At 42.5% G+C, this 461,373-nt stretch carries 484 protein-coding genes, 1 tRNA gene, 2 other RNA genes, 5 pseudogenes, 2 riboswitches and 4 other annotated features (2 of these 498 running past the window's edge); of the genes and pseudogenes, 401 read left to right on the top strand and 91 right to left on the bottom strand.

Annotated features, from left to right (window positions below; translation table 11 throughout):
• The 6 genes from B5X77_RS21145 to dtd form a co-directional block, all read left to right on the top strand.
• Positions 1-529: the 3' portion of a cation diffusion facilitator family transporter gene (locus tag B5X77_RS21145; RefSeq protein ID WP_079509875.1), read on the top strand. The gene continues 395 nt to the left of window position 1, outside the view; only the last 529 of its 924 coding nucleotides appear in the window; its start codon lies off the left edge, out of view; it ends in the stop codon at positions 527-529.
• A gap of 24 nt (positions 530-553) precedes the next feature.
• On the top strand, positions 554-871 hold the full coding sequence (locus B5X77_RS21140; protein WP_079509874.1) for a LapA family protein: 318 nt from the start codon (positions 554-556) through the stop codon (positions 869-871).
• A gap of 156 nt (positions 872-1,027) precedes the next feature.
• Positions 1,028-3,397 carry a single-stranded-DNA-specific exonuclease RecJ gene (recJ, locus tag B5X77_RS21135; RefSeq protein WP_079509873.1) on the top strand — a complete coding sequence of 790 codons (2,370 nt, stop codon included), beginning with the start codon at positions 1,028-1,030 and terminating at the stop codon, positions 3,395-3,397.
• Entirely contained in the window at positions 3,388-3,900 is a 513-nt protein-coding gene (locus B5X77_RS21130) for an adenine phosphoribosyltransferase (protein ID WP_079509872.1), read from the top strand. Before recJ ends, B5X77_RS21130 begins: the two co-directional genes overlap by 10 nt.
• A gap of 347 nt (positions 3,901-4,247) precedes the next feature.
• Complete coding sequence (locus tag B5X77_RS21125; RefSeq protein ID WP_079510340.1) at positions 4,248-6,440, top strand: RelA/SpoT family protein; 2,193 nt, start codon at positions 4,248-4,250, stop codon at positions 6,438-6,440.
• 60 nt (positions 6,441-6,500) lie between these two features.
• On the top strand, positions 6,501-6,941 hold the full coding sequence (dtd, locus tag B5X77_RS21120; protein ID WP_079509871.1) for a D-aminoacyl-tRNA deacylase: 441 nt from the start codon (positions 6,501-6,503) through the stop codon (positions 6,939-6,941).
• A gap of 1,044 nt (positions 6,942-7,985) precedes the next feature.
• On the opposite strand, the gene B5X77_RS21115 is transcribed toward dtd, so the two are convergent.
• Positions 7,986-9,758 carry an SH3 domain-containing protein gene (locus B5X77_RS21115; RefSeq protein WP_079509870.1) on the bottom strand — a complete coding sequence of 591 codons (1,773 nt, stop codon included), beginning with the start codon at positions 9,756-9,758 and terminating at the stop codon, positions 7,986-7,988.
• A gap of 186 nt (positions 9,759-9,944) precedes the next feature.
• On the opposite strand from B5X77_RS21115, the gene B5X77_RS23515 reads away from it, so the two are divergent.
• The 5 genes from B5X77_RS23515 (at position 9,945) to B5X77_RS21090 (ending at position 15,783) form a co-directional block, all read left to right on the top strand.
• Positions 9,945-10,121 (top strand): hypothetical protein, encoded by a 177-nt coding sequence (locus tag B5X77_RS23515; RefSeq protein ID WP_176167391.1) that lies wholly within the window; start codon positions 9,945-9,947, stop codon positions 10,119-10,121.
• A gap of 60 nt (positions 10,122-10,181) precedes the next feature.
• Positions 10,182-10,418: a binding site (T-box leader), on the top strand.
• Between the two features lie 202 nt (positions 10,419-10,620).
• Entirely contained in the window at positions 10,621-11,898 is a 1,278-nt protein-coding gene (gene hisS / locus B5X77_RS21105; RefSeq protein ID WP_257391868.1) for a histidine--tRNA ligase, read from the top strand.
• A 13-nt stretch (positions 11,899-11,911) separates the two neighbouring features.
• Entirely contained in the window at positions 11,912-13,687 is a 1,776-nt protein-coding gene (aspS, locus tag B5X77_RS21100; RefSeq protein WP_079509868.1) for an aspartate--tRNA ligase, read from the top strand.
• 62 nt (positions 13,688-13,749) lie between these two features.
• A non-coding RNA gene (gene ssrS / locus B5X77_RS21095) (6S RNA) lies at positions 13,750-13,937 on the top strand.
• 1,084 nt (positions 13,938-15,021) lie between these two features.
• On the top strand, positions 15,022-15,783 hold the full coding sequence (locus tag B5X77_RS21090; RefSeq protein ID WP_079509867.1) for a tRNA threonylcarbamoyladenosine dehydratase: 762 nt from the start codon (positions 15,022-15,024) through the stop codon (positions 15,781-15,783).
• Positions 15,784-15,819: 36 nt separating this feature from the next.
• Here the strand turns inward: B5X77_RS21090 and B5X77_RS21085 are convergent, their stop codons facing one another.
• The gene (locus tag B5X77_RS21085; protein ID WP_079509866.1) at positions 15,820-17,094 is read right to left on the bottom strand and encodes a replication-associated recombination protein A; all 1,275 of its coding nucleotides are present in this window, start codon (positions 17,092-17,094) and stop codon (positions 15,820-15,822) included.
• A gap of 215 nt (positions 17,095-17,309) precedes the next feature.
• Between B5X77_RS21085 and cymR the strand changes: the two genes are divergently transcribed.
• The 22 genes from cymR (at position 17,310) to B5X77_RS20975 (ending at position 39,884) form a co-directional block, all read left to right on the top strand.
• On the top strand, positions 17,310-17,732 hold the full coding sequence (cymR, locus tag B5X77_RS21080) for a cysteine metabolism transcriptional regulator CymR (RefSeq protein ID WP_079509865.1): 423 nt from the start codon (positions 17,310-17,312) through the stop codon (positions 17,730-17,732).
• A 30-nt stretch (positions 17,733-17,762) separates the two neighbouring features.
• On the top strand, positions 17,763-18,917 hold the full coding sequence (locus tag B5X77_RS21075; protein WP_079509864.1) for a cysteine desulfurase family protein: 1,155 nt from the start codon (positions 17,763-17,765) through the stop codon (positions 18,915-18,917).
• Between the two features lie 42 nt (positions 18,918-18,959).
• A complete protein-coding gene (mnmA, locus tag B5X77_RS21070; RefSeq protein WP_079509863.1) occupies positions 18,960-20,075 on the top strand; it encodes a tRNA 2-thiouridine(34) synthase MnmA in 1,116 nt (371 codons plus the stop codon).
• Positions 20,076-20,301: 226 nt separating this feature from the next.
• Positions 20,302-20,961 (top strand): tetratricopeptide repeat protein, encoded by a 660-nt coding sequence (locus tag B5X77_RS21065; protein WP_079509862.1) that lies wholly within the window; start codon positions 20,302-20,304, stop codon positions 20,959-20,961.
• A gap of 32 nt (positions 20,962-20,993) precedes the next feature.
• Positions 20,994-23,429: an SF1B family DNA helicase RecD2 gene (recD2, locus tag B5X77_RS21060; RefSeq protein ID WP_176167390.1), complete on the top strand. Its 2,436-nt coding sequence runs from the start codon at positions 20,994-20,996 to the stop codon at positions 23,427-23,429.
• Positions 23,430-23,550: 121 nt separating this feature from the next.
• A complete protein-coding gene (locus B5X77_RS21055; protein WP_079509861.1) occupies positions 23,551-24,027 on the top strand; it encodes a PRC-barrel domain-containing protein in 477 nt (158 codons plus the stop codon).
• Positions 24,028-24,036: 9 nt separating this feature from the next.
• On the top strand, positions 24,037-24,231 hold the full coding sequence (locus B5X77_RS21050) for a hypothetical protein (RefSeq protein WP_079509860.1): 195 nt from the start codon (positions 24,037-24,039) through the stop codon (positions 24,229-24,231).
• Positions 24,232-24,254: 23 nt separating this feature from the next.
• Positions 24,255-24,389: a YrzQ family protein gene (locus tag B5X77_RS21045; RefSeq protein WP_079509859.1), complete on the top strand. Its 135-nt coding sequence runs from the start codon at positions 24,255-24,257 to the stop codon at positions 24,387-24,389.
• Between the two features lie 293 nt (positions 24,390-24,682).
• Complete coding sequence (locus B5X77_RS21040) at positions 24,683-25,762, top strand: AI-2E family transporter (protein ID WP_079509858.1); 1,080 nt, start codon at positions 24,683-24,685, stop codon at positions 25,760-25,762.
• 64 nt (positions 25,763-25,826) lie between these two features.
• Positions 25,827-26,038, top strand: a binding site (T-box leader).
• Between the two features lie 81 nt (positions 26,039-26,119).
• Positions 26,120-28,753 (top strand): alanine--tRNA ligase, encoded by a 2,634-nt coding sequence (gene alaS / locus B5X77_RS21035; RefSeq protein ID WP_079509857.1) that lies wholly within the window; start codon positions 26,120-26,122, stop codon positions 28,751-28,753.
• A gap of 77 nt (positions 28,754-28,830) precedes the next feature.
• Positions 28,831-29,100: an IreB family regulatory phosphoprotein gene (locus B5X77_RS21030; protein ID WP_044394425.1), complete on the top strand. Its 270-nt coding sequence runs from the start codon at positions 28,831-28,833 to the stop codon at positions 29,098-29,100.
• 1 nt (position 29,101) lies between these two features.
• On the top strand, positions 29,102-29,518 hold the full coding sequence (gene ruvX / locus B5X77_RS21025) for a Holliday junction resolvase RuvX (RefSeq protein ID WP_176167389.1): 417 nt from the start codon (positions 29,102-29,104) through the stop codon (positions 29,516-29,518).
• A gap of 15 nt (positions 29,519-29,533) precedes the next feature.
• On the top strand, positions 29,534-29,821 hold the full coding sequence (locus B5X77_RS21020; RefSeq protein ID WP_079509856.1) for a DUF1292 domain-containing protein: 288 nt from the start codon (positions 29,534-29,536) through the stop codon (positions 29,819-29,821).
• A 421-nt stretch (positions 29,822-30,242) separates the two neighbouring features.
• Positions 30,243-31,394, top strand: coding sequence for an endolytic transglycosylase MltG (mltG, locus tag B5X77_RS21015; RefSeq protein ID WP_079509855.1), 1,152 nt, complete (start codon positions 30,243-30,245; stop codon positions 31,392-31,394).
• A gap of 300 nt (positions 31,395-31,694) precedes the next feature.
• Positions 31,695-32,333 (top strand): O-methyltransferase, encoded by a 639-nt coding sequence (locus tag B5X77_RS21010; RefSeq protein WP_079509854.1) that lies wholly within the window; start codon positions 31,695-31,697, stop codon positions 32,331-32,333.
• 5 nt (positions 32,334-32,338) lie between these two features.
• Positions 32,339-33,268: a peptidase U32 family protein gene (locus tag B5X77_RS21005; protein ID WP_079509853.1), complete on the top strand. Its 930-nt coding sequence runs from the start codon at positions 32,339-32,341 to the stop codon at positions 33,266-33,268.
• A gap of 25 nt (positions 33,269-33,293) precedes the next feature.
• Positions 33,294-34,562, top strand: a complete 1,269-nt coding sequence (locus B5X77_RS21000; RefSeq protein ID WP_079509852.1) for a peptidase U32 family protein — start codon at positions 33,294-33,296, stop codon at positions 34,560-34,562.
• A 3-nt stretch (positions 34,563-34,565) separates the two neighbouring features.
• A complete protein-coding gene (gene udk, locus B5X77_RS20995; RefSeq protein ID WP_079509851.1) occupies positions 34,566-35,201 on the top strand; it encodes a uridine kinase in 636 nt (211 codons plus the stop codon).
• Between the two features lie 207 nt (positions 35,202-35,408).
• A complete protein-coding gene (gene greA / locus B5X77_RS20990) occupies positions 35,409-35,885 on the top strand; it encodes a transcription elongation factor GreA (protein WP_079509850.1) in 477 nt (158 codons plus the stop codon).
• Positions 35,886-35,942: 57 nt separating this feature from the next.
• A complete protein-coding gene (locus B5X77_RS20985) occupies positions 35,943-37,724 on the top strand; it encodes a peptidoglycan D,D-transpeptidase FtsI family protein (RefSeq protein WP_079509849.1) in 1,782 nt (593 codons plus the stop codon).
• An 85-nt stretch (positions 37,725-37,809) separates the two neighbouring features.
• The gene (locus B5X77_RS20980; protein ID WP_079509848.1) at positions 37,810-38,493 is read left to right on the top strand and encodes a YrrS family protein; all 684 of its coding nucleotides are present in this window, start codon (positions 37,810-37,812) and stop codon (positions 38,491-38,493) included.
• A 233-nt stretch (positions 38,494-38,726) separates the two neighbouring features.
• Positions 38,727-39,884: an acyltransferase family protein gene (locus B5X77_RS20975; protein WP_257391867.1), complete on the top strand. Its 1,158-nt coding sequence runs from the start codon at positions 38,727-38,729 to the stop codon at positions 39,882-39,884.
• Positions 39,885-39,978: 94 nt separating this feature from the next.
• On the opposite strand, the gene B5X77_RS20970 is transcribed toward B5X77_RS20975, so the two are convergent.
• Entirely contained in the window at positions 39,979-40,185 is a 207-nt protein-coding gene (locus B5X77_RS20970) for a YrzA family protein (RefSeq protein ID WP_079509847.1), read from the bottom strand.
• A 362-nt stretch (positions 40,186-40,547) separates the two neighbouring features.
• On the opposite strand from B5X77_RS20970, the gene B5X77_RS20965 reads away from it, so the two are divergent.
• From B5X77_RS20965 to B5X77_RS20955, 3 genes are all read left to right on the top strand, one after another.
• Positions 40,548-41,252, top strand: a complete 705-nt coding sequence (locus B5X77_RS20965) for a 5'-methylthioadenosine/adenosylhomocysteine nucleosidase (RefSeq protein WP_079509846.1) — start codon at positions 40,548-40,550, stop codon at positions 41,250-41,252.
• A 315-nt stretch (positions 41,253-41,567) separates the two neighbouring features.
• Positions 41,568-41,822: a YrhC family protein gene (locus B5X77_RS20960; protein ID WP_373887825.1), complete on the top strand. Its 255-nt coding sequence runs from the start codon at positions 41,568-41,570 to the stop codon at positions 41,820-41,822.
• Positions 41,823-42,219: 397 nt separating this feature from the next.
• Entirely contained in the window at positions 42,220-42,357 is a 138-nt protein-coding gene (locus B5X77_RS20955; RefSeq protein WP_079510335.1) for a YrzI family small protein, read from the top strand.
• A gap of 399 nt (positions 42,358-42,756) precedes the next feature.
• Here B5X77_RS20955 and B5X77_RS20950 read toward each other — a convergent pair.
• Positions 42,757-43,152, bottom strand: a pseudogene (locus tag B5X77_RS20950) (sigma-70 family RNA polymerase sigma factor); the annotation flags it as partial.
• A 770-nt stretch (positions 43,153-43,922) separates the two neighbouring features.
• On the opposite strand from B5X77_RS20950, the gene B5X77_RS20945 reads away from it, so the two are divergent.
• The 5 genes from B5X77_RS20945 to B5X77_RS20925 all read left to right on the top strand — a co-directional run bounded on the left by B5X77_RS20945 (position 43,923) and on the right by B5X77_RS20925 (position 46,093).
• Positions 43,923-44,150, top strand: a complete 228-nt coding sequence (locus B5X77_RS20945; RefSeq protein ID WP_079509844.1) for a helix-turn-helix transcriptional regulator — start codon at positions 43,923-43,925, stop codon at positions 44,148-44,150.
• A 70-nt stretch (positions 44,151-44,220) separates the two neighbouring features.
• On the top strand, positions 44,221-44,817 hold the full coding sequence (locus B5X77_RS20940) for a hypothetical protein (RefSeq protein ID WP_079509843.1): 597 nt from the start codon (positions 44,221-44,223) through the stop codon (positions 44,815-44,817).
• An 85-nt stretch (positions 44,818-44,902) separates the two neighbouring features.
• The gene (locus B5X77_RS20935) at positions 44,903-45,109 is read left to right on the top strand and encodes a hypothetical protein (RefSeq protein ID WP_079509842.1); all 207 of its coding nucleotides are present in this window, start codon (positions 44,903-44,905) and stop codon (positions 45,107-45,109) included.
• 1 nt (position 45,110) lies between these two features.
• Positions 45,111-45,374, top strand: a complete 264-nt coding sequence (locus B5X77_RS20930; protein ID WP_079509841.1) for a hypothetical protein — start codon at positions 45,111-45,113, stop codon at positions 45,372-45,374.
• A 74-nt stretch (positions 45,375-45,448) separates the two neighbouring features.
• The gene (locus tag B5X77_RS20925) at positions 45,449-46,093 is read left to right on the top strand and encodes a hypothetical protein (protein ID WP_079509840.1); all 645 of its coding nucleotides are present in this window, start codon (positions 45,449-45,451) and stop codon (positions 46,091-46,093) included.
• A gap of 56 nt (positions 46,094-46,149) precedes the next feature.
• Here B5X77_RS20925 and B5X77_RS20920 read toward each other — a convergent pair whose 3' ends face one another.
• Positions 46,150-46,341 (bottom strand): hypothetical protein, encoded by a 192-nt coding sequence (locus tag B5X77_RS20920; protein WP_079509839.1) that lies wholly within the window; start codon positions 46,339-46,341, stop codon positions 46,150-46,152.
• Between the two features lie 876 nt (positions 46,342-47,217).
• On the opposite strand from B5X77_RS20920, the gene B5X77_RS20915 reads away from it, so the two are divergent.
• Positions 47,218-47,463: a hypothetical protein gene (locus B5X77_RS20915; protein ID WP_079509838.1), complete on the top strand. Its 246-nt coding sequence runs from the start codon at positions 47,218-47,220 to the stop codon at positions 47,461-47,463.
• 130 nt (positions 47,464-47,593) lie between these two features.
• Here the strand turns inward: B5X77_RS20915 and B5X77_RS20910 are convergent, their stop codons facing one another.
• On the bottom strand, positions 47,594-47,776 hold the full coding sequence (locus B5X77_RS20910; RefSeq protein ID WP_048009494.1) for a hypothetical protein: 183 nt from the start codon (positions 47,774-47,776) through the stop codon (positions 47,594-47,596).
• Between the two features lie 233 nt (positions 47,777-48,009).
• On the opposite strand from B5X77_RS20910, the gene B5X77_RS20905 reads away from it, so the two are divergent.
• Positions 48,010-48,255, top strand: coding sequence for a hypothetical protein (locus B5X77_RS20905; protein WP_079509837.1), 246 nt, complete (start codon positions 48,010-48,012; stop codon positions 48,253-48,255).
• A gap of 97 nt (positions 48,256-48,352) precedes the next feature.
• Here B5X77_RS20905 and B5X77_RS20900 read toward each other — a convergent pair whose 3' ends face one another.
• Both B5X77_RS20900 and B5X77_RS20895 read right to left on the bottom strand, forming a co-directional pair.
• Positions 48,353-49,879, bottom strand: coding sequence for a recombinase family protein (locus tag B5X77_RS20900; protein ID WP_079509836.1), 1,527 nt, complete (start codon positions 49,877-49,879; stop codon positions 48,353-48,355).
• 235 nt (positions 49,880-50,114) lie between these two features.
• Positions 50,115-50,489: pseudogene (locus B5X77_RS20895) on the bottom strand (sigma-70 family RNA polymerase sigma factor); the annotation flags it as partial.
• Positions 50,490-50,766: 277 nt separating this feature from the next.
• Here B5X77_RS20895 and B5X77_RS20890 point away from each other — a divergent pair.
• From B5X77_RS20890 to B5X77_RS20875, 4 genes are all read left to right on the top strand, one after another.
• Complete coding sequence (locus B5X77_RS20890; protein WP_079509835.1) at positions 50,767-51,168, top strand: DsrE/DsrF/DrsH-like family protein; 402 nt, start codon at positions 50,767-50,769, stop codon at positions 51,166-51,168.
• Between the two features lie 104 nt (positions 51,169-51,272).
• Positions 51,273-51,512 carry a sulfurtransferase TusA family protein gene (locus B5X77_RS20885; protein ID WP_079509834.1) on the top strand — a complete coding sequence of 80 codons (240 nt, stop codon included), beginning with the start codon at positions 51,273-51,275 and terminating at the stop codon, positions 51,510-51,512.
• A gap of 107 nt (positions 51,513-51,619) precedes the next feature.
• Positions 51,620-52,756, top strand: a complete 1,137-nt coding sequence (locus B5X77_RS20880) for an NAD(P)/FAD-dependent oxidoreductase (RefSeq protein WP_079509833.1) — start codon at positions 51,620-51,622, stop codon at positions 52,754-52,756.
• A gap of 14 nt (positions 52,757-52,770) precedes the next feature.
• Positions 52,771-53,331 (top strand): helical membrane plugin domain-containing protein, encoded by a 561-nt coding sequence (locus B5X77_RS20875; RefSeq protein WP_079509832.1) that lies wholly within the window; start codon positions 52,771-52,773, stop codon positions 53,329-53,331.
• A 32-nt stretch (positions 53,332-53,363) separates the two neighbouring features.
• Here the strand turns inward: B5X77_RS20875 and B5X77_RS20870 are convergent, their stop codons facing one another.
• Together B5X77_RS20870 and B5X77_RS20865 are read right to left on the bottom strand one after the other, a co-directional pair.
• Positions 53,364-53,720 carry a group I truncated hemoglobin gene (locus tag B5X77_RS20870; RefSeq protein ID WP_079509831.1) on the bottom strand — a complete coding sequence of 119 codons (357 nt, stop codon included), beginning with the start codon at positions 53,718-53,720 and terminating at the stop codon, positions 53,364-53,366.
• An 84-nt stretch (positions 53,721-53,804) separates the two neighbouring features.
• Positions 53,805-54,476 carry a response regulator transcription factor gene (locus B5X77_RS20865; RefSeq protein ID WP_079509830.1) on the bottom strand — a complete coding sequence of 224 codons (672 nt, stop codon included), beginning with the start codon at positions 54,474-54,476 and terminating at the stop codon, positions 53,805-53,807.
• Between the two features lie 456 nt (positions 54,477-54,932).
• Between B5X77_RS20865 and B5X77_RS20860 the strand changes: the two genes are divergently transcribed.
• Positions 54,933-56,711, top strand: coding sequence for a M3 family oligoendopeptidase (locus tag B5X77_RS20860; protein WP_079509829.1), 1,779 nt, complete (start codon positions 54,933-54,935; stop codon positions 56,709-56,711).
• 89 nt (positions 56,712-56,800) lie between these two features.
• On the opposite strand, the gene pssA is transcribed toward B5X77_RS20860, so the two are convergent.
• Entirely contained in the window at positions 56,801-57,340 is a 540-nt protein-coding gene (pssA, locus tag B5X77_RS20855) for a CDP-diacylglycerol--serine O-phosphatidyltransferase (RefSeq protein ID WP_079509828.1), read from the bottom strand.
• 254 nt (positions 57,341-57,594) lie between these two features.
• On the opposite strand from pssA, the gene B5X77_RS20850 reads away from it, so the two are divergent.
• On the top strand, positions 57,595-58,383 hold the full coding sequence (locus B5X77_RS20850; RefSeq protein ID WP_079509827.1) for a phosphatidylserine decarboxylase: 789 nt from the start codon (positions 57,595-57,597) through the stop codon (positions 58,381-58,383).
• An 85-nt stretch (positions 58,384-58,468) separates the two neighbouring features.
• On the opposite strand, the gene B5X77_RS20845 is transcribed toward B5X77_RS20850, so the two are convergent.
• A complete protein-coding gene (locus tag B5X77_RS20845; RefSeq protein ID WP_079510333.1) occupies positions 58,469-58,609 on the bottom strand; it encodes a sporulation histidine kinase inhibitor Sda in 141 nt (46 codons plus the stop codon).
• Between the two features lie 414 nt (positions 58,610-59,023).
• On the opposite strand from B5X77_RS20845, the gene B5X77_RS20840 reads away from it, so the two are divergent.
• Genes B5X77_RS20840 through B5X77_RS20805 form a run of 8 tightly spaced genes read left to right on the top strand, consistent with a single transcriptional unit; the run spans position 59,024 to position 64,066 of the window.
• Positions 59,024-59,539: a YqeG family HAD IIIA-type phosphatase gene (locus tag B5X77_RS20840; RefSeq protein WP_079509826.1), complete on the top strand. Its 516-nt coding sequence runs from the start codon at positions 59,024-59,026 to the stop codon at positions 59,537-59,539.
• Positions 59,540-59,542: 3 nt separating this feature from the next.
• Positions 59,543-60,646: a ribosome biogenesis GTPase YqeH gene (gene yqeH / locus B5X77_RS20835; protein WP_079509825.1), complete on the top strand. Its 1,104-nt coding sequence runs from the start codon at positions 59,543-59,545 to the stop codon at positions 60,644-60,646.
• A gap of 42 nt (positions 60,647-60,688) precedes the next feature.
• On the top strand, positions 60,689-61,519 hold the full coding sequence (aroE, locus tag B5X77_RS20830) for a shikimate dehydrogenase (RefSeq protein ID WP_079509824.1): 831 nt from the start codon (positions 60,689-60,691) through the stop codon (positions 61,517-61,519).
• A gap of 3 nt (positions 61,520-61,522) precedes the next feature.
• The gene (gene yhbY, locus B5X77_RS20825; RefSeq protein ID WP_079509823.1) at positions 61,523-61,816 is read left to right on the top strand and encodes a ribosome assembly RNA-binding protein YhbY; all 294 of its coding nucleotides are present in this window, start codon (positions 61,523-61,525) and stop codon (positions 61,814-61,816) included.
• Positions 61,817-61,836: 20 nt separating this feature from the next.
• Positions 61,837-62,406: a nicotinate-nucleotide adenylyltransferase gene (locus B5X77_RS20820; RefSeq protein WP_079509822.1), complete on the top strand. Its 570-nt coding sequence runs from the start codon at positions 61,837-61,839 to the stop codon at positions 62,404-62,406.
• Positions 62,396-62,962, top strand: coding sequence for a bis(5'-nucleosyl)-tetraphosphatase (symmetrical) YqeK (yqeK, locus tag B5X77_RS20815; RefSeq protein ID WP_079509821.1), 567 nt, complete (start codon positions 62,396-62,398; stop codon positions 62,960-62,962). Before B5X77_RS20820 ends, yqeK begins: the two co-directional genes overlap by 11 nt.
• Before the next feature lie 4 nt (positions 62,963-62,966).
• Entirely contained in the window at positions 62,967-63,320 is a 354-nt protein-coding gene (gene rsfS / locus B5X77_RS20810; RefSeq protein ID WP_079509820.1) for a ribosome silencing factor, read from the top strand.
• Positions 63,320-64,066, top strand: coding sequence for a class I SAM-dependent DNA methyltransferase (locus B5X77_RS20805; RefSeq protein ID WP_079509819.1), 747 nt, complete (start codon positions 63,320-63,322; stop codon positions 64,064-64,066). Before rsfS ends, B5X77_RS20805 begins: the two co-directional genes overlap by 1 nt.
• A gap of 106 nt (positions 64,067-64,172) precedes the next feature.
• Here B5X77_RS20805 and comER read toward each other — a convergent pair whose 3' ends face one another.
• Positions 64,173-64,994, bottom strand: coding sequence for a late competence protein ComER (comER, locus tag B5X77_RS20800; protein ID WP_079510332.1), 822 nt, complete (start codon positions 64,992-64,994; stop codon positions 64,173-64,175).
• Positions 64,995-65,083: 89 nt separating this feature from the next.
• Between comER and B5X77_RS20795 the strand changes: the two genes are divergently transcribed.
• From B5X77_RS20795 to B5X77_RS20785, 3 genes are all read left to right on the top strand, one after another.
• On the top strand, positions 65,084-65,686 hold the full coding sequence (locus B5X77_RS20795) for a helix-hairpin-helix domain-containing protein (protein ID WP_079509818.1): 603 nt from the start codon (positions 65,084-65,086) through the stop codon (positions 65,684-65,686).
• 99 nt (positions 65,687-65,785) lie between these two features.
• Positions 65,786-66,196, top strand: coding sequence for a deoxycytidylate deaminase (locus B5X77_RS20790; RefSeq protein WP_079509817.1), 411 nt, complete (start codon positions 65,786-65,788; stop codon positions 66,194-66,196).
• Positions 66,197-66,217: 21 nt separating this feature from the next.
• Positions 66,218-68,566 carry a DNA internalization-related competence protein ComEC/Rec2 gene (locus B5X77_RS20785; protein ID WP_079509816.1) on the top strand — a complete coding sequence of 783 codons (2,349 nt, stop codon included), beginning with the start codon at positions 66,218-66,220 and terminating at the stop codon, positions 68,564-68,566.
• Positions 68,567-68,671: 105 nt separating this feature from the next.
• Here the strand turns inward: B5X77_RS20785 and B5X77_RS20780 are convergent, their stop codons facing one another.
• A complete protein-coding gene (locus B5X77_RS20780) occupies positions 68,672-68,806 on the bottom strand; it encodes a YqzM family protein (RefSeq protein WP_023627242.1) in 135 nt (44 codons plus the stop codon).
• Between the two features lie 313 nt (positions 68,807-69,119).
• Between B5X77_RS20780 and holA the strand changes: the two genes are divergently transcribed.
• The gene (holA, locus tag B5X77_RS20775) at positions 69,120-70,142 is read left to right on the top strand and encodes a DNA polymerase III subunit delta (RefSeq protein WP_079509815.1); all 1,023 of its coding nucleotides are present in this window, start codon (positions 69,120-69,122) and stop codon (positions 70,140-70,142) included.
• Positions 70,143-70,211: 69 nt separating this feature from the next.
• Here holA and rpsT read toward each other — a convergent pair whose 3' ends face one another.
• Positions 70,212-70,472, bottom strand: coding sequence for a 30S ribosomal protein S20 (rpsT, locus tag B5X77_RS20770; protein ID WP_079509814.1), 261 nt, complete (start codon positions 70,470-70,472; stop codon positions 70,212-70,214).
• Between the two features lie 416 nt (positions 70,473-70,888).
• Here rpsT and gpr point away from each other — a divergent pair, with 416 nt between their 5' ends.
• From gpr to mtaB, 12 genes are all read left to right on the top strand, one after another.
• Positions 70,889-72,013: a GPR endopeptidase gene (gene gpr / locus B5X77_RS20765; RefSeq protein WP_079509813.1), complete on the top strand. Its 1,125-nt coding sequence runs from the start codon at positions 70,889-70,891 to the stop codon at positions 72,011-72,013.
• A 93-nt stretch (positions 72,014-72,106) separates the two neighbouring features.
• Entirely contained in the window at positions 72,107-73,309 is a 1,203-nt protein-coding gene (gene spoIIP, locus B5X77_RS20760; protein ID WP_079509812.1) for a stage II sporulation protein P, read from the top strand.
• Positions 73,310-73,328: 19 nt separating this feature from the next.
• Positions 73,329-73,661 carry a YqxA family protein gene (locus B5X77_RS20755; protein WP_079509811.1) on the top strand — a complete coding sequence of 111 codons (333 nt, stop codon included), beginning with the start codon at positions 73,329-73,331 and terminating at the stop codon, positions 73,659-73,661.
• A gap of 630 nt (positions 73,662-74,291) precedes the next feature.
• The gene (lepA, locus tag B5X77_RS20750; protein WP_079509810.1) at positions 74,292-76,127 is read left to right on the top strand and encodes a translation elongation factor 4; all 1,836 of its coding nucleotides are present in this window, start codon (positions 74,292-74,294) and stop codon (positions 76,125-76,127) included.
• 95 nt (positions 76,128-76,222) lie between these two features.
• Positions 76,223-77,365 carry a radical SAM family heme chaperone HemW gene (hemW, locus tag B5X77_RS20745; RefSeq protein ID WP_079509809.1) on the top strand — a complete coding sequence of 381 codons (1,143 nt, stop codon included), beginning with the start codon at positions 76,223-76,225 and terminating at the stop codon, positions 77,363-77,365.
• Positions 77,366-77,441: 76 nt separating this feature from the next.
• Entirely contained in the window at positions 77,442-78,473 is a 1,032-nt protein-coding gene (gene hrcA, locus B5X77_RS20740; RefSeq protein ID WP_079509808.1) for a heat-inducible transcriptional repressor HrcA, read from the top strand.
• A gap of 164 nt (positions 78,474-78,637) precedes the next feature.
• Entirely contained in the window at positions 78,638-79,228 is a 591-nt protein-coding gene (grpE, locus tag B5X77_RS20735; protein WP_079509807.1) for a nucleotide exchange factor GrpE, read from the top strand.
• Positions 79,229-79,357: 129 nt separating this feature from the next.
• The gene (dnaK, locus tag B5X77_RS20730) at positions 79,358-81,187 is read left to right on the top strand and encodes a molecular chaperone DnaK (protein ID WP_079509806.1); all 1,830 of its coding nucleotides are present in this window, start codon (positions 79,358-79,360) and stop codon (positions 81,185-81,187) included.
• 184 nt (positions 81,188-81,371) lie between these two features.
• Positions 81,372-82,499 (top strand): molecular chaperone DnaJ, encoded by a 1,128-nt coding sequence (dnaJ, locus tag B5X77_RS20725; protein WP_079509805.1) that lies wholly within the window; start codon positions 81,372-81,374, stop codon positions 82,497-82,499.
• 19 nt (positions 82,500-82,518) lie between these two features.
• Positions 82,519-83,457 (top strand): 50S ribosomal protein L11 methyltransferase, encoded by a 939-nt coding sequence (prmA, locus tag B5X77_RS20720; RefSeq protein WP_079509804.1) that lies wholly within the window; start codon positions 82,519-82,521, stop codon positions 83,455-83,457.
• 75 nt (positions 83,458-83,532) lie between these two features.
• Positions 83,533-84,282 carry a 16S rRNA (uracil(1498)-N(3))-methyltransferase gene (locus tag B5X77_RS20715; protein WP_079509803.1) on the top strand — a complete coding sequence of 250 codons (750 nt, stop codon included), beginning with the start codon at positions 83,533-83,535 and terminating at the stop codon, positions 84,280-84,282.
• A gap of 5 nt (positions 84,283-84,287) precedes the next feature.
• The gene (gene mtaB, locus B5X77_RS20710) at positions 84,288-85,643 is read left to right on the top strand and encodes a tRNA (N(6)-L-threonylcarbamoyladenosine(37)-C(2))-methylthiotransferase MtaB (RefSeq protein ID WP_079509802.1); all 1,356 of its coding nucleotides are present in this window, start codon (positions 84,288-84,290) and stop codon (positions 85,641-85,643) included.
• Between the two features lie 329 nt (positions 85,644-85,972).
• On the opposite strand, the gene B5X77_RS20705 is transcribed toward mtaB, so the two are convergent.
• Positions 85,973-86,902, bottom strand: coding sequence for a Na/Pi symporter (locus B5X77_RS20705; protein WP_079509801.1), 930 nt, complete (start codon positions 86,900-86,902; stop codon positions 85,973-85,975).
• 211 nt (positions 86,903-87,113) lie between these two features.
• On the opposite strand from B5X77_RS20705, the gene rpsU reads away from it, so the two are divergent.
• From rpsU to B5X77_RS20570, 26 genes are all read left to right on the top strand, one after another.
• Entirely contained in the window at positions 87,114-87,287 is a 174-nt protein-coding gene (gene rpsU, locus B5X77_RS20700; protein WP_015595024.1) for a 30S ribosomal protein S21, read from the top strand.
• Positions 87,288-87,304: 17 nt separating this feature from the next.
• Positions 87,305-87,751: a GatB/YqeY domain-containing protein gene (locus B5X77_RS20695; RefSeq protein WP_079509800.1), complete on the top strand. Its 447-nt coding sequence runs from the start codon at positions 87,305-87,307 to the stop codon at positions 87,749-87,751.
• Positions 87,752-88,624: 873 nt separating this feature from the next.
• Positions 88,625-89,938 carry an NfeD family protein gene (locus tag B5X77_RS20685; RefSeq protein WP_373887829.1) on the top strand — a complete coding sequence of 438 codons (1,314 nt, stop codon included), beginning with the start codon at positions 88,625-88,627 and terminating at the stop codon, positions 89,936-89,938.
• Between the two features lie 130 nt (positions 89,939-90,068).
• Positions 90,069-91,064 (top strand): flotillin-like protein FloA, encoded by a 996-nt coding sequence (floA, locus tag B5X77_RS20680; RefSeq protein ID WP_079509797.1) that lies wholly within the window; start codon positions 90,069-90,071, stop codon positions 91,062-91,064.
• Positions 91,065-91,098: 34 nt separating this feature from the next.
• A complete protein-coding gene (locus tag B5X77_RS20675; protein WP_079509796.1) occupies positions 91,099-91,656 on the top strand; it encodes a hypothetical protein in 558 nt (185 codons plus the stop codon).
• Between the two features lie 115 nt (positions 91,657-91,771).
• On the top strand, positions 91,772-92,056 hold the full coding sequence (gene yqfC, locus B5X77_RS20670) for a sporulation protein YqfC (RefSeq protein ID WP_079509795.1): 285 nt from the start codon (positions 91,772-91,774) through the stop codon (positions 92,054-92,056).
• A 17-nt stretch (positions 92,057-92,073) separates the two neighbouring features.
• Positions 92,074-93,261: a sporulation protein YqfD gene (yqfD, locus tag B5X77_RS20665; protein WP_079509794.1), complete on the top strand. Its 1,188-nt coding sequence runs from the start codon at positions 92,074-92,076 to the stop codon at positions 93,259-93,261.
• A gap of 2 nt (positions 93,262-93,263) precedes the next feature.
• Positions 93,264-94,223, top strand: coding sequence for a PhoH family protein (locus B5X77_RS20660; protein ID WP_079509793.1), 960 nt, complete (start codon positions 93,264-93,266; stop codon positions 94,221-94,223).
• Positions 94,224-94,668: 445 nt separating this feature from the next.
• Entirely contained in the window at positions 94,669-96,852 is a 2,184-nt protein-coding gene (locus B5X77_RS20655; protein WP_079509792.1) for an HD family phosphohydrolase, read from the top strand.
• Positions 96,849-97,319 carry an rRNA maturation RNase YbeY gene (gene ybeY, locus B5X77_RS20650; RefSeq protein ID WP_079509791.1) on the top strand — a complete coding sequence of 157 codons (471 nt, stop codon included), beginning with the start codon at positions 96,849-96,851 and terminating at the stop codon, positions 97,317-97,319. Before B5X77_RS20655 ends, ybeY begins: the two co-directional genes overlap by 4 nt.
• Positions 97,303-97,689, top strand: coding sequence for a diacylglycerol kinase family protein (locus tag B5X77_RS20645; protein ID WP_079509790.1), 387 nt, complete (start codon positions 97,303-97,305; stop codon positions 97,687-97,689). The genes ybeY and B5X77_RS20645 overlap by 17 nt, the downstream gene beginning before the upstream one ends.
• Before the next feature lie 432 nt (positions 97,690-98,121).
• Entirely contained in the window at positions 98,122-99,051 is a 930-nt protein-coding gene (gene era, locus B5X77_RS20640; protein WP_079509789.1) for a GTPase Era, read from the top strand.
• 171 nt (positions 99,052-99,222) lie between these two features.
• Positions 99,223-99,366, top strand: a complete 144-nt coding sequence (locus B5X77_RS20635; protein ID WP_079509788.1) for a YqzL family protein — start codon at positions 99,223-99,225, stop codon at positions 99,364-99,366.
• Positions 99,367-99,397: 31 nt separating this feature from the next.
• On the top strand, positions 99,398-100,150 hold the full coding sequence (gene recO, locus B5X77_RS20630) for a DNA repair protein RecO (protein WP_079509787.1): 753 nt from the start codon (positions 99,398-99,400) through the stop codon (positions 100,148-100,150).
• A 73-nt stretch (positions 100,151-100,223) separates the two neighbouring features.
• Positions 100,224-100,396, top strand: a binding site (T-box leader).
• A gap of 258 nt (positions 100,397-100,654) precedes the next feature.
• On the top strand, positions 100,655-101,545 hold the full coding sequence (gene glyQ, locus B5X77_RS20625) for a glycine--tRNA ligase subunit alpha (RefSeq protein ID WP_079509786.1): 891 nt from the start codon (positions 100,655-100,657) through the stop codon (positions 101,543-101,545).
• The gene (glyS, locus tag B5X77_RS20620; RefSeq protein ID WP_079509785.1) at positions 101,538-103,613 is read left to right on the top strand and encodes a glycine--tRNA ligase subunit beta; all 2,076 of its coding nucleotides are present in this window, start codon (positions 101,538-101,540) and stop codon (positions 103,611-103,613) included. The genes glyQ and glyS overlap by 8 nt, the downstream gene beginning before the upstream one ends.
• A 288-nt stretch (positions 103,614-103,901) precedes the next feature.
• Positions 103,902-104,534 (top strand): helix-turn-helix transcriptional regulator, encoded by a 633-nt coding sequence (locus B5X77_RS20615; protein WP_079510331.1) that lies wholly within the window; start codon positions 103,902-103,904, stop codon positions 104,532-104,534.
• A gap of 30 nt (positions 104,535-104,564) precedes the next feature.
• The gene (locus B5X77_RS20610) at positions 104,565-105,383 is read left to right on the top strand and encodes a pyruvate, water dikinase regulatory protein (protein WP_079509784.1); all 819 of its coding nucleotides are present in this window, start codon (positions 104,565-104,567) and stop codon (positions 105,381-105,383) included.
• A 286-nt stretch (positions 105,384-105,669) separates the two neighbouring features.
• A complete protein-coding gene (locus B5X77_RS20605; protein ID WP_079509783.1) occupies positions 105,670-106,119 on the top strand; it encodes a YaiI/YqxD family protein in 450 nt (149 codons plus the stop codon).
• Positions 106,120-106,134: 15 nt separating this feature from the next.
• Complete coding sequence (gene dnaG / locus B5X77_RS20600) at positions 106,135-107,940, top strand: DNA primase (protein ID WP_079509782.1); 1,806 nt, start codon at positions 106,135-106,137, stop codon at positions 107,938-107,940.
• A 43-nt stretch (positions 107,941-107,983) separates the two neighbouring features.
• Positions 107,984-109,114, top strand: a complete 1,131-nt coding sequence (gene rpoD / locus B5X77_RS20595) for an RNA polymerase sigma factor RpoD (RefSeq protein WP_079509781.1) — start codon at positions 107,984-107,986, stop codon at positions 109,112-109,114.
• Between the two features lie 282 nt (positions 109,115-109,396).
• Positions 109,397-109,924, top strand: a complete 528-nt coding sequence (locus tag B5X77_RS20590) for a hypothetical protein (RefSeq protein WP_079509780.1) — start codon at positions 109,397-109,399, stop codon at positions 109,922-109,924.
• A 98-nt stretch (positions 109,925-110,022) separates the two neighbouring features.
• On the top strand, positions 110,023-111,162 hold the full coding sequence (locus B5X77_RS20585; RefSeq protein ID WP_079509779.1) for an acyl-CoA dehydrogenase family protein: 1,140 nt from the start codon (positions 110,023-110,025) through the stop codon (positions 111,160-111,162).
• A 183-nt stretch (positions 111,163-111,345) separates the two neighbouring features.
• Positions 111,346-111,708: a cytochrome c550 gene (cccA, locus tag B5X77_RS20580; RefSeq protein WP_079509778.1), complete on the top strand. Its 363-nt coding sequence runs from the start codon at positions 111,346-111,348 to the stop codon at positions 111,706-111,708.
• A gap of 153 nt (positions 111,709-111,861) precedes the next feature.
• Positions 111,862-112,572 (top strand): tRNA (adenine(22)-N(1))-methyltransferase, encoded by a 711-nt coding sequence (locus B5X77_RS20575; RefSeq protein ID WP_079509777.1) that lies wholly within the window; start codon positions 111,862-111,864, stop codon positions 112,570-112,572.
• On the top strand, positions 112,569-113,684 hold the full coding sequence (locus B5X77_RS20570) for a Nif3-like dinuclear metal center hexameric protein (protein ID WP_079509776.1): 1,116 nt from the start codon (positions 112,569-112,571) through the stop codon (positions 113,682-113,684). The genes B5X77_RS20575 and B5X77_RS20570 overlap by 4 nt, the downstream gene beginning before the upstream one ends.
• Positions 113,685-113,930: 246 nt before the next feature.
• Here B5X77_RS20570 and B5X77_RS20565 read toward each other — a convergent pair whose 3' ends face one another.
• Both B5X77_RS20565 and B5X77_RS20560 read right to left on the bottom strand, forming a co-directional pair.
• Entirely contained in the window at positions 113,931-114,884 is a 954-nt protein-coding gene (locus tag B5X77_RS20565) for a 4-hydroxy-3-methylbut-2-enyl diphosphate reductase (RefSeq protein ID WP_079509775.1), read from the bottom strand.
• Between the two features lie 108 nt (positions 114,885-114,992).
• Positions 114,993-115,544 carry a YqfQ family protein gene (locus tag B5X77_RS20560; RefSeq protein WP_257391866.1) on the bottom strand — a complete coding sequence of 184 codons (552 nt, stop codon included), beginning with the start codon at positions 115,542-115,544 and terminating at the stop codon, positions 114,993-114,995.
• A gap of 325 nt (positions 115,545-115,869) precedes the next feature.
• On the opposite strand from B5X77_RS20560, the gene B5X77_RS20555 reads away from it, so the two are divergent.
• Entirely contained in the window at positions 115,870-117,186 is a 1,317-nt protein-coding gene (locus B5X77_RS20555; RefSeq protein ID WP_079509774.1) for a DEAD/DEAH box helicase, read from the top strand.
• 68 nt (positions 117,187-117,254) lie between these two features.
• The gene (locus B5X77_RS20550; RefSeq protein ID WP_079509773.1) at positions 117,255-118,145 is read left to right on the top strand and encodes a deoxyribonuclease IV; all 891 of its coding nucleotides are present in this window, start codon (positions 117,255-117,257) and stop codon (positions 118,143-118,145) included.
• 188 nt (positions 118,146-118,333) lie between these two features.
• Here the strand turns inward: B5X77_RS20550 and B5X77_RS20545 are convergent, their stop codons facing one another.
• The gene (locus B5X77_RS20545) at positions 118,334-118,588 is read right to left on the bottom strand and encodes a DUF2624 domain-containing protein (RefSeq protein WP_079509772.1); all 255 of its coding nucleotides are present in this window, start codon (positions 118,586-118,588) and stop codon (positions 118,334-118,336) included.
• 157 nt (positions 118,589-118,745) lie between these two features.
• Here B5X77_RS20545 and B5X77_RS20540 point away from each other — a divergent pair, with 157 nt between their 5' ends.
• The 3 genes from B5X77_RS20540 to B5X77_RS20530 are packed head-to-tail and all read left to right on the top strand — an operon-like array spanning position 118,746 to position 120,790.
• The gene (locus tag B5X77_RS20540; RefSeq protein WP_079510329.1) at positions 118,746-119,531 is read left to right on the top strand and encodes a metal ABC transporter ATP-binding protein; all 786 of its coding nucleotides are present in this window, start codon (positions 118,746-118,748) and stop codon (positions 119,529-119,531) included.
• Complete coding sequence (locus B5X77_RS20535) at positions 119,524-120,366, top strand: metal ABC transporter permease (RefSeq protein ID WP_079509771.1); 843 nt, start codon at positions 119,524-119,526, stop codon at positions 120,364-120,366. Before B5X77_RS20540 ends, B5X77_RS20535 begins: the two co-directional genes overlap by 8 nt.
• A gap of 10 nt (positions 120,367-120,376) precedes the next feature.
• Entirely contained in the window at positions 120,377-120,790 is a 414-nt protein-coding gene (locus B5X77_RS20530) for a Fur family transcriptional regulator (RefSeq protein WP_079509770.1), read from the top strand.
• A gap of 44 nt (positions 120,791-120,834) precedes the next feature.
• Here the strand turns inward: B5X77_RS20530 and B5X77_RS20525 are convergent, their stop codons facing one another.
• Complete coding sequence (locus B5X77_RS20525) at positions 120,835-121,404, bottom strand: 5' nucleotidase, NT5C type (RefSeq protein WP_079509769.1); 570 nt, start codon at positions 121,402-121,404, stop codon at positions 120,835-120,837.
• Positions 121,405-122,482: 1,078 nt separating this feature from the next.
• On the opposite strand from B5X77_RS20525, the gene B5X77_RS24060 reads away from it, so the two are divergent.
• Positions 122,483-123,034: a DUF308 domain-containing protein gene (locus tag B5X77_RS24060; RefSeq protein WP_176167387.1), complete on the top strand. Its 552-nt coding sequence runs from the start codon at positions 122,483-122,485 to the stop codon at positions 123,032-123,034.
• Positions 123,035-123,083: 49 nt separating this feature from the next.
• Here the strand turns inward: B5X77_RS24060 and ispG are convergent, their stop codons facing one another.
• The 3 genes from ispG to B5X77_RS20505 form a co-directional block, all read right to left on the bottom strand.
• Positions 123,084-124,172 carry a flavodoxin-dependent (E)-4-hydroxy-3-methylbut-2-enyl-diphosphate synthase gene (gene ispG / locus B5X77_RS20515; RefSeq protein ID WP_180319867.1) on the bottom strand — a complete coding sequence of 363 codons (1,089 nt, stop codon included), beginning with the start codon at positions 124,170-124,172 and terminating at the stop codon, positions 123,084-123,086.
• Positions 124,173-124,298: 126 nt separating this feature from the next.
• Positions 124,299-124,658: a LysM peptidoglycan-binding domain-containing protein gene (locus B5X77_RS20510; RefSeq protein WP_079509767.1), complete on the bottom strand. Its 360-nt coding sequence runs from the start codon at positions 124,656-124,658 to the stop codon at positions 124,299-124,301.
• Positions 124,659-124,805: 147 nt separating this feature from the next.
• Complete coding sequence (locus tag B5X77_RS20505) at positions 124,806-125,582, bottom strand: DUF1189 domain-containing protein (protein ID WP_079509766.1); 777 nt, start codon at positions 125,580-125,582, stop codon at positions 124,806-124,808.
• Between the two features lie 217 nt (positions 125,583-125,799).
• Between B5X77_RS20505 and B5X77_RS24055 the strand changes: the two are divergent.
• The 3 genes and pseudogenes from B5X77_RS24055 to B5X77_RS20495 form a co-directional block, all read left to right on the top strand.
• Positions 125,800-126,659 (top strand): annotated as a pseudogene (locus B5X77_RS24055) (Na/Pi cotransporter family protein); the annotation flags it as partial.
• Positions 126,642-127,430, top strand: a complete 789-nt coding sequence (locus B5X77_RS24050; protein WP_373887828.1) for a Na/Pi cotransporter family protein — start codon at positions 126,642-126,644, stop codon at positions 127,428-127,430. The pseudogene B5X77_RS24055 and the gene B5X77_RS24050, both read left to right, overlap by 18 nt.
• Positions 127,431-127,508: 78 nt before the next feature.
• Positions 127,509-127,988, top strand: a complete 480-nt coding sequence (locus tag B5X77_RS20495) for a DUF456 domain-containing protein (protein WP_079510327.1) — start codon at positions 127,509-127,511, stop codon at positions 127,986-127,988.
• 58 nt (positions 127,989-128,046) lie between these two features.
• Here B5X77_RS20495 and B5X77_RS20490 read toward each other — a convergent pair whose 3' ends face one another.
• Positions 128,047-128,739, bottom strand: coding sequence for a Crp/Fnr family transcriptional regulator (locus tag B5X77_RS20490; RefSeq protein ID WP_257391865.1), 693 nt, complete (start codon positions 128,737-128,739; stop codon positions 128,047-128,049).
• A 364-nt stretch (positions 128,740-129,103) separates the two neighbouring features.
• Between B5X77_RS20490 and B5X77_RS20485 the strand changes: the two genes are divergently transcribed.
• From B5X77_RS20485 to phoU, 8 genes are all read left to right on the top strand, one after another.
• Positions 129,104-129,712 carry a superoxide dismutase gene (locus tag B5X77_RS20485; RefSeq protein WP_079509765.1) on the top strand — a complete coding sequence of 203 codons (609 nt, stop codon included), beginning with the start codon at positions 129,104-129,106 and terminating at the stop codon, positions 129,710-129,712.
• 140 nt (positions 129,713-129,852) lie between these two features.
• A complete protein-coding gene (locus B5X77_RS20480; protein WP_079509764.1) occupies positions 129,853-131,073 on the top strand; it encodes an MFS transporter in 1,221 nt (406 codons plus the stop codon).
• 213 nt (positions 131,074-131,286) lie between these two features.
• Positions 131,287-133,419 (top strand): peptidoglycan D,D-transpeptidase FtsI family protein, encoded by a 2,133-nt coding sequence (locus tag B5X77_RS20475; RefSeq protein WP_257391905.1) that lies wholly within the window; start codon positions 131,287-131,289, stop codon positions 133,417-133,419.
• Between the two features lie 213 nt (positions 133,420-133,632).
• Positions 133,633-134,586 (top strand): PstS family phosphate ABC transporter substrate-binding protein, encoded by a 954-nt coding sequence (locus tag B5X77_RS20470; RefSeq protein WP_079509762.1) that lies wholly within the window; start codon positions 133,633-133,635, stop codon positions 134,584-134,586.
• A gap of 114 nt (positions 134,587-134,700) precedes the next feature.
• The gene (gene pstC, locus B5X77_RS20465; RefSeq protein WP_079509761.1) at positions 134,701-135,675 is read left to right on the top strand and encodes a phosphate ABC transporter permease subunit PstC; all 975 of its coding nucleotides are present in this window, start codon (positions 134,701-134,703) and stop codon (positions 135,673-135,675) included.
• A 1-nt stretch (position 135,676) separates the two neighbouring features.
• Positions 135,677-136,561, top strand: a complete 885-nt coding sequence (gene pstA, locus B5X77_RS20460; protein ID WP_079509760.1) for a phosphate ABC transporter permease PstA — start codon at positions 135,677-135,679, stop codon at positions 136,559-136,561.
• Positions 136,562-136,627: 66 nt separating this feature from the next.
• Positions 136,628-137,404: a phosphate ABC transporter ATP-binding protein PstB gene (gene pstB / locus B5X77_RS20455; protein ID WP_257391904.1), complete on the top strand. Its 777-nt coding sequence runs from the start codon at positions 136,628-136,630 to the stop codon at positions 137,402-137,404.
• A gap of 38 nt (positions 137,405-137,442) precedes the next feature.
• Positions 137,443-138,102 carry a phosphate signaling complex protein PhoU gene (phoU, locus tag B5X77_RS20450; RefSeq protein WP_079509758.1) on the top strand — a complete coding sequence of 220 codons (660 nt, stop codon included), beginning with the start codon at positions 137,443-137,445 and terminating at the stop codon, positions 138,100-138,102.
• Between the two features lie 178 nt (positions 138,103-138,280).
• Here phoU and B5X77_RS20445 read toward each other — a convergent pair whose 3' ends face one another.
• Positions 138,281-138,769, bottom strand: a complete 489-nt coding sequence (locus B5X77_RS20445; protein ID WP_079509757.1) for a hypothetical protein — start codon at positions 138,767-138,769, stop codon at positions 138,281-138,283.
• On the bottom strand, positions 138,766-139,140 hold the full coding sequence (locus tag B5X77_RS20440) for a hypothetical protein (RefSeq protein ID WP_079509756.1): 375 nt from the start codon (positions 139,138-139,140) through the stop codon (positions 138,766-138,768). Before B5X77_RS20440 ends, B5X77_RS20445 begins: the two co-directional genes overlap by 4 nt.
• Positions 139,141-139,469: 329 nt before the next feature.
• Here B5X77_RS20440 and B5X77_RS20435 point away from each other — a divergent pair, with 329 nt between their 5' ends.
• The 9 genes from B5X77_RS20435 to B5X77_RS20395 all read left to right on the top strand — a co-directional run bounded on the left by B5X77_RS20435 (position 139,470) and on the right by B5X77_RS20395 (position 146,534).
• Entirely contained in the window at positions 139,470-139,931 is a 462-nt protein-coding gene (locus tag B5X77_RS20435) for a DUF4912 domain-containing protein (protein WP_079509755.1), read from the top strand.
• Entirely contained in the window at positions 139,909-141,144 is a 1,236-nt protein-coding gene (locus B5X77_RS20430; RefSeq protein ID WP_176167385.1) for a glycosyltransferase family 4 protein, read from the top strand. The genes B5X77_RS20435 and B5X77_RS20430 overlap by 23 nt, the downstream gene beginning before the upstream one ends.
• Entirely contained in the window at positions 141,116-141,748 is a 633-nt protein-coding gene (locus B5X77_RS20425; RefSeq protein ID WP_079509753.1) for a hypothetical protein, read from the top strand. Before B5X77_RS20430 ends, B5X77_RS20425 begins: the two co-directional genes overlap by 29 nt.
• 56 nt (positions 141,749-141,804) lie before the next feature.
• The gene (gene rpmG / locus B5X77_RS20420) at positions 141,805-141,954 is read left to right on the top strand and encodes a 50S ribosomal protein L33 (RefSeq protein WP_079509752.1); all 150 of its coding nucleotides are present in this window, start codon (positions 141,805-141,807) and stop codon (positions 141,952-141,954) included.
• A gap of 118 nt (positions 141,955-142,072) precedes the next feature.
• Entirely contained in the window at positions 142,073-142,642 is a 570-nt protein-coding gene (locus B5X77_RS20415) for a 5-formyltetrahydrofolate cyclo-ligase (protein WP_176167384.1), read from the top strand.
• Entirely contained in the window at positions 142,632-143,420 is a 789-nt protein-coding gene (locus B5X77_RS20410) for a DUF92 domain-containing protein (protein ID WP_079509750.1), read from the top strand. Before B5X77_RS20415 ends, B5X77_RS20410 begins: the two co-directional genes overlap by 11 nt.
• 128 nt (positions 143,421-143,548) lie before the next feature.
• A complete protein-coding gene (locus B5X77_RS20405; protein ID WP_079509749.1) occupies positions 143,549-144,499 on the top strand; it encodes an L-lactate dehydrogenase in 951 nt (316 codons plus the stop codon).
• Positions 144,500-144,651: 152 nt separating this feature from the next.
• Positions 144,652-144,849 carry a hypothetical protein gene (locus B5X77_RS20400; protein ID WP_079509748.1) on the top strand — a complete coding sequence of 66 codons (198 nt, stop codon included), beginning with the start codon at positions 144,652-144,654 and terminating at the stop codon, positions 144,847-144,849.
• A gap of 137 nt (positions 144,850-144,986) precedes the next feature.
• The gene (locus B5X77_RS20395) at positions 144,987-146,534 is read left to right on the top strand and encodes a rhomboid family intramembrane serine protease (protein ID WP_079509747.1); all 1,548 of its coding nucleotides are present in this window, start codon (positions 144,987-144,989) and stop codon (positions 146,532-146,534) included.
• Here B5X77_RS20395 and B5X77_RS20390 read toward each other — a convergent pair.
• A complete protein-coding gene (locus tag B5X77_RS20390) occupies positions 146,506-147,387 on the bottom strand; it encodes a hypothetical protein (protein ID WP_079509746.1) in 882 nt (293 codons plus the stop codon). The two genes, B5X77_RS20395 and B5X77_RS20390, sit on opposite strands and share 29 nt — an antisense overlap.
• A gap of 169 nt (positions 147,388-147,556) precedes the next feature.
• Here B5X77_RS20390 and B5X77_RS20385 point away from each other — a divergent pair, with 169 nt between their 5' ends.
• The 7 genes from B5X77_RS20385 to B5X77_RS20355 all read left to right on the top strand — a co-directional run bounded on the left by B5X77_RS20385 (position 147,557) and on the right by B5X77_RS20355 (position 155,047).
• Positions 147,557-149,017: a spore germination protein gene (locus B5X77_RS20385; RefSeq protein ID WP_079509745.1), complete on the top strand. Its 1,461-nt coding sequence runs from the start codon at positions 147,557-147,559 to the stop codon at positions 149,015-149,017.
• Positions 149,018-149,183: 166 nt separating this feature from the next.
• Positions 149,184-149,666: an IS200/IS605 family transposase gene (gene tnpA / locus B5X77_RS20380; protein WP_079508195.1), complete on the top strand. Its 483-nt coding sequence runs from the start codon at positions 149,184-149,186 to the stop codon at positions 149,664-149,666.
• 255 nt (positions 149,667-149,921) lie between these two features.
• Positions 149,922-150,137, top strand: coding sequence for a YqgQ family protein (locus B5X77_RS20375; protein WP_079509744.1), 216 nt, complete (start codon positions 149,922-149,924; stop codon positions 150,135-150,137).
• Between the two features lie 6 nt (positions 150,138-150,143).
• On the top strand, positions 150,144-151,121 hold the full coding sequence (locus tag B5X77_RS20370; RefSeq protein ID WP_079509743.1) for an ROK family glucokinase: 978 nt from the start codon (positions 150,144-150,146) through the stop codon (positions 151,119-151,121).
• Positions 151,122-151,391: 270 nt separating this feature from the next.
• Positions 151,392-153,281: an LTA synthase family protein gene (locus B5X77_RS20365; RefSeq protein WP_079509742.1), complete on the top strand. Its 1,890-nt coding sequence runs from the start codon at positions 151,392-151,394 to the stop codon at positions 153,279-153,281.
• A gap of 266 nt (positions 153,282-153,547) precedes the next feature.
• The gene (locus B5X77_RS20360; RefSeq protein ID WP_079509741.1) at positions 153,548-154,708 is read left to right on the top strand and encodes a YqgU-like beta propeller domain-containing protein; all 1,161 of its coding nucleotides are present in this window, start codon (positions 153,548-153,550) and stop codon (positions 154,706-154,708) included.
• A gap of 24 nt (positions 154,709-154,732) precedes the next feature.
• Positions 154,733-155,047, top strand: coding sequence for an MTH1187 family thiamine-binding protein (locus tag B5X77_RS20355; RefSeq protein ID WP_079509740.1), 315 nt, complete (start codon positions 154,733-154,735; stop codon positions 155,045-155,047).
• A 56-nt stretch (positions 155,048-155,103) separates the two neighbouring features.
• Here the strand turns inward: B5X77_RS20355 and B5X77_RS20350 are convergent, their stop codons facing one another.
• Together B5X77_RS20350 and B5X77_RS20345 are read right to left on the bottom strand one after the other, a co-directional pair.
• Positions 155,104-155,277: a DUF2759 domain-containing protein gene (locus B5X77_RS20350; protein WP_079509739.1), complete on the bottom strand. Its 174-nt coding sequence runs from the start codon at positions 155,275-155,277 to the stop codon at positions 155,104-155,106.
• A gap of 113 nt (positions 155,278-155,390) precedes the next feature.
• On the bottom strand, positions 155,391-155,870 hold the full coding sequence (locus B5X77_RS20345; protein ID WP_079509738.1) for a hypothetical protein: 480 nt from the start codon (positions 155,868-155,870) through the stop codon (positions 155,391-155,393).
• A gap of 158 nt (positions 155,871-156,028) precedes the next feature.
• Here B5X77_RS20345 and B5X77_RS20340 point away from each other — a divergent pair, with 158 nt between their 5' ends.
• Together B5X77_RS20340 and B5X77_RS20335 are read left to right on the top strand one after the other, a co-directional pair.
• Complete coding sequence (locus B5X77_RS20340; RefSeq protein ID WP_079509737.1) at positions 156,029-156,664, top strand: MBL fold metallo-hydrolase; 636 nt, start codon at positions 156,029-156,031, stop codon at positions 156,662-156,664.
• 180 nt (positions 156,665-156,844) lie between these two features.
• The gene (locus B5X77_RS20335; RefSeq protein ID WP_079509736.1) at positions 156,845-157,936 is read left to right on the top strand and encodes a class I SAM-dependent methyltransferase; all 1,092 of its coding nucleotides are present in this window, start codon (positions 156,845-156,847) and stop codon (positions 157,934-157,936) included.
• 67 nt (positions 157,937-158,003) lie between these two features.
• Here B5X77_RS20335 and B5X77_RS20330 read toward each other — a convergent pair whose 3' ends face one another.
• Together B5X77_RS20330 and B5X77_RS20325 are read right to left on the bottom strand one after the other, a co-directional pair.
• On the bottom strand, positions 158,004-158,249 hold the full coding sequence (locus tag B5X77_RS20330; RefSeq protein WP_079509735.1) for a DUF2626 domain-containing protein: 246 nt from the start codon (positions 158,247-158,249) through the stop codon (positions 158,004-158,006).
• Positions 158,250-158,328: 79 nt separating this feature from the next.
• Positions 158,329-159,030 (bottom strand): helix-turn-helix transcriptional regulator, encoded by a 702-nt coding sequence (locus tag B5X77_RS20325; protein WP_079509734.1) that lies wholly within the window; start codon positions 159,028-159,030, stop codon positions 158,329-158,331.
• A gap of 193 nt (positions 159,031-159,223) precedes the next feature.
• On the opposite strand from B5X77_RS20325, the gene B5X77_RS20320 reads away from it, so the two are divergent.
• A complete protein-coding gene (locus B5X77_RS20320; protein ID WP_079509733.1) occupies positions 159,224-159,577 on the top strand; it encodes a Spx/MgsR family RNA polymerase-binding regulatory protein in 354 nt (117 codons plus the stop codon).
• Between the two features lie 189 nt (positions 159,578-159,766).
• Here B5X77_RS20320 and B5X77_RS20315 read toward each other — a convergent pair.
• Positions 159,767-159,838, bottom strand: a tRNA-Gln gene (locus B5X77_RS20315).
• 33 nt (positions 159,839-159,871) lie between these two features.
• Between B5X77_RS20315 and comGA the strand changes: the two genes are divergently transcribed.
• Genes comGA through B5X77_RS20270 form a run of 9 tightly spaced genes read left to right on the top strand, consistent with a single transcriptional unit; the run spans position 159,872 to position 164,721 of the window.
• The gene (gene comGA / locus B5X77_RS20310) at positions 159,872-161,050 is read left to right on the top strand and encodes a competence type IV pilus ATPase ComGA (RefSeq protein ID WP_079509732.1); all 1,179 of its coding nucleotides are present in this window, start codon (positions 159,872-159,874) and stop codon (positions 161,048-161,050) included.
• Positions 161,037-162,068, top strand: coding sequence for a competence type IV pilus assembly protein ComGB (gene comGB / locus B5X77_RS20305; protein WP_079509731.1), 1,032 nt, complete (start codon positions 161,037-161,039; stop codon positions 162,066-162,068). Before comGA ends, comGB begins: the two co-directional genes overlap by 14 nt.
• Before the next feature lie 38 nt (positions 162,069-162,106).
• Positions 162,107-162,412: a competence type IV pilus major pilin ComGC gene (comGC, locus tag B5X77_RS20300; RefSeq protein WP_139378404.1), complete on the top strand. Its 306-nt coding sequence runs from the start codon at positions 162,107-162,109 to the stop codon at positions 162,410-162,412.
• Positions 162,409-162,864 (top strand): competence type IV pilus minor pilin ComGD, encoded by a 456-nt coding sequence (gene comGD / locus B5X77_RS20295; protein WP_139378403.1) that lies wholly within the window; start codon positions 162,409-162,411, stop codon positions 162,862-162,864. Before comGC ends, comGD begins: the two co-directional genes overlap by 4 nt.
• Positions 162,845-163,180: a hypothetical protein gene (locus B5X77_RS20290; protein ID WP_079509728.1), complete on the top strand. Its 336-nt coding sequence runs from the start codon at positions 162,845-162,847 to the stop codon at positions 163,178-163,180. The genes comGD and B5X77_RS20290 overlap by 20 nt, the downstream gene beginning before the upstream one ends.
• Positions 163,134-163,607, top strand: coding sequence for a competence type IV pilus minor pilin ComGF (comGF, locus tag B5X77_RS20285; RefSeq protein ID WP_139378402.1), 474 nt, complete (start codon positions 163,134-163,136; stop codon positions 163,605-163,607). The genes B5X77_RS20290 and comGF overlap by 47 nt, the downstream gene beginning before the upstream one ends.
• A gap of 47 nt (positions 163,608-163,654) precedes the next feature.
• Positions 163,655-163,978, top strand: a complete 324-nt coding sequence (gene comGG, locus B5X77_RS20280; protein ID WP_257391903.1) for a competence type IV pilus minor pilin ComGG — start codon at positions 163,655-163,657, stop codon at positions 163,976-163,978.
• Between the two features lie 15 nt (positions 163,979-163,993).
• Positions 163,994-164,494: a shikimate kinase gene (locus B5X77_RS20275; protein ID WP_079509725.1), complete on the top strand. Its 501-nt coding sequence runs from the start codon at positions 163,994-163,996 to the stop codon at positions 164,492-164,494.
• Between the two features lie 41 nt (positions 164,495-164,535).
• Positions 164,536-164,721 (top strand): YqzE family protein, encoded by a 186-nt coding sequence (locus tag B5X77_RS20270; protein ID WP_079509724.1) that lies wholly within the window; start codon positions 164,536-164,538, stop codon positions 164,719-164,721.
• Between the two features lie 319 nt (positions 164,722-165,040).
• On the opposite strand, the gene B5X77_RS20265 is transcribed toward B5X77_RS20270, so the two are convergent.
• On the bottom strand, positions 165,041-165,835 hold the full coding sequence (locus B5X77_RS20265; RefSeq protein ID WP_079509723.1) for a YqhG family protein: 795 nt from the start codon (positions 165,833-165,835) through the stop codon (positions 165,041-165,043).
• The gene (locus B5X77_RS20260; protein WP_079509722.1) at positions 165,813-167,501 is read right to left on the bottom strand and encodes a DEAD/DEAH box helicase; all 1,689 of its coding nucleotides are present in this window, start codon (positions 167,499-167,501) and stop codon (positions 165,813-165,815) included. Before B5X77_RS20260 ends, B5X77_RS20265 begins: the two co-directional genes overlap by 23 nt.
• Positions 167,502-167,674: 173 nt before the next feature.
• Positions 167,675-167,763, top strand: a riboswitch (glycine riboswitch).
• A gap of 208 nt (positions 167,764-167,971) precedes the next feature.
• On the opposite strand from B5X77_RS20260, the gene gcvT reads away from it, so the two are divergent.
• From gcvT to gcvPB, 3 genes are read left to right on the top strand one after another with little or no spacing between them, the layout of a single operon-like run.
• Positions 167,972-169,078, top strand: a complete 1,107-nt coding sequence (gene gcvT / locus B5X77_RS20255; RefSeq protein WP_079509721.1) for a glycine cleavage system aminomethyltransferase GcvT — start codon at positions 167,972-167,974, stop codon at positions 169,076-169,078.
• Between the two features lie 22 nt (positions 169,079-169,100).
• On the top strand, positions 169,101-170,447 hold the full coding sequence (gcvPA, locus tag B5X77_RS20250) for an aminomethyl-transferring glycine dehydrogenase subunit GcvPA (protein ID WP_079509720.1): 1,347 nt from the start codon (positions 169,101-169,103) through the stop codon (positions 170,445-170,447).
• On the top strand, positions 170,440-171,903 hold the full coding sequence (gene gcvPB / locus B5X77_RS20245) for an aminomethyl-transferring glycine dehydrogenase subunit GcvPB (protein WP_079509719.1): 1,464 nt from the start codon (positions 170,440-170,442) through the stop codon (positions 171,901-171,903). The genes gcvPA and gcvPB overlap by 8 nt, the downstream gene beginning before the upstream one ends.
• A 396-nt stretch (positions 171,904-172,299) precedes the next feature.
• Here gcvPB and B5X77_RS20240 read toward each other — a convergent pair whose 3' ends face one another.
• Positions 172,300-172,620, bottom strand: a complete 321-nt coding sequence (locus B5X77_RS20240; RefSeq protein WP_176167424.1) for a rhodanese-like domain-containing protein — start codon at positions 172,618-172,620, stop codon at positions 172,300-172,302.
• A 232-nt stretch (positions 172,621-172,852) separates the two neighbouring features.
• On the opposite strand from B5X77_RS20240, the gene B5X77_RS20235 reads away from it, so the two are divergent.
• The 8 genes and pseudogenes from B5X77_RS20235 to B5X77_RS20205 all read left to right on the top strand — a co-directional run bounded on the left by B5X77_RS20235 (position 172,853) and on the right by B5X77_RS20205 (position 181,097).
• Positions 172,853-173,689, top strand: coding sequence for a lipoate--protein ligase family protein (locus B5X77_RS20235; protein ID WP_079509717.1), 837 nt, complete (start codon positions 172,853-172,855; stop codon positions 173,687-173,689).
• A 352-nt stretch (positions 173,690-174,041) separates the two neighbouring features.
• Positions 174,042-174,860 (top strand): annotated as a pseudogene (locus tag B5X77_RS20230) (ribonucleotide reductase N-terminal alpha domain-containing protein); the annotation flags it as partial.
• A 75-nt stretch (positions 174,861-174,935) separates the two neighbouring features.
• Positions 174,936-175,067 carry a sigma factor-like helix-turn-helix DNA-binding protein gene (locus B5X77_RS23090; protein WP_139378401.1) on the top strand — a complete coding sequence of 44 codons (132 nt, stop codon included), beginning with the start codon at positions 174,936-174,938 and terminating at the stop codon, positions 175,065-175,067.
• A gap of 375 nt (positions 175,068-175,442) precedes the next feature.
• Positions 175,443-175,718, top strand: a complete 276-nt coding sequence (locus B5X77_RS23085) for an HNH endonuclease (RefSeq protein ID WP_139378400.1) — start codon at positions 175,443-175,445, stop codon at positions 175,716-175,718.
• 267 nt (positions 175,719-175,985) lie between these two features.
• Positions 175,986-177,734 (top strand): annotated as a pseudogene (locus B5X77_RS20220) (vitamin B12-dependent ribonucleotide reductase); the annotation flags it as partial.
• A gap of 168 nt (positions 177,735-177,902) precedes the next feature.
• Entirely contained in the window at positions 177,903-178,913 is a 1,011-nt protein-coding gene (locus B5X77_RS20215) for a DUF1646 family protein (RefSeq protein ID WP_079509714.1), read from the top strand.
• 100 nt (positions 178,914-179,013) lie between these two features.
• Complete coding sequence (splB, locus tag B5X77_RS20210; RefSeq protein ID WP_079509713.1) at positions 179,014-180,039, top strand: spore photoproduct lyase; 1,026 nt, start codon at positions 179,014-179,016, stop codon at positions 180,037-180,039.
• 173 nt (positions 180,040-180,212) lie between these two features.
• A complete protein-coding gene (locus tag B5X77_RS20205) occupies positions 180,213-181,097 on the top strand; it encodes a patatin-like phospholipase family protein (RefSeq protein WP_079509712.1) in 885 nt (294 codons plus the stop codon).
• Between the two features lie 29 nt (positions 181,098-181,126).
• Here B5X77_RS20205 and B5X77_RS20200 read toward each other — a convergent pair whose 3' ends face one another.
• Positions 181,127-181,492: an SA1362 family protein gene (locus tag B5X77_RS20200; protein WP_257391864.1), complete on the bottom strand. Its 366-nt coding sequence runs from the start codon at positions 181,490-181,492 to the stop codon at positions 181,127-181,129.
• A 310-nt stretch (positions 181,493-181,802) separates the two neighbouring features.
• Between B5X77_RS20200 and B5X77_RS20195 the strand changes: the two genes are divergently transcribed.
• From B5X77_RS20195 to efp, 4 genes are all read left to right on the top strand, one after another.
• Positions 181,803-182,318, top strand: coding sequence for a YqhR family membrane protein (locus B5X77_RS20195; RefSeq protein WP_079509711.1), 516 nt, complete (start codon positions 181,803-181,805; stop codon positions 182,316-182,318).
• A gap of 79 nt (positions 182,319-182,397) precedes the next feature.
• A complete protein-coding gene (gene aroQ / locus B5X77_RS20190) occupies positions 182,398-182,844 on the top strand; it encodes a type II 3-dehydroquinate dehydratase (RefSeq protein WP_079509710.1) in 447 nt (148 codons plus the stop codon).
• A 4-nt stretch (positions 182,845-182,848) separates the two neighbouring features.
• Positions 182,849-183,910, top strand: a complete 1,062-nt coding sequence (locus tag B5X77_RS20185) for a M24 family metallopeptidase (RefSeq protein ID WP_079509709.1) — start codon at positions 182,849-182,851, stop codon at positions 183,908-183,910.
• A 22-nt stretch (positions 183,911-183,932) separates the two neighbouring features.
• Entirely contained in the window at positions 183,933-184,490 is a 558-nt protein-coding gene (efp, locus tag B5X77_RS20180) for an elongation factor P (RefSeq protein ID WP_079509708.1), read from the top strand.
• 107 nt (positions 184,491-184,597) lie between these two features.
• Here the strand turns inward: efp and B5X77_RS20175 are convergent, their stop codons facing one another.
• From B5X77_RS20175 to B5X77_RS23505, 3 genes are all read right to left on the bottom strand, one after another.
• Positions 184,598-184,960, bottom strand: coding sequence for a rhodanese-like domain-containing protein (locus B5X77_RS20175; RefSeq protein ID WP_079509707.1), 363 nt, complete (start codon positions 184,958-184,960; stop codon positions 184,598-184,600).
• Positions 184,961-185,149: 189 nt separating this feature from the next.
• Complete coding sequence (locus B5X77_RS20170; RefSeq protein WP_079509706.1) at positions 185,150-185,818, bottom strand: SIMPL domain-containing protein; 669 nt, start codon at positions 185,816-185,818, stop codon at positions 185,150-185,152.
• Positions 185,819-185,926: 108 nt separating this feature from the next.
• Positions 185,927-186,079: a hypothetical protein gene (locus B5X77_RS23505; RefSeq protein ID WP_176167382.1), complete on the bottom strand. Its 153-nt coding sequence runs from the start codon at positions 186,077-186,079 to the stop codon at positions 185,927-185,929.
• Between the two features lie 179 nt (positions 186,080-186,258).
• On the opposite strand from B5X77_RS23505, the gene spoIIIAA reads away from it, so the two are divergent.
• The 8 genes from spoIIIAA to B5X77_RS20130 are packed head-to-tail and all read left to right on the top strand — an operon-like array spanning position 186,259 to position 191,400.
• Positions 186,259-187,182, top strand: a complete 924-nt coding sequence (gene spoIIIAA / locus B5X77_RS20165) for a stage III sporulation protein AA (protein WP_079509705.1) — start codon at positions 186,259-186,261, stop codon at positions 187,180-187,182.
• Entirely contained in the window at positions 187,183-187,698 is a 516-nt protein-coding gene (gene spoIIIAB / locus B5X77_RS20160) for a stage III sporulation protein SpoIIIAB (RefSeq protein ID WP_079509704.1), read from the top strand. It abuts the gene before it with no gap.
• A gap of 19 nt (positions 187,699-187,717) precedes the next feature.
• Positions 187,718-187,924 carry a stage III sporulation protein AC gene (gene spoIIIAC, locus B5X77_RS20155; RefSeq protein WP_079509703.1) on the top strand — a complete coding sequence of 69 codons (207 nt, stop codon included), beginning with the start codon at positions 187,718-187,720 and terminating at the stop codon, positions 187,922-187,924.
• Between the two features lie 14 nt (positions 187,925-187,938).
• On the top strand, positions 187,939-188,328 hold the full coding sequence (spoIIIAD, locus tag B5X77_RS20150; RefSeq protein WP_176167422.1) for a stage III sporulation protein AD: 390 nt from the start codon (positions 187,939-187,941) through the stop codon (positions 188,326-188,328).
• A gap of 32 nt (positions 188,329-188,360) precedes the next feature.
• Positions 188,361-189,560, top strand: coding sequence for a stage III sporulation protein AE (gene spoIIIAE, locus B5X77_RS20145; RefSeq protein ID WP_079509701.1), 1,200 nt, complete (start codon positions 188,361-188,363; stop codon positions 189,558-189,560).
• Positions 189,561-189,572: 12 nt separating this feature from the next.
• Positions 189,573-190,202 carry a stage III sporulation protein AF gene (spoIIIAF, locus tag B5X77_RS20140; protein WP_079509700.1) on the top strand — a complete coding sequence of 210 codons (630 nt, stop codon included), beginning with the start codon at positions 189,573-189,575 and terminating at the stop codon, positions 190,200-190,202.
• Positions 190,192-190,851 (top strand): stage III sporulation protein AG, encoded by a 660-nt coding sequence (gene spoIIIAG / locus B5X77_RS20135; RefSeq protein WP_079509699.1) that lies wholly within the window; start codon positions 190,192-190,194, stop codon positions 190,849-190,851. Before spoIIIAF ends, spoIIIAG begins: the two co-directional genes overlap by 11 nt.
• A 3-nt stretch (positions 190,852-190,854) precedes the next feature.
• The gene (locus B5X77_RS20130; protein ID WP_079509698.1) at positions 190,855-191,400 is read left to right on the top strand and encodes a SpoIIIAH-like family protein; all 546 of its coding nucleotides are present in this window, start codon (positions 190,855-190,857) and stop codon (positions 191,398-191,400) included.
• Positions 191,401-191,437: 37 nt separating this feature from the next.
• Here the strand turns inward: B5X77_RS20130 and B5X77_RS20125 are convergent, their stop codons facing one another.
• Complete coding sequence (locus tag B5X77_RS20125) at positions 191,438-192,919, bottom strand: methyl-accepting chemotaxis protein (protein ID WP_079509697.1); 1,482 nt, start codon at positions 192,917-192,919, stop codon at positions 191,438-191,440.
• Positions 192,920-193,125: 206 nt separating this feature from the next.
• Between B5X77_RS20125 and accB the strand changes: the two genes are divergently transcribed.
• The 16 genes from accB to spo0A all read left to right on the top strand — a co-directional run bounded on the left by accB (position 193,126) and on the right by spo0A (position 208,945).
• Complete coding sequence (accB, locus tag B5X77_RS20120; protein ID WP_079509696.1) at positions 193,126-193,626, top strand: acetyl-CoA carboxylase biotin carboxyl carrier protein; 501 nt, start codon at positions 193,126-193,128, stop codon at positions 193,624-193,626.
• Between the two features lie 12 nt (positions 193,627-193,638).
• Positions 193,639-194,994 (top strand): acetyl-CoA carboxylase biotin carboxylase subunit, encoded by a 1,356-nt coding sequence (accC, locus tag B5X77_RS20115; protein ID WP_079509695.1) that lies wholly within the window; start codon positions 193,639-193,641, stop codon positions 194,992-194,994.
• A gap of 15 nt (positions 194,995-195,009) precedes the next feature.
• Positions 195,010-195,420 carry an Asp23/Gls24 family envelope stress response protein gene (locus B5X77_RS20110; protein ID WP_079509694.1) on the top strand — a complete coding sequence of 137 codons (411 nt, stop codon included), beginning with the start codon at positions 195,010-195,012 and terminating at the stop codon, positions 195,418-195,420.
• Between the two features lie 292 nt (positions 195,421-195,712).
• Complete coding sequence (locus tag B5X77_RS23080; protein WP_176167381.1) at positions 195,713-196,150, top strand: hypothetical protein; 438 nt, start codon at positions 195,713-195,715, stop codon at positions 196,148-196,150.
• Positions 196,129-196,611 carry a hypothetical protein gene (locus B5X77_RS20100; RefSeq protein ID WP_139378398.1) on the top strand — a complete coding sequence of 161 codons (483 nt, stop codon included), beginning with the start codon at positions 196,129-196,131 and terminating at the stop codon, positions 196,609-196,611. The genes B5X77_RS23080 and B5X77_RS20100 overlap by 22 nt, the downstream gene beginning before the upstream one ends.
• Before the next feature lie 202 nt (positions 196,612-196,813).
• The gene (nusB, locus tag B5X77_RS20095; RefSeq protein ID WP_079509691.1) at positions 196,814-197,206 is read left to right on the top strand and encodes a transcription antitermination factor NusB; all 393 of its coding nucleotides are present in this window, start codon (positions 196,814-196,816) and stop codon (positions 197,204-197,206) included.
• 51 nt (positions 197,207-197,257) lie between these two features.
• Positions 197,258-198,130 carry a bifunctional methylenetetrahydrofolate dehydrogenase/methenyltetrahydrofolate cyclohydrolase FolD gene (folD, locus tag B5X77_RS20090; RefSeq protein WP_079509690.1) on the top strand — a complete coding sequence of 291 codons (873 nt, stop codon included), beginning with the start codon at positions 197,258-197,260 and terminating at the stop codon, positions 198,128-198,130.
• 183 nt (positions 198,131-198,313) lie between these two features.
• Positions 198,314-199,669 (top strand): exodeoxyribonuclease VII large subunit, encoded by a 1,356-nt coding sequence (gene xseA, locus B5X77_RS20085; RefSeq protein ID WP_079509689.1) that lies wholly within the window; start codon positions 198,314-198,316, stop codon positions 199,667-199,669.
• Positions 199,662-199,895, top strand: coding sequence for an exodeoxyribonuclease VII small subunit (locus B5X77_RS20080; RefSeq protein ID WP_079509688.1), 234 nt, complete (start codon positions 199,662-199,664; stop codon positions 199,893-199,895). Before xseA ends, B5X77_RS20080 begins: the two co-directional genes overlap by 8 nt.
• Before the next feature lie 2 nt (positions 199,896-199,897).
• The gene (locus B5X77_RS20075) at positions 199,898-200,791 is read left to right on the top strand and encodes a polyprenyl synthetase family protein (protein ID WP_079509687.1); all 894 of its coding nucleotides are present in this window, start codon (positions 199,898-199,900) and stop codon (positions 200,789-200,791) included.
• Positions 200,792-201,146: 355 nt separating this feature from the next.
• Positions 201,147-203,039 carry a 1-deoxy-D-xylulose-5-phosphate synthase gene (dxs, locus tag B5X77_RS20070; RefSeq protein WP_079509686.1) on the top strand — a complete coding sequence of 631 codons (1,893 nt, stop codon included), beginning with the start codon at positions 201,147-201,149 and terminating at the stop codon, positions 203,037-203,039.
• Between the two features lie 3 nt (positions 203,040-203,042).
• Complete coding sequence (locus B5X77_RS20065; protein WP_079509685.1) at positions 203,043-203,891, top strand: TlyA family RNA methyltransferase; 849 nt, start codon at positions 203,043-203,045, stop codon at positions 203,889-203,891.
• Between the two features lie 394 nt (positions 203,892-204,285).
• Positions 204,286-204,735: a transcriptional regulator AhrC/ArgR gene (ahrC, locus tag B5X77_RS20060; protein ID WP_079509684.1), complete on the top strand. Its 450-nt coding sequence runs from the start codon at positions 204,286-204,288 to the stop codon at positions 204,733-204,735.
• Positions 204,736-204,751: 16 nt separating this feature from the next.
• Entirely contained in the window at positions 204,752-206,443 is a 1,692-nt protein-coding gene (gene recN / locus B5X77_RS20055) for a DNA repair protein RecN (RefSeq protein WP_079509683.1), read from the top strand.
• 124 nt (positions 206,444-206,567) lie between these two features.
• Positions 206,568-207,854 (top strand): SpoIVB peptidase, encoded by a 1,287-nt coding sequence (gene spoIVB / locus B5X77_RS20050; RefSeq protein ID WP_079509682.1) that lies wholly within the window; start codon positions 206,568-206,570, stop codon positions 207,852-207,854.
• A 296-nt stretch (positions 207,855-208,150) separates the two neighbouring features.
• A complete protein-coding gene (gene spo0A / locus B5X77_RS20045) occupies positions 208,151-208,945 on the top strand; it encodes a sporulation transcription factor Spo0A (RefSeq protein WP_079509681.1) in 795 nt (264 codons plus the stop codon).
• Positions 208,946-209,144: 199 nt separating this feature from the next.
• Here spo0A and B5X77_RS20040 read toward each other — a convergent pair whose 3' ends face one another.
• Complete coding sequence (locus B5X77_RS20040; RefSeq protein ID WP_079509680.1) at positions 209,145-209,279, bottom strand: YycC family protein; 135 nt, start codon at positions 209,277-209,279, stop codon at positions 209,145-209,147.
• Between the two features lie 42 nt (positions 209,280-209,321).
• Here B5X77_RS20040 and B5X77_RS20035 point away from each other — a divergent pair, with 42 nt between their 5' ends.
• Positions 209,322-210,056 carry a glycerophosphodiester phosphodiesterase gene (locus B5X77_RS20035; RefSeq protein ID WP_079509679.1) on the top strand — a complete coding sequence of 245 codons (735 nt, stop codon included), beginning with the start codon at positions 209,322-209,324 and terminating at the stop codon, positions 210,054-210,056.
• Positions 210,057-210,061: 5 nt separating this feature from the next.
• On the opposite strand, the gene B5X77_RS20030 is transcribed toward B5X77_RS20035, so the two are convergent.
• Complete coding sequence (locus B5X77_RS20030) at positions 210,062-210,325, bottom strand: DUF2627 domain-containing protein (protein ID WP_079509678.1); 264 nt, start codon at positions 210,323-210,325, stop codon at positions 210,062-210,064.
• Between the two features lie 212 nt (positions 210,326-210,537).
• On the opposite strand from B5X77_RS20030, the gene B5X77_RS20025 reads away from it, so the two are divergent.
• From B5X77_RS20025 to B5X77_RS19945, 17 genes are all read left to right on the top strand, one after another.
• Positions 210,538-212,598: a sigma 54-interacting transcriptional regulator gene (locus tag B5X77_RS20025; RefSeq protein ID WP_079509677.1), complete on the top strand. Its 2,061-nt coding sequence runs from the start codon at positions 210,538-210,540 to the stop codon at positions 212,596-212,598.
• Between the two features lie 135 nt (positions 212,599-212,733).
• Positions 212,734-213,639 carry a phosphate butyryltransferase gene (gene yqiS, locus B5X77_RS20020; RefSeq protein ID WP_079510324.1) on the top strand — a complete coding sequence of 302 codons (906 nt, stop codon included), beginning with the start codon at positions 212,734-212,736 and terminating at the stop codon, positions 213,637-213,639.
• Between the two features lie 28 nt (positions 213,640-213,667).
• Positions 213,668-214,762, top strand: coding sequence for a branched-chain amino acid dehydrogenase (gene bcd, locus B5X77_RS20015; RefSeq protein ID WP_079509676.1), 1,095 nt, complete (start codon positions 213,668-213,670; stop codon positions 214,760-214,762).
• 174 nt (positions 214,763-214,936) lie between these two features.
• On the top strand, positions 214,937-216,022 hold the full coding sequence (buk, locus tag B5X77_RS20010) for a butyrate kinase (protein WP_079509675.1): 1,086 nt from the start codon (positions 214,937-214,939) through the stop codon (positions 216,020-216,022).
• A 69-nt stretch (positions 216,023-216,091) separates the two neighbouring features.
• The gene (gene lpdA, locus B5X77_RS20005) at positions 216,092-217,513 is read left to right on the top strand and encodes a dihydrolipoyl dehydrogenase (protein WP_079509674.1); all 1,422 of its coding nucleotides are present in this window, start codon (positions 216,092-216,094) and stop codon (positions 217,511-217,513) included.
• A gap of 68 nt (positions 217,514-217,581) precedes the next feature.
• On the top strand, positions 217,582-218,577 hold the full coding sequence (locus tag B5X77_RS20000) for a thiamine pyrophosphate-dependent dehydrogenase E1 component subunit alpha (protein ID WP_079509673.1): 996 nt from the start codon (positions 217,582-217,584) through the stop codon (positions 218,575-218,577).
• 12 nt (positions 218,578-218,589) lie between these two features.
• A complete protein-coding gene (locus B5X77_RS19995; protein ID WP_079509672.1) occupies positions 218,590-219,573 on the top strand; it encodes an alpha-ketoacid dehydrogenase subunit beta in 984 nt (327 codons plus the stop codon).
• Positions 219,574-219,619: 46 nt separating this feature from the next.
• A complete protein-coding gene (locus B5X77_RS19990) occupies positions 219,620-220,936 on the top strand; it encodes a dihydrolipoamide acetyltransferase family protein (protein WP_079509671.1) in 1,317 nt (438 codons plus the stop codon).
• A gap of 189 nt (positions 220,937-221,125) precedes the next feature.
• The gene (locus tag B5X77_RS19985) at positions 221,126-223,081 is read left to right on the top strand and encodes a methylmalonyl-CoA mutase family protein (RefSeq protein ID WP_079510323.1); all 1,956 of its coding nucleotides are present in this window, start codon (positions 221,126-221,128) and stop codon (positions 223,079-223,081) included.
• The gene (gene scpA, locus B5X77_RS19980; RefSeq protein ID WP_079509670.1) at positions 223,068-225,248 is read left to right on the top strand and encodes a methylmalonyl-CoA mutase; all 2,181 of its coding nucleotides are present in this window, start codon (positions 223,068-223,070) and stop codon (positions 225,246-225,248) included. Before B5X77_RS19985 ends, scpA begins: the two co-directional genes overlap by 14 nt.
• Positions 225,248-226,378, top strand: coding sequence for a methylmalonyl Co-A mutase-associated GTPase MeaB (gene meaB / locus B5X77_RS19975; RefSeq protein ID WP_079509669.1), 1,131 nt, complete (start codon positions 225,248-225,250; stop codon positions 226,376-226,378). The genes scpA and meaB overlap by 1 nt, the downstream gene beginning before the upstream one ends.
• A 209-nt stretch (positions 226,379-226,587) precedes the next feature.
• A complete protein-coding gene (locus tag B5X77_RS19970; protein WP_079509668.1) occupies positions 226,588-227,025 on the top strand; it encodes a BrxA/BrxB family bacilliredoxin in 438 nt (145 codons plus the stop codon).
• Between the two features lie 214 nt (positions 227,026-227,239).
• A complete protein-coding gene (locus tag B5X77_RS19965) occupies positions 227,240-228,037 on the top strand; it encodes a transporter substrate-binding domain-containing protein (protein ID WP_079509667.1) in 798 nt (265 codons plus the stop codon).
• 84 nt (positions 228,038-228,121) lie between these two features.
• Positions 228,122-228,781 carry an amino acid ABC transporter permease gene (locus B5X77_RS19960; protein ID WP_079509666.1) on the top strand — a complete coding sequence of 220 codons (660 nt, stop codon included), beginning with the start codon at positions 228,122-228,124 and terminating at the stop codon, positions 228,779-228,781.
• A complete protein-coding gene (locus B5X77_RS19955) occupies positions 228,774-229,496 on the top strand; it encodes an amino acid ABC transporter ATP-binding protein (RefSeq protein ID WP_079509665.1) in 723 nt (240 codons plus the stop codon). Before B5X77_RS19960 ends, B5X77_RS19955 begins: the two co-directional genes overlap by 8 nt.
• A gap of 203 nt (positions 229,497-229,699) precedes the next feature.
• The gene (locus tag B5X77_RS19950; protein WP_079509664.1) at positions 229,700-230,689 is read left to right on the top strand and encodes an aromatic acid exporter family protein; all 990 of its coding nucleotides are present in this window, start codon (positions 229,700-229,702) and stop codon (positions 230,687-230,689) included.
• Between the two features lie 24 nt (positions 230,690-230,713).
• Positions 230,714-231,229 (top strand): L,D-transpeptidase, encoded by a 516-nt coding sequence (locus B5X77_RS19945; protein WP_079509663.1) that lies wholly within the window; start codon positions 230,714-230,716, stop codon positions 231,227-231,229.
• A gap of 44 nt (positions 231,230-231,273) precedes the next feature.
• On the opposite strand, the gene prli42 is transcribed toward B5X77_RS19945, so the two are convergent.
• Entirely contained in the window at positions 231,274-231,369 is a 96-nt protein-coding gene (prli42, locus tag B5X77_RS23500) for a stressosome-associated protein Prli42 (RefSeq protein WP_176167380.1), read from the bottom strand.
• A 252-nt stretch (positions 231,370-231,621) separates the two neighbouring features.
• On the opposite strand from prli42, the gene mce reads away from it, so the two are divergent.
• The 4 genes from mce to B5X77_RS19925 all read left to right on the top strand — a co-directional run bounded on the left by mce (position 231,622) and on the right by B5X77_RS19925 (position 235,730).
• Entirely contained in the window at positions 231,622-232,035 is a 414-nt protein-coding gene (gene mce / locus B5X77_RS19940; RefSeq protein ID WP_079509662.1) for a methylmalonyl-CoA epimerase, read from the top strand.
• 1 nt (position 232,036) lies between these two features.
• Positions 232,037-233,587 (top strand): acyl-CoA carboxylase subunit beta, encoded by a 1,551-nt coding sequence (locus B5X77_RS19935; RefSeq protein ID WP_079509661.1) that lies wholly within the window; start codon positions 232,037-232,039, stop codon positions 233,585-233,587.
• Positions 233,588-233,661: 74 nt separating this feature from the next.
• Entirely contained in the window at positions 233,662-234,783 is a 1,122-nt protein-coding gene (locus B5X77_RS19930) for a M20/M25/M40 family metallo-hydrolase (RefSeq protein ID WP_079509660.1), read from the top strand.
• Between the two features lie 464 nt (positions 234,784-235,247).
• Complete coding sequence (locus B5X77_RS19925; RefSeq protein WP_079509659.1) at positions 235,248-235,730, top strand: chemotaxis protein CheW; 483 nt, start codon at positions 235,248-235,250, stop codon at positions 235,728-235,730.
• Between the two features lie 48 nt (positions 235,731-235,778).
• Here the strand turns inward: B5X77_RS19925 and B5X77_RS19920 are convergent, their stop codons facing one another.
• Entirely contained in the window at positions 235,779-237,491 is a 1,713-nt protein-coding gene (locus tag B5X77_RS19920; RefSeq protein WP_079509658.1) for a methyl-accepting chemotaxis protein, read from the bottom strand.
• Between the two features lie 179 nt (positions 237,492-237,670).
• Between B5X77_RS19920 and B5X77_RS19915 the strand changes: the two genes are divergently transcribed.
• The 3 genes from B5X77_RS19915 (at position 237,671) to B5X77_RS19905 (ending at position 241,373) form a co-directional block, all read left to right on the top strand.
• A complete protein-coding gene (locus B5X77_RS19915; protein WP_079509657.1) occupies positions 237,671-238,954 on the top strand; it encodes a DNA polymerase IV in 1,284 nt (427 codons plus the stop codon).
• A 132-nt stretch (positions 238,955-239,086) separates the two neighbouring features.
• On the top strand, positions 239,087-240,496 hold the full coding sequence (gene gndA / locus B5X77_RS19910) for an NADP-dependent phosphogluconate dehydrogenase (protein WP_079509656.1): 1,410 nt from the start codon (positions 239,087-239,089) through the stop codon (positions 240,494-240,496).
• A gap of 133 nt (positions 240,497-240,629) precedes the next feature.
• Positions 240,630-241,373 carry an alpha/beta hydrolase gene (locus tag B5X77_RS19905; protein ID WP_079509655.1) on the top strand — a complete coding sequence of 248 codons (744 nt, stop codon included), beginning with the start codon at positions 240,630-240,632 and terminating at the stop codon, positions 241,371-241,373.
• A 39-nt stretch (positions 241,374-241,412) separates the two neighbouring features.
• On the opposite strand, the gene B5X77_RS19900 is transcribed toward B5X77_RS19905, so the two are convergent.
• Entirely contained in the window at positions 241,413-242,147 is a 735-nt protein-coding gene (locus B5X77_RS19900; protein ID WP_079509654.1) for a YwaF family protein, read from the bottom strand.
• A 132-nt stretch (positions 242,148-242,279) separates the two neighbouring features.
• Between B5X77_RS19900 and B5X77_RS19895 the strand changes: the two genes are divergently transcribed.
• Positions 242,280-242,486: a zinc ribbon domain-containing protein gene (locus B5X77_RS19895; RefSeq protein ID WP_079509653.1), complete on the top strand. Its 207-nt coding sequence runs from the start codon at positions 242,280-242,282 to the stop codon at positions 242,484-242,486.
• Between the two features lie 40 nt (positions 242,487-242,526).
• Here the strand turns inward: B5X77_RS19895 and zwf are convergent, their stop codons facing one another.
• Entirely contained in the window at positions 242,527-243,993 is a 1,467-nt protein-coding gene (zwf, locus tag B5X77_RS19890; protein WP_079510322.1) for a glucose-6-phosphate dehydrogenase, read from the bottom strand.
• Positions 243,994-244,361: 368 nt separating this feature from the next.
• On the opposite strand from zwf, the gene rnz reads away from it, so the two are divergent.
• The 3 genes from rnz (at position 244,362) to B5X77_RS19875 (ending at position 246,230) form a co-directional block, all read left to right on the top strand.
• Positions 244,362-245,291, top strand: coding sequence for a ribonuclease Z (gene rnz / locus B5X77_RS19885; protein WP_079509652.1), 930 nt, complete (start codon positions 244,362-244,364; stop codon positions 245,289-245,291).
• Positions 245,292-245,308: 17 nt separating this feature from the next.
• Positions 245,309-245,857, top strand: a complete 549-nt coding sequence (locus B5X77_RS19880) for a histidine phosphatase family protein (RefSeq protein ID WP_079509651.1) — start codon at positions 245,309-245,311, stop codon at positions 245,855-245,857.
• Between the two features lie 88 nt (positions 245,858-245,945).
• Complete coding sequence (locus tag B5X77_RS19875) at positions 245,946-246,230, top strand: hypothetical protein (protein ID WP_079509650.1); 285 nt, start codon at positions 245,946-245,948, stop codon at positions 246,228-246,230.
• A 425-nt stretch (positions 246,231-246,655) separates the two neighbouring features.
• Here B5X77_RS19875 and B5X77_RS19870 read toward each other — a convergent pair whose 3' ends face one another.
• From B5X77_RS19870 to proC, 4 genes are all read right to left on the bottom strand, one after another.
• Positions 246,656-246,994 (bottom strand): DUF3291 domain-containing protein, encoded by a 339-nt coding sequence (locus tag B5X77_RS19870; RefSeq protein WP_079509649.1) that lies wholly within the window; start codon positions 246,992-246,994, stop codon positions 246,656-246,658.
• A 528-nt stretch (positions 246,995-247,522) separates the two neighbouring features.
• The gene (namA, locus tag B5X77_RS19865; protein WP_079509648.1) at positions 247,523-248,545 is read right to left on the bottom strand and encodes an NADPH dehydrogenase NamA; all 1,023 of its coding nucleotides are present in this window, start codon (positions 248,543-248,545) and stop codon (positions 247,523-247,525) included.
• Between the two features lie 80 nt (positions 248,546-248,625).
• Positions 248,626-249,774, bottom strand: a complete 1,149-nt coding sequence (locus B5X77_RS19860; protein ID WP_257391863.1) for a glycosyltransferase family 2 protein — start codon at positions 249,772-249,774, stop codon at positions 248,626-248,628.
• 57 nt (positions 249,775-249,831) lie between these two features.
• On the bottom strand, positions 249,832-250,677 hold the full coding sequence (gene proC / locus B5X77_RS19855) for a pyrroline-5-carboxylate reductase (RefSeq protein WP_079510320.1): 846 nt from the start codon (positions 250,675-250,677) through the stop codon (positions 249,832-249,834).
• Between the two features lie 579 nt (positions 250,678-251,256).
• Between proC and B5X77_RS19850 the strand changes: the two genes are divergently transcribed.
• Positions 251,257-252,219 (top strand): MBL fold metallo-hydrolase, encoded by a 963-nt coding sequence (locus B5X77_RS19850; RefSeq protein WP_079509647.1) that lies wholly within the window; start codon positions 251,257-251,259, stop codon positions 252,217-252,219.
• 11 nt (positions 252,220-252,230) lie between these two features.
• Positions 252,231-253,022, top strand: a complete 792-nt coding sequence (locus tag B5X77_RS19845; RefSeq protein ID WP_079509646.1) for an SDR family NAD(P)-dependent oxidoreductase — start codon at positions 252,231-252,233, stop codon at positions 253,020-253,022.
• 156 nt (positions 253,023-253,178) lie between these two features.
• Here B5X77_RS19845 and B5X77_RS24045 read toward each other — a convergent pair whose 3' ends face one another.
• Positions 253,179-253,295 (bottom strand): YqzH family protein, encoded by a 117-nt coding sequence (locus B5X77_RS24045; RefSeq protein WP_139378396.1) that lies wholly within the window; start codon positions 253,293-253,295, stop codon positions 253,179-253,181.
• A gap of 220 nt (positions 253,296-253,515) precedes the next feature.
• On the opposite strand from B5X77_RS24045, the gene B5X77_RS19840 reads away from it, so the two are divergent.
• Entirely contained in the window at positions 253,516-254,775 is a 1,260-nt protein-coding gene (locus B5X77_RS19840; protein ID WP_079509645.1) for a Y-family DNA polymerase, read from the top strand.
• 21 nt (positions 254,776-254,796) lie between these two features.
• Positions 254,797-255,135, top strand: a complete 339-nt coding sequence (locus tag B5X77_RS19835) for a YolD-like family protein (RefSeq protein ID WP_079509644.1) — start codon at positions 254,797-254,799, stop codon at positions 255,133-255,135.
• Between the two features lie 64 nt (positions 255,136-255,199).
• On the opposite strand, the gene B5X77_RS19830 is transcribed toward B5X77_RS19835, so the two are convergent.
• A complete protein-coding gene (locus B5X77_RS19830; RefSeq protein ID WP_257391902.1) occupies positions 255,200-255,454 on the bottom strand; it encodes a CDGSH iron-sulfur domain-containing protein in 255 nt (84 codons plus the stop codon).
• 106 nt (positions 255,455-255,560) lie between these two features.
• On the opposite strand from B5X77_RS19830, the gene B5X77_RS19825 reads away from it, so the two are divergent.
• Both B5X77_RS19825 and B5X77_RS19820 read left to right on the top strand, forming a co-directional pair.
• Positions 255,561-255,890: an iron-sulfur cluster biosynthesis family protein gene (locus B5X77_RS19825; RefSeq protein ID WP_079509642.1), complete on the top strand. Its 330-nt coding sequence runs from the start codon at positions 255,561-255,563 to the stop codon at positions 255,888-255,890.
• Positions 255,891-255,975: 85 nt separating this feature from the next.
• Positions 255,976-256,521: a hypothetical protein gene (locus B5X77_RS19820; protein WP_079509641.1), complete on the top strand. Its 546-nt coding sequence runs from the start codon at positions 255,976-255,978 to the stop codon at positions 256,519-256,521.
• Between the two features lie 615 nt (positions 256,522-257,136).
• Here the strand turns inward: B5X77_RS19820 and B5X77_RS19815 are convergent.
• From B5X77_RS19815 to B5X77_RS19810, 3 genes are all read right to left on the bottom strand, one after another.
• Entirely contained in the window at positions 257,137-258,075 is a 939-nt protein-coding gene (locus tag B5X77_RS19815; RefSeq protein WP_079509640.1) for an alpha/beta hydrolase, read from the bottom strand.
• A gap of 150 nt (positions 258,076-258,225) precedes the next feature.
• A complete protein-coding gene (locus tag B5X77_RS23875) occupies positions 258,226-258,357 on the bottom strand; it encodes a hypothetical protein (protein WP_257391862.1) in 132 nt (43 codons plus the stop codon).
• A gap of 72 nt (positions 258,358-258,429) precedes the next feature.
• Entirely contained in the window at positions 258,430-259,332 is a 903-nt protein-coding gene (locus B5X77_RS19810; RefSeq protein ID WP_079509639.1) for a hydroxymethylglutaryl-CoA lyase, read from the bottom strand.
• A gap of 150 nt (positions 259,333-259,482) precedes the next feature.
• Between B5X77_RS19810 and B5X77_RS19805 the strand changes: the two genes are divergently transcribed.
• The 6 genes from B5X77_RS19805 to B5X77_RS19780 all read left to right on the top strand — a co-directional run bounded on the left by B5X77_RS19805 (position 259,483) and on the right by B5X77_RS19780 (position 263,873).
• On the top strand, positions 259,483-260,670 hold the full coding sequence (locus B5X77_RS19805; RefSeq protein ID WP_079509638.1) for an acetyl-CoA C-acetyltransferase: 1,188 nt from the start codon (positions 259,483-259,485) through the stop codon (positions 260,668-260,670).
• Between the two features lie 90 nt (positions 260,671-260,760).
• The gene (locus B5X77_RS19800) at positions 260,761-261,450 is read left to right on the top strand and encodes a CoA transferase subunit A (RefSeq protein ID WP_079509637.1); all 690 of its coding nucleotides are present in this window, start codon (positions 260,761-260,763) and stop codon (positions 261,448-261,450) included.
• A 29-nt stretch (positions 261,451-261,479) separates the two neighbouring features.
• Positions 261,480-262,148, top strand: coding sequence for a 3-oxoacid CoA-transferase subunit B (locus tag B5X77_RS19795; protein WP_079509636.1), 669 nt, complete (start codon positions 261,480-261,482; stop codon positions 262,146-262,148).
• A 153-nt stretch (positions 262,149-262,301) separates the two neighbouring features.
• Complete coding sequence (locus B5X77_RS19790; RefSeq protein ID WP_079510319.1) at positions 262,302-262,553, top strand: YqkE family protein; 252 nt, start codon at positions 262,302-262,304, stop codon at positions 262,551-262,553.
• Positions 262,550-263,074 carry a GrpB family protein gene (locus tag B5X77_RS19785; RefSeq protein WP_079509635.1) on the top strand — a complete coding sequence of 175 codons (525 nt, stop codon included), beginning with the start codon at positions 262,550-262,552 and terminating at the stop codon, positions 263,072-263,074. The genes B5X77_RS19790 and B5X77_RS19785 overlap by 4 nt, the downstream gene beginning before the upstream one ends.
• A 64-nt stretch (positions 263,075-263,138) precedes the next feature.
• Entirely contained in the window at positions 263,139-263,873 is a 735-nt protein-coding gene (locus tag B5X77_RS19780) for a ZIP family transporter (protein ID WP_079509634.1), read from the top strand.
• Between the two features lie 57 nt (positions 263,874-263,930).
• Here the strand turns inward: B5X77_RS19780 and B5X77_RS19775 are convergent, their stop codons facing one another.
• Both B5X77_RS19775 and mciZ read right to left on the bottom strand, forming a co-directional pair.
• Entirely contained in the window at positions 263,931-264,842 is a 912-nt protein-coding gene (locus B5X77_RS19775; RefSeq protein ID WP_079509633.1) for an aldo/keto reductase, read from the bottom strand.
• Positions 264,843-264,903: 61 nt separating this feature from the next.
• Positions 264,904-265,050, bottom strand: a complete 147-nt coding sequence (gene mciZ, locus B5X77_RS19770; RefSeq protein ID WP_079509632.1) for a Z-ring formation inhibitor MciZ — start codon at positions 265,048-265,050, stop codon at positions 264,904-264,906.
• Between the two features lie 76 nt (positions 265,051-265,126).
• On the opposite strand from mciZ, the gene B5X77_RS19765 reads away from it, so the two are divergent.
• From B5X77_RS19765 to B5X77_RS19670, 20 genes are all read left to right on the top strand, one after another.
• Positions 265,127-265,678, top strand: a complete 552-nt coding sequence (locus B5X77_RS19765; RefSeq protein ID WP_079509631.1) for an NUDIX hydrolase — start codon at positions 265,127-265,129, stop codon at positions 265,676-265,678.
• Complete coding sequence (locus B5X77_RS19760; protein ID WP_079509630.1) at positions 265,678-266,844, top strand: endonuclease Q family protein; 1,167 nt, start codon at positions 265,678-265,680, stop codon at positions 266,842-266,844. Before B5X77_RS19765 ends, B5X77_RS19760 begins: the two co-directional genes overlap by 1 nt.
• Before the next feature lie 116 nt (positions 266,845-266,960).
• Complete coding sequence (spoIIM, locus tag B5X77_RS19755; protein WP_079509629.1) at positions 266,961-267,602, top strand: stage II sporulation protein M; 642 nt, start codon at positions 266,961-266,963, stop codon at positions 267,600-267,602.
• A 115-nt stretch (positions 267,603-267,717) separates the two neighbouring features.
• Positions 267,718-268,176 carry a ferric iron uptake transcriptional regulator gene (fur, locus tag B5X77_RS19750; RefSeq protein WP_079509628.1) on the top strand — a complete coding sequence of 153 codons (459 nt, stop codon included), beginning with the start codon at positions 267,718-267,720 and terminating at the stop codon, positions 268,174-268,176.
• A gap of 173 nt (positions 268,177-268,349) precedes the next feature.
• Entirely contained in the window at positions 268,350-268,577 is a 228-nt protein-coding gene (locus B5X77_RS19745; protein WP_079509627.1) for a YqzK family protein, read from the top strand.
• A 5-nt stretch (positions 268,578-268,582) separates the two neighbouring features.
• Positions 268,583-269,476 (top strand): site-specific tyrosine recombinase XerD, encoded by an 894-nt coding sequence (gene xerD, locus B5X77_RS19740; RefSeq protein ID WP_079509626.1) that lies wholly within the window; start codon positions 268,583-268,585, stop codon positions 269,474-269,476.
• Positions 269,477-269,713: 237 nt separating this feature from the next.
• Positions 269,714-270,895, top strand: coding sequence for a phosphopentomutase (deoB, locus tag B5X77_RS19735; protein ID WP_079509625.1), 1,182 nt, complete (start codon positions 269,714-269,716; stop codon positions 270,893-270,895).
• A 12-nt stretch (positions 270,896-270,907) separates the two neighbouring features.
• Positions 270,908-271,732 carry a purine-nucleoside phosphorylase gene (locus B5X77_RS19730; protein WP_079509624.1) on the top strand — a complete coding sequence of 275 codons (825 nt, stop codon included), beginning with the start codon at positions 270,908-270,910 and terminating at the stop codon, positions 271,730-271,732.
• Between the two features lie 41 nt (positions 271,733-271,773).
• Positions 271,774-273,078: a pyrimidine-nucleoside phosphorylase gene (locus B5X77_RS19725; RefSeq protein ID WP_079509623.1), complete on the top strand. Its 1,305-nt coding sequence runs from the start codon at positions 271,774-271,776 to the stop codon at positions 273,076-273,078.
• Between the two features lie 140 nt (positions 273,079-273,218).
• On the top strand, positions 273,219-274,388 hold the full coding sequence (locus tag B5X77_RS19720) for a D-alanyl-D-alanine carboxypeptidase family protein (protein WP_079510318.1): 1,170 nt from the start codon (positions 273,219-273,221) through the stop codon (positions 274,386-274,388).
• Positions 274,389-274,533: 145 nt separating this feature from the next.
• Positions 274,534-274,884, top strand: a complete 351-nt coding sequence (spoIIAA, locus tag B5X77_RS19715) for an anti-sigma F factor antagonist (protein ID WP_079509622.1) — start codon at positions 274,534-274,536, stop codon at positions 274,882-274,884.
• A 3-nt stretch (positions 274,885-274,887) separates the two neighbouring features.
• Positions 274,888-275,328 carry an anti-sigma F factor gene (spoIIAB, locus tag B5X77_RS19710; RefSeq protein ID WP_079509621.1) on the top strand — a complete coding sequence of 147 codons (441 nt, stop codon included), beginning with the start codon at positions 274,888-274,890 and terminating at the stop codon, positions 275,326-275,328.
• 13 nt (positions 275,329-275,341) lie between these two features.
• The gene (sigF, locus tag B5X77_RS19705; RefSeq protein ID WP_079509620.1) at positions 275,342-276,100 is read left to right on the top strand and encodes an RNA polymerase sporulation sigma factor SigF; all 759 of its coding nucleotides are present in this window, start codon (positions 275,342-275,344) and stop codon (positions 276,098-276,100) included.
• 83 nt (positions 276,101-276,183) lie between these two features.
• A complete protein-coding gene (locus B5X77_RS19700) occupies positions 276,184-276,369 on the top strand; it encodes a hypothetical protein (RefSeq protein WP_139378394.1) in 186 nt (61 codons plus the stop codon).
• 60 nt (positions 276,370-276,429) lie between these two features.
• Complete coding sequence (locus B5X77_RS19695) at positions 276,430-277,047, top strand: stage V sporulation protein AA (RefSeq protein ID WP_079510317.1); 618 nt, start codon at positions 276,430-276,432, stop codon at positions 277,045-277,047.
• Entirely contained in the window at positions 277,037-277,459 is a 423-nt protein-coding gene (locus B5X77_RS19690) for a stage V sporulation protein AB (RefSeq protein WP_079509618.1), read from the top strand. Before B5X77_RS19695 ends, B5X77_RS19690 begins: the two co-directional genes overlap by 11 nt.
• A gap of 30 nt (positions 277,460-277,489) precedes the next feature.
• On the top strand, positions 277,490-278,068 hold the full coding sequence (locus B5X77_RS19685) for a stage V sporulation protein SpoVABEA (RefSeq protein WP_079509617.1): 579 nt from the start codon (positions 277,490-277,492) through the stop codon (positions 278,066-278,068).
• The gene (locus B5X77_RS19680; protein WP_079509616.1) at positions 278,052-279,530 is read left to right on the top strand and encodes a spore germination protein; all 1,479 of its coding nucleotides are present in this window, start codon (positions 278,052-278,054) and stop codon (positions 279,528-279,530) included. The genes B5X77_RS19685 and B5X77_RS19680 overlap by 17 nt, the downstream gene beginning before the upstream one ends.
• A 223-nt stretch (positions 279,531-279,753) precedes the next feature.
• Positions 279,754-281,073: a diaminopimelate decarboxylase gene (gene lysA / locus B5X77_RS19675; protein WP_079509615.1), complete on the top strand. Its 1,320-nt coding sequence runs from the start codon at positions 279,754-279,756 to the stop codon at positions 281,071-281,073.
• A gap of 421 nt (positions 281,074-281,494) precedes the next feature.
• Positions 281,495-281,872, top strand: coding sequence for a GNAT family N-acetyltransferase (locus B5X77_RS19670; RefSeq protein ID WP_079509614.1), 378 nt, complete (start codon positions 281,495-281,497; stop codon positions 281,870-281,872).
• A 49-nt stretch (positions 281,873-281,921) separates the two neighbouring features.
• On the opposite strand, the gene B5X77_RS19665 is transcribed toward B5X77_RS19670, so the two are convergent.
• A complete protein-coding gene (locus B5X77_RS19665; RefSeq protein ID WP_079509613.1) occupies positions 281,922-282,452 on the bottom strand; it encodes a DUF309 domain-containing protein in 531 nt (176 codons plus the stop codon).
• Positions 282,453-282,579: 127 nt separating this feature from the next.
• Positions 282,580-282,675: a YjcZ family sporulation protein gene (locus B5X77_RS19660; RefSeq protein WP_079509612.1), complete on the bottom strand. Its 96-nt coding sequence runs from the start codon at positions 282,673-282,675 to the stop codon at positions 282,580-282,582.
• Between the two features lie 188 nt (positions 282,676-282,863).
• Here B5X77_RS19660 and B5X77_RS19655 point away from each other — a divergent pair, with 188 nt between their 5' ends.
• From B5X77_RS19655 to B5X77_RS19575, 17 genes are all read left to right on the top strand, one after another.
• Positions 282,864-283,607: a segregation/condensation protein A gene (locus B5X77_RS19655; protein ID WP_079509611.1), complete on the top strand. Its 744-nt coding sequence runs from the start codon at positions 282,864-282,866 to the stop codon at positions 283,605-283,607.
• A 4-nt stretch (positions 283,608-283,611) separates the two neighbouring features.
• Positions 283,612-284,205, top strand: coding sequence for an SMC-Scp complex subunit ScpB (gene scpB, locus B5X77_RS19650; RefSeq protein WP_139378393.1), 594 nt, complete (start codon positions 283,612-283,614; stop codon positions 284,203-284,205).
• Between the two features lie 149 nt (positions 284,206-284,354).
• Positions 284,355-284,774 carry a hypothetical protein gene (locus tag B5X77_RS19645; protein WP_079509610.1) on the top strand — a complete coding sequence of 140 codons (420 nt, stop codon included), beginning with the start codon at positions 284,355-284,357 and terminating at the stop codon, positions 284,772-284,774.
• Positions 284,775-284,875: 101 nt separating this feature from the next.
• On the top strand, positions 284,876-285,364 hold the full coding sequence (locus B5X77_RS19640) for a YpuI family protein (RefSeq protein ID WP_079509609.1): 489 nt from the start codon (positions 284,876-284,878) through the stop codon (positions 285,362-285,364).
• A gap of 388 nt (positions 285,365-285,752) precedes the next feature.
• Positions 285,753-286,892 carry a D-alanyl-D-alanine carboxypeptidase family protein gene (locus B5X77_RS19635; protein ID WP_079510316.1) on the top strand — a complete coding sequence of 380 codons (1,140 nt, stop codon included), beginning with the start codon at positions 285,753-285,755 and terminating at the stop codon, positions 286,890-286,892.
• Positions 286,885-287,472 carry a nucleoside recognition domain-containing protein gene (locus tag B5X77_RS19630; RefSeq protein WP_079509608.1) on the top strand — a complete coding sequence of 196 codons (588 nt, stop codon included), beginning with the start codon at positions 286,885-286,887 and terminating at the stop codon, positions 287,470-287,472. Before B5X77_RS19635 ends, B5X77_RS19630 begins: the two co-directional genes overlap by 8 nt.
• A 6-nt stretch (positions 287,473-287,478) precedes the next feature.
• On the top strand, positions 287,479-288,012 hold the full coding sequence (locus B5X77_RS19625; RefSeq protein WP_079509607.1) for a spore maturation protein: 534 nt from the start codon (positions 287,479-287,481) through the stop codon (positions 288,010-288,012).
• A 229-nt stretch (positions 288,013-288,241) separates the two neighbouring features.
• Positions 288,242-288,967, top strand: a complete 726-nt coding sequence (rluB, locus tag B5X77_RS19620; protein WP_079509606.1) for a 23S rRNA pseudouridine(2605) synthase RluB — start codon at positions 288,242-288,244, stop codon at positions 288,965-288,967.
• 63 nt (positions 288,968-289,030) lie between these two features.
• Positions 289,031-289,555 (top strand): thiol-disulfide oxidoreductase ResA, encoded by a 525-nt coding sequence (gene resA / locus B5X77_RS19615; protein ID WP_079509605.1) that lies wholly within the window; start codon positions 289,031-289,033, stop codon positions 289,553-289,555.
• A 25-nt stretch (positions 289,556-289,580) separates the two neighbouring features.
• Complete coding sequence (gene resB / locus B5X77_RS19610) at positions 289,581-291,206, top strand: cytochrome c biogenesis protein ResB (protein ID WP_079509604.1); 1,626 nt, start codon at positions 289,581-289,583, stop codon at positions 291,204-291,206.
• Positions 291,207-291,218: 12 nt separating this feature from the next.
• Entirely contained in the window at positions 291,219-292,406 is a 1,188-nt protein-coding gene (ccsB, locus tag B5X77_RS19605) for a c-type cytochrome biogenesis protein CcsB (RefSeq protein WP_079509603.1), read from the top strand.
• A gap of 112 nt (positions 292,407-292,518) precedes the next feature.
• Positions 292,519-293,235, top strand: a complete 717-nt coding sequence (locus B5X77_RS19600) for a response regulator transcription factor (RefSeq protein WP_079509602.1) — start codon at positions 292,519-292,521, stop codon at positions 293,233-293,235.
• Positions 293,232-295,019 (top strand): ATP-binding protein, encoded by a 1,788-nt coding sequence (locus tag B5X77_RS19595; protein WP_079509601.1) that lies wholly within the window; start codon positions 293,232-293,234, stop codon positions 295,017-295,019. The genes B5X77_RS19600 and B5X77_RS19595 overlap by 4 nt, the downstream gene beginning before the upstream one ends.
• 1,245 nt (positions 295,020-296,264) lie before the next feature.
• Positions 296,265-296,816 carry an RNA polymerase sigma factor SigX gene (sigX, locus tag B5X77_RS19590; protein ID WP_079509600.1) on the top strand — a complete coding sequence of 184 codons (552 nt, stop codon included), beginning with the start codon at positions 296,265-296,267 and terminating at the stop codon, positions 296,814-296,816.
• Entirely contained in the window at positions 296,791-298,029 is a 1,239-nt protein-coding gene (locus B5X77_RS19585) for a hypothetical protein (RefSeq protein WP_079509599.1), read from the top strand. Before sigX ends, B5X77_RS19585 begins: the two co-directional genes overlap by 26 nt.
• A gap of 212 nt (positions 298,030-298,241) precedes the next feature.
• Positions 298,242-299,186, top strand: coding sequence for a peptidoglycan DD-metalloendopeptidase family protein (locus tag B5X77_RS19580; protein WP_079509598.1), 945 nt, complete (start codon positions 298,242-298,244; stop codon positions 299,184-299,186).
• Positions 299,187-299,253: 67 nt separating this feature from the next.
• Positions 299,254-300,066, top strand: a complete 813-nt coding sequence (locus tag B5X77_RS19575) for a histidinol-phosphatase (protein WP_079509597.1) — start codon at positions 299,254-299,256, stop codon at positions 300,064-300,066.
• Positions 300,067-300,133: 67 nt separating this feature from the next.
• Here the strand turns inward: B5X77_RS19575 and serA are convergent, their stop codons facing one another.
• Positions 300,134-301,708: a phosphoglycerate dehydrogenase gene (gene serA / locus B5X77_RS19570; RefSeq protein ID WP_079509596.1), complete on the bottom strand. Its 1,575-nt coding sequence runs from the start codon at positions 301,706-301,708 to the stop codon at positions 300,134-300,136.
• A 287-nt stretch (positions 301,709-301,995) separates the two neighbouring features.
• Positions 301,996-302,128, top strand: a riboswitch (FMN riboswitch).
• A gap of 162 nt (positions 302,129-302,290) precedes the next feature.
• Between serA and B5X77_RS19565 the strand changes: the two genes are divergently transcribed.
• Entirely contained in the window at positions 302,291-302,872 is a 582-nt protein-coding gene (locus B5X77_RS19565) for an ECF transporter S component (protein WP_079509595.1), read from the top strand.
• A gap of 97 nt (positions 302,873-302,969) precedes the next feature.
• Here B5X77_RS19565 and B5X77_RS19560 read toward each other — a convergent pair whose 3' ends face one another.
• Entirely contained in the window at positions 302,970-303,218 is a 249-nt protein-coding gene (locus tag B5X77_RS19560) for a ferredoxin (RefSeq protein ID WP_079509594.1), read from the bottom strand.
• Positions 303,219-303,665: 447 nt separating this feature from the next.
• On the opposite strand from B5X77_RS19560, the gene B5X77_RS19555 reads away from it, so the two are divergent.
• From B5X77_RS19555 to B5X77_RS19535, 5 genes are all read left to right on the top strand, one after another.
• Positions 303,666-304,727 (top strand): YpbB family protein, encoded by a 1,062-nt coding sequence (locus B5X77_RS19555; protein WP_079509593.1) that lies wholly within the window; start codon positions 303,666-303,668, stop codon positions 304,725-304,727.
• On the top strand, positions 304,718-306,220 hold the full coding sequence (locus B5X77_RS19550) for a RecQ family ATP-dependent DNA helicase (RefSeq protein ID WP_079509592.1): 1,503 nt from the start codon (positions 304,718-304,720) through the stop codon (positions 306,218-306,220). The genes B5X77_RS19555 and B5X77_RS19550 overlap by 10 nt, the downstream gene beginning before the upstream one ends.
• Positions 306,217-306,819 (top strand): CPBP family intramembrane glutamic endopeptidase, encoded by a 603-nt coding sequence (locus B5X77_RS19545; RefSeq protein ID WP_079509591.1) that lies wholly within the window; start codon positions 306,217-306,219, stop codon positions 306,817-306,819. The genes B5X77_RS19550 and B5X77_RS19545 overlap by 4 nt, the downstream gene beginning before the upstream one ends.
• Positions 306,812-307,516, top strand: coding sequence for a LysM peptidoglycan-binding domain-containing protein (locus tag B5X77_RS19540; RefSeq protein WP_079509590.1), 705 nt, complete (start codon positions 306,812-306,814; stop codon positions 307,514-307,516). Before B5X77_RS19545 ends, B5X77_RS19540 begins: the two co-directional genes overlap by 8 nt.
• Before the next feature lie 131 nt (positions 307,517-307,647).
• Positions 307,648-308,106, top strand: coding sequence for a YpbF family protein (locus B5X77_RS19535; RefSeq protein ID WP_079509589.1), 459 nt, complete (start codon positions 307,648-307,650; stop codon positions 308,104-308,106).
• Positions 308,107-308,136: 30 nt separating this feature from the next.
• Here the strand turns inward: B5X77_RS19535 and B5X77_RS19530 are convergent, their stop codons facing one another.
• The 3 genes from B5X77_RS19530 to B5X77_RS19520 are packed head-to-tail and all read right to left on the bottom strand — an operon-like array spanning position 308,137 to position 309,220.
• Entirely contained in the window at positions 308,137-308,706 is a 570-nt protein-coding gene (locus B5X77_RS19530; RefSeq protein ID WP_079509588.1) for a manganese catalase family protein, read from the bottom strand.
• Between the two features lie 26 nt (positions 308,707-308,732).
• Entirely contained in the window at positions 308,733-308,993 is a 261-nt protein-coding gene (locus tag B5X77_RS19525) for a spore coat protein CotJB (protein ID WP_079509587.1), read from the bottom strand.
• The gene (locus B5X77_RS19520) at positions 308,990-309,220 is read right to left on the bottom strand and encodes a spore coat associated protein CotJA (protein WP_079509586.1); all 231 of its coding nucleotides are present in this window, start codon (positions 309,218-309,220) and stop codon (positions 308,990-308,992) included. The genes B5X77_RS19525 and B5X77_RS19520 overlap by 4 nt, the downstream gene beginning before the upstream one ends.
• A 144-nt stretch (positions 309,221-309,364) precedes the next feature.
• Here B5X77_RS19520 and B5X77_RS19515 point away from each other — a divergent pair, with 144 nt between their 5' ends.
• From B5X77_RS19515 to B5X77_RS19485, 7 genes are all read left to right on the top strand, one after another.
• Entirely contained in the window at positions 309,365-309,997 is a 633-nt protein-coding gene (locus B5X77_RS19515; protein ID WP_079509585.1) for a CBS domain-containing protein, read from the top strand.
• A 59-nt stretch (positions 309,998-310,056) separates the two neighbouring features.
• On the top strand, positions 310,057-310,452 hold the full coding sequence (locus B5X77_RS19510; RefSeq protein ID WP_079509584.1) for a hypothetical protein: 396 nt from the start codon (positions 310,057-310,059) through the stop codon (positions 310,450-310,452).
• Positions 310,453-310,467: 15 nt separating this feature from the next.
• Positions 310,468-311,256: a metallophosphoesterase gene (locus B5X77_RS19505; RefSeq protein WP_176167378.1), complete on the top strand. Its 789-nt coding sequence runs from the start codon at positions 310,468-310,470 to the stop codon at positions 311,254-311,256.
• A 66-nt stretch (positions 311,257-311,322) separates the two neighbouring features.
• Positions 311,323-312,231 (top strand): MerR family transcriptional regulator, encoded by a 909-nt coding sequence (locus B5X77_RS19500; RefSeq protein ID WP_079509583.1) that lies wholly within the window; start codon positions 311,323-311,325, stop codon positions 312,229-312,231.
• A 68-nt stretch (positions 312,232-312,299) separates the two neighbouring features.
• Positions 312,300-312,881: a genetic competence negative regulator gene (locus B5X77_RS19495; protein ID WP_079509582.1), complete on the top strand. Its 582-nt coding sequence runs from the start codon at positions 312,300-312,302 to the stop codon at positions 312,879-312,881.
• Between the two features lie 227 nt (positions 312,882-313,108).
• The gene (locus tag B5X77_RS19490; RefSeq protein ID WP_079509581.1) at positions 313,109-314,386 is read left to right on the top strand and encodes a Glu/Leu/Phe/Val family dehydrogenase; all 1,278 of its coding nucleotides are present in this window, start codon (positions 313,109-313,111) and stop codon (positions 314,384-314,386) included.
• A 297-nt stretch (positions 314,387-314,683) separates the two neighbouring features.
• On the top strand, positions 314,684-315,658 hold the full coding sequence (locus B5X77_RS19485) for a YpdA family putative bacillithiol disulfide reductase (protein WP_079509580.1): 975 nt from the start codon (positions 314,684-314,686) through the stop codon (positions 315,656-315,658).
• A gap of 595 nt (positions 315,659-316,253) precedes the next feature.
• Here B5X77_RS19485 and B5X77_RS19480 read toward each other — a convergent pair.
• A complete protein-coding gene (locus B5X77_RS19480; protein WP_373887824.1) occupies positions 316,254-317,225 on the bottom strand; it encodes an asparaginase in 972 nt (323 codons plus the stop codon).
• Positions 317,226-317,328: 103 nt separating this feature from the next.
• On the opposite strand from B5X77_RS19480, the gene prsW reads away from it, so the two are divergent.
• The 9 genes from prsW to fni all read left to right on the top strand — a co-directional run bounded on the left by prsW (position 317,329) and on the right by fni (position 325,241).
• Positions 317,329-318,000: a glutamic-type intramembrane protease PrsW gene (gene prsW / locus B5X77_RS19475; RefSeq protein WP_079509578.1), complete on the top strand. Its 672-nt coding sequence runs from the start codon at positions 317,329-317,331 to the stop codon at positions 317,998-318,000.
• A gap of 145 nt (positions 318,001-318,145) precedes the next feature.
• Positions 318,146-318,892: a spore cortex-lytic enzyme gene (sleB, locus tag B5X77_RS19470; protein WP_257391900.1), complete on the top strand. Its 747-nt coding sequence runs from the start codon at positions 318,146-318,148 to the stop codon at positions 318,890-318,892.
• 12 nt (positions 318,893-318,904) lie between these two features.
• Positions 318,905-320,254, top strand: a complete 1,350-nt coding sequence (gene ypeB / locus B5X77_RS19465) for a germination protein YpeB (protein WP_079509576.1) — start codon at positions 318,905-318,907, stop codon at positions 320,252-320,254.
• Between the two features lie 290 nt (positions 320,255-320,544).
• Positions 320,545-321,204, top strand: coding sequence for a flagellar brake protein (locus B5X77_RS19460; RefSeq protein WP_079509575.1), 660 nt, complete (start codon positions 320,545-320,547; stop codon positions 321,202-321,204).
• A gap of 66 nt (positions 321,205-321,270) precedes the next feature.
• The gene (locus tag B5X77_RS19455; RefSeq protein ID WP_079509574.1) at positions 321,271-321,453 is read left to right on the top strand and encodes a YpfB family protein; all 183 of its coding nucleotides are present in this window, start codon (positions 321,271-321,273) and stop codon (positions 321,451-321,453) included.
• A 162-nt stretch (positions 321,454-321,615) separates the two neighbouring features.
• Positions 321,616-322,290: a (d)CMP kinase gene (gene cmk / locus B5X77_RS19450; RefSeq protein WP_079509573.1), complete on the top strand. Its 675-nt coding sequence runs from the start codon at positions 321,616-321,618 to the stop codon at positions 322,288-322,290.
• Positions 322,291-322,292: 2 nt separating this feature from the next.
• Positions 322,293-322,874 (top strand): lysophospholipid acyltransferase family protein, encoded by a 582-nt coding sequence (locus B5X77_RS19445; RefSeq protein ID WP_079510314.1) that lies wholly within the window; start codon positions 322,293-322,295, stop codon positions 322,872-322,874.
• Positions 322,875-323,030: 156 nt separating this feature from the next.
• Complete coding sequence (gene rpsA, locus B5X77_RS19440) at positions 323,031-324,170, top strand: 30S ribosomal protein S1 (protein ID WP_079509572.1); 1,140 nt, start codon at positions 323,031-323,033, stop codon at positions 324,168-324,170.
• Between the two features lie 12 nt (positions 324,171-324,182).
• Positions 324,183-325,241: a type 2 isopentenyl-diphosphate Delta-isomerase gene (gene fni / locus B5X77_RS19435; protein ID WP_079509571.1), complete on the top strand. Its 1,059-nt coding sequence runs from the start codon at positions 324,183-324,185 to the stop codon at positions 325,239-325,241.
• An 86-nt stretch (positions 325,242-325,327) separates the two neighbouring features.
• On the opposite strand, the gene B5X77_RS19430 is transcribed toward fni, so the two are convergent.
• Positions 325,328-325,471 carry a YpzI family protein gene (locus B5X77_RS19430; protein WP_079509570.1) on the bottom strand — a complete coding sequence of 48 codons (144 nt, stop codon included), beginning with the start codon at positions 325,469-325,471 and terminating at the stop codon, positions 325,328-325,330.
• 209 nt (positions 325,472-325,680) lie between these two features.
• Between B5X77_RS19430 and B5X77_RS19425 the strand changes: the two genes are divergently transcribed.
• From B5X77_RS19425 to B5X77_RS19265, 33 genes are all read left to right on the top strand, one after another.
• Positions 325,681-326,292 (top strand): YphA family membrane protein, encoded by a 612-nt coding sequence (locus B5X77_RS19425; RefSeq protein WP_079509569.1) that lies wholly within the window; start codon positions 325,681-325,683, stop codon positions 326,290-326,292.
• Complete coding sequence (locus B5X77_RS19420; protein ID WP_079509568.1) at positions 326,289-327,182, top strand: YIEGIA family protein; 894 nt, start codon at positions 326,289-326,291, stop codon at positions 327,180-327,182. Before B5X77_RS19425 ends, B5X77_RS19420 begins: the two co-directional genes overlap by 4 nt.
• Positions 327,179-327,364 (top strand): capping complex subunit for YIEGIA, encoded by a 186-nt coding sequence (locus tag B5X77_RS19415; protein WP_079509567.1) that lies wholly within the window; start codon positions 327,179-327,181, stop codon positions 327,362-327,364. The genes B5X77_RS19420 and B5X77_RS19415 overlap by 4 nt, the downstream gene beginning before the upstream one ends.
• A 219-nt stretch (positions 327,365-327,583) precedes the next feature.
• Positions 327,584-328,894 (top strand): ribosome biogenesis GTPase Der, encoded by a 1,311-nt coding sequence (gene der / locus B5X77_RS19410; protein WP_079509566.1) that lies wholly within the window; start codon positions 327,584-327,586, stop codon positions 328,892-328,894.
• A gap of 21 nt (positions 328,895-328,915) precedes the next feature.
• Positions 328,916-329,962, top strand: coding sequence for an NAD(P)H-dependent glycerol-3-phosphate dehydrogenase (locus B5X77_RS19405; RefSeq protein ID WP_079509565.1), 1,047 nt, complete (start codon positions 328,916-328,918; stop codon positions 329,960-329,962).
• Between the two features lie 264 nt (positions 329,963-330,226).
• The gene (locus B5X77_RS19400; protein WP_079509564.1) at positions 330,227-330,427 is read left to right on the top strand and encodes a DUF2768 domain-containing protein; all 201 of its coding nucleotides are present in this window, start codon (positions 330,227-330,229) and stop codon (positions 330,425-330,427) included.
• 28 nt (positions 330,428-330,455) lie between these two features.
• Positions 330,456-331,175: a hypothetical protein gene (locus B5X77_RS19395; RefSeq protein WP_079509563.1), complete on the top strand. Its 720-nt coding sequence runs from the start codon at positions 330,456-330,458 to the stop codon at positions 331,173-331,175.
• 424 nt (positions 331,176-331,599) lie between these two features.
• Entirely contained in the window at positions 331,600-333,078 is a 1,479-nt protein-coding gene (gene spoIVA, locus B5X77_RS19390) for a stage IV sporulation protein A (RefSeq protein ID WP_079509562.1), read from the top strand.
• A 492-nt stretch (positions 333,079-333,570) separates the two neighbouring features.
• Entirely contained in the window at positions 333,571-333,843 is a 273-nt protein-coding gene (locus B5X77_RS19385; RefSeq protein ID WP_079509561.1) for an HU family DNA-binding protein, read from the top strand.
• Positions 333,844-334,031: 188 nt separating this feature from the next.
• Positions 334,032-334,598 (top strand): GTP cyclohydrolase I FolE, encoded by a 567-nt coding sequence (gene folE, locus B5X77_RS19380; protein ID WP_079509560.1) that lies wholly within the window; start codon positions 334,032-334,034, stop codon positions 334,596-334,598.
• A gap of 165 nt (positions 334,599-334,763) precedes the next feature.
• Positions 334,764-334,997 (top strand): trp RNA-binding attenuation protein MtrB, encoded by a 234-nt coding sequence (gene mtrB / locus B5X77_RS19375; RefSeq protein ID WP_079509559.1) that lies wholly within the window; start codon positions 334,764-334,766, stop codon positions 334,995-334,997.
• A 318-nt stretch (positions 334,998-335,315) separates the two neighbouring features.
• Positions 335,316-336,152, top strand: a complete 837-nt coding sequence (locus B5X77_RS19370) for a heptaprenyl diphosphate synthase component 1 (protein ID WP_079509558.1) — start codon at positions 335,316-335,318, stop codon at positions 336,150-336,152.
• A gap of 4 nt (positions 336,153-336,156) precedes the next feature.
• A complete protein-coding gene (locus tag B5X77_RS19365) occupies positions 336,157-336,858 on the top strand; it encodes a demethylmenaquinone methyltransferase (RefSeq protein WP_079509557.1) in 702 nt (233 codons plus the stop codon).
• A 247-nt stretch (positions 336,859-337,105) separates the two neighbouring features.
• Positions 337,106-338,068, top strand: coding sequence for a heptaprenyl diphosphate synthase component II (gene hepT / locus B5X77_RS19360; RefSeq protein ID WP_079509556.1), 963 nt, complete (start codon positions 337,106-337,108; stop codon positions 338,066-338,068).
• A 91-nt stretch (positions 338,069-338,159) separates the two neighbouring features.
• Positions 338,160-338,606, top strand: coding sequence for a nucleoside-diphosphate kinase (ndk, locus tag B5X77_RS19355; RefSeq protein WP_079509555.1), 447 nt, complete (start codon positions 338,160-338,162; stop codon positions 338,604-338,606).
• Positions 338,607-338,985: 379 nt separating this feature from the next.
• Positions 338,986-339,759 (top strand): CheR family methyltransferase, encoded by a 774-nt coding sequence (locus B5X77_RS19350; protein WP_079509554.1) that lies wholly within the window; start codon positions 338,986-338,988, stop codon positions 339,757-339,759.
• A 212-nt stretch (positions 339,760-339,971) separates the two neighbouring features.
• Positions 339,972-341,144 (top strand): chorismate synthase, encoded by a 1,173-nt coding sequence (gene aroC / locus B5X77_RS19345; protein WP_079509553.1) that lies wholly within the window; start codon positions 339,972-339,974, stop codon positions 341,142-341,144.
• Positions 341,145-342,239: a 3-dehydroquinate synthase gene (gene aroB / locus B5X77_RS19340; protein WP_079509552.1), complete on the top strand. Its 1,095-nt coding sequence runs from the start codon at positions 341,145-341,147 to the stop codon at positions 342,237-342,239.
• Entirely contained in the window at positions 342,232-342,588 is a 357-nt protein-coding gene (gene aroH / locus B5X77_RS19335) for a chorismate mutase (RefSeq protein WP_079509551.1), read from the top strand. Before aroB ends, aroH begins: the two co-directional genes overlap by 8 nt.
• A gap of 104 nt (positions 342,589-342,692) precedes the next feature.
• Complete coding sequence (hisC, locus tag B5X77_RS19330; protein ID WP_079509550.1) at positions 342,693-343,796, top strand: histidinol-phosphate transaminase; 1,104 nt, start codon at positions 342,693-342,695, stop codon at positions 343,794-343,796.
• 13 nt (positions 343,797-343,809) lie between these two features.
• A complete protein-coding gene (locus B5X77_RS19325) occupies positions 343,810-344,916 on the top strand; it encodes a prephenate dehydrogenase (protein WP_079509549.1) in 1,107 nt (368 codons plus the stop codon).
• A gap of 17 nt (positions 344,917-344,933) precedes the next feature.
• Positions 344,934-346,226 (top strand): 3-phosphoshikimate 1-carboxyvinyltransferase, encoded by a 1,293-nt coding sequence (aroA, locus tag B5X77_RS19320; protein ID WP_079509548.1) that lies wholly within the window; start codon positions 344,934-344,936, stop codon positions 346,224-346,226.
• A 128-nt stretch (positions 346,227-346,354) separates the two neighbouring features.
• On the top strand, positions 346,355-347,260 hold the full coding sequence (locus tag B5X77_RS19315) for a hypothetical protein (protein ID WP_079509547.1): 906 nt from the start codon (positions 346,355-346,357) through the stop codon (positions 347,258-347,260).
• A gap of 67 nt (positions 347,261-347,327) precedes the next feature.
• Positions 347,328-348,590, top strand: coding sequence for a tetratricopeptide repeat protein (locus B5X77_RS19310; RefSeq protein WP_079509546.1), 1,263 nt, complete (start codon positions 347,328-347,330; stop codon positions 348,588-348,590).
• A gap of 38 nt (positions 348,591-348,628) precedes the next feature.
• Entirely contained in the window at positions 348,629-349,183 is a 555-nt protein-coding gene (locus B5X77_RS19305; protein ID WP_079509545.1) for a ReoY family proteolytic degradation factor, read from the top strand.
• Between the two features lie 162 nt (positions 349,184-349,345).
• Positions 349,346-349,561: a hypothetical protein gene (locus tag B5X77_RS19300; RefSeq protein ID WP_079509544.1), complete on the top strand. Its 216-nt coding sequence runs from the start codon at positions 349,346-349,348 to the stop codon at positions 349,559-349,561.
• 90 nt (positions 349,562-349,651) lie between these two features.
• Positions 349,652-350,107 carry a YpiF family protein gene (locus tag B5X77_RS19295; protein WP_079509543.1) on the top strand — a complete coding sequence of 152 codons (456 nt, stop codon included), beginning with the start codon at positions 349,652-349,654 and terminating at the stop codon, positions 350,105-350,107.
• A 155-nt stretch (positions 350,108-350,262) separates the two neighbouring features.
• On the top strand, positions 350,263-350,769 hold the full coding sequence (locus tag B5X77_RS19290; RefSeq protein WP_079509542.1) for a QcrA and Rieske domain-containing protein: 507 nt from the start codon (positions 350,263-350,265) through the stop codon (positions 350,767-350,769).
• 3 nt (positions 350,770-350,772) lie between these two features.
• On the top strand, positions 350,773-351,447 hold the full coding sequence (qcrB, locus tag B5X77_RS19285) for a menaquinol-cytochrome c reductase cytochrome b subunit (protein WP_079509541.1): 675 nt from the start codon (positions 350,773-350,775) through the stop codon (positions 351,445-351,447).
• Positions 351,448-351,515: 68 nt separating this feature from the next.
• Positions 351,516-352,274 (top strand): menaquinol-cytochrome c reductase cytochrome b/c subunit, encoded by a 759-nt coding sequence (locus B5X77_RS19280; RefSeq protein ID WP_079509540.1) that lies wholly within the window; start codon positions 351,516-351,518, stop codon positions 352,272-352,274.
• A gap of 125 nt (positions 352,275-352,399) precedes the next feature.
• Positions 352,400-353,002 carry a lipoprotein heptaprenylglyceryl N-acetyltransferase LhaT gene (locus tag B5X77_RS19275; protein ID WP_079510313.1) on the top strand — a complete coding sequence of 201 codons (603 nt, stop codon included), beginning with the start codon at positions 352,400-352,402 and terminating at the stop codon, positions 353,000-353,002.
• 70 nt (positions 353,003-353,072) lie between these two features.
• Positions 353,073-353,867 (top strand): sporulation protein YpjB, encoded by a 795-nt coding sequence (gene ypjB / locus B5X77_RS19270; protein WP_079509539.1) that lies wholly within the window; start codon positions 353,073-353,075, stop codon positions 353,865-353,867.
• A 61-nt stretch (positions 353,868-353,928) separates the two neighbouring features.
• Complete coding sequence (locus B5X77_RS19265; RefSeq protein WP_079509538.1) at positions 353,929-354,603, top strand: zinc metallopeptidase; 675 nt, start codon at positions 353,929-353,931, stop codon at positions 354,601-354,603.
• 28 nt (positions 354,604-354,631) lie between these two features.
• Here B5X77_RS19265 and B5X77_RS19260 read toward each other — a convergent pair whose 3' ends face one another.
• Positions 354,632-355,504 carry a YitT family protein gene (locus tag B5X77_RS19260; protein ID WP_079509537.1) on the bottom strand — a complete coding sequence of 291 codons (873 nt, stop codon included), beginning with the start codon at positions 355,502-355,504 and terminating at the stop codon, positions 354,632-354,634.
• A 325-nt stretch (positions 355,505-355,829) separates the two neighbouring features.
• Here B5X77_RS19260 and B5X77_RS19255 point away from each other — a divergent pair, with 325 nt between their 5' ends.
• The 18 genes from B5X77_RS19255 (at position 355,830) to B5X77_RS19170 (ending at position 371,975) form a co-directional block, all read left to right on the top strand.
• Positions 355,830-356,159, top strand: a complete 330-nt coding sequence (locus tag B5X77_RS19255) for a nucleotide pyrophosphohydrolase (protein WP_139378392.1) — start codon at positions 355,830-355,832, stop codon at positions 356,157-356,159.
• A gap of 15 nt (positions 356,160-356,174) precedes the next feature.
• Entirely contained in the window at positions 356,175-356,975 is an 801-nt protein-coding gene (gene dapB, locus B5X77_RS19250; RefSeq protein WP_079510312.1) for a 4-hydroxy-tetrahydrodipicolinate reductase, read from the top strand.
• Positions 356,976-356,985: 10 nt separating this feature from the next.
• Positions 356,986-357,417, top strand: coding sequence for a methylglyoxal synthase (mgsA, locus tag B5X77_RS19245; protein WP_079509535.1), 432 nt, complete (start codon positions 356,986-356,988; stop codon positions 357,415-357,417).
• A complete protein-coding gene (gene bshB1 / locus B5X77_RS19240) occupies positions 357,398-358,114 on the top strand; it encodes a bacillithiol biosynthesis deacetylase BshB1 (protein WP_079509534.1) in 717 nt (238 codons plus the stop codon). Before mgsA ends, bshB1 begins: the two co-directional genes overlap by 20 nt.
• Entirely contained in the window at positions 358,111-359,250 is a 1,140-nt protein-coding gene (bshA, locus tag B5X77_RS19235; RefSeq protein WP_079509533.1) for an N-acetyl-alpha-D-glucosaminyl L-malate synthase BshA, read from the top strand. The genes bshB1 and bshA overlap by 4 nt, the downstream gene beginning before the upstream one ends.
• Positions 359,247-360,443 carry a CCA tRNA nucleotidyltransferase gene (locus B5X77_RS19230; protein ID WP_079509532.1) on the top strand — a complete coding sequence of 399 codons (1,197 nt, stop codon included), beginning with the start codon at positions 359,247-359,249 and terminating at the stop codon, positions 360,441-360,443. Before bshA ends, B5X77_RS19230 begins: the two co-directional genes overlap by 4 nt.
• The gene (locus B5X77_RS19225; RefSeq protein ID WP_079509531.1) at positions 360,416-361,411 is read left to right on the top strand and encodes a biotin--[acetyl-CoA-carboxylase] ligase; all 996 of its coding nucleotides are present in this window, start codon (positions 360,416-360,418) and stop codon (positions 361,409-361,411) included. Before B5X77_RS19230 ends, B5X77_RS19225 begins: the two co-directional genes overlap by 28 nt.
• A 240-nt stretch (positions 361,412-361,651) precedes the next feature.
• Positions 361,652-362,488 carry a 3-methyl-2-oxobutanoate hydroxymethyltransferase gene (gene panB / locus B5X77_RS19220; RefSeq protein WP_079509530.1) on the top strand — a complete coding sequence of 279 codons (837 nt, stop codon included), beginning with the start codon at positions 361,652-361,654 and terminating at the stop codon, positions 362,486-362,488.
• Entirely contained in the window at positions 362,485-363,333 is an 849-nt protein-coding gene (panC, locus tag B5X77_RS19215) for a pantoate--beta-alanine ligase (RefSeq protein ID WP_079509529.1), read from the top strand. Before panB ends, panC begins: the two co-directional genes overlap by 4 nt.
• Before the next feature lie 23 nt (positions 363,334-363,356).
• Positions 363,357-363,743 carry an aspartate 1-decarboxylase gene (gene panD / locus B5X77_RS19210; RefSeq protein WP_079509528.1) on the top strand — a complete coding sequence of 129 codons (387 nt, stop codon included), beginning with the start codon at positions 363,357-363,359 and terminating at the stop codon, positions 363,741-363,743.
• Positions 363,744-363,971: 228 nt separating this feature from the next.
• Entirely contained in the window at positions 363,972-366,764 is a 2,793-nt protein-coding gene (gene dinG, locus B5X77_RS19205) for an ATP-dependent DNA helicase DinG (RefSeq protein ID WP_079509527.1), read from the top strand.
• 95 nt (positions 366,765-366,859) lie between these two features.
• Positions 366,860-367,690 (top strand): ComEC/Rec2 family competence protein, encoded by an 831-nt coding sequence (locus B5X77_RS19200; RefSeq protein WP_079509526.1) that lies wholly within the window; start codon positions 366,860-366,862, stop codon positions 367,688-367,690.
• Between the two features lie 179 nt (positions 367,691-367,869).
• Positions 367,870-368,040 carry a YpmA family protein gene (locus tag B5X77_RS19195; RefSeq protein WP_079509525.1) on the top strand — a complete coding sequence of 57 codons (171 nt, stop codon included), beginning with the start codon at positions 367,870-367,872 and terminating at the stop codon, positions 368,038-368,040.
• Between the two features lie 72 nt (positions 368,041-368,112).
• The gene (locus B5X77_RS19190) at positions 368,113-368,598 is read left to right on the top strand and encodes a cell wall elongation regulator TseB-like domain-containing protein (protein ID WP_079509524.1); all 486 of its coding nucleotides are present in this window, start codon (positions 368,113-368,115) and stop codon (positions 368,596-368,598) included.
• Positions 368,599-368,690: 92 nt separating this feature from the next.
• Entirely contained in the window at positions 368,691-369,872 is a 1,182-nt protein-coding gene (locus tag B5X77_RS19185) for a pyridoxal phosphate-dependent aminotransferase (RefSeq protein WP_079510311.1), read from the top strand.
• A 253-nt stretch (positions 369,873-370,125) separates the two neighbouring features.
• Complete coding sequence (locus tag B5X77_RS19180) at positions 370,126-370,833, top strand: DnaD domain-containing protein (protein ID WP_079509523.1); 708 nt, start codon at positions 370,126-370,128, stop codon at positions 370,831-370,833.
• A 116-nt stretch (positions 370,834-370,949) separates the two neighbouring features.
• Complete coding sequence (nth, locus tag B5X77_RS19175; protein WP_079509522.1) at positions 370,950-371,600, top strand: endonuclease III; 651 nt, start codon at positions 370,950-370,952, stop codon at positions 371,598-371,600.
• 39 nt (positions 371,601-371,639) lie between these two features.
• On the top strand, positions 371,640-371,975 hold the full coding sequence (locus tag B5X77_RS19170; protein WP_079509521.1) for a YpoC family protein: 336 nt from the start codon (positions 371,640-371,642) through the stop codon (positions 371,973-371,975).
• A gap of 45 nt (positions 371,976-372,020) precedes the next feature.
• On the opposite strand, the gene B5X77_RS19165 is transcribed toward B5X77_RS19170, so the two are convergent.
• Both B5X77_RS19165 and recU read right to left on the bottom strand, forming a co-directional pair.
• Positions 372,021-374,636 (bottom strand): penicillin-binding protein 1A, encoded by a 2,616-nt coding sequence (locus tag B5X77_RS19165; protein WP_079509520.1) that lies wholly within the window; start codon positions 374,634-374,636, stop codon positions 372,021-372,023.
• Positions 374,637-374,668: 32 nt separating this feature from the next.
• A complete protein-coding gene (gene recU, locus B5X77_RS19160; protein WP_079509519.1) occupies positions 374,669-375,286 on the bottom strand; it encodes a Holliday junction resolvase RecU in 618 nt (205 codons plus the stop codon).
• 177 nt (positions 375,287-375,463) lie between these two features.
• Between recU and B5X77_RS19155 the strand changes: the two genes are divergently transcribed.
• The 3 genes from B5X77_RS19155 (at position 375,464) to B5X77_RS19145 (ending at position 377,720) form a co-directional block, all read left to right on the top strand.
• A complete protein-coding gene (locus B5X77_RS19155) occupies positions 375,464-376,396 on the top strand; it encodes a DUF2515 domain-containing protein (RefSeq protein ID WP_079510310.1) in 933 nt (310 codons plus the stop codon).
• A 403-nt stretch (positions 376,397-376,799) separates the two neighbouring features.
• Positions 376,800-377,042: a hypothetical protein gene (locus tag B5X77_RS19150; protein WP_079509518.1), complete on the top strand. Its 243-nt coding sequence runs from the start codon at positions 376,800-376,802 to the stop codon at positions 377,040-377,042.
• 300 nt (positions 377,043-377,342) lie between these two features.
• Entirely contained in the window at positions 377,343-377,720 is a 378-nt protein-coding gene (locus B5X77_RS19145) for a YppE family protein (RefSeq protein WP_176167377.1), read from the top strand.
• 90 nt (positions 377,721-377,810) lie between these two features.
• Here the strand turns inward: B5X77_RS19145 and B5X77_RS19140 are convergent, their stop codons facing one another.
• Positions 377,811-378,008: a YppF family protein gene (locus tag B5X77_RS19140; RefSeq protein ID WP_079509516.1), complete on the bottom strand. Its 198-nt coding sequence runs from the start codon at positions 378,006-378,008 to the stop codon at positions 377,811-377,813.
• A gap of 191 nt (positions 378,009-378,199) precedes the next feature.
• On the opposite strand from B5X77_RS19140, the gene B5X77_RS19135 reads away from it, so the two are divergent.
• Positions 378,200-378,745, top strand: a complete 546-nt coding sequence (locus B5X77_RS19135; RefSeq protein WP_079509515.1) for a YppG family protein — start codon at positions 378,200-378,202, stop codon at positions 378,743-378,745.
• A 45-nt stretch (positions 378,746-378,790) separates the two neighbouring features.
• On the opposite strand, the gene B5X77_RS19130 is transcribed toward B5X77_RS19135, so the two are convergent.
• Positions 378,791-379,261, bottom strand: coding sequence for an Hsp20/alpha crystallin family protein (locus B5X77_RS19130; RefSeq protein ID WP_079509514.1), 471 nt, complete (start codon positions 379,259-379,261; stop codon positions 378,791-378,793).
• Positions 379,262-379,483: 222 nt separating this feature from the next.
• Between B5X77_RS19130 and hcp the strand changes: the two genes are divergently transcribed.
• Entirely contained in the window at positions 379,484-380,785 is a 1,302-nt protein-coding gene (gene hcp, locus B5X77_RS19125; protein ID WP_079509513.1) for a hydroxylamine reductase, read from the top strand.
• Between the two features lie 63 nt (positions 380,786-380,848).
• Here hcp and B5X77_RS19120 read toward each other — a convergent pair whose 3' ends face one another.
• A complete protein-coding gene (locus tag B5X77_RS19120; RefSeq protein ID WP_079509512.1) occupies positions 380,849-381,541 on the bottom strand; it encodes a Crp/Fnr family transcriptional regulator in 693 nt (230 codons plus the stop codon).
• Between the two features lie 189 nt (positions 381,542-381,730).
• Here B5X77_RS19120 and B5X77_RS19115 point away from each other — a divergent pair, with 189 nt between their 5' ends.
• The 8 genes from B5X77_RS19115 (at position 381,731) to B5X77_RS23495 (ending at position 389,369) form a co-directional block, all read left to right on the top strand.
• On the top strand, positions 381,731-384,007 hold the full coding sequence (locus B5X77_RS19115) for a DEAD/DEAH box helicase (protein ID WP_079509511.1): 2,277 nt from the start codon (positions 381,731-381,733) through the stop codon (positions 384,005-384,007).
• A 14-nt stretch (positions 384,008-384,021) separates the two neighbouring features.
• Positions 384,022-385,329 (top strand): ribonuclease H-like domain-containing protein, encoded by a 1,308-nt coding sequence (locus B5X77_RS19110; RefSeq protein WP_079509510.1) that lies wholly within the window; start codon positions 384,022-384,024, stop codon positions 385,327-385,329.
• 385 nt (positions 385,330-385,714) lie between these two features.
• Positions 385,715-386,053: a CotD family spore coat protein gene (locus B5X77_RS19105; protein ID WP_079509509.1), complete on the top strand. Its 339-nt coding sequence runs from the start codon at positions 385,715-385,717 to the stop codon at positions 386,051-386,053.
• A gap of 123 nt (positions 386,054-386,176) precedes the next feature.
• Positions 386,177-386,737 (top strand): SLOG family protein, encoded by a 561-nt coding sequence (locus tag B5X77_RS19100; protein WP_079509508.1) that lies wholly within the window; start codon positions 386,177-386,179, stop codon positions 386,735-386,737.
• Between the two features lie 243 nt (positions 386,738-386,980).
• Positions 386,981-387,280 (top strand): cell division regulator GpsB, encoded by a 300-nt coding sequence (gpsB, locus tag B5X77_RS19095; RefSeq protein WP_079509507.1) that lies wholly within the window; start codon positions 386,981-386,983, stop codon positions 387,278-387,280.
• 83 nt (positions 387,281-387,363) lie between these two features.
• Positions 387,364-387,752: RNase P RNA component class B (gene rnpB / locus B5X77_RS19090), an RNA gene on the top strand.
• 131 nt (positions 387,753-387,883) lie between these two features.
• Positions 387,884-389,035, top strand: coding sequence for a THUMP domain-containing class I SAM-dependent RNA methyltransferase (locus B5X77_RS19085; protein WP_079509506.1), 1,152 nt, complete (start codon positions 387,884-387,886; stop codon positions 389,033-389,035).
• A gap of 166 nt (positions 389,036-389,201) precedes the next feature.
• Positions 389,202-389,369, top strand: a complete 168-nt coding sequence (locus B5X77_RS23495; RefSeq protein ID WP_176167376.1) for a hypothetical protein — start codon at positions 389,202-389,204, stop codon at positions 389,367-389,369.
• Positions 389,370-389,418: 49 nt separating this feature from the next.
• On the opposite strand, the gene B5X77_RS19080 is transcribed toward B5X77_RS23495, so the two are convergent.
• The 5 genes from B5X77_RS19080 to B5X77_RS19060 form a co-directional block, all read right to left on the bottom strand.
• The gene (locus tag B5X77_RS19080; RefSeq protein ID WP_079509505.1) at positions 389,419-389,721 is read right to left on the bottom strand and encodes a metal-sulfur cluster assembly factor; all 303 of its coding nucleotides are present in this window, start codon (positions 389,719-389,721) and stop codon (positions 389,419-389,421) included.
• A 13-nt stretch (positions 389,722-389,734) separates the two neighbouring features.
• A complete protein-coding gene (locus B5X77_RS19075; RefSeq protein WP_079509504.1) occupies positions 389,735-390,976 on the bottom strand; it encodes a hypothetical protein in 1,242 nt (413 codons plus the stop codon).
• A 5-nt stretch (positions 390,977-390,981) separates the two neighbouring features.
• Positions 390,982-391,197, bottom strand: a complete 216-nt coding sequence (locus tag B5X77_RS19070; protein WP_079509503.1) for a DUF2249 domain-containing protein — start codon at positions 391,195-391,197, stop codon at positions 390,982-390,984.
• A gap of 1 nt (position 391,198) precedes the next feature.
• Positions 391,199-391,438 (bottom strand): DUF2249 domain-containing protein, encoded by a 240-nt coding sequence (locus B5X77_RS19065; RefSeq protein WP_139378391.1) that lies wholly within the window; start codon positions 391,436-391,438, stop codon positions 391,199-391,201.
• Between the two features lie 99 nt (positions 391,439-391,537).
• A complete protein-coding gene (locus B5X77_RS19060) occupies positions 391,538-392,227 on the bottom strand; it encodes a Crp/Fnr family transcriptional regulator (RefSeq protein WP_079509502.1) in 690 nt (229 codons plus the stop codon).
• 220 nt (positions 392,228-392,447) lie between these two features.
• On the opposite strand from B5X77_RS19060, the gene B5X77_RS19055 reads away from it, so the two are divergent.
• A complete protein-coding gene (locus B5X77_RS19055) occupies positions 392,448-394,811 on the top strand; it encodes a nitric-oxide reductase large subunit (protein WP_079509501.1) in 2,364 nt (787 codons plus the stop codon).
• 39 nt (positions 394,812-394,850) lie between these two features.
• Here the strand turns inward: B5X77_RS19055 and B5X77_RS23865 are convergent, their stop codons facing one another.
• Positions 394,851-394,985 (bottom strand): hypothetical protein, encoded by a 135-nt coding sequence (locus tag B5X77_RS23865; RefSeq protein ID WP_257391861.1) that lies wholly within the window; start codon positions 394,983-394,985, stop codon positions 394,851-394,853.
• Positions 394,986-395,172: 187 nt separating this feature from the next.
• Between B5X77_RS23865 and B5X77_RS19050 the strand changes: the two genes are divergently transcribed.
• The 4 genes from B5X77_RS19050 (at position 395,173) to asnS (ending at position 400,200) form a co-directional block, all read left to right on the top strand.
• Complete coding sequence (locus B5X77_RS19050) at positions 395,173-395,406, top strand: DUF2249 domain-containing protein (RefSeq protein WP_079509500.1); 234 nt, start codon at positions 395,173-395,175, stop codon at positions 395,404-395,406.
• A 156-nt stretch (positions 395,407-395,562) separates the two neighbouring features.
• Positions 395,563-397,059 carry a carboxypeptidase M32 gene (locus B5X77_RS19045; protein WP_079510308.1) on the top strand — a complete coding sequence of 499 codons (1,497 nt, stop codon included), beginning with the start codon at positions 395,563-395,565 and terminating at the stop codon, positions 397,057-397,059.
• A 94-nt stretch (positions 397,060-397,153) separates the two neighbouring features.
• The gene (locus B5X77_RS19040) at positions 397,154-398,059 is read left to right on the top strand and encodes an EamA family transporter (protein ID WP_079509499.1); all 906 of its coding nucleotides are present in this window, start codon (positions 397,154-397,156) and stop codon (positions 398,057-398,059) included.
• A 463-nt stretch (positions 398,060-398,522) separates the two neighbouring features.
• Positions 398,523-398,756, top strand: a binding site (T-box leader).
• Between the two features lie 52 nt (positions 398,757-398,808).
• The gene (gene asnS, locus B5X77_RS19035) at positions 398,809-400,200 is read left to right on the top strand and encodes an asparagine--tRNA ligase (RefSeq protein WP_079509498.1); all 1,392 of its coding nucleotides are present in this window, start codon (positions 398,809-398,811) and stop codon (positions 400,198-400,200) included.
• A 253-nt stretch (positions 400,201-400,453) separates the two neighbouring features.
• Here the strand turns inward: asnS and B5X77_RS19030 are convergent, their stop codons facing one another.
• Genes B5X77_RS19030 through B5X77_RS19020 form a run of 3 tightly spaced genes read right to left on the bottom strand, consistent with a single transcriptional unit; the run spans position 400,454 to position 402,760 of the window.
• The gene (locus B5X77_RS19030; protein WP_079509497.1) at positions 400,454-402,109 is read right to left on the bottom strand and encodes a b(o/a)3-type cytochrome-c oxidase subunit 1; all 1,656 of its coding nucleotides are present in this window, start codon (positions 402,107-402,109) and stop codon (positions 400,454-400,456) included.
• The gene (locus tag B5X77_RS19025; RefSeq protein ID WP_079509496.1) at positions 402,109-402,585 is read right to left on the bottom strand and encodes a cytochrome c oxidase subunit II; all 477 of its coding nucleotides are present in this window, start codon (positions 402,583-402,585) and stop codon (positions 402,109-402,111) included. The genes B5X77_RS19030 and B5X77_RS19025 overlap by 1 nt, the downstream gene beginning before the upstream one ends.
• A 25-nt stretch (positions 402,586-402,610) precedes the next feature.
• Positions 402,611-402,760 carry a subunit I/II of b(o/a)3-type cytochrome C oxidase gene (locus B5X77_RS19020; RefSeq protein ID WP_079509495.1) on the bottom strand — a complete coding sequence of 50 codons (150 nt, stop codon included), beginning with the start codon at positions 402,758-402,760 and terminating at the stop codon, positions 402,611-402,613.
• Positions 402,761-403,126: 366 nt separating this feature from the next.
• Here B5X77_RS19020 and B5X77_RS23860 point away from each other — a divergent pair, with 366 nt between their 5' ends.
• The 8 genes from B5X77_RS23860 to B5X77_RS18985 all read left to right on the top strand — a co-directional run bounded on the left by B5X77_RS23860 (position 403,127) and on the right by B5X77_RS18985 (position 412,467).
• The gene (locus B5X77_RS23860) at positions 403,127-403,252 is read left to right on the top strand and encodes a hypothetical protein (protein ID WP_257391860.1); all 126 of its coding nucleotides are present in this window, start codon (positions 403,127-403,129) and stop codon (positions 403,250-403,252) included.
• Positions 403,253-403,352: 100 nt separating this feature from the next.
• Positions 403,353-404,126, top strand: a complete 774-nt coding sequence (locus tag B5X77_RS19015) for an SDR family NAD(P)-dependent oxidoreductase (protein ID WP_079509494.1) — start codon at positions 403,353-403,355, stop codon at positions 404,124-404,126.
• A 433-nt stretch (positions 404,127-404,559) separates the two neighbouring features.
• Positions 404,560-405,645 carry a type III polyketide synthase gene (locus tag B5X77_RS19010; RefSeq protein WP_079509493.1) on the top strand — a complete coding sequence of 362 codons (1,086 nt, stop codon included), beginning with the start codon at positions 404,560-404,562 and terminating at the stop codon, positions 405,643-405,645.
• Between the two features lies 1 nt (position 405,646).
• The gene (locus tag B5X77_RS19005; protein ID WP_079509492.1) at positions 405,647-406,216 is read left to right on the top strand and encodes an isoprenylcysteine carboxyl methyltransferase family protein; all 570 of its coding nucleotides are present in this window, start codon (positions 405,647-405,649) and stop codon (positions 406,214-406,216) included.
• Between the two features lie 327 nt (positions 406,217-406,543).
• Complete coding sequence (locus tag B5X77_RS19000; RefSeq protein ID WP_079509491.1) at positions 406,544-410,200, top strand: dynamin family protein; 3,657 nt, start codon at positions 406,544-406,546, stop codon at positions 410,198-410,200.
• Positions 410,201-410,214: 14 nt separating this feature from the next.
• Positions 410,215-410,394: a hypothetical protein gene (locus B5X77_RS18995; RefSeq protein ID WP_079509490.1), complete on the top strand. Its 180-nt coding sequence runs from the start codon at positions 410,215-410,217 to the stop codon at positions 410,392-410,394.
• A gap of 13 nt (positions 410,395-410,407) precedes the next feature.
• On the top strand, positions 410,408-411,250 hold the full coding sequence (locus tag B5X77_RS18990; protein ID WP_079509489.1) for a sulfurtransferase: 843 nt from the start codon (positions 410,408-410,410) through the stop codon (positions 411,248-411,250).
• A gap of 350 nt (positions 411,251-411,600) precedes the next feature.
• Positions 411,601-412,467 carry a 5'-3' exonuclease gene (locus B5X77_RS18985; protein ID WP_079510307.1) on the top strand — a complete coding sequence of 289 codons (867 nt, stop codon included), beginning with the start codon at positions 411,601-411,603 and terminating at the stop codon, positions 412,465-412,467.
• A 47-nt stretch (positions 412,468-412,514) separates the two neighbouring features.
• Here the strand turns inward: B5X77_RS18985 and sspL are convergent, their stop codons facing one another.
• A complete protein-coding gene (gene sspL / locus B5X77_RS18980; RefSeq protein WP_079509488.1) occupies positions 412,515-412,646 on the bottom strand; it encodes a small, acid-soluble spore protein L in 132 nt (43 codons plus the stop codon).
• Between the two features lie 154 nt (positions 412,647-412,800).
• Here sspL and B5X77_RS18975 point away from each other — a divergent pair, with 154 nt between their 5' ends.
• The gene (locus tag B5X77_RS18975; protein WP_079510306.1) at positions 412,801-413,262 is read left to right on the top strand and encodes a divergent PAP2 family protein; all 462 of its coding nucleotides are present in this window, start codon (positions 412,801-412,803) and stop codon (positions 413,260-413,262) included.
• A gap of 55 nt (positions 413,263-413,317) precedes the next feature.
• A complete protein-coding gene (locus B5X77_RS18970) occupies positions 413,318-413,599 on the top strand; it encodes a DUF6123 family protein (protein WP_257391859.1) in 282 nt (93 codons plus the stop codon).
• Between the two features lie 213 nt (positions 413,600-413,812).
• On the opposite strand, the gene B5X77_RS18965 is transcribed toward B5X77_RS18970, so the two are convergent.
• Both B5X77_RS18965 and B5X77_RS18960 read right to left on the bottom strand, forming a co-directional pair.
• Positions 413,813-414,751: a DMT family transporter gene (locus tag B5X77_RS18965; RefSeq protein ID WP_079509487.1), complete on the bottom strand. Its 939-nt coding sequence runs from the start codon at positions 414,749-414,751 to the stop codon at positions 413,813-413,815.
• Complete coding sequence (locus B5X77_RS18960; protein WP_079509486.1) at positions 414,752-415,159, bottom strand: reverse transcriptase-like protein; 408 nt, start codon at positions 415,157-415,159, stop codon at positions 414,752-414,754. It abuts the gene before it with no gap.
• Positions 415,160-415,334: 175 nt separating this feature from the next.
• Here B5X77_RS18960 and B5X77_RS18955 point away from each other — a divergent pair, with 175 nt between their 5' ends.
• Both B5X77_RS18955 and B5X77_RS18950 read left to right on the top strand, forming a co-directional pair.
• Entirely contained in the window at positions 415,335-415,991 is a 657-nt protein-coding gene (locus tag B5X77_RS18955) for a reverse transcriptase-like protein (protein ID WP_079510304.1), read from the top strand.
• A 15-nt stretch (positions 415,992-416,006) separates the two neighbouring features.
• Entirely contained in the window at positions 416,007-416,180 is a 174-nt protein-coding gene (locus B5X77_RS18950; protein WP_079509485.1) for a zinc-finger domain-containing protein, read from the top strand.
• Positions 416,181-416,410: 230 nt separating this feature from the next.
• Here the strand turns inward: B5X77_RS18950 and cspD are convergent, their stop codons facing one another.
• Complete coding sequence (gene cspD / locus B5X77_RS18945; RefSeq protein ID WP_023627628.1) at positions 416,411-416,611, bottom strand: cold-shock protein CspD; 201 nt, start codon at positions 416,609-416,611, stop codon at positions 416,411-416,413.
• Between the two features lie 334 nt (positions 416,612-416,945).
• Between cspD and B5X77_RS18940 the strand changes: the two genes are divergently transcribed.
• From B5X77_RS18940 to mntR, 4 genes are all read left to right on the top strand, one after another.
• The gene (locus tag B5X77_RS18940; protein ID WP_079509484.1) at positions 416,946-417,932 is read left to right on the top strand and encodes an HD-GYP domain-containing protein; all 987 of its coding nucleotides are present in this window, start codon (positions 416,946-416,948) and stop codon (positions 417,930-417,932) included.
• Positions 417,933-417,993: 61 nt separating this feature from the next.
• Positions 417,994-418,281 (top strand): hypothetical protein, encoded by a 288-nt coding sequence (locus tag B5X77_RS18935; protein ID WP_079509483.1) that lies wholly within the window; start codon positions 417,994-417,996, stop codon positions 418,279-418,281.
• 150 nt (positions 418,282-418,431) lie between these two features.
• Positions 418,432-420,606 carry a DNA topoisomerase III gene (locus tag B5X77_RS18930; protein WP_079509482.1) on the top strand — a complete coding sequence of 725 codons (2,175 nt, stop codon included), beginning with the start codon at positions 418,432-418,434 and terminating at the stop codon, positions 420,604-420,606.
• 73 nt (positions 420,607-420,679) lie between these two features.
• On the top strand, positions 420,680-421,102 hold the full coding sequence (gene mntR, locus B5X77_RS18925; protein WP_079509481.1) for a transcriptional regulator MntR: 423 nt from the start codon (positions 420,680-420,682) through the stop codon (positions 421,100-421,102).
• Positions 421,103-421,142: 40 nt separating this feature from the next.
• On the opposite strand, the gene B5X77_RS18920 is transcribed toward mntR, so the two are convergent.
• Positions 421,143-421,361 (bottom strand): DUF3892 domain-containing protein, encoded by a 219-nt coding sequence (locus B5X77_RS18920; protein ID WP_139378390.1) that lies wholly within the window; start codon positions 421,359-421,361, stop codon positions 421,143-421,145.
• A 117-nt stretch (positions 421,362-421,478) separates the two neighbouring features.
• Here B5X77_RS18920 and B5X77_RS18915 point away from each other — a divergent pair, with 117 nt between their 5' ends.
• Positions 421,479-422,156 carry a class I SAM-dependent methyltransferase gene (locus B5X77_RS18915; protein WP_079509479.1) on the top strand — a complete coding sequence of 226 codons (678 nt, stop codon included), beginning with the start codon at positions 421,479-421,481 and terminating at the stop codon, positions 422,154-422,156.
• 72 nt (positions 422,157-422,228) lie between these two features.
• Here the strand turns inward: B5X77_RS18915 and metA are convergent, their stop codons facing one another.
• Positions 422,229-423,137: a homoserine O-acetyltransferase MetA gene (gene metA, locus B5X77_RS18910; protein ID WP_079509478.1), complete on the bottom strand. Its 909-nt coding sequence runs from the start codon at positions 423,135-423,137 to the stop codon at positions 422,229-422,231.
• A 181-nt stretch (positions 423,138-423,318) separates the two neighbouring features.
• Here metA and B5X77_RS18905 point away from each other — a divergent pair, with 181 nt between their 5' ends.
• The 14 genes from B5X77_RS18905 (at position 423,319) to B5X77_RS18840 (ending at position 439,638) form a co-directional block, all read left to right on the top strand.
• The gene (locus B5X77_RS18905) at positions 423,319-425,007 is read left to right on the top strand and encodes a formate--tetrahydrofolate ligase (protein WP_079509477.1); all 1,689 of its coding nucleotides are present in this window, start codon (positions 423,319-423,321) and stop codon (positions 425,005-425,007) included.
• A gap of 92 nt (positions 425,008-425,099) precedes the next feature.
• Complete coding sequence (locus B5X77_RS18900; RefSeq protein WP_079509476.1) at positions 425,100-425,630, top strand: hypothetical protein; 531 nt, start codon at positions 425,100-425,102, stop codon at positions 425,628-425,630.
• Between the two features lie 176 nt (positions 425,631-425,806).
• Positions 425,807-426,655 carry a DegV family protein gene (locus B5X77_RS18895; RefSeq protein WP_079509475.1) on the top strand — a complete coding sequence of 283 codons (849 nt, stop codon included), beginning with the start codon at positions 425,807-425,809 and terminating at the stop codon, positions 426,653-426,655.
• Positions 426,656-427,505: 850 nt separating this feature from the next.
• On the top strand, positions 427,506-428,150 hold the full coding sequence (locus tag B5X77_RS18890) for an HD domain-containing protein (RefSeq protein WP_079509474.1): 645 nt from the start codon (positions 427,506-427,508) through the stop codon (positions 428,148-428,150).
• On the top strand, positions 428,147-430,027 hold the full coding sequence (locus B5X77_RS18885; RefSeq protein ID WP_079509473.1) for an ABC-F family ATP-binding cassette domain-containing protein: 1,881 nt from the start codon (positions 428,147-428,149) through the stop codon (positions 430,025-430,027). Before B5X77_RS18890 ends, B5X77_RS18885 begins: the two co-directional genes overlap by 4 nt.
• Positions 430,028-430,459: 432 nt before the next feature.
• The gene (locus B5X77_RS18880; protein ID WP_079509472.1) at positions 430,460-431,590 is read left to right on the top strand and encodes a conserved virulence factor C family protein; all 1,131 of its coding nucleotides are present in this window, start codon (positions 430,460-430,462) and stop codon (positions 431,588-431,590) included.
• A gap of 162 nt (positions 431,591-431,752) precedes the next feature.
• The gene (ilvD, locus tag B5X77_RS18875) at positions 431,753-433,471 is read left to right on the top strand and encodes a dihydroxy-acid dehydratase (RefSeq protein ID WP_079509471.1); all 1,719 of its coding nucleotides are present in this window, start codon (positions 431,753-431,755) and stop codon (positions 433,469-433,471) included.
• Positions 433,472-433,550: 79 nt separating this feature from the next.
• Positions 433,551-433,985: a BrxA/BrxB family bacilliredoxin gene (locus B5X77_RS18870; RefSeq protein WP_079509470.1), complete on the top strand. Its 435-nt coding sequence runs from the start codon at positions 433,551-433,553 to the stop codon at positions 433,983-433,985.
• Positions 433,986-434,138: 153 nt separating this feature from the next.
• Positions 434,139-434,915 carry a class I SAM-dependent methyltransferase gene (locus B5X77_RS18865; RefSeq protein ID WP_079509469.1) on the top strand — a complete coding sequence of 259 codons (777 nt, stop codon included), beginning with the start codon at positions 434,139-434,141 and terminating at the stop codon, positions 434,913-434,915.
• A gap of 409 nt (positions 434,916-435,324) precedes the next feature.
• Entirely contained in the window at positions 435,325-435,900 is a 576-nt protein-coding gene (locus B5X77_RS18860; protein WP_079509468.1) for a YpjP family protein, read from the top strand.
• Positions 435,901-436,432: 532 nt separating this feature from the next.
• A complete protein-coding gene (locus tag B5X77_RS18855; protein WP_079509467.1) occupies positions 436,433-437,134 on the top strand; it encodes an anthrax toxin lethal factor-related metalloendopeptidase in 702 nt (233 codons plus the stop codon).
• A 141-nt stretch (positions 437,135-437,275) separates the two neighbouring features.
• The gene (locus B5X77_RS18850) at positions 437,276-438,070 is read left to right on the top strand and encodes a thymidylate synthase (protein WP_079509466.1); all 795 of its coding nucleotides are present in this window, start codon (positions 437,276-437,278) and stop codon (positions 438,068-438,070) included.
• Positions 438,067-438,552: a dihydrofolate reductase gene (locus B5X77_RS18845; RefSeq protein WP_079509465.1), complete on the top strand. Its 486-nt coding sequence runs from the start codon at positions 438,067-438,069 to the stop codon at positions 438,550-438,552. The genes B5X77_RS18850 and B5X77_RS18845 overlap by 4 nt, the downstream gene beginning before the upstream one ends.
• A gap of 354 nt (positions 438,553-438,906) precedes the next feature.
• Positions 438,907-439,638 (top strand): lysophospholipid acyltransferase family protein, encoded by a 732-nt coding sequence (locus tag B5X77_RS18840; protein WP_079509464.1) that lies wholly within the window; start codon positions 438,907-438,909, stop codon positions 439,636-439,638.
• Between the two features lie 88 nt (positions 439,639-439,726).
• On the opposite strand, the gene B5X77_RS18835 is transcribed toward B5X77_RS18840, so the two are convergent.
• Positions 439,727-439,948, bottom strand: coding sequence for a hypothetical protein (locus tag B5X77_RS18835; protein WP_079509463.1), 222 nt, complete (start codon positions 439,946-439,948; stop codon positions 439,727-439,729).
• A gap of 160 nt (positions 439,949-440,108) precedes the next feature.
• On the opposite strand from B5X77_RS18835, the gene ilvA reads away from it, so the two are divergent.
• The 10 genes from ilvA to B5X77_RS18785 all read left to right on the top strand — a co-directional run bounded on the left by ilvA (position 440,109) and on the right by B5X77_RS18785 (position 449,365).
• Positions 440,109-441,377, top strand: coding sequence for a threonine ammonia-lyase IlvA (gene ilvA, locus B5X77_RS18830; protein ID WP_079509462.1), 1,269 nt, complete (start codon positions 440,109-440,111; stop codon positions 441,375-441,377).
• 172 nt (positions 441,378-441,549) lie between these two features.
• On the top strand, positions 441,550-441,753 hold the full coding sequence (locus B5X77_RS18825; protein ID WP_079509461.1) for a twin-arginine translocase TatA/TatE family subunit: 204 nt from the start codon (positions 441,550-441,552) through the stop codon (positions 441,751-441,753).
• A gap of 82 nt (positions 441,754-441,835) precedes the next feature.
• Positions 441,836-442,609, top strand: coding sequence for a twin-arginine translocase subunit TatC (gene tatC / locus B5X77_RS18820; RefSeq protein ID WP_079509460.1), 774 nt, complete (start codon positions 441,836-441,838; stop codon positions 442,607-442,609).
• A gap of 230 nt (positions 442,610-442,839) precedes the next feature.
• Positions 442,840-443,091, top strand: coding sequence for a DUF2535 family protein (locus B5X77_RS18815; protein WP_079509459.1), 252 nt, complete (start codon positions 442,840-442,842; stop codon positions 443,089-443,091).
• Between the two features lie 170 nt (positions 443,092-443,261).
• Entirely contained in the window at positions 443,262-444,104 is an 843-nt protein-coding gene (locus B5X77_RS18810) for a DegV family protein (RefSeq protein WP_079509458.1), read from the top strand.
• Positions 444,105-444,416: 312 nt separating this feature from the next.
• On the top strand, positions 444,417-446,042 hold the full coding sequence (locus tag B5X77_RS18805; protein ID WP_079509457.1) for a sensor histidine kinase: 1,626 nt from the start codon (positions 444,417-444,419) through the stop codon (positions 446,040-446,042).
• Between the two features lie 62 nt (positions 446,043-446,104).
• Entirely contained in the window at positions 446,105-447,079 is a 975-nt protein-coding gene (locus B5X77_RS18800) for a nucleoside hydrolase (RefSeq protein WP_176167375.1), read from the top strand.
• Between the two features lie 95 nt (positions 447,080-447,174).
• The gene (locus B5X77_RS18795; RefSeq protein ID WP_079510302.1) at positions 447,175-447,759 is read left to right on the top strand and encodes an SCO family protein; all 585 of its coding nucleotides are present in this window, start codon (positions 447,175-447,177) and stop codon (positions 447,757-447,759) included.
• Positions 447,760-447,943: 184 nt separating this feature from the next.
• Positions 447,944-448,747: an SGNH/GDSL hydrolase family protein gene (locus B5X77_RS18790; protein ID WP_079509456.1), complete on the top strand. Its 804-nt coding sequence runs from the start codon at positions 447,944-447,946 to the stop codon at positions 448,745-448,747.
• Between the two features lie 36 nt (positions 448,748-448,783).
• Entirely contained in the window at positions 448,784-449,365 is a 582-nt protein-coding gene (locus B5X77_RS18785) for a YpmS family protein (RefSeq protein WP_079509455.1), read from the top strand.
• A 119-nt stretch (positions 449,366-449,484) separates the two neighbouring features.
• Here the strand turns inward: B5X77_RS18785 and B5X77_RS18780 are convergent, their stop codons facing one another.
• Positions 449,485-450,246, bottom strand: a complete 762-nt coding sequence (locus tag B5X77_RS18780) for a DUF4397 domain-containing protein (protein ID WP_079509454.1) — start codon at positions 450,244-450,246, stop codon at positions 449,485-449,487.
• A 332-nt stretch (positions 450,247-450,578) separates the two neighbouring features.
• On the opposite strand from B5X77_RS18780, the gene rsgA reads away from it, so the two are divergent.
• From rsgA to B5X77_RS18760, 4 genes are all read left to right on the top strand, one after another.
• Entirely contained in the window at positions 450,579-451,652 is a 1,074-nt protein-coding gene (gene rsgA, locus B5X77_RS18775; RefSeq protein WP_257391858.1) for a ribosome small subunit-dependent GTPase A, read from the top strand.
• A gap of 131 nt (positions 451,653-451,783) precedes the next feature.
• A complete protein-coding gene (gene msrA, locus B5X77_RS18770) occupies positions 451,784-452,323 on the top strand; it encodes a peptide-methionine (S)-S-oxide reductase MsrA (RefSeq protein ID WP_079509453.1) in 540 nt (179 codons plus the stop codon).
• Positions 452,320-452,754: a peptide-methionine (R)-S-oxide reductase MsrB gene (gene msrB / locus B5X77_RS18765; RefSeq protein WP_079509452.1), complete on the top strand. Its 435-nt coding sequence runs from the start codon at positions 452,320-452,322 to the stop codon at positions 452,752-452,754. Before msrA ends, msrB begins: the two co-directional genes overlap by 4 nt.
• A 31-nt stretch (positions 452,755-452,785) precedes the next feature.
• On the top strand, positions 452,786-453,286 hold the full coding sequence (locus B5X77_RS18760; RefSeq protein ID WP_079509451.1) for a PTS sugar transporter subunit IIA: 501 nt from the start codon (positions 452,786-452,788) through the stop codon (positions 453,284-453,286).
• A 19-nt stretch (positions 453,287-453,305) separates the two neighbouring features.
• Here the strand turns inward: B5X77_RS18760 and B5X77_RS18755 are convergent, their stop codons facing one another.
• Together B5X77_RS18755 and B5X77_RS18750 are read right to left on the bottom strand one after the other, a co-directional pair.
• Complete coding sequence (locus B5X77_RS18755; protein WP_079509450.1) at positions 453,306-453,911, bottom strand: DUF502 domain-containing protein; 606 nt, start codon at positions 453,909-453,911, stop codon at positions 453,306-453,308.
• Between the two features lie 139 nt (positions 453,912-454,050).
• Positions 454,051-455,145, bottom strand: a complete 1,095-nt coding sequence (locus B5X77_RS18750; RefSeq protein ID WP_079509449.1) for an SGNH/GDSL hydrolase family protein — start codon at positions 455,143-455,145, stop codon at positions 454,051-454,053.
• Positions 455,146-455,379: 234 nt separating this feature from the next.
• On the opposite strand from B5X77_RS18750, the gene B5X77_RS18745 reads away from it, so the two are divergent.
• The 4 genes from B5X77_RS18745 to B5X77_RS18730 all read left to right on the top strand — a co-directional run.
• On the top strand, positions 455,380-455,550 hold the full coding sequence (locus B5X77_RS18745; protein WP_079510300.1) for a YjcZ family sporulation protein: 171 nt from the start codon (positions 455,380-455,382) through the stop codon (positions 455,548-455,550).
• A gap of 195 nt (positions 455,551-455,745) precedes the next feature.
• Positions 455,746-457,212: an NAD(P)/FAD-dependent oxidoreductase gene (locus B5X77_RS18740; protein ID WP_079509448.1), complete on the top strand. Its 1,467-nt coding sequence runs from the start codon at positions 455,746-455,748 to the stop codon at positions 457,210-457,212.
• Positions 457,213-457,323: 111 nt separating this feature from the next.
• Positions 457,324-458,304 (top strand): S66 family peptidase, encoded by a 981-nt coding sequence (locus B5X77_RS18735; protein WP_079509447.1) that lies wholly within the window; start codon positions 457,324-457,326, stop codon positions 458,302-458,304.
• A gap of 1,985 nt (positions 458,305-460,289) precedes the next feature.
• Positions 460,290-461,373 carry the 5' portion of an aspartate aminotransferase family protein gene (locus tag B5X77_RS18730; RefSeq protein ID WP_373887823.1) on the top strand. Its footprint extends 356 nt past the window's final position, so only the first 1,084 of its 1,440 coding nucleotides appear in the window; the start codon lies at positions 460,290-460,292; its stop codon lies beyond the right edge, outside the window.

Genomic DNA, 461,373 nt, shown 5'->3' with positions numbered 1-461,373 from the left:
CAGATATAAATATAGACTGGGAAAACAGCTGAAAAGTGATGCGTTGATAGTGAATGCTTACGAGCATCGCTCAGATGTCTACTCGTCTATAGCTGCTTTGATTGGGATCAGCGCGGCAGTAATCGGAGGAAAGTTAGGCATAGGCTGGCTGGTGTATGCAGATCCTGTTACTGGCCTGCTTGTAGCATTATTAGTTATCTGGATGGCCTGGAAGCTCGGGAAGGAATCAATCCATAATGCACTTGATCATGTGCTTCATGATGAGGACACGGAGGAATTCAGGGCTGTAGTTCAATCAATCCCAGAAGTGAAAAAACTGGATGAGTTACATGCAAGGGAGCATGGACACTATGTCATTATTGATATTAAGTTATCTGTCGATCCGCATATTACCGTAGAAGAGGGCCACCGAATCGGTAAAAGTGTAAAGAGGAAGCTGATGGAAAATAAAAATGTTCAAAATGTCATGGTCCATATCAATCCATATAGCCAGAATGGAGATACCGACGAAAATGTAGAGATTCAATAGCCATTTATTAAGGGGGGGGAAGAAATGAAGTTTCAATGGACATTGCTTCTGGGGCTTGCTTTTGCATTGATTGTCGCCGTTTTCGCTGTCATCAATGTGGACCCAGTGTCAGTGAACTATTTATTTGGGGAAGCAAAATGGCCGCTCATTTTGGTCATTCTAGGCTCTGTATTTATGGGCGGGATTATTGTTGGATCAGTAGGGCTCCTCAGGATGTTTGTCCTTCAGCGCGAAGTAAAAGCATTGAAAAAGAAAAACAAGGAACTGGAAGAACAGCTTGTCCAAAAGGAAACATTCCAGGAGGAACCGGTACAGGAGTATCCAATAGAGGATATTCATTGATCGTGACGTAAATGGCAGCATAATATGCTGCCATTTTTTATTTCAATTTTATAGATTAATACACTTCCTTTTTCAAATTAGGGGCTCTGTTAGCATTCATTGTCATTGAAACCATCTCTCCGCTTTTGTATAATGAAAAGGCTGAGAGGTGAACGTATGTTAAAGCCAAAATCAAGGTGGATCGTCAAGGAATCCGACACCATAAAAATAGAGTCACTTGCAACAGCCCTGAACGTAACTAATCTGACTGCTTCATTGCTAGTCAATCGCGGACTGGATACCGTGGAAGATGCCCGGTATTTTTTATTTGCGCAAAAAGGCGAGTTTCACGACCCTTTTTTGCTCAAGGATATGGACAAGGCTGTTGAACGGATCAATAGGGCGGTTGAAACACAGGAGCCCATCTGGGTGTTTGGAGATTACGATGCCGATGGTGTGAGCAGTACAACAGTCATGATGAAAGCCCTGAATGAAATTGGAGCTAACGCTGATTATTACATACCGAATCGTTTTACAGAAGGGTACGGCCCTAACGAGAAGGCATTCAGATTGGCTGCTGAGAATGGAATCCAGCTGATTATCACGGTCGATACCGGGATTTCAGCTCTTCATGAAGCAAAAGTTGCCCGGGATTTAGGCATCGACCTGATTATAACGGATCACCATGAACCAGGTCCGATTTTACCTGATGCGTTTGCTATCATTCATCCAAAACTAGAAGAAAGTGTATATCCTTTCAAGGATTTGGCCGGTGTTGGTGTGGCTTTCAAGGTTGCCCATGCTTTGCTCGGACGACTTCCTGAGCATTTGCTTGAATTTGCAGCTATTGGCACCATTGCCGACCTTGTCCCGTTGCTTGGTGAGAACAGGCTTATCGCCATAAAAGGAATAGAAAAATTAAAGACAAGCCAGACACCTGGTTTGAATGCTTTGCTTAAGCTCGCCAAAACAGATCGATCATCGATTGATGAAGAAACGATCGGGTTCATGATTGGGCCACGGGTCAATGCAGCTGGACGTCTGGGGAGTGCAGACCCAGCAGTGCAATTAATGATGACACCTGACGCTGAAGAGGCGAAGATGCTTGCGGAAGAAATTGATTCGATCAATAAAGAACGACAGAATATTGTTTCAGAGATTGCTGAAGAAGCGGTTGCCGAAGTGGAGCTCCACTTTCCAATAAAAGATAATCCAGTTCTCGTCATAGGTAAGGAAGGCTGGAATGCCGGTGTTATCGGAATCGTTGCTTCGAAGCTTGTGGAAAAGTATTATCGTCCTACGATTGTTCTCAGTTTTGATGAAGAGAAGGGTCTCGCCAAAGGGTCTGCCCGAAGTATTGCCGGCTTTGACCTTTTTAAAAATCTATCAACCTGCAGGGATATCCTGCCTCATTTCGGCGGCCACCCTATGGCTGCAGGAATGACTCTGGAGCTTAAGGATGTCGATGAGTTAAGGTCCAGGTTGAATGCACTGGCTAAGGACCAGTTAAAGGAAGAAGATTTGGTTCCAGTGTCAAATATTGATGCGAAAATAGACGTCAAAGAGATTAAGATTGAAACAATCAATGAACTTAGTCTTCTTTCACCATATGGTGTCAGCAATCCAAAGCCAAAGGTGCTGATTGATGGGGCCAACATTTCGACCCTTAGGAAAATAGGGGCAGACCAGTCTCATCTAAAACTGGCGCTAGAAGAAGATGGCACTCTAATTGATGGCATCGGCTTCGGTTTTGGCCATTTGCATGACCATATTTCACCGAGCTCCAAGCTGTCGGTGATTGGCGAACTATCCATCAACGAATGGAACAATATGAAAAAACCGCAGATATTTCTCAGGGATTTAGCAGTGAAATCCTGGCAGCTTTTTGACTTTCGAGGGTTAAAAAGAATTGAAAAGCTTCCGGATATGATCCCGGGTGATCATCCCATTCATTGGATTCTCTTCAATGAAGAATCAAAAAATAAGTTTTCTCCTATTATCGGCGATTCATTACTGCTTGTTACTACAGAGGAACAAGCAGAACAGATGATGCTTAACCATTCATTTGTCGTATTGCTGGATCTCCCGCCATCAAAGGAAATCCTTGAGAAGCTATTGGCGGATAAAAATCCTGGCAGAATTTATGCTCATTTTCATAAAGAAAATAGTGATTTCTTCACCACTATGCCGACCAGGGAGCATTTTAAATGGTTTTATGCTTTTCTTGCTAAAAAAGGGCCATTTGACCTTAAAAGGTATGGCGATGAACTGGCCAAATACAGGGGATGGACAAAAGAAACAGTAGAATTTATGTCGAAGGTGTTTTTTGAACTAGATTTTGTTAAAATAAACAATGGGTTTATTTCACTAGAAGAAAATGTCCCGAAAAGGGATCTTTCTGAATCCACAACATATCAGCACAAGGTGCAAGCATTCACTCTTGAAAATGAATTGCTCTATTCATCATATGAGCAATTGAAGAACTGGTTTGATCAGTTCATTCAAGAGTCGGTGAAAAATGAGGAGGCAATTATTCAATGGATTTGAAACAATTCGTAACAATCGTTCCCGATTGGCCAAAGCCCGGCATTAAATTCAAGGACATCACAACCTTAATGGACAATGGTGATGCTTATAGATATGCTACAGACCAAATCGTGGCCTATGCCCGTGAAAAACAAATCGACCTTGTTGTCGGACCAGAAGCCCGCGGATTTATCATCGGCTGCCCGGTTGCTTATGCGCATGGAGTAGGTTTTGCGCCAGTAAGGAAAGAAGGAAAGCTTCCACGTGAAACAATCAAGGTCAATTATGGACTTGAATATGGCAGCGATGTTTTAACAATTCACAAAGATGCCATCAGGCCAGGACAAAGAGTGTTGATCACCGACGACCTGCTTGCAACTGGCGGAACGATTGAAGCGACGATCAAGTTAGTTGAAGAACTTGGCGGAATCGTGGCAGGCATCGCCTTCCTGATCGAGCTCACTTATTTGGATGGCCGCAAGAAACTCGATGGATATGATATCTTAACCCTGATGCAATATTAATCAGCCTGGGCGCTTCATTGCGAAGTGCCCTTTTCTTATAGGTCCAAACAAGATTGATTGTAACCTGCAGGTTTAATAGGAGCGGATCCGGAGTAAGCTGGTTTAAAAGGGATTTATAGGCTGAATTAACAGAAATTAAATATCTTTCGACAATTTTTTTAATTTCTGCTGTAAAATCTCTTCCTTTCTCTTTACATCTTCGATTTTTTCTTTGATAATAGTAACAATCCTTTATAAGAATAATTATTGTATATAAAGGGTTTCTATGAATATTCAATTTTTTCCTTGGTTCCCGCTGGAGAGAAGAATTGCGGGTTAATATAATGAAATTTAAATTAGGTGATCCTATGGCGAATGACCAGGTAATGACAGCTGAACAAGTCATTGACTGTACAAAATCATATTTGAATGATCAACATGTTGAATTGGTAAGGAAGGCTTATGAGTTCGCCAGACAGGCTCATCATGATCAATTCAGGAAGTCGGGTGAACCATATATCATCCATCCAATCCAGGTAGCTGGGATTCTTGCCGATCTCGAGATGGACCCGGCAACAGTTGCTGCTGGCTTTCTGCACGATGTCGTTGAAGATACAAATATAACTCTTGATGATATAAGAGAGGCCTTCGACGATGAAGTTGCGATGCTTGTTGATGGAGTCACAAAGCTTGGTAAAATCAAGTATAAATCCCATGAAGAACAACAGGCAGAAAACCATCGGAAAATGTTTGTTGCAATGGCTCAGGATATCCGTGTCATCCTGATAAAACTTGCTGACCGTCTTCATAATATGAGGACTCTGAAGCATTTGCCGAATGAGAAACAGCGCAGGATTTCGAACGAAACACTTGAAATCTTCGCCCCTCTTGCTCATAGACTCGGGATTTCTAAAATCAAATGGGAACTTGAAGATACCGCATTGCGCTATCTTAATCCGCAGCAATATTACCGGATCGTCAATTTGATGAAGAAGAAGAGGGCGGAACGGGAGCAGTATCTCGATGATGTCATCGATGAAGTGAAGGAAAGGCTGAATGAGGTTTCAATCAAAGCCGAAATTTCAGGAAGGCCGAAGCATATTTACAGCATCTATCGAAAAATGGTGCTGCAAAACAAGCAATTCAATGAGATATATGACCTGCTGGCTGTAAGGATAGTCGTTAACAGCATCAAGGACTGCTATGCCATCCTTGGTATCATTCATACATGCTGGAAGCCGATGCCTGGGCGATTCAAGGACTATATTGCGATGCCAAAGCCTAATATGTACCAGTCTTTGCATACTACTGTCATAGGGCCTAAAGGGGATCCGCTTGAAGTCCAGATCAGGACAGATGAAATGCACCGGATTGCTGAGTTCGGGGTCGCAGCACACTGGGCTTACAAAGAGGGAAAACCCGCAGATAGTTCCAATTTCGAAACAAAGCTTTCATGGTTCAGGGAAATCCTCGAATTCCAGAATAACACCGCGAATGCGGAAGAATTCATGGAATCTCTTAAAATCGATCTTTTCTCTGATATGGTATTTGTTTTCACCCCTAAGGGCGATGTAATCGAGCTGCCATCCGGCTCCGTCCCGATCGACTTTGCTTATCGAATTCACTCTGAAATTGGCAACAAGACGATCGGAGCTAAAGTCAATGGCAAAATGGTCACTCTCGATTACGAACTGAAGACGGGAGATATCATAGAAATTCTCACGTCTAAACATTCTTATGGCCCAAGCAAGGATTGGCTCAAGCTTGCCCAGACTTCACAGGCCAAGAACAAGATCCGCCAATTTTTCAAGAAACAGCAGAAGGATGAGAATGTTGAAAAAGGCCGCGAACTATTAGAAAAAGAAATCCGCAATATGGATTTTGATGTTAAAGAAATATTGACAGCTGAAAACCTGAAAAAGGTTGCAGAAAAATATAATTTTACCAATGAAGAGGATCTGTTCGCATCCATCGGGTATAACGGCATCACAGCGCTCCAGGTTGCGAACAGACTGACAGAAAAGCTTCGAAAGCAGCGCGATCTTGAACAGGAAAAGGATATCTCGAATGCGGTTTCCGAGCTTAAGTCCTTTACTCCGGCAAAAAAACGTGAATCTGGTGTGCGTGTTTCTGGTATCGATAATCTGCTGATCAGGCTTTCCCGTTGCTGCAACCCTGTACCTGGGGATGATATTGTTGGTTTTATCACAAAAGGCAGGGGTGTATCCGTTCACCGTTCCGATTGCACGAACATCCATACCGAGGATGCACAGGCAAGGCTGATCCCGGTAGAATGGGAGACCGGCCTGAATGATCGAAAGGAATACAATGTAGACATTGAAATCAGCGGTTATGACCGAAGAGGTTTGCTGAATGAAGTTCTGCAGGCAGTTAATGAAACCAAAACAAACATTACTGCTGTTTCCGGAAAATCAGATAAAAATAAAATGGCGACCATCAATATGTCAATCGCTATTCATAATGTCAGCCACTTGCAAAAGGTTGTTGACCGAATCAAGCAAATTCCGGATATCTATGCTGTAAGAAGGGTAATGAGCTAGATTACTTCAGGTGTGCAAGGCAATAAAGAAACCTGAAACTGACAAGCAAGGAGATTCCCAATGCGTTTAGTGATACAAAGAAGCAAAGAAGCAAAAGTGACTGTAAATCAAGAAGTAACTGGGGCCATTGAAAAAGGATTTGTTATCCTTGTCGGCGTTACCCATGAAGATACAGAAAAGGATGCTGCCTTTCTTGCCGAGAAGGCAGCTAATCTAAGGGTATTTGAAGATGAAGCTGGAAAAATGAATCTCTCCCTGCTTGATGTAGGAGGAGAGATTCTGTCGGTTTCCCAGTTTACCCTCTACGGGGATTGCCGCAAAGGCCGCCGTCCAAACTTTATGGACGCAGCAAAGCCAGATCACGCCGAAAAAATCTACGAAGCATTCAATCGCATACTTGCTGAAAAAGGAATTAAGGTGGAAACTGGTTTATTTGGCGCCATGATGGACGTCCAATTAACAAATGACGGACCAGTAACCTTGATCATCGATAGCAAATAAGGAAAATGCAAAAGAAGGTGTCCCTAAAGCGGGATGCCTTTTTTGTGTTTTTCATTTTATTGGAAGATGCCCCTAAAAAGGTTTTTGTTTATAAAATTATATTGCCCATCACCTTAATACCCTCATAATCTATTTGGTAATCTGTCTAGGGGCTCGTTAGTTCATACATCGTATTCACGTAAATAACAACCTTATTGGAAGGAATTCCAACTATAGGTTAAAGACGTCCTTATGAGTGAGGAAGCCCATACATAAGGGTGCTTATCAAGGTTAAAGACAACCTTATGAGGAAGGGAGTCCAGTCATAAGGGTGTTTATCGAGGTTAAAGACACCCTTATGCGGAAGGGAGCCCAGTCATAAGGGTGTTTATCGAGGTTAAAGACACCCTTATGCGGAAGGGAGTCCAGTCATAAGGGTGTTTATCGAGGTTAAAGGCGCCCTTATGAGGAAGGGAGCACATACATAAGGGTGTTTATCAAGGTTAAAGACAACCTTATGAGGAAGGGAGTCCAGTCATAAGGGTGTTTATCGAGGTTAAAGACACCCTTATGAGGAAGGGAGTCCAGTCATAAGGGTGTTTATCGAGGTTAAAGGCGCCCTTATGAGGAAGGGTGCCCAGCCATAAGGGTGTTTATCGAGGTTAAAGACATCCTTATGAGGGAGGAAGCACATACATAAGGGCGTTTATCAAGGTTAAAGACAACTTTATGAGGAAGGGAGTCCAGTCATAAGGGTGTTTATCGAGGTTAAAGACACCCTTATGAGGAAGGGAGTCCAGTCATAAGGGTGCATATCAAGCGAAAAGATACCTAATGAGAAAACTTCCCGCACATATGGTAACTAATAAAAGGCCAGCTGCATTTAAATAAGGGAACTTCTAGCGATTAGCATAAATATCGGGGATATCATGCCCAGTAATCATTATCCACTACAGTTTACTTGTACAAAAAAAAGACTGAAGACAAGCTCCCTTTTTAATAAGTGAGCTTGTCTTCAGTCGGGAACCTCCTAAACAAGGAGGCTTGAAACGCACTAGGCATTGCTTATTGATTTTTAAAATATCGTGCCAGGCCTTCAAAAATTCCGTTAGCTACTGATTCTTGATACTGCTGTGTGTTGACTAGCATTTCCTCTGCGGGGTTACTTAAATATCCCAGTTCGAGGAGAACGGCTGCCTGTCTGTTTTCCCTGATGACGTGATAGTCGCCGAAGCGGGTGCCTCGGTCCTTTAGCATCGTGTTACTGACGACCGATGAATGGAGTTGTTGGCCCAGGGGTTTTTGCTTTGAATTATAATAATAAGTTGTCATGCCCCTGACAGACCTGTCATTGATGCTGTCGTAATGAATGCTGATGAATGCGTCGGCATTATGATAATGAGAGCTGCTTACTCTTGATCCGAGTGAGATATATTGATCATTGTTTCTCGTCAGGATGGCGTTCGTACCGGCAGCTCTAAGCTTTTCATAAAGAAGTTGTGCCGTTTTCAGAGTGAGTGTTTTTTCCAGGGTCCCTCTCACGCCAGTTGTCCCATTGTCCCGGCCGCCATGCCCTGGGTCAATGACAATGGTTTTATTTTTTGTATGCTTTTCTGCTCCAGGACGTTCTATTTGCGGTGCATTTCCCTGGACAGAAACAATCCACCCAGCAACAAAGCCGGTTGTTCCATTAGGCAGTACAATTTTATACCAGTCTTTTTCGACACTGATGATTTCATAGCTGTCACCCTGATTTGCACGGTAAATGACCGGTGCACTTGTACTTGGCCCTTTGCGTATGTTTGTTCCATTATGCAGCATGGATACATTACTGTTTTTGACGGTCTGGTTTGGTGCTGCTGTGGGACCGTTTTTCTTTGTGTCAAAAAACCAGCCTGCCGCCCATCCTGTTTTGCCAGGCTGATATTCGATTTTGATCCATTTGTTTTGTTCATCAAGGATTTTAAAACTTTGTCCTTTTGAAACAGAACCGACGACACGGCCATTGAGGGAATTTTTATCACGGACATTTAGGCTTGATGCTGTTACCGTCCCTGTGAATTGATCTGCAGGTGCAGGAGAGGCAATGTCTGGTGCCGATGCTCCATTTATCTTCAGAAATTCCGAACTTACCCAGGCTTTTTTTCCTTCATATGTAATTTCTGCCCAGCCATTAGACTGAGAGTGAACTGGTACAACAGCTCCATTGTTTAATTGTCCCACTCTCCTGGCGTTTAACGATGGTTTTTCCCTTACATTCAGAGAAGTTGCTCCAACAGTACCACTTGATTTGCCAGCACTTGAAGCCGAGGTTGACGGTTTGGCTGTGTCCGTCTTGCTCTTTTTTGACTTTATGTACTCATTGGAAACCCAGCCTCTTAAAGCAGAAGTCCGTACCTCCGCCCAACTGCCTTTTAAGCTTAGAATCTCAACAGCCTGTCCAATATTAAAAGATCCTATGACATCGTAGCTGGTTCCGGGGCCTTTTCGGACTCTCAGACCATCGACGGTCACGCTGCCGGAATTGTCAGCTGGTGTTTGAGCAACAACTGGCTTGGCAGCTTCTCTGGCAGTGAACCACTGTGCTACCCACCCTTGTTTGCTGCCTCCTAGGCTGATCTGGATCCAGTCCCCTTGTTCCTTAATGATTGAAAACCTATCTCCCTTTTTAACCGCCCCAGTAACCGGGTAACTCAGACCTGGTCCATTCCTGACATTCAGGCTTGTGGCAGTAATTGAAACACTTCCGTTATCTGCTCTGGCTGTTTTCAAAGCTGGCAGGTTCCCAAAAATAAGAATCAAGCAAAGGATGATAGGAACCATTTTCTTTATGGGCATGATCTCCCTCCCTCTCTTTTTTTATAAGAGTCTTATAAAAATATATTACCGGAATTTACCGGCAAAATCACGAAGACTTTTTTCTTATATCGGAACTGATAAGGAAAACTTCAATAGGAAAAAAAGTATATAAAATTATAGAAGGGTGGGAAGAATAATAGGCAATAACTATTGGAAGGTGATACCATGCGGTTTAGTGATAAAGGAATGTCTGCTTCTTCCGCCGATAATCAATTGTTTGGAGTGGACTTTCATGATTTTATCCAGAAAGAACAAAACTCCCAGGTAGTAGAATTAGCATCTGAATTCGGGCTTTCTTTGCGTGACGTGAGAAAATTGAAAAAACAGCTTGAGCGTTCTTGAATTGTGCTTGACAATGCAAATTGTACTCCGTATTATAATATAAATAAAATATTATACGAAAACATACCGTTGATGGAGCATAGTAACCGGGATACAGGTGGCAAGAGAGGAAATGCCGTGGCTGAAAGCATTTCTGCATCATGACTTGGTGAATGAACACTCCGTAGGATTTTCTCTGAACATCGGGAGCACCGAAAGTAGGAGAAGACGTAGGCAGGCGTTAACTGTTAAAGAGGAAGTGCTGAATGGCGCTTCAATTAGGGTGGCACCGCGGGAATCAAAGCTCTCGTCCCTTGTTATTACAGCAAGGGATTGGGGGCTTTTTTGCATTTCTTTTTAATTTCACTTTGAGAAATGTCCAGCTCCGGCCCTCGAAAAGCCTGTACATCCTGCCAATGAAACAACTTTACGGCAGGCCCTTCATGACTTTTCGGGGCTGACCCAGGCGCTTGCGCTCTTTAAAATACATATTGATCTAATGAATGGAGGAGGATGAACTGTGTCGAATCAAATTAAAATACCAAGGGGAACACAGGACATTTTGCCAGGCCAGACTGAAAAATGGCAGCTTATCGAGGCGAAAGCAAGAGAACTTTGTGAAAGATACCAATATCGGGAGATCAGGACACCGATTTTTGAGCATACAGAATTATTCCTTCGAGGTGTTGGTGATACAACGGATATCGTTCAAAAAGAAATGTACACATTTACTGACAGAGGAGATCGCAGCCTGACTTTGCGTCCAGAGGGAACAGCAGCGGCTGTCCGCTCTTTTGTGGAACATAAAATGTTCGGTAATCCAAACCAGCCCGTAAAGCTTTATTACATGGGGCCGATGTTCCGTTACGAACGTCCTCAGGCAGGTCGATTCCGCCAATTTGTCCAGTTCGGGATAGAAGCAATGGGAAGTGCGGATCCAGCAATTGATGCTGAAGTAATTTCTCTCGCGATGGGTATTTACCAGGAATTGGGGCTGAAGAAGCTGAAGTTAGTGGTTAATAGCCTGGGAGACAAAGAGAGCCGTTCAGCGCACAGAGAAGCGCTTGTTAACCACTTCAAGCCAAGAATCGGAGAATTCTGCGGCGATTGCCAGAACCGCCTTGAAAAAAATCCGATGCGCATCCTCGATTGCAAAGCGGACCGAGAACACGAGCTGATGAAAACAGCTCCATCCATAATTGATTATTTAACAGATGATTCCTCTCAATATTTTAACAAAGTCACGAAATACTTGACAGAGCTTGGGATTAAATTTGAAATCGATGCAAATCTCGTACGCGGCCTGGATTATTACAACCACACTGCTTTTGAAATTATGAGTGATGCTGAAGGCTTCGGGGCCATAACCACGCTTTGCGGCGGCGGCAGATACAATGGCCTTGTCGAGGAAATCGGCGGTCCGGAAACACCAGGTATCGGTTTTGCCCTGAGTATCGAGAGATTGCTTGCTGCACTAGATGCGGAAGGTGTCGAACTGCCGGTCAAAGAAGAAATCGATTGCTATCTCGTTTCTCTTGGGGATGATGCAAAAGATTATACAGTTGGTCTGCTGCACAAGTTGCGGATGGCAGGATTTTCGGCAGAACGTGATTACCTGGACCGTAAAATCAAAGCTCAATTCAAGGCTGCAGACAGGGTCAGAGCGAAGTATGTAGCGGTTCTCGGTGAAGACGAGTTGAAAGAAAACAAAATCAATCTTAAGTCAATGGCAGACGGTGAGCAAACTGAACTGCCACTTGAGAGTTTTATTGAAAAATTCAAGGAAATCTGTAGATAGTGGGGGAGTTTACATGTTTGGGAGATCATATTTTTGCGGCGAAGTAACTGAAAAGGCAATTGGTGAAAAGGTAACGCTGAAAGGCTGGGTTCAAAAGCGCCGGGACCTTGGCGGGCTTATTTTCATCGACCTCCGAGACAGGACTGGGCTAGTACAGATTGTATTTAATCCTGATGTTTCACAAGAGGCGCTCTCCATAGCGGATAAGGTACGGACAGAATACGTTCTTGACGTAAAGGGGAAGGTCATTGCCCGTGCAGAAGGCAGTGTGAATGAAAATCTCAAAACTGGAAAGATTGAAATCCAGGTTGAAGAATTGACAATCATCAATGAAGCGAAAACCACTCCGTTTGTAATTGCAGACAAAACCGATGTTTCAGAAGATGTGCGATTGAAATACCGATATTTGGACCTTCGCCGCCCGGTCATGTTCGAGACCTTCAGGATGAGGCACCAGGTTACGAAAGCGATCCGTGATTACCTGGATGGGGAAGGCTTCCTCGATGTTGAAACACCAATTTTAACAAAGAGCACGCCTGAAGGAGCGAGGGACTATCTCGTACCAAGCCGTGTACATCCCGGAGAATTCTACGCACTTCCACAATCACCGCAGATTTTCAAGCAGCTGATGATGGTTGGCGGCTTCGAGCGTTATTACCAGATTGCCCGCTGTTTCCGTGATGAAGACCTTCGTGCTGACCGCCAGCCGGAATTCACACAAATAGACATTGAAACCAGCTTCATGAGCCAGGAAGATATCATGAACCTTACTGAAGGAATGATGGAAAAGGTCATGAAGGATGTGAAAGGAATGGATGTTACAGTTCCATTCCCACGGATGAGTTACGAAGAGGCAATGAGCCGCTTTGGTTCCGACAAGCCGGATACCCGTTTTGGAATGGAGCTTGTCGACCTTTCTGAAACCGTCAAGGATTCAGGATTCAAGGTATTTGCATCGGCAGTCGCTAATGGCGGCCAGGTGAAGGCGATTAATGTCAAGGGAGCAGCAGCCAATTATTCTCGCAAGGATATCGATGGCCTGACTGAATTTGTAGCCGTATACGGAGCGAAAGGATTGGCATGGCTGAAATCTGAAGAGGATGGACTAAAAGGTCCAATCTCTAAATTCTTCGGGGAAGAAGAGCAGTCAGCTTTAATAGCCCAACTTGATGTGACAGCCGGCGACCTTCTATTATTTGTAGCCGATAAGAAAAATGTTGTAGCAGATGCGCTTGGTGCATTACGCGTAAAGCTTGGAAAAGAGCTCGAACTGATCGATCAGAGCAAATTTAACTTCCTTTGGGTTACAGACTGGCCTCTATTAGAGTTTGACGAGGAAGCAAATCGATATTTTGCAGCACACCATCCTTTTACGATGCCAGTTCGTGAAGAAGTTCCAATGCTTGAGAGCGATCCAGCCAATGTGAAAGCACAGGCCTATGACCTTGTCCTGAATGGCTACGAGCTCGGCGGCGGATCATTGAGGATTTTTGAAAGAGATGTACAGGAGAAAATGTTCTCTGTGCTTGGCTTTACTAAAGAACAGGCATACGAACAGTTTGGTTTCCTGCTTGAAGCATTCGAATATGGAACACCTCCACATGGTGGAATTGCACTTGGACTCGATAGAATGGTCATGCTTCTTGCCGGCAGAACCAACCTGCGCGACACGATTGCATTTCCGAAAACCGCAAGCGCCAGCGATCTATTGACAGACGCTCCTGGCGAAGTGAGCGAGGCACAGCTGGATGAATTGCATTTGTCACTAAATGTCAAAAAAGACCAATAATATCCAGCTGTCATTTTCTTGAAGTCAATCAAAGCCTGTGGTAATATAATTACAACAGATGAAGAGTCCTGATGTGTTCGTTGTTTAACCTGAAGTTTTGACCTAACATCTATCCTTCGGGAGTTCGCGTTTTCGGGCCGCGTAAAAGCCTCTGGCTAGAGGACTTACAGAAACCTGGAACAGGGCACCCACCTGCTGAGAGCGGGTTCAAGACGAAGGCATCCAACACGACGGCACGATTGGGACTCTTCCTACATATGTAAATTAAAACCATGCATACGCATGGTTTTTTTGTGCCTTGAATCGATTAGTGAGTGATCAAATTTACCAGGAAATAACTTTAGCAGCATCGATGTTAATGGGCAAAATGACTGGATGATGGTCAGTTGCAGTACAGGGTTTTTAATGGACACTTATCTGTAGTTCGGGATCCACGTTTGTCCGATAACGAGCTTCTAACGGACATTTTTTCGGAGTATAGTCCTATGATTGTCCGATAGAGGTCTTCAAATGGACACTTATCTGTAGTTCGGGGTCCACGTTTGTCCGATAGCGAGCTTCTAACGGACATTTTTTCGGAGTATAGCTCTATGATTGTCCGATAGAGGTCTTCTAATGGACACTTATCTGTAGTTCGGGATCCACGTTTGTCCGATAGCGAGCTTCTAACGGACATTTTTTCGGAGTATAGCCCTATGATTGTCCGATAGAGGTCTTCTAATGGACACTTATCTGTAGTTCGGGATCCATGTTTGTCCGATAGCGAGCTTCTAACGGACATTTTTTCGGAGTATAGCTCTATGATTGTCCGATAGAGGTTTTCTAATGGACACTTATCTGTAGTTCGGGATCCATGTTTGTCCGATAGCGAGCTTCTAACGGACATTTTTTCGGAGTATAGCTCTATGATCGTCCGATAGAGGTCTTCTAATGGACACTTATCTGTAGTTCGGGATCCATGTTTGTCCGATAGCGAGCTTCTAACGGACATTTTTTCGGAGTATAGCTCTATGATCGTCCGATAGAGGTCTTCTAATGGACACTTATCTGTAGTTCGGGATCCACGTTTGTCCGATAACGTGCTTCTAACGGACATTTTTTCGGAGTATAGCCCTATGATTGTCCGATAGAGGTCTTCTAATGGACACTTATCTGTTGTTCGAGATCCACGTTTGTCCGATAGCGAGCTTATCTATTTAGTTATGATTTCGCTTCCCAAAAATTAAAGTATACTCATTAATTCCTATAAAAATACTTGAATTTAAGAGTGGGTATGTTATATTCAAAAGCGGGTATAGATAGTAACACTAAACTTAAATTTGGAGTGAGTCCGGATGCTTCATCAATTTTCAAGAAATGAACTGGCCATCGGCAAAGAAGGCCTTGATATAATGAAAAACAGTACTGTAGCCGTTTTAGGAATCGGCGGTGTTGGTTCTTTTGCTGCAGAAGCGCTGGCGAGATCCGGCGTTGGAAAACTTATTTTGATTGATAAAGATGATGTTGATATCACGAATGTCAATCGGCAGCTAATTGCTCTGCTTTCGACTGTCGGCAAGCAGAAGGTAGAGGTGATGCGTGACAGAATCATGGATATTAATCCTGAATGTGAAGTTATTGCACTGAAAATGTTCTATACTGAAGAAACATATGAAGAGATATTTGGCTACGATCTCGATTTCATTGTCGATGCTTCAGATACGATTTCTTATAAGATTCATCTGATCAAGGAATCCATCAAACGAGGTATCCCGATGATTTCCAGTATGGGTGCAGCGAATAAGATGGACCCTACGCGTTTCCAGATTGCTGATATCTTTAAGACGCATACAGATCCGCTTGCGAAGGTCATCCGTACTCGCCTTCGTAAAGAAGGAATCAAACAAGGGATTCCGGTTGTTTTCTCTGACGAAAGCCCAATCGTAATCAGGGAGGATGTCAGGAAAGAGGTAGGGAATGACAATGCGGAAATCCGCAAAGCAAAAATGCCTCCTTCATCGAATGCATTTGTTCCGTCTGTTGCGGGACTTATCATGGCTAGCCATGTTGTCAGGGAATTATTAAAAGACATCGAGATCCAGCGAGTCAACAGTTAAAAAAAGCGGCAAGGACCCAAAAGGAGGTCCTGCCGCTTATTTTTTATGTCCCGTGATTTTTTCATAGATTGCTGCGATCGCCTGTTCAAACTTCCCTGTCCTCTTAGGCTTATAGTATACCTTGTTTTTGATCCTGTCGGGGAGGTACTGTTGTTTGACCCAGCCGCCCTCGTAATCATGCGGATATAAGTAATCTACGCCTCTTCCAAGATCCTTGGCTCCTTTGTAATGGGCGTCCTTCAAATGGTCAGGAACCTCACCGCTGATGCCAGAGCGAATATCTGCAAGTGCCGAGTCAATAGCCGCATAAGCAGAATTAGACTTTGGAGACAGACATAGCTCGATAACTGCATTAGCTAAAGGAATGCGGGCCTCCGGGAAACCAACTCTTTCCGCTGCTTCAATGGCTGCCAGTGTCCTTTGCCCAGCCTGGGGACTTGCCAATCCGATATCTTCATAGGCTATGACAAGAAGCCTGCGGTTGATGCTGACAATGTCACCCGCTTCAATCAATCTTCCAAGATAGTGGAGTGCTGCATTCACATCGCTACCCCTGATGGACTTCTGAAAGCCGGACAGGACATCATAGTGGGCATCGCCATCTTTATCATGTGAGAGACTCTTCTTTTGCATGCATTCCTCAGCTGCCGATTCATCGATATGGATGACTCCATTTTCATCTGGTTGAGTAGAAAGGACTGCAAGCTCAAGGGCATTTAATGAGCTTCTTACATCTCCGCCCGAGGCAGTGGCAAAATGGGTCAGTGCCTGTTCAGTAATATCGATCTCCAAGTCTCCCATGCCTCTTTCTTCATCGGCAATTGCCCTGAGTAAGGCTTTTTTTATATCTTCTGGTTCAAGAGGCTTCAATTCAAATATCTGGCATCTTGATCGGATGGCTGGATTGATCGCATGGTACGGATTGCTCGTTGTTGCCCCGATGAGGACAATCATCCCATTTTCAAGGTATGGAAGCAGGAAATCTTGTTTCGCTTTGTCAAGTCTGTGGACCTCATCAAGCAAAAGAATGACTTTACCAGACATCTTTGCTTCTGCTGCCACCACTTCCATGTCTTTTTTATTATTCGTCACAGCATTCAGTGTCCTGAACGCGAAATTCGTGCTTCCGGCAATTGCGCTGGCAATTGAGGTTTTGCCAATGCCAGGCGGTCCATAAAGAATCATGGACGATAATTGTCTTGCCTTGACCATTCTGTTTATGATTTTACCTTCAGCTACTAGATGGGACTGGCCGATCACTTCTTCAATGGTCCGGGGTCTCATCCTGAAAGCAAGAGGTTTAAGGTTCATGCTCATCGCTCCAATAAGACGTAAATTTCGTGTATATATACAATAACACGAACATGGGACTTGCGCATTGACCATGCAATTTATGCTATAATGTCAAAAGCCTACCTATTGACTAAGGATTTTGTTAAAATTTATAGTGTGAGAATGCCATATGGGGCATTATGAATATATCGTTTGAAAATCTTATTGATAGAACAATGGAATAGAGGTGCAGTATGAAAATATCCACGAAAGGGCGCTACGGACTGACAATTATGATCGAGCTTGCCAAGAATTATGGAGAAGGACCGATTTCTTTAAAGTCCATTGCCCAAACCAACGATTTATCAGAGCATTATTTAGAACAGCTGGTTGCACCGCTCAGGAATGCGGGACTTGTAAAAAGCATCAGAGGGGCGTATGGCGGTTATATCCTCGGTTCGGAGCCATCAAATATCTCAGCCGGCGACATTATCAGGGTCCTTGAAGGCCCAATCAGCATAGTCGAAGGCATTGAGGACGAGGAACCTGCCAAGCGGGAGCTTTGGACGCGAATCAGGGATGCCGTTAAAGATGTACTGGACAACACCACGATTGAAGACCTCGCCAACCATACCGACAATTTTGGCGAATCAGATGCTTATATGTTTTATATTTAAATAAAAATCTTCTGAAGAGAGGGTAAAAGTTTGAATAGAATTTATTTGGACCATGCGGCCACTACACCGATGCATCCAGAAGTCCTGGCTGAAATGGTAAAGGTCATGGAATCGGAGTTTGGCAATCCTTCAAGCATCCATCATTTCGGGCGCGAGGCCAGAAGAATCCTTGATGATACTCGTGACGAACTGGCAAAGAGCATCGGAACAAAAGGAAATAATATTATTTTTACAAGCGGCGGAACGGAAGCGGATAACCTGGCTATCATTGGCTATGCGGAAAATAATCGTTCAAAAGGAAACCATATCATCACATCGCAGGTTGAACACCATGCTGTGCTGCATAGCTGCGAGGAGCTGGAAAAGCGAGGTTTTGAGGTCACCTACCTCCCAGTCGATGGAAATGGCCGTGTTTCCATGGAGGCATTTGAAGATGCCTTACGAGAAGACACAATACTGGTTACCATCATGTATGGTAATAATGAGGTTGGCACGATCCAGCCGATCGCAGAGATTGGAAAATGCCTTGCTGAACACCAGGCGGTTTTCCATACAGATGCTGTGCAGGCTTACGGGATTGAGAAGTTAGACGTAGAAGAGCTGAAAGTTGATTTGCTTTCTGTTTCAGCCCATAAAATTAATGGCCCAAAAGGAATTGGTTTTCTTTATATCCGTGATGGAATTAAGCTGGCTCGCCAGCTGTTCGGCGGAGAACAGGAAAGGAAGCGCCGGGCAGGCACGGAAAATGTAGCAGCCATTGCAGGATTCCGGAAAGCAGTCCAGTTATCGCAAATGGACCTTGATACCAAACGCGCCTTCTATAATGATTTAAAAAACCGTTATATCGAAAAGCTTGAAGATGGTGGAATCTCTTTCCAGCTGAACGGATTGCTTGATAATACACTGCCACATATTTTAAACTTAAGCTTTCCTGGTACAAATGTCGAAGCCATGCTTGTCAATCTGGACCTTGCTGGAATCGCGGCATCAAGCGGTTCAGCATGCACAGCTGGTTCCATCGATCCATCGCATGTGCTGGTGGCAATGTTCGGGAAAGAATCTGAAAAACTGACAAACTCGATCCGCTTCAGTTTCGGATTACACAATACCAAGGAACAAATTGATAAAGCTGCACACGATACAGCGGAAATTGTCCAGAGACTGGCGAAAAACAGTCCGGCTTAAGGGCAAAATAGGATTAATGGAAGAGAAAAGAGGTGAAGCATAATGGAAAAATCACCTAAGGACACTAGAGTGGTGGTTGGTATGTCAGGGGGCGTTGACTCATCCGTGGCTGCGCTGATTCTTAAGGAACAGGGCTATGATGTAATCGGGATCTTCATGAAGAACTGGGATGATACTGATGAAAACGGGGTCTGCACAGCTACGGAGGATTACGAAGACGTAATCCGTGTCTGCAACCAGATTGGAATTCCATATTATGCAGTCAATTTTGAAAAACAATATTGGGATAAGGTTTTCACTTATTTCCTTGATGAATATAAAGCTGGCAGGACGCCAAACCCCGATGTTATGTGCAATAAAGAAATCAAATTCAAAGCATTTCTTGAGCATGCAATGAACCTGGGGGCGGATTACCTTGCCACCGGCCATTATGCCCGTGTGGAAGACCGTGATGGGGAGAGAAAGATGCTCCGTGGACTTGATGAGAATAAGGATCAGACTTATTTCTTGAATCAGCTGAACCAAAGCCAGCTGGAAAAAGTCCTGTTCCCGATCGGCAATCTGGAGAAATCACGGGTAAGGGAACTTGCTAAGGAAGCAGAATTAGCCACTGCAACAAAAAAAGACAGTACAGGTATCTGTTTCATTGGCGAAAGGAATTTCAAGGAATTTCTTGGGAATTATCTTCCAGCCCAGCCGGGAAATATGGAAACAATGAACGGTGAGGTAAAAGGCAAGCATGACGGCTTGATGTATTATACGATCGGCCAGCGCCAGGGCCTCGGAATTGGCGGTGCAGGCGAACCTTGGTTTGTTGTAGGTAAGGACCTGGAACGCAATGTTCTGCTTGTGGAACAAGGATTTCATAACGAATTGCTTTATTCTGACAGTATTACGGCTGTGAATGTCAGCTTTGTATCTGACAAACCGAAGGCGAAGACATTTGATTGCACAGCCAAATTCCGTTACCGCCAGCCTGATAATGCTGTAACGGTTGAACTTCAGGATGATGGAACGGCAAAAGTGATTTTCAAAGAACCAATCCGCGCAGTCACTCCTGGACAAGCTGTTGTATTCTATGACGGAGAAGAATGTCTTGGCGGCGGTACGATTGATGAAATTTTCAAAAACGGAAACAAGCTGACATATGTCGGCTGATCCTGTTTCAATCCCCGGCGGGCTAGTTTCGCCGGGGATTGTTTTTTTTCATAGTGGCTCATAGAAGTGCCACACTGAAAGGGATTGGATTTATGTAATTATTAAATCTGCACAACTATCGTTAAAGAGAACCTGATTAATTCAGTAAAAAACTTAAAGAAGTAATCATGCTTATTAAGATACAAGATAAATATGATATACTTTCATGGAGAATGGGGTGTGTAATATGGATAAAAACCAGACTGGTATTGAATTGATGAGAGAAGGCAAATGGGAGGATGCAGCCAAAGCTTTTGCTGAAGCGATTGAAGAGCAGCCGAAAGACCCTGTTGCATACATAAACTTCGGAAACGTACTTACTGCGGTAGGTGATACCGAAAGAGCGATTAATTTTTATGATAAGGCGATCAATCTTGATGAAAATGCCACTGCAGCCTATTACAGCAAGGGTGGCGTTTATTATGACAGCCAAAATTTCAGCGAAGCAAAAGATATGTTTGAAATCGCCCTAAAAAAAGGGCTTGAAACTGGAGATAATTTTTTTATGCTGGGAATGAGCCTTGCGAATTTGGGAAACAGAAAACTGGCATTGCCATATCTGCAGCGCAGTACAGAACTTCTTGAAAATGATGCTGAAGCTCTTTTCCAATACGGACTTTGTCTGGCAAGGGAAGATTTTATTGATGAAGCGATTGCTGTTCTGGAGCAGGCAGTCATACTCGACCCTGAGCATGCAGATGCGTTTTATAATCTGGGAGTGGCTTATGGTTACAAAGAAAATGGCGACAAGGCCCTTGAAATGTTCAATCGTGCACTGGAGGTTCAGCCCGATCATTTGCTTGCAGGCCATGGAAAGAAATTGATTGAAGGGCAAGGCAACGATTAAAAAAAGAAATCCGTGGAAAGGGGGAAGGCGCTTTGGAAAAGCAGAACTCGCTGGATTTGTTTTCAGAACAGGGAAAGTTCATGAAAGGGAAGCATTTAGTAACCATTTTCCATAATGAACAAAACCTTTACACCGTCCTGAGAATCAGGGTGGAGGAAACAAATGAACAATATGAGGATAAAGAGGCGGTCATTACCGGTTACTTCCCCCGGATTCATGAGCAGGAGACGTATATATTCTTTGGTGAAGTGAAGGAACATCCAAAGTTTGGCTCCCAATTTCATGCGACGCATTTCAGGAAAGACCTTCCTCAGTCAAAACAGGGGATTATAAGCTATCTTTCCAGTGATCTCTTTAAAGGGATCGGGAAGAAGACGGCTGAAAAAATCGTCGAAACTCTTGGGGAAAAAGCAATCACGAGAATCATTGAGAATCCATCTGTACTTGATCAGATTCCGAAACTCGCACCTGAAAAGGCAAAAGATCTTTATGATACATTGATGGAGCATCAAGGTCTCGAACAGGTTATGGTCGCTTTGAATGAATACGGGTTTGGTCCACAGCTGTCAATGAAAATATATCAGGTCTATAAAGAACAGGCGATTGAGGTTATCCAGAACAATCCCTATAAGCTTGTCGAGGATATTGAGGGCATTGGTTTTGGCAGGGCGGATGAACTTGGAAGCCAGCTGGGATTGACGGGTAATCACCCTGATCGCATCAAGGCAGCCTGCCTTTATACCCTTGAGAATTCCAGTATCCAGGGCGGACATGTCTTTATGGAGGCAGAAGCACTGCTTGTAGATGTTAAAAAGCTGCTTGAAGACAATCAGAATTTCCAGATTGAATTTACCGATATCTCAAACGAAATCATCAAACTGGGTGAAGAAGATAAAGTGATTGCCGAAGAACAAAGGATCTATTTGCCTTCCCTTTATTATTCTGAAAAAGGGCTTGTCGCAAATATTAAAAGAATCCTTGAACAGAGCGAGTATGAAAATCAATTTCCTGAATCAGAGTTTCTCCTTGCGCTCGGCAGCCTTGAAGAGCGCCTCGGTGTCCAATACGGACCAAGTCAAAAGGAAGCCATCCAGACAGCTTTGATGTCGCCAATGATGATTCTGACGGGCGGTCCGGGAACAGGGAAAACGACCGTTATAAAAGGGATTGTGGAATTATATGGAGAACTTCATGGATGTTCCCTGGACCCGAAGGATTATAAAAAGGAAGAGCCATATCCGTTCCTGCTCGCGGCTCCTACCGGGAGGGCCGCAAAGCGGATGACGGAATCGACAGGACTGCCTGCCGTCACCATCCACAGGCTTTTGCGCTGGAATGGCGCCGAAGGCTTTGACCATAATGAAGATCAGCCGCTCGAAGGAAAGATCCTGATTATCGATGAGACCTCGATGGTTGATATATGGCTGGCCCACCAGTTGTTCAAATCACTGCCTGACAATATTCAGGTCATCATCGTGGGAGATGAAGACCAGCTTCCTTCCGTAGGACCAGGCCAGGTATTGAAGGATTTGCTTGATTCCGGCCGGATTCCGACAGTAAGGCTTACGGATATTTACAGACAGGCAGAAGGTTCATCAATCATTGAGCTTGCCCATCAAATCAAAAAAGGGTATCTGCCAGAAGATATTTCGGTCCAGCAGCCGGACCGCTCTTTTATTCGCTGTACGACAAACCAGATTCCGCAAGTAGTCGAGAAGGTTGTCGCCAATGCCAAGAAAAAAGGATATTCGCCAAGGAATATTCAGGTATTGGCCCCGATGTACCGCGGCCCTGCGGGTATTGACCGGTTAAATGAGCTGCTGCAGGATCTGTTCAATCCGAATGCGGACGGAACTCGAAAAGAGCTGGCCTTTGGTGATCTTAAATATCGGATAGGCGATAAGGTTCTTCAGCTGGTCAACCAGCCCGAAGCAAATGTATTCAATGGGGATATGGGAGAGGTAGTCGCCATTTTTTACGCAAAGGAAAACACAGAAAAGCAGGATCAGCTGATTGTTTCATTTGACGGTATCGAGGTGACCTATAATCGGGCGGATCTTTCACAAATCACACATGCTTACTGCTGTTCCGTCCATAAATCGCAGGGCAGTGAATTTCCAATCGTCGTTCTTCCTGTGGTCAAAAGTTATTACAGAATGCTGCGAAGGAATTTGATCTACACGGCAATTACAAGGAGCAAACAATTCCTCATTCTAGTTGGTGAAGAAGAAGCCTTGAAAATGGGAATTGAACGTGGAGAAGACACGGAGCGTAATACAACACTTGTTGAAAAGCTGGTGCTGATGCTCCCTGATTTGAACGGAAAACAGGATGAACAGGAAATTTCACCAGCAACAGAAGGGGAAATTAAGCATACTGATTATCTTGAAGTCATCAAAAATGCAGATCCGATGATCGGTATGGAAAACCTGACCCCATACGATTTTATGGAAGAGAATGAGGCATAAGAATCCACAGAAAGCTGTGGGTTCTTTTTAATTTTGCGAACGAGGCTTTGGAAATCCTTACACTACATGAATTCGCCTGGACAGTGGAAACTAAGAGTGTTCGGAAAGGCGGGACACACTTTTGCGGACATTTTCACTTTTAAAGGGACTGCCTGTTTATGAATTGGTGAGTGGTCAAAAACTGGGCGAAGTTTGTGATGTAAGCATTTCAAGCAATGGAAGCGTTGTAGGCTTACTTGTAAAAAAGGGTGCGTTCATCAAGAAAACATACCAGATAAAAGTTGGTCAGGTTGAATCTTTTGGCTGGGATGGTGTTATGGTAAGGGACAAGAAGGCTATGGAGCAATTGGAGGCAGAACCCGAATATACGTTTGAACATAATGACGGGCTCGCTGGCAAAGCCCTTCTTTCCAGGGATGGCGAGCAGCTTGGGTTGCTCGAAGACGTATATTTTTTGGAAGAACTGGGCACGATTGTAGGGTACGAATTATCGGATGGCTTTTTTTCGGATATCGCGAATGGAAAGCGAGTGGTCAAGACCATTGGTCCGCCTGCAATCGGGAAGGATGCCATCATCGTGACAGTTAAACCGAGATGAGGTGTCCTTATGTTAAGTTGTCCCAATTGCAGAAGCAAGGATATCGGCAAAATTGGCATTAACCAATATTATTGCTGGAATTGCTTTATAGAATTGTCCTTGAATAAAGGTCTGATCCATACCCATCAAGTCGAAGAAGATGGAACCTTAAGCTCCCTTGATGACCTATTCGACGAAGATCAACGTCAATACGGCGGCTTGTAAAATAAACCAAAGAGGTGAAACACATGAATAAAATGTTAACCTCCGCTATCGCATTTGATGCCGGTATGGCAGCATACAACTATGCATCCAATAATAATATGATGTCAGCCAGGAAAATGAAAAAGCTTGGCCGTAAAATGACAAGAGCCATGTTTTAAGTTACGATCCCCTGTATGGAAAATTGCAGGGGATTTTTAATTTAAAAATGGAAAAAAACCTGCAGGATTTCCAGTTCGCTATAGTATGGCGAAAGTCGCTATAAAAAGTAAAAACTCGCTATAAAAACCAAAAAATCGCTATAAAAAATAAAAAGTCGCTATAAAAGATCATTTTTCGCTATAAAAAGTAAATTACCAGTTCTTTTTATTTAAAATATCCCGCCTCGGTACCAATAAAAGGTATAATCCACCTCCTTTCTTTTAAGAATATACAGGAGGGAGGGCGAAAAAGGATGAATATCCATATGAAGTGGTATTACCGGCTTGGATTTCTTCTTCTCTTATTTATTGTCCTGTTTATTTTTATCAAGCTTCAATCCTTATGGGTCCCTGTTTTTGAAGTGATTCTATCCTTGCTGATTCCTTTTACTATAGCGGCTTTCATTACATATCTGCTGCACCCGATTGTTGAAGCCCTGCATCATAGGGGTCTGCACCGGGGAGTTTCCATCCTGATCATTTATATTTTATTTTTTGGCGGTGCTGGTTTTGCATTTTACAAAGGAATCCCGGCTTTAATCCACCAACTGGGGGATCTGGCGGAAAACGCTCCGTACTTCGCCGAGCAATATAAGCAAATGGTCAATAAAGTGGTGGACCAGACTTCGACATGGCCAGCAGGAGTTCACGAAAGAATCGAGGATGGGATAAACAGCATGGAACAGTGGCTGGACGGTGTGCTGGCAAGCACGATGTCTTTCCTGATGGAAATCATCAATTCCATTCTGACAATCGCAGTGATCCCGTTTATCGCTTTTTATATGCTGAAGGACTTTAATGTCATGAAAAAAGCGGCATGGTATATCACACCCAGACAGTGGAGGAAGCCAGGGACAAGGTTCCTGCATGAAGTCGACAAATCCCTGGGCAGCTATATCCGCGGCCAGCTCCTCATCTGCCTCATCATTGGCGTACTGTCCTCTTTGTTTTTCTGGTTTGCGGGCATTAAATATTCACTTTTGCTTGGAGCGATTGTAGGCGTTACGAATGTAATTCCATATTTCGGGCCGATTATCGGAGCAATCCCGGCTGTTATCATCGCCGCGACGATGTCAGTTAAAATGGTGATCTTTTCCCTTGTTATTGTTTTTTCTTTGCAATTCCTGGAGGGGAATATTCTGTCTCCGCTGATTGTCGGCAAAAGCCTTCACATGCATCCATTGATGATTATGTTCGCTTTGCTGGCAGGGGAAGAAGTAGGAGGAATCCTCGGATTAATATTAGCGGTACCGTTTCTGGTTGTGCTGAGAGCGGCTCTGATCCACGCCAAAGACCATATCATTCTTGAAAGAAAAAGAGAGCGTCCAACATAAATTTTGCCAAGTCGTTTGACAAACCGCAGACCGCTATATATAATTCGGCTATAGATTAATAATTCGAAAAGTGTAGAAGGAACGAGTATGTTATAGACCATCGTCCAGAGAGGGATTCCAAGGCTGCAAGAGTCCCCGGTGAAGGATAACAGAAGGCTATTCCGGAGTGCAGGCAAAACCTGCCGTAGCAGCTGCGTTAAAGCGTCATTGAGAGATGGGCGTGTCATTTTGCGTCCATAATCAGGGTGGTACCGCGAGCAAGCTCTCGTCCCTGTCCAGGGATGAGGGCTTTTTTTGTTGCCTAAAAACCCTGAAAGCTTAGCTTATATTTCAAATGCGATTTAGGAGGTTAGTAAGATGAAAAAACTGACAGGTGCAGAAATCAGAAAAATGTTTCTCGAATATTTTCAGGAACAAGGCCATGCCATCGAGCCAAGTGCTTCCCTTGTTCCGCATGATGATCCCTCCCTGCTTTGGATCAATAGTGGGGTAGCAACTTTGAAAAAGTATTTTGACGGGCGTGTTGTTCCAGAAAACCCAAGGATCACGAACGCGCAGAAATCCATCCGTACAAATGATATTGAAAATGTCGGCAAAACGGCACGCCACCATACATTCTTTGAAATGCTCGGTAACTTTTCAATTGGTGACTACTTCAAGGTAGAGGCAATTGAATTTGCATGGGAATTTCTTACGAGTGAAAAGTGGATTGGATTTGATACTGAAAAATTATCAGTGACGATTCACCCTGAGGATGATGAGGCGTTTAACATCTGGAAAGATAAGATCGGCATTCCTGAAGAGCGGATCATCCGCCTGGAGGGTAACTTCTGGGACATAGGTGAAGGTCCAAGTGGCCCGAACACAGAAATCTTTTATGACAGAGGTCCTGAATACGGTAACGACTTCCAGGATCCTGAGCTGTATCCTGGCGGGGAAAATGATCGATACCTTGAAGTATGGAACCTGGTATTCTCCGAGTTTAACCATAATCCGGATGGCACATATACACCGCTTCCAAAGAAGAATATTGATACAGGCATGGGGCTTGAGCGTATGGCTTCAGTAGTCCAGGACGTCCCTACAAACTTCGAAACAGATTTGTTCATGCCAATCATCAATGCAACAGAAGAAATTTCCGGTGAAAAATACGGCGTAACAAATGAGAAAGATGAAGCATTCAAGGTGATCGCCGACCATATTCGTACTGTTGCTTTCGCGGTAGGAGATGGTGCTCTGCCATCAAATGAAGGCCGCGGCTATGTTCTCCGAAGATTGCTTCGCCGCGCAGTGCGTTATGCAAAGAAACTCAACATCAACCGGCCATTCATGTTTGAGCTGGTGCCTGTAGTCGGCGAAATCATGCATGAGTTTTATCCGGAGGTCCAAGAAAAGACAGAATTTATCCAGAAGGTCATCAAGAATGAAGAAGACCGTTTCCATGAAACACTTCACGAAGGCTTAGCGATTCTTTCAGAGCTGATCAAGAAAGAAAAAGAAAAGGGCAGCGGAAAAATCCAGGGTGAGGATGTCTTCAGACTTTATGATACGTATGGCTTCCCTGTGGAACTGACAGAGGAATATGCTGAAGAAGAAGGATTGAAGGTCGACCATGAAGGTTTTGAACGAGAAATGGAGCTGCAGCGTGAAAGGGCCCGTGCTGCACGCCAGGATGCAGGTTCCATGCAGGTACAGGGCGGTGTTCTTGGCGACATTAAGGAACAAAGTGAATTTGTAGGCTATGATACGTTTGAGACGAATAGCAAGATTGTGGCAATGGTAAAGAACGGTGAACTAATTGAGGAGGCTCAGGCTGGTGAAGAAATCCAACTGATTCTCGATATTACTCCATTCTATGCAGAGAGCGGCGGCCAAATTGCTGATAAAGGAACGATTATGGCAGAAGGCGTCAGGTTGTCAGTAAGGGATGTTAAGAAAGCACCGAATGGTCAAAACCTGCACAGTGTGGTTGTTGAAGAAGGAATTGTGACAACAAACCTGGCAGTGACAGCAAAACTTGACCAGGACAATCGTGCCAAAATCATCAAGAACCATACGGCAACACACTTGTTGCATCAGGCACTGAAGGATATACTCGGTACCCATGTCAACCAGGCCGGATCTCTTGTAGAACCGGACAGGCTGCGTTTTGACTTCTCCCACTTCGGCCAGGTGACTGCGGATGAACTCGAGCAAGTAGAAGCGATCGTCAACGAAAAAATTTGGAGAAGTATCCAGGTTGAGACGAGCTTTAAGCCAATAGCTGAAGCAAAAGCAATGGGTGCAATGGCATTATTCGGAGAGAAATATGGCGATATCGTTCGTGTTGTCAGAGTTGGAGACTACAGCCTTGAACTTTGCGGCGGTTGCCATGTTCCAAATACATCAGTCATCGGACTGTTTAAAATTGTATCAGAAAGCGGCATTGGAGCAGGAACAAGAAGGATTGAAGCTGTAACGGGAGAGGCTGCTTATAAGGTACTTAACGACCAAATCGGCATACTGAAGGATGCGGCAGGCAAGCTGAAGACTTCACCGAAGGAAGTGGCGAACAGGATCGATTCACTGCTTGCTGAAATGAAGCAGCTGCAGCGTGAAAATGAATCTCTTTCTGCTAAATTGGGAAATATTGAAGCAGGGAACCTAACGTCACAGGTAAAAGAAGTCAATGGTGTCCAATTACTTGCTGCGCGTGTCCAGGCTTCTGACATGAACAGCCTGCGAAATATGGCTGATGACCTAAAGCAGAAGCTTGGTTCAGCCGTAATACTGCTAGGCATGACAGACGGCAGCAAAGTGAACTTGATTGCGGCTGTTACGGATGATTTGATCAAGAAAGGTTATCAGGCTGGAAAACTGATCAAGGAAGCAGCTGCGATTTGCGGCGGCGGTGGCGGCGGCCGTGCAGATATGGCTCAGGCTGGAGGGAAAGATCCTTCAAAACTCGACAATGCGCTTCAATTTGCCGAAGAATGGGTAAAATCAATTTGATATAGAAGTAAAGTAGTGTAGAATGAAGGTAACTCAAGAAAATTTTACCGGAAATTTTTTAAAGTGAGGTGCATTCGATGAGCTCGTTTGATAAGACGATGAGATTTAATTTTCCTGAAGAGCCTTTTGAGCATGATGTCAATGAAGTCCTCCTGCAGGTCTATGAAGCGCTGCAGGAAAAGGGATACAACCCGATCAACCAGATTGTCGGATATTTGCTCTCCGGAGACCCGGCCTATATTCCCCGCCATCGGGATGCCCGCAACATCATCCGCAAGCTGGAGCGGGATGAAATTATCGAGGAACTGGTTAAATCCTATTTAAGGAACCATCGAGAGGGGAAATAACTTGCGGATCATGGGACTGGATGTCGGCTCAAAAACAGTCGGCATTGCGCTGAGCGATGAACTCGGATGGACTGCTCAGGGATTTGATACATTGAAAATCAATGAAGAAGAAAATGTGTTTGGTTTTGATGAAATTGGTAAAATTATAAAAGAGCACGAAGTCAGCAAAATAGTCGTAGGTTTGCCGAAGAATATGAACGGGACAATTGGCCCGCGCGGTGAAGCCAGCCAATTCTATGCCCGTGAATTGGAAGAGCGGTTCGGTATTCCGGCCATTCTGTGGGACGAGCGTCTGACGACGGTTGCTGCCGAGAGGGTATTGCTCGAGGCAGATATCAGCCGGAAAAAAAGAAAAAAGGTCATTGATAAGATGGCCGCAGTAATGATTTTACAAGGCTATTTAAACAGCCAAAATTAAATTGAGGTGACTACAATGGATCACGGCGAAAACAACATTACAGTAGTAGACGAAAACGGTAACGAACAATTATGCGAGGTACTTTTCACATTCGACTCCGAGGAATTCGGAAAGTCATATGTGCTTTATTATCCAGTAGGTGCTGAGGAAAGCGATGACGAGGAAATTGAAATCCATGCATCTGCATTCACACCGACAGAAGATAACGAAGATGGCGAATTAATGCCTATCGAGACTGACGAAGAATGGGACATGATCGAGGAAATGCTCGAAACCTTCCTTGCTGAGCAGGACGAAGAGTAAAATATACGAATTGGGACCAGGCTGGTGCAGCCTGGTTCTTTTTTTGCCGGTAAAATTGCTCATTGACTGCAATAGTAACAATTATTATTAGATATTAACCACATTTAGGTTTTATCGGCCAGATCCTGCAATATATCGATCACATTTGAAGATTTATCGGCCAAATTCTGCGATATATCACCCACATTTCCTAATATATCAATCAAATGATAATTTCCCGTCTTTTAAAGGCCAATACTACTACAAAACTAATCAAAACTCCTAACAGCAAACGACATTGTCGGATTTTATGTTTATTTGTCGTAAGCAGTATTTTTTCGTAATTATTTGCAAATAGAAATAGAAAATATAGTATAATGGTTCGAGATGTGATAATAGAGAGGATCCAGGAAGTAAGTTTTGGTAACTGGAGGGGGAACCTATGTCTGACGAGAAGAACATAAACGATCCAAAAAAAGATAAAAAGCAGTTCATTTCAGAAAAGCTTATTGAACGGCAGTCAGAAGCGAAAATCGTAAGGAGGATCGTTTTCATTACTGCGATTGTGGCCATTCTGCTAATTGGGGCAGTCGGCGGAGGAGGCTATTACTACATAAAAGAAGCCTTGAAACCTGTTGATGCAAACAGCAAGAAAACAGTCAATGTTAATATTCCGATTGGCTCCTCCACAACTGGGATTGGGAAAATTCTTGAAGATAAAGGAATTATCAGGGACGCCAGAGTCTTCAAGTATTATGTAAAGTTCAAAAATGAAGCCGGTTTTATGGCCGGAGATTATAAAATGAATCCATCAATGACACTTCCTGAAATCCTTACCAGCTTGAAAACAGGTAAAGTCATGCAGGAAGTGGTGATGAAGATCACAATCCCGGAAGGAAAGCAATTAAAGCAAATTGCTGGGATCATCGCCGAAAAAACACAGCAAGACGAGGCAGAAATTTTTAAACAGCTGAACGATCCTCAATTCGTCAAAACCTTGATAGAGAAATACCCTGATGTTCTTAGTGAGGAAATCTTGAAAGAAAATGTGAAGTACCCGCTTGAAGGGTATTTGTTCCCTGCTACCTATCCGTTTTACTCTGAAAAACCGACAGTCGAGGAAATTGTGACCGTCATGCTGACAAAAACGAAAGAAGTATTAGGTGATTTCAGAGGACAGATGGAAGAAAAGAAAATGACTACTCATGAGTTGATGACAATGGCCTCACTCATTGAAGAGGAAGCAACTGAGAAAGTAGACCGCGATAAGATTGCCAGTGTGTTCTACAACAGAATGGAAGAAGGAATGATGCTGCAGACAGACCCGACTGTTCTGTACGCACATGGCGAGCATAAAGATCGGGTATATTACAAGGATTTGGAGATTGATGATCCGTATAATACCTACAAAAACATAGGATTGCCGCCTGGGCCAATTGCCAATCCTGGCGTAGATTCTATTGAGGCCGCTCTTGCACCTGCCGATACAGATGATATGTATTTCCTCGCCACCTCTACAGGAGACGTGCTCTTCTCCAAGACGCTGGCTGAGCATAATCGAAAAGTGAACGAGCATATCACAAATAAGAAATAACAGTAAATTAAAGGGAAATGCACAAAGATTCGCATTTCCCTTCTTATTGTGGTAAAATAATTCAAGTGTTTTTTAATAGTAATGTTACTGTCTGGCGTATACTCTTTTTGAGTGCTATGCTTTTTTTGATAGCGTGCATTGCAGATGTAGGAGTTGTGGCTTATTTTAGCTGATGGACCTGTTTGGGAAGCTTCCCTGCGGTGTCCCTCTTAACCTGTAAACGCTATTTTTTTCATGCCCGGACAGTTATTTCAATCTACTCTGGCTTATATTTCAGCCTTTGAATAGAGGTGAGGCAGCTTGCTAAATCAAGAGCTGCAGAATTATATAGATTCTCTCATACAGCCCCGGAATGGCATCATTAAAGAGATGGAAGAGTTTGCGAAGCTAAATGGTGTTCCTATTATGGAGCCCGCTGGCATTGAAACGATGCTGCAACTATTGAGAATCCAGCAGCCGAGAGCCATCCTTGAAGTCGGAACCGCAATTGGCTATTCAGCTATAAGAATGGCATTGGCCTTGCCGGATACCCAAGTCATTACACTTGAACGTGATGAAGACCGGTATCTACTTGCCATTGAGTACATTAAACGGGCAGGTCTGCAGGATCGGATCATTCAGATCAAAGGTGATGCTCTTGAGCTTGAAGAGGAAGTAGCTTTCCATGCTCCATTTGACGCTATCTTCATAGACGCGGCTAAAGGGCAGTACAAACGCTTTTTCGAAATATACTCCAGGCTTTTGAAGCCGGGGGGAATGATCATTACGGATAACATCCTTTTTAAAGGGCTTGTATATAACCAGGAGGCAGAGAGCAGGAGAGTCCGCAGCCTGGTAAAAAAAATAGACGAATTCAATCGCTGGCTTGCAGCCAATGAGGAGTATGATACGATCATCCTTCCAATTGGCGATGGTGTGGCGGTTAGTAAGAAGAGGTGAACGGAATGAAGAAACCTGAATTATTGGTAACTCCAACTAGCGTTAATGACATTATTCCATTGGCAGAGGCTGGAGCAGATGCGTTCCTGATTGGAGAACAAAAATTCGGATTGCGCCTTGCCGGTGAATTCAACCGTGAAGATGTAAAACAAGCGATTGAATTGGCACACTCAAAAGACAAGAAAGTATATGTGGCCATGAATGCCTTATTCCACAATGAAAAAGTGGATTTGCTTGGCGAATACCTTACCTTCCTTACGGATGTGAAAGCTGATGGAGTCACGTTTGGCGACCCTGCTGTTTTAATGGCTGCAAAGGAATATGCTCCAGACATGAAGCTTCATTGGAGTACCGAAATGACAGGAACAAACTGGTATACCTGCAATTATTGGGGCAGGAAAGGCTCCAAGCGTGCTGTTCTTGCGAGAGAAATCAACATGGACGCAATCGTAGAAACCAAGGAAAATGCAGAGGTGGAAATCGAGGTCCAGGTACACGGAATGATGAACATGTTCCAGTCAAAGCGTCCGCTCCTTGGCCATTACTTTGAATATCAAGGCAAGGCCCTTGAAGTTGAGAACCGAAGACAGGAACGCAATATGTTCCTGCATGATAAAGAGCGCGAGAATAAATATCCAATTTTCGAGGATGAGAATGGTACGCACATTATGAGTCCTAACGATATTTGCATCATCGATGAATTAACAGAGCTTGTAGAAGCAGGAATCGATTCTTTTAAAATTGACGGTATTCTGAAGAGCCCTGAATATATTTTGGAAGTTACGAAGCTTTATCGCAAAGCAATAGACCTGGCTGTTGAAGATCCAGACCAATACGACGAAGTAAAAGATGGCTTATTGGAAGCAGCAGAAGAGCTGCAGCCGCCTAACCGCCCGCTGGATACAGGATTCTTCTTCAAAGAGACAGTTTATTAAAAGTAAGAAAATAGGAGGTTGCGTAATGACAGCATTAGCAGATAAAATCTCGCAAATTGTTGACGGTAAACGTGTTATCGTAAAAAAACCAGAACTGCTTGCGCCGGCCGGTAATCTCGAAAAACTGAAGATTGCGGTCCAGTACGGTGCAGATGCCGTTTTCATTGGCGGTCAGGAGTATGGTTTGCGTTCAAACGCAGATAATTTCACTTTTGAAGAAATGAAGGAAGGCGTCGAGTTCGCTAAGAAATATGGCGCAAAAATATATGTTACAACAAATATCTTTGCCCATAACGAGAATATCGATGGCCTTGAAGAATATATGTTGGGATTGAAGGAAGCTGGGGTACACGGAATCATCGTGGCTGATCCGCTGATCATCGAAACTTGCCGCAGGGTCGCTCCTGAAATCGAGGTCCATTTGAGCACGCAGCAATCCTTATCAAACTGGAAAGCAGTCCAGTTCTGGAAGGAAGAAGGACTGGAGCGTGTCGTACTTGCGCGTGAAACTGGTGCGGAAGAAATCAAGTTAATGAAGGAAAAGGTCGATATTGAAATTGAAACCTTTGTCCACGGTGCAATGTGTATTGCCTATTCCGGACGCTGTACCTTGAGCAATCATATGACAGCCCGTGACTCAAACCGTGGCGGCTGCTGCCAGTCCTGCCGCTGGGATTATGATTTGTACAAACTTGAAGGAACTGAGGAAAACGCATTGTTCGCAGAAGGTGATTCACCTTTCGCTATGAGCCCTAAGGACTTGAAACTAATTGAGTCAATTCCCCGTATGATCGAGCTTGGAATCGACAGTCTAAAGATTGAAGGCCGCATGAAGTCCATCCATTACATTGCAACAGTTGTCAGCGTATACCGCAAAGTGATTGATGCTTATTGCGCTGATCCTGAAAACTTTGTGATCAAGCAGGAATGGCTTGAAGAATTAGACAAGTGTGCTAACCGTGAAACAGCAACTGCGTTCTTTGAGGGAGTTCCGGGGTATAAAGAGCAAATGTTTGGAAACCATAGCAAAAAGACAACTTTCGATTTTGCCGGCCTGGTACTTGATTACAATCCTGACACACAAATGGTTACCCTTCAGCAAAGGAACTACTTCAAGCCTGGCGACGAGGTTGAATTCTTTGGACCTGAAATCGAGAACTTTACACATGTAATCGATAAAATCTGGGATGAAGATGGCAATGAACTTGATGTTGCCCGCCATCCTCTGCAAATCGTTAAGTTCAAGATGGACAAGCCTGTCTACCCAAATAACATGATGCGGAAGGAGAAATAATAGATGGACCGCAAGCCTGTTGTAATTGGTGTAGCCGGGGGTTCCGGCTCAGGAAAGACAAGTGTCACAAAAGCAATCTATGATAGCTTTAAAGGCCATTCAATCCTGATGATAGAACAAGATTACTATTACAAAGATCAAAGCCACCTGCCAATGGAAGAGCGTTTAAAGACAAACTACGATCATCCGCTGGCATTTGACAATGATCTTTTGATTCAGCATATTCAAAGGCTGCTTCGTTACGAGGCGATCGAGAAGCCGGTTTATGATTATGCCATCCACACCCGATCCAATGAAGTTGTGAATGTCGAACCGAAGGATGTTATAATTCTTGAAGGGATCTTGATCCTGGAGGATGAGAGATTACGCGATTTGATGGATATCAAGCTTTACGTAGATACTGATGCAGATTTACGAATCATCCGCAGGCTCCTCCGCGACATTAAGGAGCGCGGGCGCTCAATGGATTCAGTCATCGAACAGTATGTTAATGTAGTCAGGCCGATGCATAACCAGTTTATCGAGCCAACAAAGCGATACGCGGATGTCATCATACCTGAAGGCGGACATAATCATGTTGCGATTGACCTGATGGTAACAAAAATTCAAACAATTCTTGAACAAAAATCATTTTTGTGACACAATAGCATAGATAATATGGACATGGAAGTACTTTGAAAAAGTGCTTCCTTTTGTCCAAAGAGAAATAATCGGCCTTAAATGGCTTTATTTTGACCGCGCGCCCTGATTAAGGACGCGCTACTGTATATTTTTCAGGATACATAATATAATATTACACAATCTATTTATTTGGGGATTTGTGAAGACTAGAAGGAGTGAAGTATTTTGGCAGCAGAAAAAGTTTTTCCAATGACACAGGCAGGGAAAGAAAAGCTTGAACAAGAATTAGAACAACTGAAGACCGTCAAACGAAAAGAAGTCGTTGAGAGAATTAAGATCGCTCGCAGCTTTGGTGACCTTTCAGAGAACTCTGAGTATGATTCTGCAAAAGAGGAGCAAGCCTTTGTAGAAGGCCGTATCACGACTCTTGAAAATATGATCCGCAACGCAAAAATCATCCAGGAGGATGAGTTGAGTACAGATGCAGTCAGCCTTGGCCGCACAGTCACTTTTGTCGAGCTTCCTGATGGCGATGAAGAATCGTATACAATCGTGGGCAGTGCAGAAGCTGATCCATTTGAAGGGAAAATTTCAAATGACTCTCCGATTGCGAAGAGCCTGATGGGCAAAAAAGTCGGCGATCAAGTGTCTGTCCAGACTCCTGGCGGTGAAATGAACGTTCGCATTACATCTATCAAGTAATGATTCATAGGTTTGAAATTTGTGCACCTCGTCAACACTTTTGACGAGGTGTTTTTTATGCGTAAAAAAAGAATGGTGGTTTGGATTTCCATTTGTCTTGCAGGCTTTGGTCTGTTGTTATTCAGGCTGGCACAGCTGCAGCTGATTGATACGGAATCATTTTCAAAGCATGAAATAAATTTAATCGAAGCCAGTGTCAAGCAAAGGTCACAAGAAATGGTCGTTGACAATGGCAGAGGGAATTTCCTGGACCGCTCGGGAAAGCCGCTATCCTATGAGGCTGCATCAGTGCTTGTTCTGTTCCCGTTTTTAAAGAAAATGGACTGGGAAGCTGAGAAGGTTGCAGGAGCCATTGGTGTTTCTGAATACGCATTGAAGAATGCAGTTGAGAATTCAAAGGAACCTTTTGCTTTTGGCGACCCGGAACCGGTCATCTTGACTAAGAGGCAAATGGATATAATCAACGGAATGGAAATCCCGGGCGTATTTGCGGTTGAGCGCAAATATCCCATGGAAAAAGTGCCTGCTGCGCAGCTTGTGGGGATTATTGGTGAAAATGAAGAGGTGCTGAAATCCAGATATGGCGACAATGATTTGCTCCCAAGGACCTTGATTGGCCTGTCAGGGCTGGAAAAAAGCTTCGATGAGTTCCTCGTAGCAGAAGGAAAGTCTAAGCTGGTTTATCATGTGGATGGTGAAGGAGCTCCGTTATTCGGTATCAATGTAAAATATATAGAACCAGCCAACCCCTTCTATCCGATCAACCTGCAGACATCGATAGATAAAGGTTTGCAAATGCTTCTTGAGGAAAAAGTTGATCAGCATAAAATAAAAAAAGGCGGAGTCGTCCTGCTCGATATTGAAACAAGCAGCATTTTGGCCATGGTTTCGAGACCGGCAATAAACCCCGCAAAACCCTATACGGATGAAGGGGTTGAAAATATGATGATCAAGCAGCATGTTCCAGGATCGGTTTTTAAAACGGTTGTAGCAGCTGCAGCAATCGATAATGGACTAGACAATCCCGCAAGGAAGTTCGATTGCAGCAAGACCATCACTGGCAAAAAAGATATGAAACATGATTATGGAATGCTGAATTTTACTGATAGCTTCGCCGTCAGCTGCAACCGTACATTTGGAGAAGCAGCCCAAGAATTACAGAAAAAGAACCCTAACATCCTTGAAAAATATTCAGAAATGCTTTCATTGACAGGAGGGGCAGGCTGGACAGGAGATATTTTTCATCTCGAGAATTTCAGCCAGCTTCGGGATGAGGAAAAAGGGCGGATTTTTCGAACGGATGAAGCGAGGAAGGATAGGAATTTTGCTGCACTGTCAGGCATTGGGCAGCATGAGGTGAGGGTAACTCCTCTCGCCGTCGCGAACATGATTGCGACAATAGCCAGAGGCGGTGAAAAAGATATGGTCAGGGCGGTTCTGTCCATTCAATACCAAAATGGAACGAAAATGACTCAATTCCCAAAAAACAAACTTGAAGGGGACGAAATCTCACCCTATACAGCCATGAAACTCCAAAAGCTTTTACATGAGGTCGTTCTGAACGAAAAAGGCACTGGAAGATGGTTCAGGGATCTGCCATATGACGTGGCAGGTAAGTCTGGAACAGCAGAAACGGGAATATACAATGATGGGAAGCAATTGCATAATAAATGGTTCGCAGGATACTTTCCATATGAAAAACCAAAATACGCACTTGTGACAGTCAATTTAGGAGTCCCTGAGAATGAAGGCGGGGTAAACCCTCTTTTTGCGGAAATAGTAAAGGAGGTCTATGATTACAACCATGGGACACTGGCTAAAGGTCCTGAAAATGAATGAAACCTCATTACATGAATATAAAATCCTTCAAGTTTGCCCCGAGTCATGGTAGAATGTTGACAACCTTATAAGGGAGGGAAAGATCTTGAAGAACGATTATGATAGCCTAAATGAGGGGACACGCTCAAGATTGACGGCAAAGCGCAGAAAAACGAACCTCATTTTAAATAGCTTGATTATTATTGTTGTTTTACTGATTGGCATTGTTTCATTCAATATTTTTTTCAGCAATGATGAAGGGGCAGCCGACCAAAATGAGGCAGCAGCAGAAAAAGAAAATGCGGGAGCCTCTCAAGGGAAAAAAGCTGACAGCAAGGAAGCTGAAAAGAAAGACGAAAATGAAGCCTCCGGCAAAAATGCAGATGAAGAATCAGAATCAGATGAAGCAGCTGAGGAAACTAAAGAAGATGAAGAAGTTGCAGATCCAATCGTGACAGAGGGCGGCAGTGATGCCAACGTAAAACAAACGATTGAGAATCCTGAATGGAAGCCGGTTGGAACGACTCAATCGGGTGAGCATAATACTGTTTTCGACCAAAATGCAGTTGATTGGCAGGAAATGATTCTTGCCTATTCCTATGCCACAGGAATCGATAAAAATAATATGACCGTATGGTGGAATGAAAATGGCGGTGCGCCTAATACAGCGGTTGGAACCATTTCTGAAAAGGGAAATGACCAGACATTCAGGGTCACAATCGAGTGGGCAGAAGGCGAAGGCTGGAAGCCAGTTAAAGTTGAAGAATTAATTCAAAATGATAAGCGATAAGGACCTGTTTAATTTCGAAATACGTATAATTAGCATCCTGATAAACAATTTGACCGTCGTCATTTTGTTAAGTAGGATGCTATTTTTTTTTGTCCGTTTTTCATCCGCGGAGAAAAACAGGGATTAAGATCTATTTTGGAGAATTACAATAAAAGGAATTATCTTTAGAAAATTCTTGGGTTTGAATCCAAAAATTATTGTATGAAATTGGTTAATAGGAAGGAGGAAAATTTGTGGAAAAGACTGATTCGTTTATAAGACATTATTATTTAGACTGGATAAGGGTACTGGCTATGTTCACTGTGTTCCTTTATCATTGTTCAATGTTCTTTAATTCCTTTGAATGGCATATAAAAAACAACGTGATAGATGATACCTATATCGAATTTTTTTCCCTATTAGTGGGAAATTGGATCATGCCAATTTTTTTCATGCTTTCAGGAATGTCCGCTTATTACGCTCTAAAAAGAAGGGATTCAAAAAGTTTTTTGAAAGAAAGACTCTTGCGATTAGGTATACCATTGCTTTTAGGAATCTTTCTGCTTTCACCTCCTCAAGTGTATGTTGAAAGGATAGTGAGTAAACAGTTTAAAGGCTCATTCCTGCACTTCTTTCCACATTACTTTGATGGACTCTATTTGGAGATAGGAGGAATTGGCAACTTTGCATTTTTCGGCCATCACCTGTGGTATCTCCTAATGTTACTGCTTTTTTCAGTTATTATGTTGCCTTTTTTTCTGAAAAAAAGAGATGTGGAGAGTAAGGATTTTAATATACTTCATTATTTATTCATCCCAATCCCTCTGTCAATTGCTGCCTTGACTGTTAACGGCATTGTAAACTTAGGAAGTTGGGGAATCATCTTTTATTTACTTTTATATGTTTTAGGGTTTTATTTTTTTGCCAGAGATTCGTTACGGCTGTTTGTGCGTAAAATTGGTTTTCCAGCAGGTTTATTAAGCGTATTTTTTACAGCTATATATCTATCCTGGGTTTTCTTATATGGGTTTCCTAAGGGCGTCTCTATCAGTTGGGGATTGTTTTTGATTATTCGTGTCTTATTGGTATGGAACATGCTATTCTATATTCTTTATCTAGGAGAAAGGTATTTGAACTTTTCTAATACATCATTAAAGTATGCAAGTGAAGCTTCTATGCCATTTTATGTGCTTCATCAACCGATCATTATTCTAATAGGTTTTTTTATCTATAACCTGGGATTATCAATCCCATTAAAATTAATCTTCTTAGTATCCTTATCCTTTGTAACGATTATGTGCATCTACCAATTTATGATTCGGCGATTTAATTTACCCCGTGTTTTGTTTGGGATGAAGGAAATAAAGGATGAAAATTTAAACAGAGAATCTGTGAAACCTTTGAAATTTTAGCAATGAAAAAAGCTTGGGTGTCCCAAGCTTTTTGGCGTTATAATCCTGTTACTTTTGGAAATAAGAATTGGTGCTTCTACTAGTTACTTTCCATCTATTTTTTCGCTTTAAAATGGACAACTGCAGAATAGAACAACCTTCCTTTGTCATCCAGATGCATCTGGTGGGACACATGATGTACTGAAAGCATTATCGCTTTATTAATTTCGATTTGCTTGGTGATTTTTTGTTCCAGCGTTTTTAAATCAACAGCTTCAAAAAATTCCACCTTGTCTTCAATTAAATCAAATTGGAATTCCATATCTTATCTCCTTTGTGTACGACAATATCTATACAAAATAAAATAGCAAATTCCCTATAAAAATAAAACATTTTTTGATAAATTAAAACGACAGGCATATTTCAGCGGTTAATATCGAACTCTAGTAGTGCTGTAAATACAAGTGGTTTTATATATACTGGAAGAGCTTGGCCCTCATTAAGGCAAACTAGTTAATCCCTTTCCATGATAATCAGTTTTGCACCTTTTGTTCTAGGTATGGGAAGAGTTGCAAAGATTTCTATGAACAGGGTAAATAAAACAGCAAAACGGCCGTTTCACAACTATGGATGAAAAAAGTTCTTTACCAGCTTTAGAAAATATAATTTCGGGAGGAGATAGTTATGAACAGAATTGGTATTATTGGTGCAATGGATGAAGAAATTCAGCATATTCTTGAGGCCATGAAGGATTATGATGAGAAAAAGAAGGCAGGCATCACTTTTTATGTGGGTACTTTCAACGGCTTTGACATCGTACTCTGTAAGTCTGGAGTAGGGAAAGTGAATGCAAGTGTATGTACCCAAATTCTGATCGGTGAATTTTCTGCATCGAATATTGTTTTCACAGGTGTTGCCGGTGCAGTGAATCCTGATTTGAAAATAGGGGATATCGTCATCTCTACTGATTGTGTGCAGCATGATATGGACGTACGTGCTCTGGGTTTCAAACTAGGGGAAATTCCTTATACAGAAGTATCCGTGTTTAAAGCAGACGAGCGACTGGTTGAATTAGCAATGACAGCAAGCAAAGAAATCGTAGAAAACAAGAAAATCGTCAGCGGCAGGATTTTATCAGGTGACCAATTCATCGCAGACCGTGAAAAAGTTAAATTTCTCCATGAGGAGCTTAATGGTTATTGTACAGAAATGGAAGGAGCAGCTGTTGGCCAGGTGTGCAGCATGAACAGCATCCCATTCGTGATCATTCGCTCCATGTCCGACCAGGCAGATGGTTCAGCAGACGTAAACTTTCTGGAATTCACAAAACTAGCTTCAAAGAACTCCTTTGAAATCGTAAACGAGATGGTCAAAAATTGGAAGCTTTGATGTCATTATAATTTCGTTGGGAAATTCTGCGCTATATTTTATATTAAATAGGGAGTAAGATCTTGTTTGCGGAAATGTAGAAGGCACTGCAAATTCTGTTGGAAGGGTATTGAGAGCGTTTCGGGCAAAGCCTCAGTGCGAGCCCCTCCTTATGTCTGAAGCAGAATCAGTTTCGGCCAAAACAATGGCTTTTCTAATGTGCGCCAAAATCCCAACGTTTAATTTCCTAACTTCCATAATTTACATATCAATAAAATGTTTAAAACATGTTAAAGTAGGGTTGTGGTTAAGACTATTAAAATGCAGGTGATTATATTGAAGGCTAGACAACTCTATGAAAAAATGGTTGATTTTAAACAATTCGCCACTATTCTGCTTGCAGTAGGAGCTTTCTTTTATCTTGGAACAATCATACCGTCTGAAACGAAAGTAATGACGGATATTTATATCGCTACTGGTGCTTCTGTGGTATTCCTTGCTGTTTCTATCGTATTCTTTTCTTTTGCGAAAAAATACCGTAATCAGCTGATAGAATCTGAGGAAGGCCAAGAATTACTGATGAAAAAATAACAATAAGCAAACTAACTGCATCACCAGGTGTTAGATATTTGATCTAATATCCGGTGGTGCAGTTTTTTTGTTGAAATTTGCCGAACATTTTTTTGGAAAAAAAGGCCAAAAAAGGTTTACAAATCAACAGGAAGTGGATATACTTACCAATGTGAGTTAATAATTCAGAAGGAGGTCGAGTGAAATGATTATGATTGGATACTGGAATAACACATTAACTTCATATAGTAAAGCGCATTCGACCGGGCCGGACTGGATTATTTAAGTTGCTTATTTAACTAATACATCCATGGCCGCAGGGAGAATCGTGCCCTGTGGCCTTTTTGTGCCCATTTTTGCCGCAGGGAAGGAATCCTTGCGGCTATTTGGGGTGGAATTAAAAGGAGGTGAACTGATCATGACCTTAAATATCTTATTTTTAACCATAACAATCAACAAACGCAAATTGTCTTTGGAAGAAATTCGTCACAACGAAATGGTAGAAAAAATGGTGGAAGAAAACAAAAACCGTCAATCAATGCTGCGCCTGTTTTAATTCATTTGAATAATTAACCAAGAAAGGTGGAAAGAAAATGATTTATCTAATTCAAAGAAGACTGGCTAGCTTATGGGTGGAGAAGGACACCACCTAACGACGGTATCGGGAGGTAATTCGATGTCTTTGCATGTATTGCTTTTAACGCTTATTTTCAGGAAGAAGAAATCCCATCGTTAACAGAATGTTCACAACCCATACCTTTTAACACAGTATTTATATGATAAATTTGGTGTAACAAGTGGCTATGATAAAGGGGTGGTGGGCATGTTCTTGATCGTCATGGGTTTGGTGATTTGCGGCGCTGTCGGGCTGGTTGTTGCTGCAGAAGTGAGTGTGGAATAAGATGTAAAAAGGCATCAATCATATGTGATTGATGCCTTTCATTTTTTTCGGGCGTTACTGCCCTTTATTCTTTTTCTTTTCCTTTTCGGCACGATAAAACTCATGGAACATTTTCATCAATGCACGTTTTTCAATCCTGGACACATAACTTCTTGAGATTCCAAGTTCTTTCGCAATTTCCCTCTGTGTTTTTTCCTTCTTCAAGTCAAGGCCAAAACGGCCAACAATGACCTCTCTTTCTCGCTCGTCGAGGACATCGATATATTCTTTCACTTTTTCAAGCTCCATATTGAGCTGGATGGTATCAATGACATCTTCCGATTCAGACTTCAGGACGTCTATCAAAGATATCTCATTTCCTTCTTTGTCCTGGCCAATCGGGTCATGCAATGAAACATCCTTTTTGGTTTTCTTCAATGCCCTTAGATGCATGAGTATCTCGATTCTAATGTCAAATGTGTGCATAGTCAAGGACAAGTTTTTCGAAGTTATGCCAATAAATATTACAAAAATGTTACAGGAATATTAAATTTGTGTTAAATCGTATTTATGACGCTTGTCAAGGGATTTTGCGGTTGAATTACGAAGTAGAAGTCGCTTAGATAACGTTAGTATTTCGTTAGTTTCAACGAAACTTCGATACAATACTTCGCTTGATAGTAACCATTCTTTCGGAACTAAAAATCAAGTTCCTCAAGAACGGTGCAAGCAAAGCTTGCTTAACTTTGGAACATAAGTGACAAAGTTAATTAGATAACGACAAAGATATTCGCAATATAGATTCGATTAGATTGTCGCAAATTACGAAGTAAACGTTAATACGTAATAGATGTCAAAGAAGATTAAACGAAAATACATAAAATTAATCCTTGCCGTTTCCGTATGCGGCATTGACATACAATCGGTTATTCCTCCGAGAAAATGCGATTGGTTGCGAGCTTTTTACCGTGACCGTCGCATTTTTTTTATACATTCTATCTTGTTTTTTACGAATTTAGTCCAATTGTAACTTACAAGGGACGATTTAGAACAATTGATAATTAGAAGCGGGTTCTTTAACGGGGGAATCCGCTTTTTTACAACTGAATATTGGTTGCCGACCCAAGTTCGATTTGACCTATCGAAGCAGCGTGCAGTAGTGCGGTTGCCCGTCTTATTGGCGGGACATTTCTTTTTGGTCAAGAACTTGTTTTTTACTAATTTAAAAGGAGGTTGAACGTATGGAAGGATTTGTTGTCAAAGCATTGCGGACGAATCTTGGACTGAATCAAGGCGATTTTGCCCGTGAAGTTGGCGTATCTCAACAAATGATTTCGCTAATTGAATCCGACAAAATGCCAATCTCCGAACGACTTAAACAACGAATCATTTACCGATTCAACGTTAAGCCAGAAGAAATTGAAGCAATTCGCAATTTGAAAATCATGCGTAGGTTTGAAAGTGAATGAAAAAATCAAAATTGAACTAAAAATTTAATCGGGACAAAACGTCCCGTATATCAAAGGGGGGAATTGATCTATGTCAAAGCAACAATTGGAAGCGGTCAAGTCTAAAATTCAAGAATTGGAAAACAAGCAAGACGAATTGACGAATCAGGTAATTGAATTGACGCAAGCAATCGAAGATTCAACCGAACAATTACTTTTAGGGATTGTATCTGAATCCGACGTTGAACAAGCAAAGGAATTGTTGAACGAAAAGAAATCTGAACTTGCCGAAACAACCGAACTTCTTCAACGTGCCTATGCAGTCCGCAAAAAATTAGCGGTTGAAAAGTTTGTTCCATTCGCAAAAGAACATCGTGAAAAACGGTTGAAGGAAATTCAATCCCGATATGACAATAAGGTCGAATCCGTGATTGCAGCAAGAAATGAATTATTGAAGCAATTAGCGGAACTTGGTCAAATTAAGAGCGAAATCGGGAATGTAAATCAAGAATACAACAAAACACTGTTTGACTTAGGGATTCCTACTGAAAAGTATGGTCGCACTATTAATGAACGAAAAGTCTATTCACCAAAGGATTATACTCCCGAAGAACTTTGTCTTGGATTAAAAACTGAAACGCAAGAAAGAGCATATTCCAGCGGTCGTGTTCCCGCTTGGGTGAAGTAATTATGAACGTTCTCGCATTGATTCATTTCTTGATTGCGGTTGGGTCATTGGTCATAATTGAAAAACATTTTGGTGGGGTATCGGAATGACGGCACTCGAAATGTTAGTGAAACAGACGGAATATGAAGTAAAAACTCTTGATATGATTCTTCGTATGAAACGTGAACGCAAGTCGCATGAAGATATTGCGAAAGAAGTTGGCGTATCTACAACCGAAGTCCGTATCGCACGACCAAAGGGATTGGAACGGGCAAAGGAACGTCTTGAACGATATAAAAGGGGGTTAAATTAATATGGCATATTCACAACGTAAAGCATTAGAAGATATTGCGAAAGGTTATGCGGAAAGTCCGAAGTCAAAAAAGATTGTCAAGGAAGCAAAGGAAAATGCAAAGCATAACGTCGAGCAAATTGAGTATTGGCGTAAATTGCTTAATGAAGGACACAATCTTCCACCAATTTGTTTAATTGCAATCGGAATGCACGACGAGCAGATCCGCCAACAAAAGGAACGTGAAAAAAGTGGAGAATTAACAACAATCGAATTAAAGAAGTAAGGACGTCCTTCGGGGCGTCTTTTTGATTGGTCAAAATGAACACCAAAACGAACTTGGGAAAGGAGGTCATCAATATGTTTGTTGAGGCTTATGGTGCTATCAGATTCGAACCAAAAAATGAAAATGAGGACAAATTGTTAAAATATATTAAGCGAAAGAACGGTTTACACGGTTGTCGCCGATTCAATGACTTCAAGTTCAATAACGACGGAACTGTCGCAATTTTATTGAAAGACGGGCGGGAAACAATAATTTCGAAGCATAGGTTGTCGGAAGTATTGCAAAAAGGAAAAGTAGCCGCTTTCTTTGGGAACAATGGAGTTTACGCAAATATTACCGTTGGGAACGGAACTCAAAGAAAGGAACAATTGCATAGATTCATCATGCGTGAAGAACTTGCCAAATACAACGGATTTTTCGAAGAAACGGGAATGTCAATTCAAGTCAATCATAAAAACGAACAAACTCTTGATAATCGGGACGAAAACCTTGAAGTGGTTACCGACCGTGAGAATTGTTTGAAATATAAATTGAACCATGCAAAAGGATTTACGAAGACGTCAAGCGGTAAATACCAGGTTGGAGTTTGTGGAAAGCATATCGGGACGTTTGAAACAGAATCAGAAGCCCGTGCAGCATACGTCAAAGCGGTCAAGGCGGAATTAAAGCGATTGGAACAAATACGAATGAGTTGGTTGAAGTCGAAAGGACAAGTATAGGTCGAACTTGGGAACGCCTAAGAAATTGCGTTCCCTATTACATATGTAAGGGGCGATTAGCTTTGTCCTTTCATTTGTTGTTTTAAAGCAAGATATAAAATGGTGGAATGAATCGCAGAAATTATAAAACCTGTAATTGCTTGAAAAGAAGTGATTTTTATTAATGTCCGACGTGTTGCAATTTGATTCGAAACTAGTACGGTAATTGTTGCGAATATAGCGATTAGAATATTAAACAATATTTTCACTATTCTTCCTCCAAACTATCAATCATTTGTGCTTAATATCCGCATTCACTAAAATTAATATTCCATCATTAAAAAAATCATAAAATAGCCGCAAGCCTGTCGTTATATGTCCGATTATAGAAATATCACTTTACTTCTCTATTACGTTAAAGTGTTGATACGCAAGGGATTGAACGGTTTTTCGCCATGTCACACGAATACCAAAAGTGACATTCCATTCAATACAACGTGAATCGAAGGAAAGGGATTAATTTCTTCGTAAATATTGGTTTATGCGTTCCGAAATGTCCGAAATTTACACGGGAAGGAATCGGCAAAATACTAACAGTCGTAAGGGATTCAGCCGTTTTTGTTATGATACAAGCGGACATAATCGCATTATACGACGAATGAGTGAAATACATTTTTAATATACGACGAATCAAAATCGACAAACCCTTTGTTTATAGGGATTTGTTGAAAACGTCAAAATACGATTGGTCGTGTAATCTTTATTATATGACGAATAGCAATAGGTTTGTCCATAAGATAGTAATTGTAATGACGTGTTGTCTTCCGTATGTTTATACAACGATTGCTATATCTTTGCAAGACCATACATAAGCCTTATGGTCAACGACATTTAATCCCAAGACAATAACTATTCGGAATGAATTCAATCGCTTTACACACAAGCACAGAAAGAAATGGACGGAATATTCGACCCCACCCACGGGGGGACGGGGGGTCTTTTTGGCGGAGGAAGACGCTTTCAGAATATACACAACAATTTTGAAATATCGGGTCACTACACGTCACGGAACGTCCTTCAAACGAGCGACCAATCGTAGATAGGATATGTTATAATATTACAAAAATATGAAAGGGGAGTCCATTATGCCAAAGAACGAATATCTAAATGGAAGAAAAACGGTTGGAAAGGAAGAAATCCAACCCGCAATAATTGAGTTCATGCGGCAGAAAGGCAAAGGTGTGGAAGTATCACACGAAGAAATTTCCGATTACATATATGAGAAATTCGGCATCCGCTTTGGTGAGATCAATCACGTTATGTGGGGATTAAGAAAGGACGACAAAAGGGTCGTCAAGGGGAAACGAGGTTATTCGAAGTTAGTTGAATAACCGTAGGATAGAGTCTAAGTAGAGTTTTTTCACCAGATTAGACATTCTTCTTCAACTAACATGGCAGTTTAGCTCAAATTGCTGTTTTATGTATAATAAAAGACGGTGAAAAAACACCGCCTATAATAAGCTATTTATTTTGTGTTATTTCTTTGTAATAAAGGTAATCGACTTTATGTTTGGTAGCCATTAACTGCGAAGCTAAAACAGCAGTATAAAGAGTGGTTAGTACAATTGCTCCAACACCAAGACCTGAAAGGTTTAGTTTATTAGAAGTGCTCATTCCATTATTACTTGTGGTTGCTCCTTCCATTTCATAACCCCCTAATTTGTTATAGGGATATTATCTGTAACCGCATTTAAATTTATACCAACAAATAAAGGACGGACGTATAGAAAGGAAACAGGCAGGTGTCTAATAAGGTCTTAAGTTTGTGAATAAATACACTTAAACTAACGGGTGCTTGAGTTCAATAAGAATGAATGAAACCATCTGAATTATCTGAACTTATAAGCGATTGTTAAAAATTGAGAGGTGTCTTTTCAATGCTATACGAAGTAAAAATTTGGGGTAAGGAATTTAAATGTGATTTATGTTCCGATAATCAATGGCATAAAAGCACTCTAAAAATAGAATTTCAAAGCGAAGAAAACGGAAATGAGTATAACGAGGAAATCAGATATATGTTTGAATGTAAAAAATGCGGTAATTGTAGGATATTCGGAATGGTATCTAACGAAAATGACATTGATGATGTGAATATCTCTATTAGACCTATTTCAGATATGTAGGGTTATCTTCAACTAACAGGGGCTATACTTGATTTTTTGAACCGTCGAAAGGCGGTTTTTTGTTCGAAAGAAAAGACGCTCCTCTAATTGGAACGTCCTACAATGAAATGAAGTCAATTTTTCCGTTTGAATATACCCGAATTTCCCGATATAACATTCGAAGTAGTTCTTGCCTTTCTTCACTCGACATAGATTCGGGATTTTCGTTTTCAAAATATCGTTCAACCGCCTTTGCCCGAATTTCGTCATTGACTTCGTTGTTTTTCCGTTCTTCAAGTAAAGCAGCGGTTTCTTCCTTCAACTTCAACAAGTGATCTTCTTTTTCTTTTAACTCTTTCAATTGATTGCGAATATCTTCTTCGTCCACAATATCGGCATTGTTTGTCATGAAGTCAAGAAGACGTTTCCGACCCGATTTAATACGAATGAGTTCGGCTTCAATGCGTTGTAATTCCGATTCTTCGAATGGAATTGAATCTTGGGTTTCGGTTGTTGCGGCGACTTCGGAATATGCTGATTCCCCTTCGGTTGTTATGACATTGACAAAATGATTCCATACATAAACGTCAAGGTCTTCGCATTTGACCCGATTGCCACAACCCTTATGCTTTGCCCCTGCGGTGTTCTTGGCGTCGGAATATTCAAAGACGTAAGTTCCCCAATTCTTCGCCCGTCGCCCCGTCATGGTATTGCCACAATCGCCACAGCGAACCAATCCCGAAAGAAGATATTTGTTCTTTGAAGTACCAGCCCAACGACGTCGTGATTCCTTCAACAACTTTTGGGCAAACTTGAATGTTTCCTTTTCGATAATCACAGGAACTTCGACGGGAATCCATTCTTCTTTAGGTCGTAAGGTCATTGAAACCTTTTCGTCGTCTGAATCCTTGTATTTGTTGACGAGCATTCCTTCCGTATTCCATTTGTTGTGATAGAATACACCCGTGTAGGTTTCATTCATAAGAATCTGGCGGACTACTTGCCTATGCCAAACGCCTTTTCGTTTTTTGGTCGGAATACCTTTGTCGGTCAAATAGTGGGCGATTCCGTTTATACCCTGTACCCGCCCCCGTGGGTCGGTAAATAGTTCGAAAATCAATCGAACAATCTTTGCTTCGGGTTCATAGATTTCGAGTTCTTGCGATTCCTTGTTGAACTTGTATCCATAAACCTTGACGTCTTTGACTACTTTGTTCTTGCGAGCCTTTGCACGTCTTCCATTAGTCATACGTTCTTTGATTTTCGCCTTTTCAAATTCCGAGAATGCCCCCCGCATTTGGTAGAACAAAATTCCTTCGGGTGTATTCTTGTATTCGGAATTGACAAAGATTAATTTTGCCCGTTTTTCGATTTCTTCCGTAACAATCAATTGATTCGCAAGTTTCCGTGATAGACGGTCGGGATCATAGACAATAACTTTGTCAATTAGTCCTTCCCGAAGGTCATTCCGCAATTTTGAAAGTGCCGGACGTTCAAGGAATCCCCCCGAATAGCCGTCGTCCACGTATTCAATACATTCCGCATTTTTGCCCGCCTTTTCACGGCATTGGCGAATTTGGTCTTGAAGTGAATATCCGCTTTTAGCTTGTTCTTCGGTTGATACCCGTGCGTATAGTGCAATCATTGTTCCGTCGTTCCCTTCTAATTTTTTCTTTAATTGCGTTATAGCAATTAGCAATTAGTCGGTCGGTTGCGTCGCTTCTTATGAATTCGGAGTGAAATTTACTTGCGGAGATATACCCTTTTTTACTCATTGGTGTCGTCCCTCCCGTTTTCAATTTCGTGGTTGCTTCACAATTAAATGTGTTGTGTGAAAACGGTTATTGTGACGTTAAGAGGAAATATTTTTGAAATGATTGTTTCGAAGTGATACGCAACACTATTGACTTTACAATTTCATTTTCAATACATCTGGCAGCATAGGTAGCAAGCTTTGTGCCTTTTCCCTCAGAATAACTTTCGATTGCCTTGATCAGGCCGATTGTGCCGATTGAAATCAAATCCTCAGAATCCTCGCCGGTGTTTTCAAATTTCTTCACGATATGTGCGACAAGTCTAAGATTGTGCTCGATTAGCATATTTCTTGCGTGTGGGTCGCCGTTTGCCATCAACCTTAAATACTTTCGCTCGTCAGCTGCAGACAACGGTTGAGGAAATGCGTTGTTTTTAACATACGAAACAAGAAGGATCACTTCTTTAACTAGATATCCGAGTGCCGTCAGTATGCCAGACATGTTTCCACCCCCGCTTTTTTAGGCTTTCGCCTATAATAAATTCCTATGTTTGACCGCGGGGGATTGTGTCTGTCCAAATAATATTTTGTTTTGGAAAATAAAACCAAAGGCATTGACACTACCAAACCAAACACCAATAACACTACCAATAGATTGCTTTGTCACTTTTTAGACGAACAACGTTCACAATACCGAAACAGACATAGATATGGGGGTATGGGTATAATTCAAATGTAAGGTAAACCAATTGAATTAATTCATTAGGAGGAAATAAATTATGGAACAGCAAACACCATCTTTAGCGGTTATTTTATTATCAGAAGATCTTGAAAAGCTGCACGCTGGCGCACTCGTCGGATCAGTAGCATCAATGTCAGGCATGACTGTAAATGTATTCGTGACAATGAACGCTCTGAAATCATTCCGTAAAGAAAGCTTTGAAAATACCGACTTCATCACAGGTACAATCGGTAAGGAAATGCTTGCAAAGAAAATACCATTATTCGATGCATTGCTGCAGGAAGGGAAAGACATGGGCGAACTGAATATTTATGGTTGCGCGTTAGCGATGGACATCATGGATTGGAAGGAAGAAGACATGATCGATGTATTTGATGGGGTAATCGGTGTAACGAAATTCCTGGGAATGACTCAGGGGGCAACAGTCATTACAATGTAAGCTGCAGAAGCAGGAAAAAGTGATAAGGCATGCAAGCCTATACTCCAAGCCATTCCTGCATGAGTAAATTAGCGTAAATCACAACCATACAGGAGGAAAAAAACATGAGTGAAGTACAAGTAACTAAATCAATCGATGCTAGGGGAGCATATTGCCCTGGCCCGCTAATGGAATTGGTTAAAGGAATTAAAACAGCGCAAGTCGGAGATGTTGTTGAGGTTCTTTCCACAGACAAAGGATCAGCAGTGGACATACCTGAATGGGTAAACAAAATGGGTCACGAAATTGCCTATCTTGAAAATGAAGGCGATGAATTCAAAATAGCGGTAAGAAAAGCAAAATAAGTGATTGCTCTTGGACTTAGTTGTTTTCGATACGGCCAATGATATTTGGAAATTATCGCGAAGAATTAACAGTCCTCAGCAAAGAATCCAGTAAAGAGGTGTACGGAATGGTAAAGAAAATAGTGATTCTCGGAGCCGGCAGCGCGGGGACAATGGTCGCAAACAAGCTCGCCCGCCAGCTAGGGAATGAAATAAAAAAACGCGAAGTCGAAATTACCCTGATTTCCAATACAGAAAAGCATATCTACCAGCCAGGTTACTTATTCATCGCTTTTAATGAAAAGCCATCTGAGCATTTCATCAGAAAACAGGAATCATTGGTTCATCGACATGTGGACCTTGTATATGATGATATAGAAAAAATCGATATCGAGAAAAAGACGATAAAGGGCAATAGGCATTATCAATATGATTATCTTGTCATCGCGACAGGGTCCCACCCTGATTTTGACAGTGTCCCTGGTTTAAGGGAAGGAGCACATAACTTCTATACACTGGAAGGTGCTGAACGCTTGCGCGATGACCTGGCGGCAATGGAAAAAGGAAAAATCCTGATCACCATCGATGTGCCTCACAAATGTCCTGCAGCTCCTCTGGAACTGGCATTGATGCTGGATGATTATTACCGGAAAAATGGCAGACGTAAGGATATCGAAATCAAATACGCCTATCCAATCGGCCGTATCCACTCATTGGTTCCAGTAGCAGAATGGGGACTTCCGCAATTTGAGAAGCGCGATATTAAATATGAAACATTTTTTAACCTTGAAGAAGTGGATCCAAAACGCAAAGTGGCAATTACAATGGACGGATCGGAACATGAATATGACATGCTCATTACCATACCTGCTCATACAGGAGCAAAAGCGGTGATGGATTCCGGAATCGGTGATGAATCTGGCTTCATTCCGACCAACCGCACCACACTGAAGATGATTGGACAGGATGATGTATATGTAATTGGTGATGCTACGAATCTTCCAATCAGCAAAGCTGGTTCAACAGCACATTATCAATCTGAATCGCTGGTTGCCAATATCATCAGCAGATTATCTGGCCGCCCGGAAACAGCTGTATATAATGGCAAGGTGGCTTGTTTCCTTGAAAATAGTCTTGAAGATGCCAGCATGATTACTTTTGATTACAACAATCCGCCGCAGCCTGCAGAAACTTCTGACCTGCTTCACTGGTTCAAAGCTGTCTACAATGAGCTTTACTGGTTAAATGCAAAAGGGATTTTATAGAAGGGGTGGTTGAGATGGCTACAGAAACACCTCAAGTACACACAACGGAATCACATAAGCTCGTCAGCTTCACCGATGCCGCTATGAGTGCAGTAACCGGAGAGATGGTCTCCACAATCGCAGAAACAGGTGTAAAGATGGCCGAGATGGCTGACGACCTGCTCCAGCCGGAGACGGTCTCGTTGTTAAAGGCATTGCCGGAAGTTGCTGAGAACCTTGAAAGAACATTGATGGAAGTTAAAAGGATGGAAGAAACAGGAGTCCTTAAGTCCCTGATGCAGTTGGCGGATATGGTTGCTGCCATGAAAGGCGCCATGACGGGGCCGATGGTAACAGATATGGTCGAAAAGGCAATCAAGGGTGCAGAACTGGCAGATTCCTTCGTCCAGCTTGGTGCCCTTGACCTGGTAGACGGTATGCTTACTGCTTTCCATCACGCCCAGGAGGAAACAAAGGATAAAGCACCGCTGTCATCCATGCAGCTGATGAAGGCAGTCACACAGAAAGAAACAAGGGAAGGTATGACACTAATGATCTCCTTCCTGCAGAACCTGCCGAAACAATTAAATAAATAGAAAAGGAGAGGGGGGAATCCCTTTCTCCTTTTCTATTTGTATAGAATATCATTTTTCATTTCTGTCAGCTTTTCTAACACTCCATTGATGTCTTCTTCCGATACATTGAATTCCCTTAAACTTGCAGCGAGGTGATTGGCAATAGCTCCAAAGTGCTCATCATTTAGGTTCATGCCTTTATGTGCGAGTTCCATGCTTCTGCCGGAATATTGGTTTGGTCCGCCCAATGCCCAGCTGATGAACAGTGATTGATGTCGCCGCTGTTTTTCCATGTCCGTTTCCTTGAAAAATTGATTGACTGTTTCATCTGCCAGCACTTTTTTGTAAAATACATCCACAACTTTAGTAATGGCATCCTGCCCGCCAAGGCGTTCGTATAATGTTTCCATTCGATATTCCTCCTGTTCGGAAAATGACTAGCTTATTATTTCTATTTATCCCCAGAAGTATGAATGAAACTTTTTTACACTGTTCTATTCTATCCACTTATACCCTACTCCCCAAACAGTAGCCAGGTAATCATCAGCTGCAAATCCAGCCTTTCGAAGCTTATCCCTCAGGTTCCGGACATGCGAATCAATCGTGCGGTCTTCAGTAGCAACACCATATCCCCATATAGTAGAAATTAAATGTTCTCTTGTGAACACCTTATTTTTGTTTTGCAAAAAAAGGCTTAACAATGAAAATTCCTTTGGTGTCAGAGGAATTTGGTTCCCGTCATAATGGACCTCATACGATTCCATACTGAGATTGAGTCCTTTGAACGTAAGTACAGGGCTTTTTGAGGAATGTCTTCTTAACAAGGCTTCAATTCTGGCCAGAAGTTCTCCCTCATCAAACGGCTTGGTGACATAGTCATCTGCCCCAATGTGTAAACCTTTTACAATATCAGGTTTTTCGCTCCTTGCGCTAAGCATGATAATCGGTATGTCCCAATGTTTTCTGATTTCACCGCATGCCTCCCAGCCATCCATCTCAGGCATCATGATATCAAGTAAAATAAGATCCACACCATGGTGTTCCAGGTATTCAATAGCCGCGTTTGCAGAAGTCCTTTTGATGCACTTATGGCCAGCAGGCTCAAGGTATAGCGCGAGTAAATCAAGCATTCGCATTTCATCATCTACTAGCAATATAGTCGCCATAAAAATACCCCTTGTAAGTAATTAGTGAGTTTATCATACACTAAAAGTTTGAAAAACCTGTGCACTTTACTTGTACTTCCTAAATAATTTTGTGAAATTAAACCATTGAGCCCAAACCAAATAGGACAGAATCCCATAAATTGATACCAGGATAAAAAAAAGGAGTGTGAAAGTATGCCTTACGGTTACTATCCACCATACGCGGTTCCTTATGGAGGTTATCCCGGTTGCTACGGCGGGAGTGGCGCATGGTTTGCACTGTTCATTATACTGCTTGTAATCGTCCTTATTTTTGGAGGCTGGTGGTATTTCTGTTGCTAAATAGTTTTAAGGTTTATCCTTTTTATAAGGATGAACCTTCTTACTAAGCTGGAGAGAATTAATGATTATTGAAAACATAGAAATTTGTGAAAAATATTATTATAATAAAAAATAGACTAAAAAGGGGGAACATTAATGTCTAATACATATTCTGATGTCTGGAATCTTGACGTGTTTTTTGAAGGGGGAAGTGATTCTCCGGCATTTGCAGACCATCTTAAGGCAGCTGGCGAGCAGATCGAAAAGTTTAAAAGGGAAGTAGACAGATGGCAGCCAGTTGATCAGCCGGACGAGGGGCAAAGACTGGTGAATCTTGTTGAACTATTTGATGGAGCAGCGAGAAAGGTAAGGCAGGCTGGCGCTTTTGTCAGCTGCTTGCATGCGCAGAACACAGATGATAAAAAGGCTGGGCAATTGAAGGCGACGGTCACTGAATTAAGTGCGTCACTGCAAAGCGCACTGACTACTTTTGATCAACAGCTATCCGGCTTTTCTAACGAAGTCTGGGATAAGCTTTTACAGGAAGGGCTTTTAAAGGAGCTTCGTTTTGTGCTGACGGAGCGGCGGGAGCGTGCGGCTGAAAAGCTATCCGAAAAAGAAGAAACGGCTATAAATGCTTTAAGTGTTGACGGCTATCATGGCTGGGGCCAGATGTACGACCTTCTGGTTGGTAAAACAAAAGTCCAGTATAAAGAGGAAAGTCTTTCTGTCGGCCAGGCAGCCAATAAACTTGCGGATTCTGACCGCTCTGTCCGTAAAGAGGTTTTTGCAGCATGGGAACAAGCCTGGGGAGAAAAAGAAGATTTTTATGCAAAGACGCTGAACCATCTGGCAGGTTTTCGCTTAAATGTGTATAAGCTGCGAGGCTGGGAGGATGTTTTAAAAGAACCGCTCGATATCAACAGAATGAAAAAAGAAACACTTGATGCCATGTGGGATGTCATTTCCGATAACAAGGAACCGTTTGTAAGATTCCTGAACCGGAAAGCGAAGCTCCTGGGACTTGAAAAACTGAGCTGGTTTGATTTGGATGCACCAATAGGAAGCGCAGATTCCACAATGTCCTATCAGCAAGGAGCTGACTTTATCGTTGAGAATTTTGCTGAATTTGGCAAAGAAATGGCTGAGTTTGCGAAGATGGCTTTTGAAAATGACTGGATTGAGGCCGAGGATCGCCCCGGCAAGGCTCCTGGCGGTTTTCATACATTCTTTCCAGAGAGCAGTCAATCGAGAATATTCATGACCTACTCAGGTACGCCTTCCAATGTATCAACATTGGCGCATGAACTTGGACATGGTTTTCATACTTATGCCATGAGGGATTTACATTTGTTGAACCGAAATTATGCGATGAATGTTGCTGAAACTGCATCTACCTTTGCTGAAATGATTGTTTCCGACGCTTCCGTGAAAAACGCACAAACTAAAGAAGAGAAGCTTGGTTTGTTGGAGGATAAAATACAGCGTTCTGTAGCACTCCTGATGAATATTCATTCCAGGTTCCTGTTTGAAACGAAATTCTACGAGGAGCGTAAACAGGGAGTTGTTAATCCAGAAAGACTTGGGGAATTGATGAAAAATGCACAGACCGAAGCATACGGCGGAGCTCTCGAGGAGTATCACCCGCTGTTCTGGGCTTCCAAGCTGCACTTCTTTATTACAGGAGTCCCGTTTTATAACTTCCCGTATACCTTTGGTTACCTATTCTCTCTTGGTATTTATGCAATGGCCCAGGAGGAAGGCGAGGGATATGAGGAAAAATATATTGCTCTCTTAAAGGATTCGGCATCAATGACAGTCGAGGAGCTTGCGCAGAAACACATGAACGTCGACCTCACAGAAAAAGAATTCTGGGAAAAAGCCGTACGCATGTGCGTTGATGATGTCGAGGAGTTCATGACCTTGACGGAATAGGGACATCAGGCTAACAGGAATTGTACTGCAAAAAAGGTTTAAACAGATATAAAAATAAGTGTAAAACCCAGTCCTTATACGGCTGGGTTTTACACTTTTCTGAGCTTGAAGGGACTGATCATCAGCAGACTGAGAGCCAGCATCATGAATAGGAATATTTGCGGCGGAACATGAGGAATGGCAAGGAAACTAAGTGTAGCCAGCACGCCTGCAGCTGTTATCGGTAAACCTGTAAAGTAGCCGTTATTCTCGGTTATATTGAATCTTGCAAGGCGAAATGCGCCGCAGCCTATATAAAACACAGTGAAAAAGGCTCCTGGAGCTCCAAATTCCGATAAAATTCCTTGATAGATTAATAGTGCAGGTGCTACACCGAATGATATAATATCACTCATGGAATCCAATTGCTTTCCAAGTTCTGATTCGATATTGAACTTTCTGGCAACCATGCCATCAAATCGGTCGGCAAGGGCGGCTATGAAAATCAGCATAAGACTCAGGTTCAAATTGCCATTGATACCGGCGATGATTGCAAATCCGCCTAATGAAAGATTGGCCATAGTCAGCATATTGGCAGTCTGGGATTTTATTTTTTTGACTGTAGATTCTACTACTTCGTGAAAAAACATAAATTCACTCCTCTAAATGGAAGGCAGTTTTCGCCAGGATCGATGCTTTTGGAATGGTATGGTACCAGCAGTCTCAATGATAGAGCACAAAATTCATCATCCCCTAGTTGAAAAAGGGAACTAGCACATTGGGGTATTATATAATAATATATAATTCTAAGCTGATTATGCTTTTTCGTAAAGATTTCTTTTGATCCTTACCGGAATTTTCAAACAACGCAGGAAACCTACAAAATTAATCGGAGGTATGTGAATTGCTCCAATCGATATATCGTCTGCTTATAGAATTGACCAATGGAAGATGGACTTCGGCCATTTTACACAAATTTGCAAAATCTAAGGGGAGCAGAAGGATTGTTCCTTCGTTCGCCAGGACTTATCAAATTAATCAGGAGGAAATGGAAAAGCCTTTAATGGAATATGATAGTCTGCATCAATTTTTTATCAGGAACCTTAAAGAAGGGGCAAGAACGGTGGATCATGATCCTATGTCAGTTGTCAGTCCAGTAGATTCCGTGATTGAAGAAATAGGAGAAATTGCAGCGGACAAGACCATTACGGTAAAAGGTAAGATTTATTCGATCTCCGAGATGCTTGGTAATGATGAAGCAATGTCAAGGTATGAACAGGGAACATATATGATTTTTTACCTGAGTCCAAGTCATTACCATCAAATTCACAGCCCGGTTTCAGGGGAGGTTGTCAATCAGTGGACTTTGGGAAAGAAGTCATTCCCTGTCAATAAGATGGGATTGAAATATGGGAACTATCCGTTGTCTAAAAATTATCGGAAAATTACCGAAATCAGACACAAAGCGGGTATGACAGCCGTTATTAAGGTTGGCGCTATGTTTGTCAATTCGATTGAAATGACTCACGCTGGCACTGAATTGAAGAAAGGCGAGCAAATGGCTTATTTTACTTTTGGTTCAACTGTAGTGTTGCTGTTTGAAAAAGGGACGATTAACCTTTTGCCTGAAATCACTGCGCCCTATCATATCAAATATGGAGAGAAAATCGGTACAATTGATGAACAAGGATGACCAGCGAGAGGCACAGGTTTAATCTGTGCCTTCATTTTGTTTCGAATTATATTAAGGCAGTAAAAAAAGAGCCCTTTTGGGGCTGTCAGGAAGAGACTTTGATTCGGTTAGATAATGACCGCCGGTGGATTTCCGTTTCAATCAAACGAATAAACTCATAGCTAAGGTTTAGCTCTCTTGCTTTGAAATAAGATTCGATCAAAAGCTCGTCCGATAGCTTGCGCATTCCAGTCATTCACCCCCAAAAGGATCTTCTAAATTCAAAATTGATTGCATATAATTGTAAGTTGTTTCGTTCTACCCTTACTCTAGCAGAATGAAACTCTCAGAACAACTGTTCTAATTATCCACAAACATCGGTGGATAACCTGTGATTAAATTGTTTATAATCGGGAAATTTGTAATAAAACCAATGTGTATAATGTGTATAAGGTTATCCACAGGGATGGAAATCCTTGGATTTTGTCGAAAAGTTTTTTGAAATACTTCGAAAATTTATTGAATTTAGCAGAAATCCAGGGTTTTCATCGAACTTTATCCGGGTTCTACCCTTATTTAAATGTTTGTTTTGAATACGAGGATAAAATTGGGTATGATGTTAACGGTATGATAGGAATTTAATTAATGAGGTGTTATAAAATTGCTAAAGCATTTTTTGCCTGACCAGCATGTCAAGAGTATATTTGAAATCCATCCTGAAAGCCTAAAGGAAAAAGGCGTGAAGGGCATTATAACAGATTTGGACAATACCCTCGTAGAATGGGATCGGCCAAATGCGACCCCAAAGCTGATCGAGTGGTTTGATAATATGAGAAGAAATGAAATACTCATTACGATTGTATCCAATAATAATGAAAGAAGAGTCAGGTCGTTTTCAGACCCGCTTCAAATACCATTTATATTTCAAGCGAGAAAACCGATGACTCGGGCATTCAATAAGGCATTAAAACAAATGGGATTGCGTAAAGAGGAAACAGTCGTTATTGGGGACCAGCTGCTAACCGATGTTCTTGGGGGGAATAGAAGCGGATTCCACACGATTCTCGTCGTTCCAGTTGCCCAGACAGATGGTTTTATAACCCGCTTTAACAGAAAAGTGGAAAGAAGGATATTAAATTGGTTCAGGAAACAAGGAAAGTTGAATTGGGAGGACTAAAATTTGAGTGAGCAATTAATCTGTACCGGCTGTGGTGTGAAAATCCAAACTGAAAATCCCGAAGAACTGGGTTTTGCCCCTGCTTCATCCCTGGAAAAAGACGTTGCCGTCTGCCAGAGATGTTTTCGTTTAAAGAACTATAACGAGATTCAGGATGTCAGTCTAACTGACGATGACTTTTTAAAAATATTGAATGAACTTGGCAGCAGGGATGCATTGATAGTCAAGATCGTAGATATTTTTGATTTCAATGGGAGCTGGCTGCCAGGTATCCAACGCTTTGCCGGAAAAAATCCGGTACTATTGATTGGAAATAAGGCTGACCTGGTGCCAAAATCGGTAAAGCAGCGGAAACTCATAGACTGGATGAAAAAGGAATCAAGGGAACTGGGACTAAATCCAATTGACGTCTTTCTTGTGAGTGCGGCAAAGGGACATAATATCCAAGAAGCTGCAGCGGCAATAGATGAATATCGCAATGGCAAGGATGTCTATATCGTCGGCTGTACGAATGTGGGTAAGTCTACTTTCATTAATAGGATCATCAAGGAAGTGACTGGTGAAGGAGATATCATTACAACCTCACATTTTCCGGGAACAACCCTTGACATGATTGAAATTCCGCTTGAAGATGGAAAAGCGATTGTAGATACCCCGGGAATCATTAATCATCACCAGATGGCGCATTATGTAGATAAGCGGGATTTGAAATACATTACACCCAAAAAAGAAATCAAGCCCAAAGTGTACCAGCTGAATGAACAGCAAACGTTATTTTTCGGGGGGCTTGCCCGATTTGATTATATATCTGGCGGCAGAAGATCTTTCCCCTGCTATGTACCGAATGAAATCAATATCCACCGAACTAAGCTTGAGAATGCGGACGAGTTATATAAAAATCATGCTGGAGAATTGCTGACTCCGCCTCGCCGCGAACAAATGGAAGAATTCCCGGAACTTGTCCGTCATGAATTCACGATCAAGGAAGCGAAAACCGACATTGTTTTTTCAGGGCTAGGATGGGTAACCGTCAATGATGCAGGTGCCAAAATAGCGGCTTATGTTCCAAAAGGAGTTCATGTGCTGCTAAGAAGGTCCCTAATCTAAATTCTTTTGCAGGTAATAAATTTGATGAAGGGGCGGGAGATTATGAAAAAATTATTCGGAGTTATAGGTGATCCGATATCACACTCGATGTCTCCTGCCATGCACAATGATTTATTTGGCTTTTATGGAATCGATGCAGCGTATCTGCCATTCCATGTCAGCAAAGAAAATCTTGAGGCAGCTGTAAAAGGATTGAAAGCATTGGAAGCATCCGGCTTCAATGTGACAATCCCCCATAAGACAGATATTATGGCCTATCTTGATAAAATCGATCCTCTGGCCGAAGCGATCGGAGCTGTCAATACAGTCAAAAATGAGAATGGCTTTTTGACAGGTTACAATACCGATGGCCCTGGCTTTGTCAAAGGGCTAGAAACAATTGATGCTGATCTTGGTTCAAGGTCAGCTTTGATTATTGGTGCTGGCGGTGCTTCGAGAGCGATCTTCTTTTCAATGGCCCAAGCAGGAATAAGCAGAATTGACCTTTATAACCGTACCTATGACAAGGCAGAAGAATTAATCAGATCATGTCCTTTTAATGTAGAATCAAAGGTCCTTAACCGGGAAACAGCAGAAAAAACACTGAATGAATATCAGCTCGTTATCCAGACGACTTCCATAGGGATGGTGCCTGATACAGGAAGTTTGCCGCTTTCTCCTGAAAACATATCCCAGGATGCAATCGTCAGTGATATAATTTATAATCCATTGCAAACAACATTTTTGAAGGCTGCTTCCAAGAGAGGGGCTGCAATCCAAAATGGAATAGAGATGTTCGTTTTCCAGGGGGCACTTGCTTTTGAGAAATGGACAGGGATTTTTCCCGACACCGAGAGAATGAAAACCAATGTTTTAAGAAATTTAGGAGGTTAACACATGTTAACAGGTAAGCAGAAACGTTTTTTAAGATCAAAAGCCCATCATCTTAATCCGATTTTTCAAGTCGGCAAAGGCGGGGTAAATGAGAATATGATCAAGCAAATCGCAGATGTTCTGGAAGCGAGAGAGTTGATCAAGGTGAGCATCCTCCAAAATTGTGATGAGGATAGGGATACAGTTGCAGAAGAGCTTTCCAGCGGAGCTAAAGCGGAACTAGTTCAGGTAATTGGGAATACGATCGTTTTATATAAAGAGTCACGTGAAAATAAGGAAATCGTTCTTCCAAGATAAAAAAACTGGGAGGTGCCTGTTTGAAGAAAGTTGGCATTCTTGGCGGAACCTTCAATCCGCCGCACACCGGACATTTGGTTATAGCGAATGAAGTGCTTCAAGCTTATGGGCTGGATGAGATATGGTTCATGCCAAATCAGGTTCCGCCGCATAAAACTGTCGAAGAGCCCATCAGCAATTCAGACAGGCTAGCGATGCTCGAGCTTGCTATTGCTGACAACCAGCAATTCAGGCTGGAAAAAGCAGAACTTGAGAGGAGCGGTCCTTCTTACACGTATGAAACGATGAAAATATTGAAAGATAAGAATAAAGAAATTGATTTCTATTTTATCATTGGCGGCGACATGGTCGAGTATTTGCCTAAATGGCATAAAATAGATGATTTGCTGAAGATGGTAAAGTTTATCGGGGTTAGCAGGCCCTCGTACACGACGGAAACGGATTATGATATTCTTTACGCAGAAACACCCCAGATGGATATCTCTTCAAGCATGATCAGAGAGAGAACAAGGACCGGAAGAAGCATACGTTATTTGCTGCCGGATTCTGTACGGGTATATATTGAGGAGAATAGTTTATATGGAGCGTGAACAAGCACTTCGGATAGTGAAGCCGCAACTGACTGAACATCGCTATGTGCATACACTTGGAGTGATGGAGACTGCCCTCAGACTGGCTGAGAAGTACGGTGCAGATAGAAAGAAAGCAGAATTGGCAGCCATTTTCCATGATTACGCCAAATTCAGGCCAAAGGATGAAATGAGGCAAATCATTGTGGAACAAGAGATGCCGGCTATCCTGCTGGATTTCAACAGTGAGCTTTGGCATGCACCGGTAGGAGCCTTTCTAGCTGAAAAGGAAGCAGGCATTAAAGATGAAGAAATCCTGGATGCTATTCGCTTCCATACATCTGGGAGGGTGGGCATGACCCTCCTTGAAAAAATTATTTATCTGGCTGATTATATTGAGCCAGGCCGTCATTTTCCGGGAGTGGATGAAGTCAGGGAAATGGCAGTGAATGATTTGGACATTGCGCTGATCCAGTCCATGAAAAATACTATCCAATTTCTGATGAAGAAAAATCAGCCGGTCTTTCCGGATACGTTTAACGCATACAACAGCTTGGTAAAAAATTCAGGAGGGTGATTGAATGAACGATCGAGAACTATTAATGACAGCTGTAAAAGCAGCAGATGATAAAAGAGCAGAAGATATTATGGTATTGAATATGAAAGGCATTTCGCTGATTGCTGACTACTTCATTATCTGCCACGGGAATTCTGACAAGCAGGTACAGGCAATTGCCCGCGAAATCAGGGAAAAAGCAGAGGAGCAAGGGCATAACCTGAAGAGGATGGAAGGATTTGATGAAGCTAGATGGGTCCTGATCGATATCGGCGATGTGGTAGTCCATGTATTCCATAAAGAAGAAAGAAGCTACTACAATCTTGAACGTCTCTGGGGAGATGCGCCAATCGAAAACGTGCAAAGTGAGCTGAATTAATGTCGTACGAACGATTTGCATATTTGTATGATGAGCTTATGCAGGATGTTCCCTATGAAAAATGGGTCGAAATCCTGGAGGCATACAAAGAGAAATTTCAAGTGAACGGAATGAAGCTCCTCGACCTGGCATGCGGGACCGGGGAGCTCTCTGTAAGATTGGCACAAAAGGGCTATGATGTAACCGGCGCGGATTTATCCGGAGACATGCTCTCAGTAGCCCAGGTGAAAGCCCAGGATCTTTCTTTGCCCATCCATTTTTTTCAGCAGGATATGACAGAGCTTGAAGATTTAGGTGAATTCGATATGATCGGTATTTTCTGTGATTCTCTTAATTATTTGGAGGATGAGAACGCAGTTCGGAAAACCTTCGAAGGAGTGCATCGCCTATTGAAAAAGGGCGGCTTGTTTATTTTTGATATCCATTCCGTGTATAAAATGGACCATATTTTTGCAGACGCGACATTTACATGGGACGCCGAGGAGATCACCTATATTTGGAACAGCTTCAAAGGGGATGCACCACATAGTGTTGAACATGAGCTGACTTTTTTCGTCCTCGATGAGAAATCCGGAAAATATGATCGAGTCGATGAACTCCATTTCCAGCGTACATATCCTGTTTCAATTTATATGGATTTGGTAAAGCAGACAGGTTTTGAGAATATTGAAGTCACCGGGGACTATTCATTGAAGGAGCCTGAATCAACATCAGAACGATTGTTTTTTGCCATGATTAAGCCCTGAATATAAGAAAAACAGAAAGGCTCCCATTCTGATCGAATGGGAGCCTTTCTGTACTAATTTTGTCACATTTAGCGGGAAGGATAATCGAGTTAAATGGAGAATACTTTTAAGGACCGAAAAGTTCCTCCGTTTTTTCCAATTCCTTTGCATATTTTTTATGTGTTGCCTTGAAAATCTGTTCAAACATATCCCCTGTTTCACTTTCCAGCACCTTGATCCCTTCTCCGGTAATTCCGCCCTTTACACAAACCTTTTCCTGCAAAGTCTGTAACGTATAATGGTTTTGACTCAGCAATTCGCCCATGCCCACCAGCATCTCACTTGAAAGCTTAGTAGCCGTTTCCCTGTCAATTTCGGTTTCTTTTACCGCAGCTTCAATGAAGCTCTGAACAAGGTGGCTGAAAAAAGCAGGTCCGCAGCTAACGATATCCGATGCTACCCTTGTAATATTCTCTTCAATTTCAAGCGGTACAGATACCTTTTTGAAAAGGGTGAATAATGACTCTCTCCATTCGGCAGTGCATTTGGATCCAAACGAAAAAAGTGATACACCAGCAAGTGCCCTGTTCGTGATGCTCGGGATGATTCTCATCACTGAACAGTCCACAACCTTCTCGATTTGCTGGACACTGATAGGGCTTGTTATTGAAATGACACATTTATCACTCTTGAGTACAGGTTTGATCAATTCGAGCACTTCCAGGACATTATGGGGTTTTACACAGACAAAAATGGCATCAGCGTGTTCTGCTACTTCAATAGCATCCTTTCCAACTGATAAATCCGGATATATTTTTTGTATCTCTAAAGCTTTGGATAATGTCCTATTAGTAATCATCATTGAAGAAGGGGAAATGGCATTCCCATCAATGAGAGCTTCGGCGAGAATTCTCCCCATATTCCCTGTGCCTATAATCCCTATTTTCATAACCCTTCCCTCCTTCATACATTTATTCTCCTATATCCATATGATTTTATCTTTTACTTTATGACATAGAGAAAGGCGTTGACGCAAACATGGAATGGATCAAAGAAAACAAAATCTATGTAATTGCTGGATTTGCGGCTTTATTATTTTTTCTTTATGCCTCCTTCGATAAAGAAGGAGAACTGACAGAAGAAAATGCTGATGCTTTGGCGGTGGTAACAGATGTTGAAACAACTGAAGAAGAAGTTGAGGAAAAAGCCATCGTAATGATGGCGGATATAAAAGGAGCTGTCGTTAATCCAGGTGTTTATGAAGTTAAGGAGGCTGGCCGGGTAATTGACTTAATTGAGCTGGCAGGGGGGCTAGAAGAGGACGCCGACGTTGCAGCGATAAATTTTGCCATGTATGTTACGGATGAAATGGCTATTTATGTACCCCGCGTTGGAGAGCAAATACTTTCGTCTTCCCCAATTCAGGCTGGCGGGGATACAGGTAAAGGAAAGGTGAACCTAAACTCTGCCCAAACGGACGAACTTCAGACATTACCGGGTGTTGGACCTGCTAAAGCGGAAGCTATAATTGAATATCGTGAAACTAACGGACCATTTAAGGTGATTGAGGATTTAAAGGAAATAAGCGGAATCGGTGAAAAAACATTTGAAAAATTAAGGGACCAGATTTCGGTAAAATAGCTGCCATTCAAATTGAACTCTTTTATCGAAAGCCTTAAAATGGAGGATATAAAAGATTGTCCAAACCTGGATTTGGTCTTCTACAAGGGGGAGTACAGCATGGAACGTAAGAGTTGGGATGAATATTTTTTGGATATCGCAGAAGAAGTAGGCACACGCTCCACATGTCCTAGGCTGCATGTCGGATGTGTCATTGTCAAGGACAAGCATATAGTTTCTACAGGTTACAATGGTTCCATACATGGCCACGATCATTGTGAAGATGCCGGCTGCTTGATTAATGAACAGGGGAGATGCATCAGGACATTGCACGCTGAGGAAAATGCTGTCCTCCATGCTGACAGGGGCCTGTTAAAGGGAGCAACAGCTTTCGTAACCCATGAGCCTTGTGAAAAGTGTTCCAAGACGCTCGCACAATCAGGGATAGCCAGGATTGTTTACCGATCTGCCTATCCAAACAAATACAATGATCTCTTTTTAAGGGATGTAGAGGTTGTTCATTTGCCCTAATAACTCTAAAGGATAAAAGATATGAAGTCTATTCGTCATCTACCCATTAAGGGACAGCTGTTTTATTTTGCAGCTGTCTCCTTGCTTGGGCTGCTTACCAGTAAAGAACATCCCGTTGTTTATGGGCTATTGTTTCTTCTTTGTCTCACCTTTTTGCAAAAAGTAAAGAAGCTGCAAGTATCTTTTTTGTTGCTTCTGACAGGCTGTTATATGATTTTCACAGCTGCAGGGTATTATGAATCTGTTAACTTCAAAACAGTTTATAACGGGAGTGAAAAAAGTTTCGTTATACTGTTTGAAGATGGCATTAAGGTGGAAGGCGATTTGCTTTTAGCTTATGGAAAATCCCTGCCAAACAATGAAAAGCTGTTCATCAAATATAGAGTCAAGTCAAATCATGAAAAAAACACGATCCAAAATCTTCTCGTCCCGGGAATGGCCTGTACGGCTTCAGGGACCCTCATTAGTCCATCATCCGCCACGAATCCAAACGCTTTTGACTACAGAAAGTATCTTGAACGTAATGAAATATCCTGGCTGCTTGAAGTCGGCCAACTGACCTTGAATACCTGCCATAAACGGTCAGAAAACATTCTAACTGCACTAAAAGGCTTCAGGCAGCAAGAAGTCGCCAGAATAGAAAATATGCTGCCCGAGGAAACCTCCGCGCTTGCAGCAGCCCTGATTTTTGGAGAGAGAATTTTATTCAATCCCGAAACAGAACGGTCATACCAGAAAATAGGCATCGTCCATTTGCTGGCGATTTCAGGACTGCATGTTAGCCTGCTCATCGGAATGCTCTTCTTCATTTTCATCAGGTTAGGAGTGACAAAGGAAAAAACTGAATTAATACTTATGGCATTTCTGCCATTGTATAGTGTTATTACTGGTCTTGCACCACCTGTTGTCCGGGCGGCCGTCATGCTTCTCATATTGATTGGATCAAGACATTTGTCAGTCCGAACGACACCGCTTGATGCTATATCAACTGCCTTCATGATCATGGCATTTTTCCAGCCAGCCATTATCTATGATACGGGTTTCCAGCTTTCTTACACAGTGAGCTTCTCCTTAGTTCTTTCCGCACCGATCATCCTTAAATCATTCACTTCATTTGTAAAACAAACAGCTGCAGCTTCATTTATATCACAAATTTCAAGTGTCCCGATTCTCATTACCTCATTCCATGAAGTCTCTGTGATTTCTGTTTTTGCCAATCTTTTTTTCGTACCTCTATTTTCATTTGTATTACTTCCGCTTCTGCTGTTGTCCTACATTTTTCTGGTTGTTTTAGGAGCAATCCCTACATTTTATTTAACCTCCCTGGAAGCAGTCATTCACCATGTTAACCTTTTGGCTGCCTGGATAGCTGAACTTCCGATGTCGACTCTGATCATCGGTAAGTTCGAACCGGCCATATTAATTTTAGCCATCCTTTTGATACCAACATTTTTCTATAAGTGGGAAGGATACATGTCTAATAATTCCAGAACTCCTTTATGGCTTTACACGCTGCCTCTTATTCCACTTCTCATGCAAATTCTATGGCCATTTTTCAGTCCAAATGGGCAAATCGTATTTCTTGATGTTGGCCAGGGTGACAGCATTTTCATCCAGCTGCCATATAATCAGGGGAATTATCTTATTGATACTGGCGGCGTCATGTCCTTTACAAAGGAAGACTGGCAGCAGAGAAGGAGTACCTATGATCCCGGAGAAAAGATCGTGGTCCCTTTTTTGAAAAGTGAAGGAGTCCGTACCCTGGATAAATTGATCCTCACACATGGTGATGCTGATCATATCGGGGGAGCTGTTGCATTGTTAAATGAAATCAATGTCAAACAGGTGATTATGCCAAATGGTACGGAGAGGTCTGAGTTGGAAAAACAGATAATCAGCATCGTCCAAAAGCAAGGAACAGAAATCGGTACCGCTAAAGTTGGCAATGGTTGGCATACAAAAAGTGGAGATTTCATGGTTCTTAATCCGATCAAGTCTTATGAAGATCGAAATGACGGATCGATTGTGCTGCTAGCATCTATTGGCGGGAAAAGGTGGCTTTTTACAGGAGATCTTGGTTTTGAAGGTGAAAAGTCAGTAGAAGAAAACATTAACGGTCTGGACATAGATGTGCTGAAGGTGGGGCACCATGGCAGTAAATATTCCACTTCGGAGACATTTCTTTCAAAGATAAAGCCTGAGTATGCGATTATTTCCTCCGGAAAAAATAACCGTTACGGCCATCCATCAGGGGAAGTGCTCGAAAAACTAAAGGGTAGAGGCGTTCAGATTTTCAGAACGGATGAAGATGGTGCAATCATTTATAAGTTCTATGGCAACACAGGAACGTTTGAGCTGCAAAGTCCATAGTATATATCAAAGAGCACGCGTCTCTCCCCCAAAAATCACAAGAATACGAAAAGAGACTGCATTTTTAAAATGCAGTCTCCATAACTTTATCCTATGTAGCCGTGATTAACTCCCGATTAACTGCACGACTGTCGCAATAATGAACATTGTTGCAAAGAATCCAAAAGAAACGATGAACCCAACACCTGAGTCAACAGCGTCATTGCGATTGCTTTGTACATTTTCTTCGAATTGATTCACAGTCAATCCCCCCTATTAATTCTATAATAGTATAAGCGATTCAATTTAAAAAATCCAGTGTTCTCTTTACAGCTTATTTACCCAATGTACCAAGAGTTGACACAAATACTTTTCCCGCTTGAGGCTAAAATAATCTTACTTAGATGCACCGCTGCGATATGAGTATCCTAGGCCTTGTATAGCAGCGTTCAATATAGATAAGGGAATTGGCCCAAAATGGAGGCGGCCAATTCCCTTAGAATGCTTGTCAAAATGTCCAAGCTTCTTTACGATAGATGTATGTAAAAAAAGGATTGAACGGAGCGGTATAAAAGTGGTATTGGACATTTGGAAAAAGATAAGCAAAAAGCAAGTAGATCCGGTCTATTTATTGTATGGAACAGAAGCCTTTCTTATCAATGAGACCAAACAGCTTCTTGTCGATAATGTATTGGATGAAGAAGAAAAGGATTTTAATTTCTCGGTATACGACCTCGAGGAAACACCTATTGAGGCAGCACTGGAAGACGCTGAGACCTTTCCGTTCATGGGAGAGAAGCGATTGGTGATTTTACAGAACCCCGTGTTTTTGACATCTGAGAAGGCCAAAGGGAAGATTGAGCACAATCTGGCCAAACTGGAGGATTATCTTTCACAGCCTGCTCCGTACTCCATCATCGTATTTTCCGCTCCATATGAAAAATTGGATGAACGCAAGAAAATAACCAAGGAGTTAAAGCGGAAAGCAACGGTCATAGAAGCGAAAAAGCTGAATGAGCAAGAAATAAAAGCCTGGGTAAAAGAACGTGCTGAGTTACATGGGGCGGTCATTGAAAATGATGCGATCGAGCTTCTATTGGCACTCGCAGGGACGAACTTATTCATGCTAACATCAGAAATCGATAAACTTGCGCTTTATGCAGGAGAAAATCAGCCGATCAGCAAGGATATTGTGGATCGTCTGACAGCAAGGTCTCTGGAACAGAATATATTCTCTTTGGTCGACAAGGTGGTTCACCGGAATGTCGAGGCTGCACTGAGGATTTATTATGATCTTCTGAAACAAAATGAGGAACCAATAAAAATCCTTGCGGTGATCACTGGCCAGTTCAGGCTGATTTATCAGGTAAAAGAGCTTGCGCGAAAAGGCTATGGCCAACAGCAGATTGCAGGGGCATTGAAAATCCATCCATTCAGGGTGAAATTGGCAGCGGGACAGTCAGGGGCATTTTCTGATGAAGAACTGACTAGAATCATTAAACTTCTTGCCGACGCTGATTATCAAATGAAAACGGGCGGCATGAAAAAAGAGATGCTGATCGAAATGATCCTGTTCCAGATTAATGGCAGGAAATAAAGTTACATAGAGGACAAAATAAAAAAACGACCATAACAGGTCGTTTTTTTATTAGCAGCATGAAAGAAATTAGCCGTTAGCATTCAATTTTTTCATAAGACGGGCTTTTTTGCGGGCAGCTGCATTCTTGTGGATAAGACCTTTAGCTGCTGCTTTATCAAGCTTGCTTGCTGCTTGAGCGTATGAAGCTTTTGCTTCAGTATCGTTGTTTACGATCGCTGATTCAGCTTTTTTAACTGCTGTACGCATAGAAGATTTTACAGTAATGTTGTGAGCTTTGCTTGCTTCACTAGTTTTCACACGTTTGATCGCAGATTTAATGTTTGGCATTCCGTTCACCTCCTAAAAAGCATCGAGATTTTATGGAACTCGACATTTCCAGTACATTTCTTATTTATTAAGAACAAATGATATTTTATCAAACAGGGGGTAATAATGCAATACTCTGCTTTAATTTAGGCTCTTTTTTCAAACTATGTTGCTATAGAATACAAAATATAATTAAATTACCTAAATTTCTTCAGAAAATTAACCCTTTATGATGAGAAAAAGAGCATGCAAACTTACTACCGGCCTACAAAATGGCTCTTATCTCGTTAAAATCGGCTTTGCGTTTTTAACAACCATTTTTTCGAAAACAGCCTTAATTTAAGTCCAGTGTATCGTGAATGTTTTTTAATGTAAAAGGAAAAGATAGGCAATAGTATGCTGTATAGCAGCCAAACTGTGTTGGGAGGAATGCAACTATGAAAGAACCGGTGGATTTGAGCATGTATTCAATCAGGACTGACCTGGCTGTCGAGGCAAGAGAGATGGTGCTGGCAGACAAGGCAGGAACCGTACATACCGAGGAAAATCTCTCTCATATTGAAGGCGTCATCATAAAAGAAAAAGAAGAAAATGATATAAAGATTTCTCTCGTTGAGGTGACTGCCGAGGGAGAGAAGAATCTTGGGAAAAAGCAGGGGCAATATCTGACAATCGAAGTTGTCGGCATCCGCCAGCAGGATACAGAACTCCAGGGCAAAGTGGAAAAGGTATTCGCAAAAGAGTTTGCCCAGTTTTTAAAACAGTCTGGAGTCCAGCAAGATGCATCCTGCCTTGTCGTTGGCCTGGGGAACTGGAATGTGACTCCGGACGCCCTTGGACCTCTAGTTTGTGAAAATTTGCTGGTGACCAAGCATCTGTTCGAACTTCAGCCGGAGTCTGTCGAGGATGGTTACCGCTCAGTTAGTGCTCTATCTCCCGGCGTTATGGGATTAACTGGTATTGAAACATCCGATATTATTTTTGGCGTAGTTGAAAAAACCAAACCTGACTTTGTCATTGCAATCGATGCACTCGCCTCACGCTCCATTGAAAGAGTCAATGCGACGATCCAGATTTCCGATACCGGAATTCACCCTGGTTCTGGCGTAGGGAATAAAAGGAAGGAACTCAGCAAAGAAACCCTTGGGATCCCGGTCATTGCTATTGGGGTGCCAACAGTTGTAGATGCCGTTTCGATTACAAGTGATACGATTGATTTTATCCTGAAGCATTTCGGCAAGGAAATGAGAGAAGGAAACAAGCCTTCGAGATCCCTCGTTCCCGCGGGCATGAGTTTTGGCAAACGAAGAAAGCTTACGGACGAAGATCTGCCGGAAACAGAACACCGCCAAACATTCCTTGGAATGATCGGGACACTTGAGGATGAAGAAAAACGAAAGCTCATATATGAGGTTTTATCTCCATTGGGCCACAACCTGATGGTGACTCCTAAAGAAGTGGATGTTTTCATAGAGGATATGGCGAACCTGATAGCCAGCGGACTGAATTCAGCGCTTCATTCGAATATCGACCAGGATAATACCGGTATGTATACACACTAGGTTTATTTCAAATAAATTACGATACGAATCAAGGTTCTATCTTCTCTAGCAAAGTCATAACATTTACTAGACTTGCATGAGAGAGGTGGAGCAATGAGATTCAATAAACGATCCGGAATAATTGTAGCTGTCCAGGGAACTCAAGTTGTAAAAGCCGCACTAGCATTTGTTTTCTTTCTCATTGGGATTTTTTCCATAAGCGGGGCAATGACGACGCTGAGGCCGGAACTTCGAATTTCCTCAGATTCAGTCAATCAGGCCGCGACCAATCTGAACGGCCAACTCCTTTTCAGCCTAATGGGCTGGGAAAATCATCAATTCCTGCAGGCACTGCCAGAGGAATATGAAGCTCCCAGGCTGACCAATGTAATGTTTAAACTGTCCACGAATATCAATCTGGATGACCCAAGAAGTCTTCTCGGGAGAGAGCTCCCTGGTTTCTCGCTTTTCGATGGTAAAATTCTCGTAGCCGGTGAGGGAACCAATTATACGAACATGCCGATGGAATCTGCCCCGCCGCTGGATGTGTTGAAAGCAGAGCAGGAGGCGGCACTGCAAAACACTGAGGATCTGCCGGGTGCACAGGGGGAAAATGCAGCACCGCCATTATCTACAGGTGACCGCAAAGCTGTGTATATTTATTTTACCCATACAAGGGAATCATATCTTCCGTATCTTAAGGGAGTGACCGACCCGAACCAGGCATATCACTCGCAGGTAAACGTAACAAAAATTGGCGATCAGCTCAAATCAAGCCTTGAACAGCGCGGAATCGGAACGACCGTCGATAAAACGGATGTTATGGCGAATCTTAACAAGAAAGGCCTCGGTTTTGGAAGAGCCTATCAGGAAGCCCGTCCAGTAGTCGAAGCCGCCATGGCTGGAGACAGGAATCTTCAATACTTCATTGATGTCCATAGAGACGGTTATCGGAAAGAGAAAACCACCATTGATATAAACGGGAAATCCTATGCAAAACTGGCATTTGTTATTGGCGGGGAAAACGCTAATTATGAGAAGAATCTTGCGCTTGCACGTGAATTGCACAATCTCCTTGATAAGAAGTATGGCAAGGGACTCAGCAGGGGAGTTATCGAGAAAAAGGGTGCCTCAACAAACGGGAAATTCAATCAGGACCTTTCAGGGAATGCATTATTGATTGAGTTTGGCGGAGTGGATAATACATTCGAGGAATTGAACAGGTCAGCGGATGCACTCGCAGATGTATTTAGCGAATTCTACTGGCAGGCGGAAAAAGTAGGAGCTCCTGCACAACAGCCGCCAGACAAGAAATAAAATTGGTCAGGTGATCGAGATGAAAATGTTCATGCTTAAAAGCATAATGCTTGCTTCTTTAATGTTCATATCCGTATTGTTCGGCATGCAGCAGGCCAACGAAGGAATTCATAAAATGAAAGGCTACGAAGATACAGAATTTAAAAGTGCCTTCACTATGAAAGAAAACGAGAGTGGCAGCTTCGAAACAGCGATTCTTGGCAACGACATATCAAGCCATGACCTCGAACAAAAGCGGAAAAAGCTAGAAGAAATGAAAGCATTCAACCTCTTTTCATCATTGGGGAAAAAGCTGGCAGACGGAATTTCCTCTGTCATGGAAAAGACAGTAGAGTTGATAACAGGGAAGTGAGTAGCAGCGGGCCTGGCGCCCGCTGTTTTTGTTGTGATTAGGGTTTAAATGGTGTCTGGAAAAAAAAGGAATTGCTTGATTAAGGTGCGTTTAGAGAGACGAACAGCACTCTTATAAGGCAGGGAAGCCAGAGATAAGGCCATTTAGGTCAGAACGGCACCCTTATGTGGCAGGGAAGCCAGAGATAAGGGTCCATTTAGAGGAGAACGGCACCCTTATGTGGCAGGGAAGCCAGAGATAAGGGTCCATTTAGAGGAGAACGGCACCCTTATGTGGCAGGGAAGCCAGAGATAAGGGTCCATTTAGAGGAGAACGGCACCCTTATGTGGCAGGGAAGCCAGAGATAAGGGTCCATTTAAAGGAGAACGGCACCCTTATGTGACAGGGAAATTAGAGATAAGGGTCCATTTAGAGGAGAACGGCACCCTTATGTGGCAGGGAAATTAGAGATAAGGGTCTATTTAAAGGAGAACGGCACCCTTATATGGCAGGGAAGTCAAAGATAAAGTTAATTTTAGGTCCCATAGCACTTCGACCAACACTCTTCCTCCATTATTTATTGAATCTTGATATTCCTGCTGATATAATCAACAATAGTGTACATGCGCGAGTATAGTAGGAGTGAACGCAATGAGCAGAGAAGATAGACTGAATAGACAAAGTAAGATACGGAATTTTTCGATCATCGCCCATATCGACCATGGGAAATCCACTTTAGCTGACCGAATCCTTGAAAAGACGAATGCATTGACTGCACGTGAAATGAAGGATCAGCTGCTGGATTCCATGGATCTTGAACGTGAGCGTGGAATCACGATAAAACTGAACTCAGTACAATTGAAGTATAAGGCAAAGGATGGAGAGATTTATACTTTCCATTTGATTGATACTCCGGGACACGTAGACTTCACGTATGAGGTTTCCCGAAGCCTTGCAGCCTGCGAAGGGGCAGTCCTTGTTGTCGACGCTGCACAGGGAATCGAGGCACAGACATTGGCGAACGTATACCTTGCAATCGACAATGACCTGGAAATCGTGCCCGTCATCAATAAAATCGATTTGCCAAGCGCGGATCCTGAGCGCGTGAGAAATGAAATCGAAGAGGTCATCGGCCTTGATGCATCCGAAGCAGTTCTTGCTTCGGCAAAAGCTGGAATCGGAATTGAAGAAATCCTTGAACAAATAGTAGAAAAGGTGCCTGCTCCGCAGGGAGATCCTTCTGCTCCTTTGAAAGCATTGATTTTCGATTCCTTATACGATGCTTACCGCGGAGTTGTTGCCTACATCAGAGTTGTTGATGGCACGGTAAAAGTCGGCGACAAAATCAAAATGATGGCGACGGGTAAAGAATTTGAAGTTACGGAAGTTGGGGTATTCACTCCAAAAGCTACTCCTTCACCAGAGCTTACAGTAGGCGATGTAGGTTTCCTTACCGCGGCAATTAAAAATGTCGGCGATACACGTGTCGGTGATACCATCACCAATGCGAAAAACGGAGCGACTGAGCCGCTTCCGGGTTACCGCCGTTTAAACCCAATGGTATACTGCGGTTTGTATCCGATTGACTCAGCAAAATTCAATGACCTGAGAGAAGCACTGGAAAAACTTGAACTCAATGATTCGGCTCTTCAGTTCGAACCGGAAACATCACAGGCGCTAGGCTTTGGTTTCCGCTGCGGATTCCTTGGACTGCTTCATATGGAAATCATCCAGGAACGCATCGAACGCGAGTTTAAAATCGATTTGATCACAACAGCACCGAGTGTTATCTATGATGTAATCATGACTGATGGAACTGAGATAAAAGTCGACAACCCGTCGAACATGCCAGATCCGCAAAAGATCGACCGTGTTGAAGAGCCTTATGTAAAAGCAACAATGATGGCTCCGAATGACTACGTTGGAGCGATCATGGAGCTTTGCCAGGAAAAACGCGGCATTTTCATCGATATGCAATACATGGATGAAACACGCGTAAGCATCGTATACGAAATCCCGCTGTCAGAAATCGTATATGATTTCTTTGACCAGCTAAAATCAAGCACGAAAGGCTATGCTTCATTCGATTATGAACTAATCGGGTACAAGCCTTCCAAGCTTGTCAAGATGGATATCCTGCTCAATGCTGAAAAAGTTGACGCATTAAGCTTCATTGTTCACAGAGATTTTGCTTATGAACGTGGAAAAGTCATCGTGGATAAGTTGAAAGACCTTATTCCGCGTCAGCAGTTCGAGGTGCCTATCCAGGCAGCAATCGGACAGAAAATTGTTGCCCGTTCAACCATTAAGGCAATGCGCAAGAACGTATTGGCAAAATGTTATGGCGGGGATATATCACGTAAGCGTAAGCTCCTTGAGAAACAGAAAGAAGGTAAGAAGCGCATGAAGCAGGTTGGTTCTGTAGAAGTGCCGCAGGAAGCCTTCATGGCAGTCCTGAAGATGGACGATAACAACACAAAGAAATAAAATAGCAGGGGAGGCTGGATGTGCTTGTTAATGCAAGTGATTCTGGCCTCTTTTTTCAATAAATTAAGGCAGAAAGCCTCATAGGAAGTGAAACAATAATGAAATCAGCATATATCCATATCCCCTTCTGTCATCATATTTGCCATTATTGCGATTTTAATAAAGTCTTTATGAAAGGCCAGCCTGTCGATGATTACCTCCATGCCTTAGGAAAAGAAATGGAACTGACGGTAAAAGGTAATCGGAAAGTCCTCGATACCATATTCGTCGGTGGCGGAACTCCGACCGCATTGGATGAAAGGCAGTTAGGAAAATTGGTAGAGTCTATCCAGGAAAAGCTGAACTTTGACAATGGAACAGAGTATACCTTTGAAGCGAATCCAGGAGACTTATCAAAAGAGAAGCTGGCTATTCTGAAAAATGCAGGAGTTAACCGCCTTAGTTTCGGAGTACAGACTTTTAATGATGAGCTTTTGGAAAAAATCGGCCGCAGCCACCGGTCAAAGGATGTTTTTGAATCAATCGAAAATGCACAAGCAGCAGGCTTCGAAAATATCAGCATTGATCTGATCTACAGTCTTCCCGGCCAGACAAAGCATGATTTCATTGAGTCCATTCAAACCGCCCTTTCGTTGGGGCTCGTTCATTACTCAGGCTATTCACTGATCATTGAACCAAAAACAGTATTTTACAATTTAATGCAAAAAGGAAAGCTGCCTCTCCCCGGCGAGGATGCCGAAGCAGAAATGTATGAAATTCTCATGGACCAAATGGAGAAACATGGTCTTCATCAATATGAAATAAGTAACTTTGCTCTGCCAGGATATGAAAGCAGGCACAATCTAACCTACTGGAACAACGAAGAATATTACGGTTTTGGTGCTGGAGCCCATGGTTATGTCAATGGAATGAGACAGTCGAACTATGGTCCTCTCAAAAAGTATATGGAGCCCATTTCAAATGGCGAACTACCGATTATGGATGCGCATAAAGTTACACTTGGTGAACAGATGGAAGAAGAAATGTTTTTGGGGCTCAGGAAAGCGAAAGGTGTCGATGTTCGACATTTTGAAGAAAAGTTCGGTACCAGTCCAATAAACATATTCGCCGGGCAAATTGAGGATGGTATCTCAAAAGGTCTGTTAAAAACCGATAATGGCCATATCAACTTAACAAGGCAGGGGCGTATGCTTGGCAATGAAGTTTTTCAATCATTCATTGGGGTATCAAATCATTGACATCTTAAGTGATTATTGATAAATTATTTTTAGAATTAGCACTCGTTCTTATAGAGTGCTAACAGAGGTGATGATGTTGTTAACAGATCGTCAAGTGCTAATTTTGCAGGTGATTGTTGATGACTTTATTCGTTCAGCTCAACCGATAGGTTCTAGGAGCTTGTCGAAAAAAGAAGAAATTAACTTCAGTTCGGCGACGATCCGGAATGAAATGGCCGACCTCGAGGATATGGGTTTTATTGAGAAAACCCACACATCTTCTGGCAGAATTCCTTCTGAAAAGGGTTACCGATTTTATGTTGATAACCTTTTGCTGCCGCAAAAAGTCAATCGAACCGATATGGCTGCAATAAAATCAATTTTTGCTGAACGGATTTACGAGCTTGAAAAAATCGTACAGAAATCAGCGAAAATTTTATCTGAAATGACGAATTATACTTCGATTGTTTTAGGGCCGGCTGTAAAGGACAACAGGCTGAAAAAGCTTCAGATCGTCCCGTTGAATAAGGATACGGCTATCGCTATAATCGTAACCGATACAGGGCATGTGGAAAACAGGATGTTCCATTTCCCGACGAGTGTAGATCCATCTGACGTTGAAAAAATGGTGAATATCCTGAACGAGCGATTGGCAGGTGTACCGCTTACCAATTTGAATTCCAATATCTACAAGGAAATTGCCATGCTGCTGCGTCAGCATATTAACAGTTATGACACTTTCCTGAATACGATTATGGAAACATTGAACTTGCCAGCACATGAAAAGGTGTTTTTTGGCGGCAAGACGAATATACTCAGCCAGCCAGAGTTCAATGATGTTGAAAAAATACGCAATCTGATGAATATGATCGAACATGAAGATGGCTTATATCATCTGATAAGGCGGAATTCAGCCGGAATCAATGTCAAAATTGGTACTGAAAATGATAACACTGCAATGGAAAATTGCAGTCTGATTACTGCCACCTATTCCATGGGTGAAGAAAAGCTGGGATCTATCGCAGTTTTAGGTCCCACCCGCATGGAATACTCGAGAGTCATCAGCTTGCTGCAATTAATTAGTACAGATTTGTCAAAGGTGCTGACACAGCTGTATCAAAATAAATAAGCATGGAAATATTGATTAGGGGTGGAACAGCCTGTTCCATCCTGAATCGTCATGTGTGTTTTCTACTGAAGCGTGCAAGCTTCGTTGAAATAATAACAATCCAGGTGCTTTCCTGGGAAATGCGGCTGATTTTTGCCGCCATACTTTAAGGGAGGTGAGTTAACGTGACAGAAGAGAGAAACACTGAGCAAGAATTTAACAGCAAGACGGAAGAAGGAACGGTTGAAGAGGTTTTTGCCGAAAACGAAGCTTCTGAGCAAACTGAAGAGATTCCATCCCAAGAGGAAGAGCAGCAAAATCCAATGGAGCAGAAAATCGCAGAATTGGAGGGCAAGCTTGAGGAAGCCGACAACCGTTACTTACGCCTTCAGGCTGATTTTGACAACTTCCGCCGCCGTTCAAGAATCGAACTTGAAGCGAGCGCTAAATATAGAGCCCAAAGCATTATTACAGACCTGCTTCCGGCCATCGATAACTTCGAGCGTGCTTTGAAAATGGATGTAGATAATGAACAGGCTAAATCCCTTAAGCAGGGTGTGGAAATGGTCTACCGCAGCTTACTTGATGCCTTGAAAAATGAAGGAGTCGAAGTGATTGAAGCTGTAGGCAAGGAATTTGACCCGCATCTTCACCAGGCAGTGATGCAGGCTGAAGATGAAAATTACGGACCTAACATTGTTGTTGAAGAATTCCAAAAGGGCTATATGCTGAAGGACCGCATCATTCGTCCAGCGATGGTAAAAGTGAACCAATAACAGTGGTTAAAGGGCTTTTTTCGAGGAGACTTCTGAATAAAAATATATAATCGTAAAGACCTATGTGCAGATTGAAAGCACAAAGTTTACGAAAAGAGCCTACATAAATGAGCCAGGAGGTAATTGAATATGAGTAAAATTATCGGTATTGACTTAGGAACAACTAACTCTTGTGTTGCCGTACTAGAAGGCGGCGAACCAAAGGTAATCCCAAACCCGGAAGGTAACAGAACAACTCCTTCTGTCATTGCGTTCAAAAATGGCGAGCGTCAGGTTGGTGAGGTGGCTAAGCGCCAGGCAATCACAAACCCTAACACAATCATTTCTATTAAACGCCATATGGGCACAGACCATAAAGTTGAAGTTGAAGGCAAAGATTACTCACCGCAGGAATTATCAGCGGTTATTCTTCAATACTTGAAGTCTTATGCTGAGGACTACCTTGGAGAGCCTGTTACAAAAGCAGTTATTACTGTTCCGGCTTATTTCAATGATGCAGAACGCCAGGCAACTAAGGATGCGGGAAGAATCGCAGGCCTTGAAGTTGAGCGTATCATCAATGAGCCAACAGCTGCAGCACTGGCTTACGGTCTTGATAAAATGGATGAAGATCAGACAATCCTTGTTTATGACCTTGGCGGCGGTACTTTCGATGTTTCCATCCTTGAGCTTGGAGATGGCGTGTTCGAAGTAAAAGCTACTGCAGGTGACAACCGTCTTGGCGGTGACGACTTTGACCAGGTAATCATCGACTATTTGGTAGAGCAATTCAAAAAAGAAAATGGCATTGACCTTTCTAAAGATAAAATGGCTCTTCAGCGTTTGAAGGATGCTGCTGAGAAAGCGAAGAAGGACCTTTCTGGTGTAACTTCTACACAGATTTCCCTTCCATTCATCACTGCTGGGGAAGCTGGACCGCTTCACCTTGAAGTGAACATGACTCGCGCTAAATTTGAAGAGCTTTCTGCAGATTTGGTTGAACGTACAATGGGTCCAACTCGCCAGGCTCTAAAAGATGCCGGCTTGAGCCCGTCACAACTTGATAAAGTAATCCTTGTCGGCGGATCTACACGTATCCCGGCTGTACAGGAAGCAATCAAAAAAGAAACTGGAAAAGATCCTCACAGAGGTGTAAACCCTGATGAAGTTGTCGCAATGGGTGCTGCCATCCAGGGCGGCGTAATTTCTGGTGATGTCAAGGACGTAGTTCTTCTTGATGTTACTCCGCTTTCGCTTGGAATTGAAACTATGGGCGGCGTATTCACGAAGCTGATTGACCGTAACACAACAATCCCTACTTCAAAATCACAGGTATTCTCAACAGCTGCAGACAATCAGACTGCTGTTGATATCCACGTACTCCAGGGTGAACGTTCAATGGCTTCTGCCAACAAGACACTTGGCCGCTTCCAGTTGACTGATATCCCGCCAGCACCACGCGGAATACCTCAAATCGAAGTTACATTTGATATCGACAAGAATGGTATCGTTAATGTACGTGCGAAGGACCTTGGCACAAACAAAGAACAGCAGATCACTATTAAATCTTCTACAGGACTTTCAGATGAAGAAATCGACCGCATGGTAAGAGAGGCGGAAGAAAACGCAGAAGCTGATAAGAAACTGAAAGAAGAAGTAGAACTTCGCAATGAAGCTGATCAGTTGGTCTTCACTACTGAAAAAACTCTGAAGGACCTTGAAGGCAAGGTAGATGAAGAGGAAGTCAAGAAAGCAAACGAAGCAAAAGACGAACTGAAGGCTGCAATCGAAAAGAATGAAATTGAAGAAATTCGCACTAAAAAGGATGCTCTTCAGGAAATCGTTACTAACCTTAGCGTCAAGCTTTATGAAGAAGCTGCCAAGCAGCAGGCTCAGCAGGGCGCAGAGGGCCAAGAAGGAACGAAGAAAGACGACAATGTCGTTGATGCAGAATTTGAAGAAGTAAATGACGATAAATAATAAACTTTCATAGCAACTAAAAAGTCAAAGTCAGGTATTACTTGGCTTTGGCTTTTTTAATGTGATAGAACACTATTTGTAAAATAGATATAAATTACCGCATAACAGATGTTTTAAATATTGCGTATGAATATACGGGAATGTTAAAATTACCTTTATGTGAAAAGATTCGGGAGTGGTAATCATGAGTAAACGGGATTACTATGAAGTCCTTGGGGTCAGTAAATCGGCTACCAAGGATGAATTAAAGAAAGCCTATCGCAAGCTTTCTAAACAATTCCATCCGGACATCAACAAAGAGCCGGGAGCAGATGAAAAGTTCAAGGAAGTAAAAGAAGCCTATGAGGTATTGAGTGACGACCAGAAGCGGGCTCATTATGACCAGTTTGGCCACGTGGATCCGAACCAGGGCTTTGGCGGCGGAGCAGATTTCGGCGGCGGGTTTGGCGGTTTTGAAGATATTTTCAATTCCTTCTTCGGCGGCAGGGGAGGCAGACGCCGTGATCCAAACGCACCAAGACAGGGTGCCGACCTTCAGTACACCATGACCTTAAAGTTTGAGGAAGCTGTTTTCGGCAAGGAAGCAGATATCGAGATTCCTCGTGAAGAAACATGTGACACTTGTGATGGATCTGGCGCAAAGCCTGGCACTAAAGTGGAAACATGTAAACATTGTCATGGAAGCGGTCAGATCAGTGTAGAACAAAATACTCCTTTTGGACGTATTGTAAACCGCCGTGTATGTCATCACTGTAATGGATCTGGTAAGGAAATCAAAGAAAGATGTACAACATGTTCCGGAACCGGGAAGGTTACAAGAAGAAACAAGATTCATGTGAAAATTCCAGCGGGTGTAGACGATGGACAACAGTTGAGAGTAGCTGGAAAAGGGGAAGCTGGAATTAACGGCGGACCTCCAGGTGATCTTTATATTGTTTTCCACATCAGGACGCATGAGTTTTTCGAGCGTGATGGCGATGACATCTATTGTGAAATGCCAATCACATTTGTTCAGGCTGCCCTTGGAGATGAAGTTGAAGTCCCTACACTTCACGGGAAGGTAAAGCTGAAGGTGCCTGCGGGAACACAGACAGGAACCAAATTCCGCCTGAAGGGCAAGGGGGTTCCAAATGTACGCGGCTACGGTACAGGAGACCAGCATGTCCTTGTCCGAATCGTGACTCCGACCAAGCTGTCTGAAAAACAAAAGCAGCTGCTGCGTGAGTTTGCGGAAGTAAGCGGACAATCCCCTCTTGGAGAGCAGGAGGAAAGCTTTTTTTCAAAAGTGAAACGTGCCATAAAAGGTGATTAATCGAATGGAGTTGGTATAAATGAAATGGTCCGAAATCAGCATTTTAACTACGAATGAAGCGGTTGAGCCGATTTCAAATATCCTGCATGAAGCAGGCGCGAGCGGGGTTGTTATAGAAGATCCGCTTGAGCTTGAGAAGGAAAGAGAGGACCAGTTCGGGGAAATATACCAGCTTAATCCTGACGATTATCCGGAAGAGGGCGTTATCGTAAAGGCGTATCTCCCTGTTAACAGCTTTTTGGGAGAAACGGTGGATGAAATTAAAGAAGCAATCAATAATCTGATCATCTACAATATCGATATTGGATTGAATAAAGTTTCAATCAGCGAAGTGAATGAAGAAGAATGGGCCACTGCCTGGAAGAAATACTATAACCCTGTTAAGATTTCTGAGAAATTCACGATTGTCCCAACCTGGGAGGAATACACTCCGGTCAACACCGATGAATTGATCATCGAGCTTGATCCCGGCATGGCTTTTGGAACTGGAACACATCCTACTACCGTGATGTGTATCCAGGCGCTTGAAAGGACTGTCCAGCCAGGTGACCGGGTCGTTGATGTCGGAACAGGTTCTGGTGTCCTAAGTATTGCTGCGGCCAAGCTTGGTGCAGAAAAAGTGGAAGCGATGGACCTGGATGATGTTGCTGTCCAGGTCGCAAAGCTCAATATAAAGCTGAATAAGGTCCAGCATGCAGCGACCGTTTCACAAAATAACCTGCTTGATGGTGTAGCAGAAGGGGCCGACATTGTTGTCGCAAATATCCTCGCGGAGGTCATCCTTCGTTTTGCTGACGATGCAGGCCGTATCGTGAAAAATGGCGGTTACTTCATTACATCTGGAATTATCCAGCAGAAGAAAGAAGTCGTCAAGGAAGCAATGATGGACGCCGGTTTCGAGATAGAAGAGATTATCACTATGGAAGATTGGGTTGCAATCATCGGGAAAAAGAAATAATGTAGGAAAAAGGGGACAGCTTCACCCCTTTTTTCTGTCTTTTTATAACAGCTCTTTTCGAAAGCAGGTGCTGTGATGCAGCGTTATTTTATTGAAGAACAGGTAAATCCGGAACAATTCAATATTACCGGAGATGATTATCATCACATTGCGCGTGTCATGAGGATGAGCGCAGGGGATGAAATCTTTTGTGTCACTCCCACGGGAAAAAGTGCAATTTGCCAGATTGCAGAAATTACCGATGAAATGGTTGTGGCAAACGTTGTAAAATGGGAAGAAGGGAACAAGGAGCTGCCCGTCCATGTTGTCATTGCGAGCGGTCTGCCCAAAGGGGATAAGCTTGAATTGATTATCCAAAAAGGCACTGAATTGGGTGCTTATGAATTTGTCCCCTTTACCGCATCCCGCTCAATCGTTAAATGGGACAGCAAGAAATCTGCCAAAAAGGTAGAACGATGGCAGAAGATTTCCAAGGAAGCAGCGGAACAATCGCATCGGAATCTCATTCCGTCAGTTCAAGAGCCGGTCAGTTTAAAACAATTGATCACTTCGGCAAAAGACTATACTTATAAGCTTATTGCTTATGAAGAAGAGGCAAGGGCAGGAGAGGCATCCATGCTGTCTGCGACTCTTTCAAAAATGGAAGCAGGTGAAAGCCTCCTGCTTGTTTTTGGGCCTGAAGGTGGTTTGACTTCAGAGGAAGTCACCCTTTTATGTAATAATGGATTTTTGGCTTGTGGTCTTGGACCACGAATATTACGTACTGAAACAGCACCCCTTTATGCATTGTCTGCTATTTCCTATCATTTTGAACTTTTGAGGTGAAGATCATGCCTGCAGTTGCTTTTCATACATTAGGTTGCAAAGTTAACCACTACGAAACAGAAGCCATCTGGCAATTATTCAAAGAACAAGGTTACGAAAGAGTGGATTTTGAATCTACCTCTGACGTCTACGTTATTAATACCTGTACAGTAACGAATACTGGGGACAAAAAGAGCCGCCAGGTCATCCGCCGTGCTGTCCGCAAAAACCCGGACGCTGTTATCTGTGTAACTGGCTGTTACGCTCAGACATCACCTGCAGAAATCATGGCGATCCCTGGTGTGGACATTGTTGTCGGCACACAGGATCGCGTGAAAATGCTAGAGTATATTGAACAGTACAAGCAAGAACGACAGCCTATCAACGCCGTCGGCAACATCATGAAGAACCGTGTATATGAAGAGCTTGACGTCCCTGCCTTCACGGACCGCACAAGAGCCTCATTGAAAATTCAGGAAGGCTGCAACAATTTCTGTACATTCTGTATCATTCCATGGGCACGAGGTCTGATGAGATCACGCGATCCTCAGGAGGTCATCCGCCAGGCTCAGCAGCTTGTTGACGCCGGATACAAGGAAATTGTCCTTACTGGGATCCACACAGGCGGTTATGGCGAGGACATGAAGGATTACAACCTTGCTGCACTGCTAAGGGATTTAGAGGCGCAGGTGAAAGGCATCAAGCGTCTTCGCATATCTTCTATCGAAGCAAGTCAGATCACAGACGAGGTGATCGAGGTAATTGATAAGTCGAATATCATCGTCCGTCATCTGCACATCCCTCTTCAATCGGGTTCGGATACAGTTCTGAAGAGAATGCGCCGGAAGTACACAATGGAATTTTTCGGGGAGCGCCTTGACCGCCTGAAAGAAGTATTGCCTGGACTTGCAGTTACATCTGATATCATCGTTGGTTTCCCTGGAGAAACAGAAGAAGAGTTTATGGAAACATACAACTTTATAAAAGAGCACAAGTTCTCTGAGCTCCACGTCTTTCCTTATTCAAAACGTACAGGCACGCCTGCTGCAAGAATGGAAGATCAGGTGGATGAAGAAATCAAAAACCAACGCGTTCACCGCTTGATTGAGCTTTCAGACCAGCTTGCAAAGGAATATGCTTCACAGTTCGAAAATGAAGTGTTGGAAGTAATTCCTGAAGAAGTCTACAAGGAAGCACCAGACAGCGGACTTTATGTAGGGTACACAGACAACTACTTAAAGGTTGTATTCCCTGCGAATGAAGAGATGGTCGGCAAAATCGTCAAGGTGAAAATTGCAAAAGCAGGATATCCTTACAACGAAGGCCAATTCGTCAGAGTGTTAGAAGATGAAACAACCTTAGCTGAAGAAGCAGTTATTTAAATGGATTAAAAAGAGCTGGCAAATTGCCAGCTCTTTTTTCGTCAACAGACATTCATATAAAAATTCATCCCACCATTTTACATAAAATGACTGGCATTATATATCAGCTTATCGATGATATTTTAAAATATCAGCAGATTTTTAAAAATATCTAACACATTTCGAGATATATCGATCACATTTTCAAAAATATCGATCACATTTTGAAATATATCATTGGATTTTTAAATATATCGCCCATATCTTTAAATAGCGGAGTTTTCAAAAGCATCTTTGACACCTCTTGATATATCCGGCGAATCCTGGAAATATCCATCACATAACCGGTTTTAAAGCATATCCTTCCCGTGTATCACCTCAATCAGTCTTCCGAATTTCTCAGCTACCGGAAGGACGAGGAGCGATGCTATTAAATTATAAGCGACGCTTACATGGGCCAATTGGACTTCCGGCCTTGAAGCGGTTAGTGGTGCAAGGGCCGATATCTCTTCAATAAAGGGATAAAACAAAGCCGCACCAACGATATTAAGCCATACATGAGCAAAAGCAGTCAGTCTCGCCTCTTTCCCGGCACCAATGGAAGCCAGCAAGGCGGTGATGCAAGTGCCGATATTTGCCCCAAGCATGGCTGCTACTGCCGAATCCATGGTTAAAGTACCTTCTGACAGGAATCCCATGACAATGCCAGTCATTGCAGTACTCGATTGAATCAATGCAGTTACAATCGTCCCTGTAAATAGGCTTGCCAAATTACTGTTGTTCAAATGGACAAGAGCATGCTCGATCATAGGAAGGCTCGTTACTGGGTCTGCGAGAAAAGTGAAACCCCTCATGGCTGCAAAAACTGCGGCAATTCCAAAAGAAACCGCGCCGATATTCTTCCAGGTCGAGTTTCGCAGAACCATAAAAATTGCCCCCGCCACAGCAAAAGGCACGATGAATGCGTCAATATTGAAGGTTATTATTTCAAGGGTAAAGGTTGTCCCGATATTTGATCCAAGGATAATGCCAATTGATTGTGAGAACTTTAGAAGGCCAGCAGAAATCAGGCCGATCGTGATTACCATGACTGCTGAACTGCTATGGAGCAATGCCGTGACTACCATTCCGGCAACCAGCCCTTTTAATGGTGTATCGGTCATAACAGAAAGCCAGTTTTTCATTCTGCTCGCTGAAAGTTCGAATAAGCCTCTCCGGAGCAAAGTCATGCCTCCGATAAACACACCGAGGAATAAGATAAATAATAGCAAATAGACCATCAGCTATCCTCCTTTCATTTAAATGTATGAAAAGCAAAGAGGGACATGCATAAAAGTTCCATTTTATCAGTTGCCCGAGACAAATATACATTATTTAAAACAAGGGCTAATTACAGTTGACCTCATGCCGGTGTTATATTATAATTGCAAGGTACATGGTTTCCCATGTGTTTTGGTGTTAGTGTGTTGTGCTCGGAGGGAGGGAAAGAGAATGTCTAAAACTGTCGTTCGTAAAAACGAATCGCTTGAAGATGCTCTTCGACGCTTCAAACGTACTGTATCTAAATCAGGTACTATCCAAGAAGCTAGAAAGCGCGAATTCTACGAAAAACCTAGTGTAAAGCGTAAGAAAAAGTCTGAAGCTGCTAGAAAACGCAAGTTCTAAGAGAGGGTGGAATCAAATTGAGCCTGCTCGAGCGTTTAAATGATGATATGAAACAAGCGATGAAGAACAAAGAAAAGGACAGACTCACAACAATTCGGATGGTCAAAGCATCCCTGCAAAACGAAGCAATCAAGTTCGGCAAGCAGGAATTATCCGAAGATGAAGAGTTAACTGTACTTTCTCGTGAAGTGAAACAACGCAAAGATTCCCTCCAGGAATTTGAAAAAGCTGGTCGCCAAGACCTCGTTGAAAAGATACAAACAGAATTAAAGCATGTCGAAGTTTACATGCCACAGCAGCTTAGCGAAGAAGAAGTGACGGAAATAGTCAAAGAAGCTATCGCGGAGACCGGTGCGGCATCGAAAGCCGATATGGGAAGAGTAATGGCTGTCCTTATGCCTAAAGTAAAAGGCAAAGCAGACGGATCTCTCGTTAATAAACTTGTACAACAACACCTTTCATAAAAAGCTCGAAGGCCGCAGGTAACTCTTGCGGCCTTTTTAGCGCATACTAACTGATGTGACAGCATGATGCTTTGCGTTTTAATGGTTTATACATAGACTCAGTAAAGCCGATACAGCCATATGCATATTCTTCTATAAGCCCAAAATGAAGCTTGCAACCTTAAAAAGGGCACATAGAAACATTCTAAAAGCCCAAACTGCAGCTTGCAACCTTAAAAAGGTCACATAGAAACATTCTATGAGCCCAAACTGAAGCAGGCCTCTAAAAAAGGTCACATAGAAATATTCTAAGAGCCCAACCTGAAGCAAGAGCCTTAAAAAAGTCACATAGAAATATTCTAAGAGCCCAAACTGAAGCAGGCCCCTAAAAAGGGTCACATAGAAATATTCTAAGAGCCCAACCTGAAGCAAGAGCCTTAAAAAAGTCACATAGAAATATTCTAAGAGCCCAACCTGAAGCAGGAGCCTTAAAAAGGTCACATAGAAATATTCTAAGAGCCCAAACTGAAGCAAGAGCCTTAAAAAAGTCACATAGAAATATTCTATGAGCCCAACCTGAAGCAGGAGCCTTAAAAAGGTCACATAGAAATATTCTATGAGCCCAAAATGAAGCAGGAGCCTTAAAAAGGGCACATAGAAACATTCTATGAGCCCAAAATGAAACAGGAGCCCCAAAAAAGGGCACATAGCTTACTTACAAGGCATCGCCAGCACAAGTTCATTATTAATCCAGCATATTTACATTCATAATTGCCCAATTCAAATCGATTGTACTTATTTTAATGATCTGTAAAAAAGATTGAAACTTTTTAGTGTGCATATGCGTATTACCACTATGGCCTTATTTTTATGAATGGAGGTGCCGAATTGAATATCAAGTCAGTGATTGCCAGCATCATTATCCTCTTATCCCTGGCAAGTCTGATTAATCCGTTCACTGCAGATGCGGATCAAAAAGTCGTTTATGTGGTCCCGATTAAAGAAACGGTCGAAAAGGGTATGCTTGCCTTCTTGGAAAGAGCGGTGGAAGAAGCGGAAGAGGCTGGTGCAGAAGCAATCATTTTTGATGTTAATACTCCCGGGGGAGCTGTCGATGCGGCTGGCGGCATTGGTAAACTGCTCACGGGCACCGACTTGAAAACCGTGGCTTTCGTCAATAAGCAGGCATTATCCGCTGGAGCATACATTTCCCTGAACACGGATGAGATTTATATGGTTCCTGGCTCCACGATGGGATCTGCTGCGATTATTGACCAGGAGGGCAATACGGCTGGAAAGAAAGCGGAATCTTATTGGTTTGCAGCCATGAAAGCAGCAGCCGTTGAAAGTGGCAGGGACCCGATATACGCCCAGGCGATGGCGGATGAAAGCATTGATCTGCCTGAACTGGGAGCGGGAAAGGGGAGGCTTCTTACCTTAACAGCCGAGCAGGCACTTGAGGTGGGTTATTCAGAAGGAACTGTAAAAAACCTTAATGAATTATTGCAAAAACTGGGCTATGTGGATGCTGAAATCCGGAATGTGGATGAAACTTTCGCGGAAAAACTGGCGAGATTCATAACTAATCCTGTTGTCGTTCCGATTTTGATGACCATTGGAAGCCTGGGTTTGATTCTTGAACTTTACTCGCCTGGATTCGGTTTACCCGGAATTGCCGGTTTATCAGCATTGCTATTATTCTTTTATGGACATATGGTTGCCGGGCTGGCCGGTTACGAGACGCTAATCCTGTTCGCTCTAGGAATCGGGTTAATCCTGCTTGAGTTGTTTATTGCAGGGGGAATAGCTGGAGTCATTGGTTTGCTGGCAATTGTCGCGAGCTTTTTTATGGCATCCGATAATGTGGTCCACATGGGGATCTCTTTACTGATTGCCTTGACAGCGTCTATCGTTTTATCTATTTTGATGATAAGGGTGTTTGGAAAAAAGATGAAATTTTTCAAGAGAATCATACTCACCGATTCAACAAGCACTGAAAAGGGTTATGTGTCGAATAAAAATCGCCTGGAACTGATTGGAGTAGAAGGAATGACGGTGACGCCTCTCCGGCCTTCAGGCACGATCATCGTGGAAGATGAACGCATTGATGTTGTCAGCGACGGTGGATTTGTTCCAAAAGGCAGAAAAGTAAGGGTTATTAAAACAGAAGGCTCAAGAATTGTGGTAAGAGAGATAGAAGTAATCTAATTTGTTTTCTTTCGTTGTATTGTTGCTAACTCTGCAATGGAAAGTCATAACAAGTAGAGATAAACCAGAGGCAATGATTCATATCAATAGATCAACCGCCTGGGGAATATAATTTTAGGAGGCAGTCCAAATGGAAGCAGGAACAGCGTTTATTTTAATTGCAGTTGCACTTGGGATCATTTTCCTTGGTGTTTTGCTGACATTCGTTCCAGTAATGCTGTGGATTTCAGCATTAGCGGCGGGTGTAAGGGTCAGCATTTTCACGTTGATTGGAATGAGATTGAGAAGGGTAATTCCAAGCAGGGTTATCAATCCGATGATTAAGGCGCATAAAGCAGGTTTGAATGTGACGACAAATCAGCTGGAAAGCCACTACCTTGCTGGAGGTAATGTCGATAGGGTTGTTAACGCCCTGATTGCTGCACATCGTGCGAATATTGAACTTTCATTCGAAAGAGCTGCTGCGATTGACCTTGCAGGTCGTGATGTATTGGAAGCGGTACAAATGAGTGTTAACCCTAAGGTAATTGAAACTCCATTCATTGCTGGGGTAGCCATGGATGGGATTGAAGTGAAGGCAAAGGCAAGAATCACTGTTAGGGCGAATATCGACAGACTTGTCGGAGGTGCCGGTGAAGAGACGATTGTTGCTCGTGTAGGTGAAGGTATTGTTTCAACAATCGGTTCTTCCGATAATCATAAAAAAGTGCTGGAAAATCCGGATATGATCTCACAAACAGTCCTTTCGAAGGGACTGGATGCGGGAACAGCTTTTGAAATTCTATCGATTGATATTGCGGACGTTGATATCGGCAAGAACATCGGTGCTGAGCTGCAGACTGAGCAGGCTGAAGCAGATAAGAAAATCGCCCAGGCGAAAGCCGAAGAGCGTCGCGCCATGGCAGTAGCACAGGAACAGGAAATGAAGGCACGCGTCGAAGAAATGAGAGCGAAAGTAGTCGAAGCAGAAGCTACTGTTCCACTGGCTATGGCAGAAGCGCTTCGTGAAGGCAATATCGGTGTGATGGACTATATGAACATCCAGAATATTGAAGCTGACACAGGTATGAGAGGCTCCATTGGCAAGCTTTCAAACAGTAAAAAAGATGACAAAAATAATAACTGATGCGAGAACCCGATAAAAGAAAGGGGGGCTCCTCATGGAATTTTTATTTGATATTCTGACTAATCCTATAGCCCTGTTCATTCTCATCGGTGCGATATCCAGTTTGTTCAATCAAAAGAAGAGAGATGGGAATCATCCTCAGCGCCGTCCGGTAAGGCCATCTGGTCCGTTCCAGCCGCCTGGTCCTCCACCTGTGAGAAGACAGCCTGCAGAAGCTAGAATTGAACCCCAGCGTCCTGAGATGGAAAAAGACCAGGATTACGATCCAGGGCTGGATGCGCGCAGAGAAGAAGGGCAAGGCCGTGGTACTGGCAAGAAAACACCGGTGAAATCAGGTGTTGAAACCATTACCGACCTTCAAAAGAAGTATCAGGAAAGAAAGCGGCAATCTGATGAGCCAGGGAAAAAGCAGAACACAGGCAGGATGTCATCAGGTGAATCTTCAGGCCGGCTTAAGCAAAAGAGAGAGCAGGTTACATCAGATGTCGTGTTCCAGCCTGACAGGGACACCCTGGTAGAGGGGCTGATTTGGGCTGAGGTCCTTGGCAAGCCCCGCGCCAAAAAGCCTTTCAACCAGGCAAGGAGATTGTAAGTAAAGAGAATTGCATACTCACGAAGGTTTGAAAGAATGGTTAGATAAAGTTAAAAATGGTGCTAGAACCTCCTTTTTTCTCATACATATGAGATGAAAGGGGGTTCTTTTTTTTATGGCAAAAAAATGGGGCCAGTATGTACGCAAATGGATGACACAAAAAATGGATCTTCCTCAAGATGTCATGATGGATCTCCCTAGAATCACGATGATTGGGCAAGTCCATATTTATATAGAAAACCACCGGGGTCTGCTTGCTTTTTCGGATGGTGAAGTAAGGCTGATGATTAAAGGCGGGCAGCTTCTGGTCAAGGGCAAGGCGTTCGTGATTAAGACAATATTGCCTGAAGAGATATTACTTGAAGGGAAAATAGATCAGGTTCTGTATATCAATGATTGAGTTTGAGGGGGAGTCAAATGAAAAACCAATGGATTCACACCTTTTCAGGCACAGTAAAGGTGAAGCTGACAGGAAAGGGAATAGAAAGATTCCTGAACCAGCTGACGCGCAATGGTGTATCAATCTGGAATGTTAAAAAGCATGGGTCTGAAGCGGTCACTTTTTTCGTCAATCTGCAGGATGTAAATAAACTGAGGGTGCCTGCGAGGGAGAGCAATTGTAAAATCAGATTTCTGGAGAGGGCGGGCGGCCCTTTCTTTTTAAAGAAATTATGGACAAACAGTGGATTTTTAGCAGGAGCAATCTTATTTATTGTATTGATCATGATTCTATCGAACATGGTTTGGGGTATAGAGATAAAAGGGGCAAGTCCCGCAACGGAACATCAAATTCGTAAGGAATTGGACAGGATGGGAATAGGCGTTGGCAAAATGCAATTTTCCATTGATAATGTGGAAAGTATCCAGAAGGAACTGACAGATAAGGTTGGTGCCCTGACATGGATAGGCGTGGAACTGAAAGGGACCACCTATCATTTTCAGGCTGTCGAGAAAAGTGAACCGGAAAAAGGGGAAGTGAATGGTCCCAGGCATCTGGTGGCAAAAAGGAAAGCAGCTATCGTCAAAATCTTTGTGGAAAAAGGCGATCCGGTTGTGGAAGTGAATGATTTCGTAAAGCCCGGCCAGCTCCTTGTTTCTGGCTTATATGGAAATGAGGATAATCCGAAAGTTGTGGCCGCCACAGGGGAAATTCTCGGCGAGACATGGTATTCAACCAAGGTGGAACTTCCATTAAAGAGTACATTTCAGGTCTATAATGGCAACGAGAAAAGAAGATTTTTTCTAAAAGTAGCAGGAAAAGCGATGCCTGTCTGGGGTTTTGGGAAAAATGAATTCAAGGAGTTTGAAACAGAAATCTCTGAGCAGCCTGTAAGATTTTTTAAATGGGAGCTTCCTGTCATGATTGAAAAAAAGACAATCAGGGAGCGCGAGCAAGTTACACGCATCTATACCAGGAAAGAAGCAATTGAAAGTGCAAAAGAACTTGCAAGAAAGGATATAAAAAACTCTATCCCTGAAAATGCTATCATAAAAGGGGAAAAAATTTTACATCAGTCAATTGAGAATGATAAAGTAAAACTAATCACACATTTTACAATCGTTGAAGATATTGCAGAAGGACAACCAATTATTCAAGGAGACTGAGAATGACAGAGGACCTAAAGACGACTGAAATACAACTAGCGAACCCAAATGAGGCCGTTTCATTATTCGGCAATGCAGATATGAATTTGAAATTGATTGAACAGGAGCTTCATGTTTCGATTGTGACTCGTGGCGAGTCGATGGGCATCTCGGGCCCTGATGAACAGGTCGCGCTGGCCCAGGCTGTTCTGGAGAATCTCCTGGCAGTGATCCGAAAAGGAATAAGCGTTAGCCAGAGAGAGGCCGTTTACGCCATTCAAATGGCTGAAAAAGGAACTCTGGAATACTTCAAGGATCTATACGATGAAGAAATCAGTAAAAATGTAAAAGGGAAGTCCATAAGAGTCAAGACACTTGGGCAAAGGCATTATGTAAATGCCATTAAGAGCCGTGACCTTGTATTTGGCATCGGGCCAGCTGGTACTGGCAAGACCTATCTTGCGGTTGTCATGGCTGTCACAGCCCTGAAGAATGGAACGGTGTCAAAAATTATATTAACAAGACCAGCGGTAGAGGCAGGAGAAAGTCTGGGCTTCCTTCCAGGGGATTTGAAGGAAAAGGTTGATCCATACCTCCGCCCGCTGTACGATGCCTTGCATGATATCCTGGGGACTGAACATACATCGCGTTTGATTGAAAGAGGAACGATTGAAATTGCGCCTCTTGCCTATATGAGGGGAAGGACTCTTGATGACGCTTTTGTCATTCTTGATGAAGCGCAGAACACGACCCAGGCTCAGATGAAGATGTTCCTGACCCGTCTTGGGTTTGGATCCAAAATGATTATCACAGGTGACACATCCCAGATCGATTTGCCAAAAGGAGCAAAATCGGGCCTTGTTGAGGCAGAAAATGTGTTGAAGAACGTCTCTGGGCTCGCTTTTGTACATTTGGAACAGGCAGATGTCGTCCGTCATCCGCTTGTCGGACGAATTATAGAAGCTTATGGAAAAAATGAATAATAACCATGTCCGCTCCATGAAGAAATGAGAGCGGACTTTTGTTTGGGCAAAAAAACATCTGAAAACCTTTTGACAGAGGCTGCCTTTAAATAGAGGTGAAACTTTAGAGAAAAACTGATATGATGGTACATAATGTTAGGTGAATTTCCCAGTTATTCTCAAACAAGCTCTATTCGTTCATTTATAAAAATTAGTAATATTTCACTTTGAGAAATGTCTAGCCTAAGCGCATGGCCGTTCTTATCCACGAAAGTGCTTGTAAGCTTAAACAGTTTGAGGCACTATCCAGCTGCTTTTTTCGGCCGTCGATGAAGTCAAAAAACGGCTTCACTGCCAGCCTCGACCTAAGATGTGCAGACATGCCGCCTTCGATGCGGCGTTATTGAGGTTCACGCTTATCGTGGTTAACCTGGGCGCTTGTACTTTTCTTATAGGAGGGTTGGGAATGGAAAAGCTGCAGGTCCAATTGACTGCCATATTGAACTTGCTGAATATCAAGATTTTTCGGGTGTTGTTATTTTTTCTGATTGGAATTGTTATGTACTCTGCAATGTATAGCAATGTAAAGCCTGAGAAACTTGACCTCAAGTTATTCTCTGTGGCAGAGCAAACAATCCGGTCGCCTATTACGATTGAGGATAAAGAAAGTACAGAAGCAAATCGGAGGGAAGCTGTCGAACAGGTAAAGGATGTCTATCGGGTGAAAAGGGAATATACCCAGAACAGGGTAGATTTGGTCACTTCAATTTTTGGTTCAGTATCGGAAGTCAACGCTGAAGCGCAGGAAGAGATTGAACAGCAGAAAAAAACAGCTGCCGAGGGAGATGAAGAGGCTGTTTCATCACCGGATGGACTAACTATTGAGGAGAAACTGGCAAAGTTAAAAACGAAATTGACCGATAGTGAGACGAAGAGTCTTTCTGATGAGGTTTTTATAGCCTTGCTGCAAGCTCCGAATGGAGATTTGCAAACAGCCAGGGACCTTACTGTCACAGCGATAAATAATACGATGAAGCACAGTGTTCCCGCAGATGAAGTGGAGAATGCGAAATTAAATGTAGAGGAAGAATTAAAGTATACCAGTTTAAGCGGCAGTTTAAAAAGGGCGGTCATAGAAATCGGCCGTTATGCCGTGGTCCAGAATGAATTCTACGATCCCGAAGCTACTGAAGACTTGCGTCAGCAGGCAATGGACAGTGTTGAACCAGTAAGGATTCTCGAAGGGCAAATAATAGTGGATGAAGGACAGTTGATCAGCAGGGATATCTATAAAAAACTACAGCTTGTCGGGCTATTGGAAAGTGAAAATTCCTTTAAGCCATTCATCGGGCTGGCAATGATTGTGGCATTGATCCTGTTTGGCCTATATGTCGTTTTTAACGAAATGGAGAACGCTGATAAAAAACAAAAGAACCTTTTGATATTCAGCATTATTTTTATCACTTCGATTTTATTGATGAAGCTGGTCAGTCTGTTCGACGAATTCGAGTATTCGGAAATTGGCTATATATTCCCTGCAGCAATGGGAGCAATGTTGATTAAGATTCTGATTAATGAAAGGCTTGCCTTATTGCAGGTGGCCATCCTTGCGGTCACTGGCAGCATTATTTTTAATGAAGGCATAACTGGAACACTGAATGTCTCGCTTGGAATTTATATTTTGATGAGCGGTCTGGCTGCTATCCTGTTTTTGCAAAAACAGAATCGAAGATCAAAAATCCTTCAGGCAGGTTTATTTGTATCGGTGGCCAATTTGATTGTCATCCTTTCGGTCCTGTTCCTTAGGAATAGCCAATATTCTGGTTTAGAATACGGGTTTTATATTACTGCCGCATTCGTATCCGGAATAGTTTCTGCTGTATTGACGATTGGCTTACTGCCATTTTTTGAAGCAGGATTTGGCATTCTTTCAACTCTAAGGCTGATTGAACTTTCCAATCCGAACCATCCGCTTTTAAGAAAGATCCTTACTGAAGCTCCAGGAACATATCACCATAGTGTCATGGTAGCTAATTTATCAGAAGCAGCATGTGAGGCAATAGGGGCGAATGGACTTTTAGCCAGGGTTGGATGCTATTATCATGACATCGGGAAGACAAAACGCCCGCAATTTTTTATCGAGAATCAAATTAATATGGATAATCCTCATGATAAATTGCCGGCTTTGACAAGTAAAAATATCATCATCGCCCATGCTGCAGATGGAGCGGATATGCTGAGAAAACATCGGATGCCTAAGGAAATCATTGATATCGCCGAGCAGCACCATGGTACCACTTTACTGAAATTCTTTTATTATAAAGCCAAACAAAATGGCCATGAGGTAGCAGAGGAGGATTTCCGCTATCCAGGACCAAAGCCTCAAACAAAAGAGTCTGCGGTTATCGGGATTGCAGACAGCGTTGAGGCAGCCGTACGTTCGATGAACCACCCTACACATGAGCAAATTGAAACATTGGTTGATAATATTATCAGGGACCGTCTTCAAGACGGGCAGCTAAGTGAGTGTGACATTACTCTTAAAGAGCTCGACACGGTTGCTGATACTCTTTGCGAAACATTAAAGGGGATATTCCATTCCAGAATCGAGTATCCAGAAATGAATAAACAGAAGGTGAAGCAGGCATGAATTTAGAAATCGACTTTTTGGATGAAACAAATGAATTATCAAAAGAAGAAGCAGAAGAAATTGAAAAGCTTTTGAATTATGCTGCTGTAAATGAGAATGTCCAGGGAGGAAGCGAGCTTTCTGTGACATTTGTATCAAATGAACGAATTCAGGAAATCAACCGGGAATATCGTGATAAAGATCGTTCGACGGATGTCATCTCCTTTGCCATGGAGGAAATTGGAGAAGGTGAAATCGAAATCATCGGGGAGGAAATTCCTCGTGTGCTTGGCGATATCATCATTTCCATTCCAAAGGCCAGGGAGCAGGCAGAGGAATATAACCATTCCTTCATGAGGGAACTGGGGTTTCTAGCGGTCCATGGATTCCTGCATTTATTAGGCTATGATCATATGAATGAACAGGATGAAAAGAAAATGTTTGACAGGCAAAAGGATATACTTGAAGGATATGGCCTTGGACGCTGATAATCGGAGGAAGCACCCCTTAGCTTCCTCCTTCAAATTTGGTTTCGAAGGAATCGCCACAGCTGCAGCCAGGGAAAGAAATGTGCAAATCCACGCTGCAATTTCTGTTATAGTCATCATATCCGGATTCTTTTTTTCAATTAACAAATTCGAATGGATTGCAATCATTCTGTGTATTGGCGGAATGATTTCGATGGAAATGATGAATACAGCAATTGAAAGAACGGTTGATATGTATACAGAGGAGTTCCACCCTCTAGCAAAACAGGCGAAAGATATAGCTGCCGGTGCGGTCCTTGTTTTTGCAATCGCCAGTGTCATCATCGGTATGATTATATTTCTGCCAAAAATTTCAGCCTGGTTGAGTTAGTTGTCCTGAATGGGCAACTTTTCTTTTTTGTAGGCTCTTTTCTCAAACTTTGTTGCTATTGACTGCAAAAAAGGATGGGATTAACTAAGTTTCTTCACAACATTAACGCTTATTATGAGAAAAGGGCTTGCCAACTTACTACCGGCCTGCAAAATGGCTTTTATCACGTGAACAACAATCTTTTCGAACAGCCTTTTTGTAAAACTCCTGACTGATATAGGTCACATAATGGAAAGGACAAGAGTTAAAACCTCCATACATGTTTGACCCGATTTGAAAACAGGAAGAAACTTAAGTAAAATATCATCACAGTGTAGAAACAGTGCTTGTATGTTTTTAGAAAATTTAAAAATTTAATATTTCATTTTTGCTACAAACAATGAAATGACACTGAAAATAAGTTAAAATAAAGTGGAGAAGGGAATTACAGGAATGAACTCAAATAACCAGGATCTCAACAACAAACAGCACAAATCAGGATTCATATCAATAATCGGAAGACCTAATGTAGGAAAGTCAACCTTTCTTAACCGTGTAATCGGGCAAAAAATTGCAATCATGAGCGATAAGCCGCAAACGACAAGGAATAAGGTTCAGGGAGTTTTGACCCTTGAGGATTCTCAGTTGATCTTCATCGACACTCCAGGAATTCATAAACCCAAGCACCGTCTCGGGGATTTCATGATGAAGGTAGCGCAAAATACGTTAAAAGAAGTCGATCTCGTTTTGTTCATGGTCAATGCGCAGGAAGGATATGGGCGCGGGGAAGAATTTATCATTGAGAAACTGCAAAATGTAAAGACACCTGTTTTCCTTGTCATCAATAAGATTGACCTGATTCATCCTGATCAATTATTGGCACTGATCGAGTCCTACAATGAAAAATTCGATTTTGAAGAAGTCGTGCCAATTTCGGCTTTGGAAGGCAACAATATCGAAAGGCTGCTTGAACAAATCAAGGAAAAAATGCCGGAAGGCCCGCAGTTTTATCCAGCGGATCAGGTAACCGACCATCCGGAACGTTTCATCGTTTCCGAACTGATCAGGGAGAAAGCATTGCACCTGACTAGGGAAGAAATACCTCATTCACTTGCTGTCGTTATCGAGAAGATGGAACGCCAGCCTGAAAAGGAAATGGTGCATGTAATGGCAACAATCATTGTCGAGAGGGATTCCCAAAAGGGCATTATTATAGGCAAACAGGGAAGTATGCTAAAGGAAATTGGCAAACGGGCCCGACATGATATCGAGAATCTGCTTGGTTCAAAGGTGTTTTTGGAGTTATGGGTAAAGGTACAGAAAGATTGGAGAAATAAAGCCACTCAGCTGAGGGATTTTGGTTTCAGGGAAGATGAATATTAGGCCTGTTTGGCAAATGCTCCATCCATAACATATTAAGGGTTTCCAAATATTATTCATAAATAGAATTTACAATTTTTGCGTAACATGAAAATCTGCTCGGCAGGCCATGATATTCATAAGGATTTGGGATAGATAAAATTGCTAGTGAAAATATGAAAGGTGGGGTTTTCGATGTTGGATTTTACCTGGAAGGTTTTTTCGCAAACAGGTAACATTGACACGTATCTTCTCTTTAAGGAATTAGAGAAAGACAATCAAGAAATACCCGGTTATTCGGAGGAAGAACTAGCAGAAATTGATTTTCCAATCTCATAGGTTTGTCTGTAGTAATGGATGGTGACAGAGGATGCTGCAGAAATGCGAAGGCATTGTCATTAGAACGACTGATTATGGCGAGAACAATAAAATTGTAACTTTATATACCAGGGAATTCGGAAAAGTTGGTGTGATGGCAAGAGGTGCGAAAAAGCCCAGCAGCAGGCTTTCTGCCGTCACCCAGCTTTTTACGTATGGTTACTATCTTTTTCAGGCAAGTTCAGGGCTGGGCGGACTGCAGCAGGGAGACATGATATCTTCCATGCGGTCAATACGCGAGGACATTTTTCTGACGGCCCATGCCAGTTATATTATTGATTTGACGGATAAAGTGACAGAGGATAAAAAATCAAATCCTTTTATGTTCGAACTCCTTCTTCAGACCCTTAATTATATGAATGAAGGTTATGATATGGAAATTCTCACGTTTATCTATGAAATGAAAATGCTCAATGTCCAGGGTTTGTATCCGGTTTTGGACAGGTGTACCATTTGCGGAAACACCGAAGGAGAGTTCCACTTTTCGATTAAAGAAGGTGGGCTCCTTTGTCACCGATGCTTTGAGACAGATCCTTACAGAATCAAAATTTCTCCGGGGACAGTAAGGCTGCTGCGCTTATTTTATCTGCTGGACCTTAGCCGACTGGGAAATATCTCAGTAAAGCCGGAAACAAAGGCTGAATTAAAAAAAGTCATCACAGCATACTATGATGAATATTCAGGGCTATATTTAAAAACAAGAAAATTTCTGGATCAAATGGATTCCTTCAGGGATCGCCTATAACTATTGACATTGCTGAATCTTTTCGCTATTATTCAAAACAAAAGCTTTTTCTGATTTTTAATGACAATTACATAATGTTGCTGTGAAGGAAAAGAGTACTTAAATCACTCTGCATTAGCGAGTCCGGGTATGGTGTGAGCCGGATGGCAGAAATTAAGGAAGGCATTCTGGAGCGACATCATTTTTAAAGAGGCTGCTTTCTGGCAGCAAATAGGGTGGAACCGCGGGTAAACTCTCGTCCCTATGCATGAAATCGATGCATAGGAGGCGAGAGTTTTTTTGATTTTAAAATAAGGCTGTTTCGTAAAGATTGTTGTTAACGTGATAAAAGACAGTTTGTAGGTCGGTACTAAGTTGGCAAGCTCATTTCTCCTAATAAGCGTTGATTTTGTGAAAAAACTTAGGTAATTCCATCATATTTGTGTAGTCAGTAGCAACCAAGTTAGAGAAAAAAGACCCAAATAATCATATCTTTAATAAATGGAAAAATTCGGAGGTGTAAAGATGAATATACAAAATATGATTTTAACATTGCAAAAACACTGGTCTGAACAAGGCTGCATCTTAATGCAGGCTTATGATACCGAAAAAGGTGCAGGAACGATGAGTCCATATACATTTTTACGTGCGATTGGACCTGAACCTTGGAATGTTGCTTATGTAGAGCCGTCACGCCGCCCGGCAGATGGCCGCTACGGCGAGAACCCTAACAGGCTCTATCAGCATCACCAATTCCAGGTAATCATGAAGCCATCTCCAGATAACATCCAGGAAATTTACCTGGATTCCCTGAAAGCGTTGGGAATTGATCCAATCGAACACGATATTCGCTTTGTTGAGGATAACTGGGAAAACCCATCCCTTGGCTGTGCTGGCCTTGGCTGGGAGGTATGGCTAGATGGCATGGAAATAACACAGTTCACGTATTTCCAGCAGGTTGGCGGTCTAGACTGCAAGCCAGTTTCCGTTGAGATCACATACGGAATCGAACGCCTGGCATCTTATATCCAGGATAAAGAAAATGTTTTCGACCTTGAGTGGACAAACGGTTTTACAGTAAGAGATATATTTGGCCAGCCTGAATATGAGCACTCCAAGTATACATTTGAAACTTCTGACAAGGATATGCTGTTCAACCTTTTCAACATTTATGAAAAAGAAGCGAACCGCCAGATGGATGAAGGGCTTGTCCATCCTGCATATGATTATGTTCTCAAGTGTTCCCATACTTTTAACATTCTTGACGCACGAGGTGCCATTTCCGTAACGGAGAGAACAGGATATATTGCCCGCATACGGAACCTTGCCAAAAAGGTTGCCAAAACCTTCTATGAAGAAAGAGAAAAACTGGGCTTCCCAATTATAAAAAGGAAGGAGCAGGTGGAAAATGACTAAACGGAATTTATTGCTTGAAGTGGGTTTGGAAGAAATGCCTGCAAGATTTATAACTGATTCCATTAATCAGTTGGCTTCCAAAGTAGAGAACTGGCTGAAGACGAATAATATTGGCTACGAAAGCTTAAGCATGTTTTCCACGCCCCGGAGGCTTGCACTGCTTGTTATGAGTGTCGATGAGCGTCAAGAGGACAGCGAGGAAGAAGCAAAAGGACCCGCGAAAAAGATTGCTCTAACGGAGGATGGCGAGTGGTCCAAGGCAGCAATTGGCTTCACACGCGGACAGGGCATGACAGTTGAGGATATTTATTTCAAGGAAATCAATGGCGTAGAGTATGCACATGTGAAGAAATTCATCAAAGGGCAGGAAACCTTTGATTTGCTTGTAGAGTTAAATGCAATCATTACTGGACTGACCTTCCCGAAAAATATGCGGTGGGCAGATCTTGAACTTCGTTATGTCCGCCCGATCAAATGGCTGGTGGCTATGTTCGGCAACGACATCATTCCTTTTGAAATCGCTGGTGTTCAAACAGGCAACAAGACAAGAGGCCATCGCTTTCTCGGGGAAGGGGAAATACAGCTATCTTTCCCGGAGGAATACGAAGAAGCATTATTGGGCCAGTATGTTGTAGCGGATGCCCAAAAACGTAAAGACGCAATCACGTCACAGCTTGAAAAAATCGAGGAAGAAAATGGGTGGGTGATTCCGGTAGATGAGGACCTGCTCGAAGAGGTCAATAATCTGGTTGAATATCCAACCGCATTATATGGACGTTTTGAAGAAGAATACCTTGAAATACCGAGTGAAGTCCTGATCACGTCGATGAAGGAGCATCAGAGATACTTCCCTGTCAAGTCTGCAGACGGCGAGTTGCTTCCTCACTTTCTCACTGTAAGGAACGGTGACCATCTCCATATTGAAAAGGTGGCCCGCGGAAATGAAAAAGTATTAAGAGCAAGATTGGCGGATGCCGCATTTTTCTATAAAGAAGATCAAAAAATGAAAATCGAAGCAGCCCTGGAAAAATTAAAGAACGTGGTATACCACGAAGAAATCGGTACTATTGCTGAAAAATCCGAACGTGTTCGAAAGCTTGCCGGGTTGATCGCTGACAGAGTGGGCTTTGCCCCAGAAATTGCGAAAGCCGCTGACAGAGCAGCAGAAATCAGCAAATTTGATTTGGTTTCACAGATGGTTTACGAGTTCCCGGAACTACAGGGAATTATGGGAGAAAAATACGCTTTGCAAAAAGGCGAAAGCAAGGAAGTAGCAACAGCAATCAATGAACATTATATGCCTCGCAATGCAGATGATTCAGTTCCGGCATCTCCGGCAGGAGCATTGGTTGCAATAGCAGACAAACTCGATACAATTGTATCGTTCTTCTCGCTGGGAATCATTCCTAGCGGTTCACAGGACCCGTATGCTTTAAGGAGGCAAGCGACAGGTATTGTACAGACGCTGATTAAAAAGAAATGGGAAATCACGCTGGAAAACCTTGTCGGCTTATCACTTAATCTTGTTTCCGAGGCAGGAATCGCAAAGCGTTCTGAAGAAGAAGTATATCATGACCTTATCCAGTTCTTTAAGCTGAGAGTTAAGCATTTGCTGCAGGAACGGGAAATCCGTTACGATCTGATTGATGCTGTTCTTGGCGGGGAACTCGGAATTGTTTCCGGACTAATTGAAAAAGCAGATGCACTTCAAGATGCCAGCGGCAGGGAAGGTTTCAAAGAAAGCATGGAAGCATTGAGCAGGGTTCTGAATATTGCCAGCAAGAAAGAAGAGCTTGCGGACATTGATCCGGAACGCTTCGAAAATGAGTATGAGCAAAAGTTATATGAAAAATATCTTGAGCTTGGGAAAAGGGCAGAAGAAGGAATGGATGCAGCTTCCTACTATCAGCTGCTGGCTGACATTAAGCCAGAAATCAATGGTTATTTCGATCATACCATGGTCATGTCCGATAATCAGGAAGTTCGCGAAAATCGCCTGAATCAAATGGCAGCACTAGCCGTCCTGATCATGAAACTCGCCAAGGTAAATGATATTGTAGTAAAGTAAGAAAGCTGATTTAAAGCAGCAATTGAATGTTATGTACATTGTGCCTTCCTTCACTGGAGGGCACTTTAGTAAGTTTTTGATTGGTTGAATCATCAAGATTGGAACCGTCATAAGAACGTTAGAAAGTTCTTTCTTTTGGTTACCTCATGTAGTATATAATAATCTTATTAAGCTTTTTCGAGATTAAATTGTTTTATGTACATAAAACATTCTGCTCAGTCCTTGAATCTGATCCGAATCGAAAAAGCTGTAAACCAAGAATACGGGAGAATCAAAAATTCCCGATGGGTGGTGAGGACAATCGAACTGAATAAACGACAGGAGCAGATCCTGCAAATCGTAAAGGATAATGGACCGATTACCGGTGAGCATATAGCTGAGAGACTGAATCTGACCAGGGCTACCCTCAGGCCAGACCTCGCAATCTTGACGATGGCGGGATTTCTGGATGCAAGGCCGCGAGTGGGTTATTTTTATACAGGGAAATCTGGAAATCAGCTGCTTTCAGAGAATCTGAAAAAAATCCTCGTCAGGGATTATCAGTCTATACCAGTAGTCATCCCTGAAAATGTGTCTGTTTATGATGCAATAGTTGCGATGTTCCTTGAGGATGTAGGCACATTATTTGTGGTAGATAAAGCTTCAAAGCTGGTAGGCGTCTTGTCACGCAAAGATTTATTGAGAGCAAGCATCGGAAAACAGGAACTGTCTACTTTGCCGGTCAATATTATTATGACAAGGATGCCGAATATAACGGTGTGCCGTCGTGATGATCTGCTGATTGATGCTGCAAAGGAATTAATTGAAAAACAGATTGATGCCCTGCCAATCATCAAGGATACAGATGATGGGTATGAGATTGTAGGAAGATTGACCAAGACAAACATTACCAAGGCTTTTGTGGCCTTGGCAGAAGAATAAGAACCAAGACAGAGAAGGGGTTGATTGGGAATGGATAAAACACCTGTTATTTATGTGGTTTCTGACTCTGTCGGCGAGACAGCGGAGCTCGTGACAAAGGCTGCCATCAGCCAATTCGAACATTTGGATGTGTCCTTAAAAAGATTTCCATATGTTGAGGACAAAATACATATTGATGAAGTAATCACAATGGCGAAGCATGATGGCGGAATGATCGCTTACACATTGGTTAAGCCGGAAATAAGCGAATATCTGCTGGAGGCTGCAGGTAAAGAGGGAATATATGCCTGTGATATCATTGGGCCGCTCATGAAGCAAATTCAAGTATTAAGCGGTGAGACACCATTGTATGAACCAGGTCTTGTGCGTAAGCTTGATGAAGATTATTTCAAAAAAGTAGAAGCCATTGAGTTTGCAGTAAAGTATGATGACGGCCGCGATCCAAGGGGCATACTCAAAGCGGATATCGTTTTGGTCGGAGTCTCGCGCACGTCAAAAACGCCTTTGTCACAATATCTTGCCCATAAGCGCTATAAAGTGGCGAATGTTCCGCTTGTGCCTGAGGTGGATCCTCCGGAGGAATTATTTCTTGTTCCAAAAGAAAAGTGCTTCGGCCTTAGGATATCGCCTGATAAATTGAACCAGATCCGACGTGAAAGATTAATATCACTCGGTTTGAACGACCAGGCAATCTACGCGAATATCGAGAGGATTAAAGAAGAAATTGAGTATTTTGATGGAATCGTTGAAAAAATTGGATGCCCGGTCATCGATGTGACCAATAAGGCAGTCGAAGAAACGGCGAATGTCATTCTCAATATGGTCCGCAACAAGTCGATGGACAAATAGCACATATTCTTTATGTGCTTTTCTTTTTTAGTGTTTCAGCCTTTATAGATAAGATAAAATGATGGAAAAATAGGCTATCTTATACTATAATAAAAAATTGTGATAAAAATGTATCTGTTTAGGTTTAGACTTGACAGATTACGAATAAACTATTTATTATCAGTTGTCAAGATGTTGACCGCGAAAAAATTCGACAAAATTCCCTTTTAAAAAATACATTCCTAAGAAGGAATATGCGGAGTGATGTAGAATTAATACTAGTAAAATCAACAGTCAGACTCTTTTTGTGGATGCAGACTCTTGCCCGGTTATTAAGGAAATTGTCGAAATTGCTTCGAAGTTTGCCATCGAAGCTGTTTTTGTGGCTTCATACGCCCATATGAAGAATGATCTTCAAGGGCAGAACTGGGTTTTTGTCGATTCATATAAGGAGGCTGTAGACCTTTATTTAATGAATCACGTTAAGAAAGGTGATTTTGCAGTGACGCAGGACATTGGCCTAGCATCTACACTCATTGCGAAAGGGGTTTACACCATCTCCCCAAGGGGAAGTTTATACGAAGAAAAAGGAATCCAGACAGCGCTTGAGCTAAGATATATTTCTGCGAAAGCAAGGCGCCAGGGATACTATGGGAAAGGACCAAAACCTTTCACTGAAAAAGACAGAGAAAAATTCATAGAGGAATTGAACATGCTTTTGTCGAATTTTAAGATATGTTCAAGGAATCACAACTAATTAGAGGTCATGCATATGGCAGAGAGGATTGCCGAGGAAAAAGTAAATGAAATCCGGCAGGCGGTTGAAATAGTCGATGTCATTGGTGATTATGTCCAGTTGAAAAAGCAAGGCCGCAATTATTTTGGGCTTTGCCCATTTCACGGGGAGAATTCTCCATCATTTTCAGTTTCACCGGATAAGCAGATTTTTCACTGCTTTGGCTGTGGAGCCGGCGGGAATGTTTTTTCATTCCTGATGGATATAGATGGGCTGTCTTTTCAGGAAGCTGCAGTGAAGCTTGCCGAAATGGCAAACATCGAGCTTAAGCTGGAAGGTCACGCGGCGGGCAGGAATCCACAACTGCCTGAAGGCTCAAAGCAAATGATTGAAGCGCATGAACTCTTGCGTAAATTCTATCATCATTTGCTGGTAAACACAAAAGAGGGTCAGGATGCCCTGGAGTATCTTTTAAATAGGGGATTCACCAAAGAATCCATTGATCGTTTTCAAATAGGTTATGCCTTGCCTTCGTGGGATTTTGCAGTAAAACTGCTTGAAAAAAGAGGTTTTACGCTCGGCCGGATTTCGAAGGCAGGACTGGTCATCCAGCGGGAAAACGATGGGACATACTTTGACAGGTTCCGCAACAGAATCATGTTCCCTATCCTGGACCACCAGGGAAATACGATTGCGTTTTCTGGAAGAGCAATGGGGGACGAAGAGCCCAAATATTTGAATAGCCCAGAAACGCAAATCTTCAACAAAAGTAAAATTTTATATAATTTCCACCTTGCGCGCGGCTCGGTCAGGAAACAGCAGCAAGCTGTCCTTTTCGAAGGGTTCGCCGATGTCATCTCAGCTAACCGGGCAGGCGTTGAAAATGGAGTTGCCACAATGGGAACTTCGTTGACAGATGAACACATTTCCTTGCTAAAAAGAAACGTTGAGGCTGTAACAATTTGTTACGATTCGGACAAGGCCGGCATAGAGGCGGCATTCAGGGCCTCAAACATGCTGTCAAAGGCCGGGCTGGCTGTCAGGGTCGCGACGATGCCTGATGGGATGGATCCAGACGATTTCATAAAGGTACATGGTGAGGAAAAGTTCAGAAATGACGTTATAGGCTCCAGCGCCACCTTGATGGCATTTAAATTACTATATTATCGCCGAGGAAAAAACCTTCAGAATGAAGGAGATCGTCTTCAATATATCGAAGAAGTACTCAAAGAGATCAGTACACTTGATAAGGCAGTAGAAAAAGACCTGTACCTGCGTCAGTTGGCAAATGAATTTTCATTGTCACTTGATGCCCTTATCCAACAAATCAACCAGTTGGCACAGGCTGCGGCTCCCAAAAAGCAAAGCCAGCCCCGGGCAGAATCCAGGCCCGCCGTATATTCAAGGAAGGCAGAGCTAAAGCCCGCTTACCACACGGCCGAAAGACGGCTCATCTACCATATGATGAGAGACGCTGACGTCACATATAAGGTTCAGGAGCTGCTTGCAGGGAACATAATGAATATTGATGAACATCAGGCTATTATTACTTATTTATTTGCATACTATGAAAAAGGACATGACCCTGATCCAAGTGCGTTCTTAAATTATCTTCAGGATAATAAGCTAAAAAGGGTTGTTGCTGATATTGAAATGATGCCTCTAAACGAGGAACTCAGCGATCAGGAATTATCTGATTATATCAAGCAGGTCTTGAATTATCAAAAAATGTTAAAAATAAAGGAAAAAATGGCAGAACAAAAACAGGCAGAACGTCAGAATGACTTTTTGCGCGCTGCAGCAATCGCAACGGAGATTATCCAATTGCGTAAGACATTATAGAGCTTATGCTGATTGTTTTTGATTTTTGGAAGGAGGGGGACATATGGCTGAAAAGTCAGCCCGTTCTAAAGAAGTCACTGAAAATGAAGTGACTGTTGAACAAGTGAAAGACCAGTTAACGGCACTGGGCAAGAAAACAGGCGTCCTTGCTTATGATGATATCGCGGAAAGGTTATCAAGCTTTGAATTGGATTCCGATCAAATGGATGAGTACTATGAATTCCTCGGTGAGCAGGGAATTGAATTAGTTGGTGAAAGTGATGAGGAAGAAGATCCGGACATCAAACAGCTTGCAAAAGGCGACGAAGAATTTGACTTGAATGACTTGAGTGTTCCTCCGGGCGTAAAGATCAATGACCCGGTAAGAATGTATTTGAAAGAAATCGGCCGTGTTGACCTTCTTTCCGCCGAGGAAGAAATCAACCTGGCAGAAAGAATCGAACAGGGTGATGAAGAAGCTAAGAGGCGTCTTGCCGAAGCAAACCTGCGCCTTGTTGTCAGTATTGCAAAACGCTATGTCGGCAGAGGCATGCTCTTCCTTGACTTGATCCAGGAAGGGAATATGGGCTTGATTAAAGCAGTAGAGAAATTCGACTACCGCAAAGGATTCAAGTTCAGCACCTATGCTACTTGGTGGATACGCCAGGCAATAACGCGTGCAATCGCTGACCAGGCGAGGACAATAAGGATTCCTGTTCACATGGTCGAAACGATCAACAAATTGATCCGCGTACAAAGGCAGCTCCTTCAGGATTTAGGACGCGAACCAACACCTGAAGAAATCGGTGAGGATATGGACCTTTCACCAGAAAAAGTGCGTGAAATCCTTAAAATTGCACAGGAGCCAGTTTCCCTTGAAACTCCAATCGGTGAAGAGGATGATTCCCACCTTGGAGACTTCATTGAGGACCAGGATGCAACCTCTCCTTCTGAACATGCAGCGTATGAGCTCTTAAAGGAACAGCTGGAGGATGTGCTGGATACTCTTACTGACCGTGAAGAAAACGTCCTGAGACTGCGATTCGGGCTTGATGATGGACGGACCCGCACACTTGAGGAAGTGGGTAAAGTATTTGGTGTCACTCGTGAGCGTATCCGTCAGATAGAAGCCAAAGCTCTGCGTAAGCTAAGGCACCCTAGCCGAAGCAAACGATTGAAAGACTTTTTAGAATAGGATTGCCAAGGAACAATTTACTTTTTAAAATAAAAAGTAAATTGTTCCTTTTTTTAATGAGGCTCTTTTCTGAAACTTTGTTGCTATTGACTATAAAATAGGATGGAATTACATAAGTTTCTTCACAAAACCAACGTTTAATAAGAGAAAAGAGCTTGCCAACTTAGTACCGACCTACAAAATGGCTTTTATCACGTTAAAATCGGCTTTAGGATTTTAGCAACAATCTTTACGGAAATAGCCTTTAATAAAAATCACCAACCAGACGGGAAGTGGCTGCAAATGGATGACCATCGCAGAAAGATTATCACTAATGAGATTCAATACTGGAAACAAAGCAAGCTGCTGCCAGAGCACTATTGTGACTTTCTCTTGAATTTATATACCGAAGGGAGCTTAAATCCGGATTCAAACTTAAAAAATAGGCCAAGCCGTTTGAAGATCATTCAGCTGGCGATGCTTGGATTGTTATCGCTTTCAGTTTTGTTATTTTATTTTACTGAATTGTCGCTTTTTTTGCAAACCGGTCTAATGATATTTTTTGGAGTAAGTTCACTGATAGCAGCTTTTTTTATGCTGAAGAATTCATTATATGACTTAATAGTCCTGCTGTCTTCAGCACTTGTTATTTTAATAACAACAGTTCAGGCAGGGGAATTACTATTCCCAGACGTACCTGCTGTCCTGTATATTATAACGGCGGTCAACTGTTTGTTATGGCTTGCTGCAGGCGCTAAATGGAATTTGGTATCATTCAAAGTGTCAGGGGTGGCTGGATTACTTGTCCTATTAATTGCTATATTCATATAATAATTAAAAATTTAAAAGTTTTAAAATGTTGAGAAAATTGTCTGTTCACCTTTATAATGTAGAATGTAAACGCATTCAATGTCTTAAGGGGGATGGAAATGAATTTTGATTTAACTTCAGAACAATCGATGATTAAGAGAACGATAAGGGAATTTGCCGAGGAAGAAGTTGCTCCCGGAGCAATTGAGAGAGATAAAACCAAAGAGTTTCCGACTGAAATATTTAAAAAGCTAGGTGAATTAGGAATGTTGGGCCTGCCTTTCCCTGAGGAGTATGGTGGAGCAGGCGCAGATACTGTCAGCTTTGCCATAGTCACTGAGGAATTGAGCAAGGCATGTGCATCCACCGGGATTACTTACTCGGCTCATATATCCCTTGGCGGGGCTCCTATCAATCTATTTGGGACAGAAGAGCAGAAACAACAATATCTTACACCAATCTGCTCAGGTGAATCCTTGGGTGCATTTGGATTGACTGAACCGAATGCCGGTTCGGATGCAGGGGGAACACAGACTACTGCAAAAGAAGTGGATGGTGAATACATCATCAATGGCAGCAAGAACTTTATAACCAATGCCAGCTACGCTAAACACCTGGCAATGACTGCAATTACAGCGAATAAGGATGGCAAAAAAGAGATCACCGCGATTATCGTACCCACAAATGCACCTGGCTTCACAGTCATCGATAATTATGAAAAAATGGGCTTAAATGCTTCGAATACCACTCAGCTGGTAATGGAGGATGTGCATGTACCTGTTGAAAACCTGCTAGGGAAGAAAGGTGAGGGCTTCAAGCAATTCCTTGTTACGCTTGATGGAGGCAGAATCGGTATTGGCGCAATGGCAGTAGGTGTTGCACAGGCTGCTTATGAGAAAGCTCTGCAGTATGCAAAAGAAAGACAGCAATTCGGCAGGCCGATATCTCAGTTCCAGGCAATACAGTTTAAACTTGCTGACATGGCAATGAAAATTGAACTTGCACGCAATATGGTATATAAGGCGGCATGGCTGAAAGACCAGGGACGCCCATTCTCGAAGGAAGCTTCCATGTGTAAGCTGTATGCCTCTGAGATTGCGATGGAGGTGGCTGACCAGGCTGTTCAAATCCATGGAGGCTATGGTTATATGCGAGAATACGAAGTGGAGCGCTATATGCGCGATGCGAAGCTCCTTGAAATTGGCGAAGGAACATCCGAAGTCCAAAGAATGGTGATTGCAAGACTAATTGGCTGTTAAAAGGGAAACCTAAAATCAGCTTAAACATCTAAAACTTCATCATTTGATGAAGTTTTTTGTCTAAATTGTGAACAAGTGTGACAAAGTTTGCTTTTTTACTTTCCCTGTAAACGTTTTTCAAGTAAAATAATATCTGTGTGAAATCATTATTTAGTTGATGTTGTACATAAAGGAGGGTATATGATGAATCGAAATCCAATTATCCCGTTTGTATTGATCATGGTAATGGGAATCGGCTTGATGTTCCTGCTTTCTTTCAAGGGCCTGGGTGATTCCAAGGATCTTGCAAAGGAAAAAGAGGGCGGCGGAAAGACTGAAGAAACTGCTGAAGTAAACCCAGAAGAGTTTTATCAGCAGTCATGTGCAGGTTGCCACGGCAACCAGTATGAAGGTGTATCTGGTCCTTCATTAAAGGGTGTTGGCAGCAAGTATTCCAAAGATGAAATCAAGGGCATTTTGACTAACGGTAAAGGCAACATGCCTCCAGGAATGGCTGCTGGCAAGGAAGAACAAATGGCTGAATGGATCACCAAAGAATTGAAGTAATTTTTAAGGGCTCTTTGCTATTGCAGAGAGCCTTTACTATTTTTATATATAAATACATCGCAGCGATCTCTGTTTTCTTTTCGATGATTGGACAAGGGGCATGCGATTTTCATATACTTATAAAAGCAAAATAAGATCTAGTAGGTGACTTGTATGAATGCTGAAAAGCTCTCAGATCGGCTGAATGCCGTTGCAAATTATATTCCCAAGGGGGCAAGGCTGGCCGATATCGGCTCTGACCATGCCTATCTTCCTTGTTATGTTGTTAAAAAGGGTGCTGTGCCAATGGCGGTAGCTGGAGAGGTTGCCAATGGACCGTACCAATCTGCCCTTGAGCAGGTCCAGGAGGAAAATCTGACACAGCAGATTATTGTTCGCAAGGGTGATGGTCTCGAGGTCATTGAGCCAGGAGAAGTGGACTGCATAACGATTGCTGGCATGGGCGGAACATTGATTTCATCGATACTTGAGAAGGGGAAATCCAAGCTTCAAGGTGTAAGCAGGCTGGTTCTGCAACCCAATGTAGGGAGCTTTGCAGTCCGCAGATGGCTGATTGAAAATGGGTGGGAGCTTGCAGCGGAAGAAATACTGAAAGAAGATGGAAAGGTATACGAAATTTTAGTTGCTGAAAAAGGTGAACCGCTCATACCTTATCAACACATCAATCTCGAAAATGGAATCCTGTTTGGCCCATTCCTATTAAAAGAAAAGACGGCTGTATTTAAGGAAAAGTGGAATGCAGAGAAGAATAATTGGCAGCGAATTTTATTGCAGCTTCAAGAAGCTGCACAAAATGAAGATACAGTGAGCAAGAGACAGGAATTAGAGAGGAAAATTAAGATGGCAGAGGAGGCGTTACGTTGAAAAAAGTAAATGGACATGAAGTCATCCAGCTTTTTGAACAATTTTCACCCAAATCCTATGCGATGGAAGGCGATAAGATTGGCCTCCAAATAGGGTCGTTGAACCAGCCAGTCGAGAACGTCTTGTTAACTCTGGATGTTACCGAAGGGGTTGTTGAAGAGGCAATAGCAAAGAATGTCCAGCTGATCATTGCCCACCATCCGCCGATTTTCCGTCCATTGAAAAAAATTGCGACCGACACACCCGCAGGAAGAATGATTGCCAGGCTGATCAAACATGATATCGCAGTTTATGCCGCACACACAAACCTTGATGTGGCTAAAGGCGGCGTGAATGACCTGCTTGCCGATGCACTCGGTCTAATGGATACTCAGGTACTTGTTCCAACTTATGAGGATCAGCTGAAAAAGCTTGTTGTTTTCGTCCCGGAGGAAAATGCTCAGAAGCTTCGTGAAGCCTTAGGAAATGCAGGAGCCGGAGCAATCGGCAATTATAGCCATTGTACATTCTCTGTTTCAGGTAAGGGGCGGTTCCTTCCAGGAGAAAATACCAATCCTCATATTGGCGAACAAGGCAAGCTAGAAGCGGTGAGTGAAGTGCGGATAGAAACAATTTTCCCCCAGAGTATCGAAAAAAAGGTGATCCAGGCTATGATCAAAGTTCACCCCTACGAAGAAGTTGCCTATGATATATACCGACTTGAAAATAGTGGAGAGCAGCTTGGACTCGGAAGGATCGGAAAAGTTGAGGAAACTACTTTGTCAGAATATGCAAAGTTTGTGAAGGGGGCTCTCGGAGTCAATAACGTTCGTGTCGTTGGTGATTTGAATGCTAGGGTAAAAAAAGTAGCTGTCCTGGGCGGAGACGGAAATAAATATTTTTCTCAAGCTAGATTCCGCGGTGCCGATGTTTTTATTACAGGAGATATTTACTATCACACCGCGCATGACGCCCTGATGGATGGATTGAATATGATTGACCCCGGACACAATGTTGAAAAAATCATGAAATATGGAGTCGCCACCGTGATGGAAAGGCTCAGCAAAGAAAAAGGTTATGATGTGAAGTACATTCCTTCAGGAATTGATACAGATCCTTTTACCTTTATCTAAAAAACGAATACGGTTGTGAAGCAATTAAATTGATTTTTCATAGCTGTAAACTTAAATTGGTCCATAGCTATTGTGATTCAGTTTCAGCCGATGACGCAGAGGAGTTACATCAAACCTGCGAACTGAAAAATCGGATGCAGGAACAGCAGAGTTCAGCATGAAACTATAGAGCGGGATTAAAATTTTTTACCGTAAAGCACCAGCCTTATAAAAAAAGCAGCCTGAATTCTTCAGGCTGCTTTCCTATTACACACTTGCCTCAGTCTTTTTCACCTTTGGCAGGATTTTATGAAGTGGCACTTTCTTCTCTTTAATCCAGGTTGTTTCGATATCCTTATCAAACTGTTCGAGGAAGGTTATAACCTCTTTTGTAATCGGTGTCGGAGTCGATGCACCAGAAGTGACGGCTACAGTTTCCGCGTCTTTGATCCAGTCGATTTCCAGCTCGGTGATATCTGCGATACGATAAGCTTTAGTGCCCGCTATTTCTTCGGATACTTGTGCAAGGCGGTTAGAGTTGTTGCTCTTAGGGTCTCCCACAACAATAAGGACATCCGCTTCCTTAGCCTGTTCTGCTACTGCCTCCTGGCGAACCTGTGTTGCCATGCAGATTTCTCTGTGAACCTCGGCATGAGGATACTTTTCTTTCACCTTATTCATAATGTCGGCAACATCCCACTGGCTCATTGTTGTCTGGTTAGTGACAACCAACTTTTCAGCCTGTAAATTCAGTGCTTCCACATCTGCTGCCGTCTCCACCAGATGGACGATACCCGGGGCAACTCCTACTGCACCCTCTGGTTCCGGGTGGCCTTTTTTACCAATGTAAATGACTTCGAAGCCCTCTTTTTCTTTTTCACGGATCAGGTTATGGGTATTCGTTACGTCCGGACATGTAGCATCGATAGAAACAAGCCCTTTTTTCTTAGCGAGCTCCCTGACTTCTGGTGAGATTCCATGGGCAGTGAAAATAACTGTCCCGCCTTCCACCTTTTCGAGGATTTCCCTGCGGTTATTTCCATCCAGTGTAATGATGCCTTCTTCTTCAAAGGCATCTGTAACATGCTTATTATGGACAATCATCCCAAGTATATATATAGGACGCGGCAAGCTTTTATCCAATGCAGCATTGCGTGCAATGACCATTGCGTCGACAACACCATAGCAATAGCCGCGTGGTGATATTTTAATTACCTTCATTGAGTCATCCTCCTAAGAATACCTCTGATTCTTTCTTTTATTATATAAAACTTATAGAAAGATTACAAAAGTGGATTCCCGGAAGGAATGAATTAACTATTCATCAACTTATATGAAAAGTTTTGGATTGGATGCCCCTTTATTGTTTTGCTTTTGTGCTGGCTTAATGGAAGAATCGGAGACATCCTTCTTTTTTTGCACTGGCTTTTTCTTTTTCTTATCGGTTTTCTTACCTGATTGGACCGTTTCTTCTTTTGTTGTTTCTTCATCCGCATCAGGTAAATCCTTCAACCCTCTATACAACTTCCACATAGAAGGCAAATTGCGGACAAGCGGCCCATATTGCTGAATCATCGGCCCGAATTGCTGTGCTGTGTTCAAAACCTTTTGCGTGTTCGTCAGAAAGCCGTTAAGTGATGATGGATTACTGAGTGTTTTCAAGATACCGCCGCCGGTACCTGCTCCACGGGCTGCTGTATTTCCTCCACTAAATAATCCGGCTGCGCCAGTCTGCTGGCTATTTCCTCTTCCCAATATCTTTGAAAGCAGTCCGCCACCCTGTCGTGAGCGACCAGGCCTGGCCCGCATCCCCGGCATCTGCCCCGGAGGCATCATGGGTCCTGGACCATATGGATTCTGATACATCGGGCCCTGGCCCATGCGGGGGCCCCCCATCATTCGAGGGCCCTGAAAACGATTTTGCATCCCTCGTGGATTCATACGGGGTCCTTGTAGCATCTTGACCCCTCCTTTCCCAATATTTCATCTCTTATTAGAGTATGCATAAAGTCAGGATTGGTTTAAAGAATAAGGATATTGGTGAAACAGGTTTGTTTTTTCTCAAGGAAAGGTTAAGATAGTACTGATTGGAGATTTTGGGCAATCTTTAATATAATTACAGGATGAACCTGAAAGGACAGCTTACGGAACAGGCTGTTCTCCCGTTCACAAAGGCGGGACAGGGTGAAAGAGAAGGAGATTTTCAATGAGTGAAACAAAATTTAATCGTTATGAATTGAAACCGTTCATTATAGATGCTATCAATAAATTAGGCTTTTACGAGCCTACCGAGATTCAGGAACGCCTGATCCCGACTGTGCTGAAGGGCGATAGTGCAATCGGACAATCGCAGACAGGCACTGGAAAGACGCATGCTTACGTACTGCCAATCATGGACAAGCTGGTTCCTTCCCGTAATGAAGTTCAGGCAATCATCACAGCGCCGACACGTGAACTTGCAAACCAGATTTACCAAGAAGTTCTTAAAATTGCCGAGCACGCTCCCGAGGGAGAGCAGATTAACGCACGCTGCTATATTGGCGGAACCGACAAGCAAAGGACAATTGAAAAGCTTAAGACACAGCCTCATATCGTTATAGGCACTCCAGGCAGGATTAACGACCTTGTCCAGGAAAACGCCTTGTTTGTGCATACAGCCAACATTCTTGTTGTTGATGAGGCTGACTTGATGCTTGATATGGGTTTTATTGAGGACATCGATCAGTTTGCATCACGCATGCCAGAAAAACTTCAGATGCTTGTATTTTCGGCAACCATTCCTGAAAAACTCAAACCTTTTTTGAAAAAGTACATGGAAAATCCTAAGTATGTTCAAATCGACCCTAAGCAAGCAACAGCTGAGAAGATTGAGCACATTCTCCTTCCGGCAAGGCACCGGGATAAGATTGGCCTTGTGCATTCAGCTCTGCTTGCATTCAACCCATATTTAGGAATTGTATTTGCGAATACAAAGAAAAAAGCGGACGAAATCGCGGACGGCCTGATTCAAAAGGGCATGAAGGTTGGGCGCATCCATGGTGACCTGAGCCCGCGAGAGCGTAAACGGGTTATGAAGCAGATTAAAGACCTTGAGTTCCAGTATCTTGTTGCGACTGACCTGGCCGCAAGGGGCATAGACATCCAAGGCATCAGCCATGTCATCAACTACGAACTGCCTACGGACCTGGATTTTTATATACACAGGGTAGGCAGGACTGCACGTGCAGGATCATCAGGAGTGGCATTGACCATTTATGAGCAGAGTGATGAAGATGCATTGATTCGTCTTGAAAAAATGGGCATCACTTTTAACAATATTGATCTGAAAAAAGGCGAATTTACTGAAATCGAGGAGCGGAACCGACGTCAGAATAGGAAGAAAAAAGAAACTTCTGGCGAAGCGAAGGCAAAGTCACTCGTTGCCAAGCCTAAAAAGGTAAAGCCTGGATATAAAAAGAAAATGAAATATGAAATGGATAAAATCAAGAAACGGGAAAACCGTATACAAAAGAGAAATAAATAATGTTGCTTCAAAAATTTTAAGCTTTTTTCGCAAAACAGCTAAATTTAGGCGTTTAGGGAGAGATCTGGATGTTAATTGGTTCACATGTTTCAATGAGCGGAAAAAAGATGCTGCTTGCAGCCAGTGAAGAAGCCGTCTCTTATGGAGCAAATACTTTTATGATCTATACGGGGGCACCTCAAAACACAAGAAGAAAGAAAATTGAGGACCTGAACATCGAAGCAGGCCGATTGCATATGGAGCAGAATGGAATCAATGAAATCGTTGTCCATGCCCCCTACATCATCAATATCGGGAACACGCAAAATCCTGATACCTTTGATTTAGGTGTTAGATTTTTGCGTAGTGAAATTGACCGGACAGAAGCGATTGGTGCGAAGCAAATCGTGCTGCATCCAGGAGCGCATGTTGGTGCAGGGCCGGAAAAAGGCATTGAAAAAATCATCGAAGGACTGAATGAAGTACTCAGTGCAGAGGACAAGGTTCAAATAGCCCTTGAAACGATGGCAGGAAAAGGGTCTGAATGCGGGAAGTCTTTTGAAGAGCTGGCGATGATCATCGACGGTGTTAAATACAATGACAAGCTTTCAGTCTGCTTTGATACATGCCATACACATGACGCGGGTTATCCGATCGTTGAGGATTTTGATGGAGTGCTGAACGAATTCGATAAAATCATCGGACTTGAGAGGCTAAAAGTTCTGCACATTAACGATAGCAAAAATGAATTTGGGACAAGGAAAGACCGTCATGAAAATATCGGATTTGGACATATCGGGTTTGAGGCAATAAACTATATCGTCCACCATCCACAACTGATGAATGTTCCCAAAATACTTGAAACTCCCTTTGTAGGTCCGGATAAAAATAGTAAAAAGGCTCCTTACAAACATGAGATTGCCATGCTGAAAAGCAAACAATTCGATGAAAGTTTGCTTGAATTGATCATGAATGACTAACTAATTGCTGCGGACCAGGTCTGCAGCATATTTTTTTAGCAGGAATATAGGGTTGAGTGTTTATCAGTGGAATCACGGGCAGAAAAGAGTGTTAAGAAGGAAAGTTTACGTCATAGAGTTGATGATGGACACAAATGATAAAGAACAAAGAAAAGTGTCCGTCATAGTGACAATGACGGACACTTCTCTTATTGAGTAAATTTGACAAAAAGCTTATTCACTTCTCTTGCCGTTTCAGGGTTGGTGATTCTGGCAATTTGCTTGATAAGAGCTGTTCTTTCAGAGTCATTAAAAATGTTAACCTTTTTACCGCGTAAGTATCCGGCGATTTTTTCTGCCTGGGTCTTTGTAATGGAAATATTGAATTGAGAGGCGTATTTCAGCAGTTCCTCAGCCGTAATATTGCCTATTTTATGGTTAATGATATTTTCAAATATAGCCAAAGATCATCACTCCTTCATAGTAGGGTATGTGCCCAGTTCTTAAAACGTGACAATTTTCTGGGAAGGGAAGTTCTTTTGTTTACTTTATGGGCAGTAAGAGATATACTACTTAAAGTAAATCGGAATGATTCTTATTTTGCAGGTGATAAAAGTGGATATGAATAATTGCATCGTCCAGGTGCAGGATCTTTATTACCGATATGATAAAGAGAATGTACTTGAAAACATAAACCTGTCTATTGGCAAAGGAAGCTTTTTGGCGATAGTCGGTCCAAATGGCTCCGGCAAGTCTACATTGCTGAAGCTGATGCTTGGGCTCATTAAACCGCAAACAGGCACCATCCGTTTGTTCGGACAGGATATAAATAAGTTTAAGGAGCAGCATAAAATTGGGTTTGTATCGCAAAAGGCCAATTCCTTCAACACAGGCTTTCCTGCTACCGTTTTTGAGGTGGTTGCAAGCGGATTGACAAAAAAACTCGGGCTCTTCAATTTTCTTAAAAAAGCCGATCATGTAAAAATTAAGCGAGCTATCGAATCTGTCGGCATGGAAAAATTCCTGGACAGAAATATAGGGGAGCTTTCCGGCGGCCAGCAACAGAGGGTATTCATCGCCAGGGCGCTGGTGAGCGAGCCTGAACTTCTGATCCTGGATGAACCTACAGTAGGTGTGGATACTCAGAATGTGAACTCTTTTTATGAGATGCTAGAAAAGCTTAATAAGGAGAAAGAGATCACCCTGCTGCTGGTAACTCACGATATTGGGACAATTTCCGATAAGGTGACAAATGTAGCTTGTTTGAATAAAAATATGCATTTTCACGGAAGTGCAGAGGAATTCGAGCAATTAAAAATTAATGATGTGTCAGAAATATATGGGCATGATGTGCATGTATTGACCCATGATCACCACCATCACGCGGGAGGTCATCATCATGATTAGCGGACTGATGCAGTACGAGTTCTTACAGAATGCTTTTTTGACCGGGATGATTATTGGCGTCATCGCTCCCCTTCTCGGTGTTTTCATCGTAGTCAGAAGGCTGTCGCTTATAGCCGATGCCCTTAGCCATGTCACTTTGGCCGGGATTGCAGCAAGCCTTCTGCTTGAAAAAAAATTCATGGTGTTCAGCGGTCTCAACCCGCTTTATATGGGAATGGCTTTTTCTGTTGGCGGATCCCTGTTCATTGAAAAGCTCCGCACAGTATATAAGCACTATCAAGAGCTGGCAATTCCGATTATCCTATCTGGGGGAATCGGTCTCGGCGTGATTTTTATTTCTCTTGCTGATGGTTTCAATACAGATTTGTTCAGTTATTTATTTGGAAGTGTAAGCGCGGTGAGCAGGGCTGATCTATGGACGATATTGATCATCAGTATACTTGTTATAGCACTTGTCATTTTACTGTATAAAGAGCTTTTCCTTTTATCATTTGATGAAGAATATGCAAGGGCAACAGGAATTGCTGCAAAATCATTGCATTTTATTTTCATTATCATGGTGGCACTAGTCATTGCGGCATCAATGAGAATCGTTGGTATCCTGTTGGTTTCCTCATTGATGACATTGCCAGTGGCAGCAAGCATCAGGTTCGCTAAAGGTTTTAAGCAGACGATCCTCTTTTCAATCTTGTTCGGTGAGATTTCAGTGTTGGGCGGATTGTTCTTGTCGTACTACCTGGACCTTGCTCCCGGCGGAACAATTGTCATGATCTCTGTACTTATACTTGTATTGTCCATTTGGCTAAAAAAACGCACGTCAACAAGATCTGTTTAGAGGTGATACCATGAATGTGAATGAAGCAATGAACCTGCTTAAGGAGCAGGGGTTTAAACATACCGGAAAGCGGGAGGATATGCTCCAGCTGTTTTCAGACCATGATAAATATTTGACTGCCCGTGATGTTCTCGAACAGATGAAGGGAAATTACCCTGGGCTTTCTTTTGATACGATTTATCGTAATTTAAGTGTATTTGTGGACTTGGGCATTCTGGAGATGACTGAGCTGTCAGGGGAAAAACATTTCCGTTTTACCTGCTCGCATAAGGAACATCATCACCACTTTATATGCCTGGACTGTGGAAAGACAAAAGAGATTGAAACCTGTCCGATGAGAAATATCGAATCAAGCTTTAAGGGTTATGATATTTCCGGCCATAAATTTGAAATATACGGAAGATGCCCGGACTGTATTCAATAGATACATGCACATATACAATAAAAAACGGCCATTAATATGGCCGTTTAACTATTTTCTGCCCAGTTTTTTACCCAATCATTCGCTTCCTGCCAGTTGTTTACACGAATAACACCATTAGGAATAGCTTCCTGATTATAAGGAGTGTTAAAAAGGATGACCGGAATCTTTAGCTCTTCGTGTAAATTGACAGCATTATCGTGTTTATCCTCGAAGAAAATATCCACATCATATTTACGCGCTGCTTCGATTTTATCATGTGATCCAATCAAATGAATGTCATGGTACTTAAGTTCATTTGCAGAAAACCACTTTTCAGTAATTTCCAACAAATGTGTGCCCCTTGCACTGATGAAATATAATTCATGCTCGTTTTCCCAGCGCTTTAAAATTTCTTTAGCTCCAGCCGCTAAAGGGGATTTTGAATATATGACCGGTTCCATTTTTTTGAACCAGCTTGCGAATTCCTTTTCACTGACTGATACTAACGGCATAAAATCATATTGCTTTATATCATCCAGGGTTATATTCAAATCGAATGCTTCGTTTAAATACGGTACAAATGTAGTAGGACAGGTGACTGTTCCATCAATATCTATGCCAAAACGTTTTTTCATCCCTCTGCTCCTTAAACATTAATCTCCCTTAATCTTACCAAATGTTTAAACTGCAAAAAAGGTTAACTTTAAGATGTCAGAAATTCGTGGACCTGATTATGTGTAGTGTGCTCAACATGGATGGAACATTCAAGGGTGCTTTAGTGCGGGACGGCACCCTTATGTGGGTGATAATGAAAGCATAAGGTTGCATTTAGTGAGGAACGGCGCCCTTATGTAGCCGATAAAGACAGTATAAGGGTCCATTTAGTGCCGAACGGAGGTCTTATGGAGCCGGTAAAGGCAGCATAAGGGTGCATTTAGTGCCGAACGGAGGTCTTATGTGGCTGATAAAGGCAGCATAAGGGTCCATTTAGTGCCGAACGGAGGTCTTATGTGGCTGATAAAGACAGTATAAGGGTTTAGTGCTGAACGGCGGTCTTATGTAGCTGATAAGTACAGTATAACCATTTAGTGCCGAACGGAGGTTTTATGTGGCTGATAAAGGCAGCATAAGGGTCCATTTAGTGCCGAACGGAGGTCTTATGTGGCCCATAAAGACAGTATAAGGGTCCATTAAATGCCGTACGGAGGTCTTATATGGCCGATAAAGACAGTATAAGGGTCCATTTAGTGCCGAACGGAGGTCTTATGTGGCCCATAAAGACAGTATAAGGGTCCATTTAGTGCCGAACGGCGGTCTTATGTAGCTGATAAAGACAGTATAAGGGTCCATTTAGTGCCTAACGGAGGTCTTATGTAGCCGATAAAGACAGTATAAGGGTCCATTTAGTGCCGAACGGGGGTCTTATGTGGCTGATAAAGACAGTATAAGGGTCCATTTAGTGCCGAACGGAGGTCTTATGGAGCTGATAAATGAAGCATAAGGGTGCATTTAGAAAGGAACGGGGCCCTTATATAGCTAAAAAAGGAAGCTAAGGGTGTCTTTAGTGTAGAAAGACGCCCCTATGTTGTATGAGGTCAAGCTACGAAATAATTTTTGTGAAAACAATATCTCTTAGTAAAACATTGCCATGATGAAAACCATTTTACTCGTAAACAATAATAAATGCTCCACTTAAGAAAGCGAGGGATTAAAGTGGCAGACCAAGAACGAAAACAGATTGGTACCGAATATATTACTGAACCCAAGCAGGATGTCATTACACTCAGGGATGCACGTGATGAAATATACCAGGAGGAAACTGCAACGGAATTGTATTCTCCGGGCCGAGATGATTATCAAGAAAAGACAGCAATTGCAGAGCCTAACCGGGATGAGCACTACCAGGAAATGACGGCTATTTCAGGTCCTGGTCGTGAAGATGACTATCAGGGCATGACAGTAATTGCCGAACCTGTGCGTAATGAACATTACCAGGAAGAAACAGCAGCCGAAATTGCTGCTCCAGCAACTCCTGCGGTAAGAAGAAGGTCAGAAGAAGAAAGTACAACTGGAGGACGGGGGCTTGCGTATTCAGCTCTTGCCCTATCGATCTTGTCGCTGTTTATTTTACCTGTTCTTTTCGGAGCTGCCGGAATTGTCCTTGGCTTTATGGCCCGCCGCCGAGGTTCCTCAATAGGGACCTGGGCGATTGGGATCGGGATCATCTCTATTCTGGTTGGCATCTTTATTCTTCCGTTCTTTTGACGGATAATGCCAAAAAAAATGCCCGGGATTCCCGGGCATTTTTTTGTGCTTATTTTTGGAGAGCTGCTTCCTGCAGCTTTTCCTCAGCTATTTTATCGATTTCCTTCTTTAATTCCTCTACCATTGTTGCTTCCGGTACTTTTCGGACGATTTCTCCTTTACGGAAAAGAAGTCCTTCTCCTCTTGCGCCTGCAATGCCGATGTCAGCTTCTCTCGCTTCGCCAGGACCGTTAACGGCACAGCCGAGCACGGCTACTTTGATCGGTGCCTTGATTTTAGAGATGTATTCCTCCACCTCATTGGCAATGCTGATCAAGTCGATTTCGATACGTCCGCAAGTCGGGCAAGAAATCAATGTTGCCGCATTTGCAGCCAGGCCGAATGCTTTTAGAAGTTCTCTTGCTACCTTTACTTCTTCCACGGGGTCAGCACTCAATGATACCCTCACGGTGTTGCCTATTCCTTTGCTAAGGATTGCACCCAGTCCAGCAGCACTTTTTACCGTACCTGCAAATAAAGTCCCTGATTCAGTGATTCCAAGGTGAAGCGGATAATCAAAAGCTTTTGCAGCCTTTTCATATGCTTCAATCGCAAGGTTTACATCAGATGCCTTCATTGAGACGATAATATTATGGAAATCTAAATCTTCCAGGATTTTGATATGGTGCAATGCACTTTCTACCATGCCATCCGCAGTAGGATAACCGTATTTTTCGAGAATACGTCTCTCCAGCGATCCGGCATTTACACCGATTCTGATAGGGATACCTTTCTCTTTAGCGGCTTTTACAACCGCCTCTACCTTTTCGCGTTTGCCGATATTCCCTGGGTTGATCCGGATTTTATCGGCTCCCCCTTCGATTGCCTTAAGCGCAAGACGATAATCAAAGTGGATATCAACTACCAATGGTATATTGATTCTTTTCTTTATTTCAGAAATAGCATTGGCTGCTCTTTCATCCGGGCACGCTACACGGACGATCTGGCAGCCTGCTTCTTCCAGGCGTTTGATTTCAGCAACAGTCGCTTCGACGTCATGCGTCTTAGTAGTTGTCATACTTTGAATGACAACTTCATTGTTGCCGCCAATAGTTAAATTCCCAACCTTGATCGGACGGGTTTTGGTACGATGTATGATTTCACTCAACAGTGATTCGCTCCTTTGAAAAATGGAATTCATGAAAAAGTTCCTAAAGATGCACAACCCCATTTTATCAATCTTTTGTTCAAATTGACAAGGAAAGACTTTATTTGTTAGCCTTTGTTAATTTTGACTGCTATAATCGGGGAATTTATAGGTATTGCCAAATTTAATTTTTTGAGGGTCTGTTCCGTCATTCAATTTTTTAAAATCGTCTACCGCTTGTGAAACAGGAACATTCAGCGGGCTGTCTGATATGCTGTCAAGAACGGAAAGGACGGTGTCGCCGGGCTTTACCTCATGCTCGAAATAAGGGATTTCCGGCTGCCTTTGTCTGTCTGCTTTCTTAATGTTTTCTTTCTGTTCTGATTCTTTTATATCTGGATTTTGTGAATTCATTGCGGGAAGCGTTCCTATGCTTAAATCATTATATATCGCATAGGTTAAAACTATGAAAACAATGAATCCTGCCAATTTCTTCATAGAACCTTCCTCCTAAAACACCTATATCATTATTTATGCAGCAGAAGTAGAGTTCAGAACTAATTGATAGAAAAAATAACTCTTTTATTGACCTTGCATTTAGAAGAAAAGGAAGAGAGCAAAAAAAATACGCCAGGGGCGCATTTGTTAAATTTCTTCTCTTTTCTGAACTGCGATTTCTTTAATTGCCATTAGCAGCATCATGGATGCGACAAACCAGTTAACCGCAAAATTGTAGGGCACTGCAGTTTTAAGGAATGCCATCAGAGTGAAGAACAAAGTAGGGAGAGTGGTGCTGTATGCGGCCATTCTCCATAAATGTCTGTACTGTATATTCCTCTGGGCCAGGTTTTTCAAGAGCAAACCAAAAAGGGCGAGCAGCGAGACTTCTATAAACTTCAAACCGGCAGAAAAAACAAAGATGGCAATAAACAATATTCCGAGAAGGACAGGGAGGGCAGAATCAGCCGTTTTAATGAGTGACAGTGCGTCATCCCTGGATATTTTCTCCGTTGTGAAAAGGGAGTAGGGGATAGCATTTGTTTGTCCGCCAGCTGTAAGAACAATTTCATGCTCCAGCATTCCAAAAGTGGTGTCCATGTTTGTCATATCACTTTCCTCAACTGCACCAGTAGAGTCAAAAATAATAGTGAAATTGTCTTTTTTCAAGGTAACCGGTGCCTTAATATCCGATTTCAAGACACCTTCTTCGATTGAAAAGTTGGGAATGTCCGTCTCTACGGCTTGTTTTGCCGAGTCTATCGCCTGAGAAATACTAGTGAACATATAGAATATGGATGGCAAAATAGAGATTAGTGTTAATAAAAAAACAAACAAAATGGTTTTGCCGATACCTTGGAAACGGGTTAATGCTATATCCTTCGGAGAATACAGGCTTTTGGCCAATTGCGTAAAAAGGTTCATCAATACACGTCCTTTAATAGATTCCGTGTCTATTTTATCTTTTCTGTGAGGACAATAACAAGCGATTCCACCCTCTTCTTAACATTACTGTAATAAAACGCCCCAATGTTAAGGTATTGTAAATTTGGACGCTTTCTTATTTACTTATCCTTAATAATCCTCTCATAATAGTTCGTGTTTGTTGATATTAGTCGTATTAAAACTAGGGGTTGAAAAAATGGAATTGAATCTGCAAAATATGCTGTTTGAATTCTTTGGGGGTCTTGGAATTTTCTTATTCAGCATAAAATTCATGAGTGATGGTCTGCAGAAATCAGCTGGGGACAGGCTGAGAGATGTTTTGAACCGTTTAACGAGAAACCCGGTAATAGGTGTTCTCGCTGGCCTTATTGTAACAGTTTTGATCCAGAGCAGTTCAGCAACGACTGTTATCACAGTCGGACTGGTAAGTGCTGGCTTCATGACTCTGCGCCAGGCAATTGGGGTCATCATGGGTGCCAACATAGGAACTACGATTACTGCCTTTATCATCGGTATCAATGTTGGTGAAATTCCTTGCCAATTATTGCAGTTGGTTCTATCCTTTTATTTTTCTTTAAGAATAAAAAGATCCATAATGCAGGACAAATTGTTTTCGGTTTCGGTGGCTTATTCTATGGGCTGGAGTTGATGAGTGGAGGAATGAAGCCGCTAAGTACTCTTGAATCGTTTCATGAATTGACGGTTGAGCTCAGTTCAAATCCATTTCTTGGTGTAGTCATTGGTGCTGTTTTCACCGTAATTGTCCAGAGTTCAAGTGCGACCATTGGAATTCTGCAAGGCCTGCACGCTGAGAGCCTGATCAACCTAAATGGAGCCCTTCCGGTATTATTTGGAGATAATATAGGGACAACCATTACAGCTGTCCTGGCTGCCATCGGTACTTCTGTTGCAGCTAAAAGAGCGGCGGCCACACATGTATTATTCAACTTGATTGGTACAATCCTGTTTTTAATAGTTTTAGAGCCTTTTACTATGCTTATAGAACTCATCAGGGATAATCTTTCGTTAAACCCTGAGATGACGATCGCCTTTGCCCACGGGATTTTCAACTCAACCAATACATTGATACAGCTGCCATTTGTAGCCGTATTGGCGTTAATTGTAACAAAGTTGATTCCCGGGGAAGATTCGATAATAGATTACAAGGCCCAGCACCTTGATCCAGTTTTTATTGAGCAGTCACCGACAATCGCTCTTGGCCAGGCGAAAGAAGAAGTTCTTCGCATGGGTAAGTTTGCATTAAAGGGACTTGAAGAAACAAATGAATTTTTGAAAACAAAAAATACAAAGCATTCCGCCAATGCTATGCAATTGGAAGATGCAATTAATAATCTCGATCGTAAAATTACAGATTATCTAATAAACCTGGCAACCAGCTCTTTGTCGGAACATGATTCAGAAGAACACACCATGCTGATGGACACTGTTCGCGATATTGAGAGAATCGGGGACCATTTTGAAAATATTATTGAACTGATTGAGTACCAGCAATCTAATAAAGTGAGAATGACGGATACTGCAATGGATGACCTTGAAATAATGTTTAACCTGACAGTGAGCACAGTTGATGAAGCACTTCAGGCGTTAGATCAGAAAAACTTAGAAACAGCCAGAGCAGTTGTAACAAAAGAAGACGAAATTGACAGCATGGAACGCAAACTTAGAAAGCAGCATATTCTTCGAATGAATGAAGGTCAGTGTTCTGGACAGGCTGGCATCGTGTTTGTCGATATCATCAGCAACCTGGAGCGCATCGGCGACCATGCAGTAAATATCGCAGAGTACGTTTTGGGAGAACATAAATAGTGGTAAAATAAGCAAGGGGAAACCTTTGCTTATTTTTATATCTAAATGAACTCAAAAAGCAGGGAAAGGGTGGATTTTATGGATTTGATATATTGGACTATTATAGGAATATTGTTCGCTGGCGCCTTTGCCAGCTTATTTATACCCATCCTTCCAGGTGTTCTATTGATGCTGGGTGGTTTCATTCTATATGGGGTTTTTTATTCTTTTGAGCCATTCAACTGGCTGTTTTGGTCCATTCAGGGCATGTTTGTGGCCTTGCTGTTCGGCGCTGATTATATAGCAAACATAATAGGAGTCAAAAAGTACGGAGGAAGTAAGGCTGGTATATGGGGAAGCACTGCGGGACTGATAGTCGGCCCATTTATAATTCCGATTGTCGGTATCCTGATCGGTCCGTTTATAGGAGCGGCCCTGGCTGAATTGCTGGTCAATAAAAAGAATCTTAATGATGCAATTAAAATCGGTTTTGGTTCTGTTGTTGGCTTTGTGAGCAGTGTAGTGACCAAAGCAATCATCATGGTCATCATGCTCATATCTTTCTTTATGATCATATAAAAAATCGTGCTGAATGAGCACGATTTTTTATATGTTTTTTTGGAGTTGGAGCAGATAATTAATTCAGCCCGCAAATTTCAAAAGAACAATTCTGGCAATCAACTTCCCGCTTTAGATAGGCAAGGTTTTTGATAGTGAATTTTAGCTGGTCATAGGAAATGATGTCTTTTTCGCGCAATTCCTTCAGCATCCTTTGGATCACTTCCCTGGTTCCATAGGTTAAATTGGCAAGTTCCTGATGTGTGAGAGGCAAATCAATCAGGATGCCTTCATCTGTCATTACACCATAGCTGTTGCACAGCCTGATCAGAATGGAGTATAACCCTCCTTTTTTTCCGTTCATGATCAAGTCCTGACACTTCATTTGTGCCTTGAGGTATCTAGTACTTAACCAATTAACAAGTGCATTCATAGCGGTTTTATCATTGAGGATGAATTCTTCGAAATGTTCTCTTCTGATCATCAGGACTTCACAATCAGTGAGAGTTTTGGCTGAAAAATGATATCGCGGCGTATGCTTGAATAATTCATATTCTATGATCATCTCTTCGCCGTTCAGTATTTTCAGGATAAATTCCTTTCCCTTCATATGAACACGGCCCACTGACGCACTTCCGCTCAGCAAGATATAAACGTTCTGGACGTTTTCGTCTTCCTGGAAAAGGATAGTGTCTGCCTTGATTTTTTGGATTGTTTCCTTATCAATGAAATTCTGCAAAATCAAACTGTATAATGATATATTTTTGTCCACCAGGATCGACTCCTTATTATGCCTCTCTATACCTTGATTTAAAAGAATTGTTTCTACTGTGTCAATTGTGTTTTGGTAATAAATGGTTGAGGATTTGGCTGGATGCGACATATATCGTTGACAGGACTGCATTCAAGCAATATTGACGATTTTCTGAAATTTTCAAAGCAGCATTCGGAGTATAATCAGAATAAACTGCAGGGAGTTGGGATACTTTAAACTTGTTAAGCCAAAGCATTTTATTTGAAACGATTACCGTTCTTTGGTAATCTAAACATGAAGCACTTTTAGAACAATTCTAAATACTGAATTGTATGAAAGATTGTTCGGAAAGTGAAACTCGATACATAGGAGGATGTTAATAATGGCATTTGAATTACCACAATTACCGTATGCATATGATGCACTAGAACCACACATCGACAAGGAAACAATGAATATTCACCACACAAAGCACCATAACACTTATGTAACAAACTTGAATAATGCTTTGGAAGGAAACGAAGAACTTCTTTCTAAATCTGTTGAGGAAGTCGTATCTAACCTGGATGCTGTTCCAGAAGCGGCACGCACTGCTGTTCGCAACAACGGCGGCGGACATGCTAACCACTCTTTATTCTGGCAAATCCTTTCTCCAAATGGTGGCGGAGAGCCAACAGGCGAACTTGCTGATGCAATCAACTCTAAGTTCGGCGGATTTGAAGGTTTCAAGGAAGAGTTTTCAAAGGCTGCAACCACTCGTTTCGGCTCTGGCTGGGCTTGGCTTGTAGTAAACAACGGCGAGCTTGAAGTAACTAGCACTCCAAACCAGGACTCTCCATTAATGGAAGGCAAGACTCCGATCCTTGGATTAGATGTTTGGGAGCATGCATACTACCTGAATTACCAGAACAGAAGACCAGAATACATTGGCGCATTCTGGAATGTAGTTAATTGGGAAGAAGTCAGCAAGCGTTATACTTCTGCAAAATAATTGATTGAAAACACGAGAGGCTGCAGTAAATGCAGCCTCTCTATTTTTTTGACAAGTTTTCCTTTGTAAGACCCTGCGCAAAAACTGAATAACCCTGTTTACTTTGTTAGAAACTACCCAAGAGAAAAGGGGAGTCGATCATGAGCAAAGTAAACAAATTATTAGGAGACATTGAACTGACAAAGGACTTGGCGCTCCTATTGATTATTGGGGGTCTGTACTCATTAAGCATTGCCCTTTCCAATACTTTCGTTAATATCTATTTATGGAAACAATCCGGTGAGCTAGCAGACTTGGCAATGTATAACCTTTCGATTGTCATTGCACAGCCTCTCACCTTCATCCTTGCTGGGAGATGGGCAAAGAAAGTCGACAGGGTCATTGTTCTTCGCATTGGTGTCATCTTTCTCGCGATGTTTTATGTAACCGTTTTGTTTGTAGGCACCAGAGCATCGGAATTCCTATTATTACTGGGTGTCCTTTTGGGCATAGGCTATGGCTTTTATTGGCTGGCCTTCAATGTCCTCACTTTTGAGATCACTGAACCGGAGACACGTGATTTCTTTAATGGATTTCTTGGCATCCTTGGATCTGTTGGAGGTATGATCGGTCCGGTGGCTGCTGGATTCATTATTTCCAGGCTTGAAAAACTGACAGGTTATACAGTGGTGTTTGGACTTTCGCTGGGGTTATTTTCAATCGCGGTGTTACTTAGTTTTTTCCTTAAACGCAGACCCGCCCACGGAAAGTACTGGTTTATGCGAATTATAACAGAAAGAAGGAACGATAAAAATTGGCGGATGGTTACGAATGCCCACTTCTGTCAGGGGCTTAGGGAAGGTGTATTTGTCTTCATCGTTTCCGTCTTTGTATTCATTGCCACAGATAGCGAAATGGCCTTAGGTACATATGGATTGATTAATTCAGGGATTTCTTTTCTTGCTTATTTTTTTGTATCCCGTACGTTGAAAAAGGAACACAGGAAAAAGGCAATCCTTGTTGGCGGACTGATTCTTTTTCTTGCCATTTTCCTGCTTGTTTTCAATCTCAGCTACCTGCGGCTTCTTTTATATGCAGCCCTGATTGCGGTTGCTTATCCATTACTTCTGGTTCCTTACTCTTCTATGACATATGATGTCATTGGCCTTGGCTGGAGAGCAGCGGAAATGAGGATAGAGTATATCGTGGTCCGCGAACTATTTTTAAATCTTGGCCGGATTACTTCAATTGTGCTTTTCCTGCTCTCAATCCATCTTTTCAGTGAAAGACAGGCCATCCCTGTCCTGCTTGTCTTACTGGGAAGCGGGCATACCTTGATTTATTTCTTTATTAGAAAGATCCAGTTAAAAGCTCCAGCATAACAGGTAGCAAGCCTTGTTCATAAAAAGTCGGCCAGGCGTATAGCCTGGCCGACTTTTTATGGAAAAATATTCTTATGAGTTTTTTAATAGAAAAAGGCGGCGTAATTCGTTAAAATAAAGGATAGTGTAAAATCAGGACATACAGACTGAAGAGGTGGGAGAGGCTTGAACAAGAAGAAAAAGAAGAAGACGCATGTTCCATTCAGGCTGAATATGTTATTTTTTGCGGTGTTTGTCTTATTTTCGATGCTGATTTTAAGGCTTGGGATTGTTCAAATCGTTTACGGTGAGGACTTCAAAAGAGAAATCGAACGGACTGAAGATGTGACCGTGAATAATCCTGTTCCTAGAGGGAAAATGTATGACCGGAATATGAAGACAATCGTTGACAATACGCCTAGCAAGGCGATTACTTATACTAAGAGCCAGAGCACTGAGACGAAAGAAATGCTTATGGTCGCGGAACGACTCGCGAAATTAATCGCTAAGGATTCAGAGGAAGACCTGAAGAAGGTCCGGGAAAGGGACAAAAAGGATTACTGGATTTTAACAAATGAAGAACGTGCAAAGGATAAAATCAAAGAAGAAGAATGGGCGCAGTATGATGAGAAAAAGCTTGATGATAAAGCGATTTACAATCTTCAGCTTGAGCGTATTACTGAGAATGAATTGAATGAATTAACCAAGGATGACCTTGAGATACTTGCTATTTTACGTGAAATGATGAGCGGATATGCGCTGTCACCTCAAATTGTTAAGAAAGACGTAACTCCTGAAGAGTTCGCCATTGTCAGCGAGAACCTCGAAATGCTGCCTGGAGTGGATACAACAACAGATTGGGAGCGCAAATATAGCTATGATAAGACTCTGAAGTCCATTTTAGGCAAGGTGAGTGACTCGGAAAAGGGCCTGCCTAAAGAGAAGCTTGAGTATTATCTTGCCAGAGGGTACAGCAGGAACGACCGTGTGGGCTTGAGTTATATCGAGCAGCAATATGAAGATATTTTGCAAGGACAAAAAGCTAAGGTAAAGAACATTACTGATAAAGGCGGCAATGTTCTTGATACTCAGGTAATTTCTGATGGTCAGCGAGGAAAGGACCTTGTGCTTACGATTGATATGGACCTGCAGCTCGCTGTCGAAAAAATCATAGAAGAAGAATTGTCAAAAGCAAAGCAGACGCCAAGAACAGGACTCCTGGACAGGGCTTTCGTTGTATTGATGGATCCTAATACAGGAGAAATTTTGACCCTCGCTGGAAAGCAGATAGTCAGAGATGAAGAGACAGGTAAGACCGTCATGCAGGATTTTGCCAGCGGTAACTTTACAACATCTTATAATGTTGGATCCGCTGTAAAGGGAGCTACGATTTTAACTGGATTTAGTACTGGCGCAATAAGTCCAGGTACACAATTTTATGACACACCGATTAAAATCAAGGGCACTAACCCTAAGAAATCATGGAAGGCAGGACTAGGGACACTGGACGACCGCAATGCCTTGAAGGTATCGTCCAATGTTTACATGTTCCGGACAGCCATAAATATTGGTAAGGGAAATTATAAGTATGATCAGCCTCTGTATCTGGAGCCACAGGCATTTGATACGATGAGGAATCATTTCAGCCAGTTTGGCCTGGGTGCAAGAACAGGAATCGACCTGCCTAATGAGATGGTGGGTTTCAAGGGTACAGAAAAAAGGCCGGGTCTATTGCTTGACTTTGCAATTGGCCAATATGATACGTATACAACATTGCAATTAGCACAATATGCTTCCACAATCGCGAATGGCGGAAACCGGCTGCAGCCAAGGATTGTAAAGGAAATCAGGGAACCAGTAATGAAAAATGATGAGGTTGGTCCTGTTGTAAATGAATTCGAGCCTGTCATCCTTAATAAGGTTGATGCAAAGCCAGAATGGTTTGACAGGGTCCAGGAAGGATTCAGAAGAGTTATGCAGGAACGCGGGGGAACAGCATATGGAGCATTTTATACTGCTGATTACAAACCTGCAGGAAAGACCGGTACAGCACAGGCATTCTATGATGGGCCAAAAAGAAAGAATTATGATAAACCCCCTGAAGTCATGAACTTGAGCCTGATTGCCTATGCACCTCACGAAAATCCTGAAATCGCCATGGCCGTCATGGTACCGTGGGCGTATGAAGGAAATCAGGGACACCATGCCAATAATGATATCGGCCGGAGGGTCTTCGATACGTATTTTGAATTGAAAAAGAAACGCCTTGAAGGAAATATGAATCCGGAACAGCCGGTTCAGGAAGTTGAAGAGAAAAAAGAAGGAACTGAACTTTTAGAAGAAATCGCGGAAGATATTGAGCAATAAATCATCAGAACTGTCTCTTAAGAGGCAGTTTTTTTTATTATTTGGGAATACTATGCATAACCGGCAAACCCAAAAATTTTTGTTTTTCGACAAAAGCATACATGAGTCGCAAATTTACAAAACCTTTACATTGAATTAAAACAACCTTAAAAGAAAAACAGTATTCTGGGTCTTGTAGGACATAACAACCACATGTCGTAGGGGGAATTAAGAATGAAGAGTTTTAAAAAAATGAACCTGTTTTTAATGCTGGCGGCTGTAATGTTATTCACTGCAGCTTGCGGCGGTGGAGATAACGAAGGCGGAAACGGTGAAGAAATGGAAGGCAGTGTAGTAGTTGATGGTTCTGGTACAGTCTATCCATTCATGGCCCGCATGGCTGAAAACTATATGGGTGAACAAGAGAATGTTTCTGTAGAAGTAAGCCGCTCTGGAACTTCAGCAGGATTCAAGAAATTCCTTGCTAAAGATGGAACTGACTACAACGATGCATCCCGTCAGATCAAGGATGAGGAAAAAGCCAAAGCAGAGGAGCTTGGCATCGAAGTGCAGGAAATGAAGGTTGCCCTTGATGGAATTACAATCGTTATTAATAAAGATAACGACTGGGCTAAAGAGCTTACCGAACAAGAAGTGAAAGATATTTTCCTTGAAAGTGCCGGGAAGAAAAAATGGTCTGATGTACGCGCAGATTTCCCGGATGAAGAAATTAAGACTTACGGACCTAATGAAAATCACGGAACCTATGAGTTCATGTTTGAAACGATCCTAGAAGAACAAGATCTTCCTGAAGACATTAATTTGCAGCAAGACTACTCGACTCTGGTAGACCTTGTTTCAAAAGATAAAAACGCAATCGGATTTTTTGGTTATGGTTACTATGAGAGCAACAAAGACAAGCTATCTGCTGTTAAAGTAGACTTTGGCAACGGCCCTGTTGAACCCTCACTGGATACAATCAAAGAAGATGGTGAATACGCTCCTTTCACTCGTCCTGTATTCACATACTTGAATGTGAATCACGCTAAAGATAAGCCGCAAGTTCTCGATTATGCAATTTACACGATGAACAATGCACAGGATGTGGCGAAAGAAACTGGATTCGCACCACTGTCAGATGAGGACGTTAAAACGACTCTGGATGCATTAAATGGCATGAAGAAATAAATCTTGAACCACGAGGAGATGAGAGGTAACACCTTCTCATCTCTTGTGTGTGTTTTAAATAATTACATGGTCCCTGGGGTACTATAAGGCAAAGTTCTTCCTTGGATGAGAAGGATGAAAGGGGTTTTTCGCGTGGCAAAAAGCGTTGTCCGGGAACACGGCCAAAAGGTAAATGTTCGTGAACTCATACAGGAAAAGAAAAGTACCAAAAGCTTCACTAATACAACTGAAAAGTTAATCCCGAAGATATTATTTGGAATTGCAGCAATCTCTGTTTTAACAACAATCGGAATTGTTCTTACATTATTAACGGAAACTATCGCCTTTTTCAAAGAAGTCCCTTTCCTGGACTTCTTCACCGGAACTAAATTAAAGCCATTGGGAGAAAATGCGGTATTCGGTGTTTTGCCTTTGCTTACCGGAACCCTTATTTCTACGGCGATCGCAATGCTTGTTGCGATACCGGTTGGCTTGATGACAGCAGTGTTCTTGAGTGAGTATGCTTCAGAAAGGACACGCAGACTATTAAAGCCTATTCTTGAAATTTTGGCAGGGATACCAACAATTGTTTATGGTTTCTTTGCCTTTACTTTCGTAACACCTTTATTAAGGTCATTTATCCCAGGACTTGAACCAACAAATATCCTCAGTCCGGGAATAGTTATGGGGATCATGATTATCCCGATGGTCGCTTCATTATCGGAAGATGCAATGAGTTCAGTCCCAAATGCAATGCGGGAAGGGGCTTTGGCCCTTGGAGCGACAAAGCTGGAGGTAACATGGAAAGTTGTCATTCCTGCAGCGGTCTCTGGTATTATCGCATCGTTTGTGCTTGGTATTTCAAGGGCAATCGGCGAAACCATGATTGTTGCAATTGCAAGTGGCAGCTCGAAAAACTTCACCTTTGATGTCACTCAATCCATGCAGACAATGACTGCCTACATTGTTGAAGTTACCGGAGGAGAAGCAGCTGCAGGAACTACTTTGTACTACAGTCTTTATGCAGTCGCAATGACTCTATTTGTTTTCACATTGGTTATGAACCTGGTCGCCCAGTATATCTCTCGAAAGTTTAGGGAGGAATATTAAGATGAAATATGTAGATTCAACTCAAGTCCAGAAAAAAATGGGTACACGTCTATTGACAAACAATCTTGCAAAAGCGCTTTTTTTCCTGGCAACATTGTTTGGACTCATTGTATTGGTCGTTTTGATTTATCGAGTGCTAAAAGACGGACTGCCATGGATCAACATGGATTTCATTATGAATCGATTATCGACTGACCCTGAAAGAGCTGGTATCTGGGGAGCGATCACTGGTACTTTATGGCTAATGCTTGTTGTTGCGCCAGTAACGATGCTTCTTGGAATTGGTACAGCAATCTATCTGGAAGAATACGCAACAAAAGGAAGAATTTCTTCCTTTATTAAAACGAATATATCCAATTTGGCTGGTGTTCCATCTGTTGTGTTCGGTATCCTTGGATTGACTGTGTTTGCAAGAGCTCTTGATTTGGGGTCCGTTGTACTTGCCGGTGGCTTGACGATGGCCTTGCTTGTATTGCCCGTTGTTGTGGTAGCAAGCCAGGAAGCGATTCGCGCAGTGCCTCAATTCCTCAGGGAAGCTTCTTACGGTATGGGTGCCACTAAGTGGCAGACAATCAAGAATGTTGTTTTGCCGGCTGCATTACCGGGAATTCTTACAGGTGTAATCCTTGCCCTTTCAAGAGCGGTTGGTGAGACGGCTCCACTTGTTGTAATTGGTATTCCTGCGCTGTTAATACCTATTCCAGATGGAATCTTTGATAAGTTCACGATTCTGCCGGTACAAATATATTATTGGACAGTTGACTCTGCCCTCGTTGCGGAATACGCCAATTTGGCTGCTGCGACAATTGTCATTTTGTTATTTGTCTTATTTGTGATGAATTCAATTGCCATTTTGATACGTAATAAATTCCAAAAGAGATATTAGTCTGGGAGGTTTTAACTTATGTCAGCAGTGACAGAAAAGACAAAAGCAACTGTAAAATCCAACACGATGAATAATGCTTCAGAAAATTCCAAGGTTGTATATGAAACAAAAGACCTTAATCTATGGTATGGAGAAGGTCATGCTTTAAAAAATATCAACCTGGCGATCAACGAAAATGAAGTAACTGCAATCATCGGTCCTTCCGGCTGCGGTAAATCAACTTACATCAAAACATTGAACCGAATGGTTGAACTTGTTCCCTCTGTCAAAATTTCTGGTGAGATTTTATACAGAGGAAGGAATATCCTTGAAAAGTCATATCAAGTCGAGGACTTAAGGACAAGTGTAGGAATGGTGTTCCAGAAGCCAAACCCATTCCCTAAATCCATTTATGATAATATTGCCTATGGACCGAAAATCCACGGGATTCGTGACAAGAAAGTGCTGGATGAAATTGTTGAGAAAAGCTTAAGAGGGGCGGCAATCTGGGATGATGTAAAAGACCGCCTGAACCAGAATGCATATGGCCTGTCAGGCGGACAGCAGCAACGTATTTGTATAGCGCGAGCACTTGCGATTGAACCGGATGTCATCCTGATGGACGAACCTACTTCCGCACTTGATCCGATTTCAACACTAAAGGTTGAGGAGCTGGTGCAGGAGTTAAAGAAAGATTACAGCATCATAATCGTCACACATAATATGCAGCAGGCTGCCCGTATCTCCGACAAAACTGCATTCTTCCTGAATGGAGAAGTCATTGAGTTTGCTGAGACGGATAAAATATTCTCTAACCCATCAGACAAGCGGACAGAAGATTATATCACGGGACGTTTCGGTTGATGTTTAATCTTGAAATTTCATTGGAAGGATGAGGATCCATGGTAGTAAGAGGGAAGTTCGACGAAGACCTGAAAACTTTGCATGAAAAATTGCTTGAGCTTGGAAACTTTGCTGTCAACGCACTCAACCAGTCACTCGTTTCACTTGAAAACAAGGATATTGAACTAGCTCTGAAAATCCTAGAGGATGATGCAGAAGCTAATATAATGGAAGAAGAAATCAATGATTTCGCGATTCTTTTAATAGCAAAACAGCAGCCGGTCGCAGTTGACTTAAGAAGGCTGATTGTTGCGATTAAAATAGCGACTGATATCGAGAGGATGGCAGACTTCGCTGTCAACATTGCGAAATCAACAATCAGAATTGGAAATGAACCTCTTGTCAAACCGATTGAGCACATTAAGCAGATGCACCAGTTATCTGTAGAGATGCTTAAGCTGTCTCTGGAATCCTATAATGAAGAAGACCTGGGTAAAGCCAGGCAGGTTGCCCAAATGGATGACCAGGTCGATGATTTATACGGACAAACGATCAAGGAACTATTGAGCCTTGCCCGGACTAAACCGGAACAGCTGGCTCAAATCACACAGTTATCATTCATCAGCCGCTATCTTGAACGAGCAGCTGACCATGTAACGAATATAGCCGAGAATGTTTTTTACCTAGTAAAAGGGAAAAGATATGATTTAAATCAGTAAGGTTAAAGAGCAGGGGGGATTCCTTGCTCTTTTTTTGTTGTTTAGGAAATTCGGGTTAAATTTAACTATATTTTGTCTTCTTAATCCAGCTCCAGCGATTTTAAGGGGCTGACCAAGGCGCTTACACTTTTGTTCCTGAAGAAAAAAAGACCCTCGATTATAAGGGTCTTTTTCAGTGTTATCTATTTTTTGTGATGATCTTAGCGATCTGGTCGTAGTCCAGTCCGCGTTTTAGTTCATACTTGCCGATTTGTACCTTTGTGTGATATCCCTTATCAATCAGGAATCGTTCGAATTTTGTTTGATCGTCGATGATTCCCTGGCTCTCTAACATTGTAGCAACATCAGCAGGGGACATGCCGCCTGCTATAACCAGTGTGAATGGCTTTTCCTCTTTTACTTCTTCTTTTTTCTCAGCGGTTTCTTCTTCTTTTGGTTTTTCATCTTTTACTGCTTCTGTTTTCTTCTCGTTGAGCTTGGCGAACTCGTCGCTGCTCAATACTTTGTATCCTTTTTCTTCAAGAATCTCTTTTGCATCTGAAACGGCAACTTTCTTTTCTGGTTCTTTTTCTTTTTCTTTTCCAGCAAATACGCTGCTGCCGGCCCAGAGGAACACGGCCGCAAAAAGTAGTCCTAGTGCAAATGCTTGAGCTGTTCGTTTGTTCATACAATCTGTCCTTTATCAACGAATTCATTAATGATTTCCTGTACTTCCTGAGTTGAAAGTGATGATTGCTTTGCGATCTGGTTTAGATCCATACCTTGCTGTGCAAGGGACCATACCTGATTTTTTATAATATCGTGAATTTGTTTTTTCCCTGTATTAAATGAAGTTTGCTTGTCCAGGTTTGTATCCCCTACGAGCAATTCTTCCTCAAGAACTTTGAGCTTTTTCTTAATTTGATATAAATCCTGTATTTGCTGGATTGTCAGCTGGTCTATCTCCTCGCGCAGTTCCTTGTATGGATCTTTTAAAAAGAAAGAAAGTGCGAAAAGGAGCGCGGCCAGGACAATCAGGCTAATGATGATGGAGCCCATCTGTAATTCCTCCCGAGCTTATATTGGTACACATAGAACTAGTTTACCATTCAGGGTTCGAAATTTCGATTCATATTTTATTGTTGAAAAAAAATGATAGATTTGTCTTATTATGATTTCCATTCGTTGTAAACAATGTCGAATTCCCTCCAAATTTGTAATGCTAAAAGACTACTGAAAAATAATTGAGCGATTCTGCAAAGCATATTCAACGGGCTGCAATTTACGACAATTTGTGTTCATTGTGGCTCTCAAAAGAACGTGCTAACATAAATTTAACGAATATAATTTAACTTTCAATCATAAAATGATTGATTTGGAGGTCCATCGTGGAAAATGGCAATCAGGATAAAACTAAGATAGAAGACCATTTATTTGCAACCATTATTATGCCAGGCAAACTTTATGTTTACTGGCAGCTGCAAGACGAAAAACTGCGTTTCATTGGCAAGTATTTTTATATACCTGAAGAACAGCTTATGATGAGATTGCGCTTATGTGAATTTCCTTCAGGAAGAGTCATCCATGAAGTCAGTCTTCGAAAAGGAGTATCCAGCTGGCTGTTTAAAGGAATCAGGGCAACTAGCAATTATCAGGTTGAAATTGGGATTGAAACTAAAACTGATAAGTTTTTTCCCATGCTTAGATCAAATGTCATTAACCAGAACACTAATATGCTGGAGCCAGTGGACAAGCAGTATCTTCCCGCATGGTCTGGCAATGTGAGTACCTATACTTATTATGAAAACCTCGAAGGGAGCATCTTTAATGAAGGACTCGGAAAACTGTGATAAAAAAACGATCCTGATGCTCTCATGGGAATACCCACCGGAAATTATTGGCGGTCTTGCCAGGCATGTCCATGGGGTCTCAATAGAACTGGCAAGAATCGATCTGCAAATTCATATTTTGACGAGCAGCCATTCTGATTCTACAGGGTATGAAAGAGTCAGGGAGGTTCATATCCATCGAGTATCACCGCTAAATGTCAGGGATCCTGATTTCCTCTCATGGATTGGCGGATTTAATTTGGCCGTTATTGAAGAAGCATCGCGGATAGCAAAGCATGTACAATTCGATATTGTCCATGCCCATGACTGGATGACAGGACCAGCGGCGGAGTATATCAGCAAGACATTGAACATTCCGTTAATTGCCACTATCCATGGCACAGAATTCGGCCGAAATAACGGAATCTTTACTGAACTTCAGCAATTTATATTAAAAAAAGAAAATGAACTTATCAATCAAGCGGACGAATTAATCGTTTGCAGTGGTTTTATGGAAAATGAGGTTCATTCATTATTTAAAGTTCCAAAGGATAGAATCACGGTCATTCCCAATGGAGCAAGGTTAGATGAGAATGATCAGCCAGAATTTGAGATTACAGAAATCTATCCTTTTTTAACAGACAAAAAATTAATTTTTTCAATGGGAAGAATGGTCCGGGAAAAAGGGTTTGACACTTTGCTTGATGCTGCATACCTAATGAGGAAGCAGCAAGACTTGTGTTTTGTGATAGCAGGAAATGGGCCTTTATTGGAGACTTACAGGGAAAGAGCAGCCCAGATGGGACTGGAGGAACGGGTTTATTTAATCGGGTTTGTGAATGATGAAATCCGCGATGCATTACTCAGGAAGTCACATATCGCTGTTTTCCCGAGTGATTATGAACCATTTGGACTCGCAGCTGCCGAAGCACTTACATTGGGCATCCCGACCATCCTGGCAAAAACAGGGGGCATGCAGGAATTGATTGAGGAGTATAAAACCGGCTTCTATATGCAGCCTGGCGATGAAAAAAGCCTGGCTAGCAGCCTTGAATGGATTCTAGGAAATCCATCTTTGGCAAAAGAAATCGCCAAGACTGGCAGGGATACAGTCTCTCAGAGATTCAGTTGGGCACAAAATGCACAGGCAACAAATCGATTATATAAAAGATTGTTATCAAGCAAAGCCAAAAGGAGGGTATTTAATGAAGATGAATGCTTATCTCCAAATTGACAATGAAGAGATCTACGAACCAATCAGGAAACCTTTGATTTTCAGTCCTGGTATCTGGATCGATGGAAAGGTGTACTGGCTGGGAAATCTGACTGAAAAACTTTTGCCGCAGGAAAATCTATCAATTAAAATCAAACAGGCAAATGTGCATTCAAGGGTTGAATTTTTTGAGCTTTATGTAACGAACCATTCGAGCCAAAATAAAGAAGCGAAGTTGATTTTGATGCAGCGCCATCGTGAAAGTGCGAATGAGCAATTCAGTTTTGTATCACCAAATGAAGATGTCATTTTTCACTTTGCCGATAAACGAATTTACCTCGTAAATGGTTTTAACAGCAAGGGCAGGATGAAACAGTGCACTGTCCAGCCGGTTTGGAATTTGAGTACTGAACGCCTTTGGAATTGCCGGGAATCAGGGAAGCTGAATTATCAGCCGATGGCAAAAGGGGCTGCTGCCAGCCTTTTCTCACTCGATTTAAAAATGAACCCACGGGAAACACAAAAAAGCAGCTGCTGGATGATTGAAGGAACAGAAAAAAATACGGTTGTTCATTTGAATGCAATGCTTTTAAAAAACACACTAGCAATTCCCGACAAAAAGTGATATTATAGAAAAGTCGTATGCACGAACCTAGCTTGAATAGTTTGGAGGGAAAATACATGCGTGTAAACATTACTTTAGCTTGCACAGAATGCGGAGAGCGCAACTATATTTCTAAAAAAAATAAGCGTAACAATCCAGATCGTCTTGAACTGAAGAAATATTGCTCAAGAGATAAGCGCCCAACTTTACATCGCGAAACAAAGTAAGCAGCGGGATTTTCCCAGCTGCTTTTTTGTTTGCCAAAAAAACTTTCTCCCCCCTTGCGTGAATGGTATTGTTAATACATAGATCTCAGATGTCATTAACAAAATTGGGGGAATAAGTATGAATGCTAAAATTAACCTTAGAGAGTCGATAAAAGCAAAATTATCCCAACTTAGCCTTCCTGTATACGAAGACCAATCCTACCAGATTGCACAACAACTCTATCAGACTGAGGAATGGAATACGGCAACAACAGTGGCAATCACAGTATCCAAAGCCCCTGAAGTAGATACTTTCCAAATCATCAGGAAGGGCTGGGAGCAGGGTAAAAGGATTGTCATCCCGAAATGCGAACCTAAATCAAAACACCTCGATTTCAGGGAACTTAAGCGGTTCTCAGAACTTGAATCGGTTTATTATGGATTATTGGAACCCATTGTTAACAAAACTATTTCAGTAACACCTGATAGGATAGATTTAGTGGTCGTACCCGGTCTCGCGTTTTCAAAAAACGGTTATAGACTGGGTTTTGGAGGAGGATACTATGACCGTTTTCTGGCAAACTATCAAGGAAAGACAGTTTCTTTGGCATTTAATGAACAGATCGTAAATGATATCCCAGTAGAAAGTCATGACATACCAGTTCATAAAATTATCCTTAGTGAAGGGGTAGTCAGCATTGGAAATTGACCAGTTCCTGATAATAGGGTTTATTGCCGTATTTGCAGGAGCACCCGCCTTTCTTCATCTTCTTAAACCTTCAGGAGCGATAGCAGCTTTTTTTACAGGAACTTCAATCTGGGCAGGATTTGGAATTAAAGGACTCTTCTTGTTGGGAGTTTTCTTTATAACTTCAAGCCTGATGTCCAAGTATAGAAGCCAGCGTAAGGAGAAACTGGGCGAACTGCATGAAAAGGGATCGGCAAGGGATTGGGCACAGGTAGCGGCAAATGGAGGAATGGCAGCATTTGCTGGTCTGGCTAATGTTATTACATCTGATCCTGTCTGGTTCATAGTATTGGCTGTTTCTCTGGCCAGTGCCAATGCGGATACTTGGGCTTCAGAACTGGGCGTGCTAAGTAAACAGCAGCCTATTTCGATCAAATCTATGAAAAGGGTGCCACGAGGGACTTCTGGTGCGATTTCTGGGTTTGGTACAGCGGCATCTGGTGCCGGTTCTTTGTTAATCGCACTGACTGCTGATTTCCTATTCGGATTAGGGTCGGGATGGACATTGGCTGTCTTGCTTTTGGGATTGACGGGATCTTTGCTGGATACCCTGCTTGGAGCCTATCTTCAAGCGGGCTTTAAGTGCAGCCGCTGCAATTTGCTGACAGAAAAAACAACCCATTGCGGTGAAGCCACCAGCCTTGTATCCGGCTTTGTCCAGATCAATAATGATGCTGTAAACTTTATATCATGTTTTACAGCCGCTATGATGGGAATGTCTTTATATAACATCCTTTAGGAATCATTCTTTAAATAGCAGGATGGGATGGCAATAAAATGTTCATAATGATAACGTTCACTCAGGGTACATTTTAATTGTAAGAACCATTTAAAATTAATTTAATTTAATTTAAGGGGGAATGAGATATGAGAAATCGTGTAAATCGTGTTGTGCTGGTTGGAACAGGCTTTGTTGGTTCAAGTTATGCATTTGCAATGGTCAACCAGGGAGTCACAGAGGAATTGGTTTTAGTCGACCTTAACAAGGAAAAGTCGGAAGGGGACGCCATGGACTTAAATCATGGGATGGCTTTCGCTCCTTCACAGACTAAGATATGGTTTGGTTCTTATGCAGACTGCAAGGATGCAGACCTGGTTGTATTATGTGCTGGTGCAAACCAAAAACCAGGCGAAACAAGGCTTGATCTGGTTGAGAAAAATACAAAGATTTTTAAGAGCATTGTCGATGAAATCATGGCCAGCGGTTTTGATGGTATTTTTCTTGTTGCAACAAACCCCGTCGATATCCTCACATATGCTGTTTGGAAATTCTCAGGACTGCCAAAGGAACGTGTAATTGGCTCGGGCACCATTCTCGATACGGCGAGATTCCGTTTCTTGCTTGGAGATTACTTCAAGGTAGATACACGTAACGTGCACGCCTATATCATAGGGGAGCATGGGGATACAGAACTGCCTGTATGGAGTCATGCTGACATCGGAGGCAAGCCGATAGCGAGGATGATAAAAGACCAGGAAAATTATAAGCATGATGATTTGGAGGAAATCTTTACGAATGTACGTGATGCTGCTTATCATATTATCCAGCGTAAAGGTGCCACCTACTATGGAATTGCCATGGGCCTTGTCCGGTTGACAAAGGCCATCCTCCAGGATGAGAACTCAATCCTGACAGTTTCAGCCCATTTAGAGGGCGAGTATGGCCACGATGATATTTACATTGGTGTACCAGCTATCGTCAACCGTAATGGAATTAGGGAAATAGTTGAACTGGCGCTGGACCAAGAAGAACAACGAAAATTTGACCATTCGGTAGAAGTTCTTAGAAAAGTTATGGACCCTGTCATGAAAGGGTAGGAGAAAAGGGGCTGTTCACAAAGCAGCCCTGTTTTAAATTCGTACCTTTGTAACCGCTTTCTTCTATTATATATGTATTTTGTAGCAGTTTTTTTAAACTGAACGGATAGAAATCTGTTTTTATTCCTAAAATAAAAAAGGGAGGGATCTATATGGTAAGGAAAATGGTTTCGATTTTCATGCTTGGACTGGCAGGCTATCTCGTCTTTGAAAACAGATATCGGGTAATGAATATGCTTCTGGGAAACAGGTTTTTGCGCCGGGTAGCTGTAGGCTCAATCATGGGACTGCCAGGAATCAGAAGCAAAATGATGAATTCAATATTCTCAGGACCTTCAGAGTTCCAGTGAAAAGACCTAGTTGGGTCTTTTTCTGCTTTAAAGGGCTCTTTATATCTCGCAACAAGTTATTTGGTTTATAATAATTTTGGAGAGGAAAAAATATAGTATATTAGTGGCTGGACTCTGGCGAGAAAGTAGGGGAGAAGTTGGCTTTATTGGAAGAATACTTGTTTTGGAAAACTGCGGAATTCCTGATTGTTAAGAAGGAGTATCGAGTCCTTCAGGTTTCACAGGATCAGGGAGAGCTGTGGCTGGAGAAAACAGAAAACAAACATTCGCAGGTTGTGCGCCTGCTTCATTATAATTTGGATTGGAGCAACTGGCTCCAGCGAGACATCATGATGGTTGCCGAAAACGGTGAAAGAATTCGCAGGAAGTTTGCTAAAGGGGAGTTAAAAGTACTTAATCTTTACTTTAGTGCATATCCACCTGTTGATGATTATAATTTTCACGTGGCTAAGCCATATCTTTCTGAAAATGGAAAGGTAACAGTTGAATCCGTCATAGTAGAAAGGTCCAATGCCGAAGAGTCATTAATGATGCTGGGAAGCAGATTTGATGACCAGCTAAATTTTGATTATGCTGGAGAACCGTCAGGAGAGGTTATTGAGACAATCAAGAATAATGCTCTGTTAAGGGCGGTGGAAAGGGCGAAAGATGAGCAATCAGTATTCCGTTATGGAAAGCCCTTTTTTACCTATATATTCATTGCAATCCAGATATTAATGTTTTTAGTTCTTGAGGCAGCGGGAGGAAGTACAGATACTTCCACCCTGATTAAGTTTGGTGCAAAGTTCAACCCTCTGATCCTTAAGGGAGAATGGTGGAGGTTTTTCACTCCGATATTCATCCATATAGGACTGCTTCATTTGTTCATGAATACCCTGGCTTTATATTATTTAGGAACAATGGTGGAACGGCTGTACGGGAATTTTCGATTTTTAATCATTTATATCGTAGCTGGTTTCAGTGGCGTGCTTGCCAGTTTCATTTACAGTCCAAACCTTTCGGCCGGGGCCAGTGGAGCAATATTTGGCTGCTTCGGTGCATTACTATATTTTGGGGTTGCCAGGCCGCGGCTGTTTTGGCGGACGTTGGGGCTCAATATCCTCGTAGTACTTGGCATCAATCTCGCTTTCGGCTTTACGATACCTGGGATCGATAATGCCGGGCATATAGGAGGCCTGTTTGGAGGATTTATATCTGCAGGAATCTTCCATCTACCAAAGAAAAGGCGCCCCTTGCTGCAAAGTGCATTCCTGGCAGTGGCCGTTGCGGTAATCTTTTTTTCATTGCAGTATGGCTTTAGCGGAAAAGCTGACCTGATAGATGAAAGATCTGTATTAGTGCTCGCTCAGCAGCATATAAAAGCAGAGGAATATCAACAGGCAAATGACCTGCTAAGCGAATATGGCGAGTCGGAAGAGCTTTCGTCGGAATCTTTATTCATGCTTTCGTTTACGGAAATCAAGCTGGGCAGGCTTGAGGATGCAAAAAAACATCTTCTAAAGGTGATCGATATGGAGCCAGAATTCCATGAAGCATATTACAATCTTGCCTTGATTTATTTTGATGAAAAAAATCTTGAATTAGCCCGCATTTATGCCAAAAAAGCTGTTGAGCTTAATCCTGGTAAAGAAAGTTACGAGAAGACTCTTGAACAGATCAATTACTATCTTGAAGAAGCTGCTTAAGGACAATGCTTTCCCCGGCCTTTGTTTGGGTGATGACCAACAGATGGCTCTTATCACGTGAAATCAAAATTAGGGGCATGGTACTATCAATCGGGTCTACGGTAGTGCCATCGCTTTTTTTTATGCCCAGGTAATAATTCTTATACAACCCTTCCCATAATTTCCCCAGTATGTTGGAAGTCTCCTTTTGCGTAAATCCTTTCAGAGGCTGATCTTCATACCTTCTGATTGTATCCAGTGGAATGACACTATAATTCAACGCTTTAAATCTGAATGTGTTTTCTGCTTTTCTCAGGCTTTGGTAGAGCTTGTTCTTTACACTCTGGTCCAGCACCTTTTTCCATTCCTTTTCCTGATTACTTTTGGCTATTGTGAAGGATTGAAGCGGGCTGAACGGCGAGTCGACCACATAAATCATATCATCAGACATTCTTTGGGCGCTTGTAATCCTGTCCCCATCACCATGCAGCTCTGCATAATGAAATGTAATGGCGTCATATCTTGCGCTTTCTCCATATGAAATAAACTCTTCCTGAATTAAATCGGCTGTATCCTGATCCCATTTAGCTAATTTACCTTTTAAAAGTCCATTTACAAATAGGAGGCCCATATCCTGTCTGAGATAGGCAGCTTGGTCCAACGTAGAATGAACCTTCCAATCAACCAGGTGCTGGTTGTTTTTTTTATCCCTTTGAAGAATCAATGCAGTGCTGGCACTTTTATAGTGGACCGCATCATTCAAGGGAAAAAATGTAATGGTCTCCGTCGATGTGTTGACGATTTGCAGTTGGATTATCAAGGCAGAGACAGCAATTGCCAGCGCGCTTATGCTTAAGAACCACAGCTTTTTCATTATACTCATCCTTTTTCGATTTTAAGGTAGGCAGGTCGGTATAAACACTATATGATACTTGTCCGGAACACATGCATCTAAGTATTTTTTTAGAGTGTTTTGGCTAAGATGGAGAAAGGAATCGACAGGAAAATATTGGTCGTCGTTAATGAGAGGTGTTAAAGATAAAATGGCTGAAAAAAAGAAACATCCAGTGCATGAAAACTTAAAAGACAATATCGCATTTTTAAGAGAAGAATTAGGGATTGGCAAGAGTTTCGATGTGATTCAGCTTGATGTGGAATATGCTGGCAGAGATATGGCCTTATTCCTGGTTGATGGATTTGTTAAAGACGACATATTACTCTATATCATGCAGTTGCTGGCAAAACTTGAGCCGGGGACCCTGGACGTAGATACACTAAAAAAACTTGTCAAAACCTATATTCCTTATGTCGAGGTGGAGACGACTGATGATCTCGATAAAGTAGCAGATATGGTGCTGGCCGGCCCAACGGCTCTTGCGGTTGATGGGATTACGGAAGTCATTCTGATTGATGCGAGAACATATCCTGTCCGCGGACCGCAGGAGCCAGATACAGAAAGGGTTGTGCGGGGTGCGAGAGATGGCTTTGTGGAAACCCTGGTATTCAATACGGCGTTAACGAGGAGGAGAATCCGTGACCGCACTTTAAGAATGGAATACATGCAGGTCGGAAGGCGGTCCCAAACAGATATAGTTGTTTGTTATATTGAGGATATCGCTGATCCCGATATGGTAAAGAAAGTGAAGGATTCGATCAGTAAAATTGATACTGACGGCTTGCCAATGGGGGAGAAAACGATTGAAGAATTTATTTCAGGCCGCCATTGGAACCCATTTCCAACCGTGAGATACACGGAGCGGCCAGATACGGCAGCTACCCATCTATATGAAGGGCATGTCTGCATTATCGTCGATGGCTCGCCAAGTGCCCTGATTACGCCAACAACCTTCTGGCATCATTTGCAGCATGCTGAAGAGTATCGTAATAAGCCGCTTGTTGGCGCTTATTTGCGAATGGTTCGATTCATGGCGGTCTGGTCCTCCATATTTTTGCTGCCATTATGGTATTTATTCGCGGTTAAACCAGAACTGCTCCCAAAAGGGTTATCTTTTATCGGGCCAAATGATCCCGGTCAGCTTCCCTTATTCCTACAGTTTTTCCTGATTGAAATAGGCATTGACGTCCTAAGGATGGCAGCCATCCATACCCCGACCTCCCTGGCAACCGCACTTGGGCTTGTTGCTGCACTGATGATTGGACAGGTGGCAGTTGAAGTAGGCTTGCTGACCAATGAAGTGATCCTTTATCTTGCAATTGCAGCTATTGGTACATTTGCGACTCCAAGTTATGAGATGAGCCTGGCAAACCGGCTGGTCAGGATATTTCTGTTAATTATGACAGCAGCATTCCATCTCTATGGATTCCTGATCGGCATAGTGCTGTTCATCTTCTTGCTTGTGAGAATGAAATCGTTTGGTGTCCCTTATCTCTGGCCGTTCATCCCTTTCAATCCTCGGGCATTCAGGGATGTACTCGTCAGGTCACCAATTCCTTTAAAGAACAGGAGGCCAAGGATTTTAAAACCGCAGGATCCTGACCGTTAAATTGTTTTAGCCAAAGCAGCGATTGCTGCTTTTTTTGTGGAAATGAAAACCCCGGGCTATGCCTGGGGTTCCAAAAAGCTTTCAGCGTGGTATTAAAAAAACTTCCCCACGGTGCTAAAATATTTTTTGGTTCGCCAACCAAAAATATCAGCACGGAGGAAGTCCCATGTCTAAAGACAATAACAGTTTAGCACACACTACCTGGAATTGTAAGTATCACATCGTATTCGCCCCAAAGTATAGGAGACAAATCATTTATGGGAAAATCAAAAAAGATATTGGGGAAATACTGCGTACATTATGTGAAAGAAAAGGTGTAGAAATAATTGAAGCAACCGCCTGTAAGGACCACGTACATATGTTAGTGAGTATACCGCCCAAAATAAGTGTGTCCTCTTTTGTCGGTTACTTAAAAGGGAAAAGCAGTTTAATGATATTTGATCGTCACGCAAACCTGAAATACAGATATGGAAACCGTAAATTCTGGTGTACAGGATATTATGTCGATACAGTAGGTAGAAATAAAAAGGTAATAGAAGAATACATTCGAAATCAAATACAGGATGATATAGTCGCAGAGCAGTTAACGATGATGGAGTACATTGATCCATTCACAGGAGAAGAAGTGAAGAAAAAGAAAAGAAGTTAAAAGGGGAGAAGGCCTTTGAGGTCTGGCCAGTAGAAGTAGTACAATTGGCGAACCTTTCAGTAGCCCTTTAGGGTCTGGTCAGTAACAAAGGCTTTCAGCCGCAGAGAAAACCACCCGTTCTCACGGGTGGTTTTTATTTTGACTGCCCTATTTTGTCATGAAATTCTTCACAGCCTACTTGAGGAGGCAAAGGGTATCCTATATACTTAAAATGTTAAACATGCTCTTATTTTCACAAACATTGAGGGGATTAAGTTGAAGACAATTTATGATATCCAGCAGTTCCTTAAAAATTTTGGGACATTTATTTACATAGGCGACAGAGTAGCGGACTTAGAGCTCATGCTGGCCGAGCTTAAGGAACTGTACGATTCCCAGATGATTGAGACAAAAGAATACCAATCCGCGATTTTGCTTTTGAGGCAGGAGATCCGGATGGAAAAAGAAAAAAAAGCAAATGAGAAAAGGTGACGCAGTATGGCTGAAAAATGGATTGTCGGTGTAGATTTAGGAGGAACAACAACAAAATTGGCTTTCATGAGTTTATACGGAGAAATCCTGAATAAATGGGAGATTCCCACTGATGTTTCAAATGAAGGGAAAAACATAACAGTCAACATCGCAAAAGCAATTGACGCGAAGCTTGAGGAACTGGGACATTCCAAGAACGAAATCCTTGGGATCGGCATGGGAGCCCCTGGGCCTGTAGATCTTGCAACGGGTGTAATTTTCGAAGCGGTGAATCTTGGCTGGCGTGAACCTTACCCACTAAAGGATTTGCTTGAAGTAGAAACTTCGCTGCCGGCAGTAATCGATAACGATGCAAACTGTGCGGCACTGGGAGAAATGTGGAAAGGTGCCGGTAACGGCGCAAAAGACCTGGTATGTGTAACGCTCGGTACCGGTGTCGGAGGAGGCGTCATTACGAATGGTGATATTGTCCACGGTGTAAGCGGCGCTGCCGGAGAAATCGGCCATATTACTTCTCTTGCTGAAGGCGGAGCTCCATGTAACTGTGGAAAGACAGGCTGCCTTGAAACGATCGCTTCTGCGACTGGTATCGTTAGGATTGCTGTTGAATTATTGAATACAGGATCATCTGAGGGAGAGCTGGCTGCAGTTTACAGGGAAACGGGTCTTGTAACGGCCAAGGATGTATTCGATTCAGCAAAAAGAAATGACGAATTGGCGTTAAGAGTTATTGATACAGTGGCTCTGCATTTGGGAATTGCTCTTGCAAACATCGCCAATACACTAAATCCTGAAAAAATTGTACTCGGCGGCGGGGTATCAAAAGCGGGCGATGTCTTGCTGAATCCTGTGAAAGAACAGTTTTTGCGCAATTCCTTTCCTCGTGTGGCACAATCAACCGAAATCAGTATCGCGACTTTAGGAAATGATGCAGGAGTGATCGGTGCCGCCTGGCTGGTTAAAAATAAGATTGGTCACATATGATAAGGTCAGGGAGTTTTCTATGAGAAAACTCCCTATTTAATTCATGCCAAAAGTTTCAATTTTAGAAAAATGGACGTTCCTGAAACTTTTCCAGGTTTGAATCGTCTATAATTGTGGAAAAACACAGAGAGTGGTCTAGGCTTTTTTGGCTTTAATTTTGTTTGCTTTTTAGAAAAAAAAGTATTAAGATTATCTTTGATTCTTGAGGAATGGAAAAATAACCCTAAAAATTCCCATATCTGTTACTGTTAACAGGGAGGTAGCAATCGGATGAAAAACATTAACTGGCCAAAAGCGTCCTTAGTTGTCATCGCCACGATTCTGCTTTGGCTAAAAACTTATATCGCCTATAAGACCAGCTTTGATATTAAAATTGAAAATTGGAGACAGGAAATCATCCTGTTCATAAATCCACTGAGCTTCTTGATGATCCTTTTCGGAGTCAGTATGTTCATGAAGGAGAAAACTCAGAAACGCTATATTTTGATTACTAGCTTCATAGTGTCAGCAGTATTGTTCGCGAACGTAGTGTTTTATCGCTTCTTCAATGACTTCCTGACCATTCCTGTACTTTTCCAAACAAGCAACATGAGCGATCTTGGAAGCAGTGTGACTGAACTGATCAATTTCAGTGATTTATTTTATTTTGCTGATTTCATCATTTTAGCCGTTCTGCTGAAAATTAAACCAAATTTGTTGGGATATCGGGAATATAGCAAGGTAGACAGAAGAGCCTTTTTCCTTGTAGCTATTGCCATTGCCTTTTTCAACATGGGAATGGCGGAAACAGAGCGTCCACAGCTATTGACAAGGACATTTGACAGGGAGATGTTAGTGAAGAACATAGGCACATACAATTACCACTTGTATGACGCTTTCCTCCAGTCAAAGTCTTCTGCACAGCGTGCAATGGCAGACGGAAGTGAACTGGCAGATATTGATAACTATGTACGTGCAAATTACCTGCCGCCAAATGATGAGATGTTTGGAATTGCAAAAGGAAAGAACGTAATCCTTATTTCCATGGAGTCGACACAGAACTTTGTCATCAACCAGACCGTGAACGGCCAGGAAATCACGCCATTCCTGAATGATTTTATTAAGGAAAGTTATTATTTCAATAATTTTTATCACCAGACCGGCCAGGGAAAAACTTCGGATTCTGAATTCCTGGTTGAGAACTCACTTTATCCATTAAGCCGTGGTGCAGTATTCTTTACGCATTCCGGAAATGAATATACCGCAACTCCCGAAATCTTGAATGATAATGGCTATTTTACAGCATCATTGCATGCAAATAACAAGAGCTTCTGGAACCGCGACATCATGTATCAATCATTAGGCTATGAACGCTTTTATTCGCTTCCTGATTATGAAGTAAACGAAGAAAACTCAATTGGGTGGGGACTGAAGGACATTGAGTTTTTACAGCAGTCTGTTGACCACTTGAAGGCGATGCCAAAACCGTTCTATTCAAAGTTCATCACATTGACGAACCATTTCCCATTTGAACTGAATGAGGAAGACCTTTATATCCAGCCATACACCTCTAATGATAAGACAGTCAATAATTATTTCCCTACTGTCCGTTATCAGGATGAAGCACTTAAACTGTTTGTCCAAAAGTTAAAAGATGAAGGTCTGTACGAGGATTCCATCATTATTTTATACGGTGACCATTACGGAATCTCTGAAAACCACAATAAGGCGATGAGTGAATATCTCGGTAAAGAAATTACGCCATTTGAAAGTACCCAGCTTCAGAAAGTTCCGTTGATCGTCCATATTCCTGGGCAGGAGGGCAAGGTTCTTCCTACTGTAGGAGGACAAATAGACATCAAGCCAACAATCCTGCATTTGTTGGGAATAGATACGAAAGATAACATCGATTTCGGCTCAGACTTGTTTTCTAAAGATCGACGTGACTTTGCTGTTCTTCGAGATGGAAGCTTCATCACCAAGGATCATGTCTTCACACGTGAGACTTGCTATGATAAAGCGACAGGTGAACCGACAGAAAAAGCATCTTGTGAACCATACTTTGAGTCAGCAAAGAATGAACTTGAATACTCCGATAAAATCATTTACGGAGATTTACTCAGATTCTACGGTGAGCAAAAAGAAGGCAAGGAGAGTTCAGATCCTGAATCAGATAAGTAAAACATCAACAAAACCTGCGCCCTTGTGGTGCAGGTTTTTATTGTTGAGAAGTGGAATCACAATTTAGGAAGAATAGGCTTCGTGGTTCTATTATTCCTAACTCAGGCAATTTTTCCGTATTTTAAAATTGAATTTTTAACTGCTGGGGTGTATGTTATCAATAACTGTTCAAATTTGTAAATTTTAATGGATTTTTCAAAATTCATTGAAACATTTAGCGTTTAGCAACGTACAGATATATACATTGTTTAAAAGGTGGTGCAGAGGTGAAACAAGTGAAAGAGAATTTATATCATACACCTTTTATTTTATGGTTAGTATTAATCATCATCACTTCTGCATACAGCCTTTCCGGGTGTTCCCGGCAGCTGGACGCATCGCTGCACGAAGATGCCAGGCACAACACTGATCGAGTGAAGGAAGTTCCCGGGGCATCATTTTTAGGTTTGGAGGTCATTCCCCTCCAGATGAGCGCCCAAGAGGAGTTTTATAAGGCTTCAGGATGGGTGAGTGATTCAGAGGTTCTTTACATATCGAATAACAGCGAAAACACTTCTTTATTATATTTATATAACCTTTTAACAGGTAAAAAGAAGCTTCTGTATAAAAGTGAACATCCAATCATTGCGGCTGAAGTAAGTCCTAAAAAAGAAAAGGTGTTGATTCACAGTTCGGCATCGGACAAAGGCATTCTTACGGTGATTGATTTTTCTGGCAGAGCATTGTATTCAGTGGATATTGAATCATATGAATTGACCTTCGAATGGAACCCATACGATGAGAATTTGCTTGTCATCTCTGCTTTTAGTGAAGAATGGGATTTCAGCACTCATTTACTTGACCTGAGAGAGTCCAACATGAAAGAACTTCACTTGCCTGAGCCTTTCGTCAGATGGATTACAGAGGATGTACTTGCATATCAACAGTGGGATGAGGATGGAATCTCATTAAAAGCCCCATTAAAAGCTGTATCAGTAAGTGGAGAGGGTTCTGAAACATTGTTCGAGGAAGTTTATCAATTTGATTCTATAGGAAGGTATTTACTTACCATCCAGGTTGAAAACGGCGAAAATCCTGGATTCGGCTTGTATTCCTTCACCAGGGATGGGGGAATTGCGGTTGCTGAATTTACTGCCCCTTTTCTAACATCTTATTCTGGATGGGTTGTTCCTTATTATGATTTAATAGAGGATGAAAAGGTTTTTATGTATTTTCGGGCAAAGGAACAGGGAGAAGCAGATCTCTATAATGGCGGCTTCGATCTGTTGAGCTATGACTTAGGGGCGAAAAAAGAGGAAATGATTTTCTCGGAATTATCAAATGAGCCACTGTCCTGTTCCCCTTCCGGGAAGATGTGCCTCTATGGGTTCCAGTTAGAAAGAGTATTGAATATCGAAACTAAGGAAATAATTGAACTCGTTAAATAAAATTGGCAGCAAGGAGAGATTATGATGGCAATCGTAGATGTAACTGTGATTCCAATAGGAACTCAGACACCAAGTGTAAGTTCCTATGTGGCAGATATCCAAAAAATCCTTAAACAATATGAAGAGCAGGGCATTATCCGTTATCAACTTACCCCGATGAATACCCTGATCGAGGGTGAACTCCCTGTGTTATTTGAGGTGATCCAGGCGATTCATGAAGCCCCATTCAATGCAGGTATCCAGCGAGTAGCCACTAATATTCGAATTGATGACAGACGTGATGTAAAAAGAAAGATGGAAGAAAAGGTAAACAGAGTTAACGAGCTGCTGAAGCAGTAGACGGTACGAATGCAAAAAGACCACCTGGCAAAGGTGGTCTTTTACTGTGATTTAACTTAGTGTGCTGTTGGGAATCCGTGGTTAAGGATTGTCATGACTGTGAACCAGCCAAGAACCAGAAACGTTCCTCCGCCAAATACGATTCCAAGGACGTTTTTGTTTTTAAGTGCCGAGAAAGTTGCATAACCGGCAAGCAGAGTAACTAACGCGAAGATAATTGCCAATCCCATGATAAAGCCCCCTTCATAAATTAGGCAGACAATAAGCCTGTTCGCCTGAAAAAGTTTTTTGTAATTTAGGCGGCAGCCTGTATGTAATGACAAGCATACACTCGTTTTTTATTTTATATTTTTTTGAACCATTTGTCGAGGTCTAAAAACTCAACTTTCACTTCATATGCCTTTACTATACCCAATATTAGTTCAGTATAATGCTTGGCTGCAAAATAAGTTCCTTCATCAGCCTTAAATACCAGATGTTCCTCCAGCTGGATAAGAGCCATTTCAGTCTGGATTTTGCTGTCCTCAAACAAAATGAAGGCGCATAGTTCACCAGCGAATAAATAAGTATCTCCCTCCAATTGGAAACCGTAGTCATAAAAATCTTCACCGGCACAGCCTGCCGTTTTTATCAAGAGGTGCGTTCCTTCGAGCAAGTCCGCCTCCTGAAGCAATCCGATAGCTTCATCAGCAGTTCTCTGTTCACCGTATAGGTATATATTTTCATAAACCACAAGCGGTGGAGCAACTGCAAAAAGCACCTCCTGAAAATCTGGCAGTTCCGAAAGTATGGGGTTGGCTTCTGTTCCAATGACAAAATTCATTTTACTTCTCCTTATCATCTTTAATCTATTCTCAAATTACATTACTGCATCTTATCGGTGCAGGATACACATTCTATTGGCAATTTCTTAAAACTTCCCTGACAATAGTGTAGAATAGATACATGAAGAATACCAATAGAAGCTGGAGGCTGCTTAGTATGAAATGGAAACAGGTTCCCCTGGGGCCTTTACAGACGAATTGTTATATCATTTATGATAAAACTCTATCCTGCCTGATTATTGATCCTGGTGAAAATCCCAAGAAATTGTCTTCAGTGATTGAACAGCTTAAACTAAAGCCGGAAGCAATCTTACTGACACATGCGCATTTCGACCATATTGGAGCGGTGGACAGGATAAGGGATAAGTATGGAATTAAGGTTTATATTCACGAAAAAGAAAAAGATTGGCTCACTGACCCGGCACTTAATGGTTCTAGACATTTTATGCTCAACGAGCCTATCAAAGCCAGAGCTGCTGATAACTTGTTCAAAAATGAAGGTGAGATGTCCATCGGCAATTTTGCCTTCGAAATTTTTGAGACACCGGGACATTCTCCGGGAAGTGTATCCCTTTACTTCCCGATCGCGAATTTTGTGGTAGCCGGTGACGCGCTGTTTCAAGGGAGCATCGGAAGAACGGACTTGCCAGGAGGAAATCATAATCAGTTAATTAAGAGCATTCACGATAAGCTGCTGGTATTGCCGGAGGAAACAGAAGTATTGCCTGGCCATGGCCCAACAACGACGATTGGTTTAGAAATAGATTCCAACCCATTCTTAAACGGCTTTTAATCATGTCGTTATGAAAATAGCGGGCAGATAAACTAGAAAAGCCCTTCTCAAAAGAGAAGGGCTTTTCTGGGGGATGTTCTATTCATATCATGGGAGGGGATATAGTTAAGCTACTAGTAAAACAATATAATAAAGAATACACTATGTCAATAGTGAAAACCCTTTTCAAGGAGCATTTTTATGAAGGAACTAATCAAAGAATTTATTGAATCCTCCCCGAAGAAAATGATCACTTATGCGGATTATATGGAGCTAGCACTCTATCATCCGCAGGGAGGTTACTATAGAAAGGAACGACAGAAAATAGGCAGAGAGGGAGATTTTTATACTTCCAGCAATGTGTCTGATGTGTTTGGCAAATTGATAGGGAAGTGGTATGCAAAAGAATGCGGTGCATTGGAACTGCCTCCATTTGTTTGTGAAATAGGAGCAGGGAACGGACGCTTTGCCCGGGCATTCATAGAAGGGTGGAAAGAACTGAAAGCAGAAATGCTGACATACTATATCGTCGAAACCAGTCCCTATCATCGCAGCTTGCAGGAAGCAGAATTGGGCCGATTAGAACATGTGAGGATTGTTTATGGCGACACGTTCGCAGATACAGCAATGGACCACGGGCTGATTTTTTCCAATGAGTTATTCGATGCTTTTCCTGTCCATGTGGTTGAAATGAAAGAGGGTCTTTTGCAAGAAGTGTTTGTAGGCTGGGAGAATGAAAAATTCAAAGAAATTAATGTTCCGGTTTCAGATCCGCGGATTATCAGGTTTCTCGATGAACAGCAGCTCACTCTTTCCGAAGGGCAAAGGATTGAGATTCCACTAGCAATGGAACCATTCATTAAGTCAATTGCGAATAACTTCACTAAAGGTTTGATGGTAACAGTAGATTACGGATATACGAAGGAAGAATGGATGCATCCGGCCCGAAGACAAGGAAGTCTGAGGGGGTATTACCAGCATCACATGCACCATGACATCCTCCAGTTTCCCGGTGAGATGGATATCACAAGCCACGTCCATTTTGATGCCCTCAAATCTTTAGGGGAAAAGCATGGTCTGGAATTCTGGCAGAAATTGAGGCAGGATGCATTCCTGATTGCTGCTGGCATCCTGGAGGAGCTTGGGCAGCATCAAGACCCGAATCCATTCTCCGAAGCAAGTAAGCGCAATCGTGCTATACGCAGTCTGATCCTGCCTGGCGGGATAAGCCAGTCCTTTGATGTTCTTATTCAAGGGAAAGGACTTGATCGCTCAGAAGGTAAATTATTTTAATATAAACTTGATAAAATAAAAAAAGCGATGGTTGACCATCGCTTTTTTATTGAGCGTGCACATTGGATCAATGCCCAGCTCCACCTAGTGGCATCATAAATGTTGACCAGTAAGTAAAGCCTGCAAAGAAAACTGTTAAGTATGCGCCGAAGACGTATATGTACATACGCTCTGACAGTTTCAAATAACTTAAAAGCAAGAAAAATCCAGTTTGACCAAAGAAAATCAAGGACGTTGTATACATGTCACCCAAGAAAAACATGACAGCAAAGATTCCCGTCCAGAACCCTAAAACTCTGTACATACGATCCAAAGATATCCCTCCTTTACCCTACATGTCCATCACTATCATATTATAAAGTAAAGTGGAGTGAAAAGTAAACAAGGATTGATTATTGTGCGATAACAGCCTGATATGAACAGGAATCACAGCCAGTGAACATATTTTCTTTTTCAATCAGCTCAATATCGCCAAACAGTGACTCAAACATGCCCCGCAAAAATTCATAATGCATATTGCACACTGTTTCAGTATGCTCCATTGCTACTTCCTTGAAAGGACAGTTGAAAATCTGAAAGTAAATCTTTGTCTTCTCAGTGTTCGTTTCAAATTCAGGATAGAAACCTGCAAGCGTCGCAGCATTCTTGATTGAGTTCATTTTATGTTCAAAAGTCATTTGTTCTGACATTTGGGGATGGCGTGACATCTCCTGCTCCATAAGTTCTGCACCAAAACGTTTCCCAGTCATATACAAAGCTGTCTTACCGGCTTCCCCCAGAGACATCATTGTCGTCATCGCAATTTTTGATAAAAGCTGATAATCACGGAAAGGGAAATGCAGCTGGATGACTTCGTCCGATAGGCGATACAGCCTGCTTGGACGGCCGCCTTTGCCTGTCTTTTTTGTCTCCGAAACCAACATGTTCACATCTTCTAGCTTTGATAAATGCAGCCTTGCAACGTTTGGATGTATATCAAAGTTGTCAGCGATTTCTTGTACGGTCACATCTTTGTGCCTTTTTGTAATGTATTGATAAATGTAATAGCGAGTTGGATCCGACAATACACTTGTTATTTTTAATGTTTGCTCCACCTTATTTCACCTCTGACCACTAATTTGCCTTCATTATAATACAAGGGAAAATAAGGTTTACACTGTTTACACTATATGTTTAGAAAATGTTCACAACTAAATGGCGAAATGATGACAAAATACTATACAAAAATTATACAAAAGTTATACAATGTATTTAGAAGATAATTTCGTTCGCCAGGAGGTAAAATTAATGGAAGAGCTGACGTTTTATTCTTATCCTAGCTGTACATCATGTCGAAAAACTAAAAAGTGGCTGGTCTCTAACAGTGTGAAATTCAATGAACGTCATTTGTTCAAAGATACCCCAACTCAAAAGGAATTACTGGAAATATTGACATTGACAACCGAAGGGGTGGATGAACTGCTTGCGACAAGAGGCGAAACCTTTAAGAATTTAAATCTGGATGTAGAAGAATTGCCACTTTCAGAAGTGATCAATCTTGTAATCAATGAACCCAAGCTGTTAAGGCGGCCGATCTTGACAGATGGGAAAAAGCTTATTGTTGGATTTAACCCGGATGCATTGAAAAAAATTGCAAAATAAAAAAACGGAAGTGGTCGCTTCCGTTTTTTTATTTTGCAAGTGAGGATGTTTCCTGCTTCGCAGTGTCCAGCTCCAGTGCCTAGCCCCTCGAGTCGCTTCAATCCTGCCAATGAAGTCAAAAAGCGACTTCACTGTCAGGACCTCCAGCGCTTGCCGGGGCTGACCAAGGCACTTACGCTTTTCTGTTAACTGGGCTAGCTGGATTCGAACCAACGCATGACGGAGTCAAAGTCCGTTGCCTTACCGCTTGGCTATAGCCCAATGTGATGACTTGTTGTTGCTACGGTAGTTATTATGAATCGAACTGTCACTATTTATACATATTTAATCTTTTTTTTTCGCAGGAACAGGAGGAAATGTGTCGAAATTCTTTTTTATAACAAAAAAAGGTGGTGCATCGCTATTGTAAAATCAATTGAGCAATTAGCGGACAATATTTTAAAAGATGCTTTAAGAAGTGGCGCGTCGGATATCCATATCAACCCGCGCGAGAAAGACACCCTTATAAAATTCAGGCTCGGTAATCAGCTGCTTCCCCGTTATACCCTTGAGCAGGCAGATTGTGATCGGCTCATCTCCCACTTTAAATTTACGGCTTCGATGGATATTGGCGAAAAAAGAAGGCCGCAAAGTGGTGCATTTACCTATATGGATCATGATATGAAAATTGGGTTAAGAATCTCCACGCTGCCAGCCTACCAGAGCGAAAGTATGGTCATACGTTTACTTCCCGAACAAAACAAAATCCCTTCCTACCAAATATCATTATTCCCATCTACATCAAAAAAACTGATTTCCCTTTTAAAACATGCCCACGGCCTGATTATTTTTACGGGACCGACAGGCAGCGGCAAAACAACTACATTATATTCAATGCTGTCTGAAACCTCAGAAATGGTGAACCGCAATGTCATTACGCTTGAAGATCCAATTGAAAAGCCAAGTGACACTGCGCTTCAGGTTCAGGTCAATGAACGGGCCGGGATCTCTTATTCTTCCGGCTTGAAGGCCATTCTCCGGCATGATCCGGATATTATAATGGTTGGGGAAATCCGCGATAAAGAGACTGCAGAAACAGCGATAAGAGCAGCATTGACAGGACATCTGGTCCTTACAACCATGCATACACGTGATGCAAGGGGAGCTATTTACAGGCTGATTGAGTTCGGGATCAATTGGCTGGAAATCGAACAGACCTTAATCGCAGTAACCGCACAAAGGCTGGTTGAACTGACCTGTGCTTATTGTGAAGGATCCTGCTCGCCTTTTTGTTACTCTTCAGGCAACAGTAAAAGGGGAAATGTGTTTGAAATTCTAACGGGAAAGGATTTATCTTCGGTATTGAAGGAAGCGAGAGGTGAGCGTCAGGATTATCATTATAAAACCCTGAAGGATGCAATTAAGAAAGGCATCGCCCTTGGGTTTGTCAAGGAATCAGAATACCAGAGGTGGATTCTTAATGATGGGGAGTAATTGGCCTGTCGCTGAACAGGCCCGGTTCCTAAAGAGGACTGGTGAGCTGCTGGCTCAGGGGTATTCCCTAGCCGAAGCGATTGAATCAATGACCTTCCATTTAGAAGTCAGAAGGAAAGACGATATCATAAGAAGTCTCGATAAGCTCCGTGAAGGCTTTCCTTTATATTTGATTCTTGCAGAATTGAATTTTAAAAAAGATTTAATTAGTTACGTTTATTTTGCCGAGCAGCATGGCGGCCTGGCACATGCTGTTGCTGAAGGCAGTGAGATGGTTTTAAAGAGGGATGCAGATTACCTGAGGTTAAAAAAGTTATCTGCTTATCCAATATTTCTAATCATGCTTACTCTCATATTATTTTTCTTCGTAAACAGGATTTTGCTGCCGAAATTCACCTCGCTTTTTTCAGATATGAACATGGCACCAAATATCTTCATGAAAGCCATCGCTGCAACTGCTGCATTTCTTCCCTTCATGCTCTATTTTCTGCTTAGTCTTGTTGCCATTCTTACCCTCTATTACATGATCAGTTTTAGGAAACTGCCAATTCTGCAACAAAAAATGAAACTTGTAAAACTGCCGTTTGCAGGAAGATTATTCAAGCTTGTTTACTCACACTCCTTCTCTGTTCAATTAAGCTATTTATTTTCCGGGGGACTTCCGGTACACGATTCATTAAAAGTTTTCGAGCAGAATAGCCATGAACCTTTTTCAAGTGCAATAGGAAGGGACATCATCTCAAAATTGGCCGCAGGTGAAGAGTTTGACAGGGCAGTTGGAGATTATCCTTTTTTTGAAGCAGAATTGCCAAGAATCATCAGGCATGGACAAAAGAATGGAAAGCTTGATCAGGAGCTTTACTTTTACAGCAGACATTGTCTGAAAGAGCTTGAAGAAAGAACGGAAAAAGCAATGAAAACAGTGCAGCCGCTTCTATACAGTTTTATCGGCCTTCTAGTCGTTTCACTGTATCTCGCCATCCTGCTTCCGATGTTTCAAATGATGAAAGGCATCTGAATAGGCAGATTTTTTATAACACATAAGGAGAAATGACAATGAAAAATCAAAAAGGTTTTACCCTGATTGAGATGATGATCGTGTTGTTAGTGATTTCTGTACTTTTGATTATAACAGTGCCGAATATCGCTTCCCATAATTCAAAAATCAACACAAAAGGCTGTGAGGCATATATGAAAATGGTCGAAGCCCAAGTACAGTCTTACAAGATGGATAAAAAGACCACACCTACATTTCAGCAGCTTTATGACGGGCACTACTTAAAAAGCTCAGAAGCTGCTTGTCCAGACGGAACCAATATTGAGATCACTTCCGATGGCACAGTTCAGAAATCCGCGTCATGAACTGCCAGATAAAAACAACGGGCGGATTTACAATGATAGAAATGCTCATTGTGCTGTCAGCTTTCTTCATGCTCTCCCTTTCCTCTGCCTTTCTGTTTTCTCCGCATAATGACGCACTGGCAAAAGATCTTTTTTTCTCCCAGCTCCAATCGGACCTTTTGTACAGTCAGCAGTATGCTATTTCCCACCAAGAGCAAATTACGATACACATTATGCCGGAATATAATCACTACTATATTCGAGGCACCGATTATGGATCTGCATATCTCGTGAAAAGAAATTATTCGCCAGAAATAAAAGTGAAAAAAGGAACAATGAACTTATTGTTCCACTACATGCCGGATGGAAATATCGATAATTTCGGGTCTATTTATGTTTCTTCCGGCAATAAGAAATATCGGATGATGTTTCTTATTGGGAAGGGCAGATTCTATGTTGTCGAAGAAGGATGAAGGATTTTTCCTCGCAGATATGCTATTATCTCTGGCAGCATTTGTCATGGCCGCCGCAATATTGCTGCCAATGGCGATTTTGGTGATTGGACAGATTGTAGATTTAAGGAAAGACGGAGAAGCAAGTACTATTTTATATGATGAAATGATGTATTTAAAAATAGCTGGCAAAGACTCTGGAAGAAAATTGATTATTCAAAATGGAACTCATTATGAAGTGACAATTTCAAAGAATGGGGAGAATGCTCCGTGGGAGGTATGCGTTCAGTATGAAAGTGCCAGACAGCAAAGCCAAAAATGCGTCATCACGGAATGAGCGGGGATTTACAATGTTGGAGATGCTGTTGTCAATGCTGGTATTCTTGATGATTGCATCGTTGCTCCCGTTAGGATTGGGTATCCTCCTTGAGGACAGTGTTATCGAAAAGGGAATCAGAGGAATGGAATGGGAAGTTTTCAGCAGCCAGGTAAAAAAAGAAATCCGTGCAGCCGAGCAGATGACTGTTCAACCAGACAAGCTGTTATTGAAGGTAGAAGGCCAATTTATTCTTTACGAGAAATATGCTTCAAGTATGCGGAGGAGAGTGAATTATCAAGGTCATGAGATTCTATTTCAGAACCTTTCGAGCTTCACCTTTGAACAAATTGCGGACGGTGTGATGATAAATGCCGTGGATTCAAATCAAACCAAGTATTCGGTGAGAGTTCATCAATTTCATCAAACTGGGGGTGTACAGCCATAGGTGAAAAAGGTTTTATTTATCCATTAACGATGATCTTTTTACTCTTGATGACATTGTTCTTATTGATTTTGACAGAACAGTATATTGCAGAAAAAAGGTTTACCAAAGAAACTGAAACGATACGTCGCCAAGAATACTATTTGCTGTGTTCGGGAAAAGAAGCCGAGCTCCTGTTAAGAGAAGGAATATTGCCCGCAAATGGGATCATGAATTATAAATTTGGAAAAGTATGGTTCCAAACTCAGTCTTTAACTTCGAACATTGATGAAGTGACATTTAATCTTGAACTCGACAGTGGGGAAAAAATAATCGGCTTTGGACAGTATGACAAGAAAAAGGGCCTCATGATAAAATGGAAGGAAAAGAATTGACAGGTGATTGTAAAAATGGAATCAATCTATTTAATTGGCTTTATGGGTTCGGGCAAGACCACTGTATCAAAGGAATTAGCACAAAGACTGAATATGGCAGTTATTGATACAGATGAAGAGATTATCAATAAGGCAGGTAAGTCAATTAATGAGATATTCGCCCATGACGGCGAGGCACAGTTCCGACTTTTAGAATCTGAGGTCTTGTATTCCATGCCTTCAGCCGATGCGGTAGTCGCAACAGGGGGAGGAATCATTATCTCAAAAAAAAACAGATTGTTCCTCAAAGACAAAGTGAATGTTGTATATTTGCATACAGCATTCAGTTTCATTCTAGAAAGGCTGAAGGATGACGATACCAGACCATTATTAAGCAAGGATAAATGGAAATCATCTGAAAGTCTGTACTCAAGCAGGATTCCATTGTACCGGGAGACAGCTAAACTTGAAATCGATACATCTGGTAAACCTGTTTCACGCATCGTCGATGAAATCATCCAGCGTATGAAAAAATAGCACATGGTTATACTTGATAAAGTATGAAGGATGGTGTAGCCATGAAGACAAATGATTATGTCAAATACCTTACACAAACCGTTGTGAAATATATTGATCAGCCCAAAGAGGAGCGCCGAAAAATCAAACAGGCAAAAAAGGAAACAGAAGCGACCTTCCTATTCCGGTGGTTCGGAATCCTCCCATTTATGCTGATGTCCGGTATAAAAAAGAAAAAGAACAGATGAGGAAAAGCCCGGCTGAGAATGATAGCCGGGCTTTTTCATTGTTTAGAAAATTATAAATCAACCGAGTTGTTGATAACTATATATTGTTTTCTTAATCCAGATCCAGAACCTAGCCCCTCGAGACGCTTGTCTAGCTGCGGCTCCTAACTCCTCAAGACACTTGTCTAGTTTCGCCTCCTAGAAACTCCGAAACTTCAACTCCGCCGGCAGAAGCAAAAAGTGCTTCTTTGTCGGAATCTCCAGTTTCTGCGTTTCCGGGCAGTCGGCTATACTTTTCTATTTCGGGGCTGACCAAGGCGCTGTTCTGCATGTATGCAGTTTAATCAAGGCGGGCATTGTCTGTTAAATAAAATAATCCGCCATTTATGATTGTGATCTTAATTTTCGGCTCATATTGTTCCTGTAATGCGGATTTTTCTGTTTCAAAGCTTTCAGACTTCTCTTCTTCATCCTCGTAGAAATGATGCAGCAGGTCCAGATCCTTCTGCCATCGTTTACGTGCATCCTCTGCCCAGGCATGGTCCTCTTGCTCAATTCTAGTTGTCAAATAGGATTGTATTCTGTTTACCCCGCTTTTCGGCCTGATTAATGGCGATAGTGTATAGGCATAGTCAGGGATTTTTGTACTAAGAGGCAGTTTCAATAATTGATCATGAAAATCTTCCACCATCCTGCCATTGATCAGCTGCAGGCCAATTGAATGGAAAACATCTCGTTTTCTGTCACATTGATACGAAACTTTTAGGTTAATACCTATCCATGGGATTAAAGCTGTCTGTGCCTGAAACTCAATTTTTTCATATAATCGGATGAATCCTGCAAGGTTCTTTGTCGACTCAAAGATTTGATGAAGGCGGGGGGATCCGAAATGGATCACCTCACCTTTCAAGTTGTCTGGAGTCAGCTGCTTATTCGTGATGAAGGTGAGTTTCATTGGGTTGGGTACTCCGCCCGTTTTCTCAAGATAATGCCAATAAAAAGGACGGTTCATTAATTCCTTATCAAGCTCCACAGTTAGCTGGACTGTCATATGGCCTTTATCATTTTCGATCAGTTCACAATTATTTGCAGTGAAGTATCTTTCGAGAAAATTATGGATTTCCTGTTGCTGCACGCTGATTCTCCTCCTTCATTTCTTCGGCGAACTGAATCATGGATGTCAGATTTTCCATCTTGATTCGGATTTCTCCATCTGATGAGGATTTTCCGAAGATATCAACCAAGTGGTCTTCGATATTGCCAAACTCCAATTTTGTCAGGATATCATCCAGTTCTCCAATTACTTTTTCGAACAGGTTGATTTTCTCGTAAAGCAACTTCAGAATATGCTCCTCTACCGTATCCTTTGTTGCAAAGTTGTATATCTTCACATCTTTTTCCTGTCCGAGACGATGAATCCTTCCGATTCTTTGTTCCAGTCTCATTGGGTTCCATGGAAGGTCAAAGTTGATAATGTGGCTGCAGAACTGAAGGTTGATTCCTTCACCACCAGCCTCTGTTGCGATAAGCACCTGAACATTCTTCTGGAAAAGCTCCCTCATCCAGTCCTTTTTGCCGCGCTTGAACCCGCCGCGGAACGGAACTGAGGTGATGCCGTTTTGCTTCAAGAACCACTGTAGGTATAGCTGGGTAGCCCGGTACTCCGTGAAAATGATGACTTTTTCATTGATTCCCTTGATTAACTCAAGAGCTTTCTCAGCCTTCGAGTTTTTAGTTACAGCCTCGACTCGTTTTATGAGCTGAGCTATGATATTTTGAAATTCAACCGATGGGTTTTCCTGCCTTTGAAGCATATTCCTTAATGTATAAAAAACAGCTTCCCTGCTGCTGCAGGCTTCACGCTGGAGAGTCATCAGCGAGAACTGGCTTGACGCCAAGCCGCCAGCAGAAGACCTTAAGGACTGGATCGAATCATACAAAGCACGCTCCTCATTAGTAAACTCGATCGGGATCGTTTCAACATGCCGCTTTGTCCACTCAATTCCGGTATCTGAACGCCTGTTGCGTATCATGACTTTATTTACAAGTTCTTTCAGGTGTTCATCATCGTTGACAGATCTGTCCTTCTTTTTATATTTATCGAAGAAAGCGGATTCGCTCCCTAGATGCCCGGGTTTCAACAGTGATACAAGGTTGAAGATTTCCTCGATTCGGTTTTGGATCGGAGTTGCTGTCAGCAGCAGGCAAAATCTCTTTTTCAGGTTTTGGACAAATTCATAGTTTTTTGTTTTGTTATTTTTCAATTTATGAGCTTCGTCGATAATGATAAGGTCATAATTCAGGTTGTTGATGATATCCCTGTGAGGGGCTCGTTTGGCGGTATCGATTGATGAAACGACGACATCGCATTGCTCCCATACATAGCTTTTTTTCTGGGCAATCGCGGGGATATGGAACTTGCTGTTCAGTTCCATCGCCCATTGAGAGACAAGAGAAGCAGGAACAAGTATCAGCACCTTTTTTACCAGCCCCCTGATCATGTATTCCTTTAATATCAATCCTGCCTCGATTGTTTTCCCAAGGCCTACTTCATCAGCAAGGATCGCTTTTCCGTTCATATTTTCTACAACCTGTTTTGCCACCTCCAGCTGATGGGGCAGCGGAGTCAGTTCCGGAAGGTGTACCGGAGCCTGAAGACCTTCGAATTCAGGGATTATGGTATGTTTTTCTATTTCAACAGCAAGCTTGTAAAGTTCCCAATTCCCCCATGGTCCATCGTTCTCAATTCTATCAGCCATTTCGTCCTGCCAGGAGGAATCATAGTTAATTTGCACTGTCATTTAATCCACCTCAATCAATATAAAAAATATTGCCGAAATCGGCTTTCTAATGGTAGGATGAAGTTAGCTTTTGAATGTTTTGAAATTTGTCACTATATGGTCAAGAATAATCAGTTTGCAGGCATGCGTAATAACGTCTAGCATGCCCAATTTTGAAAATAATATAAATGCGGATGACAACAAGGGGAGAGACTACTCTGGTAGCGCCGAAGGAGCAAGCAAACTTTGTGAATCTCTCAGGCAAAAGAACTCTTGTTTGACGCATCTCTGGAGAGCGCTTCCATTCATGGCAGCCACCAAAGGGGAAAGCCTTTACAGGTAAACTTTCAGGTGAAAGGACAGAGACCTTCTCGGCATTTGAGGGGGTGCTCTGTCCTTTTTTGCTTCTCTAGCAGAAAACCGCTGCTATTAATAGGACAGGATTGAAGGCAAACTGAAATTTCTTAGGCCAGGACGAAGGGGGATACATAATGACGGAATTAAAACGGACACCGCTTTTTGAAGTGTATAAGGAATATGGTGGGAAAACAGTTGATTTTGGCGGCTGGGAGCTGCCAGTCCAGTTTTCAAGCATCAAGGAAGAACACGAAGCAGTAAGAACAAAAGCTGGTTTATTCGACGTTTCCCATATGGGTGAAATCGAGGTTAAAGGCCCTGATAGTCTGAATTATTTGCAGAAAATGATGACAAACGATATTTCGAAGCTTAAGAATGGCGGTGCCCAGTACACAGCAATGTGCTATGAAACTGGCGGTACTGTTGATGATTTGCTGGTTTATAAACTCGAGGATGAGCATTACCTCCTTGTCGTGAATGCATCCAATATCGAAAAGGATTTCGAGTGGATGCAGAACCATCTTAAAGGTGATGTAAAAATCGAAAATCTATCCGAAGGGATGGCACAGCTTGCTATACAGGGACCAGTGGCTGAAGAAGTCCTCCAAATGCTGGCGAACGGACACGACCTCAGTGCAATCGGATTTTTCAAGTTCAGTGAAGAAGTCGACCTGAATGGCAAGAAAGCCCTTGTTTCCCGAACAGGTTATACAGGTGAAGATGGATTCGAAATATACTGCGATGCCAAAGACGCCGTGAGCCTCTGGAGGGAAATTCTTGAGGCAGGCAAAGAGGAGGGAGTCATCCCATGCGGTCTTGGTGCGAGGGATACACTGCGATTTGAAGCTAACCTTGCATTGTACGGCCAGGAGCTTTCTTCAGAAATCAGCCCGCTTGAGGCAGGGATTGGCTTTGCAGTTAAATTAAACAAAGAAGCTGATTTTATTGGGAAACAAGCACTTAAGCAGCAAAAAGAAAGTGGCCTGTCCAGAAAGCTTGTCGGCATCGAGATGATCGACCGGGGCATTCCGCGCCATGGATATCCTGTTTACAAAGGGGATAGAAGGATTGGTGAGGTTACAACTGGCACGCAATCTCCTACGCTAAAGAAAAACATCGGACTTGCACTCCTTGACACCAGGGAAACTGAGCTTGGGAATGAAGTGGAAGTTGAAATCCGCGGAAAACGATTAAAGGCCGCTGTTTCAGCTACACCTTTTTATAAAAGAGACAAAAAGTAAAAGCCGGAGAGGGGAAAAAGTTATGAAGCATCGCTATTTACCGCTGACGGAAAGTGATAAAAACGCAATGATGGAAAGCATCGGCGTCAAATCGATCGATGAACTGTTCAGCGATATTCCTGAGAAAGTCCGTTTTGCCGGAGAATATAATATCAAGAAAGCCAAGCCGGAAACAGCTCTTATGAAGGAACTGGCACTGATGGCTTCCAAGAATGCTGACTTGAAAATGAATTCTTCTTTTATCGGTGCAGGTGTTTACGACCATTACATTCCGGTAATCGTCGACCATGTCCTGTCCCGTTCCGAATTTTATACAGCATACACACCATATCAGCCGGAAATCTCACAAGGTGAGCTTCAGGCAATCTTTGAATTCCAGACGATGATTTGTGAATTGACAGGCATGGAAGTTGCGAACTCATCCATGTATGACGGAGGAACAGCGCTTGCTGAAGCTGCAATGCTTAGTGCAGGCCACACAAGAAGAAAGAAAGTGCTGATTTCAAGCGCTGTCCACCCAGAGTACAAGGATGTTGTCAGATCCTATGCTAAGGGACAATATATCGATGTAATCGAAGTTCCTCACAGGGACGGGGTAACAGACCTTGATGCGCTGAAGGATATGGCAAGCGAAGAATTCGCAGCAGTCATCGTCCAGTATCCAAACTTCTTCGGGGGAATTGAGTCGCTGAAAGAAATTGAGCAAATTGCACATGAAAATAAATCATTGTTCGTCGTATCCAGCAATCCGCTTGCATTGGGAGCATTGACGCCTCCAGGCAAATTCGGCGCTGATATCGTTACCGGCGACGCTCAGCCATTCGGAATTCCGACAGCATTTGGCGGACCGCATTGCGGATATTTCGCTGTTTCCGGAAAACTGATGAGAAAAGTTCCGGGAAGACTTGTCGGCCAGACGAAGGATGACCAGGGACGCCGCGGATTTGTTTTGACGCTCCAGGCGAGAGAACAGCATATCCGACGTGATAAAGCGACATCCAATATTTGTTCGAACCAGGCATTGAATGCACTTGCTGCCTCTGTTGCGATGACAGCGCTTGGCAAAAAGGGCGTTCGGGAAATGGCTGTGGCCAATATCCAAAAAGCACATTATGCGAAAAAGACTTTTAAAGAGAACGGCTTTGAAATTGCATACGAGGGTCCATCCTTCAATGAGTTCGTTGTCAAGCTGAATAAACCGGTCAAAGAAGTGAACCAAAGGCTTCTCGAGAAGAGTATCATCGGAGGCTACGACCTGGGCCGCGATTATTCTGAACTTCAGAACCATATGCTTGTTGCGGTCACCGAGTTAAGAACAAAAGAAGAAATTGATACGTTTGTAAAGGAAATGGGGGATATCAATGCATAAGGAAGATCAGCCACTCATTTTTGAATTAAGCACACCAGGCCGTGTCGGTTACAGCCTTCCAGAAATGGATGTACCGGAAACGGATTTATCAGAGCTTTTGCCTGAAGGATTCCTCCGTGAAGAGGAGCCGGAACTTCCTGAGGCTTCCGAGCTTGATATCATGCGCCACTACACTGCATTATCCAAGCGCAACCACGGTGTTGATTCAGGGTTCTATCCGCTTGGATCATGTACTATGAAATACAATCCGAAAATGAATGAAAATGTAGCACGTTTCAACGGCTTCGCACACTTGCATCCATTGCAGGATGAGAGTTCAGTGCAGGGGGCCCTAGAACTAATGTATGACTTGCAGGAACACCTGATTGAAATCACTGGGATGGATGAAGTTACCCTTCAGCCAGCAGCAGGTGCACATGGTGAATGGACCGGCTTGATGATGATCCGTGCCTACCACGAAGCGAACGGTGACCATAACCGTACTAAGGTCATCGTACCTGATTCTGCTCACGGAACGAACCCTGCATCAGCGACAGTTGCTGGTTTCGAAACAATCACAGTTAAATCTGATGAGAACGGTCTTGTTGATCTGGAAGACCTTAAGAAGGTTGTCGGAGAAGACACTGCTGCGCTAATGCTGACAAACCCAAATACACTTGGTCTGTTCGAAGAAAATATTCTTGAAATGGCCGAGATTGTCCACAGCGCAGGCGGAAAGCTTTACTATGATGGAGCCAACCTGAATGCTGTAATGTCCAAGGCACGTCCTGGCGACATGGGCTTTGATGTCGTTCACTTGAACCTTCATAAGACATTCACAGGTCCACATGGGGGCGGCGGTCCAGGATCAGGTCCTGTTGGTGTAAAAGCAGATTTGATTCCATTCCTGCCAAAGCCAATCGTAACGAAGCAGGATGGCGTGTACAAGTTCGATTACGACCGCCCGCAGTCCATCGGAAGGGTCAAACCTTTCTACGGCAACTTTGGCATCAATGTACGTGCCTACACGTATATCCGCACAATGGGACCAGACGGTTTGAAGGCAGTCACCGAGTATGCTGTTCTTAACGCCAACTATATGATGAGAAGGCTTGCTGAATACTATGATCTTCCATTCAACAGGCATTGCAAGCATGAATTTGTCCTAAGCGGAAAGCGTCAGAAGAAGCTTGGCGTCCGCACATTGGATATCGCCAAACGACTGCTTGACTTTGGCTACCATCCGCCGACAATCTACTTCCCATTGAATGTGGAAGAGGCTATCATGATTGAGCCAACAGAAACAGAATCCAAGGAAACTCTCGATGCGTTCATCGACGCAATGATCCAGATTGCGAAGGAAGCAGAAGAGAATCCGGAAATCGTCCAGGAAGCGCCACACTCCACTGTAATTGGCCGTCTGGATGAAACAACAGCCGCAAGGAAGCCAATCCTGCGCTACCAGAAAGCAGAATAGAAAGATAGAAGTCCTGCCGGTTAGTTATGGCAGGACTTTATTTTTATTTATTGGTACTGAATAGGGAGGACTTGGGACAATTGCAAAAGGGGAAGCTGGAATTTTGTCAAAGTCCGGTGTGTAACTTAACTTAACTTTAAGAGGAAAGTCGGTATGTGTTGAACCCGGTGTGACTTCAGGCAAAACTTTAGAGGGAAACTGTTTATTTGTCTGAACCTAAGGTTACTTCCGACAAAACCAGAAGCGGAAATCTGGAACTTTGTCTGAAGCGGTTTTCGGATCGGATAAAATCATATGAGAAATCAGGGGAGGATGCCTCCATTTCAATATATGTGCCTATACAAAGCTAACCCCTCAGCCAATCCGGCTGAGGGGGAGTTTTTATGGAAAAATGGTTTATTTAGCTTTGACTTTGCCGCCCCATTTTTTGAAGCCGCCTTCAAGGTGATACAGATCTTTATAGCCTTTTTTGTATAGCAGCTGGGCAGCACGGCCGCTTCTGGAGCCGCTCTGGCAGTAAAGGTAGACTGGCTTGTCCGGCCTGATTTCCTTCAGGCGCGCCTTCAGCTGGGTTAGCGGGATATTTCTCGCGCCAAGGATATGTCCGCCGGAGTATTCATTCGGTTCACGGACATCAATTAGCTGCGCTTTGCGATAGCCTGCTTTAAATTCTTCCTCTGACAGAGTCTTGAGGATTTTCTTCTGGCGGAAATACATAAACACAGAGTAAAGAATTACCGCAACTGTTAGGACGATTAAAAAAATAAGTGTATCCAAAACATCTTTCTCCTTTCAAGCTTAGCTGAGCCACTTATAATTATATAAGCCTTCCTGTCTCAGAGCAAAGGAATTTAACAAATTTCTTTCAAACAAGCTGCTTTGCTTTTGATAGTTATTTTGTTAGACTAAAAAAATCGTAGCTTTGAACAATTTTAAATGGGGTAATCGTATGGAAAAAGAGGTATGGAGATTTATTGATTCAGGTGATCATTCACCATCATTCAATATGGCGCTTGATGAAGCATTGCTGGATTGGCATGGTGCCGGCAAATTTCCTCCTGTGGTCCGCTTTTATGGATGGAATCCGCCAACTCTTTCAGTTGGCTATTTCCAAAGGATCGAACGGGAAATCGATATGGATGCCGTAAAAAAGCATGGTCTTGGATTTGTACGCAGACCGACTGGAGGCAGGGGAGTCCTTCATGAGCATGAACTAACATATAGTGTCATCGTCACAGAAGAGCATCCTGAAATGCCGAAAACGGTAACAGAGGCATACCGTATTATATCAGAGGGGATTTTACAGGGATTCCGGAAGCTTGGACTGGAAGCTTATTTTGCTGTGCCAAAAACAGCTGCCGAAAAAGACGCCCTGAAGAATCCACGCTCTGCGGTTTGTTTCGATGCACCAAGCTGGTATGAGCTGGTAGTAGAGGGACGTAAAGTTGCGGGAAGCGCCCAGACTCGGCAAAAAGGGGTTATTTTACAGCATGGTTCCATTTTGCTGGATTTGGATGAGGATAAGCTTTTCAGTTTGTTCAAGTACCCTAATGACAGGGTCAAAGAAAGAATGCAGAGAGCCTTTAAAACAAAGGCCGTTGCGATCAATGAGATCAGCAACCGCAAAATCGGTCTCGAGGAAGCGAAGGATGCCTTCAAGGAGGGTTTCGAGGATGGACTTGGAATTATTTTGGAACCTTACAGTCTAAGTGATGAAGAGATGGAATATGTAAATAGCCTTGCCAAAAACAAGTACGAATCTGATGAATGGAATTTTAAAAGATAAAAATAAAAAAAGCGGATTTCCGCTTTTTTTGCTTTTATCCAGTATTTTCTAAGGGTCTTTGGACTCATAAAAATTGCAACTCTCGAAATTTGTTGTTTTTTATCGTTTACTGGAGGATTTCTGTCTATCTCTCTTTTTTCCTCTGTTTTTTAATAGATTTCGTTTTTGACAAATTTGTATTTCTTTGACCTTAACACCATATATAGTGTTGTCGAAAATTTTAAATATACTATATATTGATTTTTGAGGTTTCGATATGATAACGTAAGGGTAATTCAAAAATGCAGCTAGAATTACATACTTCTAGTAAGACATTAAAGAAATAGTTTAAACCTGAGAAGGAGTTGTAGAAATGTCTGTTACTATTGGACAAAAAATGAGCCTTAATGTTGAAAGCCTGAACGAGGATATAAAGTTGTTCCCCCAGGTTCATCCGATTACACCTGATATGAAGCTTACACACAAAGGCGTTTCCCGACTAGTGATGCTAGATCGCTACACTTTTAAAGACACTGAAAAAATTACTCTATCAAACGGGGATTTTGTAGTCCTCACCATCAAGGAGGATCCAAAGTTCCCTGCACGAGGACTTGGGTTCATACAAGATATTGATTGGGAGAACAAAACGGCGAGGGTTCTCGTTGATGAAGAATTCCGAGGAGTGCTCGATGACGCGGAAGAAGCTGCAACAGGAGTGATTACTAAATCTCTGGATGTCATCGAGAAGCCGCTCGAAGTATTTTACGAGCAAATCGCTAAACGAAATGCTACAGGACTTGCGGCTGTTGAAAAAACGGAAGAAAAGCGCCAGGAATGGTTTGAGAAGTTCTATCAGGAACTAGTATCCATGAACTTTATCCCTGCAGGCCGCGTCCTTTACGGAGCAGGCGCAGAAACAGACGTTACTTACTTTAACTGTTATGTAATGCCATTTGTAAAAGATTCACGTGAAGGGATCTCCGAGCACCGCAAGCAGGTCATGGAAATCATGAGCCGCGGCGGCGGAGTGGGAACGAATGGTTCGACTTTAAGGCCGCGTAACACACTTGCCAAAGGCGTAAACGGAAAATCATCCGGTTCGGTCTCATGGCTTGATGACATCGCCAAGCTTACGCATTTAGTAGAGCAGGGCGGGTCAAGACGCGGTGCGCAAATGATAATGCTGGCGGATTAACTAAATGACATTCTAAGTTAAAACTGGTAAGATTAACGTGAGAACAAACGTTCGTTAAAAGGAGGACGTTTCATGAATCTGACCAGAGAATTTCTTTATCAAAAGTATATTCACGACAAAATGAGCTTAAAAGAGATAGCTGAAGAAACAGGGCTGCCAATTACGACAATCAAATCAAGGCTTAGAAGGTTTGGTATTAGATAAAAACCAATTAAACTGGGCAATGAGATATACGACAATCGTGATTGGCTATATGAAGAATACATTGTTAAAAGAAAGGGATATACTGTACTTGCTAATGAACTAAGGGTAAGTTATTCAACAATTTTAGATCGGATTCTTTTCTTTGGATGGGAGTTGAGGGGCCATAATGAAATTGATAAAGGTGCTCCAAGAAGAGGGACAAAACATACTCCAGTTTCCATTGAGAGAATAAAGTCGACTAGGATAAAGAAACGAGTATACTTTGAATGCTTCCAGTGTGGTCAAACTACTGAAAGGGTACGCTCAGGATATTCCCGTTCAGGTAAGAGGTTTTGTACTTATACTTGTTATAAGAATTACCTGAAAGAAAATAGAGTGGAAACAATTGATATAACTGATTCTGCACTCTATAAGGAATGGCGTAAAAAAGTATATACTCGTGATAACTTTAGGTGTAAGATGCCTGGTTGTAACTCTAATTCTAGAGATATTGCTGCTCACCATATTTATCCTAAAAAGCTTTTCCCTGAAAAGCAATTTCTTTTAAACAATGGAATCACACTCTGTAAAAACTGTCATGAAAAAACTTATGGTAAAGAAAGTAACTTTATAGATGCACTAGTCCGCGTCGTTCAGACAATGAACGACTAGAAAATCGGGTGAATTGCAGGGAACTCCTTAGAGGCAGGCAAGCCACAACGTGACTGGAAACGGTGAGCGTGAAGGCCTAAAAATTGCTTGCATTGGACAATCTGCAGCCAAGCGTCATTGGGCAAACGGTAATGGCGAAGGTTCAACGACTAGAGAGTGAGTCCCAACAATAATCTCTCACAAGCGCCCGACCCCTACCAGATTATGCTGAGGGTGATGATATAGTCTAGTCCGGCTGCAAAGCAGCGAAATATTCCGAAAGGAACGGTATGTACGTGGCATCCTGACATTGTAGAATTCATTATTTCAAAAATGCAAAACCCAAGGATCCTTCGTTTCCTGATTGAAAACACAAACGACGAGTCAATCAAGAAAATGGCAAAAGAGAAATTGAAATTCACTCCATTGACACTTCAGGAAGAAGCAATGTACCAGGGGATTGTCAACTATAAGAGCATCCCGGGCTACGGTGGTTTCAGCGCAGATATCATAAGATCGGCAGAAGAAAAACTTGCAACAGGCGGAAATTATACAGTCCATAATTCAGAATTCCTTACAGGTGCAAATATCTCAGTCACTCTGACAAAGGACTTTATGGATGCAGTCGAAAATGAAGCTGAATATGAACTCCGCTTCCCGGACGTGGAAAGCTATGATAGTGAAACTATGAAAGTTTATAACGAAGAATGGCATAAAATTGGGGACGTACGAGAGTGGGAAAAGCTCGGCTATAAAGTACGTACCTACAGAAAGATCAAAGCGAAAGAGCTTTGGAACCTGATCAATATCTGTGCGACATATTCAGCAGAACCAGGCATTTTCTTCATCGACAATGCCAACGACATGACAAACGCACAGGCATATGGACAAAAGGTTGTAGCGACTAACCCTTGTGGGGAACAGCCTCTCGCACCAAATTCTGTCTGCAATCTTGCTGCTGTTAACCTTGCAGAAATGGCGGACAAGGAAACAAAAACAGTTAACTTTGAAAAATTGAAGCGTACTGTAGAAGTGGGTGTCCGCATGCAGGACAATGTCATTGATGCGACTCCTTACTTCCTTGAAGATAATAAGAGACAAGCTCTTGGCGAACGCCGTGTCGGTCTTGGTGTTATGGGACTGCATGATCTTTTGATTTACTGTGAAACAGAATACGGTTCAGAAGAAGGAAACAAGCTTGTTGATAAAGTATTTGAAACAATTGCTACTTCTGCCTATAGAGCATCCGTAGAATTGGGCAAGGAAAAAGGGAGCTTCCCATTCCTTGAGGGTGGAACTGAAGAAGAGACAAACAGACTTCGCGAGGCTTTCACAAACACTGGTTTCATGAAGAAAATGCCTGAAGATATTCGTGAGTCGATCATTGAAAATGGAATTCGCAACTCGCACTTGCTGACTGTTGCTCCCACGGGATCAACTGGGACGATGGTTGGGGTCTCAACAGGCCTTGAACCTTACTTCAGCTTCTCCTACTTCCGAAGCGGCCGTCTTGGCAAGTTCATCGAAGTCAAGGCAGATATCGTCCAGGAGTACCTGGACCGCAATCCGGATGCTGATCCTGAGAACCTGCCGAACTGGTTCGTATCAGCAATGGAACTTGCGCCTGAAGCCCACGCTGACGTACAATGTGTCATTCAGCGCTGGATTGACAGCTCGATCAGCAAGACGGTCAACGCTCCGAAAGGCTACAGCGTTGAACAGGTTGAGAAGGTTTATGAGCGTCTGTATAAAGGTGGAGCCAAGGGTGGTACCGTTTATGTTGATGGATCCCGCGATTCACAAGTATTGACGCTGAAAGCAGAAGAGAACACAATGGAAGAAGAAATCGATAAAAAAGAAAAACAAAAGCAGCATGTTGTCCTTGTAGACACGATCAATGAATTGCGTTCAACCAACGTGACAATCGGCTCTGAAGTCGGCAACACTTGCCCGGTCTGCCGCAAAGGTGAGGTAAAGGAAATCGGCGGTTGCAATACTTGTACGAACTGTAACGCACAATTAAAGTGTGGTTTATAAAATAGACTTGATAGAAATAGCCACGGCATAAGCCGTGGCTATTTCTATAGCTAAATCCTGTTATCATCTCCGGTCCTTATGTTTAAAAGAATTCCACCTTTATGTTCTAAATGCTTGGATTGCTCCTATTATATAGTAAAAGAAGCAGAGAAAAGGACAGGGGAAGCGATGATTGGATTAATTATAATTTTGCTGTTGGTTTTATTATTGCCTTTTTCCATTAAAACGATTGAGCACAACTTGGAGATTTTTTTATTTACAATGGGACTTGCGGCAGCAACTATTAGTGGCGTAATGGATCGTCAGCTCATTGAAAAAGCGGTGACTGACCCTATCAATATCACGATTGCGGTATTATCAGCTGGTTTGCTTGCCAAGTGGTTTAAGGCGGAGCTGGAAAAATCGATCCTATGGGGAAGCAGATTACTGTCTCCCAGGATATTTTTCGGTTTGACGGTTGTTTTTCTTGGCCTGGCATCCAGTATTATAACCGCGATCATTGCTGCCATTATCCTGGTTATGATTATAAAGGTCCTTCCGCTCAACCGTAAATCAGAGGTTCGTTTTACCGTATTGGCCTGCTTCTCGATCGGCCTTGGTGCTGCCTTAACACCGATTGGTGAACCATTAGCCACGATCACTATCAGCAGACTGGACAAGGACTTCTTTTATTTACTGGAATTGATCGGGAAAGAAGTACTTCCTGCATTACTTATTTTTGGCGTGATGTCCATTATACTTGTAAGGCCCATCGGGGGAAAAAACGCTTTGAAGTCTGCATCCCGTCCTGAGTCGTACGAGGAGATTGCTGTTCGGTCTTTTAAAATCTATCTCTTCGTTATGGGCCTTACATTTCTTGGACATGGTTTTGAACCGCTTATCAAAACATATGTTATAGGTCTTTCCCCAGCACTGTTATATTGGATTAACATGATATCCGCGATCCTGGATAATGCTACCCTTGCTGCAGCAGAAATCAGTCCTGCAATGGACTCTGGAACAATCCGGGCGGTTTTGCTTGGCCTGATCATTAGTGGAGGCATGCTGATCCCGGGGAATATCCCGAATATTATCGCTGCAGGAAAACTAAATATAACCAGCAAGGAATGGGCGGCAATCGGGATTCCAGTCGGTCTGGCCACAATGTTCCTTTATTATATTATCTTGTTTATTTTCTAATTGGCTGACCTGGAGGATGGAAATATTTTTTTCATCCTCTTTTTTCATTTCTGCTCATACTAACAATAATGACTAATGGAATGAAATGAGGAAATTCATTATGAAAGCTTTTGTACCACAGCTTGTTTACATCGAGCCCAGAGCATTGGATTACCCGCTGGGCCGGGAATTAAAAGAAAAATTCGAGAAAATGGGGTTAGAAATCAGGGAGACGACCTCGCACAATCAGGTTCGCGGCATCCCCGGTGACAACGAACTTCAGCAATATCGGAATGCCAAATCGACGCTGGTTGTCGGTATCAGAAAAACGTTGAAATTCGACACATCTAAGCCTTCAGCGGAATATGCCATTCCGCTTGCAACAGGCTGCATGGGCCATTGCCATTATTGTTATTTGCAGACGACCTTAGGCAGTAAACCGTATATCCGCACCTATGTGAACCTGGATGAAATTTTTGAACAGGCACAAAAATACATGGACGAGAGAAAACCGGAAATCACCAGGTTTGAAGCTGCCTGTACATCCGATATCGTGGGTATAGACCATTTAACCCACGCATTAAAGCAGACGATTGAATTCTTCGGGAAAACAGAGTATGGCCAATTGCGTTTCGTAACGAAATACCATCATGTAGACCATTTGCTCGATGCAAAACACAATGGAAAAACAAGATTCCGATTCAGTGTTAACGCCCGCTATGTGATAAAAAACTTTGAACCTGGAACTTCTTCTTTTGATGAAAGGCTAGAGGCTGCAAGGAAGGTGGCAAAGGCAGGATACCCCCTTGGATTCATTGTTGCGCCAATCTACATCCATGAAGGCTGGAGAGAGGGTTACCAGGAATTGTTCGAAAGGCTGAGCCAGTCGCTTGAAGGAATTGATCTGACAGGCCTTAGCTTTGAGCTGATTCAACATAGATTCACCAAGCCTGCCAAAAATGTTATTCAAAAACGTTATCCTAAATCGAAGCTGGAAATGAATGAGGAAAAACGTAAGTACAAATGGGGACGTTACGGTATTGGCAAGTACGTCTATCAAACCGATGAAGCAAAGGACCTTGAAGAAACGATCAGGGGCTATATCCATTCGTTTTTTCCAGAAGCGGAAATCCAATACTTCACTTGAGATGCCAGTACTTTTATTAACAAGGCACTAAGTTCATTATTTAAAATATTGTTTTTAGCTACCTTGCAATTAGAGTGCACTTAGTTAAAATTTTCAACTTGTACGCCGTACTATTTTACAAATCGAGCGCTTAAAGATGTAAAGATGGGATTACATCGACGGGAGTGGCTCATATGTATATTGATGGCGTTTTTTCCGGCGGAGGCATCAAGGGATTGGCGTTGGTGGGTGCCTGTGCTGAAATTGAGGAGCGGGGATTCCGTTTTAAAAGGGTCGCGGGGACCAGTGCGGGTTCGTTGATCGCCGGTTTACTTGCGGCTGGATATACGAGTTTGGAGATGGCCGCCATTTTGGATGATCTGGACCTGAAAAAATTTCTTGATTCAAGGAAAACGATCTTCCCATCCGCATTGACAAAATGGCTCTTCGTATACTGGAGGCTGGGACTCTATAAAGGAGACGAATTGGAATGCTGGATTGCTGAGAAGCTAGCTGCCAGGGGTCTTCATACATTTGGCGATCTCGCACCGGATGCTCTAAGGGTCATTGCTTCAGACCTCACAAACGGCCGGCTGTTGATTTTGCCAGACGATCTTCCGAAGTATGGTGTCGATCCCAGGACCTTTCCTGTGGCAAGAGCGATCCGGATGAGCTGCAGCCTGCCATTCTTTTTTGAACCAGTGAAACTCCGTGACAGAGTCGGTGCGAATATAGTAGTTGACGGGGGCGTATTGAGCAATTTTCCTATGTGGTTATTCGACAAGGAAAATGTGAAAAAAGTTCGCCCTGTTCTTGGCGTCAAGCTAACCCAGAGTATGATTCAGCAGCCCACGAATAAAATAAAAAATGCGCTGCAAATGTTCGAAGCATTATTTGAGACTATGAAGGATGCGCATGACTCGAGATATATTTCACGGAAGCATGAAAAGAATATCATATTCATTCCGACTGATGGGAACTTGACAACTGAGTTTCATCTGTCGGACGAGAAAAAAATTGAGTTGATTGAACTGGGAAAGAAAAATGCCGAAAAGTTTTTTAAGTCGTGGTGTTATTAAGTTCCTCCTAAAAATAAAAAATCGAGCTTTTAAAAGGAAGCCCGATTTTTTTTCCTGCTCTTTTTACCGTCTATGACTGTTAAATGCGATGCGTCCTTCTTTTTCCGTGCTGATGCCAGGGATTTTATCTTTGAACGCTTGGAGGAAGCATTTGCTTCTTTTGTCTGGAACCGTTTCTTAGATCGCTTTGCTGCTTTTTGGAAAGCCCGCTTTTGCTCCCTGCCAGCACTGGAGCCTGAAAAGCGGGTAACAAGGAAATAAATTGCAGCACCAATCAAGGCAATGGTTGCCAGAGAAACAAGAATACTTACAGGGTCAGTAAATAACTGAAAGGCAAATCCAAAGATTGCAAGGACGATCAGTCCTGAAAAAATATACTTAAAAGTTCGATTCATAAAAGAAAGCCACCTCCCTAATAGCATCATGAGCAATTTTATCAGCTTTTAAACTTACCAACGATTACTTTATACAAATTCTTCGATTTTATACTCTTCTCCTGCTACTTTTTCCTTTTTATAAATGTCTTAAACGGAAGATTTCTATTTTCATCATATATGAGCCTATTGGATAGAAAGAATTCTGTTAATTTCATTTTACTAAAAAGAAACAAAAACCTCTATATGAAGGACAAGCCTCCGCAACATTTTTTCCAGCTATGCAAAACATTGGCCATTCCGGGACATACTAAAAACGGAGGTGCAACAAATGGCAGAAAATCATGGAAACCTAGAACAGAACCAAAGGGAAAAACCGATGTCTTTTATTGGAATGAGCATAATAACCGGGTTGTTCGGCGGGATTTTTTGGAGTGCGCTCGCATATCTGGCTTATATTTTCAATTTCACTGAAATCCGTCCAAACGTAATCCTTGAGCCGTGGGCACTTGGTGAATGGAAGGAGCAATGGCTCGGGACGGTCATATCGATTATAGCGATTGGCCTTTTCTCCATCGGGGCTGCCCTTATATATTATGCAACAATGAGGAAATTGAATTCTATCTGGGCTGGAGCAGCCTTTGGCTTGGTATTGTTTTTACTCGTTTTCTATGTGCTAAATCCGCTGTTCCCGGGCATTAAACCATTCTGGGACCTGTCAAAAGACACTTTGATAACTTCCATCTGCTTCTATTTACTTTATGGTGTATTTGTCGGTTACTCCATTTCTTATGAGGAAAATGAAAATCGCAACAAGGAGAAAAGTCACGAGGAGATTACTTCCTGAGCGATTCAAAGTAGTTTTCGCAAAATTAGTTATGATAGAATGTTCTTAGAGAACATTCTTTTTTTACGGGAGTCTGATCATGAAAAAAATACTGTTGCTCAATGGTCCGAATCTAAATCGCCTGGGGAAAAGGGAGCCTGGAATATATGGTGTTACGACTTTAAAGGAGCTGGAAGAACAAATGGTCCGGCTCGGGGCTGAGAACAAGATAGAGGTTATCTGTTTTCAATCCAATCACGAAGGAGCACTTATTGACAAACTCCATGAGGCAGAGGACACAGGCGTAGACGGAGTCATTTTCAACCCTGGAGCTTTTACGCATTATAGCTACGCGATCAGGGATGCGATAGCAGGAATTACACTTCCTGTTATCGAAGTACATATCTCAAATGTATATGAAAGAGAAGAATTCAGGCACAAATCCGTGATTGCTCCTGTAGCGAAGGGGCAGATTGCAGGTCTAGGCCTGCTTGGCTATGAATTGGCGCTTGAAGTCTTCAAAAGAGAAGGAAAAGAGGAGGAATAGGGTTATGGAGAAAATACAAAAACTGCGCGAGAGCTTCCAAGATCTAGGGATTGATGGGATGCTCATTACAAGCGATTTCAACCGCAGGTATATGACAGGATTCACAGGTTCGGCAGGCATGGTGCTGATTAGTGCTGAAAGAGCTCTATTCATCACTGATTTCAGATATACGGAGCAGGCGGCCAAACAATGTGAAGGTTATGAGGTAGTCCTTCATAAAGGACTGATTCAGGATGAAGTAGCGGCTCAAGCTAAAAATCTAGGAATCAAAAAGCTCGGCTTTGAGGAAAATCATGTTACATATTCTGCTTATAAAACCTTTGATAAAGGCGTGGAAGCTGAATTGGTGCCTGTATCAGGTGGAATTGAAAAGTTACGCTTGATTAAGACTGATTCAGAGATTAAGATATTAAAGGAAGCAGCAGCCATTGCAGATGCTGCGTTTACACATATACTTGAGTTTATCCGTCCAGGAAGGACTGAGCTGGAAGTATCGAATGAGCTTGAATTCTTTATGAGAAAACAGGGCGCAGCCTCATCATCATTCGATATTATTGTGGCTTCAGGCTATCGTTCCGCCCTTCCCCACGGTGTAGCAAGTGACAAGGTGATTGAAACAGGAGATTTCGTAACCCTGGATTATGGGGCATATTATAAAGGGTATGTATCAGATATCACTCGTACAGTATCGATGGGAAATCCTTCTGAAAAACTGAAGGAAATCTATAATATTGTGCTTGAAGCTCAGCTTCGTGGTATGGCAGGCATCAAACCTGGAATGACAGGCAGGGAAGCCGATGCTTTAACTAGGAACTTTATCACTGAAAAAGGCTATGGCGAGTATTTTGGCCATTCGACAGGCCATGGGATTGGCCTCGAAGTACATGAAGGACCTGGTCTTTCATTCCGATCAGACACCATACTTGAAACAGGTATGGTTGTGACTGTTGAGCCGGGAATTTACATTGCTGGCCTCGGCGGGGTAAGGATCGAGGATGATACTGTGATTACTCTTGACCATAATGAGTCACTGACGCATTCTACGAAAGAACTCATCATTCTATAAGACGACATTAGGAGGACTAACAATGATTTCAGTAAACGATTTCCGTACGGGCTTGACGATTGAAGTAGATAACGGCATTTGGCGTGTACTTGATTTCCAACACGTGAAGCCAGGTAAAGGAGCGGCTTTCGTTCGTTCAAAGCTTCGTAATCTTCGTACAGGAGCAATCCAGGAAAAAACATTCCGTGCTGGTGAAAAAGTTGCGAAAGCTCAAATTGAAAACCGCAAAATGCAATATCTGTATGCTAGCGGTGATCAGCATGTGTTCATGGATAATGAATCATACGAGCAGATTGAACTGCCAGGTTCTTCTATTGAATATGAATTGAAATTCCTTAAGGAAAACATGGAAGTATACATCATGCAATTCGGCCATGAAACACTCGGAGTAGAGCTTCCTAACACAGTTGAGCTGGAAGTGACTGAAACAGAACCGGGTATCAAGGGTGACACTGCTTCAGGCGGAACAAAACCAGCAACTCTTGAAACAGGCCTGACAGTCCAGGTGCCATTCTTTGTAAACCAGGGCGACAGACTGGTGATCAATACCACTGATGCTTCTTACGTATCACGCGCATAACTTTTTAGGGGAACCTGCTGCACTTTGTCAGCAGGTTCCTTTTTTCAGATTTGTTCATAATTATTAAAAAAGCATCTCGTATTATTCGCGAGATGCCTAAAAAAGGATTATTCAATCTCAAATTTCCACTCATTCATACCGCCAGTCATATTGTAAATTTTCTTAAAGCCTTTTTTGGCCAAAATTTGGCTTGCCTCTGTGGAGCGGTTGCCGCTGCGGCAAACGACAAGATATTCTTGCTCCTCGTCAAGCTCGGAAAGCATGCTATCTAGGACCTGCAGGGGGACTAATTTGGCGCCTGGGATATGGCCTGCAGCGAACTCATCCGGGGTACGGACGTCCAGGACTTGAACTTTTCCGCTATCAATCAATTCTTTTGCCTGATCGACTGAAACATCTTTATAAGAGCCGCCTGAACAGCCGGTCATTACCAGTGCAGCAAACAGGAATGCTGCGAATAATTTTCTCATATTGAACCTCCCATAATACTTATAGAGGTATTTTAACGCAAAATCATTACGATGGATATAGACAAAATGTGTCAGCGCAGATTGAAAATTCGTGGTGAACGACTGGTGTTCAATAAAAAGATTGCAGGAATTGTATTTCAGCTTTCTATAAATATCACGCAAAAGCCAGGCTGTCCGCCTGGCTTTTTGTCAAGGACTAATATATGTTCCTGTCACGGTTGCTTTAATTTCGAGTTTGCCAGGTTCTATAGGTGTTCCGCTCGAACTGCTTGTGTCCTTTGAAGCTACCAGGAACGGTCCGGGCGAGCCTTTCTGGGTTTCCTCGGTAATGACAAGCGGATAAATAGCAGTTTTGATACCCAAGGTCCTTGCCACTGTTAGCGCTTTATTATAAGAATCGATCACTGCCATGGAAAGTGCCTGCTTATACAATTCCTGTGACTCTGCAACTGAGAATTGTATGTTCATAACTTCGTTCGCGCCATTATCAACAGCTGTATCTATTACCTGACCCGCCTGGGAAAGGTTCCTGATTGTAACGGTATAAAGATGTGTAACACGATATCCCTGAAACAACTGCTTGCCATCCTCGTAGGTATAGACGGGGTCTATCCGGTAATCTGCCGTTTTAATATCCTCTTTTGCAATCCCCAGGTTTTGTAAGGCCTGTAACATAGTATTTGACTTTTCAGCATTCTCTCCCTGGGCAGTTTGCAGGTTTGGATTTTCTGTCCGAACCCCCACGGTGGCAGTGGCTCTGTTCGGCGTTGAGAAAACAATGCCTTCACCGCTGACATTGATTTTTCTTCTGTTTCCAGAGTCATTGTGCCCGTTGTGAGTATATCCCACATTAACCATCGTATCATCCCTCCGTATTTGTTCTTTCCATTACCCATATTTATGTAATGAAAGAAAAACAAATAACGGCCATCCTTCATGTATGCAACCGGATCAAAAGGATATGAATTACTCGCCTGCTCCGGGTGCTTTATCCGTATTGTTCTTGTTGTTATATTTCGGGTCTGTCATTGGAGATTCCTTTGGACTCCTTCCTCCTCCCAGGTAAGTAGCCCTGTCAGCCTTTTGTTCTTTCTGGAACTTCTGGTGATCCATATTCATATTTATCAACTCCTTTCGATACTATTCTTTTCATTGAAAAGATAATTTATTTTCTTTTTTGCGATATTGGACTCAGGTGACAAAATCATAAAACGCATAAAATGCTTGACAAATCTGCAGGTCATAAAGTGGCCAAGCAGGCATACATATTAAGTAAGTGAATGTCAGGAGGATCAATGATGGATGATATCTTATCTTTTTTGCCGAAACGAATTGCTGAATTGCTGGATGCAGTGCCTCCTAATGACAAAGAAGGGATGGAAGAGGTGCGGATCCGGATCAACCGGCCGCTTGAAATAACGGTAAGAGGAAAGCCGGAATTCCTGCCGTATATTGTTCCCCCTGAGGATGCTGTCCAGCTGTTGAATAAGCTCGGGCATTTTTCTATGTATACCCTGGAGGAAGAGTTAAAACGGGGCTATATAACCATAGCAGGTGGCCACCGTGTCGGACTTGCAGGGAAGGTGATCCTTGAAAATGGCAGTGTAAAGGCAATCAGGGATATTTCTTCATTTAATTTCAGGATTGCCAGGGAAAAAATCGGGATTGCAGACCCGCTGCTGCCTTATTTGTATCAAAATGGCTGGAAGCATACGATGATCATTGGCCCGCCGCAGACAGGGAAAACCACATTGCTTAGGGATATAGCAAGGATGATTTCAAGCGGGCTTCCAGAGAAAAAAGTTCCGCCATTAAAAGCTGGCATTGTCGATGAAAGATCGGAAATAGCAGGATGTGTAAAGGGTGTGCCGCAGCTAACCTTTGGGCCAAGGGTGGATATACTGGACTCCTGTCCTAAAGCTGAAGGCATGATGATGATGATTCGTTCAATGAGCCCTGATATCCTGGTCGTGGATGAAATAGGCAGAAAAGAAGACGCTGAAGCGATACTTGAAGCTGTTAATGCAGGAATAAAGTTGATCATGACCACTCATGGGGATTCTCTTGAGGATATCAAAAAAAGGCCGACATTGAAACCAATATTGGAAATGGGTATCTTTGACCGGTTTGTGGAGCTTGGAAGAATTTCTGGCCCTGGTACAATCACTTCGATTCGTGAAGGAAGCGGCAAAGAGATCCGCCCTAAAGTGAGAGTGACATAAATGATAAAAATAATTGGTGCAATATTAATTATCCTGGCGACGACCTGGACAGGTTTTGAGGCATCACGGCACCTTAGCGAACGTCCAAGGCAGCTCCGGCTTTTGAAGTCGGCATTGCAATCCCTTGAAGCGGAGATCATGTATGGGCATACCCCGCTCCACGAAGCTTCCAGGAAGCTGTCTGAGCAGTTGACAAAGCCATTATCCTGGTTTTTTGAAACTTTTTCGAAAAAACTTACTGAAACTGAAACTACAGTGAAAAACGCTTGGGAAGAGAGCCTGATAGAAGTCTGGAAACTTACAGCCTTCAAACAGGGGGAATTTGAGATCATGAAGCAATTTGGAGAAACGCTTGGCCGGCATGACAGGCATTCTCAGCAAAAACAAATTCTCCTGACAATCTCCCATCTGGAAAGAGAAGAAGCAGACGCCTGCGAGAAACAAATGAAATACGAAAAAATGGTGAAGAGCATCGGCTTTTTATCCGGCTTATTATTAATCATCTTATTGATGTAGCGCTTAGGAGGAGGACAAGATGGGTCTTGATGTGGATATTATTTTTAAAATCGCAGGTGTAGGCATTGTTGTTGCGTTTTTGCACACCATTCTCGATCAGGTGGGAAAGAAGGAATATGCACAGTGGGTAACGCTGTTTGGATTCATCTATATTCTCTTTATGGTTGCATCCATAGTTGATGACCTTTTTCAAAAAATTAAATCTGTATTCCTATTTCAAGGTTAAGGGAGGGCTTCGCCATTGAAATCCTTCAGATAACAGGTGTAGCACTGATTGCGACATTTCTTGCCTTGATTGTCAAAGAGCAAAAGCCTAACTTTGCCTTTTTGCTTATAGTGTTTACGGGTTCAGCGATCTTTCTTTTTTTGGTTGATCAAATCTATCAAATCATTTCCATGATTCAGAAGCTGGCGGCAAATGCGAGAGTCAATCTAGTTTATGTAGAAACGATCCTGAAAATAATTGGCATCGCCTATATTGCTGAATTTGCTGCCCAAATCACCAAGGATGCAGGTCAGGGAGCAATTGCTTCAAAAATTGAGTTGGGCGGCAAGATTCTTATTCTGGCCATGGCCATTCCGATTCTCACTGTAATGATCGAAACAATCATTCGCTTGATACCGGGCTGAACGAGGGCCCTCCCATAAAGAGGTGAAAGAAGTTGAAGCAGCGTCTGCAGTTGATTCTTGGCATTATATTGATCCAGCTATTTTTTTTCATCCCGGGTGTACAAGCTGTGGGTGGCGAACAGGAAACAAACACGGTGATTAACCCGGATAAAATTGCGAGAGCCCAGCTTGAGGAGTTGAATATCGATGAGTTGAAGGGCTTCTGGGAAGATATTATAAACAAATATGATGGATATCTGCCTGAAAGCCAGAAAGGGAGCTTATATGATTTCTTGAGTGGTGAAAAGAAATTTTCATTGAAAGATTGGTTTAAAGGGATTTTGAACTTTGCTTTCCATGAATTTATTGTCAACGGAAAACTGCTTGGCTCTCTGATTCTGCTGACTGTATTCAGCATGTTCCTTCAAGCCCTGCAAAATTCCTTCGAAAAAAGCACAGTGAGTAAGGTTGCCTATTCAATTGTGTTCATGGTTTTGATTATTATTGCGCTCAACAGCTTCCATGTGGTGGTAGATTACACAAATGATGCGATTGGAACGATGATTCAATTCATCCTTGCCTTGATCCCGCTGTTACTGGCACTGATGGCAACTTCCGGAGGACTGATATCAGCAGCTTTTTTTCATCCTGTCATCCTTTTCATGATGAACACCAGCGGAATGTTTATCCAATATGTAGTATTACCGTTATTATTCCTTTCAACACTTTTAAGTATAGTCAGTATTCTATCAGATCATTACAAGGTCACGCAGCTGGCCAGCATGCTGCGGAACTGGAGCGTCGGGCTTCTGGGAATTCTTTTGACTGTGTTTCTAGGCGTCATTTCTGTACAGGGGGCATCTTCCGCAGTGACGGATGGAGTCACAGTAAAAACAGCAAAATTCATCACAGGCAATTTTATCCCGGTTATTGGCAGGGTATTCACAGATGCAACTGATACGGTCATCAGTGCTTCCATGCTCCTGAAAAATACTGTTGGTATAGCAGGAGTTGCCATACTGCTGATTATTGCAGCTTTTCCGGCAATTAAAATCCTGATGGTTGCATTTATATATAAATTCGCCGCTGCGATTCTCCAGCCGCTTGGAGGAGGACCGGTCATAACATGTCTCGATATTATCAGCAAAAGCATCATCTATGTCTTTGCTGCACTCGGGATTGTTTCCTTGATGTTTTTCCTGACGATCACGGTCATTATCGCCGCAGGAAATTTAACGATGATGGTGAGGTAAGGAGGAGAGGAAATGGAATTTATAAAAGAATGGGTTACGAATATTATCGTTTTCGTTCTCCTGGCAACTGTCCTGGATATGCTGCTGCCAAATTCAAGTTTCCAGAAATATACCAAAATCGTAACGGGTTTGATTCTGATTGCTATCATCCTATCTCCGGTCATGAAACTATTTACATCTGACTTTGAATCAGCGATAGCTTCAATGGGGAAATACAGCAGCGGGGAAGACGAAAAGATAAAAAATTCAATAGAATTTCAGAAAAAAGAAATACAAGCCTCTCAGCATGCATATATTTTAGAAACAATGGCTGTCCAATTGAAAACAGCCGCAGAGGAGGAGTTGATGGAACAGCAAGGAATGGAGATTGCTAATATCGAGCTTGAAGTAAATGATCAGGATCAGCGGCCTTTCCCGGAGAACCTGGAATATGTCATCGTCCATCTGAAAAAAGCAGAGGATGAGGGAGAGACTGTGGCAGTAGTAAGAGAAGTAGAAATTGATACGAATGCACCCCTTCCATCAAAACAAACCTCTCAGAATACAGATCAAATATCTTCTCTTCTGTCAGAAAAATGGAATGTTCCTGAAACGTCAATTCAAATCATGATAGAAGGGGGGAGTGACGACCATGGACAATGAGAAAGGTCCATTAAGCTGGCTCAAACGTCAATTGGGCAGCAAAGACGGGCCTCCAGAAAAGAAAGCTGGAAAATACCAATACTTAATAATTGTGGTCTTATTCGGTGCAGCGATTATGCTCATTGGCAATATTATCGGCGACCAAAACCCTGATATGGCTGTAACGGCTACTAAAGAGGCGGATGCTCCAGAGGATGCGGCAGTATTTGGACAAAAGAAATCAGCTGGAAATGACGTCATCTCCGAATATGAAGAAGCCTATGAAGCACAGTTGACCGAGATGCTAGAGGGCATCAATGGCGTGGGAAATGTCACCGTATTTGTGAACGTGGATGCTACTGAAAAGAAGGTTCTTGAAAAAAATACGGTCATCCAGTCACAGACGACCGATGAAACCGATCGTGAAGGCGGCAAGCGCAAAGTTCAGGATGCATCCCAGGATGAGCAGCTGGTCGTTATCAGAAATGGAGAAAAAGAGGTACCTATCGTTCTCGAGACAAAGAAGCCTGAAATCAGAGGGGTGCTTGTGGTGGCGAAGGGTGCTGAAAATATACAAGTGAAAAAATGGATTATCGAGGCCGTCACAAGGGCTTTGGATGTTCCGAACCACCGAGTGGCAGTCATGCCAAAAAAAACTAAGGGGGAATAATAGATGTTATTGAAAAAGCAAACTGTTTGGTTACTGACAATGTTGAGTCTGGTAGTTGTATTATCGGTGTATTATATCACTTCGCCTGAACAGCAAAAAGCCGACCTGGCTGGGGTTGAAGAAAAGAAAGCTGACGAGAAGGAAGCGGCAGCTACAGAATCGAAGGATGGCAAGACAGTGATTTCCGGAATCGCAAGTGATGAGAAGTTCGAAGCCCTTCGCATGAAGCTTGAGGAACAGCGTACAAAGATGAAGGAAGACCTCCAATCGATCGTAGCTTCCACTGACCTTCCGGCACAGGAAAGAAGCGATGCCATTGAAAAGATGAATGAGCTAGATGAAATTGCCCAAAAAGAAGGTGTCCTTGAAACATTGATTAAATCAATGGGTTATGATGATGCTCTTGTCCGTGCAGATGGTGAAAATGTAAGGATTACAGTTAAAGCCAAGGAACATTCAGCTTCTGCTGCCAATGAAATCATCCAGATGGTCAGAACTGAGTTAGGTTCTTTCCAGCCGGTTGCAGTTCAATTTGAACCAGTAAAATAACACCAGCAATAAAGAGGGGAAGGCATCTGCCTTCCCTTTAATTTTGTTGCAGCTTCATTAATTTATCCAATGATTCATGAGCTACTTCGACCGATTTAAATAATTGCTCATGATGTGTACTTTGGGAAATTGCTGAGGATGAAATTTCCTCCAGTGCTGCGCTGGCCTGCTGGATGACCGAGCTGAATCCGGCAATTGAACTTTCGATTGTCACCGAAGAGTCGAGGATCAATCTTGTCAGCTCATCCTGCTCTGAAATGTCCTTCTTCAGTCCTTTGAAGGTCTGGTGAATAGTCTCGAAGGCTTCCATGGTTTCCGCTGCCAGTTCCAGGTTTTGTGTGAGCTTTTCAGCGGTAAGGTTGACGCCATTTTTTGTCTTTGAAGTGTCTTCCATGACACTTTTCAAGTTTTCAGTAATCTGGGTCGCTGTATTGCTTGTTATATCAGCCAGTTTTCTCACCTCTTCGGCAACAACGGCAAAACCCTTTCCGCTGTCTCCCGCTCTGGCGGCTTCAATCGATGCATTTAATGCAAGCAGGTTTGTTTGCGACGCGATGCCCTGGATGTCAGATGCAAACCTGGCAGTTTCCTTGATTAATGCCGATAATGACAGGATATGCTCATTGACATTTTTCATGTTTTCATAAGAAGCCGTCAGTTCTTTTATTAGTTTTGCCATCAGCTCGTCGCCCTTTTCGGTTACGTTCTCTGCTGACACTGCATCCTGATGGAGTTTTTCAACAAGCGCTGATGTCCTGGCAATCACCTGGTTCGTGCTTTCGAGTGATTGGGTCATATCTAATACAGAATCTGATTGGATGTTGATTCCTGCAGATATTTCTGTGACAGATTGGGTCATTTCTATGGATGATTCGTAATTCTCCCTGCTTTTAAACTTCACTTCATCAATCAGGCTTGCGATACTCCTGGTACTGGATTTGATTACTTCTTTCGTCTCTGAATCTCTAATTAAGAGGCTCTCAGTTTCTTTCTGTGCTGAAACAATTGTCTCAGCAAGCTTTTTAGAAATAGAGAATTGGAAGCCAAGCATCACTGTCACTAACATGTAGAGTAGATAGAGTGTTGCATAATTTTTTGGTTCTAACGGCAGCTCGTGTTGATGCAGAAGCGTGAATATGGTGATAAGAATAAAGCCGAGCCCTGATGCAAGTATCAGTAGTTTCCTGTCCATGTAGATTGCCGCAGCCGCTAGGATAAAATAAAGAAGAGTGTACGCTGCCGGGGAAACACTGGTCTCCATAATCAGGTACAAAACACCGGAAACGATAATCACAGATAGATAAGGGATGAAGTTTGCCAGCTTTTTAGAATAATGGAGCAAGGCGACAATCCCTACACCCAATCCGCCTCCCAAAATAATTGACAGGATGACGGCAAGTTCTTTTTGCATGGCAATATCGACAACAGTGGCCAAAATAACCGACACTAGAGTGGCTTTGACAGTTAAAGAATTTTTCCTTCGTAAATCCTCATATTTGATTTCTTCGATTGTTTTCATCAGATAAGGTCTCCTCGCAATTCAAGTAATGTTATATTCGATAGAAATTTCAGGATTCCTGTCGTATGAATTCACTTTTTTTTCAGAAAACATTAAAATAGAGGAGGAACAAGAGAAACAGTGTTACATATTGAATTTTTACATGGTATTATCGTATAGTGTTAGTATCTAGTCTTAATTAAGAAATGGACAAGGGGTGCCAAAAAATGTTAAAAGTACAGGAAATCAGAGAATTGATCAAATTAGTAGACCAATCAAGCATTGACGAATTTTCATACGAATACGAAGGATCAAAAATTAAGATGAAGAAGCATGGAGCAGCCAAAGTTGAGCATGTACAGCAATCAGCACCGGCACCATCTCCGCAGCCGGCGCCAGTCGTACAGGAAGCACCAAGACCAGAGCCAAAGGCAGAAGCAGCAGCAGTTCAAGAAGTAAAACAGGAAGAAATCCAGGATACTTCAAACTTACATAAGATTGTTTCTCCAATGGTCGGGACTTTCTATCAATCTTCTTCACCAGAAGCGGATGCGTATGTGAAGACTGGTTCGAAGGTAAGCAAAGATTCAATTGTTTGTATCGTTGAAGCAATGAAGCTCTTCAATGAAATTGAAGCAGAAGTAAATGGGGAAATCGTTGAAATTCTTGTTAAAGATGGACAGCTTGTAGAATATGGCCAGCCTTTATTCCTGGTTAAGCCTGAATAAGGAGCGATATTGATGATAAAAAAATTACTTATAGCCAACAGAGGAGAAATAGCAGTCCGTGTTATACGTGCCTGCAGGGAGTTGGGCGTTGAATCCGTTGCAGTATTTTCGGAGGCAGACAGAGAATCACTTCATGTCCAGCTCGCCGATGAGGCATACTGCATCGGGCCAAAAGCATCAAAGGACAGCTATTTGAATTTCACTAATATAATCAGCGTAGCTAAATTGACCGGGTGTGACGCCATCCATCCCGGTTATGGCTTCCTTGCAGAGAATGCCGATTTTGCAGAACTTTGCAGGGAATGCAATATAACGTTTGTCGGCCCATCTCCTGAAGCGATTCAGAAAATGGGTACAAAGGATGTTGCAAGGGAAACGATGAAGCAGGCGAATGTCCCGATTGTACCGGGGTCTCAAGGCATCGTTGAAACCACGGATGATGCAGTCAGCCTTGCAAATGATATTGGTTACCCGGTCATCATCAAGGCGACGGCTGGCGGAGGCGGTAAAGGAATCCGTGTTGCCAGAACCGAGCAGGAGCTTATAAAAGGAATTAATATCACCCAGCAGGAAGCTATGACAGCCTTCGGCAATCCTGGCGTTTATATAGAAAAATATATTGAAGATTTCCGCCATGTTGAAATCCAGGTGCTGGCTGACAGTTATGGCCATACCATCCATCTGGGAGAGCGTGATTGTTCGATTCAAAGGCGTCTGCAAAAATTGCTTGAGGAAACCCCTTCACCTGCGCTTGACGGAGAAATAAGGGCAGAAATGGGCGAAGCTGCCGTCAAGGCTGCGAAGGCAGTTGATTATACCGGTGCGGGCACGGTAGAATTTATATATGACTACCGCAACCGCAAATTTTATTTCATGGAAATGAATACCCGCATCCAGGTTGAACATCCTGTAACTGAAATGGTTACAGGCGTTGATCTTATCAAGGAACAGATCAAAATTGCCTCAGGTGAAAGGCTGGGCCTTAAGCAGGAAGATGTCCAGTTTAACGGGTGGGCCATTGAATGCCGGATCAACGCAGAGAATCCTGCGAAAAATTTCATGCCATCGGCAGGCAAAATCAAAATGTATCTCCCTCCAGGCGGTTTTGGTGTTAGAATAGATTCAGCGGCATATCCTGGTTATACAATCCCGCCTTACTATGATTCAATGATCGCGAAGGTCATTACTTATGGAAGCAGCAGGGAAGAAGCGATTGACCGCATGAAGAGAGCGCTTGGTGAGTTTGTGGTTGAAGGGATTCACACGACCATCCCGTTCCATCTCAAGCTGCTGAACCATGAGAAGTTCGTGGAAGGGCAGTTCAATACGAAATTCTTGGAAATGTATGATGTGATGTCAGAAGAATAATAGGAGGGTCTAGCCATGAGTGAACAGCAACATATACTTGAAATGAGCCACGATGAGAACGGCTTGGGAAAAGTAGAAATTGCACCTGAAGTAATTGAAGTCATTGCAAGCATCGCTGCATCCGAGGTAGAAGGTGTCACGCAGATGCGCGGCAGCTTCGCAGCTGGAGTAGTAGAGAGACTAGGAAAGAAAAATCACGGCAAAGGTGTAAAAGTCGAGCTTGCAGAAGAAGGAATCAAGGTTGACGTTTATTGTGTCATGAAGTTTGGTGTTTCGATTCCTGTGGTTGCACAGAAAATCCAGGACAATATCCGCCAGGCATTGTTGAACATGACAGCACTTGATGCAACAGAAGTAAATATCCATGTAGTCGGTGTTCAGTTCGAAAACCAAAAAGTAGAACCTGAAATCGAACAGGAAGTTTAATCACCGAACCAAAGGCATAAATATGCATGCCTTTGGTTTTTTTTTTTAGGTTTTGGGGAGGCGGGTGGATCTTCGGCCCTGGGTTTGAACAGGGGTTCGGGAGTTACATCCAAAGCTGTCCAAAGCTGTTCTATGTTTGGACAGGAATGCAGGATTTACACTAAAAGCTGTCCAAAGCAGTCCTATGTTTGGACAGGAAATCAGTATTTACAGCCAAAGCTGTCCAAAGCAGCTCAATGTTTGGACAGGGATTCAGGGTTAACAACCAAAGCTGTCCAAAGCAGCTCAATGTTTGGACAGGGATTCAGGACTTACAGCCAAAGCTGTCCAAAGCAGCTCAATGTTTGGACAGGGATTCAGGACTTACAGCCAAAGCTGTCCAAAGCAGCTCAATGTTTGGACAGGGATTCTGGATTTACAGCCAAAGCTGTCCAAAGCAGCTCAATGTTTGGACAGGGATTCAGGATTTACTTCCAAAGCTGTCCAAAGCAGCTCAATGTTTGGACAGGAATTCAGGGTTAACAACCAAAGCTGTCCAAAGCAGCTCAATGTTTGGACAGGGATTCAGGGTTTACATCCAAAGCTGTCCAAAGCAGCTCAATGTTTGGACAGGGATTCTGGATTTACAGCCAAAGCTGTCCAAAGCAGCTCAATGTTTGGACAGGAATTCTGGATTTACATCCAAAGCTGTCCAAAGCAGCTCAATGTTTGGACAGGGATTCAGGGTTAACAACCAAAGCTGTCCAAAGCAGCTCAATGTTTGGACAGGGATTCGGGATTTACACTAAAAGCTGTCCAAAGCAGCTCAATGTTTGGACAGGGATTCTGGATTTACAGCCAAAGCTGTCCAAAGCAGCTCAATGTTTGGACAGGGATTCGGGATTTACACTAAAAGCTGTCCAAAGCAGCTCAATGTTTGGACAGGAATTCTGGATTTACAGCCAAAGCTGTCCAAAGCAGCTCAATGTTTGGACAGGGATTCGGGATTTACAGCCAAAGCTGTCCAAAGCAGCTCAATGTTTGGACAAGGTTTCAGGACTTACAGCCAAAGCTGTCCAAAGCAGCTCAAAGTTTGGACAGGAATTCTGGATTTACATCCAAAGCTGTCCAAAGCAGCTCAATGTTTGGACAGGAATGCAGGATTTACTTCCAAAGCTGTCCGAAGCAGCCCCGGCTCTGGACTGGATTTGATGCTTTCCACCCTAACCTGTCTGAACCATGACAAACCTAATGCTAAAACTTATAAAATTCCTAGCTTCTATCAGATATTTCCCTTTGTTTTGATTAACTTTTTTCTAAAAAGTGAAAAATAATAGGAAACCATGCGTAATGTGATATGATATGCTATTATTTTGTTAGAATCAGACAAGCCATAAAGGAGCTAAAGAATTCAATGAAAAGAAGAACAGCAAGAGAAAAGGCACTGCAAGCCTTATTCCAGATTGATATAAGCAAGGTGGAAGCTTCGGATGCGATTGAGCATGTACTTGAAGAAGAAGCTGGAGATGACTATTTAAACAAGCTTGTGTTCGGTACAGTTGAGCATCAGCAGGAAATCGATGAGGAAATCAAAGTATACTTGGAAAAATGGTCAATCGACAGGCTAGCTGCGGTGGATCGGAATCTCCTGCGCATGTCCGTATATGAATTAAAGTACTGCAACGAAGATGTACCTATGAATGTTGTTCTTGATGAAGCAATTGAAATTGCTAAATTATATGGGGATGACCAGTCAAGCCGGTTTATCAATGGTGTGCTTTCCAAAGTGAAGCAAAGCATTTCCTGATACCATTGAAGCTGGCGGGTTGGCTTTCCTGATTACATAGGGGGAGAAAGTATGGCTGCTATTATTATTGATGGGAAAGAAATTGCCAAAAAGAAAAGACTTGAAGTGGCGGATCAGGTCCAGGAGCTAAAAAAACAGGGAGTTACTCCTGGACTGGCGGTCATTCTGGTCGGAGATAACCAGGCATCAAGAACCTATGTCACCAGCAAGCAAAAAACGGCTAGAGAACTGGGTATGCACAACGTGCTGATAGAATACCCTGTATCGATTACTGAACAGGAGCTATTATCCAAAATTGATGAACTGAATAATGATGAAGCCATTCACGGTATTTTGGTGCAGCTTCCGCTTCCGAAACATATAAGTGAAAAGAAATTGATTGAAGCCATTTCCCCGGAAAAAGATGTAGATGGCTTCCACCCAATAAATATTGGCCGGATGATGACCGGGCAGGATGCCTTTTTGCCATGTACTCCATATGGTGTGATGATCATGCTGGAGGAAATCGGCATGGATCTTTCCGGCCAGCATGTGGTTGTCGTTGGAAGAAGCAATATTGTTGGGAAGCCTGCAGGACAATTGTTTTTAAATGAAAATGCAACGGTTACATATTGTCATTCAAGAACAAAAGATTTGAAGGAACACACTAAGCAGGCAGATGTCGTCGTAGCTGCAGTTGGGAAAGCGGGATTGATAACTGCTGACCATATCAAGCCAGGGGCTGTGGTCATCGATGTCGGCATGAACAGGGATGATGAAGGCAAACTTTGTGGCGACGTTGCTTTCGCTGAGGTGAAGGAAAAAGCCGGCTATATCACGCCGGTACCCGGCGGTGTTGGCCCGATGACCATTGCCATGCTGATGTTCAATACCATGAAGTCGGCGAAAAACCATATGAGCAGACTTCAAAACTCAAATCTATAAGGCGTGATTCTGTCCATATCTGTTATAGTTAGAAACTGAAAATCCACTTGCGTTAAGTGACGAATCGGGATTCTAAACTTATAATGGATATGGGCAGTTTTTTATGACTGGCTTAAGTCTGTCATGAAAAAAAGTACCAATTTTTCAGGGAACATTCATATGTTCCGCCAAAGGAGTTTTCCAATGGAGCAACAGCGTTATCTAACCGTCAATGCTTTAACTAAATACATAAAACGAAAGTTCGATGCTGACCCGCATCTTCAGGGTGTATATATCAAAGGAGAAATTTCCAACTTCAAACGGCATTCGAGCGGACATATGTATTTCACTCTCAAGGACGAGAAAGCACGAATCCTTGCAGTCATGTTCGCAGGGTCTGCCCGAAACATGAAGTTCAGACCCGAAAATGGGATGAAGGTGCTGGTTAGAGGAGATATTTCTGTCTATGAGGGCAGCGGCCAGTACCAGGTTTACATAAAGGAAATGAAAACCGATGGAGTGGGCGATTTATTCGTGGCTTATGAGCAGCTGAAGAAGAAGCTCGAGCAAGAGGGGCTTTTTTCGCCAAAATATAAGCAGCCAATCCCAAAATACCCTAAAGCTGTCGGGATTGTTACGTCTCCAACAGGAGCGGCAATCCGTGATATATTGACTACGATCAAGAGAAGATATCCGATTACTAAGGTACTTATTTTTCCTGCACTTGTACAGGGTGACCAGGGAGGACCATCAATAGTCAGGGCAATTGAGAAGGCGAATGCACGGGATGATATTGATGTCCTGATCATCGGCCGCGGAGGCGGATCGATTGAAGAATTGTGGAATTTCAATGAAGAATCCGTTGCCAGGGCTATTTTTGCTTCACGAATACCGATCATTTCGGCTGTCGGCCATGAAACAGACTTTACCATTGCTGATTTCGTGGCGGATATGAGAGCACCGACGCCAACAGGTGCTGCTGAACTTGCCGTCCCTCATATCCAAGAACTAGTTGAAAGGGTAATGAACAGGGAAACCCGACTGATGAGGGCGATGAGGGAGAAGGTGTTCTTCCAGCAAGAGCGATATCAGCGTCTTATCAGGTCTTACGCCTTCCGGTATCCCAGGAAGTTGTATGAACAAAAACTAGAACAAGTCGATAAATTGACAGAATCACTGACCCGTGGAGCTGCAAAACTGTATTCATCAAAAGGTGATACTCTTATTCAATTGAAAAGAAGGCTGGAGCGAAGTCATCCAGAAGAATTAAGAAAAAGCTCTGCAGAGAGGCATCTTAGGGCATCAAGGGCCTTAAATCGTGCCATGACCGCAGTCGTTTCTGAAAAAAGGAAAGAGTTCAACGGAATGCTTTCTACTCTAGAAGCGTTAAGCCCGTTGAAAATCATGGACCGTGGCTACAGTCTTGCCTATACAGACGATGGGGAACTGATTAAGACTGTCACCCAGGTAAAACCTGAACGGAGAATATATGTAAAGCTATCTGATGGAAGCATTAAATGCGTCGTGACAGATATTGAGGAGAGTGAAAACAATGGCTGAAGAGAAAAAAATGAGTTTTGAACAGGCAATGGACCAATTAGAAAACATCGTTGAAAAATTAGAAGAAGGCGATGTGCCCCTGGAAGAAGCAATCTCATTTTATAAAGAGGGAATGGAATTATCCAAGCTTTGCCATGATAAGCTAAAGAATGTGGAAGAACAACTGGCCCAAATCATTACTGAAGATGGACGGACTGAAAGCTTCTCCATAAATGAGGAGGAATAGTATTGCATCCTGTTTCACTAGAATCTTTTATGATCGAATATAAGACACTTGTCGAGGAACGGCTGAGGGATACAGTTGGTGCTCTGAAGACTCCGGAAAACCTCGCAAATGCCATGCTCTATTCGCTAGAAGCAGGCGGAAAGAGAATTCGTCCGCTCCTGGTTTTTGCAGTGATTGACTCATTCGGGAAGAATCCGAAACATGGACTTGATGCAGCTGCCGCGATTGAAATGGTCCATACATATTCTTTAATCCATGATGATCTGCCAAGCATGGATGATGACGATCTAAGAAGGGGAAAGCCGACTAATCACAAGGTATTCGGGGAAGCAACGGCCATTCTTGCCGGGGATGCCCTATTGACATTAAGCTTTAACATGCTTGCAGAAATGTCAGAAGAGTCGGCATCCGCAACTGTCAAGCTCGCGTTGATCAAAGGATTGTCATCCGCTGCAGGAGCATTAGGAATGGTAGGCGGCCAGATAGCCGATATGGAAGGGGAGCACAAAGAGCTGACGCTGGAACAGCTGGAATATATCCATATCCATAAAACAGGAAAATTGCTTGAATACAGTATTATTGCCGGAGCAGAAATAGCCGGTGCAACCCCAGTGCAAAAGGAAATACTGACCAAGTTTGCATATCATATAGGACTAGCTTTCCAGATCCGTGACGATATCCTGGACCTAGAAGGAACAGAAGAGCTGATCGGCAAGCCGGTGGGCAGCGATACAGCAAACGAGAAAAGTACCTATCCAGCACTTCTTGGACTGGAAGGAGCCAAGCAAGCTCTTGAGGAACATTTGCTCAATGCCAAGGAAGCTCTGTCATCCACAGGCCTTCAAGTGGAAATTCTTTCTCAGATTACCGATCTGATTGGATTAAGGAATCATTAGTATCGGCGTCTCGTTGAAGTACGGTGCATTCATGTGCTATAATAAGCTGTTAGCACCAAGGTGTTGGCAGCTTTTTTTTACATAGATAGATGAGTAGTAAATTAAAATTTGATAGCATATTTCAAGGTATAGCTTGAAAACCCTTCTTTACTTAATATATGTTATTACTAACAACTTTTTTAGGATAAGGCTATTTCAGTACAATTGTTGCTGCCTGGACGGTTCCTGCTTCAGAAGTCTCAGTAATCGAGGCGGAAGTTGCGGGTACATAGATCTAGTGCCGCAATCAAAATGAACTCAGCCTCGAAAACAGAAGGCTGAATAATAAGTCAGAAATGAAAGCGAGTGGTCCGAAATGGATCTTTTATCGATAAAAGACCCTTCCTTCTTGAAAGATCTTTCGAAAAAGGAATTGGAAGACTTAAGCAGGGAGATTCGGCAGTTTTTGATAGAAAAATTATCGGTTACCGGCGGCCATATTGGACCAAATCTTGGTGTTGTCGAATTAACAATTGCTCTTCACAAGTGTTTTGACAGCCCGAAAGATAAATTCCTCTGGGATGTCGGACATCAGTCGTATGTTCATAAAATCCTGACAGGAAGAGCCTGTCAGTTCGATACATTAAGGCAGCATAAAGGGCTTTGCGGATTTCCGAAAATGGTGGAAAGCGAGCATGACGTCTGGGAAACAGGCCATAGCTCTACATCTCTTTCAGCTGCAATGGGTATGGCAATAGCCCGTGATTTAAAGGGAGAAAGTTCTCATATCGTGCCGATCATCGGTGACGGTGCCCTTACCGGGGGTATGGCGTTAGAGGCGTTGAACCACATCGGGCACGAAAAGAAGAAGCTGATTGTGATATTGAATGATAACGAAATGTCTATCGCCCCTAATGTTGGAGCCTTGCATAATGTACTTGGACGACTTCGGACTGCGGGTAAATATCATTGGGTAAAAGATGAACTGGAATACTTGCTGAAAAAAGTTCCAGCCATTGGCGGGCAGCTTGCCGCCACTGCGGAGCGAATTAAAGACAGTTTGAAGTATCTCTTTGTTTCTGGCATCTTTTTCGAAGAATTAGGGTTCACCTATCTTGGACCAGTCGATGGCCATGATTATGATGATTTGTTCGAGAACCTTGCATATGCAAAAAAACAGGATGGACCGGTCCTTCTGCATGTCATCACGAAAAAAGGCAAAGGATATAATCCGGCTGAAAACGATAAGATTGGAACCTGGCATGGAACCGGCCCTTACAAAACAGAAACTGGTGATTTTGTAAAACCTGAATTTGCCCCGCCAGCATGGAGCAAGCTTGTCAGTGAGACAGTCAGAAAAATCGCCCGGACCGATGAGCGAATCGTAGCAGTAACTCCAGCTATGCCTGTTGGTTCAAAGCTTGAGGGCTTCGCCAGCGAATTCCCGGACAGAATGATTGACGTCGGTATCGCTGAGCAGCATGCAGCGACTTTTGCTGCCGGTCTCGCTACACAAAACATGAAGCCGTTCCTGGCAATCTATTCTACCTTCCTGCAGCGTGCCTATGACCAGGTAGTTCACGATATATGCCGCCAGAACCTGAATGTTTTCATTGGCATTGACCGAGCAGGGCTTGTTGGTGCGGATGGGGAAACTCATCAGGGTGTATTCGATATTGCCTTTTTAAGGCACTTGCCTAATATGGTCTTAATGATGCCTAAGGATGAAAATGAAGGGCAGCATATGGTAAACACAGCAATCAAGTATGATGATGGACCAATTGCAATGCGTTATCCAAGAGGCAATGGTCTGGGAGTCCCGATGGATGACGAGCTGAAGGAAATTCCGATTGGCACCTGGGATGTCTTGCGTGAAGGAGAAGATGCCGCCATCCTGACATTCGGAACGACCATTCCGATGGCTTTGGAAGCTGCTGAAATCCTTGGAAAGCAAGGTGTTTCTGTTAAAGTGGTGAATGCTCGGTTTATCAAGCCTCTTGATGAAAACTTGCTTGTAGGCATTCTGAATAAAAATATGCCAATCCTGACCATTGAAGAAGCTGTCCTCCAGGGTGGGTTCGGAAGCTTTGTGCTCGAAACCGCACATGACCTGGGCTATCAGCACGTAGAAATCGACAGGATGGGGATTCCGGATAAGTTCATAGAACATGGCAGTGTTGAAAAGCTTCTTCAGGAAATCGGCATGACAACAGAAGATGTGGTGCTTAGGATGCAAAAGCTTGCAAGACAGAAACAAAAAAGGGCGTAATAAATGAAAATCAAAAAAGAACGATTAGATGTACTGCTAGTTGAACGCGGTCTGGCGGAAACAAGGGAGAAAGCCAAACGGACAATCATGGCAGGACTCGTCTACTCAAACGAAAATAGACTGGACAAGCCAGGTGAAAAAGTAAATAGTGATATTCCTTTGACAGTAAAGGGAAATCTGCTGCCTTATGTGAGCCGCGGCGGACTTAAACTCGAAAAGGCTTTAAAGGTTTTTGAACTTGATGTCAGAGGAAAAACGCTGCTGGATATTGGGGCTTCCACTGGCGGATTCACTGATTGTGCCCTGCAAAATGGTGCTGAAATGTCATATGCACTTGATGTTGGCTACAATCAGCTTGCCTGGAAGCTTCGTCAGGACGATAGAGTCGTCGTGATGGAGCGTACAAATTTCCGTTATGTAAAGCCTGAAGATCTTGCAAATGGTATGCCGAATTTCGCAAGCATAGATGTTTCTTTCATTTCACTTCGGCTCATCCTGCCGGTTCTTAAAACTCTGCTGGTGACCGGGAGCGATGTTGTTGCACTCGTAAAACCACAGTTTGAGGCTGGTAGAGAACAGGTGGGTAAAAAAGGAATTGTCCGTGACAGGAAGGTCCATGAACAAGTACTGGACCGAATCATTACTTTTTCCATTGATGAGGGTTATGATGTCATGGACTTAAGCTTCTCACCGATCACTGGCGGAGATGGCAATATTGAATTTCTTCTCCACCTTCAGTGGAACAATCCAGAAGAACAAAAAGGTAAAATGCTGTTGAAGAAAGTTCCAGAGGACGTAGTGACAGAAGCACACAGCGAACTGAAATCAAAACAAGCCAGCGAGGAAGAATAGACTTTTTTGAGTCTGTTCTTTTTTTGATTGTTTAGGAAGTTTTAATTAGCCGCCTTGTTGATAACTATATATTGTTTTCTTAATCCAGCTCCAGCGCCTAGCCCCTCGAGACGCTGGTCTAGCTTCGGCTCCTAACTCTTTGAAATGCTTCGGTCCGCCCAATGAAGTCAAAGAACGACTTAACTGGTCGGACCTCCAGTCTTGTCGGGGCTGACCAAGGCCAAGGCACTTACGCTTTTTGTTCTTGCAGTGTGCAATTTCTTTGAATAAGTTCACCACTTCGTCAATTACGTGGTTATCTTGTGCCGAAAATCCACGAAAGATTGTACATTCTGTTGAAATCGGCTAACATATGAGTATATAAATGTTTCGGATTTATCCAGGGGTGATATGAATGAATAAAGGACAAAGACATATAAAAATCCGCGAGTTGATCGCGAGCAAGGATATCGAGACACAGGATGAACTTGTTGACCGCTTGAAGGCTGCGGGCTTTAATGTTACACAGGCAACGGTTTCCCGTGACATTAAAGAGCTTCACCTTGTCAAGGTTCCATTGATTGATGGGAGATATAAATACAGCCTGCCAGCGGACCAGCGCTTCAACCCTTTGCAAAAACTGAAAAGATCATTAATGGATGCTTTTATCCGGATCGATCAGGCAGGGCATCTGTTGGTCATGAAAACTTTGCCTGGAAATGCCAATGCGATTGGGGCGTTGATAGATAATCTTGATTGGGAAGATATACTTGGCACGATTTGTGGCGACGATACCATCCTGATTATTTGCCGTACTCCCGAGGATACTGAGAAGGTCACAAATCGTTTTCTAGAAATGCTGTAAATGAGGTGACGTTTGCTTGTTAAATGAATTATCGATACGTAATTTCGCCATTATTGAATCTTTATCTGTTTCATTCAACAAAGGGCTTACTGTACTTACAGGGGAAACCGGCGCCGGTAAATCCATTATCATTGACGCAGTTCACTTGCTTGTCGGCGGAAGAGGTTCTGCTGAATTTGTCCGTCATGGGGAAGATAAAGCAGAGATAGAAGGATTGTTTTTCATTGAAGGATCAAACCACCCTAGTTATGCCAAAGCAGCAGAATTCGGGATAGACATCGAGGATGGAATGATTGTTTTGCGGAGGGATATTGCAGCGAGCGGAAAGAGTGTTTGCCGTATCAATGGCAAATTGGTCACTATCGCAGTGTTAAGGGAAGTAGGATCAACGCTGATCGATATCCATGGCCAGCACGAACACCAGGAACTCATGGATGAAACAAGGCATATCAACCTCCTGGACCAATTCGGCTCAGAACAGATCATGCCTGCCCTTCAAGAATATCAGCAGGTTTACCGTTCCTATGAACAAACACAGAAAAAGCTAAAGAGTCTCAGTGAAAATGAGCAGCAAATGGCACATCGGCTTGATTTGATTCAATTCCAGCATGATGAAATTCAATCAGCGAATCTGAGGTTGAATGAGGATGAGGAACTTTTTGAAGAAAGACGGAAACTTGCTAATTTTGAACGGATTTTTGATAGTATTCAGACAAGCTATAATGCGCTGCAGGGTGACCAGAAAGGACTCGATTGGATAGGGATGGTCATGGACAACCTTCAGACTGCCGCGGAATTGGATCCTGAATATAAAGCAGTCGCAGAGTCAGTTTCTAACAGCTTCTACATGCTAGAGGATGCGGCGAGGACAATCAGGAACGATCTTGATTCGCTTGAATATGACCCACAGCGCTTGATGGAAATTGAAGACAGATTGAATGAGATTAATCAGCTAAAGAGAAAATATGGTAATTCAATTGAAGATATACTCGAATACTCCTCAAAAATCGAAGAGGAAATTGAGACACTTCAAAATAAAGAAGTCCATATAGGCCAGATGGAAAAAGAGCTGGCATCGCTCAAAAAGGATTTGCGCATTGAAGCACATAATTTGACGGAAACACGAAAAAAATGGGCAAGGAAACTGACGAAACTCATCCACAAAGAATTAAAAGAGCTTTATATGGAAAAAGCTGTTTTCGAACTCAAGATTGAGTCTGATCAGGATGTATTCCATAAAAGCGGAGCCGACAAAGTTGAATTTTACATTTCAACAAACCCCGGGGAGCCTTTAAAACCGCTGTCTAAAGTTGCTTCCGGCGGGGAGCTGTCGAGGATCATGCTGGCACTAAAAAGTATCTTTTCCAAACATCAGGGTGTAACATCCATTATTTTTGATGAAGTGGATACAGGGGTAAGCGGCCGGGTTGCCCAGTCAATTGCTGAAAAAATATACAAAGTGTCCACTGGATCGCAAGTACTCTGTATTTCTCACCTTCCTCAGGTAGCAGCAATGGCGGATACCCATCTGTACATCTCCAAAATCATTAAAAATGGGCGGACGAAAACATCCGTGACTCCGCTGTCCTCATCAGAAAAAGTAAAGGAAATTGGCAGGATGATATCGGGAGTAGAAATCACGGATCTAACCAAACAGCATGCAGAAGAATTATTGCAGCTGGCACAAAATATGAAGGCAGTTACATGAAAAGCTATCCATAAAGGGTAGCTTTTTTATTTTTATACAGGTTATAAATGCGACGACTCGAGGCAAAATTAAAGGTGTAGCCATTTTTGATGTGTTTGGACTAGAAGCGAGGAGAGTGAATGGATTGAAAAAAGATTTTCTCAGAAAATTTATTGGTGGAATTCTCCTTGTTTCATTAATTGCTTTAGGATTTGCAAAACCAGTACACGAATATTTATCTATTCCAGGAGATATAACATTATTCGAGGGGCAAAAGCTTGATTTCCAGGCGAATGCAGTTCAAGTTACGGCTCCCTTAAATGATTCAAGCATCAAAGTGGACCAGAAAGACGAAACGGTTTCTGTTGAGGCCAAACGGCATGGGAAGGACGAGATGGTCCTTGAATTAGCCGGTTTTCCGGTGAAAAAGGTCGATGTCAATGTCCTCAAGGATTTCAAGGTCAGGCCTGGCGGTCAATCAATAGGAGTAAAACTGAATACTGTAGGTGTCCTTGTGGTCGGACATCACCAGGTACAGGCAGATGAAGGCAAGGTATCCCCAGGCGAACTGGCAGGTATCAAAAAAGGCGATATCATTACAGAAATAAATGGACAGCAAATTGAAAAAATGGCAGACGTTGGTCCTTTCGTTAAACAAGCTGGAACAGATGGAAAGCCTTTGGATGTTGTAATTAAGCGGGAAAATGAAAAAATCAAAACTCAGCTTCAGCCAAAAAAGGATGTTAATGAAAACACGTATAAGCTTGGATTATATATACGTGATTCAGCAGCGGGAATTGGAACGATGACTTTTTATCACCCTCAATCAAAAAAATACGGAGCTCTCGGCCACGTAATATCCGACATGGATACGAAAAAGCCAATTGTCGTCGAAGATGGACAAATCGTAAGGTCAACCGTCACTTCAATTGAGAAGGGCGGAAAAGGCAATCCAGGAGAAAAACTGGCGCGCTTTTCATCCGATCGAGAAGTGATTGGCAATATCCAGAGAAACAGTCCTTTTGGAATCTTCGGTGAATTGAATAAGGATATCACGAATGGGGTATTCGATAAATCCTTGCCGATTGCCCTGTCTCACCAGGTAAAAGAAGGGCCGGCGAAAATCCTGACGGTCGTAAATAATGACGAAGTAAACCTTTTTGATATAGAGATTGTCAGCACCATTCCGCAGAAGTTCCCGGCAACCAAGGGAATGGTCATTAAGGTAACGGACCCAGAGCTTCTGGAGAAAACAGGCGGGATTGTCCAGGGGATGAGCGGCAGTCCGATCATCCAGGACAACAAGCTTGTCGGTGCGGTTACCCATGTATTCGTAAATGATCCAACAAGCGGGTACGGCGTCCATATCGAATGGATGCTGAATGAAGCAGGGATAGACATTTACGAAAAACCAAGAGAGCAAGCAAGTTAATACAGGGATTCGGCGGCGGCGGCAATTGCCGCCTTTTCTTTTTTTTGCACTTTTATTTACAAGCATTTCATGTTGTAAATGAAGATTATTCGACAAATTACCGCTGGGTTTTTTGTCAACTATCGAAATAAGTCGAAAAACAAAGGAAAATGGAGCAAATATAAGAAAATATTACTTTTTTAAGAAAAAATTAAAAATAAGAGGAATTTCTGTTGCATTGTCGAATTAGTCATTTAGAATAGAATTTAGAGAAGAGATTGTTTGTGATCATAATTGGATTGAGGAGGAACCAAGCAGTGAACAAAATTAAAGTATGTGTAGTTGATGACAACAGAGAACTAGTAGGACTACTTGAGGAATATATTTCTTCCCAGGAGGATATGGAAATTGTCGGTGTAGCCCATAACGGCCAGGAATGTTTAGAAATGCTGGAAGATATTGATCCTGATGTCTTGCTTTTAGATATTATAATGCCTCATCTCGATGGTTTAGCAGTGCTTGAAAAGCTTCGGGACTTAAAGAAAGGAATTATTCCTAATGTCATCATGCTGACAGCCTTCGGACAGGAGGATGTAACAAAAAAAGCCGTTGAGCTCGGTGCATCATACTTCATTCTAAAACCATTCGATATGGAACATCTGGCAGGACATATCCGCCAGGTTAGCGGAAAGGCAAAATCCGTAGCGAGGAAACCATCATCGATCAATTATGGAAGATCAAATTCCGAGCAAAAACCTAAAAACCTCGATGCGAGCATTACCAGCATCATTCACGAAATTGGTGTTCCTGCTCATATCAAAGGTTATATGTACTTGCGAGAAGCCATCTCAATGGTTTACAACGATATTGAACTTCTTGGCTCGATCACAAAAGTCCTCTATCCAGATATTGCCAAGAAATTCAATACAACGGCTAGCCGGGTGGAACGTGCCATCCGTCACGCGATCGAGGTTGCGTGGAGCAGAGGGAACATTGATTCAATTTCTTCATTATTTGGTTATACAGTGAGCATGTCTAAAGCAAAACCAACGAATTCTGAATTCATCGCAATGGTGGCTGACAAGCTTCGTTTAGAACACAAAGCTTCTTGAAAGAGTTAGGCGCGATTTAGCAATTTTTCATATATCCTAACAACATCTTACTTACTTTCGATTAAATTCGAAAATAAGTAAGATGTTTTTTATATGTCCTTTGATTGGTCAATGGCACGTCTAGATATTATGATATATATTATACAGGGACCAAGGAATGTCAATAACAAAAAAACGCCCTAAGGCGCACATTTTGATGTTATTTCTCCTTTTCCATTTCAGCTAGTTTTTGCAAAAGGATATGCTGGGGCATGTGCATGATTTGTTCAATCGGCATGCCTAATTTTTCTGAAAGCTTGATGGCTGTTTCGGCAGAGATTTGCAACGGTCTCATTGTTATTTTACCTCCAAATTAAAAAGATGGGTGTGATAGTTTATGACTCTAATTTTAGCACATCGTGGCTATGCAGCTGAATACCCTGAAAATACTTTACTTGCCTTTAAGGAAGCGGAAAAAGCAGGGGCGGATGGATTGGAACTCGATGTCCAAATGACAAAAGATGGTGAACTGGTGGTGATACACGATGAAAAAGTTGATCGGACAACAGATGGTTCTGGGATGGTAAAGGACTTCAATTTTAAAGATTTACGGCAATTGGATGCGCGCTTTAAGTTTAGCTCGCTGACAGGAAAACAACAAATTCCCGCGCTGGAGGAAGTCCTGGAATGGCTAGCTGGAACAAGGCTGAAATGCAATATCGAATTAAAGAACACCATTATGCCGTATGAGGGCATGGAAGAAAAAGTTATAAATATGGTAAGAAAATATGATTTAACAGAAAGAATTATAATTTCATCCTTTAACCACTATAGTATCGTGCATAGCTATATGATCGCACCTGAAATTGAAATTGCTCCTTTGCTATCTGAAGGTTTATATATGCCCTGGGTTTATGCTCAGTCAATCCGGGCCACGGGGTTCCATCCTCATTGGAGGGCGGCGCCGGATGAAATCATTAAGGCTTCGATTGAAAGCGGGATTGAAGTACGTCCATATACGGTAAATAAAGACACCGAGCTTGAAAGGCTGTATAGGGTGAACTGCAGTGCAGTCATAACTGATGACCCGGCAAAGGCATTCAGAATAAGGGGAAATATAAAACAGGCCTGATAAAGTCAAGGCCTGTTTTGCTTTTTATTGCTATCAGGTATGCGAAAAAATGCCTGAACTTTATTCCTTTTACGGTCACGGTGCAGAATGAAGCCAGCAATGAAACCTAGTCCAGCAAGGAAAAAGATAAGTCCGGCCAGAAATTGTAACCATAAATATGGGAAAGGTGCCTGTAAAATTCCGAATACCATATCTCGCATCAATTTTACACCTAGAGCAGCAATGACACCTGGTATCAGCATGATGATTAATGCAATTATCCTGATCATTTGGTATCCCCTCGTAATTTGTCCTCTTTAAAAAGTATACCCAAGGGAGAATTTTTCTGCAATCTTAGAGACCTGAAAGGAAATCCATCGAGATAATTAAAAATTCACAGAAATTTGTCAGAGCCTGCAAAAACATTTACAATAATACTGAAAGAATTTGCAGACTATAAATTCAAAGCATGAAATATTTTTCCAGATACGTGGTGAACGTTATGCAAAAAATAATGATTGTTGGAGCAGGTAAGGGTGGAACAGCGATCCTGAACATATTTAAGCAAACCGCCGAAGTGGTTGCTGTAGTGGATATTAATCCGCGTGCTGCAGGAATTATCGCTGCACGAAAAGCTGGAATTCCCACTGGCACCGACTGGCATGAGTATATGTCAAGTGACTTGGATATTGTCATCGAGGTGACCGGCGAGGAAAATGTCTTCAAGGAATTAAGAGATGCCCGCAGTAAAAACACGGTATTGATTCCAGGAAGTGTCGCGTTTCTTCTTGCTACCCTGTTAGAAGAGAAAGAAGAATTAATCAAAACTCTAAGAAAAATTACATACGAACATGATTTGATTTTTAACTCATCTGGAGATGGTATGGTTGTCATCAATACAGAGGGAACTGTCACTTTATTTAATAAGAGTGCAGAGAAAATCATCGGGGTAAAAAGGGAACTAGCTGAGGGCCGGCATGTTCTTGATATCATTCCTACCAGCAAACTTCTGAGGGTCCTTAATACCAGGAAAGTTGAATCCAATAAGGAATTAGTGCTGCCCAATGGTTCAAAAATCATCACGACAAGGATTCCGATCATAGATGAGAATGACCAGCTGATTGGTGCCTTTTCCGTTTTCAAGGACATTACGGATGTAGTGAATCTTGCAGAAGAAATAACGAACCTGAAAGAGATTCAGACGATGCTGCAGGCAATCATCAATTCCAGTGATGAAGCAATTTCGGTAGTGGATGAAGATGGCCGGGGGATAATGATCAATCCAGCTTATACGAGGATCACCGGGCTTAAAGAAGAAGAAGTAATCGGACAGCCGGCAACAGCTGATATCTCCGAGGGAGAAAGCATGCATATGAAGGTGCTTAAGACTAGGAGGCCGGTTCGCGGAGCAGCCATGAGGGTTGGTCCAAATAAAAAAGAAGTAGTAGTAAATGTGGCACCGATCATTGTTGATGGGCTGCTGAAGGGCAGTGTAGGGGTTATCCATGACATGTCCGAAATCCAGAACTTGAACCGGGAACTAAATCGTGCAAGGCAAATTATAAGGACCCTTGAAGCGAAGTATTCGTTTGAGGATATTATTGGCCAGTCAGAAGAAATGATGATTCCGGTGGAACAGGCAAAGCTTGGGGCGAAAACACCTGCCACTGTCCTTCTTCGCGGGGAGTCAGGAACAGGGAAAGAACTTTTTGCTCATGCAATCCACAATGCCAGCGACCGAAAATTCAACAAGTTCATTCGGGTAAATTGTGCAGCGATCTCTGAATCACTTCTTGAAAGCGAACTTTTTGGTTATGAGGAAGGTGCTTTCTCAGGGGCTAAAAGAGGGGGGAAACGCGGATTTTTTGAGGAAGCCAATAACGGGAGTATTTTTCTTGATGAAATCGGTGAATTGCCTGCCAATACCCAGGCAAAGCTGCTGCGAGTCCTGCAAGAGCGGGAGATTGTACGCGTCGGAGGGACGAAACCAGTTTCAATCAATGTAAGGGTCATAGCAGCGACTAATATGAATCTTGAAAAGGCTATTGCCAATGGCAGCTTTAGAGAAGACTTATATTATCGCCTTAATAGGATGCCCATCCATATACCGCCACTCAGGAGGAGAAAAGACGATATTCCCCTTCTCTGTGAAAGGCTGATTCGCAAAATAAATCAAGATTACGGCCGTAATGTTGAAGGTGTTTCAGAGAAGGCAATCAACAAGTTGATGGACTATGACTGGCCCGGGAATGTCAGGGAGCTTGAGAATGTACTCGGCCGGGCAATTATCTTCCTGAGTTATAGCGAGACGGTCATCCAGGAAGAGCATTTACCAGAGCTGCAGAATAGCCAGGTCAAGGAAAAAGATGAAGATGCGGTGCAAGCCATCCCCGCTGAAACCTTAGCAGTTCAATTGGAAAGATATGAAGCAAAGGTCATAAAGTCTACTCTAAAAGCGGTAAATGGCAATAAAACTGCTGCATCAAAATTATTAGGAGTATCCGTTAGGAATTTATATTATAAGCTCGAGAAATATGGTATTGAAGTAAATGGCATGCAATAAATTTCATACTGCGCAAGTTCTTGCATAACATTTTTTGAGAAAAGTAAAGCGTTTTCACTATTTTAATGTTGGCACGCTTCTTGCATATATAAATAACGGGTGATGCTCAAAGAAATGAAAGGATTGACTCCAAATATGAAACTAGACTCACTTATCAGCATGGCATCCCAAAATGGAAGGAAAACAATTGCTGTTGCAGCGGCTGAAGATACAGAAGTATTAGAAGCTGTTGCCGAGGCTGTTAAAAGGAATCTTGCCGATTTTCTTCTTTATGGCAATGAGGAGGAAATCAATAGGATCATTTCATCACAGCATCCTGGAATCGCAGATGATGAAGGGGTTAAAATCATTAACGCTCCAAATAATAACATGGCTGCTGAAATGGCAGTAAAAGCAGTCACGGCGAATGAAGCGCAAGTAGTGATGAAAGGCAATATCCCGACTGCCATCATCTTAAAGGCAGTCCTAAATAAGGAATACGGCCTCAGGACTGGCGCTGTCCTATCGCATGTTGCAGTATTTGAAGTTCCGGGGTATGACCGCTTCACCATTGTTACGGATGCTGCTATGAATATTGCACCGGACCTTGAGCAAAAAGCTCAAATCATCAAAAATGCCGTACAGGTAGCTCATTCTATTGGAATTGAAATGCCAAAAGTGGCGCCGCTGGCAGCGGTGGAAGTAGTCAATCCGGCCATGCAGGCAACACTGGATGCTGCTGCTTTGACGGTAATGAACCAAAGAGGGCAAATTACCGGTTGTATAGTGGATGGCCCGCTCGCGCTCGACAATGCAGTTTCACAGCTGGCTGCTGAGCATAAGGGAATCAAAAGTGAAGTTGCCGGGACCGCCGATATCCTGTTAGTCCCTGCAATCGAAGTGGGAAATGTTCTTTATAAATCATTAGTTTACTTCGCCAAAGCAAAAGTTGGCGCGGTCATATCAGGGGCAAAAGCTCCAATTGTCTTAACATCCAGGGCGGACACAGCGGAAAGCAAGCTTTATTCACTTGCACTTGCGTTATGCTCTGCAAGAAAATAACCTACATAAACCAGGGGAGGAACCACTAATGGAAATCTTTAAGTATCTTGAACAGTATGATTATGAGCAGGTAGTATTTTGCCAGGATAAGCAATCTGGCTTGAAAGCAATTATTGCGATCCATGATACAACTCTTGGACCAGCTTTGGGCGGAACGCGTATGTGGACATACGCTTCTGAAGAAGCAGCAATCGAGGATGCGCTTCGACTCGCAAAAGGAATGACTTACAAGAATGCTGCAGCAGGCCTGAACCTGGGCGGTGGAAAAACGGTCATTATCGGCGATCCTCGCAAGGACAAGAACGAAGAAATGTTCCGCGCGTTTGGCCGTTATATCCAGGGCTTGAATGGCAGATACATTACTGCTGAGGATGTTGGTACAACTGTAGCTGATATGGACTTGATCCATGAAGAAACAGATTATGTTACAGGTATTTCACCGGCATTCGGTTCGTCAGGAAATCCTTCTCCGGTAACTGCTTATGGTGTTTACAGAGGAATGAAGGCAGCTGCGAAGGCAGCATTCGGCACTGACTCGCTTGAGGGTAAAACAATTGCAGTTCAGGGCGTCGGAAATGTAGCTTATAATCTATGCCGCCATCTTCATGAAGAAGGTGCACAGCTGATCGTTACCGACATTAATAAAGAAGCCGTCCAGAGAGCGGTAGAGGAATTCGGCGCAAAGGCTGTTGACCCTGATGAAATCTACGGTATTGACTGTGACATTTACGCTCCATGTGCATTGGGAGCTGTTATTAACGATGAAACTATTCCGCAAATTAAAGCAAAGGTAATTGCAGGGGCTGCTAACAACCAGCTTAAGGATGCGAAGCATGGTGACATCATTCATGAGATGGGCATCGTTTACGCTCCGGATTATGTAATCAACGCTGGCGGAGTAATCAATGTAGCAGATGAGCTATACGGTTATAACGCTGAGAGAGCAATGAAAAAGGTAGAAACGATTTACAATAATATCGAAAAGGTTATTGAAATCGCTAAGAGGGACGGAATTCCTACTTATAAAGCGGCAGACCGTATGGCAGAAGAACGCATTGAAAGAATGCGCAATTCACGAAGCCAATTCCTGCAAAACGGCCACCATATTTTAAGCCGCCGTTAATATAGGCTTTCAAAGACGGTGGATTCACCAAACATTAAAAAAAGGTCTTTTGCAATGCGAAATTATTATCTGCAGAGTGCGCTGAATCGACATTTCGGCGCCTCTGCTGTTTCCTAAATGTTACTGATGCATTACGGATTTGAATGGAGCCGTAAGCAAATTGGAGGTTTAACTGTGCAACAAACAGAACATCGGATTCTAGTCATAAATCCAGGATCTACATCAACGAAAATAGGAGTTTTTGACAACGAGGTATCCATTTTTGAAAAAACAATCCGCCATGATTCTACTGTCATCAACTCCTATGAAACCATCATCGATCAATACGAATTCAGGAAGAATACGATACTTGAAACGCTTGATACCGAAGGAATCAACATTTCGAAATTGAGTGCTGTTTGTGGGCGCGGAGGTCTTTTACGGCCGATTGAAGGCGGTACATATTCAGTCAACAATAAGATGCTTGAAGACCTGCGTGCAGGTTTCTCCGGTCAGCATGCATCAAATTTGGGCGGAATTTTGGCTTATGAAATTGCTTCAGGTTTGAACATTCCTTCCTTTATCGTTGACCCGGTCGTAGTAGATGAACTTGACCCGATTGCAAGAGTGTCAGGTTTTTCACTCATTGAGCGCAAGAGTATTTTCCATGCTTTGAATCAAAAAGCTGTTGCACGCAGGGTTTCCAAAGAGCTGGGCAGAAAATACGATGAACTCAATCTAATTATTACCCATCTTGGTGGCGGTATCACTGTTGGTGCCCATAAAAACGGCAGAGTGGTAGATGTAAACAATGGTTTGCACGGTGATGGTCCATTCAGCCCGGAACGTGCAGGAACAGTTCCTGCTGGCGACCTTGTTGAACTGTGCTTTTCAGGGGATTACTTCCGTGATGAAATCATGAAAAAGCTTGTTGGCCAGGGAGGACTTGTTGGCTACCTGGGAACGAATGATGCAATCAAGGTCGAAAAGATGATCAAGCAGGGAAATGAAAAGGCAAAAAGGGTATACGATGCGATGGCATACCAGGTGGCAAAGGAAATTGGTTCTGCAAGTGCTGTCCTGTCTGGTAAGGTTGATGCCATCGTCCTTACAGGGGGACTTGCTTATGGCAAGGAATTTGTCCAAAAAATTTCTGAACGTATCAACTGGATTGCGGATGTTATTGTCCATCCGGGAGAAAACGAATTGCAGGCCCTTGCAGAAGGAGCCCTTCGGATTTTACGAGGCGAAGAAGAGGTCAAAGAATATCCAGGCAGATAAATAATGGAAGACATTAACATGGATGGTTCTTTTTAATAAAAATTAATTCCTATCAGAGGAGGGATTCGGATGGCACAAGAATATGATTTGGTCATTCTTGGCGGCGGTACAGGCGGATACGTAGCAGCAATCAGGGCTTCGCAACTTGGCTTGAAAACTGCCATCGTTGAAAAAGGAAAGCTTGGCGGAACTTGCCTGCATAAAGGCTGTATACCAAGTAAGGCATTGCTCAGGAGTGCTGAGGTTTTTGCAACAGCGAAGAAAAGCGAAAACTTCGGTATTACGGTCGGTGAGGTCACAGTGAATTTCACCAAGGTTCAGGAGAGAAAAGAAAAGATAGTTGAACAGCTCCATAAAGGGGTCCAGCACCTGATGAAACAGGGGAAAATCGATATCTATGAAGGGTTGGGAAGAATCCTCGGCCCTTCGATATTCTCGCCTATGCCGGGAACCATTTCCGTTGAAATGAACAACGGCGAAGAGAACGAGATGCTTCTTCCGAAGAATGTAATCGTCGCAACAGGATCCCGTCCAAGGACGCTTCCAGGACTTGAAGCTGACGGCCAATATGTAATGACTTCTGATGAAGCGCTTATCATGGAAGAACTACCTAAATCCATCATCATCGTTGGCGGGGGAGTCATCGGAATAGAATGGGCATCCATGCTTGCAGACTTCGGGACAGAAGTTACAGTCATCGAGTATGCTGACCGCATTGTTCCAACTGAAGATAAGGAAGTTTCAAGAGAAATGCAGCGGGCAATGAAGAAAAAAGGCGTGAAAATCATAACGGGTGCCAAAGTCCTTTCGGAAACATTGCAAAAAGGTGATGGTGTCACCATCGGCGCTGAAGTTAAGGGTGAAACTAAAGAATTTGCCGCTGAAAAATTACTGGTATCCGTGGGACGTCAGGCGAATGTTGAAGGCATTGGCCTGGAAAACACTGAGATCCAGCTTGAGAGAGGCTTTATCCAGACAAACGAATATTTCCAGACAAAAGAATCCCATATCTATGCGATTGGTGATGTCATTGGCGGTCTTCAGCTTGCTCACGTAGCGTCACATGAAGGAATCGTAGCCGTAGAGCATATTGCCGGAGAAAACCCGCACCCAATTGACTATACGCTTGTTTCCAAATGCATCTACAGCTCTCCTGAGGCTGCAAGCGTTGGACTGACAGAAGATGAAGCGAAGGAAAAAGGCTTTGAAGTAAAGATAGGAAAGTTCTCTTTCAAAGCAATTGGAAAAGCACTTGTATATGGAGAATCAGATGGTTTTGTAAAAATCATAGCAGACAAGGAAACGAACGACATTCTCGGAGTTCATATGATCGGTCCGCATGTAACTGATATGATTTCGGAAGCAGGACTTGCAAAAGTGCTGGATGCGACACCTTGGGAAGTTGCCCATACAATCCATCCGCATCCGACATTATCAGAAGCCATTGGCGAAGCTGCCCTGGCTGTTGAAGGCAAAGCAATCCATTCTTAAATTTTTATGTGAACAAGAGCTCTTTTCGATGGAAAAGAGCCTTGTCCGAACAATTGGGAGGTATAAAGATGGCAGAAAATCGTCACGCTGCACTTGGCTTAAGTGATGAAAAGGTTATGGAAATGTATGAAACAATGCTGCTGGCCCGCCGCCTTGATGAGCGGATGTGGCTGTTGAACCGTGCAGGAAAAATTCCTTTTGTAATTTCGTGTCAGGGTCAGGAAGCAGCACAGGTGGGAGCTGCTTTTGCGCTTGACCGCGAAAAAGATTATGTACTCCCATACTACCGTGACATGGGAGTGGTCTTAACTTTTGGCATGACTGCAAAAGACCTGATGCTTTCCGGTTTTGCCAAAGCGGAAGACCCTAACTCCGGCGGCCGTCAGATGCCAGGACATTTCGGGCAAAAGAAAAACAGGATTGTGACTGGATCTTCTCCGGTTACAACGCAAGTTCCTCATGCAGTTGGTATCGCCCTTGCAGGCAAAATGGAGAAGAAGGACCTTGTAACATTCGTTACATTTGGTGAAGGATCATCAAACCAGGGTGACTTCCATGAGGGCGCTAACTTTGCGGGTGTCCATAAGCTCCCAGTCATTTTCATGGTTGAGAACAATAAATATGCGATTTCCATCCCATACGAAAGACAAGTTGCTGCAGAGAAGGTTTCAGACCGTGCAATCGGTTATGGCATGCCAGGTGTCACTGTAGATGGCAATGACCCATTAGAGGTGTACAAAGCAGTAAAGGAAGCAGCTGACCGCGGACGCCGCGGAGAAGGTCCGACACTTGTTGAGGCCGTATCCTACCGCTTGACTCCGCACTCTTCAGATGATGATGACAGAAGCTACCGGGCACCAGATGAAGTTGCCCAGGCAAAGACGAAGGATCCTATCATTACGTTCGGCGCCTATTTAAAGGAAAATGGCATCATGAACGATGAGAGTGAAAAGGAAATCAACGACCGTATCATGAAGCTGGTTAATGAAGCTACTGATTATGCTGAAAATGCACCGTATGCAGAGCCTGAACATGCTCTTAAATACGTATATGCTGAAGAGTAAGGGGGAACGAAAATGGCGGTAATTTCTTATATAGATGCAGTGACATTAGCAATCAAGGAAGAAATGGAAAGAGATCCGAGAGTTTTTGTCCTCGGTGAAGATGTAGGTAAAAAAGGCGGAGTCTTCAAAGCTACACAGGGTTTGTACGAGAAGTTCGGTGAGGACCGTGTCATCGATGCACCGCTGGCAGAATCAGCAATTGCAGGCGTAGGAATCGGTGCGGCGATGTATGGAATGCGCCCAATCGCTGAAATGCAGTTTGCAGATTTCATCATGCCTGCTGTCAACCAAATCATTTCAGAAGCAGCAAGAATCCGATACCGCTCAAACAATGACTGGAGTTGTCCAATGGTTATCCGAGCTCCATATGGCGGAGGCGTTCACGGTGCACTTTACCATTCACAGTCCGTAGAGGCAGTTTTCGCGAACCAGCCTGGCTTAAAAATTGTCATGCCTTCAACACCTTATGACGTAAAAGGCCTATTGAAAGCCGCGATCAGGGATGAAGATCCAGTACTTTTCTTTGAACATAAGCGTGCCTATCGATTGATCAAGGGTGAAGTTCCTGAGGACGATTATGTACTTCCAATCGGAAAAGCTGATGTAAAACGCGAAGGCGAGGATATTACTGTCATCACTTACGGTCTGGCTGTCCACTTTGCTCTTCAGGCGGCTGAAAGACTTGCGAAGGATGGAATTTCTGCTCATATTCTTGATCTTCGTACTGTATATCCATTGGATAAGGAAGCGATCATCGAAGCTGCTTCCAAGACAGGAAAAGTCCTTCTTGTAACGGAAGACAATAAAGAAGGCAGCATCATGAGCGAAGTTGCTGCGATTATTGCAGAACACTGCTTGTTCGAGCTTGATGCACCGATCAAGAGGCTGGCTGGCCCGGATGTACCGGCAATGCCATATGCCCCAACAATGGAAAAATACTTCATGATCAATCCGGATAAAGTTGAAAAAGCGATGAGAGAACTTGCTGAATTTTAACATAATCACATTGGAAATAGAATGATTGGAGAAGGAGGGTCAACCTGTGGCTATCGAACAAATTAAAATGCCTCAATTAGGCGAGAGTGTTACAGAAGGAACTATCAGCAAATGGCTGGTCTCCGTTGGTGATAAAGTGAATAAGTACGATCCGCTGGCCGAAGTCATGACAGACAAGGTAAATGCTGAAGTACCATCTTCATTTTCAGGTACAATCAAGGAATTGATCGCGAATGAAGGAGATACTCTTGCAGTTGGTGAAATCATCTGCACGATTGAAATCGAAGGCGGCAGCACGGAAGATGCTCCGGTTGCAGAAAAACCAGCTGCTGAAGCAGCTTCCGGCAATGCTGCCCCTGCAGCATCTGGAAATGAAGGAAATAGAGCAAGGTTCTCACCAGCAGTATTGAAGCTTGCTCAGGAACATGGCATCGATTTAAACCAGGTCAATGGAAGCGGTGCGGGTGGCAGGATTACCCGCAAAGACCTGCAGAAAATCATTGATTCAGGCAATATTCCTCAGGCAGCTGCCCAGACAGAATCTGTTCAGGCTCAATCAGCTCCACAGACTGCTGCAACAGAAGCTAAAGCGGAGGCAGCACAGTCTCAGCCATCTTCAGCCCAAGCGGCTGCGCCGGCACCGTCCGTACCAGTTGCTGCAGGTGACATAGAAATTCCGGTGACAGGAGTACGCAAGGCTATTGCTGCGAATATGCTGCGCAGCAAGCATGAAGCTCCGCATGCATGGACCATGGTGGAAGTTGATGTTACAAATCTAGTGGAATACAGAAATGGTCTTAAGGATGATTTCAAGAAGAAAGAAGGCTTCAACCTTACTTTCTTTGCGTTCTTCGTGAAGGCAGTTTCACAGGCATTGAAGGAATTCCCGCAGATAAATTCAATGTGGGCGGGTGATAAAATCATCCAGAAAAAAGATATCAATATTTCTATCGCTGTAGCGACTGATGATGCATTATTCGTTCCTGTCATTAAAAATGCAGATGAAAAGACAATTAAAGGCATAGGCCGTGAGATAAATGAACTTGCCCAAAAGGTGCGTACTGGCAAGATCCGTTCCGAGGATATGCAGGGCGGAACCTTCACTGTCAACAACACGGGTTCATTTGGTTCTGTTCAATCAATGGGAATCATCAATTATCCACAGGCCGCAATCCTTCAGGTCGAGTCCATCGTTAAGCGTCCTGTCGTAATGAACAATGGCATGATTGCTGTTCGTGATATGGTGAATCTGTGCCTGTCCCTGGACCACCGTGTACTGGACGGACTTGTTTGCGGTCGTTTCCTGGCTAGAGTAAAGGAAATCCTGGAAAACACTTCAAAAGAAACAACTTCAATCTATTAATTAATTATTGAACGCCCAGGATTTCTGGGCGTTTTTCTATTGCCAGATTGAACGGATTTCCAAAGAAATGTCCCTCGTTGCTAGAAAAGCATTCGTATACTAAAATAAAGAGGAGTATAAAAATTAGAATTTTATCACAATTTTTTGGTGAAGGGGGGAAGGCTGTCTGAACTTTGGACAGTGAAGCTTATGACAATAGACAATATGAAGGCTGCCTCGTTTAAGGACTCTACATTTGAAGACTGGCAAGGAAAAGCTAAGGCTTCATTAAAAGGCAAGCCAATTAAATCACTTTATACAACTACATATGAAGATATTACTCTTAAGCCGCTATACACAAAAGACGATCTCCCTGATGAATTAGCCGAAGCTCTGCCTGGAACACCAGATTACATCCGGGGAATCCATCCGTTAGGATACAATTCTGAACCCTGGCATATAGCGAACCGCCTTTTTTATAAGGAATTGCCAGAGCTGAAAGAAAAAATGCACTCTGCCTTATCCAAGGGCCAAACAGCGATTGCTTTCGATGTAAAACCTGATTTGTTTCGTGATCAGGGCAGACTGGTAGAATTCCTCGCATCATTTAAAAATGATTATCCTTTATGCTTGAATGCGGGGATGCTTCAAACACCGCTGCTTGCAGCCCTGGCTATCGCCGGCAAGGAAGCAGGGGCTTCAATTCAAGCTTCAGGTTTTGTGGCAGCAGACCCTGTTGCTGAAGCGAGCCTTAATGGAGGATTTCCAGCAGAGGAAAATGCATTCTTTACAGAATGGGCAATGGTACTCAAGGAAGCAGATCAGCAAATGCCTCAATTAAAAACCGTGCTGGTCAATACTGTACCTTATCATGAAAGCGGTGCGAATGCGGTTCAGGAACTTGCTGCAGGAATGGCTGCTGGCGTCTACCTGCTGCAAAAACTGCTTGATCAGGGCTGGGAATTAAAGAAAGCGTTGTCAAAAATCGTATTCCACTTTGCAATAGGTTCCAACTTTTTCATGGAAACTGCGAAGCTAAGGGCTGCCAGGATTCTTTGGAGCAAATCAGCTGAAGCGTTCGGTGCTGAACCAGAAGATCGAAAAATGATTATTTCTGCGGAAACCTCAAGTTTCACGAAAACGATTTTTGATCCTTATGTGAACATGCTAAGAGCGGGTAATGAAGCATTTGCGGCTGTACTAGGCGGTATACAGTACCTGCACACTGGAAGTTTCGATGAAGCAGCAGGTACCACCAGTCCTTTCTCTGAAAGGGTCGCGCGCAATACCCAGCTGGTGCTTAAATCGGAGGCACATCTTGAAAAGGTAGCAGACCCTGCGGGAGGTTCCTGGTATATTGAGTCTTTGACCAGGGAACTTGCCGAAAAGGCCTGGGAAAAATTCCTCGAAATAGATGACAAGGGGGGAATTTACGAGACTCTTAAATCTGGATGGCTCCAAGAACAGATTGCAAAAACAGCAGAGGGCCGTGAGCTGGATATTTTTAAGCGTAAAAAGAGCATCATAGGGACAAATGTTTATGCTAATCTATCAGAAGATGTAAGCGAACCGCAAGTCCAGAAAAGAAAGAATGAATATATGGGTGGCTCGCTTGCAGACAGCATGAATATGATTGTTTCTGAGGACTCCCTCCTAAATCGATTTGAAAAAGTGGAACAAAGCTTTGCACCTTTACACTCCAAACGATTGGCACAGCCTTATGAAAAACTGAGATTCAGGGCAAATGTCCTTGAGAAAAAGGGACTTCGCCCTCAGGTCGGCTTAATTTGCCTGGATCAGCTTAAAAAGCACAAACCTAGAGCAGATTTTATCTCCGGGCTTTTATCAGCAGGGGGCATACATGCCAAGAGAAGCGAAGAGATCAAAACGATTGAAGAAGCGTTGCATTTCATCAAGACATCCGGCGTCGGTCAATTTGTCATCTGCGGTGACCAATCAGCCTACACTGCGTTTGGTCCTGAGCTTGCGCTGAAAATATCAAAAGAATATGATGTCAAACTTTATCTGGCAGGAATCCCGGATGATAACGAGAGCGAATGGGAAGCTGCCGGAATCCAGGAGTTCCTGCATATAAGAGGTAATGCTTACCAGTCACTATCATCAATGCTTCAGGAAATGGAGGCGGGCATCAATGCAAAAGCCTGATTTTACAAAAGTCCGTTTGTTTGCTGAGGAAAGAGAGGCAAGCAAGGAGCAGGTCGAACGCCATATAATAGAAAAAATGGATGACTTGTTATTTGAGACGAATGAACAGATTAAAGTTAAAGCGGTTTATAGAAATGAAGACCTAAAATCTGCGGATCATCTGGATGGAATGCCCGGCCTCCCGCCTTTTACGAGGGGACCATATCCAGCGATGTATGTAAACCGCCCTTGGACGGTGAGGCAGTATGCAGGCTTTTCTACCGCAGAAGAAAGCAACGCTTTTTACAGGCGGAACCTTGCTATGGGACAAAAGGGATTATCCGTAGCTTTTGACCTGGCGACGCACAGAGGCTATGATTCCGACCATCCCCGGGTAGAGGGTGATGTTGGCAAGGCTGGAGTCGCGATCGACTCCATTTTGGATATGAAAATCCTATTCGACGGTATTCCGCTGGACCAGATGTCCGTATCAATGACTATGAATGGGGCTGTCCTGCCCATCATGGCATTCTTTATTGTGACCGCTGAGGAACAGGGAGTGTCACAGGACCAATTATCCGGTACGATCCAAAATGATATTCTGAAAGAGTACATGGTCAGGAACACCTATATTTATCCGCCGGAAATGTCGATGAAGATCATTGCAGATATCTTTGAGTACACCTCAAAGTACATGCCAAAATTCAATTCAATTAGTATTTCAGGCTATCACATGCAGGAGGCAGGCGCACCGGCGGACATTGAACTGGCATATACCCTTGCCGATGGCCTTGAATATGTGAGGACAGGCTTGAAAGCTGGCATTGATATTGATTCATTTGCTCCAAGATTAAGCTTCTTCTGGGCAATTGGCATGAACTATTTCATGGAAGTAGCCAAGATGAGGGCTGCCCGCTTTATCTGGGCTAAAATGATTAAGACGTTCAATCCAAAAAACGAGAAGTCAATGGCTTTGAGGACTCATTCACAAACATCCGGCTGGAGCCTAACCGAGCAGGATCCATTTAACAACGTCATCCGCACACTGGTAGAGGCTCATGCAGCGGCAATGGGCCATACGCAATCATTGCATACCAATGCTCTGGATGAGGCCATCGCGCTGCCGACTGATTTCTCAGCTCGAATAGCCCGAAATACACAGTTATTTTTGCAGGAAGAGACAGGGATAACCAAAGTGATTGATCCATGGGCAGGCAGCTATTATGTTGAAAGCTTGACAGAGGCACTGATTGACAAAGCATGGGCGCATATTGAAGAGATTGAAAAACTAGGCGGGATGGCAAAGGCAATCGAAACCGGCTTGCCTAAAATGCGCATCGAAGAAGCAGCCGCAAGACGACAGGCTCAAATCGATTCTGGAAAAGAAACGATAATCGGTGTGAATAAATTCCGGCTGGACCAGGAGGAGCCGCTGGAAATCCTGGATATTGATAATACAGCAGTTCGTGCTAAGCAGTTAGAAAGACTCCAACAGCTGAAAGAAAACCGGGATGACAGCAAAGTTGAAGAGGCTTTAAATGATTTGGCTGCTGTTGCTGAGAAAGGCGAGGGCAATCTTTTGGAGTATGCAGTTAAGGCTGCCAGAGCCAGGGCGACACTAGGAGAAATTTCTGATGCTGTCGAGAAAGCAGCGGGAAGGCATAAAGCAGTTATCCGATCAGTGAGCGGTGTTTACAGCTCAGCTTTTACAAATGAAGAGGAAATTTCTGAAGTCCAGCAAATGACAGAGGAGTTCCTGGAAAACGAAGGGCGCAGACCCCGAATCATGATAGCGAAGATGGGGCAGGATGGACATGACCGTGGAGCTAAAGTCATCTCAACCGCATTTGCTGACCTGGGCTTTGATGTTGATATTGGCCCGCTCTTCCAGACTCCGGAAGAAACAGCCATCCAGGCAGTTGAAAATGATGTTCATGCTATCGGGATCAGCTCTCTGGCCGCTGGGCATAAAACACTTTTGCCACAGCTGGTGAATGAGCTCAAGAAGCTTGGCCGCGAGGATATTGTCGTTATAGTCGGCGGAGTCATTCCTGCCCAGGATTATCAATTCCTATATGACAATGGAGCGAGCGCGATTTTTGGTCCAGGAACGATCATTCCAGCAGCAGCACAAAAAGTCTTGCGGACAATATATGAACGCCTCGGCTATGAGGAAGTGTCTCGTTAATGAAGAATGATAAAAAGCCCGAATGGTATGACCCTGGGAAGGCAGATTCCTTCTCAAGTACCGTCAAACCGGGAGTATCAGGGGATCCCCGCAGCAACGAGCGCCCTGTCATAACCGGACGTTTTGTTAAAAAAAAGACTGGACTTAAAATAAACCCTGATATTCTAGCTGCTGACATCAGGGCCGGAAACAGGACAGCGCTGGCAAAAGGGATCACCTTGATTGAAAGCAATGCTGAGCATGATTTTCAAACAGCGCAAGCCCTTTTACAGCGGCTCCTTCCTGAATCAGGAAAATCGATAAGGATTGGCATTACAGGTGTACCGGGAGCTGGGAAGAGCACATTCATTGAGAGCTTCGGCAGTTATCTGTGCGAGATGGGACACAAGGTGGCTGTACTCGCTGTGGACCCCACCTCAAGTCTCACCGGCGGCAGCATCCTTGGCGATAAAACAAGAATGGAAAAACTTGCGCGAAACCCGAAGGCATTCATACGTCCTTCTCCATCTGGAGGGAAGCTCGGTGGAGTACACCGTAAAACAAGGGAAACCATGCTTGCCTGTGAAGCAGCCGGCTTTGATGTTATCCTAGTTGAAACCGTCGGTGTCGGACAGAGCGAAGTAATCGTCAGGGATATGGTCGATTTCTTTATGCTTCTTGTCCTAACGGGTGCTGGAGATGAACTTCAGGGCATGAAAAAAGGAATCATGGAACTTGCTGACGCAGTGATAGTGAATAAGGCAGATGGTCCCAATGAGCAGGCTGCGAAAAAAACAAGAGAAGAGTATAACCGAATCCTCCATTTTCTGCAGCCAGCAACCAAAGGGTGGCAGACAGTCGCCCTGACAAGCTCGGCATTACAGAATAAAGGCATAGATGGTGTGTGGGATACCATTAAGGGCTTTGTAGGCAATACAAAGCAAAGCGGGGTTTTTGAAGACAGAAGAAGGTCGCAGACAAAAGAGTGGCTAAATGATTTGATCATCGACCAGCTTCAGATGAATTTTTTTCAACATCCTGCCATTAAAAGTTTGCTTCCAAAAATAGAAAATGAAGTAATCTCAGGAAATCGGCCAGTCGCTTCGGGAGTCGATGAGTTATTCAATGCATTTTTTGAAGCAAAAATATAAGCTGTCCTTAGCTGACAGCTTTTTCTTATGAATAAAAAAAGCGGACAACGGATATACCGTTGTCCTTCATCTAGGGAGTTTAGGGGTATGGATCTAGCTGTATTGTTACCTTTCCCGGATTGCCCAGCGGTTAAACATGCTTTGAAAAATTTATTTTAATTGGTATCATAATGTTGTACCAGTAATTCTCAGCAGAGGAGAGATGATTGATGAGTATGGATTTTAATTTTTTCATGAATGATGTAGTCCGCCAGGCGCGCCAGGAAATCGTGGCAGCTGGATATACAGAACTGACGACAGGTGAAGAAGTCGAGCAAGCATTGGCCAAACAGGGTACGACACTGGTTATGGTGAATTCTGTGTGTGGCTGTGCTGGAGGAATCGCTCGTCCTGCAGCAGCACACTCCCTTCATTATGATAAGCGCCCTGACCATCTTGTGACTGTATTTGCTGGCCAGGATAAGGATGCGACTGAAAAGGCACGCAGTTATTTTACCGGCTATCCGCCGTCATCCCCATCTTTTGCGCTGTTAAAGGATGGAAAGCTTTGCACCATGATTGAACGCCATGAGATTGAAGGCCATGATCCAATGCAGGTAGTAAACAAGCTGCAAAATGCTTTTGAAGAATATTGTCCAGAAGTATAATTTTTAAAGAATCCCGCTAAACGGGATTCTTTTTTATTTTATTAAAATTATATTTAAAAATCATATTGCATAAATATAAGGATGTGTTAAAATGCATTATGTTGAATATTTATTATCAATTGTTTCTGCTTGAAAAAGCATAAGGTTTCGATGATAATATATTTATTATTTTAAAAAATAAGAAATTTCGAAAAAAGTTATAGGAGGAAAACAAGTGAAAAAGGCATTATTTATACTTATGAGTACATTCTTAATGATGGGAGTTTTAGCTGCGTGCGGCACCGCTCCTGATGAAAAAGAAAACGCAGGCAGAAATGGTGAAGAAAAGAAAGTTCTAACAATGGGGACATCAGCTGACTACCCTCCATTCGAATACGTCGAAACAGCGAAGAGTGATGAAATCATCGGTTTTGATGTAGACCTGGCGAACCTTATCGCAAAAGAATTAGGGTATGAAGTAGAAATTAAGGATATGGACTTCAACGGCTTGATTGGCGCAATCCAGGCTGACCGTGTTGATTTTGTCATGGCAGGTATGACTCCAACGGAAGAACGCAAAAAGAGCGTTGACTTTTCCGATGTTTACTACACAGCGAAGCATATGATCGTTTCAGCAAAGGACAGCAACATCAAGACGATTGAAGACCTTGAAGGCAAGACAGTCGGAGTTCAGCTTTCTTCAATCCAGGAAGGCAAAGCGGAAGAAATCGGCGAAACAGTGAAAATCAAAGTTGAAAAACGCACAAGAATTCCTGAACTGGTACAGGAAATCAAAGCTGGACGGATTGACGCGGCAATCATTGAGGATACAGTGGCAGAAGGGTACTTCAAGAACAATCCAGACATTGCAGGCTTTACAATCGAGGATGGCAGTGACGAAGAAGCAGGTTCAGCAATCGCATTTCCTAAGGACAGCAAGCTGACTGAAGAGTTCAACAAAGTCCTTAAAGAAAAAATGGAAAATGGCGAAGTGGAAAAGCTGGTTATTAAATGGTTTGGCGGAGAGAAGTAAGATAAAAAACTGGGCGTTCAGAGTATGCATGACTTCTGGACGCCTTTCTCCTTCATGAAATAGATAGAGAGGGCTGTTATAATTATGAATCTGGACTTTACCGCCATACTTCCTTCATTGCCATATATTTTGAAGGGAATTGGCGTCACATTAAAAATAGTATTGGTTGCAGGTCTTCTTGGCTTTGCATTTGGAATTATTCTTGCGATATTTAAAATCAGCAAATCAAAGGCGCTGAACTGGTTCGCGGATGCATACACCTCGATTTTCCGCGGTACTCCGCTGATTCTTCAGTTAATGATCATCTACTATGGCCTGCCGCAGCTGATTGGCTATGAAATCGCTCCCTACACAGCGGCGGTTGCATCCTTTTCTTTAAACTCTGCAGCCTATATATCTGAAATCATCAGAGCAGGAATTTTAGCGGTCGATAAAGGGCAGAAAGAAGCTGCCATGGCTCTTGGTGTACCTGGCAAACGGATGATGGCAGACATCATTCTCCCTCAGGCAATGAAAAATATCCTGCCAGCCTTGATGAATGAATTCATCACACTTACAAAAGAATCGGCTATCGTTACGGTCATTGCAGTAGATGATATCATGCGAAGGGCATATATTGTCGGCGGGGACCAGTATAGATTTTTCGAACCACTGATTTTGGCGGGCCTAATTTATTATCTTATGGTCATCTCCTTGACAATGATTGGCAAGGCAGTTGAAAGGAGAATGAGGCAAAGTGATTAAAGTGCATGATCTTCATAAATCATTTGGAAAGCTGGAAGTTTTGAAAGGCATTTCGACCACTATCGAAAACGGAGAGGTAGTAGCTATAGTAGGTCCTTCCGGATCTGGAAAGTCGACCTTCCTGCGCTGCATGAATCTATTGGAACAACCTACGAGCGGGCAAATTTTGATTGGACAAGATGATATAACAGATAAAAAAACGGACATTAAGAAAGTGCGTGAAAATGTCGGAATGGTATTCCAGCACTTTCACCTTTTCCCTCATATGACCGTACTGCAAAATATCACTTACGCACCGATGAAGGTAAAAGGAAAGACCAAAGCAGAAGCAGAAGAATACGGTCTTGAGCTTCTGAAAAAGGTTGGACTTTACGAAAAAGCAAATGAATATCCTAACAGGCTGTCTGGTGGACAAAAACAGCGTGTAGCGATCGCCCGGGCACTCGCGATGGACCCGGAAGTGATGTTATTTGATGAACCGACGTCCGCCCTGGACCCAGAGATGGTCAAAGAGGTGCTTGAAGTAATGAAGTCGCTGGCACACACCGGGATGACAATGGCAATAGTTACCCATGAAATGGGCTTTGCACGTGAAGTCGCAGACCGTGTTCTATTCCTTGATGGCGGAGTACTGGTTGAAGATGCCCCTCCTGCAGAATTCTTTGGCAATCCAAAGAGCAACAGGGCAAAGGAATTTCTTGAAAAAATGCTTTAAACCCCGCACCTGGCTTTTATTAAGTAAGACGAATCTGATAAACTTATGGATGATCATATCTAGGATGATATGATCATCTTTTTATTTATCTCAATAAGGTCTTTCTAATTGATAAAGGTATTGTTGAAAAGTAGAGGTATTTGTTCCCCATGGCAATAATTAGAGGTATAGAAAGTATAGTTTGATTGATAGGAGAATACATTGTGAAATTCAGAATCGGCTATCGAACTTTAAAAACAGCGCTTGGTACTGCACTCTCCATCATAATTGCCCAGCTTTTTGGCTTTGAAAATTATGTTTCTGCTGGAATATTGACAATTCTATGCATCCAGGTGACTAAAAAGAGATCACTGCAGGCATCCTGGCATAGATTCCTGGCCTGCATAATCGCTATGGCTTTCTCAGCCATATTTTTTGAAGGAATTACATACCATCCTGTAGTTATTGGACTTTTATTGCTCTTTTTCATTCCAACAGTCGTCATGTTCAGGGCGAAAGAAGGAGTAGTTTCCTCAAGTGTCATCATCATGCATATTTACTCAGCAGGCAAGGTAACAGGGGAACTTTTACTTAACGAGCTGGGAATCATCACGATTGGGATAGGTGTAGCATTGATCATGAATTTATATATGCCGAGTGTTGACAGTAAGCTGGAGGAGTATCAAAGAGAAATTGAAGCCCATTTCAAGAAGATTTTCAGCGAAATCGCCTTGTACCTTAGGAATAATGACTCAAGCTGGGATGGCAGGGAACTGACTGAGACTGCAAGTCTGATTGAAAACGCAAAAGGCCTGGCGATCCAGGACGTAGAAAACAATTTTTTAAGAGAAGAAAACCTATATTATCAATATTTTAAAATAAGGGAAAAGCAATTCGAAATAATAGAACGGGTACTGCCTTCAGTCACCTCGATTCCTCAGCATGTAGAGCAGGCTAATATTGTCGCGGAATTTATCGAAACTTTATCCAAAGGGATACATCCAGGCAATACTGTGCTGTTTTACCTGGAAAAGTTATTGAGGATGAAATCGGAGTTTGAGGAAATGGAGCTTCCAAAAACCAGGGAAGAATTTGAGGCAAGGGCTGCCCTGCTTCATTTTGTAAATGAAATGGAACAGTTCCTCTTGTTGAAAAGGTCGTTTAAAGGATTGAACACAGGTAAGGATAAAAGTGAGCCTGCCGTGGCAAACTAAAAGAAAAAACACGGAGGGATCATCATGCCAATGTTTATTCCTTTGCTTCTGGCAGCGTTCATTTTTTCGCCTTTATGGCCGTTGGGAACAAATCCGCTGCCAGGAGATCCATTTGTAATAGTGAATAAAAAAACTAATGAGGTGGCTTTGATTAACGAAAACAGAGTTCAGACAGTTGTCAATGCGGCTACCGGCAAATCTGAAGACCTTACGCCAGAAGGTCTCTTTACGGTTACTGTCAAAGCCCCTGAACCATATTACCGCAAGAAGGATATTCCGGGCGGTGACCCGAATAATCCGCTGGGCAGCAGGTGGATTGGGTTTGATGCAGAAAATACGGATGGCCGGACATATGGAATACATGGAACAAATGACCCCGCAAGTATCGGCAAAAAAGTATCCGAAGGCTGTATCAGGCTGCAAAACGAGGCAGTTGAATCACTATATGATTACATACCATTGGGCACAAAAATCCTCATTACATCATCACAGAAAAGCTTTATTGAGCTGGGACAGGAGCATGGGGCCATTAGTGAATAAAATAAAGGGCTGTCATATGACAGCCCTTTGCTTATTTTTAGAGATTATAGGAAAGTAGCTAAACCCATTAGAAGGGTTGAAGCTAGCATAGTAAAAAGCATGACGTATACTACGACCTTTCTGAAATTAGGCTTGCGCATTTAAAGAGATCCCCCTTCCAAAGCTTCACATTCTATGTCTATTATTTTACATCCCCAGAATCATTTCAACAACCCTTTTAGTGAATCGATTTATAGCTGATGTCATTGAAAATGATGATAGTGGTAAAAGTATTATGTCAATCATAATACAGAAATTACTCTGTTATCTATCTAAATAAGAAGGAATTGTGACATTTTTGTCGAAAATTATAACAGTTAAATATATTTAAATAATGATTTGGAGGGAATTACATGATTAAAAAGGTCGACCATATCGGCATTGCTGTCAAATCTATTGAGCATGCCCTCCCATTTTATACAGACATTCTGAAGCTGCCCTTACTTGGAATAGAGGAAGTAGACAGTGAGAAGGTAAAAGTAGCTTTCCTGAAAGCTGGGGAAACAAAGCTTGAACTTCTTGAACCCCTGGCGGAGGAAAGCGCGATCGCACGTTTTATCGAAAAGCGCGGAGAGGGAATTCACCATGTTGCTCTTGGTGTGGAATCAATCGAGGAAAGAATCAGAGATATGAAGGAAAACGGAATCAAGATGATTCAGGATGTTCCGAAAAAAGGAGCAGGGGGAGCTCTTGTGGCATTCATGCACCCGAAATCCACCGGCAGCATTTTATACGAACTTTGCGAGAAAAACAAGGAGGCTGAATAAAATGCCAGACATCTATGAAAAGATTAATGAACTTTATGACCGACGCAGGGAAATCGAATTGGGCGGCGGTGACGAACGTATAGAAAAGCAGCATGAAAAGGGGAAGCTGACAGCCCGTGAACGAATCGAGCTCCTTGTGGATCCTGGTAGCTTTGTGGAATTGAATCCATTCATCCAGCATCGCAGCACGGATTTTGGACTAGAGAACCAGAAGGGTCCCGGAGATGGTGTGGTAACCGGTTATGGAAAGGTAAATGGCAGGGCGATTTATCTGTTTTCCCAAGATTTCACTGTGTTTGGAGGAGCATTGGGTGAAATGCATGCAAAAAAAATCGCGAATGTCATGGATCTCGCAGCAAAGAATGGTGCTCCGTTTGTCGGATTGAATGATTCAGGCGGTGCAAGAATCCAGGAGGGGGTAGTTTCCCTTGATGGCTATGGCCAGATTTTTTACCGCAACTCTATTTATTCTGGTGTAATTCCTCAGATTTCCGTAATCATGGGTCCGTGTGCAGGCGGTGCCGTCTATTCACCGGCGATTACCGATTTCGTTTTCATGGTTGAAAAAACAAGCCAAATGTTCATCACCGGACCAAAAGTAATCGAAACGGTTACAGGTGAAAAAATCTCCGCTGAAGATTTAGGCGGCGCAATCGTACATAATACAATCAGCGGCAACGCTCATTTCCATGGCCAGTCCGAAGAAGAAACATTGGAGCAGGTGAGATTGCTGTTAAGCTATCTGCCACAAAACTATGAAGAAAAGCCGCCGCGTCTAGAGGCAGATGATAAGGATGACTATCGCCCAGACCTGACGGATGTGATTCCATTCGATGCTGTCAGGCCGTATGATGTGCGCAAAGTGATCGAACAGGTAGTCGATGCCGGTTCATTCCTGGAAATCCAAAAGGACTTTGCCAAGAACATTGTGATCGGTCTGGCGAGACTCAAAGGTGAAGTTGTTGGCCTTGTCTGCAACCAGCCAAAGGTGATGGCAGGCGGACTTGACATCGATTCTTCGGATAAAGCATCACGCTTCATAAGATTCTGTGATTCCTTCAATATCCCTATTATTACATTTGAAGATGTCACCGGATTCTTCCCTGGCATAAAACAGGAGCATGGCGGCATTATCCGTCATGGAGCGAAAATCCTTTATGCGTATTCAGAAGCAACAGTGCCAAAGCTGACTGTGATTTTAAGGAAAGCATACGGCGGGGCATATGTGGCACTGAACAGTAAATCAATTGGTGCAGACCTGGTATATGCCTGGCCAAATGCGGAAATTGCCGTGATGGGACCTCAGGGAGCTGCGAATATTATTTTCGCCAAGGAAATCCAGAACAGCGAGAATCCAGAACAGACACGACAGCAGAAAATTGATGAATACCGTGAAAAGTTTGCAAATCCTTATGTAGCTGCCAGCCAGGGAATGGTCGATGATGTCATTGATCCGCGGGATACACGGATCAAACTCATTCAGGCACTTGATATGCTCCGGACAAAGAAGGAAGACAGACCGGGCAAAAAACATGGCAACATTCCACTGTAATATTTAGTGTTTGGTGTTGTCATTCAATTAGCGTTATACTCAAGTAGTATATACATAATTGGAGGTTGGCCAGGATGATTAATAACGAACGTTTATTGAATGAATTTTTAGAGCTAGTCCAAATTGATTCTGAAACAAAGTATGAAACTGAAATTGCCCGCGTCCTGAAGCAAAAATTCGAGGACCTGGGTGTCGAAGTGTTTGAAGATGATACAACTGCACAGACAGGTCACGGTGCAGGAAACCTTATATGTACTCTACAAGGTACAAAAGAAGGCGTCGATACAATCTATTTCACTTCCCATATGGATACTGTCGTCCCTGCAAGAGGCGTTAAGCCTTCTATCAAGGATGGATATGTTGTGACAGACGGAACAACTATCCTTGGTGCTGATGACAAGACGGGTCTTGCGGTAATGCTCGAAACAATCCGTGTTTTAAAGGAACAGTCTATTCCGCACGGAACAATTCAGTTCATCATTACAGTTGGAGAAGAATCAGGTTTGGTAGGGGCAAAGGCACTGGACTCTACCCTGGTCAAAGCGAAATACGGATATGCGCTGGACAGTGACGGCAAGGTTGGGAACATTATTGTAGCCGCCCCAACCCAGGCAAAGGTATCAGCTGTCATCCATGGCAAAACAGCACATGCCGGCGTTGCTCCAGAAAAAGGTGTTTCCGCAATCACGATCGCTGCAAAAGCTGTTGCAAGAATGCCATTAGGACGCATTGACGAAGAAACAACTGCAAACATTGGCCGTTTCTCAGGTGGAACACAGACGAATATTGTTGCGGATCGGGCAGAAATCCTTGCTGAAGCTCGTTCACTTATCCCTGAAAAGATGGAGGCACAAGTTGCCAAAATGAAGGAAGCATTTGAATCAGCTGCACAGGAAATGGGCGGTAAGGCTGAAGTCGATGTACAGGTAATGTATCCTGGCTTCAAATTTGGCGAAGGCGACCTGGTAGTTGAACTGGCAAGAAAAGCTGCAGCTAAAATTGGCCGAAGCAGTGAATTGCTTCACAGTGGCGGCGGAAGCGATGCTAACGTCATAGCAGGCTTTGGCGTACCGACAGTCAACCTTGCTGTAGGATATGAAGAAATCCACACAACAAACGAAAGAATGCCAATCGAAGAGCTTGATAAGCTTGCCGAAATGGTCATCGCCTTGATTCAGGAAGTAGCAGCACAATGATGAGAAAAAGGGTTTTCCTCCCGGGAAAGCCCTTTTTCTTATATTGATATACAACGTATTCCTCATCTTTAAGAGCATGATGATGATGGCTTGTCCAGACAGTTACCAACTAAGGATGCATGGGTGTAATAATAGACATTTCAGAGAGAGGACCGTCAAAATGTCTAAGAAACAGGATTTAATAGACATTTCAGAGAGAGAGGACCGCCAAAATGTCTAAGAAACGTGACTTAATAGACATTTCAGATTGAGAGGACCAGCAAAATGTCTAAGAAACGAGTTCTAAAGAACATTTCGGAGAGGAAAGCCGGAAAAAATCCATTTAGGATATTGATTGTTCAATTGTTCTAAAGATGGCATTAAAAAATCCGATATAATACCTGAAATGCTCCGACAAACCTCGAGTGAACCATTATAATCTAGTTATATAAAGTTAGAATCTTAAATTAAGGAAGTGTACTCCAATGGCTGATAGCACTAAGACGGTTGTATTCCAGGCGGGGAATGAAGAATATGCTTTTCCCATTCTTTTCGTTATTTCAATTGAAAAAATGGAAGATATGACTGCGATTCCGCATATGCCTGACTATGTCACTGGGATCACTAAGGTACGGGGAGACTTGATTCCCGTTATTGATCTGGAAAAGGTCCTCTATCACCGGGATATTCAGGCGGATGATAAGACTAGGCTGATCGTACTTGAAACATCGGACATCTCGTTGGGTGTGCTGGTTAGAGATGCGAAGGAAATCCTTGAGATACCAGAGGAAAATTTAAAACAGCCAGGACTAATCGGATACCAAAATACTAAATTCATCACAGGTATCGCCAATTTCGAAAAGCGAATGATCATGGTCGTTGATCCGGAGGTCCTGATCCAATCCCTTGATGGTATAAAAGAGATTAAGGACTATATGAAAATACAAAAACAGGAATTACATAACTAGCATGGACATGAAACAAGCTGGCCCAAGAGGGTCAGCTTGTTTCATGTCTTATAATTTGAAGCTGGAAAATGATTTCCTCAGGTCTTCTGCCATGCTAGATAATTTGCTGGATGATTCCAACAGTTCCTGCATTGTTGCGTTTTGTTCCTCTGTTGTGGCTGCTACCTGCTCGAGGAATTGCGCGGACTTGGAAGAAGCGGTAATTACCTCGGTGGCAGACTGCGCCATGAATTCCATCTTTTCATTTGCATTCATGACAGCATTGCTAACAGTGTTTCCTTTCGAGCTAACTTCTTCAATCGATTGAGCTATATCCGTGAAGACTGAAGCCACTTTCTGGACCAGCTTATTCCCTTTTTGTAAGGTTGTTTGACTTTCATCCATGACATTTACTGCCTGGTTCGTTTCTTTACCGGTTTGTTCAAGAATTGCCCGAATGCTGTCTGCCGCTCCCGCTGATTGTTCCGCAAGTTTGCGGACTTCCTGGGCGACGACACCGAAGCCTTTTCCATGCTCACCTGCTCTTGCCGCTTCAATAGCTGCATTAAGTGCAAGTAAATTGGTTTGATTAGAGATATCCGTGATGATTTCAATGATTCGATGAATTTCCTGAGAGTTATTTTTCAGGGAATGGATAACATGGGCTAGTTCAGCTACCTTTCCATTGATTTCATTCATCTGTTCTGTGACATTGAATGCATACCGTTTACCTTGTTCTATTTTTTCCTTTGTACTTGATGTGGTATGAAGTGTTTCTTTTAGCGATCCAGTGACTTCAACCAATTGAGAGGATACATTATCGACTGCTTCATTGGTACGTTCTGAAATCTTTACCTGCTCATCAGAGGCAGTAGCAACCTGCATGATCGACGTCGTGATTTCATTGTTTGCTTCTGTTGTCGCCTCAGCATTTAGCTTCAGATTTCTGGACATGGCATTAACCTGATCAGAGGAAGCGAGAATGCTGGAAATAGACGATTTAAGGTTTCCAGATAATTGATTCATTGCCTCAATGATCTGCCCCACTTCGTCCTTGCTCTTCGCATGCAATGCCTTTACATTCAAATCCCCGGCTGCAAGCCTTTTGCAGTAAGCGACCACGTCCTTGAGGTTTTTGCTGATGTTGCGTGAGACAAAGTACATCGCCACTGAAGAAATGATGAAGGCGATGATGATAATAATGAAAGTGTTACGGATCATGGATGCAATGGAGGAATGGGTTTCACTCATGATTTTGCTCCTGTCATCCAGTATCGTCGTCTGGAGCTGATTTAACTTTTCAATATTCATATCCCGGATTGTTTCTGCTTTGTTTGCCAGACTGATTTGGGTGAATATATCAACCTGTTCTCCGTTTTGTTTGAATTGCTCAACAGTTTTTAATATCTCATCTGACCAGATTTTGTCCATATGCTTATCTGTATTGACGATGGAATCAAATAATGTTTGCGCTTCTTCTGTTTTTACATTTGCTTTAAGTTTTTCAGCTGACTCATTGAATTGTTTTGTTTCTTTTTTGTAAAGTGTAAGAAGTTCTGGTTTTGGCTCGGTTATATAGTCAGTAATAATGATATATTTCTGGCGAAAAGAGGCCCCCATATCACTTATCATGATAGCGTAATCACTTTTTTCCTCAGCTAAATCGATCGCGCCTTGAAGATTGCTTAGAACACTGGACAAATAAATGAAACTTCCCAGAAAAATAACCATGATAACTGCGAAAACGTTTGCATACTTCCTGCCAATGGACCAATGCTGCATAAAGATTCCTCCGTCTTTTTATATGTATATGTTATTTTATCGGGTTTTTCAGACGAATCTTTAATCTTTCCCGTGCTTTCTTCACATAAAATTCAATTTTTATCTTCAGACTTTAAATAAGTAAACGAAAGGTATTTTTGTTAAACTAGAAGGGAACGTATATTTGGGAAGTGGCTGAAATGAAAGAGTTGTATCCAAAAAAGGGCAGAGTGATTTTGCATGTTGATATGAACAGCTTCTATGCATCAGTGGAAATGGCCTACGATTCCGAATTAAAGGGTAAACCCCTCGCGATTGCAGGGAACCCTGAGGAGCGGCGCGGAATCATCGTCACATGCAGCTATGAAGCAAGAAAATTCGGTGTAAAGACAACCATGCCACTGTGGGAAGCAAAAAAGCTTTGTCCAGAGTTGATTATAAAAAAACCTGACTTTGACAAGTATCGAACTGCATCTGCAGCAATGTTCGATATTTTGCGGCAATATACCGAGCTGGTCGAACCTGTTTCCATTGATGAAGGGTATCTGGATATTACTCACTGTGCCGATCTCGGTGCACCATTGGAAATAGCCGGGAGCATCCAGAAACGGATACTCGAGCAGCTTGATTTGCCGTGCAGCATTGGTGTGGCCCCTAACAAATTCCTGGCGAAAACAGCTTCTGATATGAAAAAGCCGATGGGAATCACGGTTTTAAGAAAGCGTGACATCCCTCAAGTCCTCTGGCCGTTGGAAGCTGGGGAGATGCATGGAGTAGGAACAAAAACAGCGGACAAACTAAAAACTATCGGCATTCATTCAATTGGCAATTTGGCAAAAGCAAATGATATCCAATTGAAGGCATTGCTGGGCATCAATGGCCTAAGACTCAAAGATAGGGCTAATGGTCTTGACAATCGGCTGGTTGACCCCGAGTCGGTTTATGATTTTAAAAGCATCGGCAATTCGACAACATTGCCGAGAGATCTATCGAATCAGCATGAACTGCTGAAGGTCCTTGATCGTTTATCAGAACAAGTAGCCGCAAGGATGAAGAGGAAGGAAGCTGTTGCCACCACCCTCAGCATAATGATTCGTTTTAAGGACAGGAAAACAATCACCAGAAGCCAAAAGCTCGAGAACCCGGTTTCAAAGAAGGACGAAATTGCTTCCGCTGCAAAGGCCTTATTTTTAAAGCATTGGAACGGGGATTCCGTCAGGCTGCTTGGAATTACCGGTACCGACCTGCTGGAAGCGGACAAGGCAGTGAAGCAGCTCGATTTATTTTCCTACGAACAGGATGCTAAAAAAGAACCGCTACTCAATACGATGAGCCAGCTTAGGGAGAAATACGGTAAAAGTATTATCGAGAGCGCGGGTTTACAGGCGAAAAAGAATTCCCACAAAGAGAGTTCCGGACCGGGGACCAGCTTTAACAAGGACTTTCTCCAGAACCGCAGAAGAAATGAAGATAAAGATCTTTAAAGATGTTTATCAAGACATGGTTAAGTCAAAATAAAAAGGACGAAACCAGATTGTTTGCAACCCCCAGGATTCATTGCTAAATTATGTGTAATGATTTTAAAAACCAGTTATAAAAAGGAAGGAAGTTGCAATATGTCAAAACAGCAAATCGGTGTTATTGGTCTCGCTGTCATGGGAAAAAACCTTGCGATGAATATTGAAAGCAGAGGCTATTCGGTATCAGTATATAATCGTTCAAAGGAAAAAACAGAAGAAATGCTGGCGGAAACGGAAGGCAAGAAGGTCGTGGGTACTTATTCGATTGAGGAATTTGTACAATCACTTGAGAAACCAAGAAAAATCCTGCTGATGGTCAAGGCTGGTGCTGCGACTGACGCGACAATCGAGCAATTGAAGCCTCATCTTGAAAAAGGAGATATCATTATTGATGGAGGTAATACATATTTTGCTGATACACAGCGCCGCAACAAGGAATTGAGTGAGCTTGGTCTCCACTTCATCGGCACTGGGGTATCTGGCGGGGAGGAAGGAGCCCTTCATGGACCTTCCATCATGCCTGGCGGGCAAAAAGAAGCATATGACCTGGTTGCACCAATTTTCCAGGATATCGCAGCGAAGGTTAACGGTGAAGCGTGTACAACATACATTGGCCCTGACGGAGCAGGTCATTATGTAAAGATGGTTCACAATGGAATTGAGTATGGTGACATGCAGCTGATTGCAGAGTCTTACTTCATTTTGAAGCATGTTCTTGGATTAAGTGCTGAGGAACTGCATGAAGTTTTTGCTGAATGGAACAAAGGTGAGCTTGATAGCTATTTGATTGAGATTACAGCGGATATATTCACAAAGAAGGACGATGAGACAGGCAAACCACTTGTCGACGTGATTCTTGATACAGCTGGACAAAAAGGCACGGGAAAGTGGACAAGCCAGAGTGCACTGGACCTTGGTGTTCCGCTGCCAATCATTACGGAATCCGTTTTTGCACGATTTATTTCAGCAATGAAACAAGAGCGTGTTGAAGCAAGCAAGGTACTATCAGGACCTGATGCAAAACCCTTTGATGGAGATCGGAAGGCATTCATAGAATCGATTCGCAAGGCATTATATTTAAGCAAGATTTGTTCATATGCACAAGGTTTCGCTCAAATGAGAGCAGCATCTGAAGAATATGACTGGAACCTTAACTATGGAGAAATTGCCATGATTTTCCGAGGCGGCTGCATCATAAGAGCGCAGTTCCTCCAAAAAATCAAGGATGCATATGATCACAACCCGGAATTGAAAAATTTGCTGCTTGATCCTTACTTTAAGGAAATTGCAGAAAACTACCAGCAGTCACTTAGGGAAATCATCTCGGCTGCCGTCCTTAACGGAATCCCTGTCCCAAGCTTCTCGGCTGCACTTTCCTACTTCGACAGCTACCGGACAGAAACATTGCCTGCAAACCTTATCCAGGCGCAAAGAGATTACTTTGGTGCTCACACATACCAGCGTATTGATAAAGAAGGAATCTTCCACACTGAGTGGATGGATTAAAACAACGCAGCAGCGGATTTCGTATCCGCTGTTTTTTATTTAGTAAAAGCTTTTTTCTAAAATAAAGCAGGGTTTGTTCATGGAGCAGTCGAAATGTTTTAAAGTGGTTAGAAAAGATTGGAGGGATTATGGTATGTCAGATCGCTATCCAGTTCTTGAGGGAGCTGAACCTTTCTATTTTGAAGGAAGTCGAGTGGGCATCCTTGTATCGCATGGATTTACAGGCTCAACACAGAGCATGAGGCCCCTTGGTGAGGCTTATGCTGAAGAAGGATACACTGTTTGCGGGCCACGCCTGAAAGGGCACGGGACACATTATGAAGATATGGAACAATCCACATATCAAGATTGGATTGCTTCGATTGAAGAAGGGTTTCAATGGTTAAAGGAAAGATGCGACACCATTTTCGTGACAGGTCTGTCAATGGGTGGGACGCTTACCTTGTATATGGCTGAAAAATATCCAGAAATCCGGGGAATTGTCCTGATCAATGCAGCAATTGAAATCCCAGCAATGGAGCCTGTCCTCCAACTGGAAGGAACCAGATTTCTAGATGCAATTGGGTCTGACATCAAAAAAACAGGAGTAACTGAACTAGCTTATGAAAAAACGCCTGTCAAATCCGTTAAGGAAATTTTAACTTTCATGAAGGATGTAAAAAAGGACCTTCCAAAAGTCTCTTGTCCAGCCTTGATTTTTGTTTCAGATGAAGACCACGTAGTGCCGCCAGATAATTCTCAGACCATTTATGGTCTTATCAGCTCGGAAATAAAAGAAATACAAGACTTAAAAGAAAGTTACCATGTTGCAACACTCGACAACGACCAGAAAACCATCATAGAAGAAACACTGAAGTTTATCAAACGGATTCTTTAGAAGGCATGAGAATGTCTTCTTTTTTTATATATCTTATGATTATGTCTCAGAGTACGAAGTATTTTTCTCACCCTTTAGCCAAAGACGGAAGCACAGCCATGTAATTAAACTTAAAGTGATCAATAAACTTTCAAGGGAAAAAATATACCACGGATACGGCCCGAGTAAATCCAAAAAACTTCTGCTATCTGGTTTGTGGCGAAGGAACCAATAGTTGCCATCGGCAGTTCTGTTGATAAATAGGATTGCAGGTAATAGAAGATTGATGAACAGAATGACTTTTATGACAGAAAAGAATGTAGGATAAAAACCCTTGGCCAGCGTGAAATATAGAGTCACCCATATAATCATCACATGGGCATAGAAAAAGTGAAAAAAACGGAAATGAGGAAAATCATAGGTTAAAGCTGGTGTAATGATTGCCTGTGTTGCCCCTAATAACGCAATGAAAAATAATAGCTCAAAAAAGATTTTCTTCCTGCTCAATAGCAAACCGATGGCAAGTAGCAGGCCTAAATTGCATAATTCCAAAGGCATCGATCGTCCAAGTTTCCATACAGCATGCTTATACATCCAGTAATGATTGAAGCACTCCATCAAAATTAACGAGAATGCTGTCATGAGCTCTGCTTTCCGCCATTTTTCATCATTTAACTTCTTCCGATAAATGAATATAACCATATTTACGAATACAAAGATTGCTAAAATAGCAAAATGGCTCTTGGAAAACATGTTAAAACTGTAAGCCGTATTGCTCTCACCGAACCACCCCATATATTCCACCTCTGTTTTGATAATAGGACAAATATAAGTTTTCCTTTTCAGGATTTTTTTATGTGAACAGGTGAAACCAATCTTTGCCAGATACGTAAATGTAATATGAATTGAAAGAGGAGTTGGCAGAAAATGAATGAAAAAGGCTGTATGAAATGCGGCAGCAGAGATGCTGGACAGAAGGATGTCGCAATGACCGGGACGGGATTGTCCAAGATGTTTGATATCCAGAATAATCAATTCACCGTTGTATATTGCAAAAGGTGTGGATACTCGGAGTTCTATAACAAGGATGCATCTGCTGGTTCCAATATCCTTGATTTCTTTTTTGGAGGCTGAAACAGAAAAACCCGCCATGTAATTGGCGGGTTTTTGGTTATTAGCATTTTTCAACATCGATTTCGGTAATAGGCCACCAGAAAAATCCGTCTTTTTCGAGCAGCTGATCTGCTGCATCAGGGCCCATGGAACTTGATGCATAGTTCGGGAAGGAAGGTTCCTTCGTGTTTTCCCAGACTTCAGAAATGTTATCGACGAAGCTCCATGATAAGGCGACTTCATCCCAATGGGTGAAGTTTGTGGCGTCGCCGCGTAATGAATCATACAACAGCTTCTCATACGCTTCCGGCGTGTTCAGACCGTCAATGCCTTTGTTCGCATAATTAAGTTTTACAGGTGTAGCTTTTGTACCCTGTCCGGACTTCTTGGCATTTAAATGGAGTGTGATTCCTTCCTCAGGCTGGATATGGATCACAAGCAAATTTGGATTTACCGTCTTTTCTGGCTGGTAATACAGGTCCATTGGAATATCTTTGAATTGGATCACAATTTTTGTTGATTTAGCTTTCATTCTTTTTCCTGTCCGGATATAGAAAGGAACTCCAGCCCAGCGGAAGTTATCAATCATCAGCTTGCCGGCTACGAATGTTTCTGTATTGGATTCAGGGTTGACCATTTCCTCCTGACGATAGGCTGGAACTTCTCTATCATTCATCATGCCTTTATCATATTGGCCGCGGACAAAGTAATTATTTACTTCCTCTCCCATGATTGGGCGAAGTGCGCGGAAGACTCTAACTTTTTCAGAACGAATCTCATCTGTGGTCAGTTTGATAGGCGGCTCCATTGCAAGCAAAGAAACCATTTGCAGCATATGGTTCTGGACCATATCCCGAAGTGCACCACTCTTTTCGTAATAGCGTCCGCGTTCCTCCACTCCCAGTGTTTCACTTGACGTGACCTGGATATTTGAGATGTAGCGGTTATTCCAGAGTGGCTCGAACATCGCGTTCGCAAAACGGATGACTTCGATATTTTGGACCATTTCCTTTCCGAGATAGTGGTCAATCCTGTAAATCTCATCCTCTGAAAACGCAGTGCGGATTTGTTTGTTCAGAACTTTTGCTGACTCAAGGTCATGTCCGAACGGCTTCTCGATGACAAGGCGCTTGAAACCAGATACATGAGTCAGGCCATCCTTCTTTAAATGCTCCGCAATCGTACCAAAAAATTCCGGTGCCATTGCCAGGTAAAAAATTCTATTGCCTTTTAGATCGTAATGGCCGTCCAGCTCTTCCGCAAGCTTGCCAAGAGCAATATATGAGCTTGAATCAGTGACATCATGGGAGTGATAATAAAACTTCGAGACGAACTCATCAATATTCGCTTCTGTCTCCCCGTGTTCTGTTACAGATTCTTTTACTCTCAATTGAAATTCCTCATTTGTCAATGAACGACGGGCAACGCCGACGACTGCGAATTTGTCCAGTTTCCCTTTTGCAAACAAATTATAGAGGGATGGGAACAATTTTCGGTTTGCCAGGTCTCCCGTAGCTCCGAAAATCATGATTAAAGCTGTTGGTTTTTCGGTGTGTGCCACAATATAGAACCTCTCTTTTATATGAATTTAGAAGTATGTATAGGGCCTTTTCCGTAAACTTTTCTGCCTTCTAAAACCGGTTAACAGAAAGCAGCAATCATTGCGAAAACAGCCATGCATAAAAAACACTTTACAAATACAAAAGTTTATCTGTTTCGAGAGCAATTAGCAACTGTTTGAACTCTAATTAGTTTTCTACTAACATTATGGAACTATCCCATTGAGGTTCATTTAAGGGTTGATTTAGATTTGAACACGTGATTTATGATATATTGAAAGGAATAATGAATAGCCAGTATGTATGCAGGCGTTTGGTAAGGGAAGGTGTCAGGATGATGGATGTTTTTTTTCTGGGTACAGGCGCGGGTGTTCCCGCCAAGCTGAGGAATGTGACTTCAATTGCATTGAAATTGCTGGAAGAGCGCGGAGCTGTGTGGCTGTTCGACTGTGGTGAAGCAACCCAGCACCAGATTTTACATACAAGCATAAAGCCGCGGAGGATTGAAAAAATTTTCATCACCCATCTTCACGGCGATCATATCTATGGTTTACCGGGTTTGCTGTCCAGCCGCTCGTTCCAGGGCGGGGATTCACTGGTTACAGTATACGGTCCCCCGGGAATAAAAGAATATATTGATGTGTCCCTGAAAATAAGCAAATCGTATTTGAAATATCCTATTGAGATTATCGAGCATGAAGGAGGGGTCATATTTGAAGACGATCAGTTCACTGTCGAAGCAATGCTGCTGGAGCATGGAATTCCTTCTTTTGGTTATAGAATCAGGGAAAAAGACCGTCCCGGGATCCTCCTTGCTGAAAAGCTTAAGGCAGCAGGGGTAAAACCAGGACCCGATTACAGGAAAATCAAGAATGGTGAAGAGGTTATATTGGATAACGGGAAGATAATAGACCCTGCCGAATTTGTCGGTCCGCCGCAAAAAGGAAGAATTATTACGATCCTAGGTGACACAAGATACTGCGAAAATGCTCAGCTGCTTGCCAAGAATGCTGATTTGCTCGTCCATGAAGCAACTTTTTCAGCAGGTGAAGAGGCACTGGCTCATGAGTATTTCCATTCGACTACACTGCAGGCAGCAGAAACAGCCTTGCGTGCTCAGGTGAAAAAGCTGTGCATCACTCATATTAGTTCCAGATATGACCGCAATGACTGGCTGCAGCTTGAAGCAGAAGCAAGAACTGTTTTTGCTAATACCGAGGTATCTGAGGATTTCAAGGAAATCAACATTCCGTTAGAACATGACTGAATAAAGGGGTGTAACGATTGAAAACAATCTATCTTGTACGTCATGCAAGTGCGGCCGGGCAGCCAGTAGACTCTCCCTTGACCGAACATGGAAGGAAGCAAGCCCTTGCGCTGGTTGACTTCTTCAAACATAAGGAAATAGATGTCATCTATTCAAGTCCCTTTAAAAGAGCACTCGAAACAATCAGGCCTCTATCCAATTCAAGGGAAATTGAAATTTCCGAAGATGACAGACTGGGGGAGAGAGTCCTGAGTACGGTGAATTTAGAAGACTGGCGAGACAAGCTTAAACAAAGCTTTGAAGACTTCGAGCTTGTGTTTGAGGGAGGAGAATCTACTTCAGCGGCCATGGAACGTGCCAAATCACTGATTGAAGATTTATTATGTTCGGACGATGATCATATCCTGCTGGTCAGTCATGGAAACATGACAACCTTACTCATGAGGTATTTCAATGAAAGCTTTGGTTATGACTGCCTGATGGAAATGACTAATCCAGATGTTTTTGAACTCGTTGTATCAAATGAAAGTACCATCCTTAATCGAATATGGGATGACCGAATTTAATCCTGTTTAAAAAGGTAACCCACAGGGAATTGGAAAGAGATGGGGAATTTTCCATCCAATCTTACAATAAGACACTGGGGGAATGATTTTGGAATTTTTACTTTTATTTGGTCTTCATTTTTTTATCATGGGTTCACTTGTCATGTTGTTTAGCGGGATTATCACTTTTCTTCTGCCGAAAATGCATTTTTTAATCACTATATCCTTATTTGGTATAGTTGGGTTATTGTATGCTTCAATCTTTGAAATAATGGATCTAGCAATCTTCGCTGTTTTCTTTAATATGATCTTTTCTCTGATTGCGGCAGGCCTCGTTAAATTAGGATTCTACTTTAAAAGCGTTGCCGACCGGCATGGGGAAAAAATAGCTTAATCTTAAAACCAGGAGAAAATTCTAACGGGTTCAGTTACACGTCGTCAAATTTAATTATGTAAAGCAAATAGACCATCAAATTGTAATGAAAATGATGGTCTATTTTTTTTGATATACAGGCGATTTATACTAATAAATTTTATTTTTTGTTATAGGAATAGTATATCAATTCGCAGATTAACAGACACGACTGTAAGGGTGCAAATTACGGTACATTTTAATCCGCAATTTTGCTAACAGAAATAATTTGGAGAATGAAAAGAACGCTTAATAGCGTTAAGCGTTTTTTATTTATGATTGAGTCCATCTTTAACTAAGCATCGGTTCCTTTAAAAACCATTTCCCACAATGTGCTTCGTTATTCGTAAATAGGAACAGGTGATAGTATCTTAAAGTATGGCACCCATCAGAAAAAAAAATGTACCTTACTCAATTCTGTCATACTTCTTATGTAATCGGTCTTTACACTCATTCCAAGTAGGAATAGCGTCTGCTTCCCAATTAATTAATTCTAATTTATCTGCCATATTTCGTGATATTTTCATTGCTTTTAAATGATTACCATTATTTCGAAAGACCTTCATATGTTCCTTCGTTTCCCATACTGTCAGAGTCCAGTATGTGTCCCATCCTTCTTTATTAAAAGAAGAAAATTTTAATCCTTCTGCTCTTTTCGACTGAAAAGTTGATTTAATTGTATGAAAAAAAAAGCTAGGTAACTTTCGCTTCCCTTTTAAATGCAACCTAGTAACTGAAATAAACATATCGTATTCATCCTTTCATATAAAAACTATGATAGTCATATTCCATTTATAGGGCAGGAAATCCTTTTAGTTAATGTTTTTTTTCTTCCACTAACTGCCCTGTTCGTATTATAAGGTCATCCTGATATGCAATTATTTCTGGTTGACTGGTTTTTTATTGGGATTAAAATAATTATTTTAATGATGGGGATTAATTGAAAGAGGAGGATGTTTGTAAGGTAAACTGTATTCATGATGATTAGATGAAGCGGGCAGCTTTAGTGTTGATGAAGAAAACACACGCAGCAAAAATCAAAGCTTTAACGCATGAAACAGGATTCAAGATCGCCTAGAAATCCAACTAGCTGATGGAACCTTTCAGGAGGCCCTTTTACAACCAATCTTTACACTATATCGACCACATTTTGAAATTTATCAGCTGATTTCCGGATTAATCCACCACATTTTGAAATATATCAGCTGATTTCCGAATATATAGACCATGATAGAAAAACTAGAAGCCGGCATTTGCATGCCGGCTTTTAAATGTTAAAATATCCATCCTCGTTCATATTGCTTAGGCGACTCAATGCTTGTTCCAAGCTCCCTGGCTGCTGTTCTCGGCCAGTACGGATCACGAAGCAGTTCGCGGGCGATGAAAATTAGATCGGCGCGGTCATTCTGCAGGATTTCTTCAGCCTGGATCCCGGTTGTAATCAGTCCAACAGCTCCGGTAGCGACTTCTGCTCCATGTTTGATTCTTTCAGCGAATTTAACCTGGTAGCCCGGATAAGCATGGATTCGTGCTGGCACAACCGCACCCGAGCTTACATCAATCAGGTCAACTCCAAGTTCTTTCATCGATGCAGAAATTTTTACGTAATCATCGGCAGACAGGCCTTCTTCATGGTAGTCGCACGCAGAAACACGGACAAAAATCGGACCAACCCATACTGTTTTTACCTCTTCAAGTATTTCCCGGAGGAAGCGGAAACGGTTCTCGGCAGCGCCGCCGTATTCGTCCTCCCGTTTGTTCGTGAGCGGGGAGAGGAATTGGTTGATCAAATACCCATGTGCAGCGTGAATTTCGATAACATCGAAGCCTGCACGCTTTGCTCTTTCAGCAGCCTTCTTGAACGCCTCGACGGTTTCCTTGATTTCTTCCACCGTCATTGCCTTTGGTTCTTTATACTTTTCATCAAAAGCGATCGCAGAAGGGGCGATGATTTCATCGCGCAATGCTGCTTTTCTGCCGGCATGCGCCAGCTGGATACCTGCTGCGGCACCGTTTTGCTTAATTTGTTCAGTCAGTTTCGACAGCCCGGGAACATGTTCATCACTCCAGATTCCGAGGTCCTGATGAGAAATTCGGCCCTGTGGTGTGATCGCAGTTGCTTCGAGGATGATCAAGCCAACCTGACCGACAGCCCGGCTCACGTAGTGCGTCATATGAAAGTCTGTGACGATGCCGTCTTCTTTTTCACATGAATACATGCACATAGGTGCCATGACAATCCTGTTTTTTAGGGTTAAATTTTTGATTTTATAAGGGGAAAATAATTTCTTTTCCAATCCAGAAGCCTCCTTTTATTTCGCTATCCAAAATATATTCTTAGTATAACAGGGCTTGAAGAGGAAAGGAAAAATTGTACTCACCGCAAAGTGTTTTTTCTTAATTCCGCAAGCGTATATTTCGTTCCACGCCAGATGATGCCGCCTCTTTTAAAAGTGAGGTAGCTTGCTCTCAGGATGGAGAAAATGAAAAGCAAGGCCGTAAAAGGCAGGACAAGGAACAGCCACGGTGAAAATCGGGTCATTTTCTTGGTTACCATTACATACAGAAAAGACAGGAATGCGAGATTAACTGCACTGAGGATTGCTATGGACTGGTTACCGGAAAAAACAGTGAAGAATGGCATGACCTGGGAAACAAAGACACCGAACACCGAAAATAGCACCATGCTGATCCGGTAGTGAAGGCCGGCGAAGGTGTTTTTCTCCAGTCCGCCTAAAGCCTCACCCAGGCTTTGATACCATTCCACTTCGATGAGCGTCATGGCGGTAACGATCTGCTGCTTGAGACCCAGGCGCTTTACCATTATTCCCAACTGCAAATCATCATCAGGCCGCATTTTTATATATTCATGTGTGCCGACTTTTTCATATGCCGACCGGGTGACCATATTGAATGCACCGATGCCGACTCCCGTTTTCGACCGTGGATTATTGCCGAGCCATGGTCGCTTGTAATAAGAAAAGCCAAATAAGAAGAACGCAACAAAGGCCTTCAGCCAGAATGGCTTTGCACTAAGGTTCGGAGCGGCGGTCAAATGATCGAGGCTATGTCCTTCAAAATAACTGACGGCTTTTGAAAAAGCCGCGGGGTGGTACATGACATCAGCGTCTGTAAATAGGATCAGGTTGCCCGACGCGAGCTGGAAGCCTTTATAGAGAGCATGATTCTTGCCAAGCCACCCTTCTGGCAGACTCTCGATATGGATCACTTTGATTCTCGGGTCAAAGCCTTTTAGGTTCTCCATCAATTCACCGGTATTATCCTCGGATCGGTCATTAACAAGGATCCACTCGATATTTTTGTAGGTTTGCGCCAGCTGGGAGCGAACGCTTTGAGAAATATGTCCTGCTTCATTCCTGGCGGCCACGATGACACTGAGGAGCGGTTCCCGGTCAGCACCTTCTGTTTTTTCGAGGGAATCCAAATTCCTGAAACCAATCAAGGCATCGGTTGTTGCCAGGACCCAGATGACTAGAGTTAAAGACAGTAAAATTAAAAGCACCATGCACACGTCCCTGTTGTTTTTCTCCATTTTAGAGAAACGCGGGACCAGATTGCAATTTTAAAGATGGCGATTTACGGCTGCTATTTCATTTCCGAGCAGGGTGCCAAGCTTTTTTGACTGGGCCGTAGCTTCCTTGATGCAAGATACAAAAGCTGACTGTACCCCATACTGTTCAAGCACACTGATGCCTGCTTCAGTCGTTCCTCCAGGGCTGGTCACCTCAAAGCGGAGCTGAGCAGGTTCCTTACCCGACTGTGTCAGCATTTCCGCTGCGCCGAGCAGCGTCTGGATAATCAGCTGCTTCGCTGTCTGCTTTTCAAGACCGATTTCGGCGGCGCTTTTTTCCATTGCTTCGACGAGGTAATAAATATAGGCTGGCCCGCTGCCGGATAATCCTGTTACTGCATCAAGCTGATATTCCTCAACGATTGTCGTAAGGCCGATTGTGTTAAAAAGCCTTTGCGCCAGTATCTTTTGTGCTTCACTCACATGGGAATTCACGGCGAGTGCTGTTGCCGATTTGCCAATCGCAGCCGAGGTGTTTGGCATAGCCCTTGCCACGGCCAGTGATTTTTCTGCTGCCGCTTCAATCGCTTCGATCGCCACGCCGGCCAGAACAGATATGACTAGCATTCCATCTGTCAGATAGTGTTTAATTTCCTCCATCGCGATTGAGGCGTCCTTTGGTTTCATCGCCAGGACTATGGCATCCGCGTCCTCGAACAGCTGTCCCAGATTATATGTCGTTGTGATCCCATATCTCTGTTTCAATATCTTCAGTCTGTCAGCATCCTGTTTGTTTGTGGCCCAAATTTGGTCCCGCGGAAGAAGCCCGCTTGCCCCTATCCCGGAAATCATTGCTTCCGCCATCGATCCTGCCCCAACAAAAACAAGCTTCTTCATCAGATTCGCCTCCATAAGTTTGTGTTTTTTTTTCAAAATACAAAAAGGCCCTTCATCCATAAAAGGACGAAAGGCCATGCTTCCGTGGTACCACCTTCATTCACTTCTTCGGCTTTTGCCAAACAAGTGCAGCTCAAAATCCGTTAACGCCGGTATACGTCCAGGTTTGCCTGGCAGCTCGCAAGGTAGGGTTCAACATGAAGAGGGCGGCGGAGCCTTACAGCCGATGGACTCCACTCTCTGGCACCATTCCTGTCTACTCGTCTTGCTCAAGTGCTTTTGAAAAGTTTTCGAAATTTTAATAGTGATTATGCAAGAAGGACAACCCTAATGTCAAGAGGAATTTAAGAATTTTTTTATTTTTTCTGAAAATAAAAAGTGAAAATAATGACAATTGCCAGCTTTAAAGGTAAACTTATTTTTATATTAAAAAAATGCCAGACTGTTAATGATTGCATTGTTTTTTGCTTCTCACACATGTACTTTAACATATCGGGGCTATTTCCGAGTATGCGTTTTCTATTGAAATGGAAGCTGTTTACCTTATAGAAAAATAATATTTTGGGGTGTATAGATCGTATGGCAGAATGGAAAGATGGAATTGCCAAGTTGACTTTGCCGACGCCCTTTCCGGTCGGAGATGTAAATGCATATTTGATTAAAGGGGACAGGCTTACCCTTGTTGATGCTGGCACGAAAACGGAGGAGTCATGGGAGTCCTTTAAATCACAGCTGGCGGATTTGAAGCTGAAGCCTGAGGATATTGAGCAGGTGATCCTGACACATGATCACCCAGATCATGTGGGGATGCTGGATTACTTGTCACCTGGTCTTGAAGTATATGGCCATCACCTGAATGAAAGGTGGATTAACAGGACTGCGGAATTCGAGAAGGAACATCAGGAATTCTATGAAAGTTTCTTCTCGAAATTAGCAATACCAGTTCAATTTTTTGTGCCGTCGATGAAGATCATGAAAAAGACACTTGTTTTTTCATGCAATCGCTCTTTATCAGGGACTGTTTTGGAAAACGATGTTCCGCCGGCTCTGCCAGGATGGAGAGTGATCGAGACACCGGGACATGCCCAGAGCCACATTGTGCTCTTGCGTGAAAAAGACGGCACAATGATTGCCGGGGATACGATCCTTGCTGGCATTTCACCGAATCCGCTGCTTGAACCTCCGTTGCCAGGCGAAGCAGTAAGGCCGAAGCCGCTCGTCCAATATAACTCGTCCCTTAAAAAACTGCAGCAATATCCGATAAATCTTGTATACACTGGTCATGGAACTGAAATCACGGAATTGCACAGCCTGATTGAAAAACGGCTTGCCCGCCAGCATGACCGTGCAATGCAGGTCAGAGGAATGCTTGAAGGCAGGGAACTTACTGTATTCGAGATATGCAAATTGCTTTTCCCGACCGTGTATGAACGAGAGTTGAACCTGACTATCTCAGAAACGGTCGGTCAGCTTGATTATTTACAATCCCTTGACGCTGTTTCTGTCATGGAAGGAACATCCTTCTTTTATACTGCAAAATGAGGTGAAAGTCGATGCCATCCTTAAAAGGAAAAAATATAATCATCACCGGAGCTTCCGGCGGAATCGGAGCTGAGATTGCCAGCCTTTGCGCCGCACGGGGGGCAAACCTTGTCCTTATGGCCAGGAGTATTGATAAACTTGAAGTCTTGAAGAAAGAGCTGCAATCCAAATATGCCATTAATGTTCATGCCCGGCAGCTGGATGTTTCCGATACAGAATCAGTGAAAAGAGTTTTTTCGGAAGTGCTCTCGGACATCCGTTATGCGGATATTTTGGTTAATAATGCCGGTTTCGGCGTTTTTGATTTTGCTCATGATGTGAAAATCGAAGATGTCAAATCGATGTTCGATGTGAATGTTGTTGGCTTGATGGCCTGCACCTCAATGGTCCTTCCGGCTATGAAGCAGCGCAGAAGCGGCCATATTATCAACATCGCATCACAAGCCGGTAAGATAGCCACGCCGAAATCAAGCGTCTATTCCGCTACAAAGCATGCGGTGCTTGGCTATACGAACAGCCTTCGCATGGAGGTGGCCGATGACAATATTTTCGTAACCTCGGTCAATCCGGGTCCCATCGCTACGAATTTTTTCGAGATTGCGGACAAACAGGGAACCTATGTAAAAAATGTAAAACGTTTCATGCTGAAGCCTGAATACGTGGCAAAACAGGTGGTCAATCGAATGCTGACCAGGACACGTGAAATCAACCTGCCGCGCTGGATGAATGCAGGCAGCAAATTTTATACCCTGTTCCCAAGGACTTTTGAGTTATTTGGCAAGAATATGTTCAACAAAAAGTAAGTCTCAGACCGCCATGATTTTTTGGCGGTTTTTTAAATTTCGTAAAACTGGGGGCTCGAGGAGCAGCGTTGGCACTGTTTTACGTAGCCAAAAATTCATAAACGGCATCCTTGATGAATCATGACAAATTCAGCTTCAGGATCCTTATTTTTCAGTTCAACAATTTGCTCCTATATATCTTCGAAATTCCGCTTCACCGCATGGGATTGAACCATCATGACCATACTGTTCAAAGCATTTCTGGGCCATCTTGCGAATGAATTTTTTGTCCATGATACGCACCTCTCCACCTGATTATCCTCGGAGGTCCCTGAGGAAAACATCCTTCCGCAAAAATCTCCAATGCTGGTATGACTCCCCATTTTCCCCTTAATTAAGTCAGTCCGCCGGAAAATTTCCATTGAAACCGAACGCATATTCGCTTAATATAGTGGGTATAATGTTACGGAACAGATGTTCCCTTTTGGAGTTGCTATAGAAAGGAGAGAGAAGCATGGTGGATTATAGCGAAATGCCGCAAAACAAAATTTTATGTGTGGATATGAAGAGCTTCTATGCGAGTTGTTCCGCCGTGATGCTCGGCCTTGATCCTCTTGACTGTTACCTGGCTGTCGTCGGGAATCTTGACCGTCCCGGGAGTGTTGTCCTCGCAGCCTCACCCCGTTTGAAAAAGGAATTTGGCATTAAAACCGGATCGCGAAAGTTTGAAATTCCCGATGATCCGCGAATTGTTGTCGTTGATCCGCAAATGTCAACATACCTGCGAATCTCCACTGAAATCTCCCGCGTATTCAATCGCTATGTCCCAAAGGATGCGATCCATACCTACAGTGTCGATGAAAGCTTCATAAAAGTGGATGGGGCATCAAAGCTTTGGGGCGACGCTGCTTCAATCGCAAAAAAAATCAAAAATGATATCGAGCGTGAATTCCAGCTCCCGTGTGCAGTCGGAATTGGCCCGAACATGCTGATGGCGAAGCTCTGCCTGGACCTTGAGGCAAAGCACAAAGGAATTGCCGAATGGACCTATGATGATGTACAGACAAAGCTGTGGAATGTCTCACCGCTGAGGGAAATGTGGGGAATTGGCCGCCGCGTTGAAAAAACACTGAACAGCATGGGGATTTTTACAGTCGGCCAGCTCGCCCGTTATGACCTTGAAATTCTCGAGAAAAAATTCGGCATAATGGGCAACCAGATGTACTGGCATGCCTGGGGAATCGATTTTTCCGATATCGGTGCTCCCATCATGGAAGGACAGATCAGCTTTGGGAAGAGCCAGATCCTGCTTCGGGATTATAAAGAAGAAGAGGAAATCAAACATGTCATCCTCGAAATGTGCGAGGAAGTCGCGCGAAGGACAAGGAGCCACGGAAAAGCAGGCAGGACAATCAGCTTCGGGGTTGGCTACAGCCAGGATGAATTCGGCGGAGGCTTCCACCGCTCAAGGACGATTGAGGAACCAACCAATATTACGATGGACCTGTATCGTGTCTGCCTCGAGCTTTTTGCCGAAAACTATACCGGAAAAACAGTGCGGAGCATATCGATTTCGCTCGGCAACCTTGTCACCGACAGCGAATTCCAATTGAATCTGTTCGAAAAAAATGGCTGGAAGAAGAAAGAACTTGGCTATGCGATGGACCGGATTCGCAGCCGTTATGGATCAGCAGCTCTTCTGAGGGCGGTTTCCTATACGGCAGCCGGAACAGCAAGACACCGGGCCGCACTGGTTGGCGGGCATAAGGGCTGATAGCAGAAGGAGGAGTAAAAGATGATTCGTGACCGTGGAAGAATCAAATGGACGTCGATGATGCTGCCTGAACATGTGAAAATGCTGCGTGACTGGGCACAGGAAGATGAATATGAAAATGAAAAGCAGCTGGATGAACAGCAGCTTGAACAATTGAATGAAACAATCCTCGAAGCAATGGAATACAACCGGCCTGTCAGCATCACCTATTTCCGCCAACGCAAGCATGAACTGGTCATTGGGAAAATCCACTATTGGAATGAACCCGGACAGAAACTCCATATCGTTGACAGATTCGAGGAAATTCACCGTATTGCCATTTCAGCTATTGCCGATGTCAGGCTTGCGGATGAATGGTAAGTATTTTTTAGCCAGCGGAACCCCGAAAAAAAAGAGCAATGGAAAGACCATTGCCCTCAATGAATTATTCCGTCTCTTCAGTTTGCGGTGCACGCACGGCCGACTCGAATTTCCCTTTATGGGAAGCGTCGCAGAATGGCATGTTTTTGCTCATACCGCAGCGGCAAAGCGAGAACGTTGGCTTTGTCTCATACTTATTGCCGGCACCATCGAGAAGTTCGACATCGCCGGAAATCCTTAACGAACCATTATCATTCACCTTAATCGTTACTTTTGACAATAAAAGCACTCCTTTCCAACTGTCAGAATTATCTTTGATACTAAAAGTTAAACGGAGAAATTGCAAGACATTTTCAGCAAAGGGTTCTAAAACGTAAAAAAGTGCGCCATATGGTAAAATGAAAAACTGGAAAGGGAGTGCAAGCATGCGATTAAAAATCACGGAAGCAGCATCAAAGAAACTGAACGAAAAAATTTCAGGTAAACAAGGGTACGTAAAATTGAAATACGATATAGATGGATGCGGCTGTGCAGTAAATGGCGTGGCCGCCCTCTGGTTTGAAACCGAGAAAAATGTGGAAGAAAATCAAATAGCAACAGGCGACATTCCGATTTATATCGAAAAAGCCAAAGAAGTCTTTTTCGATGAAGAAATGACATTGGATTTTAAAGAAACCAATGGGTGTTTCCAGCTAAAAAGCCCGAATGAATATTTGAATCCGAGAATGAGCTTTTATGATAAGTCAAATGTTTAAGTTTACAAAAAATTGAAAAAAAGGTTAAATAAGAGAGAGGGTTGTAGAAATACATAGAAGTTTGGTGCGAAGGCAGGGGAGAGAGATGGGAAGACTATGGAGAGCTGCCATAATTATTATGTGCATGCTTGTACTATCAGCCTGCGCCTATAAGACTGCAGGTGAAGCAATCCAAAACGATATTCCGTTCAACATCAAACAAACCATCCACAAAGAAAAAGTGAAGAATGGGTGGCTCATCTTTTACACAACAGAACAAAAGGACGGATCAAAAACATTCGATGCGCTCGCTGTTGCCTATATTAAAGGCAGCGAAAAAGAAGGCTGGGAAAATGCAGGGCATAACCACTGGACTTATTATAAAAATGATTTCATGCTCCTGTATGCTGATACATTTACGGTTTTTAACGAAGACGGTACCTTGGATGTAAAGCTTCCGGTTATTTTTGGCAAAGTGGTAAGCCCGGATGTCAAAGCAATTGAAGCTGCGGGACCGGACGGCAAATTCACAAAAATAGAAATCATTGAAAAAGAAAACGAACGCTATTATTATGCGATTGGCGACTACAAAGAAGTCAGGGCATTGGATGCAGCCGGCAAAGAAATCGATCGCCAGGGAGAAAAACAATAAGGATTGGCTCTTTGATGAGCCAGTCTTTTTTTGTGAAGAATGTCTCTAAGGGACAAATAAAAGCCGGAACAGGAGAAAAACGTCCGATAGGAGGTTCCTAACGGCCAAACAGAATCCGTAACGGGAGAAAAACGTCCGATAGGAGGTTCCTAACGGCCAAATAGAAGCCCGTAACGGGAGAAAAGTATACGATAGGAGGTCTCTAACGGCCGAAATAAAAGCCGTAACAGGAGAAAAGTGTCCGATAGAAGGTTCCTAACGGCCAAACAGAAACCGTAACGGGAGAAAAGTATACGATAGGAGGTCTCTAACGGCCAAATAAAAGCCGTAACAGGAGAAAAGTGTCCGATAGGAGGTTCCTAACGGCCAAACAGAAACCGTAACGGGAGAAAAACGTCCAATAGGAGGTTCCTAACGGCCAAACAGAAGCCGTAACGGGAGAAAAGTGTCCGATAGGAGGTCTCTAACGGCCAAATAAAAGCCGTAACGGGAGAAAAGTGTCCGATAGAAGGTCTCTAACGGCCAAACAGAAGCACCAATAAAAAAATGTCCAATAGACAATCTCTATTGGACAGACGCAAGCTAAAAAAATATACAGCAGCGGTTTTACCTGTTTTAATGGTCTGCATCCGTATTTCTATCATGGGCAAAGATATATTCCTCAAGGAATTCATCGAGGACTTTTTCGTATTGTTCCCGGTTTTGGCTGTAGGATTGGGCATGCAGTCCGTTTTCAGCCATGAACAGTTTCTTCGGTCCTTTTTTCTGTTCGAACAGTGCCTCAGTCATCGATGGGAGAATGAAATCGTCCATGCGGCTGTGGATAAATAGGATTGGGTTCTTGATGTTTTCAATAACCGCAATCGGGGATACCTCACTCAAGGAATATTTATCACGGATGCGGACGAACAGATTGGCCACTGGCAGCAAAAGTTTTGGCGGCAGAAGCTTGACTTCCTCTTTGATGCGATAGGCGAGCTGTTCGCTGAAGTCGGAGAACGGGCAATCGGCCACATAGAAATCCGCACCATCCTCAAGCATTCCCGCATAAAGAAGCAAGGTCGCAGCTCCCATGGATTCTCCATGAATGCCAAGCAGCAAATCGGGCCCTTTTTCTATTCTCAGCCAGTCCACTACAGATTGAAGGTCGAACTTCTCATAATAACCGTAGCTTGTTGTTTTCCCGCCTGATTCACCGTGGCGCCGATGATCGTAAATGACGGCATTAAAACCTCTGTTAAGGAACAAATTCATATATTTAACTGAATTCGTCTTGCTCTGGGTAACACCGTGGGCAATGATGATATAACGATTTGTGTCATGTGGTTCAACGAGCACGGCCTTCAATGAATAACCAAAGGACGAAGGAATGATCACTTCCCTTTTTGGCAGGGCATCATACTCGTCCGGCACCAGATGGCCAGCCTCTGTTTCACGATTGAAAATCTCCTCATCATTTTTCTTTTTTAAAAACATGACTTTATTTGAAATAAAAACGCCCAGCGAGGCAAGTAGCAGCAAGAATGAAAATAACACACGGAACGCTTTTCTCAAGCCAAACCCTCCGATCAACGGATTTTCCCTGACAAATTCCTGTGTAAAAAGAAAAGATTTGAATTAAAAGGAACACCTCTTTATTTTACCATTATATGTGAAAAACAAACATGAAAAAACCGCCGGTTCAGGCGGTTCAATAAATAAATCTTATTGCTGGGAATTTTGGCGTTTTGTCGGATGGATTGCTTTTTCAAGCTCCTCAGCAGAGATTTGCTGCTTGACTGTGTCTGCATTTGGCTTGCCTTGCTGGCTGTACCCTTTGTCTCGTTTTTGGCTCATATGATAGGCTCCCTTCTTCAGAATGGCTTCATCTAATAAGATGGATTCAAGGCCAGGAGCTTATGCAAGAAGTTAGACAGTAACGGAATTGAGTTTGAAATAACTGCTTTCAATCGGTCTTGAGATATGAGGCTGAATGACCTGGATAGCCTGGATCAGCTTATCCAGATCGACACCTGTTTGGATTCCCATTCTTTGAAGCATATAAACAACATCTTCTGTCGCGGCATTTCCGGCTGCACGAGGAGCGAACGGACAGCCGCCAAGGCCACCGGCTGAGGTATCAAAGCGGGTGACACCTGCTTGAAGCGCGGCTAAAATGTTGGAAAGTGCAAGTTTTCTTGTATCATGGAAATGCGCGGTCATCAGAACATCTGGATAGGCATCCTTCAATCTGGAAAACAAAGAGTATGATTCATGGGGAGCAGCCATGCCAATCGTATCGGCAACACTCAACTCATCTACTCCAGCCTCGACGAATTGACCGCACAGTGCAAGAACGTCATCTTCGGCAATCTTTCCTTCATAAGGGCAATAAAAAGCAGTCGAAATGCAGGCACGGACAAAATAGTGCTTTGCCTTCAGCTCGGCAATTAGCGGCAGAACTTCTTCAAGGCTTTCGGCCGTAGTTTTATTGATATTCTTTTGGTTAAAAGTATTGCTGACACCAACAAAGACAGCGACCGCTTTGCAGTCAGTCATATAAACGCGTTCAATCCCTTTTTTATTAGGTGCGAGCACAATATTCCTCGAGTTGCTGTCAAGGCAGTCAGCAACGATTTCCGCAGCATCTCCCATCTGTGGAACCCATTTAGGGGAAACAAAGGAAGTAAGCTCCATCTCCTTAATCCCGGCATTCTTCAAAGAAGCAATAAAAACTTTTTTAACATCTGTAGGAACAAAATTCTTTTCATTTTGAAGCCCGTCTCTTGGGCCGACTTCAATGATTTCAACCTTCTCGGGAAGCTTCAGCATTTGATATAACCCTCCTCTTAAGATACCTTAATTGTAAATAGAATATTTTTAAAAATGCAAGAATAAATAAAATTTTGATAAAATAAAAGGGATTTCATTCAAATCAATAGAAGTAATAAAAATGTGAGGATCAGAGAAAGGGTGAGTACTTTGAGCAAGACTGAAGCAGTAATCGTGTCTGCTGTTAGAACAGCAATAGGCAGCTTTAATGGAAGCTTGAAAAATATCTCCGCTCCGGAGCTGGGGGCCGCGGTCATAAAAGACGCATTGAAGCAGGCGGGTGTCCGGCCTGAACAAGTGGATGAAATCATTATGGGGAATGTGCTCCAGGCTGGTCTTGGCCAAAATCCTGCAAGGCAGGCAGCGATTAAGGCGGGGATTCCTGAAAGCGCTTCCTCGTTGACCATTAATAAAGTGTGTGGATCAGGCTTGAAGGCCGTCCATCTGGCAGCCCAAGCCATCATAGCAGGTGATGCGGAAGTGGTCGTGGCTGGCGGAATGGAGAATATGAGTCAGGCTCCATATTTATTGAAAAATGCACGGGATGGATTCAAGATGGGTGACCAGAAGCTTGTCGACAGCATGATTTCTGATGGTCTGTGGTGTGCTTTCAATGACTATCATATGGGAGTTACCGCAGAAAACCTTTGCGCCAAGTACGAGATTGGCAGGGGAGAGCAGGATGAATTTGCCGCATCCAGCCAGGAAAAGGCTGCTAAGGCCATTGAGGAAGGCAAATTCAAGGATGAAATAGTTCCGATTGAAATCCCTCAGCGAAAAGGCGATCCGTTAGTTTTTGATACAGATGAATACCCCAAAAAAGGTTCAACAGCCGAAAAGCTTGGCGGACTGCGTCCTGCCTTCAAGAAGGAGGGCAGCGTAACAGCGGGAAATGCATCAGGAATTAATGATGGAGCTGCCGCTTTGGTGGTCATGAGCCGCTCAAAGGCCGAGGAGCTTGGGCTTAAACCTCTTGTAGTCATCAAAGGAAACGCTAGTGCTGGTGTCGACCCAAGCATCATGGGTATCGGTCCGGTTGACGCAGTAAAGAAAGCGCTGAACAAAGCAGGCATGACAATGGATCAAATGGAGTTAATCGAGGCGAATGAAGCGTTTGCTGCGCAGTCACTGGCTGTCGACCGCGAACTGAATTTCAATAAGGAAATTTTAAATGTCAATGGCGGAGCAATTGCGCTCGGACACCCAATAGGAGCCAGCGGTGCAAGGATCCTTGTTACGCTGATTCATGAAATGAAACGCAGACAGGCAAAAACAGGCCTTGCCACACTATGTATCGGAGGCGGCCAGGGTGTCGCCACAGTAGTGGAACTTGTGTAAGTCTATCAACTTAAAAGATTCATAGTCATTCTGTGTGGGCAGTCACTTCTGCCTGTGCTGGTGCGAACCATAGTCAAAGGGGGAATTACGATGAAAAGAATTTGTACATCCTTTCAAGACGCCGTAGCGGATATCCACGACGGCGCAACCTTAATGGTTGGCGGCTTCGGGCTCTGCGGGATTCCTGAAAAAGCCATCCTGGCGCTTGTAGAAAAAGGTGTGAAAGACCTGACAGTCATCTCAAATAACTGTGGCGTCGACGATTGGGGACTTGGCCTGCTGCTTAAAAATAAGCAGATCAAAAAAATGGTAGGATCATATGTTGGTGAAAACAAAGAATTCGAACGACAGGTTTTGTCTGGAGAAATCGAGGTCGAATTGATTCCACAGGGCACACTTGCAGAGAAAATCCGGGCCGGTGGTGCCGGCATCCCGGCTTTCTATACGCCGGCGGGCGTGGGAACGCCAATCGCCGATGGAAAAGAAACCCGCATGTTCAATGGGAAGGAATATCTCCTTGAAGAATCGCTGACAGCAGATTTCAGTATTGTCAGAGCCTGGAAGGGCGACAAAATGGGCAACCTTGTATACCATAAAACGGCAAGGAACTTCAATCCGATGATTGCAGCAGCCGGAAGGGTCACGATTGCCGAAGTTGAGAATCTTTATGAAGTGGGCGAATTGGAACCGAACAGTATCCATACTCCAAGCATTTATGTCCAGACACTGATTGAAGGCAATCAGGAGAAGAGGATTGAAAGGCTGACAGTGAGAAGTTAACTCTGGCTGATCATGAAAGGAGAAGGCATATGATTAAAAATAAAGGGAATGTCCGGGAAAAGATCGCGCGCCGGGCTGAAAAAGAAATCGAGAACGGCTTTTACGTAAACCTTGGGATCGGAATGCCGACCCTCGTAGCAAATTTCATTTCTGGTGATAAGCAGGTTGTCCTCCAGTCGGAAAACGGACTGCTTGGAATCGGACCTTACCCGTCAGAAGACGGTGTTGATCCTGATTTAATCAATGCAGGAAAGGAAACGGTCACCGCTATCCCTGGAGCAGCTTATTTTGATTCCGCGGAGTCTTTTGCGATGATCCGCGGAGGGCACATCAATATTGCGATCCTGGGCGGCATGGAAGTCTCTGAATCTGGCGACCTGGCAAACTGGATGATTCCAGGGAAGATGATCAAGGGAATGGGGGGCGCAATGGACCTTGTCCACGGTGCGCAGAAAATCATCGTCATCATGGAGCATGTAAACAAAAACGGGGAGGCTAAAATCCTTAAGGAATGCAGTCTGCCGTTGACAGGTAAAAACGTAGTAAACAGGATCATCACGGATATGGCCGTCATCGACGTGACGCCATTTGGTCTGAAACTGGTTGAAGTAGCATCGGGATACACAGTCGACGATATCATCAAATCAACAGAACCTGAATTGCAGGTGGATGATGCAGTAAAATTGGATGCATACTGATAATTGGGGACGCCTCTTGAAGGAGGCGTTCCTTCTTCATTAGGGGAAAGTGGTCTTGATTGGTTTAAATTAGGAGCTTCCGATGGTATAATCTTTTCACAAATCGGCTTTGAAATAGAGCCAAACAAGAAAAAGCATAGAACCGGGGGATCAATCGTGAAGAAAAAACAGAAACGCCAGCAATCAGTAAAAAAAGATGAAAAACCGGCAACATTAGGGGACCTCCTCAACCAGGATATCATGCAAAAACTCAAAGCCCAGCAACAGCAGCTAAAGGAAGAGGAAGAAAAGCAAAAGCAGGCTGAATTGCAGCGAAAGAAGGAAGAACAGCGTCTACGAGAGAAAAATAAGTCTTTTGAAGAACTTCTATCTGAGAGCGAGATGGATTGGAAAAAGTTCAAATGACAAGACGAAGAGTAGAAGTGGTGCCATATCGTACTGAATGGAAAGCACTTTTTGAACAGGAGAAGCAGCTTATTGACGAAATCTTCAACCAGGATGGGGCAGAGATCTACCATATCGGCAGTACATCTGTCCCTGGGTTAAGTGCAAAACCAATCATAGACATCATGCTGGCTGCAAATAGCCTCGAATTAGTAGAAAAAGCAACTCCTGCGCTTGAAGGCGCTGGATACACGGCCAAGGGAGAAAACGGAATTCCGGGGAGACGGTATTTCCAAAAAGCCGATGAACATGGAATTCGAAAAGTACATCTGCATGCTTTTGAAAAAGGCAGCCATCAGATATACAGGCATCTTGTTTTCCGTGATTACTTAAGGTCCCATCCTGTAGAAGCCGGAAAATATGCAGATGTAAAGGTAGAGGCAGCCCGGAAATATGAATATGATATCGAATCCTATATTGCAGCAAAGTCTCCCACGATTACTGAGCTGGAGGAAAAGGCGAAAAGCTGGAGACCGTTGTGAGTTTCATGTTTTGCTTCCGATGCTAAAGGGCAAGTAAGTAAAAAACAGCAAAGGGGCTAAAACAGTGACATTCATTACTTTTATACTGGCAGCAGGATTTGTAGCCATTCATTTATTTTCGAGATATTTACCCTTTTTGGATAATGTACCCAGAAGCAGGCTGCTTTCAGCGGCCGGAGGCATATCAGTAGCTTATGTCTTCATCCACCTGCTTCCAGAATTGAATAAGCATAATGAGGTATTGGACCGGAATATTCAGTCAGGAACACTCAAGTTCTTTGAAAATCATACATATATTGTCGCAATGCTCGGTTTGGCCGTTTTTTACGGATTGGAGCGCATGGTGAAAATATCGAAGCAAAAGCAGCAGGAAAAGAACCATATAGACAGGGCATCTAAAGGTGTGTTCTGGATTCATATCACTTCATTTTTCCTCTACAACGGATTAATAGGATATCTTTTGCTGCATGGAGAACAGGAATCCATCAAAGGGCTGATCTTTTACTTCATTGCACTTGCTGTCCACTTTATCACGGGTGATCACACCCTCAGGGAGGCGCATAAGGAGATTTATGACCGGATCGGAAGGTGGCTTCTGGCAGGTGCAATACTGGCCGGATGGGCAATCGGCATCATGGTGAAGGTGAATGAAAATATTATTGCGGTCCTATTCGCATTGCTGGCCGGTGGCGTCATTTTGAATGTCATGAAGGAAGAGCTTCCTGAAGAACGGGAAAGCAATTTTTGGGCTTTTGCTGCGGGTCTTGCGGCTTATACATTTTTGCTGCTGTTGGTCTAGGGATACTGAAAAGGACATATCCGCCAAATAGGCGGATATGTCCTTGGTTTTGATTGGCTATCTATGCTGCTCATACTGATTTTCTTTAGTGATCGACTTAATTAAGTCGATTTCTTCTGCAGATAGAGGGCAGGCTTTTGCTGCCCGCGCGTTTTCTATTATTTGCTCCGGATTGCTTGCCCCTGCGACCACTGAGGCGACAGCCGGGTCGGCCAAATTATATTGAATCGCTGCTTCAGTAAGGGTACGGGCAGAAGTCAGCTTTTCCTTCAATAACGGAAGTAGTTCCCGCAATTCTTCGTAATTGTAGTCAAGATAACCCTTAGAAGGGGCTTTCTCAAGCAATTTATCACTAAGCATACCTTTTGCGACCGTTCCTCGAGTGACGACGCTGATGCCTTTTTCATTAAGCAGCGGAAGCGCTTCTTCTTCCGGGCGTCTGTCCAGCATGCTGTATTGCATCATGACAGAGACGATATTCGATTTTTGTGCATACTCACGGATGACATTGGGCCTGATGGAGGAAATTCCGTAATACTTGATATAGCCTTCACTTTTTAATTCTTCAAATGCCTCGATCGTTTCATCAATAGGATCTTCAATTGTCCCTCCATGCAGCTGGTAAAGGTCGATATAATCAATATTCAATCTTTTTAAACTCTGCTTAACGGCCTCTTTTATATAGGACTTGGAAGGGTCCCAGCTCCAGCTGTCCTTCGAATCGGTCCACCGATTGCCTGCTTTCGTCGCAATGACAACCTGTTCCCTGAACTGATGAAGGGCCTTCCCGACAATCTTTTCATTTTCTCCGAAGTCGTATAAGTCAGCGGTATCAAAATAATTGATCCCTTCCTCCAGGGCAGCTTCAACCACAGCCTGGGCCTTTGAGAAATCCGTACCAAGTGACATGCATCCAAGACCGATTTCACTTACATATAAATCAGAAGCGCCTAATTTCCGTTTTTTCAAGAGAATCACTCCGATCCATCATAATGGTTCTATTTTATCGGATGGAAAGGAGGAGGTTCAACTAATCTGGACGACTAATGTGCTGATTGACGGTATTCACCCAATCTTTTACAAATTCGTGCTTTTTGCCATACTCTTTTAAAATCGTTTTAATTTCCCATGCCTTTCCGGCAATCGTGAAGCCTTGCCCATGCACATAAACTTTCATCGTCATACTCCTTTCGGATAAGTATGGTAAAATGTATGAGCATTTGATAACGGATTAGAACAGGAGTGAAACGTATATGAAATCTCTTGAAGAAAAAACGTTGAAAACAGAGAAGATTTTTACGGGAAAAGTCATTAGCCTGCAGGTTGAGGATGTTGAACTGCCGAACGGAAAAACGTCTAAAAGGGAAATCGTCAAGCATCCTGGGGCAGTGGCGGTCATTCCAGTCACAGCTGACCATAAGATTATCTTAGTAGAACAGTACCGCAAGGCTCTTGAAAGGACTATTATCGAAATACCTGCTGGCAAACTGGAGGCCGGTGAGAAACCGGAAATCTGTGCCGCCCGGGAGCTTGAAGAAGAAACTGGCTATGAATGCGCAAACATGGAGTGGCTTATATCCTTCTATACATCACCAGGATTCGCTGATGAAATCATTCATGTTTATACAGCAACTGGACTAACAAAAAAAGCAAACCCTGCAGCCGCTGATGAAGATGAATTTGTCAATTTAATCGAGGTAAATCTTGAAGAGGCAATCGAACTGGTAAAAGAACAAAAGATCTATGATGCTAAAACAGCGTTTGCCATACAACATTTACAATTGCAGGAGGCACTGAGTAAATAATGCAGGAATACTTTGTCGATCTCCATATACACATTGGGAGGACGAAATCAGGCAGGGCAGTGAAAATCACTGGTGCAAAATCACTTACCTTCAGCCATATCATACACCATGCGCGGGATTATAAAGGAATGAACATGATTGGGATCATAGACAGCCATTCACCTGAAGTCCTGGAGGAGATGAAGGACCTGCTCCAGTCAGGTGAACTTGAAGAGCACCCCGGCGGAGGTTTGAATTATGGCGGGATGAGCATCATCCTTGGGTCAGAACTTGAGATTAATGATGAAAGCACACAGGGGCCGATCCATGTGCTGTGTTATCTTCCAACGCTTCATGCAATGAGCATATTTTCGATTTGGCTGGGTGGCCACCTGAAAAACATTAACTTAAGCTCACAAAGAGTATATGTTACCGGGCGTGAATTGCAGCGGAAAGTGAAGGAGCTTGGCGGGATTTTCATTCCAGCCCATGTGTTTACCCCGTTTAAAAGCTTATATGGCAAAGGTGTAAAACAATCTTTGATGGAAGTATTCGATCCTGAGATGATTGATGGCATCGAACTTGGATTAAGTTCAAATACGATGATGGCCGATCAGCTTTCAGAAATACACCGTTATCCATTTGTCACGAACTCGGATGCCCATTCTCTTGCTAAAATCGCGAGAGAATATCAAAAAATTGAAATGAGTGAACCCTCTTTTGAGGAACTGAGTCTTGCTCTAAAGGGATTGAATGGAAGGCGGATCAAGGCAAATTACGGACTGGATCCACAGCTCGGAAAATACCATCGTACGGTTTGTGCAGTTTGTATGACTCACACTCCTATGACTGATGAGCCGTGCAGGAATTGTGGTTCTGAGAAGATCATCAAAGGGGTTGCTGACAGGATACAAGAACTGAAGAGTTCAGAAGGGAAACTGTCAGGCAGGCCGCCCTATATACATCAGGTACCGCTTGAGTTCATTCCAGGACTTGGGCCAAAAATGCTGGAGAAACTCATGGACCATTTCGGAACGGAAATGGCCGTCCTTCATTCTGTCCCGTTGGAATCCTTAAAGCAGCTAATCCCGGAAAAAACAGCCATCACCATCGACAAGGCCAGAAACGGTCAACTTGGCTTCCAGGCGGGCGGCGGCGGTAAATACGGCAAAATAGCAGAAATGTAAATCCGGTCATCAGAGGCCGGATTTTTGCTTCTATTAAAATGAAATTCTGTTTTGCGAGTCATAGACAGCCCGTCCAAGCATATGATGGTAATAACCAATATGCAGGAGGAAAAGAGATGAAGAAACGAAGGTACCAGGACGTCGCAGTAAACCATTTACGAGAATATTCCTCAATCTATCTTTTTGTCATAGTCCTGTTCTTGATGGGCGTGATCTTTGGGGCAGTGATTGTAAATAGCCTCAGTTTTACTCAAAAAGAAGATTTATTCTATTATCTATCACAATTTTTTGGACAGGCTGCTTCCGGTAAAGTAGCGGATGGAAGGGATTTGTTTCTGCAAAGCTTTATGCATAACGGCAAGTTTATTGGCCTGATCTGGATTTTGGGTGTTTCTATTATTGGACTTCCAGTTATCCTGGTTCTTCTGTTCATGAAAGGAATGGTAGTCGGTTTCACTGTCGGCTTTCTCGTGAACCAAATGCAATGGGACGGATTCCTGTTGTCCTTTGTTTCCATCCTGCCGCAAAACTTCATCATCATCCCGGTTTTCATCATTACAGCGGCAATGGCGGTTACTTTTTCTTTGAAAATGATCCGCAATCAGTTTATGAAGAAAATCAGCCAGCCGATCATGCCGCAATTTTTTAGATATATCTTTTCCTTTATTGCCGCTCTCGTCTTTCTTGCGGTTGCAGCGGGGGTAGAGGCCTATTTATCCCCTGCTTTCTTAAAAGCTGTTATCAATTCTATAAATTAAAGTCTTTATTAAATAGAAATGACTATTGTTCCTTATTTGTAATAATTTTATTTTGAATCTTATTCCCCTTCTGATATAATATAAGAACAGTGGCGGGGGAGTGAGAGTTATCGAAATGGAAAACAGAATCGAGAGAATTAAGAAACAGCTGCATTCGTCCAGCTATAAATTAACGCCTCAGCGTGAGGCTACCGTTCGCGTCCTGCTTGAACATGAAGAAGACCACTTGAGTGCTGAAGATGTTTATTTGCTTGTCAAAGAGAAAGCTCCTGAAATCGGACTGGCAACCGTATACCGGACACTTGAATTGCTTACTGAACTGAAAATTGTCGATAAAATCAATTTTGGGGACGGAGTGTCCCGATATGATCTCCGCCAGGAAGGCGCTGCCCATTTCCATCATCACCTGGTCTGCATCGAATGCGGGGCTGTGGATGAAATCCAGGACGATCTTCTCGAAGACGTTGAAGAAATCGTTGAAAGAGACTGGAAATTCAAAATCAAAGACCATCGCCTGACTTTCCATGGCATTTGCCACAGATGCCAGGAGAAAGATACGGCAGCAACAGAATAAGTCAAAGCCCTTTTTCCATTGGAAAAAGGGTTTTTTATTTCCTTTAAATGCTCCTATATTAGGTATAATTCTTGTCCAATTTGGCATACAGATTAATAAATAAGTATAGTCAGTGAGCAGTCACAGGATATTGACTGTTAATTTTCTATACAACAGGTATGGAGGCAAGAAATATGAAATCGTGGATTGGTTTGGTCGTGCATACATTAAAGGTGTTCATCTTGTTCACAGGATGCACAATTCTATTTTATTATGGTATCATGTGGATTAATGAAGAATATGAAAGTTATCATCGCTATGATGCACCTGAGGGAGCAGCCATCAAGGTGTCAGGAACATTTGTTAAAGAAGAAGGAAACATGCTTGAAAGGCTGATACTGTTTTATCTGAATGGAGAGTAATAAAAATGGAAGACAGGCTCGACGACTTTATCCACTTTCTTGTAGTTGAAAAGGGACTCTCAAAGAATACGATTGTGTCCTATAAAAGAGACTTGAATAGCTATATTAATTATCTGAAGAATGTTGAAAAGCTGAAGGACTTGAATGAGGTCCAGCGTCCACAGATTGTCCACTTCCTTAAGTTTTTGAAAGATACAGGGAAATCCTCAAAAACATTGGCAAGGCATATTGCCTCAATCCGGGCTTTTCACCATTTCCTCCTCCGGGAAAAGGCTGTTGACCATGATCCAACTGTCCACATCGAGAGTCCCCAGCATGAACGCTCTTTGCCTAAGGTTCTTAGCATGGAGGAGGTTGAGACTCTTCTTGACAGCCCAAAATTGACAGACCCTTTCGGCTATCGGGATAAAGCGATGCTTGAAATGATGTATGCTACTGGTATCCGTGTCAGTGAACTAATTGGGCTTAAATTGTCTGATGTACACCTGACAATGGGGTTTGTACGCTGTATGGGAAAAGGGAGCAAGGAAAGGATCATCCCGATTGGGAAGACGGCATCTGATGCAATTGAACAGTATCTTGAAAAAGGGAGGCCAAAACTCGCTTCCAAAAAACATAGGGATGATTCTTTATTTTTAAATCACCATGGGAAGGGTTTGACGCGTCAGGGTTTTTGGAAAATCCTTAAACGGCTCGCTTCAGACTCGGGGATTGAAAAGGAATTGACGCCGCATACTCTGCGGCATTCATTTGCTACCCACCTGCTTGAAAATGGAGCAGATCTTCGGGCTGTCCAGGAAATGCTGGGACATGCAGACATCTCCACCACACAAATATATACCCATGTGTCAAAGACCAGATTAAAGGATGTTTATACAAAGTTCCATCCTCGGGCATAATGTATTGCAGGATACAATTATACTGAGATTAAAAACAGATAGATTCATAGAATTGTCAAAAAAGCCGCATGAAAAGCTGGCTTTTTTTCTTGTGTTTTTAAATATATTTAGTAAAATGAAGATGTCAGACTTCTGACAAATGTAAACGCACGCATCCGATTATCATAAGCAAAAAAGGGTAACATAAAATTGTAAAATTATGAGTAACGCATTCATGCTTTTTAAGGAGGAAAAAGAATGTCGAATACATATAAGCGAGTATTTTTGATTGTCATGGATTCAGTCGGGATTGGTGAGGCACCTGATGCAGAAAAGTTCGGGGATAAAGGTTCCCATACACTTGGCCATATCGGTGAGAAAATGAACGGATTGAACATGCCGAATATGGGTAAGCTCGGTCTTAGCAACATTGAGGAGATTCAAGGAATCAGCCCTGCTGAAAAGCCGCTGGCATTCTATACAAAGATGGAAGAGGCTTCAAATGGCAAGGACACAATGACAGGACATTGGGAGATCATGGGCTTGAATATCCAGACTCCGTTCCAGGTGTTCCCTGATGGCTTCCCTGATGAACTGATTTCTGAGCTTGAATCCCGCACTGGCAGGAAAGTAATTGGAAACAAACCGGCAAGCGGAACCGAAATCCTTGTTGAGCTTGGTGAAGAGCACATGAAGACAGGTGCTTTGATTGTTTACACTTCAGCAGATTCGGTATTGCAGATCGCTGCCCATGAAGAAATCGTCCCAATAGAAGAGCTCTATGATATATGCAAGATTGCCAGGGAACTGACACTTGATGAAAAGTATATGGTCGGCAGAGTCATTGCAAGACCATTTCTCGGTGAACCAGGTAACTTTAAACGTACATCAAACCGTCATGATTATGCACTGAAGCCATTTGACAGAACTGTCATGAATGAATTGAAGGATGCAGGACTCGACGTACTGGCAATCGGTAAAATTTCGGATATTTATGACGGCGAAGGGGTAACTGAATCGCTTCGTACAGTGTCAAATATGGATGGAATGGATAAACTCCTTCAGACATTGGAACAGGACTTCACTGGATTGAGCTTTTTGAACCTGGTTGATTTCGATGCGCTGTTCGGGCATCGACGTGACCCAGAAGGCTATGGCAAGGCACTTGAAGAATATGATGCACGCCTGCCGGAAGTATTTGAAAAACTGAAAGAAGATGACCTGCTCATCATTACGGCAGATCACGGTAATGATCCGGTTCACCACGGAACAGACCACACACGTGAATACGTGCCGCTGCTTGTTTATTCAAAGGGAATGAAGGAAGGGAAAGAACTGCCTGTCCGTAAAACCTTTGCTGACATAGGCGCGACAGTTGCGGAGAACTTTAAAGTAAAAATGCCGGAACACGGAACTAGCTTCCTAAAGGAATTGAACTAAGGAGTGGAATTCATGGAATATAATCAAATTCAAACAGCAGCATCTTTTATTAGTGGAAAATTAAAGCAGCAGCCGAAAATCGGCTTGATTCTTGGCTCAGGACTGGGTGTTCTTGCTGACGACATTTCAGACCCTGTCAAGATTCCTTACAACGAGATCCCAGGCTTCCCGGTTTCTACAGTGGAAGGTCATGCAGGCCAATTAGTTTGCGGGCAGCTTAGCGGCGTGGAAGTCATCGCGATGCAGGGCCGTTTTCATTACTATGAAGGCTATAGCATGGATAAGGTAACTTTCCCGGTTCGTGTCATGAAGGAACTTGGTGTTGATAAGCTGATTGTTACAAACGCAGCTGGCGGGGTCAACGAAAGCTTCGAGCCAGGGGATTTGATGATCATTACAGACCATATAAACAATATGGGTACAAACCCATTGATAGGGCCAAATGATTCTAGATTCGGTGTTCGCTTCCCAGATATGAGCGAAGCCTACTCAAAGAATTTGAGAGGTATTGCAAAAGAGGTCGCTGAAAAGAATAATCTTACAATTAAAGAGGGCGTATATCTTGGAAATCCTGGACCTGTATATGAAACACCGGCTGAAGTAAGAATGATCCGTACGCTGGGTGGAGACGCAGTAGGAATGTCTACCGTGCCTGAAGTCATTGTTGCGAAGCATTCAGGAATTGAGGTGCTTGGAATTTCCTGTATCTCAAACATGGCAGCAGGCATCCTCGATCAACCGTTAAGCCATGATGAAGTAATCGAAACAACGGAAAAGGTGAAGTCTAGTTTCCTTTTACTTGTGAATGAGATTGTAAAAACAATAGGTCAAAAATAATCCATAGCTCTCCAGCTAAATAATAATAAGTGGTGATAATGATGAGAATGGTTGACGTAATAGAGAAAAAGCGTGACGGACATGAGTTATCAACCGAAGAAATTCAGTTTTTTATTGATGGTTATACAAATGGAAGTATACCTGACTATCAGGTGAGCGCATTGACAATGGCGATTTTTTTCCAGGGGATGACGGAAAAAGAACGTGCTGACCTTACAATGGCAATGGTGGAGTCAGGAGACCAGATCGACCTTTCAGCGATTGAAGGTGTTAAAGTCGATAAGCACTCTACAGGCGGTGTAGGGGATACAACCACTCTTGTTCTGGGTCCATTAGTTGCTGCAGTTGGTGTCCCAGTAGCCAAAATGTCTGGCCGCGGCCTAGGGCATACTGGCGGTACGATCGATAAGCTTGAATCAGTCGAAGGCTTCCATGTTGAAATTGACAATGAAGAATTCATTGACCTAGTTAATAAGAATAAGATTGCTGTCATCGGTCAAAGCGGAAATCTCACTCCGGCCGATAAGAAGCTTTATTCTTTACGTGATGTAACAGCTACAGTGGACAGCATTCCTTTGATTGCCAGCTCCATCATGAGCAAGAAAATCGCTGCAGGAGCCGATGCGATCGTTCTTGACGTTAAAACTGGAGCAGGAGCATTCATGAAGACTCTGGAAGATTCACGTGAATTGGCAAAAGCAATGGTTAGAATCGGAAACAATGTTGGCCGCAGGACGATGGCTGTCATTTCTGATATGAGCCAGCCGCTTGGGTTTGCTATCGGAAACGCACTGGAAGTTAAGGAAGCAATCGATACTTTAAAAGGTGAAGGTCCTGAAGATTTAACAGAGTTATGCCTGACACTAGGAAGCCACATGGTTTTCCTTGCAGGAAAAGCAGAATCTCTTGGAGCAGCACGCAGCAAGCTGGAAGAAGCCATCCAAAACGGCTCTGCACTTGAAACATTCAAGGTATTCCTTTCCTCTCAGGGCGGTGATGCATCTGTTGTCGATCATCCGGAAAAGCTTCCGCAGGCTAAGTATACATTTGAACTTGAAGCCAAAGATGCTGGATATGTTTCTGAAATCGTCGCTGATGAGGTGGGTACAGCTGCAATGCTACTAGGGGCAGGCAGAGCAACAAAGGAATCAGAAATCGATTTGGCAGTCGGCCTGATGCTTCGCAAGAAAATTGGTGACAAGGTAGAAAAGGGAGAATCCCTTCTTACTATCTATAGTAATTTTGAGGATGTTAATGAAGTAAAAGAAATGCTTTATGAGAACATAAAAATCACTGGCGGACACGTTGATGCGCCAGTCCTCATACACGAGGAAATCACTGAATAAAGACTATGTACCAAAGCGGAGAGATGACTCTCCGCTTTTTTATATACAAAAAAAGGGGTTTTATATACCCTATCTGTATAAAAATGGATTCATTGGATAAAAATAGAGCCTATAAAGATAGGAGGGTTATGGCTATGAATCTGAAAAAGTTTACGAGTTTACTGCTTGTTTTTATGCTGGGTGCAGCATTTATATCCCCTAAAGGATATGCCAATGAAGGAGACCCGGGACTGGCCAATGATGCCAGTTCAGCTATTTTGATTGAGCGTGATACAGGGCAGGTACTGTTTGATAAAAACAGCCATGAAAAGCTCCCGCCGGCAAGCATGACAAAAATCATGACAATGCTGCTGATCATGGAAGCACTGGATGAAGGAAGGCTGAAGCTAGACGAAAAAGTCCGCGCAAGTGAATATGCCGCTTCAATGGGAGGATCTCAGATATTCCTGGAGCCAGGTGAAGAAATGACAGTTGAGCAATTGCTCAAAGGAATCGCTATCGGATCAGGTAATGATGCTGCAGTGGCGATGGCAGAGCGCATTGGTGGATCTGAAGAGACCTTTGTAAAAATGATGAACAAGAAGGTAAAAGAACTTGGCTTAAAAGATACCTATTTTAAAAATACTACCGGACTGCCTGTCGATGGACATTATAGCTCGTCATATGATATGGCCATGATGGCAAAAGAGCTTCTTAAGTACGAAAAAATAACCAAGTATACAGGTACGTATGAAGATTACCTGCGTGAGGATTCAGAAAAGAAATTCTGGCTTGTCAATACGAATAAGCTTGTCCGTTTTTACCCGGGAGTCGATGGTCTGAAAACGGGTTTTACAAATGAAGCAAAATATTGTCTTACAGCCACTGCCCAAAAGGATGGCATGCGTGCAATCGCAGTCGTGTTTGGAGCACCTACCTCCAAAGCGAGGAATGCCCAGGTAACGAAGATGCTGGATTATGCTTTCAGCCAGTACCAGACACATCCAATGTTCAAGAAAGGGCAGCCGCTTGGAAAAGCAGTAATCAGCAAGGGAGACAAAAAGACAATAAACGCGGTCACTTCTGAAAGTGTTTCACTGCTCACAAAAAAAGGAGTAGACATCAAGGATGTCAAACAGAAGATTACGCTGAACAAAAGTATAAAAGCTCCGGTACAAAAAGGAGATAAAGTAGGAACACTTAAGCTTGTAAAAGACGGCAAGACCGTCTCAGAAAGCCCTCTGGTAGCGGATACATCAGTGAAGAAAGCAAGCTGGTGGATCCTGTATAAGCGTTCCTTTGGTATGTTTACGAGAGCAGGAAGCCAATAAGGAATTGGACAGGATCATCAATGTGTCGAAAAGTCTGCAATTCCATCTAGTTTTAGCGAAATTGCACTAGTTTTGTTCTGAAGAAGGATTTGGCTGAAACGATGGAGAATTTGACTCACTATACCAGATAAGGAGGCTTTGGATAGTGAGTCTTAACATTGATATGGAAGTGAAGCATGATGTCTTATTGATCCGAGTGAGTGGTGAATTGGATCACCACACCGCAGACCAGCTTCGCGAGCAGGCAACAAAAGCCCTTGAAAACGAAGGAGTCCGTCACATTGTCATGAACCTCGAACACCTCACCTTTATGGATAGTTCGGGATTGGGTGTAGTTTTGGGAAGATATAAACAAATTAAACAGCTTCATGGAGAAATGGTAGTATGCGCAATCTCACCGCCAATCAAAAGATTATTTGATATGTCGGGCTTATTCAAGATCATCCGTCTTGAACCGTCGGAAGAATTTGCATTAGAGAGATTGGGGGTAGCTTGATCCATGAAGAATGAAATGAATCTTCATTTTAGCGCGTTAAGCCAAAACGAATCATTCGCCCGCGTTACCGTTGCTGCCTTTATTGCGCAGCTGGATCCAACTATGGACGAACTGACAGAAATCAAAACAGTAGTCTCAGAAGCGGTAACAAATGCAATCATCCATGGATATGAGAGCGATCCGGACGGAAAGGTGTTTATTTCCGTTCTGCTCCAGGATGGTTCTATCGAAATGCTCATTAAAGATGAAGGAATAGGGATTCCAGATATCGATGAAGCCATGCAGCCTCTTTATACATCAAAGCCAGAACTGGAACGGTCCGGTATGGGTTTTACGATAATGGAAAATTTCATGGACGAAGTACAAGTGAGATCAGAGCCCGGCTTTGGGACAGAGATTCGTTTGAAAAAGCACCTGTCAAAGAGCAAAGCGCTGTGCAATTAAGGGAGTTCTGCTTATGGATGTGGAGGTAAAAAAGGATAATAGCCAAACTTATCTTAAGGACCATGAAGTCAAAGAACTGATTTTGAAAAGCCAGCAGGGAGACCAGGCTGCCAGGGACTTGATTGTCCAGAAAAACATGCGCCTCGTTTGGTCCGTCGTCCAACGCTTCCTTAACAGAGGGTATGAGCCAGACGATCTGTTTCAAATCGGCAGCATCGGCCTTTTAAAATCAGTTGATAAATTTGACCTCTCGTATGATGTGAAATTTTCAACGTATGCCGTTCCGATGATTATTGGAGAAATCCAGAGATTTATCAGGGATGACGGTACCGTGAAGGTCAGCAGGTCGCTGAAGGAAACAGGCAATAAAATCAGGAAAGCAAAAGATGAGCTTTCCAAAAACCTTGGCAGGGTACCGACTGTCAAAGAAATTGCCGAGCTGCTCGAGCTATCACCAGAAGAGGTGATCATGGCACAGGAGGCAAGCCGGAGCCCGGCATCTATTCATGAAACCGTGTACGAAAACGACGGTGACCCAATTACCCTGCTGGACCAGATCGATAATGGGGAAGAAGGACGCTGGTTCGATAAAATTGCCTTAAAAGAGGCAATCAACGAACTGGATGAACGGGAAAAACTAATCGTATATTTGCGCTACTATAAGGATCAAACCCAGTCAGAAGTCGCAGCCCGGCTTGGAATCTCCCAGGTTCAGGTTTCCCGCTTGGAAAAGAAAATATTGCAGCAAATGAAAGGCCGAATGGATCTTTGAATCCATTCGGTTTTTTTTATTTTTATCGATTTTTCCTTATGACAAGGAAACTTGGATATCAAACATACCGGAAAACCCGCTGCATGAATGTTGACATCATTGGCGCTCTGGGTATCCAGGTTCAAGAAAAAGAGGTCACCAATAGGTCGATTGGCATCCCGAAAAGCAAGATTCGCGAAACATATATTCCATTACTATTGATCCGGAAAAGGTACCGTATTTCTTCAGCCACCAATCCCTCCAACTTAACCAATTATTGGGCTTCATGAAAAAATCCAAGGTATACATACTAAATATACGAGGAAAACACTGTGTTGGAAGTGAATCTGATGGAAAAAACGATTTATATCCGGATGCGGAATCGCGTCCAGGTAAAGCCTGAAGAATTACTTTTATTAAAGGATATTGCCCAGATCATTGCCAGTGAAGATATATATCAAAACCTGGCATCGCTTCAAGTCAAAAAGATTTCGCCTAAAGACCATATCCATATTATCGATGTTATGAAGGTCATCCATTTCATTACAGGGATATATCCAGAATATGAAGTCCAGACTGTAGGGCCGCCTCAAACGATTATTGAAGTGATCTACAAGAAAAAAGGTTTGTCGATTCCATTTTTTATCCTTGTGTGGTTCTTGCTGTTTTTCGGTGCAGCTATGACGATCATGAACTTTCATGAAGATGTCAGCATGCAAACGGTGCATCAGCGGCTCTATTTTATCATGACGGGAAAAGTAGTCGCCAAACCCCTGTTATTCCAGATTCCTTATTCAATCGGCATTGGTGTTGGCATGATCCTGTTTTTTAACCATGTATTCAAAAAGAGGCTAAACGAAGAGCCCAGCCCCCTGGAAGTGGAAATGTTCAACTATCAGCAATCGCTTGACCAATATGTAATCATGCACGAAAACAAGGAAAGCGTGAAACATCTCGATGACGATTAATATCTTGTTCATTATTCTAATCGGGCTGGCGAGCGGGCTGGCAGTGGGATCTGGGTTTGTTGCATTTTTGTCGGTTTTGGGAGTGATCCCCAGGCTTACTCAGCTCACAAAAACAATTAAGCTGATTTCCTGGTATGAATGGGCTGTGGTACTTGGAGCATTGCTTGGTACAGTTGGAAGCCTGAGAGATCCTGAGTTGACCTTATCTCCTTTTACTGCAATCCCTCTTGGCCTGACAGGAGGCATTTTTGTAGGCATGCTGGCAGCAGCATTAACCGAAGTATTGAATGTACTGCCGATTCTGGCAAAAAGAATCAGGGTGGACGACAAACTAGAAACTTTGCTTATGGCCATCGTTTTGGGTAAGGTATTTGGCTCATTGTTCCACTGGGTTTACTTTATAGGGCGATAAAAAATCAGGAAACAGAAAGGACGGCAAATCATGTCCGAAAAAAGGAAGGTTATCCTAATTACAGATGGTGATGATTATGCCCGGCGTGCGGTAGAGCGTGTTGCTGCTGATATAGGCGGACGGTGCATCTCTCTTTCACACGGAAACCCCTCAGTCCTTTCTGGTCCCCACCTTGTTAAATTGATCAAGACAGCAGCAAATGATCCTGTTCTCGTCATGTTTGATGATAGTGGATTTCTGGGAGAAGGGGCAGGAGAAAAGGCATTAAAATATGTAGCAGAACATGATGACATTGAAGTACTAGGGGTAATTGCGGTTGCTTCTAAGACACATATGGAGGAATGGAGCAGGGTAGACTTTTGCATCGACCGAGAAGGTGAGCTTACTCCCTATGGCGTAGATAAACATGGGCTTCCAGAGCTGGAAATGGGCAGGATTAATGGAGATACGGTTTACTGTCTGGATAAACTGGATGTCCCGTTGATCATCGGAATTGGGGATATCGGTAAAATGGCCAGGCGGGACCATTATAAAATAGGGGCACCAATTACAAAAAAAGCAGTGGAAATCATCCTTGAAAGGAGCGGATTCTATGCCGAAGAAGAATGACAAGCTGCCAATTCCACATTCATTGGATGAAGCTGAAAAGTACATGAAAGAACATGTAGGCCTTGGTGATAGTTTTGACCTTGGTGTCAGGAAGCTGAAAATCCTTAAAAAAGATGTTCATTTTTATTATGTAAATGGTTTATGTGATACAAGCTTCATCGTACATATCGTTGAAGAATTGGTCGATATCAATGATAATGAGAAGCTATCAACTCATTTGCAGGCCATTGTCGAAAACAGGATTACCCACCAATCTGTACAGAAAATAAAAACAATGGATGAACTGGTTGACCAGGTCCTTTCTGGCCTGATTGTCTTTCTGGTTGAAGGTGAAGCAGTCGGATTGGTGGTTGATGTCCGGAGTTATCCTGGCAGGCAGCCACAGGAACCTGATACAGAAAAGGTAGTACGCGGATCCAGGGACGGATTTGTCGAAAACATTATCGTCAACACCGCTTTGACCCGAAGAAGGATCAGGGATGAGAATCTCCGTTTTGACATGATGAAGGTTGGAGAAAGGTCAAAATCGGATGTTGCCCTTGGATACATTAAAGATATTGCGAATCCTGGATTGATTGATGTCATTAAAAAAGAGCTGCAGTCAATCAAAATCGATGGAATCACGATGGCAGATAAAACAATTGAAGAATTTCTAGTCAAACAAGGCTATAATCCGTATCCGCTCGTAAGATACACAGAGCGTGCGGATGTCGCTGCGACTCATCTGCTCGAAGGCCATGTCCTGATTTATGTTGATACATCCCCGAGTGTCATCATAACACCGACTACCTATTTTCATCATCTCCAGCATGCTGAAGAGTACAGACAGTCTCCAGCAGTAGGAACAATGGTCAGATGGGTTCGTTTTCTTGGCGTACTGGCATCTCTGCTGCTCTTGCCGTTATGGTACTTATTCGTGCAGAACCCTGACCTTTTACCTGAAAAAATTTCATTTATTGGACCTAATGAAAAATCCAATATTCCGATTTTCCTGCAAATTATGCTGGCAGATGGCGGAATCGAATTCCTGCGAATGGCGGCTATCCATACTCCTACACCGCTTTCAACGGCCATGGGCTTAATTGCTGCCGTCCTGATTGGGCAAATCGCAATCGATGTAGGCCTCTTCGTGCCTGAAGTTATACTTTATGTGGCTGTAGCGGCAATCGGAACCTATGCGACACCGAGTTATGAGCTGAGTGTAGCGAACAAAATAGGAAGGATATTCCTGCTGATAGTGACAGCAATATTCCATGTACCTGGATTTATTTTAGGCACTACGATCTGGTTTTTATTGCTTGCCAATATAAAGTCACTGAACACTCCCTACCTTTGGCCGTTCCTGCCTTTCCACCCTGTTGCTTTTATGCAGATATTGATCAGGAGGGCTGTGCCTGGTTCGAAAATCCGGCCAAGTATCGTGCATGCGAGAAATCGCTATAAGCAGCCTGCAAAATCCTGACAATATAGAATTGCGCGTTGTCATGAATTGTGGTAAAGTGTTTTTAATTTACTAAAGACCTAAAGCGAAAAAGTAAATAGACAGTTCATCAAATGAACTGTCTATTTATTTATTACTCACTGATTAGTTTGTGATTCTGCACAGTGTATGAGGAAATGGCTGATCGAAATGAAAACATGGTTCAGTGAAAGTGAATTTAATTGGCAAGGGATGAGGGGACAACATGGAATTTCATGGAACGGCAAAGACCAACCGATTAGGACATTTGGAAATTGGCGGTGTTGATACAGTCCATTTGGCTGAAAAATATGGAACCCCGCTGTATGTTTATGACGTAGCCTTAATAAGGGAACGGGCAAGAGCCTTTAAAAGGACTTTTGAGAACGCCGGAATTACTGCGCAAGTAGCGTATGCAAGCAAAGCCTTTTCAACAGTTGCCATGGTGCAGCTGGCTGCCGAGGAAGGTCTTTCGCTTGATGTTGTTTCTGGCGGTGAGCTGTACACGGCACTTGCAGCCGGGTTCCCAACGGAAAAAATTCATTTTCATGGAAATAATAAAAGCCGGGAAGAACTGGTTATGGCAATAGAGCACAACATTGGCTGCATTGTTGTAGATAATTTTCATGAACTCGACATGCTGAGGGACATTTGCAAGGAAAAGAATACCGTCACCAAGGTTTTATTAAGAGTTACCCCTGGAATTGAAGCACATACCCATGACTATATTTTAACAGGGCAGGAAGATTCAAAGTTTGGCTTTGACTTACAGAATGGACAGGCTGACACGGCGATGCGGACTTCCCTGGAGGACAAACATATTGATGTGCTGGGGCTGCATTGCCATATAGGCTCACAAATTTTTGAAACGACAGGGTTCATCCTTGCGGCACAGAAAATATTTGAAAAATTGCAGCAATGGAAAAAGGAATTGTCCTTCGAGTCTGCTGTTCTTAATCTTGGCGGCGGTTTTGGGATTCGTTATACGGATGAGGACGATCCTATCCCAGCTGCGCAATATGTAGAAGAAATTATTGCAGAGGTCAAAATGCAAGCTTCCCGCCTTGAAATGAGAATGCCGGAAATTTGGATCGAGCCAGGACGTTCACTTGTGGGAGATGCCGGCACTACGCTGTACCGGATTGGCTCACGAAAGGATGTCCCGAATGTCCGTCAGTACGTAGCGGTTGATGGGGGCATGAGCGATAATATCCGACCTGCATTGTATCAGGCAAAATACGAGGCCATCCTTGCTAACAGAGCAATGGACAAACCCGAAGAAACAGTTTCAATTGCGGGGAAGTGCTGTGAATCCGGCGACATGCTGATTTGGGACCTTCCGCTTCCAAAGTCGGGAGACCAGGATCTCCTTGCAGTATTTTGTACAGGAGCTTACGGATATTCAATGGCTAACAACTATAACCGCCTTCCAAGGCCTGCCGTGGTGTTCCTGGAAGATTCCAATGATACACTGGTGGTTCGCCGTGAAACATATGAAGACATGGTGAAGTTAGATCTGCCGCTTAAGGAAAAGGTAAAAAGTTAAAGCTGCACTTCTGCAGCTTTTATCTGTTTTTCGTCGAATTTGCTAAAGTTGGCTAAAATCCCGGTCTTATTGTAGAATAACTGATTGGGGGGATCCAAATGAAAAGTAACAACTGGCTATTGTTTCTGTTATTGTTATTGATGTCTCTTGGATGGGGTGCCTACTACTGGTTTTTTATCATACCTGGACAATAGAGTTCAGAAAAGAATTGAAGTATTACTTTTGATTTTGTATGATATTATCAATTCAAATTATTTAAGAACCAGAATTGCAGAAAAACATATAATATCAAAATGGTGAATAACATTTTATTTTTGCGTTTCTCGATCAGGAGGAGCAAAGGTTTAAATTAGAAGAAGAATGGAAAAAATAGTGTTGGTATTATTCCATTATTACTGTCAAACCACAATGAGGGATATTTATGTTAATTCGATATAAAAAGGCATTTGAAAAGATTGCGATGGGTTTGTTATCTTTCATGCCAAATGAAAAGGATTTGAAAAAACTTCAGCAGACGATGAGGAATTATGAAACAGATGATTCATGGCAGCTGTTCTTATGGAAGGAAGGAGAAGATATCATTGGGCTTTTGGGTGTTAACTTCTCTGAAGATAAGGTAATGCAGCTTCTCCATATATCTGTGAATCCATCTCATCGGCATCAGGGTATCGGAAGAAGGATGGTCAATGCATTGCAGGAAATGTTTCCGGAGTGGACAGCGATTGCAAATGCGGAGACAGCTTCCTTCTTTGAAAAATGCAGCCAGGAAGATAGCAGTGTAGAAGGCAGTGGATGCTAAATCCCTGCCTTTTTTTGCGGGAAAAATGATTTTGATCAAGTACACATTACTAGTTCTTCCTGTTTTTCCTTTCCTCGAGAGCCATCCTGCGCTCCGAGATAACATCACTTCGGTCCCGTTTTGTATGCCTGTGGATCAATTCATTATTGTGCATGTCACTGGCTGTACCCCATGTAAATCCATTCTGTTTGCATTCTTCTAAGCACAGCTTCTTTAATTCGGCATCATTAATAGGAAGGTTGAAGCTCGTATATGGCAGCTTATTGAGCAGTTTCTCCCTTTTTTTACCCAGAGATTCAGTTAAGAGATCAGGATCAATCCCCAAGCGGCTGATCGCCTGCCTGTCAGCTGAAAAAATTTCCATTGCCTTGCTTAAAGTCCTTAATGCTCCTGAAAAATTTCTTCGCCGATGGTGATAATTTGAAACGGCCAGAAGAATTAAAGCAACCCAGATGGACTCTTTATTGCCTGCATCAGTGGCTTTCCAGTATTCTTCTAAAATTTCATGGCACTCAAAATAATCCCTGTCTCCGTGAAAGTGAGCGAGATATTGTATATAGGAAGCCGGATATTTCGTCATGAAAAAAACCCCCTTTCAACTAACAATAGCTTAGCATACATTTTATCCATTAGTAGCAAAGGAAGCCAATTGAAAATGGAAAATGCCCGGCTATAGCCAGGCATAAACAGTTTTTTAATGCCCGGGTCTATAACCAGGCAGCACCAACGATGATGAGCAAAATGAAAAGCACGACGATTAATGCGAAACCTGCACCATAGCCATAGCCTTTACCATCTGACATTTAACATACCTCCTAATAATGAAATAGCCTAAGATTCAATTTCAGCATATGCAGAAACAAAGGAAATGGTTTGGGCGTTTGCGGATTTCCAATAAGGATTCCCATTAAATTAGTGATGGATAACATGAAGTTAATCTACTATACTTATATAATGATGCAGTTCAATATAGGAATTTTGGTGGAAAATGATGCAATATAACGTTAAAATTGAGGCCTTCGAAGGTCCGTTGGATTTACTTCTGCACTTGATCAATCGCTTGGAGATTGATATTTACGATATACCGGTAGCGGAAATTACTGAACAATATTTGATGTACATCCATGCGATGAAGGAATTGCAGCTTGATGTCGCCAGTGAATATCTTGTAATGGCGGCAACTCTGCTGGCAATCAAAAGCAAGATGCTCCTTCCAAAGCATGAAGAAGAGCTTGATGATGAATTTGAATTTGATCAAGATGAGGATCCGCGAAATGAACTAGTCGAGAGATTGATTGAATATAAAAAGTTCAAAGAAGCTGCAAATGATTTAAAGTCACTTGAAGAGGAACGGGGCCTTATGTATACCAAGCCTCCGAGTGACCTTACTGAGTATGCTGATGATCAAAGGAATGAAAATGCTGATCTGGATATCTCCTTGTATGACATGCTGGGTGCGTTTCAGAAGCTTTTAAGAAGGAAAAAGCTCCAAAGGCCGATCTCAACCAAGATTGCACGTCAGGAAATATCGATTGAAAAGAGAATGGATGAGGTACTGACCTTCCTGAAAAAAAGCGGAACTAGGAAGAAATTCAACGACTTATTCCCAGATTCTGACCGCGAGCACATTGTAGTCACTTTCCTGGCCATACTCGAGTTGATCAAACGGAAGGAAATTGACATTGAGCAGGAACAGAACTTCGCTGAGATTTATATGACAGCCAGAAAGGAGTAAAAGTGTGGAAATAGTTAAATGGAAAGGCATACTGGAGAGCCTGCTTTTTGCCGCTGGAGATGAAGGCTTGAGCATGAAGCAAATTACATCTGTACTGGATATTGATGATATCCAGGCCAATGAAATAATTAACCAGTTGCAGCATGATTACGACCAGGACGAACACCGCGGTATTACCATTGTTCAACTGGCGGGCGTATATCAGCTGGCCACAAAGAAAGAACATGCTGTTTACCTTAAGAAGCTCGTCGAGTCACCGGGTACAGCACATCTTTCACAGGCTGCACTGGAAACTCTGGCGATTGTCGCATATAAACAGCCTATAACGCGTATTGAAATTGAGGAAATCCGGGGTGTGAAAACCGAAAGGCCTCTTCATACGCTGTCTTCACGAGCTTTGATCAAGGAAGTAGGGAGGGCAGAAGGGACGGGACGAGCGATTTTGTATGGGACAACAAAAGAATTCCTAGATTATTTCGGCTTAAAAAATATAAACGAACTGCCTCCTCTCCCGGAAAATATAGAGGAAGATGACCTGCAGGATGATGCGGATCTATTCTTTGAGAAATTCCAGGAAACAATGGATATTGACCAATAGCTGTTATGCACAAAGTTTGGAATTTATGATAAAATCAAAATAATCAACAGGGAAATGCATACGCGCTGAATAAGTCTTTAGACAGGCTTTGTAAAAGCATCTCTTACTACATAAGGATTTAAGAATGAATGTCCAACGGGAGGAATAACATGCTTATAAAGCAATGTGTTGGTTATGAACTTGAAAAAGAAAAATCGAACACCTCAGAGGATTTTTTCAACAGGAGTGAAGTTACTTTTGCAGAAGATGGCAAGGAGAAAACGCTGCATGTTTTATACGTCAGGTATTTCGATGAGCTTGTCGGGAATATTACTCCATTCACAGAAAACCCGGTCTTCAAAGCCGGCAATAAGGAAGTATACATGAAGGATCTGGTTGCACTTGCTGCACTTTTGAAAAATCCGGGATATCGACATCGCAAAAGGGTATATATAAATGAACAGAGAGAGTTCGCGGATATTTTCAAAGGGCTTGATTTCAGCAAGATTCCTGGAATCTATGAAGGTATTGATCAAAAAGGATCTTTTGAAGTGCGCTCTCCTTTAGATTATATTGTCCAGCCGGTATAAGATTTAGTTATTGAGTGTGTTGCTAAATGGGATTGCTATGGCGGGAATAAGCTTCACCTGCACAACAACAGACATGCTTAAAATCCAATGGGGGTGTCATTTTGGGGAATAGTATTGTTAAAACGCAAATTGAAGAAGTAAGGGAATTCCTATCAGGCACAGTTGTGACACTTGAAAGCTTTCTGAATGAAACGACTCTCGAAAGCCTTAAACAAGGACAGCCGTCGGATGAGGAATATTACAGGACGATCCTTTCAAGTCTCCGCAAGCTGGCGGTTTATTGTGAAGAAGGACTGGATGCGTGCAAGGTAATCCTTCAAGCGGAAACTTTTTCGAAACCTGCAGCAGAAAAGACATTATACCGAATCTACTATCAGTGCATCGAAGAATTCTTCTCTCCAAAAAATGATGCCTGGTATGAAGACAGCCGTTCTGCCTACACTGGCAGGAATGCAATCAAGTTCAGGCAGCCTGTCGCTGCTCAGCTAAGCGATCTGGTTGTCAGCCTGGAAAGCGGCTTTCAAAGAATCCGTGAAGAGCTTGAATATTATGAGACGGATTACCGGACAAAAATGCTCCAATCGAGATAATTCATCAAAGGAACAGCCTAAATTGGCTGTTCTTTTTTTGTAGTAAAAAAAGATGAAGCGGGATTCAAAGTAACGGCAAGAGTAGCCAGCCCAAAAGTAAAGGTAAACAAATATATGAGCCCGAACAGAGATGGATTTACCATGGAAGGAACGTAAATGAGGTTTTAGTAAAAGAACCGATACGGATTAGACTAAATGGGAAAGAATCATTGGTCCCGAAAGACGCCTAATCCGAAATGGTAACGCAAATTCTGCTTCAATCAATATATATAAGGGGGTTAAATATATTGGAAATATGATCATTGAGTTAAAACAATGCTTTTATGTCATAACATGCCTTGTCCAGCATAAACTTGTACAAACTGCCAAAGGAGACGAGGATCTATCAATGAAAAGGATTTGGATGAAATTATCAATGATCGTCACTCTGTTGATATACAGCATTCCTGGAACAGTGCAGGCTTCTGTTTCTGTAAGTGCCCGGAGCGCTATTTTAATAGAACAGGAATCTGGCAGGGTGTTATATGAAAAAGATGCGCACAGGGTCAGCAGAATCGCCAGTATTACGAAAATCATGACAGCGATCCTGGCAATAGAATCCGGAAAATTGGATGAGAAGGTAAAAGTCAGTGAGAGGGCAGTCCGGACAGAAGGATCTTCTTTGTATTTAAAGCCGGGTGAAAAAATCAGGCTTGAGGACCTGGTGTATGGCCTGATGCTTAGATCGGGGAATGATGCTGCTGTCGCTATCGCTGAACATGTGGGTGGCAGTTTGGACGGCTTTGTTTACATTATGAATGAAAAGGCGCAGGAAATTGGCATGGAAAATACACACTTTGCCAATCCGCATGGGTTGGATGACCACGAAAATCATGTTTCTACCGCTTATGACATGGCTATTTTGACCCGGTATGCGATGAAGGACGAGAGATACAAGAAGATAGCAGGAACAAAGATACACAGGGCGCCAAATCCGACAGAAACCTGGGACAGGGTATGGAAAAATAAGAACAGGCTCCTGACAGAAAAATACAAGCACAGTACAGGGGGGAAAACAGGGTATACAAAAAGGGCAAAAAGGACCCTGGTGTCAACAGCCAAGAAGGGTGACTTCGAATTGATAGCAGTTACGCTCAATGCTCCAGATGATTGGAATGATCATATACAGATGTTTGAAACAGCTTTTTCGAATTACGATATTGCGGAGATTCTCTCCAAAGGGAAAGTGGATGGAATAAAAGATTCTCAGTATAAAAACAAGATTTATCTAGATCATTCCTTTGTCTATCCGCTTACTGCTGAAGAGGAAGATCTGGTGAGAGTCGAATACAGGCTAAGTAAGCCGGGCAAGGATAAAAGGGATATACAGAATCAGCAGATTGCCGGCCGGGCAAATGTATTCCTGGAAGATCAGCAGATTGCCAGTTTGCCTGTTTATTATAAACAGGAAGCAAAAGAGAAAAAGTCATTTTTGGATTTATTTAAAAATATTTTCACCTCAATAGCAGGAGTCAAGGGTCATGGTTAATTATATCTGGGTTGTGATGATCTTAATTGGCCTTGGCTTTGCAATGGTGAATGGAACAATGACAGAAGTGAACGAAGCTGTTTTTACAGGTGCGAAGGAAGCAATCACTCTTAGTATCGGTTTGATCAGCATCCTTGTTTTCTGGCTCGGTATGATGCGGATTGCTGAGGATTCTGGCCTGCTGTCAAAGCTATCCAGTTTATTTAAGCCCTTTATATCCAAGTTGTTCCCGGAAGTTCCTTCTTCCCATCCTGCGATGGGCTATATCCTGTCAAATATGATAGCAAATATGTTCGGCCTTGGAAATGCAGCTACACCTCTGGGGATAAAGGCTATGGAAGAATTGAAGGATTTGAATGGCGGAAAAAATGAAGCCAGCCGGTCAATGATTACCTTTCTCGCGATCAATACTGCGAGCATCACCCTCATACCGACCACTGTCATAGCGATAAGGATGAATTATGATTCCTCCAATCCTACTGATATAGTCGGTCCGACTCTCGTTGCAACTGCGGTTTCTGCTGTAGCTGCGATTCTGATTGACCGGTTCTTTTACTATAGAAGAAGCAAAAAGGGGTAAATCAAAATGGAAATTGTATCTGCGTTATCGCTATGGTTCATCCCTGTCTTGATCGCTTTTATCCTTATATATGGAACATATAAAAAAGTCCCAACCTATGAGAGTTTTGTAGAAGGAGGCAAGGAAGGGATAAAAATGGCTGTGTCCATCATGCCGTTCCTGGTAGGGATGATGGTTGCGATTGCGGTCTTCAGGGCATCTGGTGCACTTGATGTCATGGTGAACTGGATTCGTCCCGGACTTGAGATGATTGGCATTCCTGCTGAAGTCGTTCCGCTTGCACTGATCAGGCCGATTTCAGGCACAGCTGCACTAGGAATTACAAGTGATCTGATTAGTATTCATGGTCCAGACTCTTTTATTGGTACTCTTGCTGCTACACTGCAGGGCAGTACCGACACCACCTTCTATGTCCTTACGGTTTATTTCGGGGCTGTCGGAATTAAAAAAATGGGTGACGCACTTAAAGTCGGCCTTCTTGCTGATGCAGTAGCAATCATTACAGCGATTATTGTTGTAACGTTCATGTTTTCAAAATAGGAAGATACCTTCTATGGGTATCTTCTTTTTTAGTTTTAAAGTACGATCTATAAACTGCAGGTGAACTTAGCGAAACTATGTTAATGAAGTATTAACATTCTCTATTTATTTTTCGCTTTTTCCACCATTGCTTACTTTGAAATCAGAGAAAGTTATGTCATAATTCATAAGGGTGGATTAGATAATTATATAAACTGTTGTTAATTGATATTAATTAGGAGTGACCTTCATGGAAAGACTGCAAAAAGTGATTGCTCATGCAGGTATAGCATCGAGAAGAAAAGCCGAGGAAATGATACTCGAAGGCAGAGTTAAGGTAAATGGCAGTGTAGTCAAAGAACTTGGCCGCAAAGTGACACCCTCTGATAAAGTCGAAGTGGATGGAATACAGATTGAAGGTGAAGAGCCAGTTTACTTCTTGTTCTATAAACCTCGTGGAGTCATTTCAAGTGTACAGGATGAAAAGGGACGCAAAGTGGTTACAGACTTTTTCCAGACAATTGAACAGCGCATTTATCCTGTAGGGCGCCTGGATTATGATACTTCGGGACTGCTTTTGCTGACAAATGACGGGGAATTTGCGAATTTGCTCATGCATCCCAGCAATGAAATCGACAAAGTATATGTTGCCAAGGTAAAAGGGATTCCGTCGAAAGAAAAACTGACCACTCTGGCACGAGGCGTCATGCTCGAGGACGGGAAAACAGCGCCGGCCAAAACCAAGATGCTCAGTGTGGATAAAAAGAAAGATACGGCGATTGTTGAAATCACCATTCATGAGGGACGGAATAGGCAGGTCAGAAGGATGTTTGAGGCAATTGGCCATCCTGTAATGAAACTGAAGCGGGAGAAATATGGTTTCCTGACATTGAATGGATTAAGGACTGGGGAAATCAGGGAGCTCACACATCACGAGGTAAAGCAGCTTCGCGTCCTTGCTATGAAAAAATCATAGAGATCACCATTGTTATAGTGGAAATGATATAATAAGGGAGAAATACGGTGGGAGGTTTAGGGAATGAAGCAAAAACGACTGATCACTCGAACAATTATTCTCGCGGTAATGGCTATTGCTGTTGGCTATACTTTATATGCCAACATGAACAAGGATAAAAACCATAAAATCGAGGTTGGTAAACCAGCTCCTGATTTTGTCCTTGTTGATATGGAGGGAAATAAGCATAGGCTCTCGGAATATAAGGGGCAAGGAGTTTTCCTGAATTTTTGGGCAACCTGGTGCAAGCCATGTGAGAGGGAAATGCCTTATATAGAAAATCAGTACCAGCAATTCAAGGATCAGGGAGTTCAGGTACTTGCGGTTGATTCAGGTGAATCAGAGCTAGTTGTCAATAAGTTTGTGGAGCGGAAAGGCATGACATTCCCTGTCATGATTGACAAGGATGGACAGGTTCAGACGGCCTATGGCATCAACCCGCTTCCAATCACTTTTCTGATTGACAAAGAAGGCAAGGTAGTGAAAAGCCATACCGGAGAATTAACTGAAAAAACAATCCGTGAATTCATGGAACAGATTAAACCTTAAGTAAGGGGAACAGGGAGTTTTTACTATGAACGAAGTAAAATGTGAGTGCGGCCATGTAAATCCGCAGGGGACAGTCCTATGTGAATCTTGCGGAAGAATACTGGAAGAAAGAGAGAAAGAAAAGCAGCTTCTTGATATGCGGTATGAGGGAAGTGCCCGCCGATCACAAACTTATAATAAGACGATAATCGATAAAATTTGGAATTTCTTTTCCTCGGTGAAAGTTGGGGTATGGCTGATTGTCATCCTCTTGATCGCTTCCTCATTAGGGACAATTTTCCCGCAGGAAATGTACATTCCCCCGCTGATGCCTCCGGCGGAATACTATGAGGAACAATACGGTTGGCTGGGGAAACTTTATTATGATCTTGGATTTCACAATCTGTACAGCTCCTGGTGGTACCTGTTGCTGATTGCTGGGCTTGGAATTTCTCTTGTGATCGCCAGCCTGGACAGGGTGGTTCCTTTATACAGATCCCTTAAAAAACAAAGGGTTTCAAGACATGAGAGCTTTTTAAAGCGCCAGAGAATGTTCGGTGTTTCTGATGCAGCACTATCCGATGCAGATGCAGAGAAACTTAAAGAAAAATTAACGAAAAAGCGTTATCAGCTTCGGGAGGAAAATGGTGATATCCTTGCTGAGAAAAACCGATTTTCCCGATGGGGCCCATATGTAAACCACCTTGGTCTGATCATTTTTTTGATTGGCGGCATGCTCAGGTTTGTCCCTGGTATGTACGTAGATGAGATTCTTTGGCTCCGGGAAGGGGAAACAAAATCGATACCCGGCACGGAAGGCCGTTACTATCTTAAAAACAATCAATTTATCTTTGAAGTCTATGATAAAGATAAAGATGAGGAAGTTTTCCAGAATGCTATTGATAAGGCAGGAACAGTAGTTAAAAACTATCAAACCAATGCTACTCTGTATGAGAGACAGGGAGAAATTGTCCCCGGGGAAAAGCCTGAACTTGAAAAAATCCGGGATCAGGCAATCCAGGTAAACAAGCCATTGAAGGTTGATGGCTTTGCATTGTATCAGGTTGATTATAAGCTTGATGAAATGAGCAAGATGACATTCCAACTTGAGAACAAAAAGACAAAGAAACAATTTGGAGAAGTGGCGGTCGACTTATATGACCCTAAAACGAAGTATGATTTAGGGAATGGCTACAAAGTTGAAGTGATGAGCTATTTCCCTGATTTCGAGTTCAATGAAGATGGGGAGCCTGCGACCAAATCACGGATTCCGAACAATCCTGCATTCATTTTCAAAATGTTCAGCCCTGAAAAACCAGATGGAGAAGTCAGTTTCGTAGCCATCAGGCAGAATCTCGAACCTTTAGGGGAAAATGAGTATAAGATGACATTTGCAGGTATTGACACGAAGAATGTAACTGCCCTGACTGTCAGAAAAGACCTCACTTTGTGGCTCCTTGGACTCGGTGGACTGATTTTCATGATAGGCGTAATTCAGGGTTCCTACTGGAATCACCGTCGTATATGGTTAAGAAGAATGAACGGACAGGTTTTAACGGCTGCGCATACAAATAAAAACTGGCATGGTTTGAAAAGGGAGCTGGAAGAGGTCTTTTCCGATTCAGCAATAGCAGCTCCGGAGGACCAGCTAGCAGAAGAAAAGAAGGAATAAGGAGGGAGAACGATGGTTGAATTAAGCTCAAACTTCCTGTTTGCTGCTTTTATCCTCTATCTTGTTGGTATTTTATTTTTTGGGGGAGCAATCAAGGATAAAAGGCATGCTGACAAAAAAAATGCACCAAACAAATGGGCCAATATTGGAATTACTGTCACTATAGCAGGTTTTTTGTCCCAGTTGACATTTTTCATCTTAAGATGGATTGCTTCCGGACATGCACCGGTCAGCAATCTATTCGAATTTACGACTTTCTTTGGAATGTCCCTGGTAGGCGCCTTTATCATCATTTATTTCATGTATAAAACACCATTGCTGGGCTTGTTCACATTGCCAGTAGCAGCTTTGATCATTGCTTATGGAAGCATGTTCCCTAGGGAAGTGACACCTTTGATTCCAGCATTGCAAAGTTACTGGCTCCATATCCACGTAACCACTACTGCGATTGGACAGGCAATCCTGGCAGTCAGTTTCGCTGCTGGACTGATTTATCTTGTAAGAAGTGTTGATCAATCGAAAAAAAGCAAAAGTACCTTATGGCTGGAAGTTGTTTTATTTGGACTGATCAGTACGCTCGGCTTCATATTTGTTTCAAGTTACTTTGCAGCAACAGATTATTCAGCTAATTTCAATTACGTAAACAAGGAAGGGCAGCCTGCGACAGAGGAATATACTATTCCTGCTTTAGTAGGGCCGCATCAGTTTGAATTGACTGATAAGGATCGCCTGGAACCATTATTTGAGACACCAGCCATCATAAGTGCCAAGAAATTAAACACGGTTATTTGGTCACTCGCTGCGGGTATAGTATTATATGCTTTAATAAGGCTTATCCTGCGCAAGCGAGTTGCAGCAGCCCTGCAGCCGTGGACGAAGAATATCAATATGGATCTTGTCGATGAAATCGGCTATCGTTCTGTCTTGATCGGTTTTCCGGTGTTTACGCTTGGAGGTCTGATCTTTGCGATGATTTGGGCCCAGATTGCCTGGACTCGTTTCTGGGGCTGGGATCCGAAGGAAGTTTGGGCATTGATCACTTGGCTGTTCTATGCAGCGTTCCTTCATTTACGCCTTTCAAAAGGATGGCATGGAGAAAAGTCTGCATGGCTGGCCGTAATTGGTTTTATTATCATTATGTTCAATCTTGTAGCGGTTAACCTTGTTATCGCAGGCCTGCATTCTTATGCAGGATCCTGATATGTGTCAAATTAATGACAGCCTTCACTGTTTTAAGTGAAGGCCTTTTTTAAAAAAGCATGGAAAGAAGACTCTTGTTTATGTAAAATAATCGCAGGGAGGGATATACCTAATGGAAAAAGAAGTGAAGATTTTAGTAGTGGATGATGAAGAAAGAATCAGAAGATTATTGAAGATGTATCTTGAAAGAGAGAACTATATAATTGATGAAGCAGAAGACGGAAATGAAGCTCTGGCGAAGTCGCTTGCAAACGATTACGACGTCATCCTGCTTGATTTGATGATGCCGGGGAAAGACGGAATCGAGGTTTGCCGTGACCTTCGTGAAAAGAAGTCAACTCCTGTCATCATGCTTACAGCTAAAGGTGAGGAAGTGAACAGGGTACAGGGATTTGAGGTTGGAACAGATGATTACATCGTTAAACCTTTCAGCCCGCGTGAGGTTGTTTTGCGTGTCAAGGCGATGCTCCGACGTTCTTCGAGCACCAGCTACCTGCAGACTGAAACGACTGCAAAAGATGTGATTGTTTTCCCTCATTTAACCATTGATAATGATGCCCATAGGGTTTTAGCAGATGGCAAAGAGGTAAGCTTGACTCCTAAGGAATATGAATTGCTCTATTTCCTTGCAAAAGCTCCGGATAAAGTTTTTGACAGGGAGCAATTATTGAAGGAAGTATGGCATTATGAATTTTTTGGTGATTTGCGTACAGTAGATACTCATGTAAAAAGATTGCGCGAGAAACTGAATAAAGTTTCAGAACAGGCTGCTAAAATGATTGTTACAGTCTGGGGGGTTGGCTACAAGTTTGAGGTAGTCAATGAATGATGTTTTGGCGAAGCGTAGTAGGTAAGCTGTGGATTACCATCCTTCTGCTCGTTTCTTTTGTCTTGTTCATCCTGACAGTCATGCTGATGGAGTTCTTTGAAAACTATCATATTAATGAAACAAGAAAAGAAATGACCAATACGGCTGAAAAGATTGCCGGGGTACTGGAAGATCACCCTGGCAATGAAGAAGAGCTGGGCCTTGAGATTGCTTGGGAAATGGTCGATGACAATTCAAGAGTAACGGTGATCAGGGATGAAAATACATATTTTTATTCCCCAGACAGCGAAAAAGCAACTCATGTACCAGTTTCTTTTTTTACCAAAGATGATGATCTATCGGAAGTCTTTGAAAAGGACAAGAAGGTAGACATTATTACAGAATTGCCTGGTGTATCTAGCAAGGTGGATGATACCCGGTACTTGATGATTGGGGTTCCCCTGCACCAATATGATAAGGGAAATGGCGCTGTCTTTATTTATCAGTCCTTAGCGGTCATGGAAGAAACAACGCGGCTGACAACGAAGTTCATCCTGCTGGCTGCAGGTGTAGCGATTGTCCTGACAACGATCTTTGCTTTCTTCCTGTCAACAAGGATTACGTCCCCGTTAAGAAAAATGAGGGAAGCCGCCTTTGAAGTTGCCAGAGGGAAGTTTGATACGAAGGTGCCAATCCTGACGCATGATGAAATTGGTGAATTGGCAACCGCCTTCAATCAAATGGGCCGGCAGCTGAAATTCAATATGAACGCCTTAAGCCAGGAAAAAGAACAACTGACAAGCATCCTTAGCAGTATGGCAGACGGAGTTATCACGTTTAATCGTGATGGAACGATCCTGATTACAAATCCTCCTGCTGAAGTATTCCTGAGGTATTGGTATTACGAGCAGGGACTTGTCTCAGAAAATACAGATGCTGTACCCTCTGAAGTCATGGAATTGTTCCAGCTGGCGGTCAATACGGAGAAAGAACAGGTTGGCGAAATCACCGCCCAGGGAAGGACATGGGTGATTATTGTCAGCCCGCTTTATAATAAAAGATTTATCCGTGGAGCTGTAGCTGTAGTAAGGGACATGACCGAAGAGAGAAAGCTTGATAAAATGAGGGAAGATTTTATCGCGAATGTTTCACATGAACTGCGGACACCTATTTCAATGATGCAGGGTTACAGTGAGGCCATCGTCGATGATATCGCCCAGACAGATGAAGAGAAGAAGGAAATGGCAAGGGTCATTTATGATGAATCGTTAAGAATGGGCCGTCTTGTCAATGAACTCCTAGATCTGGCTCGCATGGAAGCTGGCCATATTCTGCTTAATGTAGAATCGGTCGAATTGGAACAATACGTAAACAGGGTGATACGAAAGTTTCATGGTCTGGCAAAGGAAAAAGGAATTGATCTGTCAATGCAGCTGGATACAGAAGAACGGGATTTTCGCTTTGACCCCGACCGAATCGAGCAAGTATTGACCAATTTAATCGATAATGCGATCAGGCATGTACCAGATTCGGCTCAAGTGGAAATCAAAGTTAGAACCGACGAACGAGGATTGTATATTGAAGTCAGCGACCAGGGACCAGGAATTCCAGAAGAAGACTTGCCGTTCCTGTTTGAACGCTTTTACAAAGGAGATAAGTCGAGGACTCGCGGAGTTTCCGGCACAGGCCTTGGACTGGCTATCGCGAAGAACATCATCGACGCACATCGAGGAATTATCTCTGTAAAAAGCAAACTAGGACAGGGTACGACATTTTCCTTTTTTATCCCTCGAAATAATGAATAACTTGCCGACTATTCTTGATTCACGAGGAACATTGAATGTCGCATATAAGAGGCTGCACCCAATCTTATCAGATTTGGACAGCTTTTTTTTTGCCAATTAGCGAAGAACGGCACCCTTATGTGACTGGACTGGCAGGCATAAGGTTCCGTTTAGCCGGGAACGGCACCCTTATGAGTCTGGACTGGCAAGGATAAGGTTCCATTTAGCCGGGAACGGCACCCTTATGTGACGGGAATGGCAGGGATAAGGTTCCATTTAGCGAAGAACGGCACCCTTATGTGACGGAACTGGCAAGGATAAGGTTCCATTTAGCCGGGAACGGCACCCTTATATGACTGGACTGGCAGGGATAAGATTCCATTTAGCCGGGAACGGCACCCTTATGAGTCTGGACTGGCAAGGATAAGGATCCATTTAGCCGGGAACGGCACCCTTATGAGTCTGGACTGGCAAGGATAAGGTTCCATTTAGCCGGGAACGGCACCCTTATATGACTGAACTGGCAAGGATAAGGATCCATTTAGCCGGGAACGGCACCCTTATGAGTCTGGACTGGCAAGGATAAGGATCCATTTAGCCGGGAACGGCACCCTTATGAGTCTGGACTGGCAAGGATAAGGATCCATTTAGCCGGGAACGGCACCCTTATGTGACTGAACTGGCAAGGATAAGGTTCCATTTAGCCGGGAACGGCACCCTTATATGACTGGACTGGCAAGGATAAGGATCCATTTAGCCGGGAACGGCACCCTTATGTGACGGAACTGGCAAGGATAAGGTTCCATTTAGCCGGGAACGGCACCCTTATATGACTGGACTGGCAGGGATAAGATTCCATTTAGCCGGGAACGGCACCCTTATGAGTCTGGACTGGCAAGGATAAGGATCCATTTAGCCGGGAACGGCACCCTTATGAGTCTGGACTGGCAAGGATAAGGTTCCATTTAGCCGGGAACGGCACCCTTATGTGACGGGAATGGCAGGGATAAGGTTCCATTTAGCGAACAACGGTACACTTATGCCTCTGTACTGCAAACATTTTAGTGCATGATTAGGCTTTGACAGACAGTAACAAAAAAATCCTGAAAAAGCCATGATTCGATTGAACACAATATAACCCGGAGTTTATCATTTATTTTGTCCCCGAAAAACCCTTTCTTTTCCAATCCAAAAATAATATAGTTAATATGAAACTTTCATATCGGATTTACGACTAATCTAATGAATACGGAGGCGAAAAGACCTATGAACTCCGTTTTTGATGAATTGTATCAAAAATATCATCATGACGTTTTTCAATTTTTATTCTATATGGTAAAAAGCAGGGAACTGGCAGAGGATCTTGTTCAGGAAGTATATATTCGTGTTCTCAAGGCTTACGATAGGTTCGAGGGAAAAAGCAGTGAAAAAACATGGCTTTTTTCGATTGCAAAGAATGTCGCGATTGACCATTTTCGCAAACAGAAGGGCTGGAAGCAGCGCCTACTTGAAACCTTTGATATGTCAGTTCGACAGGTAAGGGATGACCAGCCTCTGCCGGAGGAGATGGCTCTTCAGAGTGAAGAGATTCAAATGATGTACAAGTGCCTGGATCAATGCACTGTCGACCAGCGAATGGTAATCATTATGCGCTATATTCATGAATTGACGATTTCCGAGACTGCTGAGGCTTTATCGTGGACGGACAGCAAGGTAAAAACAACTCAGCACCGTGCTTTAAAGACACTAAAAAAGCTTATGGAAGAAATGATTGAAAAGGAAGGGATGACTAGTGAAAAAGTCACAGCTAAGCGATAAGCAGCTAGAAGATATCCTCGGCCAAATGCCCAAGGTAAGAGATCATCGCGACTCTCGTGACATTTATCAAAATATTGCCCATAGGGTTGAAAAAAGAAGAAAAATGCCGGCATGGGTCATTCCAGGTGCTGCACTAGCAGCTGTGCTCTTCCTTGCCTTTATCCTTTCTCCAGAACTGATGGGTGTTAACCACTCCGCAGATAAGAGCATTGAAAGCAACTCTGCTTCTGGTGCCAAATCATCCATGGAGGGAGATACATCTGTCAGGGATGATTCGGCAAATAAAAGTGCTCCGAAGCAGGATCAGACCTTTACGGCAGATTCAGCAGAAGGTGAGGAAAAAAAGGCTAAAGAATTTGCCGCTATGGATAAAGTAAGTACCTATGAGGATCTGATTTCTTTATATCCAGATGAGGTGGATACAGATCATTCAGAAATCCTGACTTATGCCATTCCTGATAAGCAGGCCATGACGGTTGTTCCAGTTACAGTAACTGCACAGAAAGAAGAAGGGAAAACCTGGATAGAAAGCTATACGGATACAATGCCTAAGTTAATGGAAGATGATTGGGGATTAGCGGAGTATTATCCTATGGATGCTTCCTGGAGCTATGACCAATCGACGAAAACATTAACTTTGGACGTAAAACAAGATCATCCATACAGAAATGGGAGTGCACCAAACATAATCTTTGTCGATTCGATGACAAAAAATTTTTCGGGTACAGGCATTGAAAAATTGTTGTTGACGACAGAGGGTGAACAGGGGATTGATCTTGGCAACTATGGCCAAATGGAGGAGCTTCCAATCAATTCGCAAAGTACAAAGAGAAGGGCTTACTTGTTTCTAGATGTTGAAGGCAAGCAAAATCCATACCTGGTCCCAACCACAGAGCAGCATAAAACAATTGGTGAAGCTTTTGCCCAGATGTGGACAGGGGATGAGACAGGATATCTATCACCTTCTCTTCCAGGAGGTTTCAAGCTCGCAAAAACGGAACAAAAAGATAAAGTCCTGGAAATCACTTTAACTGATGATACAACACTTGATGAAGGTTTCATGCCGAATCTCGAGGCAATCTTGATGACGGCAAGTGAGTTTGATTACACTGGTGTCAAGTTTACAAATGCGAACATTGACCAGCTGGGACCTTTCAATCTGACTGAAGTCCTCCCACTGCCACTGGCTCCAAATAAGAAAAACATTGATTAGAAGAAAGGCCAATAGGTCTTTCTTTTTTTTGTGGATTGGAGAAATGAAATATCTAGGCATCAATAAATTTTCCTTCTTTTGCATAAAAAAGCAGTTTCCCACCAATTATAACGAATGTGCTTTTTTAGCTGCTGCTTTTCCACCCTGCAGTTCTATTTTTGTACAGGTTGTCATAGGGATGGAAAGGGAGTAAAAAGTTAAGGAGGAAGAAAATGCAGGATTATATAAAGCGATTGCTCATTGCTGGGTTAATGGCACTCTGTATCAGCTTGCTATTTCTTGGTGGAAAGCACTCTCAGGCAGAAATGCTCGATATACCAGAATTGACTTCAGACTGGGTTTGGCCAGCGGAAGGGATCATTACGGATCTTTACGGAACACGGCATGGTCACCATAAAGGTATTGACATTGCAGGTGAATACAAAACACCTATACATAGTGTGGATAATGGTATCGTAACAAAATCATATTACTCGGGGTCATACGGACATGTGGTATTCATTAAGCATGAAAATAATCTGGAAACGGTATATGCGCATTTGAATAAAAGGAATGTTGAAGAAGGACATGCCGTCAAGCAGGGAGATATCATCGGTTTTATGGGCAATACAGGGGATTCTTCAGGCGTCCATCTCCATTTTGAAATCCATAAGGAGAAATGGACATATGAGAAGGAGAATGCTATCGATCCTGTTTTGGCACTAGGGGAAGCTTCTGTGGGACAGCCAGTCGTGGCTATGGCGAAAGTTGATGAAGTAACAATGGAAACAATTGCGAAGCTTCGATTGTCGGATGATATTGCGATTGAAGATCGACATGGAAATGCTAAATCTGCTGTAAAAGCAGCGGAGAATAGTGGTCATAATTCTGAATTGAAACATACTGTCAAATCAGGAGAGACGCTTTGGTCCATAGCGAAGAGATATAATACCTCTGTTGATGTAATCAAGCAAAAGAATAAGATGACAAATAACCAAATATCAAGCGGCTCTGTTTTAATCATTGAAAATTCTGATGAAAATAAATATGTAGTTGTATCAGGAGACACCTTGAATTCGATTGCAAAGAAGACACAGACAACTGTCGGCCAGTTGAAAGCTTTGAACAATTTGTCATCGGATACAATCCAGCCTCAGCAAATATTGGTCACTCGATAATCAAATCCTTGTTCCCGCCATGACTTGAAAGTATAATGGGGAAAACGGTCAAAAGGGGATGGGGACGATGCTGACGGATTATCATAATCACCTGGAAAGAGGCACTTTGACACTCGATTATTTGAAGCAATTTACTGATACAGCGAGGTCCAAGGGAATTCAGCAATTTGGGATATCGGAACATGCGTATCACTTTTATCAGACTGCAGATATTTTAAGGAATAGCTGGGTAGATGAACGCAGATTTTATGATATGGCCGACTATGTCCATCTTTTTGAAGATGCCTGGAGAAATGGGATCGATGTGAAGATGTCTATTGAGATGGATTATACTCCTGGAAAACATAAAGAAATGGAACAGTTTATCAAAAGCTACGATTTTGATTATTTGATAGGATCGATTCATTGGATCGGTGATTTTGGTATAGACCTTGCGGAATATCGCAAAGAATGGGATAAAAGAGATGTATACGAGGTATATACAAAATATTTTGACCAGGTAGTGACCCTCGCGCAATCAGATTTGTTTGATATTATTGGGCATATAGATCTTGTGAAAATATTTAATTATGTTCCTGAAGAGGAAAGTTTTCTTTTGGAACAGTATGATAGGGCAACGACAGCGCTTGCTCAATCAAGGACATGCGTGGAAATTAGTACAGCTGGCTTGCGGAAACCTACTCAGACTTTGTATCCGGATAAAAGGCTTTTACAAATGTGCTTTGATAAAAAAGTCCCGATCGTTTTATCATCCGATGCTCATGTTCCTGAACATGTAGGCGCTGATTTTGATCAGGCTCTTAAGCTTGCTAAAGAGGTTGGCTATAAGGAGATCATGACATTTTCAAAAGGGGAACGCAGAGCTTTTCCGTTGGGATAAAACAACAGCAGAGGAAATTGAAAAAACAGGCCCCCGATGAATGTTCAGCGTGGCCTGTTTTCTGTGCTTAAAGAATGATGCTGTTGAGTGTTACTATATCCTGCAGGGTACCTAGTTTTTCTATCATATCGGATGAAAGTGGCTTGTCAAATGAAAGGACCATTATGGCTTCGCCCCCAGCTTCTTTTCTGCCAACCTGCATGGTGGCAATGTTGACATTGTGGTCTCCAAGGATTTTCCCTACATGACCGATAACGCCAGGGCGGTCCATATGCTGGATATACAGCAGGTTACCTGATGGATGGAAATCAATATTAAATCCATCGAGATTGACAATACGGGCTCCATAGTTATCAATATATGTTCCCCTCACAGTAAAAGCTTCTCCATCTCCGCGGGCTGTGACGGTCATAGTGTTTGCATATCCAAACGAGTTACCGGTAACCTTTTCTCCGACCATGATTCCACGCTCTTTCGCGATATGGATCGCATTTACTTCATTCACTTTCACATCGATTCGATTTTCGAAAAATCCTGCCAGCAAGGATTTTGTCAGAAAGGAAGTTTCCAGATCTGCAGCAGAGCCTGAATAAGTCGCTGTAAGTTCACTGATACCTTTGTTATGGCATTCGGAAACAATCTTTCCCATTTCCTTTGCCAGCTGGTGGAACGGCTGTATTTTTTCATAGATCTCTTTAGACATGGCTGGAAGATTAATAGAGTTGGCAACCGGTTTATTTTCAAAAAATGTCCGGATTTCCCTTGCGACTTGTGTGGCAACATTCAATTGTGCTTCTTTTGTAGATGCACCAAGATGTGGTGTGACAATGACGGAATCGAATTTAAGTAAAGGGTGCTCCCCCGGAGGTTCTGCTTCGAATACGTCTAGGGCGGCACCGGCTACATGGCCGTTTTCGATAAAGTGGACTAAATCCATTTCGTCGATGATTCCGCCTCTGGCGCAATTTAGGAGATAGACGCCTTTTTTTGTCTGACTCAAGGTTTTTTCATTCAAGAGTCCTTTCGTTTCCTTCGTTAAAGGAGTGTGAACTGAAATGATATCCGCTTCCTGAAGCACATTTTCAAAAGTGGATAATTGTACACCTAAAACCTCTGCTCGTTCCTTCGTTAAAAAGGGATCGTGCACCTTCACGTTCATACCAAAAGCCCGCGCTCTTTTGGCCAGCTCTGAACCTATCCTTCCTAATCCGATTATTCCCAATGTTTTACTGTGGAGTTCATTTCCGATGAACAGGTTCCTTTTCCATTGCCCCTGTTTTACTGTTGAATGGGCCTGAGGAATATTCCGCATTAACGCAGCCATCATCGCAAAGGTATGTTCAGCAGTGGAAATTGTATTGCCATCCGGTGCATTTACGACCACAACGCCTCTTTTGGTAGCCTCAGCAATGTCGATATTATCGACTCCGACACCCGCCCGTCCAACGATTTTAAGAGATGGCATTCGGTCGAGGAGTTCAGCCGTCACCTTTGTGGCACTCCTTACTAACAGTGCTTCGATTTTCTCTAAATTGATACCGTCTGAATCAACTCCACCAATATGAACTTGAGCATCCTTCCACTCCAGTAAAGGCAGCAGGCCTTCCTCTTTAATTGAATCGGCAGCTAACACTTGAAACATCATCGCTCACTCCTTTATGTAAGTAACTATAATTTTCTGACTATTTTACAAGACGAATATTCCTTTGTCAATCGGGTTAAATGTTCATAAAAACAGTGAAAGCGCTCTCTTTATTGTTGTTTGCTGTAAAAATTCTCGGTAATTTACGAATTTTCATGTTTCTATTCTTGCATCATATTTAGGCTGGCAGAACAGGAATAAAATCTTGCTGACATTAATTCGTCACAAGCACACTTCTTCACAAATTTTCTTTTTTTCAGTATAATAAACCTGTTAAATTAAATATGGTCTATCTTCGGGGCAGGGTGAAATTCCCGATCGGCGGTAATGAGATTGATTCTCTAAGCCCGCGAGCCTGTAGAGGCAGGATTTGGTGCAATTCCAAAGCCGACAGTATAGTCTGGATGGGAGAAGATGGAGGTTCTGCAGGCGTTCAAAAAATGCAGGTTTTGAATGCTCATTCAGCATGCCTTTACACTTATCCCTCAAGAATGAAACTTGAGGGTTTTATTTGTATAGTGGTATGTGATTGCTGAATCTTTCTTCTTTATGTGAGATGGATCTCTATAAGGAGAGAGGATAATGAAAAAGTTTAGTGTCAAAGCAATGGTTTCAATTGGTATGTTAAGCAGTATTTCCTATGTGTTAATGCTGCTGAATTTTCCCATGCCGCCGTTCCCAAAATTCTTGATGGTCGATTTCAGCGATATTCCTGCATTGATTGCTGCATTGATCTTTGGTCCGGCAGCTGGTATTTTGGTAGAATTATTGAAAAACATGCTTGATTATTTCATGACTGGCAGTGAAACGGGAGTTCCAGTCGGCCATGCCGCCAACTTCGCCGCAGGAGTTCTTTTCATCTTGCCAACTTACTATATATATCAACGAGTAAAAACTAAAAAGGGAATGACATTTGCCCTTGTGGCAGGGACAGCCAGCATGGCAATCCTGATGAGTGTGCTTAACTACTATGTATTCCTGCCCGCGTACACAATGTTCCTCAATATGCCGGCAATGTCTGGACCGGAAACAAAACAGTTCATTGTAGCAGGTGTTCTTCCGTTCAACTTTGTTAAAGGTATAATGATGTCTTTAGTATTCATGCTGATATTCACGAGGATGAAAACATGGATTGAAAGGCAGCAGACATATAAGAGTGCCTAAATTCTTATAATTCATTTAAAAAGCAACGGCACCGTTGCTTTTTTGGTATTTGATCATAAAAAAAATTCCCGCTAGCAGCGGGAATTTATGTATGATCTTATTCGAACTTAGTTGCATCTCCATCGAATGGCTCGTCTGCAACTTTAATTGAGTCAGTTGGGCATCCTTCAAATGCATCCATCATGTCATCAATCAATACATCCGGGATTTCAACGATACCTTCGTTGTCATCAAGTGTTACAAATGCAATGCCTTCATCATCGTAATCGTAAATATCTGGAGCAGCTGCACCGCAAGCTCCGCATGCAATACAAGTTTCTTTGTCAACGATCGTGTACTTAGCCATGATATAATTCCTCCCAAGTGTTTAGCAATAATATGCTGTTTTCACCAATTACAGTGAAAACGTATTCCTCATACCTATTGTAAAACTGTATCGCCAACATTTCAATAAAAAAAGTATTGAGAATGCTTATCACATAAGGCGTTGAATGGTTTTTGCGCTTAAAATAAAACATTTCATAATACATTTTCATGGTAAAATAATCGTATATTATTTTTCTGCAATAACAGGCCTGATTTTTTGTTAACCGTCTGCTGTTACCATGAAAGGATCAGTTGGCGGACAAAGAATCTCCGTTATTAAAAAAGATCCTGCAGTTATACCCGGTTTTAGAGTAAAGGCTTAAGCCCCTGATAAATCATATGCCGGTTTAACAGAGATTAGTAAAATAAATAATGCAGTGACCACAAGGTTCCAGCAATCAGCTGGATTTCATACAAGGGTGATGACATGGGAATAACGTATCTGGAATCTGTAGTATTGTCTATTTTGAAAAGAATAAACGGTGAACGGACCATTTTTTCTGTATTTCATCTTTTGCAAGGCAAGCGTTCATCTCAGACAATCCAGGATGCTCATTTATATAAAATCACCGCGTATTTCTCTACATATCCTTCAGTAACGAGGGATGGGCTGGAAAGAATGGTAAGCAGACTTCAGCATAAGGGCTTGGTAGAGGAATTAGCAGAAACAAAGGTTACGCTAACATCGAAGGGAACTGAAGAACTGAAGTTTCACTTATCCAAATGTCCTCCTCCAGAATTTTTAAATGGCTGGAAGTACCATCAGGTCACCGAGTCCTTCTGGGAAAGGTTGACTCTTCTTATACAGGTGAGTTCAAATTTGATCAATCAGGAGCGGGCCTACATACCTGTCAGAAATAAGGCAGAAACATTAAGCTGGGTGAGACAGTACTTAAAACAGCAAAATGAAGATCGCTATGTGCTGGCGGAAAAGCTTTATAAAGAGCTGATTAAAGCGCTAGACAATTACGGGACTAGACCGGAATCAGTCGTGTTAAGGTTGACAGGATACAGGAAAATTGGCTTGACGATTATGCAGGCTTCGGAATTGACAGGGCTGGAACCCGCTCATTATCACTATGAGTTTTTGAATTGCCTGCATGCCATGTTCGATAAAATCCATAACACCCCATCTGAATATCCTTTACTGAGTGGGATGTTAAATAAGGCAGAGCGGGATGTGCCGTTGACCCTTTCTACAGATAAGACTTATAACTTATTGCAGCGGAACTATACCCTTGAGGAAATTGCTGCTGTCAGGAATCTAAAACAAAGCACGATAGAAGACCATATTGTGGAAATTGCCCTCACAATTATGGATTTTGACATAGACCATTATGTGTCATCGAGCAAACAGGAAAAAATACTGCAGGCCTCACAGGAGAATTCCTCTAAAAAGCTAAAGCAGATCAAAGAACGGGTTGATGATGTGTCCTATTTTGAAATCAGGCTTGTTCTGGCCAAGTATGGTGATATGAAATGGAACTGAAAAGTTATCTTGCCACATATTTTAATTTTACTGATTTTCGTCCCGGACAGCGAGAAACAATCGAATCGGTTTTAGGGAAAAAACATACCATTTCCATGCTGCCAACTGGTACTGGAAAATCATTATGCTACCAGTTGCCAGGTTATCTGATGGAAGGACCGATTTTGGTTGTTTCGCCACTACTGTCGCTGATGCAGGATCAGGTTGATCAAATGATGGCAATGGGTGAAAAAAGAGTGATTGCATTGAATTCCTTCTTGTCTCCCCAGCAAAAGGCCCAGGCACTTGACAATCTGGAAAAATATAAATACATTTTCATTTCTCCTGAAATGCTGGGGATAGACTCTGTATTAGGCCGTCTGCAAAAATTGTCTGTATCCCTTTACGTTGTGGATGAGGCCCACTGCATCTCACAATGGGGCTATGATTTCAGGCCTGACTATCTAAAGCTAGGGGAATATCGGGAGAAGTTGGGCCATCCAGTAACCCTTGCGCTTACAGCCACTGCTTCAAAAGAAGTTAGAAGGGATATAGCTGAAAAACTTTGTCTAGAAGAATGGAATGAGGTTGTATACTCAGTAGACCGGCCTGCCATTTCCCTTGCGGTGGAGCACGTTTCCACATTCCAGGAAAAGGTTGATAGGACATTTGAACTGGTCAAAATTCTAAAAGGGCCCGGGATCATCTATTTTTCAAGCAAAAAAGTCGCTGAACAAACTGCAGGGCATCTAAGAGAAAAAGGAATCAAGAACGTTATGGCCTATCACGGCGGCCTCGATTCCGAAAGCCGGATCCTAATCCAGCAGCAATTCATCAATGGACAGCTTGATGTCGTCTGTGCCACCAGTGCCTTTGGTATGGGCATCAATAAGGATAATGTACGTTATGTTATTCATTTCCACATGCCCATGCAAATTGAATCGTATCTTCAGGAAATAGGAAGGGCAGCAAGAGACGGTTTGGATTCAATTGCCATTCTGCTCTATACTCCGGGGGACGAGCAGTTGGCGCACCAGCTGGCTGAAGGTGAGATGCCAGACCAATATCAGATTGAGCGTTTATTTGGAATTCTAAATGACAATCAAGTTTCTTATCATGATTTAGGCAAGCGGGCAGAAGAGTTTTCAATGTTGTGCGGATTCACTGATATACAATGGAGGATTGTCGAAGAGTATCTATCCAATCAGACGGAAATTGATTATAAAGCTGATAAACAAAGTTTAATCCAATTGGTGGAAAACCGCTTGTTAGTGAAGAAGAAAAAGATCAGGAGCATGCTTGAGTGGATTCATACCAGGGAATGCAAAAGGGCTGTTATTCTGAAGCAGTTCAACGAAGAACTCGCACAACGGCCTGAAAACTGCTGCAGCATCTGCGGCATTAATATGGAGCAGTATAAAGAAACCAAACCATTTCCTCAACACGAGAAAAACATAATGGACTGGAAGCGTGATTTGGCTTCAATTTTATTGATAGGTGAGCGGATAAAATGAAAGATCGATATAAGGAAACGATAGCAGGTCTTACTGAAAAAGAACTGCTTTTCCATCTGGCAGCTACGCAAATTTTACTATTAACGATTTCAGCCATATTAGGTATGATATTGTTTGATAGTATAGGTGGGTTCAAGGAGTTATTCTTCTGGGACGTTAGCAATATTTTAATATACGGACTTGGGGCTGGAGCAGCGGTTGTAGCATTGGACGTCCTCCTTATGAAATATATGCCGAAAAGGTATTATGATGACGGAGGATTGAACGAAAGAATTTTTAAAAATAGAAGTGTTATTCAAATTTTACTGATTGCAGCGATGGTAGCGGTCAGTGAAGAAGTCCTTTTCAGGGGAGTCATCCAGACACATACAGGGTTAGTTCTATCAAGCTTCATTTTCGCAGTCGTTCATTATCGCTATTTGTTTAATTGGTTTTTGTTCACTAATATTGTCTTATTGAGCTTCTTGATCGGTTATATTTATATGGTGACAAACAACCTAGTTGTTACAATCGTAATGCATTTTATGATAGATTTCATCTTAGGTTTGATTATAAAATTCAGGACTCAAGCAGCAATTGGGGGTACAGACGTTGAATAAGGAAAAACCTATCAGGGACCAGGCTGAGCGGCTGAGGAAAAAGGTAGAACGTAAATCAGAGCATATAGTGGAGAAAAAAGATGCGCTGCCGCCGAGAAGTGAGATTCATAGACAGAAGCAAAAGAAAACAAAGGTAAAAGTAAAATACCCAGTCATCAGGCTGATGGCTTTGTTTTTCATCTTGCTGCCTATTTCTTTTTTCAGCATCCTCTCATATCTGGATGGCGCAAATGGGCCGCTAAATAAAACTTTGGAACGAGCCGGAGTAGAAATGATCAATGTTGAGAGTAAAGATGAAGGGGAAGATATAAATAATAAAGAAGAAGAGGAAGCAGCACCAGCTTTTGAAGAAGTGTCCGACGCTGAGGATATTGAAGTAGTGGCAGCTGCACCCGCACACTCGAACAGCGGAGACAAAAACAGCACAGAAACGGCAGCAGTGGGGGCTGAAAAGGAAGAGAAACCATCAGCTGTACCTGCTGAAAAAAAGGAAGAGCAGACAAACGCCGATTCACTTGCCTCCTCCAGCGAAGAAAAGATCATTTATCATACTGTAAAACACAATGAAACATTATTCAGAGTTGCGATGAACTATTATAAGTCCCAGGATGGAATCCCGATCATCCAAAAAGCGAACAATCTAAGTGGCAATGAAATTCATGTGGGACAAGTGCTTAAAATCCCGATTAAAAATTAGCCGGAGTGAAAAACTCCTGGCTTTTTTTCTTTAATGAACTATAAACGAGCATTGATTAGATGATTTTTTTGGTCCACTATCATAACTTCCTGGACAAGCTCATAAAAATGTAAGTAAGGGAGGGGTTAGCCATGGAATCAGAAATCGTGAATCTGGATGATCGTACAGATCCAGCGACTAAAAGGATGCTGCAGAATTTAATTGACCGAAAGAATAAATTCGACCGGTATAAATCAAGGCACCTATTATCCGTATGGGTAACAATAGGTTTAATCTCGATATATTTTTACTATATTTATATAACGGTGATGAAGCCTTATTCTTATTCATTCGCCGAGATTTTTTCTGTTTTCGTTCAGAATTCTGCAAATCTATATTTACTTATTCTAACCGTAGGTACATACGGGTTTATGATTCTTTTGAAGGAGAAGCGTGAAAAAGCAGAGAAAGAATACCAGGCATTGCGGTGTGAGATTGTTGATCGCAGTAAGGATCTTTGGAAGAAGGAGGAAGAGTGGAAGAACCGGCATATTGTTTTTGAAATGATGAAAAAAAAGTATGATATCAATCTTTATCACGAAAATAAATAAGAAGCATCCAATATGGATGCTTCGCCAGGGCTAAAAAATCTTCTTTTTCCCCTGATCCTCCTTGATGATTTCCACTGCTTCCCGGAAGCGTTGTGAATGGATGATTTCCCTTTCCCTGAGAAACCTCAGACCGTCGTTAAGGTCAGGGTCATCACTCATATTGATAATCCACTGATATGTCGCCCTTGCTTTTTCTTCAGCCGCAATATCCTCATATAGATCTGCAATTGGATCCCCTTTTGCCTGTATATATGTGGCCGTAAAAGGGACGCCGGCTGCATTGTGGTAGAATAATGCCTTGTCATGGTCAGCGTAATGGCCATCAAGTCCCGCTGCTTTTAATTGGTCTACGGTTGCATCCTTTGTTAATTTATAGACCATAGTTGCAATCATTTCCAAATGGGCGAATTCCTCCGTGCCGATGTCGGTCAAAAGTCCAATAACCTTATCGGGGATTGTGTAACGTTGATTTAAGTATCTTAGTGCAGCGGCAAGTTCTCCATCTGCACCACCATATTGTTCAATCAAAAATTTTGCCAGCATGGGGTTACAGGAGCTTACTTTTACTGGATACTGCAACTTTTTTTCGTAAAGCCACATTTTTCTTACCCCCTCCTATAATGATTTTATATCTGCCAAGGCCAGGGACCGTCATCCCAGTTCCATGGATGACCAGAGTAGCTGTTGCCGAATTGCTGGAGAGGTCCGTACATGCTTTCAACAACTTTCTTTAATCGGCGTCTTTCTTTTGCAAACTGGTTGAACTGATTGATGGCTTTATAATCCTCCGGATGGGTATCAAGATATAGAGTGAGTTCAACAAGAACAAAATCTACTGCCTGGAGTTCTTCCATGGCTGCATAAAATTCCTTTGGCAACTGTTTCATGAGTGATCCGCCTCCCCTGGAGCCTCATAAGGTGAATACCAGGGATCATAAAAAACTTTCCAAAGCGTTCCTGTCCTTAATGCGTGCATTGGCGAGAATTGTTCAAGGTTTGGCGGCTGAAAGCCCATGAATAAATTGGGTGGTGTGGAATACGTTTTTGCCTTAATCGGCGGACAAGGGTCGAAGGGACTGGAGTACGGGTACCAAACTCTTCTGTATGCTGACAATCTAAGCCCTCCTCTAGATAAACTTCAATTCATTTTATGAGCAAAATTTTATTTCATGTTTAATTTATCTGTTCTAGGAGGGATTTTTATAAATATGCAGAAATATATAAGGTATGGCAGTACTTTAAATTTGAGGTGAGTGGAATGTTTGTTAAAAGTATCATGATACCGAAGTATAAATGTATAACCGCACAACTGGACGATACATTGCAATCGGTGCTGGAAAAGCTGGATGGAAATGAAATTGATGGTGTACCGGTTTTGGATGGTGACAAATATGCCGGTGTTGTTACAAGACACGGGATTTATCAAGAGTATTTCAATACTGGCGGCTCAAAGGATGAATTCCTTCAAAATAAATCGGCGAAGGACATTTTGACTTTGCAGGAACAGATTCTCCATGGAATAGAAATTTTTGAAAGTACATTGGTGAAGTTGAAAGATATCCCGCTTATGGCGGTAATCGATGAAAACGGGAAATTTCAGGGAGCTGTAACCCGCTCTGATGCACTTGATCAGTTCCAGAGTGCTTTTGGAGTAAATAGAGAGGGAGTAAGGATTGCGTTTACATCTGTTGAAACAGAAGGACGTATCGCAAGACTGGCTGATATTGCCCATCAATTCCATGAGCATATTATTTCATTGGTTACTTTTGATGAGACAGATAAACTGGTCCGCCGGATTGTCATGAAAATCGAAAAGAAAGACAATATTGACAAGTTTGTCAAAAAGTTGGAAGATTCAGGTTTCCGCATTCTTGACATCCATGAAGTTTGATTTCCAATACGGAAATAAAGACAAGGGCCTTTCATACATTGTGTATGGGAGGTTTTTGTATGCTGAGGAAAGTTTTCAGGCTGGTAATCGGACTGATTTCTGGTTACCTTTCTGTCAGTTGGATGACAAACGTCATTCCACTCCACTCTGGTGAATTCACCAGTGATACGATCTTGAATCCTGCTGGTTTTCTTGCTGGTACTATGGCAATGGCTGTAGGTATGTACATGATGGGTGGTTTGATCGGAGAAGGTGTTAAAGCTGTCCAGAGTACAATAAAAAGAGATGGGGGCTCGGTTTCTGATGTACTCCTTGCTATAGCCGGTTTGGATGGTATACTATTGCTGCTGCCTCTGGGGGGATGGCAGGCAGCAGTTTTTTTCGTTTTCTGTTTGCTTTATGGTATGATGTCATTTAGCTCAACTGAAGATAAGGATAAAAGCCAGAAACAGTAACTCCGGGAGGCAAAAATGGAGATAATCTATACAATACTGGGAATGCTGCTAGCTGGCAGCTTCCTTCTACTATATATGTACCGGCAGGCATTTAAAAACACCGTTTTAAAGCAGGAAATCAGGTTAAAGGATTTCCCTGCCAGCTTTGGTTCTGTAAGAATCTTTTTTATTTCAGATATCCATAAACGCATAGTCTCAGACTCAATAATTGAGGAAGTCAAAGGACAGACTGACCTAGTCATTATTGGGGGTGACCTTGCTGAAAAAGGGGTTCCTCTAGAGCGGGTTTCTGCTAATATCGAAAAACTGAAAACAATTGCTCCTGTATTTTTTGTCTGGGGGAATAATGATTATGAATTCAATTCCCACGAACTCGACTCGCTTTTGTACCATTCCGGTATTAAAGTACTGGACAATACAGCAGTTAAATTTGAATCTGCTGCTGGCGACGTTCTGTATCTTTTAGGTATAGATGATTTCGGTCTTGGCAAAAGCAGACTGGATCTGGCCGTGCTTGATGCCGAAGAAGAAGGGTTTCGCATTCTAGTAAGCCATAATCCAGCCATTGCCAGCAGCTTAAAACCCGAGTTCGATATCAGCCTTGTATTATGTGGTCACACACATGGGGGGCAAATCAGGATTTTTGGTTTTGGTCCATATGAGTTAGGCGGAATAAAGGAGAAAAACGGCACTACCATCCTGACCAGCAATGGATATGGCACAACAGGCGTGCCATTCAGGCTTGGAGCAAGAGCCGAAACCCATCTCATTACTCTGGCCCCTGACTTAGGTCAAGCAGATTGAAGTTTTACAAGGAAATGCTCCGCAGATATAATCGGTAGAACAGGGTATTTACGGAGGGTTTTTATAATGGGGAGCAGCGCAGGGAAATATAATATCAAAGCAGTGTCCACTATGCTTGGGATCCAGCCGGGGACATTAAGGGCCTGGGAGAGGAGATACCAGATGATTGCTCCTGTCAGGAATGAATCCGGCCATCGTTTATATTCAGAGGAACACTTAAAAGTCTTGCGGTGGCTGATTTCAAAGGTTGATCAAGGGTTTACAATCAGTCAGGCCGTCTCCTTACTGGAGAACTCCGGGCATTTCCGAGAGCAAGCCGATTCGACAAAAAAGGACAAGCTTAATGAGATAGGGGAAGAACTTTTGGATGCGCTCATGGAATTCAATAGTTCTAAAGCCCATGAATTAATCAACTATGCCTTCAACTTGTTTACCATTGATAAAACGGTTATCGATTTATTAGGCCCAATTTTGATTAAAGTCGGCGATTTATGGGAAGAGGGAAGTATAACGACTGCACATGAGCATTTTGCTACTTCGTTTTTACGTTCGAGAATTGAAGGATTGTCAAGTTCATTTCCGCATAGTTCGTTTCTTCCCAGAGCCATTGCTGTATGCGGGCCAGGGGAAAGGCACGAACTGGGTCTTCTGATGTATACCATGTTCCTTAGGCGAAAAGGGTTCGAAGTGGTCTTTCTTGGCACAAGTCTTGCTGAAAATGATCTTGAAGTAGTCCTTGATAAAATAGAACCAAAGTTCTTGTTTTTATCCTGCACACTTGAAGAGAATAGAAAGGCAACTCTGGATCTTATGGAAATCTTAAATAGAAATTATCCAAATCTTCATGTAGGAATTGGCGGAATAGCGATTGATTCCATGCCTGTGGAGCAACGAAAAAATCATCAGGAAAACATTGTAGGAATATCAAGGACGGAATGGGAGAAATGGTTGAAAAAGCGCATCGATTCATTTTAATAACTCACCATCCTGCAATATTTTCATAAACTAAAATAAGAGCTTTGTCGATGGCAGGGGGCATGATTATGCGCTTGGAACGATTAACCAGCAATAAAATAAAGATATTCCTTACGATAGATGACTTATACGATAGAGGATTGACCAAAGAGGATATTTGGAAGGATTCTTTGAAGTGGCACCAGCTTTTCCACGATATGCTCGAGGAGGCCAGCGAGGAATTCGATTTGGATATCATCGGCTCAGTCGCAGTGGAAATTTTCTCATTGCACGCGCAGGGTATGGTCATGATCATCACAATGATTGAACAGGACGAAGACGAAGAACAGTTTGAAGATGGTATTATCGAAATGCAGGTCACGGTCGATGGAAGCGAAGACATTTTGTTTCAGTTCGAGAATATTGAAGATGTAATCCAGCTGGCAAAAAGATTAATGAACGCCGGTATAACCGGAGGCAGCCTGCATTTTATGAATGGCCACTACTATTTGCTTATGAATGGAATATTGCCAGAAGATGCCGAAAAGACTGTGTCCTTATTGGCTGAGTATGGGGTTCCATCAATCTTGAGCATCCACAGACTGCTCGAATATGGAAACGAAATTATGGAGGAACGTGCAGTCGAAACTCTTGTCCATCATTTTTTATAATGATGGAAAGAGCTTCGGCTTTTTAATTGCTCATCTCCTTAGGATGTCTCATAATTCAGTCAATTTTGTTAAGAGCAATAGTGATAAGGACTTGAATGATAGCGTTTTCATTCAATAATCAAAAAATGCGGAAAACTGTTTTTTTCTTCTTGCATAAAATAACCAAAGGTGTATACTAATCCATGAAAGCAGACAACATCCGCAAAAGTGATTTAGGAGGTTTATCAATGGTAGCCGCAAACGGTAATGAAATTCCAAATAATGAAGACAAACATGACGTCTTACGATCTACTCAAACTGTTATTCACAAGGCTTTGGAAAAACTCGGGTACCCTGAAGAGGTGTATGAGCTTTTAAAAGAGCCGCTCAGGATGATGACAGTGAAAATCCCTGTCAGAATGGATGACGGATCTGTTAAAGTCTTTACTGGCTACCGGGCGCAGCACAATGATGCAGTGGGTCCAACAAAGGGAGGAATACGTTTCCATCCGAACGTAACAGAAAAAGAAGTTAAAGCCTTATCAATCTGGATGAGTTTAAAATGTGGCATTGTCGACCTGCCGTATGGCGGCGGAAAAGGCGGGATTGTGTGTGATCCCCGCGATATGTCATTCAGGGAATTGGAAAGATTGAGCCGCGGTTATGTGCGCGCGATCAGCCAAATTGTCGGCCCTACAAAGGATATCCCGGCTCCTGATGTTTTCACCAACTCGCAGATTATGGCTTGGATGATGGATGAATACAGCCGTATAGATGAATTTAACTCTCCAGGATTCATTACAGGCAAGCCGCTGGTACTCGGTGGTTCACATGGTCGTGAATCGGCAACAGCAAAAGGGGTTACTATTTGTATCCGTGAAGCTGCGAAGAAAAAGGGCATTGAACTGGAAGGGGCAAGGGTTGTTGTACAAGGATTTGGAAACGCCGGAAGCTACTTGGCGAAGTTCATGCATGATGCAGGCGCTAAGATTATCGGAATTTCGGATGCTTATGGTGCACTCCATGATCCAGCTGGCCTCGATATCGATTACTTGCTTGATCGTCGCGACAGCTTTGGAACTGTAACTAAATTATTCAATAATACCATTACAAATAAAGAATTGCTGGAACTCGATTGTGACATCCTAGTTCCAGCTGCAATAGAAAATCAGATTACTGAAGAAAATGCACATAATATCAGGGCAAGCATTGTCGTTGAGGCTGCAAATGGGCCAACGACATTGGAAGCAACTGAAATCCTTACTGAACGCGGCATCCTGCTTGTACCAGATGTACTTGCATCAGCAGGCGGCGTTACCGTTTCTTACTTTGAGTGGGTACAGAACAATCAAGGCTACTACTGGACAGAAGAAGAAGTCGAAGAGAAGCTTGAGAAGGTAATGGTTAAATCCTTTGACAGTATCTATGAGACTGCCGAGACACGCAGAGTAGACATGCGTCTGGCTGCCTACATGGTCGGAGTAAGGAAGATGGCGGAAGCAAGCAGATTCAGAGGGTGGATCTAATCGAAGATTAAAAATGGTTCTTCGTTGAATCTGACGATAAAATCTCCTATCATTAAATGATAGGAGATTTTTTATTCAAGTCTAGAATTGTCTAGCTCCAGCGCCAAACCCCAGACCTGCCAATAAAGTCAAAGAACGAGTTCACGGTCAGGTGCTCCGTGGCTTACAATGCGCCAGAACCGCCAGCCACACCTCATGGCGTCATTAAGCGGGCATTGTATTTCGAGGCTGACCAAAGAGCTTGTGCTTTTCTATCCATGTGCTTTAAATAGATTGATAAGGAGTGTTTTCTAATAAATGAATAATGAAGATGTCATCATTGTAGGGGGCGGTCCATGCGGTCTTGCTGCTGCTATTGCCTTGAAAAAAAAGGGACTGAATCCGCTCATCATAGAAAAAGGGAACATCGTGAATGCGATTTATAATTATCCCACTCATCAGACTTTCTTCAGCAGCAGTGAAAAGCTTGCTATTGGAGATGTGCCCTTCATTACCGAGAACCTTAAACCGAAAAGGAACCAGGCACTGGTGTATTACCGTGAAGTGGTCAAACGCGAAAAGCTGAGGATCAATAAATACGAACAAGTTACTGAAGTCTTAAAACAAAATGACTCATTCTTTAAGGTAACAACAAATAAACAGCAATACACCGCAGAAAATATTATTATCGCTACTGGTTACTATGACCATCCGAATTTCATGGGCATACAAGGTGAAGAGCTGTCCAAGGTTTCTCACTATTTCAAAGAAGCGCACCCTTTCTTTGATATGGATGTCGTGGTGATTGGCGGAAAGAACTCGAGTGTAGATGCAGCGATTGAATTGGAGAAAGCAGGGGCGAGAGTGACTGTCCTTTACCGGGGTGCGGAGTATTCACCTAGCATCAAACCATGGGTCCTTCCAGAATTCGAAGCGCTAGTCAGAGCTGGATCGGTAAATATGTTATTTAATGCAGAAGTCAAAGAGATCACAGAAGGTTATGTAGTTTATGAACAGGCAGGGGAAACGCTGAAATTAAAGAATGATTATGTATTTGCGATGACCGGGTACAGGCCTGACCACGCGTTCCTTAAAAAAATGGGTGTTGATATCGATTCTGAAACTGGCCGGCCATATTTTGACCCGGAAACGATGGAAACAAATGTACCACGTATTTTTATTGCAGGAGTAATTGCAGCCGGGAACAACGCTAACGAAATTTTCATTGAGAACGGCCGATTCCATGGTGCTCAGATTGCAGAAGCTATTTCAAAGAAAAACAAAGGACTTTAATAGGGGATTAACACGCTCTTATAATAAAGTTGGAATGATTGAAAGAAAGCGGGGCCTGAATAGATACAGGGCACCGCTTTTTTCAGGAGCACCTTTTTTAATATCACTATGCAGCCTTTTCAATTATATAAAGGTGCGTTTAGGAGCTAAACACACCCTTATGCCGGCTGTTCCCATCATATAAGGGTGCCTTTAAGGTCTAAACGGACCCTTATGTCGTCCGGTACCATCATATAAGGGTGCCTTTAAGGTCTAAACGGCCCCTTATGCCGGCTGTTCCCATCATATAAGGGTGCCTTTAAGGTCTAAACGGCCCCTTATGCCGGCTGTTCCCATCATATAAGGGTGCCTTTAAGGTCTAAACGGCCCCTTATGCCGGCTGTTCCATCATATAAGGGAGCGTTCAAGGACTAAACACACGCTTATATTACCTGGGCCCGTTGCATAAGTGCTTTTACGGTGGAAAAACACCCAGATGTGAATTCACACCCCAGGAAGGCATCTTATGCCGCTATTTACTCAAGCTCTTAATTTAATTACAGACAAAGCGGTGCCTGAATACATACAAGGCACCGCTTTTTCATATATTATCTTGTTAAAACATGAACATTTCTTTAAGTTCGTCCATTTTATCTGTTTTTGCAAGAGCCACAAGCAGTTTAATCCGCGCCTTTTGGCCGTTGAGACCGTTTGAAAAAATGACGCCCAATTCTTTAAGGTGCTTTCCTCCGCCTTCATATCCGTATACGTCCTGGACAATTCCGGCAAAGCTTCTTGAAACAATGACTACTGGTATCTTGTTTTTAATAAACTTTTGAACCCCATCAAGTGCAGCAGGGGGAAGATTACCCTGGCCAAGTGCCTCGACTACTATGCCATCTACTTCGAGGCCGAGAATGGCGTTAAAGAGCGATGAATCCATCCCTGCATGGGCCTTTATCAGGAACACCTTCTTGCTGATATCTTCTACAGGGTAATTTTCATGCTTAGTAGGAGTGTGGTGAAAAAGGACGCCCCTCTTTGTCACAATGCCAATAGGTCCGTATTGCGGACTCTGAAACGTTGAAATATTGCTCGTATGTGTTTTGGTAACGTTGACGGCCGTGTGGATTTCATCATTTAGTACGACAAGCACACCTTGTCCCTTCGCCTCTGAACTCGATGCCACCCTTATTGATGATATAAGGTTGTAGAGTCCATCAGAACCGATTTCATTGCTAGACCTCATTGCGCCAGTCACGACGATTGGAAAGCTTGTCCGGCAAGTCAGATCCAAAAAGTATGCCGTTTCTTCAAGGGTATCTGTACCATGAGTGATCACTGCCCCATCGATATTCCCTTTTTGGTCATATTCCTCCAGGATGAATTTTAACTTCATCATCTCTTTAGGTGTGATGTGTGGTGATGGCAAATTGAAAGGTTCTTCGACCACAAGATCCGCTATATTTGAAAATAGCTCTGTTCCTTGTGTCAAGGGATTGTTCATTCCTGGTTTAACTGCGCCGCTTGTATCCTCACTCATGGAAATGGTTCCGCCAGTATGGATCAATAATATATTCTTCTTCAAAACTATTACCTCCGAAAAGACCAATGAGAAAGAATAATAATCCATTTTCTTTCTTCTAATTACATGATACGATTAAAAAAACAAATTGAAAAGAGGACAGCATATGCTGGGAATAGTTACTGCCGGGGTAGCTCCGGGTCTGGCGCTGTTAAGCTATTTTTATTTGAAGGATCAATATGAGTCAGAACCGCTATCTTTGGTGTTTAAAATGTTTATATTCGGAGCATTGCTTGTATTTCCGCTTATGTTTATCCAATATGTACTGGCTGCCGAAGGACTTTTCCAGGGTGATTTTTCCAAAGCGTTCGGTACAGTGGGTCTTTTAGAAGAATTCTTCAAGTGGTTTATCCTTTATTATACGATTTTTCAGCATATTTCTTTTGATGAACCTTATGACGGAATCATTTATAGTGCTTCTGTCTCACTTGGTTTTGCTTCAGCGGAAAATATTTTTTACCTGTTGGCAAATGGTCTCCAGGATGCAATTGGCAGGGCGCTTTTGCCAGTTTCCAGCCATGCCCTCTTTGGGGTCATAATGGGTTATTATATAGGAAAGGCAAAATTTTCATCAAGGTTGCAGAAAAAATGGATCCTAATGTCATTATCAGTGCCAGTCTTACTTCATGGGGTTTATGATTTCATCCTTATGACACGGGAGGACTGGATGGTGCTCATGGTTCCCTTCATGATATTCCTCTGGTGGCTTGGCTTGAGAAAAGTTAAGAAAGCCCGGGTGCTGACACTTCAGCACATAGATAAGCAATATACTATCTGAAAAACTCTTCTTTTATAAAAAATGGAGGGTTTTTTTGTTTTGTGGAATAAAAGTCATCTCTTAACAAAAAATAGGAGTAATCTTTTTAGTTCACATCTTTGGGGGTTGGCAATCAATGAAGAAATATCGGTCTATCTTGAAGGTGATGGCCGCGATGGCTTTAATCATGACGTTAGTGCAATTTAGTGAAGTCGATCAGCGGGCAGAAGCGTTTACGAGCCAGGTGCTGCAGCAGGGAGCAGTAGGAGAGGATGTGATTGAACTACAATCACGACTTAAGCATATTGGTTTTTATAATGGCAAAATCGACGGAGTTTTTGGATGGGGAACCTATTGGGCTCTTCGGAATTTCCAATATGAGTTTGGTATGAAGGTCGATGGAATTGCCGGATGGCAGACAAAGATAAAGCTCGCGAATGCGACACCTAATGCCAAAATCGCCTGGGGTGGCGAATCTGCAGGCGGAGGTAAAACTGGCGGAGGAGGCGGACAGGCACCACCCAAGACGGCAGCAGCAACTAACACACCGAACGGATTTTCACAGAATGATATACAGCTCATGGCTAATGCGGTCTATGGGGAAGCGAGAGGCGAACCATATACAGGGCAGGTTGCGGTAGCTGCTGTCATTTTGAATCGTTTGGACAGTGCAACATTTCCGAATACGATTTCGGGTGTCATTTTTGAACCGCGGGCATTTACCGCTGTGGCTGACGGACAGATCTGGCTGACGCCAAATGAGACTGCAAAAAAAGCTGTCCTTGATGCGATCAATGGATGGGACCCAACCGGAAATGCTTTGTATTATTTCAATCCCGATACTGCGACCAGTGCCTGGATATGGGGCCGCCCGCAAATCAAGAAGATTGGAAAACATATTTTTTGTAAATAGGGGTGAGTTGAATTGCTAAGAGGAATAGCCATTGCAATCCTTGTCATTGGTATTGCCGGAACGGCGTATTGGGGTTATCAGGAGCATAGAGAAAAAACAGCGGTGCTGATAAATGCTGAAAATAATTATCAGAGAGCATTCCATGATTTAACGTATCAAATCGACATATTGAACGATAAAATTGGCACAACACTTGCAATGAATTCGAGAAGTTCCTTGTCGCCTCAGCTGGCAGAAGTCTGGAAAATCACTTCGCAGGCACATACGGACGTTGGACAGCTTCCGTTAACACTTTTGCCATTCAACAAAACCGAAGAGTTCTTAGCGAATATAGGGAACTTCAGTTATAAAACAGCAGTGCGTGACCTCGACAAAGAACCATTAACAGATAAAGAATATGCAACCTTAAAGACTCTATACGAACAGTCAGGTGAAATTCAACAGGACTTGAGGGAAGTGCAGCACATGGTCCTGGAAAATAATCTTCGCTGGATGGATGTAGAGCTTGCCCTTGCTACTGAAAAAGGACAGAACGATAATACAATCATCGATGGATTCAAGACAGTCGAAAAGACAGTAGAGGGGTACTCGGAAACTGATTTTGGCCCAGCACAGATTAATCTTCAGAAAAAAGATGAAAACTTTAAAAAGCTTCCGGGTAAGAAAATTTCCAAAGAAGAAGCCGTAAAGATCACCAGGAAATATGCTCCTGTAGGAAATGCAGGTGAAGTGAAGGTTACCGAAAATGGAAAAGGTTCGGATTATGGGTTTTACAGCATCTCTATTGAAAATAGAAAGACAAGGCTTGAGGCAAATATGGATATTACTAAAAAAGGCGGATATCCAATCTGGTTCCTGCTCAATCGTGATGTGAAAAAAACCACATTAGGTTTGAATGATGCTTCTAACAAAGCAGTCGCATTTCTAAAGGAGCACAACTTTCAAAACCTCGATCTTTTTGAAAGTGCTCAGTATGATAATATTGGTGTTTTCACCTTCGTTGGTACACAGGACGATGTAAGAATCTATCCTGACTCAATCAATATGAAGGTAGCATTGGATAACGGCGATGTCATTGGCTTTTCTGCGGAGGATTATTTAAAATCCCATAAAACCAGGGAAATTCCACAACCTGGGATCACAAATGAAGAAGCGAAAAAGAAGGTCAATCCAAATCTTAAAATTATGGATGAAAAAAAGGCAATCATCCTGAACGATCTCAACGAAGAAGTATTGTGCTATGAATTCACTGGAACACTCGGAAATGATACATTCAGGATCTACATTAACGCAGAAGATGGTTCGGAAGAAAAAGTAGAGAAACTTCATAATGCAGAACCAGTGTATGAGGACGTGGTCTAGGGAAAGCGAAGTGCTTTCCCTTTTTTGTTATTCTTCCTTATGTAAAAATAATCCAATAAAGGACTATTGCACCATCTTAACCTGGCATGTCATAATAAATATAAAAGATATACTTGGAACAATGGCTGTTTCTCTAAAGATTGCTGCTTAATGAGTCGATAATCCAACTGGGATCTGGCTCTTTTCGTTTGGAGAATTATGATCTGAAATGACGTTAATACGAGGAAATTATTTCTTGAAAAATCGTAAATAAATAACAGCCAGACAGAATGTGGGGAAGTGGATTAGCTATGATAAAAATCGGTGACAACATAATCCTTGAACATAAGTATTCCGACAGTTTTGAGCAATATAAATGTAAGCTTGTTGAACGCAAAGGAAATGACCTGTACATTGATTATCCTGTAAATTTGAAAACGAACAGAACAGTATTCCTGCTTGAAGGTACGCCATTGAAAGCCAATTTTGTTACTGAATCAGGTTCACATTATTCCTTTACAACTGAAGTCAAAGGCAGGATCAAACTTAACATCCCAATGGTGATTCTCTCTTATCCGGGAAAGGACCATCTCATCAAGATCCAAAGAAGGCAATACGTTCGGGTGGAAACTTCAGTTGATGTAGCCGTACATTCTGCAAAAGGTGAATTTGCTCCTTTTACAACCGTTACCGATGATATCAGTGCGGGAGGAGCAGCGCTTTTAATCGACAAAAAAAGCAACTTGAAGCAGAATATGGAAGTGGAGTGCTGGTTTGTCCTTCCGATGCAAAATGGAGAATATGAGTACCGGAAGTTCCTAGGAAAGGTTGTCCGGATTATTGAAGGCCAAACCCATATGAACAAGGCCTCTGTCCAATTTTTTGACTCCTCTGGCACTGATAGGCAAATGCTCCTAAGATTCTGTTTTGAAAGACAGCTCGAAATGAAGAAAAAAGGACTGCCGGTTTAATATGGAATAAATACACCCGTTTGCTCCAATACTAGAATATAAGTTTTTATATAGGAGCAAATAAAGATGAAAACATTTGAAAGAATTTTAATTAAAATCGCTATCATTCAATTGATCTTTCTCGTCATTGCACAGATATTTTTCCATAGGCTCGATGCTTTCCCTGAACTAAAACAAATCACCCAATACGAGGGTGTAACAGACAATAACCATTCAGAAGTCCTGAGGTCTATCCAAGGCAAAGAATAAGCAGGTGAGCAGCCTGCTTATTTTTATGTGTTTATGGCACATAAGTCAGAATAAGTTTTTAAAAGTGCCTTAAAAAAGAGTCATGATGGACGAGGATTATACGATTTTTGTGTTAAAATATAAGAGATTATAATTGAACAACAAGGAATACCAGGAGGAAATATGAATACACGAATTTCAATTGCCATAGATGGCCCTGCAGCAGCAGGTAAAAGTACGGTCGCTAAAATAGTGGCTGAAAAACTTACTTATGTTTACATCGATACAGGTGCAATGTACAGGGCGCTCACATACAAGGCTTTAAATAAAGGTGCGAGTCTGGATAACGAAGCCGAATTGATTGATATTCTAAATGAGACATCCATAGAACTTCAACCCGGAGAAAAAGGCCAAAAAGTTTTGCTTGATGGAGTCGAGGTTACCAATGACATAAGAACCGCTGAGGTCACCAACCAGGTTTCTTATGTAGCCGTCCACGAACTTGTCAGGAAAGAAATGGTCAAGCGCCAACAGGAGTTTGCAAAAGATGGCGGGGTAGTAATGGACGGAAGGGATATCGGCACCCATGTACTGCCAAATGCAGAGGTAAAAATCTTCTTGCTTGCCAGTGTAGAGGAGAGGGCGCAGCGCAGACATGCCGAAAATATTCAGAAGGGCTTCCCTTCAGACCTTGAAAAGCTGAAAGAAGAAATAGCGGCACGTGACAAAATCGATTCGGAACGTGAAGTTGCTCCATTGAAAAAGGCAGAAGATGCAGTAGAAATAGATACAACATCGCTCTCGATTTCAGATGTTGTCGAAAAAATAATGGAATTGGCGCTTGAAAGGATCGGATGAAAGTGACGGTTTATTCGTTTGCAAGATCTTTAGTGAATGCAGTCTTAAAACCAGTATATCGAATCGAGGTAATTGGCAGGGAGAATATCCCAGCAGATGGCGGTGTATTGTTATGTTCCAACCACATCGACAATCTTGATCCGCCAGTTGTGGGCATTACCGCTCCCCGCCCTGTCCATTTCATGGCAAAAGAGGAACTATTCTCTGTTCCTGTACTTGGGAAAATTGTTCCGCACTTAAATGCCTTTCCTGTAAAGAGGGGAATGAGCGACAGGGAAGCATTACGAAAAGGTCTAGGAATTTTAAAGGATGGAAAGGTTTTAGGTCTGTTTCCAGAGGGAACAAGAAGCAAGACAGGGGAAATGGGTAAAGGTCTTGCAGGAGCAGGGTTCTTTGCTCTTCGATCCAATGCCTATGTTGTTCCTTGTGCGATCATAGGTCCATACAAAGCATTCAAGACATTGAAGGTGGTATATGGAGAGCCGATTGATATGGAATCGATTAAAGAAAATAAGTTAAATGCAGAACAGACAACTGACTTGATCATGGGTGAAATACAGAAACTGATTACAAAATATAAGTAATGTTTCTTGCTTGACAAAAATGTCTGTTTGTAAGAAGTTTATAAGAAGAGATATTTTTAGAATTTTCACTTAGTGGCTAAATTATGGTGTTTTTTAAGTGGCTTTCTGCCACAAAGCATATATTTTGCAGCAGTCATGGATTAAGGAGGAGTACATATGTCAGAAGATATGAACCAAGTCGAAGTAAAAAATTTTGAGGCTGGCGATCGTGTAAAAGGCCAGGTAACCAAGGTGGAAGAAAAGCAAGTTTTAGTAGATATCGAAGGTAGCAAACTTGATGGAATCATTCCAATCAGCGAACTGTCAAGCCTTCATGTTGAAAAAGCAGAAGATGCAGTTTCGGTCGGTGATGAACTAGAACTGGAAGTGCAAAAGGTTGAAGAGGAAGCGTTAATCCTTTCAAAAAGAAAAGTAGATGCCGAAAAAGCATGGGAAGAGCTAAAGGGCAAGTTTGAAAGCGGAGAAGTTTTCGAGGCGGAAGTGAAAGATGTCGTAAAGGGCGGGCTGGTTGTAGATCTTGGTGTACGCGGCTTCGTTCCAGCATCATTGGTAGAATCACACTTTGTTGAGGATTTCTCTGACTACAAAGGCAGAACGCTCAGCTTCAAAATCGTGGAGCTGGATAAGGAGAAAAACCGTCTGATTCTTTCACATCGTGCTGTCGTAGAAGAAGAGCAAGGAAAGAAAAAACAGGACTTGCTAGCTTCAATTCAGTCAGGGCAGGTAATTGAAGGCACAGTTCAAAGGATTACTGACTTTGGGGCGTTCGTTGATATTGGCGGGGTAGATGGCCTTGTGCATATATCACAGCTATCCCACGAGCATGTAGAAAGACCATCTGATGTTGTCGAGGAAGGGCAGAAGGTCCAGGTTAAAGTTTTGAGCGTGGATCGTGACAATGAGCGTATCTCCCTTTCAATCAAAGAAACACTTCCTGGACCATGGGCGGATATTGATGAAAAGGCTCCTAAAGGCAGCACACTTGAAGGTACTGTAAAACGTTTAGTATCATACGGTGCATTCGTCGAAGTATTCCCGGGAGTAGAAGGTCTGGTGCATATATCGCAGATTTCGCACAAACATATCGGTACACCGCATGAAGTCCTTCAGGAAGGGCAGAATGTAAAGGTGAAGGTACTTGATGTTAATAAAGAAGACCAGAGACTATCACTTAGCATGAAGGAGTTCGAGGAGAGAGAAAGCAATGAAGCTTTTGACTATGAACTTCCTGAAGAAACAAAAGGTTTCAGCCTGGGTGATATGATTGGAGACAAGCTTAAGAATCTTAAACAGTAATGGTGATAGATTGTGTCAAGATCAAAACGGAAATGGGACCATATTCAATATGCCCTCGAAACTGGCCAGAAGCGGCTAACCGGATTTGACGATATTAAGTTTGTAAACCAGAGCATGCCTGGATCTGATTTGGGTTCAGTAAAATTGCAGACTAAAATTGGCGAACTTTCTTTAAGTTCGCCAATTTTTATAAATGCAATGACAGGCGGCGGCGGGGAGCGAACTTTAAGAATCAACCGGGAACTGGCTGTTGCTGCAAGAGAGACCGGAGCAGCAATTGCTGTGGGTTCGCAAATGGCAGCGTTGAAGGACCCAGAAGAGCGAAGGACATATGAAATTGTCAGGAAAATGAATCCGGATGGAATCATTCTTGCTAATTTAGGCAGTGAAGCCACAATCGAGCAGGCTGAAGCTGCAATAGAAATGTTAAAAGCCGATGGTCTGCAAATACATCTAAATGTAGTACAGGAATTGACAATGCCTGAAGGAGACAGAAACTTCAGCGGTGCACTAATGAGAATCGCAGAAATTAATCAAGCTGTAGACATTCCTGTAATCGTCAAAGAGGTCGGGTTTGGCATAGGCGCAGAGACTGCAGCCAGGTTGTATGAACATGGAATTCGTTACGTAGATGTAGGCGGTTTTGGCGGGACCAATTTTGCAGAGATTGAAAATAAGCGGAGGGACCGATTGCTCACTTTCTTCGAGGACTGGGGAATCCCTACTGCAGCATCTGTCATTGAAGCAAAATCTGCTGTTCCAAGCCTATTCGTTATTTCTTCTGGAGGAATACAGACAAGCTTTGATATCGTTAAAGGAATTGCGGCAGGTGCCAATGCAACGGCAATGGCAGGAACTTTGCTGAAAATCTTGATGGAGCATGGAACAGAGGGCCTGATCAAGGAAATTGAATTACTAAAAGATGAGATGGCCATTATCATGACTGCATTAGGTGTACATACAATCGAAGAACTCCATAAAGTTCCTTTTGTCATTTCAGGTAATACGCATCACTGGCTTGATCAAAGAGGCATTGACACACGAGCATTTGCTAAAAGAAGAAATATCTAAAGTGAAATAGAAGACTCCCAGCTTTTGGCGGGGAGTCTTTTCTGTTATTAAAGCGATAGCGTATAAACCAAAGGTTTTATAATAATTTAGCTATACTTGCCGTCATTTAAAGATCGAGCTTCTTCAGGACTTTGCAATTTTGTGGCACCAGGATAGTGCAACGCCTGGTCGCGGTCAGACTCCACTCGTCCGCTATTTTTCAATTTCTTCTCCTGTCTATCTTTGCCCATTCTTACACCTCCTCTTTTAAGGGTTACTGCAGTGAATAATACTTGCATTCGTTAAACCCATAATCTTTTACATGACATCAATGATTACTCCATTTTTCTTCTGCAAAAAACATACTGCTTTTCTTAACATGGAACAGGTAAAAAATCTTATACAAAAAAGATTAAATTACATAACAGATTACCATAATGGAAATGATAGGAGGGGTAGAATGGAAGGGCTATACTTTTACTGGCTGGCCTGGATTGGGTGGATCTGGTTAACCTTCATAATGGATAAAAACGATCCTAACAGGTCAAGATGGGCTGTTTGTCTGTTGGCTGTCATTTTTGCTGCACCTTACACCGTTGATTTACTGTTTTTCGAGTGTCACTTATCTGTTTTTGCAATTGCCTTTTTCATTTTCTCAGAAACAAGGAAAAAAAGGACTGGTTCATTCCTGTATTTATTTTTAACATCATTCATCGTTATGCTTGCTTATACAAGTTTTCTGATGTTCGAATTATTTGACCCGGTCTGGGTATTGTTTGACCGGAAAATTATGCTGGGGGCTGCCGGTTTTTATTTAGCGATCTTGCTTCACAAAGATTATCATAACCGCATGTTGTCGTTGATAACAGGTTTTTTGCAGGGTGACATTTTATTTTCCGTTGTTTTATCGCAATTTAATTTTCCATATGCCGTTGCCTCCATGACCTTTATGGACATTACATTCATTTCTATGGGAATGCTGATCGCCTGGTCTGCTGTTGAATCAATCATAGCTGTCATGTCCAAAAGCACATTAAATGAAGCGGAAGGGGAGGAACAGAAGACTTCATGAATGAATACACATTACCAATTGTTTTTGGAATTGCGATCGGAACATTATCCAGGCTTCTGATGCTGCGGACCGATTATCGTCAATATCCTACATATCTGCATGGGAAAATCATTCACTTAGCTTTAGGGTTCATCGCTGCAGGACTTGGGACGGTTGCCGGGCCTGCAATCATGGAAGAGGAATTCACAGCGATCACCTTCTTGACCCTTGCCGCATCACAATTCAGGGAAGTCAGGAACATGGAGAGAAATACACTAACTGAACTTGACAGCTATGAACTTGTCTCGCGAGGGAAAACGTATATCGAGGGCATTGCAATTGCATTTGAAAGCCGTAATTACCTGGTGATCCTTACCTCACTTGTCAGCACACTGGCCTATCTGATTTTTAATATATGGGTTGGGTTGATTGCTGCTATATTGGCGATGCTGGTTTCTAAAATGTTAATGGCAGGAGGCAAATTGAAGGATATTGTTGATATTGAATATATCGAGCCCAGGTTTGATGGAGCAGGACTGTATGTGGATAATATCTATATTATGAACATCGGTCTCCCGGAAAGACAGAAAGAAGTACTCCGGTATGGAATGGGTTTTATTTTAAAACCCAAGAACATGAATGCACGTTCCACAATAGCCAACCTTGGCCAGCGGCAGGCGGTGCTGCACGACTTGTCAACCGCGCTGGGTGTTTACAGGGATTCCGGGACGCCGGCACTCGTACCGCTTGCAAAGAGAGATCTGGACGATGGGAGAGTTGGAGTATTTGTTCTGCCTCAGGAACGGGATATTGAAAGGGCGATAACCGTAATCGGTGATGTGCCGACATTGGAGAACGCAATCAGGATGCCTTCTGAGAAAAAGAAAAATGAAGGGAGTGGTGTCCAATGATGCTAGAGAAATTTGTCCTTGCTGCCATCACGACCAATCCCAAAAAAATCCCTTCAGGAACAGCCGTTTTCCACTGCGATTCAAAGGAAGAAATGGAGCGGGTTGCAGCAAACCTGGAAGCGATCCTCGATGGAATCGCCCATTTGCTGACTGAGGATCTGTATATTATTGTGAAACATTGACAAGAAATGTTTTCATTGCCTGTTTACGGCATCTTTTGATAAACTGATTAAGCCAGACCCTTCTGTTTAACAAGAAGGGTTTATTTTATAAATGTCATCTATTTAATCAAACAATAAGGATGGCATTAAATTAATGATGAAAACTATAGATGTTGAGTTTGGCATTGTTATGGCCAGGTTATTGACCTGCATGAATAGAATATTGAAAGGGTGATGTTCATGACGAAACCAGTGGTAGCTATCGTTGGGCGTCCGAATGTCGGCAAGTCTACGATTTTTAATCGAATCGTTGGTGAACGTATTTCGATCGTTGAAGATATTCCTGGAGTAACGAGGGATCGTATATACAGTTCAGCTGAATGGCTGACACATGATTTTAACATTATTGATACTGGCGGAATTGATTTGGGGGACGAGCCATTTTTAGATCAGATCCGCCAACAGGCAGAAATAGCAATTGATGAGGCTGATGTGATCATTTTCCTTGTCAACGGCAGAGAGGGTGTCACTTCTGCTGACGAAGAAGTGGCGAAGATTCTTTATCGCTCGAACAAACCTGTTGTCCTCGCAGTCAATAAAATCGACAATCCTGAAATGAGGGACATGATTTACGACTTTTACGCCCTGGGATTTGGGGAACCTTTCCCGATTTCCGGTTCCCATGGACTTGGACTTGGAGATCTGCTGGATGAAGCGGCAAAACATTTTCCAAAGGCCAAGGAAGACGAGTATGATAAAGATGCAATTAAGTTTTCCCTTATCGGCAGGCCAAACGTAGGCAAATCTTCATTAGTAAACGCGATTCTCGGTGAAGACCGTGTCATTGTCAGTGATATTGCGGGTACGACACGCGACGCAATCGATTCGCAAGTCACCTATGACGGACAAAAATATGTCATTATCGATACTGCCGGGATGCGAAAAAAGGGAAAAGTATATGAAACGACCGAAAAGTATAGTGTTTTGAGGGCTTTAAGAGCGATCGAACGATCCGATGTTGTCCTTATCGTCATTAATGCCGAGGAAGGCATCATTGAGCAGGATAAACACATCGCCGGATATGCAGAGGAAGCGGGACGTGCGGTCATTATCGTCGTGAACAAATGGGATGCAATTGAAAAAGATGAGAAGACAATGAAGGAATTCGAGGAGAAAATCCGTGCGCATTTCCAATTCTTAAGCTATGCTCCAATTGTGTTCCTTTCAGCAAAAACAAAGAAGCGAATCCATACATTAATGCCAATGATCGATATGGCAAGTGAGAACCATGCTATGAGAGTGCAGACCAACATCCTTAATGAGGTCATAATGGATGCTGTAGCAATGAATCCAACTCCTACAGACAAAGGGAAGAGGCTTAAGATTTATTATGCAACGCAGGTTTCTGTAAAGCCGCCTACTTTTGTTGTCTTTGTTAATGAACCTGAGTTACTTCATTTTTCTTATGAGCGTTTCCTTGAAAACCGGATCAGGGATGCCTTTGATTTTACTGGGACACCGATCAAGATTTTTGCAAGACAAAGAAAATAATATATAAAGGTTGTGGTTTTAATGGAAAGGAAGAGAGAGAAAGTTGCTGTTCTAGGTGCTGGAAGCTGGGGAACAGCTTTGGCCATGGTCCTTGCAGACAATGGACATGAGGTTCGGTTATGGGGGCATAATCCCGCACAGATTGATGAAATCAATCAAAGCCATACCAACAAAAAATATCTTCCTGAAATTATGCTGCCTTCAACCATCATAGGATATTCTTCACTTCAAGAGGCATTGGACGGAATAAAAACGGTGATTATGGCAGTGCCAACAAAAGCCATTCGCGAAGTAATCAGGAAAATGACAGAGCTGGCTGCTGAACCTAGGGTCATTGTCCATGTCAGCAAGGGGATTGAGCCTGATTCCCTGCTCCGTATTTCCGAAATGATTGAAGAAGAAATGCCTGCTGAGCTTCTGGAAAGCGTTGTGGTCCTGTCTGGTCCAAGCCATGCCGAAGAAGTGAGTTTGCGTCACCCAACCACAGTCACTGTCTCTTCTAAAGATATGGATGATGCTGAAAAAGTCCAGGACTTGTTCATTAATAATAACTTCAGGGTCTATACTAACCAGGACTTAATTGGCGTCGAGATTGGCGGCGCACTTAAAAATATCATCGCCCTGGCTGCCGGCATTTCTGATGGGCTTGGCTATGGAGATAATGCTAAGGCCGCCCTGATAACCAGGGGGCTTGCCGAAATAGCACGACTTGGTGTGAAAATGGGAGCCAGCCCTCTGACTTTTTCAGGACTTACGGGGATCGGGGATTTAATTGTTACCTGTACTAGCGTCCATTCCCGAAACTGGCGTGCTGGCAACATGCTTGGCAAAGGACAGAACCTTGATGAGGTTCTTGAGAATATGGGAATGGTTGTTGAAGGAGTTCGGACGACCAAAGCAGCGTATCAGCTTGCACAAAAATATGAAGTCAAGATGCCAATTACCAATGCGTTGTATAATGTTTTATTCAACGGTGTTAACCCAAAGGATGCGGTTGACGGACTGATGTCCCGTGAAAAAACCCATGAGATGGAAGATTTGGCTGACATTCTCGGAGGACGAAACTAAGGAAATGAAAATTTTCTTAGGAAAATTGCTGGGAATATAGGCATTCGAGGATGCGATTCGAGTGATGTCTGCATAAGATGCAACGAAGCAAACTGGTGGTTTGAACTGGGTGATAGGGTATTTAGTCAATGTAGGCTGAAGTAAAGTTGTCCGCCCCTTCTTTACTTCAGCTTTTTTTTGTGTATACGGGGAAGCACTGAGATAAATTTGCAACAGAATTTGCAGATTGTGATATAATACTTTCGGAAAAGGGAGGGGTTCAGTTTGTCACCCGCATTATTGAAGATGTATATTTCTTTTGTTGGCATGGGCAGTATGATTTTGTCCCTGGTAGCAATTTATCTAAGCCGTTATAAGTTAAAAGGATTTTTCAAAATTGCCACGGCCATCATTGCATATATCCTAATGATCCTGGCAGGCCTGATTATCTTTTTTGTAGTTTTCAGCGGCCCGACGAGCGAATAAAATACATAGAATTAAAGGGTTGGGATCAATGAACAAAAGCCGATTTTATCTGCCGGTCATCATTATACTGCTTACTTTGACTGGCTGTATGTATCCGGAAGAAAAATTAGTGCAGAACCAGGTTCCTTATAAGGATCAGATTGACAGTGTACAGTCTGCTGTTGATCAGTATAAGGAAGCCAATACCGGATTGCTGCCAATCAAAACAAGAGATGCAGAAACGCCAATATATCAAAAGTATCCAATCGAGTTTAAGAAGATTGTTCCAAAGTTTATCGCCGAGCCGCCAGGGAACGCTTTTGAAAGCGGCGGTCTGTTTCAGTATGTCCTGGTGGATGCCGAAACAAATCCGACCGTAAAACTTATTGATTTGAGAATGGCAGATACAATCCGTGAAATCAAAATGAGGATTAAGGCCAATGGGTATCCTCCCTTCAAGGAACAAATAGCTGCAAATGTGTATACACTCGATTTTAAAAAGATTGGCTATAAAGAGGAACCAGTCGTTGTAAGCCCGTTCACAAACCAGAACCTGCATTTTGTTATTTCGACAGCTGGTGAAATCTATGTGGATTACCGCAGTGATCTCTACCAGGCTGTTAAATCAACAGAAAGAGAACTCAATGAAGGTGAGGATATCCGGGATATCCTAGTGGAGAACTCCATGTTCGTTCCGGCGTATTCTTTACCTTATACCATTAATAAAGAGACCAAAGAACCTGTCTTTTTACAAAGTGAAGAGGATTAATTATTTTTAATAATGTCCTGCTGCAGCGCCTAGCTCTCGAGTCGCTTGTCTAGCTGCGGCCTCTAACTTACGAGAAATTTCGACTCTGCCAATGAAGTAAATAACGTACCAAGGCGCTTCCGCTTTTCTTACAAAGTAGTCATAACCCTGCTTCTGCAAAATATATTGTAGAAGCAGGGTTTTTTTTCGTTAAAAAGATATCAATTGTTCTCATAAATGGGAATTAAGGCAATCTCTTTCTCTGGCTGTTTTTTGAGTTTCTTGAAGGAGAAATCAATAGTTGCCTTTGTAAATCAAAATTAAGGGGGTAAAAAAATAAAAAACTGTCATATCAATATAGGACAACGTCATAAATATATATTGTCCCAGATTACAAATTTGGATGAATTTATTCCCACTAACTCTATGATCGGGAGGGGATCACTTGGAAAAGGTAGATATTTTTAAGGATATTGCCGAGAGGACTGGCGGCGATATTTACCTGGGGGTTGTAGGTGCGGTACGCACTGGAAAATCCACTTTTATCAAAAAATTTATGGAGCTGGTGGTTTTACCTAATATCAATAATGAGGCTGATAGAGCCCGTGCGCTTGATGAGCTGCCGCAAAGTGCAGCAGGTAAAACAATTATGACAACTGAACCTAAATTCGTGCCTAACCAGGCAGCATCTGTACATGTGGATGATGGGCTGGATGTAAATATCAGGCTCGTGGATTGTGTGGGTTATACAGTTCCAGGAGCGAAAGGTTACGAGGACGAGAATGGGCCAAGAATGATCAATACACCTTGGTATGAAGAACCAATCCCTTTCCATGAGGCAGCTGAAATTGGAACAAGGAAGGTCATTCAGGAACACTCTACACTTGGTGTCGTCATTACCACGGATGGGACAATTGGGGAAATCCCGCGGCAGGATTACATTGAAGCAGAAGAAAGAGTAATTGAAGAACTCAAGGAAGTTGGCAAACCGTTTATCATGGTTGTGAACAGTGCACAGCCTTACCATCCCAATACAGAAACTTTGCGTGCCCAATTAGCGGACAAATATGATATCCCTGTACTGGCGATGAGTGTTGAAAGCATGCGCGAATCAGATGTTCTAAGTGTCATGAGGGAAGCCCTGTATGAATTCCCTGTGCTTGAAGTGAACGTCAACCTGCCAAGCTGGGTGATGGTACTTCGGGAAAACCACTGGCTGCGTGAGAGTTACCAGGAGGCTGTCAAAGACACAGTAAAGGACATCAAGAGGCTTCGTGATGTCGACAGGGTGGTACACCAATTCAGCGAGTTTGAATTCATTGACCGTGCGGGCCTTGCGGGCATTGAAATGGGCCAGGGGGTAGCTGAAATTGATCTTTATGCTCCAGATGACCTTTACGATGAAATTCTAAAGGAAATCGTCGGAGTTGAAATCCGGGGCAAGGACCACTTGCTGGAGCTGATGCAGGAATTCGCTTACGCAAAAACAGAATTCGACCAGATTTCGGATGCTCTCAAAATGGTTAAGCAGACAGGATATGGAATTGCTTCCCCTTCACTGACGGACATGAGCCTGGAAGAGCCTGAAATCATCCGGCAGGGTTCACGTTTCGGTGTTCGCTTAAGAGCGGTGGCTCCTTCCATTCATATGATTAAGGTGGATGTAGAGTCTGAATTCTCGCCAATTATCGGTACTGAGAAACAAAGCGAAGAACTCGTCCGCTATCTGATGCAGGATTTCGAGGATGATCCGCTTTCAATCTGGAATTCGGATATCTTTGGAAGAAGCCTAAGCTCCATCGTTAGAGAAGGCATCTCTGCTAAATTGAGCTTAATGCCTGAAAATGCTAGATATAAATTAAAAGAGACACTGGAAAGAATCATCAATGAAGGTTCTGGTGGATTAATCGCAATCATACTTTAATTGGACTCCTTTTTGGGAGTCTTTTTGTTTTATTCCTAAACTAGCTCCTTTTTAATTGTCAATATGAAAATAGTCTTCTAATATAATTTATTTTTTTGCTATATGAGAAAAGATGCCCTGAAAAGTAAGCTCAAAACAGGGTAGAAAGATATAAAATTTATTATTGCATGTTTATTACAGACCGCTAAGGGTAAGAAAAAAGGGTTAAGATATTACAATTATGTTTCAAAGAAGAAAAGATTCCCATTATTTCTTGAAATTATCTTGATAAGAGGAAAACATTATGATAATCTTTTAACAGAATTAGCGTTGTAGCTTACAAACCCTTATTTTACAGGGTTTCAAGCGATTTTAGATTTATTTATCATAGTTTTTCTGACAATGATAAATAAAATCTTCCAGCAACGTATAGAATTCATATGTTTTGTTTAGAAATGTAGTAAGATGCTTAATTTCTGAGCAATGGGATCTCTTTGGGAGGAGGTGAATGGCATGAACAAAACAGAACTTATCAATGCAGTTGCAGAAGCTGGTGAGCTTTCAAAGAAAGATGCAACAAAAGCAGTTGACGCTGTTTTTGATTCAATCTTAAATGCATTAAAAGATGGGGACAAAGTACAGTTGATCGGTTTTGGTAACTTCGAGGTTCGTGAGCGCGCTGCCCGTAAAGGACGCAACCCACAAACTGGTGATGAAATCGAAATCTCTGCAAGCAAGGTGCCTGCTTTCAAACCAGGTAAAGCGCTTAAGGATGCAGTGAAATAATTACATACGACGCACTGAGCGTATGCTAAACCAAAGGCCGCGACCCGTTCGCGGCCTTTTTTATTTGCTTAAACATTAAGTTTTGCCTGCTTCGATTTGGTTATGCTAAGATGAAAATATTATAATCAAATAGTTCAAGGACTATGCGGAATTATAATGAGATAGATGGACCATAGGAGGAAACGCAAATGTCAAACGTCAATCGTGCCCAAATCGAAGAAGCGGTGCGTTTAATATTAGAGGCAGTAGGTGAAGATCCGAACCGGGAAGGTTTGCTCGATACACCCAAGAGGGTTGCCAAAATGTATGAGGAAGTATTCGCTGGCTTGAACCAGGATCCAAAGGAATATTTCGAAACAATTTTTGGGGAGGACCACGAGGAACTCGTCCTTGTTAAGGATATCCCATTCTATTCCATGTGTGAGCATCATCTGGTTCCTTTCTTTGGCAAGGCACATGTGGCATATATTCCAAGAGGCGGAAAGGTTACCGGACTCAGCAAACTGGCCAGGGCAGTAGAAGCGGTAGCAAAACGCCCACAGCTCCAGGAGAGAATAACCTCTACAATAGCGAATGCGATCATGGAAAAACTGGATCCGCATGGTGTCATGGTCGTGGTCGAAGCTGAGCATATGTGCATGACTATGAGAGGGGTCAAAAAGCCTGGCTCTAAAACAGTTACTTCTGCTGTAAGAGGCACTCTTGCTGAAGATGTAAATGCTCGTGCTGAAATTCTCTCTTTAATCAAGGACTGATAGATTAAAGGATAGATTTTTTTAAATTAAAGGCTGTTTTCGTATTGACTAAACCCCATTAAATGATCTCGAAGGCTGAAAGGAACTCTTTTAGCCTTTTATTTTAGAATGAATGTTAATGTGATTCCAATCTCGTCATATTCTTTTTAAGGAAGGGGGATAATAATGGATAAGAGGCAACCCGTAAACACGGACTATGTTGTAATCAAGGCGATTGAAGATGGTGTAAATGTGATTGGGCTTACTAGAGGGACAGACACTCGCTTTCACCACTCTGAAAAGCTTGACCAGGGTGAAGTCATGATTGCTCAATTTACAGAGCATACTTCAGCCATTAAAATTAGAGGACATGCTAAGATTATTACGCCATTTGGTGAAATAGAGAGCGAGAAAAAGTAAATAGGTTTAAAATCAACTATTTTGTTACAAAAAACATGCTCAATTTATCGCAAATAGTGTTTAATTTATAATATCACGCCCATGTTATTATCTTTTGTGATATAATTGTCACTGCCTTGGAATGTTCGGTAAACAACTGCAAATCGGTTATCAGGCGCTTTTTTTATGCCTGATAAATAATAGAAACCATACCTGGATGAACAGCTTGTAAATATGTTCGGCCCTCAGTCCTTGAAGTAGCTGGAATTGGCCCCAGGTCTTTTCTTAAAAACATTTATGACCACCGCCGGCAATCCAACATAAAAAAGGGGAACAAGGGTGATTCATTTGCTAGATTTACAAAACACATTAGACGGCACCAGGGAGCTTCTTCTCGAAAAACTTTCACATCCTTATTTGCAGAAGCATGTAGAATCTCCTTTTATAGATGAAGACCGACTCTTGCTGCTTGCTTCATTGCTGGAACAGCAGGAAGGAAACAAGGAAATAGCAACAAATTACACCTTGACGACCATGCTCCTGCAAATCGCCCTTGATACCCATGAGCATGTCAACAACTCCCTTTCTGATGAAGGCGATGAAAGTCATAAGCAGCGCCAGTTGACAGTTCTCGCCGGAATTTACTTCAGCGGCCTATACTACAAGCTGCTGGCGGACCTGGAAGATATAGATATGATCAAACGATTGGCTTCAGGTGTAAAGGAAGTCAATGAACATAAAATATCTCTGTATCAAAAAGATGCAGAAGCGATTGATCAATTGATGGAAAGCGTAAAACTAATTGAATCTTCCCTTTTGGGAAAGGTCGCGGACCATTATCATGCGACGGAGTGGTATGAATTCGCTTCGAATTGGCTTTTTGTCAAAAGGCTGCTTTCTGAAGAAGTGATCTTCATGAATTCCGGGAATTCACTGGTATTCAATGCACTCAAGAAAATCTCACTGCCAAAACTGGAACAAAAGGCTTCAGAGCTTTCTCCAGAACAGCAAAAATACCTTTTATCGATTTGTACACGTTATATAGAGTTTTCAATGACGAAGATAAAGACAGCGGCCAAGAAGCTATCAGGGATGAACAGCTTGCTGTTGGAGCGCTTAGAGCTGACCGCCGGACAGCATCAGACCATGTCTAAAAAATTCGCGGAAGAAGGGTAATGCAATGCAGCAATCGAAAGAAGAACGTGTTCATGGAGTCTTCGAAAAAATCTATGAAAATTATGACCAAATGAATTCTGTCATCAGCTTTCAGCAGCATATTAAATGGCGCAATGACACAATGAAGAAGATGAATGTACCAGCAGGAGCCCATGCCCTCGATGTGTGCTGTGGTACCGCTGACTGGACGATTGCTCTCGCGGAAGCTGTTGGCAAGGATGGCAAAGTGACAGGTCTGGATTTCAGCCAAAACATGCTGAAAATTGGTGAGGAAAAAATACAGGCACGCGGTCTTGACCAGGCAACATTAATTCATGGGAACGCAATGGAGCTCCCTTTTGAGGATAATAGCTTTGATTACGTTACCATTGGCTTCGGATTGAGGAATGTGCCTGATTACAACCAGGTTCTTCGGGAAATGCACAGAGTCCTAAAGCCTGGCGGTATGGCAGTATGCCTGGAAACATCACAGCCTACGATGCCTGGATTTAAACAGGTCTACCGGTTATACTTCAGATTTATCATGCCGATGTTCGGGAAGCTGTTCGCAAAAAGTTACGATGAGTATTCCTGGCTGCAAGAATCTGCAAAGGATTTTCCAGGCATGAAGGAATTGGCTAAAATGTTCTCAAACGCTGGTTTCGAGAACGTAGAATATAAACCATATAGCGGCGGAGTAGCTGCAGTGCATATTGGCCGCAAATAATCCAATAGATTCTGGCTGCCCTTTTCTTTATCGCTCGGCAAGGAAGGTCAGCCTGTTTTCTTTTAGTGTCACCCTTTTAACAGTTTAGATGTGAGACTCTGTTTAAATGATAGTTTTAACCATTAAGCTTGGGCTTGGAAGAGGCCCTGGCATAAAAGAAACCTCCTGATTATGCATTGGGGTGATTAGATGCGCATGCAAAATCGCAACAATGGATATCTAGAATGCAAAAGCTGGGTGGATAATGATGAAGATGAAGTTGTTATATACATATTTGAATTCTGATTTGACATTAATAGAGAGAGAGCTGGAAGAAACGATACAAGCGGATTCTAAGCTGCTCAGACAGGCAAGCCTGCACTTACTTAAAGCTGGGGGCAAACGGATCAGACCGGTTTTTGTTCTTTTAGGAGCGAAGTTCGGTGATTACGATATTAATGTCATCAAGGATGTCGCGGTCTCTCTGGAACTTATCCATATGGCCTCCCTGGTACACGATGATGTGATTGATGATGCTGAATTGCGGAGAGGACAGCCGACAATCAAAGCAAAATGGGATAACAAGATTGCGATGTATACCGGGGATTACATATTTGCGAGAGCCCTGGAACTTATGGCTGATGTCAAAAACCCGGCGGCGCATCAGATACTTTCAGATACCATTGTCGAATTAAGTGTTGGCGAAATCGAACAAATAAAAGATAAATACAACTTCGATCAAAACCTGCGCAATTATCTTCTCAGGATCAAGCGGAAGACGGCCCTCCTGATTGCTGCGAGCTGCCAGCTTGGTGCAGTGGTAGCTGGAGTCCCGGAGCAGGACCATCGTAAATTATATAAGTTTGGCTACTATGTCGGGATGTCTTTTCAAATTACCGATGATGTCCTGGACTTTACCGGTACAGAAAAAGAGCTGGGAAAGCCTGCTGGCGGCGATCTTCTTCAAGGTAACATCACTCTCCCTGTTCTGTATGCCATGCAGGACGAGTACATCAATAGCAGGATCAGGGCAGTCCATGAAGGAATGAAAAGAGAAGAGCTTAATGAAATCCTGAAGCTGGTCCAGGAAATTGGCGCGATTGAAAAATCACTTGCAATCAGTGACAGATATCTGGACAAAGCCCTTGCAGTTCTTGACGAGCTCCCTCCAAACAGGGCAAAGAAGTCATTGCGTGACATTGCCAAATTTATTGGAAAGCGCAAGTATTAGCAAGTTGCGAATTTTTCAAAAAAATGATACTATTTCCTAGGATTGCTTTTGTAAGCGGTTCACATACATACATGAAATAGGAGTGGAACTCATGGAAAAGACTTATCTGATGGTCAAGCCTGATGGAGTACAGCGCAATCTTATTGGTGAAGTTGTAGCCCGTTTTGAAAAGAAAGGCTTCCAGCTAGTTGGCGCAAAACTTATGAACATCCCAAGAGAACTTGCTGAAGAGCATTATGGCGAACACAAAGAGCGTCCATTCTTTGGCGAATTGGTAGATTTCATTACTTCTGGTCCAGTATTTGCAATGGTTTGGCAAGGTGAAAATGTAATCGCAACTGCACGCCAGATGATGGGTGCTACAAACCCTAAAGATGCTGCTCCTGGAACAATCCGCGGAGACTTCGGCGTAACTGTAGGCAAGAATGTGATTCACGGATCTGATTCACCGGAAAGCGCAGAGCGCGAAATCGGCCTATTCTTCAAGCAGGAAGAACTAGCTGAGTACAGCAAATTGATCAATGAGTGGGTTTACTAATATACCCCCTGGACACTTGTTAACAGCAAGTGTCTTTATTTTTTTGAGGGCGGAAAAAGATTTGATAGGTTGGGAATTCTTTATGTGGAACAAAATCTCAGTTTTATCCCGGTTTTCCTTATAAATAAAAAGATGAGGTCACCATTCTAGCGATTGGCGGCTGTATTTTTTTAAAAGCTGGCATTTCAGATACCTCACGATTGAAACATATACCTCCAAACGTTCTTATATTTTCCCCAAATTTCAAAACTCTATATTCTATCACCAGGGGGACAAACCAAACTATTAGCAGATGTGTAAAAAATTTGCACGCATTAGATAAGTTTTCGCTATAATTAGAATGGTCCCACTTTTTTAAGTAGCGATAAGGAGAAATATGATGCCGCAAGACTATGAAATCTTTATATCGAAAATCTATCAAAAAACAGGTATAAACCTTGCTTTATATAAGGAAGCACAGATGAAGAGAAGATTGACTTCTCTCTATCAAAAAAAAGGATATGCATCCTTTCAGGAGTTTTACCAGGCGCTGGACAAGGACCGGCAGTTGCTGAATGAATTTCTTGATCGAATGACAATTAATGTTTCCGAGTTCTTCAGGAACTCAAAAAGGTGGGAAGTCCTCGACAAGACCATACTTCCAGAGCTGTTAAGGAAAAATCCTAACCCGAAAATCTGGAGTGCAGCTTGCTCGACTGGAGAAGAGCCATACACTCTGTCAATGGTTTTATCAAAACATATGCCATTATCGAAAATACAGGTTCTGGCGACCGATATTGATGAAAATGTCCTGGCAAAGGCGAAGCTTGGAGTTTACACTGAAAGGGCTCTTAATGAAGCCCCGAAGGATATGGTAAACAAATTTTTCAATAAGGAAGGACCATATTACACAGTCGCTGATGAGATAAAGAGGACTGTTGCTTTTAAAAAGCAAAATCTCCTTGCAGACCGCTATAGCGGGCCGTTTGATTTGATTGTCTGCAGGAATGTCCTCATATACTTTACCGAAGAGGCAAAGGAGAGTATATACCATAAATTCAGTGCAGCGTTAAAACCTGGTGGAATATTATTTGTAGGCAGCACGGAACAGATTTTCAATCCAGGTACATATGAGTTTGAAACCGCAGAAACTTTCTTTTACAGAAAGAAATGACAAAAGGAGCCGGGGAACCGTGCTCCTTCTTGCTTTTTGTATTATCGGCAATAATAATAACCGATAGTTTTTTTGCGAGACTGGATGGTTCATGATAAAATGGCTTCATTCTTTAAGGGGAATAATACATATTTCAAAATTTTTAATTTATTTCTCGTTTACGGTATGATATAGTAAAACAAATCCTTTAGCGAGTTGAAGGGGGAAAGTATATGAGGTATTTAACAGCGGGAGAGTCACATGGACCGCAGCTAACAACCATTATTGAAGGGATGCCAGCAGGAATGCCGCTGGTTGCAGAAGATATAAACAAAGAGCTTGCTCGAAGGCAAAAAGGCTATGGCCGCGGAAGAAGGATGCAGATAGAAAAAGACCAGGTCCAGATTACTGCAGGAATAAGGCATGGGCATACCCTTGGTTCACCAGTTGCGCTGGTTGTTGAAAATAATGACTGGAAGCACTGGACTGCTATCATGGGGCAGGATCCACTGGATGACCAATCATCGGACGAAGTAAAACGAAAGCTTACCAGACCCCGTCCAGGTCATGCTGATTTGAATGGCGCAATCAAGTATGGCCATCGTGACATGAGGAATGTACTTGAACGCTCTTCAGCAAGGGAAACAACGGTACGAGTCGCAGCCGGTGCAGCTGCTAAAAAACTGCTGTCACTTTTAGGGATCAAGCTTGTTGCACATGTTGTTGAAATCGGCGGAGTGAAAGCAAATAACCAGGACTTTGCCTCTCTGGATGAACTAAGAGAAGTTACAGAAGAATCCCCTGTTAGATGTTTCGACTCCGAAGCTGGGAAGGAAATGATGGCGGCCATTGATGACGCCAAAAAAAATGGTGATTCCATCGGTGGTGTGGTTGAAGTCATCGCAGAGGGAATGCCTGCTGGCGTGGGCAGTTATGTCCATTACGACCGCAAGCTTGATGGCAAGCTTGCCGCGGCAATCATGAGCATAAATGCTTTTAAAGGGGTAGAAATCGGCATTGGTTTTGAGGCCGCCAGAAAGCCCGGAAGCCAGGTTCATGATGAAATAGCCTGGGATGAGGAACATGGCTATTACAGGAAGACAAATAGGCTAGGAGGGTTTGAAGGCGGAATGACAACAGGGATGCCTATTATTATCCGTGGCGTAATGAAACCTATCCCTACCCTTTATAAGCCGTTGATGAGTGTTGATATCGATTCTAAAGAACCTTTCGCAGCTAGTATTGAGCGGTCTGATGCATGTGCAGTGCCGGCCGCTGCGGTAGTTGCTGAGAATGTTGTTGCCTGGGAGCTTGCTTCTTCCCTGGTTGAACAATTTTATAGTGACCGATTTGAAACACTGAAGGCATCCATAGAAGAACAAAGAAGGACTGCGAGGGATTTTTAAATGCAGCAGGTTAAGATCCATGCAGGCACAAAATCATATCCTGCCATAATCGGCAGCGGTGCGATTGATCTTCTTGGTGAAATCATACAGAAGGAAGCAGACAAATATTCAGCCGTCATGTTGATTACAGATGAAACAGTAGCAAAGCACCACCTCAGTTCTTTTCGAGAATCATCAGGTCTTGGTCGATTCATAGAAAAAATCGTGCCCTCCGGGGAAAACGCAAAAACCTTCGATGTATATTACGATTGTCTGTCATCGGCCCTGGAGAATAAACTCGACAGAAAATCACTGATCATTTCCTTTGGCGGTGGTGCCGTAGGAGATCTGGCTGGATTTGTAGCTGCGACGTATATGAGGGGAATCCGCTTCATTCAAGTCCCGACCACTATTCTGGCTCATGATAGTGCTGTTGGGGGAAAAGTTGCGGTCAACCATCAATTAGGTAAGAATATGATCGGTGCTTTCCATCAGCCAGAAGCAGTCATTTACGACCTTGATTACCTGAAGACTCTTCCGGAACAGGAAGTCAGGTCAGGTTTTGCTGAAGTGATCAAGCATTCTCTTATAAGCGATGAAAACTTTTACAGCTGGTTAAAATCCGAAATCGATTCTCTCAATGAAATAAACGATTCACAAATGCTCGAATTCTTGACAAAGGGCATCCTCATTAAAGGTAGTTATGTAGCGGAGGATGAAAAGGAGAAGGGGGTTCGCGCGTTTCTGAATTTCGGCCACACGCTTGGCCACGCAATTGAAGCAGAATCTGGTTACGGCAAAGTAACGCATGGTGAAGCTGTCGCGATCGGAATACTTTTTGCCCTTCGATTAAGCAAAGACTTGCTTGGGCTGGATTTTGATACAGCTGAATTCAAGCTCTGGCTGAAAAAACTGGGATATGACACCGGAATACCGAAGGAACTGCAAAGAGAGCGTCTGATTGAAAGAATGACACAGGATAAAAAAGCGGTAAGTGGTACCATTCGTTTCGTTCTCCTGGAAAAGGTCGGCAAGCCTGCCCTTATTGAAGTGGATGAAAAAACATTGATGATGAACCTGAAGAAATTTGATGAGGGGGCCGAGAGTGATGATTAGAGGAGTAAGAGGGGCTATAACTGTAAGCAAGAATGATGAGAATGAAATTACGCTTGCAGCGGAAAGGCTTTTAAGAGATATGATCGATTCCAATCAAATTGTTCCGGATGATGTGGCCTCAATTTTCATCTCTGCTACAGATGATGTAGATGCAGCCTTCCCGGCAAAAGCATTAAGGAATCTGGAGGGCTGGACCTATGTTCCAGTGATGTGCATGAAAGAATTGGCCATACCAGGCTCGCTTCAAATGTGCATCAGGGCCATGATCCATGTCAACACACAGAAAAAACAGGATGAAATCAGACATGTGTACCTTGAGGGAGCTGTTGGACTCAGACCGGATCTATGATATTTTACTTTTTCTGAAGCGCCAAACAGTGTATGATAAATACATACTCTTTACTACTTTAATTAGATAGAGGATTAAAGAATAGAACAGTTGAGGTGGATATGATGAGATGGAAAGAGCAGCTTTTGAAGCTAAAACCATACCAGCCGGGCAAATCGATCGGTGAAGTGAAAAGGCAGTATGGTTTATCAGAAATCGTGAAACTGGCATCAAATGAGAATCCATTTGGATCTTCAGAAAAAGTGAGGGAAGAAATTGCTGGTTATCCGGGCAAGTTTTCAATTTATCCAGATGGTTATGCATCTGAGCTCCGAACATGTCTGGCAGACCATTTAGGAGTAAAGGAAAGCCAGATTATCCTTGGAAATGGTTCTGATGAAATCATTCAGATGATTGCCCGCGCCCTGCTTACACCTGAAACAAAAACAGTGATGGCGGCTCCCACATTTCCGCAGTATAAGCACAATGGAATCATTGAAGGCTGTAAAATAGAAGAGATTCCATTAGTAAACGGCGCCCATGATCTTGATAGTATGGCTGCAGCAATTGATGATAAGACTTCCGTGGTATGGATTTGCTCTCCAAATAATCCGACGGGTGTCTATATAACAGAAGAAGAACTGACAGCATTTTTGGCAAGGGTCCCAGAGGATGTGCTGGTGGTGCTTGATGAAGCTTACTTCGAATATGTAACAGCAGAAGACTATCATGATTCACTCCGTTTATTAAACCAGTATAAAAACTTGATTATTTTAAGAACATTCTCCAAAATATATGGTTTGGCAAGTTTTCGGGTTGGCTATGGAATTGCCCACGAGGATACCATCAGAGCGCTGGAACCGGTCAGGGAGCCATTTAATGTGAACACATTAGCTCAAGCTGCAGCAATCGCCGCGCTTGGTGACCAAAAGTTCATTGACGAATGCAGAAAGGAAAACACAGCTGGCCTGCAGCAATTTTACGATTTTTGTATTCAGGCCGGGCTAAAATATTATCCTTCACAAGGCAATTTTATCTTGATTGATTTTAACAGGGACGGCCAGGAGGTCTTTCAGTTCCTGCTTGAAAGAGGGTATATTGTCCGTTCAGGGACAGCGCTAGGGTTTCCGACCAGTATAAGGGTCACGATTGGCTCAAAAGAACAAAATGAAGGCGTAATCGGAGTCATTAAAGAATTTCTGAATGTTGACACTGTAATATCTAACTAAGGATGTGGGTTGTATGGAAGGCCGCGTATTGATCATTGGGCTTGGATTGATTGGCGGCTCTCTGGCAATGTGTATAAAAGAAAAACATCCGGAGTCTGAGCTTATTGGATTTGATCTGGATAGAAATCAGTTGAACCTTGCAAAGATGCTTGGTGTCATTGACAGGTCTGCAGAAAGCATAGAAGCAGAAGCATCGGACGCAGACTTGATCGTTATAGCTACTCCTGGTATGACTGCCGGAAGGATAATTGAAACGATTTCCGCGTTGCCATTGAAAAATGAAGTGATTGTCACAGATACAGGAAGTACTAAGGGGTACATTGCCCAAAAGGCAACTGCCCTTGCCAAAAAAGGAATTGCTTTTATTGGGGGCCATCCTATGGCTGGTTCCCACAAAAGCGGAATGGCTGCTGCCAAAAAAATATTGTTTGAAAATGCTTTTTATCTGCTGACTCCTGCCAGTAACGTCACTATTGAGACAGTTGATCGGTTAAAAGTCTGGCTTTCAGGTACGAGAGCAAAGTTTCTGGATGTATCTCCTGAAGAACACGATTACCTTACAGGTGTTGTCAGCCATTTTCCTCACATTATTGCAGCTTCGCTAGTGCACCAGGCTGCGCGGGCTGATAAAGAAAAGCCGCTTGTAAACCGCCTGGCTGCAGGTGGTTTCAGGGATATCACCAGAATCGCATCCAGCAACCCGCGTATGTGGAGAGATATTATGCTCCAAAACAGGGATGTCATGATTTCTTTGCTGAGTGATTGGCAGGATGAGATGGAGCGGGTTAAGGAACTCATGTTAGCTGAGGATGAAGAACGCATATTTGAATTCTTTCATTCAGCTAAAAAATACCGGGACGGCCTTCCTGTAAATGATAAAGGAGCGATTCCAAGCTTTTATGACCTGTTTGTGGATGTCCCTGATTATCCAGGAGTCATATCGGAAGTAACCGGCTATCTGGCTGATGAGAGAATCAGCATAACCAATATCAGAATCATAGAGACCAGGGAAGATATATATGGAGTATTGGTAATTAGCTTTCAGACACCAGAGGATCGTGAAAGAGCAATGGAATGCATTAAAAAAAACACCGAGTTTGATATGTCTGTTGCAGAGTAAACTGAAGGAGCAGTAATATGTCAGCAAAAACACTTAAGACAAACAAAGCCTCTTTGGAGGGTGAAATTAAAGTACCTGGAGATAAGTCGATTTCTCATAGGGCGGTCATGTTTGGATCGATCGCTGAAGGGATAACACATGTGGAGAATTTCTTGCCTGGAGAAGATTGTTTGAGCACGATTTCCTGCTTTCGAAAACTCGGTGTAGTAATCAGCCAGAATGGAAGCGAGGTGACTGTTTTCGGAAAAGGCATCGACGGGTTGGTAAGACCTGAAGAAACGCTGTATGTCGGCAATTCCGGAACCACTATCCGATTGATGATGGGCATTCTCTCAGGATTGCCATTCGAAACCCGTCTGGAAGGGGATGAATCCATCGCAAGAAGGCCGATGACCAGAGTAACTATTCCTCTGTCAGAAATGGGTGCGAGGATTGCTGGAAGGAATAATGGTGAGTTTACCCCGCTGACAGTAAATGGCGGAGACTTATCCGGGATAACTTATCATTTGCCAGTAGCCAGCGCACAGGTAAAATCAGCTATACTTCTTGCAGGTCTCCAGGCATCAGGTGAAACAGTGATCATCGAACCAGTAAAAACAAGAGATCATACTGAACGGATGATCAAGCAGTTTGGCGGTGAAGTTGAACGTAAAGATGACACCGTGAAGATAACCGGCGGGCAAGCATTAAAAGGGACCAGTATAAATATTCCTGGTGATATCTCTTCTGCAGCCTTTTTCCTAGTGGCTGGAGCTGTTGTTCCTGGCAGTGACATCGTCCTTAAAAATGTTGGTCTTAATCCAACTAGAACTGGAATACTCGATGTCCTGGAAGCAATGGGAGCAGACATCCTGATATCTCCATATGATAACGATGCAGCTGAACCTGCCGGGGATATAAGGGTTAAATATTCAAAACTGAACGCAACAACAATTGAAGGTGAATTGATTCCGCGACTGATCGATGAAATACCGGTTATTGCATTACTTGCTACACAGGCAGAGGGCAGGACAGTCATTAAGGATGCGGCGGAATTGAAAGTTAAGGAAACGAATCGAATTGATACGGTTGTAAATGAATTAAGCAAGTTAGGCGTAAATATCGAGGCAACTGATGATGGAATGATCATCAACGGAATGCAAAGCCTTGACGGAGGAACAGTTTCTGCACATGGCGACCACCGCATCGGGATGATGCTGTCGATCGCTGCCCTCCTTTGCGAAAACGAGGTCATACTGGAACAAAGTGAGGCAGTCGCCGTTTCTTATCCCGCTTTTTATGATGACCTGTATCAATTAATGAAAAAATAAAATCACTGTGTGAGGGCCAGTCATGTAAATGGATGGCCCTCATGCTTTTCGGGAGAATTAGAAAACAAGCCGTTATATTCCGGGAGTTTCTGCATAGTTTGTCATAAGACCGATAAAGGAGTGGTTTTATGGCATACATTATAGAAAATATCCATCTTATGAAGGGACAGGCCCTGGTCAATACAAATATGATGGTTGAAGGCGAACGAATTATTACCACAACATCCAGACTCAATAGACATCAGCTTATGAGGATGGACGCAGACAAATTTATCATGACTCCTACCCATGTCCTCTTTGATTCAAGCCTACCTTTTTCAGGTTCCTTTAAAGAGAGAAAAGAATACTACCTTAATAAATTTATTCTGAAGGGAAGCACTGTCCTATTCACGGCAGTGAAAGTACAATTTGAACGGCAGCTTGAAGAGAAGCTTAAACAGGCTAAAAGTGAGCTGCTGGATAGTCCAATTGATTATGTCCTTGGTATCAGTATTCCGCTTCGCTTGCTCCAACCTCAATTTATCAGGAAATGCAAAAAGATCAAAGTTCCGGCGATTTTTATCGAAATTGATGAGATGAGCAACCTGCTGACGATGCCATGGGGATGGATCAAGGAGGCGTTATTTCCTTATAACTGTCCCATCATTCCAGTCTTTCCAGAAAGCAAGCACAAAAAAGAAAGGCAGCAGCAACTGTATGACTGGGGTGATTTGATGAAGAGAGAGAAGGTTCCCGCAGTATATGAAGACTTGAAAGATTCCACCCCTGTTTCAAGATCTATTTTAAAAAAGACCGGTATCTTCCCTGGTAAATCGAACCTCCACAGCGGCGGGGAGGTAAGCTATAACCTTTACAATATTTGCGCAGAGACTAATCAGCGTGATGAGCAGGGGTTATTTTTTCAGTCCAGGCATCTTGCTGTAACTGTAGACAAAGGAAAAGTCATTCGCGCTGGGACCGAGGTTTATTATCGTCCAGGAAAGGGAGAAAATGTTATAATTAAGACACCAGGATTTTTTACAGACAATTACTGAAACAACAATAAGGCAATACGAATGTTGTAAAAATATAGTGCCTAATTTTAAGGATAGGATGATAGCAATGGTCGAAGTACAGGAAATAACCAATCTAATAGAAAATGGACAGCTTGAACAGGCAATGGATGCCTATAAGGCAATTCTCAAAAAGGGCAGCGATGAAGAAAAATTTCTCCTTTCAGAGGAGCTTTTCCGTTTTGGTTTTATGGAAGAAGCGGAAGCGTTGATTGAAAGTTTATTGAAAAATTATCCGGATGAAGGAGAATTACATGTGCTGCTTGCCGAAACCAGAATTGAACTGGGGAAAGAAGAAGAGGCAATGCTCTCACTTGAAAAAGTAAATAAAGATGATCCTGCTTTTCCACAGGCGCTTCTGCTGCTGGCTGACCTGTACCAAATGGAAGGCCTCTATGAAGTGAGTGAAAACAAGCTGCTCGAGGCAAAGCGGATTTTACCGGATGAATCAGTCATTGATTTTGCTTTGGGTGAACTATATGCTCATCAGGGAAAACTTGCTGAAGCGATCCAATATTATGAAACTGTCCTGAAGGCACATGAAGAAATCGGCGGGGTGAATATCAATCAAAGAATGGCTGAAGCGTTAAGTGCTGGAGGATCATTTGAAGAAGCACTTCATTTTTATGACCTAGCACTTGAACAAAAGCTGGAAATCAATACTTTATTCGGTTTTGCTTTTACAGCACTGCAGGCAGGCTATAATAAAACAGCAATCGAAAAATTTGAAGAGTTGAAGGCTCTTGATCCTGAATATCATTCGCTGTACCTGTATCTCGCAAAAGCATATGAACGAGAAGAAATGGCAGAGGAAGCCTTTGAAGCTGTCAAAGAAGGTATTGAGCAGGATGAATTCAACAAAGATTTATACTTCTACGGCGGAAAGCTCGCACTCAAGCTTCCAGATGAAGAAGCTGCAGAAAAAATGCTCCGTGAGGCAATCGCTCTTGATCCTGGATTCATGGAAGGCGTGCTAGTCCTTAATAAACTTCTGTTAAAGCAGGAACGTTATGACGATGTACTGGAGCTGGTCCGTGCGGCGGATATCAATGAAGAAGAGGAACCGCAAGTCCTTTGGGATGAAGCCATTGCTTATCAGCATATAGAAGATTATTCACAGTCATTAAACAAATACCAACTAGCATATACTTTCTTTAAAGACAACAAAGAATTTTTAACAGACTACGGATATTTTTTGATTGAAGAAGGAAAAATGGTGGAGGCCGCCGAAATTCTTAGTATGTTAGTTGAAAAGGAACCTGGCAATGAAGAATTCCGTGAAATGTTGGAGCGTTTAACGGAAAATCAGTAACCGAAAAAAATTGAGTTATGCAGAGGAGGGATTCAAAAATGACAACCCCTGTATCTGTCAACGAGAAAAAGGATTTTATCCGCTGGTTTTTGAACCATTATCAGCTGAAAAGGCGGGAATGTGTTTGGATCCTTAACTACTTGATGAGCCATGACCAGCTGATGGAAAAGGTGCACTTTGTGGACAATGCGCAGCATTGCCCAAGGGGATTAGTGATGTCGACCCATTGTGTGGATGAAGTGCCATTCCGGTTCTTCAAGGAAAATGTAATGACGACCGACGCTGAAAAATCTTTTCATGATATCCGTTTGAACAGGGAAGAAGAAATCTATATTCAACTGAATTTCCATGCTTCAAACAAAGCCCACCAGTTTGCGGCCGTGCTGGAAGAAAACCCATACATGCCAGGGCAGCTCCAAATCAGCGAAAGCGACAAAATGGTAGCAGAAAGATTCCTGGAGGAAAGCATCCACAAATTCCAAAAAGACAAACTGCTTTCCCTGATTGACCAGGCGTTGGACACTCAAGACCAGGAAGCCTTTGAACACCTAACAGAGCAATTAAAAAAATTAGGCGCAGTAAATTCCTTATAGCTTGCTTACATAAGCAGGCTTTTTATTTTGCCTGATTTTAGTGAATATGTGAACCGGCAGTCAGGAGTGGAACAATCACTCAGCATAAATTCCTGTTAGAAGCCGAGGAAATGCCTGAACCTGGTGCGACTTCGTGCAAAACGAGGAGGAGAAGCTGTGTAAATGTCTGAACTAGGTGTGACTTCGGAGAAAAAACTGCGGTTAGAAGCCGAGGAATTGTCTGAACCTGGTGCAAATTCGGACAGGAGCAGGAGGCTGAAATTTGGAAGATCTAAAGGCAAAGCCAGCGAAAGGTTCAAACCTAAGGACATAACCAAAGGCGGTTACTCAAAAATGTCCCAACACGAAACCGGCATACGATTCGAAAACTATTTTTAATCATGATATTATAGAATTGATGAAAGGGCTTATGTTCTTAAAAGAAATAATGCATGCAATTAAGCCTAATAGATAGATGGAGTTGGTGTTATGAAATGGGTGGCAGCAGATGTTGAAATGTATCAAAAAGCCGCTGAGTACGTGGATACGGCAATAGTCCCTTTATTGCCAGTTTCTTTTGGTGAAGATATGAAACAAAATGCCTCGATGGCGGAATTCGCAGGAATTCTTACATCACAGCTTGAAAAGCAGTTTCGGGGGAGAATCTTCCTTTTGCCTGATTTTGTATACATAAAGGAAAATGAGGGAAGCTTGAACGCTTTGAAGGAATGGGAAAACACTCTATTGGACAAGCAATTCAAGCATATTTTTTATGTCACATCTGACAGTCGCTGGAGACAGCAAGAGAAAGAGCTTAAGGGAAATGTGTTATGGCTTCCTTCATTGCCTTTGGAGCATATGCAGGATCAGCAGAAGGTATCGATCGTCGAGGACCAGGTTGTGCAATTATTATCTTTGTTCACAGAGAAATGGGAAGAAGAATAACTCGGTGTTATTTTTATCACTGCGAAAAATGTTTTCAACATAGTATTATATTGATTTTGTAATGAGATTGATATATCATGGTTATGTCCTAGTTTTAAAATGTGTTTAAATTATGTCCGTAGGGGACTTAACTTGGTAATAGAGGGGGGAATAGCGTGAGTAAGCATCGTGTTTCAAGACGTCAATTCTTAAACTATACTCTAACAGGTGTAGGCGGTTTCATGGCTGCAGGGATGTTGATGCCAATGGTTCGCTTTGCCGTGGATCCTGTACTTAGGGGTGAAGATGCGGGAGATTTTATTGCGACTCCGTTAAAGATCGCAGATATCACAAAAGAACCGCAAAAAGTCAACTTTAAATTCACACAAAAAGATGCATGGTATGAATCCGAAGAAACGGGAACAGCATGGGTATTTAAGGGTGAAGATGGAAAGATCGTAGCATTGTCTCCTGTTTGTAAGCACCTTGGCTGTGTTGTAGACTGGGGTACTGATAAGGAGCATCCTGATCAGTTCTTCTGCCCTTGCCACTACGGCCGTTATGAGAAAGATGGAACAAACGTGCCAGGTACACCACCTTTGGCACCATTGGATGTATATCCAACAAAAGAGAAAGACGGATTCCTTTATGTAGGAAAAGCCGAACCACGGAAGGGGGCGTAATCATTGTTAAACAAAATTTACGATTGGGTAGATGAGCGTTTGGATATTACGCCTTTGTGGCGAGATATTGCAGACCATGAGGTACCTGAGCACGTTAACCCGGCGCATCATTTTTCTGCGTTCGTGTACTGCTTCGGAGGTCTTACGTTTTTCATCACAGTCATCCAGATCCTATCCGGGATGTTCCTGACAATGTATTATGTGCCGGACATCAAAAACGCATGGGAGTCTGTATATTATCTTCAAAACCAAGTAGCGTTTGGACAAATTGTCCGCGGTATGCATCACTGGGGTGCGAGCCTTGTAATCGTCATGATGTTTTTACATACGCTACGCGTGTTCTTCCAGGGCGCGTATAAGAAACCACGTGAATTAAACTGGGTTGTCGGAGTTTTAATTTTCTTCGTAATGCTGGCCCTTGGCTTAACTGGATATCTGCTTCCATGGGATATGAAAGCATTATTCGCAACTAAGGTTACATTGCAGATTGCAGAAGCGGTACCATTAATTGGGCCGTATGTGAAAACACTGCTTTCCGGGCACTCAACGATCGTTGGTGCACAGACCTTGACTCGTTTCTTTGCGATCCACGTATTCTTCCTGCCTGCAGCATTGCTAGGTTTGATGGGAGCGCACTTCCTGATGATTCGAAAGCAAGGTATTTCAGGTCCATTGTAAAAAATCGAATGAATGTTGAGTGGGTGTAAGAAACACTCAACGATACGGAAAAAGGAGGGGATTGCTCGATGCATCGTGGTAAAGGTATGAAGTTCGTAGGAGACTCACGTGTCCCTGCAGAACGTAAGCCTAATATTCCGAAAGACTACTCGGAATACCCTGGCAAAACGGAAGCGTTTTGGCCTAACTTCTTGTTGAAGGAATGGATGGTCGGTGCCGTCTTTCTAATCGGATACTTGAGCTTGACCATTGCTCACCCGTCTCCGCTTGAGAGGATTGCCGATCCGACTGATACTGCTTATATTCCATTGCCAGACTGGTATTTCTTATTCTTATATCAATTGCTTAAATATTCATATGCTTCCGGTCCTTATACAGTAATCGGAGCAATGGTTATCCCTGGACTTGCCTTTGGAGCACTTTTACTTGCACCGTTCATTGACCGTGGTCCTGAGCGCCGTCCGTCAAAACGTCCGCTTGCGACAGGATTTATGCTGTTAGCGCTTGCTTCAGTTTTCTATCTTACATGGGAATCAGTAGCAACCCATGACTGGGAAGCGGCTGAAAAACAGGGGCAGATCCTGGATGTCGAAGTCGACAAGAATTCTGATGGATACAAAATCGCCCAGGCACAAACATGTACTTCTTGTCATGGAGGAGAACTTGCTGGGGGTGCCGCAGCACCAAGCTTGCTTGAAACAAAATTAAATGCTGAAGAAATTGCTAAGGTTGCCAAGAATGGTAAAGGAAGCATGCCTGCAGTATTCAAAGGAACGGACGAAGAACTTAAGACACTTTCTGAGTTTATCGACGGCCTTAGCAAATAATATCAAAAGAACCTGCAATGAATCTTGCAGGTTCTTTTTATTGCTGCTTTAATCAGAAGAACTTGGTTTATTTTCAATAAACTGTAATAATAGTGATAGAAAAAAGGAATGGAGCAGTAATGATGATGAAGAATTTATATCCTTTACTAGGGAACCGAGCTGTACTGTGGATGTTATTTTGGGTGAATGTCCTGGGGACTGCTTACGGTTATTACTGGTATAAATGGCAGCTTGTGGATACGCCTCCTCGTTTTTTGCTTTTTGTGCCTGATAGCCCGACTGCCAGCTTGTTCTTTGTCTTTGTTTTAGGGGCATTTTTATTGGGGAAAAACTGGCCGCTAATGGAGGCATTGGCGATTGTCAGCCTGGTGAAGTACGGATTATGGGCAGTCGTTATGAATTTAATGGTTTACTTCGTCTCCGGACAGCTGGATTGGATTGGACTCATGCTGATGGCATCCCATTTTGCAATGGCAGTCGAAGGTGTCCTATATGCGCCTTTCTATCGAATGAAACCATGGCACCTGATCGCTGCCGCTATTATCGTCCTGCATAACGAAATCATTGATTATGTTTTTGAAATGATGCCAAGGTACCATACGCTAGATTTATATATGGACCAGATAGGGTATTTTACATTCTGGCTGAGTATTTTCTCGATCGGTATTGGATATTACTTTGGCCTAAGGCCAGGCCGCTTCTCTCTTTCGCTAAAAAGATCTAGATAACCACCTGAATTATGGTCTAACCTTGTCCACCCTCTCATACATTTTAATAGTATTTAGAGGGGGGACAAAAATGAAAGCAAAATTCATTTTATTATTTTCGGTGCTGTTGATAATGGCGCCGTTCGCAGTATACGCAGAACCACAGTCGCCTGTTGAAGAGCTGGACAATATATCAGACCAGGCACTCCAGATGGTCAAGCTTCACCGATATGATGATGCTAACAGAATGCTTGAGCATTTTTCAGAAGAATTTTTGCTGGTGGCTGGCAATGGCCGTCCGTTTTCAATGGACGAATTGCGCATTATAACCGTAGCACATGATGAAGCATTGGAAGCAGTCGGGAACGTTGATCTTGGTCATGCAGAAAGGATGAACAGGGTGACAAAATTCCGGCTGGTAATTGATGCAATTGCCTCTACTCACCAACCGTTATGGGCAGAGATGGAAGGCCCGATCATGACGGTTTTTAATGATATGAAAACGGCTGCTTACGAAGGGGACAATGACCAGTTCCACTCCAACCTGAATTCATTCCTTGCCATGTATAATGTTATCCATCCAAGTATGAAGATAGATATCACTCCGGAAAGGATCCAAAAAGTCGATGCTAAAGTCAGCTTTATTGACCAGTATCGGCCACAGGTTCTTCAGGAGGCTTCCAGCCAGGAAGAGCTGGAGGCACTGGAATCGGATTTACAGAATATTTTTGATGATATGACCGAAGACGAAGCGGATCCCTCACTGTGGTGGGTAATGATTTCGACGGGAAGCATCATTATTCTTACATTGTCTTATGTCGGCTGGAGAAAATATAAAGGGAACAGCGAGAAAACTAGGGATGTCCAAAAAGAACGAAAAAATTGACAGCTTATCTAAGTGTTTATAAAATGGTATTAACAGCATGAGTAGTAAGAGGAGGTTCTAGATGTATTTAATTTATTTCGCGATTATTATTTTGATCCCATTATGGGCTCAATTCAAGGTAAAAGGTGCATACAAGAAGTACTCAAAGGTTGCATCTTCTTCACAAATGACGGGTGCAGAAGTAGCACGTAAAATCCTCGATGATAACGGCCTTTACAATGTCGGGGTTGAAGAAACCAGAGGTTATTTAAGTGACCACTATGATCCGCGTGCAAAAGTTGTACGTTTATCGTCAGGGAACTTTTTCGGCCATTCTGTTGCCGCAGCAGCAATTGCTGCCCATGAAGTTGGCCATGCCATCCAGGATGCCGAGGATTATTCATTTCTTCGATTCCGTCATGCTCTTGTTCCCGTGGCGAGTCTTGGCTCAAACTTCTCATGGATTCTGATCATGATCGGGATTTTCGCTAATCTAAGCGGCATGCTCCTGCTCGGTATTATGTTCATGGCTGCTGCCGTTCTGTTCCAGGTCATTACTCTTCCGGTAGAATTCAATGCATCTAACCGTGCTATGGATCAAGTGGTTTCTGCTGGAATCATCCGCAATGACGAAGAAAGAGAAACAAAGAAGGTTTTGAATGCTGCAGCTTTGACATATGTAGCTGCCGCAGCTGTTGCTGTTCTTGAATTGGTTCGTTTAGTAATGATTTACACTGGGATGACTAGTGAAGAATAAAAAAAATCCGGACATGTCCGGATTTTTTTTATCTTTCTAAAGGAAGTTTATTTTCGTCAAGCGTAAACCCTTCACCGAGCACGTCATGAACGACAGTAACCGAAACAAATGCGTGGGGATCAACTGAATTGATCACGCTCTTTAAACGTACGATTTCATTCTTCGCCACTACACAATACAGGACATCTCTTTCTGCTTTTGTATATGAACCTACGGCTTTCAGGCTAGTGACCCCGCGGTCCATTTCCTTCATTATTTTCGCGGCGATTTCTTCATTGCTATTCGATATGATCATCGCTCCTCTTGCAGCGTAAGAACCTTCCTGCATGAAATCAATCACCCTGGCTCCTACAAATACCACGACGAGAGTGTACATGGCTTCCCGATAGTTTAAATATGTAATTAGTGATAGAGTAATGACTCCAAAGTCGAACATAAACATTGTCCGGCCCATCGTCCAGCCAAAATATTTCTGTGCCAGTCTTGCGATAATGTCGACTCCGCCGGTCGTTCCGCCATAGCGGAAAATGATTCCTAGGCCAATTCCGATAAAGACCCCCGCGAACAGGGCTGCTAAAAACAAATCTTCATATAAAGGCATTTCAATTTGATACTTCTGGAAAACACCCAAAAAAATTGAAACACCTACGGTCCCGATAATGGTATAAATAAAAACATTCCGGCCAAGAAGCTTCCAGCCCAGGAAAAAAAGAGGCAGATTCAGGAGCAGGTTTGTAATGGAAGGAGACCAGCCAAACACAAAGTATAGCAAGAGAGTAATTCCCGTAAAACCGCCTTCGGCAAGGTTATTTTGCATATTGAAATGAACAAGGCCGAACGAGAATATAGCGGCACCAAGCAAAATGAACAGGATGTTTTTAAATTTAAGGCCACGAAGCAAGTTAATTCCCCCCTAGTACCAGGACTAATTTCTCCTGATTAAAACGCTTTTATTATATAAAATATAACCAATAAGGGCAATCTTTTACAGGAGGGGGAGGAACAGTCGGAATTTTCTATGTTCATGCTTGATTTTCCCTTGCTATTTTTTGTGATGTTTAATTTATACTTCATGATGGGGAGCCGGCAAAGTTATCAGATAGGTCTAAATTAGTCAATTTCCAAATAGTCCAATGAATTACCTTGAAATAAAAATATTTGTCAAAGCCTCTTCATTGAGCTAACATCGATATAGAAAAGCATACATAGAAGGTTGGGTGAATTTCTTGAGTAACAAAACGATGAAAGAACTCCAGCAGGAAGTGGACGCATACATAAGTCAATTCAAAGAAGGGTATTTCAGCCCCCTGGCCTTGACGGCACGCATGACCGAGGAACTCGGTGAGCTGGCCCGTGAGGTGAACCATTTCTATGGAGAAAAGCCTAAGAAAAAAGATGAAGATGAAAAAACAATTGAAGAAGAGCTGGGAGATATGCTGTTCGTGATGATTTGCTTTGCCAACTCTTTAAATATAGACCTTGAAGAAGCACATAACAGGGTGATGGAAAAATTCAATACAAGGGACAAAGACCGCTGGACAAGAAAAGACAGCTAAAGGAGAGGGAAAATGATGGGAAAAGTTAAAATTGTCATTGCAGGACCACGTGGGAGGATGGGAAAAGAGGCTGTCAACCTTGTACTAGGAACGGAAGCATACGAACTGGTGGGGGTCGTAGACCGTAAATTCGAAGGAATGAAAGTTGGGGAACTTGATGGTTTCCCGAATAGCGACGCTTTAATCTATACCGATTTTGAGAGATGTCTTCAAGAGGTCAAACCAGATGTTCTAATAGATTTGACGACCCCTGAAGTAGGGATGTTCCATACAAAAACTGCTTTGAAATACAAAGTCCGCCCTGTAGTGGGGACTACCGGTTTTTCGGATGAAGACCTGGCTGAACTCGAGCAGCTGTGCGCTGAACAGGAAACAGGCTGTGTTATTGCGCCAAACTTTGCTGTAGGGGCTGTTTTAATGATGAAATTTTCGCAAATGGCCGCGAAGTATTTCAGTGATGTAGAAATTATTGAACTTCATCATGACCAAAAACTTGATGCGCCATCAGGTACGGCAGTGAAAACAGCCCAGATGATCTCCGATGTCAGGGAAGCGAAAAAGCAGGGACATAAGGAGGAAAAAGAAACCCTTCAAGGTGCTCGAGGTGCTGATTATGAAGGAATGCATATCCATTCAGTAAGGCTTCCAGGTTTGATTGCCCACCAGCAGGTTCTATTTGGTGCGGACGGGCAGACACTTACGATTCGCCATGACTCCTACAATCGCAGCTCTTTTATGTCGGGAGTAAAGCTTGCTGTTGATACAGTCATGAAAATGGATGCTTTTGTTTACGGATTAGAGAATATCATCGAATAGGGGAGAACTTATGAATATTGCCTTAATCGCCCATGATAAGAAGAAGGATGATTTAGTGGGATTCGCAGTCGCGTATAAAGAGATTTTTGGACAGCATACATTATTTGCGACCGGAACGACTGGCCTGCGGATAATTGAAGCAACTGGGTTACAGATTCAGAGATTCCAGTCTGGTCCGCTTGGCGGTGATCAGGAAATAGGTGCCCGTATTGCAAACAATCAAATGGATGCAGTATTTTTCTTCAGGGATCCTTTGACAGCACAGCCGCATGAACCTGATGTTACTGCCCTCGTACGTCTATGTGATGTATATGCAGTCCCGCTGGCAACGAATATGGGGACAGCGGAAATTCTGGTTAAAGGCATTGAACGGGGCGATCTCGACTGGAGAAACATAGTGAAAGAGAAATCTGGTGATAAAAATGGTAGCAAAGAAGCTTGATATACTGGCATTTGGCGCCCACGCAGATGATGTTGAGATTGGCATGGGGGGAACGATAGCCAAATATGCAAATGAAGGCAAAGTCATCGGCATCTGCGATTTAACAAAAGCAGAAATGTCTTCAAATGGGACTGTCGAAATAAGGAAACAAGAGGCAATCAATGCTGCCCAGATACTCGGAGTATCAGGGAGGGAAACCCTCGACCTTCCGGATAGGGGCTTGTTCCTAAAAGATGAATACATAAGGGATATTGTTAGAGTAATCAGGCGTAATCGCCCGGAAATAGTCTTTGTACCTTTTTTTGATGATCGTCATCCTGACCATGGCAGCTGTGCCCGTCTTGTTGAGGAGGCGTTCTTCTCGGCAGCTGTAAGAAAATATGATGAGGAATCGGGTTTGGATGCCCACAGACCAAAGGCATTATATTTTTACATGATCAACGGTTTTCATAAGCCTGATTTTGTTGTGGATATATCTGACTTTATGGAGATCAAAATAAATGCCCTCAATGCTTATGAAAGCCAATTCAAGAAAAGTGATGCGACATTTGAGACACCGCTGGTAAACGGCTATATCGAAACAGTTGAGGCACGTGAAAGATTGTTCGGCAAAGAGGCTGGCGTCCATTTTGCAGAAGGCTTTATGGCAAAAAAACCGTTGCTGATCCATAACGATTTGTTAGGGGAAAGAAAATGAAGAAACTTAAAATCGGCATCACTTGTTATCCAACAGTTGGGGGGTCAGGAGTTGTCGCTACAGAACTAGGAAAACTGCTGGCTGAAAAAGGTCATGAAATTCATTTCATCTCCTCGAGTCTTCCTTTCCGGCTGAAAAAGATGTACCGAAATATTTACTCGCATGAGGTCGAAGTCAATCAATACTCTGTCTTTCAATATCCACCTTACGATATTGCTCTGGCCAGCAAAATAGCCGAGGTAGCTGTATTGGAGAATCTGGATGTTCTCCATGTACATTACGCTATCCCGCACGCTGTCTGCGCGATTCTGGCACGTCAGATGAGCGGCAGGGACCTGAAGATCGTTACCACTCTCCATGGGACAGATATTACTGTGCTGGGATATGACCCTTCTCTAACTGATGCAATCCGCTTTGGAATTGAAAAGTCAGATTATGTAACAGCTGTTTCAGAGTCACTGATTAAGCAAACATACGATTTAATCAAGCCGAAAAAAGAAATCGATTGTGTTTATAATTTCATTGACACCCGCGTCAACAAGCGTGTGGAATCCAGCGATCTGAGGAATGAGTATGGAGTTCTTCCTGATGAAAAAGTAATTATTCATGTTTCGAATTTCCGCCCTGTTAAAAGGGTGCCGGATGTAATCAAGACCTTTGCCGGGATTGTTGAGAAGTTGCCGGCAAAGCTTTTGCTAGTAGGAGACGGTCCTGAGATGAAAAAGGTTTGCGACCTTGCGAGTGAGCTCGGTATCCGGGATAAGGTACTGCTGCTGGGTAAACAGGAAAGAGTCGAGGAGCTGTACTCATTGAGTGATTTAATGCTCCTTCTCTCCGAAAAAGAAAGTTTTGGACTTGTTGCACTAGAAGCGATGGCTTGCGGTGTCCCATGTATCGGCACAAATGTCGGAGGGATTCCGGAAGTAATTGTGGATGGTGAAACAGGATATATTTGTGAATTGGGAAATATTGAAGAGTTTACTGAAAAAGCAGTAGAGATTCTTTCTAATCCGGACACTCACAAGCGCTTTGCGGCAAACTCCCTGCAACGCGCAGAAAAAGATTTCAGTGCTGAACAGATTGTTGCAGAATATGAAAATATTTATTACAGCCTGCTGGAGAATGATAAATCATGACAGCTAATCCGTTTGAACAGGCAGTACCCGTACTTGAATTAATAGAGAGCGCTGGGTTTGAGGCTTATTTTGTAGGTGGATCTGTAAGGGACCACCTTCTTGGACGTGAAATAGCGGATGTTGACATCGCAACTTCTGCTCTGCCTGAAGAATTGAAGCAGATTTTCAGCAAGACTGCTGATGTGGGAATTGACCATGGTACCATTCTGGTCCATCATGCGGGGAACCATTATGAAGTCACCACATTCCGTGCTGAAGCGGACTATTCAGATTTCCGCAGGCCTGACAACGTTTCTTTTATCCGTTCTTTAACGGAGGATCTGCAGCGCCGCGACTTCACAATGAATGCCATGGCAATGGACAAAGATGGGCATATCAGAGATCCATTCGCAGGAAGGGAAGCCATCAAGCGAAGGGAAATTGTCACTGTAGGCAACCCGGACGAACGTTTCGGTGAAGATGCATTAAGGATGCTTAGGGCAGTCAGGTTCCAGTCCCAACTAGCCTTCTCAATCGAAAAGCAGACTTTTGCATCGCTCGCTGTTCACGGCCATTTGCTCCAGAACATTGCGGTTGAGCGTAAATTGGTTGAATTCGAGAAACTGCTTGCTGGTCCAGGAAGGAAAGAGGCAATCCAACTGCTGGTAAAGAGCGGAATTTATCAGTATTTGCCTGGATTGGATGAGAGGGATAGCCAACTTATAAGTTTTTCTTCACATTTAACAACTGATTTAAAACTAGAGGAATCATGGGTTCTGCTTTTGTTTGAATTGGGTCTGGCACAAACAGAAATTGAGGATTTTCTCAGGGGATGGAAGCTGCCGTTACAAAGAATTAAGCGCTACAAGCATATTCATTCACTGCTTTTGAACAGACTTGATAATCAGTGGACTCTGGACTCAATCTACAAGGCAGGTCTGGAAGAGGCCATCTGTGCGGAAAAAGTGGCTGCGATGCTCCGTGATAAATGCTTTAAACCGGAAAAACTGGTCGAACTGTATGACATGCTGCCTATTAAGAATCGTCAGGAATTAGCGGTCTCGGGGAAGGATGTTATGGCTTGGACGAAAAAGCAGCCTGGGCCCTGGCTGCGGGAAGTGCTGGATAATATAGAACGATCTGTAATCAATGGAGATGTATCAAACGAGAAGGAGAAAATAAAGGAATGGCTGAACGCGTCCAATCAGAAATAAGGAAAAAATTGATCGATGCTTTTACCAATAATGAATCAGAGTACTTATCAGGCCAAAAATTGGCGGACATCGCTGGCTGTTCCCGGACAGCAGTTTGGAAACAGATCGAAGAACTTCGTAAAGAAGGCTTTCAATTTGAGGCAATCAGAAGGAAAGGGTATAAAATTGTCTCAATCCCGGCTGAAATGACTGCTGATAAAATCACCCTTGGCTTGAAGACGGAATTCCTGGGCAGAAATCTCCACTACCATGAGAGCGTGGAATCCACTCAAAAAATCGCCTATAAGTTAGCTTATGAAAATGCAGAAGAAGGAACGATTGTCATTGCCGAGGAGCAAACGGCCGGCAGAGGAAGAATGGACCGCAAATGGCATTCACCAAAATACACGGGTATATGGATGAGCATACTCCTTCGTCCTAAAATCCCTATCCCGAAAGCACCGCAGCTGACATTGATCACGGCAGTGGGTGTAGTACAGGCCATTGAGGAAGTAACAGGTTTATTGCCTGAAATTAAATGGCCTAATGATATTATGATAAACGGGAAAAAGATAACTGGAATACTGACAGAACTGCAGGCTGAATCAGACCGAATAAATTCCGTCATTATTGGAATTGGCATCAATGTCAATTCTGCGGAAGAGGATTTTCCTGAAGAAATCAAGCAAGTTGCATCTTCCCTGGCGATTGAGACAGGCAGGGAAATAGACAGGGAACAATTGATCAGGACGATTCTTGAAAAATTGGAGAAATTATATCTGCTTTACCTCGAGAAAGGCTTCTTCCCGATAAAATTAATGTGGGAAAGCTACGCAGTCAGTATTGGCAAGCAGATTACTGCCCGGACAATCACAGGGGAAATCAAGGGGAAAGCCATAGGAATCACCGAAGACGGAGTTCTTTTGATAGAAGATAATACAGGTACTATACATAATATTTATTCGGCAGATATCAAAATTGAAGGATAATTCCGTTATGTAGCCAAAATAAAACTGATTTGCTATAATCAATCTGGGCGGTATCGAGAGAACTGCACCAGAGTATTGATTGAAATCAAAATAGTTCTGCCTGGATCCGATTTCGGACTGGGACAGAGGGATGAAACAAGCGCAGACTTCAATGGGTCCTTCTGACATAGATGGGTCCTTTTTTAGTGTCTCGCATTGATGGATTGTTTTATCTCCTCTTCAGAAAAGGGAGGAAAGGAAATGAAACAGACAACAGATTTCTTGAAAATGAAGCAAACAGGCAGCAAGATTGTCATGGTCACTGCCTACGATTACCCATCAGGAAAACATGCTGAGCAAGCAGAAGCCGACATGATATTAGTTGGAGATTCACTGGGTATGGTAGTGCTAGGGTATGATTCCACGATTCCGGTTACGATGGAGGAAATGGTTCACCATTCAAAAGCCGTACGACGCGGAGCAGGCAATACATTCATTGTTGTCGATATGCCATTTATGAGCTATCATCTGTCAATAAAAGACACATTAATAAATGGAGCGAGAATCATGCAGGAGACTGGGGCGAATGCCGTGAAGCTGGAGGGTGCTGACGATGTCATTGACCATATCAGCGCCCTTACGAAGGCAGGAGTACCAGTCGTGGCGCATCTTGGCTTGACACCGCAATCTGTTGGTGTTCTTGGTGGCTACAAAGTCCAGGGCAAGAGTGCAGATGCTGCCAAAAAGCTGATCGATGATGCAAAAAGATGTGAAGAAGCTGGCGCGTTTGCCATAGTACTGGAATGTGTCCCTAAGCAGCTTGCTGAACAGGTCAGCAAAGCTCTTTCAATCCCGACAATCGGTATTGGAGCCGGCGCAGAGGTGGACGGTCAGGTACTAGTCTATCATGACATTATCACTTATGGAGTAGAACGTGTCCCTAAATTTGTGAAACAATATACCAATGTGAATGAACAAATCACATCCGGGCTGAGTGCCTATGTATCCGAAGTGAGGCATAAAGTATTCCCTGAAGATAAGCATACATTTACCATGAAAGAAGAAGAATTGCAGGCATTGTATGGAGGAAGAGAATGAAGATCATCAGAACAATCGCGGAAATGCAGGAACAGATGCTAAGATTAAAGTCCGAAGGAATCAGCATTGGCTATGTACCAACGATGGGATTTCTGCATGAAGGGCATATGTCTTTAATGGAAAGGGCTCGGCAGGAAAATGAAGCTGTGGTTCTGAGCATATTCGTTAACCCGCTTCAATTCGGTCCTAATGAGGATCTGGATGCCTATCCGCGTGATTTTGACCGTGACCATAGCGTAGCCGAGAGTCAGGGTGTAGATTATATTTTCTATCCCTCTGCGGAAGAGATGTACCCAAAAGATGCTTCAGTTCAAGTGTCCGTTGTTGATAGGACAAAAGTTCTGTGTGGCAAATCCAGGCCAGGTCATTTTGATGGTGTTGCTACAGTACTGATCAAACTCTTCAATATCGTTCAGCCAACCAGGGCATATTTCGGCTTGAAGGATGCCCAGCAGGTAGCCGTGGTAGATGGCTTGATAAAAGACTTTAATTTTCCGATAGAATTGATACCGGTCGACACGGTCAGAGAAGAGGATGGTCTTGCCAAGAGTTCTAGAAACGTCTATTTGATTGGTGAGGAAAGAGAACAGGCGGTAGAACTCAGCAAAAGCCTTCAGCTGGCGAGAACAGCAATTCAGGGTGGCGAAAGAAATCCACTTAAGATTGTCGACATGATGATGAGACATATTAATAAAAATACATCCGGTAAAGTGGATTATATAGAAATTTACTCCTATCCGGAACTGCAATCCTTAGAGACATTGACAGGGAAAATCATTATTGCCATGGCTGTAAAGTTCTCGAAAGCCAGACTGATTGACAATATCATTTTAAATGTAGAATAACTTATATAGGGGGAATAAATTCCATGTTCCGCACCATGATGAACGGTAAAATACATCGAGCAAGAGTAACTGAAGCAAATTTGAATTATGTAGGAAGCATCACGATTGACAGTGATATATTGGACGCTGTCGGAATGGTTCCTAATGAAAAGGTACAAATCGTCAATAATAATAATGGCGCCCGTTTCGAAACCTATATAATTCCTGGGGAAAGAGGCAGCGGAGTAGTTTGCCTGAATGGTGCTGCAGCCAGACTCGTCCACGAAGGCGATGTTGTTATCATTATATCTTATGCACTGATTCCTGAAGAGAAGGTAGCGACTCACCAGCCAAAAGTTGCTTTGATGGATGAAAACAATCGAATCGTCGAAATGATTCATGCTGAACCTGAGAAAACGGTATTTCTATAGGACCAGGAAACTCCCGAGTATCGGGAGTTTTTTCTTACATAAATAAGGTGAATATTCATCACACGAACTTCCAGCCACTAACTATGACATGAAGCGATTTTGGTGATACTATGCTTAAAAGGAACAGGCAGTATATTAACTTTGAAAAAACTAGTAATGCTCTGGCTTTTACTTTCATATTTTTTGTGATACGTTTTGTTTGACTGAATGTTAGAGGTGTATTGAAGAATGAGCCAAAAATTTGTTGTAGTAGATTTAGAAACAACCGGTAATTCCCCTAAAAAGGGTGACCGGATTATACAGTTTGGAGCAGTATTGATTGAGGGCGGGCAAATTACCGGCAGGTTCTCCTCGCTTGTCAATCCATTGCAGGAAATACCGGTTTTCATTGAAGAGCTGACCGGCATTTCCGATTCAATGGTAAGTAATGCTCCATTATTTCAGGAAATCGCTCCGCAGGTTTCTGAAATGCTTGAAGACGCTTATTTTGTGGCTCATAATGTATTATTTGACCTTTCCTTTCTGCAGGAAGAATTATTGAATGCTGGTCAGGAAGGTTTTTATGGTCCTGTTATAGATACAGTAGAAATGGCGAGAATCCTCTATCCGACTGCTGACAGTTTTAAACTGACAGACCTTGCTGCAAAGGAGGAACTGCGCCATGATCGTCCGCATCAAGCAGATAGTGATGCCCAAGTTACAGCAGAGTTGCTGTTGATCATGCTAGATGCTGTGAAATCCCTTCCTATGGTCACGGTCAAAGAGCTGGCAAAGCTTTCAGAAGGTCTTAAAAGCGACCTTCATTTGATTTTTGAAGAAATACTAAAAGACAAGGAAAGCAGACTCGAGACTTTGCCTGAGGAAATTGAAGTTTTTCGCGGAATTGCATTAAGAAAACGGCCAGTAATCGGCAATGTTGAATACCAGGTCATAGACTTTCCCGGGGCAATAGAAGAAAAGCAGGCTTTACTTCAAAAAGCACTTACCGGGTTTGAAGCAAGGCAGGGACAATTTTTAATGATGGACCTCGTCTATGAGGCTTTCTTGAAAGGCGGCCATGCTTTGATTGAAGCTGGAACTGGTGTGGGTAAGTCACTAGGGTACTTGATCCCAGCAGCTATTTACTCATTGGAAAACAAACAGCCTGTGGTGATCAGCACTTATACGACCCAGCTGCAGGAACAGCTTTTGACAAATGATGTTCCTAAGCTGAAACAGGCACTGGGCAGGAGATTGAATATATCATTGCTCAAAGGGAGAAGTCACTATATTAGCATGGCTCGCTTTGAGCAAACTCTAAGGGAAATAGAAGAAAATTATGATACTGCACTAACAAAAATGCAAATCCTTGTCTGGCTGACACATACTGAAACTGGTGATTATGATGAGCTCAATTTGTCGAGTGGCGGCATGCTTTTTTGGAATAAAGTTAAGAATGATCATTCCTTTTTCATTAAGGCAAAACAATGGGAGGAATTTGACTTTTATAAAAGGGCGATCGATAATGCGCAAAATGCAGATTTGCTCATAACCAATCATTCGATGCTTCTCGCCGACCTTGTTTCTGAAAAGGGTAAGTTGCCGAAGTATGAGCATGTTGTCCTTGATGAAGGACATCAATTCGAAAAAGCAGCAGGGAAATATTTCGGGGAGTCCCTCGATTATATCGCTGTCAGGCTGGTGCTTAATCAAATAGGGCTGTTTGAACAAAATCAGCTGTTCTATAAGCTGGAAACCATAATGAACAATGATGGCGTTCTCGGTGCTGAACGGCTTCACACCTTTGAAATTAATCAATTGATTTCCGATTTAGTATATGAAACCGATGAACTTTTCAAGCTGGCAGGCACATATGCAAGAAAATCGATTAAAAATAAGGCTTCTGGCAGCAAAATTCATGCAAGCTTGGTTCCAGATCGGGAAAATCGTTTCTGGACGGCGTTGAAAACAACTGCTGAAAGATTTTATTTTCACCTAAAGGATTTAATTGATGCATTAGAAAAAAGATTGGAAGATGCCTGGAGAAGTCCGGATAGCTTTACTAGAAAGCAACGAGCGGTTTTGGAAGAGGTAGTGCAGGTCAAAGAAGATCTGGATCAAATCTGCCAAACTGCAAAAACCCTTTTTAAAGATGATAACAGCCATGTTAGATGGATTGAAGCGGATACCAGGTCATTGCAAAATTCGACGGCTATTTTCTCTCGCCCCGTTAACGTCTCTGAGTATCTGGCAGAGAAATTCTTTACACGAAAGAAGAGTGTGGTCGTGACTTCTGCCACTTTATCGGTTAATCAATCCTTTAGTTTTATTAAAAGGGAATTAGGGCTAAAAAACGTGATGATAGAAAAGCAAATTCCATCCCCTTTTTCCTATGGATCACAAATAAAACTGGTTGTCCCAGATGACTTGCCAGATATAAAGACGGTGTCGGATGACGACTATGTTGCGGCCATCACAGAGCATATCATCTCCATTGCTGAGGCAACAAGGGGCAGGATGCTGATTTTGTTCACCTCCCATGAAATGTTGAAAAAGACATATAACCTAATAAAGGAGAGCGGCCTTCTAGAGGACTTTGTCCTGATTGCCCAGGGTATAACAGCTGGCAGCAGGACTAGATTAACGAGGAATTTCCAACGATTCGATAAAGCAATCCTATTTGGTACCAGCAGTTTTTGGGAGGGAGTCGATATACCAGGTGAGGATCTTTCATGCTTGATTATTGTCAGGCTGCCTTTTTCACCGCCGGACGAACCTCTTACTGCTGCAAAATGTTCGTTAATAAAAGAGAATGGCGGAAGTCCGTTTTCAGATTTATCACTCCCTGAAGCCATTTTGCGTTTTAAACAAGGATTTGGAAGGCTGATCCGGACTTCTGATGACCGAGGCCTGATTTTCGTTTTTGACCGAAGGCTGGTAACAACAAAATACGGGAATGCCTTTATACGTTCAATACCCGACGTTGCTGTCGAAGAAAAATCAATAACAGAGATTGTCGATTTGGTTCATAGGTGGCTGTAACAGCAAGCCAGCTCTCATTCAAGTTTTTCAAAAGTCCTTATATAATTTCAGCTAAATAACACACTCTAAAGCTAGAAGTAATTGGAGGAGTGTATATGAAGCTGATATTGGCAATCCTAGTATTCATGAATTGGTACTATATCCCGTATGAATCTCCTTCTGCTCCTGTCGAAGTAGAAGGGGTCGATGTCAATCTTAAAAAAGATGAGCTGGCTTTTACATTTCTCGCACTGAGTGATGGGGAGGCTGTGCTGATTCAGTATGCAAGTGGAGAGAACATCCTGGTGAATACGGGCGGCAAGGGTACAGTGAAGGAGCTGGAAAGGCTGCTCGCTCTCTTTCATGTAAAAAATTTAACTACAGTTATATTGACTTCAAGTTCAGGACTGGAGAACCTTCCTGAAATAATCGAGAAATACAAGGTTCGTAAAATTGTGACTGGAACTGCTGGTGGCAAAGCAATCACCGGAATTGACTACCCTGTTGGATTGAAAGTGGAAAACTGGAAGCAGGGTCACCTGCAGAAGTTATTGCCTGGTTTGACAGCAGAAGTTATTTACGATGGGTGTGAGGAAAAAGAGGGGACCGATATTTCCTTTCAATTTTTTCACCATCAGATATTTCATATTAGTTCAGCAAGCCATAAATCTGAACAAGCCTTTCTTGCCCAGCCTCTAAAGAACGTCAATATCATTAAGCTGCCTGAGTTTGCAGCAAGAGGATCTTTTTCGGATTTATTAATTGAGCATCTAGATCCTGAGCTAGCAGTCATTTTCAAATCCAATTCCACGAAACCTGATCCTAATTTGGTAGAAATGCTCCATGAGGCATGGATTGATGTTTATTTCACAAAACAGCATGGTACTGTTACAATAAAGTTTACCGACTCTACTTATGATGTGATCACAATTATGAATGAAGAATAAAAACTTCGCATCAATTGCGCAGTCGTTTTTGATGTGTGGACTGGAAAAGTTTTTTTGTGTGCTGATATATCCTTACAGCAAAGACTATCACCTGATATAATGAGTGGTGTTAATTGTATTGTTGCCAGCATGAAGCTGTTATATAAATGACAAAAAATGTGCAGGGAGAGAGTTGCAGGATGGAAAGCAAAATCGAAATCATTTCTACAGTAAAGGTACAAAATAGTCCGGATTTATATAAAATAGTTGATGCCCTTAACAGGTCATTGAAGCGTGATGACCTGATGTTTGGACTTGCGTTGGATCAGGAGGATAAAGAGAAAGCGGTCTTTACCATTTACCGAACCTAAATGAGACAAGATAAATTCTGAGACTTTTGCCGTCGCGTAACGAGGATAAGCTTACATAAAGAAGGGATACATGTGAAAAAGTGGATTTTACTCGGTGTTCTCTTTGTTGCAATCATCACTGGAATTCTGGTGAATGTTTACTTCAATGCGGTTGAACCAGTCGATGCCGCTGAAAAAAAGGCTGTTGAAATTGCAATGAAGGAAACCAGCCTGTCAGATTTCACTGACTTCAATCTGTACAGTGGAGAGGAAACATATTATGTGATGACAGGGAGAAATGCCAAAAACGAAGACGTTTACGTCTGGATCAATGAAAAAAATAGTCAACTAATCACGAAAAATGCCAAAAATGGTATCACGAAAAAAGAAGCTTTAAATAAACTATATCAGGAAAAAAATCCTGATCAAATCATTGATGTTAGACTTGGTATGGCAAGAATCAAAAAGACGGACAGGCCAGCCTGGGAAATTTATTACCGAAACAGCAGCAACAACATCAATTACTACTATGTCGACTTTGAAACAGGCGAAAAATTAAGGGCCATTGACAATTTATAAAGCTGCGGCAATGGTTACTCAAGGCCATCAAAGATTTTATGTTTAGCATAGTGAAAATTCTTATAGTAAAAATAGGAGGATAAGGGATGGAGATTCAGTTAGCAGGCAGAGTGGGAGCACTCACTCCTTCATCAACATTGGCCATTACTGCCAAAGCAAAAGAATTAAAGTCACAGGGAAAAGATGTAATCGGACTTGGAGCAGGGGAACCTGACTTCAATACACCGCAGCATATTATCGATGCTGCTGTAAAATCCATGAATAAGGGTTTCACAAAGTATACTCCTTCAGGAGGGCTTCCTGAATTGAAAAAGGAAATTGCAGCGAAGCTTAAGACTGATCAGGGACTTGATTATCAACCGAACGAAATTATAGTAACCAGTGGGGCAAAGCATGGCTTATATACTCTTTTTCAGGTTCTGCTTAATGAGGGTGATGAGGTCATCATTCCAATACCTTATTGGGTCAGCTATCCAGAGCAAGTCAAGCTTGCGGGTGGTACCCCTGTTTATCTTGAGGGGCTGGAACAAAACAATTTCAAGATAACACCGGACCAGCTGATGGAGAAAATCACTGAAAAAACAAAGGCCGTGATCATCAATTCCCCAAGCAACCCTACGGGAATGGTATATTCAAAAGAAGAACTGCAGTCGTTGGGTAATGTTTGTCTTGAAAAAGGCATCCTGATCATTTCAGATGAGATCTATGAAAAATTAATATACGGAGATGCACAGCATATTTCTATTGCACAGCTTTCCGACGAGCTCAAAAAGCAGACAATCATTATTAATGGTGTATCCAAGTCTCACTCAATGACTGGCTGGAGAATTGGCTATGCAGCTGGGGACAGCAAAATCATTAAGGCAATGACAGACCTTGCAAGCCATAGCACCTCAAATCCGACCACGCCTTCACAATATGCAACGATTGCAGCTTACGCTGGGTCACAGGATGCGGTGGAAATGATGCGTTCTGCTTTTGAAGAAAGGCTTGAAATCATTCATGGTAAATTGAACGCCATTCCAGGAATCAGCTGCATTAAACCACAGGGAGCATTTTACCTTTTCCCGAATGCGAAAGAAGCTGCTGTTTTGGCAGGCTGCAAAGATGTCGATGAGTTTGCGGAAATACTGCTGACTGAAGCGAATGTTGCCGTTGTTCCGGGATCTGGCTTTGGAGCACCGGACTATATGCGTCTTTCCTATGCAACATCTCTTGGCCAACTAGAGGAAGCAATCAGCAGAATTCATGACTTTGTTAACAGTCGTGCATAAATAACAGACGGAGAACTGTGAACCGGTTCTCCGTCTGTTTTTAAAAAGCAGCTTTAGGGCTTATTCTTATTCTTCAGATCCCGCAGAGAGTGAAGTATTTGGAACGAAAATCAACAGTTTTGTTCAACAGTTCTGATGGTTAAATAAGAAGCAAATTTTCGATATTTTTCGACTAATTTCCCTTTTTAATCTTTTCCTATTTTATTACCAGCCGGGCTTGTTCATGCTATACTATGAAAAGAGGTGTCCGGGAATGAAAAAAGCAGATATGTTAGAATGGCTGAAAGAAGGGAATGTTACGATCCCTGCAGCATTGCTTACGCAGTACAAAGAAATGAGATTAAACGAACAAGAATTGGCATTATTGCTCCATGTTTTTTATTTTTCTGAAAAGGGAAATGAATTCCCTACTCCCATGGAACTTGCAGCCCGCATGACGATTTCCGCTTTCGAGTGTACTGATTTACTCCGAGCACTGATTCAGAGAGGCTTTATATCGATTAATGACGGCAACTCAACTGATGGTATCAGATATGAAAAATACTCACTCGAACCGTTATGGGAAAAGCTGTTTGACCAGTTCATGCTAAAACGTAAGCACGAGAAAGAGCTTATGGAGCAGAAGGAAGAAACAGATTTATACACAGCATTCGAAAGAGAATTTGGACGGCCATTATCACCTTTTGAATGTGAGTCTCTAGCCATGTGGATGGATGATGACCACCATGATCCGATCATCATTAAAGCCGCACTGAGAGAAGCAGTTATATCTGGAAAATTGAATTTTCGGTACATAGACCGGATTCTTTTTGAGTGGAAAAAGAATGGAATCAAGACAATCGAACAGGCTAAAAGCTACGGAAGGAAATTCAGGCAGCATCAGAGTACCTCAAAGGCAGGGAAGGAAGAGCCAAAAGTTTCCGCAAACCCAGTACCTTTTTATAACTGGCTTGAACAGTAATTGTTACGAGAGAATTCATTCATTCTCTCTTTTTTATTTACTTATACTTAGCCGAAATATAAAGCATGATATGAAAATACCATTATTGGTCGCGAACAGGAATGGGGTGAGCAAGTATGTTAAACAGACAGCAAATCAGGTTTTGTCTTGATGAAATGGGCAGGATGTTTCCAAATGCACACTGTGAGCTGATCCATTCAAATCCCTTTGAACTGGTTATTGCAGTTGCATTGTCGGCCCAATGTACAGATGCACTTGTCAATAAAGTAACCAGGAATTTATTTCAAAAATATAAAACTCCAGAGGATTTTTTAGCTGTCCCAATAGAGGAGCTGCAGCAGGACATCCGCTCAATCGGTCTTTTTCGAAATAAAGCTAAGAATATACAGAAGCTTTGCCGAATGCTAATCGATGAGTATGGCGGTGAGGTCCCTGCTGACAGAGATGAATTGACAAAACTTCCTGGTGTAGGGAGAAAAACAGCTAATGTAGTGGTTTCCGTCGCATTCGGAATACCTGCCATTGCAGTTGATACACATGTTGAGCGTGTCAGCAAACGGCTGGCTATTTGCCGTTGGAAGGACTCGGTCCTCGAGGTGGAGAAGACGTTGATGAAAAAGGTACCTGAGGAAGAATGGTCAATTACTCATCACAGGATGATTTTCTTCGGACGATATCATTGTAAGGCTCAAAATCCACAATGTGAGACATGTCCTTTGCTCGAGGTTTGCAGAGAGGGTCAAAAAAGGATGAAAACTAAAAAGTAAGATGCCCTGCTATTTTTTCTTGAAGAGAGTGACATAGCTATGGAGAAAATACTCAGTGAATGGAATCGATACAATTCAGAACTGGCACATTATTTTTCGAACAGAGATAGTACCAGTGCGCTACCGGTCATGAAAAAAGCAATAGCGTTATTCAAAGATTTCCTTTTCATAACCAATGGCCTGAATGAAGAATTCCACTCCTTAGGTGATTGTACAATCAAACCGGTTAATGTCGCTGAAAGGTTAGCATTCATTTCCTCGAGGCCTGGTCTATTTCATTCCTATAAACAGCTGGCTGAGCTATTTGCTGAACAGGAAAAACAGTATGCCAGACAAACCGCCCTTAATACAGCAAAAAATAAACGCCCTGAATAATCAGGGCGTTTATTTTTATAGTTTTACGACAACCGGAAGAGGAAATTAATTACCATTTCCGGTTCCGTTACCACCATTATTGTTATTATTTCCAGTGCCGCTTGTATTTCCAGTGCCGCTGGTATCGCCGGTATCGCCGGTATCGCCGGTATCACCGGTATCATTTTCACCGCCGCCAGTGTTACCCTCGCCGTTTCCTTCGCCGTTTCCTTCGCCGTTTCCTTCACCGTTTCCTTCACCATTACCGTTTCCATTGTCACCTTCGCCATTGCCTTCTTCCTCTTCACCATCATCAGGCAATGATAACTCTGGCACTTCAATTTTAAGTGCAGCAGGCTCAGAACGTTGCTCACCACGGATCGCTGTAACTTTGAATGAATAAATACCGCCTGGAACTGCGTTAGCAATTTTCACACCTGTTTCAGCAGTTGTAGTTAATTTTTGCTCAGGGCCTTCATCCAATGAAGCGGTAACCTCAAATTGGACATTTTCCTTATTTTCTTGCTTGAAATCCCAGGTCAGGATGATTTCATTTTTCGATTCATCATATTTGGCTTCAAGCTTTGAAGGGGCTTCAAGCTTTTCGAATTTCTTGGAAGTTTCCTTTGGCATATTTCCTTTTACTGCCCACTCATAAAGGATTTGATCCTTTGGTGTGTAATCACTGGCGAGCTTGGCTGGCATAGTGCCTTTTTCAATCTTTACTTTTTCGACACTCTTTGGAACTGTGAAATCTGGAGTATCTACATCATTCGATACATAAGTCATCAGATCCTTAAAAAGTGTCTGGGATATTTTTTGCTCCTGGCCATATAATGCTGTCTTTCTGTCTTTGTATCCTGTCCACACTGATGCCGTATATCGTGTGGTATAGCCGACAAACCAGGAATCTGGCACACCGCCATTTTTTATTCCCCAGTTATTGATTTCCTCTTGAGTGTAATTGGTTGTTCCTGTTTTACCTGCGACATGAAGGTTCGGAATATTTGCGTATGTCGCACCTGTTCCCTGCTTAATGGCTGTTTTTAGCATATCTGAAATCATGAAGGCGGTGTAATCTTTCATGACTACTTCAGTTTCAGGAGTAAGGTCAATTTCTGTTTTGTCGCGAAGAACGACTTTTTTGACTGAGTATGGCTCTGTAAAGAATCCGTTGTTTCCGAATGCGGCATATGCACCTGCCATTTCGATTGGCGCAATTTCATGTGCACCGATTGATGCAGATTCATAGATAGGATCTTTTAGGGTCAATCCAAGGTTGACACCGAATTCCCTTGCTTTTTCTGCACCAACCGCCTGGAAAGCCTGAAGTGCTGGAATGTTGATTGACTTAGCGAGTGCCATTCTCATCGTCATAATCCCATTATACTTGTCATTCCAGTTGCCAATTGGTTCGCCGTTCGAGTATGTCATTGGCTTATCTTCTAGCATATGATAGGTACCCCAGCGTAAATGCTCAATCGCCGGTCCATAATCGAGAATCGGCTTGATCGTTGATCCCGGCTGTCGTTTGACATCAATAGCATAATTCAGACCACGCTTAACCTGCTGGTTCCGTCCGCCGCCAATCGCACGTATTTCACCGGTTTTTGTATCCAGCAAAGTGATGCCTGCCTGCATTTCATCATTAGGGTATTGCACTGCAGCATCAGTAGTAAGAATTTTTTCTACATGGGTCTGTGCGTTTGGATCTAATGTTGTATAGATATCAAGTCCATCGGAGAAAATATCAAAATCGGTTTTCTCGGTCACTTCTTCGATAACCATGTCTACAAAGGCATCGAATGGTTTTTCATCTTTGTTTTTCCTGTTTTCTTCTTTGACAAGGCTAGATTCTACAGGAATCTTTTGGGCATTTTCTTTCTCTTCCTTTGAAATGAATCCATGCTGGTGCATCAGGGATAGAACGATATTCCTTCGCTGTTCAGCTTTTTCAGGATTCGTGAAAGGATTGTAATTGTTTGGGCTTTGCGGCATACCTGCTAACAAAGCAGCTTCATGAAGTTCCAGTTCATCTAAATCTTTATCGAAATACGTCTTGGAAGCAGTCAGCACACCGTGCATGTTTTCTGACATATAGATCTTATTGACGTACATTTCGAAGATTTGGTGTTTTGTATATTTTTGTTCCAGCTGGTACGCAAGCCAGGCTTCCTGAGCCTTTCTGGAGATTGTCTTTTCAAAGCCAAGGAAGTAGTTTTTAACTACCTGTTGGGTGATGGTAGAAGCACCCTCTGAACCAAAGCCATTCGTGACATTGGCAATGACTGCTCCACCAAGACGGATAACGTCTATGCCGTTATGCTTGTAAAACCTGACATCTTCAGTCGCCAAAAAGGCGTTTTCGACAAGTTTGGGTATGTCTTCATAGGCGACGTAATCCCTGTTCTGTGAACCTACTTCTGTTATGAGCTTTTTATCTTTATCATAGATTTTGGATGATATAGGGTCTTTAAGTAAGGTTTCGTCGAGCTTTGGCGTATCCTGTATCATGAATGCAAAGGTAGCGATACCAGTCAGCATGCCAATGATGCCAAGCGCAATCAGCGTCAGGAAAATCTTCTTGAACATTCCTTTATTCGCTTTTTTGCCTTTAGTTTTCTTGTTCTTGACTGCCTGCTGTCTGCGTCGCTCCTCTCTAGTTTGAGGTTTTTGTGCCATATATAGTTCATTCCTTTCTCGCAATAGAAAAACTAACTAAGTTTATAAAGATAATCGATAACTCTGATATAGTCAATCCTCGGATGAAGCCCAAGGGGGATTTTATGGCCGAAATGGATGACTTCTTCTTTTGTAATCGACTTCCTTCCGCCGGTAATCATTCTCTCCCAAAATGTAAGCAATTGGTTCGCTTCGAGCAGGTAGATTTCCTCCTCGGTCGAGAAACGGAGGATGACAAAACATATTCCTCCTTGCTCAAGTACCGCTTTCATATGGATAATCTGGTGTTCATGAAAGTTTTTTAATGGGAAAGATGTTGAAAACTTCGTCTCCTTTGCTTCAAAATCAATATATTTTCCTTTATAAACGCCGTTATAGTCTGTTGTAGAAGCTTGTTTAAAGTATGCCTCTTTTATGACAGCAGCACTCCTTCGCGGATAATCAACATTGACGATTTGAACAGGTGTAGGCTTCTTATGGATTACCGCAATGTTCCGGTCAAGATAAAAGGAGTTTGTTTCATTCAGGTCCTCCTCTAATGTCATCCCTCTATTGCTGTAAGCGGCATTCTTTTGATTTTTGCTTCTTTTTGCCGGCTCATTGTTAGTGTTAGGGATATATTTTTTTCCGTTTGGATAATTGAAAATCAAGCTGACCACCTCGCAGACTACTCTATATCATACCAAATTTCAGCTTCGTTTGGTTGAATAAAAAGCCTCATTTCAATTCACTCTAAGAAGAACCTATAGAAAAGGAAGAGAAAAGGTGTGTCAATAACCCAAATTCCTCAAATTTATCAGCTGCCTGACCATGAAGCAGAGATTGTTATGCAAATAAGGAAAGAAACGGATCAAAAGAACATGGACAATATATCACGAACACAAGCATATCTAGATTTCTATCTGGAATATCCAGAGATGATCTGGTCCTTCCTAGCCAGCATGGTATCAAGAAACGGAGGCTACAGCATGTGTGATCTGGAAGGTGACTGGTTCACAAAAATGCTTGCTCCTGACATCCGCAAACGATTATTCCTCACATATGAAAGAGCAAATTGGCTGATTTTTCGTGATGCTTTTTCTCAACTCCTTTTATACTCTTATTCGACGAAAAAAAGCGCTCCGATGTTTCACTTGCTGAAATACCTCGATGTATCAACATTTATGGAGAATGAATGGCGGCTGTTTTGGGAGGACGGAAATAAAAGAAGGTTATTGAATGCACTGATCATCAACGAACAAAATGTTATCCATGAGCCGGTAATCAGAGAGCCTGTATATAGGAGAAGAGTTTTCAATACTTTCATGTTCTCCTTTGAAGATCATCTTCACTTTAGTACGGTCCTCTTTCCTACCTGTGAAGGGGAGCTGTACGGGGCAAGCGTGAATGGTTTCAAATCTGTAAGCAAAAGGATCAACCTAGGAAAACGGCTGGCCTCTATATTATTTGATCCTTATTACTATCCATTGTTTCTGGAATTTGCTTTGAACACAGAACATACTGCCTCAAGATATGACTACGAGAAATACTTTCCGAACTATAAGAAGAGGGATACTCCATTCCTTCGATGTGCGTACCCTATCATCCATCATCATTACCGTGACCAGGGAGATTGGTATAAGAAGCGGAAGTTTCGCAGCGAGTGGTTCAATTCAGAGACAAAACACAGACATCCTATCCATCTGACAAAATGGTACATGAAAAAACAAAAACAACTGCATGCCTTAATCTCAGTAAAAGAATTATTCGCTCCGGAATGACTTGGAAAAACAAAAAAGCAAGGGATGTCCTTGCTTTTTGTTCGTCACTCTGCCGGACGGTTTGGTCCTTCAAGTTTTTTGTCACCATATCCCGTTTTCTTCTCTGCTGCTTTATTGGGCTCCTGTGCAGTTTTACGTTGTTTTTTATTCATGTGAACACCTCCCGATCTTAGTTTGTTCATTTGTTTATTTTTCATTCGATGGGTCTATGTCGAAGACTGTTCTCACCTCTGCTGAAATGCACTTTGTTTGGCGAATCTCTTCTAGTTTTGTCAACCATGAAGGAAGTTCCATCCAGGTAGAGAATTTACAGTTCAAGACACTTGAAACATTGTATAAATTCTTTGTCCTGCGCCCGGGTTCATATTGCCAGATCATAAATCTTAAGTTAGGAGAGATGTACATGAAACCAGGAATTGAAAGAGAGGAAATTTTAGGGGTATTGACTGAAATGGCCTGTTGCCTCGAAGAAACTGACATGAACTTGCAGGAATCCTTGTTGGAAATCCGTGAAACTATGTACAATGTGCATGCCTCACATATAGAAGAAACCAACATGCTTTTGGACAAAATGGAAGGGGAACTCCCAAAATCCATGAAACCAAAAAACGAAACAGCTTCTTTAAAACTTGAAATGAGTTTTTAAAATATAATAGAATATATTCAGCATTGAGTAGCTTTTTCCATGAAAGCTGCTTTTTTTGTGTTTTTTGGTTACGAAAAAATCTGGTTAATTTGAGACTAGTCAAAATAAAGGCAGAGGCCGTTATAAAAATAAGGTGATATAGAAAGATCGATAAGCTCAAAAAGGAGCAGAGCCTGAGAAAAGGTCACATAGAAACAATCTATCAGCCCAAAAAGGTTCAGTAACAAAAAGGTCACCTGGAAAAACCGGTAGCTAAGCTGCAGTATCACAAAATACAGAACGTGAGAAAGCGTGATTAAATTGAAACAAGAACATAACCTTATTGAATTGTCTGAGAAGCTGCTTGAGAAACTGAAATTTGCCCATAGGCGTTTTCAGCTTTCAAAGCAAGAAGGAGTAAGGGGAGACTTTGATGGAGAGGTAAAACCCTTTGCTGACGAAGTAAAAGTGAATACGGATTCCTGGAGAGAATCAGCTTCGATGTGGGTGAAGCAGAATAAACCGAAGAATCTTCATGTGAACCAGATTGAAACGGCGGCGAACTATTTGGAGGTCATTTCTATCCAGGCGTTTTTTCCGGAAACGAGCAAGAAGAGATTCCTTGACCAAATACAATCCGTGGAATTCATCCTGAGCAGTTTAATTCTCGCTCTTAAGCAAACAGGCAGCAAAAAATAAAGAAGCACCTTTGCATGAACTGCACCTGCTTGACAGGACGTGTCCGTCAAAGAGTGGGGGCAGATTATGCATTATGGTGCTTCAAGTTTATTATAGGGTTAGTTCTTTCTGATCTTCGGGAATGAAAGCTCCTTGCAATTCCAGCTCACGAACAAGGTTCCTGTATTCCAGAATCGTGATTTCATTTTGAATATACGACTTTTTAGTGAAGTCTAGTAATTCATTTACATGTTCCGGAGTGTATTCTTTTGTCTGGGCAAATAGATTCTTCAGTTCGTGAACGTTCATTTTTCATCCTCCTCCATCATTTGAATCAATATTATCATGAAAAGGGAATTGTCATTTATTTTTCAAAAATTGAAACTTCCGACAACATTTTTCATCGTTAGACAAAACCGGAAGGCTTTTCCATTCTTATCACCCATCGGGCGGTTTTATCATATGCTATCGTAATGAAAAATTGGAGGAGGATGTTCGCCATGTTTGGCCGCAGAAATAAGACGAATGCCTATCAGCCACAAGGATGGGAATTCCAATACAGTCAAAACCCCTATCTGTATAACGGGAATAATCAATATGTAAACCGGCAGCAGCCGCTCCCTCAACAATATAACGTACCATATTGGAATGCAATGCCGGGGAACTGGCAAAACCAATATTCGCAGCAGGGATATCCTGTGAATCCTTATGCTCCTGGCAACCCTCAATGGAATCAAACATATCCAATGGCTCAAAGCAAGGATAACTATTCAAAAATGCTTTTTCAAAATCCGCTCCAGCCAGATGATGACCCTATTTATGGGTACTATAACCCGCAGGCTGACTACCAGAACTTCAACCCCTATCCGCAGCATGCTTTCATGCCAAAACAGCCATCTGGCATGCAGTCGATCATGAATTCGTTTAAAAGCCAGGATGGAAACCTAGATATTAATAAGATGGTAGATACAGCGGGTCAGATGATGAATGCTGTTACCCAGGTCTCCTCACTTGTGAAGGGACTCGGTGGAATGTTCAAAGTCTAAAACAAACAAGCAGGCGATTACCGCCTGCTTGTTCTTGTTGCTTTCCTATTCCTCAATTAATATATCAAGTTTCTTACCTTGTTTCTTGGCGATTCTTATTTCAAGTAATCCATCACGATAGGAAGCTTGAGCCCTTTTTTCGTTGATGGGATGAGCAAATGGTATTGTCCGGCTAGATTGTCTGGATGACGCCATATGCTTCTCTGTTTTTGCGATCTCGTTGATTTCTGAAGTCATTTGTGTTTTGTTTACAAGTATTGTCAGGGAGTTGTTAATGATATCAATCGAAATTTCTTCTCTTTTGACTCCAGGCAATTCTGCTGTGACAACATATTCCTTGACTGTTTCATGTACCCGTAAATTTAACGATGAATGGGGGAACGGATGCCTGAAAAAATCATCAATACTTTCCAAAAGACCTTTAACTGGCTTCTCCTGCATTAGCTGGTTCATTGATTTAAACCATTGTTCAAGAGTTTCATATCTTTTTGGGCGATCAGGATGGTTGGTTGCCATCGTTATACATCCTCCTCTGCAAAAATTCTTATAACAGAATATGTCAGGATGAATGTCCCTGTTCAAAGTGAGATAATTTTTGTGCAGAATCACCGCTCATTGCTTCTCCTTATATTTGAACACTTTGTGAAAAATGCCTTTAGTGTGATTTAGGTCACTTAACCAATTCATCAACCTAGTTATGCTGAAACAGTAAATAAAGCCGAAAAGGGGAATAAACATATGTTTTGTTACCAATGCGAACAAACTCCGACAGGTGGATGTAAAGTTGTTGGTGTATGCGGGAAAGATGAAACGATTGCAAGTCTCCAGGATACAATCATTTTTGCACTAAAAGGCATTGCAGCATACAGAACCCATGCAAATCAGCTTGGATTCACGGATTCATTTGTCGATGCCACCACACACGAAGCATTATATATGACATTGACTAATTCAAACTTTAATGTACAGGAACATATTGATATGGCAATGAAGGTAGGCCAGTCCGCAGTACGTGTTATGGAAATGCTTGATGAGGCCCACACAAGCCGCCTTGGCATTCCGCAGCCTGTTAAGGTCAGCCAGAATAAGATTGAAGGTAAAGCAATCGTAGTAACGGGTCACAACCTGTTCGCGCTTGAAGAATTATTGAAGCAAACTGAAGGAAAAGGAATTAATATTTACACACACTCTGAAATGCTGCCAGCCCATGGTTATCCAGCATTGAAAAAATATCCGCACCTAAAAGGGAACATCGGTAAGGCATGGTTTGACCAGCGCCGTCTGTTCGAAAAATTCCCGGGCGCTATTCTGGCAACGACAAACTGCGTGATGCCAATCAAGGGTTCCTATGCAGACCGTATGTTTACATACGAAGTGGCGGGGCTTGAAAATGTAAGAAAAATTGAAAATGAGGATTTCTCCATCCTGATTGAAAGAGCATTAGAGCTTCCAGAAGCTAACATGGAATCGGATGAAACATTGGTGACAGGCTTTCACCATGAAACAGTCATTGGTCTCGCTCCTGAAGTAATCGAGGCAGTTAAGTCAGGCAAAATCAAGCGCTTCTTTGTCATTGCCGGGTGTGATGCACCAGGAAAAGGCGGGGAATACTATCGAGAGCTTGCAACATCACTCCCTCCAGAAGCAGTCATCCTGACTACTTCATGTGGAAAGTTCCGCTTCAATGATGTAGATTATGGAGTGGTTCCTGGAACCAATATCCCACGTTACCTGGATCTTGGGCAGTGCAATAACTCTGTATCGACAGTGAAAATTGCCAAAGCACTTGCTGATGCTTTTGAATGTGGCGTGAATGAACTTCCAGTAAGCATCGTCCTGTCATGGTTTGAGCAAAAAGCGGTAGCCATCCTGCTTGGACTGTTCAGCCTCGGTATCCAGGATATCCGCATTGGTCCAAAGCCGCCGGAATTCATTTCTGAAGGTGTGATGGAGGTTCTTCAGGATACCTTCAACCTGAAGTTAATCACAACAGCCAAGGAAGACATGGAAACAATGATGGGCATGAGTAAAACAAACTAATAAATAAACACCCGGAGCAATTTGCTTCGGGTGTTTGCTATTTTTAGGAAGTTCATGACTGGTCTAGACAAGCTCGTCCAGTAACACATCAGGGTCAAATATCATATTCCCATTTGAATCGGTGGATAATAGGTTATCTTTTTTCATTTTGGTCAACGTCCTGCTGACCGTTTCCCTGGTCGTTCCAATCATATTGGCCAGGTCTTTGTTTGTAAAATCCGTCTTCAATAGAACCTTGCCATCTTCATGCTGTTCTCCGTGAAGTTCACCAAGCCTGATTAGAAGCTTAATGATTTGTTCGTAGGTATTGTTAAGGATTTGGGCTTCGAGTCTTTCCTGAAGGTCGACAATTTTCTCCCCAAGCACCTTGAACACCTTTATGCTCAAGTGGGGGTTTTCAACAAGGACCTTTTCGAATTGTGAAATCGGGACAACGACAAGGTTTGCCCTTTCTAATACCTCTGAGTATCCCGGATAGCCGCCTTTCCTGAAGAAGCCCACATGCGGGAACATTTCACCCTTTTTAAGAATGGCGACAATTTGCTCCCGGCCACTGGCATCGCTTTTATAGATTTTCACTTTTCCTTCATGGATGAAATAAACATTTTCAAGAGGGTCCCCCTGCATGAAAATATGGCTATTTTTCTTCCATTCCCGGGAAATCGATATATCTACGATCTTGTCAAGTTCATCATCTTCCAGATCTCTGAACAATGAAAAGCCAGCCAGGACCTTTTTTATCTCATTTTTATCCAAAAGAAACACCTCTATATTAGCTATAGTCCGCTTCTATCATTTTAGCAAAAGAACGCTCAAAAACATATGCATTTCCTATTGAAGCTTCGATATAAATGCAATGCCAAAATCTAGCAGCCTGGTTTAATGATAATTTTTCTTTTGCAACGAACGTTTATTCGCTAAAATAAGGATAACGAGGTGAACGTTATGAAAGTCCGGAAAAGCATGCAAGAGATTTTGCAAGACTTAAAGGTTAGTGAATCGGTAAAGAAGAATATCGTCCACTGGCATACAATTGAGGAAAAAGAAGCCCAGACCGAAGAAATGCCAGAGGATTTAAGCGGAATCCTGAAAAGTGCTCTGGAAAGGCGTGGGATATCCCGGTTGTATACACACCAGAGGTCATCCTACGAACAAATCATGAAGGGGCAAAGCGTTGTTGCTGTCACACCGACAGCCTCAGGGAAAACGCTATGCTATAATCTGCCGGTACTGCAATCCATCATTGATGATCCAAATGCGAGAGCTCTTTATATGTTTCCTACGAAAGCACTGGCACAGGACCAAAAAAGTGAAATAAATGAATTGATTCAGGAGGCAGAACTGTCAATCAACAGTTATACATATGACGGAGACACTCCATCTAATATACGCCAGAAGGTCAGGAGGGCAGGGCATATCGTTATTACCAATCCGGACATGCTCCACTCGGCGATTCTCCCGCATCATACTAAGTGGGTATCTCTTTTTGAGAATCTGAAATATGTTGTAATCGATGAACTGCATATTTACAGAGGAGTGTTTGGCAGCCATGTTGCAAATGTCATCAGGAGACTGAAAAGAATTTGCCGTTATTATGGCAGTGACCCTGTTTTTATCTGTACATCCGCAACTATTGCCAATCCACTTGAACTGGCAGAAGGTTTGACCGAGAAAGAAATGGTATTAATAGACAATAATGGAGCCCCTTCCGGACGGAAGCATTTTTTATTCTATAATCCGCCAGTTGTCAATATTCCGCTCAATGTACGCAGGAGTGCGACTCTTGAAACCAGAAAGCTCGCGGGAGAATTCCTGAGAAACAAGATCCAGACCATCATCTTTGCAAGAAGCAGGGTAAGGGTGGAGATTTTACTAACCTATCTTCAGGAACTGGTCAAGCATAAGCTTGGGCCCAAAGCTATAAGAGGGTACAGAGGCGGATATCTTCCAACTGAGAGAAGGGAAATTGAAAAAGGACTGCGTTCCGGCGAAATATATGGAGTGGTCAGCACGAATGCCCTTGAATTAGGTGTAGATATCGGACAGCTGCAGGTATGCATCATGAACGGATATCCGGGGACGATCGCAAGTGCCTGGCAGCAGGCAGGGCGTGCCGGCAGGCGCCACGGAGAATCCGTGGTGATCATGGTGGCTAGCTCAAGCCCCCTGGACCAATATGTCATCCAAAATCCGGATTACTTTTTCAATCGCAGTCCGGAAACAGCCAGAATCAATCCTGACAATTTGATCATCCTGATCGACCATATCAAATGTGCTTCGTATGAATTGCCTTTTAAAAAGGGGGACACTTTCGGGGCAGCAGAAATTGAAGAAATTCTTGAATATTTAACGGAAGAGCGGATTCTTCACCAAAACGGCGAAAAATGGTTCTGGATGAATGATGCTTTCCCGGCCCATAATATCAGTCTTCGGTCGGCATCTCAGGAAAATGTCGTGATTATCGACCAATCAGATGTCGCAAATGTCCGGGTAATTGGTGAAATGGATACTTTTTCAGCAATGACCCTATTGCATGAAGAAGCGATTTATCTGCACCAGGGTATTCAATACCAGGTAGAAAAGCTTGATTGGGAAGAAAAGAAGGCGTTCGTCCGTGAAGTAGATGTCGATTATTTTACTGATGCCAATCTTGCCGTCCAGCTCAGTGTACTTGAAGAAGACAAGCACAGGGGTAATGACGAGACAGAAATTGGCTATGGTGATGTAAGCGTAAGGGCAATGGCTACCATCTTTAAGAAAATCAGATTTGAGACTCATGAAAATATCGGGTCAGGCCCGATATATCTTCCAGAAGAGGAGTTGCACACTAGCTCCGCATGGATATCTCTAAATAAGGAACTGTCAGAATTCAGTGATGACCGTCTGGAGGAAGGATTGATCGGTACATCGCAGGCATTGAAGCATATCGCGCCATTATTTGTGATGTGCGATCCCTCTGATGTCCATGTAGTTCCGCAGGTGAAGGCAGCGCATAATGAAAAACCAACGATTTTCTTTTACGATCGCTATCCTGGTGGAATAGGCCTGAGCGAAAAAATCTATTCTGGCATTGAGGACATTCTGAACCAGACGAAACAAATGGTCCTAAATTGTCAGTGTTCAGATGGCTGTCCATCATGTATAGGGACCGATACAACATCTATCCACTCAAAAAAAGATGTTGTGAAAATATTGAATCTATTTTTAAAAACGGCAGTATAGGAAGGAGGGGGAAAATGAGTTTAAAGAATAAACTGAACAGGCTGAAGCCGCACATTAAGAGTGGGCTTGAGATAAAGGAACTAGTGGAAGTCAAAAATATCATTCCGGAATCAGAACCGGTTAACGAAAAAGCTGAACCAGAAATTCCGTTTTTCGACGTATGGGAAAAAGAGCATGTTTCCCCCTTCTATTTTGATGGCCAATACTGCCTTGTAAGGGAAGTCGTTTATCCGCTGGACCATAAGCATGGGCATTACCAGTTCAGTGACCTGCTTAAGGCTGTCTCCATGTGGAATCAGGAACAGACAAAGCACCCACTATCTGCTTTTGGTCATAGCGCGGCCGATTTGGTGTTTTTTGACACAGAAACTACGGGACTTGGCGGCGGGGCAGGGAATACGATTTTCTTGCTTGGCCATGCGAGTGTCTCAGAGGATTCAGTAAAGCTTATACAGCACATCCTGCCTAGTCCGGGGGCAGAAGTCGCTCTTTACCAGAGCTTCTTGGAAAATGCAGATTATACTACACTGGTTACATACAACGGGAAGGCGTTTGACTGGCCTCAAGTTAAAACAAGGCATACCCTTGTCCGTGACCATGTCCCAAAGCTGCCTTCCTTTGGTCATTTTGATTTGTATCATGCTGCAAGGAGAATGTGGAAGCATAAGATTGAACGAATGAAACTTAGTATAGTCGAACAGGAAGTATTAGGTCTTGAGCGGAAAGATGATATACCCGGCTTCCTGGCACCCATGATCTACTTCGACTTTCTGGAAAGGAAAGACCCGGAAGGATTGCTGGGTGTCATCAGGCACAACGAAACGGATATCCTGTCATTATTGACACTTTATACACACTTAACTTTCCAGATACTTGGGTATGACCGATTCCAGACCGCACAGGAAACTTATGAGGTTGGACGCTGGTTTTCCTATCTTGGTGATACCGCCAAAGCAAAGCAGGCCTTTACTGGTATAATTGATGGTAAAAGCGAGCAGGAAGTCTCAGCAAAGCACGCACTTGCTTTCGAGCATAAAAAGCAGCAAGAATGGGACGATGCTGCATTACTATGGAAAGAGAGTGCTGAGAAGGGAAGCATCAAGCAAAAAAAAGAAGCATGTGTGGAGTTGGCCAAGCATTTTGAACATCGTGAAAAGAATTTTGAACTGGCACTTAAGTATTGCCGGCTTGCTGAGGAGCATATTCCTGGAGAGAAGCTGGCAACAAAAAAAGACATGATTTTTAAACAGGAGCTCGAAAAAAGGATACAGAGAATTTCCCGGAAAGCATTTCCCGGGCAAGCGCAAAATTCGGCAAAATAAGAGCGTTTTAACAAGTTTCGTCAGGAAATCTTTATTTGTAACAAAATTTTAACATTTAATAGCGCAAAACCTGTAATATCCTGTTGTAGGAATGGTTTAGACATTGTAAAATGTAAAATTGTATGGTGTTAAAAATCAATATAATTTTACGGGGCTGGTAAGATGTATAAAGCGGTTTTAGTTCTCTATTTTGTTGTAATTACTCTTATAGCTGTTATCTTCAGCGGTCTGAAGGACAACTTCTACACGTTCCTTTAAGAGATTCATAGGCGGGTGTGCATGAAGAAAACTTGAAAAAATAGGTGTTTTCATTAGTACAAGACGCATGACTTCTTCATAGGCTATTAATGTAAAGAATAAGTCTAAAGGAAAGGAGTTATGCACTATGCACTGCAAGCCAACTAATGTTTTGCCAACAGTAGTTCATCCTACTAAATGCTGTGTGAACCATAATTTTGTGAACAATGTGGTTCCGCATGTTCATCCATCACATACAACTAACGTAAATCACATCAACTACGATCATGTCCATTACTTCCCTCATACCCAATCTACAGTGAACCAGGTAACACACCAAAATCACTATGGCGGACCTGGTCCGGTACCAGGAGGAGTAGCTCCAGTTGGTCCTAGACCGCGCCCGGGATTTGGCGGTCCAATGGGCTATGGATATGGCCCTGGCCCTGGAATGGGATATGGCCCAGGTATGGGATTTGGTCGATAAAGTGACTGCAACAAGGGCTTAAGGGCCCTTGTTTTTTTAAGATTGAAAATGGTGTTATATATACCGTTTATAGGGAATAACTTCAAATGTAGAATTGACAAAAAACATTCTAAAGGAGATACCATGGTTAAAATAGCTGCGATATCAGGGTATAAACCTTTTGAGCTTGGCATATTCCAGAAGAACCATCCTGCAGCTGAATACATAAAAACAGCAATAAAAAAAACCTTATTGCCAATGATAGATGATGGTCTTGAATGGGTGATGATCAGCGGCCAGCTTGGTGTCGAACTATGGGCTGGTGAGGCTGTACTTGAACTTCAGGAAGAATATCCAGACCTGAAACTGTCGGTATTCACGCCTTTCCTTAATCAGGAGGAAACATGGAAAGAAGCCAATAAAGAGTGGTATGAGTCTGTGCTGGCAGGAGCTGATCACGTTGATGCCATCACAAGAAAACCTTACGAAAACCCTTGGCAATTCAGGCTGAAAAACCAATTTTTTGTTGAGAAAAGTGATGTATTGGTTTTGCTATATGACCCTGAAAAAGAGGGCAGTCCCAAATTCATTTATGAGACTGCAAAAAAATATCAGGAATCACATACTTATGATACACATTTGATCACTTTGTATGATTTACAAATGATCGTAGAAGAAGAGCAATTAAGACAACAGGGCTTTTAGCATGATTTGATGCTGTTTTCTTATTTGCCGATAGTTATCAAAAAACAAATCCTGAAGTTTCGTGCTCTTTTCATGAGTCTTTTTAGCTGTTTTTGCGAAAGTATGAATAAAAAAAGCTGGTTTTTTCCTATAGTTGTGAAAGGAACAGAGTAGACGAAATTAGCTTAAGGAAAGAAAAATTGACAAATCCCCATGTTTTTGAAAAAATAAGTGTGAAGATAGGGGTATATTGAGGTGAATAGAATGCTATCCGATAAAATACAGTTAACTGCTAAAGATATTTTAGAAAAAGAATTTAAAACAGCAATGCGAGGTTATAAGCCAGAGGATGTAGATAAGTTTCTTGACATGATCATTAAGGATTATGAATTCATGCAACAGGAGATTGAAGAGCTGCAGCAGGACAATCTTCGCCTGAAGAAACAGCTTGATGAGGCATCACGCCGCCCGAGTACACAGGCAGCAGGCACAACGAATTTTGACATCCTGAAGAGATTGTCTAATCTAGAAAAGCATGTGTTTGGAGATAAACTTTACGATTAATCCAGATCCTGCTAGTTCTTGAAATGTATTACCATTGCTTTTTGGGCTGAACTTACATATAATAATTTTTGTAGCTGTTAATAACGTTCGGGTAATCGCTGCAGTTCTGCTGCAGAGGAAAGTCCATGCTCGCACAGGCTGAGATGCCTGTAGTGTTCGTGCCTGGCCAATTCATAAGCCAGGGCAGTCAGGCTCACGCTTGGCTGACGGCAGGGAAAATGCCTAAGTCGGCAACGATATGGCATGAATACCTATAAAAGTGCCACAGTGACGGAGCCTTCCAAGAAATTGGGAGGGTGGAACGAGGTAAACCCCACGAGCGAGAAACCCAAACGATGGTAGGGGCACCTTCCTGAAGGAACTGAACGAAGGGAAGGACAGATGATTCATCATCTGTAGATAGATGATTACCGCCGGAGTACGAGACTTTTGGTCGTTTGCAGTACGATGGTACAAAACATGGCTTACAGAACGTTATTAATGGGTTTGTATGAGTGTTTATTAAAGCTCTCCTTTTGCCAGGAGAGCTTTTTTTATGTATATTAAAAGTTATTGGGCAATTTAATATTGGGATAAGTATATTGATACATAAAGGGTGATATGATGAAAAATTTCGATATAATAGCAACCTCAGCAATGGGTCTTGAAGCAATTGTTGCCAAGGAAGTTCGCGACCTGGGATATGATTGCCAGGTGGATAACGGGAAGATCGTCTATAAAGGAGATGCTCGCGCAATCGCAAGAAGCAATATGTGGCTCCGTACTGCCGACAGGGTGAAAATTAAAATTGGCGAATTTAAGGCTTATACATTTGACGAACTCTTTGAAAAAACGAAGGCACTGCCGTGGGAGGCATTTTTACCGGAGAATGCTGAATTCCCTGTTTCCGGCAAATCCGTTAAATCAAAGCTATTCAGCGTCTCCGACTGCCAGGCAATTGTGAAAAAAGCTGTAGTTGAACGTTTGAGAACATCTTATAAAAAAACTGGCTGGTTTGAAGAAAACGGCCCTTTATTCAAAATTGAGGTGGCTCTGCTTAAAGATGTTGTTACATTAACAATCGATACAAGCGGCAGCGGTCTGCACAAGCGCGGATACAGAACTGGCCAGGGGGAAGCTCCGTTGAAGGAAACATTGGCTGCAGCCCTGATCATGCTTACAAACTGGAATCCGGACAAGCCATTTGTTGATCCATTCTGTGGATCTGGAACCATCCCTATTGAAGCGTCGTTGATTGGCCAGAATATCGCACCTGGCTTCAATCGGGAGTTTGTTTCCGAAGGCTGGGGGATTATTCCTGAATCCATCTGGGATGAAGTCAGGGTGGAAGCAGAAGACCTTGCAAAATATGACCAGCCGCTGGATATCAGCGGGATGGATATAGATCACAGGATGGTTAAGATTGCTGAGGAAAATGCTTTTGAAGCAGGTCTTGGTGATTTGATTTCCTTTAAGCAAATGAGAGTACAGGATTTTACGACTAAAAAGGAATACGGCGTAATAGTGGGAAACCCTCCATACGGCGAACGCCTTGGTGATAAGAAAGCAGTCGAAGAAATGTACAGTCAAATGGGGAAGGCATTCGCTCCTCTTGATACCTGGTCCATTTATATGCTGACTTCAAATGAGAATTTTGAACAAGTTTACGGAAAGCCTGCTACAAAGAAACGTAAGCTGTTCAACGGCTTTATCCGTACCGACTACTACCAGTACTGGGGCAAACGACCTCCGCGGGTTAACAAAGAAGATAATTGATTGCAGTAAATAAAACAGGTACGAATCCTAACCTCCTGCTATATAGCAGGAGGATTTTTTTATTAAAGCTATCGAGTAAATCCTGCCTTTTGGAAATTTTATTAGAATAATCGAAGGCTTTTATGAATACAATAAATCCATATTTGCACAGAATGGAGGGATGGCAATGAATTATTCATTTATTGATTTCCAGCGTATTTCAAAAGCACTTACTTCTAGTACTGAGGCTTTGCGTAATGAGTTCCAGTCTGACGATGTTCAGATGGCTGAAATGCAGGAAGCAGAAAACAATTTCCGTCAAGCATTGTCATTTGGCCTTTCAAATCCTAAATAAAAAGTAAAGAAACGCTTGAGATCAAGCGTTTCTTTTATTGCCCAAATTATTATCCCTGCAGCTGTCTTTTTCCATCCTCTGTCATCCTGTCAGGTGTCCAGGCAGGCTCCCAGGTCAGCTCAACGTCTGCTTGATCAATTTCATCCATACCCTGCACACAATATTTAATGCCGCCCGCAATGCTGTCATGAAGAGGGCAGCCTGGGGTAGTTAATGTCATTAAAATTCTTGCCTTTCGGTGTTCAGGTATTTCAATATCATAGATTAGACCTAAATCGACGACATTAATATTTAGTTCAGGATCATACACTGTCTTCAAAGCTTCTCTGATTTTATTTTTTAAGTCTGTCATATTGATTTCCTCCTTAGAGTGTTAACACTTTTATGATGACGTAGCCGAACAGAAGCGCTGCAGTCAAAATCAGGCACTGGCCGATATAGAAAATCGCCAGGAATTTGAAAAACAAGGATAGAATTAGAAGCAATGTTCCGCCCGTGAATAGCATGAACAAGGGTAGTGCCAGTTTTTCATCCATCATATCTTTTAAGGCAGGTACCTGTTTTTTGCCGATTTCCTTGCTGTATTTATGCGTCCACCATAGGAATGGAACGATCTTATACAAGTAACCGATGATGCTAAAAGCAATCCAGGCGATCAAGTACAATAATAAAATGGGTCCCGCCAATTTCGTGAGAAGGTTTACAGAACTTGCTGCAAAAGCGGCCAGGTGAATGGCAGCACCGCAGACAATCGCGAATAAGGCGAACATAAAAGGACGGTCCAGCTTCTTTTTCACACGCTTATCGATAATTATTTTGACATGCCACATGAAAACCGTGAATCCAGCCAATAGCATGAAAGTCCCCAGGGTTTCTAGCAAATGGCTGTCTTTAATGAATGAGGAAATCAGCAATATAATACCGGTAAAATAAACTGCGAACACATATGCTGCCGGTTTCATGGTATACCCATGTGAAAGTGAAAACATGGGTACCATTTTATATGAGAAGCCGAAAATCAGCAGTGAGAACCACCCGACTGTACCGAGGAGTATATGCGTCTTGAAAATAGCCTGGTAATAATCAGATGCGAAGCCAGTTTTTATGCTTAACACGAGCGTGATACCCAGGCTTATGGTCAGCAGGAGTGACAATAATGCGCTGCCGACAAACAAAGTGAGTATGGTCGGTTTTGCCTGGCTTTTCAGCGTCATGAACATTTGAAAAAGGAACATCAGGATGCCTATTAACGTCAATATTCCAGGAATCAGAGCATTCTGTGGACGAAGATAAAGCGCCGTAGCAAATGTTAGAATTCCAATTGATGTGACGGCAAACTGCCAGAAGCCGAACTTTTCACTCCAAATAGGAGTCAGGAATGCGACTGGCACCAGCTGGTACATAGCTCCCATCGCAACCATCAATGCCCAGCCTAGAGCGAATAAATGGGCTGCAGACCAGATAGCCGGCAGACGGAATATACCTGTAATGAATACATCCCCGTTCAGCAGGATCAGCAGCTGGGATGAAATCAACGCTAGCATGCTGAAAGCGATGAATGAAAAAGGCAGCTTAATGTTTGTTTCGTTGCTGCTTTGCTGAAACATTCCTATCACCCCGCTTTTCGGGAAATTGTCACACGATAGCTTCCGTCTTCCTGTTGTTCTGTCAAAAACAGATAACCCAGTTCATCCAGCTGCTCAAACAAAAACATCGGCCTGCGGTCATTGATGATGATCAGATTCTGGCCCTCATCAAGCTCCTCAAGTGCTGCCAGAGTTCTCATCATCGGCTGCGGCGGTTCAAGCCCTCTATTATCAAGAATCATCTTATTTCCCTCCCATTTTGGTAAAAGTGATTTTATAGTGTTTTGCCTCTATTTTTTCAACCTCGTGTTCAAAGCCTTTGGCCTTTAAAACTCCGTAAAGAGGGACAGGCTTGAAGGGGGCATGCAGCACGAGCACGTCATGCAATTTCAACTCTCCAATCGCCTCCATGATTTTCTGGAAAGGCTCAAGCTTGTTATTGATATCTTCTCTGACATCCAGTTCAATCGTTTTTTGTTCCATTCGATTCATCTCCTTTGTTCTGTTTGTTCTAAAGTTAATGATAATGATTTTCAATCGATTTTTCCGTGACGTGCATCACTGAGTGTGGATAATTGGGAATCAAAATAACTCCTGATGCAATTTTTCATGGTCGATCAAATAACAGCCATCCGAATCGACATTTAAATATTGTTTTTTCTTGAGATAATTGATGGTCCGGCTGACGGTTTCACGGGAAGTGCCTATCATGTTAGCGAATTCTTTATTGGTGAATTGGGTGGACAGCTTAAACCCTTGATCCCGTTTTTCGCCATTTGTTTTGCAAAGGCGAAGCAGGAGCATGATGATTTGCTCGTACGTATTATGAAGAATTTGTTCTTCAAGGCGAGCTTGCAAATCGATGATTTTCTCACCAAGGACCCTGAATAACTTGATGGAGAGCTCTGGGTAGGCTACCAGGATTTCTTCAAATTTGGAAATCGGGACGACAATCATCTGTGTGTCTTCCATCATTTCGGCGTGTGCAGGGTATTGGCCTTTTCTAAAGAAGCCGGCATGCGGGAACATCTCACCTGTCTCCAGAACTGAAACGATTTGTTCCCTCCCTGAGGAATCGGTTTTATAGATTTTCACCTTACCAGAGTGGATGAAGAAAACCCGGTCAAGCGCGTCTCCCTGCATAAAAGCATACATTTTATTTTTAAAGAATCGCGGCTGGGCAATTTCAACAATCGGGTCAAGCTCTTCAGTGGATAATTCCTTGAAAATGGGGACTTCCTTTAGTTGCTGCCTGATTTGGGATATATGCATAGCATTCTGCTCCTTATATCGGTTTATGTTTCTACAATAAATTCTATCAACAGTTCCTCGAGCGCTAAGTGACCTGAATCATAATTTGAAGATTTTTTGAAAATAATTCTCCTTGCTGTGGGAAATATCACACCTGTTAAATGAGGAAGTTCACAAACTCTCTGGTCAATCGGTTTTATGCTTAACTAGCAAATCAAATTAGGAAGGGGTTGCAGGGAGGATGGAGATCCAGCAAGGAACATCCACAAAGGCAGTGGTCAAAAAAAATCGAAATTCACTGCTGAAATCCGTACTTATTATTACATTATTATTAAGCTTTACAGTACTTCTGACAGGAGGCTACTGGATTTTTAAGGAGATGGCTCCTAGACCGCTTGAAGTCATAAGCGAGAAGGGCGAACTTATTTTAACGAAGGAAAGCATTGTTGGCGGCCAGGCGGTATTCCAGAAATATGGCCTGATGGATTATGGTACAGTCCTGGGACACGGCTCCTATATGGGGCCTGACTATACTGCAGAGGCACTAAAAATTTACACGGAAGGAATGCAGGATTTTAGGTCTCAGGAAGATTTTAAAAAGGACTTCAAAGATTTAAACAAGGATGACCAAACGATCATTCGGGATAGAGTATTGAAGGAAATGCGCGAGAATCACTATGATTCCGATAAAGATAAACTGGTGCTCACAGATGCGCAAGTCTTTGGTCACCAAAAGATAAGGGAGTTCTATCATACTATTTTCACAGAGGGCGACGATTGGGGCCTTAAGTCAGGATTGATCCAGGAAAAACACATGCCGGATGGCAAGCGTGCGTGGGTAGCAAAAGGTGACCAGATTGAACAAATTTCTGATTTCTTTTTCTGGACTGCATGGTTATCGAGTACGCAAAGACCTGATGATAAAATCACATATACAAATAACTGGCCATATTATGAGGACGCAGGAAACACAATGTCCTTCTCAGCAGTATGGTGGAGCGGAGCCAGCGTAACGATATTGATTTTGTTTGTGGGCTTAATCCTGTTTGTCTTCTATCGCTATCATCTCGGTATGAAAGAGGCCTATACCGGGGACAACTTCCCTAAAATCGATTTGAAAAAGCTGCCCCTGACTTCTTCGCAGAAGAAAACAGCCAAGTATTTTGCAATTGTATCCGTTTTGTTCTTTATACAATCAATGTTTGGAGCGTTGTTGGCACACTATTATATTGAGCCTGACAGTTTCTTCGGAATCAAATGGATTCATGACATTCTGCCGTTTAACATCACGAAAGGCTTCCATTTGCAGCTTGCAATCTTCTGGATTGCGACAGCCTGGCTTGGAATGGGTATATTCGTGGCCCCTCTTGTAGGAGGTCATGAGCCGAAACGCCAGGGATTACTGGTAGATATTTTGTTCTGGGCATTAGTAGTCCTTGTCGCTGGCAGCATGATTGGCCAATGGCTTGGTGCCAACGGTTACCTGGGCAACAATTGGTTCCTCCTTGGTCATCAGGGCTGGGAATATCTCGAACTGGGACGCATATGGCAATTCATACTCGCGGTCGGCATGCTGATCTGGTTATTCATCGTATTCCGAGGCATCAGAAGCGGATTGAAGAGGGAGTCTGATAAAGGCGGTTTGATTCACCTGTTATTCTATTCAGCTATTGCAGTACCAGCATTTTACTTCTTCGCTTTCATGATCAATCCTGGTACACATTATACATTTGCCGACTATTGGCGCTGGTGGATTATCCATCTTTGGGTGGAAGGGATTTTTGAAGTATTCGCTGTTGTGGTCATTGGGTTCTTGATGGTACAAATGAATCTGGTGACAAAGAAATCGACCGTAAAAGCATTGTATTTCCAGTTGATCCTTCTAATGGGAGCGGGTGTCATCGGGATTGGCCACCACTACTACTACAACGGATCAGCTGAGGTTTGGATCGCATTGGGAGCAGTATTCTCGGCACTTGAAGTCATCCCATTGACTCTGTTGATTTTAGAAGCATATGAGCAATATAAAATGATGCGGGACGGCGGAGTCGATTTCCCTTATAAAGGTACATTCTGGTTCTTGATTTCTGTTGCAATCTGGAATCTTGTGGGAGCTGGTGTATTGGGCTTCCTGATTAACCTGCCCGCTGTCAGCTTCTTTGAGCACGGACAGTTTCTCACTCCAACACATGGCCACGCTTCAATGATGGGCGTGTATGGCATGTTTGCCGGGGCAGTATTGATCTATTCACTTCGTAATATCGTCGAGCCTGAAAAGTGGAGTGATAGATGGGTCAAATTCATCGTCATCATGCTGAACGCCGGTTTGGCTGGCATGGTATTTCTGTCCTTGCTGCCGGTTGGCTACCTTCAAATTAAAGAAGCTTTCTTCAATGGATATGCAGCTTCACGTTCCGCTGAATTTTTACAGCAGGAGCCGGTCGAAAAGCTTCTGACCTTAAGGGCTATTCCGGACACGATTTTCTTGATAGGTGTCGCTGCCCTGGCAGTCTTCAGCATTAAGGCACTCTTCAATCTGAGAAAAGTAACCCACAAGGAAGAGGAGCAGCTGCCCGTTAAAGACTTGGCAGTAGAAGAGGAATAAACGAACAAACCGCAAAGCAACAATGCTTTGCGGTTTTAACTATGAGTCTTGTTGAGTGACTTTTTCACATTCAAAACATAGCAATTTCCCATTGTCATGTAATCCATTTAAAAAGCCATCCAAGCAAAAAATTTCTTTTCCGCATTTATCACAAGATCCTACCAGCTCTTTCATGTATATATCCCTCCTAATTAAATAATTCTTGCTTTTACCCGAAGTTCCTTTTTTACCAGAGGATATTCATTCTGTAATTCAATGAAAGAAGTGATAGTAGAACAGTGACCGGGTTCACAACAGGGGGGAAGAAGCGGCTTTATAATTTAGGTGTAAAGAAAAAAATAGATTTAAAGGAGAGAGGGAAATGACTTTCAACGTAATTATCAATGTTCCTGATTATGCACCAAGGGAAAAGCATCCTGCTATATTCCAAAACTTTGATTCACTGAATCCGGGAGATTTCATGCAAATTGTCAATGATCATGACCCAAGACCGCTTCACCATCAATTCATGATGGAAAGGCCAGAAATTTTTTCATGGGAGTATCTCGAGGAAGGTCCGGAAACATGGCGTGTGGCAATCGGGAAAACAAAATAAAAGATATAAAGCCACTAATTCTCCCAAACAACAGGTTCACCTGTTGTTTTTTATATTAGTGCCTTTTCCATTTGATCATTTCGTAAACCAAAGTATCAGAAAAGTGTGATAAGATGATGTAGAAAGATAAAATGAGGTGATATCGTGAGTGAAATAATGCAGACTGAAAAGAGATTTTTGGATTATGTAAAAAAGATGGCTGCCTATGGCGAAGCACTATCCTTGATTTATTGGGATTTAAGGACAGGCGCACCAAAAAAGGGAGCAGAACAGCGGTCTGAAGTGATTGGTGTTCTTTCATCTGAAGTATTCCATATGTCAACGTCAGAAGAAATGGCATCATACATAGCTAGACTTTCAAATGAACCAAGTTTATCCGAAATTACCCGTAAAACCCTGGAGGAATGCAGGAAGGATTACGACCGGAATAAGAAGATTCCAGCAGAAGAATATCGAGAATACGTGATTCTTCAATCCAAAGCCGAAACAGTGTGGGAAGAGGCTAAGGCTAAATCGGATTTTGAAATGTTCAGGCCGTACCTTGAAAAGCTTGTGGAAATGACAAAGAGATTTATAGGGTACTGGGGCTATGAAGGAAATAAGTACAATACCCTGCTCGATATGTATGAACCTGGCGTCACAGTCGAGGTTTTAGATCAGGTTTTTGGTGACCTCCGTGAAAAAATTGTTCCGCTTGTCCAGCAAATTTCGGCCTCATCTGAAAAACCAGAAACTCGGTTCCTTTTCAAGCATTTCCCTAAGGATAAGCAACGTGCATTCAGTCTGGAAATCCTTAAACAAATGGGATACGACTTCGATGCTGGCCGTCTTGATGAAACGGTCCACCCATTTGCAATGGGGCTTAATCCTGGAGATGTGAGGGTAACAACCAAATATGATGAATCAGATTTCAGGACAGCGGTATTCGGCACTATTCATGAGGGCGGGCATGCGCTATATGAGCAAAATATTTCCGAGGATCTTGTCGGAACTCCGCTGAGTTCGGGCACATCCATGGGAATACATGAATCACAGTCACTTTTCTATGAGAACTTTGTAGGGCGCAATATTTCTTTCTGGAAGCATAACTACAGCCTGCTGCAGCAGTTTTCCGAAGGGCAATTCACCGGGGTGGCAGCAGAAGACTTCTATCGCGCCATCAATGAGTCAAAGCCGAGCCTGATCAGGATTGAGGCAGACGAACTTACCTATCCGCTGCATGTCATGGTTCGTTATGAAATTGAAAAAGGCTTATTCAATGATGAAATCCAGGTAAAAGACCTGCCAAAGATATGGAATGAAAAATATGAACAGTATCTGGGGATCAGGCCGGAAAAGGATGCCGAAGGAGTGCTGCAGGATGTTCATTGGGCTGGCGGGAGCTTTGGATATTTTCCATCATATGCATTAGGCTATATGTATGCAGCTCAGTTCAAGCATGCCATGCTCGAAGACTTGCCTGACTATGAGAAACTCCTGGAACAGGGAAATCTTCAGCCGATTAAAGAGTGGATGACTGAGAAAGTTCATAAGCATGGAAAAATGAAAAAGCCGCTTGAAATATTGACGGATGTAACTGGAGAGGGACTCAATGCTCAGTACTTAGTTGAATATTTATACGAAAAATACAGCAAGGTATACCATCTGGTCTAGTATCAAAGGTTTTAACTTAACTAACAATTTGTGTGAACAGCATTTAGAATATGAGATGGCAGTCTTTCTGTCATCTTTTCTGTGTGGTGAACGTATGAAAGGGAAAATGCCTTATTTTATGATCGCATTTGCAGCAGCTATGTGGGGCTTGATTGGTTTTTTTGTAAAAGGCCTGAATAACGCTGGATTCAGTGCAATGGAGATTGTGGCCATCAGAGTTATGACCGCTGCCATTGTTTTGATAATGGTAGGTATTTCCTTTTACAGAAACCGCTTGAAAATCAGGTTAAAAGACTTGTATCTTTTTGTAGGCACAGGAATTTTAAGCATCGTGTTTTTTAATTGGTCTTATTTTACGGCAATCAATCTGATGAATATTCCGATTGCAGTGGCTTTATTGTACACATCTCCTGCTTTTGTGGCGGTTTTGTCATTTCTTTTCCTGAAAGAAAGCATGAACAGGAAGAAATTATTGGCGATTGTCATGACAGTCATTGGCTGTACGCTTGCGGCAGGCATCACCGGGCAGGGAGGAACTTCTTTCTCAGTCTCCAGTATCCTGATTGGTCTAGGAGCTGGGTTCGGTTATGCCCTTTACAGCATTTTTGGCAAGGTGGCATTAAGGCGGTACCATCCTTTTACAGTCACTTTGTACACCTTCCTTGTTGCCTCGGCTGCACTGGTTCCGACAACCGGTATAGTCAGCAAGGCTGATGTCCTTTTCACCGGGGATGCGTGGCTTTATGCGGTAGGGTTAGGGATTATTCCGACCGTGGTTGCTTATTTTGCATACTCATGGGGTCTTGAGAGAACAGAAAGCAGTACTGCTGCTGTTGTAGCAACATTGGAACCTGTCATTGCCACCATGCTGGGAATTCTGGTGTATGGTGACAGGCTGGGCGGTCTGCAGCTAATCGGCTCCACGTTGATTATCATATCAGTCATTGCTATCAATATCTCAATTCCAATCAGGAAGCCAAAAAAGCAATTCACTGTGTGATTCAGGGTCAAGAATATTAAACAATAAGTGTACCAATTAACAGAGATAGAGGTTCAAATCCAAGCTCCTATTTTTATGCCAGCATTTTATAGTTAAGGGTAAGTTAACATTAAAAATTGATTTTCGAGTTCATATGCGAATCCATAAGCGGATAATTTCCGGCTATTGTCTACAAAAGAAGCTTTTTAAACAGAATAGGCGGAGAAATTCCGGTTAATTGCTAAAAATAAGACAATATAAAACGATTTGGTTTAGATAATCGGAATAACTGCCCTTATTTTGAAGGAAATGAGGGCAGTTTCCAATTTAAACGGAATTTTTCCGTTTATTACTCAAACAATTTTAGTTTAGTAAATCTTTATATGATTTTTAGTGATAATGTATATAAAACAAGGGCCAACTAGACAAAGGCTGTTATTATGTGATAAATTATTACAGTAAAAATCCTTTTGAAAACAGCATACCTAAATCGATGAAAAGGAAAGTAGTTTTTGCTATATTCTATAGCGAGCCGGGGACGGTGGAAGCCTGGTGATGATGCATAAATGAAGAACACCTTTGAGTTCTAACCGAAAGGGAAATCACGAGTAGGCTTAGACGTGTCCAGCACGTTATAGACTGGGAGAAGCAATTATGAAGTTGGTCATTTTATGACAATTTGGGTGGTACCGCGGAAGTTCAGCCTTTCGTCCCTTTTTTAGGGATAGAAGGCTTTTTTAATGCAAAAAATTACCATAAGGAGGCTTATCATGATCAAGAGCGTAGTAAAAGATCTATACAGAAATCAAGAAAGTTTTAAAGATAAAACTGTTCAATTAACAGGATGGATACGCACTCTTCGCGATTCGAAAACTATTGGCTTCATGGAGTTGAATGATGGTACATTCTTTAAGAGTGTACAAGTTGTTTTTGAGGATACGCTTGATAACTTCAAAGAAATTACAAAGTTGCCGATTAGCTCTTCTGTTTTAGTAGAGGGTGAATTTGTTCCAACTCCGGAAATGAAACAGCCTTTTGAAATTAAAGCGACAAAAATTGTCGTCGAAGGATTATCGGATACAGATTATCCTATACAAAAAAAGCGGCATACGCTTGAATATTTAAGAACAATCGCTCACTTGCGTCCGAGAGCCAATGCCTTTTCGGCCGTTTTTAGAGTAAGATCTGTTGCATCCTATGCTCTTCATAAATTCTTCCAGGACAAAGGGTTTGTTTATGTACATACACCGATTATTACCGGCAGCGATACAGAAGGAGCCGGGGAAATGTTCCGTGTGACTTCGATGGACTTGAACCAGCTGCCAAAAACTGAAGACGGTAATGTGGATGAAAGTGCAGATTTCTTCGGCAAAGAAACCAACTTAACCGTGAGCGGTCAATTGAATGCGGAAAGCTTTGCTCTTGCTTTCCGTAATGTGTATACCTTTGGTCCGACATTTAGGGCGGAAAATTCAAATACGGCACGACATGCCGCAGAATTCTGGATGGTCGAACCGGAAGTAGCCTTTGCGGAATTACCGGATATCATGGACCTTGGAGAAGAAATGATTAAGTACGTCATTGATTATGTTTTTGAGCATGCACCAGAAGAAATGGATTTCTTTAACAGCTTTATTGATAAAACACTTATTGAAAGATTGCAGAATGCTTTAAATTCTGATTTCGGAAGGGTTACTTATAGCGAAGCTGTTGAATTATTAAAGAACTCTGGTAAGCAATTTGAATACGCTGTTGAATGGGGTACAGACCTGCAAACTGAACATGAACGTTACCTTAGCGAGGAAATTTACAAGCGTCCTGTCTTCGTAACTGACTATCCGAAAGAAATCAAGGCATTTTATATGAGAGCGAATGAGGATGGCAAGACAGTTGCAGCAACCGATCTTTTGGTTCCCGGCATCGGCGAGTTAATCGGCGGAAGCCAGCGTGAGGAAAGAGAAGATGTCCTTGCAGAACGGATTAAAGAACTTGGTATGGCGGAAGAAGATTATTGGTGGTATCTCGAGCTTAGAAAATACGGCGGCACCAAGCATTCCGGCTATGGAATTGGGTTCGAACGACTTGTCATGTATTTAACCGGTATGAAAAATATCCGAGATGTCATTCCATTCCCTCGTACACCAGGAAATGCAGATTTTTAATTTCATCTATGTAAATAAAGGACAATAGGATGCTGCGGCATCCTATTGTTTTTTTATAATATAGATGTTCATATTGTAGCCAAAATGAACATGATCAGCATGCAGACTATTGTGTAATTCAGGTCGGTGTTCTTAATTTTTGTCCTGCTAAAATTCTGTGGTAACAGTAAAAAACAGGGGATGATATCGCGACAGATTTCATCCCCTGTTTTGCTAGAATTAATATTTTTTTAAAAAGAAAGCCCGTTCATTATTAGAAGAATTTGTATCCCTTCGACCCAATTGGTGCATTTTGAATCATATCGATGAATGGAATTGTGTAGGCGAACAGAATCAAAAGAACTGTGATACCGAGCCATAGCTTCCAATTTTCAAATACCATTGGAGTCTTTTCGGCCTGATCAGCAACCTCTCCTACAGGGAACTCTTCCTCACCTTTAGGTGCGAAGAAAGCAAGATTGATGAAAATATAGAGCATCAGGATGATACCAAGGAAAAGGATAGAACCACCGATCGCTTGGGCTACCTGATAAGGAATCCATTCAGCAGCTTGCTCTGAACCTCCATAGGTTGAGAAAGAGGAGCGGCGCGGTGCTCCTAGCAATCCAGCTGCGTGCATGGCTCCAGACATGAAGGTCATCCCAATTGCCCAGACAACACCCTGGATGATGGCTAATTTGTTCATTGCTTTCGTAAGTACCCTTCCAGTAAGGTGAGGGACCAGCCAATAAGAGATTCCGAAGAACGTCAATACTACAGAAGTTGCAAGAGTTAAATGAAAGTGCCCAGTAACCCAGATCGTATTATGGACTACCTGGTTCAGCTGGTGAGAAGCGTTGACAAGTCCGCCAGCACCAGCAGGGATGAATGCAAGCATACCGATGAATGGAACTGCGAAGCGTGCATCTCCCCAAGGCAGCTTTTTAACCCAGCCAAAAAGGCCGGTAGCACCTTTAGAACGTCCAAACATCTCAAATGTGGCAAATAGTGAAAAAGCGGTCATCAGTGACGGAATAACGACAAGGAATGTCAAAATTACCTGAAGGAATTTCCAAGCCGGATCAATTCCTGGTTCCATAAGCTGATGGTGGAAACCGACAGGGATTGAGAACAGCAGGAACAGGATAAAGGACATCCTTGCCAGTGAATCAGAGAAAATTTTACCGCCAATGATTTTTGGAACGATTGCGTACCAAGCCATGTATGCAGGCAATAGCCAGAAATATACAAGCGGGTGACCGAAATACCAGAACAGTGTCCGGCTGACCAATACATCAACACGCTCTACAAGTCCTAAAGACCAAGGCAGCAGCTGGAAAAGTACTGTTGCAGCTACGCCGATAGTTGCTACAATCCACATAAGTGTGTTTACTAGAGACATGAAAGTCAGCAGCGGGCTAGGCTTGCCAGGGTTTGCTTTTCTCCAGGAAGCGTAAGCCATGATGATTGCAGCACCATCAATCCAGCTTCCGACTATAACAAGTGTCAGACCTAAGTAAAATAGTGCATGTGCCTGTAAAGGTGCGTAAAACGTGTACAGTACAGAAGCCTGGTTAGTAAGGATCATGATGGCGGCCATTACAGTACCGATTGTCATTGTCCAGAAACCGATCCAGCCGATACGGCGCTGTTTGTCAGTTAAGGTTCCTGATGTTTTACTTACAAGGGCAAGCTGGAAGCCCATTATGAAAAAGGTAGTTAAAACGAGTCCCAGTACGACACCGTGAATCGTGAGGATCTGGTAATATCCAGTCCATGAAGGCAATTCGAACTTTCCAGAACGGACAAGGGTTTGCAGCAAGCCTGCAAGTCCGCCGATTGCAAGAGCGATGAAAGCCACATAGAAGTGGGCCATTGATAGTTTGCCATCACGGCGGTCAACTCTTGGATTGATTGATTTTGTATTCATTATTCTACCACCTCGATTTTAGAAGACATCATGTGGTGGCCGACGCCACAATACTCATTACAAACGATCAGATAATCCCCGGCCTTATCAAAAGTAGTGACATATTCACTGATAAAACCTGGCTCGAGCATCATATTTATATTGGTTCCCGCCACTTCGAAACCATGGATGACGTCTTTAGTCGTCGCAATTACTTTTACTTTTGCTCCTAGTGGAACTTCCACCTTTGCAGGGTTGTAAGAAAATGCGGAGGCCACGTATACAAGTTCGTAATCCCACTCTTTTCCTTCAACTTTTTTCAAACCCGGTTCATTGAAGGGTGCGGTTGTGTCAACCTTCTCCGGATTGATTGTCGCCAGACAGCTTGGCGGCTGGTTGCCTAAATAAAATGCACTGACCCCGATGACTGTCAGGAAGACTAGCAATGTCGTAATCCCGAATATAAGCCAGATTTTTTCAAATTTATGAATGTGCATAATTTCCTTCTCCCCTTTTGGTCTCTTAGAAACGATCTACAAACAAGAAATAAACGCCTACCCAAGTGGCAATTAAAAAGAATCCTAACAAGAAAACAGATGCAAGTGTTCCTTTCAAGGAAGATTGATCCTCTACCTTTGTATTTGTTTTCTTCCCGATCCCAGGTTGAGCCATCCCGGTCAACTCCCTTCGAATAAATAAGTCGTTGATAAATTGATGAGTACATTTTCATCATACAAAACAATTTGAAAACGTAAATATGGTTTCTGACAGTTCACAAATTGTTCATACCTGACTTATTTACTATGGTAATGGTGAAAACGCGTCAACACAGTGATTTAAGTCACATGCAAAGGTAGGTAAATGTGAATAATCTGTGAAAACAACCTTGTGAAAAGCTGATCAAAATAACTTTTACCTAAGGAGGCGTGTGACAGAATGGCTTGACTTTTTTAAAAGAGTAAGTCTTCATACTCGGGTATCACCATTCTGCATTGCTCTAATAAACTGATAGTAAAGTATTTTCAGGAAGTGAGATAAATGCAGAAGTATTATTGTGATCATTGCCGTCTTATCTATGATGAAATCAGAACATGCAATAAGTGCGGGGAATTAGCAGAAAAACAAATCTGGATTGAAGTGCAAAAGCAGTCTGACGAAAACTAGCACCTGATATGGTGCTTTTTTCTTTGTAAAAGCTTGCCGAGCACAATGGGCCGCTGGCTATGGTAAAATATATACAATTTTAAATTGGGAGGCTGGTAGAATGTTTTTACCTTCTTTTGAATTAAACGGAAAGACGGCAGTTGTAACTGGTGCGGGCCGGGGAATTGGCAGGGCAATTGCGGTTGGTCTAGCTGAAGCAGGGGCGGATGTCGCGCTCCTTGCGAGAACAGAAAAAGACCTTGGGGAAACTGCGGAAATAATTGAGAACCTGGGAAGAAAAGCACTTATAATTCCGTCAGATGTAACGGAAAGAGAACAAGTACATAATGCAATCACTGAAATTGGTTCAAGATGGGGCAAAATTGACATACTTGTAAATAATGCAGGAATGAACATTCGTTCCAAAGCTCTGGATGCGACAGATGAAGAATGGCAAAAGATAATGGACACCAACTTGAAATCAGCATTCATGATGTCCCAGGAAACTGGTAAAATAATGAAAGACCAGCCATCTGGCGGCAAAATCATCAATATAGCTTCCGTAGCCGGCCAGGTTGCCCTCAGGACCGGTGTGGTCTATGCAGCCACAAAGGCAGCGCTCATGCAAATGACAAAGGTACTTGCAATGGAGTGGGGCCAATATGGCATCAATGTAAACTCAATAGGTCCATGGTACTTTAAAACTCCCCTTACCGAAAAACTGTTGGCAGATGAAGCATATATAAATGACATCCTCGCCGTTACACCGCTGAAACGGATCGGCGAGCTGCCAGAACTCGTGGGGCCAGTTGTATTCCTAAGCTCAGATGCAGGGAATTATGTAACCGGACAAACCCTATTCGTAGATGGCGGAATGACAATTCATGGATTTTAATATGATGATATAGATAAGCACGAGATGCTTTTATCACCCTGGAAGTTTCTTTCGAATGAACGCTATAAAACTAGGAGCACTGCATTGCCCGAAAACGAGCCACAAATCGGAAAACGGTAAAAGCAGAGACCCTGCATTGCCTGAAAAAGAGCAAAATGGCGCAAAACAGTAAAGGCAGGGAGCTCTAATCATTATTGCTCTCCACTAAAGAATTGCATAAAACAGGACGGGCGATGTCAACTGGTAAAGATTTTATAATGTACTGGACCTTTTGGCGTTGTATAATGAACTTGCACAGCAACTCCTTCAAAACGTTAGGCTTTCTCCTTTTTGGGGAAAGCTTTTTTTCGTTTTAATACAATAATTGTTTGTCTGCATACTCTCTGGGTAAATGGAAAAAGTAACCGTACATATATATGAGGAGAGTATCAATATGCCCAGAATTATTTCAATAGCCGATGTTGCACCGCCTTATTCAATTGAACAGGATAAGGTCATGGATTTTGCTGAAAAATTATTCAAAGAATCCTTTAAAGACATTAAACGTCTGCTTACAGTTTTCCAGAATGGCCAGATCGAAAAACGTCATTTTGCCAAGGACCTGGACTGGTTTGAGGTGGACCATACATTTGAAGAAAAGAATGATGCTTATATAGAAACAGCTGTACAACTAGGTGCAAAGGCAATTACAAAATGCTTAAAGAGTGACGATTTCTTGAAAAATGAAATCCATCTTGAAGATATAGATGCTATTTTTACAATCAGCAGCACAGGGCTGTCTACTCCCAGCATAGACGCAAGAATCATGAATATCCTGCCGTCATCTCAATATACGAAAAGGATTCCGATTTGGGGGCTTGGATGTGCAGGAGGGGCTGCAGGACTTTCACGTGCATATGAATACTGCCTTGCTTACCCAGATGCAAAAGTGCTCGTCCTCTCCATCGAGCTCTGCAGCCTGACGTTTCAGCGTAATGACCGTTCAAAAAGTAATTTAATCGGGACATCTCTGTTTGCGGATGGTGTTGCGTGTGCCCTTGTCTGCGGAGATGAATCTGGTTATGAAAAGCTAATGAAGAAGGATGCTGCCCCCAATATTATGGGAACACAATCCACCACTATGCCGGATTCAGAGGATGTTATGGGGTGGGATATTAGAAACGAAGGACTTTATGTTGTTTTTTCAAAGGATATTCCTTCAATTATCGAAAATTGGCTTCAGCCAAATGTTCACAGGTTTATGAATACGAACGGGCTGGACATTCTGGATATTGACCATTTCATTGCACACCCAGGAGGAAAAAAGGTACTTGACGCCTACGTTTCAGCTTTGAAGTTGCCGGATGACATGACAAAAACATCTCTGGAAGTTTTACAAGAATACGGAAATATGTCTTCTGTGACCATTCTCTATGTGCTAAAACGGTTCATGGAAACTGCTAAGGAGGGCGACGTGGGCCTTGGAGCCGCCCTTGGTCCAGGGTTTAGCTCCGAATTGCTTTTGATGAGGTGGGAATAAGGTGGTATTTTTCCTATTTGTCGGATTGATTATATTCCAGAGGATAACGGAACTAGTGATAGCCAGAAGGAATGAGGCCTGGATGAAGAGCCAGGGCGCAATAGAATTCGGGCAGGGGCATTATCCAGCGATGGTGGCAATTCACACAGCCTTTTTCCTTTTTTTTATAACAGAAGTGATGCTATTTAATAAAGAGCTGTCAAATTATTGGCCAATTTTACTGGCGTTGTTCCTTATAACACAGGCAATGAGAGTTTGGGCACTTGCTTCATTAGGAAGGTATTGGAATACAAAAATCATCATCCTTCCCGGAGCGAATGTCGTTAAGCGCGGTCCCTATAAAATCATCAAGCATCCAAATTATCTAATTGTTGCAGTAGAATTAATCGTGATTCCTTTAATGTTTAATGCCCATGTAACAGCAGCGGTATTTACCCTTTTAAATATCCTCATTCTTTCGATCAGGATTCCTGCAGAAGAAAAGGCATTAAGAGAGCTGACCAAATACGAAGCTGCTTTTACAAATCAGGGGCGATTTCTTCCGAACTTGTTAAATAAGTGTGACAATTAACTATGATTCATTGAAAATGATAATCAATAATGATACACTTTCCTTAAGATGAAAACAGTTCTCATTTAAAACAGAACTTTAAGGATGGTGTCGTATCAATGGTTTCGTTATTAGTTGTTTCCACTGTAGCAGCTTACTCCTTAGTTATGAAGTATGTGTTGGACAATGTTTTAAAACCACATTAAAGTGAAAATGATCTTTCAGTTGAAGCCCGGACATTAGGTCCGGGTTTTTCTTTTTGTCCCGGAAAAAATGTAATAATAGGAAAAGACCGAAAAATCGTATAAAATATAGATATTCACAATTTTGTCACAAGGAGTTAGAGGAATGGGCCAGACTGTAGCGCATCAAGAACAAAAACTTCTGGGGAAGATTTTATCTCTATATAATTTAATCAAAACAAATCAAGACGAAGAAACGGCTGAAAAAGTAAGGCAGCTGGGAAAGAAAGCAATTGAAGAAGAATTTTCGATTGCCTTCTGCGGCCATTTTTCGGCAGGTAAGTCCAGCATGATCAATAAACTGGTCGGCGATAATATACTTCCATCAAGTCCGATTCCAACCAGTGCGAATCTGGTGAGGATTAAATCAGGAGCAGAATATGCAAAGGTCATTTTTAAAAATGGAGGGTCCCGCCTGTATCCGGCACCATATGACTATGAAACAGTAAAAACGTACTGTAAGGATGGAGACCAGATCCAGGAGATCGAAATCAGCTATGATGGTGCAGAATTCCTGGAGCAAGCGGTTATTATGGATACACCTGGAATTGATTCAACGGATGATGCACACCGTATAGCGACAGAATCCGCACTGCATCTTTCCGACCTTGTTTTTTACGTTATGGATTATAACCATGTGCAATCGGAGCTCAACTTCCTTTTTACAAAAGAACTGACAGATGCAGGAAAAGAGCTGTATTTAATTATCAATCAGGTCGATAAACATCAGGATGCCGAGCTTAGCTTTGAACAATTCAAGGAAAGCGTCGAAGTATCCTTTGCAGATTGGGGAGTCAAGCATTCGGGGATTTTTTATACATCGCTGAAAGCACCGCAATCGCCATACAACCAGTTTGATGAGCTTCGTACTTTCATTATGGAGCGGAAGAGCAGCAGGGCTGAAATACTGCCTGTGTCGATCTTCAGGTCGCTGGAAAAGCTCTCAGAGGACTATTTGGGAAGGCTGCAGCAGGATCTGTCAACACAGGTTGACCAGTTTGAATCTGTTCTTGCAGAGCTGTCTGATGATGAAAGACAGCAGCTATCAAAAAATCTTGACCAAATAAGGAATGAGATTGCAAAAATAAGAATAGAACAGGATCCGGAAAAGGAATTTAGATCTGGCCTTAATGACATTCTGAAGAACGCTTATCTTATGCCTTTTCAGACAAGGGAGCTGGCAGAAGCATACCTGCAGGCACGTCAGCCGGATTTCAAAGTAGGCTTGTTATTTTCAAAACAAAAAACAGAGCAGGAAAGATCCGCCAGGCTGGCAAGCTTCTATCAGGATCTGGAGGAAAAGGTCCAGTCGCAGCTTAACTGGCATATCAAAGACTTTTTGACTAAGCTGTTTAAAAAACACAAACTCTCACAACCTGAACTTCAGGCAGCGGCCAATGGTTTCAAAATCGATTACAATGACGAATTGCTTGCAGGAGCAGTCAAGCCTGGGGCAAGACTTTCGGGTGATTATGTTCTCAATTATACAAATGATGTGGCTGAGGCTTTGAAAAACCTTGCAAGGCGGAAAGTCGAACCTATTAAAGAAATGTTCCTTGAATATGCAAGAGTCAATGATGACGAGCAAGTTAGTGAGCTTATAAAAAAAGAACAGAAATACGAAACGCTTTTGGCTGCATGGGAAGGTCTGTCCGCAATTAAGGAAAAAATTGCTGGAGACAGAAGACGGGTTTCGGAAATTCTCTATGGTGAACCAATTGTGGTTAAACATGAGGACCTTAACCTTTTCAGTCAAGAAGCTGTTGAGCCAGAAGTTATAGAAAATATGCACCATGGTCCCTCAGAAACTAAAAAGGAAAAAGTTAAACCCGAGCAGGAGGAGCCTTCTTCTGATCAAAATGTAGGCAATGATATAGGGCGGATTCATGAAGTACAAAAGCAATTAGTCCGGAAATTGAACTTCACATCTGAACAGGTTGAGGGGATACCAGGACTGAAAAAGATTGCCCGAGAATTAAAGGATAAGGCTGCTCGCATAAAAGACAGAGAATTTACTGTTGCCTTGTTCGGCGCATTCAGTGCGGGTAAATCTTCATTTGCCAATGCGCTCGTTGGAGAGAGGCTTTTGCCAGTGTCACCTAACCCGACTACTGCGGCGATCAATAAGATAAAACCGGTAACACAAGAGTATCCTCACGGGACGGTCATTGTAAAAATTAAAACAGACAAGGAACTGCTGAAAGAATTGGAACGTTCCCTTGGATTGTTTGGGGAGAGCATTTCGGATTTTGAGCGAGCGATCGATCAAATTAAAAATCTTAAATGGGAAGACAGTGGCTATAGTGCATCAGAAAAGACACATTTCTCTTTCCTCCAGGCTTTTGCAAAAGGCTTTGGAAATCTCAGCGACAAACTCGGTGAGCAGTTATTCGTTGATCTGGATTCTTTCCGCGGATATGTGGCCGAAGAGGAAAAATCATGCTTTGTTGACTGGATTGAAGTCTATTATGACTGTGAGCTGACTAGGGAAGGAATCACCCTTGTCGATACTCCTGGGGCCGATTCTATCAATGCGCGGCATACGGGGGTTGCCTTTGAATATATCAAGAATTCCGATGCTATTCTTTTCGTAACGTACTATAACCATGCCTTCTCAAAAGCGGATCGGGAATTTCTGATTCAGCTCGGAAGGGTCAAAGACAGCTTTGAACTTGATAAAATGTTCTTTATTGTCAATGCAGTGGACTTGGCGAACTCAGAGGAAGAACAAGAGGCTGTACTTGAATATGTTGAAGGGCAGCTTGTCCAGTACGGCATTAGGAAACCTCACCTCTTCCCGGTATCAAGCTTAAAAGGATTGAATGAGAAACTTCAGCCGGGAAGCGCTGGGGACCTGCAATTTAATCAATTTGAAAAAGCGTTTTACAAATTCATCGCTAATGATCTTATGAATATGGCTGCCGAAGCTGCCGAGGCAAAATGGTCCCAGGCTGTCAGTCTGATCCAAGAAATGATTCGTTCTTCTGAGGAAGACAAGGCAGCGAAAGCGGAAAAACGCCAAAATCTGTTATCCGAAAAGGAAAAAATGCTGGCTGTTCTTTCACAAAAGAATCCGGCTGTCCTTGAGGAACGTTTGAAACAAGAGGCGGATGAGTTAACTTATTATATTCGCCAGCGTGTCTTTATACGTTTTGGTGAATTCTTTAGGGAAGCTTTCAATCCGGCTCTTCTGAAGGACGATGGCCGCAACTTGAAGAAGGCAGTGGAATCGGCGCTCGATGATTTGATTGAAAGCATTGGATATGATCTGGCACAGGAAATGAGGGCTACTTCATTAAGGGTTGAGACATACATTAGTCAAATACTCAAGGATCATCAGCAGGCTCTCCTGGCTGACCTATCGAAAGTAAATTCTCTAGTCTCAATATCATTAACTGAAAATGGGCCGCTATCCGGAATTGAATTTGAAACAGCTTACCAAAGTATCGATCGCGCCATTTTCAAGAGAGCGCTAGGAATGTTCAAAAACCCTAAATCGTTCTTTGAGAAGAATGAAAAAAGATATATGGCAGAAGAGCTGGAACAGCTTTTACATGGACCTGCAGGTGAATATCTTGAGGAGGAGAATTCAAGATTAAAAGAACACTATCTGCAAGAATTAAAGCAGGAATTTGAAAAAGTACAGAATGATTTTTCAGAGCAAATCATCGAATATTTTGAAGGAATCACCTCTGCTCTTGATGAAAACTTCTCTATCGATACAGTTAAACAAGCGCTCTTAAAAATCAAAAACTATCAATAAGGTTGGATGCCAGGATGAGCAGTAACAGATTCCATGCATGTGCGACATGTGTTAATTTCCAGGCTGAAAAACAGAATGGCAAAATGAGATATTATTGCAGCAGGCTGGGCTATGAGACAAAGAGCCATTATCAATTTGCCTGCTGGGACCCTAAAGAACATGTGAAGAATTTAATGTCGAAAATGAAGAGCTAAGGAGTGGTTTCCTTTGCAATATTATGTTGATTTGGAATGGCTTAAAGAGCATCTTGGTGAAAAGGAAATAAGAATCGTGGATTGCCGGTTCAAGCTGGGTAGTCCGGAAGAAGGCAGAAGACAATATCAAGAAGGTCATATTCCAGGGGCAGTTTATTTCGATCTGGAAAAGGATTTATCAGGCTCAGTTGGGGAGCATGGAGGCAGACACCCGCTTCCTGAGTTGAACCTGTTAAAAGAAAAACTGCAGGACGCTGGAATAGGCAGCGAAACAACAGTAATTGCCTACGATGGTATTGAAGGTGCTTTCGCTTCTAGATTCTGGTGGCTCATGAAATACGTTGGCCACGAAAAGGTGTATATACTAAATGGTGGCTTCACTGGGTGGGAAAAGAAAGGATACCCATATAATCAATCCATCCCGAAATTTGAGAAAACATCATTCACCATATCAGAAAATAAAGAGATGCTTGCCTCTTATCAAGACGTGAGGGATACAGCGTTGAATGAGTCTGGGAACAATGTCCTTATAGACTCCAGGGAAAGCAAACGTTACAAAGGAATCGAAGAGCCAATTGACAGAATCGCGGGTCATATTCCCACAGCCATCAATAAACCGTGGATGGACGGCTTGGAAAATGGTGCCTTTAAGCCGAGGGAAGAGCAGGAAAAGCGTTTTGCAGAACTGGACCGGAATCAGCCCATCATCGTATATTGCGGTTCGGGAATAACAGCCACACCTAACTATATTGCTTTAAAGGAAGCTGGTTTTAAAAACGTCAAACTGTATGCAGGTAGTTACAGCGACTGGGTATCTTACAAAGAGAATCCTGTGATCCGGGAGAATGAACTATAACTGAAGGGTAAGTGAGCGAGCCTCCTTGAGCCTGCTTTCGCAATTAACTCCTGCGTTAGAGGTTTTTGGAGGCATGTTTTTTTGCAGATTTAAAAAAGTATTCCAGTACGTCATCCTTTTCCAAGCTATTAGTAACTCATTTAACGAAAGTGCACAAAATTGCAGAATGTTACTACATTCGTACAGGGCACTAATGGGAAAAGGCGCAATTTACCGGCCATTTTTATAGCTTGAATTATGTTATAATAAAAAGGTTATTTTTAATATTTTGCTTTAAGCGTTAAAATAAAACCTTAGTTAAATCAAATATAGGGGGTACCAGCTTGGATACTAATAATAAATCTTCACTTATGCTTGTTGACGGAATGGCTTTGCTGTTCAGGGCTTTTTTCGCAACTGCTGTTTCAGGTCAGTTCATGATCAATTCCAAAGGGGTTCCGACCAACGCTATCCATGGATTTATCAAGCATTTCGCAACAGCAGTTGCAAAATTCAAGCCTACACATACAGCTGTATGCTGGGATATGGGAAGCAAGACATTCCGTACAGAAATGTTTGATAATTACAAAGCAAACAGGCCAGATGCACCTGTCGAGCTGCTTCCGCAATTCGATCTTGTAAAAGAGGTTGTAGAAGCTTTAGATATTCCTAATATCGGTCTGCCTGGCTATGAAGCGGACGACTGTATCGGGACTATTGCCAAGACGGTGAAGGAAGTAGATACCGTAACGATTTTGACAGGGGATAAGGACATTCTCCAGCTGATTGACGATCGTGTTTCAGTCATCCTACTGCAGAAAGGCTACGGGAATTATCTAGTTCATAATCGCGATACCCTTTATGCTGAAAAGGGAATTTGGCCAGAACAGATGATTGACTTAAAAGCTTTTATGGGAGACCCTAGTGATAATTATCCCGGAGTTCGCGGAATCGGTGAAAAAACTGCCATTAAGCTGCTACAAGAACATTCAAATGTAGAAGGCGTCATTGCAAACCTGCACCAATTGACGAAATCACAGCGCGCCAAAATTGAGGCGGACCTAGAGATGCTTCATTTAAGCAGGCAGCTCGCTGAAATTAAGTGTGACGTTCCGGTTGAATGCAAGATGGATGATGCCTTATATAGAATTGACAGAGAGAAGCTCCTTTCCAAGTTCAATGAAGTAGAATTGAGAGGGCTGCACCGTCTCTTTGAAACCGAAACTATGTACGCATAGAACAAAACGGCTGGATGTGGATCCAGCCGTTTTTTTATTCTCAATGTTTATTTAGAATTCTTTTTCTTGGCAGCATTTTCAAGTTTTGACTTTGGCTCTTCTGCAAATTCAGCATCCTGCCCGTAACCTTGAGGAGTGACTCCTGGAGCCTTCGTTCCTCTGTTTCGCTTTTTACTCATTTTAGATGATCCCTCCAAAAAAATTTGTTTAAAAACCCAAAGAAAAGTGAATTAACCTTAATAGGTTGTATGCTCGTACCGCTTAACCCTTATTATGAACGGTCAAGTATAAAAGCAATCATTTTTCTTCAAAATAACATGGAGGTGACTGATGATGAATAAAGGTGCAGTTATTGCTATAACCAGTATAGGCCTGGCACAGGCTTTAAAAATACCGATTCATTATGCAAAAACAAAGGAATGGAAACCGGATTTATTTTTGGCAACAGGAGGCATGCCGAGCTCCCACTCAGCAGGTGTCTCATCCTTAACCACATATGTAGCCCTTACAAGAGGTGTGCGTTCAATTGATTTCGCTTTGTCACTTGTTTATGGCATGATTGTTATGTATGATGCTCAGGGTATCAGACGGCAAACAGGAGAACTCACTCTGAAGGTGAATGACCTTGATGAATTGATTGATAAAATCAACGAGGATGACCCTGTTGAATTTGAAGAAAAATCCAAGGATCCTTTGAAGGAAATGCTCGGACACCAGCCAAAAGAGGTGCTTGGCGGCGCACTTCTTGGGATGGTCATGGGATATGCTGGATATCTTCTAACGAGAAAACGGTAGAAAAAGCGTGAATAATGCGGTAAAATTTGACTAGAACCGGCTAGAAGAGAGAGGATTGATTCACTCAGTGCGGACAGTTGAAGATTACCTGTTTCATTTGAAGAGCAAAGGGTTCGTTTTCCGTGAGGATGCCATCGGCTTCATTTATTTCGGACAGCAATATACGAATTCCTCCGATGAAATCACAAATACTGCCATTGAGATTACCCTCAAGGCACAAAAAGGATTTGACGGAAGCTTTTTTATATCATTACTTGAAACTTTCGCTTCAAATAAAATTGATTCCCGCAAAGAAGCATGGGAGTTTATCAAAAAGATCGAGCTTTTGGCCGTATGACGAAAAGCTGAAGCCCCCTGGTCAGCCCGGACCAGCGCTGCCCGTCTAAAAACGCCACGTCCTCCCAAAAGCTACCGCTTTCGGTAGTGCGATGCTTCGCTTCGAAGCTCTCCTTATCCTGTGGCTGGCGGGTCAAGCACATCGTTTGCCACGGAGGGCCATACAGTGAAGTTGTTCTTCACTAGCTTAGAAAAAGAGGCTGATTCCAAAGCGTCATGCTTTGAAATCAGCCTCTTTTTTAGGGATTATTTTACGTACAAAGCTTTCAAATTTTCCAGCTGGCAATTCAGCAAGAATCATTCCGGCAAAAATCATCCCGCATCCAACGAGGGCACTATATGCCAGGCGTTCTTCTGCCCAGAAATACGCCGTAATCGCTGCAAAGACAGGTTCCATCGCAAAAATCAACGCAACTCGTGTTGCTGTAGTGTGCTTCTGGAAATTTGTCTGGATGAAAAACGCCAGTGCTGTGGCAAGGACCGATGTAATCAATAGAGCGGTTATTACATTCGCAGAAAAAATGACGTCTGGCTGAAAAGCTCTTTGCCAGTCCTCAAAAAGAACCGAAGATACGGCAGATAAGGCCGCAACAGTAAATATTTGCACAGTCGTCAAAATCAATGTAGGAAAACTGCTTGAAAATTTCCCGGTAAAAACGATGTGCAAGGCAAAACCCGCTGCGCATATAAGAACAAATGCATCACCGATATTTAGGCCCGACACATCTGACATTGTTAAAAGATACAGGCCAATTGTGGCTGCAATAACGCCTGCGATGGAATTCATGCCCGGGCGCTGTTTTAAAATCGCAATCATCAATAAAGGAACCAGTACCACACTTAGCCCTGTAATAAAGCCAGCTTTTGATGAGGTAGTATAAAGGAGACCAAGTGTCTGAAAGGCGTAGCCAATAAAAAGCCATATTCCGAGCATTATACCTGATAAAATCAATTTCCTATCTAGTTTTTGAAGTTGATGCCTTTCAAAAATTATAAGCCATAACCCCAGAAGAATTGCAGCGATCGTAAAACGAACTGCATTAAAAGAAAGGGGCTCAAGGAATGAGATGGCATTTTGCACCAGAACAAAAGTCGCTCCCCAGATAAGAGCCACAAACAATAAACTTAGGTCAGCAAGAGTTGATGCTTTCATTTAATTTTCGGTTCCTTTCGTATCGTTGTCTCTGATTGCTTTTCTGGCCAATTCATCAGCAGTCTTATTTTCACTCGATGGAATCCATTTCATGAAAAACAGGTCGAATTGCCCGGTAAGAATCAAGGCTTTTTCCAAAAGAGGGGCATAAAGCTTGTTTTTAACAAATTCTTTCTCGACTGCCGCATTAACAAGCTGAGAATCAGTCCTGAATGAAACTACCTTCAAACTCTTCTCGATACAGATTTCCAATGCTATTATAAATGCATGATATTCAGCTTCATGGTTTGACATGACGCCAAGAGGAATGGAATATCTGAAAACTTCTCCTTCTCCTTTAATAAAAATCCCAGCACCGCTTGGACCGGGATTGCCAGCACTTGCGCCATCGATATATACTTCGAACAACAAAGATCACTCCCAGTTGGTTTGTACAGATAATAGTTAGTGTATCATAATAGGAGCCATATTTTTTATAAAATATACAAAAGCCCATAATCCTTTTTCATGGTAACGTACATGGAAAATGGGTAAGATAACTAAAAATGATCGAGAAAAAATGATGGGAAAGCGGGGAGAAGTCTTGAAATATAAATTAGAATGGGAATATAAAGCAAAAGCGCTGGACCCTATCCTGTTCACCTCTGATTTTCTGGATGGCGAGCATGCGCTCCAGGCCGGAGAAGAACTGGAGAAATCGGGGAAAGCAATGAACATATCCTTCATAGATGAGATCGGGACTTCATGGACAATTAAGGAAATGCGCAAACTCCTGGAAGAGGTGGAAGAAGAGCCTCATGACCTGACCCTTTATTTCGACGGAGGTTTTGATAATGCCCACTTTAAAGCTGGTCTAGGAACAATAATCTACTACAAACAGGGCAAAAAGAAATACAGACTGCGTGCCAACGAAGTATTCGACGAACTGGAAACGAATAATGAAGCGGAATACGCCGCTCTTTATTTTGCGCTTACCATACTGGACGAAATGGGAGTCAGAAATATGACCTGTGAAATAAAAGGTGATTCCCAGGTGGTTCTGAAGCAGCTGGAGGGAGAGTGGCCTTGTTACGAAGAAACCCTTAACCGATGGCTTGACAGGATAGAAAATAAAATTAAGCAGCTAGGATTGCATCCAAAATACTATGCAATCGGAAGAAAAGAAAACAAAGAGGCCGACAAACTGGCAACCCAGGCATTACAGGGTAAAATGATCAACAGCAAAATGCAAATAATATAACTGGGAGGGAAAAGATTGACTCGAAATGATATCCTTGCCGAGGTTGAAACATTGCTCAATACATATTGCAATGGATGCTTCCTAAAAAAGCATCACCGGCAAGTACACGGAAAAAGATCCGCCCACCGGTTTTGCATAACACAATGCACCGTCGGCGAGAAAATAAAAAAGTGCGGTCAGAAATTATAATGTAGATGTAATAGACATTTGATGTAAGGAAGAAGCCTGCCTGTCTAAGAAAGTGGGTTTAATGGACATTTCAGCGCCATGAAAAGCAAAATGTATAAGAAACACCTGTAAATGATCACTCGTTATCGATCAGGATAAAAGGTCAACAAAAGTGATCGAATGTTTGACGGAGATATTAACCTGGACGAAACAAAAAGGCTGGCGATGGCGCCAGCCTTTAACTTTTTGAATTATAATTTTACTACGTTAGCTGCTTGTGGTCCGCGGTTTCCTTCAACGATTTCGAAAGAAACTTCCTGGCCTTCTTCTAATGATTTGTAGCCATCACCCTGGATTGCTGAGAAGTGAACGAATACATCGTCTCCGCCTTCTACTTCGATGAAACCGAAACCTTTTTCATTGTTGAACCATTTGACTTTACCGTTTTGCATGTTAAACTTTCCTCCCATGTCTTTCGCGACACAAAGTCTGTGCCTAAGTTGAATATTATCATCTAATGGGATACACCTGCATTTTCTGACATGGCAAATATATTCTATTAAATGATGTCTTAAATATACAATATTGGAATAGTCCTAGTCAAGAATGTAAGCGCTATTAGAGAGTAATAATCTCAAAATTTTGTTAATTTAAAAAAATACCTCTTTAGTTCCTATTTTCGGTAAAATTTGTTATTATTTTCTTATTAAGCAAATGTCATAACAATTCTTTTTTGGGCAGTAACACCAAAAACAAGACTATCATTTTGCTAGGAGGAGGGTACTAATGAAGAAGACCACTCCATCAGCGTTCACGTCCCTATCTGATTACCAAATTGAAACATTATTGGATTCAATCAGGAATGGTAATGCCATTCAGGACCCTACAACACAGACAGCAGTAAATAATAAAATCGTCGATATTTCCAGGAGGCTAGACGCAGCGTCGATGCAGATGGAAGAGATATTCGATGTGGTTGCCAGGACAGGCGTAGTCCCCGTCGCTGAGATTAAGAATGAAATCATGCCTGCAATCAGGCAGGCTGCGGAAATACCGCATATCTATCATCTTTTCTATGAGCTTAAATCGAAAGATGAATATACATACAGGCATACAGTCTGTGTCGGCATCATCTCAACATTGATTGGAAAATGGCTGAATTTGAATCAATCTGACCTGTATGACCTGTCCCTTGGGGCGACCCTTCATGATATTGGCAAGGCACGAATACCTGCTGACATCCTTAATAAACCGGGCAGGCTGTCACAGGAAGAATACGCTGAAATGAAACGGCATACAGTCTATGGATATAAAATGCTAAAGGATATCCCGGAGCTTAATGACAGGGTTGCCCTTATCGCTCTTCAGCACCATGAACGGGAGGATGGCGGCGGCTATCCGTTCAGCCTGCGGAGTAAAAAGATCGACGAGTATGCAAAAATCGTTGCAATCGCTGATGTCTATCACGCTATGTCCTCTTCGCGTGTTTACCATCAGGCGGAACCATTCCATATTGTCATTTCTCAGATGCAGAATGATGTCTTTGGAAAATTCAATCCGAAAATCATGCTGGTCTTTTTATACAAAATCATGGACAGCCTTGTCGGCAGACGTGTCCTTTTAAGTAACGGAGAAGAGGGTACAATCCTTATGGTCGACCCGTTTGAGCCGCTGCGTGCCCTGATAAAGACCGAAGACACACTGATCGACATGCGTCTTAACAGAGGATTAAGGATTTCCAGGGTCTTAAATGATTCCATTGTAGGGGTATAAAAAACATTTGCCATTCATATCTTTTAATAGTTCAAAATGATGAATTTAAAAGGGTGAGGGCATGTACCGCTTTTCGATTGGTGATGAGGACTGGATTATCATTTTTTCTTCGCATCTTTCCCTTGAGCAAAACGAAAAAGAAGAAATTATTCGTTCCATCGCCATCATGGGCCCGCAATGGGCAGCTTTCAGCCACGGAGAGTCATTCTTGATTTTTCAAGAGCTGGTCGGTGCGATAGTGGTTCGGATAGAAAAAGTTCCTTCATTAATCTTGACTGTTTCAGCAGTTGTTCACAGGGATCGATGGTATATTAATGACAATAAAAAGATAGAGCCGTTTGAGAATTAATATTTTATGAAGGCAGCTGAGCAATCAGCTGCCTGTTTATGTGGTTGGGGAATCTGAGATAAAAGTCCTTTACGGTTTTGTCGAAAAAAAGATAAAATAGAATTCTAGGTTTGTAAGGTACGTCATATAAAAGGTTTTCAGGAGGAAATTATGAAGCTGATCGTTGCAGAAAAGCCTGACCAGGGCAGAACGCTGGCCTCCGTTTTTAAGATGAAAAAGAGAGAAGGTTACCTAGAGATCCTTCCAAATGAAATTTTTCCAGACGGGGCTTATGTATCCTGGGCAATTGGCCATCTGACCGAATTGTCTGCACCTGAACATTACAATCCGACCTGGAAAAAGTGGTCGTTAAATACATTGCCGATCATTCCGGAACAATTCAAGTATGAAGTCGTAAAATCGAAAGCAAAGCAATTCAATATCATAAAAAGACTGATTTCTGATCCTCAGGTCACCGAAATCATCCATGCCGGTGACGCCGGGCGGGAGGGTGAACTAATCATCAGGAATATCCTCCGTCTGGCAAACTGCACGAAGCCGATGAAGAGGCTGTGGATTTCTTCCCTCACGCCAAAAGCGATTAAAGAAGGATTCCAGAAGTTATTAAGTGAATCAGATACAAAGAATTTATATTTTGAAGCATATACACGGGCATGTGCAGATTGGGTTGTCGGCATGAATGCTTCCAGACTGTACACTCTGTTACTCCAGAAAAAAGGGTATTCCGATGTGTTTTCAGTCGGCAGAGTCCAGACTCCCACGCTCGCTCTCATAGTAAAGAGGGAGCTTGAGATTGAAAGTTTTGTATCAGAACCTTTCTGGGAAGTAATTGGTAAATTTAATATCAATGGCAAGAAATACACCGGAAAATGGGAAAAAGATGGCGATTCTCGCATCCAATCAAAGGAAATGGCAGAAAAAATTGCAGCGTTCTGCGATGGAAAAGCTGCTGAAGCAAAAGAAGTGATTTCCGAGAAAAAAGAATTCTTGCCGCCGCTATTATATAATCTTTCGGCGATTCAGGCAGACGCAAACCGGCGCTTTAAGATGTCACCAAAAAAGACACTGGACATTTTACAGGGGCTTTATCAAAAGGGTATCGTTTCATATCCCCGTTCAGATTCAAGGTATGTAACTCCAGGGGAAGCGGAAGGGTTTCCGGCTATCCTGAATAAACTCCAGTCCATATCTGATTATGAAGCGCTCTTTCCTTTGCCGGTACAGTCCATCAAAAATAATAAACGGTATGTAAATGAGAAAAAGGTGACAGACCACTATGCAATCATCCCTACCGAACAAGTGCCCAACCTGAGCAGGCTTTCGGGAGACGAGCTGAAATTATATGATTTAATTGCCAGGACATTGATTGCCGCTCACTATGGTCCTTATATAGCAGAGTACACGACCATCAGGACAGTCGCCGACGGCAGGGCTGAATTTATTTCAAAGGGAAAAGTCCAGCTTGAGGAAGGCTGGAAGAAGGTACTTCCGCAAAAAGAGGCAGATAAAGAGCCAGAACTCCCTGCAGTACAGCAGGGAGAGACGGGCACTGTCTTAAAAACAGAAGTGAAAGAAAGCAAGACTCAGCCGCCAAAAAGGCTGACTGAAGGCCAACTGATCACGTTGATGAAAACGGCCGGAAAGCATATTGAGGATAAAGAACTCGAAAAGGTATTGATGAAGGCTGAAGGACTGGGAACTGAAGCAACAAGAGCAGGAATCATAACCATGCTGAAGGACCGTGCTTATATAGATGTCCGCAAAAACCTCGTATATGCAACGGCTAAAGCAAAAATACTTGTAGCAGCGGTTGGCGGACAAGTACTTGCCTCACCAGAAATGACAGCTAAATGGGAACAGCGCTTGCATCAGATAGGGGAGGGAGAGGCCTCTCCTAAACAGTTCATTGAGCAGACTTCGAAAATGATTAAGCATCTGGTAACAGAAACCTCCGAAGGGTCGTCTGGCTGGACATTTTCAGAGGATCTTACCAATGCCTTTGTGCCTGGAAAAAAAGGCGGGAAGTCACGACGCAGCACGAATCTGGGCAAATGCAAAAAATGTGACGGCATGGTTGTGGATAAAGGTACGTTTTATGGATGTTCTAACTATCAGAAAACTAAATGCAATTTCACACTTTCCAAACAAATCCTTGGCAAAACATTGACGCAAAAAAATATTAAAAAGCTGCTGACAGATGGAAGCACAGAAGTGATTGAAGGCTTCCAAAGCAAGGATAGAAGCTTCAGCGCGAAGCTCTTTTGGGATGGATCTGAAAATAAGCTGAAATTCGATTTGGCTAAACAACCGGTAAATCAAGATTGATAGCGCCTTGTCACCCTTATTCTTCTATAGTAAACTTTAATATGGCTATTGTTTAAGCATTGGAGGTCATGGGATGCCAACACCTAGTATGGAAGATTATATAGAACAAATATTCATCTTAATAGAACAAAAAGGATATGCCCGGGTAGTGGATATCGCAGAGGCATTATCGGTTCATCCCTCCTCAGTGACTAAAATGGTTCAAAAGCTGGATAAAGACCAGTTCGTGGTCTACGAGAAATATCGGGGGCTTGTGCTTACTCCTAAAGGATACAAAACCGGTAAAAGGCTGGTATACCGCCATGAATTGCTTGAACAATTATTAAAAGTGATCGGGGTAAAGGAAGAGAATATCTATAATGATGTTGAAGGGATTGAACATCATTTAAGCTGGGATGCCATCGACAGGATCGGTGACCTTGTCCAGTTCTTTGATGAAGACAAAACACGGGTCCAGGAATTAAGAGCGATCCAAAAACTAAACGACGAACAATAAACCAAACACCTGGCATCGCTGTCAGGTGTTTTTCCGTCGATTAATATATATCTGGATAAGCGAGAAAATCAGAGCCATCTGATGATATTAAGGAAGAAAGCCCCTCTGTACCCTCGTTGATATTTACTCCTGAAATATTCCCTGCAGTTGCTTCCATCAAAGCTTTGCGATAAGAGATAATCCTGCCGCTTGAAGTCTGGAAGCTGATGATTTCACCTGCATTATTTTTATGTACCGCGACTAACTGTTCTTGTTCCAATCTAATCTCTCCTTTCATCCTCCTGTCTTGCACTTTCCTTGAAAAAATAAACGTAACAGGAATTCTGCCTTTCTTGCCGAAATAACTATTATAAGAAAAAGTCAGGCGGGTGAGATTTTGAAAACATCTGATTGGAAGCAGGAATCGGAAAAACTGTGGGACAGTATGGCAACATCGTGGAATTCTAGAAGCAAGGGGATGTGGGAGGAGGGGAGCCGTAAGGATATAGTTTCCTTCATAAAGAAATTTGTTTCTCCTGGTTCTGCGATTTGCGACTTGGGATGCGGAGATGGTGTCGGTTCAAGGAAGCTTGCGGAAGCAGGTTATGTGATAACGGGGATAGATGTTTCCGAGGAGATGCTAGAAAAAGCCAGGCAAGGTGCCATTAATTGTGATTTTATTAAGGCGCACTTAGCTGATAACGGAATACAGGACAACACCTTTGAAGCAGTGATGGCAATCAATTCAATAGAGTGGACGGATAGTCCCTATGATTCTTTGAAGGAAGTGGCAAGGATTTTAAAGCCTGATGGATTCGCGTGCATTGCGATACTAGGCCCCACGGCTGCTCCAAGAAAGAACAGTTTCCGGAGGCTATATGGAGAGGAAGTCTTCTGCAATACAATCATGCCATGGGAGCTTGAAAAAATGGCCGGGGAAAATGGATGGAAAAAGGTTGGAGAATATGGAGTTTTCAAAAAGGCAGCTGAGCAGCTTTCCCTTGGCTCATTGCCATTAGAGCTCCAGCAGTCACTTTCCTTTATGTGGGTTTTCATGTTCCAGGTTCAAAAATAAGCTTCCTCCCTCTTCAAGAATATTAGCAAAAGACAGCAATCGAAAGGCGCCGACACTTGTCGGCGCCTTATTTTATTTCCATTCAAACGGAGTTTCCTGGTACACATAATAATTGAGCCAGTTGGAAAAGAACAAATGAGCGTGGGATCTCCAGCGGTTAGGCGGTTTCTTTTCTGGATTATCGCCTGGAAAGTAATTTTCAGGAACATGGATATCAATTCCTCTGGCTCTGTCCCTAGAATATTCTTCAGCTAGAGTTGTAGCTTCGTATTCTAGATGTCCGGTAATCATGATTCTGGCACCATCCTTGCTAGAAATAATCAAAGGGCCAGCTTCATCGGAAACCGCAAGGACTTTTAATTCTGGATGCTCGTTGAGTTCAGCTATTGACAGCTCGGTGTTCCGTGAATGAGGAGCCGGAAATTCATCGTCAAAACCTCTTAACAGCCTTTCGGTTTCATCGAGAACCTGGTGATTAAATATACCTGAACACTTTTGCGGCAGAAGGTATTTGGCAATGCCATAGTGATGATATAAAGCAGCCTGGGCACCCCAGCATATATGCAAAGTCGACGTCACGTTCTTCTTTGTCCAATCGAGGATTTCCATAAGTTCATTCCAATATTCCACTTCCTCGAATGCCATAAGTTCGATTGGAGCACCTGTAATGATCATGCCGTCATATTTCTTTGTTTTTATCTCACTGAAAGTTTGGTAAAACTCCTCCAGATGGTACGCGGATGTGTTCTTAGAATCGTATGTAGCAGTTTTTAAAAAATTGATGTTCACTTGAAGCGGCGTGTTTCCAAGCAGTCGGAGCAGCTGTCTCTCAGTCTTTTCTTTTTCTGGCATCAAGTTCAGGATCAAAATATTTAATGGGCGGATATCCTGCTTTGCTGCCCTGGTGTCATCCATGATAAAAATATTTTCTTGCTCCAATATTTCTTTCGCTGGCAAATGCAGCGGGATTTTAATTGGCAATGACGTATCCTCCTTTTCATTTACTAAATTCAGTAATTTTTATTATAGTCTGAATTCTTTTGCGGAGCAATTGGCTAAAGAGGAAATTTTATGACAAATAAATATTTTTTACCTGATAATAATTTTCTGATGGTAGAATATAAGATGGTAAGCATATAGAGAATATCTGGGGGGATTGGAAATGGAAACAAACATTCAAGTAAAGTCAGATATTGAAATTGCCCGTGAAAGTGAAATGAAGCCTATCATTGATATCGCGGCCGCAATTGGCCTCGATGCTGATGATATCGAGATGTTCGGAAAGTTCAAAGCCAAGCTGTCAACAGAAGCTCTGGCAAAATTGAAAACGAAGGAAAGCGGCAAAGTTGTTCTTGTTACTGCAATCAATCCCACTCCTGCTGGCGAGGGAAAATCGACAGTGACAGTCGGCCTTGCTGATGCTTTAAATAGGCTTAGCCAAAAAACAATGATTGCCATGCGTGAACCCTCACTTGGACCGACAATGGGAATCAAGGGCGGGGCAACTGGCGGCGGCTATGCACAAGTGCTTCCAATGGAAGATATTAACCTGCACTTTACAGGCGACCTGCATGCCATAACCACAGCAAATAACGCGCTGGCTGCTCTAATCGATAACCATCTTCAGCAGGGAAACAAGCTGAATATCGACCAACGGAGAATTGTATGGAAACGGGCCCTGGATTTGAATGACCGTGCTCTGAGGAAGGTTATCATAGGGCTTGGCGGACCTTTGCAGGGTGTACCCCGTGAAGATGGGTTTGATATTACAGTAGCTTCTGAAATCATGGCCGTCCTGTGTCTTGCAAGTGACCTGAAGGATTTAAAGAGACGCCTTTCCAGGATGGTTGTTGCCTATAATTATGACAGACAGCCTGTTACTGTTGGTGACCTTGGAGTTGAAGGAGCCCTGACACTTTTACTTAAAGAAGCTGTAAAGCCAAACCTTGTTCAAACGATTGAACATACACCTGCCTTGATCCATGGCGGGCCATTTGCGAACATCGCACATGGCTGCAACAGCGTCATCGCAACAGAAGCGGCATCCAAGCTTGCTGACTTCGTCGTGACCGAAGCAGGTTTCGGAGCGGATTTAGGTGCTGAAAAATTCCTGAATATAAAAGCTAGAAATGCTGGTATCCAGCCATCTGCAGTGGTCATCGTTGCAACCATCCGTGCGCTGAAGATGCATGGAGGAATGAAGAAAACCGAGTTGGTAAATGAAGATGTCCAGGCATTAAAGGATGGTTTTACCAATTTGAAAAAGCATGTTGAGACGATTACAAGTTTCGGCCTGCCATATGTGGTTGCAATCAACCGATTCATTACAGATACAGAATTCGAAACAAACACTTTAAGAGAACTGTGTGAGAATGCAGGGATCCCAGTTGCGCTGACAGAGGTTTGGGAAAAAGGCGGAGCGGGAGGAATCGAGCTTGCTGAGACCCTTCTGGATGTAATCGGAAAAAGTGAAAATACATTTGCCCATCTTTATGACCTGTCCGATTCTCTTGAGAATAAAATCAAGACGATTGCGACACAGGTATACGGTGCAGACGGTGTAGAGTTTTCACCAAAAGCTAAAAAACAGCTCGCTGATTTTGAAGGATTTGGCTGGGGTGTGCTACCAGTATGTATGGCGAAAACGCAATACTCATTGTCCGATGATCCGCAAAAACTAGGGCGGCCATCGGGTTTCACCATCACCGTCAGAGAATTGAAACCGTCAGTCGGTGCAGGATTCATCGTCGCGCTGACAGGTGAAGTCATGACGATGCCAGGATTGCCTAAACTGCCTGCAGCACTGAATATGGATGTTGATGAAGATGGCAATGCAGTTGGCTTATTCTAGTCAAGTAAATCTAAAGCACTAAAAGTTCCAGCCTCTTACCCGGGAAGCTGGATTCTTAATTTAGAACTTCAGCTTGAAATGGAGTGAAGACTTTGTTTGATCCGACAGCTTTCGAAAACATAAAAGTCGTAATTGAAGGTGAAATATATGACAGGGATTTGAGCGGGGAAATCATCGTAGTTGACCGCAATGACTGGATCAATACAGCGAAGTTGTCGAGGAAGTACGAAATTTCCTTCACTTTAAACGACTACCCTGCAGGTGAAATATCAGCTGCCATGACCCTGGAGGCGGGACTCGAAAACCTTTCTGCTGAACTGCTGGGCAAAGGCAGGACTCATCAGCTTGCAGGCTGTGAAGTTGGTATCACCTTTTCATTGCTTCATAAGTATGATGATGCTATTTTTCAAATCATACAAAAAGAACTGGATGAAATTTGGGGAAGCCAGAGGGTCATTGCCCAGGCGGTTCATTTAGCCCCACTAAGAGAAAAACCTTTAATCAGGAATGTTGCCAGCATATCATTCAACCGCCTTGTTTACGAGGAACAAATTGATGATTTAACGGAAATGATTGAGTATATGGTTGACTCACTAATTAAACTGAAAAAAATTATTGAATGAATAATAATTCCTGCATTTTCAGGCAGGAATTTATTTATTGTTTTCAGAATAATCTATTAAAGGATAGTTTTAAAAAGAATTAATGGAGTGTTTTCTGGAGTAAATAAAAGTGGATATGTACAAGCTGTTCGAAAGAGGACAGGCTAAAAGAATAGAGAAAAAAAGGGGGAGATTATTTGAAAAAAATAGCATGGGTAACTGACAGTACTGCTTACCTGGATCAGGAATTAAAAAACCATCCCGATGTCTACCAGGTGCCAATGACAATTGTTTTGGACGACGTCGAATACCTTGATGGCAAGGATTTAACGGCAGAAGAACTATATAAGAGACTAAAGACGGTTAAGACCCCGCCAAAAACCTCACAGCCGCCGGTCGGAGCTTTCATGGAACTGTATGAACACCTTGAAAAAGAATATGATATGGTGTTTTCCGTTTTAATTTCCTCGAAACTAAGCGGAACAGTTGCATCTAGCGTGCAGGCAGCGCAAGCAGTGAATATACCGGTAATTACTTTTGACTCAAAGATACTCACATATCCGCTGACATCCCTGCTGAAAAAGGGAATTTCCCTGGCTGAACAGGGAGCATCCATTGACGAAATCAAGGAGAAGCTTGAAACAATAAGAGATTCAAATGAAACCTTTGTCATGATTGGAAGTCTGGAACAGCTTCATCGAAGCGGGAGAATGTCTGGTGTGCAATTTTACTTAGGGAGCATGCTCAGCATAAAACCGATTATCAGTATCGAGGATGGCGAGTTGAAAACCAAAGAAAAAGTACGAAGCGATAAAAAAGCACGCGAGAAAATATTCGATCTTTTAAAGAGTTCGCATGACAAACATAGAATAGAAGAAGTATACATCCTTTACGGTCTTCATAAGGAGCAAGCAGATGAATGGCAAAGCCAGCTGGAAGAAATCTTTCCTGATATCCGCTTCCTCAGCTGCCCGATTGGAGCTGTCATAGGAGTCCATGCCGGTGAGCATACCATCGGAATCAGCTGGAATAACGCAAACTCCTAAGTGCCAAGTTGGCACTTTTTTTTTTAATCCCTTTTTGAGAAACGTAATGAGTTTTGTATAAATGACAGCAGCTAGAACCTGTATTTGAGTCCACAAAGTATTCTGATGGAAAGGCTTTATCGGACAAACGGTAAGACTGCTGGAGAAAAAACGTCCGATAGAAGGGCTCTATTGGACAAACAGATAGCCTGCTGGAGAAAAAATGTCCGATAGAAGGGCTCTGTTGGACAAACAGATAGCCTGCTGGAGAAAAAATGTCCGATAGAAGGGCCCTATTGGACAAACAGATAGCCTGCTGGAGAAAAAACGTCCGATAGAAGGGCTCTATTGGACAACCAGATAGCCTGCTGGAGAAAAAATGTCCGATAGAAGGGCTCTATTGGACAACCAGATAGCCTGCTGGAGAAAAAACGTCCGATAGAAGGGCTCTATTGGACAAACAGATAGCCGCTGAAGTAAAAACGTCCGATAGAAGGGCTCTATTGGACAACCAGATAGCCTGCTGGAGAAAAAATGTCCGATAGAAGGGCTCTATTGGACGACCAGATAGCCTGCTGGAGAAAAAATGTCCGATAGAAGGGCTATAACGGACAAACAAATGGCCTGCTGGAGAAGAAACGTCCGATAGAAGGGCTCTATTGGACAACCAGATAGCCTGCTGGAGAAAAAACGTCCGATAGAAGGGCTCTATTGGACAAACGAAGTCTACACTGAGTAAATGTGAAATGTGGAAGGACGTTCTATTACAGCCTAAAGGGTGCAGGGGAAGAAATGACCACGATCCTTTTTACCTCTATCTCCAACCGTTTTATATGGTAAAATGAGTTCGGTAGGAAAGTAGGTGCTGGATATGAAAGAGATAATAGAAATCACAGAGGGTTTTGTGAAAAAGGAGCTGGGCAGGGATTCTTCCGGTCATGATTGGCATCATATTGACCGAGTCAGGAAGAATGCACAGCTAATTTGGGGCAAGGAAATGCAAGGTGATTGGTTCATCATCGAAATGGCAGCCTTGCTTCACGACATACCGGATGATAAATTGAATGAATCAGAAGCAGCTGGTTGGGCTAAGCTGGATTCATTTTTGCTTAGTATAGATATAGAGAGTGAAGTTGCTTCGAGGATCAAAAGCTGTATTGAAACAGTTTCCTTTAAAGGCGGCAGGGTGATTGAACTAGATAGTATAGAAGCTATGATTGTCCAGGATGCTGACCGCCTTGATGCTCTGGGTGCTATCGGAATTGCGAGGACTTTTGCCTTTGGCGGCAAGAAGGGCCATCCGATATACGAACCCGAGCTGGGTGTTAGAGGGGAAATAACACTGGAAGAATACCGAAATGGGAATAGTTCTTCGGTTAATCACTTTTATGAGAAGCTTTTGAAGCTAAAAGATAAAATGAATACTGAACATGCAAAACAACTCGCTGAGGAAAGGCATCAATTTATGGAGTCTTTCCTTGAACAATTTTACAGTGAATGGAATGGTAAGGCATGAAAATGATCACGATTGAAAACGTGACGAAGACATACGGAGAAAAAGAACTATTCAATGGGATTTCATTTACGATAGGTGAGCGCGAAAGAGTCGGATTGATCGGTGTAAACGGAACTGGGAAATCCTCTCTGCTGAAAATAGTTGCGGGGATCGACCAGCCTGATTCTGGGGAGTTAATCTTTGCGAAAGACTATAAAATCTCGTTTTTATCCCAGCAGCCTGAAATGGAACCCGAGAAAACCGTCCTTGATCAGGTATTCAGCGGAGAGGCTCCGATCCTCAAGCTGATGCGTGATTATGAACTGGTATTATCGGAAATGAGCTTAAGACCAGATGATGCAGGAATTCAAGAAAGATTCTATGAGTTGCAGCGAAGAATGGACAGTTCTGATGGCTGGGATGCCAACACTGCCGCAAAATCGATTCTGATGCAGCTTGGAATATCGGATTTTACCAAAAAAGTGGTAGAGCTTTCCGGCGGACAGAAGAAACGTGTCGCACTCGCCCAGGTGCTGATTGAATCTCCTGATTTGCTGATTCTTGATGAGCCTACCAACCATCTGGATTATGAAACGGTCAAATGGCTGGAAGACTATTTATCTCGATATTCGGGATCACTTTTACTTGTCACTCACGATCGATACTTTCTTGACAGAGTGACGAACCGGATGTTTGAACTCGATGGGGGTAACCTCTACAGCTATAAAGGGAACTATGCGAGTTTCCTAGAAGCAAAAGCAAGCCGGGAGGAAAATGAAGCCGCAACACTCGAAAAGAAGCAGAACCTCTTCAGGCAGGAACTTGAATGGATCAGGCGTGGGGCAAAGGCCAGGACCACAAAGCAGAAGGCAAGGATTCAGCGTTTCGATAAACTGGATGAAGAAGTGTCCAATTTGAAGTCCTCTGATAAACTCGACATCTCGCTGAGCGGAAGCAGGCTTGGCAAACAGGTGCTTGAACTGAAGGATGCAACCAAACAATACGAGGATAAGGTCATACTTGATCAATTTAACCTTCTTGTAAAGCCTGGTGACAGGCTGGGGATTATTGGGCGCAATGGGACAGGTAAATCCACTTTATTGAATATCCTGGCAGGAAGAATACATCTGGATTCCGGTGAAATCATCACAGGCCAGACTGTAAGAATCGCTTACTATACACAGGAAAATGAGGATATGGATGAGAACAAGAGGGTGATTGAATACCTAAAGGAAACTGCAGAAATTGTCCATACAACAGATGGAAAAACCATTTCAGCAGCGCAAATGCTTGAGCGCTTCCTCTTTCCGCCATATGCACACGGAACACCAATCAGGAAACTTTCTGGAGGAGAGAAACGCAGGCTTTATCTGTTAAAGCTGTTGATGGAAGAACCGAATGTGCTCTTGCTGGATGAGCCGACAAATGATCTCGATACGCAGACATTAACCGTACTGGAAGACTATTTAGAGGACTTCCCTGGAGTAGTCATCACCGTATCTCATGACCGTTACTTCCTTGATAAGGTTGTTGATCTGTTGCTTGTATTGGAAGGCAATGGCAAAACCGACCTTTATTATGGCAATTACACCGAATACCTTGAAAAACGCCCGAAGGCAGATTCTATTCCTCCCATGCCGAAGAAAGAAAAGGTAGAGCAGACAGAAAAGCCGAAGAAAAAGAAATTGAGCTTCAAGGAACAAAAAGAATGGGCTGAAATTGACGGTAAGATTGCTGCTACTGAAGCCCGCCTTGAGAAAGTACAGGCAGAAATGGCCAATATCGGAAGCGATTTCGAAAAAGGCCAGTCATTAGTGAAAGAAGAGGAAGAGTTGAATCAGCAGCTAGAGTACTTAATTGAAAGATGGAGCTATCTATCCGAGCTCGCCGACGAATAGGGTCTGGATTCCAGGCCCTTTTGTTGCTTTTCCCATGCACCCCCATATTTATTTGTGCATGAAGGATATTAAATATAAAGAAAATAGCACAATGACAAGATATTCATACAAGAACCTTGTTGTTTTTATGACAGGTTAGGATAGGTAGGCCAGAACGCTGTCAAGAATCTGCAGTTATTATGACAGGTTAGGATGGGGAGGCCGGAAAGCTGTCAAGAATCCGCAGGTCAGGATGGGGAGGCCGGAAATCTGTCAAGAATCCGAAGGTCAGGATGGGGAAGCAGGAAATCTGTCAAGAATCCGCAGTAATTATGCCAGGGTGGGATGAGCAGATACGAAAGCTGTCAAGACCCATGGGGGCTCGTACATGCGATTGAACTGCTGTTATGTTAAAATGGCCTCATTCCTGAAAATTTAAAAAGGGGTGGGAATATGAGAATTGTTTCTATTGAACCAACACCGAGCCCGAATACTATGAAAATCAATTTGGATGAAGAATTGCCAATGGGCAAAAGCAATAACTTTAAGAAGGACTCAGCTGCCGGGGCGCCTGAGGTCGTTTTGAACATACTGGATATTGAAGGGGTAAAGGGAGTCTATCATGTTGCCGATTTTCTGGCCGTTGAAAGAAATGCCAAGTATGACTGGAAAATAATTCTTCCTGAAGTAAGGAAGGCATTTGGAGAAGAAGCGGAAGAAGCTGGCGATGGTAAGCCAGATATCAATGAGCATTTTGGGGAGATTAAAGTCCTTGTGCAAATTTACAAGGGAATTCCTATGCAAGTAAAACTGACGGACGGCACAGAAGAGAAACGTTTCGGTTTGCCAGAATCATTTGTTGAAAAAGTTAAAGAGGTTCAGACTCCAGATGATAATGTGGTAATGGTCCGCAGATGGAAAGAACTTGGTGTCCGCTATGGAGAATTTGAGCAGGTGGGTAATGATGTTGTTGAAGAGCTTTTGGCAGCTTATCCTCCTGAAAGGCTCGAGGAGCTGGTCAAGCTGGCGAAAAACCCAGGACAGGAAACGCAGATCAAGGCGGCGAAGAAAAAAATCCGGATAACTGAAGCTGACTTGGACGACTCCGATTGGAGGGTGAGATATCACCTGCTTGAACAAATGGAAGATCCAACAATAGCTGATTTGCCTGTCCTCGAAAAAGCGTTACACGATGAGAAAGCATCATTACGACGTCTGGCCACCGTATATTTAGGAATGATTGAGGATAAAAAGGTACTGCCATTATTGTATAAGGCCCTTGATGATAAAACCGTTACGGTTCGAAGGACGGCAGGAGACTGTTTGTCCGATCTTGGTTTCCATGAAGCAATGGGTAAAATGATAGAGGCACTTAAAGATCCAAGCAAGCTTGTTCGCTGGCGGGCTGCCATGTTTCTTTACGAAGTTGGAGATGAGAGGGCATTGACATCACTAAAGGACGCAGAAGATGACCCTGAGTTTGAAGTAAGCATGCAGGTGAAATTGGCAATAGCACGAATCGAACATGGAGAAGAAGCAAAAGGTTCAGTCTGGAAACAGATGACGGAAGCAAGAAAACAATAATTCAAAGATAAGACACACGGAAAGATTATAATTTTCCCGTGTGTCTTTTTCCATTCATTGAATCCGCTTACAAATATTTAATAATTAAAATATTTAGATAATTATTGCAATTCATAATGAAAAGGAGTAAGGTAGTGAATAAAAAATCGGGAGGGACAGTCTGTGGATAAAGATTTAAGAATTAAAAGCCATGTTTTCAGCGATGATGCCAGGAAGGCGCCAAACAGGGCGATGCTGCGTGCAGTTGGATTTAATGATGATGATTTTAAAAAGCCGATGATCGGGATCGCCAGTACTTGGAGTGAGGTAACGCCTTGTAATATACATATTGATAAGCTAGCCCTAAAAGCCAAAGAGGGTGCAAGGGCAGCAGGTGGTGCACCGTTGATCTTCAACACTATCACTGTATCAGATGGTATCTCAATGGGAACGGAAGGAATGCGGTATTCGCTCCCAAGCCGCGATTTGATCGCTGACTCCATTGAAACAGTAGTCCAGGGGGAAAGTCTTGATGGGTTCGTTGCAATTGGCGGCTGTGATAAAAATATGCCTGGCTGTATGATGGCAATCGCAAGAATGGATCTACCAGCTGTTTTTGTTTATGGAGGTACGATTAAACCAGGAAAGCTGGATGGTAAGGACATTGACATTGTGTCTGCGTTCGAGGGTGTCGGCCAATATAACAAGGGAGCTATAGGAGATGGACAACTGCACAAAATCGAGTGTCATGCATGTCCAGGTTCTGGTTCTTGTGGAGGCATGTACACCGCCAATACAATGGCCAGCGCAATCGAGGCCCTGGGAATGAGTCTCCCTGGAAGTTCATCCCATCCAGCTGAAACAAAAGAGAAGCAGGATGATTGCTATAAAGCTGGTGAAGTAGTTTATCAGCTGCTAGAAAAGGATATTCGTCCAAGGCAGATTTTAACGAAGGATGCTTTTGAGAACGCTATTACTGTAGTAATGGCTCTTGGCGGATCCACGAATGCGATCCTTCATTTGATGGCAATAGCCAATGCTGCTGAAGTGGAATTGACGCTGGAAGATTTTAATAAAGTCCAGGAAAGAGTCCCCCACCTTGCAGATTTGAAGCCAAGCGGTAAATATGTCATGCAGGATCTTTTCGAAGCAGGCGGAGTTCCAGCGGTCATGAAAATGCTTTTGAAAGAAGGTATGCTGAACGGTGACTGTCTCACGGTTACTGGCAAAACAATTGCAGAGAATCTAAAAGAATTCCCAGACTTAAAGCCTGGCCAAAAAGTGATCAGGCCAGTAGAACAGCCTTTCAGGAAAAATGGGCCGCTTGTTGTCTTAAAAGGAAATCTTGCACCAGACGGCGCTGTAGCAAAGGTATCAGGCCTGAAAGTGAAAAGTATGTCGGGCCCTGCAAAGGTGTATGATGATGAAGAGTCAGCATCAAAGGCAGTAATGGCAGATGAAATAGTCGATGGAGATGTACTGGTAATACGTTATGAAGGGCCAAAAGGCGGTCCTGGAATGCCCGAAATGCTTTCGTTATCGGCGATTCTCGTTGGAAAAGGTCTCGGAGAGAGTGTTGCATTGCTTACAGATGGCAGATTTTCTGGAGGAAGCCATGGACTGGTTATTGGCCATATTGCTCCTGAGGCCCAGGTTGGCGGCCCGATTGCATTGATACAGAATGGAGATTTGATCACGATTGATAGTGAACAAAAACTATTGTCTGTGGCGCTTAGTCAAGAAGAACTTGCCACCCGCAAATTAAAGTGGGCTCCGCCTGCACTGCCATCGAGGGGAACGCTGGCTAAGTATGCAAGACTTGTGTCCTGTTCCTCAAAAGGGGCAGTAACCGATCTGTTCGAAGGAGAAACAGTTCAAGAGACTGTTCATGTTCATTCCTGACTTGACGTTCTTTTATTGCGTTTCGCATAAAAAATATAGTATGCTAACACTGCAAACCAATGTTTGGGAGGGAATATTTATGTCAATGGCATATGAAGAATATATGAGACAAATGGTAAAACCGATGCGTGAGGAGCTTACTCGTGCAGATTTTAAAGAATTGCTTACCGCAGATGATGTAACAGAATTCATGGAAAACGTCGAAGGTACCACTTTGGTTGTCGTTAACTCTGTGTGTGGCTGTGCAGCAGGTCTTGCCCGCCCATCAGCTACCCAGGCACTTTTAAGAAGCGAGAAGAAACCAGATCATCTAGTCACTGTTTTTGCGGGCCAGGATAAAGAAGCGACTGCTAAAATGCGTGAGTACTTCACAGGCCTTGAACCATCTTCACCATCAATGGCATTGTTGAAGGGCAAAGAGGTCGTTCACTTCATTCCGCGCCATGATATTGAGGGCCAGCCAATGGAAGCTATCATGGATAATCTAACATCTGCGTTTGAAGCTAATTGTTAAACTAGCTGCTATCTTGGTTTAATGATTCATTAAGGCTTCGTGCAATCTTTCTTAAAAAGACTCCGCCCATGGAATAACAGATTTGTTCATAAGGCCAGGAAAAGGGATGTCAATGACGTCCTTTTTCTTTTGTCGAAGAAGGAGGTGTTTGATGTGTTTGTGACAACGGCGGGGAGGACAGATGAACATATGACTGCTCAAGCAAAATTGATTGCGCTGGAGCTTAAAACAGAATTTATCCCGAGAAAAAAAAGGTCAGTTTCAAAGATTCAGGAACTGGTGAAGGATGATTGCCTTGTAGTGGGAAAAGAGAGGCTGGAGCTTTTTCCTTTAGGAGAATCAGAGCCCTTCTTCTTTCACCCCAATTCTGCGATGTTCCGCATCAAGAGACTTATGAAATTGGAAAGAGATCCCCTTATAGATGCAGCCCAATTACGTAAGGGGAAAAGCTTCCTTGATTGTTCATTGGGGCTTGGTTCGGATAGCGTTGTGGCTAGTTTTGTTGTTAGTGATGAAGGAGCTGTTACAGGAATAGAAGCCAGGAAGGAACTCTCCTATTTAGTGAAGGCGGGATTGAGAACATGGGATTCAGGAAACGAACTGATTAACAGGGCCATGAAAAACATAGAAGTGATTGAGGGTTATTCACTGGATATATTAAAGGAACTGCCAGATAGCAGTGTTGATTGTGTCTACTTTGATCCAATGTTTGATGAATCGATCCTGGAATCAGATGGAATCAGGAGCTTAACGAAATTTGCTGTCTATGAGGGCCTCTCCCATGAAATGGTGGCACACGCAAAGCGTATTTCAAGGGAACGGGTAGTGCTAAAAGACCATTTCAGGAGCAGACGATTTGAAGAGTTTGGTTTTAGTGTGATTGTCAGAAAATCTGCAAAATTCCACTTTGGGGTCATAGAAAAAGAATGAGGCAAAGCCTCATTCCGGAGTATGTAACAAGAAACACAGCATATATATCTTGAGTGGCGGACAATAAAATCTACTGTCCGTCCACATAAACAGCCGGCTCAATCTGCAATGGCCAGAAAAACAAAATAAGCTAACATAAATAAACTAACAGCGACCGTGATCCACTCCATACTTTTTGACCTCCCTTTATACTTCACTAATGAAGCCTATAATATTTCCTTATAACCATTTTTGAAAAAAATGAAACCCTTTGCCCACTTTTTCGTATAAACAAGTTATAATAATATTAAACAAACTCCTGATTTTATTTTTAACAGGACAGGCTATTTTTACACCTGTTTAAATGATGATAAAAGATTTCTATTTTAACAGTTAATAAATCCCCGTGTGTACTAAGGATGTGATCAAGATGCCAGTATGGCTCCGCAAATCGCTCGTCGTAATGATATCCATTTTTACCTTTGGGATGGTATCTCCTGCCCAGGCGAATGGGTTCCTGACAGCTGAAAGATCCGAAAAATCTGCATCAGCAGAAACATCTTTCATTGATTCTTTCGAGGATCATTTAGATGATGAAGCCGTAAGAAACCATTTTATCAATAGGGCAATGAGGGAAGCTGAATTCCAGTCATTTGAGAAATTCGGTTCTAAGATTGGACCTGTAATTGAGGATGAATTCAGACAGACCATTTTGCCAAACATCGAAAAGGCAATTGAGATGGTAGCTATACAATTCCCCGGAGAAGAGCTGAATACTCTAACCATTTCTGAAATGCCAGGAGGCGGGGAGTCGGAGAAAATCTTCCATATAACTGGAGGCAATGGGAAGGACATTATCCGTTTTCATGTAAGGAGAGATCAGCCCCCTAAGGATGGGCACTGGTTTAATTTCCATTACCATACCTATCACGACGGCTTCCAGAACCATTATGAACTGGGGAAAATTTTCTGGGCAAAAAACACTCCTCCTAAATGGAAAAGCTGAAAAATTAATTTTTTGGCCTGAAAACGAACTTGAATTTAGTAGAACCAAATAGTTATAAATACAGGCCCAGCTGATGCTGGGTTTTTCTATCTAAGAGCGAGTGGAGGATCATCAAGTATGGCCTTTTCTGAGTAGCGTCCTTGCACCATTAGGCAACTGAAAATTTAGTTTTTTACTATATGATTAAGAGAAACCTGGTGGAAATAAACAGCAAAAGATGCCATCGTTCATGTGATTAAGGAATGGATTCAAGTCTGTTCTTTTTTTATTTTTCTTAGGTTGTTTTAAAAAACTAACTATAGCAGCCAATCATACAGTAAATTAGGTTATCTTTTTTGGATGGCCAAAAATCGAGTTCAGTGCTCATCCATACATGATTGGATGAGTTTTTTTGTCCAATCCTTCCTGAATTTCTCAGACAGCAGGCAAGCTGCCATATGCTATAATTTTAATAGACTAGTAAGAGAAAATCCCTCATTAATCCACACTTGTTATCTCTCTCGTAAATACACATCAGGAAAGGGGATAATACATGCGAAAAGTTTTTTTAATATCTGTTGTTATCTTTCTTTCCTTCACGCTGCTCGGCAGCTCAAAAGCCAATATGGATGGCGTTTCCCTTAATGAATACCCAAAACAATCATTGCTTTATGAGTCAATGGATCCTGAAGCGGCCAACATGGCAGGAAATTTGGTTGTCCTTCCGGAGGATGAATTCGATCAATTAGAAGCAGCAAAGATTATTGGCCGGCTTACCCTTTTGCCTGAATCCATGATCAAGAAAGCAATCAATCAAAATATTAAAGTCAAATTATTTGTAGGGGACCTTACTGACAATCCTACGGCAAGTCATTTAAAGGGAGTCATTCCACGAGGATATACTTCGAAACGGACATGGGATCAGGTTCCGGGAATTGGTGGATCAAGGGTGGTCTTAGTTAAGATTGGAAGCAGTGAAAAGGGGAAGGGGCATGGTTCAGTCAATCTGGAATTGCATGAACTCGCACATTCACTCGACCGTCATGTCTATGACGGAATCAGGGAGGAAGAAAGGTTCCTTAAGATTTGGAAGCATGAGAGCCGCCTTCTTTTTCCAGGCAGGGCCTATTTCCTGGATTATCCGGAAGAATATTTTGCTGAAAGCTTCGCAATGTACTATATTGGCGGGGTTCCAGCGCGTCTTTTGAAAGAAGCAGCTCCGCAAACCTACCATTATATTGAAGGACTAAAGTAGGTTTTTCAAATATCTTGTTGGGTTTATGCAGGAAAATAGCTATTAAACATCAAACATTATATAGGAATTTTCTTTATATCATTCTTGTTAATTGCTAAAATAAATAGAATAAATCGTACGTTTTGAAGGGCAGGGAAATTCATGAAACAATATCTAGAATTATGCAAACATGTCTTGGACACAGGGGTAAAGAAGGAAGACCGTACCGGTACTGGGACAGTAAGTACGTTCGGTTACCAGATGCGTTTTAATCTCCAGGATGGGTTTCCGCTGCTGACGACTAAAAAGCTGCACCTAAAATCAATCATCCATGAACTTCTATGGTTTTTGAATGGTGATACGAATGTTAAGTATTTGCAGGAAAACGGTGTGCGTATCTGGAATGAATGGGCAGATGAAAATGGTGAACTAGGGCCAGTATACGGACATCAATGGCGCTCTTGGACCGGTGCTGATGGTGAAACTGTCGACCAGATTACCGAGTTGATCCACACAATAAAAAACAATCCGGATTCCAGAAGGATGATCGTCAATGCATGGAATGTAGCAGAAATCAAAAACATGGCTTTGCCGCCATGCCACTGTATGTTCCAATTTTACGTAGCTGATGGGAAGCTTTCATGCCAGCTATACCAGAGATCAGCAGATGTATTCCTGGGAGTCCCATTCAATATTGCCTCCTATGCACTTCTGACAATGATGGTTGCTCATGTCTGCAATCTTGAAGCCGGTGAATTCGTCCATACCTTTGGGGATACCCATATTTATTCCAATCATATTGAACAAGTGGAGCTCCAGTTGACGAGGGATCCTAAGCCATTACCTCAAATGAAGCTGAACCCGGATGTCAAATCCATATTTGATTTTAAGTATGAAGACTTCGAATTGGTCAATTATGATGCACATCCTCACATCAAAGGGGCTGTCAGTGTATGATTTCGTTAATCTGGGCAATGGATGAAAATAGAGTGATCGGGTATCATAATCAACTTCCGTGGAGGCTTCCCGCAGATTTAAAGTTCTTCAAGCGAATAACAATGGGACATCCAATCATGATGGGAAGAAAAACCTTCGAATCGATTGGCAAGCCACTGCCAGGGAGAGAGAATATTATCATAACACGGGACGAAAACTACCAGCCGGATGGCTGTACAGTCATGAACTCGATTGAAGAATTTATGGCTTATGCAAAACAAAAGGACGAAGAAATCTTCGTCATTGGCGGTGCGGAAATATTCAAGGAAATATTGCCAGCAGCGGATAGGCTATATCTTACGATGATTCACCACCAGTTTGAAGGAGATACCTACTTTCCTGTTTTTGATATTGACAAGTGGGACTTGCAAACAAGGGAAGTCGGCCCGAAGGATGAGAAGAATCCGTACGATTATGAGTTTTTGATTTATAAACGCAAATAGCAGCTGAAGCAATCCTGGAAAAGGATTGCTTTTTTTGTTGCTTATAAAAAAGTTGAATAAGGATTGAACATGTTGCTAAGTACAAAGCGAGAGTAGGATGAAAGTGAAAAGGAGCGATTACCGTACTTCATTGAGAGCAGGAAGAAGGATAAAAGAAACAAAAAGAACAAGATGGGGAAGCCGTGATAAAATCATCAGTACCTCACACTATGGAAAAGTGCATATGGAATGACTCGGAAACAATATGCGCTTTAAGAAAAAGTTAAAAGAACTTTCTTATTAATTTATTTAATCATATAGTCTTGGTTGAACAAATCCATTATAATGGCAACATAATATACTTAGGAGGAAACAATGCTTCGTTTACTTGCGTGTTTTTTGTATATGGGTGGTTATCTTTTATGGAGCATACCCAAACTATCTAGCTTAAAAAGGTTGCCTGATGATTTGAATCCTGAAAAAAAGAAGCTGTTAATCCATGAAACACCGAAACACTGGGCAAGAACTTTCATGGCTTTGACAGGTTCAGAAGTTGAGATACAGGGGCTGCATCATATTCCTGAGGGCCCAGTCCTGTTTGCCAGCAACCATGAAGGCAATTTTGATATACCAGTACTTATAGGCGCTATTGATAAACCTTTTGGCTTCATTTCAAAGATAGAAATCAAGAAGGTGCCAATCCTGTCTTCCTGGATGGAAGCAATCGATTGTGTCTTTATTGATCGGAAAAATAGGGATAAAGCGGCCAATTCCATTGCAGCAGGGGTTGATCTGCTGAAGAACGGGAATTCCCTTGTGATTTTTCCCGAAGGAACGCGAAGCAAAGGTGGTCCAATAGGCCGATTTAAAGCCGGTGGATTCCGCCTTGCGAAAGGCTCTGGTGTACCAATTGTACCGATTTCTATAGAGGGGACAGCTGATATTTTCGAAAAAAATAGCCGTCTTGTCAAACCGGCCAGGATAAAAGTCATTATCAGCCAGCCAATTTACAATTGGCAATATAAAGATAAAGAATTGATTGCGATTGCTGATGAAGTGAGAGATGAAATCGTTCGTTCAAGGGATGCCAAAAGAATCGCTTCCTGATTTTATTTTTCAATATGCAAAACAGCCCCTGCGTGCAGCAGGGGCTGTTCATTAGGACGAAGTCTGGCTGGATGAAGCAATGGAATGTCTATTCAAATTGGGACAGGCTATTCATCATCCTTGTGAATTCTGCCGGAATGCAAAAATCCTCTGGTTTAAAATTATCTCGGATCCATTTTACCATTTCAATTGGGCTGTTGAAAAATTCTCCGCTTGTATCGCTTTTTCGAATCATGTAACGCCCGTTGTCTTCATCAATTGTAACCTCTACTGGTAAAGCCCCGTCATAACTGTTCAATGAAAATTCCATTTTAATTCCCTCCAGCGTATTTTCGTTATTATATGTTATTTTACTCGGATTTTATTCAATGTAAAGCCTAGAATTTTAAATATTTTAAAAATTCAATCGACATATTTATTTTTTGTGATATAATGAACAAATTAATTATTTGCAAAGTGAGGGTGACGATATGGAACAGAAGATATTAAAAGAAAAATGGGTAAGTGTGGAGGATATCATTATTGCCTATCAGCATCTTAAAGAAATTGTTGCCCATACTCCGCTCCAATTAAACCAGCGATTATCCGAGAAATACGAAGCTGAAATATATTTAAAGAGAGAAGACCTTCAGCATGTGAGATCCTTTAAATTAAGGGGGGCTTATTATTCTGTAAGGCTATTATGGGAAAATGGGCTGGAAAATGGTGTTGTTTGTGCGAGCGCTGGGAACCATGCCCAGGGTGTAGCATACGCGTGCAGACAGCTTGGCGTAAGAGGGAAAATTTTCATGCCGGCGACAACCCCCGGACAAAAAATCAGCCAGGTGGAGATGTTCGGCCGTGGTTTTGTCGAAATTATCCTCGTTGGAGATACCTTTGATGATTCATATCGCGAGGCACGTGAATGTGCGGAGAAGGAAGGAAGAGAGTTTATCCACCCTTTCGATGATGAAAATGTCATTGCCGGTCAAGGGACGGTAGCTGTCGAAATTCTGAATGATTGCCAGGATTCCGTTGATTTTGTCCTGGCGAGTATTGGGGGTGGAGGCTTGATGGCAGGTTTGAGCACATACATAAAAAGCGTTTCTCCGTCCACAAAGCTTATTGGCGTTGAGCCCAGCGGTGCTGCTTCGATGAGTGCTGCATTTGAACAAAATAGGGCCATTCCTTTAGAAAAAATTGATACATTTGTGGACGGGGCTGCTGTAAAATGTGTCGGCAGCAAAACTTATGATATTTGCAAGGAACACGTTGATGGACTAGTGGCGGTCCCAGAAGGGAAGGTTTGCACTTCGATTTTAGAACTATATAATGAGCATGCCATCGTGACAGAGCCTGCTGGGGCTCTGCCAATTGCTGCTCTTGACCTGCTGAGGGATGAAATTAAAGGCAAGACGGTCGTTTGCGTGGTAAGCGGTGGCAATAATGATATTGGCAGGATGCAGGAAATCAAAGAAAGATCGTTGCTCCATGAAGGCCTGCTTCATTATTTTATTGTCAATTTCCCGCAGCGGGCAGGTGCTTTGCGTGAATTCCTCGATGACGTCCTTGGACCCGGGGATGATATCACAAGATTTGAATATACGAAGAAAAATAATAAAGAAAGCGGTCCAGCTCTTGTCGGAATTGAATTGAAAAATAAATATGAATACGATAGGCTCATTACAAGTATGGAGAAAAAGGGGTTTGCTTTCATGGAATTGAATAAGGAACATCAATTGTTTAATTTACTGGTATAATATTAATAATAGAAAAACAAGGACAGATGATATAGAATAGGTAATGTTAAACTTAGTTGAACCACTGAGTCCTTTGTGAATTTCTTATGAACTTTCACGGCTTTCTTCCACTTTAGGAATGAAAAGTACTATAATCATAGTAGATTTACAATATGAAAAAGGAGATGTTGATATGTTATCAAACATCGGAGTTCCTGGATTAATCTTAATCCTTGTCTTAGCCCTCATTATCTTTGGACCAAAGAAACTTCCGGAAATCGGCCGTGCATTTGGCCAGACACTTCGTGAGTTCAAGAAATCAACTCGTGAATTGACAAGCGATGTAATGGAAGAATTCGAAGATGAAAAAAAGGAAATTACGAAAGTTACTAAATAGGGTGTAAGATGTTTCAATCTTACACCTTTTTCTTTCGAGGTAATTATGGAATTGCAACAAATGGAATTGGCAGGGGATTGGTATGGAAGATAAAGAATTAAATCTGGTGGATCATCTCGATGAACTGCGGAACAGGCTGATTGTTTCGGCTGTCGCCTTTATAATTTTCTTCGGCTTAGGCTTCTACTTCGTAAAAGACATTTATCACTTTTTTGTCCGGGATTTGGACGTTAAATTAATAGTCCTGGGGCCAAGCGATATTGTTTGGATATACTTCATGCTCGCTACCATCATCGCGATCGCTGGTACAATTCCGGTACTGGCCATACAGTTATGGCTATTTGTCAAACCCGCCCTCAGGCCAATTGAACGGAAGATTTCCCTTTCTTATATCCCGGCGCTGTTTATATTGTTCATTGTGGGCCTTGCTTTTGGCTATTTTGTGATTTTTCCTACAGTTTTGAGCTTCCTTGTGGAACTAAGCGGGGACATGCTTGTTACAAACTTTACGGCTGAAAAGTATTTCAAGTTCATTATGAATATGACCATCCCATTTGGTGTCCTGTTTGAGCTGCCTGTAGTCGTGATGTTCCTGACATCTCTTGGAGTCATAAATCCGTACGTTCTAGTCAAGGTAAGGAAATATGCATACTTTATCCTGATTGTTATATCGGTCGTTATATCACCTCCAGATTTTATGTCAGATATTCTTGTAACGATTCCACTCCTTATTTTATATGAAGTCAGTATTAATTTATCTAAAGTTGTTTACAGACGGAAGCTAAAGAAGGAAAAAGAATGGCAAGAGAAATACGGAGACATGGATGAAGATAGCGATGAGGGATCATCTTTGTAAAATGAATAAAGAACATTTTAAAACGTGTGGATTTCCGCGCGTTTTTTATCTATTCAGCCTGAAAAATGCTGTTGTGTCTGCAGCAAAATTATTCGCCTTTCGGTTGTTAATACAATCGAAATGGTGTGGGGAAAGTATGAATTTTTTTTTTGAATCAGCGTAAACAGACACATTTCGACCTTGATTTAGGGTATAATATAATCAAACGGGTATAAAAGAGGATTGATATTTTGTTATTCAAAAGCCTGGAGTTCAAAAATGTTGTTGGACAGAAGGTTAAAGTCGTGGATATTCCTGTGTTGGAAGAAGAGAGTCCTTATTTTTTTATGATCAAAGTCCGTTTGCAAACTTTTATTACAGCAATCTACCAGGAAAGAAACGCAAAAAAGTTTTATTCGTTTAAAGAGTATTTAAAAAGAGTGATGAAATGGCCGGATTATGAGCAGTTGTTCAAATCTGCCGAATTGAAAAATAACGCCTGAAGAATTATTTTTGAAGCGCCTCCATGAAAGGCGCTTTTGTTCTTTTTAGCCTGTCTTTTGGTTCGGTCACTATCCCTGCATTATCCTTTCTTTCGGAGACACCTTTAATATTTAATTTGTACATACGAAAAGGTATAATGATTATAGTGTTTTGATAGGGAAGTGATATTATGGATAAAATCAGGATAGTTACGGATTCTACTTGTGATTTGAATGAGGAAATCATAAAAAAGTGGGGAATCACCGTGATCCCATTATCGATTTCTATCGATGGAGAAAATTATTTGGATAGAGTCGATATTACACCTAAGGAATTCATGAGAAAGATGAAGACTTCCTTGGAGCTGCCTAAGAGTTCGCAGCCTCCAGCAGGTGAATTTTTAAAAGTGTATGATGAACTGGCTGCGGAGGGTTATGAAGTCATTTCGATCCATATGACTGGCGGAATGAGCGGTACAGTGTGTTCTGCCGAAAGCGCTGCCCAGATGACCACAGCGAATGTGCATGTCATTGATTCCCGGTTCATTTCAAAAGGACTAGCATTTCAGGTACTCGAGGCAGCCGAGATGGCAGCTCAGGGGAAAACCGTTGCAGAAATTATAAAAAGACTTGATACGGTTAGAGAACAAACTCGCTTATTTGTGGTTGTTGATACACTTGAAAACCTGGTTAAGGGAGGGCGGATCGGCAAAGGAAAGGCAATGATTGGTTCATTGCTGAATATTAAGCCGATTGCTTCACTCGAAGGCGGAGAATATACCCCTGTATCAAAGGCGAGAAGCCATTCGCAAGTCGTTAAATATCTCAAAAGGCAATTTGCCGCAGACATAGAAGGAAAAATGCTGAAAGGTGTCGGCCTGGTGCATGCAGAAGGTTTAAGTCTGGCTGAGAACCTTAAGGAAGCTATTCTTGAGGCCTCAGGGTATGATAACTTTTCCATTGAAGATACCACACCGATTGTGTGTACCCATACAGGGCCTGGTGCAATAGGATTCATGTATTATTTTGAATAATACATTTAAGACATACCTATACAGAATTTTATTATGAAGGTCCCGGGATGTCATGTCTCAGGACTTTTTTTGCGCTCAAGTTTGGAATTTGACCATAACTGTATCTGTATCAGTATGATTGTGTTTAATGCAAATGGTGTGAATTTTTGTTTTTCTATCCGCTAAAAAAGTGAAACGTGGGAACGGGAATACAATGCCTATCGGAAACAGTCTTTTGTTTTAAAGTTGATGAATCATACAGGAAAATAATGAAAAGATGTCGAATGTTTTAGATTATTCACTCTTGATGAAACGGAATGTGACAATGAAAATATGAAACTTAATCTTAAGAACCTGTCATTATTCAATAAAATATTGTTGTTTTCATACATGATTACCACAATTGTAGTCGTATTGATTATGGGGACAAGTTTTCACCTTCAATCTAAGCAGCTTAAAAATCAAATGGCTGACAAGGTTGAGGATGTGGCAGGAATCTGGTCAGCAACAATTGATCCAGACGATATAATCAAAGCAGATTATCACAGGAAAGAAAAAAACCCATCAAGCGAACGGCTTGAGACACTCCTGACGCTGGTGGGAGAGAAAAGCGCTTCTTTTCTGGGGGCGTATATTATATTGCCTGAAGAATATCAAAACCAGAAGGTATTCGTACTGGCAGCATCAGACCTTTATAGCGAGTACTCCTTCGAATCACTGATGTTTTATGACGCGGGCAATGATTTTATATCAGCTTATCGATCTTCACTAAATCAGAAGAAAGTAACAAGTACTGATATTTTTACAGACCAGTATGGATCATGGATTTCATCCTTTGCCCCAATAATTGATAACAATGGAAACGTAGTAGCGATTTTGGGGGTAGATGCGAATGCATCAGTCATCAAGGATAATCAAATTGAAATCTTGTTCCTGGTCTTACTGGAGATGGCAGCCATTTTAGCTGTTGTGTATGTCATTTTATATTGGGGCCTTAAAAAAGTTATGAAACCTGTTGATGACTTGTTTTTTGGGATTAAGGAAATCAGTTCAGGCAATTTTTCGGTGGTGCTGCCTGTCCGGGACCAGTCTGAATTAAGCATATTAAGTGAACAATTTAATGAGATGGCATCACAGCTCTCGCAATTGTTCAAAAGTGTATCCGCCGCATCAAGACAATTTGGCCAATCCGTGATCGAGGATGACGAATCACTTTTGTTGGGGGAAGCAATCAACACAATAGAAGATATCTTTGAACGGACAAAGCTTCAGCAGGAGCTCCAGAGGGCAGAAAAAATGAACGCAATCGGTCAGCTTGCTGCTTCTGTGGCCCATGAAATCAGGAACCCAATGACCGTTGTAAAAGGGTTCCTGCAAATTTTCCTGTCTAAAGACATGAGTGAAGAAGAACATACATATTTAAAACTGATGATCGAGGAACTTAACAGGGCGGAAACAATCATCAATGATTATTTAAGTCTGGCAAAACCGGACGTTGGCACGCTGGAAATCATCGAAGGAAGGGAAATGGCTGAGCAGGTAATGGATCTAATGAGCTCTTATGCCATGATGTCAAAAAACATTTCCCTGCACACGGAAATAAAGGAGCAGGTAAATATCAAAGGGAACAAAAGTGAATTAAAGCAGGTATTGATCAATATCCTGAAAAATGGGATCGAGGCGATGAATAGTGGTGGAAAGCTGAGCATGACCCTTGAAAAACAAGGGGGTTTCGGAGTCTTTATTATTGAGGATACAGGAATCGGCATGACAGCGGAGGAACTCTCCAGGCTTGGCACGGCTTTTTATTCTTTGAAGGAGCGGGGAACAGGCATGGGATTGATGGTATGCTATCAGATTGTAGAGCGTATGAAGGGACAAATTAAAGTGTCAAGTATAAAGGGAGAAGGCACCACTTTTGAAATAATGGTACCTATTTTTACGGAAAGTCCTGAGTAATATCAGGGCTTTTTAATTTTTTGCCACTACCTTCAATATAGTTATAAAAGGAGGTGCTTAGATTGGTTAAAAAAATGCTGTTTTTTAGTGATTTTGGAATTGATGATAATATTGCTGTTTTATATGCTTTCTTCAATAAGGAAATCGATCTCGTTGGTGTAGTAGCGGATTACGGAAATGTATCCAAGCAGGATGCGCTAAGAAATGCTGCCTATCTGCAAGAGCTTACGGATCGGCGTGACGTACCTGTCTTTGCAGGAGCAGAATTGCCGTTAACTGGAGATCCCCCCGAATATGTACCGGATGTCCATGGCGTTGAAGGCTTGGGACCAATAATCCCTGACATAGAAGTAGATTATACACTTGAAAACTTCCACGGTATCCAGGAAATCATTGAAAGATATCCAAATGAAATTATTATAGTGAATGTAGGCAGGCTTTCTTCTCTTGCGGCAGCCTTCATCCTCTATCCCGAGACGATGAAGAGAGTGAAGGACTTTTATATTATGGGTGGTGCTTTCAATGAACCGGGGAATGTTTCACCAGTAGCCGAAGCGAATTTCTTTGGAGACCCGTATGCAGCTAACATTGTTTTGACCCAGGCGAAACCGCCAGTAAAGATCATCCCGCTGAATGTTACCAGCGGAGCGATTGTAACACCCGCTCTGATTGATGAGCTGGATGCTTATTACCAGTCAATTGGAAGTCGAGTAGGTAAACTGGTAAAGCCTATGTTCGACTACTATTATAAATTTTATAAAGAACGGAACCCGGAATTGACTGGGGCACCTCTTCATGATGTCCTTACCTTATGGGCTCTGTTGAATGAGGATAAAGTGGTTTATCGTAATATCCCTGTAAAGGTTATCGTCAATCGGGGAGAGGCATTTGGACAGAGCGTGGGTGATTTCAGGAATACCATCTCCAAAGCCGGATTTCCAGTCCATCATGTGGCTGTTAATTTTTCTTATACAGATTTCATAAAAGATTTTTTCATCACAATGAAAAATTCCAAAAGCCATAATGGAGCACATTAAGATCGTCCATTTCACACTTCCCTCATATCTTTTTCTTTCTTCTCTCAAACTCGTCTGCTAGAATTGGATGTGGACATTATATGAGAATGCAGGTGATGAACGTGAAGAAGGTTTTTTTGCTTATCATGCTGGCTGCGATTGTCATTTTCGCTGCTGCTTGTGGGAATGGCGGGCTAAAAGATGCAAAAAATTATCCGATTGAGGATTTCACATTTACTAATCAAGATGGTGAGCAGCTTAGTAAAAAGGATTTAAAAGGAAAAGTATGGATTGCTGATTTTATTTTTACCTCCTGTGCGGATGTCTGTCCGCCAATGACCGCCAATATGGCTAAGCTTCAGGAAATGATTAAGAAAGAAAAGCTGGAGGATGTTGAAATTGTGTCATTCAGTGTTGATCCGACTGTTGACACTCCTGATGTTCTTAAGCAGTATGGTCAGAAGTTCAATGCTGATTTCAGCAACTGGTCGTTCCTGACAGGATACACTCAAGAGGAGATAGAAAAATTCGTCCTTGAAAACTTTAAGGCCCTCGTCAAGAAACCAGAAGCAGGTGATCAGGTTATTCATGGCACAGATTTTTATCTTGTCGATCAAAATGGCGATATGAGGAAATATTATACAGGCCTCAAGGAAGTACCTTTTGAACAGATAATAGAAGATATAAAAGCACTTCAATAGGCCGCATATGTGGCCTGTTTTTGTAGTATCAGGAATAAGCAAGGATCGATTGAACAAATTAATTAAAAATTAAAGCATGTTTCAACTGGTTTTTGCACTTATTGACTAGTTAAGTTGTGATAAACGCCCTCTTAGGCATTGAATGTTATAATGATGATACTTCATAGGTAGGTGATCTTTATTGATGAAAAAATTCACCCTACTTTATGTCCTTCTGTTTTTAATTTTAGGAGCTTGCAGTCCGTTTGAAAACTTGCAAAAAGGGAATTTCAATAACGTGAAGAAGACAGGGTTGGAAATAAAGGATGAATTGAAGGCCTCATTTTTCCCTAAGGAATTGCATATTGTGGCTGCTGGGGATTCCCTGACACAGGGAGTAGGAGACAGTACGAATTCAGGTGGGTATATCCCATATCTTGCTGAGCACCTTGAGAGTGAAAAAACAATCAGGAATGCAAACTTTGATAATTTTGGAGTCAGGGGAAATAGAACGGACCAGCTATTGAAAAGGCTGGGAGACAAAAATGTCCAATCATCTGTAGAGGAAGCTGACCTGATTATTCTGACAATCGGCGGAAATGATCTCATGAAGGTAGTGAAAGAAAATTTCTCCAACCTGAGAATAAATCAATTTCATAAAGAAAAAAAGGTATTTGCCGACCAGCTCCAGGAAATTTTTACGGCAATCCGTAATCAAAACCAGGAGGCTACAGTCGTTTTAGTGGGCCTTTATAATCCTTTTTTTAATTGGTTTGCCGATGTTGAGGAAATGAATCAAATAGTAGAAGAGTGGAACCGGGAAAGCAGCTCGGTAGTGGAGCGGGACGGGAATGCTTTCCTCGTTGACATTCATGATATTTTCTTGAACAGTGAAGAGAATCTTTTATACACAGATTATTTTCATCCGAATGACCGGGGTTACCAACTGATCGCGGATCGGATTTATGGACTGCTTGATGAAAAGGTCATTGACTCGATGAATGATTGAAATAAATAGCTATGGGAAGAGGAGTTACAAAGATAGATGGTAAAAAATAAATGGAAAATAGGTTTCTTTATTCTTTTAGGTCTGATGACAGCCGCCGTTTTAGTCATTTGGATTCTTATTTCTTTGCCAGCTGAGGAATCGAAGCTAGAGCCAGACAGAACTTCGGAAGTGGATGATGTCGCATTTCATGTATCGACCAATAAAAGAGACTTGAACAGGGTAATTAATCATTATTTAGAAGAAGAAGTGAAAAATAGCCAGTTTGATTACCAGGTGTTACTGACCGATGAAGTCGAATTATATGGAACGCTCCCAATCTTCAGTCAGGAGCTGGAATTGAGGCTGACTTTCGAGCCGCAGGCTTTAAAAAATGGAGATTTGATTTTAAAACAAAGATCCATATCAGTTGGAAGACTTAACCTTCCTGTTTCTACTGTACTAAAATTCGTCCGGGACAGTTACCATTTGCCTGAAGCTGTAAACATCCAGCCGAAGGAAGAAAGAGTGTATGTTTCGATGCAGAGGCTTAAACTGAAAAGCGATATTAAGGTTCAGGTAAATGAATTTGATTTGAAGAAAGACAATATTAAATTCACTTTGCTCGTTCCTGCAGATTAATGGGTGCTCTCTTGAGCGCCTTTTTGTATGTTTTTTGCTGCCCGACTGGTTTTCTGTTCAATAAAAGAATGAAGGTTTTCTGTTCAATAAAGAATGAATGGCCGGTCACCCGGCCTGTATCAACCCTGCAATAGAAGTACTTCAAGCGGTGGTTCTCCTTTGGCGGTTCCGACAGCAACAATCGTATAGGAGTTGTTGGGCTCCAGTTTGATATTTGGGATTGTAAGTACCGTATTTTTGGTGCCGGCGACTTTTGCTTCCAGTGTGACGGTCATAGGTGTAAGTGGCAGATAAGTAGTAGCCTGTTTATATGATACGTCAGGGAATATGATATCGCCATTTAACCCGGCAATATCTACTGCGGGTGCATCATGGGAAAGGTGTATAAACCTCACTTTTGTTTCCCCAACAGGGGTATGCGGGTAATCTTCAAATGTTAGCAGTCTGAGCTTATTGGCAGGTCCTGTGATTGCAGCAGTATTTATCCTTCCAGGCTCGACAGTGATTTTTTTGCTAATGAAAGTTGAAACGCTTTCTCCAGCGGGATAGATGTCAACTTGATATTTTCCTGGCTCCAGCTGCATATGACTGCTGTTATTTTTATAATCGAAATCACGGAGTACCCGGCTGCCATTTAAATAAATATCGACAGCCTTCAGCTCCGGAGAAGCATGCAAGAAGCGCAGCATCGATGGTGAAGAATTTGCTGTACTTATTGGCGAGCCATTCGTACGCATTAACTGGACAGCCTTATTCAAGTTGCGTAAATGTTTATGATAGTACAAGACATGCATGTTTGGATCAATGTATTTATAGTAGTTGGCCAATAAATCATACATGGCTGCTTTCTGCAGGTATTCATTCTGATTTCTGGTGGACATACCCCTCACTCCTAAATAAAATAGAATACTCAAATGTAAAATATGCAATTTGGGCAAAATAGGTGCGGAGCTGAAAAAGAGGTAATAAAAATATAAATAAAAGGCTTTACATAAGGAATGATTTTCCATATACTTAAATTAATTATATGAGAGGCAGGTGGAGTGCAATGAGCAGATATTTAATTGTTATTAAGATGACCGTTACTTATTGCACGTCCCACTGACCTGAGCGGAACAATCGACTATACGTCTTTTTTCTTCATGCTTATGAAACCACGGGACTGTGCATGCCTGTGGTTTTTTATTTTAAAAACATGTTGGAGGAAAAATGAATGTATAAACTTGAAAGTATCTGGATGACTGCAGAAATTATAAGAGATTTTGAGGACTATTATTTACAAGGCTACAAGCCAGGGAGGGTTGCGGTGGAGCATAAGCACAGCTACAGGGTGTGGCTCGAGGATGGAGAACACCTGTGTACACTTTCAGGTAAATTAACCTATGAAGCGAATGGCCGGGATGAACTGCCAGCGGTTGGCGACTGGGTTGCTGTGAAAGTCTCACCTGGAGAAATGCGGGGAACAATCCAGGGGATTCTGCCGCGTAAAAGCAAGTTTTCCAGAAAGGCTGCAGGCCAGGTTACAGAGGAGCAGATAGTCGCAGCAAATATAGATACGGTGTTCATTGTGAATTCGCTTAATGATGATTTAAATTTACGACGGATTGAAAGGTATCTTTTGCTTGCCTGGGAGAGCGGTTCTAATCCTGTAATAATATTAAGCAAGGCAGATTTAGATTCAGATATAGAAGCAAAGATAAAGCTTGTATCGACAGTGGCCATCGGAGTTCCCGTCATACCAGTCAGCATACTAGAAGGTACGGGAATGAATGAACTTCAACTCTATCTGGCCCCGGGCCGTACAGTAGCATTGATAGGGTCGTCTGGCGTGGGCAAGTCAAGCCTGGTCAATTACTTCACAGGATATGAAAAACAACTGGTAAAGGAAATCCGTGAAAGTGATGATAAGGGTAAGCATACGACAACACATCGCGAAATGGTTCTTCTGCCTGACGGTGCCGTTCTTATTGACACACCGGGTATGAGAGAACTTCAGTTATGGACCAGTGAGGAAGGAATAAGCGAAAGCTTTGCGGATATAGATCAGTACGCTGCCGCATGTAAATTTCGTGATTGCAGCCATGATAACGAGCCAGGTTGTGCAGTCTGGACTGCAATTAATACAGGCAGTCTCGATGAAGGCCGTCTTTCCAACTATAAAAAGCTGCAAAAAGAATTGGCTTATATGGACAGGAAAGTAGATAAAAAAGCACAAGCTGAAGAAAAAAGACACTGGAAAAATATCAATAAGGAAATTCGCCAGAAAGCAAAGCACAACCGAAAATGACCAATAGCCCCTTCTGCAGAAGGGGCTTATTATATGTAAGCTCTCTGAATGTGTTTTTTGCTTTAAAAGTTATACAATAGGGAATAAGTATTTAATAGAGTTTATTTAAACTTTAAGGAAGAGGTGGATTTATGGTTAAAGATAATCGGGAGCTTGCAACATTTGCTGGAGGATGTTTCTGGTGTATGGTAAAGCCTTTTGATGAGCAGCCGGGAATTCACAGTGTTGTTTCAGGCTATACAGGAGGAACGAAAGAAAACCCTACATATGAAGAGGTTTGCAGTGAAACAACCGGTCATTATGAAGCTGTCCAAATTACTTTTGATCCGGATGTCTTTCCGTATGATGAACTCTTGACACTATACTGGCAGCAAATAGACCCAACAGACCCTGGCGGACAGTTTTACGACAGGGGCCAGTCATATCAAACGGCTATTTTTTATCATACCGAAGAGCAGAAGCGGATGGCAGAAGAGTCAAAAAGAAAACTTGGCGAAAGCGGACTGTTCTCAAAACCAATTGCGACTAAAATACTCCCGGCAAATACGTTCTACGCGGCCGAAACTTATCACCAGGGGTATTATAAGAAGAATCCGGAAAGATATAATGCTTATCATAGTGGTTCAGGCCGGGCTGTATTTATAAAGGAACATTGGGGGGATAAAAAATGAAAAAGAATCAAGAAGATTTAAAGAGCAGGCTGACGCCCATGCAATATGAGGTTACTCAAAACAATGGTACGGAACCGCCATTCAGGAATGAATATTGGAATGAACTCAGGGAAGGAATCTATGTTGATATCGTCTCTGGGAAACCATTGTTCAGTTCCCGCGATAAATATGACGCAGGCTGCGGCTGGCCAAGTTTTACAAAGCCAATTCAAGAGGAAGAAATTATCGAAAAAGAAGACTTGAGCCATTTCATGGTCAGGACCGAGGTCAGAAGCAAAGAGGCAGATTCACATCTTGGCCATGTTTTTGATGATGGGCCTGGAGAAAATGGTCTAAGGTATTGCATCAATTCCGCGGCCATGAGGTTTGTTCCGAAAGAAAAGATGGAAGAAGAAGGATATGGCGAATATCTAAAGCTGTTCCAGGGTTAAACATAGTACAATGCAGGAAGGAATGGTAAGAATGTTCAAAAAGTTATTTGGTAAAAAAGAAGAACGAATCCAGACGATAAAGTTACTGGCACCATTAGCTGGAAATGCAGTCGATCTTAGTGCTGTTCCAGACCCTGTGTTTTCCGAAAAAATGATGGGGGACGGTTTGGCGATCGAACCTTCTGAAGGTGTGGTTGTTTCGCCGGTAGATGGAGAAATAATTCAAGTATTCCCCACCAAACATGCTATTGGAATCAGAGCAAAGAACGGAGCAGAGATTCTGATTCACATTGGGTTAGAGACAGTATCACTAAATGGTGAAGGTTTCGAGACTCATATCAAGCAGGGTGATAAGGTAGAGGCAGGGGATAAGCTTGTATCCTTCGATATGAAAGTCATCAGCGAGAAGGCTAAGAGTACGATAACCCCAATTATCATCACTAATACTGACCAGGCATCTTCCTTACAGAAACTGACAGAAGGAAATGTTGATAAGGGATCCACGCCAATACTTGAAGTGACTTTTGAATAGGAAACAGCCGCTGACTTAGTCAGCGGCTGTTTTCTTTAACTGTTCGTTCTCCATTGGTGGACGTCATGCCGCCAGATAGGATAAATTTCATCGCTTCCTCTGGCTTGACATCGAGTATTTCTATTTCTTCCTTGGGTATCAGGAAGGTAAAGCCGGCTACCTGAAATGTTTGCGGCACATAGACGGCGACATACCCTGATAGCGGCTCATAAAAGGTCTGAAGATTCTCAGCCGTAATGAACCCTAAACTTTTCATGTTTGTACCAGGAATCTTGATTAAAGCCACTTTTGAAAAGGACTTTTTTTCACCGAGAAAAGAATGCACTGTATCTTTTATGACAGAATAAATCGTTTTGACGAAAGGGATTTTCTCCAGGAGCCTGTCAACCAGCCTGATAATGCTGCCGGTAATAAACCGCGTCGACAGCCAGCCGAGGAAAGTAATCAGAATTAAAGTTGTCAGCAAGCCAATTCCTGGAATATAACTTTCTTGCAAATACGGCTTCAGCCTGTTCCCAAGCAGACTGTCTAAAAACATGAAGGTTTTATAAATTACGTAGATAACGAGAATGATTGGAACAATGGTAAGAATTCCGTTAATGAAATTTTTCAATATGTTTTTCATGGCAGCTCCTTAATTTTTTATTGCCCATAGCAGCCATCACTTTTCAAATCAGCAACTGAGATTATACAGCATAAAAAACAATAATCGCGATGACTGCTTATAGGAAGTATCATACACCTTCCCTTTGGGTAACTCTATACTATTTTTCCTCTTCAACAGAGACGATAATCGAGGAAATCTGGATAATGGATTTGTCACTTTTATTATAAGCGGATGCTTCATTCATTGCCTCAAATCGGACGGTATGAGGCCCTGAATCAAGGCCGCTCGCTATATATAAATACCGCTCCCGGGAAAACGGCCACCATGTGGATACTGTACGTACATACTCTCCGTCAATATAAACCTTCATCATTCCACCAAATTGGCTGCGGATTGCAGTCACTCCAAGAATGGAACCATCAAACTCATATTCCAAATAATCACCAGACCTCTTACTTATATTTATTCCGTTTTCGGTCAGAAATCCGGTGCGGGCAGTGAAATTCTTTTTTTCAGAAAGTGAGAATGCTTGATTCCCTGTCAAAGGTGCAGCCAATTTGGCAATCTCAGGTTTTTCATGAATATTATTCTTGATCAGCTCCAATATGGAAAAAGCATATAGCTGATATCCTTTTCCGTTAGGATGAACCATATCAGTTGTAAGCTGTTCAGTCAGCAGGCCTGATTCTTTGAAAGGAATACGCATGTCCAATGGCTTCGCACCGTAATGAAAAGAAACCCTCTTAATTGCATCAGCATATTGTTCCTGCTTTAACGGATTCTCAATGATTGTGATGATCTCGGAACCTGGATAGCGTTCCTTTGCTTTTCTGATTAGTTTTTCATAGAAGAAAGTGAATTCTTCCGGGTTCATGTATTTACGGTCATTTTCGCCAAATACAATAAAAATAAGATCGATATCCCTGAATTTCGGTGCTCTTTGCAGCTTGTATAGCCCCTCAAAGGCTGTTGCTCCGCTTTGTACGACCATATTCCGTCGTGCCCGGGATCCACTGAAATCTTTAAGAAGCACCTCTAGCTGACTGTACCATCTCAAGTCTTTTCTTTCAGCTCCAGCACTGCGCCCTATACTGTCACCTATGACTAAATAATTGATGGATGATCCGTTCGCAATTTTTTCATACACACCTAAATCTTCGGACAGGTAATGTTCTGATTGGATCGCTAAAAAAGATATGACTGCGGCTGTAAGCAAAAATAAACTGAAAAATTTTTTAGCGTTTGATTTCATTCTTGGCTGTAACCTCCGGACATCGATTGCTTTTATCACATTTTAACCCAAATTAGACTGGTATGGATTTAAATTTGCACTTAGTGGAAAAATGATTTATTAAAAAAAATAGGCTAATGCACAAACGGGTCAAGTACCCATATCATACCGTAAAGGGAAAGCAATTCAAAAACAAATGAGGAGTGGTTTTTAATGTACGGATATGATAATGCCCCAATGCCTGTAACATCCCCTATGGCAACAGCACCAACTTATGGCACTTTCTGTGGTGGGGGTTATCCATACGCAGGAGTAGCTGGAGTTGCAGGGCCAGGTTGCGGGTACGGTTACGGCGGCTTTGCTTTGATTGTGGTACTGTTCATTTTGTTAATCATCATTGGTGCTTGCTGCAGCTATAACTGGTAAAAAAACGGCATAGGACAATGAAAATATAACTTGTGGGGCTGTCTGCCAGCAGACAGCCTTTTAGTTTTCGGTTTCTATTACCGAACAATTTAAGGGTTATATTTATTTATAGTTCGTGTTTTGGTTGACGATAAAAAGTTTTTTTGTTATATTTACCATTGGTTAAGCAAAAAACTGATTGGCGGAGGATGCAATATGAAAACAAACTATGATGTGATTGTCGTTGGTGCAGGACCGGCAGGGATTTTTACTTGCTATGAGTTATCGTTGAAAATGCCTGAAGCTAGAGTTTTATTAGTAGACAAAGGTCACGATATCTATCGAAGAAACTGCCCGATTTTACAGAAGAAGATTGAGAAATGCCCGCCTCCAGCCGGAAAAAAGGATTTTGCAGGCTGCCTGCCAGCATGTTCAATCACCAATGGTTTTGGCGGTGCAGGTGCCTATTCTGATGGGAAATTCAACATTACCAGTGAATTCGGCGGATGGATGACGGATTACCTTCCCGATTCCAAGGTTGTCGAACTGATTAAATATGTAGATGAAATCAATCTAAAGCATGGTGCAACTGAAAGCATAACTGATCCTATGACAGATAAAGTCCGTGAAATCGAAAGAAGAGGTTATGCCGCTGGCTTAAAGCTGCTAAGGGCTCAGGTGCGCCACCTTGGAACGGAACAAAATCTTGAAATCTTGAAAAATATATTTGAATACTTAAAAGAGAAAGTAGAGATGGCATTCAAGACAGAAATAGAAGACTTGATTACCGAAAAAACTCAGGAAGGCCATAAGGTTATCGGTGTGGAGCTGAAAAACGGTGAAAAAATATTTGCAGATAAAGTGGTGGTTGCACCTGGCCGTGATGGTTCAAAATGGCTGACTCAGTTAATGAAAAAGAGAAGGCTTAAGATGATCAATAACCAGGTTGATATTGGCGTCCGCGTTGAAACGTCCAATGTGGTCATGGAAGAAATAAACGAACATTTATATGAAGGAAAGTTCATATTTAATACCTCAGTAGGGACCAGTGTCAGGACCTTCTGCAGCAATCCATCCGGACATGTTGTTGTCGAGAACCATTCTGGAATCATGCTAGCAAACGGACATGCGTACAAAGATCCTAAACTAGGAAGCAATAACACGAATTTTGCCTTGCTCGTTTCCCATACTTTCTCCGAACCATTCGATAAACCGAATGAATACGCACATGAAATATCACGCCTGGCCAATAGTCTATCCAACGGCGGGCTGATTGTGCAAAAATATGGAGATATTTTAAAAGGACGCAGATCAACAGAAAAAAGGATCAAAGAGGGATTCCTTGAACCAACAATGAAGGAAGCCGTACCTGGTGACTTAGGATTGGTCCTTCCATATAACACTCTTAAGAGCCTTATTGAGATGACAGAAGCCCTTAACCAGGTTACGCCCGGACTTGCTTCTGACCACACACTGTTTTACGGAGTAGAGGCAAAATTTTATTCAGCGCGGCCAAAACTGAATGACAAATTTGAAACGGAAATAAGCGGCCTGTACGTTGGCGGAGACGGAGCTGGTATCACGCGGGGCCTTGCACAGGCAAGCGCGTGCGGTGTCTGGATTGCGACGGATATAATCGAGAAATCGAAAACAAGACGAAATCCAGAGCCTGCGCTTGTATAGGTCCTGCCAGAAAATAGGAAGACCAGGTTTCGATAGACACATTTTAACATGCTTACACCCTGTCTTTTCTTTGATAAAATAAAAGATATTAAAAGAAGAGGCGGGGAAAGAATGTATGCACCTAAATTAGCGCCAGGGGATGAAATAAGGGTCATTGCACCAGCGACCAGCATGATCATTTTAAAGGAAGCTCAAGTGGAGCTGGCTGTTGAGAGAATGACAAATCTCGGCTTCAAAGTCACGTTTGGAAAGAATGCGGATGCCCATGACGAGTTTTTCAGTTCATCGATCGAGGAACGAATTGAGGACCTGCATGAGGCCTTTGCGGATCCGAATGTTAAAGGGATTTTAACGGCAATAGGCGGTTACAATTCAAATCAGCTGCTAAAATACATAGACTTTAATTTGATAGCTGCCAATCCCAAGGTCTTTTGCGGATACAGTGATATAACGGCATTACAGCTGGCAATTTATAAGAAAACAGGTTTGGTAACCTACTCCGGACCACATTTTTCTTCATTCGGCGTTAAGCACGGCCTGGAATATACCTTAAACTCTTTTTTGGAAGCAGTCACGAACGATGCGCCATTTGATATTACCCCCTCAGATACATGGTCAGATGACGCCTGGTATCTTGATCAGGAAAATCGGACATTTCATAAACAGAGTGGCTACATGGTTATCCAGGAAGGAGAAGCCAGCGGGAAATTGATTGGCGGGAACCTCTGTACAATGAACCTCCTTCAGGGCACCGAATTTATGCCTTCGTTGAAAGACAGCATCCTTTTCATTGAAGACGATGAAGAAAGCCATTCCAGGAGTTTCGACAGGGATCTTCAGTCATTGCTGCATCTTCCGGAGGCAGCATCGATAAAAGCCCTCTTGATTGGCCGTTTTCAAGAGAACTCTAATGTGACAGAAGAAGCCTTAAGGAAAATAATATCGGCTAAGGAAGAATTAAATCATATCCCCGTGATCGCAAATGTCAACTTTGGCCATGTACAGCCAATTGCAACCTTGCCAATCGGGTCATTCGCCACGATAAAAGCATCTGGGAATGAAACTGAAATCTTCATCGAACAAGAAGAATAGACAATTTTAAGACACCTGATCTGGGTGTCTTTTTTTGGTTTTTGAAAGGAATAGAGAAACTTTTCATTGAAATCTTGCAAAGTCCCATGTTCTGACAGCTTTATGGAGAAATCCCTCAAAGCTGTCAGAAGTTGAACGGAGATTGGACAGCTTTATGGAGAAATCCCTGAAAGCTGTCAGAAGTTGAACGGAGTTTGGACAGTTTTATGGAGAAATCCCTGAAAGCTGTCAGAAGGTGAACGGAGTTGGGACAGCTTTATGGAGAAATCCCTGAAAGCTGTCAGAAGTTGAACGGAGTTTGGACAGCTTTATGTAGAAATCCCTGAAAGCTGTCAGAAGTTGAACGAAGTTTGGACAGCTTTGCGAAGAAATCTCTCCAAGCTGTCAGAAGTTGAACGGAGTTTGGACAGTTTTATGGAGAAATACCTCAAAGCTGTCAGAAGTTGAACGAAGTTTGGACAGCTTTATGTAGAAATCCCTGAAAGCTGTCAGAAGGTGAACAGAGTTTGGACAGTTTTATGGAGAAATACCTAAAAGCTGTCAGAAGTTGAACGAAGTTTGGACAGCTTTGTGAAGAAAGTCCTCAAAGCTGTCAGAAGTTGAACGGAGTTTGGACAGCTTTATGGAGAAATCTCTCCAAGCTGTCAGAAGTTGAATGAAGTTTGGACAGCTTTATGGAGAAATCCGTGAAAGCTGTCAGAAGTTGAACGAAGTTTGGACAGCTTTGTGAAAAAAGCTCTCAAAGCTGTCAGAAGTTGAACGGAGTTTGGACAGTTTTATGGAGAAATCCCTGAAAGCTGTCAGAAGTTGAACGGAGTTTGGACAGTTTTATGGAGAAATCCCTGAAAGCTGTCAGAAGTTGAACGGAGTTTGGACAGCTTTATGTAGAAATCCCTGAAAGCTGTCAGAAGTTGAACGAAGTTTGGACAGCTTTGCGAAGAAATCTCTCCAAGCTGTCAGAAGTTGAACGGAGTTTGGACAGCTTTATGTAGAAATCCCTGAAAGCTGTCAGAAGTTGAACGGAGTTTGGACAGCTTTATGGAGAAATCCCTGAAAGCTGTCAGAAGTTGAACGGAGTTTGGACAGCTTTATGTAGAAATCCCTGAAAGCTGTCAGAAGTTGAACGAAGTTTGGACAGCTTTGTGAAGAAAGTCCTCAAAGCTGTCAGAAGTTGAACGGAGTTTGGACAGCTTTATGAGGAAATCCCTCAAAGCTGTCAGAAGTTGAACGAAGTTTGGACAGCTTTGTGAAAAAAGCTCTCAAAGCTGTCAGAAGTTGAACGAAGTTTGGACAGCTTTGCGAAGAAATCTCTCCAAGCTGTCAGAAGTTGAGCGAAGTTTGGACAGCTTTTATGAAGAAATCCCTCAAAGCTGTCAGATGTTGAACGGAGTTTGGACAGTTTTATGGAGAAATCCCTCAAAGCTGTCAGAAGTTGAACGAAGTTTGGACAGCTTTATGTAGAAATCCCTGAAAGCTGTCAGAAGTTGAACAGAGTTTGGACAGTTTTATGGAGAAATACCTAAAAGCTGTCAGAAGTTGAACGGAGTTTGGACAGCTTTATGTAGAAATCCCTGAAAGCTGTCAGAAGTTGAACGGAGTTTGGACAGCTTTGCGAAGAAATCCCTCAAAGCTGTCAGAAGTTGAGCGAATTTTGGACAGCTTTATGAAGAAATCCCTCAAAGCTGTCAGAAGTAGTTCCAAGTTCGGATAACTTTATGAAGATATCCCTCCAAAATAGCTCCAAGTCTGGACAGCTTTGAGAAGAAATCCCTGCAAGTTGTCAGAAGTTGCTCCAAGTTTGGACAGCTTTGTGAAGATATCCTTGAAAACTCAGCATGAGTATAAAGCCCATTCATAGATCTTCTAACTCTAGCTTCTTCACAGAAATGGGTGACCGGCTAACCCTCGCGGTAAACAAGTTTTTCCCAAGAGTCCTATGCTGACCTTCAATCACCTGGGCAGTACTGCGTAATTTTTTCATATATATGAAAGATTCCCATCTCGAGTTCATACAATTTACAGAATGTCCATTTTATTTTAATTGCGGTGAATGGAGTGAATTTATGAAGCCGTCCTACTTGATCAAACCTGCCCTCGATGTGAGCTATCCGGAGATTGACTACGGGAAAGGTATCTACCTTTTTGACAAAGATGGAAAGAAGTATCTTGATGCAGCATCCGGGGCTGTTACGGCTAATATCGGTCATGGAGTTCCAGAAATTATCCTTGCAATGCATGAGCAGTCCAAAAGAGTTTCATTTGTATACCGTTCACAATTCACCAGTGAGGCAGCAGAAAAGCTGGCTGAAAAACTTGCTGAGTCACTGCCTGGTGATCTTAATTGGAGTTTCTTTGTAAACAGTGGTTCTGAAGCTACTGAAACAGCACTGAAGATAGCGATTCAGTATTGGCAGGAGAAAGGAATCAAGTCAAAAACGAAAATCCTTTCCAGGTGGGTCAGCTACCATGGCATCACACTTGGTGCCCTCTCCATGTCAGGGCATCCAGGAAGAAGGGCGCGGTTTGTGCCATTGCTGGAAGAATTTCCTGCAATTTCGCCACCTTACTGTTATCGCTGTCCATATCAAAGTTCAGCCCCGGAATGCGGTTATTTATGTGCGATGGAACTGGACGGGGCAATCAAGAGAATAGGAGCTGACCATATTGCTGCCTTTATCGCAGAACCTGTGATTGGTGCAGCCGGTGGAGCGATTTCTCCGCCAGATGGCTATTATGAAACTGTTAAAAAGATATGTGATGAAAACAATATATTATTTATTGCTGATGAAGTGATGACAGGATTTGGCCGTACTGGGACAATGCTTGCTACAGAGCATTGGAATGTCACTCCAGATATTGTTGCGCTGGGCAAGGGGATGGGTGCAGGGTATGCGCCAATCGCAGCGACCGTGGTCAGTGACCATGTGATGGAGCCAATATGGAATGGATCCAAGGTGATTATGAGCGGTCACACCCTAAGCGCTAACCCACAATCCTGCGCAACCGCTCTGTCCGTCATGGAATACCTGGAGAATAATCAAATCTTGAAGGATGTAGAATCGAAGTCAG

The sequence above is a fragment of the Mesobacillus jeotgali genome (genome assembly GCF_900166585.1).
Taxonomy (GTDB): domain Bacteria; phylum Bacillota; class Bacilli; order Bacillales; family Cytobacillaceae; genus Mesobacillus; species Mesobacillus jeotgali_A.
This window is presented reverse-complemented; position numbering and strand designations above follow the sequence as displayed.

Coding starts and splice junctions, on each gene's coding strand:
- B5X77_RS20610 (WP_079509784.1), top strand. CDS start 104,565: ATGGATAAAACACCTGTTATTTATGTGGTTTCTGACTCTGTCGGCGAG.
- B5X77_RS19535 (WP_079509589.1), top strand. CDS start 307,648: ATGGAATCAGAAATCGTGAATCTGGATGATCGTACAGATCCAGCGACT.
- aroC (WP_079509553.1), top strand. CDS start 339,972: ATGAGGTATTTAACAGCGGGAGAGTCACATGGACCGCAGCTAACAACC.
- B5X77_RS21050 (WP_079509860.1), top strand. CDS start 24,037: ATGTTAAGTTGTCCCAATTGCAGAAGCAAGGATATCGGCAAAATTGGC.
- B5X77_RS19930 (WP_079509660.1), top strand. CDS start 233,662: ATGATTAATAACGAACGTTTATTGAATGAATTTTTAGAGCTAGTCCAA.
- bshA (WP_079509533.1), top strand. CDS start 358,111: ATGAAGAAACTTAAAATCGGCATCACTTGTTATCCAACAGTTGGGGGG.
- B5X77_RS20320 (WP_079509733.1), top strand. CDS start 159,224: ATGGAAGAGCTGACGTTTTATTCTTATCCTAGCTGTACATCATGTCGA.
- B5X77_RS19555 (WP_079509593.1), top strand. CDS start 303,666: ATGGGAATAACGTATCTGGAATCTGTAGTATTGTCTATTTTGAAAAGA.
- B5X77_RS18790 (WP_079509456.1), top strand. CDS start 447,944: ATGAAAAAATTCACCCTACTTTATGTCCTTCTGTTTTTAATTTTAGGA.
- B5X77_RS19625 (WP_079509607.1), top strand. CDS start 287,479: ATGGAAATTGTATCTGCGTTATCGCTATGGTTCATCCCTGTCTTGATC.
- B5X77_RS20940 (WP_079509843.1), top strand. CDS start 44,221: ATGTCAAAGCAACAATTGGAAGCGGTCAAGTCTAAAATTCAAGAATTG.
- B5X77_RS20000 (WP_079509673.1), top strand. CDS start 217,582: ATGGCAGAAAATCGTCACGCTGCACTTGGCTTAAGTGATGAAAAGGTT.
- aroE (WP_079509824.1), top strand. CDS start 60,689: ATGAAAAAATTATTCGGAGTTATAGGTGATCCGATATCACACTCGATG.
- B5X77_RS24045 (WP_139378396.1), bottom strand. CDS start 253,295: ATGGACAAAAAATTCATTCGCAAGATGGCCCAGAAATGCTTTGAACAG.
- meaB (WP_079509669.1), top strand. CDS start 225,248: ATGAAGAATGATAAAAAGCCCGAATGGTATGACCCTGGGAAGGCAGAT.
- B5X77_RS19010 (WP_079509493.1), top strand. CDS start 404,560: ATGCCCAGAATTATTTCAATAGCCGATGTTGCACCGCCTTATTCAATT.
- panB (WP_079509530.1), top strand. CDS start 361,652: ATGAAACAGACAACAGATTTCTTGAAAATGAAGCAAACAGGCAGCAAG.
- yqiS (WP_079510324.1), top strand. CDS start 212,734: ATGAAACTAGACTCACTTATCAGCATGGCATCCCAAAATGGAAGGAAA.
- B5X77_RS18975 (WP_079510306.1), top strand. CDS start 412,801: ATGAATAAAGGTGCAGTTATTGCTATAACCAGTATAGGCCTGGCACAG.
- resA (WP_079509605.1), top strand. CDS start 289,031: ATGAAGCAAAAACGACTGATCACTCGAACAATTATTCTCGCGGTAATG.
- B5X77_RS19420 (WP_079509568.1), top strand. CDS start 326,289: ATGAATGAATACACATTACCAATTGTTTTTGGAATTGCGATCGGAACA.
- B5X77_RS19230 (WP_079509532.1), top strand. CDS start 359,247: ATGACAGCTAATCCGTTTGAACAGGCAGTACCCGTACTTGAATTAATA.
- B5X77_RS20110 (WP_079509694.1), top strand. CDS start 195,010: ATGAGTGAACAGCAACATATACTTGAAATGAGCCACGATGAGAACGGC.
- yqfC (WP_079509795.1), top strand. CDS start 91,772: ATGGCAAAAAAATGGGGCCAGTATGTACGCAAATGGATGACACAAAAA.
- B5X77_RS19310 (WP_079509546.1), top strand. CDS start 347,328: ATGGTCGAAGTACAGGAAATAACCAATCTAATAGAAAATGGACAGCTT.
- B5X77_RS20260 (WP_079509722.1), bottom strand. CDS start 167,501: ATGACAGTGCAAATTAACTATGATTCCTCCTGGCAGGACGAAATGGCT.
- ndk (WP_079509555.1), top strand. CDS start 338,160: ATGGAAAAGACTTATCTGATGGTCAAGCCTGATGGAGTACAGCGCAAT.
- B5X77_RS19800 (WP_079509637.1), top strand. CDS start 260,761: ATGAAAAGAATTTGTACATCCTTTCAAGACGCCGTAGCGGATATCCAC.
- aroQ (WP_079509710.1), top strand. CDS start 182,398: ATGAAAAAAATACTGTTGCTCAATGGTCCGAATCTAAATCGCCTGGGG.
- B5X77_RS19495 (WP_079509582.1), top strand. CDS start 312,300: ATGCGCTTGGAACGATTAACCAGCAATAAAATAAAGATATTCCTTACG.
- B5X77_RS19000 (WP_079509491.1), top strand. CDS start 406,544: ATGGGCCAGACTGTAGCGCATCAAGAACAAAAACTTCTGGGGAAGATT.
- B5X77_RS20930 (WP_079509841.1), top strand. CDS start 45,111: ATGGCATATTCACAACGTAAAGCATTAGAAGATATTGCGAAAGGTTAT.
- B5X77_RS19365 (WP_079509557.1), top strand. CDS start 336,157: ATGCAGCAATCGAAAGAAGAACGTGTTCATGGAGTCTTCGAAAAAATC.
- gpsB (WP_079509507.1), top strand. CDS start 386,981: ATGCTATCCGATAAAATACAGTTAACTGCTAAAGATATTTTAGAAAAA.
- dapB (WP_079510312.1), top strand. CDS start 356,175: ATGGGAAAAGTTAAAATTGTCATTGCAGGACCACGTGGGAGGATGGGA.
- B5X77_RS20675 (WP_079509796.1), top strand. CDS start 91,099: ATGGAATTTTTATTTGATATTCTGACTAATCCTATAGCCCTGTTCATT.
- cspD (WP_023627628.1), bottom strand. CDS start 416,611: ATGCAAAACGGTAAAGTCAAATGGTTCAACAATGAAAAAGGTTTCGGT.
- era (WP_079509789.1), top strand. CDS start 98,122: ATGAACTCAAATAACCAGGATCTCAACAACAAACAGCACAAATCAGGA.
- B5X77_RS20550 (WP_079509773.1), top strand. CDS start 117,255: ATGTTAATTGGTTCACATGTTTCAATGAGCGGAAAAAAGATGCTGCTT.
- B5X77_RS19080 (WP_079509505.1), bottom strand. CDS start 389,721: ATGACAGACTTAAAAAATAAAATCAGAGAAGCTTTGAAGACAGTGTAT.
- ahrC (WP_079509684.1), top strand. CDS start 204,286: ATGAATAAAGGACAAAGACATATAAAAATCCGCGAGTTGATCGCGAGC.
- gpr (WP_079509813.1), top strand. CDS start 70,889: ATGAAAGAACCGGTGGATTTGAGCATGTATTCAATCAGGACTGACCTG.
- B5X77_RS19015 (WP_079509494.1), top strand. CDS start 403,353: ATGTTTTTACCTTCTTTTGAATTAAACGGAAAGACGGCAGTTGTAACT.
- B5X77_RS20585 (WP_079509779.1), top strand. CDS start 110,023: ATGAATTTTGATTTAACTTCAGAACAATCGATGATTAAGAGAACGATA.
- B5X77_RS19905 (WP_079509655.1), top strand. CDS start 240,630: ATGTCAGATCGCTATCCAGTTCTTGAGGGAGCTGAACCTTTCTATTTT.
- B5X77_RS19860 (WP_257391863.1), bottom strand. CDS start 249,774: ATGGTGCTTTTAATTTTACTGTCTTTAACTCTAGTCATCTGGGTCCTG.
- ilvA (WP_079509462.1), top strand. CDS start 440,109: ATGGAACAGAAGATATTAAAAGAAAAATGGGTAAGTGTGGAGGATATC.
- B5X77_RS21115 (WP_079509870.1), bottom strand. CDS start 9,758: ATGCCCATAAAGAAAATGGTTCCTATCATCCTTTGCTTGATTCTTATT.
- B5X77_RS20205 (WP_079509712.1), top strand. CDS start 180,213: ATGTATATTGATGGCGTTTTTTCCGGCGGAGGCATCAAGGGATTGGCG.
- B5X77_RS19405 (WP_079509565.1), top strand. CDS start 328,916: ATGGAAAGGAAGAGAGAGAAAGTTGCTGTTCTAGGTGCTGGAAGCTGG.
- proC (WP_079510320.1), bottom strand. CDS start 250,677: ATGAAGAAGCTTGTTTTTGTTGGGGCAGGATCGATGGCGGAAGCAATG.
- B5X77_RS19280 (WP_079509540.1), top strand. CDS start 351,516: ATGCATCGTGGTAAAGGTATGAAGTTCGTAGGAGACTCACGTGTCCCT.
- B5X77_RS20200 (WP_257391864.1), bottom strand. CDS start 181,492: ATGAATCGAACTTTTAAGTATATTTTTTCAGGACTGATCGTCCTTGCA.
- B5X77_RS18780 (WP_079509454.1), bottom strand. CDS start 450,246: ATGTCCACCAGAAATCAGAATGAATACCTGCAGAAAGCAGCCATGTAT.
- B5X77_RS23090 (WP_139378401.1), top strand. CDS start 174,936: ATGAATCTGACCAGAGAATTTCTTTATCAAAAGTATATTCACGACAAA.
- udk (WP_079509851.1), top strand. CDS start 34,566: ATGGACCGCAAGCCTGTTGTAATTGGTGTAGCCGGGGGTTCCGGCTCA.
- folD (WP_079509690.1), top strand. CDS start 197,258: ATGGCTGCTATTATTATTGATGGGAAAGAAATTGCCAAAAAGAAAAGA.
- B5X77_RS19630 (WP_079509608.1), top strand. CDS start 286,885: ATGGTTAATTATATCTGGGTTGTGATGATCTTAATTGGCCTTGGCTTT.
- B5X77_RS19045 (WP_079510308.1), top strand. CDS start 395,563: ATGCAGACTGAAAAGAGATTTTTGGATTATGTAAAAAAGATGGCTGCC.
- B5X77_RS20390 (WP_079509746.1), bottom strand. CDS start 147,387: ATGAAAAAGCTGTGGTTCTTAAGCATAAGCGCGCTGGCAATTGCTGTC.
- hisC (WP_079509550.1), top strand. CDS start 342,693: ATGAGATGGAAAGAGCAGCTTTTGAAGCTAAAACCATACCAGCCGGGC.
- yqfD (WP_079509794.1), top strand. CDS start 92,074: ATGAAAAACCAATGGATTCACACCTTTTCAGGCACAGTAAAGGTGAAG.
- B5X77_RS19105 (WP_079509509.1), top strand. CDS start 385,715: ATGCACTGCAAGCCAACTAATGTTTTGCCAACAGTAGTTCATCCTACT.
- B5X77_RS20910 (WP_048009494.1), bottom strand. CDS start 47,776: ATGGAAGGAGCAACCACAAGTAATAATGGAATGAGCACTTCTAATAAA.
- B5X77_RS19295 (WP_079509543.1), top strand. CDS start 349,652: ATGAAATGGGTGGCAGCAGATGTTGAAATGTATCAAAAAGCCGCTGAG.
- bshB1 (WP_079509534.1), top strand. CDS start 357,398: ATGGTAGCAAAGAAGCTTGATATACTGGCATTTGGCGCCCACGCAGAT.
- glyS (WP_079509785.1), top strand. CDS start 101,538: ATGACTAAACGGAATTTATTGCTTGAAGTGGGTTTGGAAGAAATGCCT.
- mciZ (WP_079509632.1), bottom strand. CDS start 265,050: ATGAAAGTTTATGTGCATGGGCAAGGCTTCACGATTGCCGGAAAGGCA.
- efp (WP_079509708.1), top strand. CDS start 183,933: ATGATTTCAGTAAACGATTTCCGTACGGGCTTGACGATTGAAGTAGAT.
- zwf (WP_079510322.1), bottom strand. CDS start 243,993: ATGATTTTCGGAGCTACGGGAGACCTGGCAAACCGAAAATTGTTCCCA.
- B5X77_RS19500 (WP_079509583.1), top strand. CDS start 311,323: ATGGGGAGCAGCGCAGGGAAATATAATATCAAAGCAGTGTCCACTATG.
- B5X77_RS18740 (WP_079509448.1), top strand. CDS start 455,746: ATGAAAACAAACTATGATGTGATTGTCGTTGGTGCAGGACCGGCAGGG.
- rsfS (WP_079509820.1), top strand. CDS start 62,967: ATGAACGATCGAGAACTATTAATGACAGCTGTAAAAGCAGCAGATGAT.
- B5X77_RS19795 (WP_079509636.1), top strand. CDS start 261,480: ATGATTAAAAATAAAGGGAATGTCCGGGAAAAGATCGCGCGCCGGGCT.
- B5X77_RS20345 (WP_079509738.1), bottom strand. CDS start 155,870: ATGAATTTTGTCATTGGAACAGAAGCCAACCCCATACTTTCGGAACTG.
- B5X77_RS19020 (WP_079509495.1), bottom strand. CDS start 402,760: ATGGCTCAACCTGGGATCGGGAAGAAAACAAATACAAAGGTAGAGGAT.
- B5X77_RS19995 (WP_079509672.1), top strand. CDS start 218,590: ATGGCGGTAATTTCTTATATAGATGCAGTGACATTAGCAATCAAGGAA.
- B5X77_RS19960 (WP_079509666.1), top strand. CDS start 228,122: ATGAATCTGGACTTTACCGCCATACTTCCTTCATTGCCATATATTTTG.
- B5X77_RS19315 (WP_079509547.1), top strand. CDS start 346,355: ATGGCATACATTATAGAAAATATCCATCTTATGAAGGGACAGGCCCTG.
- gcvPA (WP_079509720.1), top strand. CDS start 169,101: ATGAAGCATCGCTATTTACCGCTGACGGAAAGTGATAAAAACGCAATG.
- B5X77_RS19385 (WP_079509561.1), top strand. CDS start 333,571: ATGAACAAAACAGAACTTATCAATGCAGTTGCAGAAGCTGGTGAGCTT.
- accB (WP_079509696.1), top strand. CDS start 193,126: ATGTTAAAAGTACAGGAAATCAGAGAATTGATCAAATTAGTAGACCAA.
- B5X77_RS20985 (WP_079509849.1), top strand. CDS start 35,943: ATGCGTAAAAAAAGAATGGTGGTTTGGATTTCCATTTGTCTTGCAGGC.
- B5X77_RS19725 (WP_079509623.1), top strand. CDS start 271,774: ATGAGAATGGTTGACGTAATAGAGAAAAAGCGTGACGGACATGAGTTA.
- B5X77_RS19665 (WP_079509613.1), bottom strand. CDS start 282,452: ATGACGAAATATCCGGCTTCCTATATACAATATCTCGCTCACTTTCAC.
- B5X77_RS19075 (WP_079509504.1), bottom strand. CDS start 390,976: ATGTTTCAGCAAAGCAGCAACGAAACAAACATTAAGCTGCCTTTTTCA.
- B5X77_RS19935 (WP_079509661.1), top strand. CDS start 232,037: ATGCCAGACATCTATGAAAAGATTAATGAACTTTATGACCGACGCAGG.
- B5X77_RS20235 (WP_079509717.1), top strand. CDS start 172,853: ATGGAAAAAGAGGTATGGAGATTTATTGATTCAGGTGATCATTCACCA.
- B5X77_RS21140 (WP_079509874.1), top strand. CDS start 554: ATGAAGTTTCAATGGACATTGCTTCTGGGGCTTGCTTTTGCATTGATT.
- B5X77_RS19050 (WP_079509500.1), top strand. CDS start 395,173: ATGACTTTCAACGTAATTATCAATGTTCCTGATTATGCACCAAGGGAA.
- B5X77_RS21085 (WP_079509866.1), bottom strand. CDS start 17,094: ATGAACCTTAAACCTCTTGCTTTCAGGATGAGACCCCGGACCATTGAA.
- nth (WP_079509522.1), top strand. CDS start 370,950: ATGTTAAACAGACAGCAAATCAGGTTTTGTCTTGATGAAATGGGCAGG.
- B5X77_RS18870 (WP_079509470.1), top strand. CDS start 433,551: ATGTCAATGGCATATGAAGAATATATGAGACAAATGGTAAAACCGATG.
- sleB (WP_257391900.1), top strand. CDS start 318,146: ATGGCCGCGATGGCTTTAATCATGACGTTAGTGCAATTTAGTGAAGTC.
- B5X77_RS20970 (WP_079509847.1), bottom strand. CDS start 40,185: ATGGAATTCCAATTTGATTTAATTGAAGACAAGGTGGAATTTTTTGAA.
- B5X77_RS19425 (WP_079509569.1), top strand. CDS start 325,681: ATGGAAGGGCTATACTTTTACTGGCTGGCCTGGATTGGGTGGATCTGG.
- B5X77_RS19825 (WP_079509642.1), top strand. CDS start 255,561: ATGCGATTAAAAATCACGGAAGCAGCATCAAAGAAACTGAACGAAAAA.
- B5X77_RS19130 (WP_079509514.1), bottom strand. CDS start 379,261: ATGGCAACCAACCATCCTGATCGCCCAAAAAGATATGAAACTCTTGAA.
- B5X77_RS20530 (WP_079509770.1), top strand. CDS start 120,377: ATGAATGTGAATGAAGCAATGAACCTGCTTAAGGAGCAGGGGTTTAAA.
- B5X77_RS20945 (WP_079509844.1), top strand. CDS start 43,923: ATGGAAGGATTTGTTGTCAAAGCATTGCGGACGAATCTTGGACTGAAT.
- B5X77_RS21030 (WP_044394425.1), top strand. CDS start 28,831: ATGAGCTCGTTTGATAAGACGATGAGATTTAATTTTCCTGAAGAGCCT.
- B5X77_RS18755 (WP_079509450.1), bottom strand. CDS start 453,911: ATGAAAAACATATTGAAAAATTTCATTAACGGAATTCTTACCATTGTT.
- B5X77_RS21130 (WP_079509872.1), top strand. CDS start 3,388: ATGGATTTGAAACAATTCGTAACAATCGTTCCCGATTGGCCAAAGCCC.
- dnaG (WP_079509782.1), top strand. CDS start 106,135: ATGGCAGAGAGGATTGCCGAGGAAAAAGTAAATGAAATCCGGCAGGCG.
- comGF (WP_139378402.1), top strand. CDS start 163,134: ATGAAAGTGCCAGACAGCAAAGCCAAAAATGCGTCATCACGGAATGAG.
- comGC (WP_139378404.1), top strand. CDS start 162,107: ATGAAAAATCAAAAAGGTTTTACCCTGATTGAGATGATGATCGTGTTG.
- B5X77_RS20355 (WP_079509740.1), top strand. CDS start 154,733: ATGGCAATCGTAGATGTAACTGTGATTCCAATAGGAACTCAGACACCA.
- rpmG (WP_079509752.1), top strand. CDS start 141,805: ATGCGTGTAAACATTACTTTAGCTTGCACAGAATGCGGAGAGCGCAAC.
- spoIIP (WP_079509812.1), top strand. CDS start 72,107: ATGAGATTCAATAAACGATCCGGAATAATTGTAGCTGTCCAGGGAACT.
- rpsT (WP_079509814.1), bottom strand. CDS start 70,472: ATGCCAAACATTAAATCTGCGATCAAACGTGTGAAAACTAGTGAAGCA.
- comER (WP_079510332.1), bottom strand. CDS start 64,994: ATGAAAATAGGGATTATAGGCACAGGGAATATGGGGAGAATTCTCGCC.
- B5X77_RS20370 (WP_079509743.1), top strand. CDS start 150,144: ATGGCTGAAAAATGGATTGTCGGTGTAGATTTAGGAGGAACAACAACA.
- B5X77_RS18785 (WP_079509455.1), top strand. CDS start 448,784: ATGGTAAAAAATAAATGGAAAATAGGTTTCTTTATTCTTTTAGGTCTG.
- rsgA (WP_257391858.1), top strand. CDS start 450,579: ATGTATAAACTTGAAAGTATCTGGATGACTGCAGAAATTATAAGAGAT.
- B5X77_RS19920 (WP_079509658.1), bottom strand. CDS start 237,491: ATGCAGCATTGGTCCATTGGCAGGAAGTATGCAAACGTTTTCGCAGTT.
- B5X77_RS19200 (WP_079509526.1), top strand. CDS start 366,860: ATGAAGCTGATATTGGCAATCCTAGTATTCATGAATTGGTACTATATC.
- B5X77_RS20430 (WP_176167385.1), top strand. CDS start 139,909: ATGAAGGACTCGGAAAACTGTGATAAAAAAACGATCCTGATGCTCTCA.
- B5X77_RS20860 (WP_079509829.1), top strand. CDS start 54,933: ATGTCTAATACATATTCTGATGTCTGGAATCTTGACGTGTTTTTTGAA.
- B5X77_RS18965 (WP_079509487.1), bottom strand. CDS start 414,751: ATGAAAGCATCAACTCTTGCTGACCTAAGTTTATTGTTTGTGGCTCTT.
- B5X77_RS18840 (WP_079509464.1), top strand. CDS start 438,907: ATGCTTCGTTTACTTGCGTGTTTTTTGTATATGGGTGGTTATCTTTTA.
- B5X77_RS18860 (WP_079509468.1), top strand. CDS start 435,325: ATGCCAGTATGGCTCCGCAAATCGCTCGTCGTAATGATATCCATTTTT.
- aroB (WP_079509552.1), top strand. CDS start 341,145: ATGCAGCAGGTTAAGATCCATGCAGGCACAAAATCATATCCTGCCATA.
- B5X77_RS20875 (WP_079509832.1), top strand. CDS start 52,771: ATGGCTACAGAAACACCTCAAGTACACACAACGGAATCACATAAGCTC.
- gcvT (WP_079509721.1), top strand. CDS start 167,972: ATGACGGAATTAAAACGGACACCGCTTTTTGAAGTGTATAAGGAATAT.
- lepA (WP_079509810.1), top strand. CDS start 74,292: ATGAGCAGAGAAGATAGACTGAATAGACAAAGTAAGATACGGAATTTT.
- B5X77_RS20795 (WP_079509818.1), top strand. CDS start 65,084: ATGGAATGGATCAAAGAAAACAAAATCTATGTAATTGCTGGATTTGCG.
- B5X77_RS20525 (WP_079509769.1), bottom strand. CDS start 121,404: ATGAAAAAACGTTTTGGCATAGATATTGATGGAACAGTCACCTGTCCT.
- B5X77_RS20215 (WP_079509714.1), top strand. CDS start 177,903: ATGATTGGATTAATTATAATTTTGCTGTTGGTTTTATTATTGCCTTTT.
- B5X77_RS20275 (WP_079509725.1), top strand. CDS start 163,994: ATGGAATCAATCTATTTAATTGGCTTTATGGGTTCGGGCAAGACCACT.
- B5X77_RS19055 (WP_079509501.1), top strand. CDS start 392,448: ATGGAGATCCAGCAAGGAACATCCACAAAGGCAGTGGTCAAAAAAAAT.
- B5X77_RS19985 (WP_079510323.1), top strand. CDS start 221,126: ATGACAATAGACAATATGAAGGCTGCCTCGTTTAAGGACTCTACATTT.
- B5X77_RS21090 (WP_079509867.1), top strand. CDS start 15,022: ATGCTTCATCAATTTTCAAGAAATGAACTGGCCATCGGCAAAGAAGGC.
- B5X77_RS24050 (WP_373887828.1), top strand. CDS start 126,642: ATGACGATCGCCTTTGCCCACGGGATTTTCAACTCAACCAATACATTG.
- B5X77_RS18935 (WP_079509483.1), top strand. CDS start 417,994: ATGTACCGCTTTTCGATTGGTGATGAGGACTGGATTATCATTTTTTCT.
- pstC (WP_079509761.1), top strand. CDS start 134,701: ATGAAAGGGGTTTTTCGCGTGGCAAAAAGCGTTGTCCGGGAACACGGC.
- B5X77_RS19580 (WP_079509598.1), top strand. CDS start 298,242: ATGCAGGATTATATAAAGCGATTGCTCATTGCTGGGTTAATGGCACTC.
- aspS (WP_079509868.1), top strand. CDS start 11,912: ATGTTTGGGAGATCATATTTTTGCGGCGAAGTAACTGAAAAGGCAATT.
- pssA (WP_079509828.1), bottom strand. CDS start 57,340: ATGTTTTTTCACGAAGTAGTAGAATCTACAGTCAAAAAAATAAAATCC.
- B5X77_RS19225 (WP_079509531.1), top strand. CDS start 360,416: ATGGCTGAACGCGTCCAATCAGAAATAAGGAAAAAATTGATCGATGCT.
- B5X77_RS20270 (WP_079509724.1), top strand. CDS start 164,536: ATGAAGACAAATGATTATGTCAAATACCTTACACAAACCGTTGTGAAA.
- B5X77_RS20440 (WP_079509756.1), bottom strand. CDS start 139,140: ATGGGCTCCATCATCATTAGCCTGATTGTCCTGGCCGCGCTCCTTTTC.
- B5X77_RS18890 (WP_079509474.1), top strand. CDS start 427,506: ATGAAAGAGATAATAGAAATCACAGAGGGTTTTGTGAAAAAGGAGCTG.
- B5X77_RS20755 (WP_079509811.1), top strand. CDS start 73,329: ATGAAAATGTTCATGCTTAAAAGCATAATGCTTGCTTCTTTAATGTTC.
- bcd (WP_079509676.1), top strand. CDS start 213,668: ATGGAAATCTTTAAGTATCTTGAACAGTATGATTATGAGCAGGTAGTA.
- B5X77_RS20915 (WP_079509838.1), top strand. CDS start 47,218: ATGCCAAAGAACGAATATCTAAATGGAAGAAAAACGGTTGGAAAGGAA.
- B5X77_RS19915 (WP_079509657.1), top strand. CDS start 237,671: ATGAAAGAGTTGTATCCAAAAAAGGGCAGAGTGATTTTGCATGTTGAT.
- comGA (WP_079509732.1), top strand. CDS start 159,872: ATGAATCGAACTGTCACTATTTATACATATTTAATCTTTTTTTTTCGC.
- B5X77_RS19515 (WP_079509585.1), top strand. CDS start 309,365: ATGTTTGTTAAAAGTATCATGATACCGAAGTATAAATGTATAACCGCA.
- rluB (WP_079509606.1), top strand. CDS start 288,242: ATGGAAAGACTGCAAAAAGTGATTGCTCATGCAGGTATAGCATCGAGA.
- B5X77_RS20715 (WP_079509803.1), top strand. CDS start 83,533: ATGCAGCGTTATTTTATTGAAGAACAGGTAAATCCGGAACAATTCAAT.
- ypjB (WP_079509539.1), top strand. CDS start 353,073: ATGAAAGCAAAATTCATTTTATTATTTTCGGTGCTGTTGATAATGGCG.
- B5X77_RS20290 (WP_079509728.1), top strand. CDS start 162,845: ATGTTGTCGAAGAAGGATGAAGGATTTTTCCTCGCAGATATGCTATTA.
- B5X77_RS19635 (WP_079510316.1), top strand. CDS start 285,753: ATGAAAAGGATTTGGATGAAATTATCAATGATCGTCACTCTGTTGATA.
- hcp (WP_079509513.1), top strand. CDS start 379,484: ATGTTTTGTTACCAATGCGAACAAACTCCGACAGGTGGATGTAAAGTT.
- B5X77_RS19845 (WP_079509646.1), top strand. CDS start 252,231: ATGCCATCCTTAAAAGGAAAAAATATAATCATCACCGGAGCTTCCGGC.
- B5X77_RS19135 (WP_079509515.1), top strand. CDS start 378,200: ATGTTTGGCCGCAGAAATAAGACGAATGCCTATCAGCCACAAGGATGG.
- splB (WP_079509713.1), top strand. CDS start 179,014: ATGAAAGCTTTTGTACCACAGCTTGTTTACATCGAGCCCAGAGCATTG.
- B5X77_RS19165 (WP_079509520.1), bottom strand. CDS start 374,636: ATGGCACAAAAACCTCAAACTAGAGAGGAGCGACGCAGACAGCAGGCA.
- spoIIM (WP_079509629.1), top strand. CDS start 266,961: ATGAAGAAACGAAGGTACCAGGACGTCGCAGTAAACCATTTACGAGAA.
- B5X77_RS20965 (WP_079509846.1), top strand. CDS start 40,548: ATGAACAGAATTGGTATTATTGGTGCAATGGATGAAGAAATTCAGCAT.
- B5X77_RS20905 (WP_079509837.1), top strand. CDS start 48,010: ATGCTATACGAAGTAAAAATTTGGGGTAAGGAATTTAAATGTGATTTA.
- ybeY (WP_079509791.1), top strand. CDS start 96,849: ATGAATTTAGAAATCGACTTTTTGGATGAAACAAATGAATTATCAAAA.
- B5X77_RS20885 (WP_079509834.1), top strand. CDS start 51,273: ATGAGTGAAGTACAAGTAACTAAATCAATCGATGCTAGGGGAGCATAT.
- gndA (WP_079509656.1), top strand. CDS start 239,087: ATGTCAAAACAGCAAATCGGTGTTATTGGTCTCGCTGTCATGGGAAAA.
- B5X77_RS20400 (WP_079509748.1), top strand. CDS start 144,652: ATGGTAAGGAAAATGGTTTCGATTTTCATGCTTGGACTGGCAGGCTAT.
- B5X77_RS20805 (WP_079509819.1), top strand. CDS start 63,320: ATGTCGTACGAACGATTTGCATATTTGTATGATGAGCTTATGCAGGAT.
- msrB (WP_079509452.1), top strand. CDS start 452,320: ATGAAAAAGAATCAAGAAGATTTAAAGAGCAGGCTGACGCCCATGCAA.
- recO (WP_079509787.1), top strand. CDS start 99,398: ATGCTGCAGAAATGCGAAGGCATTGTCATTAGAACGACTGATTATGGC.
- panC (WP_079509529.1), top strand. CDS start 362,485: ATGAAGATCATCAGAACAATCGCGGAAATGCAGGAACAGATGCTAAGA.
- B5X77_RS19060 (WP_079509502.1), bottom strand. CDS start 392,227: ATGCATATATCCCAAATCAGGCAGCAACTAAAGGAAGTCCCCATTTTC.
- B5X77_RS20480 (WP_079509764.1), top strand. CDS start 129,853: ATGAGCAAAGTAAACAAATTATTAGGAGACATTGAACTGACAAAGGAC.
- B5X77_RS18760 (WP_079509451.1), top strand. CDS start 452,786: ATGTTCAAAAAGTTATTTGGTAAAAAAGAAGAACGAATCCAGACGATA.
- B5X77_RS18905 (WP_079509477.1), top strand. CDS start 423,319: ATGGAAACAAACATTCAAGTAAAGTCAGATATTGAAATTGCCCGTGAA.
- aroA (WP_079509548.1), top strand. CDS start 344,934: ATGTCAGCAAAAACACTTAAGACAAACAAAGCCTCTTTGGAGGGTGAA.
- lysA (WP_079509615.1), top strand. CDS start 279,754: ATGGAATTTCATGGAACGGCAAAGACCAACCGATTAGGACATTTGGAA.
- B5X77_RS19395 (WP_079509563.1), top strand. CDS start 330,456: ATGAACAAAAGCCGATTTTATCTGCCGGTCATCATTATACTGCTTACT.
- B5X77_RS21020 (WP_079509856.1), top strand. CDS start 29,534: ATGGATCACGGCGAAAACAACATTACAGTAGTAGACGAAAACGGTAAC.
- B5X77_RS19415 (WP_079509567.1), top strand. CDS start 327,179: ATGATGCTAGAGAAATTTGTCCTTGCTGCCATCACGACCAATCCCAAA.
- B5X77_RS19455 (WP_079509574.1), top strand. CDS start 321,271: ATGAAAACATTTGAAAGAATTTTAATTAAAATCGCTATCATTCAATTG.
- B5X77_RS18795 (WP_079510302.1), top strand. CDS start 447,175: ATGAACGTGAAGAAGGTTTTTTTGCTTATCATGCTGGCTGCGATTGTC.
- gcvPB (WP_079509719.1), top strand. CDS start 170,440: ATGCATAAGGAAGATCAGCCACTCATTTTTGAATTAAGCACACCAGGC.
- B5X77_RS19100 (WP_079509508.1), top strand. CDS start 386,177: ATGGTTAAAATAGCTGCGATATCAGGGTATAAACCTTTTGAGCTTGGC.
- B5X77_RS23865 (WP_257391861.1), bottom strand. CDS start 394,985: ATGAAAGAGCTGGTAGGATCTTGTGATAAATGCGGAAAAGAAATTTTT.
- B5X77_RS19505 (WP_176167378.1), top strand. CDS start 310,468: ATGGAGATAATCTATACAATACTGGGAATGCTGCTAGCTGGCAGCTTC.
- B5X77_RS20425 (WP_079509753.1), top strand. CDS start 141,116: ATGAAGATGAATGCTTATCTCCAAATTGACAATGAAGAGATCTACGAA.
- B5X77_RS20080 (WP_079509688.1), top strand. CDS start 199,662: ATGGCTGAAGAGAAAAAAATGAGTTTTGAACAGGCAATGGACCAATTA.
- sspL (WP_079509488.1), bottom strand. CDS start 412,646: ATGAGTAAAAAGCGAAACAGAGGAACGAAGGCTCCAGGAGTCACTCCT.
- mtaB (WP_079509802.1), top strand. CDS start 84,288: ATGCCTGCAGTTGCTTTTCATACATTAGGTTGCAAAGTTAACCACTAC.
- B5X77_RS19835 (WP_079509644.1), top strand. CDS start 254,797: ATGATTCGTGACCGTGGAAGAATCAAATGGACGTCGATGATGCTGCCT.
- B5X77_RS19305 (WP_079509545.1), top strand. CDS start 348,629: ATGACAACCCCTGTATCTGTCAACGAGAAAAAGGATTTTATCCGCTGG.
- B5X77_RS19300 (WP_079509544.1), top strand. CDS start 349,346: ATGTCTGAACTAGGTGTGACTTCGGAGAAAAAACTGCGGTTAGAAGCC.
- B5X77_RS20655 (WP_079509792.1), top strand. CDS start 94,669: ATGGAAAAGCTGCAGGTCCAATTGACTGCCATATTGAACTTGCTGAAT.
- B5X77_RS21040 (WP_079509858.1), top strand. CDS start 24,683: ATGAATATCCATATGAAGTGGTATTACCGGCTTGGATTTCTTCTTCTC.
- B5X77_RS21125 (WP_079510340.1), top strand. CDS start 4,248: ATGGCGAATGACCAGGTAATGACAGCTGAACAAGTCATTGACTGTACA.
- serA (WP_079509596.1), bottom strand. CDS start 301,708: ATGTTTCAAGTGTTAGCTGCCGATTCAATTAAAGAGGAAGGCCTGCTG.
- B5X77_RS20485 (WP_079509765.1), top strand. CDS start 129,104: ATGGCATTTGAATTACCACAATTACCGTATGCATATGATGCACTAGAA.
- aroH (WP_079509551.1), top strand. CDS start 342,232: ATGATTAGAGGAGTAAGAGGGGCTATAACTGTAAGCAAGAATGATGAG.
- B5X77_RS19550 (WP_079509592.1), top strand. CDS start 304,718: ATGGAACTGAAAAGTTATCTTGCCACATATTTTAATTTTACTGATTTT.
- B5X77_RS20350 (WP_079509739.1), bottom strand. CDS start 155,277: ATGGGATTGGCAATTATCTTCGCGTTAGTTACTCTGCTTGCCGGTTAT.
- B5X77_RS19485 (WP_079509580.1), top strand. CDS start 314,684: ATGAATAATGAAGATGTCATCATTGTAGGGGGCGGTCCATGCGGTCTT.
- B5X77_RS19545 (WP_079509591.1), top strand. CDS start 306,217: ATGAAAGATCGATATAAGGAAACGATAGCAGGTCTTACTGAAAAAGAA.
- B5X77_RS19460 (WP_079509575.1), top strand. CDS start 320,545: ATGATAAAAATCGGTGACAACATAATCCTTGAACATAAGTATTCCGAC.
- deoB (WP_079509625.1), top strand. CDS start 269,714: ATGTCGAATACATATAAGCGAGTATTTTTGATTGTCATGGATTCAGTC.
- B5X77_RS20925 (WP_079509840.1), top strand. CDS start 45,449: ATGTTTGTTGAGGCTTATGGTGCTATCAGATTCGAACCAAAAAATGAA.
- B5X77_RS18880 (WP_079509472.1), top strand. CDS start 430,460: ATGAGAATTGTTTCTATTGAACCAACACCGAGCCCGAATACTATGAAA.
- B5X77_RS20505 (WP_079509766.1), bottom strand. CDS start 125,582: ATGAACCTTTTTACGCAATTGGCCAAAAGCCTGTATTCTCCGAAGGAT.
- spoIIIAG (WP_079509699.1), top strand. CDS start 190,192: ATGGACAATGAGAAAGGTCCATTAAGCTGGCTCAAACGTCAATTGGGC.
- B5X77_RS20495 (WP_079510327.1), top strand. CDS start 127,509: ATGGATTTGATATATTGGACTATTATAGGAATATTGTTCGCTGGCGCC.
- mnmA (WP_079509863.1), top strand. CDS start 18,960: ATGGAAAAATCACCTAAGGACACTAGAGTGGTGGTTGGTATGTCAGGG.
- B5X77_RS18855 (WP_079509467.1), top strand. CDS start 436,433: ATGCGAAAAGTTTTTTTAATATCTGTTGTTATCTTTCTTTCCTTCACG.
- B5X77_RS20705 (WP_079509801.1), bottom strand. CDS start 86,902: ATGGTCTATTTGCTATTATTTATCTTATTCCTCGGTGTGTTTATCGGA.
- B5X77_RS19490 (WP_079509581.1), top strand. CDS start 313,109: ATGGTAGCCGCAAACGGTAATGAAATTCCAAATAATGAAGACAAACAT.
- B5X77_RS20130 (WP_079509698.1), top strand. CDS start 190,855: ATGTTATTGAAAAAGCAAACTGTTTGGTTACTGACAATGTTGAGTCTG.
- panD (WP_079509528.1), top strand. CDS start 363,357: ATGTTCCGCACCATGATGAACGGTAAAATACATCGAGCAAGAGTAACT.
- floA (WP_079509797.1), top strand. CDS start 90,069: ATGGAAGCAGGAACAGCGTTTATTTTAATTGCAGTTGCACTTGGGATC.
- B5X77_RS20185 (WP_079509709.1), top strand. CDS start 182,849: ATGGAGAAAATACAAAAACTGCGCGAGAGCTTCCAAGATCTAGGGATT.
- B5X77_RS20340 (WP_079509737.1), top strand. CDS start 156,029: ATGAAATGGAAACAGGTTCCCCTGGGGCCTTTACAGACGAATTGTTAT.
- B5X77_RS20575 (WP_079509777.1), top strand. CDS start 111,862: ATGAATGCTGAAAAGCTCTCAGATCGGCTGAATGCCGTTGCAAATTAT.
- B5X77_RS19510 (WP_079509584.1), top strand. CDS start 310,057: ATGCTGAGGAAAGTTTTCAGGCTGGTAATCGGACTGATTTCTGGTTAC.
- B5X77_RS19275 (WP_079510313.1), top strand. CDS start 352,400: ATGAAGAATTTATATCCTTTACTAGGGAACCGAGCTGTACTGTGGATG.
- B5X77_RS20240 (WP_176167424.1), bottom strand. CDS start 172,620: ATGTATTTCCGCCAGAAGAAAATCCTCAAGACTCTGTCAGAGGAAGAA.
- B5X77_RS19170 (WP_079509521.1), top strand. CDS start 371,640: ATGGAGAAAATACTCAGTGAATGGAATCGATACAATTCAGAACTGGCA.
- B5X77_RS19850 (WP_079509647.1), top strand. CDS start 251,257: ATGGCAGAATGGAAAGATGGAATTGCCAAGTTGACTTTGCCGACGCCC.
- B5X77_RS18735 (WP_079509447.1), top strand. CDS start 457,324: ATGTATGCACCTAAATTAGCGCCAGGGGATGAAATAAGGGTCATTGCA.
- B5X77_RS19645 (WP_079509610.1), top strand. CDS start 284,355: ATGCTTATAAAGCAATGTGTTGGTTATGAACTTGAAAAAGAAAAATCG.
- B5X77_RS19925 (WP_079509659.1), top strand. CDS start 235,248: ATGGCTGATAGCACTAAGACGGTTGTATTCCAGGCGGGGAATGAAGAA.
- msrA (WP_079509453.1), top strand. CDS start 451,784: ATGGTTAAAGATAATCGGGAGCTTGCAACATTTGCTGGAGGATGTTTC.
- mgsA (WP_079509535.1), top strand. CDS start 356,986: ATGAATATTGCCTTAATCGCCCATGATAAGAAGAAGGATGATTTAGTG.
- B5X77_RS19350 (WP_079509554.1), top strand. CDS start 338,986: ATGCCGCAAGACTATGAAATCTTTATATCGAAAATCTATCAAAAAACA.
- B5X77_RS19085 (WP_079509506.1), top strand. CDS start 387,884: ATGAAAAATTTCGATATAATAGCAACCTCAGCAATGGGTCTTGAAGCA.
- mltG (WP_079509855.1), top strand. CDS start 30,243: ATGTCTGACGAGAAGAACATAAACGATCCAAAAAAAGATAAAAAGCAG.
- B5X77_RS20870 (WP_079509831.1), bottom strand. CDS start 53,720: ATGGAAACATTATACGAACGCCTTGGCGGGCAGGATGCCATTACTAAA.
- B5X77_RS20035 (WP_079509679.1), top strand. CDS start 209,322: ATGACTCTAATTTTAGCACATCGTGGCTATGCAGCTGAATACCCTGAA.
- B5X77_RS19900 (WP_079509654.1), bottom strand. CDS start 242,147: ATGGGGTGGTTCGGTGAGAGCAATACGGCTTACAGTTTTAACATGTTT.
- B5X77_RS20535 (WP_079509771.1), top strand. CDS start 119,524: ATGATTAGCGGACTGATGCAGTACGAGTTCTTACAGAATGCTTTTTTG.
- B5X77_RS19150 (WP_079509518.1), top strand. CDS start 376,800: ATGAAACCAGGAATTGAAAGAGAGGAAATTTTAGGGGTATTGACTGAA.
- scpA (WP_079509670.1), top strand. CDS start 223,068: ATGCAAAAGCCTGATTTTACAAAAGTCCGTTTGTTTGCTGAGGAAAGA.
- cmk (WP_079509573.1), top strand. CDS start 321,616: ATGAATACACGAATTTCAATTGCCATAGATGGCCCTGCAGCAGCAGGT.
- B5X77_RS19070 (WP_079509503.1), bottom strand. CDS start 391,197: ATGATTCTTGATAATAGAGGGCTTGAACCGCCGCAGCCGATGATGAGA.
- yqeK (WP_079509821.1), top strand. CDS start 62,396: ATGGAGCGTGAACAAGCACTTCGGATAGTGAAGCCGCAACTGACTGAA.
- B5X77_RS18850 (WP_079509466.1), top strand. CDS start 437,276: ATGAAACAATATCTAGAATTATGCAAACATGTCTTGGACACAGGGGTA.
- pstB (WP_257391904.1), top strand. CDS start 136,628: ATGAATAATGCTTCAGAAAATTCCAAGGTTGTATATGAAACAAAAGAC.
- B5X77_RS20335 (WP_079509736.1), top strand. CDS start 156,845: ATGAAGGAACTAATCAAAGAATTTATTGAATCCTCCCCGAAGAAAATG.
- B5X77_RS18805 (WP_079509457.1), top strand. CDS start 444,417: ATGAAACTTAATCTTAAGAACCTGTCATTATTCAATAAAATATTGTTG.
- B5X77_RS20365 (WP_079509742.1), top strand. CDS start 151,392: ATGAAAAACATTAACTGGCCAAAAGCGTCCTTAGTTGTCATCGCCACG.
- dnaK (WP_079509806.1), top strand. CDS start 79,358: ATGAGTAAAATTATCGGTATTGACTTAGGAACAACTAACTCTTGTGTT.
- B5X77_RS19810 (WP_079509639.1), bottom strand. CDS start 259,332: ATGCTGAAGCTTCCCGAGAAGGTTGAAATCATTGAAGTCGGCCCAAGA.
- B5X77_RS20125 (WP_079509697.1), bottom strand. CDS start 192,919: ATGAAAACAATCGAAGAAATCAAATATGAGGATTTACGAAGGAAAAAT.
- B5X77_RS18885 (WP_079509473.1), top strand. CDS start 428,147: ATGAAAATGATCACGATTGAAAACGTGACGAAGACATACGGAGAAAAA.
- rpoD (WP_079509781.1), top strand. CDS start 107,984: ATGGCTGAAAAGTCAGCCCGTTCTAAAGAAGTCACTGAAAATGAAGTG.
- resB (WP_079509604.1), top strand. CDS start 289,581: ATGAACGAAGTAAAATGTGAGTGCGGCCATGTAAATCCGCAGGGGACA.
- B5X77_RS19530 (WP_079509588.1), bottom strand. CDS start 308,706: ATGTGGCTTTACGAAAAAAAGTTGCAGTATCCAGTAAAAGTAAGCTCC.
- B5X77_RS18835 (WP_079509463.1), bottom strand. CDS start 439,948: ATGGAATTTTCATTGAACAGTTATGACGGGGCTTTACCAGTAGAGGTT.
- pstA (WP_079509760.1), top strand. CDS start 135,677: ATGAAATATGTAGATTCAACTCAAGTCCAGAAAAAAATGGGTACACGT.
- B5X77_RS18930 (WP_079509482.1), top strand. CDS start 418,432: ATGAAGCTGATCGTTGCAGAAAAGCCTGACCAGGGCAGAACGCTGGCC.
- alaS (WP_079509857.1), top strand. CDS start 26,120: ATGAAAAAACTGACAGGTGCAGAAATCAGAAAAATGTTTCTCGAATAT.
- B5X77_RS19140 (WP_079509516.1), bottom strand. CDS start 378,008: ATGAACGTTCACGAACTGAAGAATCTATTTGCCCAGACAAAAGAATAC.
- cymR (WP_079509865.1), top strand. CDS start 17,310: ATGAAAATATCCACGAAAGGGCGCTACGGACTGACAATTATGATCGAG.
- B5X77_RS20470 (WP_079509762.1), top strand. CDS start 133,633: ATGAAGAGTTTTAAAAAAATGAACCTGTTTTTAATGCTGGCGGCTGTA.
- B5X77_RS20790 (WP_079509817.1), top strand. CDS start 65,786: ATGGAACGTAAGAGTTGGGATGAATATTTTTTGGATATCGCAGAAGAA.
- dtd (WP_079509871.1), top strand. CDS start 6,501: ATGCGTTTAGTGATACAAAGAAGCAAAGAAGCAAAAGTGACTGTAAAT.
- B5X77_RS19575 (WP_079509597.1), top strand. CDS start 299,254: ATGCTGACGGATTATCATAATCACCTGGAAAGAGGCACTTTGACACTC.
- B5X77_RS19180 (WP_079509523.1), top strand. CDS start 370,126: ATGAAAAAAGCAGATATGTTAGAATGGCTGAAAGAAGGGAATGTTACG.
- B5X77_RS19595 (WP_079509601.1), top strand. CDS start 293,232: ATGATGTTTTGGCGAAGCGTAGTAGGTAAGCTGTGGATTACCATCCTT.
- B5X77_RS20865 (WP_079509830.1), bottom strand. CDS start 54,476: ATGGCGACTATATTGCTAGTAGATGATGAAATGCGAATGCTTGATTTA.
- B5X77_RS23515 (WP_176167391.1), top strand. CDS start 9,945: ATGCGGTTTAGTGATAAAGGAATGTCTGCTTCTTCCGCCGATAATCAA.
- ccsB (WP_079509603.1), top strand. CDS start 291,219: ATGGTTGAATTAAGCTCAAACTTCCTGTTTGCTGCTTTTATCCTCTAT.
- rnz (WP_079509652.1), top strand. CDS start 244,362: ATGGATGTTTTTTTTCTGGGTACAGGCGCGGGTGTTCCCGCCAAGCTG.
- B5X77_RS20900 (WP_079509836.1), bottom strand. CDS start 49,879: ATGATTGCACTATACGCACGGGTATCAACCGAAGAACAAGCTAAAAGC.
- B5X77_RS20195 (WP_079509711.1), top strand. CDS start 181,803: ATGGCAGAAAATCATGGAAACCTAGAACAGAACCAAAGGGAAAAACCG.
- B5X77_RS20785 (WP_079509816.1), top strand. CDS start 66,218: ATGAAGTCTATTCGTCATCTACCCATTAAGGGACAGCTGTTTTATTTT.
- B5X77_RS21045 (WP_079509859.1), top strand. CDS start 24,255: ATGAATAAAATGTTAACCTCCGCTATCGCATTTGATGCCGGTATGGCA.
- B5X77_RS19895 (WP_079509653.1), top strand. CDS start 242,280: ATGAATGAAAAAGGCTGTATGAAATGCGGCAGCAGAGATGCTGGACAG.
- hepT (WP_079509556.1), top strand. CDS start 337,106: ATGAAGATGAAGTTGTTATATACATATTTGAATTCTGATTTGACATTA.
- B5X77_RS19025 (WP_079509496.1), bottom strand. CDS start 402,585: ATGCACATTCATAAATTTGAAAAAATCTGGCTTATATTCGGGATTACG.
- B5X77_RS19970 (WP_079509668.1), top strand. CDS start 226,588: ATGAGTATGGATTTTAATTTTTTCATGAATGATGTAGTCCGCCAGGCG.
- B5X77_RS19115 (WP_079509511.1), top strand. CDS start 381,731: ATGAAAGTCCGGAAAAGCATGCAAGAGATTTTGCAAGACTTAAAGGTT.
- spoIIIAA (WP_079509705.1), top strand. CDS start 186,259: ATGGATGATATCTTATCTTTTTTGCCGAAACGAATTGCTGAATTGCTG.
- prmA (WP_079509804.1), top strand. CDS start 82,519: ATGAAATGGTCCGAAATCAGCATTTTAACTACGAATGAAGCGGTTGAG.
- recJ (WP_079509873.1), top strand. CDS start 1,028: ATGTTAAAGCCAAAATCAAGGTGGATCGTCAAGGAATCCGACACCATA.
- fur (WP_079509628.1), top strand. CDS start 267,718: ATGGAAAACAGAATCGAGAGAATTAAGAAACAGCTGCATTCGTCCAGC.
- comGD (WP_139378403.1), top strand. CDS start 162,409: ATGAACTGCCAGATAAAAACAACGGGCGGATTTACAATGATAGAAATG.
- B5X77_RS19745 (WP_079509627.1), top strand. CDS start 268,350: ATGAAATCGTGGATTGGTTTGGTCGTGCATACATTAAAGGTGTTCATC.
- B5X77_RS18810 (WP_079509458.1), top strand. CDS start 443,262: ATGGATAAAATCAGGATAGTTACGGATTCTACTTGTGATTTGAATGAG.
- asnS (WP_079509498.1), top strand. CDS start 398,809: ATGATCAAGAGCGTAGTAAAAGATCTATACAGAAATCAAGAAAGTTTT.
- prli42 (WP_176167380.1), bottom strand. CDS start 231,369: ATGCGCAAGCCTAATTTCAGAAAGGTCGTAGTATACGTCATGCTTTTT.
- nusB (WP_079509691.1), top strand. CDS start 196,814: ATGAAAAGAAGAACAGCAAGAGAAAAGGCACTGCAAGCCTTATTCCAG.
- B5X77_RS20555 (WP_079509774.1), top strand. CDS start 115,870: ATGAGTGAAACAAAATTTAATCGTTATGAATTGAAACCGTTCATTATA.
- B5X77_RS18940 (WP_079509484.1), top strand. CDS start 416,946: ATGAAGAAGACCACTCCATCAGCGTTCACGTCCCTATCTGATTACCAA.
- rpsA (WP_079509572.1), top strand. CDS start 323,031: ATGTCAGAAGATATGAACCAAGTCGAAGTAAAAAATTTTGAGGCTGGC.
- B5X77_RS20540 (WP_079510329.1), top strand. CDS start 118,746: ATGAATAATTGCATCGTCCAGGTGCAGGATCTTTATTACCGATATGAT.
- B5X77_RS18995 (WP_079509490.1), top strand. CDS start 410,215: ATGAGCAGTAACAGATTCCATGCATGTGCGACATGTGTTAATTTCCAG.
- dnaJ (WP_079509805.1), top strand. CDS start 81,372: ATGAGTAAACGGGATTACTATGAAGTCCTTGGGGTCAGTAAATCGGCT.
- B5X77_RS20635 (WP_079509788.1), top strand. CDS start 99,223: ATGTTGGATTTTACCTGGAAGGTTTTTTCGCAAACAGGTAACATTGAC.
- B5X77_RS20890 (WP_079509835.1), top strand. CDS start 50,767: ATGGAACAGCAAACACCATCTTTAGCGGTTATTTTATTATCAGAAGAT.
- B5X77_RS19195 (WP_079509525.1), top strand. CDS start 367,870: ATGGAAAGCAAAATCGAAATCATTTCTACAGTAAAGGTACAAAATAGT.
- comGB (WP_079509731.1), top strand. CDS start 161,037: ATGATGGGGAGTAATTGGCCTGTCGCTGAACAGGCCCGGTTCCTAAAG.
- tnpA (WP_079508195.1), top strand. CDS start 149,184: ATGTCTAAAGACAATAACAGTTTAGCACACACTACCTGGAATTGTAAG.
- B5X77_RS20590 (WP_079509780.1), top strand. CDS start 109,397: ATGGATGACCATCGCAGAAAGATTATCACTAATGAGATTCAATACTGG.
- B5X77_RS19685 (WP_079509617.1), top strand. CDS start 277,490: ATGTCCGAAAAAAGGAAGGTTATCCTAATTACAGATGGTGATGATTAT.
- B5X77_RS19660 (WP_079509612.1), bottom strand. CDS start 282,675: ATGTCAGATGGTAAAGGCTATGGCTATGGTGCAGGTTTCGCATTAATC.
- spoIIAB (WP_079509621.1), top strand. CDS start 274,888: ATGAAGAATGAAATGAATCTTCATTTTAGCGCGTTAAGCCAAAACGAA.
- B5X77_RS19870 (WP_079509649.1), bottom strand. CDS start 246,994: ATGTTTATTTCAGTTACTAGGTTGCATTTAAAAGGGAAGCGAAAGTTA.
- phoU (WP_079509758.1), top strand. CDS start 137,443: ATGGTAGTAAGAGGGAAGTTCGACGAAGACCTGAAAACTTTGCATGAA.
- B5X77_RS20935 (WP_079509842.1), top strand. CDS start 44,903: ATGACGGCACTCGAAATGTTAGTGAAACAGACGGAATATGAAGTAAAA.
- cccA (WP_079509778.1), top strand. CDS start 111,346: ATGAATCGAAATCCAATTATCCCGTTTGTATTGATCATGGTAATGGGA.
- B5X77_RS19700 (WP_139378394.1), top strand. CDS start 276,184: ATGAATGTTGACATCATTGGCGCTCTGGGTATCCAGGTTCAAGAAAAA.
- accC (WP_079509695.1), top strand. CDS start 193,639: ATGATAAAAAAATTACTTATAGCCAACAGAGGAGAAATAGCAGTCCGT.
- B5X77_RS19560 (WP_079509594.1), bottom strand. CDS start 303,218: ATGGCTAAGTACACGATCGTTGACAAAGAAACTTGTATTGCATGCGGA.
- B5X77_RS19670 (WP_079509614.1), top strand. CDS start 281,495: ATGTTAATTCGATATAAAAAGGCATTTGAAAAGATTGCGATGGGTTTG.
- rpsU (WP_015595024.1), top strand. CDS start 87,114: ATGTCTAAAACTGTCGTTCGTAAAAACGAATCGCTTGAAGATGCTCTT.
- B5X77_RS20565 (WP_079509775.1), bottom strand. CDS start 114,884: ATGAAGGTAATTAAAATATCACCACGCGGCTATTGCTATGGTGTTGTC.
- B5X77_RS19690 (WP_079509618.1), top strand. CDS start 277,037: ATGACGATTAATATCTTGTTCATTATTCTAATCGGGCTGGCGAGCGGG.
- B5X77_RS20415 (WP_176167384.1), top strand. CDS start 142,073: ATGAATGCTAAAATTAACCTTAGAGAGTCGATAAAAGCAAAATTATCC.
- B5X77_RS20880 (WP_079509833.1), top strand. CDS start 51,620: ATGGTAAAGAAAATAGTGATTCTCGGAGCCGGCAGCGCGGGGACAATG.
- B5X77_RS20955 (WP_079510335.1), top strand. CDS start 42,220: ATGACCTTAAATATCTTATTTTTAACCATAACAATCAACAAACGCAAA.
- B5X77_RS20170 (WP_079509706.1), bottom strand. CDS start 185,818: ATGGTTAATGTGGGATATACTCACAACGGGCACAATGACTCTGGAAAC.
- B5X77_RS19730 (WP_079509624.1), top strand. CDS start 270,908: ATGGAATATAATCAAATTCAAACAGCAGCATCTTTTATTAGTGGAAAA.
- B5X77_RS18745 (WP_079510300.1), top strand. CDS start 455,380: ATGGCAACAGCACCAACTTATGGCACTTTCTGTGGTGGGGGTTATCCA.
- B5X77_RS21005 (WP_079509853.1), top strand. CDS start 32,339: ATGAAGAAACCTGAATTATTGGTAACTCCAACTAGCGTTAATGACATT.
- B5X77_RS23860 (WP_257391860.1), top strand. CDS start 403,127: ATGCAGAAGTATTATTGTGATCATTGCCGTCTTATCTATGATGAAATC.
- lpdA (WP_079509674.1), top strand. CDS start 216,092: ATGGCACAAGAATATGATTTGGTCATTCTTGGCGGCGGTACAGGCGGA.
- B5X77_RS20445 (WP_079509757.1), bottom strand. CDS start 138,769: ATGAACAAACGAACAGCTCAAGCATTTGCACTAGGACTACTTTTTGCG.
- B5X77_RS18825 (WP_079509461.1), top strand. CDS start 441,550: ATGTTATCAAACATCGGAGTTCCTGGATTAATCTTAATCCTTGTCTTA.
- xerD (WP_079509626.1), top strand. CDS start 268,583: ATGGAAGACAGGCTCGACGACTTTATCCACTTTCTTGTAGTTGAAAAG.
- tatC (WP_079509460.1), top strand. CDS start 441,836: ATGGAAGATAAAGAATTAAATCTGGTGGATCATCTCGATGAACTGCGG.
- B5X77_RS19065 (WP_139378391.1), bottom strand. CDS start 391,438: ATGGAACAAAAAACGATTGAACTGGATGTCAGAGAAGATATCAATAAC.
- B5X77_RS19265 (WP_079509538.1), top strand. CDS start 353,929: ATGTATTTAATTTATTTCGCGATTATTATTTTGATCCCATTATGGGCT.
- mntR (WP_079509481.1), top strand. CDS start 420,680: ATGCCAACACCTAGTATGGAAGATTATATAGAACAAATATTCATCTTA.
- sigX (WP_079509600.1), top strand. CDS start 296,265: ATGAACTCCGTTTTTGATGAATTGTATCAAAAATATCATCATGACGTT.
- mce (WP_079509662.1), top strand. CDS start 231,622: ATGATTAAAAAGGTCGACCATATCGGCATTGCTGTCAAATCTATTGAG.
- B5X77_RS23875 (WP_257391862.1), bottom strand. CDS start 258,357: ATGAGCCAAAAACGAGACAAAGGGTACAGCCAGCAAGGCAAGCCAAAT.
- B5X77_RS19040 (WP_079509499.1), top strand. CDS start 397,154: ATGAAAGGGAAAATGCCTTATTTTATGATCGCATTTGCAGCAGCTATG.
- xseA (WP_079509689.1), top strand. CDS start 198,314: ATGGAGCAACAGCGTTATCTAACCGTCAATGCTTTAACTAAATACATA.
- B5X77_RS21065 (WP_079509862.1), top strand. CDS start 20,302: ATGGATAAAAACCAGACTGGTATTGAATTGATGAGAGAAGGCAAATGG.
- B5X77_RS20560 (WP_257391866.1), bottom strand. CDS start 115,544: ATGGGCCAGGGCCCGATGTATCAGAATCCATATGGTCCAGGACCCATG.
- B5X77_RS20475 (WP_257391905.1), top strand. CDS start 131,287: ATGTTATTTTTTGCGGTGTTTGTCTTATTTTCGATGCTGATTTTAAGG.
- sigF (WP_079509620.1), top strand. CDS start 275,342: ATGGATGTGGAGGTAAAAAAGGATAATAGCCAAACTTATCTTAAGGAC.
- glyQ (WP_079509786.1), top strand. CDS start 100,655: ATGAATATACAAAATATGATTTTAACATTGCAAAAACACTGGTCTGAA.
- spoIIIAB (WP_079509704.1), top strand. CDS start 187,183: ATGATAAAAATAATTGGTGCAATATTAATTATCCTGGCGACGACCTGG.
- B5X77_RS20065 (WP_079509685.1), top strand. CDS start 203,043: ATGAAAATCAAAAAAGAACGATTAGATGTACTGCTAGTTGAACGCGGT.
- prsW (WP_079509578.1), top strand. CDS start 317,329: ATGCTGGGAATAGTTACTGCCGGGGTAGCTCCGGGTCTGGCGCTGTTA.
- B5X77_RS20845 (WP_079510333.1), bottom strand. CDS start 58,609: ATGCGCAAGCTATCGGACGAGCTTTTGATCGAATCTTATTTCAAAGCA.
- B5X77_RS20660 (WP_079509793.1), top strand. CDS start 93,264: ATGACAGAGGACCTAAAGACGACTGAAATACAACTAGCGAACCCAAAT.
- spoIIIAC (WP_079509703.1), top strand. CDS start 187,718: ATGGGTCTTGATGTGGATATTATTTTTAAAATCGCAGGTGTAGGCATT.
- yhbY (WP_079509823.1), top strand. CDS start 61,523: ATGTTAACAGGTAAGCAGAAACGTTTTTTAAGATCAAAAGCCCATCAT.
- B5X77_RS19785 (WP_079509635.1), top strand. CDS start 262,550: ATGACAAGACGAAGAGTAGAAGTGGTGCCATATCGTACTGAATGGAAA.
- B5X77_RS20025 (WP_079509677.1), top strand. CDS start 210,538: ATGCAAAAAATAATGATTGTTGGAGCAGGTAAGGGTGGAACAGCGATC.
- B5X77_RS18985 (WP_079510307.1), top strand. CDS start 411,601: ATGCTTGTTGACGGAATGGCTTTGCTGTTCAGGGCTTTTTTCGCAACT.
- B5X77_RS20510 (WP_079509767.1), bottom strand. CDS start 124,658: ATGAAGAAATTGGCAGGATTCATTGTTTTCATAGTTTTAACCTATGCG.
- comGG (WP_257391903.1), top strand. CDS start 163,655: ATGACATTGTTCTTATTGATTTTGACAGAACAGTATATTGCAGAAAAA.
- B5X77_RS19945 (WP_079509663.1), top strand. CDS start 230,714: ATGCCAATGTTTATTCCTTTGCTTCTGGCAGCGTTCATTTTTTCGCCT.
- dxs (WP_079509686.1), top strand. CDS start 201,147: ATGGATCTTTTATCGATAAAAGACCCTTCCTTCTTGAAAGATCTTTCG.
- B5X77_RS20175 (WP_079509707.1), bottom strand. CDS start 184,960: ATGAGAAAATTATTCGCAGCATTCCTGTTTGCTGCACTGGTAATGACC.
- dinG (WP_079509527.1), top strand. CDS start 363,972: ATGAGCCAAAAATTTGTTGTAGTAGATTTAGAAACAACCGGTAATTCC.
- B5X77_RS19565 (WP_079509595.1), top strand. CDS start 302,291: ATGAAAAAGTTTAGTGTCAAAGCAATGGTTTCAATTGGTATGTTAAGC.
- B5X77_RS19655 (WP_079509611.1), top strand. CDS start 282,864: ATGCAATATAACGTTAAAATTGAGGCCTTCGAAGGTCCGTTGGATTTA.
- B5X77_RS19030 (WP_079509497.1), bottom strand. CDS start 402,109: ATGAATACAAAATCAATCAATCCAAGAGTTGACCGCCGTGATGGCAAA.
- B5X77_RS23495 (WP_176167376.1), top strand. CDS start 389,202: ATGAATTATTCATTTATTGATTTCCAGCGTATTTCAAAAGCACTTACT.
- B5X77_RS19680 (WP_079509616.1), top strand. CDS start 278,052: ATGCCGAAGAAGAATGACAAGCTGCCAATTCCACATTCATTGGATGAA.
- B5X77_RS19820 (WP_079509641.1), top strand. CDS start 255,976: ATGGGAAGACTATGGAGAGCTGCCATAATTATTATGTGCATGCTTGTA.
- mtrB (WP_079509559.1), top strand. CDS start 334,764: ATGGATAAGAGGCAACCCGTAAACACGGACTATGTTGTAATCAAGGCG.
- spoIIIAF (WP_079509700.1), top strand. CDS start 189,573: ATGGAATTTATAAAAGAATGGGTTACGAATATTATCGTTTTCGTTCTC.
- B5X77_RS20030 (WP_079509678.1), bottom strand. CDS start 210,325: ATGATCAGGATAATTGCATTAATCATCATGCTGATACCAGGTGTCATT.
- B5X77_RS19765 (WP_079509631.1), top strand. CDS start 265,127: ATGAAATCTCTTGAAGAAAAAACGTTGAAAACAGAGAAGATTTTTACG.
- B5X77_RS19110 (WP_079509510.1), top strand. CDS start 384,022: ATGAGTTTAAAGAATAAACTGAACAGGCTGAAGCCGCACATTAAGAGT.
- folE (WP_079509560.1), top strand. CDS start 334,032: ATGTCAAACGTCAATCGTGCCCAAATCGAAGAAGCGGTGCGTTTAATA.
- B5X77_RS19430 (WP_079509570.1), bottom strand. CDS start 325,471: ATGGGCAAAGATAGACAGGAGAAGAAATTGAAAAATAGCGGACGAGTG.
- B5X77_RS18845 (WP_079509465.1), top strand. CDS start 438,067: ATGATTTCGTTAATCTGGGCAATGGATGAAAATAGAGTGATCGGGTAT.
- B5X77_RS18750 (WP_079509449.1), bottom strand. CDS start 455,145: ATGAAATCAAACGCTAAAAAATTTTTCAGTTTATTTTTGCTTACAGCC.
- B5X77_RS21000 (WP_079509852.1), top strand. CDS start 33,294: ATGACAGCATTAGCAGATAAAATCTCGCAAATTGTTGACGGTAAACGT.
- B5X77_RS19155 (WP_079510310.1), top strand. CDS start 375,464: ATGCAAATAAGGAAAGAAACGGATCAAAAGAACATGGACAATATATCA.
- B5X77_RS19760 (WP_079509630.1), top strand. CDS start 265,678: ATGCAGGAATACTTTGTCGATCTCCATATACACATTGGGAGGACGAAA.
- B5X77_RS20645 (WP_079509790.1), top strand. CDS start 97,303: ATGGCCTTGGACGCTGATAATCGGAGGAAGCACCCCTTAGCTTCCTCC.
- B5X77_RS20405 (WP_079509749.1), top strand. CDS start 143,549: ATGAGAAATCGTGTAAATCGTGTTGTGCTGGTTGGAACAGGCTTTGTT.
- B5X77_RS23505 (WP_176167382.1), bottom strand. CDS start 186,079: ATGAATATGGATCACCAGAAGTTCCAGAAAGAACAAAAGGCTGACAGG.
- der (WP_079509566.1), top strand. CDS start 327,584: ATGACGAAACCAGTGGTAGCTATCGTTGGGCGTCCGAATGTCGGCAAG.
- B5X77_RS20385 (WP_079509745.1), top strand. CDS start 147,557: ATGGCTGAAAAAAAGAAACATCCAGTGCATGAAAACTTAAAAGACAAT.
- B5X77_RS19695 (WP_079510317.1), top strand. CDS start 276,430: ATGGAAAAAACGATTTATATCCGGATGCGGAATCGCGTCCAGGTAAAG.
- B5X77_RS19525 (WP_079509587.1), bottom strand. CDS start 308,993: ATGAAACAGTTGCCAAAGGAATTTTATGCAGCCATGGAAGAACTCCAG.
- B5X77_RS20040 (WP_079509680.1), bottom strand. CDS start 209,279: ATGAGACCGTTGCAAATCTCTGCCGAAACAGCCATCAAGCTTTCAGAA.
- B5X77_RS19325 (WP_079509549.1), top strand. CDS start 343,810: ATGGAAGGCCGCGTATTGATCATTGGGCTTGGATTGATTGGCGGCTCT.
- B5X77_RS19600 (WP_079509602.1), top strand. CDS start 292,519: ATGGAAAAAGAAGTGAAGATTTTAGTAGTGGATGATGAAGAAAGAATC.
- B5X77_RS19840 (WP_079509645.1), top strand. CDS start 253,516: ATGGTGGATTATAGCGAAATGCCGCAAAACAAAATTTTATGTGTGGAT.